The organism is Bdellovibrio sp. BCCA (assembly GCF_037996825.1).
Taxonomy (GTDB): domain Bacteria; phylum Bdellovibrionota; class Bdellovibrionia; order Bdellovibrionales; family Bdellovibrionaceae; genus Bdellovibrio.
Genome location: NZ_JBBNAC010000001.1, coordinates 2401719 through 2863091, shown reverse-complemented (window position 1 = coordinate 2863091; position 461373 = coordinate 2401719). Strand labels below are relative to the sequence as shown.

Sequence of the window (461373 nt, the reverse complement as noted above, 5' to 3'; positions counted from 1 at the left end):
TCCTCTTCCACGTAAATTCACAATAGTATCCTCACGGCCAATAAGATCGACTTCCAAACTTCCTGTGAAGAGTCCCACTTGATTGGGGCGGAAGAGGACCCGAATGGTGCATCTCTGTCCTGGCCATAAAACGCCGGGACAATTTTCTTCGTCTCTAAAACGGTCGCCGTTCGTGTTAATGCTGTTGATATAAAAAGGAAAGCGGCCATTGTTGCGAAGATAGAAGCGCACGGATTTAGTTGTGTTTACGAGTGTCCGGCCGAAATTGTAGAAAAGATACTGAGTCTGAATTTGCATATCTTCATCGCCGATGACGATGCCGCAAACCTCTTCAGAAAGGGACGGCGCTGAAGTCTCATCGGCGTTGCTCGGCACGGCAAAGAAAATGCTGAGAAGTAAGAGGAATAATAATTTCATAGGCACCTCCTGTCTCCTCTATTTTTTTCTGAAGGAGCAAGGCGGGCAAAATAAATTCAAAGAATGCACGAGTTGTCATGCAAAGTCGGAGCTAGGAAATGTCAAATTTTAAAAACTGGCTTGATGGCGGAGGCCCGAAGGCCTCGTTAGTCGGATTTTCTTTTTAGAATGACATTGATGTCGTTTATCTCTTCTTGGAAATAATCATTTTCTCGCAGTTTGATTTCTGCAGTTTCAAGTTCTCCGTTGCGCGCCTTCTGCAAAATCCTTCTCATATTGAAGAGAGGTCCGGCGATGCGACTTGTAAGTCGATTGAAAATATAAACACCGACAATCAAGCTAAAAGAAACCGGAATAATTTGATAAACGAGGAAGCTTATTTTATAGCGGGCAATAAATTCCAAGGCTGACATTGTGCCCACCACGCGTTGCACTTGATCCAAAAAAAGATAAGCCGTGAAAACTTGGACTATAAAGAGGGCGACAACGAAGACACCGACATACATCAGTACGTCATATTGAACCTCACGGTTCACAACCATCTTGCGGCGGGGCTTAAATATCGACATGTGTTTTTTGCTCCTAAATAAGATTGTAGCTTACGGCCGAAAAACCTCCATGAAATGTCGGCTGCAGCACTATTTCGTCCCCAACTGAGACGTTGCTCCGTTCGCCCACTCGCACCGAAGGTTGCGTTGCACCTCCCAGAATGAGAAGCTAGGTTCACTTCCTTTAGGAGCTTCCATGAATAAAAATCTTCGTGCTCATCCGATGAAAAATCCGATCATTTTGGCGTTGGACGTTGATACTCGCGATCAGGCGATGCGAATTGCCGATGACGTCGCTGATATTGTCGGCGGAATCAAGTTGGGCCCGCGCTTGTGTCTTCGCTACGGCATGGAGTTCGTCAAAGAAATGGCGGCACGAGCCCCGATTTTCCTGGATAACAAACACTTCGATATTCCGTCGACCATGGAAGCGGCGGTTCGAGCAAGTTTTGAGGCGGGAGCCTCTCTCGTCACTGTGCATGCCCTCAGCGGCTCTGAAGCTCTGAAAAAAATGGCGGAAGTGGAAAAGGAATTAAATCAAAAACGTCCTTTTAAAGTTTTGGCTGTCACGATACTGACATCGTGGGATCAAAACTCTTTGCCGCTGAATATGAAAGAGCAACCGATTGCTCAACACGTGACGGATCTCGCGACATTGGTGAAAGATTCGGGTCTTTCAGGTATTGTCTGCTCTCCTCACGAATTAGACCTTTTACAAAACCGCGATCTTTACCTTGTCACGCCGGGAATTCGCTTTAGTATGCAGGATTCTGGCGATCAAAAACGTATCATGGGCCCTAAAGAAGCTCTCCGCAAAGGAGCATCGGCTTTGGTGGTAGGTCGTCCGATCCTTGAAGCAAAAAACATCAAGGAAACTGCAACTGATTTCGTAATGGCTGTATATGAAGAAAAATAATTCTCGTCCTGGATCTCGCAACTCTCATTCTCATTCACAACGTCCTTCGCAAGGTGGTCGTCCCTCCGGAGGCGGTCGTCCTCAGCAGGGGAGAGGGGCTCCTTCTCAACGCTCTGAAAATCAAATTCCTCGCGAGTGGCGCATCGTCATCGGTACGCACGCGATCAATGAAGTTTTAAAAGTGCGTCCTCAACAGGTGAAGGGCATGTGGATTCGTCAAGGATGGGAGAGTTCCAATGACTTGCGCGAAATGCATGAGCTTGCTCTTGAGAACCGAGTGAAAGTCGACATCAAACCAGAAACTGTGATTGAAAAATTCGGTTCATCTCAACAAGGTGCTGCGATTTTTGTCGATGGTGCACCGACTTTGGATATGCAAGGTCTAGAAAATTTTGAGAAGTCCATCGTCTTGATGTTGGACGGTATCGAAGATCCGCACAACTTAGGCGCAATTGTGAGAACTTCTTGGCTTGCGGGTGCTCAAGGTGTCTTGATTCCAGAAGATCGCGCGGTGGGTCTAACTCCGACAGTTCATAAAGTCGCTTGCGGCGGTGTCGAACACGTGCCGGTTGAAGAGACGACGAATTTCGCTAAGTATGCGGAAGAATTAAAAAAACAAGGTTATTGGATTTTTGGACTAAGTCCTCGTGGAAAACGATCTATTTTCGAATTAGATCTTCCCGACAAAGTTGTTTGGGCAGTTGGTTCGGAAGACAAAGGTTTGAGAGTGACAACGGAAAGACTTTGTGATGAATTGGTTTTCATTCCGCAGGCTAGTTCTTCAGCGAGTTACAACGCATCCGTAGCGACAGCTATGGCGTTAACTGAGACGTTGAGGCAGCACGCGCCGCGCGGAAACCGAAAAAAATCGTAATCTGTTAAATAATTATCTTTGACGGACATAGATTTTATCCGTAAAACATTTCGGTTATCTCAGTAAGGCTGGTTTAGCTCAATTGGTAGAGCAGCTGATTTGTAATCAGCAGGTTGCGGGTTCGAGTCCCATAACCAGCTCCATTTTTTTCTGAGTCAACATTCACAACTGGGTAGGTGCCCGAGTGGCTAAAGGGGACGGACTGTAAATCCGTTGACTTGCGTCTACGAAGGTTCGAATCCTTCCCTGCCCACCATTTTGAATGCTGACTCGGAAATTGAATGGGAAGAGAAGTTTACTTCTCTTCAGGGCGTTCTGACTGGGCGGGAATAGCTCAATTGGCTAGAGTATCTGCCTTCCAAGCAGAGGGTTGCGGGTTCGAGACCCGTTTCCCGCTCCAACTTTCAGAACTATACGCCCATGTAGCTCAGTGGTAGAGCACACCCTTGGTAAGGGTGAGGTCGTCGGTTCGGCTCCGATCATGGGCTCCACTTGTTACTTATTGATTTGATATTAGTTAATGGTTTAAGACTTAAAAATAAATCTCTGCAGGAGGAATAATGTCTAAAGAGAAATTTAACCGTTCGAAGCCGCACGTAAATATCGGCACAATCGGTCACGTTGACCATGGTAAAACAACTTTGACTGCTGCTATCACTACTACTCTTGCAGCAGCTGGTAAAGCTCAGGCGATGTCTTACGATCAAATCGATAAGTCTCCTGAAGAGAGAGAGCGTGGTATCACTATCTCTACAACTCACGTTGAGTATGAAACTGACAAACGTCACTACGCTCACGTTGACTGCCCAGGACACGCCGACTACGTAAAAAACATGATCACTGGTGCCGCGCAAATGGACGGAGCTATCCTAGTAGTTTCTTCTGCTGACGGTCCAATGCCACAAACACGTGAGCACATCCTTCTTGCACGTCAAGTAGGTGTTCCTGCTCTAGTTGTATTCATGAACAAAGTGGACATGGTTGACGATAAAGAATTGTTGGACCTTGTTGAACTTGAAGTTCGCGAACTTCTTTCTAAGTACGAATTCCCTGGCGACGAAATCCCAGTAGTAAAAGGTTCTGCTTTGAAAGCTTTGGAAGGTGACACTTCTGAAATCGGTCGTCCAGCTATCATGAAATTGATGGACGCTTGCGATGCTTACATCCCTGAACCAGTTCGTGCTACTGACAAAACTTTCTTGATGCCAGTAGAGGACGTATTCTCTATCTCTGGTCGTGGTACAGTTGTTACTGGCCGTGTAGAGCGTGGTATCGTTAAAGTTGGTGACGAGATCGAAATCATCGGTATCCGTCCAACTCAAAAAACAACAGTAACTGGTATCGAGATGTTCCGTAAACTTCTTGATGAAGGTCAAGCTGGAGACAACTGCGGTGTTCTTCTTCGTGGTACTAAAAAAGAAGAAGTTGAGCGTGGTCAAGTTTTGGCGAAACCAGGTTCTGTAAAACCTCACAAAAAATTCAAAGCTGAGGCTTACATCCTTACTAAAGAAGAAGGTGGACGTCATACTCCATTCTTCAACGGTTACCGTCCTCAATTCTACTTCCGTACAACTGACGTAACAGGCGTTTGTACTTTGAAAGCTGGAACTGAGATGGTTATGCCTGGTGACCGCGTAGAGTTGGCTGTTGAGTTGATCGCTCCAATCGCAATGGAAAAAGAATTGCGTTTCGCGATCCGCGAAGGTGGCCGTACTGTAGGCGCCGGCGTAGTTGTTGAAATCCTTGAGTAGGATTAACGCAGCATAGGCTGAATTTAAATCACCCGGGGGACTTCTTGACAAGAGAGTCCCCCTCGGTGTTTCTTGACATGGCCGGAAAATCAATGAAGTCTCCCAAATGGGGAGATTCTTGATGAGAATTGATGAAGCCCAAGGCGCGACCAAGGAGAGCATACTTTTGTACGCCGACGACCGAGCAACGCGGGGATTCGCCAATTATCATCAAGAAGATCGCAGGGGTGTAGCTCCAGTGGTAGAGCGAACGACTCCAAATCGTTAGGTCGTGGGTTCGAATCCCTCCGCCCCTGCCAAATTAAAATGTTAATGCATCCTAGGAATGGGGAACTATGGAAAAAGCTAACTCTAAGATTTTGACATCCAGCTTTGCAGTTGCAGCTATCTTGGTCGCTTTGACAGCATCTCTTCTTATCAAGGCATTTGCAGGAGCATTCGGTGTTGTTGCCCGTGCTGCTGACTCAGATGTCGTAAGACACGGATTGCCAGTAGCTTTGGGTCTTGTGGTATTTGCGGTTCTTCAATTCAACCCACGTGTTAAAACATGGGGTGAAGAGGTTGTAACTGAGATTCGTAAAGTCGTATGGCCGACTCGCAAAGACACAACAGCTATGACTATCGCTTGCGTGGTGATGGTTCTTATCTCTAGCGTGATTATCAGTTCATTTGATTTGATTTCGGGCTTTTTTATTAACTATCTAATGAAGTAAGGACGGGCAGATGGAAAAAAAGTGGTACATCGTTAACGTTCAAACTAGCTGTGAAAATACGGCTAAAAAAGCTATCGAAGAAAAAATTAAGTCCAATAAAATGGAAGAATTTTTCGGCGAGATTTTGATCCCTGCTGAAAGCGTTGTTGAGCTTGTAAAAGGCCAAAAACAAACTAAATCGCGTAAATTTTTCCCGGGATATATCTTCGTTCAAATGTTTTTGAATGATGAGACTTGGCATTTAGTACGTAATTCGTCTAAGGTGACTGGCTTCGTAGGCGGTACTAAAACTCGTCCTCCGGAAGTTCCGGAAGCCGAGGTTCTTCGTGTAACTCAGCAAATGGCTGGTGTTGCAGAGAAACCGAAGCCAAAAGTGAAGTTCGCTGTAGGTGAAAATGTGACTGTTATTGATGGTCCATTCTCTAACTTCCAGGGTTCCGTAGAAGAAGTGAACGAGGACAAAGGTAAGTTGAAAGTCCTTGTTAGCATCTTCGGTAGACCAACTCCAGTGGAATTGGACTACATTCAGGTTGAAAAAAATTAATTTAAGCGCTACATAGGGTGGCACTTAGAACAAAACGGGACCTCTAAGGGTTCCGTTTCTTATTAACAAACCTCTTGCAGGAGTGGGTCATGGCAAAAAAAGTTACAGGAATGATCAAGCTGCAAATACCGGCAGGGAAAGCTAATCCAGCTCCTCCCGTTGGACCGGCACTTGGACAGCACGGGGTAAACATCATGGAATTCTGTAAGCAGTTCAACGCTCGTACACAAGCGTTGGGTGATAGCATCATCCCTATCATCATCACTGTTTACCAAGACAGATCGTTTACTTTCATCACAAAAACACCACCGGTGTCTTCTTTGATCAAAAAGGCGTTGAAGCTTGAATCAGGCTCAAAACAGCCTCAAAAAGACAAAGTAGGCAAAATCAATAACGATCAAATCAAGCAAATCGCTACAACGAAATTGCCTGATTTGAACTGCTTGAAAGTTGAATCAGCAATGTCACAAGTTGCCGGTACAGCTAAGAGCATGGGCATCGATATCGCATAGGGGTGATGTATGGCAGGTAAGAAATTCGAAGCAGCCTCTAAGAAGGTTGATTCTCAAAAAAAATACTCTGTTGAAGAAGCATTCAAACTTGTGGTAGCGACAGCTCCAGCTAAATTTGATGAATCTATCGACGTAGCTTTGCGCTTGGGTATTGACCCTAAGCAATCTGATCAACAAGTACGTGGCGCGATCTCTTTGCCTCACGGTCTTGGTAAAAACGTTAAGGTTGTTGTTTTCGCAAAAGGCCCTAAAGAGGCTGAAGCGAAAAACGCAGGTGCTGACTTTGTTGGTGCTGACGACCTAGTAGCGAAAATCCAAGAAGGTTGGTTGGATTTCGATAAATGTATCGCAACTCCAGACATGATGGCGACTGTTTCTAAAGTTGCTAAAATCCTTGGACCTCGTGGTTTGATGCCGAATCCAAAAGTAGGTACTGTAACTATGAACGTTGGTGAAGCAGTTGCTGCCGAGAAAAAAGGTAAGCTTGATTTCCGCGTTGATAAAGCAGGTATCGTACACGCTGGTATCGGTAAGAAATCTATGGGCGATGCTAAACTTCGTGATAACTTCATGGCTCTTTTGGGCGCGATCGTTAAAGCGAAACCAGCATCTTCTAAAGGTATCTACCTTCGCACTATCTCCGTAGCTTCAACTATGGGTCCTGGTGTGAAAATTGAACCAAATGCGGCTGCAGCTGCAACTGGTTCTGCTGAGTAAATATAATTTTTAATTGCGATCAGAGACAGTAGGTTTCTTTTAGTGGATCTAATCCCGCGACTGTGCGGGGCCTACCGAGATAAGGCAAAGCCGACCTGATTCGCACAAAGGTTCTCCGGTCAAACGGGGAACTTAAATCTAACGAAAGGAGGCTCACACATGATCACTCGCGCAGATAAAGAGCAAGAGATTAAGCTTATCACTGAAAAGTTCGGTAAAGCTAAAGGAGCCTTCATCGTCGACTTCAAGGGCATCAAGGTTGAGCAAGTTACTACTTTGCGCAAAAAATTGAATGCTGCTGAATCAGAGATGAAGGTTGTTCGTAACACTCTTGCGAAGAGAGCGTTCAAAGATCACCCAGCTATTGAAAAAGCATTTGCTAATTCAATGAAAGGTACTAACGCCATCGTATTCTCATACGGTGAAGTGAACGCTACAGCTAAAACACTTGCTGAGTTTGCTAAGGACGTAGAAGTTCTTCAAATCAAGTCTGGTGTTATGGATGGCGAAGCTTTGGATGACGCTAAAATTAAATTCTTGGCGACTCTTCCTGGCAAAGACCAACTTCGCGCTATGTTCCTCGGTACACTATTGGGTGCAGGTTCTGCACTTGCTAGATGCTTGAATGCTTACGCTGAGAAACTTGGTGGCGGTGCTACTACTGAAGAAGCTCCTCAGGCATAAGCTTGCGGCGCTATAAATTGAATTAATAAATAATTTTATCCTCTGGAGGATTTAAAAATGTCTCTAACTAACGATCAATTGGTTGATGCGTTGTCTCAAAAAACAGTTCTTGAGATCGCTGAACTTGTAAAAATGCTTGAAGAAAAATGGGGCGTTTCTGCTGCTGCTCCTGTAGCTGCTGCTGGCGCGGGCCCTGCTGCTGCTGTTGAAGAAAAAACTGCTTTCGACGTTATCTTGGTTGATGCAGGCGCGAATAAAATCAACGTAATCAAAGAAGTACGTGGTTTGACTGGTTTGGGTCTTGCTGAAGCTAAAGCTCTTGTTGAAGCTGGCGGAAAAGCAGTTAAAGAAGGCGCTACTAAAGAAGACGCTGAGAAAATCAAAAAAGCTCTTGAAGCTGCAGGCGCGAAAGTTACTGTTAAGTAATTTTTGTTTCTCACTTGAGAACATGCCGAAAGCCTCTGGTTATCCCAGGGGCTTTTTGCTTTTAAGAACTTTGGGGTGAGTAACGGGGCTTGAACCCTTGCCGCTACCAAGCAAATCCTAGTTTCACTGCCATTGCGTCTTGGCCTTCGATATTACTGGCTCTGTCCCAGTCGATGCTTAGACGGCTGTATTCGATTCCGTAGACTAAGCCTTTTCCGTAGGACGTTAAGCCGATGGAGTAGTATTGGTGGATCCCTTTGTCGTTGTAGGGGCCGAAGCTTCCGTGTGGATTTGTGACGTCTGTTTTTACTTCGTTTGATTCGTAAATGTATGAAATATAAGGGACTATTTTTTCTAGTTTATAACCTAAGCTGATTCCGGCCTGGGCGGTTTTTACTTTGGATTCGGCTTTAGATTCGCTGCCGCCTGAATCTTGCGATTTCGAAGTTGTCCTTTCTCCGTAGGCTCCCTGGATGCTGGCGACCCAGTTTTGTGGGCCTGCGCCGTGGTTTAAGAATTGGTAGCGTAGGCCGAACAGAGAATTATCTAGGGTGATGTCTGTTGCCTTAAAAACTGTAAGGCTCGCGTCGACTCCGATATTATTAATCATCATTAGATCACCCACATCCACGTCTTCGTTCACTTTAAGAGAGCTTCTTGTCGGCGGATTTGACGTGATGTCATTCACCACCGTGATTTTTGTGACGGCAGAGCCGACTCCTGCGATGTGGCCGCTCCATTGATTTTCGCCTGTGACTGGAACAGCGAAGTGAGAAGCTCTAAAATTGATCGTATGTGAGCATCCTGATACCAAAACAAGCAGTGCAAATCCGAATAATGCTTTCATAGGTCTCCTAAAGGTGCTTTTAGGGTAGGCGTGGACATGTTCTTTGACAAGTTCCGGACTAAGTGACGGAGAAATTTCCGTTTCGGGGTTGCGACGGCATTGACGCTATGTATAATTGGCTGTTTTCACTCTGCCTGGAATAGTGCCAAAAACCACTAGAAACACTTGATTTCTTCAAAACTTCCGGTAGTTTGAATTGCTTGTCTTTTATTTAATGTGGGCCTTGGAATATTCCCCCCGAAGCGAATATCCGATTTTCTTATCACGGAGAGTACATTGGAAAAAACTCCAGTTACGGCTTCTAACATTCGAGTTAGAAAGTCATTCGCGAAAAATAAGCAAGTCATTGATATCCCAAATCTGATTGAATTGCAGAAGTCTTCTTACGAAGCTTTCATTCAAAAAGATATGGATCCAGATCGCCGTGGCGAAGCTGGTCTCAATGGCGTTTTCAAATCTGTGTTCCCAATCACAGACTTCAACAACACTGCAAGCCTTGAGTTTGTATCTTACACCCTAGAGCCAGCTAAGTACGACGTAGACGAGTGCCGTCAGCGTGGTATGACTTTCGCTGCGCCAATCAAGGTGACTCTTCGTCTGATCGTATTCGACGTAGACGAAGAAACTGAAGCACGTTCTATCCGTGACGTAAAAGAACAAGAAGTTTACTTGGGCGAAATCCCATTGATGACTGCTAACGGTTCTTTCATCATCAACGGTACTGAGCGCGTTGTTGTTTCTCAGTTGCACCGTTCTCCAGGTGTGTTCTTCGACCACGATGGTGGTAAGAACAATGCTTCTGGTAAATTGATCTACTCTGCACGCGTGATCCCTTATCGTGGTTCATGGTTGGATGCTGAGTTTGACCAAAAAGATTTGATCCACGTTCGTATCGATCGTCGTCGTAAATTCCCTGTGACAATTCTTTTGAAAGCATTGGGTTACAACGCTGAACAACTTCTTGAATACTTCTACGACCTTGACGAAGTTTACGTTAAAGGCGGCAAGTTGTTCCGTAAGTTGGACATCGAAAGAATGTCAGGCCAAAGAGCTTTGACTGATATCGTGGATCCAAAATCCGGCGAAGCGCTTGTAAAAGCGGGCCGTCGTATCACTCGTGCGATCGTTAAGAAGATCAAAGATCTTAACATCACTGAGCTTGAAGTTGAGCCAAACGACCTTGACGGAAAAGTTTTGGCGAAACCTCTTATCGACGAATCTACTGGTGAGATCATCGCTGATGCGAATGCTGAGTTGAACTCTGCAATCATCAAGCGTGCTATCGAAGCCGGTATTGATCGTTTCTTCATGATCTTCTTCGACGGTTTGACTGTAGGTCCTTACCTTCGCAACACATTGTTGGTTGATAAAGTATCTAACAAAGAAGAATCACTTGTTGAGATTTACAAACGCCTTCGTCCTGGTGAGCCTCCAACTTTGGAAGCGGCTACGACATTCTTCGGTCGTTTGTTCTTCGATCCAGAAACTTACGATTTGTCTGAAGTTGGTCGTATTAAGATCAACCACAGATTCGGTATTTCTATGGATGAGTGCCCTCCTTCACACAGAACACTCACTCACAAAGATATCTTGAGCACTATTAAAACTTTGATCGATCTTAAAAACGGTCGCGGCGTTATCGATGATATCGATCACTTGGGTAACCGTCGTGTTCGTTCTGTAGGTGAGTTGCTTGAGAATCAATACCGTATCGGTCTAGTTCGTATGGAGCGCGCGATCCGTGAACGTATGTCTCTTCAAGATGTTGAGACAATGATGCCTCACGATCTAGTCAACGCGAAACCAGTGAACGCGGTTGTTAAAGAATTCTTCGGTTCTTCTCAATTGTCACAGTTCATGGACCAAACAAATCCATTGTCTGAGATCACTCACAAACGTCGTTTGTCAGCTCTCGGCCCTGGTGGTTTGACTCGTGACCGTGCCGGTTTCGAAGTACGTGACGTACATCCTACGCACTACGGTCGTATCTGCCCGATTGAAACTCCAGAGGGTCCAAACATCGGTTTGATCGCCTCTTTGGCGACTTACGCTCGTATCAACAACTACGGTTTCATTGAGACTCCGTACCGCAAAGTTGATCAAGGTAACGTTTCTAAAGACATCAACTATCTATCGGCTCTTGAAGAAGCAGGTCATCACATTGCTCCAGCAGCACGTGATGAAGCTGGTAACAAAGCGATCCAAACTCCAACGACGATCACTCGTCGCGATGGTGAGTATGAAATCGTAGATAAAGACAAAGTTGCTTTGATGGACGTTTCTCCATCACAACTTGTTTCTATCGCAGCTTCTTTGATTCCGTTCCTTGAGCACGATGACGCCAACCGTGCCTTGATGGGATCGAACATGCAACGTCAAGCGGTGCCATTGCTCCGTTCTCGCGCTCCACTTGTTGGAACAGGCGTTGAGAGACTTGTTGCTCGTGACTCTGGTACTTCAGTCGTTGCTCAAAACGACGGTATCGTTGAAGAAGTCGACGCATCTCGTATTGTTGTTCGCCGTTTTGCAAAAGGCGGGGAGCTTGGTGCGAACGTAGACATCTACAACCTCACTAAGTACCAACGTACAAATCAAAATACATGCTTCAACCAAAAACCAATCGTTACTGTAGGTGACAAGGTTTCTAAAGGCGACATCATCGCTGACGGTCCTTCTACAGAACTAGGTGAATTGGCATTGGGACAAAACATCCTGGTGGCGTTCACTCCTTGGCAAGGTTACAACTTCGAGGACTCCATCCTTATTTCTGAACGTTTGTTGAAAGACGACGTTTACACGTCTATCCACATCGAAGAGTTCGAGTGCGTAGCGCGTGATACAAAACTTGGTAAGGAAGAGATCACTCGCGATATCGCCAACGTCGGTGAAGAGGCTCTTAAAGACCTCGACAGCTCTGGTATCATCCGCATCGGTGCGGAAGTTCGTCCAGGCTTCATCCTAGTTGGTAAAGTAACTCCAAAAGGTGAAACGCAACTTTCTCCAGAGGAAAAACTTTTGAGAGCGATCTTCGGTGAAAAAGCCGGCGACGTTCGTGATACGTCACTTCGTGCGCCATCAGGCGTTTACGGTACGGTGATCGATGCACAAGTTTACTCTCGTGAAGGTGCTGACCGCGATGAGCGTTTGTCTTCAATCATCGAAGAGAAAAAACGCAAACTAGAAAAAGACTTGGCTGTAGAGCAAAACGTTATCAAGAATAACGCGATCTCTAAACTTCGTGACATCCTTGTTGGTAAAACAACAACGGGCGTTCTTTTGAACGAAGACGGAAGCCAAAAACTTTTGAACAAAGGTCAAGAAATCACAGAGGCGGATCTAGAGACAGTTCCATTTGAATTGTTGAACTACATCCCACTTGAGCAAGACCTTGAATTCCAAGTGAACAAAATTATCGACAATGCCCGTAACCAACTTGATGCCGTTAAATTGGTATTCAACGAGAAGATCGACCGCCTACGTAAAGGTGACGAGCTTCCTCCAGGCGTTATCAAAATGGTTAAAGTTTACGTTGCTATCAAACGTAAAATGCAAGTCGGTGACAAGTTCGCGGGTCGCCACGGAAATAAAGGTGTCGTTTCTAAAGTATTGCCTGCTGAAGACATGCCATACCTAGCTGACGGTTCACCTGTTGACATGGTTCTAAACCCACTGGGCGTTCCTTCTCGTATGAACATCGGTCAGATCCTTGAGGTTCACTTGGGTTGGGCTGCGCACAACTTGGGTAAGCAATTAGGCGAACACTTGGCTAAGTGGAACGCTGAAAATGCTCGTACTGAAATGAAAGATATCTTCAATGACACTGATATCTCCGCAAAACTTGATAAAGCGGACGATGCTTCATTGAAACAAATGGTAACTCGTATGAAGAACGGTATCCACGTAGGAACACCGGTCTTTGACGGTGCTCGTGAATCCGACGTAAAAGGCTTGCTCACTAAAGCGCAAGTTCCAACATCTGGTAAGTCCATCTTGTTTGATGGTCGTACAGGTGAGCCGTTCACGAACCCAGTTACTGTGGGTATCATGTACATGCTTAAGCTTCACCATCTCGTGGAAGAAAAGATCCACGCTCGTTCTATCGGACCTTACTCACTCGTTTCTCAGCAACCACTGGGCGGTAAAGCACAGTTCGGGGGCCAACGTCTCGGGGAGATGGAGGTTTGGGCGATCGAAGCCTACGGTGCTGCATACTCACTACAAGAATTCCTCACTGTTAAGTCAGATGACGTGGCAGGAAGAACTCGTATGTATGAAAGCATCGTGAAAGGTGAAAACATCCTTGAGCCGGGCCTTCCAGAGTCATTCAACGTCTTGGTGAAAGAGCTTCAGTCTCTTGCATTGAATGTTGAGTTGATGGAGTCCGACATCCTTCGTGATCAAGATGAAGATCTTGGTGACGACGGTATCGGGGGTGAAGAAGCAATTGTTCAGGCGCCGTCTTCAGACGAGCCAGGACAACACTAATTAATACTTTAACAACAGGGGTGTTCTTTGAGAGACTTGTTGAATTTTTTCGATAAACCAAAAGATCCACTTTCGTTTGACGCCGTACGAGTATCGTTGGCGTCACCAGAAATGATTCGTGATTGGTCATTTGGTGAAGTTAAGAAGCCTGAAACTATCAACTATCGTACATTCAAACCAGAACGTGATGGTTTGTTCTGTGCGAAAATCTTCGGTCCTATTAAGGATTACGAGTGCTTGTGCGGTAAGTATAAACGTATGAAGTACCGTGGCGTCGTCTGTGAAAAGTGCGGCGTTGAAGTTACACAAACTAAAGTACGTCGTGAACGTCTTGGCCACATTGAGCTTGCAACTCCGGTTGCGCACATCTGGTTCTTGCGCTCATTGCCTTCTCGTATTGGTAACTTGCTCAACCTTTCTTTGAAAGACGTTGAAAAAGTTCTTTACTGTGAAGCGCACGTTGTTATCGATCCAATGGAAACAACATTGGAAGAAGGTCAAATTTTGACTGAAGAAGCTTACCAAGCCGCTCTTAATGAGTTCGGTCCAAGCTTCAAAGCAGGCATGGGCGGTGAAGCTGTTCGTGAATTGCTACGCAAAATTGACCCTGAGTACTTGTCTCGTAAACTTCGTATGGAAGTGAAAGACACGAAATCAGAAGCGCAAATCAAAAAATTGACGAAACGTCTTCGCGTTGTTGAAGCCTTCAAAGGTTCTATCAACAAGCCAGAGTGGATGATGTTGGAAGCCCTTCCAGTTCTTCCTCCGGATCTTCGTCCGTTGGTACCACTTGATGGTGGTCGTTTCGCGACTTCAGATCTGAATGATCTTTACCGTCGTGTTATCAATCGTAACAACCGTTTGAAACGTCTTCAGGAGCTGAACGCTCCAGACATCATCATCCGCAACGAAAAACGTATGTTGCAAGAAGCGGTTGATGCGTTGTTGGATAACGGCCGTCGCGGTAAGACTTTCACAGGTCCAAACAAACGTCCTCTTCGCTCTCTTTCTGATATGTTGAAAGGTAAGCAAGGTCGTTTCCGTCAAAACCTTTTGGGTAAACGTGTCGACTACTCTGGCCGTTCGGTTATCGTAGTTGGTCCGACATTGAAACTTCACCAATGCGGTCTTCCTAAGAAGATGGCGTTGGAACTTTTCAAACCATTCGTTTACAACAAACTTGAAGAAAAAGGTTTGGCGACAACGATTAAGCAAGCGAAACGCCTTGTTGATCAAGAGACAGTAGAAGTTTGGGATATCTTGGCAGACGTGGTTAAAGAACATCCAGTTCTTCTAAACCGTGCACCAACTCTTCATAGACTTGGTATCCAAGCTTTCGAACCAGTACTTCACGAAGGTAAAGCAATCCAATTGCATCCTCTAGTGTGTACGGCGTTCAATGCCGACTTCGACGGTGACCAAATGGCGGTTCACGTTCCACTTTCAGTGGAATCACAAGTTGAAGCTCGTGTATTGATGATGTCTACGAACAATATCCTTTCTCCAGCGAACGGTAAGCCAATCATCAATCCATCACAAGATATCGTGTTGGGCTTGTACTGGTTGACTCGTATTCGTCCAGGAGCCAAAGGAACTGGTAAAGCGTTCTCTACTGTTCAAGAAGCACAGTACGCTTACGAAACTGGTTTGGTTGACTTGCAGGCAGCGTGTAAAGTTCGTATCAACGGAAAAGTTCAAGAGACTTCCGTAGGTCGTTCTATCTTGTCTGACATCGTTCCTAAAGAAGTTCCGTTCAATGAAGTGAACGTAACAATGAACAAGAAACAAATCGCAGCTTTGATCGACAAGACATTCCGTCTTGCCGGTGCAAAAGCGACTTGTATCTTGGCTGATAAGATCATGGAACTTGGTTTCAAATATTCAACTGCGGCAGGTATGTCTATCGGTATCGACGACATGGTGATCCCAGCAGCGAAAGCGACAATGATCGCAGACGCTGAGAAACAAGTGACTGAAATCCAACAGCAGTACGATGAAGGTTTGATCACAGATGGTGAGCGCTACAATAAAGTGGTGGATATCTGGGCTCAAACGGGTGACAAGATCGCAAAAGAAGGTATGAACGCGATCGAAAAACAAACTTTCGTAGTTGATGGCAAAGAGGTTACAGGACCTTCTTTCAACCCGATCTACATCATGGCTGACTCCGGAGCCCGTGGTTCCGCAGCTCAGATCCGTCAGTTGGGTGGTATGCGTGGTTTGATGGCGAAACCTTCTGGTGAGATCATCGAAACACCGATCACTGCGAACTTCCGTGAAGGTTTGACAGTTATCCAGTACTTCATCTCTACGCACGGTGCGCGTAAAGGTTTGGCCGATACAGCATTGAAGACAGCGAACTCTGGTTACTTGACTCGTCGTTTGGTTGACGTTGCTCAAGACGTTGTTGTGTCTGAAATCGATTGCGGAGTTGAAGACGGTTTGGAAATCACTCCAGTTTACGAAGCTGGAGAGATCATCCAAAACATCGGTGACCGTATCCTTGGTAGAACTGCTTTGAAAGACGTTGTTGATCCAATGAGCAACACTGTTGTTGTTAAAGCAAACCAAGAGATCACTGAAACTGACGTAAAAACTATCGAGAGCCTGGGTATCGACAAAGTCGACATCCGTTCAGCTCTTACTTGTAAATCTAAACGTGGCGTGTGCGTGAAATGTTACGGCCGTGACTTGTCTCGCGGTAACACTGTGAACCTTGGTGAAACAGTGGGTATCATTGCAGCACAATCAATCGGTGAACCAGGTACTCAGTTGACAATGAGAACGTTCCACTTGGGTGGTGCGGCTTCTCGTGCGGTTGAACAATCTGTTCATACAACTCGCCATGACGGTGTCATTAAACTTGTGAACGTTCATGCAGTAACGAACCGTAACGGTAAGTTGACTGTGATGAACCGTAACGGATCTGCTCTTGTTATCGACGAAGCGGGTCGTGAGCGTGAAAACTTCAAGCTCGTTTATGGTGCTGTTTTGAACTTTAAAGAAGGTGACAAAGTCACTAAAGGTCAAACTGTAGCTGAGTGGGATCCATATTCGAATCCGATCATCGCCGAAGTTTCTGCGAAGATCCAATACAGCGATATCGAAGAAGGTTCGACAATGCAGGAACAAGTCGACGCGGTAACTGGTTTCGCGACTAAAGTTATCATGGAGTCTAAGTCTTCTGACATTAAGCCAACAGTATTCCTTGTAGACAATAATGGTAAGACATTGAATCTTCCAGGCCGTGAAATCCCTGCGCGATACTTGATCCCAGTGGGTGCACAGCTTCTGGTTTCTGACCAACAGGAAGTTCATGCCGGTGACGTTATTGCGAAGATGCATCGTGAAGCTTCGAAAACGAAGGATATCACGGGTGGTCTACCGCGCGTTGCTGAATTGTTTGAAGCTCGTAAACCGAAAGAAGCGGCTATCATCTCTGAGATCGATGGTTACGTGACATTCGGTAAAGACGTTAAAGGTAAACAACGTGTGATCGTAACTCCTGAAGTGGGTGAGCAAAAAGAATATCTCATCCCTAAAGGTAAGCACGTGGCAGTAAGAGAAGGTGAGTACGTAAGAGCCGGTGAGGCGTTGATGGACGGTCCAACAAATCCTCATGACATTCTGGCGGTTCTAGGTGCGAAAGCTCTTTCTGCATACCTTGTGAATGAAATCCAAGAAGTTTACAGACTTCAAGGTGTTGGCATCAACGATAAGCACATCGAAGTGATCGTTCGCCAAATGCTACGTAAAGTAGAAATCAGAGACGCTGGTGACAGCCGTTTCTTGGCGGGTGAGCAAGTTGAAAGATATGCTTACGAAGAAGAAAATGATCGTATCAACCGTGAAGGCGGACAACCTGCTACAAACAGCCCGCTTCTTCTAGGTATTACGAAAGTTTCTTTGAGCACTGACAGCTGGATCTCAGCGGCGTCATTCCAAGAGACAACGAAAGTCCTTACAGAGGCAGCGATCAATTCTCGCACAGACCATTTGCGTGGTTTGAAAGAGAATATCATCATGGGTCGCTTGATCCCTGCTGGTACTGGTTTGACTTCTTACAAACGTTGGAAAGTGTCTGTAGCAGAAGACGACGATACTCAATTCGTTGCTTTGCCAGGAATGGCAACGACTGCTCAACCTCACCAAGGGTAGGTCTACACTCCGGCTTCGCCGGAGTAGGATCGAGAAGTCAGCCCTCCGATTTGTCGGAGTAGTTGGCAAAATAGATGTAAAAAGCTCAAAAAGGGGATCTCACACCCCTTTTTGAGCTACAAAATTAACAACAAAGTCTTGACCAGGGCGCTTTTGGCAATGTAAGTTCCAGCGTCTTGGGAAAAATCTGCACTCCGACAGGTCGGAGTTAGGTAAAAAATTGTTTAAGGGGTTTTAAAGTGCCTACAATTAACCAGCTCATCAAAAGTGAGCGTAAAGTTCAAAAGAACCAAACAAAGTCACCAGCTTTGGACTCTTGCCCTCAGCGCCGTGGTGTTTGTACTCGTGTTTATACGACGACTCCAAAGAAGCCGAACTCAGCTCTTCGTAAAGTAGCAAAAGTTCGTCTTTCTAACGGTTTCGAAGTGATCTCTTACATCCCAGGTATCGGTCACAACCTTCAAGAGCATAGCGTTGTCTTGATCCGTGGTGGTCGTGTGAAGGACTTGCCGGGCGTTCGTTACCATATCGTACGCGGTGTATTGGATCTTCAAGGTGTGAACGGCCGTCTTCGTGCACGTTCTAAATACGGTACTAAGAGACCTAAGAAATAAGGATTGAGAGATGTCACGTCGTAAAAAGACCTTTAAAAGAGAAATTATTCCAGATCCGGTTTTCAAGGATCTAGTTATCGCTAAGTTCGTCAATAAAATGATGATCCAAGGTCGTAAAGCAACTTCTCAAAAGTTGTTCTACGGAGCTTTGAAAGAGCTTGAAGGTAAAATCCAAGGTGAAGAACCTTTGGCAGTTTTCAGAAAAGCTCTTGAAAATGTGAAGCCTTCTATCGAAGTTCGTTCTCGCCGTGTTGGTGGAGCGACTTACCAAGTTCCAGTAGATGTTCGTCCATCTCGTCGTATGGCTTTGGCTATGCGTTGGTTGATCGAATACTCTCGCGAGCGTGGTGAGAAAGATATGGCTAAGCGTTTGGCTGGTGAATTCGTTGATGCTTACAACAATCGTGGAAACGCGATCAAGAAGAAAGACGATGTTCACAGAATGGCTGAATCGAACAAGGCTTTCTCTCACTACAATTGGTAATCTGCATTCATGTCAGCTAAAGATCCTAAAACAGTAGCTGATCTTAAGTTCACTCGTAATATCGGCATCATGGCACACATTGATGCCGGTAAGACGACCACCACCGAACGTATTCTTTACTACACAGGTAAAAGTCATAAAATCGGCGAAGTTCATGATGGCGATGCCACCATGGACTGGATGGTTCAAGAGCAAGAACGTGGTATCACTATCACGTCTGCTGCGACCATGGCGTTCTGGAAAGATCACAGAATCAACATCATCGATACTCCCGGGCACGTTGACTTCACAATTGAAGTTGAGCGTTCTTTGCGCGTTCTTGACGGTGCGATTGCTGTGTTTGACGGTGTGAACGGTGTTGAGCCGCAGTCTGAAACCGTTTGGAAACAAGCTGACAAATACAAAGTTCCAAGAATTTGTTTCGTTAATAAAATGGACCGTGTGGGTGCTGACTTTGTGATGTCTTATGGGACTATCAAAGATAAACTCAATGCGAACCCAATCCCAGTCCAAGTTCCGATCGGCATGGAAGACACATTCCGTGGCGTTGTCGATATTCTCGAAAACAGAGCTTATATGTGGGATCAGTCCGGAATGGGTGACCATTTCGAAATTACCGATGTTCCCAATGATATGAAGGAAGAAGTGAATCGCTTCCGCACAGAGATCATTGAGAAGATCGTTGAATTTGAAGACTCTCTTCTTGAGAAATATCTCAACGGAGAAGAAGTGTCTGTGGCAGAGCTCAAAGCGGCTCTTCGTAAAGGCACTCTTGAGTTAAAAGCCTTCCCAGTTTTCTGTGGAGCTGCTTTCAAAAACAAAGGTGTTCAGCCTTTGCTTGATGGAGTGATCGACTATCTTCCATCTCCAATCGAAGTTCCAGCGATCGTGGGTCACGATCCAGAAAAACCTGAAAAAGAAATTGTTTGCAAAACGGATTTCGAAGCGCACACAGCGGCTCTGGCTTTCAAAATTGCGAACGATCCATTTGCAGGAACTTTGACTTATATTCGTGTCTACTCTGGCGAAGTGAAGGTGGGCGATCAGCTTCTTAATCCTCGCACAGAGAAAAAAGAGCGCATTCAAAAACTTGTGAAAATGCACGCCAACTCTCGTGAAGAAATCACCAACTTGAAGGCGGGTGATATCGGCGCCGTTGTCGGACTTAAATTCACAGGAACGGGTGATACTCTTTGTGAGACATCTCATCCTGTTGTTTTAGAATCTATTACTTTCCCAGAGCCTGTGATCTCGGTTGCGATTGAAGCGAAGTCTTCCGCAGACCAAGAGAAAATGCTTCAAGGTCTTGAAAAGCTCGGTAAAGAAGATCCTTCTTGCCGTTTGAAAACAGACCCTGAGACAGGACAGATCCTTCTTTCGGGCATGGGCGAACTTCACCTTGATATCCTTGTTGATCGTCTTTTGCGTGAACACAAAGTTCAGGCAAATGTAGGTAAGCCGCAAGTTTCATATCGCGAAACTATTTCAGCTTCCTCGACGGTTGAATACGTGTACGAGCGTGAGATCGCGGGCGAAGCTCATTTTGCAAAAGTATCTTTGACGATTGATCCAATTTCTCAACATGACGGTATTCAATTTCAATCGAAAGTGGCTGTGTCTAAAGAATTTACAGCCCCTTTCCTGAAGGCAGTTGAAAGCGGTTTTAAAGAGGCAGCCGAAGTTGGACCTCTGGCGAGCTACTCGATGTTGGGTATTCGTGGGACTTTGAACTCTGTTGAAACGCGTCCTGAAGCTTCCAATGAAATGGCCTTTAAAGCGGCTGCTTCTTTGGCATTCAGGGAGGCGGTAAAAGGTGCAGCTGTTGAACTTCTAGAGCCTATCTTTAAGCTTGAAGTGACATGCCCTGATGAGTTCGTAGGTAACGTGGTAGGGGACTTAAATTCTCGCCGCGGTAAAATCCTTACAATGAATGCTAAAGTGGGCGGAGGTCAGGTTATTTCTGCCGAAGCCCCTCTGGCGAACCTCTTTGGTTATGCGACGAACGTGCGCAGTTTAAGCCAAGGAAGAGCTAGCTTTAGTATGGAATTTTTGGAGTATGCGGTGGTGCCTCCGAAGGTAAAAACCGAGATTCTCCACAAAATGGGAAGATTCTAAAAAAATCAATATTTCCCTTTGACAATGTTTTTTTTGTTGCGCATACTCGCGCACTCGTGACGTCTAAAATCTACAGAAAACCCCCCGCATTGGGTGATTTCACGGCCGCAAGGGCTAATTCGGGGCAAGTTTTTGATGGGATAATGGCGTTAATTGTTAACAAATTTGCTAGTAACTACGCTACTTTACAAAAAAGAAGAGAAGTGTCCTTATGCAAAGTCAGAAGATTAGAATCAGATTGAAGGCATTCGATCATAAATTGCTTGACCAGTCGACGAAAGAAATCGTTGAGACTGCTCGTCGTACAGGTGCAAAAGTTGCGGGTCCTATCCCTTTGCCAACTCGCATTAACCGTTACACTGTATTGCGTTCTCCGCACGTAGATAAAAAATCTCGTGAACAATTCGAAGTGAGAACTCACAAGCGTATGCTCGATATTTTAGAACCCACTCAACAGACCGTCGATCAGCTCATGAAACTCGACCTCTCTGCTGGTGTTGATGTTGAAATTAAACTTTCAGCGATCTAGGAGTAACAAGTGAGCGAAACTACACAAACTACAAATACTTCAGAGCAAGGCCTTAAGCTGAATGGCCTGTTCGCGTTTAAAGAAGGTATGGCTACTATCTATAATGAGCAAGGTGAAGCCGTACCTGTAACTGTTCTTCGTTATGAGCCTTGGTTTGTTTCTCAAATCAAAACTAACGAGAACGATGGTTATGAAGCTATCCAATTAGCTTGCACTCCAAAAAAAGCTAAGAATTCAAATAAAGCAGAAAAAGGTCACCTTACTAAAGCTGGCTTCGAGAATGGCGCTCAGTTCGTAAAAGAACTTCGTCAAACTCTTCCAGAAGGTGCAACTGTTGGCGCGCAAATCTCTATCGACTCTTTGGCTCAAGGTGATTTCGTAAAAATCACTTCTAAGTCTAAAGGTAAAGGTTTTGCGGGTTCTATGAAACGTTGGAACTTCGCGGGAGGCCCTGCTTCTCACGGATCTAAATTCCACCGTCGTCCTGGTTCTTCTGGTAACAGAACATGGCCGGGTCGTGTAATGCCGGGTAAGAAATTCCCAGGTCACTTGGGTGCTGAGACTGTTACAGTTCGCAACGTTGAGATCGTTCAAGTTATTGCTGCTGAAAACGTTCTCATGGTTAAAGGACCAGTTCCAGGTGCAAGAAACACTTTGGTTAAGTTGGTGAGAGAATAGTATGGCAACAGTAAACGTATTAAACTGGAAAAAAGAAAAAGTTGGATCAGTTGAATTGGCTGCTGACGTGTTCGAAGCTCCTGTTAAAAAGGAAGTTCTTCACACTGTAGTTCAATGGCAATTGGCGGCTCGTCGTCAAGGTACACACATGACAAAGACTAAAGGTCTTGTGTCTGGTGGTGGTAAAAAGCCATTCAAACAAAAAGGTACTGGTGGAGCTCGTCAAGGTTCTAGCCGTTCTATCCTAATGCCTGGCGGTGGTACTGCTTTCGGTCCTCAACCTCGTAGTTACGCTTTCGTTCTACCTAAAAAAGTTCGTCGTTTAGGTTTGAGCATGGCTCTTTCTCACCTTCAAAAAGAAGGCAAGTTGTTCATCGTAGACAGCATGCAATCTGAAGGTAAAACTGCTGAGCTTAACAAACGTTTGAAAGCTTTCGGTTTGAAAAAAGCTGTATTGGTAGATGCAACTGTGAACGAAAAGTTCAACCGTGCTTCTAAAAACTTGGAATCTTTCAAATACTTCCCAGTAGAAGGTTTGAACGTATTCGATCTATTGAAATACGACGCTGCTGTAATCACTAAAGATTCTGTAGCAAAAATCGTAGATCGTTGCTCATTGGAGAAAGCGTAATGAAACAAGTAATTAAAGCTCCTCTTATTACAGAGAAAAATACTTATCATAACGCTGCTGGCGTGTATGTGTTTGAAGTAGATTTGAAGTCTACAAAAACTGACATCAAAGCTGCTGTAGAGAAAAACTTCAAAGTGAAAGTGGACAATGTTAGAACTAGCATCTGCCGCGGTCACTCTAAGTATTCTAAATTCGGATTAACAAAGGTCCCTTACTGGAAAAAAGCTTACGTTAAGCTTGTTGAAGGTGAGAAGATCGCTCTTTTTGAGGGAGTATAAAGATGGGTATTAAAACATTTGCCCCACGCTCTCATGGTCGCAGAGGAATGACTGGTTTCGATTTCAAAGAAATCACAAAGACAACTCCAGAGAAGTCTTTGCTTGCTCCTCTGAAAAAACAAGCGGCACGTAACAATCACGGTCAAATCACGATCCGTCACCAAGGTGGTGGTCACAAGAGAAAATACCGTTTGGTTGATTTCAAACGCACTAAACTAGACGTTCCAGCAAAAGTTGTTGCGATCGAATACGATCCAAACAGAACTTGCCGTATCGCTCTTATTTCTTATGTTGATGGAGCGAAAGCTTACATCATCGCTCCGGTTGGTTTGAATGTTGGTGATACTGTCATCGCTTCTGACAAAGCGGATATTAAGCCAGGTAACAGTCTTTCTTTGGCTGCGATCCCAGTTGGTACTGTGATCCACAACATCGAAATGCGTCCTGGTAAAGGTGGTCAAGTTTGCCGTGGAGCTGGTGCTTCCGCAACTTTGGCTGGTAAAGGTGAACAATATTGCCAAGTACGTATGCCTTCTGGTGAGTTGAAGCAAATCTTGTCTGTGTGCAAGGCTTCTATTGGTCAAGTTGGTAACACTGACAACGAAAACATCAACCTAGGTAAAGCAGGTCGTTCTCGTTGGAGAGGTATCCGTCCTTCAGTTCGTGGTATGCACATGAACCCTGTCGACCATCCATTGGGTGGTGGTGAGGGTGTCGGTAAAGGGCATCACCCTGTAACTCCTTGGGGCCAACCTTGTAAGGGTTACAAAACTAGAAATAACAAGAGAACCAACTCTTCAATCATCAAGAGACGTAAGTAGGAGTAAAAGGTGGCACGCTCAATTAAAAAAGGTCCATTCGTCGATTTGCATCTTCAAAAGAAGATCGACCATGCGATCGAAAAAAATGATAAAAAAGTTATTAAAACTTGGTCTCGCCGCTCAACAATTCTTCCAGAGGCTATCGGACTGACGTTCGCGGTTCATAACGGAAGAAAGTTCGTTCCAGTATACATCACTGAGAACATGATTGGTCACAAACTCGGTGAGTTTGCTCCAACAAGAACTTTCCAAGGTCACGCCGAGAAGAAAGCCGCTGCTCCTGCTGCAGCTGCGAAGAAGTAATAGAGGTTGATTATGGAAGTTAAAGCAAGCTTGAAATATGCAAGAGTTGGTGCTCAGAAGGCTAGATTGGTTGCTGATTTAGTTCGCGGTAAAGACGTGAACGAAGCAGTAAAAACTCTTACATTCTTGAACAAAAAAACTGCTGGAATGGTAAAAAAGTTAATCGAATCTGCTGTAGCTAACGCGGAATACAAAAAGGTTATGGATGTAGACAACCTTTATGTTAAAGCTATCTGGGTTGATCAAGGCCCAGTTCTTAAGAGATTCCGTCCACGCGCTCAAGGTCGCGCGTTCGGCGTTCGCAAGAAGACCAGCCACATTAACGTAGTACTCGAGGAGAAATAGTCGTGGGACAAAAGGTTAATCCAATTGGTCTTAGAGTCGGTGTTATCAGAACTTGGGATTCTCGCTGGTATGCGAAGGGTCAACAATATTTTGACAATCTCCACGAAGACATCCGTTTGAGAAAGTATTTGAAAACTAAGCTCAAACACGCGGGTGTTGCGAAAATTGAAATGGAACGTGCAGCGAAGAAGATTAAAATCATCATCTCTACTGCTCGTCCAGGCGTTGTTATTGGTAAAAAAGGTACTGGTATTGATTCGCTTAAAGCGGAAGTTCAAAAACTTACACCCAACGAAGTTTTCTTGAGCATCCAAGAAGTGCGCAAGCCAGACCTCGATGCTCAGCTCGTTGCTGAGAGCATTGCTCAACAACTTGAGAAACGTATCTCTTGGAGAAGAGCTCTTAAAAAATCTATTGCAGCTGCGATCAAAGGCGGCGTGAGAGGTATCAAGATTCGTGTTTCAGGACGTCTTGATGGTGCAGAGATTGCTCGTTCAGAGTGGTACAATGAGAAGAGTGTTCCTCTTCATACATTGCGCGCAGATATCGACTACGGTACTGCAGAAGCTCTAACAGCATACGGTATCATCGGTTTGAAAGTATGGATCTATAAAGGCGATATCTTATCTGCTCGCGAAGTTGAGGAGGCAGGTCGTGTTAAGTCCTAAAAGAGTAAAATGGCGTAAACAATTTGTAGGCCGCGCAACTGGCTTTGCAGTGAGAGGTGCTAACCTTGATTTCGGAGACTACGGTCTTCAAGCAATCGAGGAAGGTCGTCTAACTGCTCGTCAATTGGAAGCGGGTCGTATTGCTATCTCACGTTCAGTAAAACGTGGTGGTAAAATCTGGTGCCGTGTGTTCCCAAATATTCCTGTTACTAAGAAACCTGCTGAAACTCGTATGGGTAGCGGTAAAGGTAATCCTGAGTTGTGGGTAGCACGCGTTCTTCCTGGAAAAGTTCTTTTCGAAATGAACGGTGTGACACGTGAACAAGCTAAAGAAGCTTTCGAACGTGCAGCTCACAAACTTCCTTTCAAAACTCGTTTCTTGGTAAGGGAGTAGTTGTATGAAGTTTAATGAAGTTAAAGATCTTTCTGTAACTGAATTGAAGAAAAAAAGAGCAGCTCTTTCTGAAGAGTTGTTCCAAGCACGTATCAAGAATTCAATTGGTCAACTTTCAAATCCACTTGTAATTCGTGATCTTCGTCGCAACATCGCTAAAATCAACACAGCGATCGTAAAAAAAGTGGCGAGATAGAGGTAGAGAATGGCAACTGAAACTAATACTAGAGGACGTAAAATTGAAGTCGTAGGTGAAGTTATCAGTGACAAGATGGATAAAACTATCTCTGTCCTCATCTACCGCATGGTAAAGCATGCTAAATACGGTAAGTACGTTAAGAAAACTTCTGTTTTCAAAGCGCACGATGAAAAGAACCAAGCTAAAATTGGTGACATCGTGAAAATCCGTGAAACTCGCCCACTTAGCAAAACTAAGCGTTGGACTTTGGCTGAAGTCGTTGAAACGGCGAAGGCATAAGGAGAGCTGTCATGATTCAAATGCAAACTAGACTGAATGTAGCTGACAACTCTGGCGCAAAAGAAGTTATGTGCGTAAAGGTTCTTGGTGGATCTAAACGTCGTGTTGCCTCTATCGGTGACATTATCGTTGTATCTATCAAAGAAGCTTTGCCAAACGCTAAAGTTAAAAAAGGTGACGTAGCTAAAGCTGTTGTTGTTAGAACTGTAGCAAAACTTCGTCGTCCAGACGGATCTTACATCCGTTTCGATGACAACTCTGCTGTTCTTATTAACGCTTCTAAAGAACCAATTGGAACACGTATCTTTGGCCCAGTAGCCAGAGAATTGAGAGCAAAGTCGTTCGTTAAGATCGTATCTTTGGCTCCGGAAGTTCTATAAGGGGTGATGAGATGAATCGCTTACATACACAATACAAAAAAGAGATCGCTCCCGCTCTGATGAAACAATTGGGAGCTAAAAACGTGATGCAAGTTCCTCGCTTGGAGAAAATCACTCTTAGCGTTTGCTTGAGCGAAGCAGTTCAAAATCCAAAAATTTTGAACACAGTTGTTGACGAGATCACTGCGATCACTGGTCAAAAAGCTGTTATCACGAAAGCTAAAAAAGCTATCTCTAACTTCAAATTGCGTGCTGGCATCCCATTGGGTGTTCGCGTGACTTTGAGAAGAGAGAAAATGTGGTCTTTCCTAGATCGTTTGAACACTTTGGCACTTCCTCGCGTAAGAGACTTCCGCGGTTTGCCAAACAAAGGTTTCGACGGTCGTGGTAACTACAACATGGGCTTGAAAGAACAAATCGTGTTCCCTGAGATCAACTACGATAAAGTTGATAAAACTCGCGGTATGAACATCACTATTTGTACAACTGCTAAAAACGACGCTGAGGGCAGAGCGCTTCTTGAAGCACTTGGCATGCCCTTCAGAAAGTAAGAGGGGTGTCACTTGGCTCGTAAATCAAGCATCGTAAAAAACAATAAAAGAAAAGAGCTTTCTAAGCGTTACGCTCAATACAGAGCTGAACTTAGAGAGAAAGCTGTCGACATGAAACTTTCTGACGAAGAAAGAGCTACAGCTCGTAAGAAGCTTCAAGCTCTTCCTAAGAATACGAATCCAAACCGTGTTATCACTCGTTGTGAGATCTCTGGTCGCCCTCGTGGTAACTACAGAAAATTCGGTTTGTCTCGTATCGCTTTCAGACAATTGGCCCTTGACGGTAAATTGCCTGGCGTAACGAAAGCTAGCTGGTAAGAGGATCACTATGGATACAATTTCTCAGTTCCTTACAATGATTAGAAATGCTGGAGCAGCGAAACACGAAAAAGTGGATCTTCCTGCTTCAAAAGTAAGAGCGGGTATTGCTCAAATCCTCGTTAACGAAGGTTTGATCAGAAGCTTCAAAGTCGCTAAAGACAGTAAACAAGGCATCATGCGTGTTTACTTGAAATACGACGAAGCTGGAAACCATGTGATCAACTCTATCGACCGCGTATCACGTCCAGGTCGCAGAGTTTATATTAAATCTGACAAAATTCCTGTAGTTCGTTCTGGAATGGGTATGTCCATTATCAGCACAAGCAAAGGAATCATGAGCGGTAAGCAAGCTACTGAGGCTAAACTCGGTGGTGAATTGCTTGCGACACTTTGGTAGGTGAAAAATGTCACGTATTGGAAAAGCACCCGTTGTTTTTGATAACACAGTACAAGTAAGCGTTTCACCTGCTAACGAAGTTCTCGTTAAAGGTGCGAAGTCTTCTTTGAAAATTGGCATGCAACCAAACATCACTGCAAAAGTAGAGGGTGGGAAAGTTGTATTGACTCGCAATGATGACTCTAAAGAAACTCGTGCATTGCACGGTCTTTACAGAGCGCTTATTCAAAATGCCGTAACTGGCGTAACAAAAGGTTTCACTAAGGGCCTTGAACTTCATGGGGTCGGTTACCGTGCAAACGTAGCTGGCAAAAAATTGGAACTTTCTTTAGGTTTCTCTCACCCAGTGATCTTCGACATCCCTGAAGGAATCGAGATCAAAGTTGACAAGCAAACTGCACTTTCGATCACTGGCCCAAGCAAAGAGCTTGTTGGACAAGTAGCGGCGAAAATTCGCTCTTTCCGTCCACCTGAGCCTTATCTTGCAAAAGGTGTTCGTTACGCTGGTGAGCATATCAGACGTAAAGCTGGTAAGTCGGCTGGTAAATAATTGAGGTAATGTATGAAAATTAAAGTAAGCAAACATACTAGTGATAGAAAAGCGAACCGCCTCAAGAAGAAAATCAGAATCCGCAAGACTGTAAACGGTACTGCGGAAAGACCTCGTCTTTGCGTATTCCGTAGCGGTAAGCACATGTACGCTCAGATCATCAATGACGTTGCGGGCACTACTTTGGTAGCTGTTTCTTCTCTTGGTAAAGAGGACAAATCTGGTATCGACATGGCGAAACTTGTTGGTATGGAAGTAGCAAAAGCCGCTTCTTCTAAGAACATCAAAGATGTGGTTTTCGACCGTAACGGATACCTGTACCACGGACGTGTTAAATCTCTAGCTGAAGGCGCTCGTGAGGGCGGCCTTAATTTCTAAGGAGTGATGTGTGGAGAAAGTTCAAGCTCAAGCAGCTGAATTAGAAGAGCGTGTAGTAGCGATCAACCGCGTAACAAAAGTTGTTAAGGGTGGTCGTCGCTTCTCTTTCGCAGCTCTAGTAGTAGTTGGAAACAAAGCCGGCGATGTTGGTTTTGGTTCTGGTAAAGCTGGAGAGGTTCCTGAGGCTATCGGTAAAGCAAGCAGATCTGCAAAAAAATCTGCTCGCTCTGTAACTTTGAAAGAAGGACGTACAATCCCTCACGAAGTTATCGGTAAATTCGGTGCCGCGAAAGTCATCATGAGACCAGCAGCACCTGGTACTGGCGTAATCGCGGGTGGCGCGGTGCGTGCAGTTCTTGAGTCTGTAGGTGTAAAAGACATTCTTACTAAATGTGTTGGGACTCGTAACCCTCACAATGCTGTAAGAGCAACAATCGACGGCTTAAAGCAGTTGAAACAGCTTAAATAGTCGGACTGGTGGCAAAAATGGCTAAAACATTCGTAGTAACATTGAAAAGATCAACGATTGCTTGCACTCAAGCTCAAAAGGACGCAGTTCGCGTTCTTGGCTTGAAGAGACGTCATCACACTGTAGAAGTGAAAGACTCTCCAGCAGCACGTGGAAATATCATGAAAGTTCAGCATCTAGTTGATGTTGAAGTTAAGGGGTAATCATGAGCTTGCTTAAAACATTGGCACCCAAAGCAGGATCTAAGCACGCTCCAAAAAGAATCGGTCGTGGTATCGGTTCTGGTATGGGCGGCACATCGACAAAAGGTCACAAGGGTCAGTTAGCTCGTACGGGCGGTACTGTTCGCCGTGGCTTCGAGGGTGGTCAAACACCTTTGCATCGTCGTCTTCCTAAATTTGGTTTTAGCAACGTCGCGTTTGCTAACAAATTTGAGATTGTTAATTTATCACAACTTGCTAAATTTTCTGGAGAAGTAACTCCTGAAACTCTACACGCTGCTGGACTTGTATCTAAAGGCGCTGTTAAGATTTTGGGAAATGGCGAGCTTAAAACAGCTTTGACTGTAAAAGCTCACAAATTTTCAGAAAGCGCTAAGAAAGCTATTGAAGCTGCTGGCGGCAAAGTCGAGGTAATTAAATAGTGTCTGCAATTGAGAGCATCGCAAAGAATTCTGATCTTCGTAAACGCATCTTGTTCACTTTGGCTATGTTGGCTATTTACAGAATTGGTGTACACGTTCCGACTCCTGGAGTTGATGGAACTGCTGTATTGTCATTCTTCCAAGCTCAGAGCCGCGGGATCTTTGGTTTGTTTAACACCTTCACGGGTGGTGCTCTCTCCCAATTCAGCGTTTTCGCATTGGGAATCATGCCGTACATTTCGGCGTCCATCATCTTCCAACTTTTGACTTCAGCGATTCCATACTTGGAAGCGTTGAAGAAAGAAGGGGAGCAAGGGCGCCGTAAAATCAATCAGTACACTCGTTATGCAACAGTAGCCTTGGCAGTTGTTCAAGGTTACGGCATCAGCAGCTGGTTGATGAACTCTACAAGTCCTGAGGGGCACGCTCTAGTGACGGCTCCAACAGTGGCTTTCTTGCCATTCCAAATCATGACTATCATCACATTGACAGCAGGTACTTGCTTCATCATGTGGCTGGGCGAGCAAATCACTGAAAGAGGAATCGGTAACGGTTCTTCACTTATCATCTTCACTGGTATCGCAGCAGCAATTCCTGGCGGCGCTCAACAAATTTGGGAGCTTGTTCGCACGGGTGAAATGCGTTTCGCATTGGCGCTTCTATTGATCCTTTTCATGATCGCGATCATTGCGGCTGTTATCTATATGGAAGTGGCGCAACGTCGTATCACTGTCCAGTATTCACAAAGACAAGGTGGCGGTATGCAGTCAATGCAAACTCCAACAAGCCACTTGCCTATTAAAATCAATTTCTCTGGGGTTATCCCACCAATCTTCGCGAGCTCTTTGTTGATGTTCCCGGCGACAATGGCTCAGTTCGTACAAACGCCATGGTTGAAAGCGTTGCAGGAGTCTTTGAATCCTTCTGGAACTATCTTCAACATCATGTTCGTGGCTTTGATCGTGTTCTTCTCGTTCTTCTATACAGAGATCGTGTTCAATCCAAACGACGTAGCTGATAACCTCAAAAAGTACGGCGGTTTCATCCCTGGCGTTCGCGCTGGTAAAAGCACGTCTGACTATATCCAAAAGGTTCTTGAGCGCGTAAACGTTCTTGGTTGTATCTATCTTTGCACGATCTGTATTTTGCCAGGAATCATGACGACTCAGTTCAACGTGCCTTTCCATTTCGGTGGAACAAGTTTGTTGATCCTAATCGGTGTTGCTTTGGATACAGCTCAGCAGATTCAATCTCATATGATCACTCAAAAATATGAGGGCTTCTTAAAAGGAGCTAAGATCCGTAGCAGAAGGGTTCAGTTCTAATGAACTTGATCCTCTTTGGAGCCCCCGGGGCCGGTAAAGGTACTCAGTCTGAATTGCTCATTAAGCGCTTGGGAATGACTCAGATCAGCACAGGCGACTTATTCAGAGCGGCAATCAAAGGCCAAACGGACCTCGGAAAAAAAGCCCAAGAGTATATGGATAAGGGTCAACTTGTGCCAGATAGCATTGTTATCGGCATGGTTGAGGAAGTCCTTCAAAAAGGTGTTAAAGACATCATTTTGGATGGTTTCCCAAGAACTGTGGCGCAAGCCCAGGCTTTAGATGAATTGTTAGTTAAAATGAATCTTTCTATCGGAAAAGCTATTTTTCTCGAAGTTCCGATGAAGATTTTGATGGATCGACTGACGGGTAGACGTGTCTGTAAAAATTGCGGAACCGTATACCATATCGTTAGCAAGCCTACCAAGACGGAAGGCAAATGTGATGTTTGTGGGGGAGAAGTCATTCAACGTAATGACGACAAAGCCGATGTGATCGAGACTCGTCTTAAAACCTACGAAGAATTCACAAGCCCTTTAAAAGAGTTTTATAAAAAAGCAGGAAAGTACATTGAACTGGACGGCAATAGAGGCACCGAGGAAGTCTATTCAGAGATCGAAAAAATAATAAAATAAGACGGCTGTATTATTTTTATCTCTAGACTTTAATGTTTATCGGTGTTAGCGTGCCGAACCGCGTTCGTGTTTTTGCTGGTATTTTCGTCCTTTTTTGGGATGAAACTAAGCGTATGGGAAGACATTATGAAAGTAAGACCATCAGTTAAGAAGATCTGTAACAAATGTAAAGTTATTAAAAGAAAAGGCGTTATTCGCGTTATCTGTGAAAACCCTAAACATAAGCAAAGGCAGGGCTAATCATGGCACGTATCCTTGGTGTCGACTTACCTAGAAATAAACGCGTTGAAATCGCGTTGACTTATATTTACGGCATTGGTCGTCCTCGCGCGGCTATGATTTGCAAGCAAGTAGGCATTCCTCACGAATTGAGAACTGAAGGCCTTACGGATGAGCACATTGCTAAAATCCGTGGCATCATCGAGCAAAACTTCAAAGTTGAAGGTGATTTGCGTCGTGAAATCGGTTTGTCTATCAAGCGTCTTATGGACCTCAACTGCTACCGTGGTATCCGTCATCGTAAAGGCTTGCCTGTACGTGGTCAGAACACTCGTTCTAACGCTCGTACTCGTAAAGGTCCTAAGAAGACGGTAGCTAACAAGAAAAAAGCCGTATAAAGGTAACTGACAGATGAATACTGAAAATAAAGCAAAAACAGTTGCTAAGAAAAAAGTTAAAAGAAACGTTCCTCAAGGGAACTGCTATATCCAAGCTGGTTTCGGAAACGTTATCGTTACGATGACTGATCCAAACGGAGCTACGGTGTCTTGGTCCTCTGCTGGACACCTTGGTTTCAAAGGAAGCCGTAAAGGTACTCCTTATGCAGCACAGTCCGCGGCAGAAGACGCTGCAAAAAAAGCTATGGAAGCAGGCATGAAATCTGTGGACGTTTATCTTAAAGGACCAGGCGCTGGTCGTGAACCTGCAATTCGTGCATTGGCAGCAACAGGCATGAGAATCTTGACTCTAAAAGATATCACACCTGTTCCACATAACGGTTGCCGTCCACCTAAGCGTAGAAGAATTTAATAGGAGTATATCGTGAGCTGCATTAACGAAAGCGTTTGTAAGCTTTGCCGTCGCGAAAACGTGAAACTTTTCTTGAAGGGTGATCGTTGTTACACAGATAAGTGTTCTTTCGAAAGAAGACCTTATCCTCCAGGACAACACGGTCAATCTCGTTTGAAGTTCTCTGAATTTGCACTTCAATTGCGTGAAAAACAAAAAACTAAGAGATACTACGGTGTTTCTGAAAAACAATTTGTAAAATATGTATCTGAAGCCAACCGCTCAAAAGAATTGACTGGTACTGCGCTTCTTAAGTTCCTCGAGACAAGACTTGATAACGTTGTCTACTCTTTGGGGTATGCTAACTCTCGTCGTGAAGCAAGGCAGCTTGTTAAACACAACCATTTCTTGTTGAATGGTAAGAGAGCTAACATTCCAAGCATCATTGTAAATAAGGGTGACGTTATTACAGTTGCGGAATCAAGCCGCGCAGTTGTTAAGATCCAAGCTGCTATTCAATCAGTAGCACGCAGATCTGTACCAGCTTGGCTTGAAGCTGATCATGCGAAATTCACTGGAACTGTTAAAGATCTTCCAAACCGTGAAGATGTAACAGTGGCAGTTGAAGAGAACATGATCGTTGAATACTACTCAAGATAATTTTACCTCTCGGGGGAAGCATGCAAGAGCACTATTATAAGTTCTGGAGAGAGATGATCAAACCAAAGGGATTTGAGGTTGATCGTGATACTCTTCGTGAAGATTACGCTAAATTCATTATCCGTCCCCTCGAAAGAGGCTTTGGGGTTACTCTTGGTAACTCCCTAAGAAGAATTCTTCTTAGTTCAATGATGGGTTCTGCAATTACAGCTGTTAAGTTTGAAGGCGTATTGCACGAGTTCACTACGATCCCAGACGTTCTTGAGGATGTAACTGACATCATCTTGAACCTTAAAGAAGTTCGCTTTAAACAGTACACTTCTGACTCTGTTACTTTGAAAATCTCTAAAAAAGGTCCAGGTAAAGTAACTGCAGCGGATATCCAAACTTCAGATAAGATCGAGGTTCTAAACCCAGATCACCATCTTGCAACTTTGGGTGCTAATGCAAACTTCAACGCCGAAATCATCGTGAGCTTCGGTCGTGGATATGTACCAGTAGAAAACAGAGAGACTGATCTTCCTGTAGGCTTTATCGGCGTTGACGCCCTTTACAGCCCTATCAGAAAGGTTAACTACAACGTTTCAAATGCGCGTGTTGGTCAAAGAACTGATTACGATGCATTGACTTTGGAAGTTTGGACTGATGGTTCTTTGAAACCTGAAGAAGCTGTAGCTCTTTCATCTAAAATCATGAAAGAACAACTTCAGATCTTCCTTACTTTCGACGAAACTATGGAGCCAGCTGAAGAAGCTCGTGAAATGGGTTCTCCTTCATTGAATGAGAATTTGTTCCGCTCTGTAGACGATCTTGAGTTGTCTGTGCGTTCTGCAAACTGTTTGAAAAACGCTAACATCCGTTACATCGGTGAGTTGGTTGTTCGTTCAGAAGCAGAAATGCTTAAGACTAAAAACTTCGGTCGTAAGTCTCTTAACGAAATTAAAGAGATCTTGGGTGAGATGGGACTTAGCCTTGGTATGAAAATCGAAGGCTGGCCGCCAGCAGGTTGGGATCCAAGCCAACCACCTCAAAAAAGAGAATCTCAGCAGTAATATTTTAAAAGGCATTCTGAGAAATCAGGATGCCTTTCCAATTAAGAATTTCCAATGATGGTGTTCTAAACAGCGATTCCTGCGGGAGTTGCGGGGCAAGGAGCCCTTAAAAGTGACCCTTCGGGGTACTATCGTGCTGATACCTAATCCGGTCAGTACGTTTAACGGAGAATAAAATGAGCTCACACAGAAGAAGAGTAAAACATTTCGATCGTAAATCTGGCCCAAGAAAAGCTTTGTTGAGAGGTCTTGTAACTTCTCTTATCGAGCACGGCCGCATCACTACAACTGTTGATCGTGCTAAAGAAGTACGTCGCCACGTTGAAAGAGCGATCACTCTTGGTAAAAAAGGTGATTTGGCAACAACTCGTTTGTTGATGTCTCGCTACCCAAATAAAGACGCTGTTGCAGCGATTGTAAAAGATCTTGCTCCACGCTTTAAAACACGCCCAGGTGGTTACACTCGTATCATCAAAATCGGTCGTCGCCCTGGTGACACTGCTGAGATGGCATTCCTTGAGTTCGTAGACTACGATTTCGAAGCAAAAGGCGCAGCTAAAGAAGAAGCGAAAGCGACTAAAGCTGAACCAAAAGCAGCAGCTAAAAAAGCTACTACTGCGAAAAAAGCATCTACTAAACTTGTAGCTGCTAAGAAAAAGTCTGTTAAAAAGACTCAAAAGAAAGCAAGAGCAGCAGCTCGCGCTTAATTTGAATCTTCAAAATTAAGATTTTCGGAAAAGATCTTGGGAAACCAAGGTCTTTTTTTTTACCCAAATTTCTCTCCATCAAAGGTACGGACTTACTTTTGGTTGAGATCGGCGTTAGACGCGAATGCGCTAACACAAGTAAGTCCGTACCTTTTGCCAGAGTCAACGGTTGCTCCATCGTGGGTAATCAACTAAGTTGAGTCCATAGAGGACTTACTATGAATCAACATCTTAAAGCTATCATCATTGTTGTTATTGTCGGCGCCCTGGGTGTTTGGGGATTCAATCAGCTCTTTGGCTCAAAGCCGGTTGAGAACTCTTCTTATGCGACTTTAGAGACTTATGAGAAGAAGGGCGTTCCCAATTTCGAAGCTAAAGATCTCGACGGTCAGTCTTTCGAACTTAAATCTATGGATGGGAAAGTTGTTATCCTGAACTTCTGGGCTTCTTGGTGTGGGCCTTGTATTGAAGAAGTGCCGTCGCTGATCAAGCTTGTGAAAGAATTTAAAGGGGACGTGCAGTTGATAGCGATCTCTGGTGATAGCAAGCTTGAGGATATCCAAGTCTTTATGAAGTCCTTCCCAGAACTTAAAGATGCCAATATCAAGATCGTGTGGGATCAAGACCGTGCGTTCATGAAGCAGTTCCAGATTTCCCGTTTGCCTGAATCTATGGTGCTAGGGAAGGACCACAAGCTCGTGAAGAAACTTGTGGGCTCTATAGATTGGTACAATAAGGATTCAGTCGCTTACGTGAAATCCCTTTTGGGAAAATAATCAATCTTCGCAGTCGTACTGCAAATCGATTTGCGTTCCTTCGATTAACGGATAAGTGAATTTCAAAACTTTGCCGTCAAGTTTGAGTCCTGAGACATCAAGGCCTCCGACTTTAACTTTAAGACTTTTTGGTTTGGCTTCACATTGCAAAGTCAGCGATGAAAGTGAATTCACGATTTTGTCTTTGAAGGTATTCAAGTTCGCGCTGTAGTCGGCGTCGCAAATACTTCCAACACCTCCGTCCGTGAGGCGGGAAGCTTCTGCATAAGTATGACCAAAATGACTTGGAGACAAATCCACGTCTTGTTCGCCTTCGCAAACTTTGTCGTCAGGCTTTACGATGATCGAACTGAATGTGAAACGAACATCGTCACCAAATGTTGCTTTCGCGCGATCCACCATGGTTTGTGGATAGTCTTCGGCTTCAAAGGGTTGATAAGCGCCGTCGGCATCTTTCGCTTTTACGTTTTTAGGATCGCCACCCACAGAGCGTTCGTCTTCATCAGAGATCGCGATAACAGAAATTGCAGCACCGGCACGATAACACGCGTGAGAAGATGAATTTTTAAAGTTGTCATGAGTGGCTTTAATCGCGCGCTCATCACCGGAGTTTGCTCCACCGATCGTCAGAGTGTCGATCGTGGATGTGAAAATTGTATTTAAGTTGGCCGTGCCTTTCTTCAAAAGGTAAGCCGGAGTGCCTGCCGCAGGGACATAGTTTGCCCATGTTAAAGGATTTCCGAAAACGAGAGTGCCGCCCGAGGAAACTCCGCGAGTTGTTGTGATGCACATTTGCCAGTCAATGTTGCTGGCATCCAAAGAGTTTACGAACGTCGACATTCTTGCCGCGAGTTTTTTAAGTTCAGGAAGCATCGAGTTCGAATCATCGAGCACCAACAAGAAATCGACTTGCTTGTTTCCATAAGCAACCACTTCAGTTGAAGAAATTGTTTTGCTGGGAGGTGGCTCCACGATAGAGGCCTTGTCTTCCACAGGCACAGGAGCGAAATTCATCTTCGCGCACGCCGTACCTAAAGTGGCAACCACACAGCTCAATGCTAAATTTAGAATCGAAGCTTTCATACACACCTCAAGTTTCTCTTCGTCAGGCTATCATGAAAACTTGTGCTAAAAAAAGAGGCATGACTCAAAAAGTGAGCGAAAATATTAAGTGATAACAGTAAGTTAGAAATTCCGTCGAAGCTCTTTACAGGTCCTGTAGAGAGCTTCGACATTCTCAAGAAAACTTTTTTGATGGGATCTCACTCGACGAATCTTCGAGCGAACATTTTATCGACGGAATTCTTTAAATTTAGAAACCGAGTTTCTTCTTCAACTCATCCACGGCTTTTTGTCCCTCTTTTTCGAGAGCTTTCTTGCCTTGGTTTTCGGCGTCTTTTTTAGCTTGTTCAACTTTGGATTCAGCTTGTTTTTTCTGATCGTCCAATTGAGCCTGAGCTTTTTTTACTTCCTTGTCGAACTGACCACGAAGTTGGTTGAGCTGAGCTTCGACTTGCGCTTTTTGTTTGCCGATCTCTTCGTCGACCATTGCTTGAATTTTTTTGCGAGCTTCGTCGATCTTAGCTTGGATTTGTTTTTCAAATCCTTTTTGCAATTCAGGTCCCAAGTTTGAATTCACATTGAGTGGAACATTCGGGAATTCGCCTTGGCCATCGACAGTCAAAGTCACAACAGGGATACCAGCAAAGACAGCCTTCAAAATTTGATCGGCGATTTCGTTTTTAGATGAAACGGCGTAATCAATTTTTGTGAACTTGTTATCCATGCCCACGGTGATCTTTTTAAGTCCTACGACCTTGCCCTCAACTCCAATAGTGCCGTTGGCTTTATTGAAAGCAATTTGCACGTCAGGAGATTGCACAAGCTCTTTGCCAGTGATGGAGTACGAGTCTACTTTGAGTTTGTAGTCGATAATGCTTTCAGATTTCGTGTTGTCTAAAGAAAGACGAACCAAGAAACCAAAAATTTGCATACCTGGGAAGTCACCTGCCAAAGTGGCCACTGTCGGTTTGCCAATCAAGCGTTGATTGGAAGTGATATCTAGAATCTCACCTTTGATGTTTCCCGCTTCAGGAGTCAATCCCGCTTGAGAGCTGACCGCTGTGCGCTTGATCCAGAAAAGAGGATAAGAATTCAAACGACCGAATTCGTAGCTGATTCCTTTTTCGCGAGGATGAGGTTGGATAACGACTTCTTCATCCTTCTTGTCTTTCTTCAGAAGATTTGGCGGCAAGTATTTATCGGCCATCGCTTTATAGCGATAGAACTTCGCTTTGTACGGAGCCAAGTAGCGATTGAAGACGGCCATCGTCATGGCTTTCGCATCAAGCTTTGGAATACGGAAGTGTTGCTCTAAAGATTTGATGTCCGTTTTTACTTGTTTGTCGATTTCTTTGTAATGAGCTTCGAGGGCTTTTAAATCTTTGCTTAAATCATCGCCGGTGCTTTGCACTTGTTTGTACATAGCATCGCCGTCTTTATACACCTTATCGAGTTCTTGCAAAGACGCTTGCAACTCTTGCGGCGATTTGAAGTCTTTGTATTTGATTTTGTTCAAGCGATCGTTCAAAGCTTGGATGTCTTTACTTTGCGGCAGAGTTTTAAGGCGAGCGTCCCAATTCTGTTGTTTGGCTTTCAGGTCGACTTGGAATTTTTCGATCATGGCTTTGGAAGGCAAAGATTCTTGCAGCTTTTGCAATTGCACGTTGGCGTCAGCTCCGCCGAGCATTGCGATTACATCGCCAAGAACATTGTCGCCGTATTGTTCTTGGGCTTCTTTTAAAGCCTGTTCTTTAAGTTTTTCAGCCATGCCGGGCTCATTGGAGACGGGCTCTGGTGGTTTTACTTTTCCTGGATGTTTTCTTTTCACACCGAATTCGATTTGTTCGACAGCGGCTTCATTTACTACGACTTTGGCGCGAAGAAGCGCATCCCAAAGCATCGAGAAACGAATGTCGCCGATCTTAATTGAATCATGAGTTGGTTTTTCGGCGTCGGTGACTTCAATACCTTGCACGCGAAGGCTGGCATTGAAGAAACTTGTTTCAAGTTTTGCGATATTCACTTCAGCGCCGACAGCATTGTATCCGGCCCACTCAAGCGCGCGACGTAAATGACCGTCAAAGAAGAAATGGAAATAAAGTCCGATCACCAAGCAAATGATGACAAAAGGAATGATAGCTTCCCAGCGAATAGGACCCTTGGTTTTTTTTGGTTTTGTAGTTGTTGTCTCTGTCATGTTGTGCCTCTTGTCCTAGCCGTAAAGTTCGTCGTACTTTAGGTACCAGTTATAGAATTTCGTAGCGGCAAATGCTTTCCAGAATTTCGTTCCTTTAAAGCGCGCGACAACAGTGGCGCGATACTTGATAATGGCAACTTTAAAACCGAAATAAGCAAACGGCAGAAGGATGACGGAAACAATCATCGAACCCATCACGATGCTGTTATTAAAACGAGTCATCGGCACAAACGGCATATTGTACATCGTTGTGAAAAGGGGACGAAGATTTTCCATCTCAAGAACCGCTTTGCCTAGATAGTGTGCCGGTTGGTCAAAGAGATACGCGACAAATTTAAAAAAGAAAGCGGCAAGAAAAGCGGCGCCGATTTGCACGCGGAAGATGAAGATAATAAAAAACACGGCGAGAGTTTGGATTGATAAAACGGGAGCAAAGCCCAAGATCAATCCCAAAGAAAGTCCTATCGCCAGTTGATTTGTTCCTGTGTCTGAATTCAGGAGCTTCAGGAAGTTAAAAATCTGCTTCAATAAAAGAGTCACAAATTCCTCCGTCTTTTGCATAAGATTCTAATAAGTATAAATGCAAGGCGGCAAGTAGAAAGCCGACGACAGAGGAGGCAACTTGTCGTAGGATGCCAATGATGCAGTGGGAAACTTTAATCTTAGAAACAGTTCAGTTGGGCGGCAGTATTGTCTTTGTTGAGGACAAGGCTCCGAAGGATCTTTCCGCTTGGATGATGCCTTTTCAATCATTGTTTCTAGGCGAGATTCCCTTTGTTAAACGTCGTGCTCAAGATCTTCTTTCGGGTCGTTTGCAAACATCGTTTCAGGATCTTGTGATTCTTTTTTCAGAACAAGATGAGATTCTAACGAAACTTAATTCTGTGCTTCAGGGGCAAAGACTTTTACTTTCGCCCGATGCTGTGACTGAGAAAAATCCTTTGATTGATTTTATCTGGTCAGGCTGTGATCTCAAAACTTGGACCGAGGCTTTGCAAAGGCTTCATGTCAGTTGGAGTCAGGCATCTGCGATAGAAGATTATCAGGGCAGTCATCAAGGGCCTTGTCTGTTTTTAGATCGAGATGACGTGGTTGTAAAAAACGTCCCTTACAATCGCGATCCTAGTCTTGTTGAACTGATGCCAGGTATTGACGGTCTCATGAAGAAAGCGCATGCGCAGGGTTTCTGGGTGGCTTTAGTCACAAATCAATCTGGTCTTGGACGTGGTTGGATTCCTTGGACGGATTATCAAAAGGTGCATCAAAAGATGTTATCCTTGTTGGCTGAAAAAGGTTGTTGGATTGATGAGTGCGTGTGGGCGGGTTTTTATGAAAAAGAGCCCGTGCCGCAAGGTCGTCAATATGCGGGCCTTCGCAAACCACGCACGGGAATGTTTCAGCTTGTAAATGCCAAGCTCAAAGTGAATATGGCAAAGTCGGTGATGGTGGGAGATAGCGCTTCAGATCTCATCGCCGCTTTTGGCGCCGGTGTTGGACGTCTTTATTTATTGTCTTCAGAAAAACTAGAAAAAGAACAAAAAGATCTTTTGCAGTTCCAGTTAAAAAATCCTTCTTTCCAGTTTGCGGTGGCGAAGGATTTTTCTCAGGTGCAAATTTAATTTGCGGCAATCTCTGTGGTTTCTACGCGATCTTTACGGCGTAGATAGAAGAAGGCACCCCATAAACTCATCAGAAATGTTCCGACTTGGAAAGCCGTAATGCTTGTCGGGCCGATCTCTGAAGGGTGTCCTGTGTAGAGATTAAATAAGAAATAAAATGCGGCTTGTCCTACGCCCACTCCCGCAGGGGAGATAGGAATAGCTGTCGCCATAAAGCCCAGTGGTGCCACTAGGAAATAAGTTTTGGCCGGTACGTCGTTGAAGCCCGCCATGCTGCCTGCAAGATAAAGAAATGTGATGGCGCATGCTTGAGAAACAAGGCTTAGGAAAATCACGAGCAGAAAACGTTTTCCATCTTTTCCATAAAGATGCATGCTTTCGTAAAGCTTCATAAACTTTTCTGAAAGAGGAAGTTTATTGATTAACCTTTTAAGTCCGCCGTTTTGATAAACCTTCTGAGAGAAAATCAAAGAGAGCGCAATTACAAACGCCACAAACAGTCCCGCAATAAACCATAGAAGCGTTAAAAGGGCGGGGGTCTTCATGATGTGATTGATGTCGTACACCATCACCACGAGCGCCAAAAGAACCATCGCAAAAAGTCCCAGCACGCGATCCATCAATACACTGGTCACAGCCACAACTTTGCTGCCGGGATTTTCGCGTGTGAAATAATAAGCTTTAATAACGTCGCCACCGACCCCACCGGGCATGGCAAAGTTAAAGAAGGTGCCGATAAGGCTTAATTTAAAAACGGACCAGGGATGCGCTGTCATGCCTTGAGAGCGAATCAGAATGCGCCAACGTTCGCTGGCAAAGAAAAGGTTCAGCAGAACTAAAAACAACGCCAAAGCCGCAGCACCAGGAGTGAGCAGATTTTTGAGAGCGGAGAAATTAAGTTTTCCTGATTGGATGAGCCAAAAAATAATACCTGCAGAAAACAGGATTTTTAAAGACTGAACCAGGAGCTTTTTAGATTGCTTAACCATGGTTCAGTCTTACTTGAAAATAACGGGGAACTCTACTTAGAAATGAGTTGTCCAGATTTTTTTAAGGTTCGTTAGAACTGTTTCGAGGTTTCTCAACGGCAAAGACGTTGGACCGTCGCAAAGAGCTTTCTCTGGGTTTGGATGAGTTTCCAAGAAGATACCATCCACACCCACAGCCATTGCAGCACGAGCCAAAGGCCATACCATTTCGCCACGACCGCCGCTGCTTTCACCAGTAGCACCCGGCAATTGCGTTGAGTGCGTGCAATCCATGATCACAGGGAAGCCAAGGTTGCGCATCTCTACAAGTCCGGTCATATCGTTGATAAGACGGTTGTAACCGAAAGTCGTTCCGCGTTCGCAAAGAAGGATTTTATCATTCCCTGCGTTCACAGCTTTTTGAGCAATCGCTTTCATATCCCAAGGAGCCAAGAACTGACCCTTTTTGATGTGAATGATTTTGCCCGTCTTTGCTGTTTCGACCAAAAGGTCTGTCTGACGAGACAAGAATGCCGGGATTTGCAGAACGTCAGCAACTTCCGCTGTTTCTTTCACTTGAATTGTTTCGTGCACGTCCGTCAAAAGGGCACAGCCAATTTCGCTTTTGATTTTTTCCAAGCTCTTAAGAGCCGAGTTCACACCAGGACCGCGGAAGCTGGAAGCGCTTTGACGGTTGGCTTTGTCGAAAGAACATTTCAAGATCCAAGGAATACCCAAAGACTTTGTGATTCTCTGGATTTCTTTTCCTGTTTCTAAAACCATTCCTTCATCTTCGATAATGTCAGGACCTGCGAAAAGAACAAAATTCTTTCCGTCGCCCCAAGTGATCGTTTCGTTGCCTGTCTTCATAACGACAGGCTTTTTAAGAGGACCGAATCCTGTTCCCATTAAAAGGCTCCTTTAACAGCCGCGATGATTTTATCTTGAGTCGCGTTGTCCATATCAGGGTACATCGGCAAGCTGATTACGTGCTCTGCAGCCCAGCGTGCGATTGGAAGTTCTTGTTTTGGATCTGCTGTGTGTTCTTTGTACCAAGGTTGATCTGGCATGATGCGAGGGTAGTGGATAGATGTTGGAACGCCAGCGTCGGACATTTTCTTTTGGAAGCCCGCGCGATCTTTCACAGTCAATGTGTATTGCGCCCACGCTGATTTGCAAGAAGCGTCTACGAACGGAGTTGTGAAGCCTTCGGCCTTGATAGAAGAGAAAGCATCGTTGTAGCGATCAGCTACACGTTGACGTTGTTCCAATTCCCAATCGTATCTTTCCATTTTCGCAAGAAGAACCGCGCATTGGATTGTATCCAAACGACCGTTGATACCCAAACGAGTGTGGTAGTAACGAGACTCAGAACCGTGCTCGCGGATTTCTTTGATGATTTTTACAAGATTGTCGTCGTTTGTGAAGATCGCGCCGCCGTCACCGTAGCAGCCCAAAGGTTTTGCCGGGAAGAAGCTTGTGCCTGTTGCTGTTGTCATGCTTCCGCTGCGGTGATCTTTGTAGCGAGCGCCGAAGCTTTGTGCGGCATCTTCGATCACGTGCAAGTTGTGCTTTTTCGCGATCGCGTTGATTTTATCCATGTCAGGCATTTGACCGTAAAGAGACACAGGCATGATCGCTTTTGTACGAGGAGTGATCGCGGCTTCAATTTTGTTAGCGTCGATGTTGAAAGTTTTTGGATCGATATCAACGTAGATTGGTTTTGCGCCGGCAAGAACGATTGTCTCTGCTGTTGCGATGAAAGAGAAAGCTGTCGTGATAACTTCATCACCTTGACCGATTCCCAACGCCATCAAGGGAACCCACAAAGCATCCGTACCGTTCGCAATTGTAAGGCAGTGTTTTGTTCCAACATATTTTGCAAGAGTTTGCTCAAGCTCAACAACTTCAGGGCCGTTTACGTACGCACCGTGCTCAAGAACTTTGTGAATGCGAGAGTCGATAGACGTCTTCAAAGCTTTGTACTGAGATTTAAGATCGATAAAAGGAATAGACATTAGTAGCCTCCAAAAATAGTAAATTGAAACATGAAAAAGTATCCTCCTCTTCGAGGGAAATGTCTATCAGGACAAGGCTTTACGGCTTTGGGTCGAGAGCTTTTTGGCCAGTGTTGTGAAAGTGCCACGGCCCTTTGTTTACAAAAGTCCTCAGTTTTTTGACGAATCGAGCCAAGGTGTGACTATAATTACGCACTCTCGGTGTTTGGTGATATAGATTATGAACTCAGCTCGGAGGTAATTTTGATCCCGGTAATACTGTCAGGGGGAAGTGGAACACGTCTTTGGCCCGTTTCCCGCCAGCATATGCCTAAACAATTTTGTGATATTTTCGGCCAACCTCTTCAGACTTTGACGTTGCAAAGATGTTTGAAGATGGGATCTCCGTGGATTGTAACGTCCAAGGCTTTGCAAACTTTGACGGAGCTGAATCTAAAGCAGAACAAAGCTGACAATGTGCGTGTGGTGTATGAGCCAATGGGTAAGAATACGGCGCCCGCAATTGCGGCTCTTTGCAAACTTTTGGTGTCGCAAGGAAAAGCCAACGAGATCGTGGGAGTCTTTCCTTCCGATCATCTGATCAGCAAAGAAGAAGCGTTTTTGAACGTGGTCTCTTTCGCAAAAACCGTGGCGGAAGAAAATCGCATAGTAACCTTAGGGATTACTCCTTCGTATCCAGAGACTGGCTACGGCTATATTCAAACTCGCGCCGTGAGCCTTAAAGAAAAAGGGCCTTTGAAGGCGTATTCGGTTGTGAAGTTTCACGAAAAACCGGATTTGCAAAAGGCCAAAGAATTTATTGCGCAAGGAAGTTTTAGCTGGAACGCGGGGATCTTTGTTTTCAAAGTGTCTCACATGGTGAGCCTTTTTGAAAAACATCAGCCGGAGTTGTGGAAACATATTTCCAGTCTTAAAGACGATTCTTCCAATTTAGAAGACGTGTATTCAAAAGTTCAAAGCATTTCTATCGACTATGCAATCATGGAAAAACTGGGCGGTGATGAGCTGGCTTGTATTCCTGCCGAGTTCGGATGGAGTGACGTGGGTTCTTGGGATGCTGTCGCGTCTTTGCAAAAGGGCCATGAGATTTTGAACGTCAAAGGCCAAGATAATTTTGTTTTTGGCGATGCCGGGAAAAATTACTCCATGATAGGCATGGAAGACGTGATTCTTGTTGATACGAAAGATGCCTTGATGCTTGTGAAGAAAGGGCAATCGCAAGACGTGCGCCATGTTGTTGAGGCTTTGACTCAACAGAAATCTTCTTTAGTGAAAGAACATGTTTTTGAATACCGTCCTTGGGGCTATTTTGAGATTCTAAAAGACACGGAGTTTTTTAAATCCAAAGTGATACGTGTAAATCCGCATTCTCAGATTTCTTATCAGTCCCACGCAAAACGCGAGGAGCACTGGACGATCACACGTGGTTCCGGTGAAGTGGTTTTAAATGATGAGGTGATTCCTGTGAAAGCCGGAAGCCATATCCATATTCCACTTGGTGCGAAACATCGCATTCGCAACAATACGGATGCGGTTCTTGAATTCGTGGAAGTTCAATTGGGATCTTATTTTGGTGAGGATGATATCATCCGTTACCAGGATGATTATCAAAGAAAGTAATTTTTGAAATTTTTGGTTGAGGCTGCTTAATGCAGGTCTCAACCAAAAGTAAGTCTGTATATTTTATTTTTTCTTCTCGGCCTGAACTTCGGCCAACGCTTTACGAACGGATTCTTCTTCCTCTGGCAAATCAACATCTTCTTCGTCGTGATCCGTTGTTACTTCTTGCAATGTAGGGTTTTTCGCAGCACTGCCAGTAAGGTCTTTATGGTAAGCGTAGATGATGCCGCCTTCTTTGAAAGTCGTGATCATTTTGTTGATAATTCCAGGAGCTACAGCTGGACAACCCCAGCTTCTTCCCAAGCGACCGCGCGCTTTTACGTAGTCTTCAGAAACATAGTTGGCAGCATGAACGACAATGTCGCGTTCTGCCGCGTTGCTGTTCGAGCCTTCGAGGCCATAAAGATTTAAAGATTCTCCGTGACCACCGTAGTAAGTGTTACCACCAACGTAAAGACCCAAAGAAGACATCTTAGATCCGTCCACGTTTGAAAATTTTGCGGCCACGTTAACGCCGGAGCCTTTGCCATGGGCTACGAAATGTTTGGACACGGCTCCGGTTTTAAGATTCAAAACATAAAGACGGCGCTCGCTAGAAGGTTTTGAGAAGTCGATGATCGCAAGTGATTCTTCTTTAATCGTAACTTCGCGGTCGTCCATATAGGTCTTGGTTTTTTCGCGAATTTTAGCCTTCACGCGAATGGTTTTACCTGCGTTCACATCGAGGAACTCAAAAGCTCTTTGCATTGCCGGTTCAGGCACGCCCTGTTTTTTAAACATGTCGTAAATGCGCGTGCCATTGACTTTAATATCATAGAGGCTTTCGGCGAAACTATTGAGGCTTAGAAGAGTGATCGTCAAGATGCTTAGAATTTTGATCATGGCAGGTCCTTATCTGTTCACGTTCAACACGAAGGGAACGTATACAAGGGACATGCCATTCATTTTGGACCCATAATATTTCTAGCTTTGAGCTGGCAACAGTGGGGGTGACATTAAAGGGCCTTTCGCCCAAAGGTTTGACGGGTGTCCTCTGTAGTTCCACCAATGCTGCGGGTGCTGTGAAATAGCAGATTTTTAAAAAACAATGTTGTCGATAATTTATGACGAGGAGTAAAAAAATAAAAAGGAGTTTTTATGAAGTCTATTTTAGGCGCATTGGTTTTACTTTCTTCTTCTATGGCATTTGCCGCAAAAACATATCAAGTGACGGGTCCTGTCGTTGAAGTGACTGACAGCAAGATCATCGTAGAAAAAGGCAAGGATAAATGGGAGATCGAAAAAACAGCGGCTACGAAAGTGACTGGCGATCTTAAGGTCGGAGAGAAAGTGACGATCGAATACACAATGGCGGCCGACAAAATCGAAGTGAAAGAATCTAAAAAGAAAAAGTAAGAGTTTCTTAACGTCTTTGTAATTTTAAAGAGGAAGTTCTTTTGGGAACTTCCTCTTTTTTTTTTGAGATCCGGCTCTCAAACGCTGGAGAGCTATCGAAAAAAATCCTTCTTGGATTTTTTAAAAATCCGAAATCTATCTTCGTTTTATTTAATCCGTTTTAGAGTGAATGGCATTGCCCGATTTCGGAGCACTCAGTAGATTCTCAAGCTGTTTAATAACAGGAAAGCGAGTGCGTATGAGAATTCTAGTGAAGACTCTTGTATCGATTTTCATTGCTGCTCACATCACGATGATGGTGACGAGCGGACTGCCAGATCGAAGCGTGGTAGGACAAAGAATTTTAAATCACCTGCGCGATTATCAGGTGTTTTTTGGCTTGGACCAGACATGGAGTATGTTTGCTCCGAATCCTTCGTCGGTGAACTCGTATTTGGATGCGACAATCACGTTTAAAGATGGCTCCACAGAGAAATGGACTTTTCCGCGTTCGTCTCAACTGAGTGACTGGGATCGTTTCACCGGTGGAGAGCGGTTTCGAAAATATCAGCAAGAAAATTTAAAGGCGATGGAACGAAATGAAATCTGGCTTGATCTTGGGCATTTTCTTGAAAAAGAAGTGAACAGAATTGAACGCTCCGGCCGCGGTCGCGTGTTTGAGCAGGCGCAGTTTTACCGTCACTTCAATACAGTGAAACCTCCAACGGAGCAGTTCATTGAACATGGAAAGCTGAGCACAAATTATCAAACGGAATCTGTTTTTCAATACAAACCTACAGAGCAGGTAAGACATGAAGCTAAGAACGATCACTAAATCTCTTGATGATTTTTTCTTTCTACCGCAACCGGTTCACAGCGTGGCTTTGCTTCGCATCGCCTTCGGTTTTATTTTGCTTCTGAACTGGTTGAGCATTTGGAAAAACCTGGATTTATTTTGGGGGGTGAATGGCATTCTGAGTCTGGATACGGCTGTGAAGTATTCAGGAGCCATGCGCTTTAATCTTTTTGAGTTTCTGCCGAACGATCCGCGTGTGCCGGCACTGATGGCGGTCTTACATCTTATTGGCGTTATTGGTATGACTTTGGGTTTTTTTACTCGCGCATCGTTGTTTTTGACATTCTTTACCTTGCTGTCATTTCATAATCGAAACATCTTCATTTTAAACAGTTCCGACATGGTGGTACGAAACTTTCTGTTTCTGCTTTTCTTTTCTCCTTCAGGTGAAGCGTTTTCTTTGGATCGCTGGATGGCGACGGCACGAGGTCTTGTGCAAGGAGCCCCCAAGGAGAGAAGTCCTTGGGCTTTACGCTTGATGCAGATTCAGTTTTCAATAATTTATCTTGCGACGGTGATGTTTAAGATGAAAGGCCCTTCCTGGGCCGACGGAACAGCCGTGTATATAGCCACTCGCCTGGATGAATTTGTGCGAGTGCCTTTGGATCTTTTAAACAGTCTTATGGTGATTAAATTTTTGACCTGGTCGACCTTGGTGATTGAGTTTTCTTTGGGAACGCTCGTGTGGATCAGGGAGCTTCGCTATTGGGTGCTGTTGGCTGGCGTGGCGTTGCACCTGGGAATCGAATACACGATGAGTATTCCGCTGTTTGAGTGGATTATGATTGTTGCGATGATTTGTATGGTTGATTCACGAGATATCGAAGTTCTGATAAATAAAGTTAAAATATTCCGTCAGGAAAGACTTAAGGAAGCTACGGTATAAGTTGATGGTGAAAAGCCCCGCAGATCGCGGGGCTTTTTTATTGGGAAAGCATTATTTCCCGGCGATTAAGTTTGGAATTGTGGCGCGCAGTCTTTTTTCGCGAAGGAGTTGCATCCAGTGTTGGATGTCTCTGGAATCTATCATTGCGATCATCATCACGATCATCGCCCATTCGAAGACGGGAATGCTCATCGTATATTCGATGCCGAGGTGAAGTCCGATGCCGGCTAACAGCACCCAATAGCGCAACTCTTTAAACCAAACCAGAGTTCCAAGAGCAAGTTCAACGACCAGCGTGGACCAGGTGAGAAGTTTGATGAAAAGAAGACTGTTCAACAAAGGCAACTCGAAACGGACAAACTCATCGAGGCGAGTGGCTATATAAACGGCTGTGCCATCCACCCAACGATCGCCTTTAATTTTAAACATCACCGTTGCGATATAAATCACGCAGAACTGAATTTGGATTAACCGCAGGGCCCAAGGGCTTTTCTCAGGCGGAATAGCGCCGACAAGGCCTTTCGTGCGTTTTCTCCAGTAGTCGACCGAGAAATAATCTCCGCAGTGAGTAAAAATTAGAAAGAATAAAAAGACGCGCAAGACAGAGTCCGCGCTGTTGAGAATAAATCCATTGCGATGATGAAAGGAAACCATGGTGACGAAAGCTACAAAGATCGCCGTGCGTGTCCATGCTCCCACTGTCATGGCTAAAACAGCGATGAGATTAACCGCAGCCAGTACCATCACGGTTTTTGACGTATTTGGTAAATAGTCGAATAAAGAAAAGCGCAGTTGGTTTCCGTATTGCTGAGCTGTCGTAAGAGAGACAATACCTTCCGGTCCATAAAGAGTATCGAGATCACAATAAATCATCATCCAATTGAAGATCATAAGGAAGCCCATTCCAATGCGTAACAGAGCGACGCTGTAAACGGGCTGTGGTGCGAATAAAAAATCATGAAATGCTTTAAAGGCTGTTTTTAGCTTCATATCTCACCTTCTCGACTGTGGGGACGTAATAAAAAACGGGATCAACTTTATAGTAAGTACTGAGTGTGCCATGCGGAATTAATGGTGCTTCCGGAGGAGGGCGCACAACACTGGAGTAGCGGTTGAAAATAATTTGTTTCAAAGCGCGATGATGGCCATCAAGTTCTCGCAGTGTGATCTGACGAGTGATGTATTTAGAAATATCAAACCACGCCAGTTCGTTCTGATTTGGCAGAAGAGTTTCCTGACCAAAAAGTCGATAGCGGTCTCCGACAAGCACACGACGTATTCCTGTCATCAGCGTTTGGCGTGGGAGTGGCCACTGTTCAACGGTACCATCTTCGAAGTGCAGTTCTGCCTGAATGAAAGCGTTCGTGTTCATCGGATTTGGAGCAAACATCGACCATGGTTGATAAAGCATTCCAAAGGCCTGATATCGGGAAATGAGTTTGATGAATCTTGCTCCAAGAGCACTTCGATCCGGTAAACCGTCGGTGATCATGATTCCGACGTTTACTAAGAAGAACATTATAATGATAGTCTTTTGGAAAATTCCAAAAATTCGACGGCATTTGTCTGTTCTAAGAAATTTAAACACTAGAACCCCCTCGAAACTTATTGTTTGTGATTCATTTGGTCTGTGGTTCTTAACATAAATTTTTTCGGAACGTTCTTTACTGTTGTGAAACTAAGATGACATTTCCCGAATTATTTATTTCTTAGCAGCAACACGGGTTGATGATTAAAGCGGCAATCTAGCTGTGTTCCGTAATTGTTTGTGATGATCTCAATTGGCATTTTTCATTCGAGAAATCGTGTGAAAAGAAAAATAATTTGGCGGCAAAGAGAATAGATTGTGTGTTCCAACAGTTGTGAGACTGTCAATTAAATGAATGAAACCATCAATTATTTAAAGTGCCAAACTTGTTTTGTGAGATTTAAAGATTTCCCTCAAGGAACACAAAACAAGCAACAAACACAAAGGAGAATGCACATGACTGGGAAGTCAAGAAAGGTTGTTTTCTTGGCCGGAGTCACGTTGATGGCAAATTTCGCGCTCGCGAATAATCCTTCAGCGAACCCGGCTTGGAAAAATATCAACCCAAATAATCAGGCGGCAAATTCAAATACAAGAACTGTCGTCGATGTTCGTGGGCAAGGGGGATTCATTAATCAAAAACCTTCAGATCAAAACACTGCTGAAGGTCGCTGTTTGATGAACAATGTTTGGGTTCAGTGCTCAGGGGCGAAGTTGAAATTCTTTGCCGCCAACAATGGAAATAACGGCAACAGTGGAGTTGTCGGAAACTCCGGTATTGTTGGAAACAACGGTGTTGTCGGGAATAACGGCAACAATGGTAATAACGGGAACAGCGGTGTCGCAGGAAGTGCGGGTATCGTCGGAAGTTCCGGTCTTCTCGGTGTCACCGGGAATAACGGAAACAACGGCAACAATGGCAACAACGGTGATAATGGAAATAACGGAGTTGTTGGAAGTTCCGGCATTCTTGGAAGCGCAGGCGTTTTAGGAAATGCAGGTAACAACGGAAATAACGGCAACAACGGTGTTGCAGCTTCCAGTGGTATCGTTGGAAATAACGGTGTTGTAGGTAATAACGGAAACAACGGAAATAATGGAAATAACGCCAACAATGGAAACAATGGCAATAGCGGTAACAACGGTGTTGCAGCTTCCAGCGGTATCGTTGGAAATAACGGTGTTGTAGGTAACAACGGCAACAACGGAAATAATGGAAATAACGGCAACAACGGAAATAATGGAAATAACGCCAACAATGGAAACAATGGCAATAATGGTAACAACGGCGTTGCTGCTTCCAGTGGTATCGTTGGAAATAACGGTGTTGTAGGTAATAACGGTAACAACGGTAATAACGGCAACAACGGTAATAACGGCAATAACGGAAACAACGGTAATAACGGTAATAACGGCAACAACGTTAATAACGGCAATAACGGCAACAACGGAAACAACGGAAATAACGGAAATAACGGAAATAACGGCAATAACGGAAACAACGGTAATAACGGCAACAACGTTAATAACGGCAACAACGGAAACAACGGAAATAACGGCAATAACGGAAATAACGGAAATAACGGAAATAACGGAAATAACGGAAATAACGGAAATAACGGAAATAACGGCAATAACGGAAACAACGGAAATAACGGAAACAACGGAAACAACGGAAATAACGGCAATAACGGAAACAACGGAAACAACGGAAATAACGGGAATAACGGGAATAACGGGAATAACGGTAACAACGGCAACAATGGTAATAACGGAAACAACGGGAACCACGGAACAACTGGTTTTACGACGGGATTCGAAACTACCACAGCCGGTGAAACTACGACTGCCGGAGAAACGACCACTGCCGGAGAAACAACAACAGCGGGTGAGACAACAACAGCGGGTGAGACAACCACTGCTGGTGAAACAACAACTACAAGTTCAACAAGCTCAACTGGTTCCACAGCTGAAACAAGCACAACTGGTAAGTTTGAAGAAAAAGAAAAGAACGAACTTAAAGCTAAGTTGAAACCATTGTTCCACTTAAGCTTCGACTACGGTTCTTACATCGTGAACTTGACGCCTCAATTCAGAGACGTTGAGCCGAAATCTTCATTCGTAAAATACGACTACAAACCAATGGCGTCTTCAGATGCTCTGATCTATGGCGATTACCGCGACGGTTTCCAAAAAACTGTTTACGGAAGTCTTGAAGTAGGTTTGGGTGCTCAAGTGCGATTCTGGTTCGACAACGCAACGGGAGTTCTGGATCATTTCTGGGCTTACGTGGGCGTCTTGCCGATCATCGGAAAAGACACAGAGTCGACTCGTTACGTAAGCACACTCGACAAAGCTTACGCGATGGGCGGACGTTGGCAGGTTCCTAAAGCGGCCTCTGACCTTGACAGCTGGGATACTGGCGACAGCATCACATACATGGGTCACGGTGGTATCATCTTCTCTGCTGGAGCAGGTATTGGTCCGGTAGGCGTTGGTGTTGCAAAATTGGCGACAGGTACATGGGAAACTTACGTGGAAAAAGTAGGATCTGACAGAGCTTACGTGAAGATGACTCGCGGTAAACTCGACAGCTTCTCTATGTTCACGAAAGTGGCGATCTTGAATCTTTCATTGAACGAATTCAAATACGCCGATGACGGATTCTCATTCTTGTTTGACTTGACGACGGAGACAGGTAGAAAAGCTTACGAAGATCTTATTCGTGGTAACGTTCTTGCGTCTGAAACTTTCGCAAGCAACAAACCTAGAAACTTCGTAGAAAAAGCACCGGTGTTGAAAGTGGAAACTTTCCGCAACGTATCTACGGGTAAAGTTGTCAGCAAGTCACTTGCGATTCCTATCATCTGGGATAAAACGTACAGCAAAGGTCGTGTGGCTTCCTTCACGACATCTGACATGCATATCGACCGCAACACGGCTCGCGTGCACTACGGTATCTTCTCAGATTCAGAGGACACTCGTTTCTGGTTCAAACATAAAGAAAAAGACTTTATGTTCTACGGAGCGAAATACTCTGTTGAAAACTGGGATACTAAAGCGCGTATGGACAGCATGTTCGGTACATACAGCTACTCATTCAAACACGAGTCTAGTAACGGTGACCGCCTCAGAAAAGGTATTCGTGAACTTGTGAAGAAAACAGGTTTGGATACTTTGATGGTGAGCGTGCCTGACAGAGACTTGGGCTACACAGGCATCGAATTCAACGTGAACTTCAGTGATGAGAACACGATGAGATTGATGATGGCAGCTCAGCGTATGGGCCAAGATGAGTTTATCAACGTGTCGACAGATCAAATTTATGACTACTTCCGTTCAAGCAACGATCCATACGATCTTTGCATCTTGGATCGCGGTGGTCCTTGCGTGAACTCTGTCAACCGTGACACAGCAAATGCTGCAAGCAAAATGTACTACGCTCTAAGAACGATGTACAAAACAATGAACTCGGATCCAAGAGCGTTCGCTACGGCTTATGGTCAGTTCGGTGAAGGTATGGCAGAAAACCTCTTCACATTCAGAGCAGCCATGAAACTTGCAGGTTCTGGTGCGACTATTGATTACTTGATCGAAGGTACAACGATTTCAATGTACTTCCGCGAGTGGACAATCGACTCTAAAGGTCGTTGGGCGCCAGTTATGCAAAGTCCGTTGTATAAAGGACTTCCATTCAAACCAGCAACTCGTCACTCACGAGTGCGCGGTATGATCATCGGTAACTCCGATGCAGGAAAAGTTCCGCATATGACGCCAGTGACTTTCTAATCTGATTGGAAAGATCATAAAAACAAAAGGCCACTGATTAAGTTCGGTGGCCTTTTTTATTCTGTTTCGGTGAGGTGCCCGAAGCGGCTACAGCCCATATTCGTAAACGAGGTTGTCGGTCATAAGATCACCGACCATAAACGCCAGACGTCTTGCGTTGGCTTCCCATTCTTCAGGAGAGCCTTTCGCCAACTGTCCTAAGATTTTTTGTAGTGCTGTCCACTTATCAATAAATGAAGAGACGGACGATTTCATTGCCGGACAATTCTTGAAATATTCAAGAAGGACAGGCAGCGCTTGTTCTTTTTCAAATGCACGCAGCATATCTAAAGAAAGCACATTGGTCGTGCCTTCCCAAATTGAAAACACTTGAGCATCGCGAAGCAAACGAGGAAGACCCGTGTCTTCGATGTAGCCTGCGCCCCCAAACATCTCGACTGCTTCGCTGGAAATCTGAATTGCTTTTTTTGCCGTATAAAGTTTTAGAATCGGAGTCAATGTTCTTAATAAAACTCTTTGTGAGGCGGAAATCTCGCCGACTTCCTCTTGTCCTAAAAGGTGAGAGACAAACATGCAAAATGCAAAACAGCGGCGATAGTCTTCTTCAAGAGCTTTCAAGGTTTCTCGGTGCAGAGGATGATCTATGAGAATCTTACCGAAGGCTTTGCGTTTTTTGGAATAGTCGGTTGCCAAATCCAAAGCACGACGCATGTGTCCGGTCGCGCAGATGGAATTGTAGATGCGAGTGATGTTTAGAACACTTGCGATTTTTTTAATTCCTTCACCTTCGCCGCCGATCATACGAGCGGGAGTTCCTTGAAGACTCAACTCGGCCGTCGGCAGGGCTTTAGTGCCAAGCTTGTCTTTCAGTCGATGGATTTGAATATTGTTGAGCTGTCCTTGCTTGTCGCGGAGTTCAAGATAAAAAAGGCTGAGCCCCTTGGAGCCAGCGGGGGCTCCATCGGGACGAGCCAGCGTTAAGGCCATTTGTGAGGTTGTTGCTGAAGTGAACCACTTAGTTCCGTGCAGCGAGTGTGTCGCTGAAAACAAGCTGGTCTCTCTAAAAGGATGAGCGTCTGTGGAAGTGCCGCTCACATCAGAGCCGCCAGTTCTTTCCGTCATCCATTGTCCGGCCGTCCAAAAGTTTTTTGGATCTTTGGATAAAAGGTGAGGCAGAGCTCTTTCTTTCAGGTCATTGCCAGCATAAATTTCCAGAGCGCGGGCCGCGCCGTCCGTCATTGCTAAAGGACAAGAAAAAATCGCCGAGCTTGGCGAATACAAATAAAGCAAAGCCATTTGATAGACGCGAGAGAAGGCTCCGAACTTTCTTTCATACGCCGTGGCCACGACGCCTTCTTCAGCGGCGACTTTTTCAAGCTGCTTCCAACCGTGAGAAGTTTTGATGTCGTCAATACGACGACCCCAAGGATCAAAAGGAATGTGCTGAGGTGGTTGAGCCTCGGCTTCTTGGGCCCATTGAAGCATGTCTGTGACGGCTCTTTCCCCGAGGTGATCGAGGTGAGGCAGAGCTTCCTTTTGCGCTTCAGGAGGGAGGACTTTTTTTAAAAACTTTTGCAGAGTTTCATCTGCACGATACGTGTTCGATAGGCTTGGGCCGTCTTGATAAAAGTTTTTCATACCCGATAGTTTAGGCTTTCAGAGGAAGGGGGACAAGAATATGTCAACTGCCTCGCCTTTTTTAAGAAAATTCTTGCCGTTTTGTAAGGGAGTGCCTATAAGAGCCCCTCATTTTAGAGGGAGGGGCCGTGGCCCGTATTTTATTAGCTATCAGCTTGATTGCTTTGGTGTCCTGTGGACTTAAATCTCAACCTGAGGTCGAGACGACAACTGGAACGGGAATTATGGGCGGGACTTTGGTTTCGGAAAAAGCTCCTTTGGCTTCCGGAATCGTAGGAATTTATGATCTCCAAGACAACGCGATCTGCACAGGTTCTCTTATTGCGGAAAATTTTGTTTTAACAGCGGCTCACTGCGTGCAAACAAAGCCTTCAAAATTGAAAGTCGTTTTCGGTGTGGACGTCGATGCCGCCATGGCGACTCGTGAGCCTGACGTTCTTCAAGAAGTTGTTCGTAAAGTCGTTGATGTGAAATACCATGACTCTTACAAACCGGAAGAACATGAAGAAAAGCAATCTGACTGGGGCGATATCGCTATCATCAAGTTCGCAGGAACCTTGCCGGCGGGTTACAAGCCTGTACAAATACTTGCGGACTCAAATGTTCTCCGCCGCGGAACTGTTGTCACAGTCGCAGGTTATGGCGTGTCTCAAGTCGATGTTGAACCTGTCGATCCGAAAAAAATTAAAAACTTAGACGAAGCTTTAGAATATGGCGAAGTCATGTGTGACGACAACCTTAAGAATTGCCTTAAAGTTGATATGTCAGGTGATGGCGTTCTTCGTGAAACAAAAGCTCCGATTTCATCTATTCAAATGAGCGAAGTGCGTTTGGATGAGTCCAAAGGTCACGGCACATGCGCTGGTGATTCTGGCGGTCCCGCTTATATCGAGCAAAACGGACAATATTATCTTTTCGGTGTTACAAGTCGTGGCAGCCAACTTTGCGATGGTGTTGGCGTTTACACGAATGCAGTCTACTATAAGACGTGGATTGCGGAAGTAATGCAAAAAATGAAATGATAAAACATATTGAGATCTGTGCGAGCTGCGCAAAAGGCTCGGCTACAGACCCTGGGTTTTCGTTGAAAGACTTCGTCGAAGCTATTCAGCGGGAACTCTCCGAAAGAAAACCGGAAGTTCAATGGCAGGTACAAACGACGTCCTGCCAACGGTTTTGTCCTCCGCAAAAAATCACTTTGATTGTTTCTAACAAACTGACAATGTCCCGCGACGCCACGGTTGAAAGTGTGGTGGAGGAAATCCTTCGTCGCGAAGGTTAAATGCTTTGAAAGCGTTTGAACGTCATCACGGCTCCTAAAATAAATACGGCAGCAAAGATGAGATGCAAAACGTGGTCAACGGTGCCGAACTCCAAAACTTTTGGAATGGCTTTCCAAAGATAGCGGTCTTCTACAATATTGCCGACATCGGGCAGGCCTTCGCGGCCTAAGGCAAATCCGATAATGCCTAAAAGACCGTAAAAAACACCGACGACATAGGCGAATCTTTTCGCGTTAAGCAAACTGTCAAAACCAAACCACAATGCCAAAGCTCCCGAGGCGACGTGAATGGCGTTGTGAGTGTAACTAAGATGAGCGCCCAGAAGATTGTCGACAACAAAACCGACAAGTCCCGTAATCAGTAGAAGTACACCCATGATTACGCAGACTTCCTGGGAGTAATTTTTCTGAATTGGTACAAACGTCTTTGTGGGTTGGGCCTGATATGTTTTTGTCGCTTCCGTGGGAAGTGGAGTTACATTAGAGGGAGGTGTTGTAGGTTTTCTCTGTTTTTCGAGTTCCATAAAAAGCTCCTTCTTTCATTAGAATTATGAGCCTTTGGAACGGCAAAATCATTCAGACCACAAAATATGTGACAGAAAACAGCAAGAGGCTTGTTAAGCCTCTTGATAAAGAGGAATGAATTCAAACTTTGTCACGTCGACAAGACCTCGGTCCGTCAGTTTCAATGTCGGAATCACCGGAAGAGCTAAGAAGGCCATCTGAATAAAAGGTTCATCCAGTACGACCCCTAGCTTGCGGAAGGCTTGCTTCAAATCTTCAATACCGGTTTTAATTTCCTCAGCACTTTGCAGACTCAAAAGTCCTGCGATAGGCAGTTTCACAAGCGCTTGCACTTTTCCTTGATCGACAACAACGAAGCCGCCGCCACAATCAATGAGGCTGTTTGCCGCAAGAGCCATGTCTTCGGCGTTGGTGCCAATCACCATAAGATTGTGTGAATCATGAGCCACAGAACTTGCTAGAGCACCGCTTTTTAAACCAAGGCCCTTCACCAATCCTAAGCCCGGTGGCAAACCTTTGCCGTAGCGCTCGATGTTCGCCATATAAAGAACATCATTTTCTAAGAACTTTTGACCGTCATAACGAACAGTTAAGTGTTTTGTGATGATTTCGTGAGGCACGATCTCAATCACATTGTAGCCCCCCGCAGTGAGTTTGTATTGAAGATCTGCGGCAGTTAAAGGCGCGCGCTTCATTGTGTTTTCTAAGGGTGGGAGAGATTTTTTTAATTTTTCTTGAACATGATCTTTCAAAGAAAGTTCTGAAACGAATTTTCCACGGATCATCACTTCTTGAATGCGGACTTGTTTTAAATCTGAAAGTAAAACCAAATCTGCCTTCTTACCTGGAGCGATCAGACCTAAACGCTTTAAGCCAAAGTGTTTGGCTGCTGAATAAGTCGCGAGGCGATAAGCCACATGCACTGGAACAGTGTGCTTATTAATGAGTTCGCGGATTAAAAAATTAATGTGACCTTCATGCGCGATTTCAAAAGGATTGCGATCATCCGTGCAAAGAAGACATTGCGCAGATGAAAAATCGTTTACTAAAGGCGCAAGCGTTTTTAAATTTTTTGCGACACTGCCTTCACGAATGATCAGGCCCATTCCTTTTTGCAGTTTTTCTCGCCCTTCTTCGATCGTCACGGTTTCGTGACAGTTTTGAATTCCAGCCAGAAGGTAGGCATTCAAAGCTTTACCTCTTAACAGAGGCGCATGGCCGTCGAGGTTCAGATCGTCAAAGGCTTCAATTTTCGCGAGCACTTCTTTGTTCGCGTGAATTACGCCTGGGAAATTCATCATTTCAGCTAAGCCCAAAACGGAAGGATGGTCCTTGTGCTTTTTCATTTCCTCTAAAGGAAAATCACTTCCTGTTGTTTCAAAACCGGGAAGAGCGGGCACACAAGAGGACATTTGCACAAAAAGATTTTGGTGCATGAGTTCTGAGCTTCTTAAAAACCACTCAAAACCTTTTGCTCCCAGAACATTTGTGATTTCGTGCGGATCGCAGACGGCTGTGGTAGTGCCTAAAGGTAAAGTCGCTTTTTCAAATTCAAACGGCGACATCATTGAAGATTCAATGTGCAAGTGTCCGTCAATAAAACCCGGTGTCACGAAAAGACCTTGGCCGTCGTAGGTGCGTTTCGTAGGACTGCCAAGATATTCAAGACCCACGCCGACGATGTATTCTCCGCCAATGGCAATGGCCGTGGGATAGGTTTCTCCGGTGATCACATCCAGCATTTGGACATTGGTGATAAGCATATCAAGTTCTGCATCACCACGAGCTTGAGCCAGACGTTCTGGCAATTCTTGAGAGGAAATTTTTTGAGTTTTCTTTTTTGCCAAAGAAGTGGCCATGGATGTTCCCTTATGTTGAAGCTTCGTTGCTTCTACCAAAGATCTGATCTTTTGTTCTTAAAATTTGCGCAATGATGCTGAATGCGATTTCAACTGGAGAGTTGCCACCAAAGTCTTCACCCATCGGGCAATAAAACTTTTCAATCACGTCTTCAGGAATGCCGGCTTGTTTTAGATCGTTGCGCAGGCGTAAATACTTTTGATGGCTTCCGACGTTTCCAACATAACTGAAACGATCACGGTGTTTCATCGTTTCAATTAAAACGGGTAAATCCGTACCGTGTCCCATCGTCATCAGTGTGACAAAAGATCTTTCAGGAAGTTTTGTCACTTCGCTCGCCATATCTTCTGTACAAAGAGTCGTGAGTTTAGAAGATGTCGGAAGCTTATCCAGCCATTCACGGCGCGGATCAAAACAGGAGACCTTGCAGTCGAGTTTCAAAAGCAGACGAACGAATTCTTGAGCAATGTGGCCTGCGCCAAACACTGCAACATGAAAGGGGTGCTCTTGTTCAAAGAGTTCAAAAAAGAAACTCACCACGCCACCGCAAGTCATACCGATGTCTTTTTGTAAGTTCCAATCGGTAAATAAGTAACGCGTTTTTTCTGTGATCATTTTTTTGGCTTCTTGGATGGCGCGGTTTTCAACCTTGCCACCTCCGACGGTTCCGTATTCAAGGCCGTTAGCGCTGATGATCGCGCGGGCTCCAACCTCTTGCGGGGAAGAGCCGATTTGTTTTACCAAAGTGACAACAACAAAAGTTTTGCCTTTTTTTTGAAGGGCGGACATTGCGCCTAGAAAATCTTCGAAATTTCCTTTACTCATAGCGAGCTAGCTCCATTAAAAGTTCTTCGGGTGTTGCAGGAGATTTAATATTTGGAATTTTTGACGTCTTGTATTTCAAAGCATCTTTCAAGGCCGTCCATACGCTGATTCCCAATAAGAACGGTGGTTCACCGACGGCTTTCGAGCGGTGGACATTCTGACGGTTTTCGTGATTCTCAATAAATTCGATATTGAAAACGCGAGGGGTGTCTTGAATGTTGGGGATTTTGTAAGTCGTTGGAGAGTGACTCAAAAGTCTTCCGTCTTTGTTATAGAAAAGTTTTTCGGATGTTACCCAACCCATGCCTTGTACGAAGGCGCCGGTGACCTGACCGCGATCAATACCAGGATTTAATGGACGTCCCAGATCCATGAGAATATCCGTTCTTAAAACTTTGTATTCTCCGGTCCACGTATCAAGTTGCACTTCGCTTAATGCCACACCGTTTGTGAAATAACTAAAAGGTGTTCCCATACTGCGGGCTTTATCGAAACCAAGACCTTCCGTTTTAAAGTGAGCGTATTCTCCTAAGGACATACGATTTAGATACGCCTTCTTTACAAGATCTGCCCACGGCAGTGTTTGGCCTGATGGTAAGTGTTTGACCTGCCCATGATTGAAATCAAAATCTTCAAGGCGAAGAAGTTTTTCATCAACAGGTGGACACTCGGCGATATCGTTCATTGGTGTGCCAGCAATAATATTTTGAAACAACCAAGCTAAACGTTTCTTAATTTCAAGACTGGCTTTCAAAGCCGCTGAACCGTTGATATCAGAACCACTCGACGCTGCTGTGGGCGAAGTGTTGTGATTCTTCTCTGTGGAGGTCGCCATCACTTTGACATCGGGAGCGGGAATGCCAAAAGCGTGAGCCACGATTTGTTGAATCTTGGTGTTCACACCTTGGCCCATCTCCGTTGCTCCCGTTGAAACTTGTACAGTTCCATCTTTATGCACATTCACCAAAGAGTTTCCTTGATTTAAGAAACGAGCTGTGAAGGCGATACCAAACTTTGTCGCCGTCATCGAAAGACCGCGAACCTTGCCGTTATTAAGCGAATTGAATTTTTCAATCTCTTCACGACGTTTAAAATAATCGCTGTCATTTTTCAGACGAGTGAAAAGTTCTGGCAAAGGATTGTGATCTAATTTTTGGCCGTAGTGAGTGACATTGTTTTTTTCTTGGCCATAGCAGTTGCGCTCGCGCACTGTCAGCGCATCTATGTTTAAATGCTTTGCGATGTCTTCAATAAGACTTTCAATGGTCATGGTGCCCTGAGGACCACCGAAGCCGCGGAAAGCGGTGTTCGAGTGCATATTTGTGCGAACGACAAAGCCTTCAATGTGAGCATTGGGAAGATAGTAAGCCCCATCAATATGAAACATCGCTCGATCTAGAATAGAACTTGAAAGATCGGCATAGGCACCGCCATCAGCATAGAGCTGGGCTTTGAGGCCCAAGATGTGACCTTCGTTATCGAAACCGATTTCATAGAAATTTTTAAACGGATGGCGTTTTCCTGTCATCACCATGTCGTCGTCTTTTGAAAGGCAAAGGCGAGCAGGGCGTTGCATTTTTTGCGCAACCAAAGCCGCCATGGCGGCAAACGGGGCCGCCTGACTTTCTTTACCGCCGAAACCTCCGCCCATGCGTTTGACGATGCAAACAACTTCGTGCAGTTGCAGGCCCAAAGCTTCTGCAACCACGTGTTGAGTTTCACTGGGATGTTGAGAGCTTGAGTGAATTTCCACCTGGCCGTCTTCAAGCGGGTAGGCAATACAGGCTTGCGACTCCATGTAGAAGTGTTCTTGGCCGCCACACTCGAAAAATCCTTGAAGGCGATGCGGAGATTTTTTAAGAGCGTCATCAACATTACCGCATACGAAAGCATTGGCTTTGTAAATAAACTGCTGCTTTTCGATGGCCTCATCAATAGTCAAAATCGCAGGCGCTTTTTCAATTTCAAATTTCACAAAAGGTTTAGCGCGCAGCAAAGCATCCATGGATGTGCCGACCAAAATCACAGCGGGCTCGTCATAGTAACCGATTTTTTGATCTACCAGGATGGGCTGCTCGGGAACAATGGTTCCCCACATATTGTGATGCAAATCTTTGGCTGTGAAGGCCGCTAAAATTCCGGGAGCTTTGATGGCGGCTTCCGTATCGACTTTCTTTAAAGTTCCGGCTGCGGCGGGAACGCCGATAGGTAAAACGAAAACTTCTTTTTGTGTCAAAGCGCGATCGTCAATAAAAACACTGCCGCCAGTCACGTGACCGCGAGACGAATCATGGGGAATATTTTGACCTATGGACATGCAGTGGCCTCTTCCTGAAGTTCAACAAAACATTTATGGAAAAGATTTTCGGCGACTTGCAGACGATAGTCTTCCGTCGCACGCAGATCGGAAATCGGTTTGATATGTTGACGGGCTTCTATCCCCGCGTTTTTGAAAACTTGTTCGGTGAACTGAGCCCCTTGCAAGGTTTTTTCAATCTGGGGCAAGCGCACCACTGTGGGACCTACGCCACCTAAAGCAATGCGCGCTTCTTGAATGCTGTTGTTTTCAATTTTTAAAGCTGCCGCAAAAGTCACTGCCGAAATATCAAGGTCTTTACGAAGGGAAACTTTATAAAACTTCGTACGCCAAGTTTTTGCCAGGTGAGGAATCAAAATTCCAATGGCTATTTCTTCCGGCAAAAGATCAAAAGACTTATATCCCTTATAGAACGCCGTCAGAGGAACAACTCTGTGACCCTTGGTGGATTGCAGATGAACTTCTGCATTCAAAGCCAAAAGACCCGGAATGCTGTCACCAATGGGAGAACCGTTAAGCACGTTGCCGATCAATGTTCCCTGGTTTTTGATTTGTGGGGAAGCAAAGACGCGCATCAAGCGAGTGAGTTCAGGATGATATTCTTCGGCGAAGTTTTCAAACTCCGTCAAAGAAATTTTTGCGCCCACCCAAAGGCCTTTGTCCGTTGTTTCAAGCTTTCCCATTTCAGGAATGCGGTTGATGACCAAGACTTGATCTAAAAAAGATTTTCCTTTGTTGTGAAGGACTCCTAAGTCTGTGGCACCTGAAACCAAACGCACTTGCGGAGTTTGCTCCTTAATACGCAAAGCCTCATTTAAATTTTTTGGAGCGGAGACTTTCTTTTGAGTCCCTTGAATTTCGATCACATCGTCTGCGATTTTTTGAAATGAACTTTTAGAGGCGCTTGTGTTGTATCTCTCACTTAGCGGCTGCCATTTTTTTAAATCCATGTGCAGGGCTGAATTAAGAATCGGCTCATAGCCCGTGCAGCGGCAAAGATTTCCTGTCAGATGATTGCGCGCTTTTTTCTCGGTGATCGGAGTTTTTTTCTGGACGCAATTTTCTGCGAGTCCTGAAAGAGCGCAGACCATTCCCGGCGTGCAGTAACCGCACTGGCCGCCGTGAAATTCACGCATCTTACTTTGTACTTCAGTTAGCTCTTCCTCCATGGCGAGGCCTTCCACCGTGACAATCGAAGCCAGGTCGAAAAGATAAACGGGAGCGATGCAGGAATTCAAAGTTTGAAAGGCTGACCAAGACTCCTCATTCCAACGCGCCACAAGAGACGTGCAAGCTCCGCAGTCACCTTCAGCACAGACGACTTTTGTTCCCGGAAGAAGAGCGTGATAGCGAAGATATTGCGCCAAAGGCAGAAAAGCTTCGTCGCCGCCAATGGTGTGTTCGACACCGTTGATAAGAAGATGGATTTGATTACGAATTGTTGATTGCGCCATTTAAAATTGCTCTCACAAAATGACAGTCAATACAAGACTTATTCATTGTGAGGCGGCAAAAGCGCTGGGAGTTCTTACCAACTCTCATCGGAAAAGGAACGCAGCCGGAACGGCTTTGCTATGTCTTTCATCCGTTGGCTTGCTTCTCTGAGTGGGTTGGCTCTTCATAGAGGGCAAGAACAACTCACAACAAGGAGAAAGCGATGAAAAAGTTAGCTGTGATTTTAGCGTTAAGTTTGGCGGGGGTCTTTGCCCATGCGGAGTCCGCAGATTCTCAAGTTCAAGGAGATGTCTCTATCAATGGCCGCGCTTGGGCGTGCGGACTTGCCTTTAAGGGAACTTCGAAGGGGCTTAAGGTTATCGTAGGCCATTTTTCAACCGTGGCTTACGGAACTTTGACGTGCAAAGGCCTTTTGAATAAACATTACAGTCAAAACGTTAAGATCACCATTGGCCATCACTGGTTGGGTCCCACAGTGGGAGCTGGTTACTTCAAACTTGCCGGTGTGTCTTCAGAAATCAGTTTATTTAATTCGTCACCTAGCGTGATTCTTGGTAAGTACAAAGTAGCTCAAGGTGAAGCGGCTATTATCGGCGGTGTGGGAGCCTTCACGGCGGTGAAAGTCGGATTGCCACAGTTGGCGTTTAACATTTCATTGCAACTGCTTAAAGGTGTCGGTGTTCAGGTGGGCATTGATAAATTAAGAATTGAAGCGGTAGATTAGTGGAGCCCGCTAAGTTAGCGAAAAAGCCCTTCAGAATCTGAAGGGCTTTTTTATTTTCTATTGTTTCTTCACGTAGGCGTTGATACGGCGACCTGGAGCTAAAGAGCTCGTCACGGTCACGCTCGTACCTTGAGAAAGATCATCCGTCGTTTTATTTTCAAAATCGATATTGAAGTTGATGCTGCGAGAGCGATTACTTGGGCAGCTAAAGACACCTTGGAAGGTTTTGCCGCTAGCAAGAATGATATCTTCCCAGAAAAGGCTTGGGCTGAGCGAGTAGGTGCCGTTGCAGACTTCATCGCCATGGCCGTCAGGATAAGTTCTTTGCAGTTCAAATTCTTTGGTATTTACAACGCGAAAGTTTAAATAAACGCGTTGGAATCCCGCTTTCGCTTCCACTTTATAGCGTCCTACCAGATTGCCTGGCGTGATCTCCGCAGCAAAAGCTTGGGTGCAGGTGAATAGTATTAGGGCTGTTGATAATAGATATTTCATTTTTCCTCCGTATTAGTGGAGGAAGTTTTATACAGGAATAAAGACCAGACAAAATAAAACCCAAAACTATGGAGTTTTACATAGGCGCAGTTCACTTGCATTGAAGGAGCAAGTTCCTTGCAATTGCATTAGGAAAGACGAGGAACTTTTGTGACAATAAATCTCAGACTGAGAGATCTTGTTATTTCTCGGTAAAGAACTTGTAATGGGAAGCTTATTTAGCATATATTTCTGATGTGAATAGAGTGTTTCGATCCTTTATTTTTCTAACGCTTATTGTATCCCTGGCTTCAGTTCTGGTCGGAAATGCGCTTTCCTTTCATCTTCATCAAGAAAAAACTTCGGTTGAAGTTTCATTACAAACTGAGTTGCATGATTCGACGACAAATTGCGAACACCAAGACGTGGATCCTTGCGCGACGGGGCATTGTCACTTAGGGCACTGTGCAATTTTATTGTCATCAGAAGAAACGGATTTAGCGTCACCTTTAATTTTAGATTCCCTTTATACTCAAAAAAATAAAAACCTTTTAGACCGCTCGATCGACGGTCCGTTTCAGCCTCCCAAACACGCGGCTTAGTGTTCCGCGAATCTCTTTAATTAAATAAAAATTTAAAAGGTGTGACCTATGTCTTATTTAAGATTAGTTCCACTGGCTCTTTTTGTTTCGTCCATGGCGTGGGCAGAAACAGAGGCCTGTGGCAACATAACGACTTATCAACAAATTATCGCGTGCGCGGAATCGCGTTCTCCTGAAGTTTTGCGTGCAGAATCCATGGTGAATGCGAAAAGAGCCGCTACCGGGGCTGCGACGCAACTCTTGAATCCTGAACTTAGTGTCGAAAGCGTAAAAGATGAAACGGATGTCTCTTTGGCATTTCCGATTGAGCTTGGCGGGAAACGCAAAGGTCGTAAGGAAGTGGCAGAGGGCGAGGCAGGCCGGGTAGAACAAGAGTTATTCTTGGCTAAAGCTCAAGTGCGTAAGCAAACGCTTTTAAAACTTTTGCGTCTTCGTCAGTTTTATTCCGAACAAGGTTTAATGGAAGAATCACTGGAAACATTTACGAAACTAGTGAAGCAGTATGAAGCTCGACTACTACGATCTCCAGAGCAAGAAGTGACTTTGATGGTTTTTAGAGTCGCTAAAGGAGATTATGGATTTAAGAAGATGGAATATGATGAAGAGCTGGCAGGCTTAGAATCGTATTTCAAAATCAACACCGGATTAAGCATTGAGGTGATTAAAAAAATTCTTCCAACGACAAGCGCGAAGTGGCCGGTTCTAGAGGATCACAATGCTGATCTGAAATCGTCGCCGCTTTTAGCTCTTTATGATTCGGAGATTCGAATTGCTCAAGGTGAGGTGACGAAAGCGCGCGGGGATGCCTGGCCCACAATGAGCGTTGGCCCGTCAGCGAAGTTTACAAAAGAAGACGGAAAAAATACGGAACACTATGGTGTGAATTTAAGTATGCCTCTGCCGGTTTTAAGCCTGAATGGTGGCAACAAGGCGACAGCCCATGCTCTTTTGCAATCAGCAGAGACTCGCAAGAACTTAGCTCTTCAGGAACTGCAGGCTGAAAAGGATCGACTTCTAAAAATCTATCAGCGCTCGGTGAAAGCTTTAGAGGAAACACCGACAGGAAAAGTGCTCGATAAAAATCACCAGCGTATGGAAAGTCTTTTTGCTCGTGGAGTGGTGCCCAGTTCCTTGGTGATTGAAGTGCATCGTTCCTTGGTGGATTTTGAAAAGACCCGTAGCGAAAGAGAAACAAAGGCTGCCGAAGCCTATCTGGATTTACGCATCCTTCATGGCGAAGCGGTGGAGCTGAATTTATGAAAAAAATCTTAGTTGTAATTTGCATGGCTATTTATGGATGGGCAGTCGTTGCCAGTGAAGGTCACGATCACGAAGAAAATGCCAGCGTGGGGCCTGATAAAGGAATCATTTCTTTTGACGAACATGATGGATTTAAACTTTCTTCGGAGGCTATTAAAAACTTTGATCTTAAAACAGTGGCGTTAAAAGGATCAAACCCTTGGGAAGTCCCAGCGAACGCCGTTTTATATTCGGGTGAAGAAGTGAATGTGTATCGATTGCGTGATGGCTTTTACAAGCGTATTGATTTTGACCTGATTTCTAAAAACGGCTCTCAAATAAAAATCAAATCGAAGGACTTGCAGACGGGCGATGAACTTGTCGTGCAAGGTGTGGGCTTTTTAAGAACGGCCGAAATCGTGGCATCCGGCGGGGCTCCTGAAGGACATAGCCACTAGGAATATTTATGATTAACAAAATAATTCATTTTTCAGTTTATAATCGTGCCTTGGTTTTGCTTTTCACGGGAATGCTGGCGCTCGCGGGTGTTTATTCTTTTCAACATCTGCCCATTGATGCGGTTCCTGATATCACTAACAACCAAGTGCAAATCAACACCACCATTGAAGGCCTGGCTCCGGAGGAGATCGAACGCACGATTACTTTTCCTGTAGAGTCTTCCATGCGCGGAATCGCTGGTGTAACAGAAGTACGCTCCATCACTCGTTTTGGTCTTTCGCAGGTCACGGTGGTTTTTAAAGATGCCGTTGATATTTATCGCGCAAGACAAATGGTAACGGAACGCCTGCAAGGTGTTTTGCCGGAACTTCCAAAAGGTGCGGAAGCAAAGCTAGGACCTGTTTCAACAGGGCTCGGTGAAATCTACCAATACACTTTGGATTTTAAAAAACCTGCGCAAAATTCGGAAGAACGTTTGAAACAGTTGATGGAGATTAAAGCTCTTCAGGATTGGTTCATTAAACCACGTCTTTTAACGGTGGAGGGAGTAGCCGAAATCAACACCACCGGAGGATTTGAAAAACAATTCCACGTTCAGCCTGATGTCAAAAAAATGGCTTCTTATGGGATTCATTTCGAAGAAATCGTAGAGGCTTTAGAGAAGGTCAATAAAAACGTCGGTGGCGGATACATCGCGCAGACAGCGGAACAGTTTTTGGTGCAGGGAATTGGACTGTTTAAATCGGCGGCAGATATTGAAAAGGTTCCAGTCAAACAACTGGATTCATTTCGTATCGTGAAAGTCGGCGATATTGCTAAAGTGCGGTTAGGAAAAGAGCTGCGTACAGGAGCGGCGACCCTCAATGGTCAAGAGACTGTGCTGGGAACTGTGATGATGCTCTTAGGAGAAAACAGCCGGACGGTTTCTACACGCGTTCAAAGCAAGATCGAAGAAATTAGAAAGACTTTACCTGAAGATATCGAGATGACAACGGTCTATAACAGATCGGATTTGGTCAACGCGACATTGGGTACGGTTGAACATAATCTTATGATGGGAGCGACATTGGTCATTGTCGTGTTGTTCCTGCTTATCGGAAATATTCGGGCCGCGGTCATTACTGCGATTACAATTCCTCTGTCATTGCTAGCGACCTTTTTAGTGATGAAGCCTTTGGGTCTTTCCGGAAATCTCATGAGCTTGGGAGCTCTTGATTTTGGTATCATCGTCGACGGTACGGTGATCTTGATTGATAACTGCGTGCGCTTCGTTCACAAAAAAAGCAAAGAGTTTGGACGGGCATTAACTAAAGAAGAGGTTCAGAATGCCGTTTATGAAGCGGCCGTTGAAGTGCGTGTCGCTGCGGGATTTGGTGAGTTGATTGTCATTGTGGTGTTCTTACCCATCTTTGCTCTTGTCGGTGTTGAAGGAAAAATGTTTACGCCGATGGCGGCAACATTTGCAATTGCGGTGGCCTCGGCCCTGGTTCTTTCTTTTACAACCGCACCAGCGTTGGCCTCTTTGATTTTATCGGGAAATGCGAAGGACAAAGAGCCGCGCTTTATGGGGTGGATCAGAAAAGCTTATCAACCTTTGCTTGAAATCACCTTTAAGCACAAGACGGCGACTCTGTCCGTGGCTGTGATTTCAGTTTTGATTGGTGCCGTGCTTTTTGCCAAACGCGGAGCTGAGTTTTTACCGCAACTCAGTGAAGGTTCTTACGCCTTTCATATGATTCGTCCAGTGAACATCAGTCTGGATCAGTCAATGGCGTTTCAATTAAAGGCCGATAAAATTATTAAAGAGTTTCCCGAGGTCGAAAACGTTTTTTCGCGAATTGGAACCAGTGAAGTTGCGACGGATCCAATGGGTGTGAATATCTCTGATACTTACATCATGTTGAAAGATCGTTCTGATTGGCCGAAATCCTATGAAGGAAAAAAGCACACTTATGAGTCTTTGGTAAAAACTTTGATCGCCCGTTTAGAAAAAGAATTGCCAGGCCAAAATTATTTGGCTTCGCAGCCGATCCAAATGCGTTTCAATGAGTTGCTTGAAGGAACAAGAGCTGATGTCTCTGTGAAAGTTTTTGGCCCTGATTTACAGACCAATATGGATCTCGCAAAGAAAGTTCAAGAAGTGGTAGCGCAAGTTCCAGGTGCTGGAGACGTTGAGGTGGACTTGGCGGGAACCAGTCCTGTCTTGCGGGTTGAACCAAAAGAAGAAGCGATTCAAAAATATGGTGCTGACGTCTCTGAGGTTCTGAGTACTATTTCAATTGCTCTTGGAGGACAAGAAGCAGGGTACCTTTATGAGAATGAAAGAAAATATCCGATTGTTGTTCGGCTCAGCGATGAAGAGCGTTCGGATCTGGCGACGATTCGGGCTTTGCCGGTGGGATTAGGTTCTAACTCGACAACGGTTTTGTCGAATCTTGCGACTTCCAAATTTGCAGAAACATTTGGTTCCATCAATCGTGAAGATTCCAACCGTCGTTCGGCGGTGCTAATCAATCTGCGCGGTCGCGATACAGAAAGTTTCGTAAACGAAGCGCAAGAAGCGGTTGAAAAAGCCATTGAACTTCCTCAAGGATATTATCTGCAATGGGGAGGTAACTTTAAAAATCTTCAAGAAGCGCGCAACCGTTTATTGGTTCTGACTCCCGTGGCTTTGATTCTGGTTCTTTTAATGATCTATGCTGCGTTTAAAAGTCTGGGTCAGACAATGCTGATTTTCTCCTGCATTCCTTTTGCTTTGGTCGGAGGCGTGATCGGGCTGATTGCCAATGGATTGCCATTTAGTATTTCCGCAGGTGTCGGGTTTATTGCTCTTTCTGGAATTGCGGTTTTAAATGGCGTTGTTTTGGTGAACTATTTTAATCAGCTTAAGCTTGAAGGAAAAACTGGCAAAGAGCTTGTGATCGAAGGAACACTCATCCGTCTTCGTCCCGTCTTGATGACGGCCCTTGTGGCTATCTTTGGTTTTTTACCAATGATGCTTTCAACGGGGATTGGAGCTGAGGTGCAAAGGCCTTTGGCTTCTGTGGTGATCGGTGGGATTGTGTCTTCGACGCTTTTGACGTTGATTGTGTTACCAACTCTTTACGCGATATTTGAAAACAGGTTTAAAGGACGCGTGGCCCATTAGTGTTGTGATCTGAGACGAAATGCCTCGCTGGAGTTTCCGTCAGCGAGGCATTTCATTTTGAGAAAGTGTTTATTGTGACGGTGAGTGTATAAATCACTGACGGTGACAGACATTTTAGGGCACTTTGCGAGAGGCCCTCTTTTTGCTTTGTGTATTTGTATGGAAAAACAAAACTGTCTCAATAAAAGTTTTAAAATTGTTCCAATGGTTATCTGCTCACTTATCGCGATGGCGGAAGTGGGAAGTGCCAGATACAGCTGTCCTGAAGGTATGGCGCAATCTACGGTGTATTTTGTGCCGCACATTAAGGACTACTGTTCTTCCGCAACTCCTTGCGCGAAGTTTAAGAGACAAGTGAGAATGCAAGGTTCAGGAACTCTTCCTGGGAATAAGCTCTTAACTTATACAGGTAAGACAGTAGATCTGGGTTCTTGCGAAACGGCGTTTGGTGCGAGCGGCAACTGTCTGATTCCTTATATCTCTGTCGCAGCGGACCCAAGATTTTACAGTATGGGTGACATCATTGATATGCCCGCTTTAAAAGGCAAGGTGATGACGCTGCCGAATGGAAAAACATTCGTCCATCCTGGGTATTTTATCGTGCAAGATACTGGTGGCGCGATCAAAGGTAAAGGTCGCTTTGACTTCTTCACGGGTTCTTTGAATATGAAAGATCCAAAGAATACGTTCGGTGCGAAGGGTGATCCAGAGCTTCCATTTTTGGATAAAGATGCCTGCACGAACACAAAACGTTTCACGGTTGTGCGCAGAAGTTCATTTAGCTATCAACAGAAACTCTTGGCGATTGAAGATGCTTTAAGAAGTTCTTCCTCTTCTCCAAAAGTGATGGTGGCTTCTGTCTTCGGAGGAGCGAAATAATGAAGGCGTCTTTAGTGACACTCATCGTGATGATCGGACTTTTAACTATGGGATTTACGTCAAAAGCGAAGGCCGAGATTGATATGTCAGAGCCTCCGTTTTGGATGCCGTCTTACGAAGAATTCAATGACCTGCAACCTGCGCAAAAAGATTTTTATTTAGAAAAATTCATGCCTTTAGCGGCGAAGGTGCCAGGCCTGGAGAAAATTTCTAAAGAAAAAATGAAAGATGCGACGGAGTGGTTTCAAACTTGGAACAGCGTGCGCAGAAAGCTTTATGAAGCCTGTCAGGATTCTTCGATGAATGCGACCTGCGAAGAAATTGCTGACGTTCGCATTGATGCTTTAAATATGTTTGCGAACCAAAAGCAGGAAAATCGTTTGGCCGACCGAGAGGCCGCTAAAGAAAAAGAAAAGAAGAAAAAGAAATAGTGTCTTAAAATTCTTGCGGAAACTTGGTGATTCTAACAACACCGGTTCCGCGAATGTCTTCCAGACTTTCTAAAGTACCTAAAGCAGCAATACATTTCCGTGCTTCTTGCGTGGCGCTCCAGCCGTGTTCGACTTGATCACGCAAAAGCACATAAGCATGAGCGCCGGGCTTCAGAGCATTTATCAGACCTTTAAACAGGCTTTCAAAATCGGAATCCATAAAAAAGCGACAGCGGTTTTTAAACTCAGAGGGCGAGAGCTTGCCCTGGCCTAAGTGAAAATACGGGGGATTGCAGACGATCACATCAAACTTATTTTCCCACGCTGCAGAAGCAAGCACATTATAGTTTTGATTGACGAAGTTTAGCTCCGCTCCGATGGCTCCCAGCCTTTCGACATTGGTAGCAAAGTGAGAAGCATAGATGTCTTGCACCTCTAAGAAATCAAAAGCCGCAAAAGTTTTATTTGCTTCTTTGTGGCAATGAAAAAGAAGATCCAAACCAATCACGCCGCAACCGGAACAGAGATCCAGTCCTCGCCAAGTGGAAATGTCTTCATCGCGAATCAGCTCAAAAACCCGACGAGCTAAAAAGACCGAGTCATGAGAAAAGCGATAATCCTCGGGCTGAGAATAATTCAGAGTGAAGTGAGGATTGATCGATGACATGTTCTATTTACGCAGTGTTTGAAAGAAAAAGGCAATCACTGCCACGGTGAGTAAACACGTCCACCGGTAAGCATGCCACCGGCGGGTGGATTTGTTTAAACGCAGTGAGAAAAAGGGAACCAAAGCTCCAGCAGAAGAATAAGATAAGGACGGGCATGAATAAAGTTCGTTCTTTCGTTATATTAAGTCTTTTGATTGGGCTTGCACTATTGTGGGTTCCGCGGCAGCCGATAGATCCATTGGAGTTGATAAATCCGTTTAAAATTCTACAGTTGATTTTGTTCTTAGCTTTGATTCAGATACTGGGCGTTGTGATCATGCGGATTTTCAATGAGAAAATTGGCGGTATCGCTTTAGGCGTTGTGAGTGGTTTTATCTCCAGTACGGCTTTTACGGCATCACTTTCCAAGCAGAGTCATCAGGCCAGTGAAGATGAAGTGCGGTTGTTGAGTTTGTCTTACTTAAGCTCGCTTTTGGGAATGGTTGTTGAGGCTCTAGTGCTTGTTTTTATTGGCACTACGCAAATGCATTGGGAGTTCTTAGCGATTGTTTTAGTGCCGACTCTTTGGACCGTAGGTTTGATTTATTGGCGAACTTATCGTTTGCGGCACGTTGTATTTAAGGAAGATCCCATTCCTTCTTTAGGTGTTGCTTCTTTGATCAAACTGGCGGCCTTTGTCGGCATTTTTTTGATTCTTTCAAAATTTTTGCAAAAATTTTTTGGGAAATCCGGTATTACTTTATTAACCTTCCTGGTTTGTCTATTTGAATTGCACGGCTCCGTTATTGGCAACGTGCAGCTTCACGAATTGGGACAGCTGTCCGTGCGGGACCTTGGCAATCTCTTGGCGATTGGTATTTTTGCATCTTACTTGGCTAAGATGATGTTGGTCGAAATGTGGGGCAGCCCACCGCTTCGACGAAGAGTGAGGCTTTTATTCGCTTCAACTCATCTGTTCTTTAGCGGTGGGATGGTTTACTTTTTTTTGGATTCTTAAGGATTAAAAACTAAAGTGATATAGACAAAGAACACCGTTAGATGCACGGCTCCCTCAAGCAACGTTGTCCGTTTATTTGAAAATGTCAGCGTGCTTAAAAGTAACGTCAATGCAAGCAAGGTCATCTCTGTCGGTTTAAGTCCAAGCACCACGGTCTGTCCCGTTACAAGACCGATGATCAAAACAGCCGGAACTGTGAGGCCCACAGTGGAAGCAGCCGCCCCTAAGCATAAGTTGATCGCGCGTTGTAAATCATTACGAGCCACAGCCTTTAAAGCACTGATTCCTTCAGAAGTGAAGACCATCGCCGCGACAACAACACCGCCCAGTGCCGGAGGCAATCCCAAGTAACCGATACCGTGATCCAAAATTTTAGCTAAACTTTTTGAAAGAAAAACGATAGGAAGAATATTTAATAGCAACAAAACGGTGTGCATGAACACCGTGTGTTTGCTGATCGTCTGTGGGTCTTCTGATGAGTGATCGGCTTTCGTCGCTTCAAGAGCGTCGGGATGCACATAAAAAGCTTTGTGACGTCCTGTTTGAGTAATGAGAAAAATTCCGTACAGCACAACGGTGAAAATAGAAAATGCGATGGCTTGTAACGGCGTAAGGGTGCCGCCGGATGTAGAAGTTGTGAAGTTCGGCAAAATCAATGCGACGACTGTCAGCGGAATTAAAATCGCAAGATAAGAAGCCGAACCTTGAAGGTTGTAAGACTGCTCGCGGTATTTAAATCCACCAATGAGAAGTCCCAAGCCGACGACACCATTGAGAACGATCATAAGAACCGCAAACATAGTGTCACGACCCAGAGTCGGAGCTTCTTTGGCTCCTAACATGACAGCGGCGACAAGGGCGACCTCAATAATCACGATGGAAAGTGTTAATATCAAGGTGCCAAACGGTTCGCCTAATAGAGCGGCTAATTCTTCGGCTTCATGAACGACGCCGAATGCGGACCAGAGAATGACAGCGAAAAGCCATACAAAGAAACCTGTTAGAATAAAAGGGGAGCCCAATTCATTCAGCCAACTTGCGCCAAAGGTGAAAAAACAAAGAACCGAGGCCCAAGCGACAATCAGTCTGACAATTGAGATTTTTTGCAAATGATCTCCTTGCTGAAGGTTTTTCCAATAATCATTGAAAAAAACGCGAGTCTCAACAACAATGCCTTTATGTCGCAGGAAATAAACAAAAAAGAAACGGCTCTCAATCCGACAGTCAAACGTTTGGGGTTCATTTCATTTCTTGCGGATGTCTCAAGCGAAATGCTTTATCCTATCACGCCTATTTTTTTAACCACGGTGCTCGGAGCTTCCGTCACATCGCTGGGAATTATCGAAGGTACCGCTGAAGCAACCGCGAGTTTGTTAAAAACATATTCGGGCTTTTGGTCTGATCGCATTCGCAAAAGAAAAGTCTTCGTGTGGGTGGGATATCTTTTAGCGGCCTTGGCAAAACCTCTCACGGGACTTTCACAAAGTTGGACTCATGTTTTAGGTGCGCGCTCTTTTGACCGCGTGGGTAAAGGTTTAAGAACGGCGCCTCGCGATGCTTTGCTCGCTGAATCCGTGCCAGAGAATCTGCGCGGAGCCGCCTTTGGTTGGCATCGCATGATGGATACTCTGGGCGCGGCCATAGGTCCCCTGTTGGCGATTCTTTATTTACAGTATTCCAGCAATTTAAGACTGATTTATTATTTGGCGTTTATTCCGGGACTTCTTGCGGTTTTTGTTGCTTTGACGATCAAAGAAAAAAGGCACGAGTTGCCCCCACCGTCAAAGCATGAAAAGTGGGCCGGATTTTCTACGTTACCGTCACGTTTTAAATATTATCTTTTTTCCTGGACGATATTTTCTCTGACAAATTCCAGTGATGTATTTTTACTTCTTAAAACGAAACTTTCTGGAATTTCTTTGACAGACACTATTTTGATGTATTGCTTTTATAACCTTGTGTATGCCTTAGCGAGTCCCTCATTGGGAAAACTCTCTGACAAAATCGGCCGTAAAAGCGTCTTGGTATTTGGTCTTGTGGTTTTTTCTTTGGTTTACGTGGGATTTGCTTTTGCCTCAGTGCCTCTGCACTTCTGGGGTTTGTTTGGTATTTACGGTCTATTTATGGCGGCAACAGAAGGTGTCGGAAAAGCTTTCGCGATTGATTTGATGGACAAGGACAAAAAGGCTACGGCGGTAGGTTACCTTGGCACCTTCACTGGAATTGCAACCTTGTTTGCCAGTGCCGCGGCGGGATTTTTGTGGGACCACTACGGCCCCGTGGCGACCTTTTTGTATGGTGCCGGCGGAGCGTTGATTGTGTCGGGAATTCTTCTTACGCGAAATTGGTCTCGCGGGACCTAATAAAGATTTTCCAGTTTTACTTTCGTCAGTTCTAATTCTTTTAAAAGCTCGTACTTTCTTTTTTGTGACGAAAACCATCTTTCCGTGGCGCCCACCAAGTCAGGCGAGTTCTTAATGCCGCGTTTGTACTCGTTCACGGTCATATCAAAATACTTTCTGGAAGTTTCAAGCTTGCGTTCATTGATTTTATAAAGGTCCATCAGCTCCGTCATTTTCTCTTTCAGAGTTTTTGAGGTGCCGACCGAATCAAATACAGCCTGTTGTGCTTGAGCTTTCTTCGCTAAAATGTCAGCGCCCGCCGCCTTGTTCTTTTGATAAGTATCAAATCCTGAAAAAAGAGGAATGCTAAGTTTTAAAGCGTACTGGGACTCGTTAAAATTCCAAGGAGCGTCTTCAGTAGGAGTGATTCTGCCAAAGCTATAGACGAAATCCAATGACGGCAGAAACTCTGATTTGATTTCGTTTTTCTCACTTTCACTAAAACGACTTAAAAGATAGGCTCGTTGCACATCAAGGTTTTCATCCGGCGCATGAGCAGGAAAATTTGCGAGAGCCGTAAAGTCTTCATAAGAAATTTTCTCAAGTTCGGCATCATCAATATCGCCTCCAAAAAGCTGCACAAGTTTGTGATGTGCTTCTTGATGGAACTGATCAATCTGGCGTTTTTGGATACGCAGTTCTTCTTCTCTTAAATCGAATTCGAGATTGTCGACAGAACTTGTCAGACCCGAAGAAACTTTTTTTGCGGCCATTTTCTTTTGTTCTTTGGTGATATTCTCTTCTTTAACAAGAATTTCTTGCAGACGGTGTAAATAGATCATCTCCCCAACGACTTCGGTCAGCTGTTGACGCAGTTCACGTTTTTTCTTTTCATAGTCGATTTTGGCGATTTGAACTTCAAGAGCCTTTTTATCGGTGACCGAAACATCGCGGAAGCCTTTAAAAATATTAAGACGGCCATCGAGATAGCCAAAGTAGCCGCGATCTCTTTCGTTCGGATCGTCGAGGTGATCTTCGCCCCAACCGCCAACAGCTTCCAGTGTCGGATAGTAAGAAGAATAAGAGGATTTGTGCAGTCTCTCTTTTGACGTGATTTCCTTTTCTAAAGATTGAAGGCCTTGATTTTTTTCAACCAGTTGCTGTTCAAGGGGACTTAATCCTTTAAGTGCGTAAGCATTCGCGCTTAGTAAAAAAACTACCAAAAGAGAGCTTGTTCTCATGTCTTTTCCTATACCTTATTTTTCAACTTGAAACTTAAAACTGTCTTTTTTACCGGAAGTTTCCGTCATCACGTTCACTTCAAGGCGATAAGCATTTTTAAAATCCACGTGTGTTACGAAAGCGCCGTCTTTGTTTTCAAGCTTCAAATTTTCTGCTTTGCCTTTAGGGGCCTTCGCCGTGGCTGAGACTTTCACTTGGGAGGCATTCAGGTCCTTTCCCTCGTGAGAAACAGGATGGATTTTAAGTTCTGTTCCGGAAACTATGTACTCAAGATTGATTTCTTTCCCAGGCAAAGCTGTGCCCCCGTGAACGGCTTTAATAACTCCCGGAGTTTCGTGGCCTTCATGGGCTAGAACCGGTTGTAGAAACAAGATCGTACTGAAGGTGATTAAAATATTTTTCATGGAGTCTCCTAATGGTGTGTTGGTTGTAATTCTATTTCTTTTGATTTTATATTTTGTTCCGCGGATTTTCTTCCAAAATGAAAGAAGACTGTCGGCGTTACGAACATATCTAAGAGTGTTGAGCTGATCAAACCACCGACAATAACGACGGCCACAGGATGAAGAATTTCTTTTCCTGGATCGCCTTTGGCTAAAACCAACGGAAGAAGTCCTAAAATCGCCGTCAGAGCTGTCATCAGAACAGGGACCAGCCTTTCTAACGAACCACGAATGACCATTTCTTTCGTGAACTGTTCTCCTTCGTATTTCATCAGGTGCAGATAGTGTGAAATCATCATAATTCCATTACGGCTTGCGATTCCGCACAAGGTGATAAAAGCCACCATAGTAGCGATGGAAAAAGATCTGTCTGTCAGGAAAATAGCGACCAAACTTCCAATCAACGCCATCGGAATGTTAAGCATAATCTGAACGGCGATAAAAGAAGACTTAAAGTGCGCATAAAGCACAATAAAGATGCCGATCAAAGAGAGAATGCCCAAAAGCAGAATCAAACGGCTGGCCGAACGCTGGCTTTCAAATTGCCCACCATATTGAAGGAAATATCCTTCCGGAACTTTCACGTCGTTTTGGATGCGTTTTTGAATATCCATAATCAGACTGTCGAGATCACGTCCTGAGGAGTTCGCGGAAACCACAATTCTTCTTTGCGCATTTTCACGGCTGATTTGATTGGGACCTTGGGACTCATAGACGTCCGCAATTTTTTCCAACGTGATCTTTGTTCCGTCAGGCATAATTTTTAAAGGTGTTTTTTTGATCAATTCTAAATTAGCGCGGGAATGGTCGTCAAAACGCATGTACACGTTGAAAGTTCTTTGTTGCTCAAGCACTTGGCTGATCACTTCACCATTCAAAGCTTTTTCTAAAGTTTCTGAAAGATCTCCCAGCACAATTCCATATTTGCCGGCATCTTCTCGCAAGAGCTGGATTTTGACTTGAGGAATAAGAACTTGTTGTTCTACTTGCAAGTCGACAAGACCCGGAGTGCCCTCAAGCGCTTTATAAATTTCCGCAGCCTTAGCACGAAGAACATTTAAATCACTGCCGAAAACTTTCACAGCAATTTGCGCGCGGACACCGGAAAGAAGATGATCGAGTCTATGGGAAATAGGCTGGCCGATATTAATGAACACTCCAGAAACTTGTTTTAATTTTTCGCGCATCTCTTGCAGAACGATTTCACGGGGACGGCCGCCTTCTTTAAAGTCGACGTCGATTTCAGAAGAGTGTACTCCTTCGGCATGTTCATCAAGTTCCGCGCGTCCAGTGCGACGGGCGACAGACTTGATCTCAGGAATAGAAAGAAGAAGGTTTTCGATTTGCAGGCCAAGTTTATTGGATTCCTCTAACGAAATTCCTGGCTGAGCCAGAGCACTGATTGTGGCCGTTCCTTCGTTGAACTTAGGCAAGAAATCACGCCCCATAAAAGGAATCAAAAGCAAAGAAGCTGCGAATAAAGCCACCGCTCCACCCATCACAAGACGATAGTGATCCAGGGCTTTCACAAGAACTTTGCGATCCCAAGCTTTGAGTATTTTTACGAGCTTTCCATCTTCGTGCTCAGCAAATTTATCTTTGCTTAAAAGGACAGAGCATAAGACAGGTGTGATTGTTAAAGAGACAAACAGGGAAGCAATCAATGAAATGATATAGGCCACACCGAGCGGAATAAAGAGACGTCCTTCAATGCCGCTCATATAAAAGAGTGGCAAAAAGACGAGAACGACAATAATCGTTGCAAAGACGATGGAATTTCGCACTTCCGATGAGGCATTGTAAACGACCTGTAATGCGGGCAGTGGATTCGCCAATTTTTTATTTTCTTTAAGACGTCGAAAGACATTCTCTACGTCGACGATGGCATCATCGACAAGTTCACCAATTGCAACTGCCAAACCTCCCAGTGTCATGGTATTGACGGAAAGTCCGAAGTAATGAAAGACGATGGCGGTAACAAGTAAAGACAAAGGAATAGCCGTCAAGGTGATGGCGGTCGTGCGAATATTTAAAAGGAATAAGAAAAGAACGATAAATACTAAAATCGTTCCGTCACGAAGGGCTTCTTTGACGTTATCTGTAGCGGCTTCAATAAAGTGCGATTGTTTAAAAAGATCTTTTGTCAGAGTCGCGCCCAGAGGAAGAGCTTTTTCTAAATCTTGAAGGGCCGTATCTACAGCTTTTGTAAGCTCAATAGTATTTGCACCGGGTTGTTTTTGAATGCTCAAGATAACAGCTGGTTGGCCATTCACGCTTCCATCACCGCGTTTGATTTGTGCTCCGATTTTTACTTCGGCAATGTCTTTCACAAAAACAGGTTTTCCCAAGTGAAGTCCGACCACGGTGTTGGCAATGTCTTCTTCAGAGCGTATCGTTCCGATATTGCGGATCAGGAATTCTTTTTTATCGATATCAATGTATCCACCCGTCGTGTTTAAGCTGATTTTTGAAAGAGCTTTTTCAATATCTTCTAAAGGTAGCTGTGCTTTTTGAATTTTCTCGGCCGACAAAAGAATTTGATATTGTTTTACCCCACCTCCGATGGAGATCACTTGCGCAACTCCAGGAATTGCTAACAAACGAGGGCGAATCGTCCAATCGGCTAGGGTGCGCAAATCCAAAGGGCTGACTTTGCCGTCTGTGGAAGAAAGACCAATGAGCTGAATTTCTCCCATAATGGAAGCAATCGGTCCCATGACAGGAGTGACTCCTTGGGGGAGTTTTTCTTTGGCAAGCTGAAGTTTTTCGGCGACCAACTGACGGTTGCGGTAAATATCTGTTTCCCAGCCAAACTCCACATAGATGACGGAAAGCCCAATGCCTGTCGTGGAACGAACCCTTTCAACTCCGGGAAGTCCGTTTAAAACGGTCTCTAGCGGTAAAGTGACCAGAGTTTCGACCTCTTCAGGCGCCATGCCCGGAGCTTCGGTCATAATATTCACCGTGGGACGGTTGAGGTCCGGAAAGACATCCACCGGCATTTGACTCACAGTAAAAAGGCCGTAAGCCATGATCAGCACACCCAGGGCAATGACGAAAAGGCGATGGGTGAGTGAAAAACGAATGATCCGGTCTAGCATGCAAACTCCTCTGCCGTAACTGTCTCTATTAAGAGGGGACGAGGCACTTTGTGACAACAAATTTATATATATTACGCACGGTTCGTGCCAGAGGTTGAATTTCCATTCGAAGATGCAAAAACTTTAGACAAAAAAAGAAACATATTTTGAGAGTCATTGAAAGCGTCAAACAATTGGTGAGACTACTAGTTCATGATGATCCAGTGTGGCCAAAAAAGTTGAGAGCGTTCGGCGAACTTTGTAATCCTGTTATTAATAACCACACAGGAGTCGCCCATGAACACAAGGATTCTGTTAGTCGCATTAGGACTATGTGCACTGTCAGCCGGATGTCAGAAAACTCCGGAGACCAGTGGAGATGTGGAATTATCTAGTTCAACATCTTCAGTGAGCTGCAAACCTGGTTCACAAAAAATCAGTTCAGACGCTTTGCAAATCCAAGGTGAGACTGTTGGCCAAAAAGGCGAGGCCATCAGTTATAAACTTAATGAGCAGCTTTCTTGCGATGGCTCCCAACAGGTTGTTTGGAAAACCGTCGGAGGAAGCACGACTGTTGCTCCGAGCGTAACTTCTGTGTTTAAAAAAGCCGGTACATATATTGTGACAGCTCATGTGGAAGATTCTTCTATAGGAAGCTCTAGCAGGGTTGCGGCAAAAGCCACAGCTGATACGACAACGACTCAAGAAGTTTCGTTTAAAACAGTGGTTGTTGGTAGTGAAATCGTGATGATCGCTCCACAAGTCGGTGTGACAGGACAGCCTGTCACTTTTGATTTGGGTGTTCCTAGTACCATCAATCTTCTTGAAGCTTATTGGACATTTGGAGACGGAACTCCATCCCAATACAGTAAAGATCCTATTGCGCACACTTTTGCTGCGGCTGGAACTTATCAAGTGAAAGTCGTAGTTGTCGGAAATCCAGGCGGTGAGAAAATGCTCACTCAGTCCATCGTGATTTCGGATGAAGAAGTTGTCTGTAGCGCTGCTGCGGCGATTTCTGGTCCATCAGAAGTGAAAGTCGGTGCAGCGGCGACATTGTCTTTGTATATGCCTCAGTGCTTAGCCGACCAAGTGGGTGCGATCCGTTGGGATTTCGGTGACAGCAGCACGGCTTCAGGCCAAACAGTGCAACATGCTTATGCAGCGAAGGGCGCTTATCAAGTTACAGCCGTTTTATATAAAGGCGATTCAAGCCAAGTTCTCTTTACTTTAAAACACAATATCAACGTCACAGAAGCAACAGTAGATCCAGATCCAGAACCAACTCCGACTCCAACACCAGAGCCTTTGGCTTGCTCCGTGAAAGATTCAACACGTGAGTCTCAAGGCGAGTTGTATTCTGAAACTCAATCTTGCGGATTGAATGGTACAAAAGAAGTTTCATACAGAGACCGTATCAAAGAACAGTGCCAACTGATTGGCGAAACTTTGAAATGGGTTGAAGTTTCCAGAACCAAAGAAGTAACAAATGAAGGTCCATGCCAAGGTCAGTCTTGCACATTGCCTGACGGAAGTATTTTGGCAAATGGCGGATCGAAAGTTCTTTACTCATCGCAAACTCCAGCGGGTTCTTGCTCGAGTGTCAGCCAAGAAAGAGTTTGTAACAACGGCATACTTTCAGGTTCCGATGTTTATAACCAATTCACTTGCCACAACGGTTGCGGTGACTTCGGTTCTCACGGCACTGTGAAAACAGGTGTTATCACAGGTGAAGTGAAAGTTTCATTAACATGTGCTTACGGTGAAACGGGTTTCTTTGATATCTTTAATGAAATCTCAGACCAGGCTTGTACTGACGGTCAAATCGTAACTTCAAACACACGTCAGGGTTCAATCAAAACTCCGGGCGTATGTCCAACATATAAATATGTTCCGACAGAAAACTTCACTGCTTGTTCCGCAGATTGTGGAGGAAAACAAAGCAGAATCTTTATCTGTGTTGACGATAAAGGCACACAAGTGAGCAACGATCGTTGTAAAGACAGCGTGTACCCAGCAGAAGAACGCCTTTGTGACGGAAATCCAGATGCGGTTCGCAGATCAGAATCAACAACGGCAACAGAAGAAGCGAACAGCTCTCAAACATGCCCTGCGAACCAAATTGGTGTGATTGTGAATACTCGTGATGTGACAACAGTGAAAAACTACGCTTGTATCGATCACTCCGTGCAACTTGAAAGTCAAAACGTGGTTTACGGTGCATGGGTCTCACAAAGCTATTGTAAAGACTATGTGGCACACAGATGTTCACATGACAGCTTAAGCAATACCGATGCTCAAGGTCGCTATGACTGGATGGTGAAGTGTCAAAACCAATTGCCAGTGGTTAAAGAGTTCCTAGATCAGTTTGAAGACCTTAAAGTAAAAATGGGCAGAACTTCTGTGGCCTTGAACTCCAGTGGTCAGCACTTGTATCCGAGTTTCATGGACCGTTCGTTCAAACCAGAGAAACCTTGGATTGCGCCTAAGAATAAAAACGCACCTTGCACGATGCCTTCAACAGCTTACGTAGCGATTGTGTGTGTGTCATCATGCTCGACTCCAGAACAGTTGATCTTGGCACAAGAGGCGGCGAACGAGAAAATGAAATATGTTCCATTCATTGAAGCTTTCACTAAAAACTACGCTTTCGTGGCTTCATTGCAAAGCGCTCAATCAATGGGAAGCAAAGCCGTACAAAAAACCAAAGTCGACCAATGGGTGAGTGAAGTCGTCGACAGCGAACACGACATCTTGATCTTCAAAATGAAATCGGGTCGCGAGTTGAAGGTAACTCCGAACCATCCAGTTGTCGCATCGAATGGTTTCATGAAAGCGGCTGCTGAATTCAAAGTAGGTGAAGACCTAGTGCTTGTCGGCGGCGTGCTTGATCCGATTGTATCGATCACACCTGTGAAGTACTTCGGTAAAGTCTATAACGTCTTTGTGAACTCAACAGCGATTCACCACAATATCCTGGTTCTCAATGGATACTTGAATGGATCGGCGTACTTCCAGAATGACGGTGCGAAAGAAATGAACCGCTCGTTGTTCAGACAAACACTGACTCGAGGAGCGTTCTAAGATGAAGACTCTTAAGATAGCTCTCGCGGTTGGGGTTGTGGGAATCGGAGGAGCCATGATGTTCATGGCTTCCTCTGGAAATAAAACTGAAATCAAAGAAAATAAAAATCCAACGGTGACAACAGGAACCCCTGACAAGAGGGTTCCTGTTTTGCCGACCATGGACACGCGTCCGGAGTTTGTGACCGAGCAAGGGTCGATTCCGGATTCTGAAAATGAAACTATGACGGCATCGGCGGCACCGGTATGGCAGAATTTTATCTATAAATCTGAACTAGCTGAATACCGCCAGCTTCATGCAAAAATCTTTTTAACAGACGAAGAAAAAACGTTCCGCAAAGGCCTTGTAAAAAATGAGCAAGTGCTAAGATCTTTGCAGGAATTTTTGCAAACACCTGCAACGGATGATTCTTCAACTCAGATGCAAAATGCCGCTTTGGATTTATTGTTTGAAGCTTTGCAAACTTCAGCCGACGGTGAAGCGGCCCGCGTTTTAAAAGCGGTTGTTAGCAATCCAACGGTTGAAGATAAATCTGTTAACTTAGAAACCCGTAAAAGTTTGGCGGGAATAAAAGCTGAAATTTTATTTCAAATGTCTTCGATGCATCCGCAAACAGCGCAAGAGCTAGAACGTTTGTTGCCAGGTCCGGTGAGCCAGCAGCTCTGGAGCAACGTCAAAGCTCAGCAACAAAATAATCTTGCGGAGTCATCTTTACAGAAAGGCAAATAAAGCCCCGATGAATCATCAGGGCTTTTGATCTTATTAACGAGGGTAAACTACCGGGCATGATGGGAATGTGAATGGCTTGCTGAAGCTTTGACCAGCTTCACCGCGAGTCACATACACTTGCGTATCGATAGTGCGAGGAACTGTCACAGTCACAGTGCCGAACTCCACACATTCAGGAGAGCGTTCGCCGCCACCTTCAAGGCGCAAGCATTCAGGACGCTCGTAAGTGCGAGGCACAGAAACGATTTTAGTTTCATAGCGCACGCAATCCCACTCAGTGTACGGGCCGCCACCTTCGCCACCTGGAGCATACACTGTTCTTGGTGCAAGCTCTGCGCATTGAGTGGTCGGCTCGATAGATCTGATTTCTGTATCCGTCATACAGGCATTTTCAAGCTTGATACCCATGATCGCATAGCCGTGTGTTACAACAGCATCGCGATCCGCGAAGATCTGCGACCAAGAGCTCCCCGAGTGAACGGCGTGAGCGCTTGTTGAAATCAAAAGTGCTGCCAAAGAAAATAAAACCTTTTTCATTATAGACTCCTTACCATCGCTGTGGCGGTTATTGTTTGTTCGCGTGATGAGCAAGTGCTCGTCAACACACGAGCGAAGCTACAAAGAAACACCCGGAACGGTCTAAATACAAAAATGTAATTGCGAACTGACATGAAAAATGGAGCTCTTCGGATGTGATTCCACAAAAAAATGGTTATGAAATCTTGAGGACATAATTTTCTCGGACATGCTGGCTGATGTAGGTGCTCAAGCCTTTTCCCGAGCGGGCCCGGCGTTTCATCTCTTCGACATGTTTGCGGCCGGGGCGTTGATAGTTATAAAGATAAATGCTGCCATCAATAAATTGAACGGCGATGGAATCTTCATTTATTTCAAAGGCGATGACGCCTGAGTTTTCACTTAAGTTTCCATAGCGCATAGGGGCCTCTCTTCAAAGTTTTATCGAACATCGCTTGAAAGCGAAGCTTCTGAGAATCGTTCATGTCAAAATAATCGAACGATGCCGTTTTTGGTGACCGACAGATTTATAGACACCCAAGAGCGGATCTATTGTGGGGCTTTCTCGGAATGAGACTTGCTACGTCTTATGACATGAAAAAAGCAGGTTCCCTTCTCTTGGTCTTATTGACGTTAACGGCCTCCGCAAAAGCCCTGGAGGTCTCTGACAGCCTGGTTAAAAACCTAAGCTGCCAAACCCTCAGCGTTGAGAATATCTATAAATCCATTCGCGACGATGCCTTCCATGAAAAGCGCAATATCCCTTTGAGCAACTGGGAATTTCGCATGGGCGCCGCCCCCTTAGCTGCATGTTGGGGGCTTTCAAGCACTCAGCGCGTGATCTCTTATCTTGCCCGATACAATATGCCTTTAAAAGACAGCCCTGCCAGTATGACTTCGCTTTTTGATATCATCCGCGGAGCAACCATTCACCAAGTCGTAAAGCAGGACGAAAAGAATTTCAGCACGTACCTGGCCGATCAACCGATTCAAAAGCTTTCTGTTTTTGCCGTGGAATCAGACAGCCTTGCAGAGAGTGAAAAGCGTGGCAAAGGGGCGCTGTGGAATTTATTGGAAGAAGGCTACACGCAAAAGATTGGCGACTTTAAACATAAGCGCAGTTTTAAAAACGAGATTGAAGCCAACCAAGGAAATCATTTTTTTCAAGCGGCGAATCTAGCGATGGTCGTTAAAAGTGCGGAAAGATCCCGCGAGGAAAATGAAGCCACCATCGAGCTTTTAAAAAATAATTTAGATCAACGAAAACTCACGCTGGTGAATTTGCGCTTAAACCGCACAACCCAGCACATCGTGATGGCGAAATCTTATAAGGTCTTTAAGGGCACGATCGTTATTGAAGTGTATGACTCCAATAATCCGGAAGAAGATCAATATCTTTACTTTGATACCGTTCAAAAAAGATTTTACGCTCCGGAAATTTTTTATCAGGGAGAGTATCTGGGCGCCTACATCGTCAGTGAAGAGGAACGAGGCCTGATTGAAGACGCCCTGATGAAGTACTACCAAAATATTTGCAATAGCGGAAACTAAGGTCGTGGTGTTGGTGGACGGGGCTCGGGATAAGAAACTCTGTTGCCAACGCCTGAAAGCATCAGCGAGTAAGAGTCATGACTCGTGTGAATCTTTAAAAGACCTTCCGCAAATCCTTCACGAAGACACCAGTAAGTCACCACAAATTCGCAGCTTTTACCGGGAGCCAAATCTGATGGGCAGTTTGTCGAAGCGGTAAAGGAATCGCCGGAAATTTTCCAGGTAATTTGTATGAGCGTGCTTGAGCTATTGTTACCCAAAAGAAACTTCTGTGTCTTATTTGCTGAGACCGGTAAAAGTCCGAAATCCATGCGCATGTTGAACTCGGCAGCCATAACAGTCGAAGCCATGAACGAATTGAACAAAACGAAAAGCATCATTAACTTTTTCATCTGGGAATCCTCATTTCTTTTTCATTGCGCTCGCAGCTTAAAAGAAAGTCAAACACGGCGAAACATTCTAAGGACACAAGTGTTTTGAATAATTTTGCGAACACGTCTCATGCCTAGTTACATAGTCGGCACCGTTGACGCTGCAAAGACCTTCGCCGAATCTGAATTTAGAAACGGAGGTCTCATGTTTTCAGCTCTTGTCTCTTTGCTTATGCTTTTTTCTCATTCGCACGCAGCCGAACCTAGTTCGTGCACTTCTTTTGAAGAATACAAAATGGGTGTGAATCTTAAGCGTACGTGGTTTGCAACTTCAGGCGTGTGTATGCTTTCAGTGTCACCGGCGGATGCTTATAAGAACCTTATCTATCGCGATTATTCATTGTCTACAGATGGCATGTTCATGGTTTTTAATCTTTACGGTAACGAGGGCGATTTTGGAGTGAGGGACTTTTTTATGTTCCCAAGAACGGCCAGCGTGCTGAGTTATCAGTGGAAAGAAGACACGCGCGAACTTCTGATCACGCACGTCACAGGAGATGTTTTTACTTTTAACGCCGACACGGCTCAGTTGAAAAGCATTTCCGGAGCGACCGTGAAAGTAAGCGCCACCGTTTCCCGCAGCAATCGCGGCGGTGTTGAAGTTCAAGACTATAAAGGTCTTTTGCTGGATACAGGCTTTACGCTCAATCAAGATCCTGCGCAAAATAGCAAGGCCACGTCGTCTCTTAAAAAGAGTGCGTCTTCATGCTCGGTGCAAAATAAAAATCTGTTCCGCTATATGAGTGACGGCGACATCGTGTTTCGCTATCAAAACGACAAAGATTTCTTCACGTATGTGAAGTCCGCGTGTCCGAAACTAAAATAATATAAATTAGAAATGAAAAAGCCCATCTGAAGATGGGCTTTTTATTTAAAGAGCTCTAAGAAGATCGATAAAGGCTTTGCGATCGTTATTCAGATCCAGAGTGTGAACTTTTAAATTCACCTGACGAACAAAGCTGGAATTTGAATTTGGATTCTCTTCCAGAAGATCGCGGTAAATCAGCTCATGCAAAACTAGCGCTGCCTTTTGATCTTCGTCCATCGTGTTCCAAACACCCGGGTTGATCCAGTACTGCTGAACTCCGAAACGAGTTTCATTGATCTGCACAATGCCGATACGCACGTGGCAATCTGTGTAAGGCAATTTGATTTTACCCTGGTCGTTCGGGCTGTACTGATCTAATTGCGCCATCCACTTGATCTGGCTTTTCCATTCGCCCAGCCACTTAAGGTATTTGCGGGCTTTTTCCATATCCACAGTGGCGATACGGCTGACCAAGTCAGCCGCCTTAGTTAAGTAAAAACGCTTTGAAGAGTAGTGGATTTGCAAACCTTGAGCTTCACCTTCGGCGATCTCCAGGGCTTTGATCGGAGAGTTCAAACACTGAACGGAATAACCACCGTTACGAACCACGTACTGTGCAAAAGACGGAAGGCCGATAAAAAGAGTATAAACTAATACCAGATACTTCATTATTGCTCCTTACCTGCGTGAACGGGAACCAATTGAATGCCTAATGTATAGATCTCTGTGCGCTCACCTTGAGTCAGCTTGGTATAGACCTTCTTCCAACACTTTTCGATTTCCTTTTTTGCCATTGGAAGATTTCTAGGGTTGATGGCCATACTCATATAAACCATCTCGCGCTTATTGAGTGGCACTTTCGGGAAGATGTCTTTGGTTTTGTCCAAAGACTCCTGGTGAAAACGCTGGATATCGAAGTTGGGAATGTCGCTTTCCGTAGAAAGACTGCGAAGTGTTTTGCTTAAAAGTCCGTCGCTATTGGATTGCAAAATGCCGAGCTTCAGGAATTTGCTCACGATCATTTCCGTCTGTTCAAAGGAAAGGCCGGTCTTTTCAGCGATGGTCATAACATCCAAACCGTCCACAGAAAGATCTGTGGCGGCCAATGTATGAAAGTATTCGGCGCTTGAGATCTCAGAAAATTCGTTGCGGCTAAGAACTCTTTCGATGGATTGCGTGGCTTTTTTACGGTCTTTTTCAGAGTCGTAAAACTTGTAAGCGACTTCCACGTCTCCAGGAGTCAGACGAAGAGCGACGATTAATTTTTCCAAATTCTTTTTCGAAAGAGAACGTTTGCCCGTCAAAATTTCAGAAAGATGTCCCGGTGAGATCGTCGACTTCTGCGCCAGAGCACGCAAGGAAAAGCGGGGATTGGAAACTTTGATGGCTTCGAATTTGGTCGATAAAAATTGATTCAACGTCTTCATACAAGGGGCGTATTTATTAGCACCTTTCAGGTTTTTACAATGTTAAAATTTAGATGCGGCCACTAGCGCAACACTTTTATGCGCAAAGTGTTCGGTGATTTTTTGAGAACAAATACAGGGATGAAAAATTTTCCGGGTATTCGCCCGTTTTTCTCGAACATCTTGTTGTTCGATTTTAGAACATTGAACAGTCTTTTCTGTCAAACTCTTGTTCAGAAACCCTAGGGCTCCGATAGGAAACGTGAATATTTTTAGCGGAGGCCCTGTGTTTCGAAGATGGAAACCACTGATCATTTTGATTTTTGCGATGAGCGGGATGGCTCAAGCATCTCCGACGTCTCTCACGTATCAGGGGCGTATTCTAAAGACAGACGGCACTCCGCTTGAATATGCGAACGTGTCTTTTCTCTTTCAAATCCTAGATCCTTCCGGCGACTGTTTGATTTACCAAGAGCAAGTGAACAATGTGAATATGGCAAACTCCAAAGGAGTTTTCGACGTGGCTATCGGAAAAGGCTCGATGCAGTTTCCGACAGGCGGTGGTTTTACAATTCTCGATGCGTTTAATAATTCAAAAACATTTACCTGTGGCACTTGTTCGGTGGCAGGAGGCAGTTACACGTGCACAGACGGGGCGACAACTTATACATCTGTGATGAGTGATGAACGTAAACTGCGCGTGTCCTTTTATGATGGTGCGAGCTGGAAGACGATCTCGACGGATAATTCCATTCGTTCAGTTCCTTTCTCGGCATTTGCTCAGTCAGCACAAAAATTGGGAAACAATGTTCCCAGTGATTTCTTGACGAAAGTGGGTTTACCGAATTGCGGAGCGAATACTTTTTTAAGCTGGAACAGCGCCACAGGCACAATGACTTGTGCGGGTGTGAGTGGAGCTAGCGGTGGAACCGTCACGAACATAGCGACAGGCACGGGCCTTACCGGTGGTCCTATCACCACGACGGGGACGATTCAGCTTGCCGATACTGCTGTGACTGCGGGGTCCTATGGATCCGCAAACCAGGTGGCGACGTTTACAGTCGATGCTCAAGGGCGATTGACCTCTGCCGGGCAAACAGCCATCACGTTGGCTGGAGACGTCACAGGTTCCATCGGTGCAAGCAAAGTTGTGGCTTTGCAAAATCAACCTGTCGATGCGACAGCTCCCACGGCAAATCAAGTTTTGCAGTGGGACGGAGTAAAGTGGATGGCTGCAACTTTGCCTGCCGGAAATCCTGGAACGCTGACGGCGTTAACGGGTGATGTTTCTGCCAGTGGCTCGGGTTCTGTTGCCGCGACGGTCAACTCCGTGGGAGGTTCTACAGCAGCGAATGTGCATTCCGCAGAGCTTGCGGCGAATGCGGCGACAAACGCCAACACTGCAAATGCCATTGTAAAACGCGATGCTTCGGGAAATTTCTCGGCCGGAACGGTGACGGCGACCTTAAAAGGAAATGTCGTGATCACAGCGGGAAGCGGTTCTAATACCGTGACTCTTTCAGGACCCACAGGAGCCATCGGCACAAGTTACGTTTTAAAACTTCCCACAGATGCAGCGACCGTGAACGGCCAAGTGCTGACGTCGGATACTTCAGGAAATTTAACTTGGACAACACCTTCGACAACGGCGACTTCTTATTCAGGAGTTTTACCGATTGCTAATGGCGGAACAAACTCCGCGACGGCTTTAAACAACGGTCGCATCATGGTTTCGAGTGCGGGAGCGATTGTTGAATTCTCAGCACTTACCAACGGTCAATTGCTTGTAGGCTCTACAGGAGCGGCTCCCGTGGCAGCGACACTTTCAGCCGGAACGGGTATCAATATCACAAATGCGGCAGGCAGTATCACGATTGCCACAACAGGCGCGGCTCCCACAGGAAGTGCTGGCGGAGATCTTTCGGGAACTTATCCCAATCCGACATTGAATACGGTGCCAGTCACAAAAGGTGGTACGGGACTTACTTCCGGCACTGCGGGAGGAATTCCTTATTTTGCGACAGCGACAACGATGGCTTCAACAGCCGCCGGAACTGCGAATCAGATTTTAAGAATTCCCGCAGGTGGTGGAAATCCTGATTTTGGAGCGATCGATATCAGTCAAGCTGCGGCGATCACAGGTTCGCTTGCTCTTGCTAATGGCGGGACGGGGGCCACGACAGCTGCGGGCGCAAGAACCAATCTTGGATTGGGAACGGCGGCAACGAAAGACACAGGCACTGCTTCAGGAAATATTCCTTTGATTGGAACTTCCGGCATCACGAACAATAAAATGTGCACGTCAGATGGTTCCGGAAATTTAATCTGTAACACCACGGTTCCGACGGCTTCACAATGGACAACCACAGGCTCTGACATCTACTACAACTCCGGTAAAGTCGGCGTCGGCACTAACGCTCCGGCGACGGCTTTGGATGTGGATGGGGCAGCCACATTTCGACAAGCGTACTTTGAAAAAGTAGGCGCGCTGGGAACTCTTTCTTGTTCGTCCACGAACATCACCGGTTTTACAACAAATCTCTACACGCTCACGGCGTGTGCTTCGGGAACAACGACTTTAAATATTCCGGCGATCACAGGATGGCCGTCAGGAAATATGTCTTGGACAGTCACGTTCTTTGTGACGGGCCAGACGAACAGTGTTTTCAATGTGAGTTACAACGGTGGGACGACAGCAGTGTTTTGGGATAAAAATTCCACGGGTGGCAGCGGAGGTTCGAGCTATCCTGGTTTCCTAGTTAATTCCGGCAGCACAAGCGTAATCAGCTGTGTTGTTCTTAATACCGGAGCTGTCGCCGTTTATTGCGGAGTCGCCGCTCAATATTAAGAAAAAGGAATTTCTTATGCGTAAAGCGCTGATCGCGACAGTGTTATTAATTTTCTCTTCCAGTTACGCCTTCAACGGTCGCAGCATGTCTGTCATCGGCAAAAGATTTATGTCGATGTGGACGTGGATGGGCGGCCCAAGCACGCCGTATGAAACCGGTGCTTACGGACGTCAGGGCTCAAGTGCCGCGACTCCACCGCTTCCCGGCGCACGTCAAGGGGCGTGCACGTGGACTGACTCGAGCGGTAACAAATGGTTCTTTGGCGGTTACTCATTCAGTGGAGCCAACTATTTCAATGATCTTTGGAAATACAATGTCAGCACCAACGAGTGGAGTTGGATGTCAGGCTCCAGTTCTCCGAACGGAAGTTCCAATTACGGCGTGCAAGGAGTCAGCGCCGACACGAACGTTCCTGGTGCTCGCGAGTACTGCATGTCGTGGGTCGACACCAGTGGCAACCTGTGGTTGTTCGGTGGCGATGTTGGAAGTGGAAGCATTTACAACGATCTTTGGAAATACAATCCGACAAGCAATCAGTGGACGTGGATGACAGGTTCTAACACGTTCAATGCAACCGGCACTTACGGGACACAAGGAGTTGCGGCAGCGGCGAACACACCGGGCGCCCGTTTTTCCGGAGTGACATGGATTGATACCAGTGGAAATCTTTGGTTGTCGGGCGGGGCAAAATCTCCGGGATATTTCAACGATCTTTGGAAATTCAACACGACGACAAATCAGTGGACGTGGGTTCACGGCTCGAATCAGACGGATCAATATGGTGTTTACGGAGCAAAAGGCAGTTCGTCTCCAACGCCGCCCGTTCCAGGCTCTCGCCTCGGAGCCGCCAGTTGGACAGACAGCAGTGGAAATCTTTGGGTTTTTGGAGGCGTCAGTCCGTCTTCGAATAATTATTTTGGCGATCTCTGGAAATACAATCCGGCGATGGATCAATGGACTTGGATCTCAGGATCTTATCTGACAAATCAAGTGGGAGTTCCTGGGACCAAGGGAGTGCCCTCGACAGCCAACATTCCCACTCGTCGCGCGTATGCAACGACGTGGGTTGATGGCAGTGGAAAATTTTGGCTCTTTGGCGGAATGTTCAATGGACCCTCCTATCATAACAGTCTTTGGAAGTTTGATCCTAGCACTCTGGAATGGACGTGGGTGACGGGAAGTATCGACGGATCTTTTAATCCCGCAGGAGTCTACGGAACCAAAGGAGTTGCCGCAGCGGCCAACACGCCGGGAGCCCGTTACGGCGGCATCGGATGGTCTGACGGAAATAAATTGTGGATGTATGGTGGTTCCATCAATGTTCCTTACGGCGACTTATGGATGTACGATATCGGCTCCGGGCAGTGGACTTGGATGTCGGGAACAACGGTGCAAGACGGTTATGGTGTCTATGGCACACAAGGTTCTTCAGCGGCAGAACCTCCTGTCGCAGGTTCACGCTCGGGCGCTGTTACTTGGACCGACTCCAGCGGCAATCAGTGGAGCTTCGGAGGTATGGGAGCGTGGGGCACAACGAATGATCTTTGGAAATACAATCCCAGCACCAACACGTGGACGTGGGTTTCTGGTACGACGACGAACAATGATCCTGGAAGCTACGGAACCAAGGGGGTTGCATCCGCTTCCAACTCTCCCAGAGCCCGCGCTTGGGCGTCAGGATGGATTGATTCGAGTAACAACCTTTGGGTCTTCGGTGGATTTTACAGTAGCGGCTATCTGAACGACTTGTGGAAGTTTGATCCGAGCACAGGGCAATGGACGTGGATGTCGGGTGCCAGCTCTGCAAACTCGGTGGGAACCTACGGGACGAAGGGAACTCCTTCGACGGCGAATATTCCGGGGGCTCGGGTCAATCACAGCACTGTCATAGATTCCAGTGGAAATTTTTGGCTGTACGGGGGATCTGGTTACGCCAGTGCCGGCAGTGGATATTTGAATGATCTTTGGAAATACAATCCAGCGACAGGTGAGTGGACTTGGGTCTCGGGCGCGAACACCACGAATGTTGCGGGAGTTTACGGTACAAAGGGAACTCCTTCGACATCGAACTATCCTGGAGGAAGAACAGAGCATCTCGGATGGATTGACGGCAGCACCAATATTTGGATTTTCGGTGGACGAAATGGAACATCCACCTATCTCAATGACTTGTGGAGATTCAACCCCGGCACAGGAGAGTGGACGTGGATGACCGGTTCAAGTTCAGTGAACGCATCGGGTGTCTATGGAACCAAAGGAACTCCAGCGGCGGCCAACACTCCCGGTGGAAGGGCTTTGGCCACGGGCTTTAAAGACTCCGGCGGAAATTTTTGGGTGTATGGTGGTTCTGATTCTTCCTACCGAAGTGACTTATGGAAGTACAATCCCGGCACAAATCAGTGGACGTGGATCTCGGGCGCCAACACGACCGGAGTGATGCCCGTGTACGGAACCAAAGGTGTTGCCTCGACGGCGAATACTCCCGGTGCCCGCAGCAATGCCGGCGCTTTCGTAGATAGCAGCGATAATCTTTGGATGTTTGGCGGAATTGTGAACAGCAGTTCCGTCTTCTATGGTGATTTATGGAAATACAATCCCGGAACGGATGAGTGGACGTGGGTTTCGGGTTCCAATCTTGCAAAATTTTATGGAGTGTACGGCACTCTGGGTACTTCGACTGCGGTTTCACCTTTTCCCGGATCACGCCATGGAGGAGCAGGTTGGATCGACTCTAGCGGCAACTTGTGGATGTTTGGTGGATACGGGACCGGAAGCACTTCTCTGACAAGAAATGCGTTGAATGATCTTTGGAAATACAACCCAACTACGGGTGAGTGGACGTGGATCTCCGGATCTCCGTTTGTCAGCGCGACCGGCGTTTATGGAAGCAAGGGTGTGGCAGCTCCCGCAAACATTCCTGGAGCACGTTATTCACTGGCGTCGTGGAAAGACGGCAGTGATAAGCTGTGGTTGCTGGGAGGTTATGACAGCAGCGCTTCGTTTTTCAATGATCTGTGGAAGTATGATCCGGTCAGCAATCAGTGGACGTGGGTTTCGGGAAACAACACCGCCAATGCGAATGGCGTCTATGGTACGAAAGGTGTTCCGTCGACGGCCAATGCTCCGGGCGCACGCCGGGGATACGCTCCGAGTATGGATGCTTCAGGAAATTTTTGGTTTTTCGGCGGATACGGTTACGGGGCCAGCGGTGGTCTCACGCATTTGAACGATGTCTGGAAATACAATCCCGGAACAAATGAATGGACGTGGATTTGTGGTTCCACTGCAGGAGTCACAAGCGGTGTCTATGGAACCAAAGGGTCTTCAGCTTTGGTGCCGTTGGTGCCCGGCAGTCGCTACGGCGCTTTCAGTTGGCGAGATTCTTCGGGCAAATTTTGGATGTACGGTGGCTTCGGCCTCAGTGACAGTGATATTTATAATACGGGTTATTTAGGTGATTTGTGGATGTACGATCCCGCAACAAATCAGTGGGGATGGTTTTCAGGTACAACAACCTTAAGTGCAAGTGCCGTGTACGGTACCAAAGGTGTGGCATCGACGGCCAATACTCCGGGAAGTCGCAGAGATGGCGGCGCTTGGACTGATGCGAGTGATAATCTGTGGTTGTTCGGCGGCACAAACGGAAGCCGTTTGAACGATCTTTGGAAATACAATCCGACGACGACAGAATGGACGTGGGTTTCAGGTTCCAGCGGAACAAATGCCGGCGGCACATGGGGCACAAAAGGAGTTCCATCCACATTAAATATTCCGGATGCTCGCTACGGTACGGCCTCGTGGTCCAACGCCACAAACACCTTCTGGCTTTTGGGCGGTTACAATGGCGGGAGCAATAGTGATTTTTGGAAATACAACGTGAGCACAAATGAGTGGACCTGGGTGTCGGGCTCTAACGTTGTTAACGAAATCGGGACTTACGGAACGAGGGGATCTCCAGCTCCAGTTCCTCCATCGCCTATCGGCAGAGCTTACGCGGTTTCGTGGGTGGCTTCGAATGGTACTTTGTGGATGTTTGGTGGCAACAACGATTATGGAAATCTGAATGATCTTTGGAAGTACAATACCACGATAGGAGATTGGACGTGGATGTCAGGTTCGAACCTCACCAATGCCGCGGGAACTTACGGTACGAAAGGAACTCCGTCAGCTTCCAATGTTCCCGGAGCTCGCAACAGCGCCGCGAGCTGGAGTGACAGCAGCGGAAATCTGTGGATGTTCGGTGGAAATGGTTTTTCCGCTTATTGGAATGATTTATGGAAATACGATACGGCAACAAGCCAGTGGACATGGATTTCCGGGGCCAGCACAGGTGGAGGTGCTGCGACTTACGGAACGAAGGGAACTCCGAACGCGGCCAACGTTCCGGGAGCCCGTTATAAATCAACATCATGGAGAGATAACAACGGCAATCTGTGGCTCTTTGGAGGAACAAACGGATCACAGTTCAACGATCTTTGGAAATACGATCCTTCAACGAATCAATGGACGTGGATGACGGGCTCTAACACGACAGGTGCTCCCGGTGTTTATGGAACTCAAGGTGTAGCAGATCCAGCCAATACTCCGGGCGCGCGTTATGGGGCTCAAGGATGGGTGGATGCTTCTGGGAATTTATGGCTCTTTGGTGGCGTGGCGGGAAGTTACCTTAGTGATTTATGGAAATATGATGTCGCTGCCAATCAGTGGACGTGGATGTCTGGGCCTAACACGACAGGAGGGGTCGGCAGCACGGGCACTCTGGGAATTGCGACCTCGACAAATCTTCCAAGGTCGCGATTCTCTACTGTGGGATGGACGGATTCGAATAATAACTTATGGCTGTTTTCAGGGAACTCTTCTTTGAGTTACACCAACGATTTGTGGCGATACAATATCACCACAAATCAATGGACGTGGATGACGGGAACACCGACAGCGACAGCTCCTGGAAATTTTGGAACTTTGGGAGTTCCTAGTATTGTGAATACACCAGGTTGTCGCCAAGGGGGCATCGGTTGGAAAGATCTCAATGGGAACTTCTGGCTTTACGGGGGTTACGGTTATGGCGCCACAGGTGTTGGGGACTTGGGAGATCTGTGGCGTTTCCGAGTGAAATAGATCTTCAGGCGATATGTTCCGTTCTTATTTCATCACGGAAATTTCTGGCATCGGACACTGAAGCTCTTTGAGTTTTTGGCTCACCAATTGGGCATCGGCTTGGTAACCGTTGCTTTTCAGTCTCAGTTTCGCTTTTTCGTAAAGGGAAGGCGAGCCGTTCCAGCCGTTCTGTGTTTCAGGCAGGCCTTGACCTCGGCAAGCAGAGATGATTTTGGCATCCACCTTCACATCTAAGACAGGATCAATCATGTCACAGAAAAACTGAATAGCACCCAAGTGGTCCAAAGCAGCTGACCAATCCAACCATGCTGATTCCAACTGTTGGCAAACGACTTCATTATCGCGGGAGCCGACAGGAAGAGTTTTCAAAGTCAGATTTGAAAGTCCTTTTGTGACTTTTACATCACGGGCAAGGTAAATCATATCAAGCGTGTTAAAGCCTTCCACGCGAACTCCGGCGATGCGGAATTTTTTTGAAAGACGTCTTCCAAACTCGGTGAGACTTAAAGACTCTTCACGCAAGGCCTTCATACCTGCGGTGAAAGCGCCGATAGTTTGGTCGTGCATGCTCTTCGTATGCTCAATCCACGCAAAGACTGGAGACTTGCCAAAATTCCAGCGGAAGCGTGAGCCAAAAAGTCCCGCCTTTAAAGCAACCATCCGTTGGGCAAATTCAGAGCGATCAATGATCGAAGTGTCTTTGGAAAGTTCTTCCATGGCTTTTTCAACGCGTTTGACAGTGACAATATCGGTTTGAAGCAGGGAATAGCGCGCTTTCCACTGGCGGTATTCCGCATTTTTGGCAAGCTCTGTATCAAGATCGCTTTGCTTTTTCTCAATCACGCTTCCTGAAAGATTCAATGCCTGGTGAATGCTTTGCAACCAGGATTTGCCCATCTTAGCGCAAGACGCGGGATCGTCCATAGAACCTGTTGCGTAATCCGTTAAAGATTTGATGGCGCGATTGTTCATTGCCATCAAAGCAGCGGCCTGGATTTTTTCGGTCTTTGAGGAATCTTGAGTGAGCTGTTGCAGATTCAAGAAGCTCGACATTGGAAAGACCGTCGAAGACGTCGCGGTTTTTACTAGCTCAATAGAAAGGCTGCACATCAAAAGATCGTCGGCATTGTTGGCCACCTGGTTTTCAAGAACCGCCAAATAGTCTTTGTCGGAACTGACTTCCGTGCGGAAGCCATTCAAATATTTTTCCGTAGAATCTTTAAAAGCCAAAGTCGCAGCAAGGCCCTTGCTTGGCTGGCCGAAGCGGGCGTTGTACAGCGCTACGTTTTGTTCAAGTTCTTTTGTGATCGTGTCGATCTTTCCGCTTTGAGCCAGTTGCACGAAGCGAACTTTCTTGGCAATTTTCGTGAATTGGCAGACGTTTTCCAAAAGAGCTTTGCGGTGATTTGGTTTCGACATGTCCAAGGTGTTTTGATCGATCATTTTAGCGATCGCCGAAATACCGCTGGTCGCGACAGCGCCGCCAATTACAAACGGCAAAGCCGGCTTTAGTGCGGCATTCATAGAAACGGCGAAAAGCGCGTAAGGTGCTAATCCGTTAACGACGTCATTGACAGCTAAAAGAACTTTTCCCGTCGACATCACTTGGCGACCGCAGCGAGAGTTTAAGAATTCATTGTTATTGATAACGTCACCAATGTTGCCAACGGCAGCAAGGGCATCGGTCATAGATTTTTCAAGAGCAGCCGAGTTCACCTGAGTGGCTTTGGATTCTTTGATCGCCGTTTGAATATCGACGATGCTTTTTTTAATGGTCTCGCCATTCTCACCAAAAGATTTGGCAGAAGGGTTGCCTGTGCATTCAGGGGAGGCGTTGACTTGGGCGTTGAGAGTATCAATAGCTGAGATAAGCTCGGCATGGGGGCGATTTTCAAACAGAGGACAGCTATAAGCCTCTGGGACTTGAGCCGAAGACATTTTGGTTTGAGTGTTTGCTGCCCAAGAGGCAGGAACACCCAAAAGCGTAAGGACTGTCACTGATAAAACCGCGCGCTTCACAAAGAGCTCCACTGTTTAACGTTTTGGCAAGGTGCCTTTTCACGAATGTCGCAGAAGACCTTTAAGGCCTTATGAACTAATACACACGACATTCATAATGTCAGAAGAGTGGAATGCAAATTCAGTACTAAAACGGGCGCGATTTCAGTCTCAGGGCGTTTGACGGAAACGCTCGAACACTTATGAAAACCACTCTCATATTAGATAAAGATTTTTTATTTAGAAGCATTAATACTTCGACATATGTTTTGTTTTTCTTCTGGAAGAAATTGTACAACGTCAAGTTTAGGGCATACTTTTTTTGAGGGACAATGATGAGTGATGAATTAAATAGTTTCTTGAAGTTGAAGTTTGAAGAATTAAAAAATACCAACCCGCGCTTTTCGTTGCGAGGCTTGGCTCAACGATTGGACATGTCTCCAGGTCATCTTTCAGAAATTTTTAATGCGAAACGACCGCTTTCCAAAAAGGTTTTGGAAAAGCTCATCAAGGGACTGCATCTTTCGGAAAACGAAAATGCGCATGCACTGGCACTTTATGCCGATCAGACGAAATACTCTTTAACTCGTTCAGTGACGGAGATACAAACGCCTCCCGTCGGGAATATCGACTTCTACTTGGTTCTTGCCGCTTTGGATTTGCCGGGAACGGATAAGGAAAGCCTCGCACAAAAGACAGGAATGAGTCTTGAAGAAACAGAGCAGGCCTTGGCTTCTTTGCATAAGCTTGGCTTGCTTGAAGAGTGTGACGGACGCTGGGTGAAAAGACGGAATGGCACTGGCAACGGTGAGATGTCTCACAATATTCAGAAATTTTCTGAAGGGGAATGTTCAGAAGTTTACACGCTGGGCATTCAGCTTTTGCCGGGAAAGAAAACGGGATAATTTCTTATCCCGTTTTTTCATTTCTTACATATCGTAAGAATCTGTTTTTCTGATTTCCATCGCCTTAAGTGCTTCGAAGATTTCCTGATCGTTGTTTGAAGCTTGTCTGACGTTGAGTTTTGATTCATCAAAGCAAGGTGTGTAAGTTTGAATGGCTTTGGTGATTCTAGGTACACGCTTGCTGGCTGCTTTCGGTCTTAAAACATCCCAGTAAGACTTGTTGCTAAAAAGATTGTCGTCACGGCGAAGCTGATCGTTGAGCATGGAAAGTGCGCAGCGGAAAGTTCCTTGCGCCGTATTGCCGTCGCCATTTGAGCATCCTTTTGAATAGACGCCTTCTTTACCGTGGTGCAGTTGCAAAAGACCGATGAGGCTTCCGTTAGGTCCTTTAGCAGTTTCCGTTTTATCGCAAGTACTTTCATAGTGAGCCATGGCGTTGATGACCAGCACCCAGAAGTTGGCTTTATCTGTGGGTTTCATTTCACTATATGTCGGACACAAGCGGTGAATGTCGCGAGCGCCTTCGTCAAGATTCTTAAAATCGCTTGAAAGATAGATCCCGCGAATGTCCTTCGCCCAGGCACCCATCTTTTCGTCGTCAACGAAGTTTTCGCACTTCGCGCCCCAATCCAATTTGTCGTTGATATCAGTCAGCGTTGCTGCGACGAACGGCAAATTATTTTTCATGCGCGGACCTGCAGATGTTTGAATGGTGCATGTCTCACAGTGAGACGCTTCGGTCGCGGATCGCGAACCGGAACTTAAAGCAGGAAGGGGTAGTAACGTCCACGCAAGGGCAATAACGGCAATTTTCGATTTCATTTCTCTCTCCTTCTCAGTACACAAACTTTACAGGTGGGAGCGTTTTTGCGCGCTTTACGGCTCATGTCCGCCGTATTTCACCTGTTGTTTACAAAAGAAAAGGGATGCGTATTTGATGCCAACAAAGAGGGAAAAAATGGATTTGTGTTTCTTGTTTTCAATCGAACAACGAGAATAAAAAAAAGCCCCACTCATCTAGAAATTAGGGAAGACAAGCGGAGCGAAAGGATGCGGAAATACGGGCTCAAATTGATACGCTTCGGCGAATTTGTCAAAAGCAAAACTCCGTCGGAAATTTCAAACTGTTCGATGAAATAGAGCGAAAGCCAAAGTTGCAACTCCTTGTAAGAAAACAAGCGAAACGGTCAAGGCTTCTCAGAAACAATAGCTTCGTTGTATGAGGTGGCGGCGGAGGAACGAATGAAACTGTTTTATATCTTCATGGGAATTTTAAGTGTGAGTTCAGTAAGCCAAGCCACTGAGCTCTTGTGTACGAATGCAGCTAAATCTTTGGAAGTTTCCATCGTTCAGGATGGTGGAGAAGAAACGCTCACGGTCCGTATGGCAAAACGAGCGGCCGAAACCTATCTTATCCTTTACCGGGATGATTCCAAAGTTGTATCGGTGAATGATTCCGATATCAATGGTTCTTCTTCAAGAGGAGCCATCTTGTCTTTTAATACTTATGGTCACAGTTATCTTGCTTACGATGGTGATGTTGTCGAAGTGCTTTGTAGCACTAGAACTCCACCAGGACACCTAGAGCCTGCAAGAGAACAATAGCTTCTGGAAACGAAAACTGCGCTTCTTTCATTTTTACGAAGCGCGGATCGATAAAATAATTTTTTGCGTTTCTGAAGTCGGCTTTTTCTAAATTGGCGTTTGCAAAAGAAGCCCCCGTAAGCAGTGATGACTGAAAGCTGGATTTTTGCAGGTTGGCGCCAGAAAAGTTCGCCTTTGGGAAGTTCACAGAAAGCCTGCAAGGCAGGGAGGCGCACTTGGGCCCTTGAAAGAGGCCGGAAAAAATCATCTCAGTTTGATAATTAGAGAAACTCTTTTTTAATTGTACGCGAATAATGCCGATACCAGAGTAGGAGTCCAATCATGAACGTGTCTGCTCGTCGAGCTTGTCTCTTGTTGAATCAAAATGGGATGTCTTTAGTTGAACTTTTAGTGAGCGTTGGAATCATGGCGATCATTATGGCCGGATTTGCTTCGATGCAGGTGCAACAACAACGGGAAAGTCGTGCGATTACTGAAAAGCTAGCTTCCATGGATTTTGAAAAACTCCTGCAGTCGGCGATGATGGATGGAACCACCTGTAAGTTCATTTTGAATAATCCAACGGCTTTGACATTCAATTCAACGGCATTGTCACCAACAACTCCACAATATGTAACTCCTTCGCGTCCTCTTTATGCACAAGTAAATGGAGCGACTCCAGGTCCCGTAGTCGCACAATTAAATCAACCTCTCTCTGGCAATTCATCGCTGGTTCCTAATCTGATTCGTCTCAAAATTGAAAGCGGAAGTGGTGGCACCTACATTGGTCGTTGGGAAGTGCATTTTGATTCCGACCGTTTGGTGCGCGCGCTGAAACCCGTCACGGTTTCAACAGTGCTGACGGTGGATAACAGCAATCCTTCCGCCGCGCGAATTATGAATTGTCTTGGTGAACACGTTCCACAGTTTGCAAACGTCACTTATCATCCTTTTTGTGCGACACCGTCGGGTGGTCTTCTTTTAAAGTCGTTGCAGGCCAATCGAATTTGCACATTGACGGCGACAGACGATGATGTGGGGTCAACGGCTGTGGCCGCAGGAGATTACAAATGTCGAGTCCAGGCAGATGGGACTTCATGGCGTGGTTATGCTCCCATGGGATGTGGGCAGGTCGCGTGCGTTGCTGTTTGTTTTGATTTACAATAAGTTTCTTCGCTACACTTTTTGTTATGAGACATTTTCATAACGTCGTCGTAGCAGCACTTGTTTTCACTCTGACTGGTTGTGGAGGATCTTCCGTGAAGAATCCGCCCACTCCTTTGCCAGCACCACCTCCACCCGGACCTCTTGGTGTTTTTAATCCCCAAGGAACTTGGAGTTTGGATGTGGCGAATCCCAACGTTGAAGTTGTAATTGGTGCAAAAAATTTCAATTCGCCTCTGGATCAATTGCCGAATGAAGTTCCGTTTAAAAAGCCAATTGGGAATATCGATATTGAATACTTGCAGGATAAAGCCACGGCACGTTTTGGTCTGATCGATCTGGGTTTTAAAAACAATCCCGTTGAAGTCGTTTTGCAACCTGTGTTTCAAAACTTTCAAGGTACATCGCTTGCAGAAGTGAGCTCGGATTCCATTGATTCTAAATACGGATGTCTTTTGCAAATGACGTCTCAGCTCAAGGCGGATTTTTCAAGCAGTGACAAAGGTGTCTTTATTTTCACGAAAACAATCGAGTTAAAGGATTCAGGTACAGGGACGAATTGTCAGACTTATTTGCAAGATCAGCAAAAGCTGGCAAACGCTGGGCAGAAAATCGGACCTTTGCAATTGTTATTGGATAAACAATGGATCACGGTTGCGGAGTTAACGACAGTTTCTAAAATTGTTTTCATCACTCCGATGAGTTGGAAAAGAGTGAGCACTGAAATGCAGAGTTTGCCCTCTTGCACCTCTCCTCAGGTGATTCAACGCTCTCCCATTGAGACGGAATATTTTGAAGGTCTTATTCCTTTAGGAGGCTCAAGGCAGGGAGGACATCTTTTCCCAACTTCCCATGTTTATTTTTATCACAATCAAAATCACTATGCGCTTTTGATTTCTCCGCTAAACGGAAGACTCACGGAAGCGATTCTTACGCGAAGAGCGCCTAAGGACGAAGCGACGGGACAGCCTAAGAAAAATCCTGATGGTACAACGGCATTTGATTTCCATGATTATCAGCTCATGCTGCAAAGCTGTTCAGATATTATTGTGCATTTTGCTCACGTCCATAATCTGTATTTGGAAAATCCGAAATTGCAAAGTCTGCAAGATCAAAACTTTGACAAGGGTCAATGTGATGAGCCTTATTTAGAGGGAAGTGCTTTCTTTGTGAACTGTCATCTTAAGGTCAATATCCCGGTGACAACGATGGATGTTCTGGGAAGTTTTCAAAATCCCAACGGTGCTATTGCTTTGGACATGACGACGCTGGATATGAAAGCGCCAACATCTTTTATCAACCCAAGTCGTCATAATTCTTGGGATACACACGCTGTGTGTCCGGCGGATTACGCTGTTCCGGGCTTAGGCAATCTCTTCAATCTTCGTTTTAGTGATTACACTGGAAAACAAAAATCCATTGCTAACGATGCCGATAAAGCACAAGGCAAAGGAAGATGCGGAACTGTCGCGATGGATATGGAAGGGACGGCGCGCGGTTATTGGTTCTGGGCAGAATCAACGGGAAAGGAATTTGAGAACTTTGGTCTTCACACGGTATTAACGTGGAATGTTTTAGATCCGAAGCTGCAAGTTTTCAGTATCGGAACAAAAGGTCCGGAAGGTGCTAACGGAAATTGGGGGTTTTATATTAACAGCGAAATTGCCGATGCGAATATCAATGTCCCTTTTGAAAAGACCAAGCCCGATATTCTTTACTGTTATGACACCAAGGGCACGTCAACGGTGGATTTGAACGGTTTGATAGGAAGTCCTCTGACGATCATTATGAAATTCACAGGGGCCGGCGTTGCCTCGACGATGACTCTTGGAAGTCGTCCTGAAAAATGTCAGGACGCTCCAGTTGTGATGCCAGCAAATGCCGTGAACTATATCAGGTAGAGTTAATACTTTTGAGTATCCAGCGCCAGGCATGTTGAGATTGCTAAAAGACGTGACCTTTTAGATGACGTGCTCTTATGAAATATATTTCGTAATCTCTTTAAGTTCTTCCAAGTCGACATGCTTGCCATCCAAGCAATGTTCAATGTGATCGTGAATGTATGTGCCTTTAGCGGCAATAATAGCGTTAGAGACGGCGTGAAGCTGTCGTGCAACGTCGACGCAAGGCAGTTCGTCTTCGAGCATTTGAATGACTTTTTCGAGATGTCCCTTTGCTCTTTTGAGTCTTTTCGAGACTTCTTTATGACTGAGATGTTGCTTTTTGTGGCTCATACGGATATGAGTATCCCCTCCCCGGGGATAGGATGTCAAACACTGTGATAAAGTTTTTTAATATTGAACGAAAATTGCTCTTAGGTAGATTCTTAACTCGCTCTGGCGATCAGGCTTGGGATTTTGTAATTCCTTTTGCATTACTGCATGTGTTTCCAGGTCGGTTGCAAATCGCCGCCCTTTATTACCTGATGGTTAAGATCGGAACTTTTCTTCTAACGACTTCGGCTGGAAAGTGGATTGATTCAAATCAGCGAAGTCGTGTGGTCGCGGCGGGAGTCTGGATTCAATTCTTCGCGGTCCTCGGAGGAATCTTTTGCTTTTGGTATCTGGATAAGACGAGTCACGCAGGTTTGTCTTTATCGGATCCATCGATACTGCTGCTTTTTGCGGTTCTTTGCTTTTTTGGAATTTTCGCGTCGTTAGGCTCTGTCATCACGGATATTGCCGTGGGAAATGATTTGGCTCCATTGTTGGTTTCAAGTGAGCGTCTTACTTGGTTTAACAGTTGGCTAAGAAGAATTGATCTTGGCACGGAAGTGGGAGCTCCTATAGTGGCGGGAATTATTTATGCCATTGATCTTTCCTCTATTCATCTTTTTGGGCTCTTTATGATTGCTGCGTGGAATTTGATTTCTTTTGTTCCCGAATATCTTTTGCTTAAGAACGTCGTGAATAGTTCGAATGTGAAGAAGCAGATAAACAGCGGGACTGAAAGTTGGAAAGATCTTTTTCAGATTGATTTGAAAAAGGCTTTAACGAATCCCATTTTTCCTTTGATCTTTAGTTATGCGTTGTTGTGGTTATCCGTTCTAAGTCCTCACGGCGTTTTGTTGGCCGGATATTTGAAAGACCAAATGGCCTTGCCGGAATCAGAAATCGGCTTGTTTCGGGGACTTGGTGCCATGTTTGGTTTGCTGTCGACATTGAGTTTTCCAATGCTGGTTGAAAAAATAGGAATTATTAAAAGCTCAAAGGCACATCTTGCGTTTCAAGGTGTGATGTTGATTGGCGCGATTATCGCTTTTAGTTTTCAAGGAAACTTGGCCGTTTACATTTTCCTGGTATTTATTCTTTTATCTCGCGTGGGACTTTATGGATTTTCCAATGGCGAATTTGAACTTCGCCAGCGTCTTATTCCCGAAGCAAAGCGGGGAGAGCTGAACTCTTTGAGCTACCTTATGACGACTTTGGCAACGCTTGTGTTGTTTGCCTTGGGAAGTCTGCTGCCTAATACGGAAGATTTTAAATACTTAGTGTACGGCTCTCTCTCCGCTGTGTTGATTGCGAATGTGATCTTCATCAGGTGGTCAAAGAAGACCGGCGCGTGAATGCGCCGGTTGGCTTTTATTCTGTAAGAACGTGGTCGTCGATAGAGAGAATGGCAAGATTTCCGGCATCCACTTTAAGTTTCGCTTTCTTCTTATCTTCTTTCATCACTTTGATTTCATAAATCAAGTAGCCGTGTTCGCTTTCAAGTTCGGCTTCGATGGCTTTCCCTGGAACTTTTTTTTCAGCAGCGTTAATGGCATCTTGCATGCTGACTTTCGCTTGTGAAGCGTAGTCTGAAGTTTTAAAGCGATCCACTTTAATAGAACCTGTGAAGTCCTTTGCTTGAACAGTGGCAAAGGGCAACGTTGAAACCAAAACGGTCGTTAGAAGTCTTGAAATTTTCATCGGGATTTCTCCTTTCGTTGTATAGTTCCTACGTTGGCGTCGAAGTTGAAACGGGGGTAGAACTATATAGAGACTTTGGAAAGATACAAAAGAAGTGCTTGAAATCAGGGGCTTAAACCCCTATAAAGAAGGTTCACTGACAAAGTGATACGGGGGTTCCGTAGCTCAGCTGGATAGAGCATCTCCCTTCTAAGGAGAGGGTCGTACGTTCGAGTCGTACCGGAATCACCATTTTTATGCAACGTGTCGTTTCTGTAGGGAAGCACACAGAGCCACTCCCCCTAAGATCACGTACCAAATCGTGAGAATCCATAACAAAAGAATCGGAAGAGCCGCAAACGATCCATAGATTCTATTGTAAGCAAAAAACTTAATGGCCAGCATCGCGTAAGTTTTATGAACTCCGTACAACGTCAAAGCCGCTAATAAGGAACTTACAAACGCCGCTTTCGTGCGCACTTGCAAATCGGGCACTAGCTTATAAATCAAAAACAAAGTGCCGACCAAAACCACAGAGTTTGAAACCGCAGCCGGCACCACTCGGTGGACGAACTGAAATTGTTCAAGGGAAGTAAAGCCCACGTAGATCGCCAAAAAAACGGGAATCACAAGAATCAAAGCCCATTGATAGATCAGACGTTTGTAAAAAGGTCTCGTGTTACGCTGATTCCATACGCGGTGAATTCCCACTTCCATATCGTGAAGCAGGCGAATCGAAGTGATAAATAAAAATACCGCTCCCGTCGTCCCTAATTTTCCGGCATTGATATTTTTTAAGAAAATACGAATGAACTTCGTGACGTCACTGCCTGCTGCTTCTCTCATATTCGCCAGAAGCAGGGCTTCGACCTTAGGGTAAAAAGCCTCAAGGCCACCAATGGATTGAAAAGTCGCTAGCACCACGGCAATAAAAGGAACCAAAGCAATGGCCGTTGAAAAAGACAAAGAAGCGGCGACAAGAGCCAGCTCTCCATCGCGCATCTGTTGAAGCGTGTCTTTCAAAACGCTCCACAAGGTTTTCATAGTGATGTTTGCTTTAACAACCAACGGACTCATGCCGCTAGGGTAACATGAATCCCGTTAGAGCTGGAATCTTTTTTGAACAGCGAAGTCGTGCCCACTGCGCTCAATAAGAGCAGCATCGCAATATGGATCGTGTTCAAAGAACAGGTACCAATGCTGGTCAGCGGCCTCACTTAAGTGCTTTTGCTTTTCTTCCATCAACGTCAAAGGATGAAGATCGTATCCCATGAGCCACGGAATTTTGACATGAGAGCTTGTCGGAACCATATCGCCGCAATAAAGCACCGTCGTCTTGCCGTCGGTGATTTTCACGACCTGCTGAGCTTGTGTATGACCATTGGAGATAAGAACCGAAATTCCCGGAAGGATTTCTTGAGGGCCGTCGATCACTTTTAAAACTCCAGCATCTATTAAAGGCTGAAAGTTCGCGGCATAGTAACTCGCTTTTTCGCGCAGATTGGGATGGCTGGCAGTCTCGAGATTTCCTTTTTGCACGTAGTATTGAGCTTTGGGAAAAGTCGGAACCAGTTTGCCATCGCGCTCTGTTGTCGCACCTCCGGCATGATCAAAGTGCAGGTGAGTGAGAATCACATGATGAACGTCTTCAGGCTTTAAACCATGAGTCGCCAAAGATTTCAGAAGTGAAGGACCGCTTTCCTCCATCGCATACATCTCAGCAAATTTATTTCCCAATTTTTCGCCGTATTTTGCGACGAAGTCTTTGCCGTTTCCGGTATCAATCAAAACGTTGCATCCCGGAGATTTTAAAAGCAAAGCGCGCGCTTCCATCGGAATGCGGTTTTTATTGTCTGGAGGATTGGATCTTTCCCATAAAACTTTTGGAACCGTTCCAAACATGGCGCCACCATCCAAGCCAAAAAGGCCCGTAGGGATCGGGCAGACTTCATGAGTTCCAACTGTTAATTTTGTTTTCTCGATATCAAAGTTGTTCGGAGTCATTTTTAGTATCCTCCTCTTCTTTTTTCGCGAAGGCTTCAGGGTTGATCGTTAACACCCACTCTTTATAAGCAGCATACACCTGTTGAATCGGTCCTGGCGGATGAACCGGACCAACGTGCAAAACCAATTTTCCCGGTAATGGAATCGGCTGACCTTTTGGCCAAAGCTCCATATTGCCTTCAAGATATGTGAATAAAAGAGGCGTTTGCGTTCTTTCAGAGAAAATAGAAACCCCACGTTTGAATTCCTGAATTTTCCCATCTTTGGAGCGTGTGCCCTCGGGGAAAATAATCAACCACATGCGAGGAAGCTCTGTGAGTAATTTCAAAATCAAATTGATCGCTTCACCCTTACGGTCTTTGCGGTCGATAGGAATGGCACCCAAGCAGTGCTTTGAAAAAAATGTGAAAAGCGCATTCGTAAAGAAGTAATCTTTTGCAGCAGCGATATAAAGATTCAACCAATAACGGCGAGGAATAGAAGCTGCGATAGAAACCGCATCCAAGTGACTTGCGTGATTGCTGATAATAATTAACTTGGGTTGAGTCGCATAGATCTCCTTAAACGGAGTTCCTTTGACCTGCAGGCGAATATAAAATTTAAAAGCGAGGTTCTTAAGAAAGATCGACCACAAAAAACGCATGAACACGCTGAACATGTCGATATGACGTGTGAACAGCGGTAAGTGTTTTAAGTAAGTCGGCAGTTTAGTCCACTGCTCGTTATCGTAGTTCCAATCTTTCATAGTAGAACCGTCATCACATAATAATAAATCGGAGCAACAAAGATCAATCTATCCACACGGTGAAGGAAATCTCCACGCCCGATAATAAAAGGTCCCACGGTTTTCATTCCGGCATCGCGACGAACGGCTGTCATCACAAGGTCACCGACGAATCCACCTAAAGAGGCGACAAGACCTGATGCCAACCAGTATTTGTCAGAACCGTCTGGTAAAAGGAATCGCATGCAACCTGCAAGAAAGATCGTGAGGGCAATGGATGTCGCAGTACTTCCTACCGTACGACGAGGATTGATTCCAGGGAACATTCTCCATCCACCGATATAGCGTCCAACCGCCAAGTTCGTGTTGTCGCAGAACTCTGTGAGGATAATCAAGTACATCACTTGGTAGACGCCATTCGGAAACTTTAAGATAAGCCCCAAATGCATGAAAGACCAGCCCAGGAAAATAAATGCGAGAAGAGTCAACGACATGTATTGAATCATGCGTTTATAAGAGTTGCGTATCAGCGGCACAAGGCAACTGGCGCCCAAGACCACCATCGGCATAGAGTTGTAAATGTCCAAGCGGTCATACCATGCGCAGACACCCAGACCAATAATTCCCGCATAACAGATCAAAACGAAATTACTGCGATGGAACATCCCCATAATTTGGAAAAAAATTTTAGCTCCGGCAATTGCGAGGATAGTCAAAAACACCAAAGGCCATGGTTCAGGTAGGCCCATCACCAAGAACATCAAAGGAGCTGCAATCAGCCAACTCTTAATGCTCGCCCATGATTGCACGAAGTAATAGTTCTTGTTTCTAAAAAAGAAAATGATCGCACCAGAGACAAAGATGATCGAAAGAACAATCAAAACAGTTTGGCGATAAATATGGCTTTCCCAAGCTGTTGGCATATTGAGGCGGATTGGAAAGCTGATGTCGAAAAAATTCATTACGAAGGTTCCTCTTCAATTTTGTAGTCTTTGATTTTCTTATAAAGATTTGAACGTGAGACCTGCAGAATTTTTGCGGCGGCCTCGATATCGCTGGTTTGCTTTAAAACCGTGCGAATTGCGTGTGCTTCAAACTCTTCCACCAAAGTGTTAAGTCCTTTGTTGAAATCAATCGTCGTGTAAGAAGGTGCTCCCGCAGAAGTGGCCGTCGGTCTTAACCAGCTGGTGACATCTTCTTCGCGAATAAATGGCAGGGGAGAAGTCAGGCTCAGTTGTTCACACACGCGTTTTAGTTCACGCACGTTGCCTGGCCAGTTGTATTTCTTTAAAGAGGCCAGTCCATCTTCGGCAATTGTTTTATTGCGGCGAGGGCGTTCCGCTTCAAGAAAATGCTTTGCAAGCTCATCAATGTCTTCAAGACGTTCGCGCAACGGCGGAAGATCAATTCGTTGAGAAGCCAACCGGTAAAGGAGGTCTTCACGGAATTCACCAGCGGCGACCATTTTTTCTAACGATCTATTGCTTGCAGCAATCACGCGTGTTTTTACTTGGGAGCTTTCTTTTGCTCCCACTCTGCGAACCTCACCTGTTTCAAGAAAGCGCAGAAGCTTTGCTTGCTGACTTAGTGGCAAGGCTTCGATTTCATCTAAGAATAAATCTCCACCATTAGCCGCTTCTGTGAGGCCGACTTTGTTTTGCTCAGCTCCGGTGAAAGCACCTTTCACGTGACCGAACATTTCTGATTCAAAAAGATTTTCCGGAATGCTCGCCAGATTCACAGCGATGAAGGGGCGGTCACCTTCTTGTTCATGCAAAAGACGCGCGACCACTTCCTTACCGCAACCTGTTTCACCTTCGATCAACACAGGATTTGTTTCACCGCGAAGATCAGCAATACGTTTTTTAATTTTTTGTGAAGCTTGAGAACTTCCTACCCAGCGAGCGCTGTGACGATTCGCACTCGGATCCATGCTGCGCAAATCCCAAAGAGCTTCGATTTTTTCCAGAATCAAAAGAACTTCTTCCGGCATCAATGGTTTTGCGAGGAATCTTTGCGCGCCCGCCTTCAGGCAGCTTTCCATCAAGGGGCGACTTAAGTCCCCAGACATCGCGACCACTTCAAGCTGATTATTATGCTTGATCAGTTTTTCGATCACTTGAGGTCCCGCTGCTTTGGTCGAGCCCGGTTCTAAATGCATGTCTACGAAAGCGGCATGATAGAAACGCTCGTATTGAATGGCTTCAAGCTTGGGAGCTGAAAAAACCTTCCAATGAGTCGGCAAACACATCTTTAAAGACTGATGAACCAACGGATCATCGTCGACGATAAGTAGAGAAAAAACTCGAGTTGATGCCATATCCTCCAGTCTGGCTTGTGAGGAGTGCTTTGACTACTCATTTCGCGCATAGTCAGTAGTGACGAAGGCCTACTTTGTGATTAAACTTAAGGAAGTTGGAGGTGCCAGTGAGCGCTCTCAGAATTCTTCTTGTTGAAAACATTCATTCGGTTGCTAGAGACACACTTATTGCCGAGGGATTTAAAGTCGATTTGATCTCTCACGCGCCTTCTGAAGAAGAGCTTCTTAAGATTCTTCCGAATTACGACGTGCTCGGCATTCGTTCAAAAACAGAAATCACGGCGGAAGTTTTAAGAAAAAATCCACAACTGACAACAATTGGTTGCTTCTGCATTGGTACAAATCAGGTCGACTTAATGACTGCGCGCGAGTGCGGAGTTCCGGTGTTCAACGCACCTCACTCGAACACGCGTTCGGTGGCTGAACTTGTCATTGCAGAAATGATTTCTTTGTCTCGTCAGTTGGGGGATCGCAACACCAAAGCTCACGTTGGTGAGTGGGTGAAGTCCGCCGAAGGTTCTCGCGAGGTGCGCGGCAAAACGGTCGGTATCGTTGGTTACGGTCACATCGGAAGCCAAGTGAGTATCTTGGCTGAAGCGATGGGACTTCGCGTGGTGTTCTATGATGTGCTTAAGAAATTACCTCTGGGAAATGCAGTTGCAAAAAGTTCGTTAGAAGAACTTCTTTCTGTTTCCGATTTTGTGACTTTACACGTTCCTGAAACTCCAGAAACCAAAGACATGATCGGCGCCAAAGAGCTTTCTATGATGAAAAAAGGAAGTTACTTAATCAACGCCAGCCGCGGAACCGTGGTCGTGATCGAGGCTCTGGTCGATGCTCTAAAATCAAAACATATCGCCGGTTGCGCGATTGACGTTTTCCCTGAGGAGCCTGCAAGCAACAAAGAAAAATTCAAATCACCATTGCAAGGTGTCTCCAATGTGATTCTCACGCCTCACATCGGGGGAAGCACTGAAGAAGCGCAGTACGCCATCGGCATGGAAGTCGCAGAAAGTTTCCGTCGTTATTTGAAAATCGGTTCTTCGTCAGGAGCTGTGAATTTCCCGAATGTGGATTTGCCAGTGAAGCAGGGGACATCACGTATCTTGAACGTTCATAGAAATGAACCAGGTGTGTTGGGGGAAATCAACGGATTGATCTCAAAAGCCGGTGCCAATATCGAGGGACAATATCTCTCAACAGACGAAAAAATCGGTTATCTCGTGATGGACGTGCATTCCACTCACGCTGATGCTTTAGCTATAGAAATCGGAAAACTAGGTCGATCCATCCGCACTCGCGTGGTCTACTAGGTACGCCGTACCTTTTTGAAACGCGCTGTAGCCAGAAAAAAGAAGCAGGCACCTAAAGGACTTTCCCGGGGTTCATGATGTTGTCGGGGTCGAAAACTTTTTTGATTCCGCGCATGATTTCGATTTCGGCGCTCGAGCGAGTGTAGTTTAAGAAAGATTTCTTCGTTAAACCCACGCCGTGTTCTGCAGAGATCGAACCTTTGTATTTTTTGACGGTATCAAAAACCATCACGTCGACCTTGCGACATTCTTGAACGAATTCTTCTTTTGTCATTCCAGCAGGTCGCAAGATATTGATATGAAGATTTCCGTCACCGATGTGACCGAACCAGACCACTTCCCAAGTTGGATACGCTTGTGCCAAAACTTTGTCTAAGTCTTCCATGAATGGAGGCACTTTAGAAATCGTCACAGCAATATCGTTTTTGTACGGAGAGTATTTCGCCAAAGATTCTGAGATGTCTTCACGGTAGCGCCAGAAAGTCGCCGCTTGCACATCGGACTGACTGATCACACCGTCAAGAACCCAACCCTCTTCCAGGCATTTTTCAAATACACCCAAAGCATGTTCTTCATCTTGTTCGTTGCGAGTTTCAACTTCCGCTAAAACATAAAAGGGAGATTGAGTTTCTAGAGGAGCAGGCAGGCCCGTATTTTCCAAAACTTTTTTTAGAGCTTTATCCGAGAACATTTCAAACGCCACCAAAGACGTTTTCGTTTTAAACTCTGCAAAGATTGTCATCACCGCATCAAGGCCACTCACGGCCATCACCAAAACTTTCATCGGTGGGGGAGCTGGAGCTAACTTAATAGTCGCTTCAACGATAAAACCCAAAGTTCCTTCAGAGCCGACAAACAAATGGCGAAGATCGTAACCTGTCGCATTTTTCACAAGGCCATTGTTAAGCTCAAGAACATCGCCAGTTCCTGTGACAACTTTAAGGCCCGCAATCCACTCACGAGTCAAACCATAACGAACAACTTTAATACCGCCCGCGTTGGTAGCGATATTCCCACCCATTTGCGAAGAACCCGTCGCCGCAAAATCCACGGGATAGAAAAGATGTTTTGAGTGAGCAAACTCTTGAAGAGCTTCCGTCACAACACCAGGCTCAATCACAACACTTTGATCAACGGGACTGAAATCTTTGATCTTGTTCATTTGATCAAAAGACACAACGACTTCGCCTTGAGTGGCGACCGCAGAACCGGAAAGACCCGTGCGGCCTCCGGAAGGGACAAGAGCGATTTTATTTTTGCGCGCCCATTTTACAAGCGCGACAACGTCTTCAGTTTTACGAGGAAAAACAATCGCCGAAGCTTTGATGTCAAAATAAGTCGTCCAGTCTTTACCCCAATACTTGAGGCTCTCTTCGTCGGTTTTGATTTGGTCTTTTTGCAAAAAACTTTCAAGCTCGATGAGGGCCGTCGACATACAACATCCTATTCTTCGTCAGGAATGGCTCGGTGGAAATCTTTCAGAGTTCTAATTCTAAAGAAAGCGTACAGGGGACACAAGCCCCAAGCCGCTGTGATAAGACCATAGATGCCAATGTACGCCCAAAAAGGACCGCCTGCGATGGCGTAAGTCGTCAGAATCACGCCAAAGATAAATCTTAAAATGCGGTCCCAAACGGCGACGTTACATCTCATATTACTTCAAGAGCTCTTGAAGCTCGCCAGACTGGTACATTTCCATCATGATATCGCTTCCGCCCACCAACTGCTTGTTGATGTAAAGTTGCGGAATTGTCGGCCAGTTGCCGTACTCTTTGATACCAGAGCGGATTTCTTCGTCTTCCAAAACATTCACGTCGTGGAATTGCACGCCAATGTCTTGCAAAATAGCACAAGCACGCGCAGAGAAACCGCACATCGGGAACTGTTGAGTTCCTTTCATGAACAAGACGATTTTGTGTTGATTGAGAATGTTATCAATTCTTTCGTGTGTAGTAGACATAGTGATCCCTTTTTAATTACTTAATCTTAGTCTTGATTGAGAGCGCATGAACCTCGCCCGTCTTTAATTCTGGACCAAAGCAGGCCATGACATGTTGATGCTGTTGAATGCGAGTCATTCCCGCAAACACGTCGCTTTCAACAAACACTTCATAGTGATCTTGGGTGCCGGTTAAATCGTAAACTTCGATTTTGGCCCCAGTGTAATGCTTCTCTAAACGTTCTTTCATTTGTTCTGGTGTCATAGGAGGGGAAAGTAGCAGAGGGAGCCCGTGAAGTCAGCCACGGCTCGTCTTGTATGACGCTAGATGTCGTTGTAGTATGGGCTCTATGTTTGGACCGACCCACCGCCTATTTAAGATCTTTTCTCTCGTTTTACTCGCTCTGCTTTTCTATTTCTTCGCAAGGTTGGAGTTTTTGCTGTGGAATTGGAGTTTATTCAAAAATAAACCCGTGCTCGATATTCTGTGGTCCTTCATTGTGGGCCTTAGATTTGATACGTCAGCGGCTTTGTCGGTCACGGCGCCGTTATTACTGATTGCTTTCATCCCATGGCCGAAAAGTTGGAACATGCATTGGTCGACTCTGACTTGGATTCTTTTCTGCCTGCTGCAAATTCCGTTTTTAATTCTCAACCTTGTCGACGTGGAGTTCATCAATTTCGTCGGCCGTCGGTTCACTTACGACAGTTTCTTCGTCGTCGGAGAAACCAAAGGCAAAGTCTGGAATTTCATTATCAGCTATTGGGGATTATTCACAATCAACACTCTGATTGTCGTCTTCTTTATTTGGGCCGTTCGTCGCCTGATGAAAGGAACGCCAGATAAATTAGTGTGGCCGGGAGAAGAAAAAGGGGGAGTCAAACTCTGGCTTTCCCATGCTTTTCTGTGTTTCGTGGCTCTCGTGATTTCCGTCATCGGAATCCGCGGAGGTTTGCAAAGCAAGCCCATCAGTTTTGTGAATGCCAACGTCTTCTCGGCACCTCTCTTGAACAATCTTGTCCTAAACACGACCTTCACATTTATCAAAAGCTACGGAGCTGAAGGCCTTAAGCAAGAAAAATATTTTGCGAATAAAGAAGACATGCTGAAACGCCTCAATGGTTCATTCACAGGAACGGCGTTAGAGGGACATCGCCCAACAACGCCGCAAAACGTGATGATCATCATTTTAGAAAGTTTCGGCGAAGAATATTTTGGCCCGGTCGACGGTAAAAAATCCCACACTCCGTTCTTAGATTCTTTGATGAAAAAATCCTTGGTGTTTGAAAACTCCTACGCCAATGGACGTCGTTCCATTGAGGGCGTAGGCGCGGTGATGGCGGGGATTCCGGCGATGATGAATGAGCCGTTCATCTCTTCGCATTTCACTTCGAATTATTTCTTGGGCCTTGGAACATTGGTGGCACCTAAAGGTTATGCAACAAGTTTCTTTCATGGGGGCCATAACGGGACGATGTACTTTGACTCCTTCATGAAAAGTGCGGGTGTCGAAAGATACTATGGTTCTCGCGAATACGGAAACTCTGCGGACGATGATGGCGTGTGGGGAATTTGGGATGAGCCGTTCCTGCAGTGGATGTTGGTGCAAATGGACTCTTTGCCACAGCCATTTTTAAATGCGGTTTTCACTTTGAGTTCACATCAACCGTACAAAGTTCCTGAAAAATACAAAGAAATGTTTCCGGAAGGACCGATTGAAATTCTGAAAACGGTTTCTTATTCGGACTATGCCTTAAAAAAATTCTTTGAAGAGGCCGAGAAAAAACCTTGGTTTAAAAATACATTGTTTGTCATCACGGCGGACCACGCTTCCATGCACTACCGTCCTGAATACACCAACGACGTCGGAAGCTATCGCATACCATTGATTTTGTTTCATCCGTCTTATGAGTTTCCGAAAACGGACACGAAGAAAATCGCACAGCAAGTGGATGTGTTGCCAACGATTTTGGATTTCTTAAATATTCCAGAAAAAGATAAAAATTATTTGGGAAGTTCTCTCTTTACGGATGGCGATAAGGTCGTTGTGAATTTTATCGACGGTCGCTATATGCTCTTTGCGAAAGATTATTTTATTCGTTGGTCTCCGGGACATACCGAACCACAAATGTATGCTATCGAAGATCGCGACGGAGATCATGAATTGATCGGCATGACGTTGACTCCGGAAAAAGCGATTCGCAAGCAAGAATTGACGGAAAAACTAAAAGCCTCTATACAGTATTTCAACGAAGGAATGTGGGATAATAAACTCTATTATCCTTCAAGGTAGATTTTTAAGCCGCTTTTTTACGGAAATAGATTTCTCTTTGCAGATCCGTCAGTGAAGCGACGATTTTTCCTTCGCTGGCATTGGCCATGTGATTAAACTCTACGCCTAAAACCAGATGCAGGTCATCTTTTTCGCGGATGTTCTTAATCATGCCTTGAACCAGGATCGGTTCGCGGTCGCCTAAAAAGACTTCGGCTTGCACAAGATCATCCAGCTTGAAATTAGCTTCTGCCATGGAAATTTCCACAGCGCACCCTTCAGTGCTCAGATCTAGCAAGCGACAGGTGTAAGCGCACACAACTTGGTTCAAATAATTGATAACGAGTTCCGCGGAATAATCCGTCGGAAGAACGTAACGGTAATTGCGACGTCTTTGCAGATGAAACAAATTGAGGACTGTTAAAGTTACGTGATTTTCACCCACCACAGGATGAGTCTCAAAAAGGTAGCGCTCAGATCCCACGTTAAAGGTGGCTGTAAATGTGTCGCCCTCTTGAGTGTTCATGCTCTCTTCTGGAGGACGGCATTTAAGCTGCATATTGGAATTAATACTTAAAGGCTTCAAAGCGATGTTACGGTCAAACTTATCGCGCAAATAAATAGTCTCTTGATTCGCCAAAACTTTTTGGAGAATCGTCTGCTTATCAGACTCCTTATTTATCGCTTTAAAGATGACCAAAGCTTCGCTCATAGTTTTATGCCGCCGCTACAATCTTATGACCACATTCGTGGCAGAATTTAGCTCCGGCTTGCAATTCAACACTGCAAGCAGGGCAGGCAGGTCCACCTGCTGTCACTTTCTTTTTAACGACTTCCTTCTCGTCCATATCGACGAAACCTTTTTCGTTCCACTTTTCAATTTCACGCAGCATCTTCCAGCTTTGGAAAATAGAGCGGAACTCTTTCACTTCAAATTGTAAAAGCACTCCAGAGCCGCCATTTTTTCTTTTCATGAAGACGCCTTTGCCTTCAAGACGGTTGAAGTGATCGTTATTTAAGTTAATACCGATTTCGTTTTTGCAGTATTCGCCGAATTTCGCGAAATCCACACTGACAATACCAAAGCGGTCCGGCTGTTCGTTCTCACAAAGTTTTAAAAGACCGTCGAGCATTTGTTGGCAAAGCTCATCGACTTTCAGAAGTTCTGAACGACCACCTTTAAAATAGTAATATTGATAGAACTCAAAAAAACTTTCTAGCAAACCCAAATCCAAGAAATGAACTTTTTGAATTTCGTCGGGTCCATCTGGATTATCAGGGGCCTTACCCATTTCATAAAGAGCAAGCTTAAGCTTCACAAGAACATTGATCACTTGCTCAACACGTTTTGGAGATTCTCCCATCACGCGTTGGGAATATTGCTTCATCATATTCCAATCTACGATCACGCGACCCGGTTGTGAGCGATCCCCTTTATGATTCGCTGTATGGAAAACAGATCCAAAAGCTTTTGCCACTTGATCTTCAGGACAAGGGGAGGAGTCTTTTTCTAGTTTGCTGGAACGAACATCATTCACCGCCAAACGCAAACGATCCGCCAAAGATTTGATGATGACTTTGAGCATTTGCGGAGCACCTTCATATTGCTGTTTCAAAGCTTCAACGGGAATTTCCAAAACTTTGGTTTCTGTTGTTGCGATAGCAGCTGTGGGGTGTGTGCCTTGGCCTAAAATAATTTGGTCACCCAAAATATGAGAAGAACCCAATTGAAAAAGGTCGATGGTTTTTTTACCGCGAATCAAACACTGGTTCGCACCACCAGATTGGATCAGATAAACCGACGTGATTTTGTCGCCATCTTTATAGATCACTTCGCCTTTTTTGAACGTTTTTACAGACATAGGCTCTAACTCCTTACAGTCGTCTCCAAGCTTTTATCGGTAAAAGAGTCCCGAATATTTACTTAAAAACCCCTTATCTTTGGTCTAGTTCCTGCCGCTTGCGGCGGAGCAGGACTTAGTTTATAACCCTCTCTATGGACTATTTCTTTTCTCCCGCATCCCCAGAACACCAAAAACGCGAAAAGGCGAAAGCCCGTGAATTGCGTATGAGTCAGTGGTGGAAGCAGGAGTTGGGAAAGGGCCTTTGTTATCATTGCGGGAATCGCTTTAAACCCGCCGATCTCACAATGGATCACTTAATTCCGATCGCTCGTGGCGGGAAGTCGAATAAAAACAACTGCGTTCCTTCTTGCAAAGACTGCAATACGAAAAAGGGTTATAAGACCCGCGCGGAGATGGCTTTAGAAGAGCTGTCGCAGAGTTCCCAATCAGACTCTGAATCCTCCTCTGAGGACTGACTACATTCCGACGGCGAGCCAGTCGATATAAAATACCAAAGAGTTGTGGGGAAGGGTTGAAGCGTTGCAAGTCGTTGCGTCGTAAGAGCCATTTAAATTGATGTAAATACGAAAGCCCGTTGCCGTCGGATTGTAAACGGAGTTTCCTCCTGTCGTGACCCAATGACCGCCACTTCCCCCGAGACTTGGGAAATATTTAAACACAGTTGTGAATCCACATGCTGCTGTGTTGACGTCGATGTAAGCACCACAAGATCCTGTGCTTGCTGCATTGATGGAATAGTAAGTCCAGGTTGTACCAGATCTTCCTGCACAGGATTTGAGCGCATTACCTGAAGTGTCTTTAACAGCACCAAATAAATTACCCGTGACTTTGGCATCGCCAGCAACTTCCAACTTTGCTGTCGGAGCCACGGTATTTATACCAACGTTTCCGTTGTGATCAATGCGCATTCTTTCTGCGCCGTTCACTGCTCCATTGGTTGTCGTTGTAAAACGCAAGGCAGAACCATGACCTGTTGACGACCAGTTTTCTGTGGCGGCACCACTGACTCCAGTGGGTTGAGTCTGAACAGAAAACGCAGTTCCGTCATAACCGGCCATCGCAAACCAAGAGAAAGTATCCAGATTGTTCAATGCCGTCGGAGCACTTGCTGTGCCTCGGGCTCCGCGAGTTTGTACAAGTCCACCGGGATTTGATGTGGCGTATGTTGTCGACGTGATCCCGCGACTTGTATTGCCGGTTGTATCGACCACTTCTAAAGTTGTGCTTGGAGATGTTGTTGCAATCCCGACGTTACCGCCGGATGTGATTGTCATTCTTGCGGCGTTGTTTGTTTCAAAGTTCAAAGCATAGGTGTCGTTGGTACCTAGAGTGGCATCAGCGGCAAAGCTATTTCCGCCGTTAGCGAAAACTCCTGAAGATGAATAGTTGGTACAACCCATGATTCCAGAAGCATCAAAAGTGACGATTTGACCTATGCTGCAGTTGAAAGTCGAAAGCGCGTTTCCGCTGCCGTTTGAAACGATCAATCTATTCGCTGTGAAGGAGGCCGCTCCTGTACCACCTTTGCTCACAGGAACGGTAGAAGGAAAGTTCGCAGGATCTGCACTGATAGTTCCTGCTGTCACAGCAATACCAGCACCAACTTGAACGGCACCTTTTGCTGATGTCGTTGCATCATTAATTGAAATCGCAGGAGTTGTCGAACCTGTCGCAACAACAATCGGAGCCGTTCCAGTGACATTAGTCACGGTTCCATTTGTTGGAGTGATCCATTGAAGACCTGATGCTTGCGCCGAGTTTGCTGATAGAACTTGTCCGTTGGTTCCGACCGGCAAACGAATATCGTTCGTACCATCATGAACAATCAAGTCACCTTTCGTGGTGCTTGGTGAAAGACCATTGAAAGCCGCCGTCGCTGTCGTCTGTCCCGTACCGCCATTTACAATCGGTAAAGTGCCCGTGACTTCGGTTGCTAAGTTTACGGCAGCACCATTACTCGCAGCGGTTAAACGACCTTGAGCATCGACAGTGATATTGGCCCGAGTATAAGATCCCGCAGTCACAGCTGTGTTTGCTAAAGAAATAGTTCCAGTTGAAGTGATGGGTCCACCACTTAATCCAGTGCCTGTTGCGATATTCGTAACGGTGCCGCCGGACGAAGTGTCCGTGTCGTTCGCACATTCCCAACGATTGTTTGCTGCAATCCATTTCAAAACTTGGCCGTCGGTACAAGCGACGTTGTTTGGTTTGTAAGTTAGATATTTTGAAGCGGCATTGTTTATGTCACCATAATCTAAAGTGACTGCACCAGTTTTTGTTGCGACTGAAGTCACGGGGAACGCGATGGCTGCATTTGAAGCTGCTGTTAAGCGGCCTTTGCTATCTACAGTGAATGTTCCAACTTGCGTAGTTGAACCATAGGAACCTGCAGTGACAGCCGTTGCTACTAATGTTGGATTTGGATAAGTTCCATTAAGGTCTCCACCCGCTGCGCCTGTTGGTGTGCGAGCATCTGTAAAACGCAGGTCATTACCAGCAGCGACAGTGTTAGCAACTGTACCTACATTCAAAGTTAGAACGGGAGTTGTGTTTCCTGTTGCTACAGACAAATAGCTATTAGCACTTGTTACGTTTGTAACAGTTCCACCAGCATTTGTATCGACATCGTTTGCACATTCCCAACGGGAGTTGGCGGCGATCCATTTAATGACTTGGCCATCAGCACATGCCACGTTGTTGGGCTTATAAGTCAAATATTTAGAGGCCGCATTGTTAATATCGCCATAATCCAAAGTCACTGCACCAGTCTTAGTTGCAACCGAAGTCACGGGAAATGCAATTGCTGAATTTGAAGCCGCAGTTAAACGTCCTTGAGCATCAACAGTGAAAGTTCCAACTTGAGTTGTGGAACCATAGGAACCCACAGTCACTGCGGTGTTAGCTAAAGAGATAGTTCCTGTAGAAGTAATAGGTCCACCACTAAGACCAGTACCAGTTGCAACGTTTGTGACAGTACCGCCTGCATTTGAATCATTAGCCGGAGCCCACTTTGTTCCGTCGTATTTTAAAACTTGGCCAGAAGTTAATCCGGTTGTATCAACATCAACACCTTTGATTTTGTTAACAGATACAGCGCCAATGGTTCCACTCACGTCACCCGCAACAGAAACATTGATCGCCTGACATTGAAAAGATCCAGAGATCGAATTCCAGTACGGAGTCTGATGTGCCGCACAGTTCGCACTTCCCACTGCGGAATTAAACGCCGCAATCGTATGATAACCACTTAAAGTCGAAGACAAATTCGTAACATCACTGATCGCAATCGCAGAGCCACCCCACTGAGTTCCGTCAAACTTTAAAAAGTGCCCTGAAATCGGGGTTGCATTAGAAACTGTGGCTCCCTGAAGCTTAGCCACTGAAGGGTTTGGATAAGTCCCGGATAAATCTCCGCCAGCAGGTCCTGTTGGAATACGAGCATTTGTAAAGCGCGCATCATCACCAGCAGCCACAGTTCCTGCCGTTGTGCCTACATTCAATGTCACGGTCGGGGTCGAAGTGTTATTGGTGACCGTGACATAACCATTTGTCGAAGTCACATTCGTCACTGTGCCACCGCTCGCTCCGGTAACCGGAGCACAAAACATCGCGGAGCCATTCCAGCTTAAAAACTCATTTGATGAACAAGTTGGAACTCCTGTTTTCAAAACGAAGTCACTCTCTGTTTTTGTGCCCAACTTCTCTGCCGACAAAGCATAAGCAGAGTAGGGCACTGAGCGGATTTCACTCGAAGGAGAAATCACTTTCCAACCACTGCCATCATGAAACTGAACCTTCAAAAGGCGAATGTCGCCAGTAGCAGCCGTGTAAGTCGCTCCACCATAACAGTCATGAGTTTTTGAGTTATTAAAAGAATCTAAAAGCGTGAACAATGGATCTGTTGGAAACAACTTCGTGCCGGATCCAATCGGCACATCAAAGACCCCTTTGGAGTTGACCATGTTCACGCCGTCACGTTGTTCACGATAGATCACGCAGTTGCCATTGGGACTTGTAATTTCAAATAAGAAACTGGTGTTATTGTATTCAAGAGGAGAGCCGTCGGCTTTAAGAATACGTCCCTGATAGGTTAAAGCATTAGGCGCTGCATGCAGTGAAAACTGCACAAAGAATGTAACCAGGAAATACATGTACGTTCGAGAGTTCAACCAGGTCATGTCTTACTTATCGGGTGTTCCCTAAGTAGCCGTTAAGGTTCGATTAAGAAAATACCTTATTTTAAGACAAAAGTAAGAAAGCAGTCTCAGTGTGAGACAAGTTTTTCCAGTCGGTCTAGACGGGCTTTGATCTCTTCATTCTCTTTTTTAATTCTTTCGTTCTCAGTCTTCACTTGGTTGTTCTCTTCTTTAATAGAAGCAATCTCACGTGATTGTCTGTCAATGGTCTCATGCAATTCTTGAGAATCACTCGTCCACTTGTGGTAGAGTTCTTTGATCGCGCCTATAAGCGGAGCAATCAAATCCGGATATGTCACAAGCTTGGTGCCACCAGGAAGGGTGTTTTCTCCATGATCAACACGCACGGCTTGAGGAAAGATTTTTTCTACATTTTGCGCAATCAAACCAAGTCTTTCGCCTTCTTGTTTGTTACGGATCGGATCTTTCCACGTGAATGTCACCGGATCAAGTTGAAGAACTTTGTCTAAGACTTGCGGAATTGTATGAATATTTTCTTTCAAGCGTCTGTCGGAAGACGTGTTGAAGGCCGAAGCAGAAATGGGTCCCCAGTTGGATGAACCGTTTCCGACTTTGGCTCCGCCGGTTCCGCCGGACCAATTTAGATACACACCTCTATCTGCGCCGGTATTCCATGCATCAAGATGGAAATTGCCTGAGCCATTAAGCTGTCCACCGATGATTGAATTAACATAGGCACTCCCATTCACATGAAGCAAGGCATTTGGAGAAGCCGTACCAATACCTAAATTGCCAGCCGAGGTCAGCGTCATTTTAGTTGTAAAGTTGACCGCGGCTCCTGCTGCACCTACAGCCGCATCATCTGTTTGAAATGAAATTCCATTCGCCAGGCCGATGCTCGCGGGTTTACCAGCGCCTCCGCCATACTTCCATCCGTTATTAAAGTAAGAGTTCCCTGAAAGCATCGGCGCATTGTAGGTTAAGTACAGAGGTCCCGCGCCCGTGGCTGCAGGGTTACCAATCTGAACAACTGTTTGATCCGCGTTTCCTGGTGAATCACCATTTATGTGAAATTTAAAGAGAGGATTTGCAATACCCAAACCCAAGTTTCCGTTGTCACGGTTCATAGCAATATAGCCCGTCTCGGCGTTGTTACTGACGACACCCATTTTGAAAACATTCAAGCCGCCGCGATCGTCATAGTAAAGGCTGCCTCCATAAGCATTGCTTGTCGTCGGATCTTGGATGAAAATTCCGGGGGAACCTTCTTCACCACCACCGCCAGCTATGTGAAGAGTCTGAACGGGGCTCGCGGCTCCGATGCCCACGTTTCCTGCGAAATAGTTCGTGTTCGTTGCATCTGATTGATAGAGGCCATATTTATTTGTCGCCTCCACAGGACCGATATAAACGCCATATCCTGTTGTGACCGTTCCTCCGCCCGTATTGGAAACGCTGAACGAACCGGCTTTGGCAGAACTGATGGTGCCTGTTGATTGATTGTAGATCGCTCCCGAAGCTCCTGTCGCGGCAGAAATAGGGCTGGCAGATTTATGATAAACATCACTAACGGAGCCCAGCGCACCGTTTATTGTTCCCGTTTGACCGGCCGCCGTTTCGATACGGTTCACAGCTCCGTATAAAGCACCGGTAAAATTATACGAAGTGCTCGGCATGATCGTGGACCACGATCCATGAAGGTTTGAAGGCATATCCGCAGTAAGAGCGGGCGCCAGTTGAAATTTTGCAGTCGTGCCAGGAGGATTTGAAGCTGCGTTGTATACGTGAAGCTGAGCCGCCGGGCTTGAGGTTCCAATTCCGACATAACCGCTAGAAGTGACGGTCATTCGTGTCGCATTGTTAGTTTCGAGATTTAAAGCGTAGTTATCGTTGGTTCCTAACGTCGCGTCCGCACCAAAAGAGTTTCCACCGTTTAAAAACACGGAACCTGTTGTGAAGGTTGAGCAAATCATCAACCCCGTGGCATCGAAAGAAATCATCTGACCGACGGCGCAGTTAAATGTGGTTACTGCAGAACCAGTTCCATTCGAAGCAAGAAGTCTATTTGCTGTAAGAGAAGTTGCTCCAGTACCACCTTTATTAACCGGCACAGCAGAAGGGAAGTTCGCTGGATCAGCACTGATAGTTCCTGATGTCACAGCGATACCCGCACCAACTTGCACAGCCCCTTTTGTTGAAGTGGTTGCATCGTTAATTGAAATTGCGGGAGTCGTTGAGCCTGTCGCCACAACAATCGGAGCTGTTCCCGTAACATTCGTTACAGTTCCGTTTGTTGGTGTGATCCACTGAAGACCCGATGCCTGCGCAGAGTTTGCTGATAATACTTGTCCATTTGTTCCGACAGGCAAACGAATATCATTCGTACCATCATGAACAATCAAATCACCTTTAGTTGTGCTTGGAGAAAGACCGTTGAATGCCGCCGTCACTGTTGTCTGTCCTGTACCACCATTCGCTACTGGCAGAGTGCCAGTGACTTCAGTTGCAAGATTCACAGCCGCACCATTGCTTGCAGCGGTCAAGCGACCTTGAGCATCGACAGTTATATTTGCGCGAGTATAAGATCCTGCCGTCACGGCCGTGTTTGCTAAAGAAATAGTTCCAGTAGAAGTAATCGGTCCACCGCTAAGACCTGTACCTGTCGCGATATTCGTAACAGTACCGCCAGCGTTGGTATCTGTATCACTTGCACACTCCCAACGAGAGTTGGCAGCGATCCACTTAATCACTTGGCCATCAGCACAAGCGACATTGTTAGGTTTGTAAGTGAGATATTTTGAAGCGGCACTGTTTATGTCACCATAATCTAAAGTGACAGCACCAATTTTAGTTGCAACAGAAGTCACAGGAAATGCGATGGCTGAATTTGAAGCCGCAGTTAAACGTCCTTGAGCATCAACGGTAAAAGTACCTACTTGTGTAGTTGAACCATAAGATCCAGAAGTCACCGCAGTGTTAGCTAAAGAAATAGTTCCTGTAGATGTGATAGGTCCGCCACTTAAACCCGTACCAGTCGCAATATTCGTAACAGTCCCACCAGCATTTGAATCCGCCGCCGGAGCCCACTTCGTGCCATCATATTTTAAAACCTGGCCAGAAGTTAATCCGGTCGTATCAACATCAACACCTTTGATTTTATTTACGGAAACAGCACCAATGGTTCCGCTCACGTCACCCGCAACAGAAACGTTGATGGACTGACATTGAAAAGAACCAGAAACCGAATTCCAATAAGGAGTCTGATGAGCCGCACAGTTAGCACTTCCCACGGCAGAATTAAACGCAGCCACCGTATGATAATTACTCAAAGAGGAATTCAAATTCGTAACATCACTCATCCCAATGGCAGCACCAATCCACTGAGTGCCATCAAACTTTAAAAAATTCCCGTTGGTAGGTGCTGCATTAGAAACCGCAACACTTTGAATTTTCGCCACGGAAGGATTCGGATAAGTTCCCGCTAAATCTCCACCAGCAGCACCCGTAGGAACACGCGCGTCACTAAAGCGCGCATCGTTACCAGCAGCCACAGTTCCTGCCGTCGTACCAACATTCAAAGTCACGACAGGAGTCGAAGTATTATTCGTAATCGTTACATAAGAGTTCGAAGACGTGACGCTCGTCACAGTACCACCACTCGCACCTGTCACAGGGGCACAAGAAAGAGCGGCTCCATTCCAAGTTAAAAATTCATTCCCGGCACAGCTTGGCACTCCCGTTTTTACGAAGAAGTCATTCTCCGTTTTTGTTCCCAGTTTTTGTGCCGAAAGAGCGTAAGCAGAATAGGGAACAGAGCGAATTTCACTTGATGGTGAAATCACCTTCCAACCACTGCCATCGTGGAACTGAACTTTCAAAAGACGGATGTCTCCGGCGGAAGCAGCATAAGTCGAACCACCGTAACAATCATGAATCTTGGAATTGTTAAAAGAATCTAAAAGTGTGACCAAAGGATCTGTTGGAAAAAGTTTTGTGCCAGATCCAATGGGGATGTCAAAGACACCACCTGAATTAAGCATGTTGATGCCGTCGCGCTGCTCGCGATAAATCACACAAGTGCCGGCAGGATTCGTGATTTCAAAAAGAAAACTAGTGTTATTGTAGGTTAACGGAGTTCCGTCAGCCTTCAAAATACGTCCCTGATAAGTCAAAGCATTAGGGGCCGCCTGAACAAAGGACGAAATGAAGAACGACAAGAATAGCACCAAGTACGTACCGGGAAAGTTCATGGTTAACTTATCGGCTCTGCAAGGATTTTTATAAATTATTGGTGGGGTTTTTCTCAGTTTGAGACGTTGAATTGGAACTCTATGCGAGCGACGCCGTGGCTATGGTCAAGATAGCCTCTGTATTTCCATCTTTTTTCAGAGGAGCCATCCATAACATTTGATTGCGGATGGCTAGACGTTCTAAGGAGTCTCTCTCTTTAATCACATGTTCTTTATTGTGAACTGCCAAAGGTTTTGAAATATCCGCCATAAAAGTTTTCAGCGTCTCTTCAAGACTTCTCTGATCCTCAGCGGTTCGCTCGTAGAGGTTGTACCATTTACGACAGTAAAGATCTTCGAGGGTGTAGCTGCAAACCTCAAAAAAGAGCAGAGTTCGAAAAATCTGCGTCTGCGAAAAACTATATGCTTCAACGAGATGATTCGGTCGAATTTGATCAAGAATAAACGAGTCTGCTTCCAGTCCCAGTCGCAGAAGTGCTTTTTCGGTAAAGTGACGAGGGTCTCTTAAAAATCCACCCTCCATTTTCACATCGAGACAGATTTGATAATAAATTTGCAAATCGCGGATCACCTGAAGCTGCTCTTCACTTGGAAGCAATGCAAAAAACGAGAGAGAGGAATTGGAATAGGGACGAATTACCAAACCTGTCTCGCCGATCAAGGCGCAAATATTCTCACTATGAACTTTGAATCTCTGTGATAAGCTCAATCCGGATGATGAATTCATAGGAAGTTTTGTAACATCAAATTTGTTTAGTTGTGAGTTGTGATTCCTCATATTCAAAATTACACCACGCAGCGTTGAGGCTTTAGTCTTGCTTTAACCCCCTGCGTTGGCGTTAACCTAACAAAGTCATTCATTAATTTTCGTTAACATCTCGTGAAGGATCAAGCGACCGTGAGTAAGATTACTAAAAGTAGTACCGCTGAATATTTTGCGAAGAACCTCCAACAAGTGGGATTCTCGTCTCCATTGAAAGCCGTTTTGACGACTTTGAAAGAGGCCGTAGACAACTCTTTGGATGCGTGTGAGCAGGCCGGTATTCTTCCAGATCTTTTGATTGAAGTTTCAAAAGTCGGAACTGGTTCAACTAAAAATACTGATTTAATTCGCATCGTTGTCGAAGATAACGGGCCGGGAATCGAAGCTGAAGATCTCGCAAAAGTATATGGTGAGTATCTTGCGTCTTCTAAATTTGGCCGTGGACAATGTTCACGCGGACAACAAGGTATCGGTATTTCTGCAGCAACAACATGGGCGCAAATGACCAATGCCCGTGGTGTGAACGTTGTTTCTAAGACTAAAAAAATGCGTAAAGCCGTGTCGGCACAAGTCGACGTGGATATCAAATCCAATACGGGTGTTCTAAAAAATAAAGAAACTTTGGATTGGGATCGTGACCACGGAACTCGCGTTGAGTTCGTTCTTGACGGACGTATTCAGCTTAACGGTGACGGTGGTATCGTGACTTATATTGAGGGCACAATCCTTGTGAACCCTCATATGACTGTCACTTATAAATTGATGGAGAACGATTTCGTCACTGTGACTCGCGTGAGCCAAGAAGTTCCGCAAATTCCAGAGGCGTCTTTGCCACATCCTCACACGTTCAAACTAGGTGAGTTCATCACTCATTCCACTTTGTTCGGTAAAACGACTTTATCTAAGTTCTTGAAGACAGGTTTCTCTCGTATTTCTGATCAATCTATTTCAGAGTTCGTGAAAAAAGGTCTTCCAAAAAGCCTTCTTGAAAAGCCTTTGACGTCACTTACTGAAGAAGACTTCAAAAAAGTTTTCCAAGCTGTGCAAAACACAGAGTTGATGGCGCCATCGACAAGATCTGTTTTGACTGTGGGGGAGGAAGCTCTTTCTAAGTCGATTATTCGTCTAGGTGAAATCGACTTCTTCGCGGTTGTGACTCGTAAACCGACTATCTGTGACTTTAAACCTGTCGTGGTGGAAGTCGCTTTGGCGCGTTTTAAAGACCGCAATCAATCTCCGGATTCTCCAGTGACTTTGCTTCGTTTTGCGAACCGTGTTCCATTGCAATTCGATAAATCCGGTTGCGCGATCACATGGGCGATTGAGTCTGTGAACTGGAAAACATATGGTTTGGGCCAGCCGAAAGACAGCTTGCCGCTAGGACCGTATATTTTCGCGGTTTCCATCGTGTCTCCATTCATTAAATTTAAAAATGCTTCGAAAGAAACGATTGATGCTTCCGAAGAGTTGGTAGCAGAAATCCGTTTGGCGTTGATCCAAGCAGGTCAAAAGCTTTCTCGTCACATCAAAAAAGAAGTGAAAGAAGCCGACCTTGAAAGAAAATTGGCGCACATCGAGCAGTTTGGTCCCATCCTTGTTGAAGGTTTGGCAAGCATCATCAAAGCTCCAGAATCTCGTAAGAAAAAAGCGGAAGAAGGTTTGAAAAAACTTTTGGGCCGTGACTCTGAAGAGGCGATGGCTGACTTGGAAGCCGCGGAATCCAAACTTCTTGCGCAAAAACAACGCGAGAAGAAAAAAGGTATTTCTCACGGAGACGACGAAGATATCGACGTGATTTCTTCTGAAGAGTTGGTTGAAGAGGCTTCTGAACCGCAAGGAACAAAGAAAACAACGACCAAAAAAGCCGTAACTACTACTAAGAAAACGACTGGGAAAAAAGCGTAATGGCAAAACTATTAAGCATTCGCGAATTAAAAATTGATATTCCTAAAGAAGCCCGCATTTTGGCTGACAAAATGTTGAAAGACCTTGAGATGTCGAAGCGCCCTGTTTTAGAGGCGGTCAAAACATCTTTGGACAACTCTTTGTACAACTCGAAAGTGGGTTACCTCACTCCGGGTGATAAAGTTGTTCGTACGGAATTGAACGTGTCTTCCGTGCAAAAACTTGCGCGTGTGGTTTTCATTCTTGAAATCCTGCTTCGTAACCTGGATGTTGGAAACGTCAATACGAAGCGTGAGCTTTACTACATCTGTAAAGGTGAAATCAAAGGCAACCCACGTTTGAAACCTTTGGATTTCGAAGACCAACCGGAATCAGATGCAATCATCGATTTTATCGGGGATATGCTTGAAGTGTATCGTGAAGAATTAAACGTTTTCGCCAATGACCGTGGTGGGCAGACTTATTCTCAACAATTGGTTGTGACTGAGACTTTGCCAGACGGTGACCGCGCGGTGATTGATCTTTCGACATTGGGAACATCTCCGTTCCAACCGAAGAACAAACCGCAAGCTTTGAAACTAAAAGCGAAAAAGAAAATCGATTTCTGCTTGATCGTGGAATCTGAAGGTACGGCGAATACGCTGGTTACAATGGGATTCACAAAACGTAACAACTGTATCGTGATGGGTGCTCAAGGGGTTCCGTCAAACGGTGTTCGTGGTTGGGCCAAATTGATCCAAGAAGAGTTGGACGTGCCAATGTACTTCTTCGGAGATCTCGATGCGTACACATTGCAAAACATCTACCGTACTTTGAAAGCCGGTTCTGCGGCCTCTTTGATCCGTAACGCTGACTTCTCTGCACCGAATGTAAAATTCTTGGGTGTGTTGCCAGAAGACGTAAAAAAATACGATCTTCCTCACTACAAAGTCAGAGAATCCGATCCAGCCGAAGCGCGCGCTTTGAAAAAAGCCAAAGATGCTTTGGAAAACGATCCGTTCTTCTTGGACAAGAAAAATAAAAACTTGGCGGACATCCTCCGCTGGTTGATCAAAGAAAAAGTACGTTGCGAGCAGCAATCTTACTTCTCTGTCGATCCAAAAGATCCAATCAAAACAGAGAAACTGATCCTGGAAAAAATCAAAAGAGGATCATACGTTTAAAACAAAAAGGGGCTGACAAAGCCCCTTTTTTAATAGGTACGGACTTACTTTTGGTAGCGCTTGCGCGTTAGACGCAAGTATCAACCAAAAGTAAGTCCGTACCTTTCGAGTCTGAGGCTATCTATGAAACAAAATCTTACTTCTTTTGTCCTTTGGGTGATGACGGTTGCAACGGGGTTGTGTGTTGCAAATCTTTATTACTGCCAACCACTGCTTCATCAAATTCAAAATACTTTTGGAGCCAGTGCCGCTGTGATGGGATGGATTCCGACAGGCACGCAGTTGGGATATGCCCTCGGCATGTTTTTCTTAAGTCCTTTAGGCGACCGCTTTGAAAGACGTCGTCTGATTTTTATTTCAACACTGGTGTCAGCAGTTTGTTTGATTGGTGTGGCGTTGTCGCCGAATATTTATTTCGTGATTGTTTTAAGTCTGCTCTTGGGTCTTGCGACAATGACTCCGCAATATATTATTCCTTTTGCTGCTCATCTTTCTTCTCCACAAAAAAGGGGACAGACGGTGGGTATGGTGATGAGTGGAATGCTTTTAGGAATTCTTTTAGCACGCACAGTTTCTGGTTTTATCGGCGACCTTTTTGGTTGGCGCGTGATGTTCGGTTCGGCTTCTGTTGTGCTCGTCATCTTAGCTTTCGTTTTGCGCGGAGCCCTTCCACAAAGTGAACCGAGCTTTTCGGGAAGTTATGTGGGACTTCTCAAATCCGTTATTCAACTCGTGAAAGAGCTTCCCGTTCTTCGTGAGTCGATGGTGTTTGGCTCGATGATGTTTGGTGCTTTTAGTGCCTTCTGGGCTACGTTGATTTATTTGATGGAATCTCCTGCTTTCAACCTCGGAGCGAAGACAGTGGGACTTTTTGGAATTTTAGGAGCGTCGGGAGCGTTGGCAGCTCCTCTTGTGGGGAGACTTGCCGACCGTCGCAGTCCACGTCAGACGGTGGGCTATGGCATCGCCATGATGGGAATTTCATTTTTGATTTATCTTTTCTGGGGAGGAACTTCTTTGATCGCTCTTAGTATTGGAGTTGTGATCATGGATGTGGGATTGCAAGTAGCTCACGTGTCCAATCAGAGCCGGGTGTTTTCATTGATTCCTGAGGCTCGAAGCCGACTGAACACGGCCTATATGTTTTTTTATTTTATCGGGGGAGCCGCAGGATCTTTGCTCGCCAGTATTGCCTGGTCACAGGCGCAGTGGACGGGTGTTTGTATTGTGGCACTGATTTTTGTACTTATCGCGGGAACGACTTATTTCTTTAAGAAGCCCGCGAAGAGCGCAGCGGCTGTGTCGTCTTAGAATTTCTTCTCGACACCGATCAGGAACATGTCTTGGTCTTTGTGATTGCCAGTGACAACGCGATTAAAACGAACGCCGACTTTCACAGTTTTTGTGACGTTCTTAGAAGCACCTAAACTCACAAGACCTAAAAGTTTTGTACGATCTTCAATGTCATCGCGTGCGATGTAAGGTCCCGCGCCAACACTGAAGGTCCAATTGTTTTCAGTCTTCGTCACATACCAAACTTGTCCGGCTACACCTTTGCGATCGACAACGCCCGTATTTCCTTCATGAATCACGCTGACAGAGTAAGCAACATTCGGAGTCGCAAGTTTTTGCACCTCCACTTGGAAGCCGCGAACCATGTCTGCTCCACCGCGAGTGGTGTGGGAGTTTCCTCCCCATACGCTGGCTTCAATATTTCTGCGAACGACCTCTTCACGAGCATCAGTAAAGTTGTAACCGACTCCGACAAAAAGAGTGTCCGTATTCACGGCTCCTGGAACTTGCGCATGCGTGTATTGTGCGCGCAGGTCAAAGTGAGATCCATAGATACGATAAAGAACGGCGATGGCCGCCATGGCTCCCAATTTTTTATCATTGAGTTGCTCGCCATTCACAGTTGTCGTGTTCATCGAGTAATAAGGACCTACACCGGCTTGAATAGAAAGATCTTTCGTAATCGGTTGATTGTACCAACCCATCACCGCAAAACCATCGCGATGATTGTTCTCTGGAGTGCCTTCGTTGTAGTACATCACACCGACGCGAGAGTTTTGTCCGGTCTTGTATTCATAGCCATACTGACCACCTTGATAGCCCGTCGAATTTCCGTCAGAAGCGCGACCAATGCCGCCCATACCATAGACACTGCCATCGTTAGCCACCGCACTAAATCCCATCAGCATCGCCAAAGTGCAAGCCATTCTTTTCATCGCGAATTCCTTTTGAAAAAGTCAACGAGGCTCAAGAAGCAAGCTCTGTGCTGAGCTTCGAACGCCTTAAAACGAAAGAAACAAGGAACGAGAATTACAGAAGTCCCACGAAGCGCAAATTTGCGAATCCTGCATAGTTCTTAAACGAAGAACCGTTTTTCAGTAGATTTTCATTTGCAGGAAATCAAGACGCCTTTAAATGCATTTAATACATTTTAGGACCCGAAGATTGAGTTTTTAAAGATCCAACCTTATAACTGCGTCTTAAGCGAAGCCTATGAAATTACCGAGAATTTCTTTAAACATAAATAAAACAATTCTTCTCTCTGCCTTATTGCACGGAGGAGCTTTCTTGTTGGGTCTTTCATTGGCCACTCCAGAAATAGTTCCATTACCAGTGGGAGTGGAACTCATGTACGGCGATGGAGGCCAGGAACGAGCCCCAAAAATCGAAGAAGCCAAACCGGTAAAAATAAAAACAGCCGTCGCCGCTGACGACTCCGATGCGCCTGCATTGAAAAATGAAAAAGTAGAAGCGACAACAGAACCTCGACAAGTCTCATCTGGAAAAACGATGGGCTCATTGGCGGGCACATCAGAAAAAGGCGCATTAGAAGGCAAAGAAGGTGTCGCCAACGGCATCGAAGTTTCCCCAGAGCAAAGATACCTCTACGAAATAAAAAAACTATTAGAGCGCCGCAAACGCTATCCAATGATGGCAAAAAAAATGGGCCACACCGGAAAAGTAACAATGCGATTTACTCTAGGCGCTGATGGATCTCTCAAAGAAAGTGAGATCGTAGAAAAAACTCCTTACGATTCCCTCAACAAGGCCGCACACGAATTGGTCAAAGGCATCGACGGAATGAAACCCTTCCCGCAAGAAATCCAAAAAACCTCTTGGGTTATTACAGTTCCTATCGAGTATTCGCTTAATTAAGTTTTATCCATAGAAATTCTTAATTATAAGTATAGGCACTATATATTTTCATAATGAATCAACACGCCATATAAGAGCTGCACGTGAGCAATCATGCGAATCTCAAAACGGAGGTCTTGAATATGAAAAATTTGATCGCTTTATTAAGTGTTTTGGTTTTGACGGCGACAGCTCATGCGGGTCACATCGACGAGAAAAACTTGGTGAGCTGGCTTAACTACGGTTTAGGTGCCTTGTCTGCAAACACCTTGGAAGATGGAAAAGTTCAGGTCATCGTTCAAGGAGCTATTCTGGCATATGCCGACAATCGTCCTCTGGTGGATTCCGAGACGGAAGGTCATTTGAAGGATGTTTTCCAAATGACGGGACTTAATGCTCTCATTATTACTTTTGATTCAAACTCTTGCTCGCAAAATGTAAATGCAGCAGATATTTTTCAGTGCCAGGTACAACAATCGAAAGTCGCAGTTCAAGGAGCGCGAGTCGATTTTGATGGTAAGATCGTCGCTCTTGGTAAAACAATCGCCTCTAACGATGTTCTGGTCCAAACAACTTTGGTTACACAGACATCTACGGATGGCAGTCAATTTTCTGATATCAAGGCTACTGTGAGCATCGGTGCATTGGGTTTAAACCAAATCAAAACGGGCCTGCGTCGTCACTAGGTCTCATTTTGAGAATTCATTTGTGAGTCATAATTCGAATTTGGCTACGAAATTCATTCTATAGAGAGTCGAGTTTAGTGTTTCTGTTAAAAATCCGATAAGAGGGCATGGCATCCCGAACGTATCTGTGCCTTCTTGTTGGTTTACTTGTCTTTGCACCGCTGGAGCTTTTTGCTTCGCCGAGTTCCTTTACCTATCAAGGTCGTATTCTAAAAACGGATGGGACTCCTCTTGAATACAATAATGTCAGCTTTGCTTTTGAAATCACGAATGCTTCCGGCAGTTGTGTTCTTTATCGCGAACAACGTGACAACATCAATATGCAAGGATCTAAAGGAATCTTTGATGTTCCAATCGGTTCTGGAAATCGCCTGTATCCGACCGGTCCTTCTTACACACTTCGTGATGCCTTTAATAATGCAGTCACGCATACCTGTGAAGGCGGAGCCACCTATGTAGCGAATGCCGATGACATTCGTATTTTGAAAGTTCAATTTCACGATGGGACTGGATGGAAGGTGATCACTCCGAACAACGAGATTCGTTCGGTCCCTTTTGCTTCCTTTTCCTATTCGGCGGCAAAGTTGGGCGATAAGTTACCGAGTGATTTCGTTTTAAAAAATACTTTGCAAACTTGTTCTCCGGGCCAGTATCTCACTTTTGATGGCGTCAACTTCACTTGTCAGAATGATGCCGGTGGCGCGGGAATGGTGAGTGACATTAATGTGACCGGTCCCTATCTGGCAAAATCCGGTACAGCCTCAATCCCGAATATTAGTGTGAACGTCGGTACAACTGCAGGGACCGTGGCGGCGGGTAATGATACTCGCTTCACGGATGCGCGCATTCCAACGGGATCTGCTGGTGGAGATTTGTTTGGGACTTATCCGAATCCTTCTGTGGCTAAGATTCAAGGAGTTGCGGTTTCAAATGCGGCTCCTGGCGCAGGAAATTTTTTGAAATACGATGGCTCGCAGTGGGGAAGTTTTGCGATTGCAATTAGCGACGTAACAAACTTGTCTTCGACACTTGCAACTTACCACACGACAGCGGCATTTAATGCTGCTGTGGGAAGTGCGAACTGTGCTGCTCATCAAACTCCTTATTGGAATTCGGTTTCTAGTTCCTTTCAATGTCAGTCTATCAATGTTTCTGTAGCGGGAGACGTGAGTGGAACTATTGGTGCGGTTTCTGTAAACAAAATCAAGGGCGTTGATGTTGATACGACTGGATTAACTTCCGGCCAAGTTTTGAAATATGACGGAACGAAGTGGGCTCCTGCGGCGGATTCAAATGCTGGTGGGACTGTGACTAATATTACGACTGGTACTGGTTTAAGCGGTGGTCCTATTACTACGATGGGAACTATTTCTTTAGCTAATACTGCGGTGACTGCGGGCTCTTATGGTTCGACAACGCAAGTTGGAACTTTCACTGTTGATGCTCAGGGACGCTTAACTGCGGCATCGAATGCGGCGATCGCTTTTCCTGTGACTTCTGTTGCCACAAAAACCGGCTCAGTCACTTTGGATTATGGAGATATTAACAGTGCTGCTTCAAAATATCTTACTTATAAACCGAATAACGTTGCTTGTGCCGATGGCCAGGTAATCAAATGGATCGCTGCCAACTCTCGTTGGGAGTGTGCGAATGATACTGACACGAATGCTGGTGGTACTATTACGAATATCGCAACTGGTACTGGTTTAAGTGGCGGTCCGATCACTTCTACTGGAACAATTTCGTTAGCAAACACGGCTGTGACGGCAGGGTCTTATACTCGCGCAAATATCACCGTCGATGCTCAAGGTCGTTTAACGGCTGCGAGCAATGGGGCTGCTGTTAATCTTGCAACCGAGATCACTGGTACTTTACCCATTGCAAATGGCGGTACGGGACAAACCACTGCAATTGCGGCTTTCAATGGTCTTTCTCCAAGCACAACTAAAGGTGATTTGATTGTTCACGACGGAACAAATGATATTCGTTTACCAGTCGGAACAAACGGACAAGTTCTTTCGGCAAACTCTGCCCAAGCTTCGGGTCTTCAGTGGATCACTCCGACAAATGGAACTGTGACAAATGTCACAGGCACTGCTCCCATTGTTGTCGCAACAGGTTCAACAACTCCGGCGATCTCAATTAACGATGCAACAACATCGACTAAAGGTGCCGTGCAAGTTGGTGCAGGTATTGCTGTGACATCAGGAACTATCAGTGCTGATCCGGCAAATTTTCCTTCTACAGTGCCAGTAAATAAAGGTGGTACGGGAGCGACGTCTCTTACTGCAAACAGACTTCTTGCCTCTAACGGAACGGGTTCCGCTGTAACAACATTTAACTGCGCGGTTGGACAGATGGTTTCTTTCGACGCCACAGGCTTAATGATCTGTTCAACTTTCACGACGGGCTCCGTGTTTTTAAATGGTGGAAATTCATTTTCAGCAACGGCGAATCTTGGAACGAATGATGCTTTCGATTTAAACATTAAAACTAACAATGCAACTCGAATTACGGTAGGTAGCGCGGGAAATGTCGCCATGGGCACGGCCCTTGATGCGGGCGCAACGCTCATGCTGAAATCCTTTACGACTTCAACGATTCCTCTGGGACTGGATTCTCCAGCGGGAGGAATCCCTAGTATCGATATTTCAAAAGATGGAACTTGGAAGTCTTCGATAGGTCTGACCGATGGATCTTCAGACGATTTGTATATTTCTAATGGTGTGGCCGCGGCGATTATTTTTGATACTAGCAATTTAGAAAAAATGCGCATCAGTTCAAATGGAAATGTCGGTATTGGTACTTCGAATCCACAAGCGCTCTTAGATGTTAACGGAAATATAAATATGGGCACACGTCTAACCTCTTCGGTGGACGGTGCCAATAATGCTTTTTGGTTGGCGAAAGGTTCCTCTGCAGAAGCGAACAGAATTGGTTTTGGAATAAATGCAGATCCCACAACGGGAGTTGTCAATTCAGTTTCACTGCGAACCAATGGGACGAATAGACTCAATGTCAATGCCAGCGGCAACGTGGGTATTGGTACGACAACTCAGGATAGAAATACAGTTATAGTTGAAAGCACTGGCGGCGGCGGTCGCGGCCTCTCAGTGCGCACATTCAATAATGCGAACACCGGGGGCGTGATCGAGGTGGCTGGCGGCCTTGGAACTCCATCAGCTCCGTTAGCACTGACGTCTGGGGCGTCTTTGGGATTTTATACACTCACCGGATATGATGGTTCAACTGTGCCGATGCAAAGTACCCCCAACGGGATGTTATCCAATGCTACTGAAAACTGGTCCACGTCTGCACATGGTGCCAACCTGAAGTTTGCAACAACTCCCAATGGCGCAACAAATGGTGTAGAAAGAATGCGTATTGATCAAAATGGCAAAGTTGGTATTGGGACGATAAATCCTGCCCATTTGTTGCAGGTATCTGCAAATGCTCCCGGAGGCTACACCGTAATTTCTAACGAAAACACCGGCGCGGGCGGACTTGCGTGGAATTGGCTTTCATCTTCAACGGCAGCTTCATTGGGAGCAAACTCGATGTGCTTTGAGGCCGGAGGCATTTGCAGAATGAGTCTGACGTCATCGGGCAACATGAACATCGGTGGAACCCTCACGCAGAACTCAGACATTCGCTTAAAAAAAGATATCCGATCTATCGCTGGCGCCTTGGATTCCGTGTCTCAGTTAGAAGGGGTCACCTATCATTGGATTGATCAGAACCGTGATCCATCTGAGCAAATCGGTCTTATCGCTCAAAATGTTGAAAAAGTTTTCCCGCAGGCTGTGAAGACAGACAAACAGGGAATTAAGTCTGTAGCTTATCAGGTTCTGGTGGCGCCTGTGATCAATGCTATTCATGAACTTCGTGAGTGGTTGTTAAAAACCGATGCACGCGTGCAGACTCTTGAGGCAGAAAGTGTGCGTTTAAAATCTCAGGTGGAAAAAACTGAAAAAGAAAACGCTGAACTGAAAGCACGTCTGGATAAAATTGAACAGCGCTTGAATTCCAAGTAATGACTTTAGAGCTGGGTGTTTTCCCAGCTCTTGTCTATTTTGTAATTCCTTGAAAATTTGTGCAGTAATAGACGTAAAAAGTCCGAGCATGAATTCCATGACGGAATGTTTTCATTTCTTCTTTTTGGCAAGAATCCCACTTCGCCCATTCGATAGGGTCTGCTGGATACTTCTCAGTGCTCACAAAGATCGCATCCTGTCCTTTAAGATTGTTCATCTCTTCAGGAGATTGCATCACCGTGTAGTGACTAACGGTGGAACTCAGCATGTACACTTTTTGTTTTGTGCCCCACGTGGTTTGCGCTGTGTTTTCATAACGATGAGCCGCAATGAAAGGCTTTCTGCCACTTTCGGCGTGAATTTCTCTTTGGCGACGATTGACGTATCGACCTAAATCTTCCCAGCCTGTGAATTCGTTGCTGAAATCGTAAGTGGTTTTCCATTCTCCGTTGGGATTAAAAAGTTTGTAGGCTTTTGGAATCCACGGATACACGAACGGAGTGTAGCTGACGAGTCCCAACACGATGAAGAATCCGGCGATACCCCATGTGTAGATTTTGTTTCTTGGTTTTACGATTTTGCGGCGGCCCCAGTAAAGACCTTGGGACCAGATAGCTCCGGCACCGATCAGCAGCAATGTGTAAGCAGCCCCACTCCAGTGAGGTTTGTAATCGGCAAACAAAGGTTGCGGATAAAAGACCGCGATAGAGGGCACCGTCAGGCAGAATAAAAATCTCCAGCGGGCCTCTTTGATTTTTACGAACGAAGTAATAAAAGCCAACACAATCATTACGTACAAGAACGGTGTTGTGAAGAGCAGCTGCGCGCCGAAGAATACAAACCAGCGTGACAAGTTGAAATGCTCGCCGGTGTGACGATCATGGAATTGATATTTAAATCCTGGCCATTCGTGAATGTGATTCCACCAGAAAATCGGTGTGCACAATGCGGTTGCGATTAAAAATCCCACCCACGGCCATGGCGTTAACAAATCTTTGCGGCGATTCGGAGTCGCCAGAAGATAAAGTCCAAATCCTGGTGCTAACAAAGCGATGATGAATTTGGAATTAAGTCCCAAGCCCATCAAAACGCCCAGCCACAACCACGTTTTTTTTACGCTCCAACGTTTGTCATCTTCACGCACGCCTTGCCAGAAGACCCACGAAGCCGCCACCCAACAGAACATAAACGGCGGTTCTGGTGAAGCGACATAACCGCCGAAGCCCCAAAACGGAGACCACAACAAAATCACGCCGACAAAAATCGCGGCCCATTCGTCGAACAAATCTTTGGTGAGCTTATAAAGTAAAACAACTGTTCCGACAAAACACAGAAAACCAGGAAGGCGAACTCCCAGATATGTGTCACCAAAAAGGCTCGTCGTGATGGCTTCAAGCCATGCAATCATGCCCGGATGATCGAAGTAAGAAAGCTGCAACCATTTTGACCAAGACCAGTGATACGCTTCATCGTCGATCAAACCAATGTTTAACGAGAAAAAAGCTCGAAATAGCAGTGTAAGAATAAAGAGAATTGTGACTTTCTGCGCTGTACTTTGCTGCTTCCAAAATTCACGAATCACGGGTGTTTTCCTTGTGAGAGATGTCAGAGATCAGTCCTATTATTTCATGGCGCGCAAGGCAACATCTTTCTTGCCTAGAGCAGAGGCTCAATGCGAATCTGCTCAGATGAAATGGACCCTTATTGCGACCACAGGAGTACTCCTTTTTTCGGGCTGTCAAAGCTATCGTTATTACGACCCGAAAAAGCCTCATCGTGGAGAAAATCGTTTTTATAATAACTACGATAATTCTCCCAAAGCGAACTTTTGGAAATGGCAATGGGCGCGCCTGACAGATTCAAAGCCTCCAGAGCCGCCATTTCAGCCCGTCGTTGTAAAAACGGATACAAATTATCTTCGCAACAATCGCAGCGAAAACACTTTAACATGGGTGGGACATGCGACGTCGCTTTTGCAAATTGAAGGCGTCAATATTTTGATGGACCCGGTGTTCTCTGAGCGTGTGTCTCCGGTGAGTTTTCTGGGGCCCAAACGTCTCACGTCATTGCCTTTTGAAATTTCCGATCTTCCGGCGATTGATGTCGTCGTGATTTCTCACGCGCACTACGATCACTTAGATCTTCCGACATTGCGTGAACTTGCGAAGCGCGATTCCAACACTTTATTTCTTGTGCCTTTAGGTGATGAAGCGCTTTTGAATTCCGAAGGAATTAAAAACGTCAAAGAAGTGGATTGGTGGAATCAGGTCGCGTTCAAAAATCTGACGCTCACATTCACGCCTGCTCAACACTGGAGCCAACGCAGCCTTTTTGACACGAACAAAACTCTTTGGGGTGGCTGGCACATTCAAGGGAAAAATCTCAAAGCTCTTTACACGGGTGATACGGGATACTCTCAAGACTTTGCTGATATTCGCAAAAAATTAGGAGCGGTGGATGTTGCGCTCATTCCGATTGGAGCTTACGAGCCCCGTTGGTTTATGAAAAAGCAACACGTCGATCCCGAAGAGGCCGTGAAAATTCATAAAGATTTAGAATCCAAACTTTCCATCGGCGTTCACTGGGGCACATTTCGGTTGTCTGATGAAGCGATGGCGGCACCTCAAGAAGATTTGAAAAAAGCTTTAGAGAAAGAAAATCTCAGTGCTGATGCCTTCCGTGTTTTGAAGCACGGTGAAATTTTGAAGTTAAAAAATTAAAGAGGACTTATGCAAAAATTCCGCGTTGAAAAAGATCTTTTAGGTGAAAAAAATGTTCCTGCGGATGCCTACTATGGCATTCACACTGTGCGCGCGATTGAAAATTTTCAAATTTCCGGAAAGACCATCGGAGACAGTGCTTTCTTCGTGCGAGGTTTGGCCTTGGCTAAAAAAGCCACGGCTCTTGCCAACGGAGAACTTGGTACAATTCCACCAGATATTGCAAAGTCTATCGTCGAAGCGTGTGACGTGATTTTGCAAGATCCAAAAAAATGGGCCTCACAATTTCCTTCTGATGTTTATCAAGGAGGAGCCGGCACGTCCGTCAATATGAATGCCAATGAGGTCATTGCAAATATCGCTTTAGAAAAGCGCGGAGTTCCTAAAGGAAGTTACTCCGTGATCAATCCCAACGATCACGTGAACAAATGTCAATCAACCAACGACGCGTATCCAACAGCCTTCCGCGTGAGCCTTTATGAGCACATCAATGTCGCTGTGAAAGCCATTGATGATTTGGCGGCGACCTTTGAAGCCAAGGGGCAAGAGTTTAAAAATGTTCTTAAGATGGGGCGCACGCAATTGCAGGATGCCGTTCCGATGTCCTTGGGACAAGAGTTCAATGCCTTTGCGACACTTCTTAAAGAAGACAGTCGTTTGATTAAAAACGTTCAAAAATTAATCTTGGAAGTAAACTTAGGTGCAACGGCGATTGGTACGGGGATCAATGCGCCTCCAGGCTACGCTCCTTTAGCCGTGCAAAAGTTAGCTGAAGTTACAGGTTATCCGTTTGAACAATCCGAAGATTTGATTGAAGCCACAAGTGATTGCGGCGCTTACATCATCATTTCAGGAGCGTTGAAGCGCACGGCCGTGAAGCTTTCGAAGATCTGCAATGATTTGCGTCTGCTAAGCTCGGGGCCTCGTGCAGGTCTTAAAGAAATCAATCTGCCAGAGATGCAAGCAGGCTCTTCCATTATGCCGGCGAAAGTAAATCCAGTGATTCCTGAAGTCGTCAACCAAGTGTCTTTTAAAATTATCGGAAATGATTTGGCGATCACCCTCGCGGCAGAAGCAGGACAACTGCAACTGAACGTGATGGAGCCTGTGATCGCATCCAGCATGTTTGAGTCGTTGGATCTTCTGACTCATGCCTGCACAACTTTGCAAAACAAATGTGTTAAAGGCATTACGGCCAATGTAGATCGCTGCCGTGATTATGTGATGAACAGCATTGGTATCGTTACGTTTCTCGATCCTCTGATTGGTCACGATGAAGGTGATAAGATCGGAAAAATTTGTGCAGAGACGGGAAAAAGTGTTGCCGAAGTGGCTCTTGAAAGAGGTGTCGTCACGCAAGAGCAGTTGAGCGAAATTTTCTCCATCGACAATCTGCTCAATCCAAAATACATGGGCAAATTAAATAAATAAATTTATTCGCGGGGAGGCGGGCTGTCTCTCCAGAGAAATTGAGGATTCGCAAAGACGACTCCCAAAAGACTTAAGAGACAGCCAAGTCCCGTGGCCTGCAAACGTAAAAGCGGCGTGTGAGTGTCGCCGTGCTCAATGCTGGGAATATCCAAAATCAAAAGAAGCATCACCACGACAACGGCAGATCCCAACCAGTAACTGCGACTTAAAGCCCAAGGCCCCCAAAAACTGATCAACGTTAAAACAAGAATCGCAAGCCATGGAGAATGGATTGTCAGAATAAGTCCTTCCGCAACCAAAACGCCGATCAAGGTTCCAAAAAATCTTTGCAAGTTCCTGTAAATACTTTGTTTCGCGTCCGGTCTCATGATGATGAGCACAGTCCCCACGGCCCAATAACCGTGATCGATTTTAAAGTAATCGACAATGATCAACGTAATTAAAACACTCACGCTGTAGCTAAAGGCGTACAGGTATCGACTTTTTCCCTGCTTAAAAGATTCTTTAAATTTTGTGCGAAGGCGTGCAAAAGGATTCGGATTGTGACGACGAAGAAAAACTAAGAGGGACAGAAATAAAATGACACAGAGATATCCCAAGAACGCATAAGCTAAAGCGGCTGCGAAATATTTTTTGATAGCGATGGAATAAGCTCCCGCTAAAATTTGAAAGGTGCCAAAAAGAACGGCTCGCTCAAGCTCAGCACCTTCTCCTCCCATAAGCCCCATCCAAAAGGTGATGGCTAGCAAAATCGGAATCATAAGTGACCTCTGATCGCCAGTAAGAACTCCGATAAGAAGTCCGCCTAACAAAAATAAAAATGTCAGCGTGATCACCCAAAGACGGTGTCCCAAGGTCCCCAAATGATCGTTGAGTACCAGCAAAAATCCGACTAAAGCTCCGAAAATAGACAGAGGCAATTGTCCCAATAATACGCCAATCACCAACGGGAACGCCGTCGCGAAAGCGCACACCACCATGCGAGGCCACGGAGAAGGAACAGGATTAATTTTAAGAGCCTCTTGGAGATGATGGCGTAAACCCATATGTTTGAGTATAATATGCGAGAGGTGGAATATGAAAAAGAAAATCATTGTAGAAGCCGTTGTCGACATTGTGTGCCCATGGTGTTTTGTCGGGAAAAAAAGCCTCTTAGATGCCGTTGCTCAAAGTCGCGATGAATTTGACATTGATGTGCGCTTTCTGCCGTTTCAATTGGATGCTTCTACTCCACGAGAGGGCGTTTCACGTTCTGAATATTTAAAAAAGAAATTTGGCAGTGACAGCCGCTTTCAAGCAGCAGAAGCGATGGTGCAAAAAGCCGCGAAAGCCGCCGGCACAGAAATCCATTTTGAAAAAATGCACGTGCACATCAACACGTTTGATTGCCATCGTCTTATTTGGTGGGCGACTCAGGACGGAAAGCAACTTGAAGTCGCTAATGCGATTTACGACGCTTATTATGTCAAGGGCGAGGATCTTTCCAAAATGGAAAACCTTCAAATCGTGATGAGCCGGGTAGGATACGAACCTCAAAAAGTCGAAGAATTTTTAAAAAGCTCGCAAGGCAGTCAGGAAGTTAAAAACCTTATTGAAGAAGCTTATAATATCGGAGTCAGTGGCGTTCCATTCTTTATTCTGAATCGGGAAATAGGAATTTCAGGAGCCCAGCCGAAAGAGATTTTCTTACAGGCGTTTCAGGAAACACAAACTCATCAGGAGGATTGATCACCACGACATCCATGGGCGCGGGATGATTTCCGAACCATTTTTGATGGAGAGTTTTAAACTCTCCATTTTTTTTAACATCGGTAAAAGCCCTTTGCCATTTTTCGACAGTCTCTTTTGGCGTGCCTCGTGAAAAAGCAAAATAAAGTGAACTTTTCTTAAGCAAGGAAAAGGCTTTTTGCGAAGCATCCGCAGGATACCCGGCTTCTTTCAAAAGCTCTTTAATCACGAGAGCATCTTCACAAATAAAATCCACACGTCCGGCCATCAGCATTTTTAAATTACTGATAGGAGAATTCACCGGAACTATATTTTTAAAATCGTACTCTTCCAAAGTTTTTTGAAAGACGGTGCCGCGATGAACGCCAATCGTGAACTTTTCGCGGATCTCATCCAGGGTATGAAATTCTGTAGGGAAAGAGCGGCGCGTGTAAAGCGCAATCTCTCCATTGGCGATCGGGCCTAAAAGAGTGAATAATTTTTCTCTTTCTGGAGTGCGAGTCATCGTGAAAAGAAGAACGTTGGGTTTGGTTTTGACCAGCTCATAGCCGCGTGGCCAAGGAACGACTTCGATAAGATCATTGGAGTTCATGCGTTTTTGTAAAAGCTGAGTCAGCTCGACAGCCATTCCCTGGGGCGCTCCGGATTTTTCGTAGGTCACAGGAGGCCAGTTCTCCGTCAAAATTCTTAACCGGGAATTTTGCGCCGAAGAAATCTGAGAGAGGAGCATAAGAAAGACAATTAACAGAACTCTGGCCATGGTCTCATCTTAACATAAAGAATGAAGTTGAAATGTTACGACAAAGACAGCTTTGCCGAATGCAACGGCAACTCAGATTTTGTTTTTGTGTTTGCGCAAAGACCTCTGTTCAAAGTCCAGCGACATTTCCAAGAACCACAAGAACAATAAGGCTTCCGCCGACAAAGAGGGAAGTCAGGAATTGATTTCTGAACATAGTGATCCTCCAAGCCTTCGTTTCAATTCAATCATAATCCTTGAAGGAGTCACCAGGGAGCTGTTTTTTAGAATAAAACTTTAGTTTCGTTTCTTACGCGCTTGATGGCGATGTTCTTCTTGCCAGCTTTTTCTTTCGGCAGCCGCTTGGTCTTTGCTAATTTCGGCTTGAGGCAGATGTTGCAAAGTCGCGCGCAATTGTGAATGCAAAGGCAGCAAAGAAGCACCTGACATCAAAAGACCGTTATATTGTTTTGCAAAACTGTCGGCATCAGTGGCATTTTGATCAAACAAAAGTCTTTCGATTTCAGAACGAGCCGTGCTCGCATGTTGGTCCGTAATAAATTCCAGCTCTGTCATGATATCAATGTCAGCCATCAACGAAGTCAATTCACGAAGCCAGATGTATCTTTCAGCCGTCATCAAAACTTGAAACCACTCTGTGGGAGCCGCTTGGTAACCGACTTCGCGGTCGAATTCTTCTTTAAGAGAATTAAGAACTTCTTTTTGCAGGGCCCAAAGGGCTTGACGAACTTGAAAGGCTTTAGAGTGGTGGGCGGATTGTTGGGACATCAGCGGCTCCTGTTAATATGCAAAAGTAGATGTTAACGCATTTTTGAATGGAAAACATCTACTTTTGCCTGAGAAGCCCGGTGCTTTAAGTCAAACTATCTGCAACGTCTCCATTGAAGATGGTAGATCACGCCGGAAGTAATATCCGCGCTATCCACTGTCGCCAAAGTTTGCTCGCCGCGTGGATTTGTTTGCGCCATCATCGAAGTGTTTACGCGAAGGTTCACGCTCTCTCCGCAAGGAGTCCAAACAACGGCACTTGCGATAAGATTGTCAGTCAAAGTGTAAACATCGTTGTAAGGTCCAACGAAAGTTCTTGAAACGCGAGGACCACGAGCGCCAGCCCAGAAATATTCAGCGTCAAAACGCGCTTGTCCCCCACGAGGAACTGAGTTGAATCCGCGGTAGTCCACTTGGAAAACAGACACGCTGTAACCTTGTGGCACTCTCACTGGAATAGAGATGTTGCAAGACTTGCGATCCACACGACGTCCGCCGCCGGCTTCCGCAACATAGTTATCAAAAAGGATGCTGAGTGCCGTTTGATCCGGACTCAAAGTGACACTCGCAGATCCCGCTGGACAGCCTGTACCACCGTAAGCTGGATCGCCTAAGCTCACTTGAGCTTGCGCTTCAAGGCTTAAAGCCGACATCACACCAACGAGCATTAGTAATAGTTTCGATTTCATGGTTCCCCCTTTTGGTTTTTGTTTTTTCCCTTAAATTATTTTTTTAAATTTGAATTTTAGTTTTTATCGGCCACCTGGAAAACGCGGCGGTCTTCCTGGATTTGGATTCGGACCTGGGCGCGGATTACCAGGCTCTTGCACCGGCGGACGTGAGCCGCCACCTGAAGGAGCACACTGTCTCCACGCGAGTTTGTATTTTTGCGATTGCACTTGGCCATCGATACTGTCCAAAGTGATTTGCGCTTGAACGAGTGACGACAAATTAAGATTTCTCGCCATCAAGTAAGTCGTGATAAAGAGCGATTGATTTTCTTGGTTGCTGCAAGGAGCCCAAGGTGCCACACGCGGATCAATGTCGTGATGGATGTAGTAGTTGTCATTGTAAGGACCGCGGAACTCTTGCAAACGGAAGTTGTAAGTGCCACCGTTTTCGTAACCCGGTCTTTCGTTGCGTGGCTTGCTGCCATCAAAAGAGTAAAGAGCTTGGTGCATCACAGTTGTGCCGGCTTCAGAGTAAGCGTATCCACGATAATCCGCAGATAAAACGGCGAAAGTCCAACCGCGCGGAACAAAGAAATTCACTTTGAGTTCACAATTTAAACGAACAATCGGATTTTGCATTGTTGAGGCTGCAGAAAAATTATCGAGAAGAAGAGAAAAGGTCTGGCCATCCGGAGAAATCATCGCGTTGTAGGATCCAGCAGGACAACCGCTACCGACGGCCTGCAGGCTTTGAATTCTCACACCAGGAGGTGTCTGTGCTTGTGAATGTTGAGAGAGTACAAATAAAAGTAAACCAACCAATGGTGCGAAGCCTCGCCACATAATTCCCCCTTATAATCGCTCTTCCCCCGAAGAGTTGGTGACAATCGTCACCTGGTATCCCCTATAGCAAGGGGTGGGCCAGGAGGTTTGGGCGCAGGATGACCCCGCTTCTTTCTGGAAGTGCTGCCAAAAATATGGTATTCCTAGGACTCTTGTGGAATAAAACAATGAAAATAAACTGGGTGCGTTTAAGAAAATGGATATTGCAAGCAGTGCTGTTCTTTTTTGTGAGCAGCTTGGGCCTTGTCTTGCTTTATCGTTTTGTCCCAGTTCCGTTGACTCCACTCATGGTGATCCGTTCAGTGGAATCATTAGGAGCAGAGAAGTTTGTCGGTATCGACAAAGATTGGGTGCCGCTCGAAGATATCTCTCCTTCTGTACAAAGAGCCGTTCTTAAAGCTGAAGACTATCGTTTTTTTGATCACAATGGTTTTGATTACGATGCCATTCAAAAGGCGATGAAATTCAATCAAACTCACAAGCGAAAAAAAGGCGCGAGCACCATCAGTCAGCAAACGGCGAAGAATGTTTTTTTATGGCCGTATCGCGATTGGGTTCGCAAAGGTTTTGAAGCGTACTTCACGGTCTTGATAGAATTCGTCTGGCCTAAAGAGCGCATCATGGAAGTTTATCTCAATGTTATCGAGCTGGGACCTGGCGTTTACGGCGTTGAAGCGGCTTCGCAAAAATATTTTAAAAAGACCGCGAAAAGTTTAAATCCTTATCAAGCTTCTTTAATGGCAGCGGTTCTGCCAAATCCGCGTAAGTTTCGCATTGATCGGCCGTCCATATATGTGATGGCTCGTCAGCGTCGCATTCTCAATCGTGTGGCACCGGAAATTCCTAAATCTGCAGATGCTTCTCTTTTAGATTTCTTAGATCTTAAATTTGACTCTGAAGACGACGAATAGTCCCTCGTCCAGACCAAACTGGCGCTCTGATGTAAACAGAGTTAGAATCCAACCATGAGCTCAAAACAAAAAAAGCAAAAGATGATTCAAGCGATCAATAAACGAGGTTGTCTCTTGGTTTACCCTCTAGAGAATCGCAAAGAACCGGCAAGTCTTTGGTCAGAGCTTTATCCTCGCACAAAAATGCGCTGGGAGTGGGATTCTGAGGGTGACAATCGTGTAGCCGAAATGTGGGTGATGCGTGAAGAGCTTTCGCGCAGCAAAGAAGTCGTCTATGCAAAGTGGTTTCGCAATCGCGCGACTTTTTTCTCTAAGGAAGTTTTCATTTATTTATTGTCTTATTTAGGGTCTTCGCAAGATCGCATTCACTTGCCCCGTTCATCGCAGGAAGCGTTGGATAGTTTTTTATTGGACTCTCCACAGTCGACGAAGATCATCAAAGAAAATTTGGGCTGGCAGGGGAAGATGATGGAAAGCCATTACAACCGCGCGATGAAGCCTTTGTGGAATTATCTTTATATCGTAGGGTTTGGTGAAGTGGATGATTCTAGTTTTCCGTCGCTAAATATGGCCGCGACACAAAATCTTTTTGAAGATCTTTGGTTGAAATCTCAAGAAATAGATCCAACCAAAGCCGAAGAGAAATTAATCAAGATATTAGGTGAAGAAAATCCTTTTATGAAGTATGCGAAGCGTGTCCGTGATAACGCCAAAACTTTGGCAGACAAAACGCTGTCACAATAACGGCAACAGCACAAATCGCTCCGCCAACACTGATGCTAAAAGGCACGGAAACTTTCGCAGCCATCCAGCCCGCACGAGCGTTGCCTAAAAGCGGTCCTGACATATAAGAGATCATCTCAATGCCAGAAAGACGTCCACGCAATTCATTCGGAACGGTTTCATTCCAAATAATGCCACGGAAAAGACCGCTCATCATATCAGCGGCTCCGGCGAGAGCTAAAAAGGCGACAGCCACCCAAAGATGTTGAGCATATCCAACGCCAATAATAAAGACCGCCCATAAAGTGGCGGCAATAATAACAGCTTTTCCGTGTCGAGAAACTTTTTGAGTCCATCCACTAAAAAGAGTCATAACAAGAGAACCAATTGCCATTGCGGAAAATAAAATTCCCGCTGCCGAAGCGCCACCCCATTTCTCTGACATGGACGGAAACAGAGCGACGGGGAAAGCAAATGCCATTGCAACGATATCAATCAAATAAGTGCCAATCAGTTCTGGTTTTGAAATCGCATAACGAAGTCCGTCCTTAGCATCTTGCCACGGCGAGTGTTCTTTCTTTTCAGGATTCGGAACTCTCGACATCAAATACAAGGCGATAAAGGCCGCGACGAAACTGATAAAATCAAAAAGGTAAGCGCCTTTGATTCCAAAACTCGCAATCAAAATACCACCCAATGCGGGACCCACGATCGCACCGACAGAATAGCGAAAACTTCCGAGCGCTCCAATGGCAGCATAATCTTTTTTATCAACAAGTTTTTGCGTCAACGCATCCATAGCGGGACGGTGAAAGCCAAGAACGGATTGAAACAAAGCCACCAAAATAAAAATCAACGGAACAGAGGGTTTGTCACTCCAAGCGTTGAGTGTAAGTCCTAAAATCAAAACGCTCATTAAGAATTCAGAAATCAAAAGCAGCTTGCGACGGTTCAAGCGATCCGCATAAGTGCCACCCAAGATTCCAAAAATTAAAACGGGGAAAAGTTGCACAATTCCCAACATACCGACAAGCCAATTGTCTTTTGTAAGTTCATAGACCTGATAAGGAAGGGCGACATAGCTCACCATGCTCCCTAAGAATGAAATCAATTGTCCGAAGTAAAGAAGGCGGAAGTCACGGTACTTTTTAAGAGGCGATATATCGATCAGCATGACGGCAATTTAAATAAATCTGCCCGCAATGTCAGCAACTTTCCTGTTCATTAGCAGCTTTCCATTTCGTATCTTGAGCGGATTTTCAGAGCATTCAAAAATAAACCTCATGAAAATAAAATTACTCTCTCTTCTTTTGATGTTCTCGGGACAGGCCTTTGCTGAAAACGTGTCTCGTGATTTGGTCTACTCAGTAAACTGCGATAGCAATAATGAACAGGTCACGATTTCATTTGTTGGTGATATTCTTGTTCATGACATGCTTTATCGAACCGTGTTGGCCGAAAGCCAGCATTTTTCCCAGATCTGGCGGCGCACGGACAGTTTGATTCAAAAGGCTGATTACTCTGTCGGGAACCTGGAAGGTCCTTCCGCAATGGGCATTGACCGTGAGGGTAAAGATCATGGTGATGTCGGCTTTGTGTACGATCGCACCGTTTATTCGGGAACAGATTTTTCTTTCAACTATCATCCACGCATTTTGTCGGATCTAAAGAAATCCGGCTACGACCTTCTGACCACGGCGAACAATCACGCTTTGGATCGCCGCTCCATCGGTATTGATAAAACACTGGATGCTGCCAAACAGGCCGGATTGATCACTGTGGGAACACGTTCTTCATCGGAACGAAATGGAGCCTTTTATAAAATAGTCGATATAAAAAATCTCAAGGTCGCTTTTTTGGGATGTACAGAAATGACCAATGGAAAAACGGACACTAAAGATCAAATTCTTTATTGTTACAGCGGTCAGATTTTAAAAATCATCGGAGAAGTCACTTCGCGTTCTGATGTTGATGCGCTTATTGTAATGCCACACTGGGGAGTGGAATATGCTCCCGTGCCGGAAGAGCAGCAAAGAGTTTTTGCACAGAAGTATCTCGAGGCTGGCGCTCTGGCGGTTATTGGATCTCATCCCCATGTTCTGCAACCTTGGCAAAAGTATGTCACAAAAGACGGACGGGAGACCTTGATCGCTTATTCATTAGGAAATTTTGTAGCAGGCCAGGCGGGAATTCCACGCAAAACAGGCGTTGTCGTGTACCTGGGACTTTCGCAAGAAGGTTCAAAGAAAGCTAAAATTTTTGGTGTCGCTTACAACCCGACCTATCGTCGAAGCGCAGAACTTTATCCTGTGAGCAGCACGGATCCTGTAGAGATTTTAAATTATGTGACACCTCTTTTCGGCAGCAAAGGTCGCATTGAGCCTAAGAGTGACTTGATGCCGTTCTTGTGTTCGCAGAAGTTACGTCAATAAAACCTCGATTGCGTACCGACAAACTCAGTGCTACGCTGACTCAACATGACTGATAAAGATAAACTTCCCATGACGTTAGCGATTCGAGAGCTGCAAAAAGAAGGCATCAGCTTTACCAGTCATTTGTATCCTTACGAAGAAAAGGGTGGAACGGCCGTTTCGTCCAAAGCCCTCGGAGTTCCTGAAAGCATTGTGATCAAAACGCTTATCATGGAAAGCGACGACAAGTCGCCATTGATCGTTCTTATGCATGGAGATATGCAAGTTTCAACCAAACAGCTTGCCCGAGAACTCGGAGTCAAAACAATCTCTCCATGCAAACCCGAGGTGGCCGATCGGCATTCGGGATACCAGGTCGGCGGCACTTCTCCTTTTGGTACTAAAAAGAAAATGCCGGTCTACATGGAAAAAACCATTTTGGATTTGGAGAGAATTTATATCAACGGTGGTAAGCGAGGCTATTTGATTTCGTTGGACCCGCACGACGTGGTGAAAGTTTTAAAACCCCAACTGGTTCAAGTGGGGATTAAAGCTTGAAGATCACGTCACGTATCTTTCTTTCATTTCTTATGTGGGTTTCTTTTTCACAGGCCATAGGAAATGAGGCTGATCCTAAAACTGTATACTGGTTGTTTTTTGATTTTCCGTTGGCCGTGCGTTTGAAAGAAAAACCTCCCGGTTATTTGATCGAAATGCACCGTCTGATCATTGAGAAAATGCCCGAGTACACTCATCAGGTGGTTGAAGTTCCTTTCTTAAGAATTATGGAACAAATGAAAAAGCATCAAGGCGTGTGCTCTATGATGCTTCTTAAAAATTCTGAGCGAGAAAAATTCATTGAGTTTGGAACACCGGTCGTAAAAGGCTATCCAGCGGGACTTCTCGCTCTTAAAAACAATGAGAAACTAAATAAGTTTATGGTGAAACCAAGACTTTTAGATCTGGATGCTTTGCTCAAAGATAAAACCATGAACGTGGGAATTGTTTCGCAGCGTTTTTATGGTGATAAAATTAATAAAAGCCTAGGGAAGCACCACGGGGCGGGAATCACCGAGCGCAAAGGCCTTAATGTTGATCATGAGTTAAGAACTTTATTAACGCTGGGACGTTTGGACGTGTATATCGGTTATCCTTTCGAAGTCGAGCACAATCCGAATCTGGTTTTTTATTTTGTTAAAGACGGTTTAGAACTTTTAGAACCGCGAATTTCTTGTGAAAAGACGGCATTTGGTAAAGAGATCGTTCGTAAGACGGAAGAACTCCGCAGCAAATACAAGCTTGATGCGGAGTTTGAAAAAATCTATTCCCGTTATTATCCAAAAGCGGAACAGCAGGAATATCTAAAGCTGACGCAGTAGTATACTTTAAGAAATTTCCAGTCACTCCGGCGGGTATTAGTCGCAAATTGCCGAACAATTGGCCACCCTGGCAAAGACCATAGTCTAGGTCTTTTAGAAATCTTTCAATTTACAGAGGGAAAACGCCGAAAAGATGCTTATGAAATCAGCATCTTTTTTTAGATCCATTGTCGCTCGTTTTGGTGTGGAGTTCAGTTTGCTTGCAGCGCTGGCGTTGGGATTTTATTTTTACCAACATTCGGCCCTGTTGACTCGGATGCAAACGCAGCCAGAGGTTTCTGAAGAAGCACGCACCTCTGTTGCAAAAATCAAAGAGATCGTAGAAAAAGCAGAATTTGCTGAAAAAGCTTTTATCAAAACTCGCCGCGAACAAGATCTGCAAGAGTACAACCAACAAGTCTTACTTTTAAACTATCAAATGGGCCACCTCACGAAAAACGTGGTGGCGAATTCTGAATTGCAAAAACAAGTAGCGCACTTAAACAAAGCATTGCGCGACCATTTCGAAGAAGTGAACGAAGCTCTGGTAAAAAGGCAACGGGGTCTGGCAGTTCCGTCGCGAATTCCAGCAAGCGTTTCTGTGACGGAGATTCTTGATGCAACTCTGCGTTTAACACAGAATGCTTCGCCTTTTTACGTACGCGCCGAATTTTTAATGGGTCTTTTATGCGGACTTGGGCTTTTAGTTTTTCTTAGCCGTCAGTGGCAAAAGAAAGATCTCAAAGAGCAAAAACAAACATCCAAGTCTTTGCAAAATCGCTCTATCTTGCTTGATACGATTTTGAACAGCATGAGCGAAGCTTTGATTGTGATTGATAAAGACGGCTATTTCACTCATTACAATGCCGCCGCTCAAAGAATCATTGGAACAAAAATAAAAGAAGTCGCGACGGAATCCAGCGCTGAAGCGTTAGGATTCATCAACATTGCAAGCCACGAGCATTATAGCAAAAACCAATTGCCATTTCATCGAGCCTTGCTCGGTGAAGAGGTCGATGACTTAGAAATCTTCGTGCAAAATGAAACACATCCGGATGGAGTTTATATCAGCGTAAGCAGCCGTTCGCTCAATGACATCGACGGCAGTATTTCAGGAGCCCTGGTGGTCTTTAAAGATATCAGCCGCCGAAAAATGGTTGAGCAAGAATGGCATCGTGCCCGCGAGGCGGCTTTAGAAGCGTCCTTAAAGAAATCCGATTTCCTGGCGGCAATGAGTCACGAAATTCGCACGCCGATGAATGGTGTTATTGGGATGACGACCTTGCTGGCGGATACGCCTTTGAATGCCGAGCAGGCTGAATATGTGGGCACGGTGAAAAGATCCGCAGAGTCTTTGCTCATGTTGATCAACGATATTTTAGACTATTCAAAAATCGAAGCGGGTAAAATCAGTTTGGATCCTCAGCCATTTGATTTGCAGTTTTTGCTTCATGACGTGACAGAGATCTTCCGTCCGGCAATGGCAGAAAAAAATGTAGGATTGAAACTGCATTTTGATGAAACCACGCCATGGTTTTTTGTGGCAGACCAGGGACGTTTGCGCCAAGTCTTGGTAAATCTTTTGGGCAATGCCGTTAAGTTCACAGAAAAAGGTTTTGTGAGTCTTGAAGTTTCCAAAGTGCGCGAAGATGAAACCTTCTGCGAATTGCGCTTTGAGGTCAAAGATACAGGTCCCGGCTTAAAAGAAGACGAACGCCGGTCTTTATTCCAAAAGTATTTCCAAACGAAAACCGGAATGAAGTTCGGTGGTACAGGTCTTGGCCTTTCGATCTCAAAACAGCTTGTCGACTTGATGAATGGTGAAATCGGTGTAGAAAGTGTCGTGGGCTTAGGCTCCAATTTCTGGTTCACCGTCAAAATTCCGGTGGCCTCTATGCAGGATGTTCCTCGTTTAAATGAATCCCGGTTCTCTCCGATGTTCACGGGCTCGGTACTTCTGGTTGAAGATCAGGTCGTGAATCAAAGGGTGGCGCAAAGTTATCTTAAGAAATTAGGTCTGCATGTTGAGATTGCGAACAATGGACTTGTGGCTTTTGAAAAATGTTTGGTTCGTCATTACGATCTGATCTTTATGGATTGTCAGATGCCAGTGCTCAATGGTTTTGAAGCCACACGCCGCATTCGCAAAGAGGAAGTGCGCGCAGGTCGACACACGCCGATCATTGCTTTGACCGCCGAAGCAGGCCATGGCGACAAGACCGTTTATCATGAAGCGGGCATGGATGACTTTTTAGCAAAACCTTTAGAGCTGAACCATCTTATGGATATTTTGCATAAATGGTTAAAGACATCTTCCGACGCTTTAGATGTCAATGCTTTGACTCAATTGCAGAACTATGTCGTCAACGATCAGAATCTTGTCGAAGCATTGATCGAAGACTTAGAACAATCGGCGCCAGATTTGATTGAGTCTATGCGCAAGTCTTTGAATAATTTAGACCTGCAAGGTATTTCAGAGGCCGCTCACGCCTTGAAATCTAGCAGCGCGACTTTAGGGGCTAAAAAGTTGTCGGAACTTTGTGCGGCCTTAGAAGATCTCACAGAACTAACAGGAGCTTCTTCTTTTATTGCACAGATTGAAGATCAGTTTGAAAAAAGCATGAATGATTTAAGACGTTACGCCGTCAAAAAAGAAGCCGTTTAGTTGCTATAGACTTTAAAGAAAGGAGGACACATGACAAAAATACTTATTGTAGACGATCAGAAAAGTGTCCTTCTGACTTTGGAAGCACTGTTGACCCAACATGGATATAAAGTCACTGCAGCTACCAATGCTGTGGATGCGATGCGGGCCCTGGCCGCGGAAACTTACGATCTGGTGATTACGGATGCCATCATGCCTGGCGGTAGTGATGGTTACTCGTTGACTCGAACCATCCGTCGTCAACCGCTTTTGGCAAAGATCCCGGTCATTCTTCTCACTGGCAAAAGAGAGCGCAGTGATGTCGAAAAGGGAATTGATTCTGGCGCAAATGACTACATTGTAAAACCTATTGACCCTGAGTTATTGATTGCGAAAATTCGTAATATCTTAACGTCAAAGCCCACGGACTCTGTTCAGTTCGCTTCGGCCGTCGTGCAGTTTAAAGGCGAGTGGGAAATAAAAACCGAAGTCATGTCCATTTCTGAATTAGGACTCACGGTGATTTCCGCAATTCCTCTGCCTGTTGGAAAAATCTTGCGTCTTAACAGTCCGATTTTTGAGGAGATTGGAATACCTAAAATTCCTCTACGCATTGATTCTTGTGAAGAGATTTCAGGAATTGAGACCGCTTATCGAATTCAAACCCACTTTGTAGGCGTCACAGAAAAGGAGCTTTCTCCCATCCGGCTGTGGATTCGCTCTAAAAAAAGTTTCTAAGAGAACAATTCTTTTTTGCTTTTTCACAAAATCGAACAGTTTTTTCCGCTAGCTAAATAGACAAGCGTATGATTAGAAATGTTTCCGATTCGGAGGTTTCTATGCAATATTCTGACGGCGTTAAAAAACTTGTCGAAGTCATTCAAGATCTTTCTTCTGTCCACTCCCTGGAGCAAGTCATGTTTTTGGTCAGAAAAGCCGCTCGGGCGATTGCTAATTCTGACGGAGCTACTTTTGTTCTCAGAGATGGTGAATTTTGTTTTTATGCGGATGAGGATGCCATTGGCCCTTTGTGGAAGGGACAGAGATTTCCGATTCAAACCTGCATTAGCGGCTGGGCGATGCTAAACAAGAAAGCGGTCGTCATCGAAGATATTTACCAAGACTCCCGTATTCCTATTGATGCTTACGCGCCGACTTTCGTTAAAAGTTTAGCCATGACGCCCATTCGAAAAGAAGCTCCGATTGGTGCCATCGGAGCTTACTGGAAAGAAAAGCATATTCCAACCGACGAGCAACTTGAACTTTTGCAAGCTTTAGCAAATTCCACATCTATCGCTTTAGAGAATTTAAATCTTTATCAAACGCTCGAAGGACGTATTGAAGAGCTCAAAATGGCGAATAAAGCCAAAGATGAATTTTTAATGACGGTGTCGCATGAGTTGCGAACACCGTTAAATGCTATCTTGGGATGGACTGAAATTTTATTAGATGGCCCTTTAGATGAAGAAGCTCGAATGGGACTTGAGACGATAGAGCGAAATGCACGACATCAATCGCAGATCGTCGCCGTTCTTTTAGATTCATCCCGAATCATGTCAGGAAAACTGCAAATCAAATCCAGAGAGCTCGAATTGGTGCAGCTTGTTCGTAACGAGATAGCCCTACTTCAGCCGGAAGCAGAGGCAAAGAATTTAAAAATAGAAGTTCATTCAAGCATTGAAAAGGCTTTTATTCTTGGAGATGAAGAGCGTCTTAAGCAGGTAACCTTTCATCTTCTAAATAACGCGATTAAGTTTTCTAATAAGGGCGGAAAAATTCTGGTGGATATATCTTCTCAAGGCCCTGCGGTGCAAGTACGTGTGCGTGATGAAGGTGAAGGAATCGATCCTGAATTTCTTCCCTCTATTTTTGAAGCATTCAGGCAAGCCGATAGTTCCAGCACGCGAAAATACGGTGGTCTCGGATTGGGGCTTTCGATCTCACGGCATTTGATCGAAGCGCATAAAGGCAAAATTGCGGTTTACAGCGAAGGGCCTGGAAAAGGAACCACGGCGCTTTTCACTATACCGTTATATAAATATGCAAAAGTGGGAATAAAAAATGCCGAGCCATTGGGGAAATGACTCGGCAAAAGGGCCAGTAAGAGGGGTTACTGACACATAGGAAGCGATTTCACCATGGAAGTGATTGCGCTAATTTGACTGTATCTACTATTTGTTTTGATCACGGCCCAATAAGCGCCGGAAGCAAGTTTAATTTTTCCTGTGCGCGCGATTTGTTTTGCCATGATTCCGACACCGCAATGAAGATTGATGTACGGATCAAGAATGGTTTTGCGCGGATCTGTAGAGCTTAAGTTTCTATCTTTACTCCAGTCGAACTTACAGAAATTCCAACCCGTGATATCTTGATACGACAATTGCAAAAGTCCTTCAGAGTAAACAGGTCTTCCTGTAACGGGATCTGTTCCCATCGTTGTTTCTTGCATGCGTGATGTCGGGCTGTAACCGCTTTCGTATTTTGTCATCGCAACGAACAATTGCGCCCACACGTTTGCACGTTCGTTATTGCTCAAAGAGTTGTAGCGAGGGCAGAAGTCTCTCATATCATCAGCACCTTTTAGCAAGCTGCTCCAATCTTCTGAAACTAGTTTCATTAGATATTGGGACCAGGCTTTGCGTTCAGGTTTGCTGGAAGTCTCCCAAGAAAGCGGAGTCATTTTGTAAGCGCCGGTATCCGGAGTCGTTGTAGAGCCTGAGCCGGAACGCTCGGTGCCGCCTTTGTCGACGGTTGCGTAAATCATCGCGCCGCCTTTAAGGTACTTAATCACAGCATCACGATTTTCCATCGCCACAGCAGGGCAACCCCAGCTACGACCTTGAATCACGTTGGACTCTTGAACATATGAAGCACCGTGAACTACCACCGCACGAGCGCGCGCACGTGAGTTCGTAGAAGAAAGACCATCAAGTCTTAAAGAAAGACCGTGGCTTCCGCTGTAAGTTTCTGCGGTTCTATAGATTCCCAGTGAACTCGCATTAGAACCAGACACGTTACTGAACTTTTCAGCGTAACCGTCATGGTTAGAATCAGAACCTTTTCCGTGAGCCACGTGAATAGCCCACACGTTACCTGTTTTCATATTGATGATATAAAAACGTTTTTGCTTTGAGCTTTGTCCAAAATTTAAGACCGCCATGTAGTCTGTGTTTTTAAAGCTCGATTTGTGTTGATCGAAATACACCAAAGCATCTCCCAATGCTTTGTAAGGAACGACATGCTTCGGATCGACATGATCGTAATTTTTTAAAATGGATTCGCGTTGAGAGCTTGCCACCATTGCATCCGAAGGATCCGGAAGAAGCTTGTCATTTGCGACATCAGGCGTGTCGACAATCTGTTCTTGAGTTGTGTCGTCGGGGAGAGTGACTTCACCGCCAGGATTTCCTCCGCAGGCTGCGAGGCTCAGGACGGATGTTAAGAGAAGCGCAGTGCTAAAACGTGAGAATAATGAATTTGCCTTAGTGTTAATCGCCATTATTCCTCCATGAATCTTTGTGCGTGAACAAAGACTAAGAGGAAAAGAATTACAGAAAGGAAAAATTCATTACGGTAACATTAAAAATAAGACCTTTAGCTGAATAGGATCTGAGGTTATTCGGATAATCCTCTACCAAGTTCCGTGAACAAACGAAAATTGATACGTTCTTATGAAAGCCATTTTAAAGGTTCTAAAGAAGCGTGTTGGCCCCAGGAGTTCAAGCGCGCGGCCCACTCTTGGGCTCTCGAAAAATCACTGGCATGTAAATCGTTTCCGATAAAACGAAGCATCGTAAAAGAACTGCTGATGGAAGAGTGCAGGACATCACGGCGGCCAGCGACGTCGGTAATCACCAAGCCAATGCGCTGAGTTTGCAAATACTTTTCAAGAGCGGGTAAAATACGCCCCTGTTGAAACCAGCTTGGATGGCGAAACTCCAAAGCCAATTCAAATTCCATCGCGTGCAAATGCTATCAACTTTTTGTTGATTGGCAAATTTCACTTTAAAACTTCATTCGTTTTTCACTGTCCCTTCATCTAGAAAACCGAAAGTCCTGTAGAATGCTATTTCGCAATGCATTTATTCTGACGCTTCATTGCTCAACAGTAACGAAGGAGATCGGATGAATTTAAAACTCAATGCATTAGCCTTGATTGCTCTTTTAGGCTTGGGAACTGTTGCCTGTCAGGGCGGCGGAGGCGGTGCTGGCGCCAATGAATATACTGAAGACAGCGCGGATCTTGCTGATCATATTCACAATGACGCTTCTGTGGACGAAGAAATTCAAAGTCTAGGATGTATGAAAGCGAGCACAAGTCAAAAAACGCAAGTGAACTTAGGATTGAGTAAGATAGACCGATTCTTACAAAAGTGCGCAGCAGAAACGAACAATTCATTTTGGTGTGACCAAGTGGTTCGTCCCAATCCCCGCAGTGCTTCGACCTTTCGCTGCACGTATGGTTCCAGTCAAGCGCACAACCTCGTGCATCCTGACGAGAACACTTGGAGGTATCCGATTGAAGCCGTCAAAATTCTGCAAGACCTGACAGCCAAAGGAATCAAAGTCAGTCAAATCTACAACTGGTGGCGTCCCGAGCCTTACAATAAAAATGTGGGTGGAGCTGCAGGCCGACATCCTTATGGCACCTCCATTGACGTTCGTTTTGCAAGCAACAGCGAGGCAGATCGGGCCTTTCGTGAACTTTGCAAAATGCGCAGTCAAAAACGCATTCGCGCTATCGGCCATTATGGAAGTGCCTCTTTGCACATCGGTGTCGGTGACAAAGTCGCCAACACTTGGGGTAAAAGCTGCAATTAATATTTAAACTCCTCCCGGCCATGTTTCTGGAAGATCCAGGTGACTTGTTCCGGTCGGGATGGATTTTAAAGCTGTCGTCTTATCGACGAATACAAAAGCGTCGTAGCGTTTGGCTGGAACTGTTTCAACATAGTTCACGCCTTTGAGTTCATAATGCGGACTATAGACAACGCCGACGGCGCGGTGTCCGTAACTGCGCGTCCCCAGGTTTCCGGATCGCGCTTCGGAATCAAAGACCACATAAAATCTTTTGGTATTAAGATCTTCAGCAACCTTGTGACAAAAATATTCAAATGAAGATTCGCGGGCCGGAGGCAGTGTCATCACGGTGGGTTTGCCTTCCCATGCAGGACCTGCAAGAACTTGCCCTTGGAAAGTTCCAAAACCGACCAGAGCGACTTGATCAATACCAAATCGTTCCCGCGCAAGTCCGCCGAGGTTCACATATCCTTCTTGAAGCATGTCAGTCGCATGATAATCGCCGATATGACTGTTGTGCGCCCACACGATGGCTTTGCTGTCCGGGCCATTGTGCTTTAAGAGCATATCCAGAGTGTCAATCATATGATGATCACGCACGTTCCAAGAGTCGGGGCCACCAAAAAGCATGGAGCGATAATAATTTTCTGCGTGCGCAACAATACGTGCATTTTGTTGGGCGCTGAAAAGATTCGGAGATTTCGTCGCGATTTCACCTATGCGTAGACGCAGAAGTTTTCTTAAGTTCGCAATAACATCGTCGCGACAACCTTCTTCGAATTTTACAAGATAGCGGGCGTAAGATTTTTCGTCGCGGGCGAAAGGTTCAAAACACGCGTATTGCTCTTGCACAGATTTTGCCAAATCAGGATCCACATTTTTAGCAAACTCAATGACGTAATCCATTGAATCAAAAAGCGAGTAGACATCAAGGCCATAGAAGCTGGCGTGATAGTTTTTCATCCACTCAATCAGAAGAGCAGTCTCATCATTAGCCCACATCCATGTCGGCCAACGATGAAACTCTCTCATAATTTGCTTGGCGCTTTCGCCTTTGTCAAAGTGAATATAGTCATTCAATTTTTGGCAATCAGGCCAATCACCTTCGACGGCGACAAAACTAAACCCGTGATCTTGGATCAAGCGTTCAGTGATGTGCCGACGAATACTATAAAATTCTTCCGTGCCGTGAGTGGCTTCACCGAGCATGACAACTCGAGCGGACGCCACACTGGCAATCAAGTCATCCCAGCTGTGAGAATCTTTAATGGAATGGGCGCGGCCTTCAAGCTCGTCGACGACTTGCTCCTTGGGAAAGGAGGTTTCTTTTTTTTCCGGAAGATGTTCGTTAAACCATTCGATTGCATACTCAACGACTTCATCAAGAGTTCCCGGTTCTTCAAATAAATGTGTGGCGCCTGGCACAATCACTAAACGAGATGTTTTAAGTTGCAGACCAGCACTTTTGTTTAATGGAATGACAGCGAGGTCATTGCCACCGACCAGAAGCAAAGTGGGCGCTTCCACCTTTTTAAGATGTTCTTTGGCTAAATCGGGACGTCCTCCACGGCTGACGACGGCCGAAATTTTATTTTTAGATTTCGCAGCGGCGACAAGGGCCGCGCCGGCGCCGGTGCTTGCACCGAAATAGCCAATGGGAATATGATGAGTTTGTTCAAGACCGGCTTGAGTTGCTAACAACAAACGTTGCGCCAAAAGATTGATATCAAAGACATTGCTGCGGTCTTTAGACTCGTGTTCGGTTAAAAGATCAAAGAGCAGGGTGCTAAATCCGGCTTTATTAAGTTCTTTGGCGACAAACTGATTACGGGGACTTTTGCGGCTGCTTCCACTTCCGTGAGCAAAGATCACTAAGCCCTTGGCTTTATCGACAGATGTTAAGTCACCAAAAAGTTTTTCTTTTCCATCCTCAATCGTTATTTCGCGCTCATTATCGGCATTCATAAATCGGGATTCGGCGATAAGGCGGATCACTTCTTCATCTGAAACTTGAGTAAAATCCTCGTACCAAAGTCCAACGGCGACAAAATTTTCTGGTGTCATTAAGCAGATAACGTCGTCAGCGACTTTTTTGATTTTTTCCACAGTCTCTTTCGCCGCTACAGGAGCCGCGACAATAATTTTTTTGGGTTCTTTCTTTCTTAAAAACTGAATTGCCGCCAGAAGTGTCGCGCCGGTGGCGATTCCATCATCCACGATAATCACGGTTTTATTTTTGACGTTTTCTGTTTTTTTGGAGCCTCGGAATTTTTTTAATTGCTCTTGGATCTCTGAAGTTTTTTGTTTAGCGGCTTGATTGAGATAAGTTTTCTTTAAGCTTAAAAATTTAATAACCGAATCGTTAAATAGAGGTTCGCCGTCTTCACTAACGGCTCCGACGGCTAATTCCGGCTGGCGGGGAGCGCCGATTTTTTTGACCATTAAAAGATCCAATGGACTTTTTAACATCTTTGCAATTTCAAAAGCTAAGGGAACACCGCCTCGCGGAATTGCCAGAACTACGGGATTTTGATCTTTCAAAGAAATGAGTTTTTCACCCAAAAGGCGTCCGGCTTCTTCCCGGCCTGCGAAGCGCTCCATAATATCTCCATCGTTGTGTTTTAGCTTTGATGATAATCCCGTCTGGCGGCCTGGCAAGATGACCTCAAACAGAGGAAAATATTTTTTTATGTGACTCTGCAATTTAAAAAAAATTAACGCCAGTTTCTCTTTCGGAGTGGGCTACTATTCACACACAAATAACAAATGAAAAGGAGGGCCTATGGCTAACTTACCAGACCGCTGGAGATCAGGACGCTTTGCAAGTCCTTTCCGTGAACTCTCTCGCTATCAGGATCGTATGGATCGACTGATGAATGAACTTATGGGATTCAGGGAAGAAGGTTCACCAACAGAATTTGATTTTTCTCCTTCTTGCGAATTTTCAGAGGAAGAGAAAAATTATTTATTGAAAGTGGATCTTCCTGGCGTCAAAAAAGAAAACGTCAAAGTGGAAGTCGACGGTGACCGATTGACCATTCGCGCTGAGAGAAAAGAAGAAAAGTTGGATGAATCCAAGGAAGCGAAGAAACGACATTTGTCTGAAATTTCTTATGGTTCTTACGTGCGCAGTTTCACCTTGCCTCAACCCATTGATGAAAAGAAGGTGGATGCAAAGTTTGAAGATGGTGTCTTGCTTGTGAATATTCCTAAGGGCGAAGCTTCCAAAGCGAAACAAATTTCAGTGCATTAAAAAGGAGGATCCGTGCTCACGGCTAACGAATTATTAAAGAAAAGAAGTCATCCGATGGACACGGGTCTGCCCGAAAAGGATGTTCGCGAATATTTGAAACTGTTTGATGGCTGGTTTTTAAAAGAAGGTAAGATCACGAAAACTTATTCTTTTAAGAACTACTATGAAACTTTGGCATTTGTGAATGCCGTGGCATTTATTGCTCACCGTGAAGATCACCATCCAGAAATGGTGGTGAGTTACAATCAATGCGTTGTGAAGTTTGATACTCACTCCGTCAATGAAGGACGGGGAGGGATTTCAGAAAACGACTTTATCTGTGCGGCTAAAATCGATGCCTTAGTTAATTCAACCGCTTCTTAGAATTACTTGCGCGGTGGAGGCAGCAGAAGCTCTTTGTTAAGAGAGCGTAACAGCGGATATTTGCTAAGATCACCCGTAAGATGCTTTTTAAAAGAGGCTTCAATTGCGGGAAGATCTTTTTTAAACTTTTTATTCAAGGTGAAATAAAGAGGAAAACTCATGAACACGCGTTCGCTCATCCTGATTTTCTTTGCAAGTTCAGGATTAGAAGCGGAAAGAGCGCTCTGGCCGACCTCTTCTACGGCAAGGAAGTAATCTATTTTTTTATCTAAAAGAAGTTGTACATTCTGTGTTGGATTTGCAGACGTGACATATTTTAATTTTCGGCGTTTTGCTTCTTTTTCAATCATTGAATTATTAAGACCTAAAGCGCCAAGGTATTTTTTTAAATTTTTCTCATCAAAGTATTTATTTTCTACCCTATAAAAAACGTGCACCTTGATATAGACAATCGGAAAAGACACTGTCACTGTTTGTTCGCGTCCTTTCGTTAAGGCAAAGTCATCATAGGCTATGCCGTCAACTTCGCCTTTAAGCAAAGCTTCATAGGGAAGAACGCCAGGCATTTTTTTATACACGGCCTCAAAACCCGCATCTTTCAAAACGTCCGTCAGAAATAAAAAATATTGATTGATGGCTTCATTTCGGGAAAATCCAAAGGGAAATCCAATAGACAGAGGGGTGCTTGCAAAAGAAACGCAAGTAATGAAAAAGAGAAAGAAAAGTACCGGAAATTTCATCGAGTTTATATTTACCGTCGGAATAAATTTATTCAACCAAAATTTTACCCTGGGCAGTCGCTGCTATTTTTTGTAATGTGTAAAAATGTATCAACTCCGTACCTACCAAGTGGAAGCCGTTCAGGCGACATTAAAACATTTCCGAAAGGAAAGAACTCCCGCTGTGGTCGTTCTTCCGACAGGTGCCGGAAAAAGTCTGGTTATTGCTGAATTGGCACGTTTGGCTCGAGGACGTGTTTTGGTCATGGCTCATGTTAAAGAGCTTGTTGAACAGAATTATGCGAAATATATTTCCTTCGGTTTAGAAGCGGGTATTTACTCTGCAGGCCTTCAGAGAAAAGAAATCACCCAGAAGGTTATTTTCGGAAGCATTCAGTCTATCGCGCGGGCGCAGGAAGATTTTTTTGAGAATTTTTCCCTTGTCGTGATCGATGAGTGTCATCGTGTTTCTGTTGACGGTGACACTCAGTATTTACAAGTCATGTCTAAGTTGCAGCAATTCAATCAGGAACTCTGTGTCCTCGGTTTGACTGCCACACCTTATCGTTTGGGATTGGGATGGATTTATCAATACCATGCGCAAAAAAGTATTCAGCAAACGACGGAAGACCGTTTTTTTAAAAAATGCATTTATGAGCTTTCGATTAGACATCTTATCAAAAACAACTACCTGACTCCGCCTGTAAAAATTGATTCGCCGGTAGCTTGTTATGATTTTTCAAGTTTGAAACTTCAGCAGGGACGATTTGTTATGGCGCAGGTCGAAGCGCTTTTGAAAGATCAAAAACGCATCACGCCGCTGATTATTAAAAACATCATCGATATGGCAAAAGAAAGAAAGGGCGTGATGATTTTCACAAGCTCTATCAATCACGCCATTGAAATCATGCAAAATCTTCCGCCCTATATTGCGGCTCTGGTCGTGGGAGACACTCCGGGCCCGGAACGGGATGAGATCATTGAGGCTTTTAAACGGCAGGAACTGAAATTTCTTGTGAATGTCTCGGTTCTGACGACAGGCTTTGATGCACCTCATGTGGATGTCATTGCGGTGTTAAGACCGACAGAGTCCGTCAGTCTTTATCAACAGATCGTTGGAAGAGGGTTGCGTTTAAGTCCGGGTAAGACGGATTGTTTGATTCTCGATTATACAGGTCAGGGCCACGATCTTTACTCTCCTGAGATTGATGAAGACAAACCCTCCAGCAAAGCGCAGAAGGTGGAAGTCCTTTGCCCGCAGTGTGGAGTTACAAACCATTTCTGGGGACTCATGGAAAGTGACGGAACTTTGCTTGAACACTATGGACGACAATGCAAAGGAGCCTTTGAAGATCCTGTCACCAAAGAAATTTCTTCTTGTGGATTTCGTTTCCGTTTTAAAAGATGTGAGAAATGCGGATCTGAAAACGATATCGCAGCCCGTGCGTGCGGAGACTGCGGAAATGTTTTAGTCGATAATGATAAAAAGCTTAAAGAGGCCATGCTGCTTAAAGATGCACACGTGATGCGGGTTGAGACCATGAGCTTTCAAAAAACCTTTGATAAAAAAGGCAGTGAGCGTTTAGAGGTTCATTACTATGATGCCGACGCTCAGGTTCTAAAAGAGTATTTTTATTTAAACACGGCTGAAGATGGTCGTGCTTTTTATTTTAATTTTATTCGTATGCACAATCGCCTGCCTGAACGGAAAATTCACGTGCGCACTATCGATGATGTCCTGCAGATTCAAAAAAAGTTTCGAATGCCAATGTTTGTCATTGCAAGAAAACAAAAGCATTACTGGAGCATTCGCGAAAAGATCTTTGAATAAGTAACTTAGCAAAGTGACCGCGTCTTCGGTCTGTGCCAATCTTCAAACCTGAATGAATTCTTGATATGCTTCCAAAAACAGGAGGCGATTATGTCCGGTCATCACAAGAACAAAGGTTTTAGTCAGACAAGTAAAAAATATGACGGTGAAATCAAAGCTCAGCACCAGCAAAGTCGCAACAAACAAATGGATCATCCAAGTCCAAAAAGGGAAGAGACAGACAGCGCTGTCGAACTTGAAAAATTTCGCAGTGCCGGTAAAAAATAAAATTAATCCGCATCTAAGCGCAGCTCTCTGAAGCGAATGCGCATTTTTTCAAAGTTGGATTTTCCTCCGGGGCCGGTGATTTCTGGGTAAGTCGTTTCGGAAAGACCAGAGACCACGGCCTTTTTCCCACCTGGCAAATAATCTCGTAGTTCTGAATTAACAGCTGGTGCGGCTATGAGCTCTTTGCGTTGCTCAATGCTTTCTTCCGGTTTTGTCGATGCGCGCGCGACTTCAAGATGCGAATCCTGCGACAGAGACGGTGGCGGCAGCAGTGGAAATTCAGGCGGAGAGGAGACCGTGGTTGGTGCTGGAGTTGTGGGAGCTGTTGGAGCTGTTGAACTAGAACTTCCGCCGGAATTTTTAGCGTCAGATTCTTCGTCACATTGTTGTCCTTGCTTCAGCGAATTTGCGAGCGAAAGAACGGCAACTCCGGATGACGCTAGCAAAAGCCCATAAGTATGCTGGCAAAGTTTTTCTTTGGAATGGATGGTTCTTTTATCAGCCATGCTGGCTTCGAGTTTCACTTGAGAATAGATTTGTTTTTTATAGGTGTTTAATGAAGCGTAAGCGGCAGGGCACGTTGCCGGAATTGGAGATGTGCAGGTCGCTCCGTTAGAAACTAGACCTTTAAGAATTTTTTTAAGACCATTTGCCGCGGCAGCACAGGACATATTGCACTTCTTGCGCAAAAGGCCACAAGCCCCTGTGTAAGCGGTGATCCCTAATTGTGCTAAGCTCATCGCTTTAGAAAATGTTTTACAAGTATCATTGATCGCTAGACTATTCACACCGGCAAGAATGATATTTAAGCCGGCCAGCGTTTTCTGTAGATCCGGACTTGTTTCTTCACGGCAAAATGTCGCTGCTCGAACTTGATCTTGAATGCAAGACTCTCGACTGGCTTGATATTCTTGAAAGCCACTTTCCAAGATCGGCAGTTCAGGAATCGCCAAAGACCCGGAGGCTGCCAAGCTAGAAATTCCTTTCAAAGCCGCCGAAATATTTTGCGGGACTCCATCCAATCCCTTGGGCACGACCTCATCAGGAGTAAAAGGTTCTGCAGCCGTCGCGGTTAAAGCCTGTGTATGAGAAATACAAAACAATGCCATTAAAAACACGATGACCTGTTTCAAAAATCCCCCTAAGAAACCTTTCGGAAGAAATACTTCGCAGGAAAAGCATTGGAACTGTTTTTCCAACATGACTTGGTAATTTGAAGATTATTTTTGGACCTCAAAGACGTCAGAATCGGACACTGCAAAAATGCGACTTCCGGCGCGAGGTCTTACGGTGTAACCGCCTGTCAAACTACCAAAGGCCGGCACTGTCAGACATTTCCTCTCTAAAACAAAGCAGGGCAGTTTTAATCGCAAGGGACCTTCGTGAAGGAGGACCTGGGGATGTGTGTGGCCTTGTATCTGAAAAAGATGGGAGCGGGGATTCTTATGACCATGAGTCATTAAAAACGGTCCCATTTCAATTTCCTCTTCGACCAAATGAAAGGGCAGGCCTCTTAAAATTTCGTGAGCTCCATATTCATGGTTCCCCAAAAGCAGAGTCCAGTGCACGTGTTCGTGAACTGCGAAAAATTCGCGAAAATCCCGGACAACCACTTCGCTAAGACTGAATTTGTTGTGAATCCAATCTCCAAGAACTACGACATTTTCAATGTGATATTTCTGTATCAAATAACTGATGCGCTCTAAGTCCACACGGTGACTTCCCGAAGGAAGAGGAACTCCGGCGGCTTGATAGCTTTCGGCTTTTCCTAAATGTACGTCGGAAATTCCTAAGAGATGTTCTGCCTGCCAAAAGAAGGCTTTTTCAGGCAAAAGCTCAATGTCTTCGTTCGCGACCGTGATCTTCATTTTTCTTTTCCCAAGTTTTTTTAAGTCTTGCGATTTTAGCTTCCAGACTCTCGTTGGAAAGATTTCCGACAGCGATATTTTCCACCACTAAAGGAAATGAAAGCGGTGAGGGCGTTTCCAAATCGACCCAACGCACTTTCATTTTGCGCAGACGTTGTAAAGTCTTGCGCATGCGTCCGCTTTCCAAAGAATTGGCAAGGACCTCGTCAAAACTTTGGCGAATCAATAAATTATTCGGCTCGTGTTTTTTAAAAACTTCATAAAGAAGGGAAGAGCTTATCTGCATTTGACGACCTGTTTTCGGAGACCCCGGATATCCCGTAAAAACAAGACCCGCAATTTTGGCAATCTCGCGAAACTGACGCTGGCTTAGCTGACCGATCTGTAAGGACTGACCGATCTCTTCAACCAAATTGTCATCCGAAAAAAAATCGTCATCAAAAAGTTTTTCAAAGTCATAATCCACAGGTCCGGTGATTTCAAAACCATAGTCGTTAACGGCAAACGAAAATGTCGTCGGTGCTCTTCGCGCAAATCGGTAACCCCAAAGCTGGGCAAGCCCTTCATGCACCGAGCGTCCTTCAAATGGATACACAAAAATATGATCTCCTTCTTTGGAATTCCATTTCTCAATAAGAAGGATGTCAGCTCCAGGTAAAACCGAAACTTCTTTTTGCGTACCTAAAAGAGGCGACAGAAGCCGGTCTAAGCCCGGGTGTTTTTCAGTCAAAACTTCACGGAATGCTTGCCCCAACGTTTCAGAAATCGGAAATCGTCCGCCATCCCAAGAGGGAACTACGTTCGTAACAGCCTTGCTAGAGCGTACATAGGCGGTCATGTCCTTTAAAAGAACAAACTCCAATTTTTTTCCCGCAAATTGAAACACGTCGCCTTTTTTAAGTTTGGAAATGAAACTTTCTTCCACGGAGCCGATGCGATTTCGATTGGTATAAGAAACTTGAACGGATTCCCGTGAGACAATCGTTCCAATACTCATGCGATGCATTTGAGCGATCTTAGGGGAGGCCGGCCGATATTTTCCTTCTTCTTCATCATAAATAAGTTTGTGAAATTGAGGATAAGCTTGCAGAGTTTCGCCGCCGCGGGTGAGAAACTGCCGACACCAGTTCAATTCTTCTTGGCTAATATCAGAAAATGAATAAGTTTCCTTTAAAGAAAGCCAGAGTTCATCCAGACGCAGTCCGGGCCCGCAGGCGAGTGTCATCATATGTTGTAAAAGGACATCCATCGGTTTCTTTAACGGTCGGCGAGGCTCAATATGTTTTTCTTTGAGAGCTTTTTTGACGGCTTCAAGTTCCAAAATTTCCCAGGAGTTTGTCGGAACAAACAAGAGTCGGCTTTTTCCTCCAGGACGATGTGCTGAGCGTCCAGCTCTTTGGATCATTCGCGCCACCATTTTGGGACTGCCGATTTGAACGACGCGCTCAACAGGCTGAAAATCAACTCCTAGATCCAATGAAGAGGTCGCGACCACCCATTTCAAAGATCCATTTTTTACGCCTTCTTCAACGGCCTCGCGTTCTTCGCGGTCTAATGAGCTGTGATGAAGCGCCATAACCGGAGCCAGGTGCGGCGCCATTTCTAACATCACCTCAAACCATCTTTCCGCTTGGGACCGGGTGTTTGTAAAAATAAGAGTTGAGATTTCTGGATCAAGTTCTTCAATGAGTTGTTCTTTTAAGGCAAACCCAAGATGTCCTGCCCAGGGAAAACGATCAATTTTTTGAGGTAAAAGACAATCTAATACTAAGTTCCGGTCAGAGCTTCCTGATATTACTCGCGGTTCTTGCGAGCGGCCGACTGCGACCTTCGCTGCTTCTTCAATATTTCCAACGGAGGCCGACAAAGCCCACGTCTGTAAATCAGGATTTAAAGAACGTAAATAGGAAAGGGAAAGCTCACAAAGACTTCCTCTTTTGCTGGCCATCAACTCATGCCACTCATCTAAGATGACGACTTGAAGATTTTTGAAAATCTCATCGGCTTCATGTTGAGAAATTAAAACGGCGAGAGATTCCGGGGTCGTGAGTAAAAGATCCGCTGGTGAAAACAGTTGGCGTTTCTTTTGCGAGAAAGAAGTGTCCCCGGTTCGAGTGTCAATTTTAAGTGGCCATTTCTCTTGCAAAATAGGTTCGTAAATGGCGGTGGCTAGGTCGCGAGTTAATGCTCTTAAGGGTGTCAGATATAATATCTTTAAACCTTTCGAGGGACGGGCTAAAAGTTTTGCAAATGGACCCATCACAGCCGCATACGTTTTTCCGGCTCCGGTGGGAATGTGTAAGAGTCCGGATTCACCATCGAGATATGACTTCCAAGACTCTTCTTGAAAGGGAAAAGCCTTCCAGCCACGACGATGAAAAAAAGCATGAATGGGTTTAAGTTCATTCATCTTTTCTGACTCCGTTTAAAAGTTCACTTGCGGTTTCTAGAGTATCGGCATCTTCAGGCTTTTTATCTTTACGCCAGCGTAAAATTCGCGGAAAGCGAACGGCGATTCCCGATTTATGCCGTGTTGAGGGGCTGATTCCTTCGAAACCAATTTCAAAAACGTGCAAAGGCTCTACGGCTCGCACCGGACCAAATTTTTCTTTCGTATGACGGCGAATCCAAGCATCCAACTCGTCAATTTCAGTTTGGTTTAATCCTGAATACGCTTTGGCGAAGGGAATTAGCTCTCTGTTTTCATTCCATAAAGCAAAAGTGTAATCGGTATAAAGATTCGACCGTCTGCCCGTGCCGGATTGGGCATACAGCAAGACAGCATCCAGTGTCAGTGGATCTACTTTGTGCTTCCACCAATTTCCGGTCTTGCGACCTACTGAATAAACACCATCCCATAGTTTTAACATCAAACCTTCGGCTTCATTTTCACGAGCCGTATGACGGAGTTCTTCAAGTTCCTGCAAAGATTCAACGGAGAGAAGAGAAGAAAAACGCACTTGAGGATGGTCTAACTTTTCTATCAAAGTCTTTAAAATTTCTTTGCGCTCCCGCAGAGATTTTTGACGAATATCTTTGCCTCGATATTCCAAACAATCATAAGCAAAAAAACCTGCAGGGCGCTCGGTCATAACAGCCGCTGAGACCTTCTTTCGTCCCAATCTTTTTTGCAATTCCTGAAAAGGTAAAATGGAACCTTCTTTGTAAACCAAGATTTCACCGTCAATCACTGTTCCATCTGGAAGACGCATGAAAATGGGTGCTAAGTCAGGAAAGCTTTCTGTAATTTGCTCCTCACCACGGGACCAGATCCAAAGTTGTTTTTCGCGGCGAATAACTTGAGCTCGAATGCCATCATATTTCCACTCGATGCACCATTTTTCAGGAATAAAATCTCGCTCGCTGCGCTCATTCCAGGGATGAGCAAGACAAAAGGGATAGGGCTGGCTAAATCCAATTTCCGTCACTTCTTTTGAAACTAAATTTTGAAACGCTTCTTTGCCTGTGCGAATATTCCCAGTCAGGCGGTGTGCAATCTGATCAGTAGGGAGTTCATAGACTTCCGCCACAGCGCGAATCACAAGTTTTTCACTGACGCCAACACGAAAAGCACCAGTGATAAGTTTGTTAAGAATAAAAACTTCCTGGTAAGTCAGGTCTCGCCACCATTCTAAAAGGCGCTCCGCTTGTTCAGCTTCATTTTCTATTTGAGCGAGCGCAGGAATTTCTTCCTCCATCCACAGAGCCAAACTTTTATCTTTAGTCCCAGAGATTTCTCGACATAAGTTTAATGAATGCGCCAACAGACTTAAAGTTTCAGCGGTGTCGCCAACGTGATCATAACTTTCAGCAAACAACCAGGAGGGATAATTTGTCGAAGTCAAAAACAAGTGACTTAATGTACGTGAAGTCAGAACGCGTTTACTCAAGCGTCCTGTTAATAGTAGTATCGTCCACATGGAGTCTTCCGGATCGGTCACTGCGAAATACTTTTTAAGAGCGTCCACTTTTTCATTAGTAGAGGTGGTGGAATCCAGTTCATCAAAAAGTTTTGCAAACGTTTTCATGAAGCTTCCTCTTGGGCTTCATATTCGGTCGTGAAAAGACGAACGGTTTTTCCTTTGTCTGTTAAATATCGTTGCAAGACATCCGTCCTTCCGTGGGTGAGAAAGACCGTTGCAGCTTCTGTTGCTTGAATGGTTTGATTGAGTTCGTTCCAATCTGCGTGATCTGACAAAGCGAAGCCTTTTTCATATCCTTTGCGGCGGCGAGTTCCGCGAACCTGCATCCAGCCAGATGCAAAAGCCGTTTGCGGTTCTTTAAAACGCTTCATCCACGGAGAGCGGTGGGCCGAAGGAGGTGCCAGGATCAACTCTCCTTTGAAAGGAAAATTTTTTTCGTGATCAAAAATAGAACGTGTTTCTGCCATGACCACTCCGGCGTCTTTATAGACTTTCGTGATTGCTTCCATGGCACCGTGAATGTAAATCGGCCGATCTGTCAGATTTTTAAGCTCGGCCAAAACACGTTGAGCTTTGCCAAGAGCGTAACAAAATAAAAGAGAAGGCCGGGTTTGATCTTCTTGCCACCAATCAAAGATTTTCTGTGCAGTCACTTCTCCGGCATCCCACTTGTAAACCGGTAGTGCAAAAGTGGCTTCGGAAATAAAACTGTCGCAGGGGACAACCTCAAAGGCATCGCACGTGGGATCCGGTGTTCTTTTGTAATCGCCGGAAGCCACCCAGATTTTATTTTTATACTCGATACGAACTTGCGCTGAGCCGAGAATATGTCCCGCTGGGTGAAAACTGACCCAGGTGTTTCCGATTTTAAATTTTTCATTCCATTTCTTTTCGACAATCGGCAGAGCCTCTCCTAAACGGAGACGTAAAAGAGGAGCACACTTTTCTGTGGAGTAATAAGTGTCACATCCCCAATGAGCGTGATCTGAATGAGCATGAGTGATCACCGCATGGCGCACAGGGCGCCAAGGGTCGATAAAAAAATCACCAGGTTCGCAATAAAGACCTTCCTCGGTGGCGCGAATAAGATCCATTTTTTATCCCGGCTTAATGTGAATGTGATGCCATTTTTCTGCAGCTCTCCGCACATTCACGGCAGATTTCAATGCACTCTTTCATCATATAATCGCCGCCATCAATTCTTTCGCAGTCATCTGCGCAGGCGTCACAGACTTTGGCGCACACCGCGCAGGTGTCTTCGTGAAATTCCGACTCTGCAAGCATAAATCTTACTGAGGTTTCGCAAATCGCCGCACAGATAGAAAGAAGATTGATATGTTCTGCCCCTGCATGTTCACCACCTAGATGCAGGCAATGAGGAATCAGGCGAGTGCACACTTGAAAACATTCGGCACAATTGGCAATACACTCTTCCATTCCTGCATGGCTTTTAAAGAATTCGGATGTTTGGCTATCTGATCTAAAGGATGATGTTCTTTCCATAGAAGCCTCCCGTTTTTCTTCTTTCATGCTGAGCCGACAATATGAAAGAGGACAGTTTTATTTTAACACCAGTCCGCCAACGGTCTGGTGTGGACGCACAAAACTTTTAAAAGAGGTGGGTTCGTAAGAGTTTCGGATTTAAACTTGAAACAGTAAGGAGGATTTTATGGCTACTCAAAAAGGTGATAAGGAAAGTTGGTCGCGCAAATTGGGCGATAAAATCGAGAAAGTCGGAGACAAGGTTTCCAATAAGGCTCCAAAGACCGGAAGAGTTATCCACGACGCCGGAGACAAAATTGAACACTGGAGCGATAAAAAAGACAAACCTGGCAATCCTGGATCGATCTAAATTTAAAATTAAAAGCGGCAAGATCTCTTAAGGTCTTGCCGCTCTTCTATTAGCGGATGCCACAGACCAAGGTGAACTTTTCCCAATTTCCAATTTTTGTGGCGTCAGTATGAATTACATCGGTGATACGACCACCACCGCCGACAGCCGTCACGTAATTTCCTGTAGCTGTTTGAATGGCATAGACATCACCACCAAGAGGGATAAAAGTAAATTTCTCCCACGCTTGTAGTTGAGTGGCGTCGGAATGAATGACGTCGGTGATGCGCCCGCCGCCACCCACGGCGGTGAGATAGTGACCGTTGTAAGTTTTAATGCCGTAGTGAATCGGTGTACCTTCACAGGAATCTTCCAAAATAAATTTTTCCCAACTGCGAAGCCTTGTGGCATCGGTATGAATCACATCAGTAATACGTCCTCCACCTCCAACGGCGGTGACATAATTTCCGGTGTAAGTTTTTATCGCACACTTAATCGGCCCATTGCACGCATAGGCACCTGAAGTAAAACCAACCATTGAAAATAAAGCAGTTAACAAAATCATCATTTTCATAAAAATCTCCTTGGGCTTAAAGATTCCAAAACTCCCGCCGACTTTGAAGATGTAAAAACACAACATCTGCAATTCATCGTCACGGATTGACTCGAAAACTTTTCGGACCAGAATGGCTGAAATATTTTTTGGAAAGGAATTTTATGAAGTCTTTATTTTTAGCTGCAGTCGTAGCTCTAAGCGCTCCAGTTTTTGCCAATGCCGCCAGTATTGTCAAATTTGAAACTATGTACGGCGTTGACGGCCCTTTTGTGGGAGGAACACAAATCCGTAATGTGTTGGGCGATGAACTGCCTTGGGTGATTAAAAGTGCCAAAGGTTCATTGTCTACCGACGGTATGCTTGACATCAAAGTGAGAGGTTTGGTTTTTAGTAATGATGAAATAGTTCCGCCAGATAAGCGCGGCATTAATGATGAGAAAGAGTTTCGCGGTTTAGTAAGCTGTTTATCAGAAACTCACGACGGTAAAGTGACAACTGTCAATGTAGTAACAAAGGGATTTCCAGCGACGACAGGCGGAAATTCCCGCATCCGAGCAAAGATCAAACTTCCTAAGGCGTGTGTGGCTCCGATCATATTTGTCTTGGCCGGATCTGAAAACAAATGGTTCTCAGTCACTGGTTTTGAAGCGGAATAAGAAAAAAGAGCGGGTGTTTAACCCGCTCTTTCTAAATCAATGAAATATAACGGGGGGTTCTTCATGAGGACGTTTACGTTCGTAGCGTTCTTGAATTTCTTCTTGCTCCGCGCTCATTAAAACGCCGACTTTATGAACACCAATCATCTTCCATCCATAAAATCCCGCTCCTAAAAGAGTCAAAGAGCCAATTCCTGTTAAGATCAATGTCACTCCCAAATTCACCGGAGGCTCGTTCCAAGTCCCACTGATCATCGAAGCATTCACCGCAAACAAAGCGAGTGTAATAAGATTCAGTGACATGTGAATTAAGCCATCTGTTTTTGCCTCGGTTTTATTCGGAATACCCAGAGCCCAGTCAATGAATCCAGGAATTGCTGCTAAAACAGCCAATCCTACCGCAGCCATATTCGAAAAATATCCGAGCTTAAACCAAAAAATATCAGCACTCGTATAATAGTAAACGGCAAAAGCAATAAAAGTGACGAGGTAAAGTGTGATGGGAAATGCGACCAACATAGGATGGATCGGATGTCCTTTAATGGAAGCCTTGCTATACATAAATCCTCCTTTGAATCGTTTTTATTATAATAAGTGAGTCGCAGATTAAAACAGGGCCAGTGCGAAATTGCATCCGCTAGGGGAATAGGCCATAATTGTTCATGTGTCTTTTATGGTCGAAGGTCTTTGGAGGCGGGAGCTCTTATGTTTTCAAAAAGCAGCGTTGTGGTGATAATTTTTGTGGCCCTGTCATTTGTAGGATGTGGTCTTAAGGTCATTAATCCTAATGATAAAAACCCCAACGAAGGCACCTTGGCCCTGGACACCTCCAACGGCGTAAAACTAGTTGCGACATACACATGCAAAGTGGAGTCGATGGGAAATCGTTACTCTGCCATGGCAAAAAGCGAAGAGGAGGCTCGCAAGGAAGTTCTTTATAAATGTAAAAGCAACACCTTGATTTCTTCCTGCGATCCCCAAAAAGTGAAGTGTGTAAAAAACTAAAAAATAAATTCCAGCCGATCGGACACGGCGCTTTTGTTTAAATTTATAAAAGCGGAAGGTGTCAAAAAACTGATATCAAGGCCCCGCTGCAAACCTTTGTGACAGCCGCCAGCGGGACTTGAGATTTCAAAGTCGCCAAAGGCTTTCATCTGACTGACTAATTCCGGTTTCATTTTAATTGTAAATGGGGAAAGGCGCCACTCTTGGCCTTTCTTATCATGATAAAGAGCTTTTCCAACTTCGAGCTCTAAAAGATCTCCATTCCAGGAACCCATGCGAACGTCTTCGATATGTAGCGAACTTTCAATGGCAGGAGCTTCAACCTTTGCATGCATTTTGACGATCAAACAGCGTTGACGAATTAAAGGATGATATTCATGACTGACGGCCCGGGAATTTCCGCTTTTAGCAGTCAGTAAATTTGTCTTTCCAGTCAGGCCGTTATAAAGAACCACGTCTTTACCAGAAACACCCCAATCATCAAACGGCGTGTGTCCAAGCATCGTCTCATCGCCAGGAGAGTCCATCACAGAGAAGTTCGTCAAAGAGGATTTTTTTAATTTCAATCTGGTCGTGTGATCGTCAGACTCGTGACGGTGACCGAGTCCTTCATGCAGAAGAAAGCCAAAGGCCGAAGGGCTTAAAGTCAAAGTGTTGACATCCAAAGCGGTTTGCAAAAGAGGTTTTTTAAAATAAGAAAAGTGTTCGTTCAAAAGCTTAACAAAATCCGCTTCATTGAACTGCGCGAGAGGCGCAACGAAATAAAAACCTTGGTTGCCGGGAATTTCGATATAAATACTTTCTTTGTATTGTTGAAGTCTTTTGGCCGTCTTCACCGCGCGCAGATCCGCGCGTAAGGTGACACGATAGTTAGAAAGACCTTGCCGTTTTATTAAACGCAAAGCTGCTTTTAGAACAGCTTGCAACTGAAGCTGTCTTGTTTCATTGAATTGACGTGTCAAGGACCCATGGCTGACATTGGGTCCCTCTTTGTGCCAGAATCCCGCCGTTGAATAAACTCTTTGATAAATTTTTTTTCCAGCGGAGAAGCGGACGTCGATTTCAAATCTTTGGTGTTCGCGTTGTATTTTCATAAAGAATCACTTTGGCAGTGCCAGCAGTGCGCGTCGCGATGATAGGAGTGATGACGCCATTCCAACGTCAACGCATTGACGGAGATTTCAGTATCAAGACTGCGCAACTCGCCAAGGCCCGTGAAGTATTTAATCACTTCCAAGCTTCCTACAGTAGAAACCAAGGCATTCAAAGGTCCAAAGGACGGCGCCTGATAACGGTCATCAAAAAGATTTTGAATTTCTGCGCTAGAGTGATCTTTGGTTTTGTCTTCAGAAGTTTGACTTTTAAAGCACTGATAGCACGAAGTCTTTCCTGGCACAGTCATCGGGCCTACGACGCCTTCTCCATCACGATATCCGATATTGAGATATGGAATTTGCAACGCCTGGCAGGCCTCGTCCACCCAATCATGAATTTTTTCAGGGCGATCCGCCGAGAGAATAACGAAGTCCATGCCCTTTAAAACTTTTTTAAGTTCTTTGGCAGAGGTTACTTTCATCTCGACAGGACGAACTTTTGTTTGAGTATTTTTCTTTTGTAAAGCCTTTGCAGCGACTTCTGTTTTAAGTTTTCCCAGATCTTTTTCGTCAAATAAAACCTGGCGGGTCAGATTAGTTAACTCAACACGGTCAAAATCAATAATACGGATTTCTTTAAATCCCGCACCAATCAAATTAAGTCCTACCCAATTACCAATACCGCCAGCACCGATCAAAGCCACTTTCTTTTGAGATAAAATTTTCTGCGCTTCAAGACCATTTAAATCGCCAAGTTGATAGAATAAAGAATGACGGTCATAGCGTTCATATTTTTTGGGACGCTTAGGAACTTCGACGAGGAGCTTTGCCGTTTTAAGTCCTTCAAGAACTTCTTGAGTTTTAGCATCACTCCAGGAGAAATTCTTTTTTGCGGCATTTGCCGTTTTTGCTTGAAGGAAAAACTTAAGAACCTCCATCGCCTCAGAATCCACCTGAACTTTTTTTGAAAGGTGGTCTGAAAAACCAACATTCAAAACATAAGAATTTTTCTTTGTACGTTGAACATCTTGAATACCTAAATAGCGGGGAACTTGATATTTCATAAAATAACTCTCTTTTTTCTTTGATTAATGAAAGATCCAACAACGATAAGAACAACCAACCCAACGGAAATAAATCCGAAGTATTTAAAAAGGGGAACCAGTGAGGGCACACTTTGCTGAGCTGGCACAAGTTGCCCGATGACATAGAGAGCTCCCACCATTCCCAGCCTTGAAATCAAACTCAAACTGCTCAAGATGGAGGCGCGGGAACTTGAATCGATATTTTCATTCATACGCACACCCAAAGACGTTCGAGCAATAGACAACGTTCCTTGAAGAAGACAGAAAACAATCACGGCAAATAGCCATGGGCTTTCTAAACCCAGCAGGCAGTAGAGAGCCGAAAATACAGCAAATAAAACAATCGTGATTTTTGGCGAACGAAGAAAAGATTTTGCCGAATACTTCGCATAGACGGCACCAAACAGAGCGGACGTGGCGCAATAAGCAGCAAAGATCAAACCCTGCTTTTCAGTTCCAAGCTGTGCATTTAGACTTTGAAAGTAAGGTTGCCAGTAGTGAAGCAAAGGCTGCACTGTGAACTGAATTAAAATATTCGCAATAAAAAAGGGCATCAAAGCCGGATGCAAGAGTCCTTGAGTGAAAGTGGCTTTAAGGTGCTTCTTAATATTTTTAAACCAAGGAACGTATTCGGAAGAACCGGCGTGAGTTTTCAATGTTTCAGGAATGGACCATAAAAGAGCGCCCATAAAAATATAAGAGCCAATAGCAGCTAAATAGGGAAGAGCTAAACCTAAGTGACCGAGGAATCCTCCGAGAAGACCAAAAACCAAAACAGTGACGCTATTTAAAGACTGATTAGAGTGAAAAAATCTGTCGATTTCTCCCGGAGTCTCTTCAAGCTTTGCCTCATCAATGGCGAAAGCCTCGAAGGCACCTGACCAAAAACAAAGGGAAAGGGCCGTGAGAATTTCAGCGATAACGAAGAAGTTAAATCCCTCGCCCCAGTAGTAAAGAGCAAAGCCAAGAACTGCAAACAGACTTGAGGCAAGAAGACTTTTTTTATGTCCCATGCTGTCCGCCAAAACTCCCGTAGGAACTTCGCCTAAAAGTACCGTCATTGCTTGAATAGATTTAAGAAATGCGATTTGTGAAAGACTCAAACCCGCATGAAGAAGATAAGTAACAGAGGTCGCACCAACAAACATGCGGCCTCCTTCAAAAAGAGCATCAATCGTGAGCATTTGATTAAAGCGTGAAACGTATTTCATAAAAGATCCTTAAAATAAAAAGGGGCGCAATGTGCGCCCCCTTAAAATTAGTTGCGTACGCGAATCGCGTTACGAACTCTGATGGCATTGCGAACTTTGATAGCGTTACGTACTTTGATCGCATTGCGTTTTGTCGTCTTTTTAGTAGCTGTCGCTTTTACTTTGATAAGCATTTTCTGCTCCTTCTGCCCGAGGGCGGTTTGTTGTGCCTGTCCGAAAGAGCAATGGCAGTGCCGCCGATTTTTGAACGTCAGATGCGTTTAAAATCGATTTGGCAGGATTTTGTCCTGATTTTGATAAGGCAGTCTAGGAAAGAGGATTCGAGGGCTCTCTTAAAGAGCCCCCGTTGAAATGGCAGAGATCGGAAATTAATGCGCGATCAAACTGCAATCTATTTTAGCAGTCATATTAGCTGAAGAAAGCTTACTGCTTACAAGAGCAACGACGATTCCGGCGAATGGCGATACTAAGCGCTGTCCAACTTGTTGTTGAAAGGCCTCCGTGATCTATGGCGACTCCGCCAGATTGGTGCAAGTTCTTTCCGGTGCGACACGCAGCTTAAGTCAGCACTCTCACGGTTTAGAATACGATCTGGCGTTGTTCCAACATCTGAAGGCCCTTCATGATCATTTTCATTTGATCACTGAAGACCGTTGAAGGCGCATCGCTTAAGTTGTGGGCTTTGCAAGAAGCGAGACCCATAGCTGATTTTAATTTGCTGCATTTCACGACGGTCTGACAGTCGACATTATTGCAGGCAACGGCAGGACCGGAATAGAAACTCAGCGTAGGATTTTTTTGAAAGGCCCCACTGTCGATGGCCCGAGAACAAGCATCACGAAGTTTGCTGTTCTTATCTGATGGACACATCCAATCTTTAACCACTGTGAGAACGTCTTTGCGGGAAGACTGCGCCGTCAATGGTGTCACGGAAGGAACTAAGAAAGTGTAGTGAATCAAAGCCGCCGGGATTTTATCAGTATTTGTAGAGAAAACTTTGTAAAAGCCCAGTCCTTTTCCAAAGCGCCCAACGGCTCCGTCATAAGGAACGTTTGCAGGTTTTAGACGAAGGCATTCTCTGTTGCCGCATTTGATGTTTTCTCGAACAATGCTGCTTGTAGAGCCAATGCGAGAAAGATTGTCTGGATAAAGACCCGCATCGTGGAAATACCATTTTCCATCGGACATAAGCTCCTGGAAGTCATCCGACGTGAAAGCTCCAAAAGTAGGACGATTCCAAATTCTAGCGGCTGCCGGAGCCATGACCCATCCCGAACTGCAGGAGTGAAATACAGCAATGGCATTGGGAGCCAGGAATTTTTTAATTTCCGCAAACTCAGGATCATCAGAAGAAAGTCGCGCAGATCCTTTTAATTCCATACCAACCCGAGGATTCGAGTGTGCAAAAAATTGCAAAGAGGATACCGGCGCCTGAAGGCGACCAAATAATGCCAAAAGACTTTCTTTGTTCAGTTTTTCACCGTCAGATTTTTTGAGATAAAAACCCGCCTTAGTAAGCAGAGCACCTTCATCAGAAACAGAATCAGTAACAGCACTAATGACAATTCTTTGTCTTTGCGAGAAGCGGTCCTTGGAGACTTGAGCGGCTAAGACAGCGGATTTTAAAAACAAGTCCCCTTGCTCGTTGCCGTCTCCGGCTACGAAAACATCCGTTGGGACACCAGCACGCAACTGAGCGGGATCTGTAGCCACCAAAAAGGCGTGGCTGGTTTTAGACAATGCAATTCCTGAAAGGATCAAGGCAGATAAAAATATCTTTAACTTCATAACTCATTTCCCGTTTATTTAGATGGCTATACAGAAATGTGTTGAAGGTTTAAAGGACTTCTCAGAAATTTGAAAAAAAACACTCATAGTTTCGGGTGATATTTTACTTAAAAACATTCGATAAAAATAAACGAACACAATGTCATCTGTTTCGTCGGCCGTTTGTATTTTGTTGTATTCAAGATTGAAAGTTAAAGAGCTTTCCTCCTTAAAGTACATTGGTCTTCTATGCAAAAAGAACGACGCGAATTCTTTAAGTCAACGGCTGCTTTGGGAGTGGGGCTCCTTGCTTTTACTCCCGGTGTGGCGGCGTGGGCGAAAGAAGAAAAAGAGAAAAATGTCACTGCTGTTGAAGACCTTATGCGTGAGCACGGGGCTCTGAACAGAATTCTATTAATTTATGATGAGGTCAGCCTGCGCCTTGATAAGAAGAAAGAATTCGATCCCGAGCAGTTAAAAAAATCAGCGACGATCATTCAGAATTTTATTCAAGGCTATCATGAAAAGTTGGAAGAGGATTTTGTGTTTCCACGGCTTATGAAGGCAAATCAACTCACGGATCTAGTTCCGGTACTAAAATCGCAACATGAAGCCGGAAGAACCCTGACGTCGTCGATTCTTTCTTATGCAAACACAAAGTCTCTAAAGAATAATGACGAAAGAGATAAATTAAAAACGGCAATGCAGTCATTTGTGAGAATGTATCGCGCTCATGAATCTAGAGAAGACACGGTTCTTTTTCCTGCTTTTAAGAATGTCGTTGGTGATAAGGAATACCATCAACTTGGCGAAAAGTTTGAAGAGCGGGAGCACCAGCTCTTTGGCAAAAATGGATTTGAAAATATCGTCGGTCAGATTGAAGACGTTGAGAAAGATTTAGGAATTTACGACTTAAAACAGTACAGTCCTCGTCTGTAGTCTTCGTATATAAACTTAGGGATCGAAAACCTGCTCCCAGAAAGGAATCGTTCCAAGAGTAGGGCTTTGGCCGCCGTACACCATTAAGTGTCCATTCTTTAAAAGAGTCGCTGTGTGACCGACGCGAGCATCCTTTAAGGGTTGTGCGAGAGTCCACTGGTTTGTCAGGTAGTTATAAATCCGAACTCCGCTGCCAGCCTCAAAAATACTCGAGGCTGTGCCGCCAGTAAGAACGACTTCTCCGGAAGGAAGAAGATTGATGGCGGATAAAGAAAGAGGAGTATCTAAGGGAGCGCCTGCAGACCAGGTATTCGTTGTTGAATCATAAATCTCCATGCTGGCAACGGTTTGACCATCCAGAACAGAAATACCGCCGACAACAAGAACTTTTCCGTTCGGAAGCAGGAGGGCCGCGTGAAAAGCGCGTTGAACACTCATGGAAGCAACCGCCGTCCAGGAGTCCGTTGCCGGATGATAAGTGCTATTTCCAAAAGCGCCGACAAATAAATAATCTCCGTTTTTCAAAGGTACCACAACATCATAAAGCCCATTAGGTCGATCCGCAGAAGCCTGACAAGTTCCCGCATTGGGATCACAGATCTCATTCTTTGTTGAGATGTCCGTGCTTCCAACTCCACCAGAGAGTAAAACTTTTCCTCCCGGTATTTCAATAGCTGCATGAACGGCGCGCGCGGTTAAAATTGGCATCGTAGTGATGGTGTTTGTGCTTGGATCAAAGATGTCGGCTGTTTGATTAAAGTCAAGACCTGCGCCTCCTCCGGAACCGGCAGCGATAAAGACTTTTCCCGAAGACAGAAGAGTTGCAGTGTGATTTTGGCGAGCGACGGAAAGATTCGGCCCCGCAGTCCATTGATTTGTGGAAGGATTATAAATCGCCGTGCTCGATATAGGTTTAACACCATCACTTCCGCCAGCAACGAGAACTCTGCCGTCTTTAAGCAATGTCGAAGTATGATTCGTTCTCCCTTTAAGAAGATCAGGCGCTTGCCACTGAGGAGGTGAGGTCTCTTGGCCGTAGGACTCGGCGGTGATAATAGATTTCATTGGATCTGCGCCGCCAAGAACAAGAATTCTATCTGGTAACGTGAAGAGAGAAAATCCGCCGCGTCCCGTGTTTAGGAACCGGCTTGCTTTGCTCCAACTATTTGCAACGGGGTCATAAATTTCAGAGCTTGAAGTAGCAAAGAGGTTTGTGACCTGTCCGCCTATCACCAAAATTTTTCCGTCGGGCAAAGTTGCTGCACCCGCAGAGTTGCGTCCCATGGACATAGCGGGACCGGGCTGCCATGTGTTTGACGCGATATCATAGATTTCAACAGAATTTAAAAAACCACCTGTGTTGGTTCCACCACCGGCGACAAGAATCTTTCCACCGATGGCAGCCGCAATATGTCCCATTCGGCCCGTTGTTAACGAAGCTCCCGAGGTCCATGTGTTTGAGGCGACATCATAAATCTGCACGGCTTGCGAATAAACCGGAGTAGCTAATCCTCCGATGACGAAAACTTTTCCTTGGCCGCCAGAGACCATTGTTGCTGAAGGATAAAAACAAGGAACCGGCATCGTGCCACCTGAACTCCAGGTGTTTGTACTTGGATCATAGACTTCAGCTTCACCTATTAAAACGGAGCCGGCGAAATCTCCTGTTCCGCCGATCACAAGGACTTTTCCATTCGGTAAGAGTGTGGCTACGTGTCCGGATCGAGGATGAGTTAATGAGGGCCCTGCACTCCAACTATCGGAATCTGGATCATAAAGAACAGTGGTACCCAAGATGTTTGCGTCATCTTGACCTCCGACGACAAGCACTTTGCCATTAGGTAAAGTAGTGGCTGTGCTTCGAGCGCGCGAAGCAGGAATGGGGGCGGCTGCCTTCCAATTGCCAGTTGCCGGATCGAAAATATCGGACGAAGTAGGATAAGTCAGAGTGGGCTCTGTTGAAACGCCTCCGCTGATGAAGACTTTGCCATTATTCAACAGGGCAGCGGCGGGAATAAATCGGCTTGCCGACATATTGCCTTCAGATTTCCAAATGAACGTGGAGATATTCAGTCTCTCTGGAGTATTTGCCGGGAAAAGGTACGTTGTTTCCGAAAGGCCGCCAAGAACCACCAAATAGTTTCCCGCGATATTCGCCGTATGAAGATAACGAGGACCACTTTGCAGGTCCGCAAATGTCTGCCATTGATTTGTGGATGGATCGTAAATCACAGTGTCTTTAAAGACCGTCGATGTCGTACTGCCGCCGATGACAAAAACTCTGTCGCCGACCAGAGTTGCCGTATGAGATTTGCGTGCGACGGCGAGAGCCGCACCATTTGAAAATGTTCCTGAAGGACCTGAAGACGGATCGTAGATAGTCGTGTCACTTAAGATGACTCCTGCATCATCAACGCCGCCAATGATGACGACCTTTCCTTCCGGCAGAAGAGTCGCTGTGTGATCTTTTCTAGATTTTGTTAACGACGGACCCGCCGCCCATGAGTTTGCTGAAGGGTTGTAGAGAGCGGTGGTTAAAAGGCCCGAAGTGTTTCGTCCACCGACGACAAAGACTTTACCGTTCTTCAGTAAAATCGCACTGTGATATCCTCGATTCGTCGTCATGCTTGCAGCCGCAGTCCATGTGTTGGTTGCAGGATTATAAATTTCAGCGGTGCTAAGATAATTTGAAATTCCAAGGGCCAGAGAATTTTCAGTTCTTCCGCCGATGACCATAACACGTCCATCGGAAAGAAGGGTTGCGCTATGATAACAACGACCTGTAACCAAAGAAGCCGCCGCGCTCCAGGTGTTTGAGGTGGGATCATAAAGAGCCGCAGTATTCAGGCAAGTCGTTGAGACACTGTTATTAATGGCGCCACCGACGATCAACACTTTTCCGTCTTGAAGTGCAGTAGCCGTGTGATTAAGTCTTTCCTGCGGAAGAGAAGCCGCTTGCGACCAGGATCCTGTTTCAGGATCATAAATCTCTGCAGAAGATAAAGCGACCGTGGAGTTTGTCGCATTGAGAGCGCCACCGGCTAAAAGAATTTTTCCGTTTTGCAAAGTCGTTGCTGTATTTAACACGCGCACTGTTTGCGGATATTGGGCTCGAATAAGTTTTGAAGAGTTAAGAGTGTTATCAAGGCTCGGAGATTCAAGAAGATCTGTCGGATTCATTGAATCGATAGCCAGGTCCAAAGAGCAGCCGCTCAGGAGTGGTGAGATCAATAAAAAGAAAGCCCAAAGGACAGTTCGGCGCACGTTCCTCATATATATGGGATAACTTATCGGATCTTTTGGCCTCCTTTTTTAGAGATCTGAATGAGTTTCAATTTTATGTGTTCCATGTTCGAGAATTCTCAAAGTGAGACGGTCCATTGCAGGGAGTCTTGCTCCTCCCTGCATTTAAGAGACGTATTAGAAATTGCTTTCGTCAGCGCACATGATGGCGATAAAGCGACGGCCATCAACAAAAGTACCAGGTACTTCTTCTGGATAGGGTTTCAAGTCACCATTTGTTACGTGAATTTGAAGCTCTGGAGAGACATCGGCTCTTTTAAGGTCCACTTTTTTTCCAGTTTGAGTTTCAGTTAAAGACACCTGACCACTTTTGGAAACAGAAACAGTATAAAGTTCGTCTTTAGAAGATTGGCCCAATTTGATTTTCTCAACATTGCCAAGCATAACAGATTCACCTTTAAATAGATGTCCAATACCGGCAGTGTAGTGAGCAGCACACGCTTGCGCTGCGAAGCTTTGTGTAGATGCAAGAGTTGTCAAAAGTCCTGCAATAAGAAGTACAGATTTTTTCATAGGGTCTCCTTTTCGTTTTAGTTATTCATTGAGTACGTTTTGCGGATGCAAAGCATGTTCCTGAGCGAGCGTTGCTTTAAATGATCTAGAGCTTGTTTAGTGTAAAGTTCGTAGTCGGCAAGGCGTTTTACGGTTTGATCACGAAAGAAAGTTTCACAATAAGCATTTGAAAATACCCGTATTTTTCTGGTTATCTCGGGCATCTTGACTATTCAAGTAATCTATTGAATACTTGAATATATGAAAGAAACCAGCAAACAAGAAATTCGCAGTGGAGTTTACGAAACAATCAGTCAGATTGTTTCAGCATTTGCTTCTCCCGCGCGTTTAAAAATCATCCAAATTTTGGCGCAAGCTGAATGCAGTGTTGAGGAATTAGCACAAGAAACGAGAGAATCCGTTGCCAATGTTTCTCAGCATCTTCAGCGTTTGGCGCGTATGAAAATCGTCAGATGTGAGCGACGGGGACTGAGTCGTATTTATAAAATTCAAAATCCAATGGTTTTGCAATTGTGGGAAGGGTTTCAAGATCTGGCCCACGAAGTCGACGAAGATCTGAACCATAAAGAAGATATTCTTATCGATTCTTCTTTGGTGGCAGAGGAAACTCCGGATGAAGTTCTTAAGCTTGTTTCTAAGGGAAAGGCGACTTTACTGGATGTGCGAACTTCGAAAGAGATTTCGATGACAAAAGTTCCGGGGGCTATTGCCGTTCCGATGGAAGATCTTGCTGGTTCTGCAAATTATAAATCTTTGGGCTTGGTGAAATCGAAGCCAGTGTACGTGTACTGTCGCGGTCGTTACTGTGGGAAGGCTTCAAATGCTGTAAAGCACCTGCGTAAGCATGGATATGAGGCTTATCGTCTCAGAGAGAGTCCATTTCAATTGCAACTCATTCAGGGAGACAAATAATGACATTTACCTGGTTAGGTCTGTTTGCGGCGGGCCTTGGAACATTTATTTCTCCATGTGTTCTTCCTATGGTTCCTATCGTCGCAGCAAACTACATTATGGCGGACGGTTCCTCGCGCTTTTCCCGCGTGCGCGCGACGTTATTGTTTTCATTGGGATTCTTATTCACGTTCACACTTATGGGAATGAGTCTGCCATTCGTAACTGATTTTTTAGGAGAGTCGAAAGTTTACCTTTTGATGATCTCAGGAATCATCGTTTTGCTTTATGGTTTAAAGATGTCAGGAATGATGCCAAAGAAAAGCGGAGACTCGAAAGTATTCGCGTGGATGACTCGCTCGGCGTATTTACCTGACTTTAAAAAATATTTCCCGAAATCACTTCATGGATTTATTTTCGGCGCAACCTTTGGTTTAGCGTGGACACCTTGTGTAGGCCCGATTCTGGGTGGAGTCCTTGCCTATATTGCAACCAAAGATAGATCGCTTCAAGAAAGTGCTCTGATGATGCTAACCTTTGGTGCGGGAGTTGTTGCACCTTTCATTGGATTGGCTTTCGGTGGTGAGTTTGTTTCTGAAAAATTAAAGCTTCTAAGAAAACATCTTCCAAAAATCGAAGAGGCGACAGGATATGGCTTGATGATTCTTGGTGTTTTTATTTTGACACAAAGTAATTTGCCTGCGGTTTTCGATAAAGAACAAGGGGTGACGGAAATAGAGTTTGTCACAACAGCCGGAGAAAAAGTGACTTTGAATGATTCAAAACTGGCACCGCACAAGCTTTTATTCTTTCACACGGACACTTGTCCTGTTTGCCACGCGATGGAGGCTTATTTGCCTTCAGTGGAAAAAGACTGCAATTCATCTACGTTCCAAGTTGTACGTGTGAATGTCAGTAAGTCCGAGAACCAAAAAATTGCGGATGTATTCAATGTGCGAGCTGTACCAACAATCAGTCTGATTTCGCCGGATGGAAAAGAGCTGGGGCATTCAGTGGGCTATCAAAGTGAAGCAAAGTTAAGACAAGGCATCGACATGATTCCGCGTTCGTCATGCATGCATAAAGAAAAACTTGAAACGCCTCATCCGGTTCTGCCGAACCATTTTAAAGACGGCGAGAGCTGCGGTGATCACGGAAATGGACTTACTTGTTAGAAATCTTTAAAGCTAGGAGTGAATTATGGCTAAAGTAGTAATGTATAAAAAGAACCCATGCCCGTATTGCGATAGAGCCGCTAACTTTTTTGAAAATAACGGCATTGCTTACGAGTCTATTGATCTGACAGATAAGCCTGAAGAGATTGATAGAATTAAAGCTGAAACTGGTTGGAGAACCGTGCCTATCATTTTGATCAACGATAAGCTGATCGGTGGTTACACGGATCTCAAAGCTCTTGCCGATGAAGGCAAATTGCAAGAGATGCTCAAGGCCTAGATTTACTTCCGCGCTGTCGTTCGACGGCGCGGTTTCTTTTTTCCTGCGACTTCCAGCAAGCGTTGAAATTTCGGACACTCCATATGGTTCGGCGCCGAACATTTTGCGACGTGAAATAGAGTGTTTTTGACAGCATTCAGTTTGTGAATGCTCCTTTCGATTTCATCGGCTTTCTTAAGTAAAAAAGCTCGATCAACGAGAAGCTTTCCTTCTGACGTAAACATTGACGCGATTTCTTCTAACGTCAACCCTGCATGTTTTCCCAGCGCGATAAATTGCAACTGTTGAAGCACATGCGCCTGAAAAAGTCTTCTTAAACCGTGACGTCCTGTAGAACGAATAAGTCCTTTTTCTTCATAGAAACGAAGAGTCGCCGGAGTTACTCCGGTGAGGCGGACAACTTCACCGATATCCAGAGTTTGCTTTGCGGAAGACGCTTTCATATCTAACCTCAATTGAACTTGAGGTTTCATTTTGAAGCAATTTTTATAAAAATCAATGGTCGGTGAGTCGAGTTTTCAGAATTTGCTTGAACTCAAGTTAACTTGAGGTTGCACACTGCAAATATGAAAAAGCGATTTGGTCAGCACATGGTTATTGGGTCTCTGAGCATATCGGTGCTTCTTGCATCTGTTGGGACGAGTATGGCCAACATTGTTCTTCCCGCTGTTTCTGCGGATTTTAGAGTTTCTTTCTCAGAAGCGAAGTGGGTGGTGCTGAGTTACTTAATCGTTACCACAGCGATGAGCTTGATTGTAGGACGAATAAGCGATGTCAAAGGTCGTAGGATCACTCTCATCCTTGGCTCTGTCCTTTTTATTATTGGTGCCCTGGGAAGTGCGCTGTCTTTTTCATTCGGATTTCTTATTCTTGCTAGAATCGTCCAAGGCATCGGAGGAGCAGCCCTCATTGTACTTCCCATCGCGATTGTGACCAAAATTATCGCAAAAGAAAAAATAGGAAGAGTCATTGGGCTCCTTGCCACCATGTCTGCGATGGGTACAGCAATGGGGCCATCGCTTGGAGGTTTTCTTCTTAGCATGCAGGGGTGGCGAGCGCCATTTTATTTCGTAGCTGTACTTGGGCTAATAAATCTACTTTTAATGATAGCGGTTATTCCTTCTGATTTTATATCGGGTACGGACACTCCCGAAAGAAGTGAGACTCTTATAAAATCACTGGCTTCAATCTATCTTGATACACCTTTAAGAATTCACCTGATTTCAAATTCCATTGTATCTGCGGTGATGATGTCAACGTTGATTGCGGGACCATTCTATCTCACTCGTGTGCTAAAAACTCCTTCAGTCGAAATGGGATTCATCATGTCTGCAGGTCCAATCACTTCGATTGTTTTCGGGATCTTCAGCGGCATACTTGCGGATCACTTTGGACTTTTAGCAATTCTAAGATACGGATTTATTCAGTTGCTTATTGGAGCGCTTGCCTTTGTTTTTCTTCCAGGGCTCTTTGGAAAAATCGGATTCGCACTTGCCGCTATTCTTCTTAGCTCCGGTTATCAGATGTTCCTATCCGCGAACTCGAGTCATATTATGAAAAACATTGAAGAAGATCGTCGCGGTTTGGTTTCCGGAGCCTTAAGTCTTTCGCGGAACTTGGGACTCATGGCCGGCACGCTTGTGATGGGAAATATTTTCGAACTCTTCGGATTTCAAACCGTCTTTGCCGTAGCGGCATTTCTTGTCGCTCTTATGCTTTTTACTCATTTGAAAAATCAAAAAAGGAGAATGTATGAAACAAGATTCACTAGCAAAGTTTATTGAACGTCTTCAAAAAATCTGGGGACCATTAACTTCAGACCTCGTCGCACAATCCAAAGAACTTATGGATGAACTTGCAAAAGCACCGACTTCTGAACCTTGGCTTCAAGAATTACAGAAAGGGTTTGAAGGAAGCCGTGAGCTTTACCATGATCCTAGCCAAGGTTTCATTTTGCTTGCACACACAGAGAAAAAAGATCTCTACCGAGCACCGCATGACCATGGAAATGGCTGGGTTATTTACGCAGTTCAAAGTGGCGAAATGGAGATGGGAACCTATGCACGCGTTCCAAGTAAAGACGAAGAATTCAAAATTGTTCGTCGTGAGAAGTATCGAGTTATGCCTGGCGAAAGTAGAGTTTATTTGCCCCGGGATATTCACGATACGAAGTGTATTTCGGATTCAGTGCTGATGTTTCGTCTCACAAGTATCGATCTTAAGGACGAGGTTCGATTAGGAAGAATGCGTCGCTATGAAGGGAAATAAAAAGGATCGCTTTTCTGTGCAATTCTGTATACATTGCAGGAATGAATAATTTCACAGAATTTGGTCTTTTGCCTTCTCTTCTAAAAACTCTTAAAGCGCAGCGTATTTTCACGCCGACGGAAATTCAACGAATGGCGATCCCATTGCTAATGTCAGGCCAGTCCGTTGTTGGCGTTTCAGAAACGGGGAGTGGTAAAACTTTGACTTATGCTCTGCCACTTCTACATATGCTGAAAAAGTTAGAAGAAGACGGCGAGCCTGTGAAAGCCGAGGCTAGTCCTCGCGCCGTTGTTATGGTGCCGACTCGCGACTTGGGAGAACAAGTCGCGAAGGTGTTTAAGACTTTCACTCATGACACTCGTTTGCGTGTGCGTCCTGCTTTGGGCGGTATGAGTATGGAACAGGCAGTTCGCAATATCAGCGGATCTTTTGAAATTCTGCTAGCGACACCTGGAAGACTGATTCAATTGCTTGATAAAGAACTCATTGATTTGTCAGACGTGCGTGCGTTGGTTTTTGATGAAGCTGATCAGATGTTGGATAAAGGTTTTCTGACTGATTCAAATTATATTGTTGATGTGTGCCCGCAAGATATTCCGCTGGCGCTCTTTTCTGCGACGGTTTCAAAAAATGTTGAAGAGATGATGAACTCTCTTTTTGCCAAAGCAGAAGTTATCCGTAGCCGTGGAAGTGGCAAGGTCGTCAAAAGTCTTACTACGAAAAATGAAACTGTCATTGATGGCCTTCGTTGGCCCATTTTTGAAAAGTTGATCAAAAAGAAAATTGAAGGTGGCACGATCGTCTTTGCTAACACTCGTGAGCAGTGTGACAAGATCGCCAAAGAAATTAACGACAAAGGTTACAAGTGCGTTCTTTATCGCGGAGAAATGGATAAAAACGAACGTCGTACGAATCTTAAGAGATTTCGCAATGGTGAAGTAGATCTGTTGATATCAACCGATTTGGCCGCGCGCGGTTTGGATTTGGAACATGTAGGAAGAGTTATTAACTATCATCTTCCACAGCAACTCGATAACTACCTTCACCGTGCAGGTCGTACAGCCCGTGCGGGCCGCGAAGGCTTAGTCATTAACCTTGTGACAGAACGAGATCTTCCACTGATCGCAAAAATCGAAGGCAAGGGCGAAACAGCAAAAGAACTCAAGTCACGCTTCAAAGATAAAGACGGCAAGCGTCTGCACGTGAAGAAAGAAGATCGAAAACCACCGCGTGCTGCAAGTGGCAAACCTAAGAAAATCATTAAGAAGAAATGAACCAAGACTGACTTAAAGAAAATGTATTTATACATTTATCTATCTTACGGAAACGTCACTAAGAGATTTAGAAACAGAATGACATAATTTGAATATCGCTTTGAGGGCTCTTTGTATTCGTTGAATCTAAGGAGAACCGTGTCTGAATTAGAACATCACCATCATGAACACAGACCTCGGGAGTCAACGATGCCTCACAAGCATTCGTCAATGGTGGAGGATTTTCGAAAGCGCTTTTGGGTCTCGTTGATTTTAACTTTTCCGATTCTTTTCTTGTCGCCCCTCATTCATGAATTCTTAGGTCTGACTGATAGGCTGCGCTTTCGTGGCGACGATTATGTCCTTTGGACGTTGTCTTCGGTGGTCTTTTTTTATGGTGGCTTGCCTTTTCTCAAAGGAATTGTTGATGAGATAAAGAAAAGAAAGCCGGGAATGATGACCCTCATCGCAATCGCCATTAGCACGGCCTATATCTATTCATCGGCTGTCGTTTTCGGTCTCGCGGGGATGGGCTTTTTTTGGGAGCTTGCGACTCTGATTGATATTATGCTGCTGGGCCACTGGATTGAGATGAAATCCGTCATGGGAGCTTCGCGGGCCCTTGAGGAATTGGCGAAACTGATGCCGGCAGTAGCACATAAGGTTCTGCAAAATGGGAGTCTTCAGGACGTTGCTATCGACACTTTGAATTTGGGAGATCGAATTCTTATTCGGCCTGGCGAAAAAGTTCCGGCAGATGGAATTGTTATTGAAGGATTGTCTTCTGTTGATGAGTCAATGCTGACAGGTGAATCAAAACCAGTTTCAAAGCAGTCCGGTTCTCCAATAATTGGCGGAGCTGTGAACGGAGAGGGCTCTCTCACGGCGGAGGTCAGAAAGACAGGAAGAGAATCTTATTTAAGTCAGGTGATTGATTTAGTGAAAGAGGCCCAAGAAAGTAAATCCAAAACTCAGGATCTTGCAAATAGGGCGGCACTCATTCTAACTTTCGTTGCCGTTCTCGGAGGAGCGATTACTTTGGGATTGTGGATAGCTCTTTCAAATCAAAATTTTGCTTTTGCTATTGAACGTGCTGTGACAGTTATGGTGATCGCGTGTCCTCATGCCTTAGGGCTTGCAGTACCACTTGTTGTCGCAGTTTCGACGGCTATTGCCGCAACTCACGGACTTCTAATTCGAGACAGGGCGGCTTTCGAAAAATCGCGAAAAATCGGAGCTATTATTTTTGATAAAACCGGAACTTTGACACAGGGAAAATTTGGAGTCACGGACACTCTTATTTTCGATTCTCAATTTAATAAAGAAGAAATTCTTTCTCTTGCCGCGGCCGTCGAAGCCCACTCCGAACATCCTGTCGCGAGAGGAGTTGTCGCTTCTGCCAAAACCAAAAAATTTGTCACGGCATTCAAGGCTCTTCCGGGGAGGGGGGCTCAGGGAGAAGTCGATGGCAAAAGTGTAGCTGTCGTCAGTCCGGGGTACTTAAGAGAAAATCGAATTCCATTGTCTGATCAACAGGAAAAAATCGACCAACTCTCGGCGCAAGGAAAGACGGTCATATTTGTCATTTTAAATGGAAAACTTGTGGGAGCTATAGCGCTAGCAGATTTAATAAGATCCGAATCTAAGTTAGTCATAACGAGACTCCGAGATGAAGGAATCAAGTGCATGATGCTCACCGGAGACAACAAGCTTGTTGCGAAGTGGGTGGCGGAAGAAATCGGCCTTGATGAATACTTTGCCGAAGTTTTACCACATGAAAAGGCAGAGAAGATCAGAGAGATTCAGAGAAGAGGTCTGACAGTGGCGATGACTGGAGACGGTGTGAACGATGCGCCAGCTCTCGCGCAAGCGGATGTTGGTATTGCCATTGGAGCGGGAACCGATGTTGCGATTGAAACGGCCGACATCATCTTAGTCCGAAGTAACCCACAGGATGTCGCTGCCGTCATCGATCTTGCTAAAGCCACGTACAACAAAATGATTCAAAATCTTTGGTGGGCTGCGGGCTATAATATTATTGCCATCCCTATCGCGGCTGGAGCCTTGTACAAATACGACATTGTGTTGAGTCCGGCTGTCGGTGCCGTTCTGATGTCTTTAAGTACCATCATCGTCGCAATCAACGCAAAAGGTTTGAGAATATCAGCTAAATCAGCGTAGGAGATATTTTGGACTTGCAAGGACTGCATCCAGAAGAAGCACGACGGCGGCTCAAAGAGAACGGGCCTAATGATATACCTTCCTCTAAAACCAGGGGAGCCCTACACCTTGCATTGGAAATTTTGCGGGAGCCTATGACCGTTTTGCTGGCGGTGTGTGGGATTTTGTATTCCTTTATCGGTGAACAACAAGATGCATTCATGCTTCTCGGATTTTGGGGGCTGATCGTACTCATTACTTTTTATCAGGAGAGAAAGACAGAAAAAGCTTTGGAGGCTTTGCGAGATCTTTCTAGTCCTCGCGCGCTGGTGATACGTGGCGGATCGGCGATTCGAGTGCCCGCGAGAGAATTAGTCGTGGGAGATCTGCTACAACTGACGGCGGGCGATATTGTTCCCGCTGACGTCTTACTTGATGAAGTATTTCAAATGCAAATTGATGAGTCACTGTTAACGGGGGAAGCTTTTCCCGTTGTGAAAAGTGCAGGTGATACTGCTTGGTCTGGTACGATTGCAGTTCAGGGACAAGCTCTAGCGACTGTGACTTCCACAGGGATAAGCACAAGATTGGGACAAATTGGAACGCTCTTAAAATCTGGCCGGCGAGAAAAGACACCCCTTAAAAAAGAAACTCAAACCGTTGTAAAAAGACTGACTGTCGTTGCTATTTTTCTGAGTTTTCTTATTACCATTGTCTATTTTATTCTTAACCGTGATCTTCTAAATGGAATTTTAGTAGGCTTAACTCTTGCGATGGCGATTTTACCCAATGAAATTCCCGCGGTTCTTACGATCTTTCTTGCGTTAGGAACTCGTCGCTTATCCAAGCGTAACGTTTTGACTCGAAAGATCACTGCCGTGGAAAGTATTGGCGCCACGACTACATTGTGTGTTGATAAAACGGGCACGCTTACGATGAATAAAATGACAGTTCAACGAGTGCTCCTTTCTCGTGACGTTCAGGTTTCTGAAAAAGAGCTTCTTCAGGTCGCCTCGTTAGCTTCCAATGTGAAAACTTATGACCCCATGGAAGAGGCGATAATAGAAGCTTACGGAGAAGATACAAAAGAGCATTCGCCATTTATACAATTTCCTCTTTCACCTGAGTTATTTGCGATGAGTAACCTCTGGCGAAGGGAAAAGAACTCAAGCGAATTAATTATTGCCAGCAAAGGAGCACCTGAAGCCATTTTGAAAATGTGTCAGTTGAGTCCACAGCACTCGGAGGCGGTTCTTAAGATTGTGGATGGTTTGGCTTCAGAGGGACTGCGATTGTTGGCTGTCGCAAGAGGACTTTGCGATGAGAAAGATGTACCAAAAGATCAGGTGAATTTACCCGTGGATTTTCTTGGTCTTCTAGGATTCGCAGATCCGGTAAGGCCCGGAGTGAAAGAGTCTATTAAAGAATGTTATGATGCCGGTATTCGAGTGATCATGATAACGGGGGATCACGCAAAAACAGCGGCATCAATAGCTGCTCAAATTGGTTTGAAAAGTTCGCAAAAAATTTTGACGGGAGTAGAAATGGAAAAGATGTCGGACAGCGAACTCTCCGCACATCTGAAAAGTGCAACTTGTTTTTCACGAATGCTCCCTGAGCAAAAACTGCGAATTGTAAAGATCCTACAAGGACAAGGGGAAGTGGTTGCGATGACTGGCGACGGTGTGAACGATGCTCCAGCGTTGGCGGCTGCACAGATTGGCATTGCAATGGGGAAAAAAGGAACCGACGTTGCCAGGGAGGCGTCTTCTATTGTGCTTTTAGATGATGACTTTACGACGATCGTCCAAGGAATTCGAATTGGCCGAGGTATTTATGACAATCTTCAGTCTGCCATGAGCTATCTTATCGCGGTCCATATTCCAATTGCGGGTATTTCTATCTTACCGGTGTTATTAAATCTTCCAATCATTCTAATGCCTGTCCATGTCGCATTTCTTCATCTGCTTATTGAGCCCACATGCTCATTGGTCTTTGAAGCAGAGCCTGCCGCAGAAAATTTAATGCGGCGAAATCCCAGAAATAAGGATCAGCCTATTTTTTCGAAAAGTGTCATCCTGCCTAGTGTATATCAAGGACTCGTCATCTATGTCGTGATATTTGTCGTCTTCTGGATGGCTCTACGATACGGTGAGGGCGAACTCGATGCCAGGGCTTTGGCATTTACAATTTTAATCTTTGCAAACTTAGCGCTCATTTTTATAAATCGGTCTTGGGCGCGAGGGGCCGGTTGGAGGATTTCCATCCAGAATAAATATTTATGGCCGATTCTCATGTCTACGATTACTATTTTGTTGGTGGTGCTCTATATTCCCGCCATGCGTAGTTTATTTCATTTCTCAGTTTTGCATCCCAACGATCTCCTTGTTTCTTTGTTGGCGGCCGTTGTGAGTGTCTTATGGTTCGAGATTGTAAGACGAGTTAAGAATTGGAACCGTCACATCCATTTTTAGTCGTTCTGCAATTAATTTTCTTAGTTCGTCCGAGGCAGAAGGCTCACCGTGCACCAAGAATACGCCCTTGGGAGATTTTGGAATTTCAGAAAGCCAGCTTAAGAGCTCCTCTTGATCGGCGTGTGCTGAAAAAGAATCGGATTGAATTATTTGGGCATTGATACTGATGTAATTTCCGTGCACTTTTACTTGTTTCTTTCCTGTTGCCAGCGACCAGCCACGAGTTCCAGCAGCCTGGAAGCCCGCTAGAAGGATTGTATTGTTGGAGTTTTCTCCGAAGGCTTTGAGGTGATGCAGGACTCTGCCTCCTGTTAACATTCCACTTGCTGCTATTATGACAGCAGGACCCTTTTGTTGATTGAGCTGACGGGATTCATCCGCCGTTTTTATAAATCGTATTTTCGACATATCTTCGGCAAATTCTGAAGAATTTATTTTAAGATAAGTAGGATATTTACAATAGACTTCGCATATATCGCTGCCCATCGGCGTATTAAAGTAGATTGGAATTTCGTCGGGGACCATAGAGTGTCTTTTTAATTGAAGTATTTCATAAAGAAGATTCTGCGCTCTTCCGAGAGCGAATGCTGGAATAAGAAGAATGCTTTTTCTTTTCCAGCAATCGTTAATAAGAGTTTTGAGTTGTTCTAAAGATGGAATACTTTCGTGGATACGATCTCCATAGGTGGATTCCATAATTACGTAATCGACCTCGTGAGGGGCTTCCGGAGGATGCATTAACGGGTCATGATACCGTCCGAGGTCTCCTGAAAACAAAAGGCGCTGCTTTCCATTTGATATATATACCGACGCAGCCCCTAAAATATGTCCGCTCGTTTTAAACTCAATCTCAAACTTTGAAACAATTATTTTTTCATTGAAATTGACCGGGCGAAACAGCGGGAGGGTTCTTTGTACGTCGCCTGTATCGTACAGAGGTTTTGCCGGGCGGTGTTTGGAGAAATGCTTTTTATTGGCGAAATCGGCTTCTTCGATTTGGATTTTGGCCGCATCTTCCAGAATGATTTGGGCAATTTCCCGAGTGGGAGGCGTGCAGTAGATAGGGCCCTTGAATCCTTGCCGAACAAGAAGAGGTAGAAAACCGCAGTGATCAAGATGAGCGTGTGTCAAAAGTACGGCTTTAAGCTTCGGTATCTCGAGATTTATTTTTTCCCAGTTCAAAAGGCGCAATTGCTTTAGTCCCTGAAAAAGCCCGCAGTCCACAAGCACTTGTTCGTCTTCATTCCTAACAAGGAACTTTGATCCTGTTACGGTGCCAGCTCCGCCTAAAAAAGAGATATTCATAACCGCCTCTCTATTTCAGAGTTACAGACAGTTTTCGGGATTCCGGTTTTTATGCAAGACAATTGAGGTTTCTTTGTGATCGGTCATATCGCTGTATCGTATGAGAAAAAACATACAATGAACTCATTGCGTACTTGGTGAGATAGGTTCACTTTATGGATAGGCAAGACCGGAGAGAGCATGACCACTGAACGATACAGAATCGTCGAAGGTCTTCAAATTATAGAAATAAGAGTTAACGAGGCGAAACAACTTTTCGACCTGCGTGATCCCGCTCCATTTAGAGAAAAAGATTTAGACGAAAATTTCACCGGCTACTTAGAAGCATATCTTGACGAGGTCTCTACGAGACATCCCTTAAAAATCCAAATCTATATTACCAAATCAAGCCAGCACATTAAAGGAAGTGTCATTAAGGAAGCGATTCATGACTATTTCAAATATCAAATCCTAATTAAACGCGGTCAGCTTTCAAAGAATATGAAAACCGCCCAGCTGTTTTTAGTAATTGGTATTTCTATTCTTTTTATCTGTCTTGGTTTTGCGCAATGGATTCTTAAAGAAAATTTGGCGACAATTGGAACGACTTTGCGGGAAGGGGTTGTCATATTTGGCTGGGTATCAATGTGGAAGCCGCTCGAATTGCTTCTTTTTGATTGGTATCCAATTTACGACAGAATTCGTGTTTATCGCAGATTATCGGAAGCTGAAATCGATGTGATTTTTGAAGACAAAGAAATCGAATGAAGGAGGAGCACATGCCGGGTTTAGCATATAATTACTCTGGAAAAGTGGTGTTGGTAACTGGGAGTGGGTCAGGCATAGGCAGGGCCACAGCTTTGGCTTTCGCGCAAGAAGGGGCCTGGGTCGCGGTTTCGGATCTTAACGAAGAAGGCGGGCTTCAAACGATGGAGATGATTCTGAAAAATGGGGGAGAGGCCACTTTCTTTCCCTGTGATGTATCGAACCCGCGTTCAATTCAAAATCTTGTCGAGCATGTCGAGAAACGAATGGGAAAAATTGACAGCGCCTTCAATAATGCTGGAATCGAGGGAGAACAAGCTCTGATCACGGAATGTTCTGAAGAAAACTGGGAGAAGGTGATTAATGTGAATCTTCGCAGTATTTGGCTTTGCATGAAGTATGAGATTTCGCTGATGAATAAAAATGGCGGCGGTTCTATCGTAAATTGTGCGTCTATCGCGGGACTGGTTGGATTTCCTGGTATTCCCGCATACGTGGCGAGCAAGCACGGCGTGATTGGACTGACAAAGAATGCGGCTCTGGAATACGCTCAGAATAATATCAGAGTTAATGCAGTTTGCCCGGGCGTGATTCAAACACCGATGATTGATCGTTTTACCCGTGGCGACAATGCTGCTTTTGAACAATTAGTGAAGTCGACTCCGATAGGCCGAATCGGCAAGCCCGAAGAAATTGCAGCTGCCGTCGTGTGGCTTTGCTCTGAATACGCGTCTTTCGTGACCGGACACGCCTTAGTCGCTGACGGTGGTTGGATCTCTCAATGATTCTAACGGTGACTCCCACTTGCCGCTGCCGCTGCGACATTAAGCGAGATAGGAACAAGATTGGGGCAAGCAGCGCGGATTAAAATGCTTTACAAAAAAACTGTCGTCACTGCGGTATAGTCGAGTGTCCTTCATAGCGGCCGGTGATTTTTTTTATTTTGATTTTATAGATTATCGCCGATTCCAGTTGTGCCGCCATATCTAAACCTAGCGAGGACATCTGTTCGGAACCAACTTCTTCACTGACCTTTTTAAGAAGCAATCGCATGGCTTCGCTGGCCTCGTCCCCGTTGAGTTCCTCAAAATCACCCCACGCAATTGCACTACGCCAATGGAAAAAGTCTTCTACTTTTTCCACCTGAACACAGACGTGGGGATTCTTACGCATTATATCGATTTTTCGACCGGGTTCAGAATGACTGTAGATCACGCCATCCTCGAAGATATAAGAAATAGGTACCAGATAAAGATCGTCTTTAATATGGCAAGCAAGATGAGCGAAGCGGCATTCCTCGAATAAAGACACGGCGTCTTCCGATTTCATCGTGTCGATATTTCCGTGATGGGGTTTCATAATAATCCTCAATGCCATTAGAATATCCTGATTTGGACATCCCGCGGACGTGTTTTTTTACAGACAACCTTGGCATATTTCAGGAGTGTAAGTTGCGAGCCGCCATGTTTCTGCAGAGGATAGGGCGGGGGCCTTATGAGTGCAAAATCAATATTATTGGCGGATGATTTGGCAAGCGTCTCCAATAGCGGCCGTTCGAGGTCTCATCTACTTCGGGATTTAGCTGCCGAGTTCAGTCGAAGATTAAATCTTCCTTTACGAATTTTGTATGTGGCAAACACTCAGAAGGCTTTTTTATCTAAGGCTCTGCAGGAAAAAATTAAAAAAAAGGACAAAGATTCTTTGATGCTTCTCGGAAAGGAAATGTCTCACTATCCCGTGAAGACAAAAATTATTTCGACGGAAGGCGAGCCGGTTTCCGGCATCTTAAAACAGGAAGAAAAAAATGCTCCTTTGGAGATGATAGTCCTCGGGTCACTGGGAAAACATGGATTAAAAAAGGCTATCATTGGCAGTGTCTCAGAAGAGGTGCTCAGACGTTCGACGACTCCGATTCTTATTTTGGGGCCTTATGCAAGATTGATTCAGTTTGAATTGCCTATGGACGAGCCGCTTCGAATTTTGCTATTAACGGATTTATCTTCCGCAAGTGCCCCAGCAGAGCAATATGCAGCTTCCCTGGCGTCAAGACTTCAGGCGCGGCTCACGGTTTGTTATTCCGTAGGCCATCGAATTCACCAGCTCAAGGAAATGATTTCCTCGCGAAGAGTTAGCAGTCAGTCGATAGATGCTATGTTTAAAGACATGCAAAGGGATGGAGAAAAACTCTTGCTGAAGAAAACTCAGCAACTTGAGAAACTCAATAACAGCGTGGAGAGCCTTCTTTTAAAAGACGAAAAAAATCTTGAAGACGTTGTTTCGAAAAAAATGGGGGATGCCTTTGATCTCATTGTGATGGGCACGCACAGCCGGAATAAATTCCTAACAGCCTTCATTGGCAGCTCAGCCCGAAATCTTATTTTGAAATCACCAGTGCCTGTTATTATATGCAGAAGCCAGCCGGATTAATCTCTTATAGAGCGCACGACCATCACAGGAACGGAAGAGGTAAGAAGAAACTTTCTAGCCGTGCTGCCCAAAAATGACGTCACAATTTTATTGCGTCCATGCGTTCCCATGACGATGAGGCCGGGGGGCGAGGGACGGAGGGTTTTTAATGACTTTTCTAAACTTTGTTCTTTATCAATCAAAAGAGGACTGGCCTTTAAACCCTGTTTGACCCAATCTCTGGTTTTTCGTTGCAGTTCTCTTTGGGCGTCGTCAACCATCTGACTAAATACCTTTTCAATATTGAAGGGCATATAGCCGGTGCTATAAAGATTTTCGCGAATCTTCATGATTTGTTCGCCGACGCTATGAACGATGAGTACGGAGCACTTGAACTGTTTACAAAAAGCGATCACAAATTTTTCCGCTTCTGCGCTGGAGCTACTTAAGTCCGTTAGAAAATGGATCTGCAGATTTTCATCCAGTTTAACAACGGCCTGTTGTTCCTGAGCGATGGGGCCTATGACCAGAGTTGGCAGTGGGGAATTACGTAGGACCTCTTCTGCGACACTTCCAAGAAGGACTTTCTTAAGGCCTTTCTTTCCTTGGGTGCCCAGTACTAACAGTTTTGCATTATTTATCCGATCCATTTCACTAAGAATTTCTTCGGCAGGTACGCCATATTTTATTTTTAACTTGAGAGGAACCTGTCCTTTTTTAAACTGTTTTTCAATGGAAGACTTAGCGCTGCCAAATGTTTCAGTAAATAGGGCCATTTCATTTTTTTTAAAAAGCTTGGAGTTTAAATTTGCAACAAAGAGAAATTCAGCATTGAGATTCATTTTTTTCGCGAGTTCGATGGCGTTCTCACGAATCAACTTAGAACGACGGCGTCCTTTGGATGATTTATCTGCAATATCATCAGCGATAAGAAGAAACTCTTCGGCCATTTTTCCTCTCATTTTCCTAAAGAAGCTTTATTCAAGTACTTTTTCGCATCCTCAAGTCCGCCAAGATTTTCCAGATGTTTAAAGCCCGAGTCTTTCATTATGGAGATCGCTTGTGCGGACCGTTTGCCGCTGCGACAATACACTTTATAGTCATCGTCATGATTCAGCTTTGCGACTTCGCTTTTAAAACTGGATTTGAGAACGTCTATATTTATTGCCTGAGGAATATGCTCTTGTTCATATTCTTTTTGAGTTCTGACGTCGAGATAGACCGTTTTTCCGTAGGCAAAAGTGCTCAAACCAAGACAAATTAATATAAGACCGAAAAGATTATTTTTCATAAGTTCCCTGCGAAGAAGATATGATTATCCTTTCCATTTATTTGGAGGTTTTCAATAAACTTGCCGGAGGTTGCAGAAAAACAAGAAGTTTTCGAAGCAAGGTTAGCGAAGAGTATTTCCCGGATAGTCATATTCTCGCAGACGTTCGTAGATTTCCTTTTTATCACTACCATATCCAACAATGTTCTGCATCTCTTGGAATGCGGAAAACATAACGTTCAGGCGGCGTTGATCGGCGGCGACAATTTTTTGCGTAAGCTCCGTCATATCTTTGGAGTTGAATTTCTTCATTGCGGCTTCCTTAAATAGCAAAGACTTCATTTGACCAATTTCATTTCTGATTTGTCGGGAATCGGCATAGGTTTTTAGATAAAGACTGTTGAGTTTTTTTCGTTGTTCGGCGGTCAAACCGGGAGCTGAAGAGAATACTTCGGCCGCTCGACTTGCTATTTCTTCAGGGGTGTTGGCTTGTGGTTCCGCGTGGATGCGTTGATCAAGGCTTGATTGTTTGGTTTCTGTTGATGCACATCCGGAGCAAAGCAGAAGAATGACAGCAAAAAAGTGTTTCGGATTCATGACTTCCTCCTTAATGGAGTTAATTGTAACGAAAGGAATATAGTTCTAATAGTTACGTCATTGATATCTATGTATTGAGCCATTTGTTCTGTTTTCCTTAATTAAGTTAAACCATGTTGACTATGATAAGCTGATAGACTTTTAAAACTTCACAAGGAACATGTATGTCGACAGCCTTTGACCTTCTTGAGAATGTCAAATCAGGTCAGCGAGTCTTTATTCAGGGAGGTGCTGCGACACCCACGATTTTGATATCCGCTTTACTTGAGCATGCCGCACGATTGCGCAACGTCGAGATCATTCATATTCATACAATCGATAGCGCCCGGTATGCTGAAGAAAAATACAAAGAATCTTTTCGTGTGGCGAATTTATTTTTAGGGTCTAATATGCGCGACAAAATTCAGAATGAGAACGTTGGTTATCTTCCCTGCTTCTTGTCTGAAATCCCATCACTATTTCGTTCCGGTGTCAGACCCTTAGATGTAGCTCTCATTCATGTTTCTAAACCCGATAGACATGGCTTTTGCTCGTTGGGGACGAGTGTTGATGTCACTCGTTCTGCAGTGGACAATGCGAAGGTGATTATTGCGCAGGTAAATGCAAGAATGCCGCGGGTTCACGGCGATGGCTTTATTCATATAGACCGCATTCATCATACTGTTGAAGTTGATCAGGAACTGCCTGAAAGCCCGAGACCTTCTTTATCAAAATCAGAGCTTGCTATTGGTCAATATGCGAGTGAAATCATAGAGGACGGGGCAACTTTACAAGTTGGAATCGGCAACATTCCAGATGCGGTTTTGAACTTTCTAAAAGACAGAAGGCATTTGGGATTACACACAGAAATGTGGTCTGATGGGGCTCTGGAATTGATAAAATCAGGTGTGGTTGATAACTCTAGAAAAAAAGTTTATGCAGGAAGATCTGTTTCGGGATTTGTTATCGGATCACGGGAACTCTATTCTTATGTTGATGACAATCCTGCGGTGATTCAACTGGACATTGAATATGTCAATAACCCCTCCATAATATCAAGAAATCCCAAAGTGACCGCGATCAATTCTGCAGTGGAAATTGATCTGACAGGACAAGTCTGTGCGGACTCGATTGGTTCGAGAATCATTTCCGGTGTTGGTGGGCAAATGGATTTTATGCGTGGAGCTGCCATGTCAGAGGGAGGAAGGAGCATTATTGCAGTTTCTTCGCGAACCCGCAAAGGCATCTCACGTATAGTCCCGCGTTTGAGGCCCGGAGCTGGCGTCGTCACGACTCGCGCACACGTCCACCATGTTGTAACTGAATATGGCCGAGTGGACCTGTTTGGAAAAACTCTTAAAGAACGGGCTCAAGCTTTAATCGGAGTCGCTCATCCGGAAGATCGAGAATATCTGGAGCGGCAGTGGATTGAAATGTCTCGGTGATACCAAGAGAACCGTAGGGTCTACATCATAAATAGGGGCAGTTAAGGGTTTTTGCTAAGATTTGTTTACCACAACAAGTTTTACAAAAGGACCCCTAATGCCCCATTACGACCCTATCATTGGACTGAATGATATAAAGATCAATAAATCTTTAGAACATGGCGCTGTTGAGCTCAACGTTGATTTCGTTGGAGAACATCGCTGCCCATTTTGTTCGAGCAATAATCTTCGCAAAAAAGATACCTTTATACGACGCCTGAAACATCTCAGCATCGGGACCAATCAAAGCATCCTGATCATCAAAACATTTAAATTTCAGTGTCGAGCTTGCCAAAAGTATTTTAATCAACGCATTCCGGGTGTTAAACTAAACCACGCTTTCAGTGCACTGAAGTGTTCCGCGAAGAAGCCGCATTAAAACATCACTGGGGCTTTTCTCGTGCGATGACCGCTAAGCTTTTAGGAATTAGTCCAGCAACAGTCGAGCGTTGCTATAAACACCATTTAAAGATGAAAGATAGCCACCGGAAAAATGGTTCTTGCCCCAAGGTTTTAGGGATCGATGAAAAACATTTTACCAGAAGTAAAGGCTACATGACGACCCTTGCAGATCTTAAAAGACATAAGGTTTATGATGTAACATTGGGCCGATCGGAACTGTCTTTAAATGCTTACTTGCGAAGGCTTCCCGATAAGAAGAATTGTCGTGTGATCGTGATGGATTTATCTGAAACCTACCGAAGTATCGCGAAGAAACATTTCAGTCATGCGATGATCGTGGCGGATCGATTTCACGTCGTAAAACTCATCAATCATCACTTCCTAAAGACGTGGTCTGAACTTGATGAAGCAGGAAGAAAGAATCGAGGCCTACTATCGCTCATGCGAAGACATCGAAAAAATCTTTCACCGGAACAAGAAGCGAAGCTTCGTAAATATCTTAAACAAAATCCTGCACTAGAGGTGATTTACGACTTTAAGCAAACTCTTATGAATGTGATTCTTGCAAGAGTAACTTCGAAGGATCAAGCAAGCCATCTAATCCCAGATCTATTAGAAGGAATCAAAATGCTCAAAGAATGCGGCTTTAAATACATGAAAATACTTGGTGAAACCCTGGAATCTTGGCAGGAGGAAATCGTCAGGATGTGGCGTTTTAGTAAGACCAATTCAATAACGGAAGGACTACACAACAGGATGGAAGAAATTATAAGACGAGCTTATGGATTTAGAAATTTTGAGAATTTTAGATTAAGAGTTTTAGAGTATTGTTCTTAGCGAGAGTTTTTGACTGCCCCAGTTAATTGGGTAGATCCGTTTTTGACTGCCCCAGTTAATTGGGTAGATCCAAATAAAAACCCGCTTGCGGCGGGTTTAAATGGATGGGGTAGCAGGACTCGAACCTGCGAATGACAGAATCAAAATCTGTTGTCTTACCAACTTGACGATACCCCAATGAGTAGACTGTTCGAACCGCTAAAGTACGGATTTTGGGGACGAAAAGCAAGAAAAGATACAACGCGTTAGATATAAAACAGCCCGCCGGGGTTGCCGACGGGCTTTAAAGGTACCATGGGGATTGAAGCCGCCGCAGTTCAGATTCTCCACACTAGAAAATGAACTGGGTTGTGTGAGCAGGGAGCTCTACTCCGACAGAGTCGGAGTGCAGACCAATCAAACCTAGTAGTCTTCGCCGTAGTCGCTGTTAGGCGCTTTCTGGCGTTTGAGATTTACTAAAGTTTCGCCCATGGATTTTAATTCTTTTTCATAAGCTTCAAAAATTAAGTCCTCGATCATTGTTCGCGTCTCTTGGTTCAGAGGGTGAGCAATATCGCGGAACTGGCCGTCTTTGCGTTTCTTGCTGGGCATTGCCACAAACAAGCCGCTCGTTCCTTGAATGACCTTCAAGTCGCGCACGACGAAGCAATTGTCGAGAGTGATTGAGACGTAGGCTTTAAGCCGGTCCTCGTTGACTGGGAATACTTTGACCTCGGTGACTTTCATGTGCGAGTCCCTTTCGTGGTGTCATTCTTGTTGCAAACCTTGGAGCCAAACTATGGTCCGATATTCTTCTCGGCGATGCTGAGAAAAACTAAAGACCTAGGTCGAGGAATTTTTTAATTTCATCTAAAGGCCACGTGCTCTGTTTCACTCTGAAACAGCTGCTTAATTAAATAGCAAACACAAAAGAAAAAGCCCATCGGGAAGATGGGCTTTGACGCTGTGTTTGTCTTAATTTTTGTTTAGCTTTTAGTTAGCTTCAATATTGATGATTTGAATGCGGGTGTTGCGGGCAATGCGCAGTGTGTTTTGGCCTTTTTTAAGGTTTTTCAACACGTCTTTTGAATTGTCCACAGGCTTTTTGTTCACATCCAAAACCACGTCTCCCACACGCAGACCGCTTTTGCTGGCTTGAGACGCGCGCTCCGTTTCAATCACCACAGGTTGTTTCATATCATCAGGAAGACCCCACTCCGCACGAAGCTCTGGAGTCGGATCAATCACTGTGAAACCTAAATTAAACGGAGCCTTTTGACCTTGATAAGTTTTTTGAGCCGCACGCACCACACGAGGTTTGTCTTCTGCACGTTCAGCGACATTCACACTCACGTTGATCGCTTTACCGTTACGAAGAATTTTAGCCTTCGCAGGTTTTCCAATCGGAGCATCGCTGACAGCATCGATCAGATCCAAAGAGCCATTAATAGTTTTGCCGTTAAACTCTGTCACGATGTCATAGATTTTAAATCCGGCTTTCGCCGCAGGTCCTTTTGGATCCATGTTCGTCACAACCGCACCACGAACATCACCAAGTCCCAAGTACTCCGCCGCATCTGGATCTAAATCACCAAGAGCTGCACCGATGTAACCGCGAACAATACGACCTTTTGTTTCGAGAATAGAAATCACGGATTTCACTTCATCAATAGGAATCGCAAAACCAATCCCTTGTGCACGAGCATCAATCGCAGAGTTCACACCGACAACTTGTCCTTTGGTATTTACAAGCGGACCACCGGAGTTACCGGGGTTGATACTCGCGTCTGTTTGAATCAAAGGAATTTTATTGATCTCTGTGATGTCGCGACCTTTTGAAGAGACAATCCCTTTTGTCATCGAGTGACCGTGACCAAATGGATTACCGAAAGCTGCGACCCATTCACCAACTTCGAGATCTTTGGAAGAACCAAGAACTGCGACAGGAAGTTTTTCTTTCGGAGTGATTTTAATCAAAGCGATATCTGTTCTTTCGTCGCTTCCGATCAAAGTCGCTTCATAGACATCTTTTGATTTTTCACTCAACTGAACGTTGATAATATCCGCACCCGCGATCACGTGATTGTTCGTCACAATCAAGCCGTCTTCACGGATAACAAAGCCCGTTCCCAAACCGATTTGTTGAGGGCGTTGTTGTTGCTGTTGCGGTGGCATGCGAAAGCCGTAAAGCTGCTCTAGCATATCGAGCATGGGATCACGACCGCGCGGCATATTTTTCGGCAGCGCTGTCGTTGAGATGTTCACAACAGCAGGGTTGATTGCTTTCGCAAGCTCAACGAAAAGATTTGCTGGAAGCGGTTCACTTAATTTGAGCTTCGGAGCTTCTTTCGGCAGAGTCTGCGTTTGTTGCGCGTAAGTAGGTTGAACTGACAATGAAACGGCTAGAGCAAGAAATAAGAGCTTTTTCATATGAATCCTCTCAAACATTCCTAAATAATAGCACTGTTAGACAGATACGAACTTCATTTGTAGATCACTGATTAAATTTTCCAAGAATTTGGCTTCGTCACCCGAAAGATTGCCTTTCGTTTTTTCCTGGAGAACTAGCAAAAGGTCGATATTAAAACGAGCCATATTCTTATCTTTTGTCACTTCGCCGGATTGAGGATGCGGGGCTAAGCCCATTGCCATCACCGCAGAAGACGCGATCGACATGATTAAAACAGAAAACGAAGCTTCAAGTTTTTCACCCATATTATAACTCCCATATATCAACTTGAGTTTTAAACCCGTTCTGTCAAGGCTGTGAATTAGATGGGATAGTAACCCATTAATTTTTGTAGTCTCACTTCGATGGCAGGATGGGATTTTAAAAATAAATTTTTCTGATTAAAGCCCTCTGGATTCACCATGAAAAGGTGACTTGTGCACGGAGGAATTTCCAGAGGCTGAGTTTGTGCTAAGCCCTCCATGCGCCATAAAACTTCGCCCAATTGATGGCGGTTTTCGAGAAGTTCAGAGGCCATTAAGTCATTTTCAAAAAATGATTTTTCACCGACGACACTCTTAATGACAAACCAACCAATCGGAGAAAAAAGCGGCATGAAAAATTGCAAATTATACGGCAGGAAATTATCAAGAAATTGACCTAATCCCACAATGGAATTTGCAATAGTGCTTGTCACTCCAAAGGCGAAAGTATCAAGACGACGAATGTGACAAAGTTGATGGGCGACAACGGCCTCTAACTCTTTATCATCTAGTTTTTGTAGCAATCCAACCGTGAACCCCAACGAACTTCTTTTCCAAGATTGACCAACGCAAAAGGCATTCGCTGAAGAATGAGGAGTGATGTAGATCGCTGGCACCGGCATACGAAGTTTTGCCGACATTTTTTGAACTTTATCGATCAATCCCCAAGCGTCTTGGCCCTTCACTCGTTTCGCGTCGAGTTTTGCAAGAACGCGGCTTTCTCCATAAAAGAAAACGAAGAAGTTTAAGAATAGGGCTAAGAAGAACCCAATCAACAACCCCAGTCGTTCGCCTAATTGATAGCCCGCTATCAAGAGTGCGAGGGAGCTTGTGAGAATAAATATCCAGACTTTTGTATTGTTGTTGATCATAATAATTTTGTCCCACTTTCTTCGGCCCTTGGCAAGGGTAGAGGAAGCGCTGTTCTAGAAACTCTAAACTTGCGAACTTTAAAGGAAAAATGTGAAATAGATAGGTTACTTCTCTAGGAGGATCAGCAGTGAGCGAAGTCGATATCATGGCCCTTAATGCCGCCATCAAGCAAGAAAGCCAATTCATCGAAAAAATGATGGCCGAAATCAACAAAGTTGTCGTAGGTCAAAAAGAAATGGTGGAGGGCATCATGATGGGGCTTCTCACCGGCGGACACATCCTTCTTGAAGGTGTTCCGGGCTTGGCGAAGACTCTGACGATTGCCACAGTTTCTAAATCCATCTCTCTTGATTTCCAAAGAATCCAATTCACTCCCGATCTTTTGCCAACGGACTTAATCGGCACAATGATCTTTAATCCTAAATCAGGGGAGTTTGCACCACGCAAAGGTCCGATTTTCACCAACATCGTTTTGGCCGATGAGATCAACCGTGCGCCAGCGAAAGTTCAGTCGGCACTTCTTGAGGCGATGGCCGAAAAACAAGTCACTATCGGTGAAGAATCTTATCGACTTTCAAATCCGTTCTTAGTTTTGGCGACACAAAATCCGCTCGAACAAGAAGGAACGTATCCACTTCCAGAAGCACAGATGGACCGCTTCATGTTTAAGATCAACGTCGTTTACCCAGGAAAAGGCGAGGAGCTAGAGATCCTCAACCGCATGGGCACGAATGACAAACCAGAAGTGAATGCGGTGATTTCAAAAGAAGATCTTTTGCGCGCATCACAGCGTGCGGATCAAATCTACGTTGATAATAAAATTAAAAACTACATTGTTGAACTTATCATGGCGTCTCGTAAACCGGGTGAGTATGGTCTAAGCCGTATCGCTAATCTCATCAATGTCGGTGGTTCACCACGTGCGACGATCAGCTTGTATCGTGCAGCGAAAGCTCATGCGTTCTTGCGCGGTCGTGGTTATGTGACAGCCGAAGACGTGAAGGCGATTGCTTATCACGTGATGAGACATCGTTTGATTCTCACTTACGAAGCAGAAGCAGAAAACATCAAAACGGATGACATCATCAAAGAAATCTTGAGCCAAATTGAGGTGCCGTAGTGAGTTTACCTCCTGAGGTCTTAAAGAAAGTTAAACTCTTAGAGATCAACACAAGAAAACTTGTGAACAATCTCTTTGCGGGTGAATATCACACGGCCTTTAAAGGCCAAGGGATGACTTTCGCGGATTTCAGGGAGTACGTGCCGGGCGATGACGTGCGCAGTATTTCATGGCCTCTCACAGCGCGCACGGGAAAACCTTATATCAAAACTTTTGAAGAAGAGCGTGAGCTGACGTTGATTCTTGCTATTGACGTGAGCGGATCAAGTGACTTCGGAACGGGTCCTTATTTTAAAGGCGAAGTGATGACTCATATGGCGGCCCTTCTTGCATTTTCTGCGGTGAAGAATAATGACCAAATTGGTTTGTTGTTATTCAGTGACCAAGTCGAGCATTTTGTTCCGCCAAAAAAAGGCCGAGGACACGTGCATCGTCTTTTGCGCGATTTGTTCTACTATAAACCAAAAAGTCATCGCACGAAGTTGTCATCAAGCTTCACGTACCTTCAAGGTATTTTGAAAAAACGCGCGACTGTTTTTGTATTTAGCGATTTTATGGATGAAGGCTTCGATCAAAGCTTGCGCCTTTTGGGACGAAAGCATGACGTTGTGGCCTGTGTTGTGAATGATGCTGCGGAATATTCACTTCCAAAAATGGGAGTGATTGAAGTGCAAGATGCAGAGACCGGAGAAATTTTAACGGTCGACACGTCTTCACCGACGTTCCGCGCACAGTATGAAGAAGCTGTTCAAAAACGTAAAGAGCAGCGTGATCGTTTGTTGCGCTTGTCGCAAGTAGAACGTGTAGATGTTAGGTCCAGCGAGGACTACGTGAATCCTCTCGTGGCCTTTTTTAAGAAGAGAAAGTAATGGCAACTTTGCAGTGTAAAATGGAAATGCCTTCTGTCGAAGGGCTTAAAGACAACGAACTCACCGTTGGGCGAGAGTTTCTTATGGTCTGCGATGGCGAGGTTCCTAAAGATCTCGTGCAAGAAAAGTTGCATTTCGTTCTTAAGGCCGAAGAAAAATATCAAATTCATCTTTTAGGTTTCGAGTTTAGATCTCCAACACAAGTAGATATCAAAGCGACAGCTTACAAAGCTGGAAATTTCCAGTACCAAGATTTGCAACTGACCGACGGAACGCAAACTTTAAGCTTGGGACCTATTCAGTATGTTGTGCAAAGTGTGTTGCCTCCGCAGCAGCCCGGACAACCTCCAGTGCAACAAGAACCGTTTGGTCCGATTGGGCCTGCTTCGTTGTCAGTGCCGATGCTTTATTGGGCGATCTTAGCGGGTGTAATTGGTTTGTTCATTCTTCTTTGTGTGAGCAAAATCTATCGTGTCGTGCAAAGACGCAATATGCTCGAACGTTTAAAAGAACATGATTCAGCTTTAACACCATTAGCACAGTTTCATCAAAGCATGCGCCGCTTGCAAAGAACAAATACGGTGTTTTTTGGTGGAACCGTGGCGAATAAAGCGGACATCATTCAGTGCGTGACTGAAACTCAGCAAATGCTAAAACTTTACGTCACTCGTCGCTATCAAGTTCCTGCGATGGAGTGGAGTGATCGTTTGATTTTGAAAGATCTCAAAAAATACAATCACAAGGTTTATGTTGAATACGGCGACGAACTTAAAAAACTTCTTAAAGAGTACAGTCGCGGTATTCAAGATAAAGAAAACGTCACGGAGCAAGATGCCCTCAACATCGCGACTCACTGCCGTCAGCTTGTTGAAAAAATGGAGAGAGTGTCATGACCTATCATTCTCTCTGGGCCTTCTGGCTTATCCTTCCTTTGGTTCTGATTTTAGCTTGGACTTTGTGGAATCGTAAAAAGAAGACGCCGACTTTGCAGTTTGGTTCCGTCGCTCTTTTAAAAACGGTGACACCAAGCGTGCGCACGCGTTTGATGAATCTTCCAACGTTCCTAAAAGCTTTAGGAATTGTTCTTGCAATCATGGCGCTGGCGCGTCCGCAAACGATGAATACCAAAATTAAGAAAAATGTTGAGGGGATTGACATCGTTATTTGTCTCGACGTTTCAGACAGTATGTTGATTGAAGACATGAAGCCTCTAAATCGTCTTGAATCGGCAAAAGACACAATTAAAAAATTCATCGAAGGTCGTTCTTCAGACCGTATCGGTCTTGTGGTTTTTGCCGGAGAATCTTTCACTTTGGTGCCACCCACATTGGATTATCAACTTATCATTCAACGTGTGGGTGAAATCACCAGCGCTTCCAGTGCGAAAATCAAAGACGGAACAGCCTTGGGTGTGTCGATGGCAAATGCCGCTGGCCGCTTAAAAGATTCTCAAGCAAAAAGCCGTGTGATGATTTTCATGACGGACGGTGAAAATAACTCTGGAACGATTGATCCAGAGACGGGCCTTGAGATCGCCAAAGGTTACGGTATTAAAGTTTATTCGATTGGTATTGGTAAAGACGGTCCAACAAGAATTCCGGTTTATTCCCGCGATATTTTCGGTCAAAAAGTAAAAACGTATCAGCCGTTTGAAAGCACCGTGAACGAAGAACTGCTAGAGCGCATGGCAAAAGACACGGGCGGTAAATACTATCGCGCGACCAACGAAGGTGCTTTGCAGAGAATCTTTAACGACATCGATAATCTTGAAAAAACAAAAATCGACGTGAATAAATTCACTAACTACACAGAGCAATTCCCGCCGTATCTTGTGATGGGAATTATTTTGTATCTTGCGGGCTTGTTGCTGGGAAGATCTTGGTTAAGGAGGGTGCCATAATGTTTCGCTTTGAAAACTTAGCGGCATTCAATTATTTGTGGCTGATTCCGGTTATTATCATTATCGGATTCTTCTTTGATCGCAGATCCAAAAAACGCATGGAGACGGCGATTGGTTCGCGTCTTTATCCGTTTCTTTCTAGTTCCGTTTCAAATAAAAAACGAACGATAAAAACGACCTTGCAAGTTTTGGCCGTCTTCTTTTTTGTTTTGGCATTGGCGAGACCGCAAATGGGTGAAAGCCAACAAGAAGTTAAAAGCGAAGGTGTTGAAATCATTTTCGCCGTCGACGTTTCCGAAAGTATGATGGCCGAAGACGTAAAGCCTTCTCGTTTGGCGCAGGCCAAAGCGGAACTCAGTCGTTTGATTGATCTTATGCCTGGAAACAAAGTCGGTGTTGTTGCATTCGCGGGATCAGCGGCCTTGTTGTCTCCTCTGACGAATGATCCTGGCGCAATTAAAATGTACTTGGAATCTTTAGAGCCAAGCTCTGTTTCTTCTCAAGGTACAAACTTCACAGAAGCTTTAAAAATTTCAAAAGAAGCATTTGAGCGCGGTGGTGTGACAACGGATGAAACAGTGAAAGTCACACGTGTGATTTTGTTTGCTTCCGACGGTGAAGATCACGAACCGGGTGCCTATGAAGAAGCTAAGAAGTTGGCTGGCGAAGGCATTCGTATTTTCTCTTTAGCCTACGGCACTGAAAAAGGTGGCGCTATTCCTGTGCGCGATGGAATGGGTTTCCTTAAGGGTTATAAAAAAGATCGTCAAGGTCAGACTATTTTAACGACTGTGAAGGGTGATGCTTTAAGAGCCCTCGCTGAAGCGGGTAAAGGTAGTTTTTATTTTGCAACCTTCGGTGGCGATCAAACGAAACATTTGGTTGAAGACATCACGAAGCTTGAAAAAACACAGTTTGATTCCACGGTGGCCACTCAATACGAAGAACGATTCCAAACAGTTTTGTTAATTGGAATCGTCATTGCCTTACTTGAACTTTTCCTCGGCGAAAGACGCATGGGCTTCCGCTTTTGGAAAGGCCGTTACGAGGTACCACCGGCATGAAGCACTTAATTACTTTTAAAAAGCTTCCGGCTTTGTGCGTTTTTGTATTCGCGGTTTCGGGATGTGGTCCTGGAAGACCTCACCTTAAAACATTGGAACTGAATCGTGAAGGTAACAATGCGATCAAAGGACAAACTTATCCTGCGGCGATGGATAAGTACATTGAAGCTCTTCGTTATGATCCGTTTGTGGGGCAGTTGCATCTCAACTTGGGTCTGTCGTTAGAAGGTCTTCAACAGGCTGAGAAAGCCGTTCAGTCTTATAAAGAAGCTGAAAAGCTTGCGGAGAAAGAAAAGAACTTCCCATTGATGTTTATGGCGCGTTTTAATCAGGCGCAGCTTTTAGGCAAAGCTAAAAAAGTGGATGAAGCTTTGGCGATGTATCAAAAAGCGTTGGAAATCATTCCTTCTTCCAAGGAAACAAAAACCAATATTGAGCTTTTAACTCAAGCTCAACAAGGTGGCGGTGACGGTCAAAATCAGGACAAAAAAGATCAGCAGCAAGGTCAGCAGAACCAGCAGCAAAAACCGCAAGATGGTAAAGATCAAAAAGATAAAGACAAAAAAGATGAGCCCAAAGAGGGGCCTAAGCAGCAGTCTCCCAAATACAAACCTCGTCCATTCCAAGGAAAAGAACTTTCCGAGGGCGATGTGAAAAAAATCTTAGGGGAGCTAAAGCAGCAAGAGGAAAAAATCCGTGCGGAGTACAACCGCAAGGAAGTCAAGGAGCAGCCTCGTGACAAAGATTGGTAATTTTTTATTCTTCCTTAGTTTTTTATTCTGTGGATTTTTCGCACACGCCGCAGGCACGACGGTTCAATCTTCCGTCGACCGCAATGAAATGGGTGTGGGCGATACGTTTACTCTCACGGTTTCCGTTGTTTCAACAGACGATGTAGATGTGCAAGATCCGCGCATTCCGGATCTTGATGGTTTTGATTTACTCAACAACTGGCAATCAACGGCCGTTGCGCAGAAATTAGTGAACACCTCTAAAGGTATGCAGTTTGAAACTCAAAGACGTAAAGAGTTTCACTATATGTTAAGCGCAAAACGCCAGGGCACGTTAAGCGTTTCTTCGTTTGAAGTCGTCGTGAACGGAAAAGTTTTTCGCACACAACCTATCGTGATTAAAGTCGGAAGCCAAGGAACTGGCGGACAAATTCAAAAGCGTCCTTCACAAATGCCGGGAATGCCAGGCTCTGAAGATCCGTTTGAAGCCATGGATCAAGCCGAGGAAGAAATCTTTAATCAGCTTTTAAGACAGCGCCAAAGACTTCTTCAACAACAAATGGGACAAGCACCGGATGAAAACTTCCCATCAGCAGCGACAGGACTTCCTGAAGCCGCATTTAGAAGTCTTCCGACAAATCCCAATGAAGCGTTTTTTATCTCTGTAGAAGTTGATAAAACGGAAGTTTATGAAGGTGAACAAGTCACCGTGAATTGGTACATCTACACACGTGGCCAAATGGAAACTTTGGATCGTCTGAAATTCCCGAGCCTTCGCGGTTTCTGGAAAGAAATTATCGAAGAGGTTCCTTCAATCCAATTCACAGAAGAAATTGTAAACGGTATTCCCTGGAAAAAGGCTTTGCTCGCCTCTCACGCTCTTTTCCCAATCAAAGCCGGTACTGCTGTGATTGACGAATACAAAATCAAATCTCGTGTGCGTTTGCCATCGCAAGGGTTGGGTGGCTTTTATGGCCGACCTTACGAGTACACAAAAAGCTCAGCGCGCGTTGATATCAAAGTAAAACCTTTGCCCGTCGAAGGCCGTCCTTCTGATTTTACCGGAGCCGTTGGTCAGTTTGATGTCCATGCGAGTGTTGAAAACAACACGGTTCCTGTAAATCAACCTGTGAGCCTTAAAGTTCGTTTTGAGGGTGCCGGAAATGCGAAGCTTATTGATTTGCCAGCTTTGAATTTGCCAACGGGTCTTGAACAGTACGACACAAAATCAGAATCGAAATTCTTTAAAAATGGTCGCAGTTATAAAGAATTTGAAGTGCTCGTGATTCCAAGACAAGAAGGGGATGTGACGATCCCTGCTTTGAGTGTCAGCATGTTTGATCCTCAATCAAAAAAATACTACACGAAGTCCACTCAGCCGATCAGTTTAAAGATTGTGAATAACCCGAATGCGCCCGTGGGGTCATCCTCCAGAATGGCGGAAGCGGGCAAACCTGCTGCAAAACCAACCGTCCCAGAAAACAGACTTCCAGATCCTGTGATGGTGTGGGAGCCTGCCACACAAGCCAGTGTTCTTTATCGCCCCTGGTTGTGGGCCGTAGTTTACGGCGGAATTTTGTTGGGCCTTCTTGCAAAAACTCAAAGAGAATTCGGATGGGGACGCCGTCGCCGTACATTGAAAGAGCTTGTGCAAAAACGCTACAAACAAGTGGATAGCGCTCTTTCTAAAAACGACTACCGCAAAGTGGGCGTTGAAATGACGAACATCTTCTACGTCATTTTAGGTGAGGTTGCCGGTGAAGGCGGAGCCTCTCAAGAGATCGAAAGATTGTTAGCCCTCATGCCGCCAAGTGTGCGTCGAGATCATGGAACTGAAATTGCGAAGAATTTTGAAATTTTCCAAACGTTGAGTTTTGCGCCCGAAGAAATGTTGGGAAGCCTCAAGGACACGGCAACAATGAAGTCCAATGTCGAGCGTGCAAAAAAAGTAATCAGCTCTGTGATCTCGGCAGTGGAAGTAAAATAACTTCCACTATTGCTTAACGTAAAATCTTGGATCCAACTTATCAAAACGGCGCTCCGCCGTTTTGCCGTTTTTAGAAGATGTCGGTATTCCTAAGAATAAATTTATTTTGTCGCCATCGGCTTTCAGATCAAAGATGTTGTAAAGAATTTCTCCTTCACGCGGTTGGAAAAAATCATCACAAGTGCGTCCTGTGACGACTTTCTTTTCATTCGTTTTCCAATCTACAAAACCGCAGAAGCCGATCTGATTAAGGGCTTCGCTCACGATTTCCGAAAGAGGCGTGTAGGAAGCTTCAAGAGTCGCCATATCCAGGTTTTTATCTTGAACAGCCGATTTATATTTTACTTCGTAAATGATGTACGGAGTTTGGCAGTTCTCTTCTTCAAAAGCTGTGTGCGTGATTGTCCAAAGTTCATTCTCTGCGTTGAGCAAAGTTTGAAGTGCATCGGAGTCATCAACGTAACAAGAGCGCAGAAATTTTCCTTGTGGAATGACAGTCTCAGCAAGGCTTACGAATGGAAATAATAAAAATAAAATCAAAAAAGCTTTCATAAATCAGAGCTTATATAAACCCTGCTCAAAATCAAACAGATATAATGAAATATGCGAGGTGTTTATGAAAACCTTTTTTCTAACGGCAGGCCTGTTGTGGGGCCTCGGAGGAGTGGTTATGAGCAAAGATTTCTCTCACTATCACAAACCGGATCCATCCGTCTTAAAGCGACAACTCAATTCATTGCAATACGAAGTGACTCAGATGGAGGGAACGGAAAGACCTTTTAACAATAAATATTGGGACAACAAAGAAGAGGGCATTTACGTGGACATTGTTTCGGGCGAACCTCTTTTTAGTTCCAAAGACAAATACGATTCAGGGACAGGATGGCCGAGCTTCACAAGGCCTTTGGAAGCCGAACACATCACAACCAAAGTGGACACTCAACTTTCTTTGCCACGAACGGAAGTTCGCAGCAAGTTAGGGGATTCTCACTTAGGACATCTTTTTAACGACGGTCCCGGCCCTGATCACAAACGCTATTGTATGAATTCAGCAGCACTGCGTTTTATTCCTGTGAAGGATTTAGAAAAAGAAGGCTACGGTGAATATTTGTCTCTTTTCCAGGAACATAAAAAAGGAGAGCCCGAAGCGGGAGCTCCGGGATATTAAATTTTCTCAGTGAGTTTTCGTTTTCCGTCGGAAGTGACGAAGTGTTTGGCTTTCAAAAGTTTTATCTTTAGGTTTAGGTTTCTCTCTTCTAAAAAAAGGGAGAAACCTATGCGTTTAATTCTTGCGAGTTTAACTTTGTTGTTAGCGTCTTCAGCTTTTGCGGCGAAAGACAATTGCCAAAAATATTTTGCTTATGATCGTTACATGCAAGCCGACCAAGTCATCACATCCAGCCGTTGTTATTCTGGTTGGTAATCGTTAGGCGCTTTCGATTGTGACTTTGTAATTAAAACCGGCGGCATGAAGTGAGTCTCTCAGGGCTATCATAATTAATGCTGGCTCTGAGTAGCCCAGTTTTTTAGCGATTTTCGCTGCACGGGCTGGGGAGGGAATGCGTCTTCCCTTTTCCAAATCACACAGACTTTGCACAGATATGCCGAGTTTTTTTGCAAACTGTTTTTGGCTCATTTCGTCACCTACACGCCAAGCCCACAAGAATTCCGCAACACTGAGTCGGCCGAATTTTCGTTCTAACATCGTCAACGCATCTTCTCTTTTGGTTTTTCTTTTAGTAGTCATGTTTGTGAACCTCCAATAGTTCTATAAGGACTCTGTCTTCAATGATGCGGTAACTAAGCCGATATGCCTTAGTTAGGCGAACTGAGCGTTGTCCTATTCGATTTCCTTTTAAGGGCTCATCGTGAAGATCCGGATTTTTAGCCGTTTCGTGAATTCCAAAATTAGTAACTGAGAAAGTCCATGCCTCTACTTTTGATTGAATATATGCCGGTACTTTTTCTATCTGCTTTTCGAACAGCCGCGAATACAAAACTCGAGTCACCAAGCTCTCCTTAACTAATACGTCAATTTGACGTATTTTTCAATAAAATTGATAAGGAGGCGGTTATTCAACAATAAGACCGCTGCTGAACTCAAATAGGCTGTATTTTATACCCTGCAGAGGATCAGGATTCGGACCCCAAAAATTCTTTGATAAAACGTGGGACCTCTTCTGAAGCGGGTCCTATGAAATGTTGTTCGAAGGCTGACGAAATTTCTGTGTCTTTGAGATTGATTTCGATTTTTTTGGCTTTCCACGCAAGTCTTACGAAACCGGCGGCGGGATAGACGTTTCCACTCGTGCCGATAGAAACAAAATAATCGGCCTTGTCGAGGGCGTTGTAGATTTCCTCCATGTGATGGGGCATCTCGCCAAACCAAACGATATCGGGCCTCACTCCGCCTTTTCGCCCACAATGTAGGCAGGGTTCATCCACCGCAAGATCTTCGGTCCATTCGAAATGCTCATCACAGTGCAAACAGAAAACACGGTCCAAGCGCCCGTGCATGTGCAAAAGATTTTTAGAGCCTGCGCGTCGATGGAGGTTGTCGACATTTTGAGTGACCAGCAGAAAGTTCCCCTCCCACTGGCGTTCCAATTCTGCGAGAGCCAAATGAGCGGCGTTCGGCTGGATTTTCGTGTCCTTCAGTTGAGCACGTCTCATGTTGTAGAAGCGCTGAACAAGAACGGGATCTCGAGCAAAAGCTTCAGGAGTGGCGACATCTTCAATTTGATGCTCCTCCCAAAGTCCGTCTTGGTCGCGAAACGTGCGAATGCCGCTCTCAGCTGAGATTCCAGCCCCGGTGAGAATGACGATGTTCTTAAAAAGCCTTAAGTCCATTATGCCTCGCGCCGTGGGTCCATCGAAAGACGCCATCATGGCATTTTTATTGAGCTTTCAACTGATTTTCATTAGGATGGGGCGTTCTTCAAAGAAAGGCAATAACAATGGCTTCTAAAATCGAAACGTCACCAGAAATGGTACAGAACGTTTACAAAAAGACAGCAGAAAGATTGGCTGTCGTTCGCAATCGTTTGAACCGCCCTTTGACTTTGGCGGAAAAAATCTTGTTCGGTCACTTGGATGATCCACAAAACCAAGAGTTGGTTCGTGGCGAAAGTTTCTTGTTGTTAAGACCAGACCGTGTAGCAATGCAAGATGCGACAGCACAAATGGCTTTGTTGCAATTCATGCTTGCTGGAAAAGATGAAGCAGCCGTTCCTTCAACAGTTCACTGCGATCACTTGATCCAAGCTTACAAAGGTAAAGATGCAGACATGAATGCATCGAACATGTCGAACAAAGAAGTTTTTGAATTCTTGGCGACAACGTCTTCTCGTTACAACATCGGCTTCTGGAGACCAGGCGCGGGTATCATTCACCAAGTTATTCTTGAGAACTACGCGTTCCCAGGTGGTTTGATGATCGGTACAGACTCTCACACTCCGAATGCGGGTGGTTTGGGTATGTGTGCAGTGGGTGTTGGTGGATCTGACGCTTCTGACGTAATGGTAGGACTTCCTTGGGAAGTTAAAAATCCAAAATTGATCGGTGTGCACCTTAAAGGAAAATTGGGCGGCTGGGCTTCTGCAAAAGACGTGATCTTGAAACTTTGCGGAATGCTAACTGTTAAAGGTGGAACAGATAAAATCGTTGAGTACTTCGGTGAAGGCACTTCTTCGATCTCTTGCACAGGTAAAGCTACAATCACAAACATGGGTGCTGAGTTGGGTGCAACTTGCTCTGTATTCCCATACGATGAGCGCATGGGCGCTTACTTGAAATCAACAGGCCGTGATGAGCTTTCTAAAATTGCGGATGCTCACAAAGACATCTTGTCTGCGGATGCTGACGTGATTGCAAATCCAGGCAAATACTTCGACGAAGTTTACGAAATCGATTTGTCTGCGTTGGAGCCACACCTTGTGGGTCCTCACACTCCAGACTTGGCTCGCCCTATCTCGGCTCTTAAAAAAGAAGTGGCAGAGAAAGGTTATACAGTTAAGATTTCTTCTGCATTGATCGGTTCTTGCACAAACTCTTCTTACGAAGATATTGGCAGAGCTGCATTCGTAGCAAAACAAGCTATGGATATCGGCGTGAAAATGAATCAACCGTTCTTGGTTTCTCCGGGTTCTACACAAATCCAAAAAACGATCGAGCGCGACGGTCAAATGGCGACATTCAACGAAGTGGGCGCAACAGTTCTTGCAAACGCTTGTGGACCTTGCATCGGTCAATGGAAACGTGATGATGTGAAGACAGGCGAGAAAAACACGATCGTGACTTCTTTCAACCGTAACTTCCGCGCACGTAACGATGCGAACCCAGAAACTTTGGCGTTCATCGGTTCTCCTGAAATCGTGATGGCGTTGGGTCTTGCAGGCCGTTTGGATTTCAACCCTGCGACTGATGAGCTTGAAGGACCTAAAGGCAAAGTGAAGTTGCAAGCTCCAGTAGCTCCAGAACTTCCTGCAAAAGGTTTCATCCCTGATACTGAAGGTTACCAAAAACCAGCAGGTGCTCAGGCGCAAGTGGCAGTGAGCCCAACTTCTGAGCGTCTTCAACTTCTTTCTCCATTCACAAAATGGGATGGTAAAGACTTCGTTGATAACCTCGTACTTGCAAAAGCAAAAGGGAAGTGCACGACAGATCATATCTCTCCGGGTGGTAAATGGTTGAACTACCGTGGTCACTTGGACAACATCTCTAACAACATGTTGTTGGGTGCGGATAACGCATTCACAGGTGAGATCGGCAAAGGTAAAAACCTTTTGACGGGTCAAACAGGTCTTGAGTTCGCACAAATCGCTCGCCAATATCAAAAAGCTCATAAAGGCTGGGTGATCATCGGTGACGAAAACTACGGTGAAGGTTCTTCTCGTGAGCACGCAGCGATGTCTCCAAGATTCTTGGGTTGCACAGCTGTGATCACAAAATCATTCGCTCGTATCCACGAAACAAACTTGAAAAAACAAGGTGTTCTTGCTTTGACGTTCGCAAATCCAAAAGATTACGACAAAATCCAAGAAGCTGACACTGTGAGCCTTGTGGACTTGAAAGATCTTGCTCCTGGTAAACCAGTGAAGATGAACATCAAGCACCAAGACGGTTCGACTGAATCCATCGAGTTGAAACACACTTACAACGCAGAACAATTGAAATGGTTCCGCGCAGGAAGTGCCTTGAACTTGATCCGCGGTCTGTAAGTCGGCGGACGCCGGCAGAGCCGAAGCGCCTGTGGCGCGTAGGCTGAAGCAGCATCAACTAAAAGCCTCGGGCGAAATCCCCGGGGCTTTTTCATTTTCAACTATGACGATGGTCGAGTTGGGTTTGAAGAGTTGAGCAACTCTCAAATATTTTTTAAATGGCTTACGACCGAGCAGCACTTTGTGCTTTGTGATTCTAAATATGTCTGCGACGATGTCCGATAAGTTTTCGAATTTCAAAGGTGAATCATGGCTCTTCAACTCTCATTCAGCATTAGCGATAAATGCACGACCATTCTGCTTCGAGGCAGTTTGAACGAGTACGCGTCGGCGCTTGATGGGGTGGAAGTAAATCCTAATTTTGATCTCAATATCGATTTGAAGGATTTAAAGAGCATCAACTCTTTGGGCATTCGCAATTTTCACGCGTGGATTCACAGAATTCAATGTCAGCGTTTGCGCCTGTTCTATTGCCCGCGTCCGTTCATCAATCAAATGAATCTTGTCGAAGGTTTTCTGCCGGACAAGGCGGAGATCGAAAGTTTCTTTGTGCCGTATTACTCTGAAAGAACGGGCGAGGATGCGATGGTCCTCTACACAAAATATTTGGAATATAAAAAAAGCGATGACGGTAAAATCGTTTTAAGTTTTCCCGAGATGCAGGATTCGGAGGGCAATAAGATGGAACTTGATATCTTCAAAGACCAATACTTCCGCTTCCTCGACAAGTATTATTAAAAGCCTCTGTGCAAAAATGTCTTAAGCAGCTTCGGCCCCATGGTCAGCCAAAAATAAAACGCTAAAGAGTTAAACACCACCGCCCACATAAGACGCTTGCGGCTTTTATCACTCAACGGAACTTCGGTGCGTAAAACTCGGTAGCCCAATGACATTGAATAAAAATTGCAAATAACAGGAATTAGAAGACAACCTAAGATTGCGTTCCAAAGAGCTTTCTTTGCCAAATCTTGAGTGTTCTCATCGTATTCTTCGACAATTTTTAATGGACGATCTTGCTCACGACTTTCAAGTGCGTGAGAAGCTTCCATGAATTCGTGCTCGGGGATTTCAAGCGTTAGTCTTCCAAGAAGCTGTCCCAAGTGCGGAGCCACGGATCTGGTTTGCTCATCCCGAACTCGTGGATGCAAACCTTGCGACTCAAGAAATGATTTAACGACCTGGGCTTCACCAATGTCTGCACAAACCATCAAAAATACATAACCAGATTGCTCTTGAGTCATGGATTGATTTTCATCGATGTTCCAAGGGCAGACAAGATATTTTAAGACTTGCGCCCCTCGTCCCAGACTTGCACACAGGCATCTTTAGAAACTTTGCGATCTTCGATCCAAGGAAACACTTGTTTCATGCCGTAAAAACTTTTAAGGCCTGAAGTGTAATGAAACTGTTTTACCTGTCTTGTGCGGGCGTTGAATTGTTTTGGAAAAAGCACGGCTTCCGTTGCAATACGCAAAGTGTTTTCCCAAATACTCGTTTCATAAGGCGGAGGTGTTGAACCTGTCCAAAAAGATTTCGTCTTATCTGAAGGTGGGCAGAGAGCCTGCAAAAGACTGTTGTTGGTTTTGCCATCCATCTTCTTGAGCCACAACGAAAACTGTGAAGGAGAAGTCACAACGCGGGCCAGAGGTCCTTTGTGAGAACTGTGATCGTCTTTGATAAATTCCGATTTACGATCCGTAGCCAACGAACGATTCACAGCAATTTTTGCAACGGTCATTGGATAGTGCAGACCATGTTTATAACAACGAGCCATCTCTGCATACAAAGTGCGTGCTAGAGCATCGATATCGACCATATCTTTTTCTGTCATGGTTGTGCCGTCTTCCTTTGTCAAAGGCGGAACGCCGGATTTTCTTAACTGTGGAAGCACGTAAGCATCATAAGGATTTCCAGCAGCAAAGTTTTTCGGTGGATTTTTAGGATTAATAACACAAGCCCCGATGCGAGACTTCAAGGCATCAGCGGCCGCAGTCACAGATCGATGGGATAAAGTTTTTTCTAAAGGCTCTAACGACTTTTGAATTTCTTTGGGACCACCGGAATTTTTTGTTCCAGGCAGGCAGTATTCTTTTGGAGCTTCGACTTTTCCGTAAAAAGAATTTTTCTTTTTCTGAGTCACGTAAGCCGCATCCACCCAACCTTGACCTTCTTGAGTGTAGACTTTGCCTTTCACCGTGCGTTTGTAGCGATACTTGATTTGCACGTACTCTTCATCTTGCATTTGGCCTGTGTAAGGATCTTCGACTTTCATTTTTCTTGGTGGAGAAACAACTTCGATCTCAGCACCACGATCAGGCCACGCAATAGGACGACACGCAGGATCTGCTGAGCAGTTTTTCCAGTTCATCCCTGGTTTGTTAAAGACAGAAACAATTTCGTCATCTTCAAGATCCAGAAAGGCCTTGCCGTTGGCCCAGGTGTTTAAGCTTGCTGTGAATACAAAAAGAAAGGCAATAAATCGCATAAGTTCTTTATCGATTTATTGCCTGTGATCTTGAGTAAAAAGATGTGAGTTTCTATTTTTGAGACAGCTTATTTAATTAATTCTGCTGCTTCCAAAGCGGCTTGATGAGAAGCCTCAAAGCAAGGAGTCATCCAGTTGTCCTGATTAGCAAAATGAATGAGCTTACTTACCGGAGTTGCAGCAGCCTTCGCTGTTCCTTCGACAATCATACCTTTACGAGCAAGAGGTACAGCGTGACCCCAGCGAGTCAAACGAAGTCCGTGAACGTCGTTCATCGAAAGGCCTTGTGATTTTAAGATTGGCTCAACCTCTGCCAAATATTTGTCGCGGTATTTGTCATGCGAGCCTGGATAGAACAAGAACTGACGGGCACCGTCGTAAGGAATACCGTGATACAACGTCAAAACGCTGTGATCAGTTTGATCTTGCTGTGCCCAAGTACCAAAGCAAATGTCAGAGAAGTTGCGATCTCCGCGTCTCATTGGTGTTGGCGCAGGAGGCACGTTGCCTTTAAGGCAATAAAGTTCGTAGCTCGGAGTTTGGAAAGATTTCTTTGTGAAGAGATTTCCCACAAGATAAGCGCGATAAGGAAGCATGTGAATAATTTCTGCTTGTTCGCGATTCATTTCAGGAAGCAGACGGCGAGCTACAAACTTAGGACAAGCCATCACAACATGACGAGCGCGCGCTTTTTTAATAACGCCCATTCCGTCTTCGTAAACCACTGTTACTGAATCTTGCTCTGTTTGTACTCGCAAAACCATGCAACCAGAGCGCAGTGAATTTTCACCGGCGTCTTTGCGGATTTGTTGCGCCATTTTGTGTGCAACATAAGAGTTCCCGCCTGGATATGCCAACAACGCCCCGGTTTCAGCACTGAGGAAACCGAGATATTGGAATGCAGAAAGCTCCTCTGTAGAACCACAGAAAGAACTCCATCCATAAAGTTGCAAGTATTCTAAAAGATGTGGATGAAGGTCGCCGAACTCTTTGGCAACCCACTCATCCACGTTGAGCTTGTCGTGAGTTTTTGCGAAGTCGCCTTCGAAACTAAAATCAGCTTCGTTGTATATTTCTACAAGACGCTTATGAAATTTTTTAAAATCATCTTGTGCACCAAAAGCAGTCGCACCTTGCCAGAAAGGTTTTGCAACACGGTCTTTGAAAAACACAGACGTGTCATCGCTATGTTCTTTACGAGCCTTATCGTGAATGCCAAGTTCTTTTAAAAGACCTGCAAGAGGAGTGTCTTCCGCAGGTTCGCAAAGGTAAGCAGCTCCAATAGAGTAACAAGCGTCTTTATAAAGTTCGCCTTTGCTATTTCCACCTAAGCGAGTGTCTTGTTCAAGAAGCGCGATTTTTTTATGACGAAGATAGTAAGCGGAACTAAGACCTGCGATACCGCCACCAACAACGATGACATCCAAGTCTTCAGTGACAGTGGGTTCGCCGCCTTTTTTTTCTAAGTAGCCATCAATGTTCCAAAGAATGTCGTGCGGGCGATCGATATTGTCGCCGTTAAAATCAAGACTTGAAGATTCATTTGGAGATAAACGTGCAATCGGCCAGTCATCGTTAAGTTTTTTAGCCACCCATTCAGAGCCTTTTGTCAGGCCTTTTGTGGGAATCGAAGAGAGTGCCGCCAAGGATACTGTCGTCTTTAAAAAATCACGTCTTTGCATGGCGTTGTAATTAGAATGTCCTTCGTAAAAGCACAAGAGGAGACACCGAGCCTCCTCTTGTTGAGAACTTATTGAAATTATCGAACACTAAAACGATTTTAGCGGGGCTGAACGCTCTCGCAAGGCGGAACAGTGTAAGATTTTCTAAAGAGCAAAGTCCAATGGTCCGCATTGTGATTTGAGATGTGGCGGTAAACCGGAACCATCACAGTCAAAGGGTAAGAACCGTGGATTTCAACGTCTTTGCAGATGCGCTGATTGTTGTTCCAAAAGCAGTCTTCGACAGTTTGAGTGTAGTTGATGGGAGTCGAAAGAATTTCTCTGCCAACAACCACCACTTCTTGGCGATCGCCGTAAGTGCGCGTTTCTGTGATGTCGACAGGTTTCATCGTGCGAAGACGGTCGCCCTCTTGGCACACAAACATGTAGTCGATACTGCGACCCATATAAACCGTAGGTGCTTTTACATCGAGGTATTTCACTCTTAAGATCTCATCCCAAGATGAATCCGCTGTGACCAGAGCGTGCGCAGATAGAGCTGATAAAGAAACCAAAGCAAATACGAAAGACAAAAGATGTTTCATTTGAATCTCCTAAAAAAAAGTTTCGCCTACTTTGTTTGTAAGTGTGCAAGGGCTCAAGTTACCATCCGGTAAATAGAGGTTTTAAAACCGATAAGTGTTCAGGAAAATTCCACCTAACGCTTTGAGCTAGGCCAGAAAAGTCGTGAAACTCGCAAGTCTTTTATGTAAGCAGTCATTCCATGAAACTAGAAATGCCTTCGCTCACAGACAAGTTGAATAAGCCTGAAATCATCGAAAAATCTTGGGTGATCACTCTTTCGGGAAATCGCTTTAATATTTTAGATCCCAACCCAGAAGCTGTGAAAATTGAAGACATCGCTTGTGCTTTAGCTCGTCAGGCACGCTTCAATGGTCACACTCGTTTTTTCTATAGCGTGGGTCAGCACTCGTGCTTGGGGGCGGAAGTTTCTCCAACAAAAGAGATCGCTTTGCACATGCTTTTTCATGATGCGACGGAAGCCTACATCGGCGACCTCGTATCACCTGTGAAAGCACTTCTTCCAGATTTTGAAATTATTGAATCACGCATTCATTGGGCGATTTCGCAAAAGTTCAATATGGAATATCCACTTCCAAAAGTGGTGAAACAAATTGACCGTCGCTTGCTGGCAACGGAAGTGCGTGATCTGATTACTAAAGATTTGGGATCATGGGGTATTGGTCAGGATGAACCTTTTGAGTTCCCGATCATTCCTTGGCCGCCCGAAGTGACGGAAGCCCGCTTCTTGGAGCTGGCGCGAAACCTTTTAAAGTAGTAGCCCGAATGACGGAGGTGCAATGTTTTTGTGCCTCTCTTTGTCGTCGCTGTCGAATAAGTCTCTAGAGAGAAAACAGCGAAATTTCCTTCTAAATAGATATAACTTCCTCCCATGCCGAAAGTTCACTCGGCGAGTTTCTTGCTTTTCAATTCCTGCGATTTTTTTATTTTAAAAAATTGCAGATTTGAAAGGTGTTCCCAATGAAAACCGTGTTGCTGGCCCTCATGATGTTGTTCAGTGTTTCTTCTCACGCAGACGATAAGCTGTACATAAAAGATCTGGATTCAGAAGGGGCGTACCAGTGGAAACAGCTTCCACCGGAAGTACGTAGAGCTATCCTTCATGAGTCTTGGGCCTATGAAAACACCACTCGCTTAGAGGCGACTCCTGCGAAGCGCATTGTGGTCGTCACTCCTTCACATGAAAGTGTGCAACCTGTGCGCGTCTTTGGATTCACGGAACAAGATGTTCTTAATGCAGACGGCGATCCCCATGGCCAGGCTTGCTCTAACAAACACAATCAGGGAGATCTGTCGAATCGCTGGTGTCACGCTTATTTCGTGAAACTCACAGACAACTATTTGCGCTCTAAAGGAGTGAATCGTCATCTGTCAGCGGTTCTTTCCGCATCGATTTTTATTCCGAAAGAATACGGATATGACCTTCATCCTTCACCATCGGATTTAGTGATGGCGGAGTATGAAATCTACAGCAAAGTGCAGACCCGCAGATCGACACGCATGACGGTCACGGCGTTTGGCGATAAGGCTGTGTTTTTTACTTTAGAGAAAAGATTTTAAAAGAGTTTTAGAAAATAAAAAACCCAAGTCATTATCTGACTTGGGTTTTTTCTTAAGAAGCTGCTTTAGCCTACGCGCCAGGGCGCTCCGGCTCTGCGGCCGCGGGCCATTAAGCCTTAGGAACTTTGGATTCGTCGACAGTGATTTCGATTTCAACGCGACGGTTTTTAGCGCGAGCTTCTTTTGTTTTCGCAGGGTCTACTGGGTTTTCAGCGCCCATGCCGATGGAAGTCACAGTCGCAGCTGGAACACCCGCAGCAACAAGTTGAACGCGAACAGCGTCAGCACGTTGTTGAGAAAGTGGGTTGTTCACCATAGAGGAGCCCGTATCGTCTGTGTAACCTTTTACAGTCAAAACATTCTCTGGGTATTTTTTCATGATCGCTGCCAGTTGGCTGATGTTTGATTTTGCAGCTGGTTTCAAATCTGCTTTCCCAGTGTCGAACAAGATATCACTTTTAAGTTTTGTGATAAGACCTTGCTCGGTTCTTTTTGTCTCAGCGATTTTTTCAAGTTCTTTTTGTTGTTTATCCAAACGATGTCCAACAGTACCGCCCAAGCCAGCTCCGATCGCCGCACCAATCAACGCGCCTTCGTTGCGTTTACCAGTTTGATGGCCGATCACAGCTCCGGCAACAGCACCAATCGCAGCGCCGATACCTGCACCTTTGGCAGCGTTAGGGTTTTCTTTTGTAGTTGCACATCCAGTTGCCAAAACAGCAACAGCAGTTCCGATAAGAATCAGTTTCTTCACAGGGTCTCCTTGTTTCTTGATGGTTACATTATCGAAATAACTCATAAAGAAGATCAAGAGAGGAGTCAGCGCGTCCACCGAAAGTCCAAACGACTTTCTAAATACCAACTGCTGCGTTGCCGCCTCGTCGCTGTACAAATGTACAGCTTCCTCCTTGCGCCTTGCATTTGGTACTTATAAAGCCGTTTGGTAGATGTATGGATAGTTGCGTTAGTGTTTACCTTGGGGATCTCCTTGATTTATGCTTTTCCCCAGACCCATGGAAAGGGGAGAATTATGATTAAAATCTTTGCAGCAAGTCTTCTTTCAATAGCACTTTTGGCAGGGGTGGCTCATGCCGAAGACCGCTTGATTATCGTCAATGGCATGGCCGAAAAGGGTCTTGATCCCAATATGGTCAACCTTGGTATTGAAGTGTGGAGCAAAGCCTCTACGGCAAAACAAGCTCAACAATTGGCCGCAAGCCAGTTTAAACAGATCAAAAAAACTTTTGATGAATACAAAATCAAAAAAGAAGACATCCAAACGGACAACTATTCTTTAAATCCTGAATACGAATACGACCAAAAATCACGTCAAAATAAAATGACAGGTTTCCGTGTCAGCCAAACTTTGACGGTCACTCTTCGTAAAGTTGAAGATGCAGGAAATTTCTTAGACTCTTTGGTTTCAGAGAAAAAATCTATGGACTCTGGAACAAGCGTGAATTCCATCAGTTGGGATTCTGATAAAAGAGCGCAAGTGGAAACAGCCGCTCTAGGTGATGCCGTTCGTTCTGCAAAAGCCAAAGCAGAAGAGATCGCGAAAGCCGCAGGAGTTAAAGTCAAGGGTGTTGCTCGTATCAGTCATTCTACAGGACGTGTGGGACCTCAACCGGTTTTTCGTAACTATGCAATGAAATCCATGGATGCAACAGAATCTGCTCCAACAGAAGTTTCTGCGGGACAAATCAAAGTCCGTGTTGAAGTGACAGCGGAATACGAAATTAATTAAGCAGGATTTTTTCTCTTACGCGGAAGAAATTTATTTCGCGTAAGAGAAAAACTGCACGCATTCATTGCTGAATTTTGTGCCGCTAATACTCACGTCTTTAACGTAAGCATTCTTAGCTTTCGTCTTCGTCAAATCAGCCCATTCCACTGGGGGATTTGTTGCCTGAGTGCTTTGCGGATAATAAAAATGTGTGACCGCTGAAACGCCACTGGTTTTCGGTCCTTTTAAAAAAGGATTTTCATTGGGAGATGTCACAACTTTGTTAGCCGCTTCCGTAGCGTGCTTCCAGTATTCCTTCCACAGAGGATGTTCTGTCGGGCCAAGGAACAGTTTTGAGTAAGTCGATTTCTTTGAAACCGCAGGATTGAACTGCGCTTTTTTAAAAATCACGCCACGATAACCTTTGCCAAAACTTTTTTCCCATTTCGGATTGTTTTTCGCAAGCTCCACGCGGTTGTGAACACCCCACGCAATACTTTCAAAAACAGCTTCACCGTATTTTTCGCATTTTTCCATGTTCGTCGAAATGCTTTCAGCAAAAGAAAGGCGCGCCAGGATTTCGAAATCCGTCAGTTTGTTTTTATCAACGATGACTTCATTGCTTTCATCACCCTGACGTTTAAAGCACTCCGGCGAATCAATGATTTTATTCAATTCAATTTTTTGCAAAGCCTTATTGCTACCAGGAGGGCAGAAGGCCTCGTTGGCTTTAGCGTGAGAAGTGACTATTGTGATGAGAAAAATAAACCCGCTGAATTTGATCATATTTTTGCACCTTTGTTGCCTAATTAATATGGTAATTCGGCGTCGAACTTAATTCAACAGTTGAAGGAGACTCTTTCCTGAGCCAAGATTTCAATATGATTGAACTTAGAAAAATGAGTGCCCCAGAGTTTTCCGACTACATGAAATACGCCATAAGTAACTATGCAGCGGAAAAACAAAAAGGCGAGGGCCATAGTCCTGAGGACGCACTCAAAATTTCGCAAGAAGCCTATGCTAGGCAGCTTCCCCAAGGGTTAGAAACTCCAGACCAATTTCTTTTTTCTGTGATCGAAAAGGCAACAGGCAATTCTGTCGGGATTCTATGGATTGCCAAGAAATTTAATGGCGAAAAGCCCTATGCTTTTATTTACGATATCGAGTTAAAGCCAGATCATCGCGGCAAAGGGCTAGGAAAAATACTGATGAATCTGATGGAGGACGAGGTGCGCAAATTAGGCTGCTCTTCCGTAGGATTGCATGTCTTCGGTCACAACACCTCTGCCATTGCCCTGTATGAAAAATCCGGATTCTATACGACGAACAGGATGATGAAGAAAGACCTGAAGTAAGACATTCAGGTGAGTTGGTTATTTTATTGAGCTCGATCTTCCGCAAAGCCTTTTCGCAAGTCACAGTTAGCGCCGATGGCAATGGCGCATAATATTTGTAATCTTATTGTTGTTGACACAAGTTTTCGTGGGTTTTGAATAACTCTCATTGCTTGTGGCAAGCATTCTATGAACGCCCTTCACGCTTATAATTTTGTTGTTACTGTGATCTGCGGAGTTAATGAATACCCGGTCATTCACTGGAAAGTATGACGCCTCTAAAGCCAAATTAAGGCGGAAAATCGACTTTTAAAAACCCATGGTAGAACTCTTCCTATTGGAGGATTTTATGAATCAAACAAATCAAAACTTAAGAAGGCTTACGGACCAGGATCTTTTGCAGCAGACTGAATTGCTCGTGCAGAAAGAAAGAACCACCACCTTGGCAGTCTTGCAGTGTTTGGGGGAAATAGAAATTCGACGATTGTTTGTGGATTTGGGTTTTTCTTCCATGTATGAAATGTGCATCAAGCATTACAAATATTCCGAGGGGCAAACTCAACGAAGATTGTCGGCAGCAAGACTTTTAAAAGAGCTTCCCGAAATTGAAAGTAAGATTCAGTCGGGAAATTTAAACATCACGACGCTAGCCAAAGTTCAGACGTTCGTTCGGGCGGAAAAGCAGGCGCAGCATGTATTGTCGAAGGAAGAAAAATTGCAGTTGTTGGAAGGATTGCAAAATAAATCCACTCGCGAAGCAGAGAAAGAACTAGTAAGGCAATCTCATCAGCCAGAGTTCTTGTTGGGAAAATTTAATATAAGTGAAACGTCGTTGAACGAAAGCGCTGTCAAAAACTCAGCGACCTCTGAGTCCTTTGTCAAATTTGAGGCTTTGCTCGATCAAGAAAATCAAAAACTGCTTCAAGAGTTTAAAGAGCTCTTTGCCCATGAACTTTCTGATACGAGTTCCTTGTCAGTTCTGCAGCTTCTTTTAAAGAAGACTCTCAAAGAAAAGAAACAGAAATTAGGACTCGTGTCGGTTCAGAAACATAACGCAAGACTGCCATCGGCGCCAAAGGTGGCTCCTTTAAGGTCTGCGATTTCGATTCATGTCAAAAGGGCGGTTTGGCGACGAGCACAAGGCTGTTGTGAGCATGTCGATTCTAACTCCAAACAGCGTTGCTTATCAAAATACGCGTTGCAAACGGATCACATAAAACCCGTTGCTCTTGGAGGAGATAACTCCATCCAGAACTTGGCGTTGCTTTGTCGTGCCCATAACTCAAGAAGAGCCGTCAAAACTTTTGGAGTTGTTGGAATGAATGATTAGAGACTCCGGGAGCCGTTATCAGTTTGCGTGAGCGTTTTAATTTATGGTGAATGTAGAAAGCACTGAAACATCAAAAGGCGTTGAGGAAATGCACGACGCCTGTGATAGTGGTTCTACTGAACAGGGAACAAGTAAGTCGTCGTCATCGCGTTTTTCTCGGTGATCGAATGAATCTCGTAGATCTCAATCACAGCACCTGTTTGTTTCAAGCTGTGCTTCACCATGTAGTCATTCACGCGAGGGTATACTTTCAAAGGCCCAATGCCAGGGGAGCCGGTGAAGACCGCGACAACGTATTTTCTTTGCGGGATATCGCCTGTTTTAAAATCTTCAGGCAATTGACCTGCTGGCAAAGTTTCAACGATACAACCCACTTTCGAACGTAAGCGAGCTTCCTCAACAACTTGAGGATCGTCCATGTATTCACCGAATGTGCGACCGCATGGAGCGCCTTGAGACTTCATAAAGTTTTCGACTTTCTCGATTACTTTATTCACTTTGTGATAAGGGCCGACGTGTTCAATGTACACCGTTTGAAAAGGACCTTGAGAGGCTTCACTGATATCGACACCTTTAAAGGCTCCAAGATAATTTGCCAAGAAAAGACCAAAAGATGTTACTGCAACGAGAACGAAAACTAAGATGTACTTCATTTTATATCCATTTGATTGAGCAGCCCATAGAGGCCGTTTGTTCTTCAGAAACTTTTTCGTTTTTAATCAATGTCTGCACGGCTTCATAAAGCTCGCGCTTTGTCACTTTGCTGGCGTCTTTCCAAGAGTCGTCAAGACGTCCCCGGTAAGCAAGCTTGTGATCTTTGTCGTACACAAAAAAATCAGGCGTGCAAACGGCGCCAAACTTGTGCGCGACCTCTTGAGACTCATCATGCAGATAAACGAACGGATAATGCTTTTCTTCCGCACGCTTTTTTAGATTCTCAAAAGAATCTTCGGGATGGCTTGCGGCATCGTTTGAACAAATCGCGATCACCGGAACGTTTTGTTTTTTAAGATCATGGCCTAGCACGATCAAACGACTCTCAATCGCTTGCACATAAGGGCAGTGATTGCAGATAAACATCACAACAAGCGGACTTCCTTTCGGAAAATCTTGAAGCTTGTAGGTCTTGCCATCAATCGCAGGCAGTTGAAAATCCGGGCAGTCGTTACCAAGATCAGGAAAAGGCGTGAATGTTAAGGCCACAAATCCCTCCTAAAGAGCTGTCCAACTGATTTTTTTATCACCGATATGAAGACTGCCGTCAGCCTCCATGCCTGTGTATTTTTCTTTCAAAAGCGGATGCTGATTTAAGGCCATGAGAAGTGACAACTGATCCGTCGGACTTAAGGCCTCATCACTGTGAGAAAGAGCATCCGTTAATTCAAACAACAAACGATCTAAGAACGCCATGTAGTCTTGCCCTAAAAGAGGAGCGCCCGGAGGCAAAGACTCTAAAAGGCTTGTCGCGATCTCAACATCTTTCGGAGAAGACGTGACGTTAAAACCAAGACCCACAATCAAGCGAACGTTATCACCTTGAATAAGACTCTCAAGCAAAATACCTGCAACTTTATTCGCACCGATGTAAATGTCATTTGGCGCTTTTAAGTTCCAAGGTAGAAACGGCCATGTCGTTGAGCACGCACGATAAACAGCTAGGCCCACAAGGCACGAAGTCGTTGGTTGAGGTTTGATTTTTAAAAGAAAAGACCAAGAACTTAAAAGCGAACTTCCCGGTTGCGCATCAATCCAACTGTTTTTGCCGCGACCGCGGCCCGCAGTTTGATGATCCGTCAGATAAAGGCACAAAGATTCTTCCTGAAGATTTTCTTCAAAGGCCTCTTCCTTAGCAAGTTCATTAGTGCTGGCTTGCTGAGATTTATAAGACACAAAAAGATGATTGTTCTCTGCCCACTGAGAGGTCACTTGTCCAATGCGAATGTCAGCTAAAGGAGTGTCGTTCATCTTAGTCCTCCCACTGGAAAACAAGGCTCACGTCAGCGCAAGGAGCAGAGTGAGTCAAAGCGCCGACAGAAATATAGTTCACACCGATTTCAGCCACGGAACGAACGCGTTCTAAATTCATATTGCCGCTCGCTTCTGTTTCAATTTCAGCAGGAACCATCGCCACGGCTTTTTTAAGTGTTTCATTATCCATGTTATCAAGAAGAATGCGTTGAGCTTTCATCTCTACGGCTTCTTTAACTTCATCCAATGTGCGCGCTTCGACTTCAATTGGAAGTTGGCTGTATTCACGAACGCGATTCACGGCATTCGTAATTCCGCCCATCACAGAAATATGATTGTCTTTGATTAAGATTGCCGTGCTCAAGTTCATACGGTGATTGACACCACCGCCATGAACGACGGCGCGTTTTTCAAGATCACGGAAAGCGGGCGTTGTTTTACGAGTGTCGAGAATTTTTGTTTTTGTTCCCGTGATCTGTTTTACAAAGCGGCGAGTGTGAGTCGCAATCCCCGAAAGATGACCCAAGAAGTTCAGGGCCACGCGTTCAGCTTTCAAGATTTGCACAAGGTCGCCTTCAATCGTGCAGATGATTTGATTTTTTAAAATCTCATCGCCTTCTTCAAAATGCCATTTCACGCGGCAGGTAGGCTCTAGCATTTGCATGGATTGTTCAAAGGCCATCGCTCCGGAAAGAACGATGTCTTCCTTGGCTTTGAGGCGCGCGCGACCCAAACGAGGTTTTAAAGCTAAAGATTCTGTAGTGACGTCCCCATGGGGCATGTCTTCTTTGATGGCGGCGCGGATGAGTTCTTGCAATGTCATGGCAATCGACCTCTTTCAAAAGCACGCCGTGCTTATGAAAAGAAAACGACGCGCTTAAATGGATTTCTCAGTATCTTTGAGGATCTTATTGATTTCTTCGCGGATCACACGTTCCGCGATCTCAGGAATGACCTTCCAGCAAATGGATTCAATCATTTCACGAGCTTCCTCACGAATAATCTTTTCCATCATATTGCTGTTTAAGTCCATCTTGGATTGCGTATTGGGCTGAGCATTAGACGAAGGCGCAGCAGAAGGTGGCGTTGCCGCACGGCCTTTTTGCAGAGTCTCCATCATTTGATCTTTGACTGATTTTTCTACTTTGGAAACAAAAGAATCCGTCCCCACCGGAGCTTTGGTCTTTGTGGCCTCGCGCTCGGGTTTTTCGAAGCTGATTTCCTCAAAATCACCCGCGACTTCGATATGCGCGTGTGACAATTCGTCATCTTGCGGGATGACAAACTTAGAGGCAAAATCGCCTGTTTCGTTTTCAGGCAATTGAATCTTAAATTTCGTCAAATCTTGGTGAGCCCAGCCACCTTCGTCGTGCTCTTCGGTCATCTTTGGAGTCGTCGTCAAAGGAACAGCAGAGAATTCTTCATCAGCAACTTCCAAAGGATTGGCATCAACGTCTTCGACTTCTGGAATATTCAAGAAGCTCTCTTCTTTGGCTTCTGGAATGGCGTAGATGTTTTCGTTTTGGATAGGAGCTGGAGAAATCTCTTCCGGAGTTTCCTCGAAGTCCGGCATTTGCGGGAACGTGAGGAAATCACTGACAGGATTTGCTTTCGTCTTTTTAACAAGGTCGTTCACAATCGAACGCAAATGGTCGGCGTCGAAAGGTTTTTCCAAACGGCGATCGGCTTTGCAGTCGGTGGCTTTGGCTTCGTCGATTTCCATGAAGCCACTCCACATCAAAACAACAGGAATGTGAGCAGTCTCAGAATCATTTTTGATATCCGCGCAAACTTCATAACCAGAACGTTTGGTTAAAAGCACATCGGCAAAAATGATATCGGGTTTGAAAGTTTTGGTCACAGCCAGGACATCGAGGCCCACAGGAACGGCCTTAACTTCGACAGCGAAGTCAGACAATGCCAGTTGCATTACTTTTTTGATTGTGGAACTCTCATCTGCAAGCAAGACGCGTAAAGCCATAATGAAAGTAAAATAGGAATTTCAATTCTAGTCAAGGTAACATTTAGACGTGAACAGAATCGATAGATACACATCTTGGTTATTTTGGGGCTACTTCATCGGTGGCCTCTTGGTTTTTTTGACCTTATTTACCGCTGTAGACGCGATGTCCACCATGGTGACTTATAAGAATGTCGCTCCGACGGCGCTTATAAATTACTATTTGTATTCTTTTCCAGAGATCATCTCAAAATTGCTTCCGGTCGCCTGTTTAATGGGCACTATTTTAACTCTTTCAAGCCTCAATAAAGCCAATGAACTCGTCGCGTTATTTGCGAGTGGAATGAGTCTTCTGCGCATCACTCTGCCGATTTTAGTTTGGGTTGCCGTGATTTCTCTGATTGGTTTTTGGTCCGCCGATAAGGTCATGCCCAAGGCGATCAAAGAGAAGAATTATATTTTGTATTACGACCTCAAAAAAGAACCGCACCGTTTTTCGACAATCAAGACGAATAAGATTTGGTACCGTTCGAAAAATTCCATCTTCAACATTCAGACTTTGAATGCCAAAGGGGATGGAGCGCAAGGGCTGACGATGTACTTCTTTAACGACGTTTGGGATCTCGTTCAGATGATCACGGCGCGTGAGGTGCATATTCAAGGCTCGCAGTGGTTGCTTGAAAATGGGGCAGTCACGGTGTTCAGCAAGGACTCCAGTTTCCCTCTGACAAGTCAGTTTAAAACCAAAAGTATTGTGATGGCTGAAGACTCCAAAGATTTGCAAAGTGCCGGGCAGACCGCTGACATGATGTCACAAAAAGAACTTGAGTACTTCATCAAAAAGAATAAGGACGCCGGCCTTGATACCGTCGCTTACGAGGTCGATTATCACGCGAAAATCAGCTTTGCTTTTGCGGGACTTGTGATGTGTCTTTTAGGCATCCCTTTCAGTGTGGGGAGGGCTCGCTCCGGGGGCACCATGCTCAATGTCGGGATCTGTTTGGCCTTGGTCTTTGCTTATTATGTGTTTTATTCCTCGGGAATCACCTTGGGACAGCATGGAACACTTCCTCCGGTGGCGGCGGCTTGGGCGCCTAACATTGTCATGTCAGGGTTGGCCTTGGTTCTTCTCAAAAGGCTGAAACGCTGATATAATGGAGGCCTCTCGGAGGTTCCTATGATCATGAAAATCCTCACATTCCCGGATCCAAAGTTGCGTGAAGTTTCGCAACCGGTGGAGACCTTTGGACCTGAAATCAAAAAACTCTCCGAGGATTTGATTGAAACGATGTACGACGCTCACGGCATTGGCCTTGCTGCTCCGCAAGTGGGTGAGTTAAAACGCATGGTTGTTATCGACACTCGTCCAAAAGATGAGAAAGGTCGTCGTTACAAATACGAAGAAATGACAGAACTTGAAGCCGCTGTTCAACAGCCTTTGATTTTGATCAACCCTGAAATCGTTAAAGGCGAAGGCAAAACAACTTTTGATGAGGGTTGTTTGTCGATTCCTGGTTACTACGAAACTGTTGAGCGCTTTAACTACATCGAAATGAAAGCCTATGATGTGAACGGCAAAGAGTTCATCGTGAAAACCGACGGTCTTCTTGCGATTTGCATGCAGCATGAATTGGATCATTTAGAGGGAACTCTTTTTGTCGATCACTTGAGTTTTGTGAAGAGTAACAAAATCAAAAACCAAATTAAAAAATACGGCTATCCTGTGAAAGACAAAGCGGAAGCTGCTTCTGAAGACACGCCGGCGAAGGCCGGAGAAAAATGTGATGTGTGAGTAAGGTCCGAGTCTGCTTTCTAGGAACTCCTGATTTTGCCGTGACCTCATTAAAAGCTCTTCTTGCCGATGAGCATTTTGAGGTCGTAGGTGTTGTGACTCAACCCGATCGTCCTGCGGGACGCAAACTTCAACTGACCCCAAGCCCTGTGAAAATGGTGGCACAGGCGCACGGACTGAAAGTTCTTGCTCCAGAGTCGTTAAAAGCAAATCAATTAATCCTTGATGAAATCCAAAGCTGGGGCGCTGAAGTCGGCGTTGTTGTGGCATTTGGACAAATTCTTACACAAAGCTTTTTAGATTCTTTCCGTTTTGGCTGTGTGAATGTGCACGGTTCTATTTTGCCGCGTTGGCGTGGAGCCGCTCCGATTCAACGCGCGATTGAAGCGGGTGATGTTGAAAGTGGTGTGACACTTCAAAAGATGGTGAAGAAGCTTGATGCCGGCGACATCATCGGCATTCGTCGTGTGAAAATCAAACCTGAGATGAATGCGCTTGAACTGCATGATGAATTGGCGGTCCTTGGTGCTGATTTACTTCGTGTCGAGTTGATGGACTACGTTCGTGGAAACTTAGCTCCGATTCCGCAAGATGAAGCGCAAGTGACGATTGCTAAAAAAATTGAAAAGCAGGAATCACTGATTGATTGGAATGCTTCTGCGAAATCTATTGATGGAAAAATTCGTGGTTTCGTATATGGACCGGGAACTTATACTTTGTTGCAAGGAAAGAAGTTGAAATTGCATCGATCAGCCGTTGCTGCTTCAGCCGACGCTCCGGCACTGTCGGCATCCGCCGGTACAATTACAGCTATTTATGACGATCATATTTCTGTTGCCTGCGGGGAAGGCGTTTTAAAACTCTACGAAGTTCAACCTGAATCCCGTAATCGCATGAAGGTGGAAGACTTCTTAAAAGGCAACAGTCTTAAAGCAGGAGACAAACTCGGTGTCTAAAATGGTCGCTCCCTCTATCTTGTCTGCGGATTTTGCAAATCTTGAAAAAGAAATCAAAGCCGTCTCGGCAGCGGGAGCAGACTGGATTCACGTGGACGTGATGGACGGACGATTTGTGCCGAATATCACAATCGGTATTCCGGTTGTGAAGTCTCTTAAAAAAGTTTCTCCGATTCCTTTGGATGTGCATTTGATGATTGAAAATCCTGAACGCTATGTTGAAGCTTTTATCAAAGCGGGCAGTGATTATTTAACAATTCACGTGGAAGCGACACCCGATCCTGCGGGAACTTTGATGCGCATTCGTGAATTAGGCGCAAAAGCGGGAATCACTTTGCGCCCTCGCACATCGATTGATGAAATCCTTCCTCTTTTGCCTTTGTGTGATCTTGTTTTAGTGATGACTGTAGAGCCTGGCTTTGGCGGGCAGTCCTTCATGCACGATCAAATCGCAAAAATCTCGCGCCTTCGTGAGGAACGTCAGAAAAATAATTTCTCTTATTTGATTGAAGTCGACGGCGGCATCAACGAAGAAACAGCAAAGCTGTGCCATGAAGCAGATGTTTTTGTAGCGGGCAGTTATGTTTTCGGTCGCGATTATAAAACGGCTATCACAACTCTCAAATTATAAAGTTTGTAAATACTCACACTCGTGAAATCCTCTTGAGAAAGTTTCCTTCTAATTAAAGGATCTATTTCTAGGAGGAGTTTATGGCGCATGCCCAGCAACATACTCAATCCCTGTGGCAAGAGCACACTGCTTTTCCCGCATTAAAAAGTTTGGATACGTCTTTAAAGACGGACGTATGCATCGTGGGTGCGGGTATTGCTGGACTTCTTACGGCCTATCGTTTGATGCGCAAAGGACTCGACGTCGTCATTCTTGAAAAAGATCTTTTAGGCTTTAATGAAACGGCTCACTCAACAGCTCATTTATCAAATGCTCTTGATGACGGTTATGTGAATATTCGTAAATGGCACGGACGCGAGGGCGCACGGCTTGCTTACAACAGTCATACGGCAGCGATTGACTTGATTGAACACTTGGTGAAAGAAGAAGACATTCAATGTGATTTTCAAAGAGTGCCGGGGTATCTTTTTTTAGGTGAAGGTGATGATCGGCGATTTTTGGAAATGGAAATGGCGGCAGTCCATGACGCTGGTTTCTTCGATGCTCATCTTGTTGAGGAGGCAGAAGAACAGTTTTTCGATGCGGGCGCTTGTCTAAAGTTTCCTCGACAGGCGCAAATAGACCCTTTGAAGTTTGCGCGCGGAATTTGCGAAAATATTCTTGCTCGCGGAGCGCAAATATATCCCCTGACTCATGCGGAAAAATTTCAAGGCGGGGAAGATACTTATGTAGAGACCTCGTCGGGCCATCGTATTTCTTGCAAGCACATCGTTGTGACCACCAATGTCCCTATTAATGACTGGATGAAAGTGCACTTCAAAGAAGCTGCTTATCGAACCTACGTGGTGGCTTTAAAAGTGCCGCGAGGAATGAAGGCACCCTGCCTTTTTTGGGATACGGAAATGCCTTATCACTTTCTGCGCTTTCATACGAATTCCAAAGAAGATTATGATGTTTTGATCGTCGGCGGTGAGGATCACCGCGTTGGTCAGGGCGGAACTTCTGATAATAGATTTTTTAGGCTGCGAGATTGGGCTGAGCGACGTCTTCAAATTGAAGGGGAGGTTGTCGCTTCCTGGTCGGGGCAGATCATTGAGCCCATGGACGGGCTCGCTTATATTGGCCGAAATCCCGGCGACTTTGACAACGTCTATATTTCTACAGGAGATTCCGGTCATGGCATCACTCATGGAGCCATTGCTTCGATGATTCTTTCTGATTTGATCACGGTGGGAAGTCACCCTTGGGCGGCTCTCTACAACCCCAGTCGTTTTAACTGGAAAGGTGTTTCCCGTTTTATCAAAGAAAATATTCAAACGGGTATTCAGTACCGCGACTGGATTTCAAAAGGTGACAACAAAGATTTAGAAGAACTGATTCCAGGACAGGGCTGTGTGATTTCTGAAGGCCTTTCCAAGATTGCCGTATATCGCGGTGAAGATGGAATGTTTCACCGTCTTTCCGCGAAGTGCCCGCATATGGGTGGTGTCGTACACTGGAATGAAGCGGAAGGAACTTGGGATTGTCCTGTGCATGGTTCGCGGTTTAATAAATACGGCGAAGTGCTCAACGGACCTGCGCTTAACAATATGTCTCCCGAAGATCGTTCTTCAGAGGAAGCCACGGAAAGAAAAAATAAAAAAGAAGGCAGTGTCGGAGTTAAATAGAAATAGTGATGTGTTTTTCTTTTTCAAAATACGGTCGACCATTTTCTAAATAAATCGCTCCCTGATATTTTTCGTGAGCGTGCAAAGTGCTCGCAACACGTCGGCTTACCGGCGGAGTCAAAAGTTCCAAGGCTTCATTCACCGCAAGAAATTTATAGTCGCGCAGTTCATATTCTTGCAGTTTGATTTTTTGAACTTGGGATTCTGTCAGATCTTTGGCGGCAAAAAGAAATTGAATGTACTCTCCTTTGACATCCAGATTCGGAATGTAATCGACGGATAAAAGAAGTGTCGGTTCAATGATTAACTGAAGCTCTTCTTTAACTTCTCGAAGCAATCCTTCCATCGGAGATTCTTCTCCTTCCACAGTGCCTCCCGGTAAAATCCATCCGGGATTGTAAGTGGGTTGGACAATCAACAATTCGTGTTTATAAAAAAGCAAGGCTCCTGCGCCGATGCGTTTACGAGGGAGTGAAGAGTAGAACTCTCTGTCGTCTTTATATGTACGCAACATAAAAGCCCTCCGTGGAGCAAGTGGAGACAAGACGTAAACTTAGGTACGGGAAACCTGGACCTTTTTGAGAAAATAGTGTTTCAGAAAGGGTCTCACCGTTGACCGTGCACACGAGTCCCTTCAAAATTTTAAAGGATCCACAATGATTTTAGGATTACAAAAGGAGAAGGACTTCTATGAAAAAGCTGTTGTTGGTTTTTGCTTTGGCACTAGGCTTTACGAGCGTATCCCACGCCGGAATTCTTATTGAACCATATCTTGGTTATGAAATGGGAAAAACGAAAAATCCAGACGGTAAGTTTGACGGTTCACAAGTAGGCCTTCGTTTGGCTTACGCGGCACCGATCTTTTTCTGGGGTGGTTTGGATTACACATTGGGTGTAAGCGGAACTTCAAAGCCCGACAGTTTGCCAAATGAAGATGGCAAAAGAAGTACACTTTACGGTGTTGTCGGAATGGATTTCCCTATTTTGTTAAGAGCTTGGGTAGGTTACGGATTTATGGATGAAATGAAATTCGAGAACTCAGGAAAGGCAAAAGGTACAAGCTATAAAGTGGGTGTCGGCTTCACAGGTCTTCCCTTTATTTCTTTGAATCTTGAGTATGTGAATGAAAAATTCACTGAACTTGATGGCGTTACGATTCCTGGTGATACTAAGAACGACTCTTACGTTCTTTCCGTTTCATTGCCTCTTGAATTCTAATTAAAATTCAAAATTTAAAACGAGAAGAGGAGCGGTTCAGCTCCTCTTTTTTTTTGAAATTTACTCTCGCGGTCGCACTTCAAAAAGCTCGACATGAAAAATTAGATTTGAATGCGGTTTAATAAATTTCCCAATCTGTCGCTCACCATAGGCAAGGTGAGAAGGAACAAAGATCGTGCGTTTTCCGCCTTCTTTCATTCCCAAGATTCCCTGGCTCCAACCTTGAATCACTTTCTTTGAACCCACAACGAACTCAAATTGGCGGCCATGATCGTAAGAGGAATCAAACTTTGTTCCGTCTTCCAGAAATCCTTCGTAATGACAAAAACAAAGCGCGCCTTTTTCCGCCGCCTTGCCAGTGCCTTCCAACGTGTCCGTGATTTTAATCTCATTCATAAAGTCAGATTTACATTTTTCTAAGGAGCAAGGGGAGAGAAACCTCTTAATAAGGTGCGATAATGCGGAGCAAAAAGAGGCTTGAAAGTACCTAAAATAGAGTCCATGCGCTAGGATGCGGGCCTTTCAGGAGAAGTCCGAACTATGCAGATTACTGGTGAAAACATCACGCTCGAAAACCTTTTTGAAATTGCTCACAATCCGCAAATCAAAGCGGAACTTTCTGCGACAGGGAAAGCGCAGATGCAAAAATCCCGCGACTACATCGAAGGCCGTATTTCTAGCGGCGAAGTGATGTATGGCGTGAACACCGGCTTTGGTGCTTTTTCTTCCGTTCGTATTTCCGATTCCGAAATTGAACAATTGCAAAAAAATTTGATCCGCTCTCACAGCATGGGTGTCGGAACTCCATTCACGAAAAAAGAAACGCGTGCGATGATGGTTCTTCGTGCCAATGCTTTGGCAAAAGGCCATAGCGGTATTCGTCCGTTGGTTGTCGAAAAAATTCTTGAGTTCCTTAATAACGACATCATTCCGGTCGTTCCTTCTCAAGGTTCGGTGGGAGCGAGTGGGGACTTGGCTCCGCTTTCACACCTGGCTTTAACGATTATCGGTGAGGGCGATGCCTGGGGAGCTGATGGCAAAATCGTCCCTGTGCAAACACTTCTGAAAGAAAAAAATATCAAACCTCTGGAGCTGAAAGCAAAAGAAGGTCTTTCAATGATCAACGGCTGCCAAGTGATGACATCCATCGGTTTGTTGTCCGTGTGGGAGGCAAGACGTCTTCTGTGGATGGCGGATCTCGCAGGAGCAATGTCACTTGAAGGTCTTCGCGGCACTCGCAAGGCTTTTGATCCGTTGATCTCCGCAACTCGTCCTCATCCAGGTGAAGCAAAAACTGCGCGCAACTTGATGAAGCTCATGGGAGAGAAAAGTGAAATCTCTGAAAGCCATGCGGTGAACGATCCACGCGTGCAAGATGCTTATTCTCTTCGTTGTATGCCTGCAGTTCACGGAGCTGCGAAAGATGCTTTGAGATACGTGACAAAAGTTTTGGAAACAGAAGCGAACTCTTCAACAGACAATCCGTTGGTTTTTGCGGATGCGAATAAAGTTCTTTCTTGCGGTAACTTCCACGGGATGCCGGTGGCGCACGCGATGGATTTCGCGGGGATTGCGATTTCTTCTCAAGCAAGTATTAGCGAATGCCGTATTTCAAAAATGATTTCAACGCAGATGAGTGAGCTTCCAGCATTCTTAACTCCGAACGGTGGATTGAACTCAGGTCATATGATTGTGCAAGTAGCGGCAGCTTCATTGGTGAGTGAGAATAAAGTCTTGGCACATCCGGCGAGTGTGGATTCTATTCCGACATCGGCTGAAAAAGAAGATCACGTTTCTATGGGTACGATTGCCGCTCGCAAATTTGCTCAGATTTTGCGTAACGCTGAAAACGTTGTCGCGATGGAAATGTTGTCAGCATGCCAGGCTTTGGACTTGCTTGCTCCATTAAAACCTTCGGCTGCGGTGAAAGCCGTTTACGATCATATCCGTAAAACAGTGCCCTTCGCGAGCGAAGACCGTGTTTTTTCAAAGGACGTTGAAGCGATCAAAGCGATGATGGTTTCTGGTGAACTTCAAGCCGTTGTACAAAAAACTGTCGGCGAGCTGGAGTGGTAGTCGGCGGACGCCGGCAGAGCTGTAGCGCTGATGGCGCGTAAGCTGAAGCAGAACAAAGCAATATAGGATAAAATTAATTTATAGCTACGCAGTGCAATTCAAAAAGGTACGGCGTACCTCCCGGAGGAAAAATGTCTCGAGTTATAAAAGCCCCAACTGGAAATAAAATGGTCTGCAAAGGCTGGCTGCAAGAAGCGGCCTACCGCATGATTCAAAATAACTTAGATCCTCAAGTGGCCGAGCGTCCTGAAGATTTGGTTGTGTATGGTGGTATAGGAAAAGCGGCTCGCAACTGGGAGTCTTTCGATAAAATTTTGGAAGCTCTAAAAAATCTAGAGAATGACGAAACTCTTCTTGTTCAATCTGGAAAACCAATTGGTATTTTGAAAACTCACGAAGATGCTCCTCGCGTCCTTCTTGCAAACTCAAACCTTGTTCCTAAGTGGGCGACGTGGGAAGTTTTCAACGAACTCGATAAAAAGGGTTTGATGATGTACGGACAGATGACGGCGGGTTCTTGGATTTACATCGGAACTCAAGGCATCATCCAAGGAACTTATGAATCATTCGTTGAGGCGGGTCGCCAACATTTTGGCGGAAGTCTTAAAGGCCGCGTGATTTTGACAGCGGGCCTAGGAGGAATGGGCGGAGCTCAACCTCTTGCGGGTGTGTTTGCGGGTGCTTGCGTTCTTGCCGTTGAAATTGATCCAACTCGTATTCAAAAACGTCTTGAAACAAAATACGTTGATGAAGTCGCAACAGATCTTGATGATGCCATTGCGCGTGTCAAAAAATACACGGCAGCGGGAGAAGCAAAATCCATCGCACTTCTTGGCAATATGGCCACAGTGATTCATCAATTGATCGAAAAAGGATTCACTCCAGATCTTTTGACGGATCAAACGTCAGCACATGATCCTTTGGTGGGTTACATCCCTGAAGGTTACACAGTAGAGACGGCAAAAGAATTCCGTGAGCGCGATCAAAAAGCTTATTTGAAAGCGGCTTACGATGCGATGGCAAAACATGTTCGCGGTATGCTTATCATGAAAGACCGCGGTGCTGTGACATTTGACTACGGTAACAACCTTCGCGCGCGCGCTTATGAAGCGGGTGTTGAGAATGCGTTTGATTACCCGGGATTTGTTCCGGCATTCATCCGTCCTTTGTTCTGCAAAGGCAGCGGTCCTTTCCGTTGGGTGGCTTTGTCAGGTGATCCAAACGATATCAAAGTGACTGACGATGCGATGAGAAAACTTTTCCCTCATAAAAAAGATCTTCTTCGTTGGTTGGATATGGCGGAAGAGCGTATCGCATTCCAAGGTTTGCCTGCGCGTATCTGCTGGCTTGAATACGGCGAGCGCGCAAAAGCCGGTCTGATGTTCAATCAACTAGTAGCGGAAGGAAAAGTGAAAGCTCCGATCGTGATCGGTCGTGACCATTTGGATTGCGGTTCTGTGGCTTCACCAAATCGTGAAACCGAAGCGATGAAAGATGGATCAGATGCTGTGAGTGACTGGGCTCTTCTTAATGCGCTTGTGAATACAGCGTGTGGAGCGACGTGGGTGAGCTTGCATCACGGCGGTGGTGTCGGCATGGGTTACAGCCAACACGCAGGACAAGTGATCGTTGCTGACGGAACTGAAAAAGCGGCTCGTCGTTTAGAGCGCGTTTTGACGGCCGATCCAGCAATGGGCGTCTTCAGACATTTGGATGCAGGTTATGAACTTGCAAAAGAAGTCGCGATTGAACGCGGTGTAAAAAGTCTTTGGATTTAATCGGCGAAAGCCAAACGGAGCCTGGGCGCAAAGCGCTCAGGCTTCATGCCGTTTTAAATTATCTGCGGCCTGCCGGATTCACAGAATTTGGTTGTGATTGGCTTCTTTGATTCTCGCGGAATGTGCCGCTGTTTTTTCTAGAAATTTTCATTTTAGGTTGTTCCGTCAAACTTTCCATTTCGCGTGAAGGCTCACGAGGCGTTTCCAAAGTGGATTCCACTTTTGCTCTGCTGCGAGGAGCTGGCTTTGCTTTTGTAGCGAGTTTAGACATGGCTTGTTTCTTAGGGCTTGCTTTGGCTTTCGTCTTTGCTTTTAAAGTCGTAGTTCTTGTTTTCTTTGCGCCAGTGGTTTTTCTTGCGTGTGCTTTTTGTTTCATGAAGGACTCCTTTAAAATTTTTTAGATCTTATGTTTGTTTTATTATAGTCGTGAAAAGACAAATAACATCATTTCATAAACGTCATCTGTCGTTAGGCATATTAAATCGATGTCATAAGACTTATTGCGAGTCGGGGTATTCGGGAGTGGGATAGGGTTGTTGAAAGTAAGGAGGTCGTATGCAGCAAGCTCATCAGCGTCACTCAAAACTCATACTTAGTTTTTTCTTTCTTCTGATTCTCTCCATTCTTAACTTCGATGCAAAAGCGCAAGCCCCCGATCTAGTCCGTGTTGGAAATTTAAAATTCGCGCACTACGGTGCCATTAGTTATCTCACTGAACACTGCGGAAAATACGGATTAAAAGTTCAAGAAAGAGTTTTCGCAAAAGGTCTCGACATCATCCCGGCTATCATCGCTGGAGAGATTGACGTCGCCGCCAGTGCCGCAGATGCCGCCATTGCGGGGCGAGCAGGTGGCGCGCCGATTTACGCCGTTGCTGGATTTGCGAAAGGCGGGGCGCGCATTGTTGTGCGCCCTGATTTAAAAATCACGTCGGTCAAAGAACTTAAAGGCAAAAAAGTGGGCGTAGCTCGCGGCGGGGCTCAAGAACTTCTATTGTACGCCGAACTTGCTAAAAACAATCTCACCTGGTCTGAACAGCCTGGAAAAGACGTGAGAATTGTTTTTATGGCCTTCGCGGATTTGAATCAAGCACTTCAAGCAAAAAACATCGATGCCATGTCACAGAGTGAACCCCAGTCTTCACAGGCCATCAATAAAGGTTACGGCGTGGAGCTTATCAAGCCTTACGACACTCCAATGGGAGAACCGATTCGTACACTCGTGATGACAGAGACCATGTACAAAAATAAAAAAGCCGTCGCCGAAAGATTTATGAAATGTTTTGTTGATGCGACAAAGACCTTCATTGAAAAACCCGATCTTGCGCAGAAATATGTGATCGAAAAAATGTTCAAAGGACAAATCACTCCTCAAGATTTCAAGGACGCTATGGGGAATGCGGAGTACACGTATGACCTCACTGTGGAGCACATGCAAATCACAACGGACCTTATGCAAAAGTATGGCGTCGGTCGAATGAAAAATCCTCCCAAAGCAGTGGACTGGGTGAAGTTGGATCTTCTTGCAGACGCCAAAAAATCCATGGGAGTTCCTTAGGAGTTGAAGTTTGAAAATAGCATGGACGTCGGCCATAAAAGGATTTTGGGTGCCCGCTGCCATACTGATTGTGTGGGAGCTTGTTGTGCGTTTCGGAGGAGTGAACCCTCAAGTGCTGCCGGCACCTACTGCTGTTTTGATGAAATGGTATGAATATCTGAAACCATACGAAGCTTATGATCCCGCGCAAGGCTCTTACATTAAATGGCTTTTTTCCGGAGAACTTATCCGTGATCTTATCGCAAGTTCTTATCGTGTCGCCGTGGGATTTATCATCGGCGCGGGACTCGCACTGCCTTTAGGTCTTTTGATGGGAGCAAGCACTCATATTTATGATTACTTTAATCCTCTGATTCAAGTGCTTCGTCCGATTCCTCCGATTGCTTTTATTCCGTTAGCTATTTTGTGGTTTGGTCTTGGGGACCCTCCCGCGGTTTTTCTGATCAGTCTGGGCGCTTTCTTTCCGGTATTAATGAACACCATCGTGGGAGTCAGAGCCGTGGACAGTATTTACATTCGAGCGGCAAGAAATCTGGGAGCCAATCCTCGCGTGATGTTTTTAAAAGTGATCTTGCCAGCAGCGATGCCGTACATTTTAAGCGGCGTGCGCATCGGAATTGGTACCGGATTTATTTGTATGATCGTGGCAGAGATGATCGCGGTCAACAACGGACTTGGATATCGCATCCTGGAAGCACGCGAATACTTCTGGTCTGACAAAATTATCGCTGGCATGTTTTCTATTGGTTTATTGGGACTTGCAATCGATACCGGAGTCAGCAGACTTAATAATTATCTTTTGCGTTGGCATCGAGGTTTGGAATGAGCGAAACCACGCAAATTGAAATCGATCATGTCCACAAAGTTTTTTACGGCGAAGGCAAAGACGTTGTCGCTCTTCGTGATATCGACTTTAATATTTCAGCAGGACAGTTTGTGTGTTTATTGGGACCTTCTGGATGCGGGAAGAGCACGCTTCTTAATGCCATCGCGGGATTTTCTTTACCCACACAAGGTGAAATTCGCGTTGATGGAAAAGTGGTCTTATTGCCGGGCCCTGATCGCGGCATGGTCTTTCAAGAGTACGCGCTCTTTCCTTGGATGACTGTGGCTGAGAACATCACGTTTGGTTTAAAAATTAAAAAAGAAAATTCTCAGAAGATTGAAAACAAACTGAATGAATTATTGAAAATGCTCAAGCTCACGGATTTCCGGGACCGCTTTCCGAAAGATCTTTCGGGAGGGATGAGACAACGGGTCGCTATCGCCAGAGTTTTGGCTTTGGATTCTCCGATCATGTTGATGGATGAACCTTTTGGCGCGTTGGATGCATTGACTCGGCGAAGTCTGCAAGATGAATTGCTAAAGCTTTGGAGTGAACTTAAAAAGACGATAGTCTTTGTTACGCACTCGATTGAAGAATCGATTTATTTATCAGATCGAATCATCGTGATGAGTTACCGTCCAGGCACCGTAAAAAAAGATATTCACGTCGAGCTTCCGCGCCCCCGCAATCCGGCGTCTCCGGATTTTAATGATTTAAAAAGAGAAATTTCGCAACTTGTGATGGAAGAACAAAACCGCTTTGAACAAGCGCAGCTTCAAGGTTCTACCGGCGACTAAATGAATTTTATTCGTCGTGATAAGAGCGAGTTGTGATTTTGCTACGACTTAGCTGCATCAATTTTTGCGATATCTGCACAAGGAAATAGCCCAAGCACGAAAAAGCGCAACCAAGCATCAACGTCACAGAGGTGGATTTCATCGCGAGTTTTAAGAATTCCGCGATGGATGGAGCTTCCGTGTAACTCAGTTTTAAAGAGTTGCGAATTAGCAGCGGCAGAATATATCCCACTGTCATTAGAAATGAATTTTCTAAAATATGTAAAGGCCGACGAGTCAGAAATCCGTTCAGTAAAAACAGCAGACAAAGAAAGTTTACGGAGTCGCCGACAATGTCCCATGCGAAAGCTTGATAGACCAACACCAGTGAGCCTGAAAAAAAGAGGGTGTAGTAGATCCACAAACTTCGGCTATGTAAAAACGAACCGTCTTTTTGCATAAAAAAGCCCCTCTGCTGACAATGTTAAACAGAGGGGCTGTGATTTGAAATACTATGTCAGGAACTTAATGCGGTCCTAGACCTTGGGCCTTGGCCTTACGGGCACTGACAGTCTTTAAAGCGGCAAGAAAGAGTTTTGCCGTGATTGTTGTACTGAAACTCAAACACCTTACTGTCGTGCTTTTCAAGAGCAACAGAAGAGCCGTCTTTAAGCACCAACTGAGACTTCACTTCGTGCTTCGTGATCTTTCCTTGTGCTAGCAACGAAGCCACCGTCTCATTTCCTTTTAACGGAAGACGTTCCGGGTAACCTTCTTCATCCAATTTAAAGAAACGAATTTCTTTTTTATCAGGGCTGTTGGTGTTGTCCGAAGTGATAACGTGCACGCGGCGTTTGGAACCATCAGCCAATGTAAGATGGTAGTTCTCTAAAGAAATTTCTTCTTCTTTAACGCCGACACTTTTTTGTAAGTATTCAATCAAAGCTTCAGGAGTCGCAATGGCTTGTGCCGCAACTTCCGGAGCACAGAGCTGCAAAGATTCTAAAAAGTTATCTTTGCTAGAAGACGTTGCATCTGCTTCTGTGTCAGTAGCTTCTCCCAAAAAAGAATTATCAGGAGTTTTTGTATTCTGATTTTCTGCAGGAGAAGAAGTGATCACAGCACCTGTTTCTTGGGTTGCGACCGCTCCGTTTTTCGCATGAAAAAGTATATGGAAGAAAAAGTAATCAGTGAAAAGACCTAATCCAAAAAGGATCAGGCCCCATGTAATCCATGTTTTTAATTTAATCGGTTTCATAGTTCCTATTCTTGGCTAAGATCCGGGCTCCAAGGATCCCATGATTGGCAGCTTCTTGCACGCTGCGAAGGTCCACGCACTTCACCCCAACGGTAAGCACCGTCATCGTGTGGATTGTTAGAGATGAGTCCCGCGAAAATTCTGCGCTTGAACTCAGCTAAATCCATCGCTTTGCCTGGAAGATACGCTGTCACACAAACGGAAGCGCCGGTTTGTACAGAAGGCCCCATTTGCGCAGTTTCTGTCGCTGCAGACTGATTGATCGCAGGGAAGATTTTGTTCAATTGAGTAACGACTGTTGCATCCAACTGATTGCCGCCGTTGATGTGCAAGATTTCACGGTAAGCGCGGCGCAACGCCATGAAGTCGTCAAAAATACGACGGTCTCTGTTTGGAGTCGAATACGTGTCGTAAGTCGCATAGTCCATGCAACGAGAGTTTGATTTCAAGTAAGCCAAACCTTCATTTACAGAAGTCACGCGACCTGTGAATCCTTCGCAAGTCGTTTTAAGCAAGCGAGTGATCATTTGGTTGTCAGTTTCTTGGCGCAAAGCCAAACGGTTTTGCACGTAACGAACCCATTTGTTCAAAGGAATGCGATATTGTTCATCGCTGTATCCTGGAACTTCCCACACAGGACGGTTCAAAGAAGATTCAGGTCTCCAGTAACGGAAACCCGCATTTCCGGAAACAGAAAATTCACCTTCAAAAACCCAGTCAGGATTTGGCCATGATTGACGTTCTTGCAAACCGTAACCAGAAGCAGAACCCACCACAGAGTTGTAAACCAAGTGAGGAACACCAATCGGAAGGATTTCTTTCACTGTCCAAGAGTGGTGATTCTTTTTAGTTGTCATGATCAAAGCACCAGAACGAATAGTGTCGCGGCTGATCGCCACTGGATACGTATCGTTCGGAAGTGAACGAGTGCTTACAGTTTCATACATGAACCACAAGAATTGACGAAGACGATTGATCTCGCTTTGTGAATCCCAACGGCTCATCTTATTAGATAAAGTTTTTCCAGAAGCCGTCGGATCTTGAATCACGAATGGCAAACGGTTTTCAAACGCGAAAATGATACGCATAGAATAAACTGTGTCAGCACAGTCCACGCGCATTCCGTAATAAGGATTGCTCTGTCCGTTTGGAAGAGATTTGCGAGAGAAGAAATCCACGCGCCATTCCGTGCGCACCCACTCATTGAAACGAGCTTCATAAGCTGGAGACCATTGATTCACATCGGTCCAAACGGCAGCTTGAGCAGAAACGCCCAAGAAAAGTGATACTAGCAAAATCAAGTTACGAAACATGTCACTCTCCTTAGAAGTGTTACATGGTCGCAGGGGTATATTGCTGGGAAGTAAGGATCAATGAATTAATTATAGTGCGTTGCGTGGCCTGTCGAATTTTCCAATGCGCGGCGTTAATATCCCGCCTCACTATGCAAACAAAACTGAAATTCGCTCTATGTGCGTTCATTTTCGTACTCTCTTCTTGTCAGTCAAAAGAAGAGCCACTCACTCGCGAGAAATCTTTGTCGACAGGTTTTTCGATGATGGATCGTGGGAATTACGATGAAGCGATCGCGTATTTCACAAAACTTTCTGCTGTGGATCCGCACTTTCACGTGAAGATGGCTCTTGCATCTGCATACGCTGGTAGAGCGGGAGTGAAGATTGAACAGATCTATTCATTCGTTGTTGTGAAAAACATCACGCCACAAACTCTGCGTTTAACGGGATTGTCCATTGATCAACAAACATCACAATTAATGAACACATTGGCTCGCTATTCAGAACGGTGGAATCGAGTTCCCGATGTGAGCCCGGGCGGACGACGTGATTTGCAAAGTGCCTTAAAAGTTTTAGAAGGTGTACCAGAGCCGGGTGCGCGACTTTACAGTGCGACTTTGCGAGTGGTGTTGTTAAAGTCCTCAGTTGTTCAAGGAACAAAGAGTTGGAAAATTCAAAGCAAGTCGCAAGTTTGCACCGATGATCTTCGTCCGTACTTTGATTGGGGATTGCGCATTGTTGATGGTTTGCTATTTCTTTTAGAAGACTTGCGTGGTGCTTTTCCTGAACGAGAAAAAGATTATCAAGATATTTCAAATCGTCTTTCGCAAATTAAAAAAGATGCAGAAGCTCTTCCGTGGCCTCGGGAGAAGATGTGTTTTTAAAATCAATCGTCTTTATTTTTTTAATTTCAACGCAAGTATCGTTCGCGGACACGCTTCCTGCGACACTGCGAGATGGAAGCACACGGTTTTTATCGCGCTCGTTGGGCAGTGCTTGTTACACCTTAGATAGCGTGCAACGGGGACTTCCATGCAACCCCGCTTCGATCGCCAAGGAACGCAAACCACGGTTCGACACGGATTTGTTTTTAGGAACTCAGGCAGAGTATCTAAAAGAAGCCGAAAATCTTTTAAATGGAAACGACAATGAGCAAGCCGTGACAAAGTTTTTTGCCCATCGTGAATCCATCGACGCCGAAATTTCTTTAGAAGCTTCTTTTCAAGCATCCACTTGGGGCGTCTCGATTGAACCGTATCGTTTGGTTGCTGTCAGTCGTTTTGAAAACCCATCTCTTCCCATGGTGGATTTGATCGTCGCTGAAGAACAAAGTATCAAGGGACAAATCGCCAGCTACGTGCACGATAACTTCTATGCGGGACTTCAAGCGCGTTACACACATGTTCGTTTTATTGGACAATATTTTGCGGTGAGCGAAACTTTAGCTGGGGATAACAAAGATCTTTTCGATTCTGAAACGCAAGATTTAATTTATCTCGAGCCCGGCATTCTGTATGCGTGGGAAAATCTCGTATGGCAGCCTCAAATTTCCGCCGTCCTTGCGCATTGGGGAGTTAGCAGTCGCAAGACGGAGCAATATCCCATACAACCCGAAGGTTTGTTAGGAGCCTCCGTAAAACCTTTAGTGCCGTTGGGCCTTTTAGAAGTAGGTCTACAAGTAGAAGTAAATTCTCAAACTAAAAACTTCAGAGATGCCTATCGTGGAGCTTTGACCTACAAGCTGGGTATTTTGCAAGCTGTTCTAAGTGTTTCTGAATACGACCATGCCGCTGGATTTTTGGTTTCTTACAAGAGCTTCTCAACGGGTCTTTCTTATTGGGATGAAAAAGAAGCCCGTGGAGTATTTATCCAGTTCGGAGTGACACTATGAGAATGATTTTTTTCGCGGCTTTTATTTTATTCTTATCGTGCGCCTCATGGGCTTTCGAAAGAGAAGTGACTTACGATGGAGCCGCGCAGTGGAATGAATTTCGTCATTTCGTTTTAGAACAACAAAAAGAAGATGAGCGGGCAGGGTTGGGATATATGATCTCGGGTGCTGTCGCAGCTATCGGCGGCACTATCGCTTATCATCAGTCGGAAGAAGTCTTTAGTCGCACTATCTTTGCTATCACTTCAAATGTGGGACTCGCTGCCATTGGTCTTGGCGCTACTTACTATTGGACGGGGAATGAAGTGGATTCTTTCTTTTATGCGATTGATGGATCGTCTTTATCACTCGCAGAAAAAAACGAAGTCTTGCAACGATATCTTTCTAAAGAACGGCAGGAAAAAGAAAATCGTCGTTGGATTCGCGTTGTCACGCACGCCTTGATTGCCGTCGCTAACATTTATAGCGCGTCTCAAGAACAGAGTTCTGAAGTTCGTTCCGTGTTTTATTTCTTAGGTGGCGCGAATGCGCTGCTTGCTGTGAGTTACAGTTTTTAATTGCTGGCGGGTTTGCAACAGTAAGACGATTTGGCCGGCGCCATTGATAAGTCTTCTGAAGAAACTCCGTAGGCTCCTCCAGAAGAGCTGCAATTAAGGGCCAATGCCACGTTCCCCGCAAACAGAGAAGTTGTCCACGCCGTAGCATTCAGAGCCAATTTATTTCCATCACGACAAGCATGTACAAGTTGAGTTGTCGTACACAAGTCTGCTCCGGCATCACTACACAAAATTAAGCTAGCACCAAAAGTTCTAAGAGTCGCATCCATCTGCTTGATACAAAATGGAGCTCCTTTGTTGACCCGTGTCCAACCAGCTTCACAGCCACCTGCGCGCTTGAGAATCCATTTGCCGCTTGTAGAGTTGTACACCAGTGAGTCTCCATCTTGAAGTCCCGCTGATGTATCAACAGGAACTCCTTGGATTCTTGCCACTGTCGGTGAAGGATAGTTACCACCCAAGTCACCAGTTGCGGCTCCTGCAGGAGTTCGTGCATCAGATAGACGAGCGTCATTTCCAGCGGCCACGGTGCCAGCACCGCTACCGACATTCAAGGTGATTGTGGGAGTGGTCGTGCCATTTGCAACCGTGACATAAGAATTTCCACTAGTAACGTTCGTCACTGTACCTGTGGTGTCTGTACTACACTCCCAACGAGTTCCAGAGGCGACCCATCTGAGTATTTGTCCGTCAGCGCAAGCTATGTTGTTGGGCTTGTACGTCATGTATCTTGACGTCGCACTTTGGATATCACCGTAATCTAAAGTGACGGCTCCAGTTTTCGTTGCGATCGAAGTTACAGGGAAATTGATAGCTATATTTGTTGCATTGGTGAGGCGACCTTGAGCATCGACTATAAAACTTCCGACTTGATTTGCAGAACCATATGTTCCTGTGGTCACGCTGGTGTTAGCAAGTGAGATTGTTCCAGTGCCTGTAACGGGGCCGCCTGTTAAGCCAGTGCCTGTTCCCACGCTGGTCACAGTGCCACCAGCACCCGTATTATCTGGGGCAGGCGCCCAAGATGTTCCGTCAAATTTTAAAACCTGTCCTGTGCTTGGCGTGGTTGTGGAAACAGCGACATTTCTGATTTTAGAAACAACGTTTGCAGCCATCGTTCCAGTGACATCTCCGGCCAAGGCTTGATTGATATCCAAGCACTGCCACGCATCGGTTATGAAATTATAGTTTGTTGTTTGATTCGCAGTACAAGAAGGGACCTGCATCTTACTAACTTTATCTGACAACTGAGTCGAAAGATTCGTAATATCCGCAATGGTAGGAGCCGCAGCCACCCAGTTTGTACCATCATGTCGTAAATATTTTCCCGCCGTCCCCGTTGGAAGGGACATACCCGCATTGTCAGTCACACAAGAGAAATTTGTTCCGTCGGATTTTAAAACAGTTCCGACGGCACAGGTGGGCAGATTTGTTTTTGCAAAAGCCTTCACGGTCGGATCAGTTTCAGTTTTTAAATAAGTCGTCGATGTGCCTCCAAGCAACGCCTGAAGATTTGTGACATCAGCAGCGGTCAGCTCAGGAACGGTTGTTTTTGAGCGCAGTAAGTTGGCTGCAGAATAAGTGTCGATTGTTTTTGTACTTCCTGAAACGCGCGCAATAGTTGAAAGAGGAACGGATTTCAATGGCTGCTGAGCAAACGCTTGCCAAGCGGATCCGTCGTAAAAAGAAATTTTAATACTGCGTTCATCGTTAGTAAGAGGCGTGTACGTGGAGCCATCAGAACAATTAAGAACAGAGTCATTACTAAAAAGACTCTCTAATGCTCCAGTAGTTGGGAATATACGTGAACCACTTCCTAAGATGACGTGAAAGGCGCCCTTGGTATTGGACATATCCACACCAACAATTTGTTCTCGATAAAGAGCACAAGTCCCTGCAGGATTTGTGACCTCAAGAAGAAAGCTTACGGCGCTGCCGGAGTAAGGAGTGCCGTCAGGTTTTAAAATTTTTCCGGAAATATTATAGCCATCAGCTCGCGCAGTGAGCGCGAACATAAGATGAACGACAACTAATAAAAAAGCCCCACCAAGAGATTTCATTCCAAATAACTATTCGGAATTACGTGGATAAATCATTAGTTATTTAACTGAATTTTACTCGGCCTGGGTGTCCAGAACGAGCTTATAACCGTTCGCTGAAATAGAGGGGACAGCTTTGTTCTCTTTTGAAACAACGGCCTTCAAGTGATAGCCGTCGGTCGAAGTTGAGACACCGACACTGGCGAGTTCAGTTTCCACAGGTGGACTTTGAACCGTGTTTTGTGCGGGACCCGGAATTTTTCGCAAAAGGCTGACTTGCGGTGTGACGTCCGAACACCCGGCCAAAAGAAGCGATAAAAAAGCAGCTTTAAAAACGTGAGATCTCATTAATCAACTTATCGGTATCTTGGAACTGGACTTTAGGACGTTCAGTTTTTGCGGAAATAAACAGATAAGAAGTTGATATTTTTTATAAAGGAGAAGACGTGAAGCAGTCTAAGGCATCCTTCTGGGTTTACGCATTTTGCTTTTTTACTTTTGCAGCATTCGGGTGGTACGGATTTTCCGTAGACTCAAAAGAAGTTGTCGGAACTGCGGAGCTTGCATCTAAAGGTGCCTTTGAAACAGCGGAACAATGCGGACCTCAACGCAATTACTTTTTAAAAGATCTAAAAAAGATGTCGCCTGTCTATGCGGGAAACCGTTCGCAAGCACAATTGGGACGCGGCAATCCTCCGAAGGAATGCGTCTCCTTTATTATGCAAAACTTTATTCCTTTGAATTCAAAATCCACGGCGATGTCGCAATGTCGTGATGAAAGGGGACAGGCTTTATTGTCGCCAACCAAAGGGGCAGATGCAGCGGGCTTCCAACCTCCGTGCGCGACTGAATCTTACGTGAACAGCGTTTACAATTCATTAGTCGACGTAGGTGATTGCTTAAACATTCCAGTGAAAGAACTTTTGCCAAAACTCTATAACGAAAGTGGCTTGCACGTAAACACATTGGGCGGCGGTTTTGACGCTGGTGTAGGACAGCTAACAGTCAGTGCTCTTCGTGAAGTGTTCATGCGCTACGATGGAATTCCAACAAACCCGTCGGCTCTTGATTGGTATGTAAAAGAAATCGCAAAATCCAACAAAGAATCTTGCAAAAGAATCATCGCCGAAAAAAGTGCTTATCAAATTGATGTTCCGAAAGGACAAAAACTTTGTTTCTCGGGTGAAGCTTCAGATGCGGATTGTTATACTCCGTGGTCTTCCAGCAATCGCTGTATCGTGATGACAATGCCAGCAAATCCATTAAAGAACGTTTTATTCACAGGTATTTTCTATCGCAGCATGCTTAAAAATGCGACGGGCATTAGTTTCTCTGCGGGTAATGACACTATTAATGGCAGAGCCTTTAGAGAAGGTGAAGACTACAACGGTTATATCGGCGCAGGAAACTTCGTCGAGCGTCTTCGTAAGCTTGGTGCCACTCATGCATCGAGTGCCGTGATTAAGCAGATGATCGTTTCTTTGGGATTTAATGCGGGTATTCGCAGTGGCAAAATTTATTTAGAAAACTTCATCAAACAAAGAGAAGCAAAGCAGAAGTACCTTAAAGATGAAGACGTCGACTTCCAAAATGTCAGCACAGGTAAATGGGCGATTGTCACAAATCTTCCAACATACTGGCGTGGTTTGGGTTCCGACGACGCAGCAGAGTTTGATAAAGCGATGACGTCGCTTGAAGTTCTTCGCGAACTAGGACTTGATGCGAACAAAGCACAAAAAACATACAAAGAACTTCGTCCTTACGTGCAAAAAGAAGTAAAGGCGATTAACGACAATCAAAAACTTTCTGCCGAAGACAAGCAGAAGAAAATCAACGAGCTTAAAGTGAAATACGATAAGTATCGTCATCCTCTTTTGCAGGCGGTGTTTGCAAAGTCTGACGAGTTGACTTTACCGGAGTATATGAGAATTGCCCACGCGTACTCCATCATCACGGACACGAGTGCCGGTGGTGCGCCAGGGTACCTGAGTTTCGTGGCAGCTAAGCATAAACAATTGGAAAAAGAAATGGGAGCAAGAGTATGTACAGCAGATCAATACTTACAGTTCTAGGAGCGGTTTCCGCAGTTCTAGTGACATCCGCTTTCTCTTTTCATGTGAGAGCGCCTTTTTCACCAGGTGGTGATTCTGCAGCGCAAATGATGGCTGTTGCCAATGTCGTGCAGACGGTGGATATGAACCTCAACGGTCTTAACAGAAAAGTTCATTCGCGTATGCCAGCGAGTGAAAAAGTCGAGATATTAAAAGAAACTCTTTCAACGATTGCAGAAGTGCGCAAACAAAGTGCGTTGCAAACAGTGGATAAAGAAGTTTATTTGGATTATGCGACAGAATCTTTGGAGCACGTGGCGCAAGATCCTCATTTCTCGGTGGAGAAGTGTCCTGAATACAAAGCGCGTGTCATGAATGACTTTGAGCCTTATGCGGAAAAAATGCCATCGCATCCGGCTCTGAAACGTTCTTATCAAATCATTGAAGGTATTTGTTCTTAATTTTTTATTTGGAGAGTTGGGATTTGGTTCTCAACTCTCTTGCCATCAAAGACTCCGGACTGCATTCATTCTCTGCGTATTTCATTGGCATCGAATAGCTCTGTCCGTCGATTGTTAAATCTAAAGCAAGCCTGTAAGAGTTGTAAGTGCCCGCGAAGCTTTTCTCCGTCACTAACGACGAATAGAAAGACCAACCTTTTACTTTGAAACCGTTTTGATCTTGCTCATCCGTTGTGCCGAAGCAGGATTCGATCATAGTTCCTTGAATTTGACATTTAGAACGGGGCCACTCAAAGCGTTGAATTGTCGGAAGTGCTGTCAAAGTTTGAGCTTTGGCATTGATCTTTGCGATATCACTGGGAGTCGCAAGACCATCAAAAACTGGCATATAGCGAGGACCATTGTGATGAAAGACCTCGACAATCACAATGTCACCCACTTCACGAATGGCAAAGCTGGTTGTCGGGAATTCTGTAATACACGTCATGTCCATTTTTCCGGCAGCAGTCGGCAGTGCTGTAGCGTCGGAAGACGCGAAAGCTGAAGCAGCGCTTGTCGCTGTTAATACAAGTGAAAAAAACGAAATAAAGGCAAGAATTAAGCTTTTCATTGTGGTTCCTCAAACGTACTTGATTAAAAAAGTATCAGTATTTGGCTTAAGGACACAGTCGAGATTGAAAAAATCGTCAGAACATAAGATAAAAGGACGGGAGGTGAGCATGAAATCCGTTATTTTGTTGTTTTCGACATGGTTCTTAGTCTTGGATGCTCACGCGGCTATCGAAGTCCCTGTTCGCAGTTCACGCAGCTTGCGTCAACAAGTGGATAGTTATGCAGAGCTTTTAGAAAAAGAAGTGGTCAAGGCAAAGAACACCAAAGAAAAATACAGCGCTATGAATCGTGTTTTGGGACAGATTAAATCTCTTCGCGAAAACAGTGCACCTCAGGGCGCTTTAGATGAATCGCATATGGATTTTGTAGTTTCTGTTTTAGAGTCCTTGCCAGCGCAGGGAAAATTCAAAAAGAAGGAATGTCTAAAATACGAAAATGACCTTCTAAGCCAATATGAACCCACAGCCGAAGAAGCTCCGCAAGAACCTGCGGTAAAACCGGCTTGGACTGTCTTGCAGTCGTTGTGTCGTTAGATTTTTTCTGAAAACAAAGGCCAAGGATTAGTCGGATATCTTGATGGTCTTGATAAAGTCGACATAACCAACTTTCGCCTCAGCGTAATGGGTTTGGACGCCGATAGTATCCGAATCAAGTTGATATAAGGCGACTGAACTGTATTCATAGGAATATATGTAATTATGCCCTTGAGCGGTTATTAAAGGCACCTGATCGTTAATCAGTAACCAACTTCCGTCATTGCCTAGCTTCAGTATCTTATCGTCGGAAGTTAAAACAAAAATTTTATTATTTGTCGTAATCAAAAGACTTTTCGGCGCGTAGGTAGAATCCATGATGGTCGTCCAAGTTGAACCTCCATCCACACTTTTTTGAATCCGTGTTTGTTGCCTTAAATAGATATTTCCATTTGAGTCAAAAGCGATTTCCTCATAAGGATTCGAGGTGGTATTGGACTCTCGACGGACCTCATTCCAAGTAACTCCGCCATCGACGGATTTGTAGAGAATTCTTTCCGAGGCCGGATTGGACTCCCGTCCCGAGAGCCATAAGACATTGTTCTTATCGACTTTAAAATCATCCATACCAAAAATTGTATTGCTGGTATTCTGGGGAAATGTGCTTACAGTATTCCACGTTGTTCCTCCGGATGAGCCTTTTCGTATTTCGACAAAGCCGTTGGAAGAATATCCATAAAATGCACCATAATATAAATTATTATTCTGATCCGCGACGAGACGTCCATTTGTAGACCATTGGAAAGGCTGCGATGGATAGGTTGGATGAGTGTATTGTTCAACGTAGGTCCAAGTTTGCCCGCCGTCTGAACTTTTGCGAACAAGTGCCGAGGATTCTGACTTACCCAGGACATAGATGTTTCCAAGGTTGTCGTAAGCGGCATCGACCGTTGAGAATGTGCGGGTAGGGTCTACGAACAGATCCGCGGTACTCCATGTTTTTCCTTTGTCGGAGCTGATTCCCGTGAACCAAGGATTATTGTCGTTGGATTTTGATAAAGAACTCAGCCAGCCAACGCTGAGGTAGCCACCCGACGGGAGGACAAGGAGCTTAGTGATTTCATTATAAAATTTTTCGGTATAAGCAATGAAGTCTCTTTCTGACCACGTGGCACCACTGTCAGTCGAATAAAAGTTGAGAGCATAGTAATAGAAGCTGGCTATTGCATGAACGCCATTGCCTGTTCCTGGAAATAGGAGGCAGCCGTTAACGTAGCTTCCTGACTTCAGTGTTGACGTGGACCATGTATTCCCGCCATCTGTGCTGCGGACTATTTTTATTTCTGGATTAGGAGCAGGCCAACCGGGAGGATAGTAGGTGCCTATGGAAACTATTGTGCCGTCGCCTAAAACTTCAACTTCGCCGACCTTAGTTGACATGGAACCGTAGTTGTAGATTTCTGCCCAGGTCACGCCACCATCGGTAGTCCGTTTGATGTTCCAACTGTAGCTTCCAAAATTTGAAGAAAGATAGGCCGTTGTATTGTTGATGATTTGCAGCTCGCCGTAACCTTGATAATTAGAAGTCGCCACGTTGCCTAAATCCACGTTCATGTCTGCAAATGACCATGATGTTGCAAAAGTCCCTTTATATAAAACGGCTTTACCAGAAGCGTTTTGAGCAATGAACCAAATAGTGTTATCAGGAGCCACTCGCACATGCAGGATTTGGGCATTATAGGTGTTTACATCTTGAGTGTAGATGATGGACCAAGTTTGCCCCTGATCCTTACTTTCTTTGAGAACCCAACGATTGGTGTTGCCGGGGCCTCGGGAATCGTACCCAGCGGCGTAAACATATCCCGTAGAAGGTGACGTCGCAGTGGATTGGCATAAACTTTCGATATCTAACTCTGTATCTACATCGGCTGACGTCCATGTGAGCCCACTGTCGGTTGATCGCCTGACATACCAATGAATAGCATCGTAATTATCAGAATCCCATTGGTATCCGCATGAATAAGCGGAGTTTAAATGACTGGACATAGCCAAGATGTGGGCCTCGCCCTCGTTGTAGGGCCGATAGTGATCGGCCACATTCCAAGTAATTCCGTTATCAGAGCTGCGTTGAACGACGGTCCACTCCCAACCTCCTGCGGAATCGACAATGATGGTTCCAATCAATAAAGTTCCATCTGAAAGTTTTGTGCCTGAAGTTGGATAATTTTGATCTCCATAAGTTTGCGGAGTTTCCATCACAAAAGATTCATCAAGGCCTAATATGTTTACCGTGACTTTCTTTGTTTCTCCATCGGCAGAGGTCAAAATAAGTTCGGTGGTTTTGCTACTTAGATTTTTGGGAATGACTAAAGAGTCGCTGGCCGAATCATAGTATCCATCAGGACTTGAGATGACGTAATTGGTATATTCGTCGGTTGCAAAAAGAGTCTGCAATGAAATGGACTCTCCTGAATACACGGAAGACTTTGCTAAGGGAAGAGGCGGCGTTGCCAATGAAGGAATTGAAAGAGAACTTTGCAAATGGGCGTCGAGTTGGCAATTCACCAAAAACGGTACGAGCAATGTGAAGAGAAGACGTTCCAAAAAAGTTTTCACAGTTATAGTATCGGTTGTTTATACGAGAAACTATAGCGTACGGATGTCTCATGAGACACAGATCGTGTTTCGCTTTGGAACAATGGCTTTGCAGTCCCTGTGGCGTTAATGTTCTTCGAAGAGCAAGATTTTCTTTAAGGCTTCTGACACGGCATCTTGTTCTTTTTTAGAAATCTTTTTTGCGAAGCTTTGAAGCTCTTTAAGTCTTTCTTTTAAAATCGGTTCTATTAAGTCTTTCCCGCGCGCGGTGAGTGTGATGCGCACGGCTCGTTTATCAGATTCGTCTTGGATTTTTTTAACCAATCCCTTTTTTTGTAATTGGTCGATCATGCTTGTCACGGAACCAGAGGTGAGAACACTGTATTTCATCACTTGGGCGGCTGTCAGGGGTTGTGGCGAAAGACGGCGTAAAGCTGCGAGAGTTTGAAATTGTGAGGCTGTGATGCCGTGCTTGTTACAAAGAATCGCAAGCCGCTCTTCTAAAAGGGCTGATAGCCGCAAGGTGCGAAATAAAAAGGCCGTGGAAGGGTCAGAATAACGAACCTGTCCGCTTTGGTTTTCCCATTCTTGTAAAAAAACGTCGACGTAATCTCGGTTTGAGTCTTTTTGATCTTTCATCTTGAAATCAAGATAAATACAAAATATCTTGATGTCAAGATATCGGAGGTTTTATGGCGTCTGGACCGAAAGCGTTCACAGTCTCAGCCGATCAAGGGGAGACTCTTCAGGTAGGATCTGATCGCATTACAATCAAAATAGATAAAGAGGCCACGGGCGGGCAGTTTTCCCTTGTTGAAAGAGACGTGGAGACGCGGTCTTTATTCCGCGCAGAACCTTCTTTCGCTGGGCCAATCCCAGCCCTGAGACGGCAAGATGCTTAATTATTTACACTCCGGGTGGTTTCGAAGGATTTTTTAGAGAAATGATCCCACTTATTGCAAGTAAGTCTGACAAAGTGGGAAATTACGAGCAGACTTTAAAAGATATTGAGAGAGTTCAAGACAAATACAATCTGATCCGACGTCCATAGGAAATAAAAAAGGCAGAGATAACACTCTGCCTTTTCTGTTTTAAAATGTCTTTTCGAATTACATTTGTCTTTGACGTTTTTCAACGGCCAAAGCCGCTTCGCGAACAACTTCACTGAGAGTCGGATGCGCGTGGAAAGATCTTGCAAGATCTTCACTGCTACCGCCGAATTCCATGCACACGATCACTTCGTGGATCAATTCAGAAACACCAGGTCCCACCATGTGAGCGCCCAAGATGCGGTCCGTTTTTTTATCCGCGATGATTTTCACAAAACCTTCTGTGAAACCTTTCGCTCTGGCGCGACCATTTGCCAAGAATGGGAATTTACCGACGTTGATCTCAAGACCTTTTTCTTTCGCTTGTTCTTCCGTGATACCCACAGAAGCAATTTCAGGATGAGTGTAGATCACGCCCGGAACTGTTTCATAGTTCACATGTCCTGCTTTACCTGCGATCATTTCTGCAACAGCCACACCTTCTTCTTCCGCTTTATGCGCAAGCATTGGGCCTGTGATAACGTCACCAATCGCAAAGATACCAGGAACATTTGTTTGATAGTGAGTATCGACGAGAATGCGACCTTGAGGGTCTTTTTGAATGCCCATCTCTTCGCAGCCCACGCCATTTGTGAATGGCTTACGACCTGTCGCTACAAGAACAACATCGGTTTTCAAAGAAGTCGCTTTTCCATCCGTCAAAGATTCGTAAGTAACTTCAACACCGTCATTCAAAGTTTTAGAGCCTGTCACTTTTGTAGAAGTGAGGATCGTCATGCCTTCTTTTTCAAGATTCTTCTTAAGCACGTTCATGCAGTCTTGATCCATAGGACCGCCAAGGCGATTTGTGTACTCGATCACGGTCACTTTCGTTCCAAGACGTTGCCATACAGAGCCCAACTCAAGACCGATAACGCCACCACCAACAACAATCATGGATTTCGGAAGCTGTGAAAGAGCCAAGGCGCCTGTGTTAGAAACAATGCGCTTTTCATCGAACTTCAAGAAAGGAAGTTCCACAGGAGCAGAACCTGTCGCGATCACGATGTTCTTTGTTGTCAGAACTTGAGTTGTGCCGTCTTCGGCTTTCACTTCAACTTTACCAGCTCCAACGATTTTTCCCATTCCTGTGAATGGCGTGATCTTGTTTTTCTTGAAAAGGAACGCAATACCTTCGGTGTTTTGTTTCACAACCTTGTCTTTGCGAGACATCATTGTTGGAAGATCCAATTCGACCTTCGCCACTTTCACACCGTGAGCTGCAAAGTCATGTTGAGCGGCGACAAAGTGCTCAGAACTTTCCAAAAGCGCTTTTGAAGGAATACAGCCGACATTCAAGCATGTGCCGCCGAAAGTTTTGTCTTTTTCGATCACTGCTGTTTTAAGTCCAAGTTGAGCCGCACGAATTGCCCCAACATAACCGCCGGGACCAGAACCAATTACAATCACATCAAATTGAGTATCAGCCATAGAAGCGTCCTTTGTAGAGAATGGATACATCCGAATTTATACGCTATTTTAGCACCATTGGTCACCTAGGAAGCTTCGCATTAACGGCCGTTTGGATAGCCTTTAGTCATAGTGTTTTATGCCGATAAATAGAGCAGGGGAAATATGAACGTTTTTATTCTATCTATCTTCCTATTTATGTCCTCAAGTTATGCGGCGTCGGACTTTCTTGTAGATCGACTTAAAGCTAAGGGTTTTGGGTGCTCTCCGGCGGAGGGCGGGGATATCTGCAAGGTATCTTCGGTAAGTACGCCTGAGTTTAAATATTCTCAACCCATTGCGATCTTTGTTCCTAAGAATGTGCGCAGACCTACAAGCACTGTTGTGCATCTGCATGGTCATCGCTGTGTTTGTGAGCCTTGTGATTTGTCTCCCGAAAAAATGGTTTCGCAGTTTGAATTTTCAAAACAGATGAAAGAGGCGGGCCTAGCAAATTCCGTTCTGATTGCACCTGTGAGTATAGGCCATTGTGTGAACTTTGAAAAAGAACTCGCTCCGCAGTTTGATCAGTTCATGAAATGGGTGAACTCTTCCGTCGATCCCACTCAAGATCGTTTGTTTCTTTCAGGCCACAGTGGAGCGGGGCGAGCACTTGGAACCATTGTTGGAGATGCGGCAAAGAAAGATCCCACTCTGTTAAAGAAAATAGACGGAGTCGTTTTGCTAGACGCCACTTATTCAACTCGTCCTGCTTATTTAGAACAGTGGAGTCTGGCAGCTAAAGGAAACAAGAATTTAAAAGTTTATAGCGTGATTAATACTGGAGGCGGCACAGAGGTTGGTAGCAAGATGCTTAAATCCAGCATGCCTCAAAGCGAAGTCGAAATTGAAAAATCAAAAACGCCTCATTGCAAAATTCCTGGTGAATATTTCCGCAAGGGTTTGAAAACCGTTCAACCAGGCTCGGGTTCTTCAAGTGCGTCACTATCTGAGGGAGCCCGTTAAAACGAAAAATCCCCCGAAGATCTTCGAGGGATTTTTTCATCTCTAAAAAACGACTAAGTTAAGCCGCTCTTTTTTCAGCGCGTTTTTTCCAAACAGGCTGCATCTTTTTGTAGAATTTCACATCGGTCTTGCAGGCCTTTGTGTACTCTTTCGTGTACTTGTTGAATTTCTTATCAAGCCACGCGTAGTAGCAAGTGTACATGTAGTTTGTGAAGAACTTTGTCATCCATTGGTGAGGACCATTCACCGGGAAGTCATACTTGTTGAAGAAATAAGGAATTTCTTGATTGAAAGAACGCCACCACTCTGTCGCTTCTTTTTTATGAACGAAGTTACCTACAAAAAGCGGCTTACCCTCAAAAGTAAAACCCACTTCGTAACCATGGCCTACAGGTTTGAAATAAGATTTGAAATGATAGCCATAGTATTCCCAGTTCTTAGTTTTGTTCATTAAAGTCCCCCTATTGGTTATGAACGTAGTAAAGACTTCATCGGATTTTTTGGGAACGAGTTAACGCGTGGACAGAAATAAAGTTTCCGATCGCAGATCGAACACTAGAGTAGTCATTCAGAATTTTGGGAGTGTGGGATCCATTGAATGACTTTAAGTGTGGGGGAGTATTAGGCAAGTCGGAGTTGTCGTAATTATAAAAAAAGGCCCGTCTCAAAACGGGCCTTTTCGGGAATTAAACCTCAAGTAATAATCTCTCAGGATCTTCAACAAGTTCCTTAATTTTTACTAAGAAACTTACGGCTTCTTTGCCGTCGATAATTCTGTGATCATACGTCAAGGCAACGTACATCATGGGGCGAATCTCAACTTTGCCGTCAATCGCGACCGGACGATCTTGGATTTTATGAAGACCCAAGATAGCAGACTGCGGATAGTTCAAGATCGGAGTTGAAAGAAGTGAACCGAACACACCACCGTTTGTGATAGAGAATGTTCCGCCACTCAAATCATTCGGAGTGATTTTTCCGTCACGGCCTTTCAAAGCCAAGTCACGAACAGCCATTTCAATTCCTGCCAAAGAAAGCATGTCTGCATCTTTTACGACTGGAACCATCAAGCCTTTTTCCGTCGATACCGCGATACCGATGTTGTAGTAGTTGTGATACTCAATGTCAGTTCCTGTGATCAATGCATTCACGGCAGGGAACGCTTTTAAAGCCTCCACAGAAGCTTTCACAAAGAAACCATTAAAGCCCAAGTTCAAACCATATTTCTCTTTGAACTTGTCTTTGTACTTCGCACGAAGCTCCATCACTTTGCTCATGTCGATTTCATTGAAAGTCGTCAAAAGAGCCGCTGTGTTTTGCGCTTCTTTTAATTTTTCCGCAATACGTTTGCGGATCGTTGTCATTGGAACAACTTTTTTATCGCCTTGTTTTGAAGGACCGCGAGCGGCCATCACTTCTGCTGCAGAAACTTGTGGAGCTGGTGCTGCTTTAGCAGGAGCTGCTGCCGGAGCTTTCGCAGAAGGTTGAGCTTCAAGCACATCACCTTTAGTCAAGCGACCGTCTTTACCAGTGCCCTGGATGCTTGAAGTATCCAAACCCTTTTCAGTCACAATTCTTTGCACTGCAGGGGATAGATGTTGAGAAGCATCGGTTTTTGCTGCAGCTTGGGGAGCAGGTTGTGAAGGAGCTGGCGCTGCTTCAGCCTTCGCACCGGCCGGTGCTGCGGCACTGCCCGCGTCCGCGGGTTTTGCGTCTGTATCCAAAGTGGCAACAGTAGCACCGATCTTAACAACCGCGCCCGCTTCGTTACCTGGAAGAATAGTCAAGACACCGTCGTTTTCAGCCACGACTTCAACGCTGGCTTTGTCAGTTTCAAGAAGCATTAAAACTTCATTGCGTTTTACGAACTCGCCGGATTTTTTTGTCCAGCTGCCGATGGTTGCTTCTGTGATGGATTCCCCAACCGCGGGAACTTTAATCTCTTGTTTCATGCAACGTCCTTAATCTAGCACCTAAGCGCCAAAAATAGATTTAACAATTTCCGCTTGTTCGATTTTGTGTCTGTGGATAGATCCTGTCGCAGGAGAAGATCTCTCAGGACGGCCCACATACTCAAAACCAAGTTTCAAACCTGCTTTAGACACCACGTCGACAAACTTAAAGTAAACGCTTTGGAAAGCACCCATGTTCTTAGGTTCTTCCTGTGCCCAGATTAAAGTTTTCGCCTTAGGGTAAGACTTCAAAACTTCAGTCACTTGTTTTGCAGGGAACGGATAAAGCTGCTCAAGGCGAACAAGGGCGATACCGTCCTTCTTCGTTTTTTCTCTTTCCTCAAGAAGCTCGTAATAAAGTTTACCAGAAACGAACACAACCGTGTCCACTTTGGATTTATCAACAGTGTCAGCGATCACTTCTTGGAAGTGACCTTTTGCAAGATCTTCAATCGAAGAAACCGCGCGAGGGTGACGCAACAAAGATTTTGGTGACATCACGATCAACGGTTTACGGAAGTCTCTGTGCATTTGACGGCGAAGGGCGTGATAGATTTGCGCCGGAGTCGTCAAGTTGCACACTTGCATATTGTTTTGCGCACCAGACTGCAAGAATCTTTCAAGACGTGCAGAAGAGTGCTCTGGTCCTTGACCTTCATAACCGTGAGGCAGAAGCATCACAAGACCGCTCATTTGTTGCCATTTTGTTTCGCCAGCAGCGATGTACTGATCAATCACGATCTGCGCGCCATTCACGAAGTCACCGAATTGCGCTTCCCACATCACAAGACTGCGAGGATCTTGAACAGAGTAACCGTATTCGTAGCCGACGACGCCGTACTCTGAAAGAATACTTTCTGCCACAAGCAATTTTGCTTTTGGATTTAGATCCGCAAGAGGGAAGTAAGCTTTGTTCGTTTTGAAATCATACATACCCGCATGACGGTGAGTGAATGTACCGCGAACGCAGTCTTCACCCGTCAAACGAACGCTCGTGCCTTCAGAAAGCAAAGAACCGTAAGCAAGAAGTTCACCCATGCCCCAATCAATCATTTCTTTTCCGGCACCCATCGCTTTGCGTGTCTCAAGAAGTTTGATCAATTTTGGATGAGGAGTGAAGCCCTCAGGGAAAGAACCGATTTTCTCGCCGATCTTTTTCAAAGTCGCTAAGTCGAATGTTGTGTCGGCTGTTTTTTCAAAGTCAGCATCTGTTGCTTTACGAAGACCCTTCCAGCTTCCTTCAAACTTGAAGTTTTTAAGCTTAGGAGGATTCTTTTTCGTTTCTTCGTAAATAGACTGAAGACGATCCATCGCTTTTGCGTAAAGGTCGTCGATAAATTTTTGATCCAAGCTGCCTTCAGCAACCAATTTCTTCGCGTAAAGTTCGCGAACTGTCGCGTGAGCTTTGATAAGCTCATACATTTGCGGTTGAGTGAAGGCAGGTTCGTCACCTTCGTTGTGACCGTATTTACGATAGCAGATCATGTTGATCACAACATCTTTGCCAAACTCTTGACGGTAACGAAGAGCGATGTCCATCGCACGCACGCAGCTTTCAACATCATCACCGTTCACGTGAAGAACCGGTGTGAAAGTCATTTTCGCTGTATCAGAAGCGTAACGAGTTGAGCGAGTGTCAAAACCGTTTGTCGTGAAACCAACTTGGTTGTCCAAGATAAGATGAATCGTTCCGCCGACAGTGTGAGGTTTTACTCCCGCCATTTGCAAAACTTCTTGCACGATGCCTTGGCCCGCAAACGCCGCATCTCCGTGAACCAAAATAGGAATAACTTGCTTGCGATTTTCATCGCCCATTTTGTCTTGAGCCGCGCGAGCCATACCGACAGCCACCGCATTCACAGTTTCAAGGTGAGAAGGGTTGTACGCCATCGTCACTTTGCAAGAACCTGCCGCTGTCTTCTTTTCAGTGACATAGCCTAAGTGATATTTCACGTCGTTATCGAAATCTTCAACAGGAGATTCCAATTGCAAAGGACCGTTGAAGTCACCAAAAACGTACTCTTCACCTTTACCAAAGAAATTCACTAGAAGGTTCACGCGACCACGGTGGGCCATGCCAACGAACACTTCTTTCACGTTCATGCTTGTGCCCTTGTTCACAAGAGCTTCCATCATTGGCAAGAAAGAATCCGCACCCTCGACAGAGAAACGCTTTGTTCCTACGTAACGAGTGTGGATGAATTTTTCTAAAGACTCTGCCTTCGTCAAAGATTGCAGAGCATTTTTCTTGTCGTCCAAAGAAAGTTTGAAACCATTGCCTTCAAATTCTTGTTGCAACCATTGATACTCTTTTGGAGTTGCATCAGAAGCTTGCAAGGAAATTGTTCCGCAATAAGTTTTCTTAAGGTGCGCGATGATATCAGAAAGTGTTGCACCTTGTTTGCCGATCAAAGATCCCACTTGGAATTTCGCGCTCAAATCTTTTTCACTCAAACCAAAACGTTTCAAAGCAAGCAATTCACTGGTTTGAGGAGCATAAAGAGGATTGAGATTTGCTTCCGTGTGACCATCAGCTCTGTAAGCTTGAATCAATTGGAAAACAGAAAGCTCTTTGTCGGACATTCCGAACTTACCGTCTTGGGCAAATTCAACGCCCTCAAAAAAACTTTTCCATTCAGGAGCCAAAGATTCCGGATTGGTTTTGAAATCTGCATAGAGCTGTTCGATGTACTCTAGGTTCGCACGATTGATGCCAGTGTTATTCACAACGATGATCCTCACGTTTATAGCACAGTAGTTACGAGCGCTAATTTTTCAAAATCTTGGGAGTTTGACACGCTTTAATGCACGGCAAAAACGCAAGCTTTTGATATTAAAGAAAGCCTGGTCATGATAGCTCTTTTTTTATGTAAACTGAAGGAGTTTAAGCTGTGTATAAGTTGGTGCTCGTAAGACACGGTGAGAGTGTTTGGAATCAGGAAAATCGTTTTACAGGTTGGCAGGACGTAGATCTTTCTGAAAAAGGTCGAGCGGAAGCTCTAAAAGGGGGGAAAGCCCTCAAAGATAAGGGCTTTAGCTTTGACGTCGCTTATACAAGCGTCCTCAAAAGAGCGATTAAAACTCTGAACTTCGTTTTGGATGAATTGGATCAAGTGTGGCTTCCTGTCCACAAAGAGTGGCGCCTGAATGAGCGCCACTACGGTTCGCTGCAAGGCCTCAACAAGGCTGAGACTGCGGCTCGTCATGGCGAAGACCAAGTGAAAATCTGGCGTCGCAGTTATGATGTTCCGCCACCGCCAATGGATGTGAACGATCCTCGCCATCCCACGCACGATCCGCGCTATGCGGGTGTTGACCCCAAACTTTTGCCTAGCCAAGAGTCATTGAAAGACACCGTCGCGCGCTTCCTTCCATTGTGGAACGGCACGATTGCTCCGACGATCAAATCTGGAAAAAAAGTGTTAATCGTAGCGCACGGGAACAGTTTGCGTGCGTTGATTCAGCATCTTGAAGACATGACTCCTGATGAGATCATGGCTGTGAATATGCCAACGGGAATTCCGCTCATGTATGAATTGGACGCGAATTTCAAAGTCATCAAGAAGGAATTTATTGGTGATCCTGAGGAAGTGAAGGCGGCAATCGACGCTGTTGCGAACCAAGGAAAGGCCAAATAGCCATCTCTCTTTGAAGCAAAGAGTGTCTTAGAGTGAGGCACTCTGCGGTGATTTTTAAGACATCCGGACGTCCACTGTATTAAGTTTGCTATCCTATTTGTCGATACGGACAGATAGGAGAGCTACCCATGAAACCATCCTTCTGGCTTGAACGTTTTCTCCCAAAACAAAATAATAGAGGAAGTGCCTTTGTTCAGGCCCTCGTTGCCGTCGGCGTTGTCGGCACGATGCTGTATTACATGTCTCCCGAAGTTCTGAAGCACCGTCAGCAGGTTGAGAAGACATCTGCGATTATCACGGCTCGCTTGGCCTTACATTCAATGGTGGACTTTACACTTCTTGGAATTAAGCAGCGTTGGTGTTTTTCAAAAGATTGGATGCAGGAGTCTTGTGGAGGCGATACGGCGTCGGCTTCTATGGCTGCGGTTTTGAGTCATCCGCGTTCCGTTGAACGTGTGTTGATGAAAAAAGAAACCGTGGATTTCTTAAGAGCCATGGGCGTTAGTAACGCCGGAAATATTCCACTAAACAAATTCGATCAAATGATCTCAATTAAGTCTTTCAGTGCCATGCATCCGATTTATAAAATTATTTCGGGATTAAAGGGCTATAAGGTCGAAAATATTTACGTGCGTATTGAGCGAAATCAAAACTCTTTGATTCCTGAATATGGTCGCGAAGTTTATCTTAAAGTCACCGTCAGTCTTTTGGATTCAAGTTTACAACCGATACAAGTGGGATCAAGTGTATTGACGACAGTGTCTTATGTCGGTGTCTATCCGCGCGAAGTGGGAAGCTTTGCTTTACTTGTTGCCGGAGATCTCTATTTGGATAAGAAGACGGGCTCAGGTCTTGGCAAAGGTGATGCCTATTTCCGTCAATTTGATTCGTTAGTTGAAAGATCTCACCATAGTGGGCTTATTTTTGAGAGTCCCGTTTTTGTGAACGGAAGTGTGACACTTCCGTCTGCTCCATCATTGAATGTTGATAAAAACAAGGGTGACACCGTTTATACGCCAGTGACTTTCAAAGAAAAATTGATCATGGGTGAAGGTCCGATCATGCGTAAGCGTGCTGACGGCAAGTTGGCGGAGTTTACACCGCGTTCGTCAGGAATGGATCTCGATCAACTTTGGGATGATATCAGACAGTTTGGCGGCTTCCAAAAAGGTGTGGAGATTGATGCAAGACGTGACTTGGGATTGGACTTTCTTTCCGGTCTAGAAAACGGTTCGACGACAAGTGATCCGAAATTCATGGAAAGATGTATCGCGTACAATCTTGCGAAGTACGATCTTAATCGCACAGTGAATTCAGACTTGCGCGGTCAGCTTCTCAAAGAAAACAAAAACGACAATAAGTATGAGTACCGTTTGGGTCTCACGGACAAGAACCGTTTCAATCCGCAAACAGGTCAAGTGAAATCACCGTCACTAGTTCAGACGGGATGGTTTGGCGAGATTCTTAAAGGTTGGAACCTCAGTCAAAACAGCGGTGCCGTTGCAAAGTACACAATGAACTTTGGGCGTATGAAGGTGGAAGGTGAAATTCCCGATAATGGAACAGTCACTCTGGAACCTGAAATCAATTTAAAAGAATTAAAGGAACGCATCAACGGTCAGTTGAAGGATGCAGAATCGCAACTTCTTTTTGAACAAAGACAGCTTGAAAACATTGAAAAAGAAATTGAAAGAGCCAATCAAGATATTGATGAGCTTAAAGAAGATTTAAAAAAAGCAGAAGAAAAGAAAGACAAAGCCAGAATTGCATCTTTAGAGAGACAAATCGACAATATGCAAGACCGTTTGCGTTCAGCTGAAAGACAACGTTTAAAGCAAAAGCAAGCTATCGTCGATGCTCAAGACAGAGTTGATAAACTTCAGAGACAGCTCGCGGCGGTGAATTCACAACAAGGAATTCAGCCGAAAATTCATATCACAATTTCACAAATCGTGGACCCCAAAGACGCCGGCAATAAAGATACAAATCCGACGTTCCGTGATGTGAAAATCGAGTTTGAAAACGGTGAGCTTTTGGTGAACTCTAAAGGTGAACCGATGGACATCTCATTCCAGTTGGAAGCCTACGACGTCTCTTACTTCCAGGGAACTTCGCTACGTGGTTGGTCGAACGGAAATAAAGGTTGGTTGAACTTCCAACGTACGGGAGGCGGAGGATTCCGGGTCTCTCAAACTCTGACTAATGCCATGGGATTCTCCAAAGGGGAATTGCCAGATGACGATCCATTTATCAACTACGACACAGCCTGCGCGAATCAGCAAAGCACGGCTTTTGCCGGAACTGATTGGTCGCAATCATTTGCTCCGAGTTCAAGGTTCTCGTGGTCTTTCACGAATAAGTATGAAGACCGTACGAATTTGATTTTAGATGGTAGCAATGCCTTTAGGTATCCAAATGGCGGTGGAACGGCAACCTTCCTTGTGAAATCAATGGCCAAGGACTGTATTATTAAGAGCACTGCCAATTTTGTGACAGGATTCTTTACCTGTGAACGTTTGATTATTGAATCTCGCTCAACGGAGTTAAGAATTATCGGCTCATTCATCGTTGCGAATGGAATTGAAATAGCCAAAGATGCCTATGATAAAGGTATCCGCTGGAGCACTATTTATCATCCGATGGCGACTTTTGAATTGCGTCAGGCGGGAGTGCTGAAGGCTCTTGAAAATAAGAGCTGCACAACGATCAACAGGTTCCCTGTTTGGCATCCGTATCCATCAATGAAAGACGTGGCGAATTTATATCGTTGCAATGCGATTTCTCTTCGCTCTAAAGCCGATCCATTCCGCTGGACATCGGTGGATCCAGACTGCGGATTGGTGGGACAAAGTAAATCGACGATGTGTAAGAACCGTTTAGTCAAATTCTATGTTCTTGAAGTTTCAAGGGAGTCCGGCATATGAAGAAGACTTCTTTGCTTAAGAACAATAAAGGTATTTCGATCATAGAAAGTCTGTTGGGACTTGCGATGATCACTTTGGTTGGATCCTTTTTTATTTCCGGGGTCTTGGGAATGAAAAAGATCGCGAAAGACAGCGGAACTAAAAACTCCGTTTACAAACAGATCAATGATGTGATCGAGAATATTCGTCCTAACGTGCGAATGTATCAGATCAACTATGTGCAAACGGACGAAGAAAGAAACAATGCTCTGGCTTTGGATAAACTTCCCATGGCCTGGGGAAATGGAAAACTTGAACCTAAAGAAACTTGTCCTGGTTGTCCTGGAAGATATGGTTTCGTGATCCAGGCTTATCCGGGAATTAAAGGTCTTTATTTAGTGACAGTTCGTTTAAGTCACAAAGATTGGGAAGGCTCATCTGATTCCAAAGGTGGAAAAGGTGAAAGCTCATTTGGTTTCGTGGACTATCAATTTGTGGTGAATTCGCAATGAGGAATCAAAAAGGTTTTACTTTAGCAGAAATGGTCGTCGGTATCGCCTTGATGGGAATCTTAGGCATGGTCGCGGCGTCCTTTTTCGTTTTCACGGCAAAAACGAAAAATGAAATTACCAACGAGATCGAAGAAAAGGTCGATAATATTATTGCTGAGCGTATGCTTCTTAAGGACCTTAAGCTGTCAGAGCCTTCGTTTAACAATCTCGTGGTCGTAGATGATCGTGGTCATCGTTTCTTTGATTTCATTACTGATATGACGGAATCAGGCCTTGATACAGGTGAGCGTATTCTTACGCTGGAGTATGGTCGTCGCAACGAATTTACTTTTCTTATCACGCGAGAGCGTGTTTCTGAAAGTATGATGTATGCTCCGGCTGCCGCTTACGATATTGGAGCCCCGTCAGGAAATCCAAATGTGGCATCAGATATCAGTTTCCGTTCTCTGAACAAAAACAAAGCAGTTGAGCTTTCTAAGGCGGCATTCTGGCAGATCGGATCTATCTTGATGTTGGATTCTCCGGCAGCGGTGCGAGCTATGACGGCCACGGGACCTGATTACTCTAGACCGGCACGATCGCCAATCTTTCTAGGAGTCGTGACAACTCTAGGGGAGTCGCGACTGACACCGTTGGCATTTAGTATTCCCAACTTTTTAGACACGACTCATCCGATGTATCCAAGTGAGACAGTAAACAGTGAAGATGCTTTCTTTAGGGATATACCGCCAATGGGGGGAGCAGCCCCACTTGTTCGCTTGAAATCAGTTTCTGTCGTAAAGTATTATTTAGAGAAGGATAAAGAGGGGAAAGTAAACCTTTTGCGATCAGTGTACTCGGGAGCCACGTTTCCGAAAGGACAATTGTTCGCAGCCGATATTTCGAGAGTGCAGTTTAAGCGGAATGATGCACATGCCGCTTTGATTTACTACATGATCGAGAGACCGGATAAAAAGGGGAACTAAAAGGGGGCTTGTATGTTTTCTATGAAATGGCTGAGCGCTCCACTTTTGTGTGGCGTGGCTCTTCACGCTTTTGCAGCGGACCAACAACCCGCAGCAGTGAACTCAGGGGCAGGGGGTACTGCAGGATTTCAAGGGGTTGTTCTATCTGGACAGGCCTCGCGCGCATCCCAAGAGGGAATCACCATCAATGTTTCAAATACGTGCTTTGGTACGAACTTAAGAAGCGTATCAAATCCAATTTCTCCGAAGTCGACGGTTCAACTTTTTCTGACCATCAACGACAAGGGAGCCTTAAAGCAGTATCAGATCAACTATCCTGCTAAAGTGGTTTCAATGGCCGGAAGTGATCAGGTTGTACAAATTTCTGGACCTGACGTGACTGGTGGAGCGATTGCGTCCTATGCCGGAAACAGCGTGCGAATCACGATTCCCATCAACTTCACTACAAAAGTAGATGAGGAAGGAAATATCAGCAGTGATTTTGACGTAAAACTTCATGACGTTCGCTTCAAACAATATTTTGCGCCGGGCACCGAGAGTGGCCAGCAATTTATGGGTTACACAGGGGACCTTTCAAGCAACGTTTACACAAGCAATTCGAGTGACGGAAAACAATATAGCATTTCCGCATTCTTCCCTGGTGAAAATGGTTTCTGCGGCGGTTACTTCTCGCCACTGATGGTGTTCTTCGACGACAAACGTCCACAGTTCACTTCTGAAGTCGATTTCCCGTTGAATCCTTCCGGAAAAACAATGTGGCCGGAAAAAGGGGCGCCAGGAGCTTTCATCGCGGTTGATCGTAATGGCGATAAAAAAATCACGACAGCCGACGAGTTGTTCGGAAATCAAGGCGATAAATTCAAAAACGGATTTGAAGCTTTACGCGAGTTTGATTCAAACAAAGACGACGTGATCGATTCGAAAGACAAAGACTTTGCAAAACTTCTGCTTTGGTATGATAAAAACGGCGATGGTATTGTGCAAGACGGTGAGTTGGTTCCATTGAAATCGAAAATTAAATCGGTTTCTTTGAAATATGATGCTTCTTCAACGACACCGATCGGCGACAGAGCTGAAGTTCGTGAGCGCAGCACATTTACCTTTGTGCAAAAAGGCAAAGAGAAAAAAGGTTCTGTGATCGACATGTGGTTTGCGCCACGAGTGAAATAAAAAATAATCTGAATCAAAAGCAAACGGCGTTTGGTAACTCAAACGCCGTTTTTATTTTTACGGCACAATCACCGCACGTCCGCGAATCATACCTTCATCAAGTTTGTGATAAACAGAAGGTGTATCTTCAAGTTTGTAATGAGTCACCTCTGCATGAATTTTTCCAGACTCCGCTAACGCCAAAACTTCAATCAGTTCTGCGCGCGAGCCCCAATAAGGCGTGCTCACCATGCAGCCAAACGGCACTTCGCTGCCATCCATGATGATCTTACCGCCGCCAAGACCTGCGACAGTAAGTTGACTGTTCATACCCACAATTTGTGTGGCTAAGGTCACTGTAGGCTGAACGCCGACACAATCAAGGACGAAAGTGGCTTTGCGGGGACCGGTGAATTGATTGATCTTTTCTGCAGCGTCGGGATTTTTTGTATTCACCGTAAGATCCGCACCTAATTTTTTAGCCATTGCTAATTTGGCTTCGTCGACATCACCGGCAACAAGACGGGCACTCGAAAGACATTTTAAAAGTTGCACAGCCATATGACCCAAGCCTCCAACCCCCAAAACAACAACGGTTGTTTCCGGAGTTAAAAGAGGCAACGCTCTTTTAATGGCATGATAAGGAGTTAAAGCCGCATCGCTCAAAGGAGCCGCATCTTTTGGATTTAATTTCCCAAGAGAAACCAAAAGTCTTTCGGAGGGAACAATCATGTACTCCGCCATTCCTCCGTCAGTTCCAAGGCCGCCACCGTAAGCTTTTCCCGGTTTCCAGTTTTCACAGTAATTTTCAAAAGACTGTGTGCAGGCGTGACAGTATCCGCAACCCCAAGGGCCATACACAGCGACGGCGTCTCCCTCCTTCCAGTTTTTAACGCCACTTCCAAGAGCCGCAACCCATCCTGCATTTTCATGACCTAATGTGAACGGTCGATCAATGCCGATACCGCGCTGAAGAACATGAAGATCAGAGTGGCAAACTCCAGCGCCTCCGATTTTGACAAGAACTTCTCCGGCTTTTGGTTCTGGTTTTGGAATATCGACGACTTCGGCGGGTTTCCCCACGCCGACAAAGCGGACGGCTTTCATAGAACCTCCTATATGAAGATTTTAAGCTGAGCAGCGACCTCTGCAAGATCAAGTGTTGTGATACATATTGACCGACTTTTTCAGAGGGAAATAATGGCGCTATATACAAAAGAGGTCTTGCATGCCGATGCGTTTTCTTGCGCCGTGGAGTGGCGAGCGTTTCTTCAGCAGAAATTTTGCCACTCAATTCGAAGAGTTTATCAACGAGTTTGATCGGCAGCTTTCACCGGGAGCTTTGACGGAATCTGAAACAGACTTTACACCATCCATTGATTTCGAAGAATTGGAAAAGTCCTTTTTAGTAACGGTGGATCTTCCTGGTATGAAAAAACAAGACATCAATGTAGAGCTTCATGGCGATATGGTGACGATCTCTGGGGAGCGTCTTCGCGAAGCCAAAGGTGAAAGCAAATACAGCGAAAGATATTATGGAAAATTCTCAAGAAGTTTTGCCCTGCCTTCGCAAGTGGTTGCAGATAAGATTCACGCTCATTTTGAGGATGGCGTCTTGCAAATCACGATTCCCAAAGCCGAAGAAACAGCCAGTCATAGTATCAAGATTTCGTAGGAACTTTGTTTTTACTTGATCCATGGAACGTATATGTTTGAATAAAGCCATGGGTATTCTCTTAAAAAATATTTCGACTCTTTTGACTCTTCAAGGTGCGGCACAAAAACAAGGCCGTCGCGTTCGTGAAGAAGATCTCGGTATCTTAAAGCAAGCTTCGATTCTCTTTGAAAAAGATCGTATTGTTTGGGTGGGAACCGATAAAAAACTTCCTAAAGAATTTGCTAAAAAGAAACATCAAGAGTTCAACATGAAAGGGAAGACGATTCTTCCTGGTTTTGTTGAATGTCACACGCATTTGATTTTTGCAGGCGACAGAGCGGCAGAATTTGAAATGCGCAATCAAGGTGTCAGTTACCAGGAAATCGCAGCTCGCGGCGGTGGTATTCTTTCGACAATGAAAAAAACTCGCGGAGCTTCTTTGGCGGAACTTGCAAAGGGCGGGCAGAAGCGCGCCGATCATTTTATTTCTCAAGGTGTGACGACTTTAGAAATAAAATCGGGTTATGCCCTGAACCTTAAAGATGAACTTAAGATGTTGCAGGCCGCGCAGAAAGTGCAGGGCCTCAGAACCGTGAGCACCTTTTTGGGAGCGCATGCCTTACCTCCCGAGTTTAAATCCTACGAAGACTACTTGGTATTTTTAGGACAAGAAATTCTTCCGGTTGTGAAAAAGAAAAAACTCGCGCGTCGTGTGGATGTTTTTATTGAAAAAGGATTTTTCCCTCCGGAAGCTTCCGAAAAATATTTACGTCGGGCTCAAGAACTTGGATTTGAAGTTTTAGTTCATGCCGATCAATTGTCACTCAGTGGTGGCAGTGATGTGGCTGTCAGAATTGGGGCTTTGTCAGGTGATCACTTGTTGCAAGTGACAGATAAAGAAATTCAGAATCTCGCAAAATCGGAAACCACCTGCGTACTTTTACCGGCTGCCGATCTTTACATGAAAACAAAATATCCACCGGCGAGAGAGATGATTGATGCCGGAGCTCGGGTAGCTCTCGCAACTGACTTCAATCCGGGCAGTTCTCCAACACAAGATCTGAACTTGGTGGGCTTGCTCGCACGTTTAGAAATGAAAATGAGTTTGCCTGAAGTGATTGGTGCATACACGGTGGGAGCCGCGCACGCATTGAATTTGCAGCAAGAAGTAGGATCTTTGGAGGTCGGAAAGTCTGCTGATATTTTATGCATGGAGAAAGACTGGCAGACCTTGTTCTACAGTGTTGGGGAGAGCGTAGATAAGGTTGTTTTTTCGAGAGGAAAGAAGATTTTCGGCAGCTTAAAATAATTTGCTGCGTCAGAAAATTTAAGAATCTTAAAATTTCCTTTGAAAAAGCACCTACTTTCTTCCTAGTCTTGAGCTGTGCTAGTGGAGGGGAAATAACAACATGAGATCGTCATATACCACTTTAATGCAGTCGAAGTATTTTAATCCTGCGTTTAACAGTGCCATCTTTGATGGTCCCGTGCGCATTTACTTTGCCCAGTTTCATGAGGCGCTGGCTTTAAAGATCTATTTTCTGATTCAACAAAAGTTGAGTGCAGAGATGGTCAAAGCTAAGGAAGTCTCAAAAGCTTCAGGCGCGAATATCCTTGTGATGATTTATCCAACAGCGGATAGCTTCCTTCTTTCTTTTGAAGGAGCTGAAAAGACTCCAAGTGCCCTTGAGGTAGAAAAGTGGCATGAGGACGTGGTTATCGGCCTTCGTGGTCCTATTGAAGATGAAAACCTGGATCTTTTGATAGAAACTCTTCGTCTCACAATGGAAAACTGGCGTCCAGCCTCCCTTGAGGCGACTTCCGCTCTTGCGGAACTGTGATATACTGATTTCATGAAGAACAACCGAGGTCAAATCGTGGTGGAGTACGTACTCCTCCTCGTTATCGCAGTGGGGATCGCGGCGCTTTTAACAAGCCGCCTAGTCAGTCGTAATGCTGACAACCCTGGCATCCTTGTGTCTAAGTGGCACTCGATCTTAAAGACCATCGGCGACGACGTTCCCGACAGGCATAAATAATTTTATAAAAAAGGATTTCCGCGTTTGTGCAGCTCTTCTTTGACTGCGGCCTGCATTCTTTCTTGAATGTCTTGCGCGATTTCATGAACCAATTCGGCATCATCAATCGCAGAGGCTTTGTAGGGAAGATGGATGGGTTCCAAAAAACGAATGCGCCATTTCGCGGGCAAAGGAATAACATTCAAAGGAAGCGGGATCACCGAGCCTTTTAAAAACTTTGTGAACTTCAGTTTCTTTAAGTTGATATGAGTTTCTTCCGCACCCAGGATCACAACAGGGACAATCGGTGATTGCGTTTCGAGAGCCATGCGCACAAAGCCGCGTTTAAACTCCTGCAATTGATAACGTTCCGACGTCGGTTTGAAATTTCCTTGCTCGCCTTCAGGGAAAAGCACAATCGCATTTCCTTTTTTAAGAGCGTTCAGACCGTTTTCATAAGTCGCCTCGGTGAATCCCATTTTTTGCGCGGGGATCGCCGTGGTTTCCGTCAAAAACCAAAAGTGGTGAGTCAAAACTCGGGGGACGCGTTTGGCTTCTTGTTGAACAATATGTCCCAACAAAAAAGCGTCAAAGCCCGAATACCCAGAATGGTTCGGAGCAATGATAACAGCTCCGCGACGCGGAATGTTCTCAACGCCTTCGATCTCCATGCGGAAATATTTGCGCAGAATTTCAAGTAAAAAGCGGGGCAGAACACGAAAAATCAGAGTGTCTCGGTCAAGGTTCCGAAGACCGAAAATTTTTTCGTTGGGTTTCGTCAGGAAATTCTTCATGATGTTACTTAGTCATCCATCGACGGCGGAGTGTTTATGTCTTCTTCTTTTATCATGGCTATTGACCAAGGTACAACCAGCTCTAGGACTTGCATTATCAATCAAGCCGGAGGTCTTGTCGCCGAAGCGCGTGAGGCTTTCAAACAGATTTTTCCTAAGCCGGGGTGGGTCGAACACGATCCTGAAGATATTTGGTATTCCACACAGCGTTCAATGCGCCTGGCGATGGAAAAAGCAGGAGTAAAAGGCTCCCAAATTCGTGCCATTGGAATCACCAACCAACGAGAGACGGTGATGCTTTGGGACCGTAAATCAGGTAAAGCGATTTACAACGCGATTGTATGGCAATGCCGTCGCACGCAAGAGATCTGCGAGAAATTAAAGAAAAATAAAAAAGAGAAAATGATCACGGCAAAAACGGGACTTGTTTTGGACCCGTATTTTTCGGCGACCAAAATTCAATGGATCTTAAAAAATGTCCCCGGGGCCGCACAGAAAGCTCGCAATGAAGAGGTTCTCGCCGGAACTGTAGATACGTTCTTGCTTTGGAAATTAACTGGCGGTCAGTCTCATAAAACGGATGTCAGCAATGCTTCACGCACCATGCTGATGAATATTCACACGGGTTGGTGGGACGAAGAACTTTTAAAACTTTTCAATGTGCAAGAAGGAATTTTGCCAGAGATCTGTCCATCGAACGCCGATTTCGGTCGTACTCAAGGTTTGGGCTTTATGCCCGATGGAATTCCTATCACAGGTATTGTGGGAGATCAGCAGGCGGCATTGTTCGGTCAGGCGTGTTACGATGTCGGTGAATCAAAATGCACTTTTGGAACTGGAAGTTTTCTTTTACTCAACACGGGCAAAAAAGCTGTGAAGTCTAAAAATAAACTTCTTACGACAATCGCTTGGAAGTTAAAAAATGAAGAACTCACTTACGCTCTTGAAGGCGGGGCCTTTGTGTGTGGAGCCGCTGTTCAGTGGTTGCGCGATGGCTTGGGACTTATTCAACAATCTTCGGAAGTCGAAGCTCTTGCAAAAACGGTGGAGAGCACCGACGGAGTTGAATTTGTTCCGGCACTGACGGGGCTCGGTGCTCCTCATTGGAAACCCGACGCGCGTGGTTTGATCTGTGGCCTTACACGTGGTTCAACGAAAGCGCATATTGCAAGAGCAACCTTAGAGGCGATGGCTTTGCAGAACGTTGATATCCTCGTGACCATGCAAAAAGATTTGGGCAAAAAGTTGAAAGGCGTTCGTGTCGACGGGGGAGCTGCTGCAAATGACTTATTAATGCAAATGCAAGCTGACTATTGCGGCGTAAATGTCATTCGTCCTAACAATTTAGAAACAACAGCACTGGGGGCGGCTTTCATGGCGGGGCTTGGTTGTGGTTTTTGGAAGGACCTCAAGGAGATCAAACGTGTTTGGACAGTGAATAAAGAATTTAAAGTGAAAATGTCCGTGAAAGATCGCAAAGAGCGAATGGCTCGTTGGCAAATGGCTTTGGAGAGAGTGTAGATGAACGGCCAAGAACAAGGGCAATTGATTTTTAAAAAGGTGGCGCTTTCTGAAAAGAAAATGCTCTTTCGCGAAATCGCCAGCGATAAAATGCAAATCGCCGTAAAAGGAGCTTTGCAAGAGGACGTGTTTCACCTGATTGCTGTGCAAACTGAAAAAGACGAAGCCCTTCTTTGCCATCATACGGCGGATTCCAAAGGCATAACGACGGCACAAAAAGTGATCGTGAATTTCGCCTTTAAGTCGGAACGCTATTTCATTCAGACGGAACTTTATTTTGAAGCGGGGTGGGCGGTTTTAAAAATCGACACCGATCTTTTTCAGCTTCAACGCAGAGCCAATGCGCGCATTGATATTCCAGCAAAGTATGACGCCGTTTTTATACTAAGTTCTCATGGTGGGCGCAGTTATTTCTTAGAGTGTCGTGTGAAAGATGTCAGTGCGGGTGGATTTAAGATGGAACTTATGGGGGCCCAACCTGAGCTCAAGATAGGCGATCATGTCAAAGGCACACTGCGCTTGGGTGTAAGACGTCCCATGGAGTTTGTTGTCGACGTTCGTTTCGCGCAAAGCAAAGAAGAAAACGGAGTTACAAAACAGATTGCGGGTGTGCAATTCATCGGAATTGATCATCTTATGGAAAGCCGTTTGCTGAGTTTGATGATGGACTTACAAAGAGAGCTCTTCCTTAAGTATCCTCAAAAGAAATAGTGTTTTCTAGCACCTTAAACTAATTTCAAAACGCAGCCCTTTGGTGTCACTTTGTCCGGCACGAATCTTGGATAAAGACCTTTGCCTGTTTAACAAGGAGTCTTTATGAAACTACCTATTCTGTCTTGCCTTTTAGTTGCTGCGACACTTTTCCAAGCACCTGCATTTGCACAAGTTCGCCCTGATCCTCGTCCGGGAGATCGTCGTGACGACCGCAGAGATGACCGCCGCGATGAGTGTGACTATCGTCGTTATGATTGCCGTGATGAACGTGATGGTCGCCATGGTGGTTATCGTCCCCCTGTGACACCACCGCCAAGATACAATCCTCCTTACAACCCACCACGCCATGATCCAAATCCTCCGCGTCCATATCCTGATTATCCAAATTATCCGGAATACCCACGCGACAACTATGGCGAAGCCAGCGTTCAGTTTTATGGAGTCACAAGAAGATCTGGTGGAGAATGGTTGCGCGTAAGTTTCAACTACGCTTCTTATGTGGATTATGTTCGTGTGAATCTTTACAGAGCCGCTTTGCAGATTCATGAAGCATATGCGATCACACAAAGTGGTCGTCGTATCATGATCAGCAATTTGTCATACTCTGGTGTTATTTATTCCGGTCGTACTTTGACTTCGGAGTATATCACTGCGGGTGAGCGTATTGTGGCTATTGATATTCGCGCAGAATCCATGGGCGATTATGCTGATCTCAGCATCAGTGTCATCTCCAACGATGGAACTCCTTCCATCTATCCATCTCGTTACTAACAATTCAAAAAGGCCCCCCAAACTTTTTTGAACTCTAAGGCTCTTTCCCCAAAAAGGAGCCTTTTTTCTTTCGTCTTATTGCAGAGATCGGGTGCGATTCCGAAGGTGGATTGCCTTGAATATCCGTCGCTTCGGTCGGCACGCCGTCCGGGCTCAGTTGCCGCTACGGCTTCGCCGTAGTTCGCGCCATCGTGGCGCCGGCAAAGGCCTCTCTTCGGACAGATATTCAAGGCAATCCACCTTCGGAATCCACGACGTCTTTGCTTCGATCCAAAGATAAATAAAATCAAATTTTGGAAATGAATCAGGTTTTTAAAAGCTGTTTGGTTCTTTGAATTGCTAGCTCAGTGGATTCTATTTGATCTTGAGGGGCGTTCATTGTTTTTCGGATGGTGAGTGCTTCTTCTGCTTTTTGGAAATCTCCTAAAACTCTTAAGTAGACGGCGATTTCACCGATGACGCTGACGTATTCTTTAGGAGAGGTGATGGAGTCTAAAGAGGACTCCATATTTTTAACGTAGGATTTAAGATATTCTGGATCTACGGGAATGCTGCGTAAGTTTTCGTCGAACTTAAACTGGGGCTTTTCCATTCTTAGCCGCGGTTTTTTTCTTGTTCTAGTTCGCGGATTTTTTCTGTCATGTTTTGTAAGCGGTCTACGAAAGATTTTAGCATGCATTCGGCCCATGTTGGGAGATCTGACATGAGTTGTTTGAAACCGTCTTCGGATACTTTGACAAGGACGACGTCTGTTACGGCTTGTGCTGATGCTGAGCGGGGGCTGTTTGAGATCAAGGCGAATTCGCCGAAAGATTCTCCGTCGACGATGTCGGTGATGGGGATTCGTTTTCCCATGTTGTCTTTTGTGAAGATATTTACGACGCCGGATTCGACTATGTAGAAATGATTTTCGATGTCGCCTTCGAAGAAGACATAGTCTCCTGGTTTGTAGGTTTCTTTTTGAATGGCGCTCAGTGCTTCCGACATAACAAAATCCTTTTTGTATGTGAGTCGTTCTTTTAATTATGCGTAGATTTATGTCGAGAGCCAATTAAATTTCAATTGCAAAAGTTCATGTTGCCCTCGCCAGACTCATCCGTGTTTCACTCATGCCGGGCGAACAGACCGTTTCCCAGTCACTGGTCCTTGGGCTGTTTTGTTACTTGTTGGAGGTTCGAGTTAAAGAGCTTTAAGTTTCGCGACGATCGTCAAGATTAACAAGACAATCATCAACAGACCTTTAGTAATCTTCAAAACGCGTCGAATACGTAAGTACGCTGTTTTACGCATCGGACACCTCCTGTAAGTTTTCGGACAGGAGATCCACCAAAAGCGAGTCTGGCTAAGACCATTCTCGCTTTTGTTTCCGGCTTCCTGCCGGAAACCCCTTCGGGGCTTGCGCGAAAAAATATCATCCTGATATTTTTTTGCATTTCTTAGACCTAATTATTCGATAATTTAAATAATCTTACTCAGATCCTGAACATTCTTAATGAACGAAATCTTCTTATCTTTTGAAAGTTTGATTTCAGCAAGATGTCGCTTGTTCGAATATGGAATCACAAAGTGTTGGAAGCCGAGCTTGTCGCCCTCGCGAATTCTATTTTCCACGAACGAAACTCCGCGCACTTCGCCAGTCAAGCCGATCTCGCCAAAGAAACATGTCTTGGCGTCAAGATCATGATTTCTTTGGGTCGATAGAATGGCAGCGGCAACCGCTAAGTCAGCAGCGGGTTCGATTAGTTTTAATCCACCAACAACGTTGATGAAAATATCATTCGCACCTAGGCGCACATCTAAGTGGCGATCTAAAACCGCCGTTAATAAATGCAAACGGTTCACGTCAATGCCTAGCGCTGTTCTTCGTGGCATCGCCATCGGACTTGAAAGAGTCAATGCTTGCACTTCACACAGAAGCGGTCTTGTTCCTTCCATCGAAGCAAAAACGGCAGAGCCGATCAACTGATCTCCGCGCTCTTCTAAGAACAATTCAGAAGGATTCGAAACTTCTTCAAGACCTTTGGAGTTCATTTGGAAAACTCCCAATTCGTGTGCGGCACCGAAACGGTTTTTCAATGCGCGCAGCAAACGGAAATTGTAAGAGGCGTCTCCGTCGAAAGACAGAACGCAGTCCACCATGTGTTCCAAAACTTTCGGACCTGCGATGTTTCCATCTTTTGTTACGTGACCAATCAGAATGACAGTGATGCCTTCTTGTTTTGCAAGTCCCATCAAATGACCTGCGCACTCACGAACTTGAGAAACAGATCCTGGAGCTGCTTGCAAATCTGGCAAGAACATCGTCTGAATAGAATCGACAACCAAGATCTCTGGCTTTTTAAAACGAGCCAACTCCATGATGCTATGAAGATTGCTCTCACAACCAATCTCAATCAGCGGGGAGCGAATGCCCAAACGATGAGCACGTGATCCAGTTTGCGAAACACTTTCCTCGCCCGAGATATACAGAACTTTGTGTTTGTTTTCCGCAAGGCCGCCGGCCATTTGCAAAAGCAAAGTGGACTTTCCAATTCCTGGGGAGCCACCGAGCAACACGAAACTTCCGCGAGCCAAGCCACCACCTAAAACGCGATTGAGTTCTTCGAAACTTGTATCAAAACGATCGAGTTTCACTTCTTCAAGGCTTTGGTCTAGCGAGACAGGCTTCGACGCTGCAGCGCCTTTTTCGGGTGTGCCGGTAGACCATCCTCGAGTTTTAACCTCGGGCATCTGCAATTCCTCGACGAAAGAGTTCCACGCGCCGCAGTCAGAGCATTTCCCTTCCCACCTTGGTCGTTGGGCTCCACAATTTTGACAGGTATAGATCGTTTTAGTTTTCGATTTTGCCATAGATATTCGGTATCATTATTGGATGAGAGATACAAGGACTGTACATATGAAGAACGCACTGAAGTGCATCGTGATTTCTTTACTTTTTAGCTCCATGGCGGGGGCGCAAACACCTAAGAACGATCTAGATTCTTTTAAAAAGGCTCTCGAGCAATTTCGTGCGGCGAAATACGACGAAGCTATTCCTGGATTCGAAGGAGTTTTAAAAGATAAAACGAATCTGGAAGAATACGCGCGTTTTTATTTGGCGCAGTCTTTCATGAAAACAAATAAATTAGATCAAGCCGAAACAGAGCTTAAAAAGATTTTGGATTTGTCTCCGAACGTGAAAATGACGATCGAGGCTTCCAATCTTTTAGGACAAGTCGCACTTGAAAAGAAAAATTTCAAACAAGCCAGTGCTCACTTTGCGAAACTTGAAAAGAGAACTCGCAACACGGAAGACTATCCGGATGTGATCTACAATTTGGCCGTGGCCGAAAAAGGTATGAACCGTCACGGACAGATGTGCAAATGGCTTGTGAAACTTTACGAAAGATATCCGGCGTATCCAAAGGTCCAAGATTGGAGTGTCGATCTTGCGGCTAACGAATTTGAAGGTAAACCTTCTGACTGCCGAGTAACTCCGGAGGATTTCCGCACACGTGTTCGTTATATGTTGTGGGCAGGTCTTGATCAAAAAGCTCAAGGTGAAATCAACGTCATGAAAGAGAAGTTGGCTAAGACAGATAAGTATCTTGCCGATAAACTTCAAGCTCAGTTCTATCTCCAAGAAGGGGAAGTGAACAAAGCCGTTGAAATTTTAAAACCCTACTATGAAGCCAATAAAAGAAATTTCGATTATTTAGTTTTATTTGCATCTTCTGCGGCAAGAGCAGGGGAAGTGCAGTTAGCAGTAGGTTCTTATTACTCTGCTTATAAGATGAGCCCAAAATCAAAAACGGGTCGTCAGGCGTTGTATCAATCAGCGTTTTTAAGCTACCAGTTCCAAGATTACGATGGAGCTGCTCGTCGCTTCCAAGAATTTATGAAAGTGTATCCGAAGTCAGGTTTGAATCGCGATGCTCAATGGCATCTTGCTTGGCTTAAATATTTAAAAGGAGATTATCAAGGGGCTTACAAGGCTTTCTCAAATCTCAACGTGCAAAAGCGCAGCAACAAACGCGGTTGGAAATCCTTCCCTCAAGATAGACTCAGCTACTGGATGGCGATGAGCCTTTTCCGCCAAGGAAAAATGGATCAAGCAAAATCCATGATGGAAAGTCTGTCTCGCGACCCTCTTATGGGATACTATTCCATCGCAGCTCAAGCGCGTCTTAAGAAAATGGATGAAACAAAGGCTTCCACTAAGTTGGCGCAGTCTTCTTTGCCAACGCAGCCACGTTTGATCTCTCGATTCTCTGCAGGCGAATTTTTGATGCCAACTGCACAAGAAGAGTATCGCGGTGATGAAGGTGAATCAGAAGAAAACCTCATCCTCACTCAATACTCTGCAGATGATGAAAAAGGCGAGGACGAAGAAGCTGAAGCGGGTGTTGCCGACAATCCTGATATGAAGTCCGTTGATGTTGCAGCTTCTGATGACTCAGAAACGGGTGGAGAAAAAGTAACTACTTTCTCGAATCCCGTTTTGATGAAACGTTTTGAGCGCGCTCGCGATATGATGATCTTGGGTGAAAATGAATGGGCTCGCTGGGATTTGTATGATATCGAAAGAAAAACGTCGAACAGAGAATATCTGCGCACGTTGATGGGTGAATACAATACGGCAGGTCACTTCAACCGTTCATCTTACATTGCACAAATCAACTTTGGTGGACAACGTGCCGCTCACGGTTTGGATGGTATCCGCTATCTTTGGGAGTTCGCGTATCCTCGCGCTTACTCTGACGTTGTTGAAAAATACACAAAGAAGTTCGAAGTTCCTGAAGAACTTGTTTGGGGTATCATGAGAGCAGAGACCAACTATCGCCGTGACGCCATTTCTCCGGTCGGAGCATTGGGTTTGATGCAAGTGATGCCATTCACAGGTCACAAAGTTGCAACCTTGTTAGGCGATAAAGAATTTAAAGCACCCATGCTTTTACAGCCTGAAACATCTGTGAAAGTCGGTTCTCGTTATTTGAAACGCTTGATGGATCGTTTTGAAAATACGATTCCACTTGTCGCAGCCGGTTACAATGCGGGACCTCACCGTGTGAAAAACTGGCTCGTGAGTTTCGGAAATCTTGAGACGGATGAGTTCATTGAACACATTCCGTTTTTGGAAACTCGCAACTACGTAAAACGCGTTGTTTCGAATTCTTATATTTACGCACAATTGTACGGCAACAAAAAAGATCTTTTCTCTTACATGGCGGGCGCGGTTCCAGTGAAAGTGAACAGCGAACTTGCGGGAAAAGAAAATTGGGATGACATTTGAGAGAGAACGTTTTCGGTTTCGTCTTAAAAAAAATATTTGAAATGTTGGCGTCGCTGGTGATACTTGCGGCGCTTACGTTTTTTTTACTGAAGGTTCTTCCTGGAGGACCTTTTGATCAAGATATCGCCTTAAATCCCCTGGTAAAAGAAAAACTCAATGAACATTGGCAAGTCGAACAATCGTGGCTGTTGCAGGCGAGGTCCTATTTGCAAGGTCTTGTCAAAGGGGACATGGGCGTCTCAATGGCGCGACCTGAGCGCACCGTAGCTGAGATCATCGGACAAGGGCTGACAAATACGCTGGCGCTGAACGGATTGTCGTTAGTGTTTATCTTAGCAGGATCGATTCTTGTTTCCATTTTGGCCATTCGCTATCGTGATTCTTGGATTGAAAGCACTATCGACCAAAGCGTGATCGCTTTTTTATCTTTACCCAGTCTTTTTTGGGGGCCGCTGCTGATTTACCTTTTCGGATTTTATTGGAATCTTTTACCGGTGGCTTTTCTTACAAGTCCCGCGCATTATATTTTACCGCTTCTAACTTTGAGTTTGCGCCCTTTGGCGTCTTTGGTGCGTTTACTAAAGAACTCTTTAAATGAAAACTTTCATCAGGATTACGTCCGAACAGCCAAAGCCAAAGGGGTTGGGACGTGGCAGATCCTTATCAACCACGTGCTAAAAAATTCGCTCATTCCTTTTCTTAGCTATGTGGGGCCGCTGATTGTTTCTTTGCTTTCCGGCTCTTTCCTTGTGGAAGTGCTGTTTGCGGTGCCGGGACTGGGAACGGAGTTTATCTCGGCTCTCAATGATCGGGATTATACTCTAATCATGGGCCTTACGTTGTTTTACGGAACTCTTTTAATTATTGTGAATTCCCTTATTGATGTGCTTTTGAAATTCGTAGATCCAAGATTAAGAGAGGAAGCATGAAAAAGTCATTTGTGATTTTTGCTATCAGCTTTCTTACTCTCTTGATTTTTATGACGCTGTTTTACCCTGTCTTAGGATTCTCGACAGGATTAGAACAAAACGTTGAAAGCATTTTAGTAGGAGCAGGGCGCGAGCATTGGTTTGGAACGGACTCTTTAGGGCGGGACGTTTTTTCAAGAGTTCTTCTAGGTGCAAGAATTTCTCTTCTTGTAGGACTGGTGTGTTCTCTATTGTCCTTCGTTTTCGGTTTTACTTACGGAGCTTTGGCCGGCTGGTTCGAGGGTGTTACGGACCGTGTGTTGATGCGTCTTTGCGACATTCTCATGGCGCTTCCAAGCTTTATCTTAGTTTCCATTTTATGTTTAACCATGCAGTTGATGCTTCCGATGGAAGATCTTTACTACAAAGCGCTCCTCAGTCTTTGCCTTGGAATTTCAGCGACACACTGGATGAGTCTTGCACGCGTTACCAGAGGCATGGTTTTAGAAATCAAGCGAAAGCCCTATGTGGAAGCGGCCTTGGCACTGGGCGGAACCAGCACTCATATTATGCTTCGCCATATCCTGCCAAATATGCTCGGAACATTATTGATCGTGATGGCGATGCAGATCCCTACAAATATTTTGTATGAAAGTTTTATGAGCTTTATCGGGTTGGGAATTCATCCGCCATACACGAGTTGGGGAATTTTAGTTCGAGAAGGATGGAAAACACTTTCAAGCTTTCCGCATTTGATTTTGTTTCCATCGTTGGTTTTGTTCTTAACAGTGTGGAGCTTTCACATCCTTCTGGATTTTATAAAAGCGAAATTCAAAATTTAAGCTTTTACCCTCTGTAATCAGTTTTAAAAAGCCTGTGGCGGTTGCCAGCCACCAAAAGTGGTTTCCAAAAACTCAGCGCATGACAAAGTCAGATGATCGTTCATGTGCCGAGAAACGATCTGCACACTCAATGGCAATCCTTCGGGATTCAAACCCATCGGAGCCACCGTTGCCGGATGTCCCGTCGTCGTAAAAAATCCCGCATAAATAAAATCAAACGGCGACCACAAAGGCGCACGGTGTTTCGGCGCGACACGCGGATGGGGAGGAATCAAAAGAATTCCATCTTCACCAAGTTTTTCATCCAACTCGTGTTTCATTTTTTGTAAAGCGGCCAGATCTTCAGTGAAGTCTTTTTCGCTTTTATCAAACATCTCACCCAAAGAGACAATAAGGTTCGGGAAGGTGTAGTCACCTCTTCCTAAAGCGACTTTCAAAAGCTCTTTGCCAATCGAAAGATTTTTATTGGGACCACGAAGCGTTTGATACAGTTTTTTGCCCTTTGAGGATTGCAAAGCGGAGAACCACAAATCGGTTCCGCGCACAAAAAAGCGCGGATCCAATTCTTCAACGTGCGCACCCAATTCTTCAAACAACTTCCCGCAATTGCGCACGACCTGAGCCATTTCGTCATCCGTGGAACGAGCACGATGAAAAACTGGAGAAGGGCAGATTAAAACTTTTCTGTCAGCCCATTCGTGAGTGCGCTCTCCCAGAATTGGATTTTTGACAGTCTCTAAATCGATCCCGTCAGAGCCCATTAAAATTTTCGTCATCGTATAAAGATCACTCGCCTTACGAGTCATCGGTCCCATGGAAGTGAAAGGATATTTCCCACCCACCATGTTTTTAAAATCATCCCGCGAAAAAGGAAAATGTCCCGTCAAAGGCAACAAATAACGAGAAGGCTTATGCCCAAACACACCACAAAAAGCCGCAGGCATACGAATGCTTCCGCCGATGTCGCTGCCAAGTCCAAGAGGTGTTGCTCCTGCACCTAGCAAGGCGCCTTCGCCACCACTGCTTCCGCCGCACGTGCGACCGAAGTTGTAGGGATTATTCGTGCGACCATAAACAGGGTTGAAAGACTCAAACCAAAAACCCAATTCAGGAACGTTCGTTGTGCCCATCGGAATCGCGCCCGCTTTTTTCATACGCGAAACAACAGTCGCATCCCAATCCATCACATCATTTTTGTGATGAATGCTGCCACCGGTGCGTTTCATGCCGGCATAAGAAAACATTTCTTTTACGGTAAAGGGAACTCCAAAGAGGGGAGGCAAAGAAGAATTGTCTTTTGCCAAAAGTTCCGTTTGTTCATGCGCCAGTTTTCGAGCACGAACAAAATCGTCTTCCACCATGGCATTTAAAGAGGGATTGACCTGTTCAATACGTTCAATGTGAATTTCAAGAACTTCACTAGGAGAAATTTCTTTTTTAGCGATTCGAGCAGCAATATCCGTGGCAGAAATCTTAAGTAGTTCGTTCATAAAATAAAAAAGGGAGCCCGAAGCTCCCTTTCTCCTGAAACGTTTTAAACGTTGAATCTAAAGAACAAGATGTCTCCATCTTTAACGATGTACTCTTTTCCTTCAAGACGATATTTACCAGCTTCTTTCACAGCCTGTTCAGATTTGTAAGAAAACAAATCTTCGCAGTGATAAGTCTCAGCACGGATGAAACCTTTTTCGAAATCCGTATGGATCACACCCGCAGCCTGTGGAGCTTTTGTTCCAGCACGGATTGTCCAAGCACGAACTTCTTTTTCACCCGCCGTGAAGTAAGTTTGTAGACCCAAAAGTTTGTAAGCTTCACGGATCAAACGATTCAAACCTGGCTCTTCCGCGTTCATCGCTTCAAGGAATTCTTTACGCTCTTCGGGAGGAAGAAGAGAAATCTCTGCTTCCATCGCAGAACAGATCAAGATCGTATTGTTGTTTTCTTCAGCCGCGCGTTTTTCAACAGCTTTTGTCCAATCGTTACCGCCAGCCGCGAAGTCCGTGTCAGACACGTTCATTGCATACAGTACTGGCTTAGCAGTTAACAAATGCATTTCACGCAAAAACGGCATTTCAAGATCATCCAACGCCACAGAGCGAGCAGGCAGACCTTTACCCAAAGCCTCTTTCACTTTGCGAGTGACTTCCGCTTCCATTTTTAATTTTTTGTCTGTTGTGTTCTTCGCCATCTTCTCGATGCGCGCATATTTTTTATCAACAGAATCAAGATCCGCCAAAAGCAATTCCGTGTTGATCACTTCGATGTCACGGATTGGATCTACAGAACCAGAAACGTGCACGATATTTGGATCGTCAAAACAACGAACCACGTGAACAATCGCATCTGTCTGACGAATATGAGAAAGGAATTGGTTCCCCAAACCTTCACCTTGAGAAGCTCCCTTAACGATACCTGCGATATCCACGAACTCCATCGTTGTAGGGATCACTTTTTGTGGCTTAATGAAAGTCGTGATTTTATCCATGCGAGGATCTGGAACTGTCACAACGCCCACGTTAGGATCAATCGTACAGAAAGGATAGTTCGCCGCCTCTGCTTTTGCAGATGTCAGAGCGTTAAAAAGCGTACTTTTACCTACGTTTGGTAAACCTACGATACCGACTTGTAAAGCCATGAGAGCCCCTTAGAAAAGTGATCAAAAACAACTGTGTGAATGTAGCTTACCCATTGAATTTTGTCGAAGCTTTTTGAATTCCATCAAGGATAATGCTTTCGACAGCATCAAGGCCGCGGTTGAGGAAATCAGGCATTTTCTCGAATTCTTCCTTCGAGAATTTGCCAAGAACGTGGTCAGCAACTGGTATATTCGGATTGACGGGACGACCCACACCAAGGCGCAGGCGAATATAGTCCGCAGAGCCCAGCAAACCCGAGATACTTTTGATTCCGTTGTGGCCGCCGTGACCGCGGTTTTTTTGGATTTTCATCTGACCAAAGGGCTGATCAATTTCATCGTGCATAACAATGAGATGATCCATCGGAATTTTATAAAAGCCCATCAAAGGCTGCACCGATTCGCCAGAAAGATTCATATACGTCTGAGGTTTACAGAAAATCAGTTGGTGGTCTTTCCACTTCACTTGCGCGATTTCTGCTTTGAATTTGTTTTGCACAGGAGGATTGCCGAGGCCTTCCAGGAAATAATCGACAGCCATAAATCCGATGTTATGGCGAGTGAGTTTATATTCTCCACCGGGATTTCCTAATCCTACGATCAACCACATAATTCAAAAACCTCTATCAGGTTAAAAAGCAAAGGCAGCTCGGGTGAGCTGCCTTTGAGATGTTTTGCTATTAGCGCTGAGCGAATTACTTTTTCGCAGCAGGTGCTTTTGCAGCAGCAGGAGCAGCAGCCGGAGTGGCAGCAGCAGCTGGAGCAGCGGCAGCAGGAGTTGCAACAACTTCTTCTTCTTGAGCGTTAACAACCGCGATAGTTTGTTCTGCACCAGTGATAACTTTAACAGAACCAGAAACTTTCAAGTCAGAAACGTGAAGAGCATCGCCTACGCCCAAGTTAGAGATATCAGCAGTCAAGAACTCTGGGATATCCGTTGGCAATACTTCAACCTCAACAGAACGAAGAACAACGTTCAACAAACCGCCTTCAGAAAGACCGATTGGTTTACCTTCAAGACGAACTTCAACGTTAACGCGAACAGCTTTCTTAAGATCCAACGCGAAGAAGTCAACGTGTTGAGGACGGCGAGAAAGTGGGTGAACGTCTACGGACTTAACAAGAACAACGATACCGTTGGCTTTTTTGTCGTTAGATTTCAAAGTGAAAAGAGCATTTTCGTAAGCGCGAGTGTTGTACTTAACGATTTCTTTTTCACCAACTGCTACGTTGATAGGTTCAACTGCACCGTAGATAACTGCAGGAACGTTGCGAGAGTTGCGAAGTGCGCGGCTGTTGTGTTTACCGATTTCGCGTGGTTCAACGTTTAATTCAATTCTGTTTTTCATGTTTTTTTCCTTCTAGTCCAATAGAGGATTGTTAATAAAATCCCATTTCTGGGGTTAAAAGCTACTCCAGCCTACGCGCCGTTCGGCGCTTCGGCACTGTGGCCATCCGGCCTAATCAAATAACGAACTGACGGAATCATTTCCGTGGATTCGTTTAATCGCCTCTGCCAAAACAGGAGCGACTGAAACCACTTCGATTTTTCCACAGTTTTTCGCCGCTTCACTGAGCGGGATCGTGTCGGTAACCCATACTTTTTCGATAGGGCTTTCTTTCAGACGACTGATCGCAGGCCCTGAAAAAACAGGGTGCGTTGCAACGGCGAACACCCTTTTTGCCCCATTCTTCAAGAGGCTGTCAACTGCTTGTGTAAGAGTTCCCGCCGTATCAATCATATCGTCGACAATAACGGCCGTTTTACCAGTGACATCCCCAATTAAGTGCAAAGCTTTTGCCTCATTAGGGCCAGAACGGCGTTTATCGATGATCGCCATGGAAGACTCAATACGTTTGGCAAAGGCACGGGTTCTTTCAACCCCGCCAGCGTCTGGACTCACCGCAACAAATTCGGAGCCCTGACCATAAGCCTCACGCCAAGCGCGAGCTAAAGTCGGAATCGCAAACAAGTGGTCCACCGGAACGTTGAAGAAACCTTGGATTTGGGCTGCGTGCAGGTCCACGGAAACTACGCGGGTAGCTCCGGCTGTCGTCAGCAAATCCGCCATCAATTTGGCAGAGATCGGCGCGCGAGGAGCGACTTTGCGGTCCTGGCGGGCATACCCGTAATACGGGATGACGGCGGTGATGGAGGCGGCCGATGCTCTTCTTAAAGCATCGAGCATCACAAAAAGCTCCATGTAATTTTGATTCACGGGAGGACACGTACTTTGAACAACAAACACATGCTGTCCACGAACACTCTCATGAATTTCGACTTGGATTTCCCCATCGGCAAAACTGCTTACTTCACAGTAACCAAGCTCAACACCTGCGGCTTCGGCTACCTTCTTTGCCAGGGACGGATTGGCATTGGCGGTAAAGATTTTTAGGCCCTTCATCACTCGTAGTCTCCTGAGTTAAAAGTGCATTTGGAAGAACCTAGCAATCGATGCTGTTTTTGTCTATCTCTTCAAAGAAAAAAGCCGCATTTTCCACTCTGCGGCTTTGCATATTTTTCAGGGGGATTTCGGCTAGTTAGAGGCTATTAAGCTTCTCTAAGAACGCTTTCAATGCCTGAGAGCGGTGTGAGTGCAGATTTTTGTGGCCAGGGCCCAATTCTGCCAGCGATTGGGTTTGTCCTTCAGGGATAAAAACAGGGTCATAGCCAAAGCCAAGAAGACCTGCTGGTTTTGTGGCAATCGTGCCTTTCATCTCTCCTGTAAAGACCCATTCTTCGCCGGTCGGAGTATAGACCACTGTCGAACAAACGAACTTTGCATTGCGATTAGGCATCGGCTTTAAAGCCATCATCTTTAAAAGTTTTGCGACATTTTCACTGTCAGAAGCTTTAGGGCCTGCATAACGAGCGGAGTGAACTCCAGGCAGACCATTGAGACCTTCAACAACAAGCCCTGAGTCTTCACCTAAAACCCACACATTGTTTTTCACCGCACGCAAAGTTTTGGCTTTGATGCGAGCGTTGTCTTCAAATGTTTTTCCATCCTCAGGGCGGGGAGTGAAAGAGGGAATATCTCCTTGAGAGAACACCTTCAAATCCGGAAGCTCACGCAAAAGAAGTTTGTACTCTGCTAGTTTTCCTTTGTTTCCTGTCGCAATCCAAAGTTCCATTTTTATTTCCCAGCAATTTTATAAATTTCGCCCACGATAGACGCTTGATGAATGAAAAGTTCACGACATCCTTTTTCGGCAACGTCCATCATTTTGAAAAGTTGATCGCGAGTGAAAGGGACGTGTTCAGCAGTTCCTTGCACTTCAACGAAATGTCCTTTGTCGGTCATGACAAAGTTCATATCAGTGCCGATAGCAGAATCTTCATCGTAATTTAAATCAAGCAAGATGTTGTCGTTGTGAAGGCCTACACTGATTGCAGAGACATAATTCACAAGAGGAAATTTTTTGATTTCGCTCAGGTCCGCTAACTTTTTACAAGCTAATGCCAAAGCTACAAAGCCGCCTGTCACAGAAGCTGTGCGAGTGCCACCGTCGGCGTTCAAAACGTCACAGTCCACGATGATTTGTCTTTCACCCAAAAGCTTTAAATCAATCGCCGCACGCAAAGAACGGCCAATCAATCTTGAGATTTCCTGAGTGCGACCACCTGTCATTGATTTTTCACGTTTAATACGCGTGTGTGTCGAGCGAGGAAGCATACCGTATTCAGCCGTCACCCAACCAGAACCGGTACCAGCCAGCCATTGCGGAGCCTTGGGTTCGTAGGTCGCTGTGCAAAGAACTTTTGTCTTTCCAAATTCAACGATGCAAGAACCTTCGGCGTATTCAGAGACGTGGGGAGTGATTTTAATTTGTCGTAATTGATCGAAAAGACGCCCGTCAGCGCGCATAGAAAGCTCCTTGTAAAGACAAGGGCTAATTTAAGGTTTTTGCTGTGCGATTGTCCATCTTTTCTTTGTACGAGAGCAAAGCGCTGTAGATTTTTTGAGCAAGATCCGCTTGATAGTCCGTCGTTAAAAGCTTTTTGGCCTCGCGCGGATTTGTGAGGAAACCAATTTCAATTAAAACAGAAGGCATACTTGTTTTTGAAATCACATAAAACGGCGCTTGCTTGATGGTGGCTTGCGAAGCGTTTTCGTCGTTATTCCACACGTGTGTCAAAGTCTGCGTCAGACGAAGGCTGCTCGCCATGCGATTTTGACGGTGCAAGTCTTCGATGATGGCGGCGATATCGCCTTTTTTAGAAAGCTCATCTCCGCCAGAAATATCATGAAGCTCTTTGCTATTGAGAATCATCTGATTTTCTTGGCTTGCTAGAAACAAACTCTCTTCATCCGGTGGTAAGTTATTTTGGAAAAAGAACTCAACACCTTTTGCACGTTGATCGGAAGCTGCGTTTGCATGAAGACTTACAAATAAATCCACTTTTGCGTCTTCCGCCATTTTCACTCGGGCAGGAAGGCTGATGTTGCGATCTTGTGCGCGAGTCAAAGTCACTTTGAATTGTTCGTCTTTTTCTAAAAGAGCTTTCAGTCGTTGCGCGACTTTTAAAACTAAATCAGCTTCCCTCGCAGCGCCATGAACAGCGCCTGTATCAACGCCACCATGTCCTGGATCTAACATAATATGCATAGCCCACGTGGGAGCGGACCACAAAAGGGCAGAAGCCAGAACGAGCTTTTTAAGAGAGAAAAGATTCATTTTTTTAGGATAGAAACTCCCGCAAACCTTGTCGAGTCTAGAGACTCCCTGCGAAAAGCGCTCTGAGACCAAGGTCTCGGTCTTTTACTGATCTCGCGTGATCGTGACTTCAATAGAATAGATGCCGTATTGTTCGGCGGCATTATTACCCCAGAGGACAAGCTTTAAAGCGTTATTAAGATTAAGTGCCGTTGGAGAGAAGCCTCGTGCTGGTTCAACGTTGCTGTCAACACTTGTACTGGCCCAGGTGCTTCCATTTTTAATTATTAAATGCATGTTTAAGTTTTCCCAGTTAGAAGACGTCGCTGGAATGTTTGTGAATTGAGTTCCAGTAAAGTTATAGGAAGCTGCATCCGGAGCCACGGCCCAGTTTCCAAGAGTGGCGTTGGCGGAGTCGTTGCGAGTGAAAATTATAGCGTTGGTACCGTCGGATATGCCGAGGCCAATATCATTATCACTCGTCAACATCGCCTGATGATAGCGAATCTTAAGATGGTAGGTTCCGGTGGTCGACAATTGCCCCGCTGTTGTAAGGGGAATCGTCAGCAATTTCTGGTTGTCTGTGACAACAGTGTAGGTACAACGGTCCGAGGTGTAACTTGGTGTCAGTGAGTGTGTTCCGTTATCGCAAATCCATTTTGCATTCATCATGCGATGAAAAACGACTGGTTGCGGAGGGTTTATTAAATTCCATTCGCTGCCGTTACAAAACTCCATCGCTTTTTTCGTCGAATTGTAGCGCATGGTTCCTTCGGCAGAGGCATCACACGTGCTCGTTGTTCCTAACTTCACGCCGCCGTTAACATCTAATGTCGCAGCTGGTGTCGTTGTGCCAATGCCGACGTTGCCGGTACTCGTGACGGTCACGCGGTCTGTTCCTGCCGTGACCAAACGAAGAGTGTCATCATTCACAGAGCGTTCAACTTCCACTTTTGTGTTGCCATCAGCATCACCTAAAATTGTTGTCCCAGCGGAGTTTAATTTAATAACGGTCAAAGAAATTCTTTGAATGCCCATCGTCGGACCATTTTGTGAATCAAAAAGTGTCATGGTGATTTTGTCACCGACAGTTAAGCTTTTGGTTATTGTGGAGGTCGTAGTCTGGCAACCCGCGGCCGTGGGCGAAACGGCGAACTGAATAAGAGTTCCATTTTGATAGAGTTTTATAGCTGAATAGTGGGTTGTTTGTGGGCAGAAATTCGCACGAGCTTCCAGAAGATAAACGCCATCGGAAGGAATATCCACGCGGTTTGCTGCGAGATTGGCTCCTCCCAAGGTGTTTAGAGTAGTCGCATTTAAATCGGGAGTTAGATCTGTCGCTGCTGCATATCCGCCAGCAGCAATGTCACTGGCTTCAAGACGGGTGGCAAGAGGTGTCGTCGAAGCACTTCCAGCTGCGGGCCATGAAGAGCGGCAGTCCCCGGCAATACAGATTTTTTGAGCGTTGGCGTTTCCGGCTACATCGAGCAAATATCCCGGGGAGGTTGTTCCAACGCCGACATTGCCAGTGTTGTAATAAATTTTTCCACTGCCGTCGTCTTGCCACAAAGTTGCACTTGCAGGCAAGCGTGCGGAATCAATCACGCCGCTCGTAATCTGAGCTGCATCAATGTTGATGCTTTGACATTTAAAACTATCCGAAGCGGATTGATAATAAAGTGATTCCGAAGCGGTGCACGCTGCGCTGGCAAAAGCGCCACCAAAAGGTGTGATCGCAGATCGTATGTCGGCAATTCCCAAAAATGCAGGAACCCATTGTCCCGTTTGATATCGAAGCACCTGACCCACTCCGCCTGGTGAGGATGACGACACCGCAGTTCCTTGAATTTTTTGAACAACAGGATTTGGATAAGTCCCGCTAAGATCACCACCAGCAGAACCTGCAGGTGCAACGCCAGAGATTGTGACATTGGAAGCCGCTGTCAGTCGACCTTGAGCATCCACAGTGAAAGTTCCTACTTGTGTCGCAGAACCATAAGTGCCGGCGGTGACAGCTGTATTTGCAAGATTCAATGTCACCGCCCCCGAAGATCCTCCGCCACTTAATCCCGTTCCGGCAATAACATTATTGATTGTGGCTGTACTTGTTCCTGATTCTGTCGCCAGGCGAATCCACGAAGCGCCATCATCGCGATAAATTTCTTTTGTGTCTGTTGCAAAATAAATTCGTCCTGCAGTTCCTGCGGCAGGTTTTGAGGCATTTACCCCAGCTTGTAGTGATACGATATCTGAAGGGGCTCCGGCGCCTGCATTGCTGACAAGTTTATCTGTGATGCCATAGCCCGAAAGAGTCGTGGGCTTTCCGCTAGTGATTTGCGACCAGTTTAATCCAATCGTCGAACACGTCCATGCACCTGTTGGTGAAACAAAGCTGAGAGTTTGATTTACAGCACAGGTCGCAGGCATTTGCGAAGATTTTAAAAGAGAACCAGCGTCTGATAAATCTGCAGAAGATGGAATTACATTCACCCAATCCGTGCCGTCATATTTAAGAATATTTCCCGCTGTCAGCGAAGAGACCGCAAGATTTTTTCCGGCAATTTTACTAACGGTGGGATTTGGATAAGTGCCGGAAAGATCTCCTCCGGCACTTCCTCCCGGAGCGACTCCTGAAATCGTCACGGAAGAAGCGGATGTCAAACGGCCTTGAGCATCGACAGAAAATGTTGGGACCTGCGTGGCTGATCCGTAACTGCCAGCCGTGACAGAGGTGTTTGCTAAGCCCACCGTTTTTGTCGCCGTGCCGCTCACAACAACACCTGTTCCCGCTAGAACATCAGACACCACTCCAGAGCCGCCAGCATCGGTGACGCATGTGAAACTTGTTCCGTTCCAAGTAATGACCTGTCCCGCCGAACAAGCTGTCATGGGAGCTGACGTTTTTAATAAAAGATCATTTAAAGACTTATCAGCAATTTTCTGCGCAGAATAAGCTGTGTAAGAAAACGGAACTGAACGAATTATATTGGCCGGAGAAATAACATTCCAACCAGAACCATCATGAAATTGAACTTTGAGTTGGCGCTCGGCGGAGTTAGAAGCGACCCAAGTTCCACTACCAGCACAAGAGTGAGTCACACCATTGACGAAGATATCAGAAAGTGAAAACACCGGACCCGTCGGGAACAAACGTGTTCCTAAACCAATGGGAACATCAAAAACACCGTTTGAATTTTGCATGTTTACGGCGTCTTTTTGCTCGCGATACAAAACGCAATTTCCATCAGCAGATGTGATTTCAAAAAGAAAGCTGACATTATTAAACTGCAGTGGTGTGCCGTCGGATTTGAGTATTCGCCCTTGGTAACTAAGACTCAAAGGAGAAGATTCGGCCGGGAAGGCGAAAAGAAAAAGTACGGGCACCACAAATACAAAAACGTTCCTGAGTGTGTCCATGAACATCTTATCGGCACAATTGCAAACAAATATGAGTTTTTATTTTGCTTCAAATTGAGATAAATCTTTAGTTGCCGACCGTCACCCAGTTTGTTCCGTCGCAGTATTTAAACTTATTGGTGGCGTTAAAGTACTCCAGGGCTCCGGCCGTGGCTGCAGGTGAAGAACATCCAGCGCCGCCAGCTCCAGGGACAGGTCCCATGGCTTTGAAGTTTGTACCATTGCAGAAGCTTAAAACTTTTTGAGTCGTGTCGTAATTGATCGTTCCTCCGGTTGTACAGCTTCCAACGTTGACAGAGGCAGCCGCTTTATAAGTCGACAGTCCCAAACCCGAGAAATTAGGGGCAAGAATGCGATTGCCAGAAACAAATAATTCATAAGCGCTGCCGACATCCGAAGAGCTATTTAAAACTTCCGACATAACAGGGGCTGTTTTTGTTGTGATGTCGATCATACCAATGCGGTTTGATCCGGTCGCGAAATAAGCATAGTTACCAGAAATTTTAATATCCTCTACCACGAACAAATTCGTTGCATCGGAAATACTGCCTAAAAGCACCGGCGAGGTGGGCGTGCTGACATCTATCACCGCGAACGTTTTATTCGTTGTTCCGGAAGCATAAAGATAGTTCCCGTCAAGAGCCAGCGAGCGGCAGCTGGTGACGGCGTTATCAATGAAGGTCGTCACAAGGGACATGCTCAGTGGATTTGAAGCATCGATAATAGCGACTCCGGAAGAAGAGCAGGCATAAAGATAATTGCCATTTTTTACCAGATCATAGGGGCTAGTCACGTTGACCGAGCTTTTGAGAGACGGTGCCAGCGGATTTGAAATATCAAAGGAGGTTACGCGTCCATTCATTCGGGATGTCGCAAAAATATAATTTCCTGAAGTGATAAGATTTTCACCTAAGGCGAGATAAGTGAAGTTTGAATAATAAGCCAAGACCTTCATGTTGGCAGGATCAGTGATGTCGACGACTGTCATGACGTAACCAGCGCCTGCGCCACTGATGTAAGCGTAGTTACCGGAAATCTCTATTCCTGTCGGTGAGTCAAATTTTGGATCGGCGATGCTTCCTAAAATCGTCGGGGAATCAATGTTTGAAATATCCACGGCCGTAAATCTCTGGCCGAACTTGGAAGTCACATAGGCGGTCGTCCCCACGACTTTGATTCTGTAGCCGGTTCCAAAAATATTTGTGAAGTTAGCACTGGCCTCTTCGTAGAGGGCCACTTTTGAGTCGGCAATACTCCAGATTTCCATCGTGCTTGTTGGTGCTGCCCGATAGAGATAGTTTCCAGAGAGAGCGAGTTGTGAAGGCGTGCTGATGTTCACGGAGCTTGGATAACTTGTGCTGAGCACTTTAGGATTTGCCGGATCAGAGATCGACATCTGTCCGAAGCCATAAGTACTGCTTTGAAAAAAGACCATCGAATTTTTTTGCGCCATAAAAAGGATGTTCGAAAGAGGCATGGTCTTCACAAAACTAGGAGCGGAAGGTGTGCTGACGTTAACGACGGCTCCACCGTAAGAATTGGACGCTCCCACAAGAGCATAACCCCCAGATACAACAACTGTGCGGGCACTGACCAAATTCGTTGCGTCTTGGAGCGTACCCGTTACAGAAGGCGACCCTGGTGTTGCCAATGAAACTATCACCAACGACGTGCTTGTTGAACAAGGCAGATATGCATAACTTCCTGAAACGACAATCTGACGACAGTCTGAAATTAAAGCATGTGAAAGATTTGTCGAATAAGTGGGTGCAGCTTTATTCGTGATGTTCACAACAGTCAGACGGTTGGTGGCAACAACGTAAGCATAATTTCCCGAGACGTAAACATCCTTCGGCGTCGGCAGATTTGTAGCGTCGTTTAAAAAGCCTACAACCGAAGGAGCACTCGGAGTAGAAATGTCCACGATGGTCAAATTCGAAGGTGAAACTACATATGCATAGCTGCCGGAAACGGTGAGGTTCGTCGCGCCATTAAAGCGTGCCGTGTTTTTGACAGACCCTATAACGACGGGATTTGTTTTATCCGTCACATCCATGACCGTAAAAATTCCTGTTGTCGCGGCGACACTGTAGGCATAATTTCCCACTGAGGCAATGCCGGCAATTCCCTCAAGCTTACCTTCGGGATCCACATCCGATGTCGTAGATGGAGCGGACGCTGTCGTAATATTAAATGCTTTTACTGATGCCGTACCACCGGCGTAAAGAGTGTTTCCGTTGCGAGTTAGGACATAGCCTCCACCTGAAATGACTCCTGTTGGAGAGGGGCTTGTCGGTGTTGAGATATCGACTGTGGCAAGTCCTCTTGTGTAAGAGTAAGTATAAAGGTAACTTCCGTTGACGATAACGTCTTCAATCACATCGTAATACGTGTTGTTGGTGAATGCATTCACGATGGAGGGACTTGCCGAGTTACTCACATCAACCACCGTCAGACATTTGCAATTCATCGCAGCGACGTAGGCATAATTTCCCTGAACATCAAGTCCTTTGGCTCCATTTAGATTTGTGACGTCGGTCACTTTTCCTAAGAAACTAGGCGCTGTCGGGGTCGTGATATCAAAGATTGCAAGATCTCCTCCGCTGGAAGTCACATAGACTTTACTTCCGACAACTTTAAGGCGTGATCCCGCACTCACAAAAGCATTTGTGATTTTAGTCACGTAAGTTGGATTGGCTGGCGTAGAAACATCCATCACAAGTAGTCCGCCGGTCCGAGAAATATACAAATAATTTCCGGAAACTTCCATGCTGCCAATTCCGTTGTAGTTTGGATCTGAAATACCGGAAATCAAAATGGGGTTGGATGTGTCTGTAAAGTCGACAACACTCAAACGGCTGGTGTTAGAGTTGCCTGAATATACATAGCTTCCTTTCATGGCGACGCCCGTAGCAAAACGGTTGGTGTTACCGGGAAGAGTGAATTGAGAAACATAGTTTAAAGCTGTAGGCGTGCTCGTATCGAACCAGTAAATCGTTTCATCCAAATCAATGACGGCAGTGGCAGATCCCGTGGTTGCAATATATCCGTAGCTAATGCCGGACTTGTCACGAAGATAGCTTTCACCAGTTTTAGAAAGTGTCGGTTTCAAAGAAAGATCAAATGTTAAAAGCATTGAGTTGGAATCGACGACAAACAATTTGTTGCCATCACCATGCACGTACTTGGCACCGTAGGTTCCTGCGCCAATGAGTCGGTAAGAAAAAATCGCTTTTGGTGCCAGAGGATTGCTGATATCGACGGTTTGCACGTATCCACCAGAGTTGCTGCCGGGATTTAAAGCGACATACGCAAGGTTGCCATTGACCCACAAACTGTTGACGCCGTAAAAATCTCCATAGTTTGCACCAGTGACAGCCGAGATCAAAGTAGGATTTGATTTTGTTGCGATATCAATAACGCTGAAAGTCCCCGTGCCTCCGGTAGTGGAAACGACATAAATATAGTTTCCTGAAATAGCCATGGCTTTAATCGAGGACATGCGTGAATCACTGATGCTAGCGACGATCGCAGGTGATGAGGGTGTTGTCGCATCAATCGCAGTGATTGATGAGGCGCCGACGCTGACATAGGCATAACCTCCGGAAGCTGCGACAGCAGCTCCATTGGCGATAGATGGTGAACTGACAAAGCCCGTTTGGACAGGAGCCGATTTATTTGAGATGTCGATAACGACAAGGCGGCCCGGGTTGATTAAAGATGTGTAAGCGTAGGCGTAATTCCCGCTCACAGCCAGCGAAGAGGCGTTGTTCAGATTCGCATTTGTGACGGAACCTGAAATCGCGGGAGCCGTCGGAGTTGTGATATCAACGATATAAACGGTGCCACTCCTAACACCGATTAAATAACTTCCGGAAACCAAAAGGGCCGATGTGGAATTGAAAAATGAATCAGAAACTTTAGTCACAGGAGTGGGATTGCTCAAAGTGGTGATATCGAGAACCAGCAAAGAGCCGGCTGGATCAATCACGTAAGCATAATTGCCTTTCACGGCGACGACTCCAGCGCTAGAGATAGCGTAAGGGGAAGGGTCCGTGAGTTTATTGATTAACGAGATACCGCCATATTTCATCGGCACCCACGATGTGCCATCGCAATATTTAAAAACATTTTCTGCGGTAAAATAATCCATGGTGCCTGCTGCTCCCGTTGGAGAACTGCAAGCCGCCCAGGTCCAAGAACTGGTCACGAGGCCGAGAAGTACAAAGATGCTAAGGGCAAATAAATTACGAAGTCTCATTATTACTCGGATCCCTTGTTTTTAAGTAACAAAAGAACTTCATTCATCTGTTTTTCAAGACGATCGTTTCTGTCTTTGAGATTGTTGATTTCTTCTTTCAAAGCCTTGTTCTCGTCACGGACAGAAGCGATTTCACGACTGAGAGTTTGTGTGTTGGTATCAAGTTCTTGAATCGCCTTTAAACTCCAAGGCACAAGACCCAAATAATTCACACCATAGTAATTGCCGTTGGTATCCACGGTTTTCACAAGGTGAGGAAGAATTTGCATCATATCCTGAGCCATGACCCCGTACTCGGTTCTTTCGTGCGGATCATCTTTCATCACGTAAGAATAAACTGAAATTTTACGAACGGTATTAAGACCCGAAGTCAAAGGACGAATGTTTTTCTTTAGGCGTCTATCGGAAATATCCGTGATCGTTCCTGTGAACTGAATATCACCCACAACGTGAAGAGCACTGGCTGGCGAGGCCGTACCGATTCCCAGATTTCCATTCGCATCCAAAGTCATTTTTGTCGTGTTGTTCGTCATGAAGCTTAATGCAAAGTTGTCTTTTGTACCAATCGAACCGGCTGTTCCCAAAGTGTTTCCACCTGTGCGCCAAATTGTTGATGGCACATCAGCATCCACCAGCGCCGCTCCCGAAGTCACGCGTCCTTTCGCATCCACGGTGACTTTTGCATAAGTACCCGCAGTAACACCAGAGTTCGCAAGTGTCAAAGCTCCGGCATTAGACAGTGTGGCATCTCCAGCCATGGTCACAGCTGTTGCTACGTTGGAAGCGTTGCCGACATAAATTTTTCCGTTGCTCAAAGAGGTATTTAAAATACTTGCCCAAGAAAGACCGCCACCTCCGTCGTTGGAAAGAACAGTTCCCGCAGCCCCTTGTGTTCCAGGGAAAGTCAGGGAGTAGCTCGTCACAGTTGCGACAGAACGCAAAGTCACAGTCCCGCTTGTGGCACCTGTAACACCAACGCCGTAAAAGTTAGAAACTCCGGAACCATCTCTTTGCACAAGAGTGTTGTTGGAAGCTGACGTACTTCCTGCTGTTGTCGAATAAGCTCCAGCACCTGTTCTTTGCACATAACCTGTTGAAGAAATTCCGTCCACAGCGGCAAGTTCTGTTCCTAAGCCAATAGTTCCTGTAGAAGTGATTGTCCCACCGGTCAATCCTGTTCCTGCCGTGATGCTCGTTACAGAACCAGCACTCGCGGCTCCGCACTCCCAACCGTTGGCGGTTTTCATTAAGACTTGACCGTTCGTACAAGCGACGTTGTTCGGTGCATAAGTGAAATACTTGCTCGCAGCACTTGTGATTTTATCAACAGCGACATCGTTGATTTTTGCATCCGTCACTGCAAGGTTATTAATCTTCGCTGTCGTGACAGCATTATTGGCAATGGTCGCAGCTCCAGAGCCGGGGCCTGTCGCGGTGACGTCTCCGGTTAAAGCCGTAAGGTAATTTCCTGACGGTTGAGCATCCGTGATTCCATAACCAGCTAAAGTCGTTGGACTTGTACCTGTGGTTACACGACCTTTAGCATCCACCGTTACTTTGGTATAAGTTCCTGCCGTAACACCTGAGTTCGCTAATGTCAGTGCACCCGCGTTTGATAAAGTGGCGTCGCCACTCATCACGACTTCGGTTGCGATATTGGAAGCATTACCGACGTGAATGCGACCATTCGTAAGAGCATTCGTTAAAGATGTCGCGGAAGCACATTCCCAACCGTTGGCTGTTTTTGATAAAACTTGACCGTTGGTACAAGCGACGTTGTTCGGAGCGTAAGAAAAATATTTTCCCGCAGCACTCGTGATTTTATCAACGGCGACGTCATTGATTTTTGCATCCGTCACAGCAAGGTTATTAATCTTTGCAGTCGTGACAGCGCTATTGGCAATTGTCGCAGCGGCAGACCCTGGGCCTGTCGCGGTGACATCGCCGGTTAAAGCAGTAAGACCTGAGCCCGCAAGACCCAAAGTTTGCACAGCGGTTCCATCCCAATACTTGATTTGATTGGATGTCGAGTTAAACCAAGTCTTCCCTTTGTCAGCGCCCGTTAATCCTGTGGGATCTGAAGCGTTGTTTGAAAGATGCAGGGATTTATTTGCAACCATCGTCATAAAACCGATGTTCGTAAGATTGTTGCTGTTAAGGTTGATGGCGCCACTCATGGTTCCACCGGCTAAAGGCAGAGCATTTGCGTCTGTCAGACTCGCAGGACTCCACTGACTTCCATCATATTTTAAAACCTGTCCTGATGTTAAACCTGTCACATCGACAGAGATACCTTTGATTTTATTCACCGACGTCGCACCTTGTGTGCCACTCACGTCGCCAGCAAGGGAACCAGTGAAACCAGTCGCACTCGCAGCACTTCCAACGACAAGAGAGTTTTGAGAAGTGCACTGCCAACCGTTTGCGGCACTCCAGGTTAAAACCTCTCCCACCGTGCAATCTAAATGTGTGAGATTTGCACCCGTTGTCGCGTCTGTAGCAACAAGACGGTTGATTCCAGGATTGGCAAAAAGTTTTGACGTTGTGATCACGCCGTTTGCCAAAGTCGGATTTGGATAAGTTCCAGAGAGGTCGCCGCCCGCATTTCCCGTCGGAGGACGCGCATCTGTAAAACGTGAGTCATTTCCGGCAGCGACAGTTCCCGCCGTTGTTCCCGTCGTCACGCTCACAATCACACTGCTAGTTCCAGTCACTGTTACAGGACCGCTGCCTGCAACCGAAGTAACGACACCGCTACTTCCCGCATCGGTGACGCAGCTTAAAGCTGTGCCGTTATAAAAAAGAACTTGGCCTGCGCTACAAGTAGGAATGCTGGATCTTAAAACGAAGTCGCTAGCGATATTGGTTCCCAGTTTTTGTGCTGAAAGAGAATACGCCGCAAAAGGCACGTTACGAATCTCATTGGGAGGATTGATTTCATTCCAACCGTGTCCGTCGTGAAATTGCACTTTCAAAAGTCGAGTGGCATCCACCGTTGGATTGTAGGTGACGCCGCCATCGCATAAAAAACTAGCGGAGTTACTGAAGGAATCTAAAAGTTTAAAAAGAGGATCTGACGGATAAAGTTTTGTGCCTGAACCAATCGGCACGTCAAAGACGCCGTTAGAACCAGACATATTGATGCCATTGACTTGCTCACGGTAGATCACGCAAGATCCGGTCGGATTTGTGATCTCAAAAAGAAAACTCACGCTGTTGTGTTCAAGGGCGCTGCCGTCAGCTTTTAGGATACGACCTTGATAAGTAAGAGATTGCAGGGTGGAGGGGCCTGCGGCCCAAGCCCCAGAAACTCCCAAAGTCCAAAGTATCAATATGCAACACCGAATGAGTGTGATTCCTTTACGTTCCATGTTTAATAGTTCGGGATCTCCATAGGAGCACTAAAGGTTTGTGAGCATTGCAAATCTGAAATGAGGCCTATTTCCACCTTCCTGAGGTAAATACTGTTTCGGATATTTCCAAGGAACGAGACCTTAATAAGGTCACGCCTCAAGTGTCTCGTTTTGATCTATGAGCAAACAAATATTTGGTCCAGTCGGCCATCCATTCTTAGACGCTGATGCCTCGAAAAGAGGCCCACAATTGTCAGATTCCGTCTAAGGGATCGACAACGCGGATGTGATCTTTGCTAGTTTAATCGGTTTTGACGAAGAAGTGATCATGGCACCGCCATTGCTTTAGTAGAAAGCACCCCCCCATGGCGGCCAGGACCCTCCCCCCCCAATCCTGGTCGCTTTTTTTTTGCCAAAAATTCCGATAATCTAATTTCTGAAAATAAACATCTTAAGGAGAACCTCATGAAGTTAAAGCCCCTTGGCATTCTTCTATTGGCAGCATTAATGACTCAAGCAATGCCAGCGCGCGTGCTTGCACAAACGGATACGCAAATCGAAGCCGAAGAGGCGACGGCAGACGCCGAAGCCGCAAAGGCGGAAGCCGGTGAAGCAAAACGTCGTGCGGAAGAAGATCGTAAGCGTCGCGATAAAGCAAGAGCTGAAGCGCAGTCCGCGATCAACAAGGCTCGATCCCTAGAAAACGACGCTAAAAAAGAACAAGCCGAATCAGAAAGAGAATCCGCAAAACTCAAAGCGGAAGCAGCTGATCATGAAAGACAACAAAAAGCCGCAGAGAAAGAGCAACAAGCGTCCCAAGCTCGCATCAAAGCTGCTCAAGAAAAAACACAAAAAGCCACGCAAGTGCGCGATGAAGCTTTAGCAAAACGCAAACAGGCCGAGGAAAAAGCAGCCCAGCTTCGTGATCAAGCTAAGGATCAAGAAAAGCAAGCTGCTGAAGCAACAAACGTTGGAATGCAGGCAACAAAAGAAGCAGAAGCCGAAAAAGCGGAAGCAGCGAAGGCAGAACAAAATCTTTCCAAAGCAAAACTTCTAACACAAAAAGCGGTGGCAGAAGCCAAAGCTCGTGAAGCGAAGGCGAAACAAGAAATCGCTAGAGCCGAAGCGGACAAAGCCAAAGCTGAGGCCGAGATGGCTCGTCTTAAAGTGCAAGAAGAGCAGTCGAAAGCTTTGACCGAAAAAATGGATAGCGAGTTAAAGTCTGCTCAATCTGCATCGAAAGAAGCGGTTCAACAAGCGGAAGTAGAACGCAAAAAAGTGACTGAGATCAAAGCTCAGGAAGAAAAAGCGAAACAAGCCGCAGCTAAAATTCGCCAGGAACTTGAGGGCAATCGTAATAATCTTAAGAAAGAACAAGCGACAGCCAGCTTAGAAATCGCTCGCTCTAAAAAAACCATCGCAGAAAGTGAGGCCGAAGCGACTCGTGCCGAAGCTGAACTAAAACGTCTGCGTGACGAGGCCGAAAAAGCCAAAGCGGAAAGAGAAAAATTAGAACAGCTTGCAGAGAATGCGAAGAATAAAGCGGAAGAAGCGAAAATTAAAATGGAAACCGGAAAGGCTGAAGCCGAAGCGGAAAAAATGAAGCTGGAAGCTTCAAAAATCAGAGCCGAAAACAATCTTCCATCGAAAACCAAAAAGAAAACAAAGTAATTTAAGAAAAGGCCAAGGGAACTTGGCCTTTTTCCTTTAATTCATTTCAGTGTTCGTGCGGTGCTTTGGCGTAATTAGCCATGCCTTGAAAATCAATGGCCACGACAGGTTCATTACCCACAACCCAGGCATCATGTCCCGGAGGAGTGAACGCGACTTCGCCGCCTTTGAAATCCATTTCAGTTCCGTCATCCATTTTCACATGAAGGGTGCCTGAAATCATATACTGAAAATGCGTAACCTCACAGCTTTCAGTCTTAGCGATGGGTTTCACAGATGTAGACCAGCGCCATCCCGGTTGTAAGGTGATAAGACCCACCGTATTTCCATTGACTTCCACTAACTCCAGTTTGCCTTTTGGAAAATCTCGAACCTCATCTGCTTTTGAAAAACTTTTTTTAGAAAAACTTCTTGTCCCTGTTTCGGGAGTTCTTTTTTCGGGTTGTCCCGGCGTCAATTGAGTTGCCATGGTGACCCCCTTTCATAATGAAATTTTACTCCTTTGAGCGACCTCGTGATATCTGTGAGTTAGCACCGAACTTAGGTACCAGGTGCCTTTTTTCTTCTGCCGTATTTGGTCAACCTAGGCAGAAAGAGATCTGTCAGATACTTTTTGTGAGAGAAGGCTGAGTCCCATCCTTGCACTTTAAAAGGTAAGAAGAGCGAGGTCTCATTTTGAAACAGTTTTCGTTGATTGCATTCATTCTGATTTTAAGTCTTTCGCAAGTTCCTGCTCAGGCAGCGGAGCAATGCTCATCACTCTTCTTGTTTCGTCCTACAGAAGTTTCGGATCGGGTTCAAAAAAATAAATTTGTTACGAACCGTGATATTCTTGAATACCGTCACGTGCTTCACAAAGATTTCACGGATAGTTTAACGAAGCTCACACCAGAGCAGCATTGGGTGGACCTCGGTGCGGGTAAAGCCAACGCGCAAATTTCTTATATTAAATCTTTGCCAAGTCCTCAAATGGCGCCGCATGCGACAGCAGTGGCTTTTAAATTAGACCGCTGGTTTTCTCCGCCAAAGTTTGATGGAAAGCTTGAGATCAAAGAAGGCGCGTTTGAATTACAGCCCACGTCGACATGGAAAAAAGCCGATCTTATAACGGATGTTTTCGGAGTGATTTCTTACACCCACGATCTTTCAACGTCGCTTCAGAAAGTTTTTGATCTTATGAATGTGAACGGGGAGCTTTATATTTTTGCCACTCACTATGCGACAAGTATTAAAATTGCCGAAGGAAAGCATCTTCCGATTTTTGATTATCTCGCAACGATTGACGGCCTTAAAGTAGAAGGCCGCTATGGAGTCATGAAAATCACGAAAGAAAAAGAAAACATCGTGATTCCGCCTATGGAGTTGGTGAAGTACCATGACGATGCTCCACCATCCCGGGCATTTCAGATTGTTTATTAATCAAATCATGAGCCGCTTGCTCATAAAAAGATTTAGGTGCGAGAACTCTGGCAGCCACATTGGCAATAACTGAAGATAGCATCAGATATAAAATAATCTCGTGCGAATCACTCATCTCTAAAACTAGAACAAACGAAGTAAACGGTGTGCGAGTGATTCCTGTCAAAAATGCGACCATCCCGACCATGATCATCAGTTTCACGTTCGTAAAGCCAAATAATTGACTGAAGTACTGTCCCATTGCCGCACCACTTGCCAGGGCCGGAGCAAAGACACCGCCGATCACACCACCGATATAAGTAAAGAAGTTTCCAAAGATGCGCGAGATCGGCAGAAGCGGACTTGCGGGATCATGCGGATTTTTAAGAAGTTCAATCATCACGGATTTTCCGGCGCCGACGGTGCTAGGACCGCAAAGATAAATCGTCAGACTTAAAAGACCTCCGCACACCAATGTCATTGTAACTTTGATCCAAAATGACTGCGAAGCTCTCCATCTTGTGATGCGATAAAGACTTTCAGCAAACAAGCCGCTGCTCACGCCAACGATGGCGGCAATAACGACGGTTTGATAAAGAACGTAGGCGGGAAACTGCCCGAAGCTGGTGTTTCCAAGGTAAAGATAATTTCCCAAAAACAGCTGCGCCAAAATACCGGCGATGATGACCGCTTGAAAAACAGCCGTACGCACTACGCTAATATGTGTTTTCGAAAGTTCTTCAATGGCAAAAACAATTCCGCCTAAGGGAGTGTTAAAGGCCGACGCGAGACCTGCAGCACCACCGGCAAGAATCATGGCGGGCAGCTGAGGCTTTGGAAAGCTCTTCGGCCAGAAACGCGAGATCTGATAAAATACAGAGGTTGAAACTTGTAGCGTCGGACCTTCACGCCCTGAAACACCGCCACCTAGAACGCAGACACAAGATCCAAGAATCTTTGTGATCAGCATCGGAATGCTTAAAAGTTTTTTCAAAAAGGGATGATTGTTATTAGAAAGTTCGACTGCGGCAATGACTTGCGGAATACCACTCCCGATCGCCTCTTTAGAAAAGAAATATCCAATTAAAAAAGACGCTAAAAGCGCCAAAGGTGCCGTGAATAATAAAATAGATTCTGTTGAATGCGCCAAAGCCCAATCTTCGCACAATTTAAAAAGAATATTGTAGCCAACAGAAATCGCGGCGGCGACTCCAGCAGAAATCCAGAATGGAAGGTTGAAAAAAATTTTGTGGCGAGCCGCCTTAAGATGCGGACTGTGAAGAATATCTTTTGGTTGCATAGGCGTTAAGGTAGCACCAATGAAGCGGAGGCGCATATCCCTCCGCATCGACGCACTGCCTTAGGTCTGACCCAGAGGAAGGGCCGGAACCTCGTCAGTACCTTTGTAGTAAACCGTTTGTGTTGGATATGCGAAGTCGACTTTTAATCCCGCTGCAATTTTGAGGATCTCTATGAAAATCGCCTGCTGATGTTCAAGCTCTTCAGCTCCGGTGAAAACTTCCAAATGAAAATTCACCAACACATCTAATGAAGAAGCATTGTAGTTATTAAAGCGAACCGTCACCGTTTCAGGATTTACTTTAGGGTGTTTGGTGATAAGGTAACGAACCTGCTCGCAGAACTGCTCAATTTTTTCTGGCGGAGTTTCATAAGTGAGGCCCAAAATCTGACGAATGCGGCGGGCAGGACGGATGCCCATATTGTCGATCGTTTCTTTCGCCATCATCGCATTGGGAATTGTGATCACGGAATTATAAAATGTGCGAATGCGCGTTGAACGAAAGCCAATGTCTTCAACAGTGCCTTCCATATCTTTGATCTTCACCCAATCGCCCACTTTAAAAGGATGGTCAAACAAGATCGTGATCGAACCAAAAAGATTCGCGGCTGTATCTTGCGCTGCCAAGGCAAGAGCCAAACCTCCCAGTCCCAGACCGGCAAGGATCGACATCACATTCAGACCAAAACTTTGCAAAGCAATCAAAATACCCAGAACAACAACCAACACCTTCATGGATTTTGTTGCAAAAGGCACAAGCTGATCGTCGTAAGTGCTTTCGGTTTTGGCGGCCATCTCTTTAAGAACATTTCCGCCAGCGTCGACGGCGTAGTAAACCAAACGGATCGCATAAAGAGCTAAAAGTCCGCGCAAGAAATGATTGTAGTAAATTTCAAACTTGCCTGTGAGCCCAATCGCGTCACCCGTGGCAAACCAAAAAAAGATCACTAGGATCCAAGCAAGTGGACGCTCGACTTTGAGATTTAAAAAGTGCGCAGAGAAACTAGTCGGGAATTTCTTTGTGAAGGGATTGTGCTTTTTAACTTCTTTAAGAACGAACTGAATGATCGGGCGAAGAACGATTCCCAAAGTGATAGCGATCGCAAGCACACACCATTTCCAGTTCGGCATCACAAAATAAGTCGTTTTCAGAAGATTTGCGATTTCAGCTGAAAAAAAGGACGACTCTTCAAAAATATATTTTTCCATTTATAGTTTCTCTATCGTTGCAAGTTACATCATTTGAAGATTTTTGCCGGAGTAGATCATGATCAAGATCACGATCCCTAAGGCGATACGGTAGTAACCGAAACCTCTAAATCCGTAGCGAGTCACTATACCGATAAAAAATTTGATCGCAAGCATCGCAACAATGAAAGCGACGAAGCAACCGATCGCCAATGTGCTGATCTGTGCGGGTTCAATTGTCTTGTAGATCTTTAACAACTTGTATCCCGTGGCTGCGGCCATTGTTGGGACCGCTAAAAAAAATGAAAACTCCGCTGCTTCTTTTTTGTTCATGCCAAGTGTCAATCCACCCATGATCGTCGCTCCAGATCTGGACACACCCGGGATCATCGCGATGGATTGGAAGAGTCCCAGTTTCACGGCATCTATATAAGATAGATCACTTGTCTTGCGACCCATCGATGTCAAATGTGCGAAGATTTTGTCGGACCACACTAAAATGACGCCGCCCAAAATTAACGCCCATGCGACGATTTGCACGCTTCCCAAAAGATGATCGACGACATCTTTAACGATGAAACCAATGATGGCCGTCGGAAGAAACGCCACGAAAAGCTTTTTATAGAAGCTCCAATTGGGAAGAAAGCGTCTCCAATAGAGGACAAGCACCGACATGATCGCGCCGAATTGGATGATGACTTCAAAGGCCTTTGTGAAAGCGCTCTCTTCAATGCCCATCACCGAGCTGGCAATCACCATGTGACCTGTTGATGAGATCGGTAGAAATTCCGTGATGCCTTCGATGATTCCCAGGATGATCGCGTGCAGATGACTCATATGATGTTCCTCATTTGGATGTTGAAAATCAGCGGACATCATTCTTGAAAAGTTCGCAAGTGGGTTCAATATTCGATGGAATGTGTCAAAAAATTTAAGATTTATTTAAGATTTTCCTATTCTTTGTGGTTCAAATCTGAATATGATTTTTTCACCACGGAGGGGGTTATTATATGAAACGTGCATTATTATTAGGTGCATTGTTGTTCGGTTCACAGGCATTCGCAGGCGAATATCTAGTGAAATATTCCAACACAAGCGCTCTCAACATGCTTAACACGGTCGCAATGTCTAAAGTTGCAACGATCCAAATGATGGATCACAACGCAAACGCTAGCCTTGTAAAAGTGAACATCCAGAAGTCTCACGAAGCGCAAGCTTTGGCGTCTCTTCTTTCTCAACCAGGCGTTGAGTACGTTGTTCCTAACTTCAAAATCAGAGCTTTCACTGCGCCAGTTGATGCTGCTGCGTTGAAAGAACAGTGGGCGATTGCAAAAGTTCAAGCTGAAAAAGCTTGGCAACGTGCCGGCAATAAGGGGAGCCGTAACGTTATCGTAGCTGTTATCGATACTGGTGTTGACTACAAACACCCATCTTTGGCTCCAAATATGATCCAAGGTTATGACTTCAAAGAAAACGACAACGATCCAATGGATAAAACAGGATTCCAAAATCCAGGTCACGGTACTCACTGCGCGGGCGCAGTAGGTGCGACTGGTTTGGTTGACGGTGGTACAATAGGTTTGTCTCCTGAAGTTTCTATCATGCCACTTCGCTTCTTGGGTGAAGACGGTTCTGGTGACTTGAACAACGCGATCAAAGCAATTGATTACGCCGTTGAAAAAGGCGCGCAAATCATCTCTGCATCTTGGGGTGCAGCGGTTCCTCGCTCTACAGCGGCTCCTCTTCTTGAGGCGATCAAACGTGCTGACGATAAAGGTGTTATCTTCATCGCGGCTGCTGCGAACGATGGTAAAAACAACGATAAAACTGAAATGTATCCAGCTAACAACGGATACCCTAACTCAATCACAGTTGCGGCTTCGGGTCCTTCTGATGCAAAACCATCTTGGTCAAACTACGGAACTGCAACAGTTCACGTAGCTTCTCCTGGTGAAAACATCATGAGCACATTGCCAAACAATAAGTACGGAAATCTTTCTGGTACTTCAATGGCAACTCCGCTTGTGTCAGGCCTTGTAGCTTTGATGAAAGCTCAAGATCCTTCACTGACTGGTGCTCAGGTTCGTGCGATCCTTCAAACGACAGGCGCTAAAGTTTCTATCGAGACTGCATGTAACTGCCGTGTTGACGCTTTCGAAGCTGTTGACGCTGTTATCGCTAAGAAAATGGTTCTTGTTCCTGCTGCAGCAACAATCCAACCATCTTCAACTTTGGCTTTCTCTGTTCTTCACGGTAAAGCTCCGTTCAAATTCGCTTCTAGCAACACTTCAGTTGCTTCTATCGACAACAACGGTACTTTGACTGCAGCTGGTAACGGTACAACAACTGTGACTGTGACTGATGCTGACGGAAAAACAGCTTCTTCATTGAACATCAATGTGGGCGCTAAATCAGGTGGCAACCAACCACCAAATCCTGGTCAACCTCCAGGACAAGATCCAGGCAACCCAGGTGAGCCAGGCGACTGCCCACTTGGTGATCCAGCGATCTGCCAAATCATCTGCCAGATCCAACCAGATCTTCCATTCTGCAAATCTAACTAAGCAGAAAAATGAGAAAGGCTCCCGAGAGGGGGCCTTTTTTATTTCCGTCTTATTCGTGAAATTCCACGTGTGATACATTAAATTTTTCTAAAGACGTTCGTATTTTGTACAAGTCCATTTAGCGAACCCCGTTCTATTCCGATAAAAAAGTATGCGGAACGTACAGGTACTTCTCAATTTGGTACTGCTATTGGGGGTAGGTTGCAGCCTTAATTCCAAGCTCACGGATTTTAATGCTTTAACACCTCCCGTACTTTTGGATTCCAACGGCGATCGTTTGGAGTCTCTCGTTATTAATTCCGGCACAAACTTAAGCTCCGTGAAACTTCAAGGGGAGTGTTACTACGAAGACCAAGAAATTCAGGTCTCTTTTGTTCCGCAGAATTCTTCTTTATCCGTCAGTGACACTCGAAATTTTAAAGCGCTTTGCAAAAATAAAAAATTTTCTTTGAACGTCGACACCCAAAATTGGAGTGATACGGATTATCGGATTGTTCTTGCGGTCACTTCCTTAGCGGGAGTGAGCTCCAGCAGTGAATCCGCAGCTTTGAAAGACGTTGTTGCTCCTGTTGTCTCTTTCGGTGCGCCGATTTCTGCGGAAGTAGGAAATGATTTTGTCGGTGCCGTTTCCGTTGGCGGAGCTTGCGAAACCGATGACGGCCCTGTTGAAATTTTAAGTGAAGGTGTTTTATTAAATACTTTCACATGTCTTGCGGGAAGTTTTTCTGGAACTATCTCTGTGGCGGGGCTTGATGAAGGCCTTCGTACATTCACAGTTCAACAAAAAGATCTCGCGGGAAATATCGGAACAAACGTCAGTACAACGTTTAACAAAGATACAGTGGCACCTCTTCTTCCTGTGACCTTGGGATCTTTGGGCAGTGCTTTGAGTAATAACGATGCCCCTCGCACGGTGACTGTGGGAACCCCGACAGACGGCGGAACTCAGTACAAATACATTGTTGTGAAGGATACTGACTGCTCTGGTCAGTGGGCGGCTATTATGGCTACAACGCCTGTGCCTGCAGGAACACCCATTTCGTTAAGCTTTAGTGGAGATGGAGTTTATCGCATTTGCACAATTGGTGGAGACCAAGCGAATAACTGGCAAGGTCCTTCTTCCGTGGTTGAAAGCTCGGCCGTGGTGATTGATAAAACAGCTCCGGCTTTGACTATCACAACTCCTCTTGCAGGAGCTAAATTTCAATCAGCCTTTACTTTATCAGGAGCGTGTGAAGCGGGATTAACAGTCAATATTTCTGGCGACTTTACTCCCAGTCCGACGACGACCACTTGTTCTGTCACCGGAACTTACGCCGCAAATTTATCTTTGACGGGTGTTGATGGTGCAAAAAATATTTCTGTTTCCTCCACGGATGCGGCGGGAAATGCTTCCTCAATTGCATTTTATTCAGTGACAAAAGACACGACAATCATTCCGCCGAATGTGACTCTTAATACTCCTGCAACAACAAATGCGGCATTAGCAAAATTCACAGTGAATGATTGTAGTGACCATACATTTATTTTGATGAAAGAACAAAACACGCCTCCAGCTCTGGGTGATTCTGGATGGATTTCTTGTTCAACGGCGGCGCAGAGTTATATTTACGATTTGAGCGCTAGTGATCAACAAGGTTTAAGAAACGTGCGCTTCTACGCACGCGACGAAGCGGGAAATATTTCTACTGCCACCGTTTTCACGGTCACTTACGATAGCAAGGCACCGATCTTAAGCCTTGACCCTGTGCCTACGCTTGCCATCAATGTTTCTTATCCTTTTGTGGTGTATGTGACAGAAACCACCGTGTCGGCATCGGCCGTTTTGACTTTGCAGTATTCCACAAACGGTGGGACCACTTGGAATTTTGCTGCGAGCAGAGCCTTGGGACTTGCCGGTCCGATGAATGCAAAATCTTTTGTGGTGAATTGGGCGCCACCTTCCTATCAGGTGGGAATGAAAGTCCGGGCGATGCTCACAGATGACAATGGTTTGACGGGCTATGGAGTGTCCAACGCTTTTGATGCGGTTGTTGATACGATTGCTCCTGTGATTTCTGCCAATCAAATGAAGATCAATGGATCTTTGACACCTTCAGACACGGTTCGCTCTTACGTGACGGTGAGTTTGCAAGCCCACGACGGTGAAACAGCGATTACGGATTTCTGTTTTAAAACTACGAACTCAGCACCCGCAACTTCAGATGCTTGTTGGGTTTCCGTGAAAGCACCCAAGCCTGGTCTAGAAGAGTTGCCAGATCTTTTGCTCGTGGATTTTGATTTCTTTTTAGGAATTAATTTTGGCACTTATAATATTTATGCTTGGGTTCGTGACGTTGCTGGGAATATCAGTACAAATTCGGCGACGCTTAAAAAAGATTTTAACACCATTAATTATATCAATGATGCTCCACCAACAGTTTCTAATTTCTTAACTGTCAATTCCACGACACCCAATACGCCGCCGATCAATGCGGATATGAATTTCGCCAACGGAGCTTCAGTTTATATTAAATGGGCAGCCAGCGATAACGGCAGCATTTCTAAAGTAGAACTTTACTCCTCAACGGATGGAAGTCAGTACACATTGATCTCGGATACTTTAAGCAACAGTTCTTCAAATGGGGCAAGCTGCAGCTATTCCGCTCCTCACACGGGATGTTGGGTTTGGAATTCGTCGTTTCCGAATAATTCATTTTTCAAATTGCAATTGCGTGTGACGGATAACTACGGTCAAACCTCGCAGGTGACAAGTCCTCCACTGAACAGTCAGAATTTAAATCTGCTTGCAGGAAATCAAGACGCTGGTCATAACGGCAATGCCAAGAAGACGGTCTTTAATACGACGGTTGGAAATGACATGGCTCCGGGAACATTGCTCGTAACAACGGATGGGAAAATTTTCTTTAACGATTCTTCTTACGGATTAATGTACATTGATCCTAAAACGAACAACTCCAAAGTTCTTTTGCGTTTAGCAAAAACGGGTGAGGATTCCTACGGGGACGGCATCCCTGTTGAACAAGCTCGGGCTAAAGCCATCTTGCGCACGACTTTGGATTATCAAAATCGCATCTTGGTTTATGACCGTTATATGATCCGCCGTATTGATACGAATGTGGAACCCATGACAATTGAGACTTTGATTGGTGCCGACCCCGCAGGAAATTTAGGAACGAACACTGCCGATACCGTGGCAGACCCTCGCGATTTAAAAATCAATCTGACAACAAATGTGTCCTTGGATGAATCTTGGACGATTCGCAAGCGATCTATTTTTGTGGCTCTGCCAAATGGAGACATTTACTTTGTCTCTGACAAGCCCGGGGTTGCCAAAGACAATGGCGGTCGCATTCGTGTTTACAAAGGTTCTCTCGCAGTGCCTCGTGTGGAATCCATCCGTTTTTCAGGAACGGGTGTGAAGGATCTGCCGTCGTGGGATTTGAACACGCAACCTTATTCGTTCTTTAGTTTGCGCTATGATCCGCAAACAAGTGACATCTTAAAAGCTTACGTGAATGCTGTGTACAGTGTGCCGGGAAATTCTTACGGAAATATGACGGAGCTTGATCCGACAACATGGATTGGCAATGGTGTTTATCCAAATCATCCCTTTGCCTCAAACAACAGTCTCGTTTATTACGACGTGCAGTCTTTGGATGGACGAGTTTACCGGTCTAATCGTTATACCGAACATTCTGTTTCTCGTCTGAATGATGACGGCACGTGGACAAGAGTTCTTGGAACAGGTGCGATGGGAGACTGTGCTGATGGAACTGCAGCCACATCATGTGCGGTTTCTTTAGATGACGCCTTCGTGGATCGCTACGGTCGTATTTTCTTTTCTACTCGTGGAATTATTCGCACGGTCTATAACGGCAACGTTTATACATTGTTTGGTCAGCGCAAAGATGCCGGTGACGGCGGAGCAGGATTAGATATGCGCCTGGCTTCTGTGTTTTATATTGATCATGGTGTCGGCAACAATGTCATTATGCTAGATCATCAAGAAAATAAAATTCGTGAGATGAGACCCGGCGCTTCACCTGAAGTTCAACTGATTGCGGGCAATGGCCAAAGCGGTATTGTGGATTACGCCACAGCAGCGAATGCGCAAAAAATTCCTCTAGGTAATTGGGGTGAGCCTAACTCGTTTGCTACAAATCCTGCAACGGGTGATTTGTACATGAACTGTTCTTTAAACAGTGTTCTAGTGACGGCTCCGAGCACTTACGTGAATTACCACAGGATTTGTAAATTAAATCGTGCAACGGGAATGTGGGAACAAATTCTTGACGGTGAGGGCGCGACCCCGAGCTACACACAAACATCTTTAAGTTATGCTGATCTTCAACTCACCGGATATTCTCCGGCGGTGATGGCCTTCCAGGCGGGAAGCATTTTATTTAATCAGTTCTATTGGAATGGAACGGCTCAAAACAACAGCCATCTTCGTTTGGTTACGCCGACTTCAACAGAGTTTGTTGCTGGAACTATTGCGGTGGACTCAAGCACGGACTCGTGCCCAGATGGAGCGTCAACAAGTTGCAATCTGGGAGTGACGGGAATGCATCGAATGGGGGCTCCTGTTTATTATGGTCCTCTTTCTGGATGGCTCTTCAATCCGACCAGAACCACGGGTTCTTCGTACGAAGGCGTAATGCACGTTGTTCATGGCGGTATGACACACAAATTTTTGACACTGCCTTCGCGTCCTTCAGGTTTTACCTATGACAGTGGAAATATTTATTACTGCACTGGTGGTAAGCTCTATAAGGCGAATATCACAAATGCGGGTGACTTAAGCTCTGTTGCAAATTGGCCTCTTGTTGAAAACACTCATTATACGATCACGCAGCTCACAATGCCTGCGGATAACATCACTTGCGAGGGCCGCCGTATTTTAGTGAAACCAGCATCAGGTCCTAAACCAAAACGCTTGGTCATGATGGCTAAACAAAATGGCTTGCCTGCGTTGATTGAGTATTTCCTTCCTTAAGAGGATTTCAATTCACAAAGCACTTTGCTTCTGTTTCAATTTGAACAGGGGAGAAGTCTTATGTCGTTCTATTCTCAAGCATTCCAGCATCTCAAGTTGTCTTTGTCTTCGCACATTCTGTGGGTGACGCTCAATAATCCAGAACAAAGCAATGCGATTTCTTTAGAAATGGTCGACTCTCTTACGCGCGTTTTAAAACATGCTGATTTTGATCCGGCCGTGCGTGTGATTGTTCTTAAAGGCGAGGGCCCTACGTTCTGTGCCGGTGGCGATGTCAAAGCCATGCAAAATAAAACCGGCATGTTCGCAGGCGAAGGCAACGAACTTCGTATGCGCTACATTCACGGTATTCAACAAATTCCTAAATGTATCGAAGAACTTTCAACTCCGGTGATTGCAATGGTGAATGGTCCTGCGATTGGAGCAGGCTGTGATCTTGCAATGATGTGTGATTTGCGAGTGGGAACTGCGAAATCCAAATTCGGTGAGACGTTCGTGAAACTAGGACTTATTCCTGGCGATGGCGGGACGTTCTTCCTTCAACGCGTGATCGGCTTTTCTAAAGCCATGCAGATGTCTTTAACAGGCGATCTTGTGGCTGGGGAAGAAGCGTATCAATGGGGGCTTTTGAATTATTTTGTTGGGGAAGATGTTTTAGAAGCTGAAACACAAAAGATCGCCGATAAAATCGCAGCCAATGCACCAGTAGCCGTGCAAATGACAAAGAAAGCGATGAAGATGGCGTATTTGAGTGATCTCAATACGATTTTGGATTTGTCCGCGGCTTATCAGGGGATCACGCAAAGAACGGAAGATCATTTTACGGCGTTGCAAGCAATGAAAGATAAAAAGTCTCCGGACTTTCAAGGGCGCTGAGAAATCTTTTCGAGTTCTTCTGCGCGCGCTAAAAGATTTTCTTTTAAATTCTTTTTTTGTTCTTTTGAAAGGCTTTGCCAGAATTCTTCAATGAGAAATCTCTGAAAAGCCTTTGTATGTTCGTTGAGGGCTGTCGTGTAGGCCGGAAGTCTTACGGCTTCAAAATCGTCGTAAAAATCCGCTACGAATTTTTTTAATTTCTCGGGATTTTCTTTAGAATCCAAAAACTGCTTTAAGACAAATTCTTTGCTCTGGTTTTGCAATCGCCATGGATAAGGATGAGTGCTGATAAATTTCTTAATCTTTTCTTTCTGATCATTTGAAAGGCCGCCGATCCAAAATTCAATCGACCTGCGATAGCGTTTAAAGGTTTGATTTAAGGAATCTTCAGGAAGCTCATTGCTGCTTTCAGTTTCTTTGATCTCGTCTCGAAGTTCTTTGGCGAAGTGAGTGTATTGATCAGATTTAAGTTTCAACGAAACTTTGACAGCGGTGTTTTTAAAGTAAGCGGAAACTTTTTTAAAATAATTCTGAAATTCATCAAAATGGCGAGAGATCAGCTCGGCATTGGGTTTGTCTTTTTGAACTTCAGGTTCGATCTCTCGCAAAGTTTTTGCGACTTGAGGCAAAAGTTCTTTTTTGATATTCTGAATGTCCTTTTGCACGTCTTTACGAAGATCGTCGCGTTGTTCACTTGTAAGATTGAAATAGTCATCTGTTTTGGAAACAGCAAGATCATCAGCAAATCGGAAGAAAATATCCGATCTGTTGCAGGCACTTAAAGCTATGACAAAAAAAATCAGTAATGCATATCTCATTCTGCCTTTTGTTTTAAAACGGCTCTCCTTAAGAGAAAACCCTCCATGATAAGATACAGAATGAAACTTACGGTAAGACCAATACCTTTGAGCAGAGCCCAGGCCGTCGTGCTCCATGCCAGTGCGGCCCAAACGGCAAGTCCTGTGTGAATAGCAAAGAAAAATCCAGAGCGAATCGTGATACCATTCATCCGGGTTTTGACAATATCCGGAAACTGATGACCTTGTTGTTCAGCGAGATACACGAACAAAGGTTTTTTCATAATGACGGAGCCCCACAAGATCAAAGCGAAAAATCCTTCCATCAAAGCGGGTTGAAGTTTAAACCAAAGACCTTCAGACGAAATTAGTGAAATGCCTCCGAGAATAAAAAGCATTCCGTTTCCGAACCAAGTGAGCTTTTGAACTTTTTTATATTTATAAAGTTCCCAAGAAATTTCACCGACACCAAAAACCATCCCGGCAATAAGACCGGCCACGGTTCCATAATACTCTTCAATCAAAGTAAAGGCGATAACGGGAAGAAGACCCGCAAAGAAAAGACTGGCGGCTTGAGCTTTCGGACTGGCGGAAGAATTCGGTTGCATTAATTCGTTTCCAAAAAGTTAACGGGTTTTCCTTGCGGAAGCATCAGCACTTGATCGTTTTCCATCACAAGATGACCGCCCGCTATCGTGTGAGTCATCCATCCTGTCACAGACATGCCGTGAAACGGAGTCCATCCACAGCGACTGGCGATCCAAGAATTATCAATGGTCTTTGTTTTATTCAAATCAACCAAAGTGATATCAGCGTCAAAACCCTGGCGAAGACGGCCTTTGTTTTTGATTCCAAAAACGCGACAAGGATTTTCCGTTACCATCTCTACAAAACGACGTAAAGTCAGACGCCCCTCATGAACGTGATTCAGCATGATCGGAAGGAGTGTTTGCACTCCGGGAACTCCCGAAGGACTTTGCGGATAAGGACGCTCTTTTTCTTCGCGTGTGTGCGGAGCATGATCTGAACCAATCACGTCCACTGTGCCATCCAAAACCGCTTTCCAAATGCGATCTAAATGCCGCTTTTCACGGATCGGTGGATTTTGTTGAGCGTAAGTTCCCAAGCGATCGTAACAATCAGGCGCATAAAGTGTTAGATGTTGCGGAAGAACTTCGACAGTCGCAATATCTTTTTGATCTTTTAAAAGATCCATCTCTTCACCTGTAGAGACATGAAGGACATGGATACGGCGCCCGGTTTTGCGTGCTAAACGCAAAAGTCTTGTTGTTGAATTCACAGCTGTTTCAACATCTCTCCACACCGGATGATAGTGCGGATCGGCCATGTCAACCGCGATATGCTTTCTTTCGCGCAGACGCATTTCATCTTCGCTATGAAAAATCACACGGCGAGTGCCTTGGCGCAAAATTCTTTCGAGTGTTTCGTCATCTTCCACCAAAAGATTTCCCGTGGAACTTCCCATAAAAATCTTAATGCCAGAACAATGAGGTAATTTTTCAAGCTCTGCCAATTGGTCGACATTGTCATGAGACCCGCCAATAAAAAAAGCATAGTTGCTGTGAGCTCGACCTTGGGCTCTTTGAAGTTTCTCGGCGAAAGCTTCTTTCGTGGTCGTTGGTGGGTTGGTGTTCGGCATTTCAAAAATACTCGTAACTCCACCTAAGATCGCGGCCTTGGTTCCCGTTTCTAGATCTTCTTTGTGCGTGAGACCTGGCTCGCGAAAATGAACCTGGCTATCGATAATGCCGGGAAGGACATGCAATCCCTCCGCTTTAATCGTTCTGACAGCAGGATCTGTAATAGAGTCGCGAATTTTTTCGATGCGGCCATCTAGAATCCCAATATCGGCCTGTTGTTCGATCAAGCCAGTTCCCGAAGGATGGGGGAGTAAGCAGATTCCACCTTGAATAAGAAGATCAAAAGGGCGCTGAGACATGTATCACCTCGGATTCAAAAAACCATACCACTATACTCTATCGAAGGTCTAGCGTTGACGGGGCCTCTAGGATAGGTGAGAATTTGAATTGTGACATTTGATACATTTCTCTCCTTTTGGGATCAGCATAATACCGTCATCATCGAGGGCCTCGTTGCGCTCGTTCTAATTCTCTCTCTTTTCCTGGCGTATCGCAGTTTTTTTGCGAAAAAGTCCAGCGAGGGAGGTTCAGATTTGGGCCACGGTCTCGACGCGGCTCAACTTGAAAAAACATTGCAGAAGATTCTCGACAATCAAGCGCAGTCAGGAAAACCTGCGGCACGCAACGGTGGTGGAGCGTCTGAAGATTTTGGTTTGGATGTAGACTTAGATGAAATGGAAAAATCATCAGCGTCTTCTTTGAAAGCAACTGGTGCTGCGGTAGCGTCTGGAGAATCTGCCGCGGAAGTGTCACAGCTTCGTTTGTCTTTAACTGAAAGCCATCAAAAAATTGAAACTCTGCAAAAACAATTAAAAGAAGCATTAACGGCTGCAGAAGAAGCTGCGGCATCAGGTGGTGCTCCGGCAGCGGGTGTTTCTGAAGGCGGAGCCAATTCTGCTGCCAACGATGAACTTGCAGGTAAAGTTCGTGATTTAGAAGCGCGTCTGGCTGAATACGAAATCATCAGTGAAGATATCGCCGACCTTTCTCGTTATCGCGAAGAAAATGATCAATTAAAAAAAGAATTAGAAGGCCTTAAAGCAGGCGGCGCAAAACCAGCGGCCGCGGCGGCAGCGCCAGCTCCTGAAGCTCCGAAAGTAGAAGCGGCACCGGAACCAGAGCCAGCGCCAGCGCCAGTTCCTGAAGTGGCAGATGCTCAAGAAACTCAGGCGCAAGAACCTTCATCTGATTTGATCGATGATGAGTTGATGAGAGAATTTGCCGCAGCCGTTGAAGGTCAAAAAGCTTTAGATAAAGCCGCTGAAAAAGCCGGTGACGGCAGTGAAGCCGCGAAATCTGGTAACGATGAATCCGATAAGTTGATGAATGAGTTTGAAAACTTCGTATCAAAAAAGAGTTAGGCTATGAATAAGATTATTCTTGTGTCCGTTGTAGTTGCGGGATTATCTTCAAGTGCTTTCGCAGTCGGAGCTAAACCTTCATCTAGTACTTTAACTTCGGCGGTGGAAGTTCTTAAGCTTCCTAGTGAAAACCGTCGCATGGTGATTCAAGGTCAGGGCGATAAGTATTATCAGAACTTTATCTCTGTCGCATTTAACGAAGAACAACCCATGAACATGCGTTGGCGCGCTTTGATGGCGGCAGCCGAGGCTCGTGGCGAGAAATCGACTCCCGATCTTTTAAAAGCTTCCAATCATAAATATTGGTACATGCGTAACGCGGCTCTTGTGGCGTTGAGTGAAGTGAATCCCTCTCAAGGGGAGAAGCTTGCGCAAAAACTTCTGAAAGATAAGGCTTTGGTTGTTCGTTCCGCAGCCGTTGGGGTTTTAGAGAAATCAGCCTCTTCGGATGTTCGTGATCTTTTGTGGGAAGAACTCAATCAAGGTTACAATTTTAAAAACGCACAAAGTCTTTGGATCCGCCATCAGATCGTGGAAGTTTTGGCGAAGAAACCTTTAGATCGTGAAACTAAAATCTTTGCGGGATTGTTATCTGATAAAGACGACCGTCTTCATATCCCGGCTATCCGTGGTCTTGAAAAACTCACAGGCGTAAAACTTGGCGAAGGCAAAGTCACCAAGTCCGCTCTTGTTGGGATGTGGAAAGACTACGTTAAGAAAGAAAAAATCGAACTTTAATTGCAAGGCCTGTGTTTTTAGGCCTATTTTTTTTCTTCCACTAATACAAGCTTAGTATCGCGAATCTGCGCCACAGGCGTGATGATGGGTTCATTTAAATCAAGCTCTCGCCCCGTATTTTCTACGCGTTGGCGAATCAGTTCTTTCACGTAGGGTCCATCAAGTCTTAAATCACGAAACTTTTGTACTTGGCCCACTTCAATTCCGGTCGCACGAAAGAAAGATTTGTAAACAAGTTCCGAGCAGTAAATTAAATCATCAGACCACTCAAACCAGATATCATAGTCGCGTCCCATAAACGCTTCGACCTGTTTACGTAAATCTTGTTTTTGCGCCTCTTTAAGTCCAGGGACACGATAAATTCTGTAAGCGCCATTTTTGCCACGAGAAATAAAAGAAGACAGCGAAGTGAATCGTACCGGCTGTACGGCCTCCGCAACCTGCCATTGATTTTGTTTTAAAAAGAGCATTCCCACGTGAGTCCACTTTGAACCCGTGGCTTCCTGGATTGCTTTGGTTTGAGGTCCCTGGCTTTCATGAAAAATCAAGTCGCCGTCTTGATAAGTGACGGCAAAAGCTGAGTTAAATCCAAAACAAATAAAAGAGAGCAAAACAAGAATCGAAATTTTCATTTTTTGTCTCCAGGTAAAAACGTTAGAAATAAAAATAGGACGTAAACGAGCGGTTAATCAAGATACTTTGTCATTAAAGGTTATCTCTGTTAGCATTTTTGCATATGTGGAATCTAAAATTTAAAAAAACAGTGATCTTTGTCAGTGTATTGCTTCTTCATCCTATGGTGAATCCAAGCTCTTTTGCATTGGCGAAAAGAAAAACTCCTCCGAAAGCTTTCAGCTTTATTGCGGAAGGTGGAAAAGCGTCTCAGGGCGAATGTGACGGAGAACGCAAAATCCCTCGCAAGTTAAAACATCTTAAGGAATTTGCTAAATTCAGTTCGTACATGGGTTCCGAGTTGCAAGAACCCGAGATCAAAGGAAAAGCCGATGAAGAAATGTGGAAGCATTTTTTCAGAGTAAAAGCTTCTTGCAATACGGTTTTGGCGAAGACTCCTTCTTCTGTGCAAGATCCCACTTTGACGAAAACGAAGGCCGAGCTTCCGCCAGACGATTCTGATGATTCAGACAGTGACAGCGAACAACACGAAGGCCCGGATGCAGAATAGTTCTTGGGGTATGTTTTTTAATTCGCGCGCTTAAGAGCGTCGTTAACGATAAGCTCGCGTTCGATGCGATAGAAGATGATCTTCTCTTCAAGGCCATCGGATTCCATGGTTTCTGGTTCTGAAAAGAAATCTCTTAGAATTTCCATTCTTTTATCAACCGTCACGCGCACGGATTCGCGGCCTTCGGTTTTTCCTTTGGCAAATGTCAGCGTCAACTTGTAGCGAATGCCGCTTGATGGAGGACGTTGTTCATTTGGTGGAAGCCAGCCGTCGATGCCTTTGATGTATTCGGTTTCGATAACACCGGTGTCCTGATTTTCTTGAGCGATAGGATATTTAAGAACAGCGTGAGCGGCTCTCCACACTTGGTCGTAGGTGGCGAAGAAAACTTTTTGTTTGTTGATTTGTCCCATGCGGGCATGGGCAGAAGGTTTCTTGTCGAACAAGCTGCACCCAAAAAGAGTGCAGCCTGTGATAATCACAAGTCCAAGAAGTATTTTTCTAGAAAGAGATTGAGCTGTGTGTAACATGTGTTGCGGCTTCGATCATAGCAGGTCCGAGGGCTGCTTGTGAAGCAGTTTGGCTGCCGACGAAGTTTACTTCCCAGCGTTTTTTACCAGGAATCGCAGAGTCACTTGGCCATTGGGGCAGTTTCATACGCTCAAGCCAGTTTTGTGCGTACACTTCCCATTGAGGCATATAGATTTTCACTTTCGCGTTACCTTGCTGAACTTCCTCTTCTTTAGAAAGCACAGAGTAAGTCGCAATCGGATTTACACCCGCCACAGAGCTAAACTTCGGCATCAAGATCTCATCACCTTGGATCGTTGGATCAGGGATCAAAGGAAGCATTGACGGAGTCGCACCTGCTGCAAAAGGAAGCAGGGTCGCACTCATACGATCTCCGCCGCTTTTCATGTCAGCTGATTTTTTTAGAACACCCAAAACAAGTTGCTCAGAGCCAGGCAGCGTATTCAAAGCCATTTTCTGACCTTGTGCGAGTTTTTTCACATCTGTCGGGATGAGGTAGCCGGATTGGTTCGCTACGCCGACGGCGATGAACATTTCATCTGCGCGATATTGAGGAGCTGTCAGATTTTTTGGTTCTGAGAAGTTCAACTCGCGAGTTGGCATATCCAATTTTGTTTGGCCGGATTTGATTTCGATGTCGCGAACGGCTCCACCGTTGATTTTGAAATCGTTGATAAGTTCGTAGAACTCAGCTCCGCCACGCAAAGCATCCACTGTAGATTTAAACGGGAAACGACCGCGAGCTGCGAACACGCGACTGATGCCGGGTTGTCCGTAGTAAATGCGATACGTTGGTTTATCCAAAGTGATTGTGAACAAAGAATACTTTTCGCTTTGTTTTGGCAAAGAGATATTCGCCGGAACATCGATGTCTTGGCCCATCGCTGAAATGCGATCGTACTGCGGGCTGATAACATTATTAATATCGAAAGCCAGCATGTCTTGTTTCGTAAATGCAGGCATCACAAGTCCGAAGTCGACAAAGCCATCTTTATCTTGGATCGGAAGACCTTGAGTTCCGCCACGCACTTCGTGCTGAACCTTTGAAGACACTGCGCGAAGTTTGATCGTCAAAGCGCCTGGCTCTTGCGCCATATAAGTCGTGCGCATATAGCCCGGAGCTTGAACTGTGACTGCTTGAGCCGAAGTCCATCCCGCTGGAAGCTCCACCTGACCATTTGCATCCGTCGTCAGGAAGTTGCCTGAAAAAGGAGCATTCAAGGCATCGCCGATCAAAATTTGAGCACCCGCAAGAGGCTGGTCATCAACAGTTTTGATTGTGATAAGGTTTGTTTGTTGTACCCAGAACAGACTTGAAAAAGTCGTGGGCTGCATTGAAGTTGGCTTTTTAGATTTATCGTCCTTAGAACAGCCAATAAGTAGCGCTGGCACCGCAAGTGCCATCATCAGTTTTTTCATATAAGTCCCCCTCCGTGGTTTTCTTACATCATCTGTAATTGCACGGCGGAATAGGGGGTAAGGTCAAGACCTAAGGCGAGGAAACTTTGGAATATTCAGCATATTTCAAAAAACGTAATTTAACGCAAAGCCCAGGATTGACATAATGCACGTCCCCAATTAAAAATCCTGCTTCACGCATTTTGCGCCAAAACGCAATTTCTGTGATTCGTGTGGTGGGGTAGCTCAGCTGGTTAGAGCAACGGAATCATAATCCGTAGGTCGGCGGTTCAAGTCCGCCTCTCACTACCAATTTTAAAATGCCTGGCAATCGCCGGGCTTTTTTTTTGCCCAAAATTCAATGACTTACAATTTTTGAATGGGTGTTGCGATTAGGCTGATCGGCGATTTACCATCAAAATGCAATGAGGTGGCAGGTAATTACTTGCTTTGAATAGGATCAGTTTGCCTTTGCTTTCGATCTTGTCGAAGGCCGTTCTGCCCTACACTGGAGAGAATCTTTGTAGCGCTCTGGCTGGCGAGACGTTTTCCATCCGCCTAAAGCTTGCAGAGCAAGCTTGTCGCCTTCGTGTGCGTTATTTAAGAGCTCGAACCATAGACAAAAGTCTAAGTTTGTTGCTCTCATTTTGTTTACAGACATTGACGGTGGCCTCGATATATTTAAAAATGTTTATATCTCTTAGGGAGAACTTTTCGTTTTTTTTGTTAAGTTCTGTGCCGGGTGTTTCACCAGGCCGTGATGGATTGATTAGATTTTACCGCCAAATTATAGCGAAAGCTTTCTACGAAACCTTCCGCTAAAATTTGGCGCTCTTAATGTAAGAGATATTTTTGATGTTTGAAAATTTAGCCACCAATAATACTGCAAGTGCATTGTTGAGCGAGTTGAAAAATGCATTATGCAGTGAAAAGGCTTTCCTAAGATATAATAGACCCTTTATTTTTGTTTGCGGTGGTAACGATAAAAAAAATGGGGAAACTACTATATTCTCTGTTCGAAGCAAGTTTCTTGCCTATGCAGCAACAGAGCTCCCGGATTATGAAATAGTGTTAGCTGAAGCCGCCGCCGAGTCTGCAGATGGTCTCAATCAGATTCGTTATAATAATATAGCCTTATTTGAAGAAATCTTAGCTGATATTTCCGACTGCGTGATTATCTTTCCTGAGAGCCCTGGGTCTTTTGCCGAAGTCGGTTATTTTGCGAAAAGTGAAGAAATACGAAAAAAGACTCTAATTGTTAATTGCGGGGACGAGCAAAAAGATTCTTTCTTGAACAAAGGGCCCATTGATTTGATTGATCGAGAGTCTGATTTTCGCACGAAGGTACATATAGATTTTAAGGCCCAAGTAATTGAATTTGATCGTGTTAGGACTCGTCTTCATGAGCGCATTAACGGTTCAAATAAAAGCTCAAAGAAAATTCTTCAAAAAAATTTCAAGGAAATGGATCATCGGCATCGTCTCCATTTGATCTATAAGATCATCGATATTTTTGGTGCTATTTCAATAGAAGATCTTAAAGAAGTCATTTTGCATCTATTTGGGCAATTCGAGTTTCGTGAGCTAAGGGATTACGTTGGGATTCTTAAAGGAATTAAATACGTCGATATCTACGAGGCCGATGGCTCATTGGTGGTGAAAAATAATAATGCCGTCCACCCACTTGTTGAACTTAGAAACATTGATGAGAACGTGCTTCTTCTCAAAGTGAAAAGTTATTATAAAAGAATTCGACCTCAATTATTCCAAGTTAAGGAGTTTGTGCTGTGATTCTGGAAATGGTAGCTGAGGTTTCAGGACTTACTCAGTGGGGATTGATGGCGTTTGCCAATACAGCATCACATCGATATAAGGTATATAAAATTCCGAAAAAGAAGGGTGGCACTCGAACTGTCGAACAACCATCAAAGGAAGTAAAATTTCTTCAACGCGTGCTCATTGAGATGTTGTTTTCGAGGTTGCCCGTTCACTCTGCGGCGACAGCATATGTAAAAGGTAAAGGAATTGCTCATAATGCAAATCAGCATGTGCGGAGCAAATATTTCGTTAAGTTTGATTTTTCCGACTTCTTTCCGTCTATCAAAGCTCACAATATCCAATCAATGCTTAAGAGAAATTTAGAGGCGAGAGGAATTAACTTACCAGCAAGTGATTTGACTTTAATAACAAATATTTGCTGTAAGAAGGGACAACTCGTTATAGGTGCTCCATCTTCACCGATTCTGTCAAATTTGATTATGTATGAATTTGATAAAGAGTTTGCAGAACGGATGGCAAATAGAGGCGTTGTATATACACGCTACGCAGATGATATATGTTTGTCATCCGAGTATCCGAATCGTTTAAGTGACTGTGACAAGGAGATAATGTCAGTGTTATCGGACTTCACGGATCTCAAATTAAAATTGAATACAGCCAAAACTGTCCACGTTTCAAAAAAGAAGAAGGTAATTATAACTGGAGTGACAGTTACAAGCGATTCGAGTTTAAGTGTTGGTAGAGTTAGAAAAAAATTTTTGAGAGCGAAAATTCATCGAGCGTTGACTGGAAATTTGTCTCCGGAGCATATGAAATCTTTAGCTGGAGAAATTGCATATATTGATTCTATTGAGAGCGGTTTTTATCGCAGTCTTATTGCAAAATATGGAGATGAGCTGAAAAATAAATTAAATTCAGCCAATTGGGATGCCAAATGGGTCAAGAAATAGGGGCATCGCATGTACCGTTTAATTCGAGAACAAGACTTTCTGGTGTTGCGGGTATGTCCTCTATTAATCATATATTCTCAGACTAATTTCCAAAGATAGTCTCCGAAAATGTGTCTGGCGATGTGACAGATAATATGCTCAGTAATTCCCGCTTCTTTTTGTACTTTAGGAAGATATCGAGAGAATTGCTTATCAGTCAGAAGGTACTTATGTGTGATATTTCCACGACAATAACTTCTGATGACCTCTTGAGCATATGTAACTCAGGGATGTACTGATGGATGAAATCATCGTACTCGTAATTATAGGCGGATTATTAATACTTAATTTTGGAGCGACGACGGCTGCGGCTTTGAGCATTGTAATAGGATCATCACAGGAATTCTCTTCAAAGAATGCCGGATCGTATGCTTTTGCTTTTCGTACATGGTGGCCATATTTTGGCTGATTGGATTCACTCAATTCTAATCGGCTAACGTGGGTGACCGTTTGCTGTCACCCACGAATTAATTAAAGGCGAGCAAACATATTCTTCAGACGATTAATCTGAGCTTGGAGGTCTTTGATCTCACTCTCCTTTGCATTCATATAGCGCTGCTCGTCCACGCTTAGCGTTTCTCTTCTTTGATCCATCTGAGCGACCTCTACCGACAAGTCTTCAACCTTCCTTTCAAGGTTATTTTTATATGATGAGATTTCCATTTTCCGATCAAGTGGATCTGTGAGAAGAGGAGGAGTGATTTGAATATCACTTATAGGCATTGATGCTCTGGCTTTATAATCCTTACCACATCGTGGACAGTAAAATTCTTCTGTTTCATTGTGGCCATCTTGCTTAGTAATATGCACGGTTAAATGAGCAGTACACTCACACTGAAATTGGTTGTTCTCCCCATAAGGGAACATAGCAGAATTACTCATTTTCACCCCTCAAATATAAAAAATTATCCTTATAAGAAATCTAAAGAAAAGCAAAAGACATGATGTATCCGAAGCCACATTGTAGGAGCAAAAAAATGACAGCACCATTAAAGTGTGCGTGTGCTTTACTTTGAGTTAAGAATCTGGATTTGATGTTTAAGTCGCTGTCAATTTTGTCGAAATAGTCGTCAGAGAATAGCTGTTTTTGAAAATAGATTGCTAAAGAGGCAACGAGTCTGTGGCTTACCAATACAATTGAAGAGGATGAAATAACAATACTTGCTCCGGCAATCACTTGTATAAATGAAAATTCTATCTTTGTTTGGGGAATCAAATAGTTAAACCATAGCCATGAAAATGAGATGCAAGTTGCCACTAGCATATTGGAGGTTATTCCAAGAATATATCTACAAAGGACTCTGGAAGGCGGAGATCCATTTTTTTCAAATAGCATATCAAAGTTGTAAAGGCGCATAGCTTGTAATCTAGAAAGCGTATAGTACCCAAATAGACCGCCAAAAAGAAAAAAGAAGTTTTGAAGTTTGTCTACCATTTTTATTACTTCCACACCCTTGCGGAATTTGCTTCGTAAAACTCTAATGTGAGCGGTTTTGAAGCGGGACGATCATTCGTAATTGTTTCAAGGGACTGGATCATTTGAAGATTGTTTTCACTGTCTATATCACCAAAGACCGAAACACAAATTTTTTCCAGGCGAGTGTTTTTTTGAATTTGCGTCATAATATGTTTGTCAGCGTCTCCAAAGGAAACTCCAAAGGTAAATAATGTTCCAGTACAATTTCGGAGACTTCGAAAGTTAAACCCTAAATAGTTACTCTTTTGAATTCTTTCGAGTTTTTGATTTGCTGTACCTTCTGCTACTATCAGGGGAAATTTTCCACTCTTCAAGGCTGTGTCGATTTGTTCTAAGAGACGCGTGCCTGTTCTACTCCAGCAGAATTTTTGTAGGAGAGCTTTTTGGTAAAATATATGAAGTGCGCCGTGAATATAGTGAATATTTTGTCCGTGGGTGTCGTTTGCCCATGCGACATACCCGTCCTCGGTAGATATCTCATTTTCAATTTCCGATGGATCTCGAAATCCATCGTCTTTCTCTGAGCCTCCCAGCTCTCTTTGCTTCATAAGTGTCCAGTACAATAGAAGGTCATAGTTGAGAGAGTATATTTTGTCGAAGTTTGATAAGAATTTTATGCAGTTCGCATACTCCTCTTCCGATATGCTAGATGGTAAGGGAGGATGATGTTTTGCAATTGTGTTGACCAAAATGCTGCGCAAGAAACCAGAGTCCGATTGAGCGCGATTTGATATATCTGCAGCACAGCCGTAGATAGGCATAATAGTCGCTGATACATTTAAGGACTTCATGACGATTTCAAAATCCGTCGTATCTAGTAGTTGAAATATCTGTTTTGCCTCAACAGAAAGCCTACTGAAGTCCGCTGATTTGAAGAGAGAGTCATAAGAGAATACTTCATTTCTGCAAGCGCGACTGAAGCCATTTCCCAGTAAGACATGCTTTTTCTTGCTGACTGCCGATTTTATGCAGTCGTCAAATCTTTTAAGCTCTATTTTTTTCATGATGCTTTATGGTTGCAGTATTTACTTAGGCATTCTCGAAAGCCTTCTGGATTGACAATACCTTTAACGTTATTTCCTTTATCGTTCCCAGTTAAGATGCTGAGACTCCCAACATCAAAAAGTCTTTCGATAAAATTTTGAGAAAATGCAATATCATTGATTTTATTTAGGGGAACATCTGTTGCAGTTTTTGTTAAAATTCCGTTTTCAATGTAAAGACGCTGATTTGTTATTAAATATTTTTTTGATCTATTCTTGAGGATTTTGTATAGCAAAGGAGCATAGGCAACAATCGCAAAAAATACAGGTGAAGGCATGCGATTGGAATCGTCAGCCATTGATACAAAAAATCCAGGCGTGCAAATGAATGCCCAGAAGCCTGCAACAAGATAGTCTGACCAATGGAATGTGGCTTTCATTTTAATTTCTTCGTTGTCTCGTAGTTTAAATGCCATTTTGTAACCTTTATATAATTGAAAAAGTAACGTTTTTTGTTGAAGTCATTTTTAAGACGCTGTTTTGTTTTCTTCGCCTAGAACTGTGTCTGGCGATGTCACATCGGATGTGGCAATGGCTGGCTCGGTACTTACAGAAGATTTTCTAGATCTCTTTGTTTTTCGGGAAGCTCTTTTCTGCGCTTTGACGAATTTTTGGATTTCGGCAGCCTTCGTATCATTCCATCCTTTGATGGCGTCATTGAGACCTTGTTCAAGTAACCAATAGAGACGGTCCGTTAAAATTTCGTGATTTGCTTTAAACTCATGCTCTCCACGAACATATTTGGCAATGTATCTAACAACGTCAGTTGATAAGATCGCTTTCGCTAGTGATTCCGGAGAAAATGCCATAGCTTCCTTTGAAAGCTCAGGCCAGGACGTCGTAGTGAATGAATTTTCATGGAAATCAAAAAACTCATAAGCTTGTTCTTCAACGGCTTTTTTAGATACATCGAGAACGTCACCTTCCGATTTTAAATCAAAAGCTGCGATCTCAATTCCGCCGTACTCAGGGAGTGAGAAGTCGTAAAGTTTCCATTCAGTCCCATTTGTAAGCATTCCCCAACGGACATTTCCAATAAGGTTTAGATATTCGTTGAGTTGTACTTTGCCGCAACGGAAATCAGATTTATTAAGATCAAAACCCATTTTCTTTACTTCAACGACGAAGATAGGTTTGTCATTAAAGAGAACAATTAAATCAGGACGCATTTTTCCCTTAGTTTCTTGTGCACGAATGGAGTATCCAGCGGAAGCGGAATAGCCCAAGCAATTTCTAATAAAGCTCTGGGCCCATCTCTCAACATCAAGCTCTTTTGTATTTGGATTTGCATCGAGATTCTTTAGTTCGTGAAGATGCTCGGTTGCTTGATCGAGTAGATTACGAATGATTCTGTCCTGTTTTGTTTCTCTAGACATTCAGCTGCTCCTTATTGCAGCGTACATTTCGGTTTGTTTATAAAAAAGTTTAGTTTGCTCATTATAAAGGCAAATTTGTTTTGTTCGTATTTTAACAGATAGTACGAATGGTGGATGAAATCTGGAAAGAATTCTGGAATTCCGAAAGATGCTCTCGAAAGCATTCATCATCCTATTCGGCAGTCTAGGATTTCACAATTTCATGCAGATTTTAACAATGAGCGGACATTCTGATTTTACACTAACTCCATTATCCAGGGAGCCCAGAATGATCCGTGTCCTCACAAGCTTAAAAAACCAATTAATAAAGTTCTACAACATCATCAAAGAATTAGATCAAATGCCCATGCGCCGATTACAAGGCGAGTTCTACGAAGAAGAACGCAAAGAGCCCCGCGTTCGTCGAAAAAACGATGTGAAAGTTGAAGACCTTTTCCCCAAAAAGTCAGAAGACTAAAAACATTGCTGAAAAACTAGCCCTTTATACAGCGGTGACGAATAATTATACATTTATATATGCATAACACGCATATTCGAATTTGCTGAATGAGGGAATTAAAAGCCTCCATCTTTTGTTATTATATGCCGTAAGAAGCAATAACAAACAAAGGAGGCTTCAATGATGAAACTGATTTCATCTCTAAAAGAAAAAATCTTCGGTATGAATCTCGAGAACTCGACAGTTATTTCTTGTCTATCTCATCTCGAATAATCTTGGGGGCCTTAAGGCCTCAAAGACCCCACCTTCTTCATCGTCTCAGCAAATAAAGCCGCCTCTTCAAACATCGGAAAATGCGCGGAGTTTTTAAACTCAATAAATTCTTTCCCCTTAGGGGCCAAGGTTTTATCGAAATATTTTTTCACAAGCTCTGTTGGTGTCGCTAGATCAAAAGTCCCTTGAATAAAATAAGTGGGAATATCCAAAGTCGGAACTGCGGAGGCCGCATTGTATTTTTCTAAAAACGGAATCAAAGCTTCAAAGGATTTCTGTGCTCCCAAAGATTGATTCTTGAGATCGTCCATAGAATAGAAATGACCCGAACCCGCAGCACGATTAACTTCATCAAGGGCAATTCCATGAAAAATACGATGAGCTTTGATCAAAAGCTGACTGACTTGCATCGCATCCGCCCAATGCACATAGGGCGGAGCTTTTAACTCAGGATGATTTTTGTGCAGGAATTCGTATTTGATTTGGTCGGCCTTGGCATAATCAACCACGGTGCCGACAGAAACATAAGCAACAAATGCATCGGGCTCTGCTTTTACCATATGGGAAGCTACCACAGTTCCCCAAGAGTGGCCGACCAAAATCAATTTCTTCCCTGGCAGTTTTTCTTTAAGATGTTTTACGACTTCTAATCCGTCAGCGACATAGTCTTTCAAGCTTAAAGACTTGTTAAACGCCTCGGGAGTATAAGATTTTCCGGCACCACGTTGATCCCAATGAACCACCAAAAAATTCTTCGCAAGTTCCTTGTCAAAACTTTCTGAAAACATCATCAGCGGTGAGCCAGGCCCTCCGTGTACAAAGAGGATCACAGTCTTTGCGGAGTCATTTCCAAAATACGAGATCCATTGTTTGCTCTGTCTCACGTTGAGCTGTTCTGTCTTCTGCATGATCTTTCCAAAACTATAAAAAGGCAGGTTGAAAATTAATAAAGCGGCCAAAAGCGTTTTTTGCATTGTTTAAGCTTAGCACACAGTTTGTAGAAAACCAGGAAAGGAGTTATTCTTTCTAAAAAACGGAGAACCGGTGGAACTTGTACAGCTAACTCAACTTATCAAATCCTTCTGCGAAGCCCGCGACTGGGACCAGTTCCACCCACCAAAAGACCTTGCCATTGGCATGTCCACTGAGGCCAACGAACTCTTGGAACTTTTCCGTTTTAAATCCGATGCTGAAGTTCAGGAAAAAATGAAAACGCCGGAGTTCCGGCAAAAAGTTTCTGAAGAGCTTGCGGATGTCTTTTTCTTCGTTCTAAGATTTGCACAGATGAACTCCATAGATCTTTCAGAAGCTTTGCAAAACAAAATGCAGAAGAATGCTGAAAAGTACCCGGTGGAAAAAGCCAAAGGCTCTAATAGAAAGTACAACGAGTAGGAAGGTCTATGTCACCACTCACGCATGAACAAAAAGTCACGATCTTTAAAGCCTATGCGCAAGAAAAGAAAATGCCGCGAGCTTATACTACAACGCCGACAGTGATGTTCATCAGCATGGGACAAAATGTTCCGCCGATCATTTTCTGCAAAATGTGGCAAATCGCTCTTTCCTTGGGAATTAACTTCGCGGCAGGGTGGGGGCTTGCCATGCATTTTGTTTCTTGGCGTCGTCATAATATGCCGATTTCCCTGCAAGTCGCAGCGTCCGTTTTTGCGGGAGTGCTCTTTGGAGTTTCCATGGCCATCTACTACAAAAGCCAAAGAAAGAAATACGGTCTGACTACGTGGGAAGAGTTTAAGGGTTAAACCTCGAGAAAGTTGAATAAAAAGTAAAACAAATTGACACCCAAGTGGCTTGATCCTATCGACCCCTAATATTTGTCTTTCAATTGCAAACAGACATTTTATAATAAGCTTATGGTAGGCACAGTTATATCCAGTGTAGTTCTAGTGGTAGGCCTTCTTTTTATCATCGTTCGCCCGATCTGGCGCTTAACGCGCAGTCCGCTTTATTGGGACATGGGGATCGGAACCGGAGCGGTCATTATCTTTTTGATCTACATTATGACGGCGGTGGTGACTCCTAAAATGATTGAAGAGGACCTCGCCAAAGAGCCTTGTGGTTCAAAATCGCCGCAAGGCGCCTGTTATAAACTTGAGCCTGACTTATGCAAAACAATCTGGGATAAAGCGATCGGGGATTGTAAGCAGGAGCTCGCTGACATTATCAAAGCTCGTCCGACGGGATTGATTTGGCCAGCGCTCAGTCGTTGCAGCGCTCGTAAGATGGATAAATCTGTGCGTTACAACCGCGTGCAATCCGAAACCGATTATTGCAAAGCCTATTTTAGTTATTTGGAAGAGAAACACTAAGTGAATCAAAAACAACAAACGCCCTACGAACTTCTTGGCGGGGAACCGGTCTTAAGAAATATCACAAAACGTTTTTATGAAATCATGGACACTTTGCCAGAGGTAAAATCTTTGCGCGACATGCATCCAGAAAACCTCAGAGGCTCTGAAGAAAAACTTTTTATGTTTTTATCAGGCTGGCTTGGTGGCCCGGGTCTTTTTGAACAACGCTATGGTCATCCAAGATTGCGCGCTAGACACATGCCTTTTGAAATCAGAAAATCCGAACGCGATCAGTGGATGCTTTGCATGGTTCAAGCTTTTGATGATTTAAAAATCGCAGAGCCACTCAGATCTGAACTTTTACATTCTCTTTTAAGACTTGCCGATCATATGCGCAATCAAGAAGAGCCTTAGTGCGTCGGTTTATAACGGCCCGTGAGTTTGCCAATAGTTTTAATGAGCAGTCGTCCTTCAACAGGTTTTGCAAGATGTTCTTGAAAGCCTTCTTTTAAAGCACGCTCGTGATCCTCATCATGAGCATAAGCTGTTAACGCAATAACGATCGTATTTCCTCCCATTTCTGGAGAGAGTTTGCGAATCATGTGAATCAAGTCATAGCCATCGTGCTCGGGCATACCGATATCGGTGAGAACAACGTCAGGACGATTTTTGATCAAAGATTTAAAAGCTTCAGCGACTGAAGAGGCCGTATAAATCTTCGCTCCGGCTTTCTTTAAAAGTGTGCCCACTAAAATTTGCGCATCAGCCTGATCGTCGACAATAAGAATACTTAAGTTTTTCAGAGGATTCTTACTAACCGCAACATCGTGATCATCTTTCGGCGCGGGGCGATTCTTTAAAGATGTCATCGGGAAAATCACCGTAAAGGTGGCACCTTTGCCTTTACCTTCACTGGCGACTTGAATATTTCCGCCATGAGCTTCAACAATACTGCGAGTGATAGCAAGGCCCAAACCCAGACCGCCATATTTTCGTGTCGTAGTGGCATCTTCTTGACGGAAGCGTTCAAAGACGTACGGCAAAAAACTTGGATCAATACCTTTCCCTGTATCGCGCACCGTGATCTGCACATTGGATTCCGCTTTTGCCAATGAAACATAAATCTTCCCGTGGCGAGGAGTGAACTTCACCGCATTAGAAAGTAAATTCCAAAGAACTTGTTGCAGACGGGTAGGGTCACCTGCAATAGGGCCAATATCAGTTCCGATATTCTCAATGACTTCAATATTTTTAGCACTTGCTGCAGGTAAAATAGATTCCACAGAGAGGGAAATAATATCCGCCATATCATTGACTTCCATATTGAGCTGCACTTTGCCGGTGATAAAGCGCGAAACATCCAGGATATCGCTCACAATATGCACTTGCGCTTTGGTGTTTCGATAAATAGCCTCAATGGATTTTCGTTTTTCAGACTCCGTTAAGTCTTCATCGTGAAGCATTTCACTGTGTCCCAAGATCACATTCATAGGCGTTCGCAGTTCATGAGAAATCGTTGCTAAAAACTCATCTTTAAGACGGTTCGCTGTTTGCGCTTGCTCATACAAAATCTGTTTTTCGGTCACTTCTTGAGAAAGCTGCTTATTCAAATTTCCCAACTCTTCTGTTCGTTTTTGAACTTTGACTTCAAGGTCTTTTGAAAGCTGTGTCAGCTTTTCTTCCGCCCAACGGCGTAAAACAAAAAGTCCGAAGCGCTTTCCGATGTCATTCATAAGATCTAACACCTGCACATCCGAAGGCATGGCACTTGTATGATGTATTAACAGAGTTCCAATAAGTTCTGTTCCTTCATAAATCGGGCAGTACAAAATAGTTTGAATGCCATTTTGTTTTAAAAAATCCGCGCGAGGCATCGGGCGATCTTTGGCAGATAGCCATAAGGAAGCCGTGATTGTGGAAACAGTTCCAACAAGGCCTTCTTCGCGGGGAATTCTTAAAGACGCATTTGCCGATTTGAAACTATCTTCAAGCTCAGAAGATAAAGACCATAAGCCAGCAATGGTTAAATATTTTCTTTCTTTATCGGAAAGCCAAAGTTCCGTGACAGGCCAATTGAGTCCCGACCCAACGGCTTTTAGAAATGGCGGAATGGCTTCCGCTAAATTATTCCGATCTGTCAGAATGCGCGTGATGGAGTACTGAATCAGACTTAACTGCTCTGTTTTTTTTCTTATTGTGATGTCATGAAGAAAGGCTCCAAAGATCACCGTCTCCTTTTGCTGAATCGGATAGACGGTAAGTTCCACGATCAACTCGTGGCCGTCTTTATGTATGGCGGGCACTTCAATGCGGGTGTTTAAGATCGGACCTTCGCCAGAGCCAAGATAGCGCTTCAGTCCCGCAAAATGGGCCTCGCGATATTTTTCCGGAATAATCACGTTTGCAATAGATTGTCCTAAAACTTCTTCGCGTTTCCAGCCAAAGGATCTTTCCGCTTGAGGATTCCACTCACGAATGTGGCTTTCAGTATCAATCGCGATAAATGAATCATGGGCCGAGTTAATAATGGCCCGCGTGCGCTCTTCACTTTCCCGAAGAAGTTTTTCGCGCAGATTTCGTTCTCCGAGCTCTTTCAGAAAATGAGCTTCAGAACGTTTTTTAAGAACACCGACGATGGCGGCGATGGAGGGAAGTGAAATAGCCCACATCGAAAGTCGTCGAGTTGCTTCTTCGCTTAAAGTGCCATTATGAGAAAGAAAGTAAGCGAGATAAGTCCAGGCCACGGTACTTGTAAAAAGGCCCGGCCCCATTCCGCCATAAAAGCAACTAAAGATCACAGCTAAAACAAGAAGCGACGCGGGATTGGGCAAATAGTATTCGGTGCCTTCTGTGACATACATCAGAAGTCCCACAGTTAAAACCAAAAGGATGCCTGATAAATAATGGAGAATCCGCACAATCCTCTCCTAAAACATACCTAAGTTTAACTATCATCCTTATGGGTGAAAGAAAAAAATGACTATGTTAAGTCATTGTCACGAATGTCATTGGACATGAAGAATCAATAGCCGGGCATCGAGTTCAATTTATCTTCCATCAATTGCTGCTGGAACATCCATTCTTCTTCACCACGAGGGTCTTCGCTGTATTTTTTAAACTCACGCAAAGACTCTTGGTTGGATTGACTGAACTCTTTATCACGGGGATCTATGCGCAAACGACCGTCGACGTCATATTGGTTCGCCGGAGTGAACTGCAATTTCACGTTCATGGATTTATTGTGCTTAGACATGTCCCCCACCCATTGAGAGGTGGGAACAGCTTTCGTTTCCATTGAAGGATCAATGGTGAATGGAATAAGCTCGCCTTTTTTCTCAATTAAAACAACGGGAGCGACGTGATATTTCCAGCGAATGCGTTCGCCTTTTTTTCTGGGGTGAGGAATTTCCAAGCGGGGAGATTTATTTTCGTCCACCGAAGCAAAACCTTTAAGTGGCGTAATCCCTTTTAATAACATCAACCGAGACATCTCATGAGCACGCTGCTCACAACCCGCCAATGAAAAGTCATAGGGAATGTCTTTTTTGTTTTTAAGTTCAGTAAATAAAGCCTGGGCATCTTCTTCTGACATAACAGTGGCCGGAGCACCTTTGTAGCTCACCAAACGAGCTGAAGAAGGCGTCAAATTTTCGGCATCACAAGGTCGGGAATCAGAGCGGTTTAAGTGACGAAGCGTTTTATCCAGGCCTGTAGCAAAAGACTTTAGATCGTCTTTGGCAAAACTCGCTGATGAAAGCAAAAAAATAAAAAGAACCGCGAAGATTTTCATCACAGTTCTTTTCGGAATATAACAGAGAAAAATAACGGGAATTGTGTTTTAAAACGAGACGATTAAGAACGTCTGCGGATTTTTTCCAGCTGAGCGACCTTTTCTTGCAGGTTCTGAAGGAGTTCCTTCTTTTGCTCAGAGTTCAGACTTAAAAGAATTTTCACTACAAGGTTTTGCAGATCTTTCTGGTAAGCCTTAAAAGCCGCCTGGTAGGCAGGATCATTGTAAGCCTCTGGATGGGCATAAAAGTCCCTCACGAACGCTTTCATGCTTTCTGGAGTTTTGCACTCTTTGATAAACTTTTGAAAAACCCATTCCTTGTTTTTGATCTTAAGCTCCAAAGGAAACGGAGACTCTTGAATGTGTTTTTCAATCAGGGACTTCTGTGAATCCGTTAAAGAACCCAAGAACATATTAAAGTACTTATAATATTTTTCTTTGTATTCGCGCTGATATGTTTTCGTGTCGCGGAATTTCTTTAAATCTTCATCATTCTTTTCATGAAAAGCTTTTGAAAAATAAGCCAATTGTTGAGGATCTGTTGACGAGATAAAATTCACAGCCGTATCGGTAAAATAAGACGTGAAGTGCTCGACATTTCTTATCACCAAAGAAAAGACGCTAGAGATTTTATTTTCGTTTAATGTATTTTGCGCAATATCCCGCTCAAGCTTTTTAGCGTTATTGATCCAATCCGGAAGAACGGCGGTCTTCATTTTTTCAAAGTCTTGTTGCAGGGATTTTTTAAGGGCTTTGCTTTGTTTGGAAGAAATATCAAAGTAGTCGTCAACTTTAGAGGCAATAAACGTGTCCGCCCAATTGTAGGCGATATCAAGTCGTGAGCACGCAGTCAGACACGAAAAGCTCACGGCAATAATTAGCAAAATTTTTTGCATGCGATTCTCCTCGAAGACTCAGCCTAGCAAAAAATCTCAAGCTGAGGCGCTTTCGGAAGGCAAACAAGACTTTGTACGTGGGATAAACGAGGGAGATTCAGATAGTCGCTTTTTGATTTAACGGGCATGGCCACATGATCTTGTAGCCATACCATTAAATTTCTTTTATTCGTTATGCGATTCGGCGCGAACTTTTAAAATATTCGGAACTTCTGGTGCCCAGTTTTTTAAATCGCAGAACGTAGGTTTAATTTTTATACCTGTAAAAACACGACGATCTTTCGAGGCCTGAGCTTCCAAGAATAGCGCTCGATCAAGATCGCAAAGAACCTGAACTTGTTCTAAATCAAAAGTGAGCAGCAATGCTTTTCCGGAATATCTTGGGGTTGTCGTGTTAATGTCAATAATATTGATTGATTTTGGTTCGGCATTTCCACGTCCAAATTTGATTCCACTCTTTTGAATATCCTCGGCTTGAATATCAGAGTTTCCTAATACGAGAACCTCAATGGTCCCTTTTGCCATAGGATCAATAGTTCGCAAGGCATCGTGTGAGGTCTCCAATGAGCCCGTCCATGCTTCATCGGACTTTAAGCGATACAACGCCGTAGGACTCACCTGATTTTCTGGAATTGGGCCAAGGGTCATAACTGAAGCACGAGGATCGTCAACTCCGCGGCTGCCGTAGTCCCAGTAGCCTGGACATGCGGTCATTTTGTCACGTTTAATTTTCGTGTAGATAACATTGGTGATTGAGTTTCTACCCATAAATGATGCTTTCACTATTCCGGGTCTGCCTTTTGACGTTACTTTGTATCCTGAAACGAACTCTCCGGGTTTTATACTTAGTTTTCTATCTGTACTCCATCCAACGGTAGAGCTTCCAGAAAACTTTGCAGGATTCCAGTTGTTCGGCGACTTAGGACTTGTAATTTTCTCTTTGGATTTAAGAAAAAAATTGGCGACAGAGACAATGCTAGTTTTAGAGTTAGACACTGAATATTCATAAGAATATTCATCCTTCGCTTTTGTGACTTTGGTCGAAACTTCGACATCAAAACTGTGATGAGAATAAGGACAGGTATTTGCCTGTACTGAAAATGCAATAAAATTAATAAGTATGATCAATAAATAGTTCATTAAAAATCTCCTGAAAAAATTAAATAATTATGGTCCATCATAGTGAGCATGCCAATGATATCCCGGTTGGCTTTGCTCTGTCGGAGTTGCATATGGGCTCTCGCTACCTTCAGGGAATGTATATCCAGCCGCAAGTAGTTTGTCCTCGAGGTTTGCAACGAGTTGCGTATGGTAGGAGCTAGCTTGAAAGTTTGCCATTCCGATATCTATATCCAGACCACTTCGATGTTGGCAGTGGGGATTTGAATAATTTTTGCCAATGTCGAAAATACCTCCGTATTTTAAGCTAAGAGCTTCTGAATTAGGTTTCACGATGCTTCCGGTTGGTATGCCGTCAGCAGCAGATTTAATTTGATAATCATCAAGAGCAGTAATGAGAGCTACTCCGGCGTTATATTGCATATATGTACCATCTCCTGGATGAGATGTGATATTGTTCGTAGTGAAGTAAGGACTACCTGACATATCTTCTAAGTCGGGGACAAAAACGTAGAATGACACATATGAAACCATAGGTGGAGCTGACGGAAATGTCCATGTCGCCTTCAATCTTGCTTCACCTGAGTTATTCGGCGCCTGGTAGGTTAGAAAGAGGCTTCCGGTTACGTGATATGGAACTCCTTCTAAATGACTTGTTAACTGTCCCAGGGGGCGAGACGAATGCGTGAGGGAACTGTGTCCACCGTCCTCATTACCTTCTTCCAGCAGTCGGAGCACTGAAATTCCCATTCCTCAGTGCTTGCTAAATTTTGACTGCAGCCAATGAAGCTTGGATACATTTCTAGATAGGAAAGAAAGCTAACCGGTTTCTTAGTTCCATTCTTAATATGTAAAACTTTTGCTCCATGCTGATTTAAAATCTCTTCGTCTACTTCATTAGGTGAGATTTTTCCAACAGCGGTAAGCAGTCCCGCTGTTGCAAAAATCCCTAATAGTAATCCAAACTTTTTTGACATTTGCTATCCTTTCTGTAAACAAAAAATGTTTATACAAGTACAGCTTATATTTTTGATCAAATGAAGAAAAAAAATATATGACGCAGTAAACTAAATAATGTTTTAATGGTTTGGTAAATTTTTGGTTAAAATAAATAACAAGATTTAAAGATGATCCGCACGTCGACTATTTTTATTGCCGCTCTCTACGAAAGAAAACTATTTCTCGTGGTGTTTCTCCGCATCGTAAGCCTTGCGACCCGCACGGTGAACAATCTTATAGGGCGAGCTGGCTTCAATCAAAGCTCCAGATAAATCCGCACATCGGTCTAAGAGCTCTTTTGCGGCATCACCCAAGGCATGGCTCTTTTGCACATAACGGACGTTGTGCTCCATGTTTTCCATGCTCCATCCTAAAGAGTGCGCGATAAACGGAAACGGTGGCAGATGAAATCCGAGCTCGGCAAAAAATCCCATCAAATGACCAGCAACGGATTGCACATTGTCTTGACCACCGGTGATGATAAACCCTGCAACCTTATCGCGAATCAGTTGATTGTTGCGAATGGTGATTTGATTTTGAATGCAGTTAAAGCGCTCGGCCATTTTATAATACAATGAACTTGCGGAGCCCCAGCGAATCGGTGTTGCAATCAGTATCACATCGGCCCAATAGATAATATCTTCGTAAATTCGATCTAGCTGATCGTTTGGATCCATTTGCGTGATCGAACAAGGCCACGTGCATGCATGCGAACTTTTTGAATAAAAGCCTTCGCAGTGGCGAAACTGCAACTCACGGATTTTTTCTAAACGCGTTTCATATCCTAAAGTCGCCCCGTACTTCAAAGCTTCTTCCAACAACAATTCGGATGTCGACACACGGGGATTTTTAACATCCATTACCGTCGTTGAAATTCCGACAACACGCAAAGGCCCCGGCGCTCGTCCCAAAGGGCGCGTCAGTGGGTGAGGAGCATGATGCAATTTATGGCGAGATGTGCCGGCCGCAAGATCGACCCAAAGCATTCCGTCTTCTTCCTTCACCGGATAACTCGGAACACGATCCTCTTCAAAGCCAGGTTCACCTTTTCCTGTCTTCGTATGGAACCTATAGTAGTGCCAAGGACAAACGACATAGTCGCCTTCAAGACGACCGTCACCCAAAGGTCCTCCGGCGTGATTGCACACTCCTGAGATCGCGGTGAACTCATTGTCTTTGTAAATCAAAGCGATTTTTGTGCGATTGATTTCCAATTGCTGAAGAGGTTTTAGTTTTAAAACTTCGATCGCACCCAGTTTTTGCCAATTGGATTTTTCCGTCATAAAGCAAGGTTATATGGTTTGGCAGGATTTGTTTCGTTTAAAACGAGAAATAAAAAAGCCATCTTATTTAAGATGGCTTTCAAAAATACTAAGGTTTTTTCTCTGGCGGCATTTTAGAGCACATTCTTTTCATCTTATCCATCATCTTTTGATGCATTTGCTTCATGATGCATTTGAAAGCGGGCTCTCTTTGTTCAGCTTTTAGAATGTCGTAGAACACTTTTATTTCTAAATCCAGTTTCGCTTGGCCCAAAGCCATCATTGCATCTTTAGCAGCTGCGCCTGCGGCAATGCCTTGATCTTTGGTAGAAGCCATATCAGAAATTGTATTAGCATAGTCAATCCAGGCATTTTTTGCTGTCGCACCCAGAGTATTTTTTTGTTTTATAAAATCAAAAGCCGCCTGGCGAAGAGCCATCTTTTGTGCGTCATCCAAGGTGAGCCCTTGGCAATTTTGAAGCCCGTGGGGATGAGCGGCAATTTCCACAGCGGCCGTTCCAAGTTCAACGGTGTCTTCGCTTTCAAAAGATTTAGCTTGAGAAAGAGCGGGTGCCATCATACAGAGACCCGCGCAAAGCATGAGCATACGATTCATTTTCATAGATCCTCCTTTGGATTGATTTGTTGTGGAGGTATTCAAAGCCTAAAAATCAATCTTCGGAAAGATTTATGAAATGAACTTGATGAAACTCAAAGATAAGGAAGAATTCTTGTTATTCGTGTGACATCTTCACCGCGGCATTCTGTGTCTTTACAGCGATGTGAGACGGTGCAAGATCCATGGTACTCAAAATCATCGTCACCGCGGACTAAGATTCCTTCAACAACACCGGTCTTAGAGTTAAAAACTGCAGAGCCTGAGTTGCCCCCGTAGGTGTCTAAGTTGGCAACAAAATACTGATCCGGTTGCGCGCTACGAACCTTCGCACCGGCAGCGACTTTGGTGGGGAGACCAACGGGATGTCCAATGACGACCAAAGGATCACCGACTTTCACGGCACCTCTTTGACGAAGTTTAAGAACAGCGTGATTGGTGACAGGGCGATTTAAACGGACAAGCGCAAAGTCAGAACCACTGGCAAGAACTTCGGTATGAATGACTTCAGCACAAGAATAGATTTCGGAGTTGGCGATCTCTCGCGGCAAAACACCTTTTACTTTCACCGCGTAACCAAAAACAAACTTCGTAGAAGCGCAATCGCTGGCTGAACGGACACAGTGTCCGGCTGTGGCGATGATGTCAGGAGCGACAAGAGAACCCGAGCAAAACGCCGCATTTTCCTGTTCCCCGAAACGTTCCGAGGAACACAAACCATACGTTTCCTTAAAAGTCTTGGAAACAATTCGTGATGTGTTTGCTCCGGCTTGTACTGAGCTGGCCTTAATGAGGGCGACGGTAGAATCGGCCAAACGTTTTTGCAGCGAAGAAGTCACTTCGTAAACATCTTTACGATCATCCGAGCCATAAATCACTTTTTCGTCGATAGTCTCAGAACCTTCTGTGGGTGCAGATTTTAGGGCGGTGTCCTGAGCTTGGCAGGCTGCGAGCAGGAGGATTAGTAGAAGCGTGTTTAATTTTTTTAACATCGAGTATTCCTTCTCTTTTTGGTCGGGACATCTTGTCCGCCAATCATAGACACGAGACTCTATCGCTTCGGTTAACCTATTTTAACATCGACAGTGTCTCTTCAGAAGTGTTCTCTGTTCTGTGTTCTGTCGTATTGGTGGAACACATTGTAGCCTAGACGCTGTAATGGAGGGTTGCTCAAGTTTGAAATTTTCTTACACAATGGAGTCATCGGAGGCTCGTGTGTTAGCGGAAGTTGTTAATCAGGAAACGGAGATTAGAGACCGCCTTGCTGGCGTCTTACAAAGTGTGATTGTGGAAATGACCTCTTGTCTTGAAGTGCAAGTAACATATGCGACAGGTGATAAGACGACAGTTTACAATGTCTCGCTCCCTCAGGAATTCAGAGGGAAGCTTATCGGATCTCAGGGAAAAAACATTACATCTCTTAGAAATATCATCGGAGCTATGGCGGGGAATCACGGTTTCCGCGCAATTATTGAGCTTGTCGTCTAGTGTTACGTGAAATAGTTTAAACAAAACGTCACAAAAGCAGCATTGATAAAATCAATAAAACAAGATCCAACAAGAGGAACCACTAAGAACGCTTTGGGAGCTGGCCCGTACTTTTGCGAAAGCGATGACATATTAGCCATGGCGTTCGCAGAAGTTCCCATCATAAAGCCGACATAACCAGCACTGATAATGGCTCCTTCATAATCGCGCCCTGCAACCCAAAAAGCGGGTCCCAGTGCGGTGATAACAACCAGAACAGCTTGCAGTGCCAGGAAAATTAAAATCGGTAAGGCGGCGTTTTTAAGCTCATCTAAACGCAATGTCATAATAGCCGTCGCGATAAAAAGTGTCAGAGCCACAGAGCCAATCTCTTCAACCCAATCGGGATTGAGTTTAAAAATAGGGCGCACATCTTCTACATTTCTAAAAACTGCCGCGATAACCATTGAGCCAATATAAATCGGCAGCGTAATGCCTTGATCATTTATCCACGAACTTAAAGTGGTTCCAATTCCCATGATCAATGCGAATCCTAAGAAATGATAAAGAAGATCAAATCCAGGGCGAGCCTTAAGTGAATGCGGTTGTTCGTGTTCAAGAGGCAAAGCTTGAGCGTGGTCTTTTAATTTTCTCTTATGAATCAAATACGTCGCTAACGGAGTTCCAATAAGACCGCCTAAAAGAATTCCACCCATCGCAGTTGTTAGACCGATAGCAGAAGCTCCATCAACACCGGCTGCTTGAAATGAAGGTCCAAAGGCAAGCGCTGTTCCGGGGCCTCCAGTTAAAGAGACTGCTCCTGTGAGAACTCCCATTAAAGGCGGAAGACCCATGAGTTTGGCAGCACCAATGCCGGCAAGAATTTGTAAAAGAAGACCACCCACGGTGAGAATTAAAAAGAAGATAACAGTTCTTCCGCCTTCTTTAAGAAGTTTTAAAGAAGCCGAGTAACCGATGGAGGTAAAGAAGGCGATCATCAAAGTTTCTTCGAAAGCTTTTGTAAATTTCAGTTCAAAAAGGCCCTGGCTTTTTAAAATTGCTAAAACAAAAGCCAAAATAAAACCGCCGATAACAGGGGAGGGTAAATTGTATTTATCGATAAAGTGGATTTTCTTTTTTAGAAAACGTCCAAAGTAAACAACCAACGCTGCCAGTGCCAAAGTTTGTAGTGATGTTAATGTCATTCCTTAAGCGTAAATGCTAAGGTGCCTTATGTCTATGTGATAATCCAGTTCATAACGACCACGGAAAGCGCTCCCATTAAGAACTCTTTCTGCACTAGATATCTCATCTTAGTTTCTTTAAGTTTCGCAAAGATCTCTTCCAAAGTGACACTGATCATCGCACCACCAGCGAACGCCAAGATGTAGGGTAAAGTCGCTGACGTTAAGGAGGCAAAAATTCCTCCCAAAGCGCCTCCTAAAATTTCCATCACGCCAGTAAGGCAGGCGCCATACAAAGCAGCTTTTCGTGAAAGACCTATAGATAGAAATGCCGCGGCTGTGGCTAAACCCTCCGGAAAATTTTGAAAAACGATGGCGCCCACAACAGTCCAGCCATTTGCTTGCGATAAAGAGTCGGCGCTTAGCGCAGCTCCCGATGCGAGACCTTCGGGAAGATTGTGCAGCATCATGGCCGTCACAAATAACCAAGCACGGCGATGAAGCGACCACTCGGAGGGAGAAAAACTATGGATCAAATGACTGAGCCCATAAATCGAAACCACGCCAAGCGCCAGGGCAAGAGACACCCCGAAGGCGCCCGATTTGGAATTAGTATAGGCAGGACCGATAAGATTAAAAGCAGCGGCGGCAAGCATCATCCCAATCGCAAAATCAAGATTTAAGCTGCGCCAAGGATTCCAACCTTTGGATTCTTTCTTTAAAATCGGAAGAGCACCAATCATGGTTGAAAGACCTGTAATCAATCCTGCTAATAATCCCATCCACGCACTACCCATAAAATATCCTTTCTAATTAGGATCTATGGCTTCGGATCATCCATGCGGCTTTTTCATGAAAGCTGATTAAATCTTCGTACAGGACAACGGCACTGGTTTCTTCAGCTTCTTCCGCAGCCTCAAGACGAGGTCTTAACGCGATTGCTACATTGGTGTGATCCTGACTGAGCATCTCAATGATTTGAGTGCTATTTAATTTTTCAACTGGAACTTCTTGTAAAGAAGAAAGTTCTTTAAACTCTCTAAAAGAGCCCGGTGCACGGACTTTGAGAGCGCGCAAAACTTCGGCTGTGCGATCGACAAACTCCGCAAGTTCTTTGTATTGCTCTTCAAAAAGTTTGTGCAATGAAAAGAACAATGGACCTTCCACGTTCCAGTGGCAGTTTTGTGTTTTTAATTGAAGGATGTAAACATCCCCTAAAGTTTTTTTCAGTGTTTCAACAACGGCGGATGTGTCAGCCTCTTCGGATTTAACGGGACTTAGGTTTCTGTTTTCACGACCTGTTTCTTTTGAAGCATGTGCTGTAGATCTCATAAAGATACCTCCTCTTGCCTAGATACAGGATAAGAGGAGGGGCGTGTGATGAACAGTTCTCTTTTTCTATGAGCTATATAGACAAAATCTATATATGTCGTTTAACCATAAATGAAAACTATTTGATATGGCCTAAAGGATTATCCACCTTCATTTGGTTTTTATTGCGAGAAGAGCTAAGACCTTCCGGCAGGTTTTTCTTTATGTTTTCAACTAGAGCCTTAAGCAGGGCTTTTCTTTGAAAGTGAGGACCATGTATTAAACTGACCTCTCGGGTAGGAATGGGATCTGAAAAGGCACGAAGGCGCTTTTTATCCTGCACATCAAAGGTGGCAAGCCAAGGAAGCAAGGTAAAATTTTCGCCTTGATCGACCAGTTTTTTAAGAGTTTCTAAGCTGCCGCTTTCAAAGGTAAAAGTTTTGTCTGCCGACACAATCTGTTTTTTATTGCGACAAAGCGAAAGGCTTTGCTCACGAAAGCAGTGACCTTCGTTCAAAAGCAAAACGTCATCCACAGAGAGATCTTTTTCATCGATAGATTTCTTATTTAAAAGGGGATGTCCTTTGGCGAAATACGCCATAAAAGGTTCATAAAATAAAACATGGCTTGCGATATTTAAATCATCAATGGGAGTGACAACAATGCCCAAATCCAAATTGTGACTGCGAATTTTTTCAACCATCGTTTCGGTTTGAAGTTCTTCAAAGGTTAAATGAAGATTTTTGTAAACGTCTTTCATCTTTTTTAAAAAGAGCGGCAAAAGATAAGGAGCTAACGTAGGAATAATTCCAATACGCAGTTCTCCTTTCAGAGAACCTTTTGCGTCATCGACGATCTCTTTAAGATGCTGAGAGCCCTTCACGACCAGACGTGCTTGTTGTAGAATTTCCTCACCTATGGAAGTCGGTTTGATCGGCTGTTTCGTACGATCAAAGATCACAACGCCTAATTCATCTTCCAGCTTTTGGATTTGCATGCTCAAAGTTGGCTGAGTCACGTGGCATTGGCGTGCGGCTTGGCTAAAGCTTCCTGTATCAACAACGGCAAGAATGTATTCAAGTTGAGTCAGTGTCATGATACAAGCTTGCCGTTATGGAAAAAAGCTTGCAAGCTTAATCATGGCGTCGCAAATAGAGCTTTATCAGAAGTATGTGCTACAACGGGCACTTCCTCTCTCTGAGAAAGTGGTGGAAGCCTATTACCATCATCCGCGTCATCTCTTTATTCCTGAATACACCATCGAAGAAGCCTACTCTGATCAAGCTTTGCCTTTGTATGCGAAAGGTCCCTTTGTTTCGACGATTTCTCAACCCAGTTTTGTTCTTAAGATTTTAGATCTTTTAAAATTAGAGGAAGGACAAAAAGTTTTTGAGCTGGGAACGGGCAGTGCTTGGAATACGGCACTCATGGCTTTTATCGTGGGACCCACTGGCAAAGTTGTTTCTGTGGAAGTTATTCCTGAGATGGCGGAAAGAGCCAAGCAGACTTTAAAATCTTTTTCTGTGAACAATGTGCTCGCCATTGAAGGAGATGGATTTGAGGGGTATGAAGCGGAAGCCCCCTATGATCGCCTGATCTTTACGGCAGGTTCGACAGAGTTTCCTGAAAAATTATTTACACAGCTTAAAGAAGGCGGACGCATGATTTTCGTTCGCCAGCATTATTTAGGCTATGACGTGCTGGAAGTGACAGAGAAAAAAGACGGAAAGCCCGTCATTGTTGATTCAATGCCTTGTTCATTTGTCTCTGTTGTCAGAAAAAAGAATCCCGCTTAAACGCGGGATTCTTCGAGGTGAGCAGGACTATCCAACTCTAAGCTCTAAAATCATCTTTCGGTTTTCGATCCCGATTGGCTGGTTTTTTAGGCTTGAGTTCCAAAACCTTCTCTTTTTTCTCCTCAGAAACTTTTGTGGGTTTTTCTTCGGGTTCATCATAGAGATGGTAATGAGATGCGATTTCTGCAAATTTCTCGCTGGCATCTTCAATGGCCATACCCACCTTTTTTTCTAATAAGTCGACAATGGACTGAGCATTGCCTCGGGTTCGCTCAAGGTCATGTTCGGTAAGCTCATGCCATTTTTCCATGAGCTCCCGTTTTAACTCGGTCCATTTATGACCTGGAAGGTGTGTTGCCATAAGGCACCTCCTTATTCCGTTTCGATCACAAGATCGATACGGCGATTTTCTGCGCGACCTCTTTGTGTTTTATTGTCGCTGATGGGTTTATCAGATCCCATGCCGACGGCATCCACGCGATCTTCAGGGATGGCGCCGTTTTTAACGAGGAAGTTTTCCACCGCTTTCGCTCTTTCTTCTGAAAGAACGGTGTTGCGATCAGGATTTCCCGTGGCGTCGGTGTGACCTTCGATTCGGACGTGAGAGGCATCGACATCATTCAGAGCCGTTTCAACTTTTTTTAAGAGAGCTTGATTCTTAGGCCCCAAAGTCGCTTGGTTGCTTGCGAACTGCAAGCCTCTGAGACGGATCATCAATTTGCCGTTATCTGTATAAACCTCCGCTTCGTTCGGTTTAAACTGTTTACGAAGGTCCGCTGCAGTTTGGTTGAGGGTTTGTACTTTCTCAAGCTCCTCTTGTTTTTTAGCCAACTCTTGCTTTTGTTTTTCAGCTTCACTTAATTGCGATTGTGATTCCTGCAGTTCTTTTTCTGTTGAAGAGTATTCATTGCGCAGGCTTGAAATCGTACGCTGTTGGCGGTCTGCCATTAGAACCAGATCTTCCGTGTTACCTGCATTCACACGGCGAGTGACGTCAAGAAGACGTACGGATTCACGGGTGGCATCTTCAGACGCGCGACGGATAGCTTCCGTGTTGCGCGGATCTGATTTGATCATTTTTTCCGCATTGTTGTATTTCATGACAGCGAGGTCCCAAGACTTCGGTGCATTTTTATCGGCCTTGTCTTTTTTAGCTGATTTAATATTTTCATCAGCAATCCCTAGATTTGCTTTGGTCACGGACATGGTTTCTAGATCGCGATAACGGGCTGTTAAGTCATTCCCTTTTTTCTCTGAAGGACTTAAGTTTCCTTTTTCAATAGCGGCTGTGATGTCTTCAAGTTCATCACCTGCTTTTTTCCATTCTTTAGGATAGAGGCTGGGGGCGCCGGCACGCAAAGCTCCTGCACGAGCATCTGTGATATCTTTCATGGATGTTTCCGCGATTTCCGCTTTGGCATTGGCTTCATTCAACCATCCGCGGGAATAGGAAACCTGTTCTAAGATATCTTCGTTGGATTTGCCTTTTTCTTTTTTATCTTTTGCTTTCTCTAAAGCTTTTCGTGCATCAGCAAAGTTTTTTGGAGAAAGGACGTCCACTTGACGGCCCTGGGCATCTCTCAACATTTCTTCGGTGCGCTCTATTTCAGTTGTAGGGTTGGCACTGGAGGAAATAGTTTGATATTGAGGTGGTTTACCGGCGCATCCGGCAATGGCAATCGCAAGAGCCACGGCTGCAACATACTGCTTTGTTCGCGATATCATAACGTCTCCTTTGTGCTGGCAAATACCAGTCTTCGATATCGGCCAGATATTTTTTTATTCTTGAATTTAGGCTAATCCTCGAAAATCAAAGAGAACAAGAAAAACAGATGACAATCCCTGTTTAGATGTCCGTTAACAGTGGAGTGCATACCAAAGTGAAGAATTGGATTGCAAGGTTGAAACTTGAAAAAGAAAAGGAGAGTTTTTAGCTCTCCTTTTCTTAAATTGAATTTTTATATTTTTTAGAATGCGTAACCAAGACGAACCAAAGCGTGAGGCAAAACCATTTTACCAAGTTTTTCTGCCGTGTCTTTCACGTCGTCCTTGTTCTTAATGTAGTCAGGATCATTCAGCACTAGAGGATTCGTTGTTCCGTCATCAATGTCCACTTTTGTTGAGAGAGGAATCTGTGCACCTAATTCAACGCCGAAATTAAGACCGGAATTAAACTGCCAGAACCAACCGATTTTAGGAGTAAGGTAAGTGTTGCCGACCTTAACTTCCGGAGACACGGTTTCACCAACATATGTTGCCGTCTTCTTGGCTTTCACGACTTGTGTTCCGATCACGCCGCCAAAGAAGAAAGAACCTGTGAAAGGATGATAGCGTCCCTCAAGACCAAAGCTTCCCAAAGAAACTTCTTCTTTATCATTCGCTTCATCTTTTGGTTTATAAGAAAAAGCTCCGACATCAACAGAGACGGCCCAGGTGCGGGATTGGTCTAAATACTCAAGACCGCCACTCAATCCGTGAGGAAGACCAAGACCACCATAAACACCCCAAAGGCTGCGCGGCCATTCGCGCGGTTCTCCTTGATGATTGGGAGTTGTTGGCGTTGGAACTGGCGCCGTGTCTGCGGCTTGAGTTTCTTGTGCAGGAGTTTCCTTCGTTTCAGAAGAAGTTTCTTGCGCCAAAGCGGAAGTTGATAAAATGAAAAGTGCTGCTGAAGTGATAAAAATGTTTTTCATAGACTTTATTTTTCAATAAAGCCCTGGGGGATTCAATGCAAAAACATAAAACTGCCAATGGAGTACAGTCCTGAAATCAAGAGCACCACGCCGGCGATTCGTTGTTGGCGAAGTCCAGCAGACTGAATGGTCTTTCGAACCATCATTGGAACTGCACTTAGGGTGGGAAGTCCGCCCAGCCAGAACAAAAACAAAGTCAATCCGCCGGCCCACGGACTTCTTGTTGCGATCGCTGCCATCGCATAAGTGTAAAGCCAGCCGCAAGGTAAAAACACCGTAAGAAGTCCCACGGCCCAACCTGAACGGCCTATCTGAAAGACCTGAAGACGCCATGGATTTTTCTTTAGACGTGCTCCAAGTTGAGGAAAGATCAAAGCAAAACCAGAAAGACAAAGCAGAGCCGCTAAGAGAACACTCGAAATCCAGCGTAAGACCACAAAATCACTGTTTAAGAAAAACTGTCCCAAGGCGCCAGAGACGACGCCTAGGGCTGTGTAAGAAATAAGTCGTCCCAAGTGGTAACTCAGTAAACTTTTTTTTGCACTCATCATGCTTGCAATAGGTCCACACATTCCAGCGCAGTGCCAACTGCCGAAGAAACTGGAAGAAAGAATTCCTAATGCAAGCAAAAGAGTCGGGGTCATTGTTTAGGCCCTACTAAAATTAATTCGCGCTGAGACTGAAACTTTTCGTTATTCAAATCGCGAATCTGCAATTGCGTTTTTATTTTTCCACTGGCATCAAAAAGCGAAGGAACAATTCTCACAAAGAAATACCATTCCCTAGATTCACCTGAAGCCAGTGTTAAAGGATTTTCTGCAACACTGAATTCGACATCTTGTTTTAAAAACTCGGCCGGAAGACTGAGTTCATAACGAGCGGTTTCTTTACCTTGGTTTTGAATGTGCACGCGGAATTGATTGAGAATCACTTCTTCCCCGTGGGAGTTTTTCACATAAGAATAAGGAAGTCCGGCTCCGCGTAAAATAGTAAAGTGCGCAGGCTCTCGGGTCGCGACCGCATATCCCAAACCTAAAATCAAACTTACAATTGCAACGATATAAATAATCGATCGCGGTTTCATCAAAGAAATCGGACTGCCATCCAAGGTGTCATAACGAATAAGCCCTTTAGGCTTTTTCACTTTTTCCATGATTTCATCACAAGCATCAATACACGCAGTGCAAGCAATACATTCCATTTGCAAACCGTTGCGGATATCGATACCTGTAGGACAGACTTGTACGCAGCGATTGCAGGATACACAATCACCCGCCGTTTTTCCCGGAGGCGCTTGGCCTTTGCGAGGTTCCCCACGTTGCACGTCATAGACAACAGCCATGGATTTTTGATCAAGCAAAACAGATTGAATACGTCCGTAAGGACACATGATCACGCAGAACTGTTCACGGAACCAACCGAAATCAAACAGGGTTGCCGCCGTAAAGAAGGTCACTAATAAAAAATAAGTGAGATTTTTTGAAGGTTCATTCTGGATCATTTCAACAAGATCCGCAGCACCCACAAAATACGCCATAAAACTATGCGCAATCAGCGAGGACACGATGATAAATAAAATCCATTTCAATCCGGTCTTACGAACTTTTTCAAAAGTCATCGGACCGTCGCGAAGGGCGCGACGTTTGATATAAGTTCCCTCCGTCCATTGTTCAATACGACGGAAAACAGCATCAATAAAAACTGTCTGCGGGCACGCCCATCCACACCACACACGGCCCCAGATTGAAGTAACAAAAGCTAAACCCAGAGCCAATGTGCCGAAAATAAAAAATAACAAAGGCGCATCGTGAGCTTTAAACAAAACCCCAAAAAGAGCGAACTCTCTTTGAGGAATGTTCAGAAGTATTGTTTGATGGCCACCCATTTTTGTCCAAGGCAGCGCCAAAAACACAACCAACAAAACCAATTGAGTCCATGTCCGGTGACGACGGAAGAATCCGCGCACTTCAGCAGGAATAATTCCGACACGGTCACCGTGTTCATCAACGCTGGTCAGTTTGCTGGGGTCTAGTGAGCTCATTCGACAGGATCTCCTTGAGGTTCTTTAGCTCCGGCTGGATTTGAACCTTTTTTTGAAAGAATAAATGCTGCCACCGCATAAATCTCGTCTTTTTTCAAAACAGGTCCCCAAGGCGGCATCCCTTTTTCAGGCACACCTTCGCGGATGACTTTTACGACGTCCATGCGCGTGCCTTTGCCATGCAGCCAGTATTTATCAGTCAAATTAGGACCAATGAGACCCTGCAATTCCTGTCCGTGACAAGAAGCACATTTAGCCGTGAATTCCGATGCGCCCAGGGCGACAACACCGTCTTTACCAAAAGCTTCCTTTAAAGAATCTTCGGTTTCCATCGGAGAAGAGGAAGCCGCTGTGGCCTTGGATTTTTCCAACTCGGCCATGGCTTCTTTGAGTTCTTCCGTTAATGTGAGTCCACCGCCGCCAAGTTGGTAGTGGATAAAATACATAAACGAAAAAATAATCGTGATGAAAAAGGACCACAGCCACCACGTTGGAAGAGGATTGTCATGTTCGATAATGCCGTCGTATTCGTGGAACTTTTCTTTTTGATCGCTCATTTTATTCCCCATCCTTTAAAGGCATTTGTTCCATCTTCGTGTACAAGGTTGAACTGGATTTACGGTAAACCCAGAACAAGACACCAACGAAAAACAGAAAGAAAATCAAAAGACCCAAAGCCGTAAGGTGTGTGTCTGTAAAAAATTTTAATCCTTCTTGTTTCATTGTACTTTTCCTTTCTGACCCAACGACTGAAGGTAAGCGATCAAAGCAATGATTTCTTTTTTCGCAAGTCCTTTCGGAGCGCCATTGGATTCTAGATCTGCGGCAATTTCCTGCGCTTGTTTTTGCGCATGAATATCGGCGTTGGCGATGACATCTTGTTCGTACGGAACTCCAAGCTCACTCATCACAGATAATTTTTTACGAAGACCTAAGAAATCCGTGTCTTTTTCTGCAAGCCATGGATAGTTCGGCATAATACTCTTTGGAGTCACAGCGCGAGGATCCATCATATGGCTGTAGTGCCAAAGATTCGGATATTTCTTTCCTAAACGCGATAAATCCGGACCCGTGCGTTTTGATCCCCACTGAAACGGATGATCGTACATGGACTCTTCCACAGTGGAAGCTTTTCCATACCGAAGAACTTCAGAGGCAATCGGACGAATTTGTTGAGAGTGACAAACGTAGCAACCTTCTTTGATATAAATATCGCGGCCCGCAAGCTCCAGGGGAGTGTAAGGATCAATGATATTATTAGGGCTTACGTACTTGTGTAAAGAAAGTGTCGGGTAAATTTCAATCACCGAACCGACTGCAATCGCCAAGAAAGCAAGAATTGAGAACGCCAATCCCATGCCTTCAAGTTTACGGTGAGCTTCTTTTGTGACTTCGTCAAAGCCTGTGCGTTCCACCAAAACTTCTTTGGCTTCCACAGTCTTTGGTGCCATTTGAATTGTTTTGAAGATGTTGTAACACATCATCAAGAAACCAGTCAGGAAGAGGAATCCACCCACTGCGCGCACCCAATATAAAGGCACGATACGCACCACAGTCTCGATGAAATCAGGATATGTCAAACTTCCGTCAGCGTCGACCGCTCTCCACATAAGACCTTGAGTGATCCCCGCTACCACCATAGAGATGTAGTATAGAAGAACACCTGTCAGTCCAATCCAGAAATGATTTTCTAAAAGTTTTTTAGAATAAAGCTCTGTCTTCCAAAGACGAGGTACAAGATAGTAAATCATCCCGAAAGTTAGGAAACCATTCCAACCCAAAGCTCCTGAGTGCACGTGACCGATGATCCAGTCAGTGTAGTGACCCAATGCTGAAACAGATTTAATTGAAAGCAACGGTCCTTCGAATGTCGACATGCCGTAAAAAGTTAAAGCTGCAACAAAGAACTTAATCAATGGCTCTGTACGAAGAAGATGCCAAGAGCCTTTCAACGTCAAAAGACCGTTGATCATTCCACCCCAAGACGGAGCCCACAACATAATCGAGAAAACCATTCCCAATGTTTGCGCCCATTCTGGCAGTGAAGTGTAAAGCAAGTGGTGAGGACCGGCCCAAATATAGATAAACACCAACGCCCAGAAGTGCACAATCGACAGACGGTAAGAATAAACCGGGCGGTTGGCGGCTTTAGGAACATAGTAGTACATCAAGCCCAAGAACGGAGTTGTTAGGAAAAACGCAACGGCGTTGTGACCATACCACCATTGCACCATCGCATCTTGAATGCCTGCATACACCGGGTAAGACTTAAACAGTGAAACCGGAATTTCAATAGAGTTAATGATGTGCAAAACAGCGACCGTGATGATTGTTGCGATGTAGAACCAAATCGCCACGTACATGTGTTTTTCACGACGCTTGCGAATCGTCATAAAGAAGTTCAAGGCAAAAATCACCCAAACGACAGTGATCGCAATATCAATCGGCCATTCAAGCTCTGCATACTCTTTGGACTGGCTGTAGCCCAAAGGCAAAGTAATTGCGGCAGAAAGAATAATTAATTGCCAACCCCAGAAGTGCATCTTTGAAAGCAAATCTGAAAACATGCGAGCTTTTAAAAGTCTTTGCGAAGAGTGATAAATTCCGGCAAAGATCGCATTTCCTGCAAAAGCAAAGATCGCCGCATTTGTATGAAGAGGGCGCAGACGACCGAAAGTGATCCACTCCATATTGGCATTCAAAGGCCAATAAGCGAGTTGCAAGGCAGCAAGCAAGCCGAATAAAAAGGCAGCTCCGGCCCAGATCAGAGTGGCGAGAATGAATTTTTTTACGATATCATCATCGTAATATATTTTCTCGATGAGGTTTCCAGTTGTTTTCACGAGTGTTTCCTTTCGTTATCATCATTTAAAATTCTATGTGCAGGAGTTTCCAGGTCATCAAACTGACCTTTTGAAGTGGCCCACAAAAAAGCGGACACAAAACCGATTCCTAAAAGCAAAGCCATCGGAATCATCAGAGTTAAAATATTCATCGGAACCCCCAAAGACTCGAAAGAATGATGGCCAAAGAGCTCAAAGGCATTAAAATTGCCGCCATCATTGGGTTGATAAACCCCATCAATGCTAACGTTCCACCAAGAGTATTATAGACAAGGGAAATAGTAAGATTGCGCACCAGCACGCGGCGGGTTTGTTTTGCCAGATTCATCAGATCAAACAAAGGAGACAGTCCTCCGCGCATAAAGTAAATGTCGGCACTTTGTAAGCTTAAATCGACACTTCCTTTAACCGCGATACCGACATCGGCGGATTGCAGACTTAAAGAGTCATTGGCGCCATCACCGATCATGCAAGTGTCGGTGTATTTTTCAAGGATTGCTTTTTTATCTTCGGGAAAGAGTTCACCGTAAGTGTTCTCGCGGGAAATTCCGCAAGCGTCGGCGGCCTGTTGAGCGCGAGTTTTTTTATCACCGGAAAGCAAAAAGCATTCTATATTTTGACGCTGCAAGCTCTGTACGGAGGAGCGAGAATCACCACGAAGAGCGTCGATAAAGTAAATGCGTGCGACACTTGTGCCATCTTTTAACACTTCGATGCCGGTTTCCACTTCGTGAGTGCTTTCTGCCAGATGACGAATTTCATAATGACATCCCTGGATATCACCATGAACTCCACGGCCCAAAGTTTCTTGAACATTGGAAGCTTCAATGAGTTCTGAATTATGAGCCCAAGCTTTGCGGAGAGCAAAAGCCACGGGATGATAAGAAGCGGCTTCAAGGCCCAAAATCGCTCTTTTAAGATCTTCTGGAATATTCGAAGGCTCTGAATGAGAAATTTGCAAATTACCTTCAGTGAGCGTGCCTGTTTTATCAAAGAAAATATGACGAACTTTAAGAATGCGCTCAAGACTTGTGGCATCCTTGAGAAGTATTCCGAGTTTCTGCGCCTTCTTTAACGCCAAACCGAAAGTCAAAGGCGAACCAAAAGCCAAGGCGCAAGGGCAGGCCAGGACAATCAATGCCAATGACCTATTAAAGGCTTCCGTCGGATTAACGCTCATATATAAAAAGAAGAAAAGCAAAGCGATACTAAAAACTGTAACAATTAACTTTTGCGCAAGTTTATCGGACAGAGTAATAAAGTGACTTTTTTGCAAAGCATTTTGATCAAGCTGTTTTAGAAGAATTCCAAGCTTGCTTTCAGTAAAAGGAACTTTCACGCGAATCAAAATCGATTCGTCTAATACTTTTGTGCCAGCAAAGAGCGACATGCCGCGGGAAAATATTTTTGGCAAAGATTCACCATTAAATAAAGACATGTCTAAGTTCGCCTGCGAAGACTCCAAGAGAGAATCCGTCGGCAAAGTTTGGTGGCGCTGAATTTTTAAAAGATCACCGGGTTTCGCACTTGACCAAGGAATGCTTTTTTCTTCGCCATCTTCAACGAGAATGTACTTTTCAGTTTTGAAGAAGGACTGCACACGTGTCGGCGACAGATAATTCTGCTGAACTCTTTTTAGAAGATATCGGGCTGACAGAATAAAAAACATAAAGCTTGCCGTACTATCGTAATAGATAGCGCCGTCTTGCTTCACAAGGTTCACTGTTGAAAGTGCAAATCCCGAAAGCATCGCCACTGTGATTGGCAGGTCGACATTCACGACTTGATATTTCAAAGAATTCCAGGCGCCCTTATAAAAGGGAATAGCGCTGTAAAATAAAATAGGCAGGAACAAAAGAAAGCTTAAAAAATTAAAGATATGAGCCCAAGTTCCCGCAAGCCCCGCATAAACGGGAATCACAAAAAGCATCGTGTTCCCGGCGCAAAATCCGGCCACGGCGATACGTTTAAGATGAGTGCGGTTTTCCTTTTTATATTTTTCAACGATATTGTCTTGCGGTGAAAGTAAAGTGGGTTTGTATCCCAACTCCTGAATAACGTGGGCCGTTTGCGCTAAAGATCCCGCATCAGAAATTTTGACAGCCACTGTGGACTGCCCGAAATTCACGCGGGCTTTTTCTACGTGTTCGTAAAACTGGGGAAGTTTTTCTAAAAGATGGACACAAGAGGAACAGTGCAGACCCTCTGCAAAGAAAAGAAAATTGAAATCGTCCTGATTTTTGTGGCGATAGAGATCGCGGAACTCTGGCTGATCTAAATAAGAAAACGGATTTTGAGCGACGGCAAGGACAGGCATCTCTTTGACTTGCGTATCAAGAATTTCGCAAGCACGACAGCAGTACGCATCCCCTTGGGTAGGGATTCCGCAGTAGTTGCAATTTGTAGCCACGTTTAGGTCCATGTGCTGTCTCCGTTGTACCTACTATCGATTTTTTAGAAGGTTATTTCTATGACGGACATCATAGTCTTGGTAAATATGAGGACGAAATAAATATTTTTTTACACCGGGAGGGTGGAAGGGTGCTGCAAATTGTTGCGCAATTAAATACTTCTAGACTAGCGGACGTCGGCGCGCTCGCGCAGTTTTTCTTTAGAAAGAATGCGAATACTACGACCGTCGGTTTGGTCAATGAGGCCTTCTTTCTCAAACTGAGAAAGAGTACGAATCACAGTCTCAGGAGTCGTCCCGGCCCATTGAGCGATTTCTCGACGGGTCCAGTTTTGGTGCGAGAAGTGATCTTGGAGGAATAAAAGCGCTTCGGCAATTCTTTCTGAAGCTCCTTTATCCATTTGATCCATCCACTTTTCTTCAGCCATACGGAGATCTTTAGAAATGTGCGACAAAAGTTTCATCGCGAGGTCCGGATGGGTCTTAAAGATATTCATGATTTCTGCCTTCGGAAGAAAGCAAAGTTCACAGTCTTCAACCGCGACGGCCGAAGCGTGATAGGGCTCACCAGCAAAAAGGGAACGGTAGCCCAAAGCTCCGCCGGCGCCGATCATGCGCAAAGTGTGGGCTCCGCCAGAAGCTGAAGTTACTTCGAGCTTTACCAAGCCTGATTGAATCGTGAAAATTCCTAAAGGGTCATTGCCAGCGTAAAAAATCACCTGACCTGCCTTATAACGGCAAGTGACACGTGCTTTTTCAATCATCAAAAGTACATCTGGTGAAGAACACAAAAGACTATCAAAACGCATTCCGCAGGATTGGCAGGACGAATTGTGTGTAGGCGTAGGACAGTCGCGTTTCGTTGACATATAAAGATAATAGTATCAAACAAAAGTACTTTCGTCACTGAAGTTTCTCTCGGATCGAGAAAGAGCCAGGTGCAACATTTCACTGTCATCGAGACCTTTGTAGAGAGGTGTGTTAAGACGATAAGCCGCCTCCAGAGCGCCTTGCGGGAAACTCCAAGGATCCAAAATCGCTTTAAACAGCTTTAAAAACTCTGTCTCAACTTGAGGAGGCAAAGGAGCATTCATCGCGGCATTTTCCCGGCGTTTGAAATATCCCAATAAAATCGCTTTCAAAGTCTTCAGTAAATGCAGTGGTACCGAATTCATATCCGACATTAGATAGTGAAACTCACCTTTAAAGGTGATGTCGCCCGAGAGCATTTTTTGAATTTCCGGAAGCTTCTCAATCACGAGAAGTTTTTGGCAAAAGTGAATCTGCGCTTGAGCTTTGACGGGGTCCGCAAAAAAATGATCGGCGTGAATCAGGTCGTGAACGATAAACCCCAAAACATCACGACCTTCTTCCACGAAATGACAGATTTCATTTTCTTGAATCAACATGCTGATACAACGCAACCCCTGGGCCTGCATTTCCAGAACTTCTTCTGGAGTCGGCACTGTTGTCAGAAGACGCAAAGGATAGCGTCCCGAGCTCCAGGCACTTAAAGACTGTTGAACTGAAAGTGGAATGGACCGCCAGCTCATGGAGCAAAAGTGTTCAACAAAAGAAACCGGACTGTTCAACCTTTGCAGAGATTTCGAATCACGCAAAGAAGCGGGCAGTGAGTTTTGTAGAACGCTTAAGACTTTTTCTGACGAAACGGCGTTTTGGCTTTTGTCACGGTCTAAAAGTTCGTTATGAACTCCACCTAAAAAATCTTTAGGCCGACGGAGAAACGCAAAAATCAGGATGTAGGCACTGGCCATTTCGACATCATTAAGGCTTCCCGTGCGCCAGAGTTGTAAAAAACTTTGCAAACACTGAAAAGCCAATGGCCCCTGATTTTTTAAAAATTCATCGTCCAAGAGGCGATGGCGAAAACGACCGGCACGTAACATAATCTCTGTTGTATTTAAATCCTTAACGGAAGTCTAACAAATTACTCATTGCCAACCGCGCCGAGGCCGCATCTAATTAAGTAAAACAACAACTTCCTAGGGATTGGGAGACTTCATGAAGACCTTGCTTCTGATGATCATGTTGCTTGTCGTGTCTGTATCAAACGCCGCCACAGACACATTGGGAAATCCACGGTTTGATGAATTTTACACCGTGAAAGAGCAAGTGGTGAAAAGCCACGAAGCTGACACTCCTTTTGTCAATCCCGCCGATATCGCTCAATCCTTCTGGTCCGACGCTGAAAACCTCTACGAATTAGCTGCAAAAATTTATTCTTTGATTGATTTTGATTATCACCACGAAAAATACGGTGATGTGAATGAGCCCTACAATCGTCAAAAACATTTCGGCACTTGGGTGAATGACCGCCGCGATAACACTTGCTACAACACGCGCGCAAAAGTCTTAATTCGTGACTCTTCGATTCCTGTGGATTTCCGAACAAACGGTTGCACGGTCTCTTCTGGTAAGTGGAGTGATCCTTATGGGGGCCGCGATTACACGAGTGCAGGAGATATGCAAATTGATCACTTTGTACCGTTGAAAAATGCATACATCAGTGGTGCTTACAAGTGGAACGGACAGAAGCGTTGTCTTTATGCGAACTTTCTTGGCAATGACTTCCATCTTCTTGCAGTTTACGGAAAAGAAAACACTTCCAAGAGTGATAAAACTCCAGAAGGTTACATGCCTCCGAACACCGCTTACCAGTGCCAGTACATTGCGCAGTGGTTGAAGGTGAAATTGATTTGGTCTTTGGGACTTACACCGCCAGAAAAAGAAACGGTGCTTGAGCTTCTCCGCACGAACCACTGTGATTTGAATAAAATGACTTACAGTGTGCAAGAATTAGATCAGCAAAGACGTTTTATTGCTGACAACATGAACCTCTGTCAGTAATCAGAGGGAATGAAGTATTCTCATCAAAAAGTTCTAGGGATGTTATGGGGGCTGCATGCGGGAGATTCTCTCGGAGCCCCTTTTGAATTTTTACCGCCGTCACCCGTGTGGCATTTCCATACGGAGATCGTGGGCGGAGGATTCTTTCGCTGGAAAGCGGGCGAGGCTACAGACGATACGGATCTCATGCTCTGTGTTTTGCGCGCTATTGAAAGTCCTGAGCGAATTTCTTTTGATATTTTAAAAACAGAAATGCTGAAGTGGTTTGACAGTCGTCCTCCCGATATTGGCACGACGACGATTCGCGGTTTAAGGAATTTAAAAGCGGGTCTGCCGCTTCGCCTTTGCGGCTACGTGGATAATAAGTTTCAGGGCAATGGTTCACTTATGCGCGTGGCTCCGCTCTGTTTATTAAACAATGATGCTGTAGGTACTTATCAAGGTGGCTTTATCTATTCACTAGAAGAAATCATCGAGACACAAACGAAAATGACTCATGGGCATCAAAACTGCGTGGATAGTGATCGTGTTTTAATCGCGGCTTTAAAAAGTGCGCTTGATGGAAATTCCAAAGAGGTGATTTTTGCAGCCGCTTTAAAAGAAGCAGAGAAGGTTTCAAATCTTATTGCAGAAAAACTAAAAAAAATTCCAACAACATCTTGGGAAGAACTTTCCACATCAGGATTTTGCGTTGATACATTGTGCGCCGGGCTTTGGGCCTTTATGAAATTTAACACACTAGAAGATGCATTGATCGCTGTGATCAACCGTGGTGATGACTCGGATTCTTGCGGTGCCGTGGCAGGAGCGCTTTGTGGTGCTTACTATGGAGTCTCGGCGATTCCAGCGCGTTGGCTTGAGAAATTAGAGATGCGAGAAGAAATTCTCTCGCTTTTACTCAATGCAAAATTAACGCATTGAGTTCGGTTCTGTTTGGAGCTCTTTCTAAAATTGTTTAGTATGTGGGAATGACATACACAACGATTGAACTTTTAGGCGCGATATTTTTTGGTTTGGCAGTGGTACACACATTCATGGTGGGACGTATCCTGCAATGGGCCCATCATTTTCCAAAACAATCTTTGTGGAATAATGTCCTTCATCTTTTAGGTGAAATCGAAGCCGTCTTTGCAATCTGGGCTGCACTTTTCATGATCATTTATATTTCTTTTGAAGGTTGGGGTGCTGCGATTGCCTATCAGAACTCCTTAAACTTCATGGAGCCGTTCTTTATTTTCGCCATCATGGTGGTGTGTTCAACACGACCTGTTTTGGCGGCAGCTCGTCAGGGGATTTTGTTTTTAAGTACGGCGATTCAAAAAATTTTTAGAACTCCTGCAATTCTCACAGATCTTGCGGTGGTTTTAATTCTTGGCCCATTGTCAGGAAGTTTCATTACCGAACCTGCGGCGATGACGGTGACAGCATTTATGCTCAATTCCATGTTGCACAAAGAATCCAATAAATTGATTTATGCTTTGATTGCCGTTCTTTTCGTGAACGTTTCTATTGGGGGAGCCCTGACTCCCTTTGCAGCTCCGCCGATTTTAATGGTGGCGCACAAATGGAATTGGGATTTTACGTTTATCCTGACTCATTTTGGCTGGAAGAGCGCAATTGCGGTTGTGGTAAATACAATCGCCTTGGTTTTATATTTCCGCCGCGAATTTGCCACGAGCTGTATCACTTTGCGTGATGTAGAAAAACGCCTGCACGGATCCCAGGCTGGAATTCCATTTCCTGTGACGTTGATCCACTTAATTTTCCTCGCGGGCATTGTTGTGACAAGCCACCATCAGAATGCGTTCTTGGGGATTTTCTTGCTCTTCTTGGGAGTCGCAACTGTCACTCAACGTTATCAAGATACTTTGCGCCTCAAAGAAAGTCTTTTGGTTTCTATGTTCTTAGGTGGAATCATTCAATTTGGAGCGTTCCAAAAATGGTGGTTAGCGCCCCTTTTAGGAAACATGAGTGATCTGCTTTTGTTTAAAGGCGCTGTGGGGCTGACTGCAATTACTGACAATGCCGCGCTCACATATTTAGGGTCTCAGGTCGAGGGTTTAAGTGAAGCCAGCAAATACGCTCTGGTCGCGGGAGCTATCGCGGGCGGTGGATTGACAATCATTGCAAATGCGCCAAACGCGGCAGGTTATTCGATCCTCAGTCATAAATTTCCCGGAGGAATCAAGCCTTTGAACTTGTTGATTGCAGCTCTCATTCCTACAGCGGTCGCCATTTTCTGTCTTTGGGTTCTTTAACCAATTCTTGAACGTCGAACCCCTCTTAAATATTTTTTGTTTTTCTTTTTAGGAGGGGCTAGACAAAGCTTTTTTCTTTGTTTACGCTTAAAAAATCTCACACGTAAGAAGGAGGTCATCATGATTATGAATACTATGATTTCAATGATGGTACTTCTTCTGTCCCAAAAATAAGATCCTCGTTCAACCCAACGTAAAGATCTGAATACAAATATATATAGTTATTTAATGCTCGTTAGAGCAGTTATGGATTCTTATGAATTTCTTTAGACGTATGTTGTTCTCGCAGGTGAGTCCTTTGGTGAAACTGGCCAAGGCGAAGAATATTTCCGAAGAGGATTTATTGCCCTTGCCTCAAGATCTTAATCCTGAGCATACGGCGATTCCGACAGATAAACTTGTTTGGACAACGCCAAAAGCTTTTTTATTTTCTTTAATTAAGGCCATGAGCGCATACACGCGCCCGGCTTACACTTGGTATTTTGCAAGTTCCACGATGGCCTTGCTTTCGCCGGTGCTGGTCAATCGTTTCGTCGGAGTGATTTCTTCCGGAGTTACGAAAGAGAATATCGCGTGGGCTTTGCTCTATGGTGTTCTTTTAGGCGTGTGTGGATTTTTGTCGGGCCTTTGGATGCAGCACTATTTTTATAACACTCTCAGGTCTTATCAAATCGCGACGAATGTTTTGAATGAAAAGATCTTCCGCCACAGTTTGAAGCTCAGCCAAAGTGCGCGTCAGAAGAATCAAATCGGCGATATTGTGAACCACATGAGTTCCGACAGTGATTCGGTCTCGGACTTTCCATTAGTGATTGGGGATTTGGTGTCGGCCATTTTCTTAATTACCGGTGTTGTCGTGATGCTTTTTTATTATATCGGTTGGTCGGCTTTTGCAGCGTTGGCCGTGCTCTTTACTTTGGCGCCGTTAACCAACTATGTCGCAAAAAAGTTCACACGCCTTGATGAAGAGATGATGGCTCATCGCGATCATCGCGTGACACTTATGACTCAAGCTCTCAACGCAATTCGTGTCGTGAAGTTTTTTGCTTGGGAAAAAAGTGTTTCCAAAGAAGTCACTGATGTTCGTGAAAAAGAACTTTTAAGCCGCCGCCGTTTGGCGCGCGCGGAAGTGATTTCAAGTTTAGGTTACTTGGCGGTGTCGACATTAGTTTTATTTGTCGCGTTAGCAGTGCATGCCTGGCGCGGAGAAACTTTGAATGCGGCGATTATCTTTACGTGTATTTCTTTATTCGGTCTTTTAGAAGGACCGTTCGGGGATTTATCGCGTTTGATTTCACGCTACACCACGGCGGTTGTGGGTGCGGGGCGTATTCTTAACTTCTTAAAGCAAGATGAAGTGGAAATCTCCACGGTCGAAAGCACCAAGCTTGATACACCGGTGGGACTGACTTTGCAAAATGTCACTGTCACTTATCCTGGCTCTCAAGAAGATGTTTTGCGCGGTGTGGATGTAAGCGTACAACCAGGTCAATCATTGGCGATTGTGGGACCTGTGGGATCAGGAAAAAGTTCGCTTCTTTATGGATTGCTCGGTGAAGTGCCTGTCACAAAAGGAACTGTTGAGTTTTTCCCGCTAGAAAGAGGTGAAAGACCCCGCATGGCCTATGTGCCGCAAGAGGCTTACATTATTAATAGCACTCTTTTAGAAAACCTTTCTTTCGGGGAAGAAGTTTCTAAAGAAGAGCTTCGTCGTTCTTTGCACAACAGCTGCTTAAGTCGTGACTTGAAAGAATGGTCCGGTGGTCTTCGCACTGAGATCGGCGAAAAAGGTGTGAATCTTTCGGGCGGTCAAAAACAACGTGTCGCTTTAGCTCGCGCTTATTTGCGCAAGCCCCAAGTGGTTTTGTTAGATGATCCTCTTTCGGCAGTGGATGCAGATACAGAAAAACTTTTGTGTGACCGTCTGATTTTTGGCGCGTGGAAAGATATCACGCGCATTGTGGTGACGCATCGTTTGGAATATTTGCCACAATTCGATCAAGTGATCTTCGTTGAAGACGGTGTCGTCAAAGGATCTGGAACTTTCGAAGAGCTTCTTAAAATCTGCGAGCCATTTGCGGAATTTTATAAAGAACACGGAAAAACGCAAGGCGAGCAGGAGTCCGCTGAAGGTGCCGACGCGGGCAAAGCCGAAAGTCAAAATCTCGCAATGGAGGCCGAGGAAGCTAAAGCCGTTGAAAGCGTAAATGATAAAAAATCCCGCGTGACAGAAGATGAAGAGCGCGAGGTCGGAGCGGTGAAAGGTTCCGTCTACTGGGATTATATCAGTTCACTTGGTGGTGATGGCCGTTATACGAAGCCATTGATTTTAACTGTGCTTCTTTGTGGAGCCGTCGGTGTAACATTGCTTCCGCTTTTACAAAAAGCGTGGCTGTCGTACTATTCGGACCATCAAACTCAGTGGACAGCTTTATCGGCCGTTGGAATTTACGGTTTGATTGGTTTGTCAGTTCTTGTGGGCTCGTTGCTCAATCATCTTTTTTGGTTAGAGCGCGGAATCCGTGCGGGTAAAAACATGCATGATAAAATGCTGAAAAGCGTTTTGTATTCGCCTGTGAGATTTTTTGATTCAACACCGATTGGTCGAATCATTCAAAGATTCTCTCGAGATATCGAATCTGTGGATGTGTATTTACAATGGAGTTTTGACTCTGCGGTTCACTGCTTTTTACAAGTCGTTGTGTCGTTGGTTCTGATCTTAGGATTGATGCCCTTGATGATCGTGGTGATTGGTCCCGTGATGGCGTTGTATTACGTCTTGCAAAGAGACTATCGTCGTCCGGCGCGCGAAGTAAAACGTTTTGACAGCGTGGCAAGATCTCCTCGTTACGCTCACTTTAAAGAAAGCTTGCAAGGTTTGATCGTCATTCGCAGTTTTAATAAAACATCTTGGTTTATGCGCAACTTTTATGACAAACTCGCGCACAGCCAACGCATGTTTTATTCGCATTACTTGATCAATCGTTGGTTCTCGTCACGCATTCCGCTCATTGGGGGATTGATCTCAATGACGACAACCATCGGTGTAACATTGTCTGCCTATGCGGGAGTGATGGATGCGGGAACGGCGGGTCTTGTGACTTTGTATTCTTTGTCGTTCTGGGGATTTTTGAATTGGGGTGTTCGTGTCTTTGCCGATATCGAATCGCGCATGACCTCGATTGAGCGCTTAAAGTTTTTCTCAAATCTACCGTCGGAAAAGTCCGTACTCAAACCAAGTGCGGAGCCTCTTCGTCCAACTTGGCCGGAGTTTGGTGAAATTTCCGTCGAAGGTTTAAAAATCCGCTATGCCGATCATCTACCTTTGGTTTTAAAAGGAATCACTTTTAAAGTCGAAGCGGGAAGTCGCGTGGGGATTATTGGTCGCACGGGTTCAGGGAAGAGCACATTCTTCCAATCGCTTTTTAGATTTATTGAAGCCGAAGACGGACGCATTGTAATCGATGGAGTTGAAACGGCGTCAGTACCTTTAGAAAAACTTCGTCGCAGCCTTGCAATCATTCCGCAAGATCCGACACTTTTCATGGGAACGATTCGTAACAACTTGGATCGCTACAATGAATACACAGACGAAGAAGTAATCGGCGCTTTAAGACATGCTTCGATGTGGGAGTATGTTTCAGACCTTCCGCAAGGACTTCATTCGCCGGTAACAGAAGGCGGGTTGAACTTAAGCCAAGGTCAAAGACAGCTCTTGTGTCTAGCGCGCGCCTTGTTAACAAAAGCCCGTGTGATTGTGATGGATGAAGCCACCGCCAGCGTTGACGTGCAAACAGATGCGCTATTGCAGAAAGTAATTCGTCAGTCATTCACAGGTGTCACGATGCTCATCATCGCGCATCGCCTAGGAACCATTGCCGACTGCGATCAGATCGTCGAGATCTCCGCCGGAGAAGTGAAATCCATCCGCAGACCGACTGAGTTTTCAAAAGAAGAAATCGAAGAAAGTTTGGTTTAAGAAGGGGAGGCCACGGTGCCTCCTACAAATAAAAAAAGGGAACCTTGCGGTTCCCTTTTCCATAAGAGCGAAGCTCTCACTTATCCTAAGCTGCGCAGTCCAGTGTCGCAAGCGACACCTCCTCCGCATAGCGGGGATTAGTGACCTGCAGGAGCAGCAGCTTCTTCTTTTTTCTCAGCTTTTTTAGCGTGTTTTTTCTTAGCTGGAGCTTTTGTTTCTTCTTTTTTCATTTCAGCTGCAGGAGCAGCAGGAGCTGTAGTTGTTGCAGCAGCTGCAGGAGCAGTTTCGTTAGCTTGAGCAACTACACCAGCAAAAACAAGAGTCATCAAAACAGAAGCGATTTTCATAGTAACCTCCTAATGGTTATTGTTAGCTTCAATTGGAAACACTAGAAGATTAGCAAACAGTGTTAAAACCCCCATTAAAACCGAATTAAATGTTTTTAATTTCAAAACTAAATCTCGCACCGTGTCCTGAATGATTTTGCGCAGTTAGCTTAGCCTCATGAAGAATGGCTATTTTTTGAGCAATCGCTAAACCCAGACCAAAGCCCTTAACTCGTGTCTCCATATTAGACCCGCGAGAAAAGCGTTCGAAAATGAATGGAAGAAGTTCTTCAGGAATGCCGGGGCCGTTGTCATCCACGATAAGTTCAGTCACATCTTCTTTCCAAACCAAAGTGACAGTCACAACTTCACCGTTCGGAGAATACTTGATCGCGTTCTCAATCACATTCGTCACAAGATTCTGAAGAAGATCATTATCTCCACGGACCATTTTGCGATCTTCGGATGTCTCGTTGTTGATATTGAGTTTAATTTTGATATTTTTTGAACTTGCAAGCTTCTCACAACGAGGCAGCACTTCAAAGATCAACTCATCCAAGGCAATCTCTTGCATGTTTAAAGCGCCAATCCCGGCATCGACGCGAGCCAAGAGCAACATCTCTTGCACAATGCTTGACAGATTATCCACCTCTTGCAAACCGCTTTTAATAAACTGATCGATATCTTTTTTCTCAGTCTTTTGCAGAAGCTCCAATTCCCCACGCATGATCGTTAGAGGAGTGAGCAGCTGATGAGAAGCATCCGCGACGAAACGCTCCTGACTTTGAAAGGCCTGCTGAATACGGTCGAGCATTTCATTCAAAGTTAAAGCGAGAGTTTTAATCTCGTCATTGGCATTAGGAATAGGAACTCGTTGAGACAGTTCGCTCGCCTTGATTTCTTTGGCGGTGTTAATCATGTTTTTCAACGGATTCAGTGCACGAGCAGAAAGGAAAAGACCACCGAGAGTTGCAATTAACAATACAAAAGGAATACCGACTTGCAAGAGCGTTAAACGCTGCGAGATCTGTGTTTCCATCAACGTCATCGGAACCGCAATTTGCAAAAGAAGCTGCGGTTTTGCAGCGTTGTCTAAAGGAAACGAAATCAATCGGTAAGAATCCGCTTCGGCTGAGGGAATATTGCGGATGTGTTCAATGGTTCGATAAGTCGCTTCTTCACCAGCCCAAATGCGCTCGAAATCTTTTTTATAAGGTGGATTAAATTCCCCGAAATTCCCAACGCGCGCAAGGACGGCACCTGAACTGTGGCGCACTTGAATCAAAGCTGTTCCCAAAGGGAACGGAAGAATTTTACCATGATCTAAGCGCAGGGGAGGAAAGCTTAAATCACCCTTGACCCCAATCTCAATTCCTTCCGAAACGTCGACGGAGTAGTTGAAAAGCGCATCATCAAAGTCTTGTTGAAGCGTATCGATCATCGCCTTGAATAAGAACATATTAAAAAAGATTGTCGTCGCTCCGAAAATCAGAACGAAGATCAAAGACAAACGCAGACGGATGCTGAAACTTGAAAAGAAATTATAAATTCTCTTTAAGAACATAACCCGTGCCTACCACTGTATGAATCAGTCGCTTTGAAAAAGGAGCATCAATTTTCTTACGTAGCAAATTGATGTAGACATCGATGACGTTGCTTTCAGAATCAAAGTGAATATCCCAAACGTGTTCGGCAATAGAAACACGGCCCAAAGGTCTTTCAGGATTACGCATAAAGTATTCAAGCAAAGCGAATTCTTTTGTTGTTAAAGAAATCTCTTGGCCTGAACGGCGCGCTTTACGCTGAATCAAATCCAATTCAAGATCCGCATACTTTAAAGTGTTTGAAGCAACACCATTGCCTGCCGGAGTTTTACGACGAAGAAGAGCACGCACGCGCGCATGAAGTTCGTCAAAAGAATAAGGCTTCGTCAAATAATCGTCAGCCCCAGCGTCAAGTCCATGAACTTTGTCCTTGGTTGTAGAAAGAGCCGTGACCATCAAGATCGGGCCATCGTAACCATCGCGACGGATGTGGCGAGCGGTATCGATGCCGCTTTGATCAGGCAACATCACGTCTAAAATCACAAGATCGTAATCACCTTGAGCCATGTAAGATTCGGCTGCAGAGCCGCACTCGGCAATATCCACTGCATAGCCGACTTCATTCAGACCTTTTTTTAGAAAGTTCGCCATTTTGGCCTGGTCTTCAACGACGAGAATTCGCATGCTGCATGCCTTTCTTATCTTGTTTCTCTTTCATGAAATAGTAATCTAGGACGCCCATCAAGGATTTGTATTTCACAGACAAAGATTTTTTATGCTCCGTGTTTTCACCAGGGATCAAACGCTCATAAGAGCCTTGCCAATCCAGAGCGTGGTCATCAATCGCTTTGCCAGCCGCCAACACTCCGCCGGTGCGGTCGACAATCAGGTTGGAAGCGTTCACGGCAAAGTCGTCACCTTTAGAGAATAAATCACGTCCTAAAGAATTATATTCCTGATTTGAAAGAGCAAGGTTGTACAAAGTGGGAGCGATATCGACTTGCGAACCAAAAGTTTCCGGATCTAATTTTTTACGAATGGCTTCCGGCATGTAAATGTAAAAGGGAACCGAGCCTTTTTGTAAAAGTTCTTGCTCGGTGAAGTTCACAATCCAAAACGTATGGTCACCAGTAACGGCGATAATGACTTTGTCTTTCAAAGGGGATTTTTTAATGCGATCCAAGAATGCAGCGAGCTTATCAGTAGAATAACGATAAGTCGCAAAACGCTGAGCCGCTAAAGCTTTATCAACAATCAGACGAGAAGCCAACTCGTCAGGTACCTTTAATTCTGGAGATTCATAACTTGCGGGAAGCTGATAAGGAGGATGATTGGTCGTCGTCATTGTGAGCAAGAATTGCGGTTCTTTGGCGTCACTCAAAGTTTTAAAGACATAATCAAAAACATCTTCATCATAGATGCCCCAATCATGTTTTTCTTTAAGTCCACCAAGGCCCTCGGCGATCTCTGTTTCACCTTCAACCGTGTCAAAATCCTGCATCAAGGCAAACTTATTCACTTCGCGCCAGCCGGGATTTCCACCATACAAGAATCTTGCTTTGTAACCGGCACTTTTAAATACACGTGCAGGACTTGAGCGGAAAGGCACTTGCAGGTAATCACTCTCTGTCAAAAACTCACTGATCGGTCTTTGAGGGGAGCCAATCATCAAGCAGCTTAAACTTCCAATCGTCGCATTGGTGCTCGAAAGAAAATGCGTCAGATAAGTGTCTTCATGAAGATGCTTTTTAAAGTTCCCAACCAAATCAAAACTGGGATCTTGGTATTTAAACCAGTAAGCCCCTAAAGACTCCATCGTCAAAACCACGACATGAGGACGCGTTTTTTCAGCCCAAGGATTTGGAGGGGTTTTGTGTTTCATTAATTCCAAGGGATCAGCAGGAACTTTATCCAAAGGGATCTGATAAAAATCCGCAAAGGCTAAAGCCGGATTGTCACCGTAGCCATAATGACGAAGATTGCTATCCCATTTTGAGGTCTGCAAAGACTTTAGTTCAATGGCGCGAGAAAAAGCGCGTGTGCCGTTAAAGCATAAATGATTCACAAAAATACTTTTAGAAATCCCGGTGTCCATTTCGCTTAAAGGAAAAAGTGCTAAAGAACCGCGGGCTCCGACGCCATTAAGCAAGAACAACGCAAAAAAGAATAGCACGAAAATAGGATAAGAAACGGCGTAGGACTTTAACGGAAGCCATTCCCGACCTTCCGTAAAGTTGATCTTTAAACCCTTCCACAAACAGTAAGTGAAAACACCAAGCCCTAAGAAAATCCAAACAATGGGGTAATTTCTCCACATGGTTTTGATTAAGGCCGTCGTGTCGTCAGTGAAAAAACCAAAGATCAAAACATTGATACGGTCTTGATAGAAACTATAAAACCCGAAATCCACCGCAGAAATAAATGTCACGATCAAAAGCATGACGGTGTAGTAGGGGATTAAAAACTTTGTGAAGCGCGAAAAGATTTTTCCTAAGAAACCTTCAAAGCCCTTCCAGAAAGAGAAAAGGCTTAGCAAAAACAAAATCAAAAAAGGAATGGCGTTGATATAAAATAAAACCGTGCTGTCAAAGCGCGCGCCTAAAACAAACGCGTGAAGAACATCACCGTGCAGTTGCGAAAGTTCTTGGGAATTTCCGTAGTAAAGATAGAAAGCGACTCGCCACAAAAAGCCAATCACGATGAAGACCGCATTCACGATCAGAATGCGTTTTAAGTACAGCCAAGATTGGTTAAGCCACTGCGCCCGGGATGTTTTCATTGAAGGCTGAAAATCTCACTTCCCGAGCGCTTACGCAAGATGAATCAGATGGGGCTCAGTCTGGAATTTTTCCGAAATCCCAAGGTTTGTTCGGGTCTCCGGAACCTTCCGTGCTTTTGCTTTTTTCAACGGTCTTAATACGTTTTTCAGTCGTCGCGACAACTTTCACAGGTTTGCCTGTGGGTTTACGACTGTCTTCGAGATCTTTAAGCATCTTGGCATAGTGCTCCGTAGAGCGCAAAAGGCTGTATGCGCCTTTGTTCTCTCCTTCAAAAAACACCTCAACGCCATCGCTTTCTTCGCGCACCACTTTCACTTTGGCGCTAAAGCTTTTGGTTTTTTCAGGTTCTGCTTCCTGCTCATAAAGGTTTGTATTGATCTTCTTGGGCGGGGCCTGTTCTTGGGCCTGCGCATCACCCGCGAGGAATAAGACGACGATGAAACTCAGCATTGTTTCCCCCTTTCTCAATATAATGCACGGCCTTTTGTTGCCACGCAATAGGGCTTATAGTACCGTCCATGATTGTAACGAGGAGACCTTATGAATCTTGGTTGGACTGAAATCCTATTGATTGGCGGCATTGCTTTACTTCTTTTTGGCCCAAGCAAACTTCCCGGATTGGGACGTTCTATGGGAGAGGCGATCCGTGGTTTTAAAAAAGGCCTGAACGAAGACGCTTCTCAGGAACGTGAAGTTGGTAAGCAAATTCCTCAAAATCAAGAACAGCCTCTGAATCAAACTCAAGAGGAAAAAGACTCTCACAAACAATCATGAGCTCAGAAAAAATTGCCCTGACTCAGACTGTGCAAAAAGGAGGATGTGCCGCGAAGGTGGCCGCCTCCGAACTTCGTAAAATTTTGCAACAGGTGAAGTTCCCGGTCCCTCATCCTAATCTTCTGGTGGATGGCGGTCTTTTTGATGATGCGGCAATTTACAAAGTGAACGACGAAATCGCGCTCGTTCAAACTCTCGATTTTTTTACTCCCATTGTTGATACTCCCAAACTTTTCGGTGAAATCGCGGCGGCCAATGCGCTGAGCGATGTCTATGCCATGGGCGGAAAACCAAAAACGGCGATGGGTATTTTGGCGTTTCCAATTGCCACTATGCCAGAGCACGTGATCGTTGATGTGATGCAAGGGGCGAGTGATAAAATCGCAGAAGCCGATGCCAATTTCGTCGGCGGTCACTCAATTGACGACGATACTTTGAAGTTCGGTCTTTCCGTCACAGGTTTTGTTCATCCTGATCATGTATGGTCCAACGCTAAAGCTAAACCCGGGGATCATTTGATCCTGACAAAAGCTTTGGGTACGGGCACTATGACGGCCTCTTTAAAGCGTCAAGAATCCACGGAAGAAGATATCATGGAGGCTTTGCTCAGCATGGCCACTGTGAATAACGCCATTGATTTTATTCCTGCAAATCTGGTGAACGAGGTTCGTGCGGCGACAGACATCACAGGCTTTGGACTTTCGGGGCATTCGATGCAACTAGCGAAAGCAAGCCAAGTCAGTTTACGAATTCACTCACAAAAACTTCCGCGTTTTGCGAAGACTATGCATTGCCTGGAAAAGGGTTTTCTGACGAAGGCTCATAGAAGCAATGCTCAATACACGGAAGACTCCATTGACGTTTCTAAACTAGACGCTCTTCATAAATTATTGATTCATGATCCACAAACCAGCGGAGGCTTGCTCTTAAGCGTGTCTCCGGAAGTGAGCGGTTTGATGGTTCAGGCCTTGCGTGCGAAGTTTAAATCTGCTGAGATCATTGGAGAGGTTATTGCTCGCCAAGATAAAGCAGTGATCTTCAACTAAATGAAGAATATTAAACCGGAACATCTTAAAGATTTATTTATTCATGATGTGCCACTGATTGATGTGCGCGCTCCGGTGGAATTTGTCCAAGGAAGCCTTCCTGGATCTGTGAATCTTCCCATTCTTAATGACATTGAACGCGCCCGTATTGGCACGACCTACAAAGAGCAGGGGCAAGAAGCCGCCGTGAAGCTTGGCTATGAATTGATCTCTGGCTCCGTCAAAGAAGAACGCCTTGAAAAATGGAAAAGTTTTATCGCGCAAAATCCGAATGCGGTGATTTATTGTTTTCGCGGTGGAAAAAGATCGCAGATCACTCAGCAATGGTTGAAAGATGCGGGTGTTGAACGGCCGTTGATTGTTGGCGGTTACAAAGCCAGTCGTCAATTTTTGATAGATACGATCGAACGGTTTTCAAAACATCAAGAACTGCTGGCTCTGTGCGGGCCGACGGGAAGTGGAAAGACCGAGTTCCTAAAAAAAGCTGATGCTTTTTACCCTACGATAGATTTGGAATTCTTCGCGCAACACCGTGGTTCGGCTTTTGGGGCTTTGGATAGGGCGCAACCGACCCAAATTAATTTTGAAAATCTGTTGGCTGTGCGATTTCTTAAGCTTGAGGACAAGGGGCTTGGAAATTTAAGACCCATCGTCGAAGATGAAAGTCGTTTAATCGGAAAGGTTTATCAGCCTACAAGTTTCTTTGATCGTTTGCGTGCTTCACAAGTCATCTGGTTGGATGAGCCTTTTGAGACTCGGCTCGAGAATATTTATAAAGATTACGTCCTAATGACCGCGATTGGTCAGCACATGGGACAGGCTCCGCGTTGCTTAGAAGAACAGCAGATTCTGACGTCTCAAGCTCTCAAGGTTTTTGAAAAATACAAAATTTCTTTGCACGCTATTTCTAAGAAGCTTGGGGGATTGCGGACTCAAGAAGTCTTGGCGGATTTGGAAAATGCCGAGCAGGATTATTTGAATAAAAATGAAGTCGAGTCGAACAAGATCTGGATCGAGAAACTTCTAAAATATTACTATGACCCACTTTATCTTTCCTCTTTGGAGCGCCGACAGGTAAGCCCGATCTTCAAAGGTTCCGCTGAAGAAGCTTTGCAGTTCCTTAAAAATCTGAAACCCTGATCGTTATTTCTCTGCGCGTTATCTGTTTGAAACGGCGAGAAATCGTCGCAAGATATGGCGTTAGCAAATTAACAACCTTTAAGGGGAGACAACATGAATAAGTTAGTTCTTGGTGGTCTTGTTGTAGCTGCAATGGCTTTTACAACAGCTTGCCAAAAGAAAGTTAAGCTCGACACTGATATGAAAAAAGCGAGCTACGCTATCGGCCAACAAATCGGTGGCAACTTGAAACAACAAAACATCGATTTCGATGCTGACGCTTTGGCGCAAGCTTTGAAAGATGCAGGCGCAGGTAAAAACGAAATGTCTAAAGAAGACATGCAAGCTGCGATGATGAAACTTCAAGAAATGGCGATGAAAAAACAACAGGAAGCTGCTGAAAGCAATGCTAAAGCTGGTAAAGACTTCTTGGAGAAAAATAAATCTGCTGCTGGAGTTAAAACAACAGCTTCGGGTCTTCAATACATCGTTGAAAAAGAAGGCACTGGCGCTTCTCCTAAAAAAGAAGACGTAGTAAAAGTTCACTACAAAGGAACTTTGACGAACGGTGAACAATTCGATTCATCTTACGATCGTGGTCAACCAGCTGAATTCCCAGTTGGCGGCGTGATCCCAGGTTGGACAGAAGCTCTTCAATTGATGAAAGTGGGCGGCAAAGCTAAACTTTTCATCCCACCTGAGCTTGCTTACGGTCCTTCTGGTCGTCCGGGCATCCCACCAAATTCAGTTCTAGTTTTCGACGTTGAGTTGATCGACATCGTAAAACAAGACAAAAAAGCTGAAGCTAAAAAGAAATAATGATCGATTTTAGCAAAGACCCTTTTGAGCATTTCGATCGCCTTCTTAAAGAGGCGATCGCAAAGCAAGTCCCTGAGGCCAATGCGATGTCAGTGGCGACAGTGGATGAAGAGGGTGTGCCCTCCGTGCGAATCGTCTATCTAAAAGACGTTTCCAAGGGGGGCTTTGTTTTTTATGGCAACTACAAAAGTCATAAAGGCCAAGACATCGCTATCAATGAAAATGTCTGTTTGAATTTCCACTGGCCCGTTTTGTGGCAACAAATCCGCATCACCGGAAAAGCTGAAAAGATCTCTTCCGAAGAAAGTGACGCGTACTTTGCAACTCGCGCACGCTTAAGTCAGATCGGAGCTTGGGCTTCTCATCAAAGTGAGATTATTCCCGATCGTGATTGGTTGGTTCGTCGTGTGGCTGAATACGAAAAACAATTCGACGGACAAGTCGTTCCTCGTCCTCCGCACTGGGGCGGATGGAGAGTCATCCCAACAGAAATTGAATTCTGGTTCGGTCTTAACGGTCGACTCCACGAGCGTTACGTCTATCAAAGAGACGGCAAAGTGTGGAAGACCTTCATGAGAAGCCCTTAAAGGTACGGACTTACTTTTGGTAGCGCTGTTGCGCTATTTGTACTCGAAAACGCAGGAAGCGGAGTTGTAGTCGCTGGATGTGCATTCGATTTTGTTGAGTTGCGCCCACAAAAGTCTTGTTGTGTGGCTGTCGCCGTCCTTCAATAAATTTTCTTCGATCATTCTTTGGATCAAAGAGATTTGTCCGTAGTGGCAGTTTTCGTCGTTGATTTCTTTACCGTTGCAAAGTTTTTCGTCGTCGTCCGGATATTCGTACATATCAACGTGTTGGCCGACGGAGTTGTCGGCAGAGACATGGATCATTCTTCCGCCTGAAGGACTTGCGTCGGCGTCGTAGGAGCAGTTCACGTTTGTAAGAGTGTATTTGCAGGTGTCTTCTTCGCAATCTGAAGTCGCTGTCAATTCGATCAAACTTTGTTGGATGTAGGAGCCTTTTTCGCCATCGATAGTGCGAGTTTCAGAAGCTAATGAAGTTTGTGCTAAAAGGACAAGGGCAGTCGCGATGGCGAAGTTTTTCATTGAAGCTCCTTGGCTTACGCCGGCTTTATGTTTTCATTTTAGAAAGTTTTCTGAAAAAGACAAAGAGGTTTTGTATTTTTAGCGTCGTCGTTGCTCTTTCCGTCGAGACTGTCATGCTCTTTCCAAAAAAGGAGAATTTTATGCACTTTTTAGCGAAGATCACTATCCCTACTGAAGGCGGCAATAAGTTTGTCTCTAGCAAAAACTTTAATGAACGCATGGATGATTTGATGTCGGGTCTCAAGCCTGAGGCTGCGTATTTTTGTGTGGCGGATGGTCATCGCACCATTTTTGCGTTAGTGAACTTGGATTCTGCCGCAGACATTCCGCGCGCGATTGAACCATTCTGGTTGGCCATGGGAGCAAATGTGGATTTGATTCCTGCCATGACTCAAGCCGAGTTTGGTAAGGCTATGCCGGGACTTAAGCAAAGTGTTGAGAAATACGGAAAATCAATGACGACTTAAAGGTCTTCTTTGGTGACGGCGTACAATACTAAATCCACCCATTTGTTGCGCACCAAAAGACGCTTGCGGCTGAGGCCTTCCTTGCGAAGGCCGATGGCTTTTGCGGTTTTGATGGATCTTTTGTTTGTCGGAGCAATCCCAGCTTCAACTCTGTGAAGTTTCAAGTCTTTAAAAGCAATGTGCATCGCTGCTTTGCAAGCCTCTTGCGCGTAACCGTTTCCCCAGTAGTTATTAAAAATCCGATAACCCAAGTAAGCATTTTGAAAAGGCCCGCGGGAAATATCCATCAGGTTTACTGTGCCCAATAAAATCCCGTCATCTTTTCTGAAAATTCCAAAAGAATAAAAGATGTCTTTCGCGCGTTGAACTTTCTGGATTTTCAAAAGTTCTTTGAATTTTTTCTTCGTGAGCTCAGAGTCTTTCCAGTTCGTTTCGTCCCACTCATTTTGTGGAGGACGAAGACAGGAATGGGCCTGCGCCCAGTTTTCGTAATCCGTTTCTTCTAAAGGACGAATAACAAGACGTTGGGTATTTTTATAAAGAGGCACTTTGATAGATTTCATTATTACGAATAAGTCTAAGAGGAATTCGTTCGAGCTTGCAATGATAATAGGTCAATGTATGAGCGCTTTTAACGTAAGCAATGTGATCTTTGTGGCCGACAAGTTTCAAAGTGATTTTTGTCTCAGGCCCTTTGGGAATCGCCACGGCTTTCGGAGTGACGAAGTTAGTTTTTCGATCGTTAAGCCAGATTTCTGCGCCTTCTTGCTCGGAAACAACCATGCACAAACACATCGTAGAGTTTTTTTGAAGTCCTAAAAGTTCGCGCAGATTTTTGAACCAAGCCATGAAAGCCCCCTTCCGATCGGGAACAGGGTTTAGCACAGCTTTCTTTGAGTGATCTAGAAAATTTCTAAAAAACTAGACCTTGTCGATTAATGAAGAGCGTGAGGAGCAATTAGATAGAATTCAGGGATTTCGACGCTGAAGCTCTCTCCATTTTCTGCAACGAAATGGTAGCGACCCTGCATACTTCCTGTGGCCGCATGAAGAGGGCAGGCGCTGTCATATTCAAACGTCTGACCCGGTTGGATTTTTGGCTGCATTCCAACAACACCCGGGCCGCGAACTTCTTCTTTGTGCCCACGAGCATCCGTAATCACCCAATGACGACTCATCAATTGAGCCGGAGCTTCGCCCACATTTTTGATTGAAATTTTGTAAGCAAAAAAGTGATAACCCTGCTCTGGACGCGACTCCGCAGGAACGTAGACGACCTTCGCAGTGATTTGAAAATTCGGGGTTGTTGTTTTTTGCATTGCCATAGTGTCATCTAGGATAATTTCGACGCATATAAACGTCAACGAGCTAAAAAGAGAATGACAGATAACAAATGTAATGCGGCGTGTGTAGCGAGCTATTTGAGTTTGAGGTTCTCAATTTCAAACACCAACGGATAATGATCCGAAGGGAGATTGAGTTTGGCATCCATATTTCTTGGGATGTCATGTTCCATACCGAACTCATCCTTATATCGATGCACATACGAGCCACCTGGTTTCACCAACTGCTGTGTGTGCGGCGACAAAAACGCAAAATCAATTTGCCGTCCTTCCGCGCGAGATCCGTTTCGAACTTGGTAAAAAGTGGCACGCGCTTCTTGCGGAAGACCGCTGACCTCCAGCACATCTTTTAAAGGAGTCGAAGAGTACAGATCTTTAAACTCTTCATCCGTATTAATCATGCTGGCATTGCCATTAAAATCACCCGCCACAATCAAAGGCAGATCAGGATGCACGATCTCAAGCTCATGGTAGATCTCAAGCAAAGTGCGAAGCTCAGCCTGGCGTCTCTCAAAACCGTTGGGATCAATCCGTTCAGGATCTAAGCGTGACTTCAGATGAGCGAGCAAAACAATCAGTGACGGTTTTTCTTTGTCAGTTTTAAAAAGTCGAAGCTCCGCCACGTCTCGTGAAAACTTATGACTGCTTGTGACCTTGCCACCTTTGACCGGATAGCCGTGCAAAAGACTTTCGCGCTCATGAGGGTAGAGGTAATTGATCGGTCGGTTCTTGTTGGATTGAAGATCAAAGTAGAACGGCAGGTTCTTGCGGATCAAAAAACCGACGTCGATATTTCTTTCGGAGTTTCCCTCAATCAAACAAGGGGAATAGGCATCATCCATAAAGAGAAGGTTGAAGTTTTTTAAGGACTCAAAACCACCAACTTCGCAGAGCATAATAATGTCGGCGTTGATCTCTTTTAAGGCTTTGGCGATATCTTGAGTTTTCTTTAACGACTTATTCTCATAAATGGAAGAGGACAGACGTTGCCACTGAGCTTCTTTCAGATTCAAGACATCTTTTGTTGGTGTCCCGTCGAACATCAAAAAGAGATTCTCTGCATTGAGTAAGCAAAATTTTAAATTTGTGGTCTCTGTCCACGTCATATTATGATTTTACGGAATTTATCACCCGAATCACAAACTAAAAGTGAGGAAATACAGTGGCTAAAAAATCGACTCCGAAGAAAACCTCAACAAAGCTTCAATTTCATTCATGGATTGAGACTTTTGATTTTGGCAAAGAACTTAAAGTAAAGAATGAATTGACAGGCTTCGTCTATTTCTTGGGAGTGGATGATTCAAATAAATTCACATCTTTAGTGGAACAGCACGCACTGGATTGGCAGTTCGACAGCCTTAAGAAAAACGAGCGTGAGTTTCTTTATTTCGTAGGACAAAAAGGACCTGTTTGGATTTTGCGTTCTCGTTCCAAAAATTCTGTGGGACATGATGGTTTGATCGACGAAGCCAGCTACACTTGGGCGCGTGATCAATTTGGCTCCTTAGTAAGTCACTTTAAAGCGCACCATTTAAAAGGGGTGCAAATCGAGTTTCATGGAACGGAAGAAGTTCAAGATTTGGGAGCTTTAGTTGGCTTTGATATGGCAGTTTACAACTTCCGCCAATTTGTTGACGGAAAACAATTGTCGGAACTTCCTAAGGTCGCTTTGAAAAAATCTTTGGGTGGATTGGATAAAGATCTTATTAAAGAAGCCATGCTTCGTGCACGCGCGGTGAATATTGCTCGTCACTTGGTGAATTTGCCACCGAACGATTTAAATCCAAGAACTTTTGCAGAGTTTGCGACAAGCAAACTTTCATTCCCATCGACTTTAAAAGTCGCGGTGTGGGATACGAAGAAATTAATGCAAGAAAACATGGGTCTTCACGTAGCTGTGGGCCAAGGCGCTGAAAACGGGCCTTGCATGGTTCACCTTAAATACCGTCCGACAAAAAAATCAAAACTAAAACCTATCGCCTTTGTCGGTAAAGGAATCACGTTTGATACAGGCGGCTTGGATATCAAACCTTCTTCGGGAATGCGTTTGATGAAAAAGGATATGGGTGGAGCAGCGAGTGTGATGGCTCTGGCGACTTGGGTTGCGGACAGTAATTATCCAGGTCCGGTGGATTTCTATCTGGCATTGGCTGAAAATGCAGTGGATGGAAAATCCTTCCGTCCAAGTGACGTGGTCACCGCTCGCAATGGCTTGAAAGTGGAAATCGACAACACAGACGCTGAAGGCCGTTTGGTCTTGGCAGATGTCTTGGATGTTGCGTGCACACAAAAAGGTTCTGATGAACCTGAATACGTGATCGACGTTGCGACTTTGACAGGCGCTATTAAAGTCGGTCTTGGCGCTGAGATCGCAGGTCTTTTCTCGAATGACGATCAATTGGCTTCTGCTCTCACTCATGCAGGACAACGTGCTGGTGACCTGAACTGGCGCATGCCTTTGTTTGAAAAATACTGGGGGGAAATGTCTTCTCCATTTGCAGACTTTAAAAACTCCGGCGGTGGATTCGGTGGTGCCATCACGGCAGCCTTGTTCCTACAAAAATTCGTCCGTGGAAAAAAATGGGCGCACTTGGATGTCTACGCATGGACTGACAAAGCACAAGGGGCTTTGCTCTCTAGCGGAGGAAGCGGTCAACCCGTTCAATGCTTGATCGAGTTCCTTTCTGATCGCGCGTTGAGGTAATTTTGTCTTCTTGCAAATTTTCTGTCGTGTAACTTCGTTTGACACCCTCCTTGGTTTTAATATCGGAATTTCGGAGGGTGCATGCGTCCGTCTCTTACTGACATTGCTGAAACTCCCATTCGAGGGGAAATATACAGCCTTGAGAGGTTGGAAGAATATGCCGTTTATCTGGCAGAGCACTTAGAGGTTGATAAAGCTCCTAAAATACGCCGTCGTCTTTTACACCGTATGCGTGACAGCGGTGATAAGCTTTTATCTTCCTATAAATTATTAGTCGAAGCCGCCCGAAATAAAGAAGCGGTTTCACCTGCGGCGGAATGGCTGATTGATAATTTCTATGTCGTTGAAGAGCAGCTTCGTGAAATACAAGAGGACCTGCCAAAATCTTATTACGAAGAGCTTCCAAAAATTTCCATAGGGGATCTTGCAGGGTATCCGCGCATTTATGCTTTGTCTTTGGCGTTAGTGGCTCATTCGGACAGTCGCCTGGATGTCGAGACCATTCGTCGTTTTATACAGGCTTTTCAGACTAAAGCGTATTTAAATATTGGTGAGTTGTGGGCGGTGGCGATCACATTGCGTTTGGCTTTGGTGGAAAACATTCGTCGTGTGGCTTTGCGAATTGTCTGGGACCGCAACCAACAAAAACAAGCGGATCTTATCGTCGATGAGATAGTTGAAAAAGTTCGTGATCCTGCAAAATTAAAAAAAGCGATTGAAAGCATTTCACAGCATTGCGGAAGAAATATCGAAGCTGAGTATGCTTTCATTTCTCAAATGGCCAAAAAACTCCGTGATCAAGAATCAGATATCTGGCCGGCCTCAGAGTATTTGGAAAATATTCTCCAAAACTGCCATTGCACCTTAGAAGAAGTCGTTTACCTGGAGCATCAGCATCAGGCCGCAAATCAAGTGACTATCGCCAATATTATTTCAAGCATGCGTCTTCTATCAAATATTGATTGGAAGGTGTTTTTTGAAAGTGTCAGTTTGCTGGATCAGGACTTGGCGACGGATCCGTCGGGCGATTACCTTCACATGGAGTTTGCGACTCGAGATGAGTATCGCCACACAATAGAAAGAATTGGAAAAAGGACGGGAGCTGCAGAGCGAGACATCGCAAGGCAGGCTTTGGTTTTTGCAGAAGAGGCAAAAACACATGTCGGATTCTATTTGAAAGACTACGGACTTTTAACGCTGGAAAAAAAATTTCATTATTCACCGCCCCTCAAAGAAAGAGTTGTCAGAGCTTTACAAAAGTGGCCCACGCTATTTTATTTAAGTTCTTTGACTGTTTTAATAGCGGCTCTTTTGGTTTTGCCGATTTGGTATGCTTCATTGCATGGGGCTTTGTGGGGAGGGTTGGTTGGAATTGCGTGGCTCTTTTTTATTCCGGCCAGTGACTTCGCTGTTAGTCTTTTTAACTTCGCTCTAACTCATATACTAGGACCCCGGCATTTAGCAAAAATGGATGTCTCTCAAGGAGTTCCAGCTGAGGCGCGGACAATGATTATCGTGCCTTGTTTGCTACCCGATTTAGAAACGGTCCGGCACCTTTTGGAGAAATTAGAGGTTCATTATTTAGGAAATCGGGACCCAGAAATTTATTTTGCGTTAGTAACAGACTACATTGATGCCCCTCAAGAAACGATGCCAGAGGATGTGTTTTTGCTTAATGAGGCGCAATCGGGCATTGCGCGATTGAATCAAATCTACGCTAACGAGGGTGAAGATCGCTTTTTTCTTTTTCATCGAAAACGAAAGTGGAATGACGTCGAAAAAAAATGGATGGGGTGGGAGCGTAAGCGGGGAAAGATCCATGAGCTCAATCGTCTGTTAAGAGGGGATCACAGGACTTCTTACATTGTCGCCACGGCTCCTGTCGAACTGCGTTCGAGCTTTAAGTACATCATTACTCTCGATGCAGACACGCAACTTGGATTGGATACCGCAAAAAAATTAATTGGTACGGCACTTCACCCTTTGAATCGTGCGCTTGTCGATAAAACTCTTGGACGGGTCACTAAAGGTTACGGCATTATTCAGCCACGGATAAGTATTTCACTGGAAAGTTCTTCACGCTCGACGTTCGCTGCGATTTTTTCAGGTCACACGGGAATTGACCCTTACACCACGGCTGTGTCTGATGTTTATCAGGATCTTTTCAAAGAAGGCAGCTTTACCGGTAAAGGTCTTTATGAAATTGATATTTTTGAATCCGTTCTGAAAGATCGCGTCCCTGAAAACACTGTCTTAAGTCACGATCTTTTCGAAGGACTTTTTGCAAGAGTTGCATTGGCGACGGACATTGAGCTTCTTGATGATTATCCTGGCAATTATTTTAATTATATTCAAAGGCAACACCGATGGGTGCGGGGAGACTGGCAAATTTGGCGATGGATATTGCCCTTTGTGCCAAACTCCTCTGGCAGAAAGGTTTTGAATCAATTGCCTTTGATATCTCGCTGGAAAATATACGACAATCTTCGTCGCAGCTTGGTCGCGATTTGGTTATTTGTTGCTTATGTTTTGGGATGGCTGATATTGCCGGGGCATGCTCTGTTTTGGACATTGCTGACGACGCTGGTGATCGCTTTACCTTGCTTTCTTCATGTAGCCAATGGTCTTTTTGTCAGCCCGCGAGGAATGCCTTGGACAAGCAGTTTTTGGTCTGAGCTTGGAAGGACTAAAACAAGTCTTGCACAGTTTACGCTGTCTTTGATTTTTTTACCCCATAAAGCTTTTGCAGAGTGTGATGCCATTGCGCGCGCCTTGTACCGCAGTCATGTCTCTAAGCGGAAATGTCTTGAATGGGTGGCCTCGGCGCAAGTGGATAAAGGTTATTCTTTAGATCGATCCATATGGAAAAAATCTTGGCCTGTTGAAGTTATTCTTGGATTGCTTTTTGCCGTTCTTCTTGTAAGGGGGAACGGGACGGCGTTTGTGGTGGCGCTGCCGTTTCTTTTGGTGTGGGCTTCGCAGCCTCTGGTGGCACAATGGACTTCCTTGCGCCTAAGGAAAAAGTCACCGGAGCTTTCCGAAAACGAAAAAGTTTTTTTGAATGGTATAGCCCGAAAGATATGGCATTTTTTTGAAACCTTTGTCGGCCCTCAAGATAATTGGCTTCCACCGGATAATGTGCAGGAAGATCCTGAGCATATTGTGGCCCATCGCACCTCTCCCACGAACATGGGGCTATATGCTTTATGCTTAATATCCGCAAAAGATTTAGGTTATATCAGTCCACGTTCATGCGTAAAAATAATAAATGCGTTTTTTGCCACGGCTAAGAAACTGGAAAAGTTTCACGGACATTTTTTGAATTGGTATGACACTCAAAGCCTAGAACCGTTGTATCCAAAGTATGTATCAGTGGTTGATAGCGGAAACTTTGCAGGCGCGCTTTTGGTGACAAAACAAGCGTGTTTGGAGCTGACCAAGTCTCCGTTTTTTCCGAAAGAACTTTTATCCGGCGCGCAAGTCACGTTGTCATTGATTGAGGAAGAAGTCCTTCATCTACGACACCAAAGGCAGGCAACCAACGCTATTAGCTCTACTCATCTCTATGAACGCATTTTAGAGGCGAAGCGTATTTTGTTAGGAAAGTCTCCGGAAAATTTGGAAGAGTGGTTTATAACACTTCGATTCTTAACTCAGTCAATGGGTGACATCGATGATAGTTTGACGGCATTAGAACTAGAGCATGGATTGAAGCACTATGAAAATCTACGAGGTTGGGTTAAATCTCTCATGTCTTTATTGACGGATCTCGATCAGGATTTGCAATTATATTTTCCATTTCTTCAGGAAGAGAGTCAATGGCGGCAGGTACCCGAATGGTCGGATTTGCGAAAGTCTCTTCTGGAAAATCGGGGCGCTGAAGATCTTTTAAATGCGTATGAAAAGACGAAAGAGCAATTGATTTTTTTAAAATCTCGCAACAAAGAATATGTTGAGTTCTGCGAGAGGCTGCTGGAAAAATGCGAAGGGGCTATAGGAAATCTAAAAAATTTTTTAAGCTCTGTTGCAAGAATAGAGGCGGACTGCGAAGATTTTTTTGAGGCCATGGATTTTTCATTTCTCATGGACAAAGAGCGTGAAGTTTTTTCGATTGGCTACAACGTCACTGAGATGCGGTCGGATAATGCATACTATGATTTACTGGCCTCGGAAGCCCGTCTGGCAAGTTTTATCGCCATTATTAAAGGAGACGTCGGTCAAAAACATTGGTTCCGTTTAGGCCGTCAATTGGTTCCTGTCGATGGACAGAGAGCGCTCGTCTCTTGGTCCGCTTCGATGTTTGAATATTTGATGCCTCAACTGGTGATGAAAAATTATGAGAGCACCTTGTTGTACGAAACTGTTTTTACCGTCGTTCGCAGACAAATCAGCTACGGTAAAAAGCTTCGTGTTCCGTGGGGGATTTCTGAGGCGGGATACAACGCTCGGGATCTCAATTTCAATTACCAATACGGTCCTTTCGGAGTTCCGGGCTTGGGGTTAAAAAGGGGACTGGGGCATGATTTAGTTGTGTCACCTTATTCAACTTTTCTGGCGGCCATGGTCAGTCCTGTCGAGGCTATTAAAAACCTTCGCCATTTTATTCAACAAAATATTCTCACGCGTTACGGTTTTTATGAGGCCATCGATTATACGCCGGAGCGTTTAAGTCCCGAACAAAAATTTTCCGTGATTCGGTCTTACATGGCTCACCATCAGGGAATGAGTCTCGTCGCTGTTGATAACATACTGAACTCCGAAATCATGCAAGAGCGTTTTCATGCAGAATCTCGGGTTCGTGCAGCGCAAGTATTATTGCAGGAACGAATTCCGCAGAAGGTCCTCCTGGCACCTCCGAAAGCGGCGGCAATCGAGTGGAATGGTGTGGAAGACTCGTTATTAAAGTCTTTCTCGCGAGTGTATGACGAATCCGCTCACCACAGTCCACGTGTGCAAATTCTTTCCAATGGAAAATACTCACTCATGCTGTCGACAGCAGGTGCGGGATATTCGAAATGTGAAGATTTGGCCGTGAGTCGGTGGCGCGAAGATGCGACTCGTGACCATTGGGGAAGTTTCTTCTTCATTAGAGACCTTGAAAACAACATGGCTTGGTCTGCAAGTTCGCAGCCGTCCCTTAAGAAGCCAGACAACTACAAGGTTATTTTCTCCGAAGATAAGGTTGAATTTTTGCGTCAGGATGGAGACCTTCGCACTCACAGCGAAGTCATCGTTGCGCCGGAATCCAATCTGGATATGCGGTCGATTTCAGTAAGCAATGACTCTTTTAAAGAGCGCTTTGTTGAAGTGACAAGTTACATGGAACCGGTTTTAGCTCCGTTGGCGGAAGATCAAGCGCATCCGGCTTTTAGCAATCTTTTTGTACAGACGGAGTTTTTATCGTCAAAAAATTGTCTTTTGGCTCGTCGCCGTCCTCGTTCCGTCAAGAAAAATGAAGTTTGGGGATTTCACGGTGTGACGACGGATCAGGCGCTTGAAAGCGGTGTTGAGTATGAGACGGACAGAGCCCGTTTTATCGGACGTGGTCGCAGTTTGCAAAATCCGTCTGCAATGAGTCCGGGAGCGGAGCTTACGAATACCGTGGGGTCCACTTTGGATCCTGTTTTATCTTTGCGGGTAAAGGTGCGTATTCCGCCTGGTGAAACTCGTCGAATTCAGTTTACGACAGGCATTGCTTTTTCTAAAGACGAGGTTTTGCAACTGGCGGATCGCTATCACGACATTCTTGCATTTGAGCGCGAAAGTCAGCTGGCTTGGACCAAGTCCCGCATGGATCTGCGGCACTTGGGTATGGATTCTGAAGCGGCCTATTTATTCCAAAGATTGGCAGAGAGAATTTTATACTCAGATCCGTCTTTGCGTCAGCCATCTCACTTCTTAGCGGCGCATACTCGTGAGCAGGCGAGCCTCTGGCCTTATGGCATCAGTGGAGATTTGCCGATCGTGGTACTGAGAGTGGCGGACAAGCGGGATTTGGGCATGCTTCGCAGACTTTTAAGAGGACACGAATATCTGCGTTTAAAGGGACTTTCTTATGATTTCGTTATTCTCAACGACCCCAAAAGTGTTTATCTGCAAGATCTGCAAGAAGAAATTTTACGACAGGTTCGTTACAGCGGCTATCAAGGGTGGCTCAACAAGCCCGGCGGTATCTTTTCGTTGCGTTTAGATACGATGCCTGAAAAAGATCGGGCTTTAATTCAGGCTATGGCTCGCGTTGTTCTTTCTTCTGAACTGGGCTCCTTAAAAGAACAGGTGGCCCGCAAAATCCTGCCGGAGAAATATGCCCCAATCTTTGTGCCCGCTGACGAAAATCGCAAATATCCCAAGGCAGAGGTTTTATTACCGGAGCTTAAATTCTTTAATGGTTTGGGCGGATTCTCCGCGGACGGCAGAGAGTATATCATTTATTTAAAAGAAGGCCTGTGGACTCCGGCGCCTTGGATCAATGTCATTGCAAATCCACATGATTTCGGTTTTCAAATTTCTGAAACAGGAGCTGGGTTTACCTGGTCCGTGAATAGCCGAGAAAATCGGCTGACACCGTGGTCGAACGATCCTGTGTGCGATCCACCGGGGGAAATTCTATATCTGCGGGATGAAGAAACCGGAAAGATTTGGAGTCCAACCCCTTTACCCATACGCGATTCAGGTCTTTATATTATTCGTCATGGCCAAGGGTATACGAAGTTCGAGCACAGTCAGCAGGATATCTCTTCGTATCTTAACGTATTCGTTCCCAAAGACGACTCCGTTAAGATCACGCATCTGCGCTTGAAAAATATTTCGACGCGAAAACGTAAGATTTCTGTCTGGGCTTACGTCGAATGGGTTTTAGGAAATCAACGAGATAAATCCGCACCCTACATCTTTACAGAAGTCGGCGCTGATAAAACAATATTCGCTAAGAATTCATACAATCACGAATTTGCAGAAAGAATTTCTTTTTTCAAAATGTTGGGTACGGCGAAAAGTTTTACGTGTGATCGTAAAGAATTTTTGGGAAGAAACGGACATTTTTCCTCTCCGGAGGCTTTGCAACGGCAGAATCTTTCGGGACGCACTGGGATCGGGTTAGACCCCTGCGGGGCCTTGCAAACAATGGTGGAAATAAAACCACATGAGGAAGTCGAAATAACTTTTTTGTTAGGACAGGCTGAAAACAAAACAAAAGCGCAAGAGTTGATATTAAAATATCAAAAAATGGAAGCGGTCGAGAACGCGTACCATGAAATGTGCGCGATGTGGGATGAAATACTAAATGTTATTCAAGTTAAAACACCTGACCAGTCCTTGGATTTTCTGTTAAATCGCTGGCTTCTTTATCAGTCTATTGTTTGTCGTTTCTGGGCACGTTCCGCATTCTATCAGTCGGGGGGGGCTTATGGATTCCGGGACCAGTTGCAAGACTGCATGGCCTTTGTATATGCCCGACCAGCTTTAGCTAGAGAACATATTCTACGTGCGGCCTCACGGCAGTTTCCGGAAGGAGACGTGCAGCATTGGTGGCATCCTCCCACAGGGCGCGGAGTGCGCACTCATTTTTCAGATGACTTATTATGGCTGCCTTTGGTTGTCAGTCACTATATTCGGTGCAGTGGTGACGAAGGTATTCTGCAAGAGAAAGTTTCTTTTATTGAAGCGCCGTTATTGTCGCCAGAACAAGAAGACGCTTACACGCAGCCGGAAAAATCGGCGTTGGAGTCGCCGCTCTTAGATCATTGCCTGCGCACAATAGATCATTCTTTGAAGCTCGGAAAGCACGGACTTCCCTTGATCGGCTCTGGAGACTGGAATGACGGTATGAACCGGGTCGGAGAAAAAGGGCAGGGCGAGAGCGTGTGGATGGCGTGGTTCTTAATTAAAGTCATCGAAGACTTTTTGCCATTTTGCGAACCTGAAAAAAAGGCTCAATACGTCAATGTCGTAGAAGTTCTTAAAAAGAATGTTGAAGCCAATAGCTGGGATGGGCAATGGTATCGCCGAGCTTACTTTGATGATGGAACACCTATCGGTTCAAGAGAAAGTGAAGAATGTAAAATCGATTCTTTGGCACAGACCTGGTCGATCTTGTCTGGAGCAGGGAGTCCTGAGAGGCAGCGGCAGGCAATGCAAAGTGTTTGGGAACACCTGGTTTTGAAAGATAAAAATATCATTCTTTTATTGACGCCACCGTTTGATAAAACCCCTCTAGATCCTGGATATATTAAGGGTTATGTCCCTGGAGTCCGTGAGAATGGAGGACAATACACTCATGCGGCTTTGTGGGTATTGATGGCCTTTGCAAAACTTAAAGATACGACCCGCGTTTATGAGATATTCAGTATGCTCAACCCCATTCAACATTCCCGCAGTAGGGCGGGCGTGCAAAAATACAAAATTGAACCTTACGTGGTCGCGGCAGATGTTTACGCTGTCGAGCCCCACACGGGCCGGGGAGGGTGGAGTTGGTATACGGGCTCTGCTTCGTGGTTCTATCGAGCTGGGATTGAATCTCTATTGGGAATCCATATCGAAGGGAATCGAATGTACTTTAAACCTTGTGTGCCTGAAACTTGGCCTTTTTACGATGTTCAGTACCGTTACAAGCGAAGTCTTTATAAAATAAGGGTCGAGAATTTTCCACAAAATAAAAATGAAAACCTTGTCGTGGTGGAGGAAGGAAGAATGGTGTCTGATAATGGAGAATTGCGGCTTGTCGACGATGCAAAGACCCATGAAATCGTGGTGCAGGTTCCTTATTCCGGTTTTGTCGGTAAGGAAAAGTCTTTCTTTTTGTAATGGTGAATCAAAACGTTGAAGTTAGCGTGGAAAGAACGGTTATTGAGTTCTTCGTAAACAGTCTCCTGGTAAGGTAATGGAACTTTTTTGGATTCCTGTTTCGAGCCTTTGTTCTTTGTTGTTCTAGATTTTCTTTTCATATGCCTCTATCCTAGGATTCTTCTTTACAAAGACAAAGCTGTGATTCCTTGCTTTGTCGCAGGTCGTGCCACAGCTCCATGTGTCTTTGAATGTTTCTGCCGTGTAACTTCGTCATCTAAAACTCCCGATTTAAGATGTGCACTATGGAGGAGTCATGGGTGTTTGTGAAACGTGCGGGAATCACTATAAAAATAGCTTCAAGGTAATCTTAAAAAATATCAGTCATGAATTTGACTGTTTTGAATGTGCCATTCATCGACTCGCACCCGTGTGCGCGAATTGCTCCTGTCGGATCATCGGGCAGGGGGTTGAGGAAGATGGAATCATCTATTGCGGAGAGCACTGTCTAAGAACTGCGGGTCGAACTTTGCATATCGAAGACACCACCGGGCTCTAAAACGGGAGGCGATAAATGCCTAGAGAAAGACGCAATCTCTTGCTCTTTATGTTATTTACTTTTGTCGGCCTCTTCTGGCTGCAAAACCTGTGGATGCGCTCAGGCTTTGTCGAAAATATTCCTTACAGTGAATTTGAATCCCTTGTGAAATCCAACAGCGTCGAAAATCTCGTGATTGGCGATAAAACCATTCGGGGAGAGTTTAAAGAGCCGCGAGGAAATAAAAAACTTTTTATCACAACAAGAGTTGAACCTGAACTCGCTAAAGACTTGCAGGGCTCAGGTATTACCTACACGCGCGCGGTGGAAAGCACGTTTTTTCGAGATCTTCTTTCTTGGACACTTCCCGCGATTATTTTCGTGGCCCTTTGGGTTTATTTCAGTCGTCGTGTTTTTGAAAAAGGCGGGATGGGTGGCTTGATGTCCGTGGGAAAAAGCCGCGCCAAACTTTACGTAGAGACCGACGTGAAAACCACTTTTGGAGATGTCGCGGGGGTGGATGAAGCCAAAGATGAACTGCGCGAAGTCGTGGAGTTTCTCAAAAATCCTATCGACTATGAACGGCTGGGCGCTCGCATGCCCAAAGGAATATTGCTGATCGGTCCTCCGGGAACGGGAAAAACTTTGCTTGCAAAGGCCGTCGCCGGAGAAGCCCAAGTGCCTTTTTTTTCGATCAGTGGTTCTGAGTTCGTAGAAATGTTTGTGGGTGTGGGGGCGGCTCGCGTGCGAGATCTTTTTGAAACAGCCCGCAATAAAGCGCCGTGTATTATCTTTATCGACGAACTGGATGCTCTTGGAAAAGTCCGTGCGCCGGGAATGCTTTCTGGGGGGCATGATGAAAAAGAACAAACGCTGAATCAACTCTTAGCCGAGCTTGACGGCTTTGATACGAAGTCAGGTGTCGTTTTGTTAGCGGCAACCAATCGTCCTGAAGTTTTAGATCCCGCCTTGCTGCGAGCAGGGCGCTTTGATCGACAAGTTCTTGTCGACCGTCCCGATAAAATTGGCCGCGAAGCGATTTTAAAAGTTCATATCAAAAAAATCCGCATTTCTGAAAATCTAAATCTAGAAAATATCGCAAGTCTCACCTCTGGATTTACAGGAGCGGATCTTGCCAATCTCGTAAACGAAGCAGCCCTAGTCGCCACTCGCAGAAAATCTTCCGTTGTCGAAGAAGAAGATTTTGTGATGGCGATGGAGCGAATCGTCGCAGGCTTAGAAAAACGCAATCGTCTTTTAAGTCCGAAAGAAAAACGTATCGTCGCCTTTCATGAAATGGGACATGCTTTGATTGGCTGTGCCTTGCCGGGAACGGATCGGGTGCAAAAAATCTCAATCATTCCTCACGGCATTGGTTCTTTGGGTTACACCATTCAACGTCCTTTAGAGGACCGCTATCTTATGACTCGAGAGGAGTTGTTAAACAAGATGGCTGTTTTGCTGGGAGGAAGAATTTCTGAAAGTTTAGTCTTTGGAGAAATTTCCACGGGAGCCGCTGATGATTTGGTGAAAGTCACAAATATCGCAGAAGCCTTGGTCACGCGTTACGGGATGAGTTCTTCTTTAGGTAACGTCGTCTTTGAACAACAGCCACCATCATTTTTAGAACGCACTTACCCTGGAATTGAACATCGGGATCACAGTGAAGAGAGTGCACAAAAAATTGACGCCGAGATTCGCCGAACCATTGATGAAGCCGCCAGTCTCGCTCGACGTATTTTAGAAGCCAATCGAGATATTCTAGAAAAAGGGGCCAATCTTCTTTTAGAAAAAGAAACCCTGCAGGAATCTGAAATTAAAACTCTGATGCAAGATCTTAAACAGCCGCGCCCCGCAGAGCGCCCTTTGGATTTAGCGTGATAGTTTATTGATAACCAAAAAGTTTTTTGGATTTAATCAGATCGCGCACTTTTTCAGGTACAAGCTTTTCCCAAGCAGGATCGCCTTTTTCAATCATGCGCATCACATCAACAGAGTGCAAATAATCTGCCGTTTCGTCACATCCTGAAATATCCACGATCTGCTTATTCTCTGTAAAATAAGCATAGATATGACGAAGATGAGGAGCAGGAAAGAAACTCTTCGTTGTTAGACATAACGTCGACGTTTTATGCGGGTAAATGTAGAGCTTCGTCTTTTGCTCTAAAAGTTTACCCAAACCTTCAAGAAGACCACCTTCAAGATTTTTATAGTGTTCCTCTTTAAAGAGTTTTTCTAAATGGCTTGCTCCCACAACCAACGCCATAAAGTGCGGGTTGTAGCGACGGATAAAACGTTTAAGTCCATAGAATAAGAAGAAGTTGGAAATCAAAACGTGCATTCCAAGATTCGTCAAAGTTTCAACACGGGCTAAGAAGTCTTTCTCATTGATATGGCCATCCGTTTGCAAGTTGTGCATCGTGAGCTCCATAATCGGTAACACATCAAGATCTTTGCCTTCGCTTTTACGAACGTCATCTTTGATTTGCGCTAAACCTTTTTGCAAAACATCGAGGTGAGTGCTTGTCACCGGACGGAATGTTCCACGCTGAATCAGCAAGGCTTTTCCATAAATAGCATCAGAGACATTAAGGATTTCATTGTTTGGAGAAAATAAAATCGCCTCTGCCAAACCTCTACGAACCAATTCCAAATTCATTAGGCGGCCATCGAAATGTTTTACTGTCGGGCCTTTGAATTTGATCACATCGATAACGATCTGACCTTCTTTAAGACCTTCCACAAGATGAGTAATAAAATCTTCGACTTTGTCTAAATGATAGAAGGCGCACGTCAGAAGGTTGACACCTAAAACGCCCAAAGCTTCTTGTTGTTGCAAACGATGACGATCCAGCATGCGCACATGCAAGATAATGTCGTTGGAAGGGCCGTTGGGATCTGCTTGAAAGCGCACACCCATCCAACCGTGAGATTGTTTCTGTGTTTGTTTGTTGCTGCTGGATGAAGCCGTTGCCACCGTGTTTGCAAAAGAGAAGAACTTCGTTTGCGCTCCGCGTGTTGATGACAGGCGATCCGTCAAAAGATCGTACTCATGACCCAGCATTTTTTCCAAACGTGATTCGCAGACATAACGGCCATTGGGCTCACGACCATAAATATCGTCACTCACGATCATGTCGTAAGCAGAAATAGTTTTAGCAATTGTTTGAGAAGCTTTTCCGGCTTGAAAAAAGTGGCGAGCCACTTCTTGACCAGCACCGATTTCTGCAAACACACCATAGCGAGTGGTGTCGATATTGATTCGCAGTGCTTTACCCGTGGTGTTTTCAGAAGAATACTCGGACATTATTTTTTCTCGCCTTCTTTTTCAGCTTTCACCCAGCCCGTGATCGCAAGACTCATGGCTTTTTCAATCGGCATATCTAACGGAGTGATACGAGAGCGTGGCACCATCAAAGTAAAACCACCCAAACCGTAACTCATCGGAATGTAAACGGCGATACGATCTCCCGCATTTTGTTCAATGGCAGGAACGTCTTTAAAACTTTCACGCGTCACAAGACCCAACGCGCGAACTCCGGAGTCGGACAAATCCACAAGCACAACTTTTTGCAAACCACCCGGACCGCCACCTTTTGAAAACAAGTTCATTAGATCGCGCAGGGGACTGTAGATCGCTTTGATAAATGGAACTTGCGTCAGCTTTTGTTCCAGCTTTTGGAAGATACCGCCAGCCAAGATGTTATTGAGAATCAAACCCAAAAGAAGAATCAACACAATTGTAAGTAAGAAACCTAAACCCGGTATGTAGATGGGAAGAATTTGGCGGAGAGCATCCCCGAGAAAACTATCCACGATCGCGATACCGGCGTAGATGATGTAAATCGTCAGCGCAATCGGTAGGAAAGTCACGAGACCTTGCAAGAAGATTTTCTGAAGTTGTTTCATAGCTGGATGTCCTGTTCGCTTTTTAACCTATCGGTTGAAACTAAATATCAGCTAAGTCGAGGCTCTTCAAGCTCTTACGCCGTTCTTAAAATGAGACAGTTTTTTTCACCCATTTTTCACTCAACCCCCCCGGACTTCTGGCCGAAGAGAATAGGGTTGAGAAGGAGAACCGGTGAAACCGATTCTAAGAAGTCTTTTTATTTCATGCAGTACGTTGGTTGGTGGACTCGCGATGGCGCAAGTACAACCTAAAGTCGTTCCTGGCGAGTACCTGATTAAGTTTAAGGCTTCTTCGGGAGGCGCAGCGATTGCGCAACAAAAACTCTCAGGCAAAGCCTCTTTAAAAGCCTCCTTCCCTGGTATGGGAATCATGCAGGTTTCCATGAAATCCGCAGATGAAAAAGTCAATTTTGAGGCTCTTAAAAACGATCCCGACGTTGAATATATTGAACCGAACTTCGTTTTGGAAAAAAGTGAAGTGGAGCCCAATGGCCCTGTTGAGCGTCTGACATATGAGCAGGTGGTCAACGCGAATGCGGCTTCTACAAATGCTTCGGTTTATTCACAATCAAATGCAAATACGGGAGTGGCTTCGGCATGGCCGATACTTTCTCCGTTAGCATCTTCCAATGATAAAGTCGTTGTCGCGGTTGTTGATACCGGTCTTGATAGATATCACGATGTCTTTAAGCCTGTTGCCAACGGCGGAACAGGAGCTCTTTGGATCAATCAGGCAGAAGCAAATGGCCTCCCTGGAGTTGATGACGACCAGAACGGTTTTGTCGACGATATCAACGGTTGGAACTTCATCAATAACACAAATAATTTTTTTGACGATGACGATCACGGAACACACGTTTCGGGAATTATCGTCGGCACAGGTCAAAATATTTTTGCGCGTCCTTTGCAAGAATCCAAACTGCTGATCATGCCTTTGAAATTCCTAGGTGCGAGTGGCTCGGGCTCTACGTCGAATGCGATTCGCGCGATTTATTATGCCGTTAATAACGGCGCTCGTGTGATCAACAACTCTTGGGGGGGAGCGGGTTACAGTCGTTCTCTTCACGATGCGATTATTTACGCCTACGATCACCGCGTTCTTGTGGTTTCCGCAGCGGGTAACTATTCGAATAATAATGATGTGAATCCAATGTATCCATCGAACTACGACGTGCCAAGCAACTTGGCGGTGGCTTCAACATCTCGCTATGATGATCTTTCAAGTTTTTCGAATTACGGTGCAAACACCGTTAATATTGGAAGCCCTGGTGAGTATATTGAAAGTACCGTTCCTGGTAACGCGACAATGTCGATGTCGGGAACAAGTATGGCGACTCCATTTGTAGCTGGTATGGCGGGACTCGCTTTTCGAGAAGCACCATCTTTATCTGGCTATCAAATGAAGCAGCTTATTTTGCAAACAGCTCAGCAAAATGGTTACTTAAATGGCCTTGTTTCAACAAGCGCACGCATTGATGCTCTTTATCTGATTCAATCAGCCAAGCAAATGGTGTCGACAGCTTCAGCGCAACCAAGTTACAAGCCGTCTTACTTGGCGGACAGATCTCCAGCCAGTGATGCCGCTGGTGGAGGCGGTTGCGGTTTGGTGAAAGCTGTCACGAAAAACGGTCCGGGTTCTGACGATGGATCAGGTGGTTCACCGATTGGTATTGTGGTTGGACTTCTTTTAGTGCCACTCGCTGTATGGCAAGTGTTGCGTGTAAGAAGTGCTGCTTCAGCCGATCCAAAAGACAAACGTCGTTACGAACGCTTTAAAATGAGTTCTGAAATCCGCGTGAAAGTCGGCGACCGCGAATTGGTCGGAGCGATGAACACGATTTCCGAGGGCGGTCTTTCATTCAACACCGACCAAGCATTGGAAAAAGGCGGCATCGTCACGATGAGAATCCAAAGCCCTGATGGCCATGAAATCATCGAGGTCACAGGACAAGTCGTCTGGTGCGAAAAGAACCAAGCTTACGGAGTCCAGTTTGCCAATGCCAAGCAGGGAACTCTTGCTATGATTCGCGATTGGACTGCAGGGCTCATCAAAACATAGTCTTTGCTAAACAAGTAATTTCTGAGGGGCTTCGATCGACAGATTTGAAGCCCCTTTGCTTTGGTCCTGAAGTATTTGGCGTTTTTTTCCAGACTTGGATTTGGTGCTTTGGGTTCCGAAGAGATTCTTATGAAGAGTAAGATTTTGGTTCTTAAGATGATTTCGGTGGCAGGGGCATTTCTAGTTGGATTTTGGATTCCGCTTCGGTTGATTGGGTATGTTTTGGATCCGGCTTGGGAAATTGTTTTTGATCTTTTGATTTCTGTGGTGGCGGGGATCAATGTTTATCTTTATTTTCAGCGTTCTGAAAAAAATGTTTCTGATTTTCGTTCTTGGGTTAACTTAGGGCTTTGTTTTGATCTTGTTTGTTTGCTTCCGCTTTCTCTGATGGCTTTTGTTTTCTTTCATACGACGGTCAGTGGGCTTTTGATTTTTAATTTGCTCGCGGCTCGGCATGTTCGTCATGTGAAAGGGATTTTGGATAGCTTTGGACACCTTCAGCCCATCACGTATCGTCTGGTTCCAATTTTTGTGATGATGCCTCTGTTGTTGCATTTGATTGCTTGTGCTTGGATTTCTTTGGGGAGCGGTACTGCGGGACCGGATACGGATCAAGTTTATGAATATGTGAAAGCGATTTATTGGTCGTTTACGACTCTCACGACAGTTGGTTATGGAGATATTTCTGCTAAGACAATTCCGCAGATGTTATTTACTTGCTTGGTGCAGGTGACGGGTGTTGGTGTATTTGGATTTATCTTGAGTAACGTAGCAAGTCTTCTGGCTCGTAAAGATGCGGCTCGTGAACATCACATGGATAATCTCGACAAAGTTGAAAACTTCATGCGTTCACATCGCATTCCAAGTGATACGCGCACGCGAGTTCGTTCTTATTATCACTACATGTGGCAACATAAAAAAGGTTATCGGGACCATTCAGCTTTGGAAGATCTTCCTAAAAAAATTCAGTCGGAATTATTTTTTCACATCAATCGTCCCGTGCTAGAGCAAGTTCCTTTTCTTAAGGGAGCCTCACATGAACTCGTTGAAGACTTAATGCACGAACTAGAATCCCGCGTTTGCATTCCAGGAGAAAAAATCTTTAAAACCGGAGATTCCGGCGACGCCATGTATTTCATTTACAAAGGCGGCGTCGAAATCATCTCAGATCAGGGTGCGGTGATTGCAAAATTAGTCGAAGGAAGTTTCTTCGGAGAAATGGCTCTGCTTTTTGACGGCAAAAGAAACGCCACAGCCAGAGCCACTCAGTTTTGTGATTTGTACGTTCTAAAAAAAGATTCTTTCGAACACGTGTGCGCAAAGTATCCAGAATTTCTGGAACACATCCACAACGTCATTCAAACAAGGGCTTCTTAAAGAAGCTGACAACTCCCTGAAAGCTCCTTCATCACCGGAGGAGCCGCAGGATTGATGAGTTTACTTTTATAAGTATTCCCCTGAGGCGGATAAACCATCATGTGAATTTCATTATTAGGATCATCCTTAGAAAGAATCAAACGAAGCATTTCACCGTTCTGCGGATTCTCATTCGAAACAGGCATCTCCCGAGCCGGAGTATAAAACATAGCAACAGTAGCAGTCTCCGCAGGAACACCTTTATCATCAACAGCCAAAGTCACCGTCCCAAGAGGACTCCCAGAAAACCCATACTCACACTTAAGCTGCCCAGCAAAAACAAAAAGGGGAGAACAAACCAAAGCAAAAGAAAAAATAAATGCTTTCATAAAACGTCCATTCCACAAAATAAGTTTGAAAAGATAAAGCCCTACCCCAAAAAGCATAGAACCAACCCTCAAACCAACGCAAATTAAAAAAGGCGCAAGCCCACTGCGTTCACCAACAGAACAAACAAAATTCAACAAGGACAACGAAAAAACAAAAAGGTCAAAAAGAGAACTGCTCCGAAGTTCCTTCTAAAAGAACTCACAGGAAATCAACTCAAAGTGTGCAATAGCAGCACGCAGTTATTCTTTATGGAGTTCAGCAAATTTGAAGTGGGATGGAGTTTAGGAATGGCTGTCCGAAGAGAGGCCTTCGTCGGCGCCACGATGGCGCGAACCACTGCGCAGCAGTGGCGACGACCGAGCCCGGATGGCGTGCCGACCGAAGCGACAGCCATTCCTAAACTCCATCCCACTTCAAACCCCGCTCGAAGCCGTCCTAAAGAAGAACCCCGTGCAAAATCATACTAGCAACAGTGAAGTAAATAACAAGCCCCGTGACGTCAACAAGAGTAGCAACAGCAGGAGCAGAAGCAGAAGCGGGGTCGAATCCTATTTTTTTCAGGACAAACGGCAACATCGATCCAGAAATAGTACCCCAAAGAACAACTCCAATAACACTCACGCACACCGTAGCCGCAACAAGCATATAGTGACTTGTGTAAAGTGCTTCACGATTCGGCCAAAGCATAATACGAGTAAAACCGATCACACCGAGCAGTGCTCCTAAGCAAAGTCCCGTCACAAGTTCGCGCCCTAAAACACGCCACCAGTCACGCAAGCGCACTTCACGAAGAGCAATCGCACGAATAATCAAAGTCGAAGCTTGCGAGCCCGAGTTACCGCCTGAGCTAATAATCAAAGGAATGAACATCGAAAGAACAACAGCTTTAGACAGTTCATCTTCAAAAAATGCCATCGCTGTGGCTGTGAACATTTCCCCAAGGAAAAGGATCATCAGCCAGCCACCGCGTTTTTTTAACATCTCGAACATCGAGATCTTCAAATACGGAGCATCCAAGGTTTCAACGGCACCGATCTTATGGATATCTTCTGTCGCTTCTTCTTGAATCGCTGTCGCCACGTCGTCGAACGTAACGATACCTTTCATCACACCATGTTCATCGACAACGGGAACCGCCATCAAATCTTGTTGTGAGAAGATACGACCGATTTGTTCCTGGTCCATTTCTGGCGGAACTTTTAAAATATCCGTGTGCATGATCTCGGAAATCTTTTTGCCGGGAGCTGCAGAGAATAATTCGCGGAAAGAAACCACACCCAAAAGTTTTTGATCGGAATCCAAAACGTAAGCGTAGTAAATCGTTTCAACGTGGGTTTTGGCTTGAATGCGGATGTAACTGATCGCTTCATCCACAGTCATGTCAGGACGCAAACGTACGAAGCGGGAGCTCATCAAGCCCCCGGCGGCGTCTTCGGCATAAGCTAAGAGCGCTATAACCTCACGCTTTGTTTGTGGATCAAGAAGAGACAACAGGTCCTCTTTTTGGTCCAGTCCCATTTCTTGAATTAAATCGGCCACGTCATCGGGAGCGAGAAGACGAATCCACGAACGCTTTTCCAAATGCGAAGCTTCGGCGATGAGTTCGGCCTGGTCATGAGTCTTGAGGCTTAAAAAGAGTTCTTCAGCCTCAGTGCGGGGCAATTCTTTGAATTTCTCACGACGTTCATCGGGAGACAGAGCTGACCATGTGTCAGAAAGGTTCATGACGGAGTCTTGGTCTTGTGTTTCTTCAAGGGGTTGGTTGTTGTTGTCCATCACCGCTCCGCTCTGGCTGAAAATAAATAATGCTCCGATGAAATACTCCTTTTCATCGGCAGCCGCAAACTTATTTTTTAGACCAGTTCTGTATTTTTAAAACGGGGAAGAACCTCATGGGTCGGTCCCAAGGCGACAATCTCTCCGTTTTGCAACCACAGGATGCGATCGCACTTCGCTAGAGTAGAGAGTCGGTGAGCAATAATGATCTGCGTTCGATCCGAAAAGAACTCCTCGGTTGCTTTAACCATGATCTCTTCAGATTGAGGATCCACTGAACTTGTGGCTTCATCCATGATCACAATCGGAGCTTCCTGCAAAAGGCAACGGGCCATGCACAGAAGCTGTCTTTCACCCAAAGACAAGTTCTTGCCGCGCTCTTCGATTTTCATCAAAAGTCCGCCCGGTTGAGCTAAGACCCAAGAACGAAGACCCACTTGGTCCAAGACCTCCAAAAGGCGTTCGTCGGGAAGATTGTCTTTGATGTCTAAGTTAAAACGCAAAGTTCCTTGAAACAGGATCGGTTCCTGCGCAATAAAGGCCATGGATTGACGATATAAATTCAGATCCACACCTTGGACCGCTTCGGAAAGTTTCGGGGCATGAGTGTTGATAGAAATGTTTCCTTTATCAATCGGGTATAAATAAAACAAAGCCTGAATAAGACTCGATTTTCCGGAACCCGTTCGGCCTACGATTCCTAAGCGTTCTCCGGCCTTGACCTCGAAATTAACACCTTTAAGAACCCAAGGAAGGTCTTCGCGGTAACGGAACCAAACATCATTCACTTGCACCGAGGCACTGCGATCTTCTGTAAGGCGGCGGTGGAGCAAATATTTTTCCACAGAGTCAGAGTAAACAGGATGTCCCGTTGCAAACTGAGCGTAAGAAGGCAAATGACTGCCTTTTTCAATATCCATACGCATGTATTGATCTAAACGTTCAACCCCAATCATCGCTTCTTCAAATTGCGTGAGCCACTCAAAGAACATCTGCACCGTATTTCCTGAAAGCGCGATAAAACTAAACGCCACACCGACAGAGCCTACGGTTGCCCAGCCTTTTTCCACCATAAAGTAGGCGGAGACCCCGGTGATAAGTAATAATAACGCCGTTAAGCTGTTCATCTGAAAAGAAAAACTAATCAGACTTTTTGTGGTGTTCATTTTTTGAGTTAGAAAATAACGATCCAGTCTTTCAAAGCGCTCACCAAAAGATTTTTGACGGCGGAAAGAGCGAATCGTGCTTGCGCCTTGAGTTGTTTCTGCAAAATGCGCAATGCTTGGCGACCGGCTCGCCGAAAGTTCACGGCGGGAGGTGCGCAGTTTTTCCTGGTTGAGTTTATAAATCAAGAAATTCATAACCGCGATGAATGCAACGAATATCAAATAAATCGGATTCGCCACTGAAATCAAAATCACCATCATCACAAGTTCAAAGATGATCGTGATGAATTCGGCTAAAGGCCCGCCAAAAAGACGGAAGATGTTTCCGTAGTCACTCGAAAAACGTGTGATGATTCTTCCCGCTGGAGCGTTGTCAAAAAAACTCATCGGCAGACGGGAGGTACGCAACGTCACTTCATCATAGACCGTAGAAATCGCACGGGCCGATAAACGCGAAAAGTTTGTACGGAAGGTCACCGTGAGAATGAATCCACCGAAAGCCATACTTCCTAGCAGAGTAATAATCCCTTTTTGGCTAAGACCAGAAAGCGGAGTTGATTTTCCAACGAGTTCATCAACCCAATAACCAATCACGTTGGCATTGGCTAAAAGCAGACCGCGTCCTATGATTCCCAAAATCAGAAAGAAAATAATTCTTCCGGCAAAAGGTTTGTAAGCAAAGGCCAAAGTTTCAAAGATGGTTTTACTATAGCCGCCTTCTTTGCGGATTTCTCCGTCAGAAAGATATTTAGGTTTTACAATGGGCTTCGCCACTTGTTTTTTAGACATGAGAAGCCTCCTGTTTTTTCTCGGCAGCTTCTTTAGCCACACTTGTCGTGTACTCGCGGAACTTTTGATTGCGGCCTAAAAGCTCTTCGAAGGTCCCTTGGTCTAAAATCTTTCCGTCTTCCATAAAAAGAATACGGTCAACGCGATGAAGGGCGCTAAGACGGTGAGTGACCAAAATTCTTGTGCGCTCACTCCAAGCTCCCAACAACAACTGTTCAAAAAGCTTGTGTTCCGTATCGACGTCGACAGCACTTAAGCAGTCATCCAAGAGCATGATCGGTGCTTGATGGAAATGCACACGCGCTAAACCGACACGCTGACGTTGTCCTCCTGAAAGATTCACGCCGCGTTCACCGATTTCAGTGCTCAGGCCTTTTTCAACCCGCTCGGTAGTTAAATCAAATTGCGCAAGTCTTAGTGATTCTTCCACCATCGGGTCACGTTCTGGCTCAATATCATAAAGAAAGGCCACGTTTTCACGCAGACTTGCGCTCATGATAAAACCCTCTTGAGGAACGTAAGCAAACTGCCCACGCACTTCATCTAAAGGCACTTCTAACGCATTTTTATTTCCTAAATGATATGAATCAAAGCGAGCCCCGGTCTCACGCAAAAGTGAAAGAAGCAGCATGGATTTTCCGGCACCGACTTCACCCACAACGGCGACAAATTCCCCATGGGCAATGTTGAAATTAAGATTGTTTAAAATATGTCTTTTGCCGATCACAAGATTCAGACCATGCACTTGCAGCGCATATTTTTGATCGCGCACTTGCTCTTTTGTAATGCGTTCTGTGCTGTCCGCCGTTTGATTGTTTTTCGTACTAAAGAAATCTTCCAAACGCTTTAACGATGTCCAAGAATCAAACGCAAAAGTAAAAAACCATGGCATCTGCCTAAACGGACGAGTCAAAAACACACCGACAATCCAGAGAAGTGCTAAAAGTTCGCCGCTGGTGAGTTGATGTTTCGAGTGCAGAACCAAAGTTGCCAAAGCAATCACGTTCAAAATAAAAGTGATGGAAGAAGAAACGGCATTCATGATTTGACCGTTTGTCACCATCGTGATGCGGTTTTGCGTCTCAACGATACGTTTGGCAAAAATATTTTTTTCGAAATGACGAGTCCATCCCAAGATGCGGATGGTGCGGATGTTTTGCACCCACTCGTTTACAAGACCAATACGCTCCGCCGCCAATTGCTTAAAAAGAAAAAAGAACTTCGATTGGCGAAAGGCCATGAACGAATTAAAAAGGGTGATAACGAACATCACAATCAGCGTCGGCCATAAAGGAATATCAAACAAAACAGAAATAGCAAAAGGGGCTAGCAACAGCGGAAAAAGAGTCGAGCATCCAGCAGGCAACGTTTGATCCAAAAACACTGTCGCACCTTGCACGTCTGTTGCGTAAAGAGAAACAATCTCTCCCACAGGTTTGCCACTCATGGTATCCACACGCAGATGCAAAGTTTTTTCGTACAGTCTTTGTGCAAAAACTTTTTGCATGTAAAGCGACTCGCGCACGCTCAAATAATTTGTCAGCTGCGAAAAGGCCTGCGCCAAAAGCACGCACAAAAAGGCGCCAATGATGTACGTCAATGGATTGTCGAAACGAATCAGATGCAAAGTTCCTTGAACGCCTGTCAGTTGATCAATGAGCTCTTTTTGAAAAAAGGGACCCAAGAGGCCTAAAAGAGCCGCCATTAAAGACGATAGCAGAACGAACACGCGGGCGTGAAAACGAGTGAATACGACTTCTGAGAACAGCGACTTCATGATGCATCGTTCCTAAACCAGCCCGTGATACTTAAGCGTGGTTGAAAGCTCTTCTCGACTTGATGAGGGAAGAGGTCGCTGCGAAACAAAACAAAAGTGCCAAGCTGAGGCTCAATCTGTGTGATCAGAGTGTCTTCGTGATCAGGCTGATAGAGACTTAATTCGCCACCATGTCCCTTTTTCCAGCTTTCATTGAGGTAAAGGATGAAAGTAATCTTTCGAGCTCCGGAACCTCGATGATTATCAATATGCTTATCATAACCTGCCCCCGGTGGGTATAGGGCAAAGTGTGTTTCAAATCTTTTAAGTCCTAAGTAAAAAGACTGATTGAGATGTTCTAAGAGAGTTTGCAGATGTGAGAGAAAGTTCTGCTGCAGAGGTGAGACTGTGTTTTCGTCGATCCACAAAGTGAAGTCGCCGCGAATTTCTGAATGTGTTGTTTTCGTGGCTCCGCGTCCGATAGAGGCTTTGTTAAATTCCCCTTGGTCGTGAAGCCTTTGACACTCTTGGGCGAGCTTCCTACTGAACTCTTGTGGAAAAAGTTCAGTCGAGCTTGCCCAGTTTTTAGCGGCCAGCTCATCGAACATTCTTTCGAGCTCTATGAGATTGATTTGATTCTGTTCCAAAGTGTTGCCATTCTATGGGACGAGAGGGATTGATGGCAAAAAGTTCTTTGAATCGCCGCGAGTTTTTAAAGATTTCAGCATTGGGTACGTCGGCTATGGCGCTTAGCAGTTGCACAAGCCTCGACCGTTTCTTCATGGGCGACTCCCGAAACCTCAAAAATGAAGTCGTCATCCTCGGAGGAGGAGCCGCAGGTCTAGCTGCCGCCTTTGAACTTAAAAAACGCAAAATTCCTTTCCGCATATTTGAGGCGTCCTCGCGAGTCGGCGGTCGCGTGCAATCCGTCACCGTCTTTCCTGAAGGGGGCCCGGTCGCGGAATTGGGAGCCGAGTTTTTTGAAACATCTCACTCCCAAGTTTTTCTTTTAGCACAAGAACTGAATTTACCTGTGCGCGAACTCAAAACGCCCACGGATCTTGAAGCACACCTTTTTTCTTTCGAGGGAAAAACTTATCGTGTGAAAGACGTCGTGCCGCGCCTAAAGACATTGCAAAACGTCTATCGCCGTATTCGCAGTGACTTGTTCCGCGATCAAGATGTCATTCTTAGCTATAAAAACTCTTTGCAGTTTGAACGCTCCGTTTATTACGACACATTGTCTTTAAAAGATCTTTTGGATTCGTGGAAAAGCGAAGTCGATCCTTTAGTGTTACAAATCATCGAGACCCAAGCGGTGAGCCGTTTCGGAGTGGATGCCAAAGACCAATCTGCATTGCATTTCCTTTCAACGATTGACGCAGAAGGAAGTTCTCTTCTTTCAGGTCGCTCAACATATCGTTTGGAAGGGGGCCTTTCAGAATTGACACAAACTTTGGCAGCTCGTGTGGCCGGAGTTATTCCTGATCAGATTTTGCGCTTAAATTTTCCTTTAGTGGAAATCGAAGAAAATGGTGGTGTCTTTGAACTGACATTCGTAGGTCCGAACGGCAAAGAAAAGTTCATCACTCGCAACGTGATTTGCACGGTGCCATTTTCAAAATTGCGCGAAGTAAAAGGTTTGAGCGATCTCAATTTCTCTTCGCTTAAACACGAAGCCATTCGCACGCAAGCTTACGCGACTCACAGCAAAGGTGTGATGACATTTGCAACACCATTCTGGCGCACTCGTCGCGGTTCGGCGGTGGCCAATCTTGGAAACTTCACAGGAGATTTTGTCTCTCAAAAAATCTGGGATTCAGGACGTGCTCAAAACGGAACTCAAGGTCTTTTAACTTTCCAAAGAGGCGGCTCTTCAGGTGCAAAGGCGGGGGCGGCAGCTCCCGAAGAAGCATTGAAAGATTTAGGACTTTTCTATAACGATGTTCCTTCCTTGGAAGGCGACTCGTCACAAGCCGTGAACTGGCTTCAGAAAAAATGGGCTTTAGGATCTATGGCTGTGTTTAAACCGGGTCAGTACATGCGCTACAAAGGGGCTGCCGCAGAAGCAGAGTACGAAGGTCGATTTGTTTTTGCGGGGGAGCACACAAGTTTAAGATTTGCGGGAACTTTGCAGGGAGCTTTGGAGAGCGGCGTGAAGGCCGCCTCCGAAATCGTGATCTAGATTACTTTACAAGATTCACTTGCAGTGTCGCTGTTTCGCCTTGAGCGGAAACAAAACCATCCACATCTGTTTTGTTGATCGCATTGATCAACGAACTCATGTGGTTGTTTGTAAGGCTCATACCTTGAGGAACGCTGCCATCGGCATTCACCCAGCTGTAATTCGGCTGCGGAGACACCACAAAAACGATGATGTTGTAAGAAGGACGGAAACCTTCTTTTTCAACTTGCACTGAAGGCAAAGTCATCGCGTCTTCAGAAATATAAACCGTGCGTGACTCTTTCACTTGAGAAATAGAGATTTGCGAAGAGTCTGTTGAAATGAACGGACGAGAACCGACAGCATAAAGAACTGTCAGGTACTGACCACGCATATTGCCCAGGCGATTCACTTGCAAAGAAGGAATCGTTTCAAAGCGAGCGGCTTCCGCATTTCTTTGAGAAACAGAACCACTCATAAGGCCCAAGCCAATGATCAGTGTGAGTGCATTAATGATGATGAGTTTTAGAGATCTCATTGTTACTTCGCTCCTGTTTTCGCGTAATCCAGATACATCACTAAGTGACCGTTTGGATCCATGGCGACGCGATTGATATCAAGCTTAATTCCCAAAATTTCAGGAGGCAGCGGCAGACTTCCTGGAATGACTTCGTCTGATTTCGCCCATCCTGCGCTCTTCTTGCGCAACTCATCTTTCACACCTTCGCGGACTTTACCTTTGAAAAGGGCTCCGGCAAAAGAGATGTACTTGTCATCCAAATACATGCTGTCTGTGTCGATAGAGACCAGCGCAAGCTGCATGCCGCTCTTATCGCTCAATTGACGAAGTTTTGCAATAATATCGAAGTCGACGACGATGGTGTCTTTCAGGAAGAGAGAACCCGGTCTGTTTTCCACCGATACGCGCATTTTAACGAAGGTTTCTGTAGGTTTTAAAACCGCACCCGCTGGAGTTTTTACATAGTCAATGAGTGGCGGCGCCTTCAGTTTCAAAACGGAACCGTCGGATTGCTTGATTTGCTCGAAATTCCTGCGTTCATAGCTAAGCTGCAAGATGCGGTTGATCAACGCACGATCCAAACTTAAACCGATGTCAAAGTTCTCTTGGGGAACAAGCCCCATAGTCACAGGACCGCGAGATCCATGGGACTTCACAGGATTGCTTTGGCTGTTCACAGGATCTTCAACATAAGCTGTGAGCGCAATATTCAATGACTTCTTCAAGTTGATATTTTGAAGTTTAAGACCCCATTTAAAATCAGGGCGTCTGTCGTTTTCTTCTTTACCTGGAGGGGCCATGTCTTGAACTTGCTCTAAAGATCCACCCAAAAATTCTTTGGCTTTTTCATTAAGCATTTGTGGCAATTGTTTGCGAGCAAACTCGCCCAAGTTTTTACGAATCTGTTCCAAAATCACAGGAGCTTGAGCATTGAAAAGCTTATCGACTTCTTTGTTGTTCAAATAGAATTTCTTGCCGTTGATCTCTACGGCAAATGTAGGAACGATCAATTTTCCATACTTCAGCGACATCGAAACTTGATCAAGATTGTTGTCAATTTCAAGGGCTTCGAAATCAAGACCGCCGTAAGCATTCATACGGATATAAAATGGCAAACGAAGTTTCAGCGGAGTTCTTTGGTCTCCGGCTGCAAGCGTGACATTTTCAAATCCGGCTTTTCCTAGGAATTCATTATTCAAATCCCAAGCAACCACGGAGCTTGTCGAAACAGTGAGCTGTTTTACTTCAAGCTCAATAGCTAGGACCGCGCCGTCCACTTTACCAAGTGCGCGCATAAGATTTTCGTCAGTCACCAAACCAAAGCGAGAAAACTGCGCTACGTATCCTGATTCACCAATCTCAATTGTCGGACGGTGATTGTTCATCGAAAAGCCGACCAACCATTGTGTTAACAAATCACGAACTTGCTTATACATTTTTACGGCGTCAGGATTGGAATTAATAAAGTCATCAGGGTTGATGTCTTTTTCAAAAGTATATTTCATCGCAGGGAAATAACCCTCATCCAGCTTCACTCCCAAGTTTCCTAGGATGTCACTTAGACGAGTATCAAAGTATTTCATCCCGCGAGACGTGACTTGGACTTGGACTGCATTACCTAATAAATGCTTGTTCGCAATCTGCGGGTTGCTGTCAGAAGCAGCATGCGCCGTCAATCCTTGCAGGGACAGTAACAGGGGCATCAACAATTTAGATGTGTGAAACCGACGTACCATTTAATAAACCTCATCTTTTTGGGGGCTATTGTCCGCTCGGGATCGTTGCAAGCAGGATTCCAAAAATAAAAGGTCTTATGGCAATTGTAGTGCAGCCCAGGGTTTCGACGACTGTCTAAGATTGAGACAGGGGCCGAAAAGGGCGGTTTGTTTGGGGGAGTAACAGCTGCTTGTTGTGGCGCGAAGGCTGACCATCCATGAGTGGCCTTCCTGACGAGCATCGTGCTCGTCAGGGGATGTAAGGAAACAGCTTGCTCACGGACGGCGGAAGAACGCAAAACTGTCTCCGCTGTATTTACCACCGCATCGGTGCTTCACCGTGTTGCGATTTTCCCCAGAGATTTACCTAGTCACAAGGATTTCAATGAACTTTTATTTTTCATCTTTTATGAACAATGAATAAATCTTTAAACATCGTGACATTATCGCAGCAACAAAAAATATAAAAAAACATTTGACGTGTTTTCCGACGCATTTAACTGCTCTCAGTTAAACAATCTCTGGAACAAATTTTATTTTTTCAAAATAGTCTGTGATCGTTTCCTATAAGAGCTATTGACTCGTTTTGAAGTGAATTAAAAATCATCACTGACAAACTCAAAATTTCAATCCTAAAAGGTGTGCTATAAGTTTCTCAAGAATTCTTCGGAGGAATTTATGCACGCATTAAAAAGACTTTCTAATCTAGAACTTGAAACGAATCTCAAAGATTTTGTACAGAAAGAACGTAAACTTCTTCATGTAATTCTTGAGCATATTAAAGAAATTGATTCAAGAAAGTTATATTTAGAAAGAGCTTACTCTTCTTTATACGAGTATTTGGTTAAAGAGTTTGGCTATTCCGGATCAGCTGCGATGAGAAGAATTGAAGCCGCAAGACTTTTAAATGAAGTTCCCGCTATGGCTCAAAAAATTCAGGAAGGTTCATTGAATCTTTCCCAAATCGGTGAACTTTCCCGTTCGATTAAAGAAAAAGAGAAAACGACGGGCCAAAAAGTATCTTCACTTCAGAAGCGCGAACTTGTCGCAAAGATTGAAAGTAAAACAACACTGGATACTCAAAAAGAATTAGCGTTAGCATTGGATTTACCAGTCAAAGAATTTGAGAAGCAAAAGATACAACAGAATGAATCTTTGCGCCTAGAAATCACTTTAAGCAAAGAACAATATCAAAAGCTTCTTCAGTGCAAAGACTTGGCGGCGCATTTGTTGGAACAAAACCATAAGGATTCTTCTTGGGCTTCTTTATTTGAATTGCTGGCCGATCAATATTTGCGAAAGACTTTCAGACAGAGCGATACAGAAAGCTCAAAAGTGGTAGCATCGAAAGTAGATACGACAAAGAACGCAAATGCAGACGACACTGCCGTTCAGACCAATTCCGTAACACCTTGCAAAATCGATGCGGTGGTGAATGATTATAATAAAACGTTAACTCCGAAAACTCGTCGGCTTATTCTTAAGCGTGATACCTGCTGCCAGTATCGTGACCTGCAAACTGGAAAGATTTGTCAGAGCACTTATGGTTTGCAGATCGATCATAAAACTTCGCGTTGGATTGGCGGAGGTAACGAAGCTCGAAATCTCCAAGTTCTCTGCGGAAAGCACAATAGATACAAATATTCCAAAGAAGCGGGATTAGTAATCAATGCTCGAAATCTTCGTCGTTAACTAGGAACCAGGATTTGCCGTTGTCTTCGGACTTTAAAAGGGCGGAGTTCAGCATTGGGGAAGTGTTGATCATTTCTCCGGTTGGCGTTTTGAAGAAATAAGGCGCGTATGGTCTCATCTGCGCGTATTCCAAATACAGATTTTCTTTTCTATCGATCGTCATCACTTGGTAATAATGTGTGTATTCTGGAGCATTCGGATAGACCAAAATTTGTGGAGAATTCCAACGACAAGTTTTTGAAACGTTTTTTTGATCAGAGAAATCACAGTCCGCTTTTTGATAGGCGAGAGCGCCGAAGTATTCTGCATTGAAAACTGATTTGTCTGACGCCCACAAACGATAGGCAAGATGCAATTGATCTTTGCTGTCGATCACCAAAGACACATAGGTCTGACTGCCTCCGGGAACACCAGGAATATTAAAATTGGCAGAGTAACCACTGTTCGTGGTGTTCGTAAATTGCGGAGCACTCCAAGCATCGATGGAGTCAGGTTTTAAAGAAAACGCATGAGTAAAATGCGCCCCATGCGCTCCGCCTATGACATGCAGAATACCTTTACTTGTGCGAACAATGCCGGGCTGATTATGACTGTCATTCAAAGGCCACGTTTTGAGAACTTCTGTTTTCTTAAGAAACCTTGTTTTTATGTCGTACTCAGCCACCCAAATTCCTGAGTAAGGATTTCCTTTTTTATCGGGAACTGTATTCACTGGTCGACCAGTCTTATTTTTCTCAAGCTTATGATCCAAAGTGGCTTCAAGCCATGTCACAAAGTATTTGTCGCCAGAGCGTAAAACTTTAACAGCGCTTCCACTGCGATAACCGATGGGCTGCGCCGTAGTGCTGATCTCAACAGGTGCATCAACAACAAGTTCACCTTTGTCATTAAATGACGTCGTCTGCAAAGTCAGTCGACCCACAGTGCCTTGCCAATATTCAAACCCCGTTTCGTAACCGGGAGCTTTTCCTTGTTTTTGATAATACAAAAATGCGGGAGATGAAAACAAAGGATTCGGAGAATAAGGTCTCTCCAGGTCATACCACTCCGGAAGATTGGCATCGCTCAACAAGATTTTACTCTGCCACGAAATACCGTGGTCTTTTGAATACATCAAAACATAATGCTTCAGCGAAGGATTCTCTGTTCTGATGCGTACGACGGTATACAAGACGTCGTCCTTATCAAAGACCGCCATCTTCGGATCCCACAAAATGTCTTGTTTGTTAAAGTTAGCCAGTTGCTCAAGGGACGTTTGAGGAAAACTTTTATGTAAAGCGGAAAGATCTAAAGGCAGGTCTCGCCAAAAACCTAATTCATATTTTTTAAATCCATTCATGAGTGCTGTCGTTTGACCGCGATCGTGTTTTCTTAAATAGGGTTTGTTTTGATTATCAAAAGCCGGAATATAAATCGGGTAGGAGGGATTCCAATTAAAGGCTTTTCGTTCGTGAAAAGTTTCAAGATAGTTGGCGACTTCCGCGGATGAGTTAAAAAGATTTAAACCCGAACTCGGAAAAGGCGGAAGTTTTAAAGGTGCATAAGTTCTATTCGTTGAAGAAGACTCAACAGAAGAAAATGAAAGACTCCCTTCGGGAGTCGATCTTGGCAGAGAAAGCTTTACAGAGGTGACCACGGCCGTAAGAGCAATGGCCAGTCCCAAAAGTTTCTTCATGTCTTATCCTAAAAATTAAATCCGTATCCTGCGCGAAGGACGATTTGATTCGCGGAAGATGTGTTATTGTCCGGGAACATTGCATAGTCGAGCTGCACAGGAATAAAGTTGTTACCTTTCAAACGGTAATCTAAACCCAAAGAACCGACGATTGTTTGATTCGTGCTGACTTTGCTTGTATCCAAAACGTTACTGGATTTGCCAATGGCAAAAAGAAATCCTAAACCGGCACCAGCCCACACATCCATACTTTGTGAGCGAACGAAAGAATAGCGCACCAAAGCTTCAAGACCCAAGTAGCTAAGTTCTACTTTACAATCGGAACTTCCGGAGCAAGAAGCGGCCGCAGAGGAACCTGAAGCTTGCAAAGTTTCATAACCCCCAAGAATGCGGGCACTGAAACCACCATCAAGATGCATTTGATAAAAACCGGAAACGTTAAAGCTGCTTCCTGAAAGAGAGATTGAAGAAGCACCACTGGGTTTTACGGTCATCTTATTCATCGCATAGCCCGCTGTAAAACCCCAAGCGGATTTAGATTTTGAAAGTGATTTTGTTGGTGCTGTAGATGTCTTAGCCGCAGCAGAACCGCCAGGAGTGTATCTCTCAACACTAAAATCTTTTTGCATGCGGCCTTTTACAACCATTGCCACAGCTTTTCCGTCTTTCACTTGTTTGATTTCAAGAAGAGCACGGGGTTTTCCATCAGAGCTTCGCGCTCCGAGTTTGTCGCCGACTTTCAGATCTTCACCTTCCAAATCAATAAGTGCGCGATCGTTTTTAACGACGAGTGTTTTGAGGGCGTAAGCCGGTGAAACCAAAGATGTAAGCAACAATGTTGTAATCAAGATCTTCATAAGGGGATTATCGACATAATCAAAATGAAACTAAAGTGTCTCAATGGGGGAATTGAAAAAATCGGAACAGAAAATTTACCACAAAAACCGTGTGCGGAACATGAATGAAACATTTAGTTTAAAAAAAGATGTCTCAATGTGAGAAGCATGGTCGTGTTTCTGCTCCCAAGTCCGATAAGATGAATATATCGCGGAATTATTCAATGGGGGAATGACCGTGTCCAAACGTATTGGTACTTTTTTGATAGTACTCGTGGCGACGTCGTCTGCCTTTGGGCAAACTTTATCTGAAGTAGGCCTATTCAACCGTTGCTATTCTCATTTAACTGGAAAACCCGTTCCACTCGGCAATGGAACAATGGCACAGATTCGTGCCGGGAAGATGAGGGCCTTGGACGCCTGCAATGCTTTATTGGATAAAGCAGAGCTGGACCCAACGGGACCTCTTTATAATCGCAACGACGGTGAAGCTCGTTCGATCCTCAATAACTTTTATAACTTTCATCGCAGTTGGTTTTCTGCCAATACTGTTGATCAGATTCAAGAGTACAGCGCAGAGCTTTCGCGCGGGACCATTGATATTTACGATACGACGGAACCAGGTCTTGCTCTTACGCGCGCGATGTTTGCGCGTAACGCAAAATATTCTGACGTTTTGACTCTTTCCACGGGCGTTCATGCCCAGCGCGAAGAAAACATGGCTGTCAAAAATATGATTGGTTGGAACGTCAACTTCCCCGGTCGTTTGATGTATGGAAATAACGGCGGCTTCGATCAAAATCTTTTTAACTTTCGTTCGTACACAGGTGGATTTAACGGAAATTCAGACACAACGAATTCTATGTTCGTCAATCTTCCAAAAATTGAAGTCGGTGAACTCGTGGGGATTCGTCTCACAGGTGAGAACGCGAATATTCCAAACGTCTCGTTACATCCGTTGGGAGATGATAAGCGCGGTAACGACCAACCGGGATTGAATTACAGCTTTGATCTGTTTAAAACATTTGGTGGCGGCGTTTTAGGGACACCTATTTATTTTATGCTCAACTACGGTCATGGCCGTGGAGTTGAAGCTAACGGTTCCACAAAAGTTCCTCGTCGCTGGTCGCAGACGAATATGAATTCATTTTTATGCGCAGAACTTCCGGCTTTGCGTGAATCGGATATTAAGCAATATGTTGTAGGGAATTCTTCAGCACCTTTTAGAAACTCTGCAAGCTGCGTGATGTGCCATGCAACCTTAGATCCGATGGCTTACACGGCCCGTAACCTGGTCGTGGCGAATTCGGACTATTTCGTGATGTCCCAGGGTTCCAGAACGAATTCAAAAACGGCTCTTCATGTAACAAGTTATCGTCCTGAATTTCCGTCAGTCGGTGGATGGCCTTCTGAACCCGTGGCTAATTTCCATCGTCAAACTCCGACGGGTCGTTTGTTCTTTAGATCCATGACAGGAGAGCTCGTCGATAAACCGGTTAGCAATATTGCGGGCCTTGGCGCTGCGATGACGCAAACGAAGGACTACTATTATTGTGCAGCAAAGAGATATTTTGAGTTTTTCACAGGAATTCAAGTAGCTCTTTACGATCGTACAAATCCTGCGAATGCAGAAGTGAATCGTAAATTATCTCAAGAAGCTATGGATGACAGAAAGTTTATTGAATCTCTTGGGGAAGAGCTTCAGAAAACGCAATCTGTTCGTTTGCTGATTAAAGATATCATGGCTTCAAAATACTATCGCAGCGTGAATTATCGAGAAAAATAATTTTGGGGGCGTCACATGGGGGATGGAAATAAATTATCAAGAAGGGGTTTTATCGCAGGTGGTGCTGTTGCTGGCGCTGCGGCCCTTGTTCCAACTCCGTTGGAAAGACTGCTCAATGTTTTAAGTTCCGGTTTTATCCAACAAGCACAAGCCGAAGCGAGTGGCAACGCTGGCGCACGCAATTATATTAATATTCTTATGGCGGGCGGACCGATGCGCTACGCTTTTGATGCGTGGATGCGCACGAACGTGAACGACACCATGCTTGATTTTAATCCAATGGTAGCCACAAAGTTCGTGAACTCCGGCGGTCGTGTTGTCGGAGTTGAAAATGCGACATTCAATTATAACGGCGTTCTTGTGCCGCATATGTTTTCTCACTCCGTCTTTAACAGTGCAGGCGCACAAAGACCTTTGACCGATCTTCTTAATCACATGCTGGTGATTCGTGGATTCGGAACGGGTTTCGACGGACATCCTTTTAATGCCACAGCTCAACAAGCACCGGTCGGCGGTGTGTCTTCTGTTTTAGGCCTTGCTGCCGATTACTCTTCAAAAACTTTTGAAGCCGTCGAGTGGCCTGAGCGCGGTGACTTTGGAACTTACACTTCTTCAAAAGGAAAAGCTCTTAACAAAGTTACCGGAAATCCTTTGTATTCATTGCTTGAGGGGTTCGGTGGTCCGCAAGGTGGCCGTGTGAAAGGCCGCTCTTTGAAAGACCGCAATCGTGATGCTTATGATTTGGCGCAAGCTCGTTTGCGTGCTTATGCTCAATCGGATTTTAACGGTTCAACTGTTTTAGCGAAAAATCTTTCCAATGCTTCAGAGTTGATGAAAAAAGGCACGGGCAATCTTGACGGTTATTGGAATCCAGCCGTGGCTCGCTACAGAGCTGTGATTGAAAATAGTATGCGTCAGTCAGGTTTAATGGGAATCAGCGATGTGCCGATGATTTCTGATGGTGGAGCTTATTGGGGAGTGCACGTAGCCGACGGGAATCGTCGTTTGCTTGTAAGCAGTGACTTCGATTTGCGTGAGTCTGTGAAAAGCATGACAGCTCCGGGCTCTTTGGCAGAAGGCTTAGCTCTTGCCGAATACGTTTTAAAAGAAAATCTTGTGACATCTTTGAATTTGCAAATGGGTGATCCGGCGAATGTGATTTTGAAAGATGCTGCCAATGGCGCACAGGCCGTGCATACGGCGATCAAAGACATGCACGAAACGGGAGCCATTCCGGGTCTTCTTATCACAACGGCTTACTATCGCGCTTTAGCGGCAGGTCTTTTAGAGTTGATCGATCAGCTTAAAAAAGTTCAAACCAATGGCACAAATCTTTGGTCTGAGACTGTGGTGCAAGTGATTTCAGAATTCAATCGCAGTGCGCGTGCAAATGGCACGGGCAGTGATCACGGCTTTAATCAAATGGTGACGAGCGTATTTTCGGGTGCCATTCAAAAAGGTCCTTTTGTTGTCGGTAATATCCAAAAAGCCGGTCATGGTGGTGGATATACGGGCACTCAAGGTATCGGAGCCGCGATTGATGATTACAATCAAAAAGGTCGTCCTACTCCGACGATGGCGGCTTCAACTGTCGCAGCTCTTTTACGTGTTCCCAAAAATCCTTATGAGAATTTGGCAGCTCCTTTGGTTGAGCTTAACAACGGTCAACTGCGCGTTTTAAAAACGGCGAAGATCGTGGGGTAATAAAGATGAAGATGCTAAAATCGCAAAAAACGAAAATCTTCACTCTTGTTCTGTCCGGCCTTGTGCTCACTCAGATGTACCAAAACTGTGGGCAGATGGGAGAGTTTCAGGCGTTGGATATGTCTTCGATGAATCTTTCATTGGGTTCTGAAGGTTCCACAGACTTAAACCATCCGGCGCAAAAAGACGTGGTCTTGCCGACGCAAAAAATCCAAGTGGGGAATCGAGAGTACGTCGCCTCTTTGGTGCGCGAAGTATTTACTAATCCAGCAGCACCTGTTCCCAACTTAGAAGCGCTGATCAATCAATGGATTATCAATCGTGGTGCGCAGTATGGTCTAGGTTGCAATCCTTATAGCACTTATTCCGGTCGTGATTGTGGTGGAGATATTTCGAATGCGAATCTTTCTACTCACGTTGACGACAATACCGTACGTGAATCCTTTCGCGTTCAGTTCTGTGAGAATGTCTTAGGAATGGATGAGGGCGTGAACGCTGTTCTCGCAAAAATTTCGAACCGTCCGACAGCTCCGAATGCGAGTGCTGCGAAGCAGGTCTATGGTCTTTTTTATCGTGGTGATGAGCCCTCGGATCTTGTGATTAATTCGCTTCTGGAGTTGGATCGAGCTATGGCGGTGAAAAATGAGACACCGCTGGAAAGATGGCGAGCTTTGGCACTTCAAGTTTGCGAATCACCAGGGTGGCAGTTACAATAAAAGAGTTCGTTTTTGGGGGAAAAGTAGATGAAAGCTGGGATGAAAAGCGCGCTGATCGCGGGTGGTGCGGCTGTGGTGTTAGTTTTGGGTTTCCAAAACTGCAGTGACTTTGCCTTGCAAGATCAGGTTCTCTACGAACAAGGTCTTTTCGAATCTCGCGAAGCTTTAGATGCGAAAACTCTTCCCGCACTTTTAGAATCTGAAGAACTTTCTTTGTGGTCTAAACCAGGCCAACCTAATTTCGTGAACAAACAAGTTTGGGGAGATCAGGTCTCTATCGTTGTTGCGGCTGATAGGTCTGCGACAGGAACATTGGCCAACGTGAGATCCGGCGCTGGTGTGGATGAATCTTCTATTTCCGTTGTGGCGGGAAAAATTCGTGCGACTCGACTGAATACTGTAGGTACAAGTTATACGGAATACCTTGAAGTTCCACTTCCATCAAGCGGTGACAAAATGGTTGTTGCAGCTTCTTTCGGAGCAAAAGCTTCCGACATTTCTTTGATGGTAAACGGTGTTGTTCAGTCGGGAACCGTACAAAAAACCGGAGCGCCTTTTGATTACTCTTACACATTGAGAAGTCTTTCTTCGACGCCGGTTGGCGGACAAGTGTACGAGTATGTTGTGTACGGCGGAGACAGCCTTTATAAAAAAGGAAAGTTGACGAATTCAGAACTCAACGTCATGTCTCGCTATGTTGCCAATGACAATATGATTGCGAATGTGATTTTCGATCCATCGTTGATTAACGATGGTGGATCTGGTGGCGGCGATGTCGTGAATCCTAAATTCGTTGCAGCTAAAGCAGTCATCGATGCGAAATGTATCAGCTGTCATAAGTCCGGCGGATACGATCCAAACTTCGTGAATATCACAGAGTCTAAAGCTGTGGGCAATGGCTGGGTCGTTAAAGGAAATCCTGAAGCCTCGAAGCTTTATTATCGTCTGCAAGGTTCAGCAGGACCGGGCACGAAGAACATGCCATCAGGTGGAAGCATCAGCGGAGCTGAGGTTCAATCTATCGCTGATTGGATTAACAGCATTCAATAATTTTTAAAAAGAGAAAAACAATCACCAAAAATTAGGGGGATCTTAAAATGAAGTTTTTTGCAGCTTTGTTTCTAACTATGGGGCTTTCTTACACCGCGATGGCACAAAGTGTGACTGTGGATGTGATTTTAAATCCGATGGGGGATTTTAAAGCGAAAACAGGCGAAGTAAAAGGTGCAGCAACAGTGAAAGGCGACGAAGTGTCGGCTGAAAACATTGTTGTGAATTTGAAGAGTTTAAAAACAGGTGTGGAGTTGAGAGACAAACACACTCAAAAATATCTTGATACGAAAGCTTTTCCTGAAGCCGTTCTTGTTTCTGCGACAGGAAAAGGTGGTAAAGGTACTGGCAAAATCAAAATCAGAGGTGTTGAAAAAGACATCGCCGGAACTTACAAAGTCGAAGGTAAAGTTCTAAAGGCCGATTTCAAATTGAATTTGACTGACTTTGATATCAAAGACATCAACTACATGGGTGTCGGTGTTGAGGACGAAATCACACTTCACGTGGCCGTCCCCGTTAAGTAATTAAAATCGGTAATTCACACCGATTTTCCAAAGAGTGGCTCCCTCAGCGAGGGGGCCAATCCCAGAGTAAAATTCCCACTTCTGAAATAGACGAACATTCAAATCAGCCATTCCCATGACATTGAGATTGCGACCAGAATCAATCGTTTGGTTCGTAGCATCTTTAGGCCAATCGACATTCTTCATGAATGCCATTGCGGATAATCCGGCGTTGATTCTTCCAGATAAACGATAAAACACTCGCGGAGCAATACCGTAAACTGTAAAAGCCACTTTGCTTTTTTCGTAGCTAATAACGGTGCTATTGCCGCCGCCATTCGCGCGGCCTGCGCCCACGAATCCGCCAAAGCTCCAACCCCAACGGTAGTAAGTCACTTCTTTTTGTGCCGTAAGAATAAGTCCGTTATAATTCGCAACGTCTTTATCCGCCGTAATACCTTGTTGCAGTTTCAAAGTTTCATTCCACTGCAAAGCCGAAATTCCCACGCCCCAAGATTGCAAAGATTTAGGACGGACGACACGCGCTACTGTCTTTGCTGGAGCCGGAGTCTCAGTCGTTGTCGTCGGCTCTGTTGTCGGAGCAGCAGATGTTTCTGTAGGTGCAACCTCTTCTTCCGTTGCAGCTTCTTGAGCAAAAGACGAGTGAGCCAGCAATGAACTTAAGAAAAGAAAAAGAATAATTTTTCTCATGGCTCTCTCCTAGTAAGACACGTGAATTTGACCTTGCAAGGCCCAAGCATCTTGAGCACCTGTCGAGTCCGTATAAGTTTTTGCATTTGTCGCCATCGCGCGAAGCTCTAAGCGGGGAAGTGGGAACATCAAAGCCCCCAAACTCCATTTCATATTTTCTGAAGACGATTTGCTAATATCAGACTTGCTATGTTCAATCACCGAAAGAAGATTGTATCCGCGAGTGACATTCACCATCGTTTCAACCAGGGCATAAGTTCCCAATTGCGCTTTGGTATTCGCAAGCTTGTCAGTTTTTTCTTTAAAGCCAGCCTCTGCCATGATTGCCGAGCCTTTTGAAAGTCCCATGCGAGTGGTGAAGGCTAAAAGATTCCATTTCGCAAGATCACTTTGTGAGCTTAAAGCCGAGCCGCCAATTTTAAATTTCTCAAACACTTGGTATTCGCCAGCGACAGAGAACCCTTTTTGTTTTTCAACGTCTTCCTGAGCGCCATTACCAAAGAAGGCATTCACAGCGACATCCCAATCTGGATAAGTGAAGTGAGCAATGACTCCTTGAGATTGATCAAACTGTCCCAGCGTGATTGCCTTACGATTCACAGCCGTGTGATCCACGTTGCGAATACCAAAAGCCTTATCCATCTGACCCACGTAGAGCCAGAAGTTGTTGCTCTTTTTCCAACGAATATAATATTCCTTCGCAAACCACGTATTTGTTTTTCCGTAGTAAGGCTCAATCCCTGTGTAAGACGTCGTTGTCACCAGTGTGTACGTTTGTTTTTTGTCGCCAAAGAACGTGAGATTCACGTCATTTTGCATGTTGATGAAACGCTCCATGGAGGCTTTTGATCCCGGATCCATTTGCAACCAAAGACCGCGATACTTAAGCCCCGGACGAATCCACCAAGGCATAGGCTTAGAGCCTAAGAAACCTGACTTGGCAGCGATTTCTTCCTCTTCCATTTTTTTAGGAAAGAAAGGATCACGGGCTGTGATCTCTGTCGCATAGAGGGCGCGACCGTAATCGTTCAGTCCGCCTCCGCCCAGGCCGTTGTAGTGGCAAGTGATGCAAGAGGAGTAGCTATAGCCGATAAAATCGGGATAGGCCTGTGCCTGGCTTGCAAGGATGAAAGAAACAAGGATGAAAAACGCGTATGAAAATTTAAAGTGTCTCACAATGACACAAATTCTATTGGACGAGAGTTGAGAATCAATAAAAATCTATATCAACATGCATTCTTAACCGATAAGTGTTCCATGGAAACAAAGACCACCACCTTAGAACGTCCGCGCGCTGTGCAGATGGCTGCTGCAGTGCTTATTATGGCTCCTGTGTTGGATATGATGATGTCTCAACGAACCGGAGCTCAAGTTTTTAGCGTTTTCAGTTGGATTTTGATTTTTGGCGCAGGAGTGAGCCTTTTGGTTCGTCACAAATCCTCTTGGGTTTTGGGAATTATCCTGTGCTCTGTCTTTGTCATTTCAACGGGTGTGAGTCTGGTGCGCGAGATGGACACGGTGGATCCTATCGTTAGTTCTGCAAAGCTCTTAGATTGTCTTTTAGTTCTATTTATCGTGGGAACGGTGTCCTATTTTTTCCGTTACCCTTACTTGGATCGCCGTCAAAACTGGTTCGCACCGACAGGAGATCGTTTTGCTATTGTTTCGTCCGTGGTTTTAGGCGGAGCTGAAACACAAACCATCGACCTTTCCTATACCGGCGCGCGCATCACCATTCCGGGCTCTGCGACCTTTAAATCGGGGGACGTTGTGGCTCTGCAGTTGACTGAAATCAACGACATCAGCTGCAAAGCACGTGTTGTTGATGTCAAAGAGGACCATATTCGTGTTCATTTCGAGGGGACTTCGGCTTCTGAAAAGGATTTAATCCGTCAGTGGTTGAATTCTCAGGACCTTAAGAAAGTTTAAACAAAATCGACTTAGTGCTTTCGCGCCGCCTGATTTTAAGGCATAAGAGGGCTTTTCACCTAAGGTAGTATCATGGCTAAAACAACAAAGAAAAAAAACGCAAAAAAGCCCGTCACGACAGACGAACACGCTCACGAAATTCCAGTGGAGGTTCGTAAGATTTTAGAAAATGTTCGTCCCACGCCGATGGTTCACAATGGTCTGTCCAATGAGCAAAAAATTGCAAAGATCACTGAAAAGTTCACGGATATCATGGAGACATTGGGCCTTGATTTGGAAGATGACAGCTTAAGAGAAACACCTCATCGCGTAGCGAAGATGTACGTGAACGAAGTTTTCGGCGGTCTTGATCCTAAGAAATTCCCGAAAATGACGGTGATTGAAAACAAAATGAGTTACGATCAAATGATCGTGGTTCAGAGCATTAGCTGTCTTTCATTTTGTGAGCATCACTTTTTGCCAATCGATGGATGGGCGACTGTGGCTTACATTCCTAACAAAAAAGTTATCGGTCTTTCAAAGATCAATCGCATCGTACAGTACTTCTCGCGCCGTCCTCAGGTGCAAGAGCGCTTGACGAAGCAAATTGCGGATTGCTTACAGTACATTCTTGGTACGGAGCATGTCGCTGTTCACATCAATGCCAAACACTACTGTGTGATCATGAGAGGTATTGAAGACACAGGCAGCACGACGTCCACAGCGGACTTGCGCGGGCACTTTAAGTCTCGTCAGGAAACGCGTGAAGAGTTCTTGCAGCACTGTCGGACGAAGTAAGTTTAGTAGTAATTAACTTCGATCAGCAGAGACAATGGCGCGAGCTTTCGCCATCCGTAAGCAGGCTGTTTCCCGACCGTCCTGGTCGGGAAAGGAAGATTACATCAAAGCAGACTGCAAAAGCTCTCTTGAGTTTTTAGAGAGAGTTTCTACTGCCACCATGCGCTTGATTTGCTTCATGGCTTTTTCTTTCATTGCAGAATCTAACTTTTGTACAAAGTTAAAGGCTGCGCACAAACGAGCTGCCACTTGCGGATTCTTCGCGTCGATTTCCAAAATTTTATCCGCATAGAATTCATACGCGTTTGTATTTGGATCGTGGAAGTTCACAATGTTCGCACCGAAAGCTCTCAACAATGAATAAACGTTGTTAGGATTTGTGATGTTAAACGCTGGGTGTTTCGTCAAAGCTTTGACGTCCTCAAGCGTTTGTGGACGGTGAGATGTCGCTTGAGTTGTGAACCATTTGTTGATCACAACAGAATCGTTTTTCCACTCTTCATAGAAATTCTGAAGAGCTTTTGCACGATGTGGTGTCTCTGCATCCGCCAAGATCATCATCGCCGTCATACGGTCCGTCATGTTTTGCGCTTCCCAGTATTGCTTATTCACGATCTCTAGGATCTCTGGATCACGAAGGTCGGCAAGGTAAGCCAAGGCCTGGTTTTTCAATGAGCGATGACCAAAAACTTTCGTGTTGCGGCTCTTGGGCTCGACACCATGATATTTGCGGTAGATATCCAAAAGTTGCGCGCGGTTTTCGCGAGCAATCGCCATGCGCAATGTAATGCGAGCTTTATGGAAAGCCTCCGCATCCAAAACGGCTTCCTCTTGAGCTAAAATCGCATAGCTCGGAAGTTGAAGCATTTTTGCCTTAAAGCCCGGGTCCATCGTCTCATCATGAATGATAGCGCTTAATGCTTTTAAGTATTTTGCATCGACAACCAGCGGTTGTTTTGCGCGAGCTTGCTGAATAAGTCCGTGCAATACACCCATGCCGATTTTTTGCGCCATCTCACGGCGATTGAAAGAATCCGTGTCTTTCTCCATCAAGAAGTAAAGATCATCTTGGCTGGCTTGCCATTTTAAATTCACGGGAGCTGAAAACTCACGTAAAATCGAAAGCACAGGACGCTCGGAAAGTCCCTTAAAGACGAAGTTTTCTTTTTCTTCCTTAAGTTCAATCAGATTTTTTCCGTCTGAATTTACTTGGATCTTATCGCAGTTCAATTTCAACTCATTGCCAGCTTTATCCAAAAGACCCATCATCAATGGCACATGGAACGGATCTTTTTTAGGTTGGTTCGGAGTCGGCGGGCAGTGTTGCTCCAACGTTAGATGGTATTCACCTTTAGCGGCTTCAAAATTTTCCGTGATCGTCACAACCGGAGTTCCCGATTGGTTGTACCAACGTTTAAATTGAGTGAAGTCTTTGCCATTCGGTTCAGAAATCGCAGAGGCGAAATCTTCCGTTGTCACAGCCTGTCCGTCATAGCGTTTGAAGTATTCGTCCATGCCTTTGCGGAAACCTTTACGACCCACAATCGTTTGCATCATCCGGATGACTTCAGATCCTTTTTCATAGATCGTCATGGTAAAGAAGTTATCAACAGCCATGCAAGACTCAGGACGAACAGGGTGAGCATTCGGACCGGCATCCTCAGCGAACTGTCCTGCGCGAAGAGCATCGACGTCTTCAATTCTTTGCGTTCCGCGATCCGTCATATCCGCAGAAAATTCCTGATCACGGAAAACAGTCAAACCTTCCTTTAAAGAAAGTTGAAACCAATCACGCAAAGTCACGCGATTGCCTGTCCAGTTGTGGAAGTACTCATGCGCAACAACAGATTCAATGCTGTGGAAGTCGACGTCCGTCGCGGAGTTAGAATCCGCCAGCACCAGGCGAGAGTTAAAGATGTTCAAACCTTTATTCTCCATCGCGCCTGCATTGAAGTCGTCAATGGCAACGATCATGTAGTCATTCAAATCATACTCAAGGCCGAAAGTGTCTTCGTCCCACTTCATGGATTTTTTCAATGAATCCATAGCGTGCCAGCAGCGCTCTTGTTTTCCGTGAGCGGCGTAAACTTCTAAATTTACTTTGTGACCAGATTTAGTTGTGAACGTGTCGCGGATTACACCAAGGTCTCCAGCGACCAAGGCAAAGAGGTAGCAAGGTTTCTTGTGAGGATCGCGCCAGAAAGCTTTGTGGCGACCGTTGCCAAGATCTTCAATCTTGATGCGATCACCGTTTGAAAGAAGCACAGGATATTTCTTTTTGTCAGCTTCGATAGTGACTGAATAAGACGTCATCACATCAGGGCGGTCGAAGAAATAAGTGATTTTTCTAAAGCCTTGCGCTTCACATTGAGTACAGAAAATGCCGCTAGATTTGTAAAGACCCTCAAGCGAAGTGTTGTTCTGAGGTTGCAGCTCCGTCTCGATTTCCATGGTGAAAACATCTGGAACGCTTGGAATAATGAGTTCCTCAGCTGTCACTTGGTACTGCTCTGGACTTAAAGCCGCTCCATTGATTTTCACGGAAACAAGCTTTAATTCTTCACCATTGAGGCGCAGTTCAGCTCCGGAAGTAGTTTTTTTTATTTGGCTTTTTGCAATGACTCGACAAAAGTCTTCATTGAGGTTGAAGTCGAGGTTCACTGACTCCACAGTGAAAGCAGGGGCTTTATAGTCTTTCAGATAAATTTTTTCTTGTTTCATAATGCCTCGATTCAGATAATAGACCAATGAGTTTGTTAATCACTTCTATCACAATAAATACCCCGCGCCTACAGGACATGCTGGGATTTTATCGAATTATCGGCTTTCAATTTACAGCGTCAAAAGTTGATAAGGGGAGTGAAGTGCACAGAGCCGTTCACAACGCTGTGGAGTTTTCTTTATACTCCATCCAAAATGCGCAGAGATCTCAAATTCCCAGTCTGCAATTGGGTTTCAGGATTACAGATTTGGAAAAAACTGTCGGGGAACTGATGAAAATCCCCGGGGCCATGTGCATTTTGGACCCGACAGAGATGCCCGACGGAATGAAAGCCATTGTGTTAGATCCCGATGGTCATTCGATCGAACTGAGTGAGCACTAACCTTAGGTCTATTTAGAGAATCTCTCGGACTCCGATAAGTTTTTGTTGGAGTACCAAATCATGAAAAAACAAATTGGTTTTCTGTTTTGTGCTGTTTTTGCATTGAACTCATGCACGACAATGACACCTTCTTCTTCTACGCGTGAGCCCAATTCCTTCTTGTCAGGAATGGATCTCATCACACAAAAAGATCTGGATAAGTTTTCTTCCACAAAAGATCTTCGTCTTTCTGGTACAGAAGTTTTGGTGGATAACGATGACGCATTTGAATCCAAAATCAGAATGATTCGCGCAGCCAAAGCGGGTGAGACCATCCGTTTGGTTTATTACATCTACAGTCACGATCATTCGTCTTCGGTGATGACTGAGGAGTTGTTGAAAGCCACAGCACGCGGCGTGAAGGTGCGCATTCTTTTGGACTTTTTCGTAAACTACAAAACTTTGGATGAACTTCTTTTGATGCAAAAATTAGGAAGAGGAAATCTGGAAGTTCGTTTTTACGGAAAACCGACGGACTTAATGATTCGTGATGCCCGTTTCTTAACAATGCCTTGTGCTAAAAAGGACGCAAAATCAAAAGCCAGTGATTGTTCAGACGCAAAATGGGCGCAGATTAAAACCGGCACAACGAAAGATGCCGACATTTATGCGCGTCTTTTGCTTTCTGCCATCTATGCACAGAATCTCGACTTGTTAAAACTCGCCATCATGGGCGGACAAGAGCTGGATCTTAAAACTTTCAGTGTGTCTCATCGCTGGAACAATTCGCAGAAACGCAACGTCGCTGCCGCGGCCGACGTGGATCTCGAATCAATCTTTAAAAATTTAAAACTTCTGAAAGAAAATAAAATCGACGGCAATTATATTGCGCGCTTAAAGATCGCGTTAGGCATGGTCTTTATGGGAAGTACGCTTAATCCCATTCTTTATGAAGTTTATGGACGAGTGCCACTCGACCAGCCAAAACCTCATTCGTGGAATGATTGGCTTCATTTTACAGACTACACGCACCACAAGATGATCTTGCTGGAAGATCGCATGGTGCAATTGGGTGGTCGTAATATCGAAAACTCTTATCACATGAAAAAGAATCATCTTACGGATAAATATATCTTTAGAGACACGGATCTTTTTGCCAACATCACTCGCGGTGGACGCGATATCGCTAACGCCTATGACCGTCTTTGGAATTACAAACCGATGGTGTGGACTGCAAACGAAGCCTATAGCTTTATGCCTCACGACTGGGTTGTAAATGCAGACTGGTTAAAGCAAAGTCTTGAGTCTTGTAAATCGCAAATGGGCAAAAACCGTTCAGCTCTAGCAAGTTGTTTGTCAAATCGCGTTTCAGCAAGTTCATTTACTGTGCAACAAGACCGTCAAGCGCGTATTGAAAAAGAATGGCAACAAAAGGCGGATACTTTCTATCGTGAATACGTCAGAAAACCGTCAGACAAACACTTTAGAATTTCTGATAGCGATGCACAAAAGATGGCGGCGTACTATGTCGAAAACTTGCCGTTTAGCTTTGTCGATAAAGACCAAAGCAATCAAGATCGCATCTATGGAGCCTCTAAGCGCAGCTGGGCTCCATGGGGTGAAGACCGCGAGGAACTCAACGGTAAAAACATTCACGCGGCTTGGATGAAAGAACTTGAAAACGTCTGTGAAGTTTCCCGTACGACGGGAAAAAGTCAGCGCGTGATTTTCCATAGTGCTTACTATATGCCTCCGGCAAATCTGGTGCGCGCCTTTGGAAAAATGCTCGATGGTCGTTGGAATTGTAAGAACGTGAAAGTGACGTTCATCACGAACTCCGAGCAGTCAACGGACTTGTTCTTTATGAATGTTTTCGCCAAATACCAATTGCGGGCTTTCTTTGACGTCTATCGGAGAAAAAATAAATCAGCTCCGACGTTTGAATATTTGGAATACAAGGGGACGGATGACAAAGGTGGAAAGCTTTCCTTGCACTCAAAAGTCTCTGTCTTTGGCGATGATGTCTTGATCGGGTCGGCGAATTTGGACGTGCGCAGTTTCTATATGGATACAAACAACGGAATGCTTCTGCGCAATGTGCCTCAGTTTGCTCGTGAATATACTGAATGGGTGGACGATTTGACTCGTAACTCAGGACTCTTGGAAAATAAGACAGACCTTTACGTTCGCGGCGAAGGAATCCAAAGCATGCGCGAGCGTGATTGGCAGATGGCAAAAGCTCAGCTTGCGAAGATCAATCCAAAACTTATCGAAGGCAAAAACGGGGAGTTCATCAAAAAGTTGATTTTCAACTTAAGCGAAAGAATTTATCAGTTGAGTCTTCAGTTAGTGGACTACAATCAAGTGCCGATACAGAATAACGATCGTGCAGATGAGTCCAGCGAACAAAAATCCAAGCAGCAAATGCTGGAAACAGAATACGACGAGCTTTTACAGTTGATTTAAAGAATAAAAGGACCCGTTTCGGAGACGGTAGGATAAATGAGTTTTTGGACGAAGCTGAAGGAACAGCGTCATTCTCTAACATCAACAACGCTCACAGCGATTGTTTTGCGGGTTTCTCTTGTCGTCGGTGTGACGGCGGGGCTCACGTATTGGCATTTATCTCACGAAATAGAAAAGACGTCTCTGACGACTCTTGAAAAGTACGTACGCGAGCGTTCACTTAGGGAAAGAGAAATTTTTAAACTGGCCCGAGATAATCAGTATGCTCTCAGAAAAGAACTGATCGACGTTTTCCGAAAAATAGAAAAATCCAGTGAAGATCCAGTGGCGGAGTTTAACTCTTTGGTACGCAGAGATCCGGACGGAGCTTTGCGCTCGCCACATTCGAAACCTGGTGTAAAAAAAGAACTGGATATTTGGGTCGCAAAAAACGCCAATAACGACGCTTTGTTTCGCAGAAAAGTCGTCGCATTTTCAAAGATCCTTTTGCGGTATGCTCCGGCCTTTCATGTGAGATTCACGGACACTTATATTGCTTTGTCCGAAAATGCGAACATCGTTTATTGGCCCGAGTTCCCGGATTGGAGCGCTGGCACACCTGCTAACTTTGATTACTCAAGTTACGAACTTTATCAAATCGGAAAAAAACAAAACAATCCCGAGCGCAAAACGCGCTGGTCGGGAGTTTATTTCGACGATGCGATCCACAAGTGGATGGTTTCCGCGAGCACGCCCTTTGATGACAGTCGGGGATTCTTGGCTGGAGTTATCGGACATGACGTTATGATTGATGATTTGATCACTCGAACCACCAATGAGGGCTTACCGGGAACTTATAATATCCTCATCAGTGGTAACGGTCGCTTGATTGCGCATCCTCAGAAAATGGATCAGATTGTGGCCGCTAAAGGACTTCTTTCAGTCGATAACGCTCAAGACTCGCAACTCTTGGATATTTTCAACGAGATAAAAAGAAATTTTCGTGGAAATACAGCGGAAAAAATCATCAACCAAAGTGAGTACGACCGGTTTTTGGCCGTGAGCTATCTACCTGAAACGGACTGGTACTTTGTAACGGTTTCTCCGAAGTCGTTGATTCGGCAAACGGCCAATAGCGCGGCGATTTTTATTATTCTGGTTGGCGTAGGTTCCCTGCTTTTGGATATTGCGCTTTTATATCTGATCTTTAGAAGAAAGGTGGCTGAACCGCTAGAGCAGTTCATCCGCGCCACTGAAAGCATTGCGAAGGGCGAAAGCGAAATCGCCTTGCCCGTTGAACGCAAAGATGAAATCGGCAGGCTCTCGCGATCCTTCGCTTCTATGGCGAAAAAAATCCGAGAGACGCGCAAGAGCTAGTGTTTGTACATGCGGTCTTCAAAAGAGGCCAGAGCCGCTTTTGCACCTTCACCCATAGCAATCACGATCTGCTTGTAAGGAGTCGTTGTTACGTCTCCGGCAGCGTAAATGCCTGGCAGGGATGTGCGACCTTTTTCATCGACAACGATTTCGCCAAACTTAGTTAGCTCCACAGTGTCTTTTAAGAACTGACTGTTGGGAACAAGACCGATTTGTACGAAGATACCATCAAGATCGATTTTCTCTGGTTTGTTGACCGAACGGTCCACGTATTCAAGCTGAGTTACTTTGCTTCCATCGCCTGTGATCTTTTCAGTTTTTGCACTCGTGATAATAGAAACATTTGGCAATGATTTAAGTTTATCTACCAAGATTTTGTCGGCTTTCAATTGATCGTTATATTCAAACACAACCACTTCACGCACGATACCTGCAAGGTCAATCGCCGCTTCAACGCCAGAGTTTCCTCCGCCGATCACAGCTACTTTTTTACCTTTATAGAAAGGTCCATCACAGTGAGGGCAGTAAGCAACTCCACGGCCCAAATATTCTTTTTCACCTTCAACACCGAGTTCACGCCATTTAGCGCCTGTTGTGACAATGATCGAATCGGCAGTGAGGTGTTCTCCACTTTCAAGTTCAATGGCTTTTAGTCCGCCTTCGGTACGGATCTTTTTAACACGGCGATTTTCAAAAACTTTGATTGGGTAACTTGCCACGTGTTGATTCAACTGTGCCGCCAATTGAGGACCTTCTGTGTAAGTCACAGAGATTAAGTTCTCAATGCCTTTGGTTTCTTGCACCTGACCACCGATTTTTTCTGTGATCATAGCCGTGCTTAACCCCTTACGAACACTGTAGATCGCAGCCGAAGCGCCTGCAGGGCCACCGCCCACGACAAGAACTTCAAAATGACCTAAGTTTTTATTCACAGGCTCAGCTGGAGCCGCTGTTTCATCGACACCGAATGTAGATTCAAGTTTCGCTAATAAATCTAAAAGAGAAATACGACCTGAGTGAAACATTTTTGCGTTAGCAACCAAAGAAGGAACACCTTGGATGCCAAGAGCTTTCACGTCGTCTTGTACGTAGCCACCGTCAATAATTTCATGACGAAGGCTTCCGTGAACTAAAGCAAACTGATTCAAAGCTTGCACAACATCAGGGCAGTTTTCGCAAGTTAATGAGATGTATGATTGAACTGTGATGTTTTTCTTTAAGCGTCGCACGCGATCGGCGATCACTTCATCAAGAACTTTTCCTTTGCCGTCCGTGTTGAGGATAGCAAGGATCAAAGAAGTAAATTCATGTCCGCCAGGAATACCTTTAAAAATAATTCCTGTGGGTTTGCCTTGGTAGGCAATATGAAACTGAGGCATGGGCGAATTGCCAGCAGCATTTTTGCTGACAACGATTTTAGAAGAAGTGCTAGCCACATCCTCAAGCATTTCGATCAGGTCTTTTTGATCTTCATGCGAGCTGTTTTCATAGATAAGCTCTACGGTGTTTTCAAGTTTTCCGAAGACGGAAGTTAGTTGTTCTTTAATTTGAGAGTCGAGTGACATAACGCCTCCTAACTAGAGATCGAGAGACTTAAGGGAGAGAAGTCCCCGCCGAAATTGCGGGGACTTATTAAAATCTAAAAATTAGATTTTACCAACAAGGTCCAAACCAGGTTTCAAAGTTGCTTTGCCTGGAGTCCATTTAGCAGGGCAAACTTCGCCTGGGTTTGCAGCGATGTATTGAGCTGCTTGAGTTTTGCGGTACAACTCATCAGCGTTGCGGCCGATACCGTTGTCTTGAACTTCAGCCAATACGATTTTGCCTTCTGGGTTCACCAAGAAAGTACCGCGGTAAGCAAGACCTTCTTCTTCAATGTGTACACCGAATGCGCGAGTCAATTGGAATGTAGGGTCTGCCAACATTGGGTATTTGATTTTTTTGATTGTTTCAGAAGCATCATGCCATGCTTTGTGAGTGAAGTGAGTGTCTGTAGAAACACCGTAAACTTCTACGCCCAATTTTTGGAAGTCAGCATATTTGTCAGCCATGTCACCCAATTCAGTTGGGCAAACGAATGTGAAGTCTGCTGGGTAGAAAAAGAAAATCGCCCATTTACCTTTAAGGTCGTTTTGAGTCACAGTTTTGAAATCACCGTGGTGGAAAGCTTGAACTTTAAAGTCAGGCACTTTCGTGTTGATAAGAGTTTGCATGTTTTCTCCTTAGATGGTTGCACTCCGATTTCGCCGGAGTCGTGGTTAAAAAAAATGAGGGCCTCTAATAGCCTTCGTTACCAGAGGACATCTTTCGTCTTTCATAGTAGGGGATCAACCTTTTTTAATGAAATCGATTATAAATATGGATTGATAGATTTTGTCTATTACGGCATAATGCCTAATATAGGAGCAATTCTATGACCCCAAAAGTGAACTTTTCTTTGACGCAGCTCGAATATGTGATGGCAGTCCATAAATATGGGCATTTTGCTAAGGCGGCAGAGGCTTGTTTTGTAACGCAACCGACTTTAAGCATGCAAATTCAGAAGTTGGAAGAGGACTTAGGTGTGGTGATTTTTGACCGCTCTAAAAAGCCGATCCTTCTGACACACATGGGAAAAAAGTTGATATCTCAAATGCAGACGGTCCTTTTTGAGGCCAGAAAAATTGAGAATCTGATCCAGCAAGAAAAAAAAGGCGCAAAACAAGGCTCGCTCGTTGTGGGAGTGATCCCAACAGTAGCTCCTTATTTATTGCCGCGACTTCTTCCGATGTGTGAAGAACTTTTCCCTGAAGTAGAACTCAACATCAAAGAATTGCAGACCGATCAAATTTTAAAAGCTTTGGATGACGACGAAATTGATGTCGGAATTTTGGCGACGCCAACACAAGTGGCGAAGATGTTTGAATTTCCTCTTTATTACGAACCATTTTATGTCTTATGCGATAAGGATCACGAATATGCACAGTCTAAAAAGGTGAAATATCAAAGTCTTCGTATGGAAGACGTGTGGCTCCTAGAAGAAGGTCATTGCTTGCGCAATCAAGTTTTAGATCTTTGTTCTATTAAGAAAAATAAAAGCGGTGTGCATCGCAAATATAAATTTGAAAGCGGAAGCTTAGAGACCCTTAAGAATCTTGTGGATCTCTACGGGGGGTACACTTTGCTTCCACACCTTGCCACCGAACAAATCGGGGAGCATAGTCAGGTTGTACAATTCGAACGACCAATTCCTGCCAGGGAAATTGGTTTAGTCTATCGCCGCGAACACTACAAAAGCGAATTGATAGAAAGCCTAGGGGAGGCGATTCTAAAATCAATCCCCGAAGAACTCCGCAAGATTCGTCCAAAAGATCTGGATGTCTTGCCAATCGCCTAAGAGGTACGGCGTACCTTTTTGAATTGCGGCGCGATAAATAAGGATTATTGAAATGGAAAAACGTAAACCGATTGAAACAAGAGAAGATATTCAATTACTCGTGGATAGCTTTTACGCCAAAGTTCGCAAAGACACTTTGATCGGGCCGATTTTCAACGATGTCGCGAAAGTAGATTGGGATGAGCATCTTCCAAAATTATATAATTTTTGGTCGGATTTATTGTTAGGCGACGACACTTATCGTGGTCGTCCCTTTCCTCCACACATGAAACTTAATTTGCAGTTCGGCCACTTCGAACGTTGGCTTCGTCTGTTCACAGAAACCGTGGACGAACATTTCATCGGCTTAAAAGCCAGTGAAGCCAAAGAGCGCGCCATGCGTATTGCGCGGAACTTTATGATTAATTTGAGTTTGCTGGATCCGAATTAAGTCTTGAGATTTTTTCTAAAACCCAACTGTAAAATTCCAAAGGTAATTTCAAATATGGCAAAAACTCCAACGATCCAAGGAGCTTGAAATCCTATGAAATAATACATTTGCCATGTAAAGAATAACAGGCGAGCTATTCCGTCATATAAACCAAAAATCTCGTTATACTGACGAAGACGCAAGGTCGACCAAACAACAACGACGCTTCCCATTAGGTTAGCAAACAATATATGCATAGGTTGATATTCCGGAAGCGTAACGAAATGTCCTAATCCATGATGCAGCCATTTGAATGTCCAGGGTGTTGCAAAGGGGGCTGACACAATTAAGTCATAGAGTGCGCTGGCTTGAACTATTTTTTTATATCTTTTTGATTCCATACTGTTACTGTAAACCTTCATGTATACTTTAGACTCAAGAGGAAAATTATGAAAATTGGCGAATTAGCAAAAAAAGTGGGATTGTCCGTCTCAAAAGTGCGCTATTATGAAACAATGGGAATTATTCGAGCTAAAAGGGGAGACTCTAATTACCGTGATTTCCCTCCTGAATCTGAAGGACTTCTTCTTTTGGTGTTACAGGCCAAAGATTTAGGATTTACCCTTAAAGAAATTCAATCGCTAGCAAGAGCTCTCCAGCAAGGAGCTTTAACTAAAGATAAGCTCCGTTCGGAACTTACTAAAAAACTCGATGCCTTAGACGAACGAGTTGCCTTAATAAAAAAGTTTCAAAAAAATGTTCGCGAAATTCTGCAGTCAACGTGCCCGTTTGGTGTTGAATCCAAGTCCGTCTAAATTACACCATTTTAAGGTGCGACTTTGGTTTCTCACTTTAGGTGTGCCCCTTTGAATCCGATAATATCTATAGGGAATTCTGGAACGTTTCACTGGGGGACATATGCATTTAGCCCGATGTCTATCCTTTCCTAGGGCTTTAAAGCAAATAACTTTACTATTGTTTTGTGTTTCAACCACGGAGGCCGCAAGCATTTCGGCAAGCTCCAGCTCTCTTACTTTCCAAGGCCGCATTCTTAAATCTGACAAAACACCTTTTGAAAACGGCAACGTCTCCTTTGTTTTTAGGATTCTGGATCCGAGCGGGAGCTGCCTGATTTATCAAGAGCAAATCGACGGTTACAACATGACAAACTCTGGAGGAGTTTTTGATGTTCCTATTGGTTCGGGTTCCGTTCAGTACATCTCAGGACTAGTAACTCAAACCAGTTTTTAACTTGGGATGGGATGTCTTTAGCTTGTATTCCGGTGAGTGGCGCTTTGGGAGGAACGGTGACTTCAGTTTCCTCGATGAATTCTTATATTTCCGTCGCGAATGGAAACTCGACTCCTCAATTGACCCTCAATGTGGGAACCTCGGCGGGAACTGTGGCTGCGGGGAATGATTCTCGTTTTACAGATTCACGTGCGCCAACGGGCAGTGCTGGTGGAGATTTAGGCGGAAGTTATCCGAACCCTGCGGTTCTAAAACTTCAGGGTGTTGCAGTTTCAAATACAACTCCTGTAACTGATCAATTCCTCAAGTATGACGGAACTCAGTGGTTGGCGGCTGCCATTGGAATGAATGACGTTACAAATTTAAACTCCACACTGGATACCTACCATACCATCTCTGCATTTAATACCGCTGTTGGTAGTGCCAATTGTGCGGCTCACGAGACTCCTTACTGGAGTTCTGTTTCTGGAAAATTTTTGTGTCAGACAATTGCGCTATCTGCATCCCAACTTCCGACAGTTCCTGTGAGCAAGGGGGGGACAGGTGTAACGTCTCTGACCGCCAGCCGTCTTCTTGCCAGTGATGGCACAGGAGCTGCGGTTACAACATTTACCTGTGCGGTAGGACAGTTGATGACATTCGACAGCGGGGGAGTGATGGGATGTACAAATTATTCGGCTTCAAATATTTTTGCTAATGGCGGAAACAGTTTTTCTGGAGCCGCCACTTTAGGTACAAATGATGCTTATGCTTTAAATTTTGAAACCGGCGGAACCACTAAAATGACCATCCTTACCGGAGGAAATATCGGCATCGGCACAACCAATCCGGCAGCCACCCTTGAGGTTGTCGGCGGTATCAAGCTGGGGTCCATGACAGCGTGTACTGCCAGCCAAGAAGGTTCACAGCGCTATAATTCAACTCTGAAAATTATGGAGTTTTGTGATGGCATCGCTTGGCAATCTTTCACTGGATCGAGCAGTATACCCACCGGCGCGGTCATGGCATTTGATTTAACAAGCTGCCCTTCCGGTTGGACCGAGTACACAGCCGCCCGAGGTCGGTTTCTTCGTGGGATCGACAACGGTGCTGGTAACGATCCGAGCGGGACCCGTGCTCCCGGAAGCGTACAAGTGGACGATTTTAAAAGCCACACGCATTCACCCAATGGATACTTTGTTTCCGGCACGTCAGGTGCTGACGGAGACTTAGATGGATCGACCCAAGTCACGGGATACGACAAAAGCACGATAACAGGTGTGTTAAGCAGTACTGGCGGTGCAGAAACACGTCCTAAAAACGTCGCCGTTCTATTCTGCCGAAAAAATTAAAAATCATAAACCTATTCCATATTTTCCAAATACGGTTAGTATAAGAGAAGTATGCGTACTTCTCTCTGGGGAATTCTTAGCGTATTTCTTTTATCCGGAGTAATATCTCTACCGCTCTCGCTGAATGCAAAAACAAAGTCCAAAAAAATAGTTTTGATGTCCACGGAGTCTCCTCCGTTTTTATCTGAAAGTATGAAAGATCAGGGTGCTGGAATTTTCGCTCTCAGAAAATTGTTAAAAAAAGCGGGCTACGATCTTGAAGTTCGCTTTGCGCCATGGGAGCGAGCGAAGGTCATCGCGCGTTCGGATGCGAGTGTAGGCGGGATATTTCCATACGCGGCTAAAGATCTAGCGGATTTTCTTTACTCAAAACCCATCTATCGGGCTAAGTGGGTGATTGTTGAAAGAAAACAAAATCCCATCACGTGGGATAAGATCGAAGATTTGAGCAAGTTCACGATGGGTAATGTGACAGGAGTCGAACTTCGTCCTGGAATTAAAGAGCTGGCAGAAACAAATAAACTCAAAGTCGAAAACGCCTCGACTGATCTGAACAATTTGTTGAAGCTTGCCAACAAAAGAATCGATTTCATAACCATGGATGCGACGGTTTTCAAATATCAAATGTGGGTGGAGCCTAAACTGCAATCTTTTCGAGAAGCTCTGCAGATCAATCCCAAGTTTATCACTGTCACAGAATATGGATTGGCATTAAAAAAGAGCCCCGATCACGAGGCTCTTTTGAAGGTATTCAATAAAGTTAGTTCTTTTGAAGAGGCGAATCGCCACATTGACTTCTATCTTGAGCACCTTCAAGACAGCAGCAGCAAAAAAAAGTAAGTGACCGTTTAGAACTGTACTTCGAAACCTTCGTTGCCGTCGCGGTCAACAGTTGAGATCACTCTGAAGTTCGTATTTGGATTTGCAGTAACCACAGGGTCTAAAGTCACGCCGTCGACTACAACAACAATTTTGTATTGTCTCGCCAAAGAAAGCGTTCTTTGCGTGTTAGCGGGAACAACAATGCTTTGAAGCGTATTGCCTTCCGAGCCTTGATAGATCGCAAATTTGACAACGTGTTGAGTGTTATTATAAACGCGCATTGAGGCGTGGCCAATTGTCGGTAAAGCAAGAAGTGCGAAAGTTAAAGTTTGAACGATTTTTTTAGTAAGTGATTTCATTTTATTTGCCTTTCAAAAAGATTGTTATGTCTTCGTAGAAAAGCAATCGCGATACCAACTTTTAAGAGCCTTATCTGCAATATAAAAGGTTTAAAAGCGGGGATGCCGGAGGCCCAGCAAGACATACTGTTGTGTCTTCGGCGCCTACCGGGAATCCGACAGGCGCCGTCTTTTATGTTGCTCCAGTTATCACCGCAATAAGCGCCATAAATCCAATAACAGCAATGAACTTATGGAGCAGGTTACGCCACCCAGTGAGTGTCATAACTTTCCTCCTCGGTTGAATTATTGTCGTTGAACACGATATTTCTAATAAAAAACTGGGATGAGCCTGAAATTTGTCAAGGTGACGTCTGGAAATTTTTTGGGAAAGAATTTCTCTGTAAAATCACAAAGGTTTGCGAAATACCTCCGTCTGATTCAAAAGCAAATCTATCATATAAGAGCGGGAGGTTCAGTTATGAAAATCACCGTCACCTTTACGTCGCAAGGACGCATGCTTGAAGGACTTCTTTTTTTACCAGAAAGCAGTCAAGGTGTCGTTCCTGGTCTTTTGTTTGAAGGCTCCATGACAGGGGCAACCAACCAAATTGCAGAGTTGATAGCACGTGAAGTTTCGCTGCAGGGATTTGTGTGTCTTGTGATGGATCACAGCTTCTACGGTGATGATGAAGGAGCGGCGCAGCCCTGGGAATCTCCGTCCAAACGACTAGAGGATATCAAAGCAGCGCTGCGATTTTTAATCGATCATGCAGCCGTGGACAGTGAAAAAATTGTCGGCGTGGGAGTCAGTGTCGGCGTCGAATACATGGCTCAAGTTTGCAGAGAAACGAATTACTGCAAAGGCCTTATCATGTTGCAAGGCCCCTTTGATGACTCCCAAAATGTCACAAGAGATTTAGAAATTCCCTCCATCGTTATTGATGAAACTCATTTGGATTCTGCCGTGGACGAAGTCGTCCTTTGGACCAGAACTTTGTTTAACGGCAGTCTGCCCGAACAAAAGAACGAACCGCAAAATATCGATTGGAGCCGTTCAGATAAATAAGTGGTGGAGGTTCCCGTAAATCGGACCCGGCGTTCACTAATGCGACTTCACAGATTACCTCAAAGAAAATTGAATAACCACGCAGCCTAGAAAAAATATGGGTTCTAACCTGCAAAGGAAGAACCGGTGAATCCAGAAACATTGTCACTAAGCAGTGCCCAAGAGTTTGTTACGAATATTTTTAATCGTGCCGGCATCACCGCCAACGGTCGTATGGCCTCGGACATTAAAGTTCACAATACAAAATTTTATAATCGGGTTTTAGCTCAAGGTTCTCTCGGGTTGGGTGAATCCTATATGGATGGGTGGTGGGATTGTGAAGATCTTAGCCAATTTTTCTTTCTTCTTTTGCGCGCCCGTTTGGATGAGGCTGTCAATCCTGCGACCTTGGCACTGCAATCATTGAAGTCCAAAGTTCTTACGTTGGGACGAAACGATCCCTACAAGATCGGAGAGTTCCACTATGATTTGAGCGACGATTTGTACCGCGTGATGTTGGATAAAAGAATGATCTACACCTGTGGCTATTGGCAGGACGCTTTAAGTCTTGATGAGGCTCAAGAAAATAAACTGCAACTTATCTGTGACAAACTTTATCTAGAGCCCGGGATGCGAGTTCTGGATATCGGTTGCGGTTGGGGTGGATTCTTAAAATACGCTGCTGAAAATTATGGAATTAAAGGTGTGGGTGTCACAGTCTCAAAAGAGCAGGCAAGTGAAGCCAAGAAAAATTGCCAAGGCTTTGCCATCGACATCCGTTTGGAAGACTACCGCGAAACAGTCGGGCAGTTTGATCGTATCGTTTCTATCGGTATGTTTGAGCACGTGGGTAAAAAGAACTACCTGACGTTTTTTAAAAAGGCGGCAGAGTGTCTTACGGATGATGGAATTTTTCTTTTACATACAATCGGAAACAGTGAACCTTCGGGAGGCGGAACGGATCCTTGGATAGAGAAATACATTTTTCCAAACTCTATGATACCTTCCATCTCACATGTCGCGACTGCCATTGAGGGACTTTTTGTTATGGAGGACTGGCACAACTTCGGCCCTCACTATGATAAGACATTGCTAAGTTGGTTTGAAAACTTCGATCACGGCTGGCCTAAGTTGCAAGACAAGTTTGATAAAACATTTTACCGCAAATGGAAGTATTATCTTCTGAGTTGCGCGGGTACATTCAGAGCGCGCAGAACACAATTGTGGCAAATTGTTTTAACGAAGCACGGCCTAAGTAATGGCTACACAAGCCTTCGCTAGTTTAGGAAGAAGGCAATTTTTCTAAAAGTCTTTGAAACTCTTTGGCCTCGGTGTTTGTAAAATACTGACCAAAATGTTCTTCAATCGCAGCTTTATAATAGACCCATGTTTCTTTCAGGGCTTTTTTCCCTGCCGAAGTAATATGGGCGTATTGGCCTCGTTTATCTTCGGCACATACTTCTTTTGTAAGAAGACCTTCCTGCTCTAGTTTTTCAACGGATCTTGTTAAAGCGCTTCGGCTGGTTACAATGCGATCAGCAATTTCACTGAGTCTCAAGCGTTGCTCTGGTGAACGATATAAAACCAAAAGAACATCATACCAATGAAGCGGAAGAACGCCTTTTCGTTGTTCCAGATCTTTTTCAATCTTTCTCAAAACAAGAGAATGGCGAGAAATTAACATTTCCCAAGCTTTTAGCTGATTTGCAGAGTTTTTATCGTCCATGTTTAAACTCTGCCACAAAATAGTTGCACGCGCAACTAAATCTGGTATTCTCTAGATAGTTGCACGCGCAACTAATATTGAAATGAGCCTTGTGGCTAATATTGTTGAACTTCAAGGATTCAAATAAAGGACTCAAATAAAGGATGTAAATATGAAATCATTGATTTTAAAAACACTGGCGACAGATAAAAGTCTTACAGAATTTTTCTTAAGAGTGGCTCTGGGAGCCATGATTCTCCCTCACGGATTGCAAAAAACTTTTGGTGCGTTCGGTGGTTATGGCTACACGGGCACAATGCAGTTTTTTACAGATACGATGGGAATTCCCGCGCCTTTCGCATTTATGGCAATCGCCGCTGAATTTGCTGGAGGCTTTGCTCTGATTTTAGGAATTGGAACTCGATGGGCCGCGCTTCTTGTCGGAGCGGTTATGGCGGTGGCAGCTCTTACGTCTCATGTGCAGAACGGTTTTTTTATGAACTGGTTCGGCAATCAAAAAGGGGAGGGTTGGGAATTTCACCTTCTAGCGATTGCCATTGCTGTGGCATTGGTCGTCCGCGGAGGGGGAGCGTACTCGACGGATCTTGTTGTTAGTAAAAAACTATCTTAGTTTTATTTCTACAGAATTCGCGACTTCATTGTTGAAGCCGCGAATCTCAACCAAAACTTTTTTCTTAGCCCAATCAATCGTCGCTAAGCCAAAGTTTTCTTTATTGTAGATCGGCCCAATATAGTGGCTGTCAGCATCGTTATAGTTGTTGCCTTTGTTGATGGAGCTTGAAGTGATGTCATACAAAGGGCCGTAAGAATTAATATCCACTTTCGCAATAGTCGCCAGATGACGATCGCCACTAAGAACAATCACGTTCTTCGCGCGAGTTTTCTTAAGAAGATCAAAAAAGCGCTGACGTTCATTCGGAAAGTTACCCCACTTTTCAAACTTCGGATCATTGGCAACAAGTTGGATGCTGCTCACAATAAAGCGCACGTCAGCCGGGCGTTTGAGTTGGGCTTCCAACCACTCCCATTGCTCTTTCCCCAACATCGTGCCGTCTTCGGACGGAAGATAGTCCATCGCTTTTCCTTCCATACCAGGACGCTCTTTCAATGGACTGCGATAGTAGCGAGTATCAAGCATGATCACTTGCACGGATTTCTTTTTAGGGCCGATGATTTTTGAATGGTAAACCCCACCTTGCTCAAGCGGAATGGAGTTTCTCACGTAAGTCCAATAGTTCAGAAAATCTTTGCGGGCACTGTCTTTGCCAGTCCAATCCGACCCTCCGTCACGCTGACCAAAATCATGATCATCCCATGTCGCCATGAAAGGAACTTTTTCGCGAACGGCACGATATTCAGGAATCAAATCAAGCTTACGGTATTGTTCCGCAATAGGTTGTTGCGAAGGGCTGCTCGCGTAAACGTTGTCACCCATGAATAAAAACAAATCCGGATTCGCAGCACTGATATCTTTCCAAAGAGGTTCGGGCTTATCTTGATTTGCGCAAGAACCAAAAGCGATCTTTGTGAGTGTCGTTGAATAATCAATTCCACGCGCAGGCAAAGAAGAGACATATGTTTCCACGCCATGCGGTTTTGAAGGAGTTGATTCAGAAATCTTGGGAGTGTGCGCACAAGCGGTGAGCAAAAGAACTATGAGCAATAACTTCTTCATGGAAACCTCCAAATGCCGTAACGCGGTTGCACTACCAAAAGTAAGTCCGTACCTCAGAGTCGTCAATCTCATTATGAGATAGGCACAAGCTTTGTATTGGATACTTTGTATGACTGATAAAATGCGTTTATTTCTACGAACAGCGGCTTTGGGATTTGTGGCTTTTGCGATTTTAGCAGCGGAACTCACTCTTGTTGGAGTTCAGCAGCGTTCTCTCACAATGAGACAGCCGATAAGTGGCGTCTCTGTTTACAAAATGCCCAAGCGCCAAATGCTGGAGATGAATATGCAGTCCGCAAAACGCTGGGCTGAACGACTGGATGCTCAGTCGTTGCATATTCTTGCCGTGTCGTCGATGAGCGGTTTTGATCGCTGGCGTCGCGGAGTTGATATCGACTCTATGAAAACTCAATATTCGAAAGATATGATCGCGCATTTAAAGGCGATGACTTCAATTCTAAAGATGCGCCGTGAAAAAGGTGGCTTTGCGAAGCTCCGCGAATTCGATTTCCAAAATATGATTCGTAAAAGCGATTATCTGCTTTCACTGAGTGTGACGAAGTCTTGTCTTGAGCACTTAAGCTCAAAAGAAGACTCAACTGAAGTCGTTCGCGAAGTCGTAGCGTCTTACAATCAAGAACGCATGCAGTTTGATCACAAAATGATTTCCATAGCTGAAAACTAAAAGGGCGCAGAGAGCGCCCTTCCTAAAACTAAAAACATTTTTTTCTAGCGAAGATCGATGTCGATGAAGCATGGGCGCGGCCTACGATCTCGCCGTCGGCAAAAACTCTATAGACAACACCTTCATCCGTTTTTGTGATTGTTCCGACATAGCCCTGATCCGCATGAAAGCGTGAACCACAAGCCATATTCACCATGCCAATAGCCCACTGACTTTGACTTGGAAAATCCAAGGAAACAGTGGCCTCGCCGACTTGAGCAGAGGCATAAGAACCCACAAAGATCGCAGCCATAACAATTATTTTTTTCATCGTAGTTATCTCCATTGTTTGAATTGTGGGCCTAAATAAATTCAGAACAGGAGCGATGTCAGGTTTTATTCTTGAAAGAATCCGTCGCGTAATGGGCTTTGCGAACGGCAAAAAAAAGCCTCTGCGTTCGGCAGAGGCTTTCGAACATATTATTAAGTAATTTCCTATTTGCGTTCGCTGATAGGAGTGACTTTACGCTGTTCTTTACCAACGTACTCAGAAAGAGGACGGATGATACGGTTGTCAGCAGCTTGCTCCATGATATGAGCAGACCAGCCCGTTGTACGAGCCATCACGAAGATCGGAGTAAAGAAGTCGATCTCAAAGCCCATCATGTAGTAAGCAGGACCCGCTGGGAAATCCAAGTTAGGGTAGATTTTTTTCTTCTCAACCATAACTTTTTCTAATGCAGAGTACATCTGCATCCATTTTTGCTCGCCAGTCACATCAGCCATGACTTGCGCGTATTTTTTCATAGTTGGAACGCGAGAGTCGCCAGAGCGGTAAACGCGGTGACCGAAGCCCATCACTTTTTTCTTCTGAGCTAGAGCATCCAACATCCACTGTTCTGCTTTCGCAGGATCAGCGATCTCTTTCATCATGTGCATAACCATTTCATTCGCACCACCGTGCAAAGGACCTTTCAACGCACCGATACCCGCGACAGTTGCAGAGTAGATATCAGATTGAGTTGAAGTCACAACACGTGCTGTGAAAGTAGAAGCGTTGAAGCTGTGTTCAGCGTAAAGGATCAAAGAAACGTCGAAAGCTTTTACAACTTCTTTTTGTGGAACCTTACCGAAGCACATGTGGAAGAAGTTTTCAGCGATAGACAAATCCGCTTTTGGAGGAATGAAATCCAAACCTTTTTTGAAGCGGTAGTCAGCAGCAACCATTGTTGGGATTTTTGCCAACAACTGAATCGCCTTATCCATGTTTGTCGCTGGAGTTGCATCCCAGATACGAGCGTCTTCAGTGCCCAAGAATGAAACCGCAGTACGGATAGAATCCATCGGGTGACATTTTTGTGGAAGAGCTTTGATCACATTCAACAAAGTTGTAGAGATCTCACGGTAGCCGCGTTCTTTTTTTGTGAAGTCAGCAAGTTGAGAAGCGTTTGGCAACTCACCATTATAAAGCAAGAAAGCCACTTCTTCGAAAGAGCAGTTTTCAGCCAAGTCTTGAACTGGATAACCACGGTAGATCAAAGAGTTTGTGTGAGGGTTTACTTTAGATACAGAAGACGTATCCATAACAACGCCTTCAAGACCCTTTTTCACGTTCATTTTCTCTGGTTCTGGAACGTAATCTGGATTGATATATTCAGCCATTTTTCCTCCGAAGATGGGTACGCCGTACCTTTTTGAGATGCGGCGCGTAATGTGTGTAAAAATGAATGGTTCAAGCTAGCTTGGGGTTTGGCATCGGTCAATAGATGGACAGTGCAAAAGCGACTTTGCTTGGCGCGGCGAAAGACGCCGTTCGACGGTGGGAGCAGGAACGAGGACTTAAGAATCCTGTAGGGACCTTAAAAGCCATTGCTGCAGAGTCGGCGCCAGTTGTTGATGCTCTTTCCGCGCGCGCGACCACCAAAGACTTAAATGATTATTTTTAATTCCTCGAAGCTCCGAAAGCGAAAGTTCGACGACTTCTTGGGTGCGAAGCTCTTTTAACACCGCCAACCGCGGCACAAGACTCCACCCATAACCTTTGGCAACGGCAGAGCGAATGCCGATCAGGTTATCCACACTGACCGAGATATTTTCCATTCTCTCAGGGAGGTTTAAAAACTCTTCGGCATTGATGTCTATATGTCGCACAAAGCTTTTTTGCTGAAGAGTTTGAAGCTGCTTTTCATCTTTAAGATTTTTAAAATCTTTTTGCCAGGTTTTAGGGATGATAACGATCCACTCTTCCGGAAGAATTTTTTTGTAAGCAATCAGAGGATCGACAGGGGCTCCGCAAGTAATGATAAAATCGCAGGTACCTTCTAGAAGTTCCGTTTCAAAATGACGGTTCGGAGTGAGAATCAACCAATTGTATTTGTGATAGGTGTCGCGATTTAAGCAAGCGGAGTAGGGCACGAGCACTTGTTCAGAAAGCCACATGCTGGTGCCGATTCGCAATTGCGGCTTAGTATCTAGCAGGCGTTGCTGAGAAATCAAAGTGTCTTCTGTCCAGCGATTCACCAGATGACCTTTGGCCGTCAACACCCAACGGCCTTTGATTTTTTCCAGCAAGGCATGTTCAGCAGCAATTCTTTGAACTTTTCTAACTAAGGCGGAAGGATCCAGATTAAGGCGTGCCGCCACGTCTCTTAAGGAAGAGCCATCGCGGAATTCTAAAACAACCAAACAATCATCCAGTGGAATTTGAAAAGCCATAGTGTTGACGAAAAGTAATTTTAATAGTGCATAAAAGTCAACAGCCAAAAACAACGACGCCCGCTAAGGTGGGGCCATAGGAGGATCTATGAAAATAATTATTCCGGCCTTTACGGCTGTCTTACTGATGATGTCAGGTATTCAATCTCATGCGGCCATAGCATGCGTTCCAGGAGACTGTTGTAACGGCAGGCCCTGTGGAAGCAATCCAAATCCCAATCCACCGAGAGGACCGGACTGCCCACCACGTGGAGGACGTCCTTTGTTTTTAAATGTTAAAGTTGGCGGCACGTGCTCCAGTGTTCAGGTTCAAGATTGTTCAGCCTGCGCCTCTTACGCCAATGCCTGCACTGAACACTATGATAAAGCCGGCGATCTTGTTGGTTACGCCTGCGTATACTGCCAGTAGTGTTGGCGAACAAGTAGCCCCTCTTTGTCATGTGGCTAAAATCTTAGCGATTTTTTTTGCCAAAGTAGCCTCAGTTTGAGTTCACCAGGGAACGGATGTTGCTCCTATCCCTGGTGAACTTATTATTAGGAGGCGTTTATGATTAAGAAGGTGATCTTACTGCAGTCTTTGTTTGTATTGTTCGCTCAGGGAGCTTCGGCCGACACAATGATTTTCCACGGAACTGTGGCTGCCCGCAGACAATGTGCAGACACAGGCGGAGTTTTCGCAAAGGATTTAGGATGTAAGAAGTTGGCACTAAGCCAAAGAGAGTGCGCCGTGGCACTTAATGTAAATCAAGGCGAAATCCAAACGATGCAAGTGGAAGTTCCCGAAGCTTATAACACGGGCGACGCTCGCAAAGCTCAATACACAGTGTCTGTGACAAAGCCGTATCTTTATCGCGACGGTTTTCATGCTTATATGTTGAAGATGGACAAAGAGTCTTCTATCGAAGTGAAAATCGCAAGTAATGGAACGGGAAAAGTTCTGGCTGCAAACATGTACTTTGACCACGAATTTGCCAAAGATGGAACTCGTACTTACAAACAATATGAGTGCCGCAATCTGAAAAGAGTCAAATAAGGTGAAATCACTCCGAAGATAAGGAATGATATTGGGAAGTGTTAGACTTCGAATATCTGACTTGGAGGAGTGAATGAACTCTTGGAGCTTGCAAGGTAAAACAGCGGTCGTGTGTGGCGCTTCGGGCGGTATCGGTGAAGCCTCCGCAAAACTTTTAGCGGAACGAGGCGCACGAATTCTAGCTTTAGCAAGGACTGAGGAAAAATTAAAAGCCCTTGTCAGTTCTTTACCTGGTGAGGGTCACAAGAGTTTTGCAATTGATCTGGCAAACACCGATAAGCTGCAAACCGATATTCTTCCTTTGCTGCAAAAAGAATCCGTACAAATTTTAATCAACAACACAGGCGGCCCCAAAGGCGGGCCTTTGCATGAAACGAGTATCACCGAATTTGAAATTCCTTTACGCGCTCATCTGATTGCATCCCATTTATTGGTGCAGACGCTGCTGCCTTCGATGAAGGCGTCTCAATACGGCCGTGTTATCAATGTGATTTCCACCTCTGTCAAAAATCCGATTCCGGGATTGGGTGTTTCAAACACTATTCGCGGGGCCATGGCAAACTGGTCAAAAACTTTGGCTGGCGAACTCGCTCCGTTTGGCGTGACGGTGAACAACGTTTTGCCTGGCTACATTCGCACGGATCGTCTGCGTTCTTTGATGGGGTCTTCGGCAACGTCGACACGAACTTCGGTAGAGGAAGTTGAAGAAAGCTGGAAGAAAACAATTCCTGCGGGAAGAATCGGAGAGCCGCAAGAAATGGCGGAAGCGATTGCGTTTCTAGCAAGTCCTGCGGCTTCGTATATTAACGGCATTAATCTTCCTGTCGATGGCGGAAGAACTCCGTCACTTTAACAAAGTCTTGTGAGATTACAGGTTGCGATTGTTCCTAAGAGACCGAAAATAAAAAAGGTTTCAAACCAAGGAGCCTTTATGAATCGTCGCAACTTTTTAGGGACCTCGGTTAAAATTTTGGCCATCTCTTTCGGTGCAGCCATTTTAAAAGCCTGCGGTGGCAGTTCAAAAAGCATGAACAACAGCAGCGATCCCGGAGAAACTCCTCCCGGAAAGATTCCAACTAAACCGGGAGCAAGTTGTCTGAACAGCGGAACGGTTGTCGATATACAGCAAGTGCATTCGACGAACCACACGCTAGTGATTCCGATCCGCGATATAAATGCGGGTATGGATAAAATTTATGTTCTAGAAGACAACGGAAGCGGTCACACGCATACTGTAGTTATGACCGCCGGTGATTTTAAGAGACTGCGAAACAACGAAAGCACCATGGAGTTTTCCAGCTTTGATGGCGATCACAGTCATACTGTCACGGTGAACTGCGTTTAAATTTCGATCTGGCGACAGAGCCACTGTTCCAGCTCTGTCAGCCCCGCTGAAAGATCGGCGAACTTTTCGCGAGCTTTGGCAAGAGCCTGGCGAATTGTTTCGCCGCGATACGCTTGGCCGCGCAAACTCGCCGTCAAATCTTCAATCAATTGCGGGTAAAGACAGTCTGTGAAAATTTTAAGTTCTTTGATGACGCCATCTTCAACTTGGAATTGGAAATCAAAGAAGCCCAGCGAAAGATACTCATCCATCTTATGATTGAACTCCAAAGTATTTCCGTACAGCCATTCCCACGAACTTAAAGTGTCGTATTGAGCTTTCAATTCTGGAATGCGTTTTAAACTTTCCATTGTCAAAGATTCGACCTCTGCTTTTCCGCCATAGAATTTTTCAAAAGCAGCCACCATCGTTTCAACGATCTGATCATGTTTGATGTTTGCAGAAACTTCGTTGAGGTTCGCGACGCGCGCACGCACGGACTCTTTGCCTTTGGCTTGCAGCTTTTTTGGATTCGGCGTCAAATAATTTCCCAGACGAGTCAAGTCCGTGTGAAGAAGCAAAGTCCCATGATGAAAGGCACGATCTTTCTTTTCTCGATAAGCACTGCCGCTAAATTTACGAGGACCGTCGTGGAAAGGAATCAGTAAATCGTTTCTTCCTGAAGCTTCGCCGGTGATGCCGAAACTTTTAAGGGCATCGAAGATCACCTGCACATTGTTGTCGCGCTTATAGGCTTCTTTCGGTGACAAGAAAGTAAAATTCGTATTTCCCAGATCATGGAAAACAGCACCGCCGCCTGTCGTGCGACGGGCAAGGTGAACATTGTCGTTTTTCATTTGCGCAAGATTGCACTCAGACCACGGATTTTGATTTCGTCCGATCACAACGGTTTCTTCATTTCTCCACAAGAAAAGAACTTGTTGGGAAGGATCGAGGTTGTGAAAGATCCACTCTTCGGTTGCAAGATTAAGGTGAGGATTAAAACTGTCTGAAAGAAAAACTTTAAGCTTTTGCATGAGCGAAACCTAGTCTTACAAGAAACATTGGTCAAGGAACGAGACATCCAAGAGTATATATTCGTTTAAGGCCGGAACCTTGACTTTTTTTCCACCTTAGGGCTTAAATAGAGTCTGTATTTCATCCTCAGAAATGCCCGGACGATGTGCGACGTACCCGGTTAGGACAAGACGACGCTTTTTTCTAAACGAAAGGAGTGTTGGTATGCCTAACACAGTAGCGTGGATTCTTTTATCAATCGCCGGTCTTCTTGAAGTCGGTTGGTCTATCGGTCTTAAATATACCGAAGGTTTCACAAAATTAAACGCCAGTATTTTTACCCTTGTGGCTTTAGCCGGAAGCATGTTTTTACTGGCCCGCGCAGCAACCGTTTTGCCTATTGGAACGGCCTATGGAGTGTGGGTGGGAATTGGAGCCTTGGGAGCGGCGATTCTTGGCATCATTCTTTTTAAAGAGGCTGCGACTCCGGCACGGTTGTTCTTTTTAGGATTGCTTTTGGTCTCTATTATTGGACTGAAAGTCACTTCAGGTTCACATTGAGAACAGAAATTATTACCATTCCTAAGGCGCATATATAGTATCGTTTTATTCATTTTATAGTCTAAGTGTTTATTTGTATAAGGGGCCCACACAAAGAGCGGCGGGCTCAAAACTTTTAAGGAAGTACTTATGAAACACTTAGTAATTGTTCTTTCATTGTTGGTATCAACATCAGCTTTCGCAAAAAACCAAGATATTGAAAAACGTATTCGTTACGCAGCAGACCTTTTAGCTTCGGTTGCTGAAGGTTCTCAAGAGTTCAAAGTCACTCCGGGATCTGACGTAAAGAAAATCTTGTTCGAACTTGCTACGAACGAAGGAATGGTTGATGACCAAAAAGATTTCGACGATCACTGGGAAGCAACTCCAAAAAACGCCTGGGGCGTAGATGAAATGTTGTGGGCTGAAGAAGATCGCGGCGGGGCTTACAGCTACATCGAAAGTGGTCTCGAAAATACTTTGGAAGGTAGCGAGCAAACGGACCAAGATAAAATCAAATTTGCTGATGGCACTTTAAAGTTAAACAAAGCTTTCAACGTTCTTCGCTCCATTAAATCCGTTAAGTACGGTGTGGCGCCTATGGGTGCAGTTCAGTGTGGAGTGACTTTCCCATCGTTGATGATTTTGGATACTGAAAACGGTGTTGTTCACCAAATTATTATGGAAGGTTCTGGCTGCTAATAAGACGCACAGACTTTTAAAAACAAAGCCAGTCGGGAACTCCGCTGGCTTTTTTATTTTCTTCGTCTTGTAAGTTTAAGTCTCGGACGGCGAGCGAATCCACTTAGGCACATCCAGTGGCTGGTAAGTGGAAAACTTTTTAAGCAGGTCCTCTGCGGACTCTGCGAAGACCACAAGGTCTTTGTATTGCTCGCGAATGAATTTTTCTTCAATGCCTTTGTTAACAAGTTCTTTAAGGGGCTTGTAGTAATCCAATACATCCAAAACACCGATAGGTTTTTGATGCAGTCCCAACTGCGACCAAGTGACAATCTCACAAAGTTCTTCGAAAGTTCCAAAGCCTCCCGGTAAAGCAATAAAGCCGTCAGAAAGTTCGGCCATCAAAGCTTTGCGCGAGTGCATAGAATCGACAACGCGTAAATCCGTGAGTCCGTGGTGAGCTACTTCCTTAGTCATCAAAATTTTTGGAATCACACCCGTGACATGTCCGCCATGAGCCAGAACCTCATCGGCGACAGCGCCCATAAGGCCGACACTAGCTCCACCATAGATCAAGGTGATTTTATTGGTCGCCAAAGTTTTACCTAAATTTCTTGCTGCAGACATATACTCCGGCTGAGCCCCGGCACTGGAGCCACAAAACACACAGATGCTCTTCATAAAAACCTCTTAGTTATTAAAATGACAAATTCCCCGGAAATGTCAACGCAGCTGAAATCCATTGCCTTTTTAAAGGACCTTGTTTGAGATATGAAAAGGAGTAGCTATGAAGGTCAATGTGATTCGCTCATTTTTAGCCCTGGAAGCTTTCGTCTTTTTTCTCGCGGCTCTTTTTCATTTCGGCATTTTGGCAACGGGCTATGAACATCAAAAAGCAGGAACCGCTGAAACCGTCATCGGCTGCGTCTTAGCGTTGGGACTGATTCTAAGTTTTCTTTCCAAAGAGTGGACTCACAGACTCGCTATGACAGCGCAAGGATTTGCACTGTTGGGAGTTTTTGTGGGAATCATCATGATCACGATAGGCATTGGCCCAAGAACTCCGCCAGATGTTCTAATTCACATGCTCATGGTGATCTTGCTGCTTTTAGGTCTTATGACCACGCATCGATATAAACGCCTACTTCAGAAATAAAAAAGGGAGGCTTGCTGCCTCCCTAAGAGTTTACTTCAAAGTGAAGTTAAAAATACTGGTATCAAAAGAGTTGTACTCGTCATAACGAGAAAGTGCATACAAGTCTTTACGAGTTTGCATCTTATCCAAAAGACCTTCCTGAGTTCCTTTAGTTTTGATTTCGTGAAGACCTGAAACAGTCGCACCCATCGCAAGACGGAATGTTGTCACAGGATAAATCACGATATTGTATCCAAGGTTAGAAAGCTCTTCATAAGTGTAAAGACGACCTTTACCGAACTCTGTCATGTTCGCAAGCAAAGGAACACTCACAGCCTTACGGAAAGTTTCAAATTCTTTTTCATTCTCAAGAGCCTCAGTGAAGATGCAATCTGCTCCCGCATCAATGTAAGCCTTCGCACGATCAATGGCTTTATCAATGCCTTCAACAGCACGAGCATCCGTACGAGCAATCAAAAGAAAATTCTCATCAAGCTTCTTACCACGAGCGGCCGCCGCCACTTTGCGAGTCGCTTCATCGCGAGTCACAAGAGCTTTGCCATCAAGGTGACCACAACGCTTCGGATTGATTTGATCTTCAATATGGCAACCCGCAAGGCCCATCTCGATCATCTCTTGCACAGTGCGAGTCGCAGACATAGGCTCACCAAAACCAGTATCAATATCAATAATAGTAGGAAGCTTCGTCGTGCGAGAAATCTGACGACCACGCTGAGCGACTTCAGTCAAAGACGTCAACCCAATATCAGGATATCCAAGATCATTAGAAAGAACAGACCCCGAGATATAAACCCCATCAAATCCTTCTCTCTCAATAGCCATACTCACAAGAGGCGACCAAGAGCCCGGAAATTGAAGTAGTTTTCCAGATTTTAAGGCTTCACGAAAATTTTTACGCTTCTGCGCAGGAGTAATTTCAGGAAATAACATAGTATCCTCATCTCTTAATTGGCCCAAGTTTCAAAATCGGTTTTGTGATTCTAAAAGATTTAACTCTCAAAGATCACCAGCATCGTACCACATCCAAACGCGAGCATGTTTTCAATAAACACAATAAAGTAATTTCTAAACGATGAGCTTGTGGGGAGTGGGGTGTTTACCTTAGGGCAGCCACCCGAAGAAGGCCTCCGCCAAGCGTGATGCGTTCGACCGCTGAAAGCGGGCGATGGCGGCAGAGCTCAAGGACGAGCGTGCCGCCGAAGTGGAGGTTGCCCTAAGGTAAACACCCCACTCCCGCACCGAGATCTCCGTCCTAGAAGATCCCTTTATTATCGCGCTTATTGTTAACCAACTTGTCGATAGGAATCTGAACGTTCAACTGTTGAACTTGTTCAGCAGTCAAATTCTCAAGATTCTCAACAAGACCGATGAAACGATCGCGTTCTGCTTTTGTGATGATTCCCTCAGTCAAAGTGTCAAACTTACGGATGTAGTCAGCACGTTTGAATGGACGAGCCCCCGCTGGATGAGCATCAGCCACACCTAGTTCATCAACGATCTTAGAACCGTCTTTCATTGTGATTTCTACGCGGCCACCGAAGCGTTTTTTATCTGGATCTGTCTCGTGGTACCAAGCAGTCCATTGTTTGTCTTCAACAGTAGAAATTTTGTGCCACAAAGCCACAGTGTCAGCACGTTTCGCGCGCTCTGGAGCATACGAGTTAACGTGGTGCCAAGTTCCGTCTTGAAGAGCCACTGCGAAGATGTACATGATCGAGTGATCAAGTGTTTCGCGAGATGCATTTGGATCCATTTTTTGTGGATCGTTTGCACCAGTACCAATCACATAGTGAGTGTGGTGAGAAGTGTGGATCACGATGCTTGCGATATCGTCGAAGTTTTTGATCATTGGTTTCATTTTACGAGCCAAGTCGATCAATGCTTGAGATTGGTACTCTGCAGAGTGCTCTTTCGTGTAAGTCTCAAGGATCGCGCGTTTTTCTTCGCCAACTTCTGGAAGTGGAACTTCGTATTTACCGTTTTTGCCTGAAAGCATGTAAGCGATAACTGAATCTTCACCTTCATAAATTGGAGACGGAGCACCTTCGCCACGCATAACACGGTCGACAGCTTCAACAGCCAATTTACCAGCGTGTGCAGGAGCGTAAGCTTTCCAAGAAGAGATCTCACCTTTACGAGATTGGCGAGTTGTGAAAGAAACGTGAACCGCTTGTTGCACAGCTTGGAAAATAGTTTCAGTTGGAAGAGACAACAATGTACCGATACCCGCAGCTTGAGCAGGGCACAAGTGAGCGATATGGTCTTTTTTGTATTCGTGCAAGCAGATCGCTTTTACTAGATCCACATGAACTTCATAACCAGTCACGATCCCTTTCAAAAGCTCTTTACCGTTTTTACCCATTTGTTGAGCAACCGCCAAGATCGCTGGAATGTTGTCACCAGGGTGAGAGTAGTCAGCCGCCAAGTAAGTGTCATGGAAATCCAATTCACGAACCGCAGTACCGTTCGCCCATGCCGCCCACTCACAGTCAAATTTTTGATCGTTTGGCATACCGAATACAGTCGCACCATGAGCGCGAGGATGCGCAATCGCCATCGCACGAGCCGAAGCTACGGGGCGACGGTTTGCTGCTGCGATAGCAACAGAAGCATTGTCGATGATACGGTTGATAACCATATCAGTAACGTCAGCTTTGATAGGTGCATTGTCAGAAGCGATTTCAGCAATTTTCCAAGCAAGTTGGTCTTTGCGATCAAGCTTTTCTTTAGAAGG

The 461373-nt window shown here is 44.9% G+C and carries 433 protein-coding genes, 8 tRNA genes, 2 pseudogenes and 1 riboswitch (2 of these 444 running past the window's edge); of the genes and pseudogenes, 232 read left to right on the top strand and 211 right to left on the bottom strand.

From position 1 onward, the window contains the following. Window positions 1-417, bottom strand: the 5' portion of a protein-coding gene (locus tag AAAA78_RS13900; RefSeq protein ID WP_340592630.1) for a choice-of-anchor D domain-containing protein. It extends 15 nt beyond the left edge of the window; only the first 417 of its 432 coding nucleotides appear in the window; the start codon lies at window positions 415-417; the stop codon falls past the left edge of the window. Window positions 418-563: 146 nt separating this feature from the next. Beyond that, the gene (locus AAAA78_RS13895) at window positions 564-986 is read right to left on the bottom strand and encodes a HAMP domain-containing protein (protein ID WP_340592629.1); all 423 of its coding nucleotides are present in this window, start codon (window positions 984-986) and stop codon (window positions 564-566) included. 175 nt (window positions 987-1161) lie between these two features. Here AAAA78_RS13895 and pyrF point away from each other — a divergent pair, with 175 nt between their 5' ends. From pyrF to rplL, 14 genes are all read left to right on the top strand, one after another. Continuing rightward, a complete protein-coding gene (gene pyrF, locus AAAA78_RS13890) occupies window positions 1162-1881 on the top strand; it encodes an orotidine-5'-phosphate decarboxylase (RefSeq protein WP_340592628.1) in 720 nt (239 codons plus the stop codon). Further along, the gene (locus tag AAAA78_RS13885) at window positions 1868-2755 is read left to right on the top strand and encodes a TrmH family RNA methyltransferase (protein ID WP_340592627.1); all 888 of its coding nucleotides are present in this window, start codon (window positions 1868-1870) and stop codon (window positions 2753-2755) included. The genes pyrF and AAAA78_RS13885 overlap by 14 nt, the downstream gene beginning before the upstream one ends. A 67-nt stretch (window positions 2756-2822) precedes the next feature. Beyond that, window positions 2823-2898 (top strand) — tRNA-Thr (locus AAAA78_RS13880). A 27-nt stretch (window positions 2899-2925) separates the two neighbouring features. After that, window positions 2926-3011: transfer RNA gene (locus AAAA78_RS13875), tRNA-Tyr, on the top strand. Window positions 3012-3078: 67 nt separating this feature from the next. Continuing rightward, window positions 3079-3155: transfer RNA gene (locus tag AAAA78_RS13870), tRNA-Gly, on the top strand. 16 nt (window positions 3156-3171) lie between these two features. Next, window positions 3172-3246, top strand: a tRNA-Thr gene (locus AAAA78_RS13865). Window positions 3247-3315: 69 nt separating this feature from the next. Beyond that, the gene (gene tuf, locus AAAA78_RS13860) at window positions 3316-4506 is read left to right on the top strand and encodes an elongation factor Tu (protein ID WP_340592626.1); all 1191 of its coding nucleotides are present in this window, start codon (window positions 3316-3318) and stop codon (window positions 4504-4506) included. Between the two features lie 223 nt (window positions 4507-4729). Continuing rightward, window positions 4730-4805, top strand: a tRNA-Trp gene (locus AAAA78_RS13855). Window positions 4806-4841: 36 nt separating this feature from the next. Beyond that, window positions 4842-5219, top strand: a complete 378-nt coding sequence (gene secE, locus AAAA78_RS13850) for a preprotein translocase subunit SecE (RefSeq protein WP_295905397.1) — start codon at window positions 4842-4844, stop codon at window positions 5217-5219. Window positions 5220-5229: 10 nt separating this feature from the next. Continuing rightward, window positions 5230-5763, top strand: coding sequence for a transcription termination/antitermination protein NusG (gene nusG / locus AAAA78_RS13845; protein ID WP_295905396.1), 534 nt, complete (start codon window positions 5230-5232; stop codon window positions 5761-5763). Window positions 5764-5852: 89 nt separating this feature from the next. Continuing rightward, window positions 5853-6275: a 50S ribosomal protein L11 gene (rplK, locus tag AAAA78_RS13840; RefSeq protein WP_038448239.1), complete on the top strand. Its 423-nt coding sequence runs from the start codon at window positions 5853-5855 to the stop codon at window positions 6273-6275. A gap of 9 nt (window positions 6276-6284) precedes the next feature. Beyond that, window positions 6285-6992, top strand: coding sequence for a 50S ribosomal protein L1 (gene rplA / locus AAAA78_RS13835; protein ID WP_295905390.1), 708 nt, complete (start codon window positions 6285-6287; stop codon window positions 6990-6992). A gap of 159 nt (window positions 6993-7151) precedes the next feature. After that, on the top strand, window positions 7152-7676 hold the full coding sequence (gene rplJ, locus AAAA78_RS13830; protein ID WP_063204872.1) for a 50S ribosomal protein L10: 525 nt from the start codon (window positions 7152-7154) through the stop codon (window positions 7674-7676). Between the two features lie 57 nt (window positions 7677-7733). Continuing rightward, window positions 7734-8102, top strand: a complete 369-nt coding sequence (gene rplL / locus AAAA78_RS13825) for a 50S ribosomal protein L7/L12 (protein WP_284608038.1) — start codon at window positions 7734-7736, stop codon at window positions 8100-8102. Window positions 8103-8205: 103 nt separating this feature from the next. On the opposite strand, the gene AAAA78_RS13820 is transcribed toward rplL, so the two are convergent. Continuing rightward, on the bottom strand, window positions 8206-8949 hold the full coding sequence (locus AAAA78_RS13820) for a hypothetical protein (RefSeq protein WP_340592625.1): 744 nt from the start codon (window positions 8947-8949) through the stop codon (window positions 8206-8208). Window positions 8950-9225: 276 nt separating this feature from the next. On the opposite strand from AAAA78_RS13820, the gene rpoB reads away from it, so the two are divergent. The 34 genes from rpoB (at window position 9226) to AAAA78_RS13650 (ending at window position 35782) form a co-directional block, all read left to right on the top strand. Next, window positions 9226-13434, top strand: coding sequence for a DNA-directed RNA polymerase subunit beta (gene rpoB, locus AAAA78_RS13815; protein WP_340592624.1), 4209 nt, complete (start codon window positions 9226-9228; stop codon window positions 13432-13434). 27 nt (window positions 13435-13461) lie between these two features. Then, on the top strand, window positions 13462-17592 hold the full coding sequence (rpoC, locus tag AAAA78_RS13810) for a DNA-directed RNA polymerase subunit beta' (RefSeq protein WP_340592623.1): 4131 nt from the start codon (window positions 13462-13464) through the stop codon (window positions 17590-17592). 239 nt (window positions 17593-17831) lie between these two features. Then, entirely contained in the window at window positions 17832-18206 is a 375-nt protein-coding gene (gene rpsL, locus AAAA78_RS13805; protein ID WP_295905882.1) for a 30S ribosomal protein S12, read from the top strand. A 10-nt stretch (window positions 18207-18216) separates the two neighbouring features. Continuing rightward, on the top strand, window positions 18217-18690 hold the full coding sequence (gene rpsG, locus AAAA78_RS13800) for a 30S ribosomal protein S7 (protein ID WP_295905883.1): 474 nt from the start codon (window positions 18217-18219) through the stop codon (window positions 18688-18690). 9 nt (window positions 18691-18699) lie between these two features. Continuing rightward, window positions 18700-20805 carry an elongation factor G gene (gene fusA / locus AAAA78_RS13795; RefSeq protein WP_340592622.1) on the top strand — a complete coding sequence of 702 codons (2106 nt, stop codon included), beginning with the start codon at window positions 18700-18702 and terminating at the stop codon, window positions 20803-20805. 211 nt (window positions 20806-21016) lie between these two features. Continuing rightward, window positions 21017-21334, top strand: a complete 318-nt coding sequence (rpsJ, locus tag AAAA78_RS13790; RefSeq protein ID WP_025308875.1) for a 30S ribosomal protein S10 — start codon at window positions 21017-21019, stop codon at window positions 21332-21334. A 9-nt stretch (window positions 21335-21343) separates the two neighbouring features. Continuing rightward, the gene (gene rplC, locus AAAA78_RS13785; RefSeq protein WP_340592621.1) at window positions 21344-22012 is read left to right on the top strand and encodes a 50S ribosomal protein L3; all 669 of its coding nucleotides are present in this window, start codon (window positions 21344-21346) and stop codon (window positions 22010-22012) included. 1 nt (window position 22013) lies between these two features. Further along, on the top strand, window positions 22014-22643 hold the full coding sequence (gene rplD, locus AAAA78_RS13780) for a 50S ribosomal protein L4 (protein WP_340592620.1): 630 nt from the start codon (window positions 22014-22016) through the stop codon (window positions 22641-22643). Then, window positions 22643-22921 carry a 50S ribosomal protein L23 gene (gene rplW, locus AAAA78_RS13775; RefSeq protein WP_340592619.1) on the top strand — a complete coding sequence of 93 codons (279 nt, stop codon included), beginning with the start codon at window positions 22643-22645 and terminating at the stop codon, window positions 22919-22921. Before rplD ends, rplW begins: the two co-directional genes overlap by 1 nt. A 2-nt stretch (window positions 22922-22923) precedes the next feature. Further along, window positions 22924-23742, top strand: coding sequence for a 50S ribosomal protein L2 (gene rplB / locus AAAA78_RS13770; RefSeq protein WP_340592618.1), 819 nt, complete (start codon window positions 22924-22926; stop codon window positions 23740-23742). A gap of 9 nt (window positions 23743-23751) precedes the next feature. After that, window positions 23752-24045 (top strand): 30S ribosomal protein S19, encoded by a 294-nt coding sequence (rpsS, locus tag AAAA78_RS13765; RefSeq protein WP_340592617.1) that lies wholly within the window; start codon window positions 23752-23754, stop codon window positions 24043-24045. Between the two features lie 12 nt (window positions 24046-24057). After that, window positions 24058-24390 carry a 50S ribosomal protein L22 gene (rplV, locus tag AAAA78_RS13760; RefSeq protein WP_340592616.1) on the top strand — a complete coding sequence of 111 codons (333 nt, stop codon included), beginning with the start codon at window positions 24058-24060 and terminating at the stop codon, window positions 24388-24390. Window positions 24391-24392: 2 nt separating this feature from the next. Next, window positions 24393-25058: a 30S ribosomal protein S3 gene (rpsC, locus tag AAAA78_RS13755; RefSeq protein ID WP_340592615.1), complete on the top strand. Its 666-nt coding sequence runs from the start codon at window positions 24393-24395 to the stop codon at window positions 25056-25058. Beyond that, window positions 25045-25452, top strand: coding sequence for a 50S ribosomal protein L16 (gene rplP, locus AAAA78_RS13750; protein WP_041577922.1), 408 nt, complete (start codon window positions 25045-25047; stop codon window positions 25450-25452). Before rpsC ends, rplP begins: the two co-directional genes overlap by 14 nt. Window positions 25453-25456: 4 nt before the next feature. Further along, window positions 25457-25648, top strand: coding sequence for a 50S ribosomal protein L29 (gene rpmC, locus AAAA78_RS13745; RefSeq protein WP_340592614.1), 192 nt, complete (start codon window positions 25457-25459; stop codon window positions 25646-25648). Window positions 25649-25657: 9 nt separating this feature from the next. Continuing rightward, window positions 25658-25930 (top strand): 30S ribosomal protein S17, encoded by a 273-nt coding sequence (rpsQ, locus tag AAAA78_RS13740; protein WP_340592613.1) that lies wholly within the window; start codon window positions 25658-25660, stop codon window positions 25928-25930. A gap of 11 nt (window positions 25931-25941) precedes the next feature. Then, on the top strand, window positions 25942-26310 hold the full coding sequence (rplN, locus tag AAAA78_RS13735) for a 50S ribosomal protein L14 (RefSeq protein ID WP_340592612.1): 369 nt from the start codon (window positions 25942-25944) through the stop codon (window positions 26308-26310). A gap of 11 nt (window positions 26311-26321) precedes the next feature. After that, window positions 26322-26861 (top strand): 50S ribosomal protein L5, encoded by a 540-nt coding sequence (gene rplE / locus AAAA78_RS13730; RefSeq protein WP_340592611.1) that lies wholly within the window; start codon window positions 26322-26324, stop codon window positions 26859-26861. A gap of 12 nt (window positions 26862-26873) precedes the next feature. Next, window positions 26874-27179, top strand: coding sequence for a 30S ribosomal protein S14 (gene rpsN, locus AAAA78_RS13725; protein ID WP_295905240.1), 306 nt, complete (start codon window positions 26874-26876; stop codon window positions 27177-27179). 10 nt (window positions 27180-27189) lie between these two features. Then, window positions 27190-27579, top strand: a complete 390-nt coding sequence (gene rpsH / locus AAAA78_RS13720; protein WP_295905242.1) for a 30S ribosomal protein S8 — start codon at window positions 27190-27192, stop codon at window positions 27577-27579. A 7-nt stretch (window positions 27580-27586) separates the two neighbouring features. Then, entirely contained in the window at window positions 27587-28129 is a 543-nt protein-coding gene (gene rplF / locus AAAA78_RS13715; protein ID WP_340592610.1) for a 50S ribosomal protein L6, read from the top strand. Window positions 28130-28141: 12 nt separating this feature from the next. Then, window positions 28142-28507: a 50S ribosomal protein L18 gene (rplR, locus tag AAAA78_RS13710; RefSeq protein WP_295905246.1), complete on the top strand. Its 366-nt coding sequence runs from the start codon at window positions 28142-28144 to the stop codon at window positions 28505-28507. 10 nt (window positions 28508-28517) lie between these two features. Next, a complete protein-coding gene (gene rpsE / locus AAAA78_RS13705) occupies window positions 28518-28976 on the top strand; it encodes a 30S ribosomal protein S5 (RefSeq protein ID WP_295905248.1) in 459 nt (152 codons plus the stop codon). Window positions 28977-28984: 8 nt separating this feature from the next. After that, window positions 28985-29179 (top strand): 50S ribosomal protein L30, encoded by a 195-nt coding sequence (rpmD, locus tag AAAA78_RS13700; RefSeq protein ID WP_413943177.1) that lies wholly within the window; start codon window positions 28985-28987, stop codon window positions 29177-29179. Window positions 29180-29181: 2 nt separating this feature from the next. Then, the gene (rplO, locus tag AAAA78_RS13695; RefSeq protein WP_340592609.1) at window positions 29182-29619 is read left to right on the top strand and encodes a 50S ribosomal protein L15; all 438 of its coding nucleotides are present in this window, start codon (window positions 29182-29184) and stop codon (window positions 29617-29619) included. Continuing rightward, a complete protein-coding gene (gene secY, locus AAAA78_RS13690; RefSeq protein ID WP_340592608.1) occupies window positions 29619-30944 on the top strand; it encodes a preprotein translocase subunit SecY in 1326 nt (441 codons plus the stop codon). The genes rplO and secY overlap by 1 nt, the downstream gene beginning before the upstream one ends. Then, window positions 30944-31579, top strand: coding sequence for an adenylate kinase (locus tag AAAA78_RS13685; RefSeq protein ID WP_340592607.1), 636 nt, complete (start codon window positions 30944-30946; stop codon window positions 31577-31579). The genes secY and AAAA78_RS13685 overlap by 1 nt, the downstream gene beginning before the upstream one ends. 126 nt (window positions 31580-31705) lie before the next feature. Further along, window positions 31706-31819: a 50S ribosomal protein L36 gene (rpmJ, locus tag AAAA78_RS13680; RefSeq protein ID WP_080683743.1), complete on the top strand. Its 114-nt coding sequence runs from the start codon at window positions 31706-31708 to the stop codon at window positions 31817-31819. A 2-nt stretch (window positions 31820-31821) separates the two neighbouring features. After that, window positions 31822-32196, top strand: a complete 375-nt coding sequence (gene rpsM / locus AAAA78_RS13675; RefSeq protein ID WP_295905258.1) for a 30S ribosomal protein S13 — start codon at window positions 31822-31824, stop codon at window positions 32194-32196. Between the two features lie 13 nt (window positions 32197-32209). Continuing rightward, window positions 32210-32608, top strand: coding sequence for a 30S ribosomal protein S11 (gene rpsK, locus AAAA78_RS13670; RefSeq protein WP_340592606.1), 399 nt, complete (start codon window positions 32210-32212; stop codon window positions 32606-32608). A gap of 12 nt (window positions 32609-32620) precedes the next feature. Continuing rightward, entirely contained in the window at window positions 32621-33247 is a 627-nt protein-coding gene (rpsD, locus tag AAAA78_RS13665; RefSeq protein ID WP_295905262.1) for a 30S ribosomal protein S4, read from the top strand. Between the two features lie 20 nt (window positions 33248-33267). Beyond that, window positions 33268-34299 carry a DNA-directed RNA polymerase subunit alpha gene (locus AAAA78_RS13660; protein ID WP_295905263.1) on the top strand — a complete coding sequence of 344 codons (1032 nt, stop codon included), beginning with the start codon at window positions 33268-33270 and terminating at the stop codon, window positions 34297-34299. 176 nt (window positions 34300-34475) lie between these two features. Then, window positions 34476-35006, top strand: coding sequence for a 50S ribosomal protein L17 (gene rplQ / locus AAAA78_RS13655; RefSeq protein WP_340592605.1), 531 nt, complete (start codon window positions 34476-34478; stop codon window positions 35004-35006). 218 nt (window positions 35007-35224) lie between these two features. Further along, window positions 35225-35782 (top strand): TlpA family protein disulfide reductase, encoded by a 558-nt coding sequence (locus AAAA78_RS13650; RefSeq protein WP_340592604.1) that lies wholly within the window; start codon window positions 35225-35227, stop codon window positions 35780-35782. On the opposite strand, the gene AAAA78_RS13645 is transcribed toward AAAA78_RS13650, so the two are convergent. The 3 genes from AAAA78_RS13645 to AAAA78_RS13635 all read right to left on the bottom strand — a co-directional run bounded on the left by AAAA78_RS13645 (window position 35783) and on the right by AAAA78_RS13635 (window position 39602). After that, on the bottom strand, window positions 35783-36865 hold the full coding sequence (locus tag AAAA78_RS13645) for a hypothetical protein (protein WP_340592603.1): 1083 nt from the start codon (window positions 36863-36865) through the stop codon (window positions 35783-35785). A gap of 229 nt (window positions 36866-37094) precedes the next feature. Then, entirely contained in the window at window positions 37095-39041 is a 1947-nt protein-coding gene (locus tag AAAA78_RS13640) for a TIGR03545 family protein (RefSeq protein WP_340592602.1), read from the bottom strand. Between the two features lie 15 nt (window positions 39042-39056). Then, window positions 39057-39602, bottom strand: a complete 546-nt coding sequence (locus AAAA78_RS13635; protein WP_340592601.1) for a TIGR03546 family protein — start codon at window positions 39600-39602, stop codon at window positions 39057-39059. A 71-nt stretch (window positions 39603-39673) separates the two neighbouring features. Here AAAA78_RS13635 and AAAA78_RS13630 point away from each other — a divergent pair, with 71 nt between their 5' ends. Next, window positions 39674-40660, top strand: coding sequence for an HAD-IIIA family hydrolase (locus AAAA78_RS13630; protein ID WP_340592600.1), 987 nt, complete (start codon window positions 39674-39676; stop codon window positions 40658-40660). On the opposite strand, the gene AAAA78_RS13625 is transcribed toward AAAA78_RS13630, so the two are convergent. Genes AAAA78_RS13625 through AAAA78_RS13615 form a run of 3 tightly spaced genes read right to left on the bottom strand, consistent with a single transcriptional unit; the run spans window position 40657 to window position 43646 of the window. After that, window positions 40657-41649 (bottom strand): lysylphosphatidylglycerol synthase transmembrane domain-containing protein, encoded by a 993-nt coding sequence (locus AAAA78_RS13625; RefSeq protein WP_340592599.1) that lies wholly within the window; start codon window positions 41647-41649, stop codon window positions 40657-40659. The two genes, AAAA78_RS13630 and AAAA78_RS13625, sit on opposite strands and share 4 nt — an antisense overlap. Window positions 41650-41685: 36 nt before the next feature. Continuing rightward, complete coding sequence (gene kdsA, locus AAAA78_RS13620; RefSeq protein WP_340592598.1) at window positions 41686-42537, bottom strand: 3-deoxy-8-phosphooctulonate synthase; 852 nt, start codon at window positions 42535-42537, stop codon at window positions 41686-41688. Continuing rightward, a complete protein-coding gene (locus AAAA78_RS13615; RefSeq protein WP_340592597.1) occupies window positions 42537-43646 on the bottom strand; it encodes a DegT/DnrJ/EryC1/StrS family aminotransferase in 1110 nt (369 codons plus the stop codon). Before AAAA78_RS13615 ends, kdsA begins: the two co-directional genes overlap by 1 nt. Window positions 43647-43847: 201 nt before the next feature. Here AAAA78_RS13615 and AAAA78_RS13610 point away from each other — a divergent pair, with 201 nt between their 5' ends. Continuing rightward, window positions 43848-45266 (top strand): mannose-1-phosphate guanylyltransferase/mannose-6-phosphate isomerase, encoded by a 1419-nt coding sequence (locus AAAA78_RS13610; protein ID WP_340592596.1) that lies wholly within the window; start codon window positions 43848-43850, stop codon window positions 45264-45266. Between the two features lie 63 nt (window positions 45267-45329). Here the strand turns inward: AAAA78_RS13610 and AAAA78_RS13605 are convergent, their stop codons facing one another. Beyond that, on the bottom strand, window positions 45330-46148 hold the full coding sequence (locus tag AAAA78_RS13605; protein ID WP_340592595.1) for a murein L,D-transpeptidase catalytic domain family protein: 819 nt from the start codon (window positions 46146-46148) through the stop codon (window positions 45330-45332). Between the two features lie 255 nt (window positions 46149-46403). Here AAAA78_RS13605 and AAAA78_RS13600 point away from each other — a divergent pair, with 255 nt between their 5' ends. The 3 genes from AAAA78_RS13600 to AAAA78_RS13590 all read left to right on the top strand — a co-directional run bounded on the left by AAAA78_RS13600 (window position 46404) and on the right by AAAA78_RS13590 (window position 48382). Then, complete coding sequence (locus tag AAAA78_RS13600; protein ID WP_340592594.1) at window positions 46404-46661, top strand: hypothetical protein; 258 nt, start codon at window positions 46404-46406, stop codon at window positions 46659-46661. Window positions 46662-46899: 238 nt separating this feature from the next. Continuing rightward, window positions 46900-47475 (top strand): hypothetical protein, encoded by a 576-nt coding sequence (locus AAAA78_RS13595; protein ID WP_340592593.1) that lies wholly within the window; start codon window positions 46900-46902, stop codon window positions 47473-47475. Beyond that, window positions 47453-48382 (top strand): HTTM domain-containing protein, encoded by a 930-nt coding sequence (locus AAAA78_RS13590; protein WP_340592592.1) that lies wholly within the window; start codon window positions 47453-47455, stop codon window positions 48380-48382. Before AAAA78_RS13595 ends, AAAA78_RS13590 begins: the two co-directional genes overlap by 23 nt. A 51-nt stretch (window positions 48383-48433) precedes the next feature. Here the strand turns inward: AAAA78_RS13590 and AAAA78_RS13585 are convergent, their stop codons facing one another. Continuing rightward, window positions 48434-49372, bottom strand: a complete 939-nt coding sequence (locus AAAA78_RS13585; protein WP_340592591.1) for an HTTM domain-containing protein — start codon at window positions 49370-49372, stop codon at window positions 48434-48436. After that, on the bottom strand, window positions 49350-49970 hold the full coding sequence (locus AAAA78_RS13580; RefSeq protein WP_340592590.1) for a hypothetical protein: 621 nt from the start codon (window positions 49968-49970) through the stop codon (window positions 49350-49352). Before AAAA78_RS13580 ends, AAAA78_RS13585 begins: the two co-directional genes overlap by 23 nt. 396 nt (window positions 49971-50366) lie before the next feature. Here AAAA78_RS13580 and AAAA78_RS13575 point away from each other — a divergent pair, with 396 nt between their 5' ends. Continuing rightward, on the top strand, window positions 50367-53699 hold the full coding sequence (locus AAAA78_RS13575; protein WP_340592589.1) for a hypothetical protein: 3333 nt from the start codon (window positions 50367-50369) through the stop codon (window positions 53697-53699). 87 nt (window positions 53700-53786) lie between these two features. Here the strand turns inward: AAAA78_RS13575 and AAAA78_RS13570 are convergent, their stop codons facing one another. After that, window positions 53787-55337 (bottom strand): acyl-CoA dehydrogenase family protein, encoded by a 1551-nt coding sequence (locus AAAA78_RS13570; protein ID WP_340592588.1) that lies wholly within the window; start codon window positions 55335-55337, stop codon window positions 53787-53789. Window positions 55338-55465: 128 nt separating this feature from the next. On the opposite strand from AAAA78_RS13570, the gene AAAA78_RS13565 reads away from it, so the two are divergent. Together AAAA78_RS13565 and AAAA78_RS13560 are read left to right on the top strand one after the other, a co-directional pair. Then, window positions 55466-56359 carry a S1 family peptidase gene (locus AAAA78_RS13565; RefSeq protein ID WP_340592587.1) on the top strand — a complete coding sequence of 298 codons (894 nt, stop codon included), beginning with the start codon at window positions 55466-55468 and terminating at the stop codon, window positions 56357-56359. Further along, window positions 56356-56619 carry a hypothetical protein gene (locus AAAA78_RS13560; RefSeq protein WP_340592586.1) on the top strand — a complete coding sequence of 88 codons (264 nt, stop codon included), beginning with the start codon at window positions 56356-56358 and terminating at the stop codon, window positions 56617-56619. Before AAAA78_RS13565 ends, AAAA78_RS13560 begins: the two co-directional genes overlap by 4 nt. Here AAAA78_RS13560 and AAAA78_RS13555 read toward each other — a convergent pair. The 5 genes from AAAA78_RS13555 to AAAA78_RS13535 all read right to left on the bottom strand — a co-directional run bounded on the left by AAAA78_RS13555 (window position 56616) and on the right by AAAA78_RS13535 (window position 63600). After that, a complete protein-coding gene (locus AAAA78_RS13555) occupies window positions 56616-57143 on the bottom strand; it encodes a DUF4383 domain-containing protein (RefSeq protein WP_340592585.1) in 528 nt (175 codons plus the stop codon). The genes AAAA78_RS13560 and AAAA78_RS13555 overlap by 4 nt on opposite strands. 93 nt (window positions 57144-57236) lie before the next feature. Next, a complete protein-coding gene (gene adeD, locus AAAA78_RS13550; RefSeq protein WP_340592584.1) occupies window positions 57237-59003 on the bottom strand; it encodes an adenine deaminase in 1767 nt (588 codons plus the stop codon). Between the two features lie 10 nt (window positions 59004-59013). Then, window positions 59014-59829 carry an XdhC family protein gene (locus tag AAAA78_RS13545; protein ID WP_340592583.1) on the bottom strand — a complete coding sequence of 272 codons (816 nt, stop codon included), beginning with the start codon at window positions 59827-59829 and terminating at the stop codon, window positions 59014-59016. Beyond that, complete coding sequence (xdhB, locus tag AAAA78_RS13540; RefSeq protein ID WP_340592582.1) at window positions 59822-62146, bottom strand: xanthine dehydrogenase molybdopterin binding subunit; 2325 nt, start codon at window positions 62144-62146, stop codon at window positions 59822-59824. The genes AAAA78_RS13545 and xdhB overlap by 8 nt, the downstream gene beginning before the upstream one ends. Then, on the bottom strand, window positions 62137-63600 hold the full coding sequence (locus AAAA78_RS13535) for a xanthine dehydrogenase small subunit (protein ID WP_340592581.1): 1464 nt from the start codon (window positions 63598-63600) through the stop codon (window positions 62137-62139). Before AAAA78_RS13535 ends, xdhB begins: the two co-directional genes overlap by 10 nt. Before the next feature lie 203 nt (window positions 63601-63803). Here AAAA78_RS13535 and AAAA78_RS13530 point away from each other — a divergent pair, with 203 nt between their 5' ends. Then, the gene (locus AAAA78_RS13530; RefSeq protein WP_340592580.1) at window positions 63804-64325 is read left to right on the top strand and encodes a hypothetical protein; all 522 of its coding nucleotides are present in this window, start codon (window positions 63804-63806) and stop codon (window positions 64323-64325) included. Window positions 64326-64382: 57 nt separating this feature from the next. Here AAAA78_RS13530 and AAAA78_RS13525 read toward each other — a convergent pair whose 3' ends face one another. Further along, a complete protein-coding gene (locus AAAA78_RS13525; RefSeq protein WP_295903305.1) occupies window positions 64383-64820 on the bottom strand; it encodes a hypothetical protein in 438 nt (145 codons plus the stop codon). Window positions 64821-65449: 629 nt separating this feature from the next. On the opposite strand from AAAA78_RS13525, the gene AAAA78_RS13520 reads away from it, so the two are divergent. From AAAA78_RS13520 to AAAA78_RS13500, 5 genes are all read left to right on the top strand, one after another. Continuing rightward, a complete protein-coding gene (locus AAAA78_RS13520) occupies window positions 65450-66661 on the top strand; it encodes a TolC family protein (protein ID WP_340592579.1) in 1212 nt (403 codons plus the stop codon). Next, a complete protein-coding gene (locus AAAA78_RS13515; RefSeq protein ID WP_340592578.1) occupies window positions 66658-67098 on the top strand; it encodes a hypothetical protein in 441 nt (146 codons plus the stop codon). Before AAAA78_RS13520 ends, AAAA78_RS13515 begins: the two co-directional genes overlap by 4 nt. A gap of 8 nt (window positions 67099-67106) precedes the next feature. Continuing rightward, window positions 67107-70247, top strand: a complete 3141-nt coding sequence (locus AAAA78_RS13510) for an efflux RND transporter permease subunit (RefSeq protein ID WP_340592577.1) — start codon at window positions 67107-67109, stop codon at window positions 70245-70247. A gap of 159 nt (window positions 70248-70406) precedes the next feature. Further along, window positions 70407-71126, top strand: coding sequence for a 3D domain-containing protein (locus tag AAAA78_RS13505; RefSeq protein ID WP_340592576.1), 720 nt, complete (start codon window positions 70407-70409; stop codon window positions 71124-71126). Next, on the top strand, window positions 71126-71557 hold the full coding sequence (locus AAAA78_RS13500; RefSeq protein ID WP_340592575.1) for a hypothetical protein: 432 nt from the start codon (window positions 71126-71128) through the stop codon (window positions 71555-71557). The genes AAAA78_RS13505 and AAAA78_RS13500 overlap by 1 nt, the downstream gene beginning before the upstream one ends. 4 nt (window positions 71558-71561) lie before the next feature. On the opposite strand, the gene AAAA78_RS13495 is transcribed toward AAAA78_RS13500, so the two are convergent. Further along, window positions 71562-72224 (bottom strand): methyltransferase, encoded by a 663-nt coding sequence (locus tag AAAA78_RS13495; RefSeq protein WP_340592574.1) that lies wholly within the window; start codon window positions 72222-72224, stop codon window positions 71562-71564. A gap of 155 nt (window positions 72225-72379) precedes the next feature. Between AAAA78_RS13495 and AAAA78_RS13490 the strand changes: the two genes are divergently transcribed. Next, complete coding sequence (locus tag AAAA78_RS13490; RefSeq protein WP_340592573.1) at window positions 72380-73222, top strand: DUF4010 domain-containing protein; 843 nt, start codon at window positions 72380-72382, stop codon at window positions 73220-73222. Here AAAA78_RS13490 and AAAA78_RS13485 read toward each other — a convergent pair. Further along, entirely contained in the window at window positions 73219-74331 is a 1113-nt protein-coding gene (locus AAAA78_RS13485; RefSeq protein WP_340592572.1) for a calcium:proton antiporter, read from the bottom strand. The two genes, AAAA78_RS13490 and AAAA78_RS13485, sit on opposite strands and share 4 nt — an antisense overlap. A gap of 69 nt (window positions 74332-74400) precedes the next feature. Between AAAA78_RS13485 and AAAA78_RS13480 the strand changes: the two genes are divergently transcribed. Further along, window positions 74401-75585 carry an MFS transporter gene (locus AAAA78_RS13480; RefSeq protein WP_340592571.1) on the top strand — a complete coding sequence of 395 codons (1185 nt, stop codon included), beginning with the start codon at window positions 74401-74403 and terminating at the stop codon, window positions 75583-75585. On the opposite strand, the gene AAAA78_RS13475 is transcribed toward AAAA78_RS13480, so the two are convergent. Genes AAAA78_RS13475 through AAAA78_RS13465 form a run of 3 tightly spaced genes read right to left on the bottom strand, consistent with a single transcriptional unit; the run spans window position 75582 to window position 80350 of the window. Then, window positions 75582-76805 carry a TolC family protein gene (locus AAAA78_RS13475; RefSeq protein ID WP_340592570.1) on the bottom strand — a complete coding sequence of 408 codons (1224 nt, stop codon included), beginning with the start codon at window positions 76803-76805 and terminating at the stop codon, window positions 75582-75584. The two genes, AAAA78_RS13480 and AAAA78_RS13475, sit on opposite strands and share 4 nt — an antisense overlap. Window positions 76806-76820: 15 nt before the next feature. After that, entirely contained in the window at window positions 76821-77210 is a 390-nt protein-coding gene (locus tag AAAA78_RS13470) for a hypothetical protein (RefSeq protein WP_340592569.1), read from the bottom strand. Between the two features lie 8 nt (window positions 77211-77218). After that, complete coding sequence (locus AAAA78_RS13465; RefSeq protein ID WP_340592568.1) at window positions 77219-80350, bottom strand: efflux RND transporter permease subunit; 3132 nt, start codon at window positions 80348-80350, stop codon at window positions 77219-77221. A gap of 276 nt (window positions 80351-80626) precedes the next feature. Between AAAA78_RS13465 and AAAA78_RS13460 the strand changes: the two genes are divergently transcribed. Both AAAA78_RS13460 and AAAA78_RS13455 read left to right on the top strand, forming a co-directional pair. After that, window positions 80627-83413, top strand: coding sequence for a PKD domain-containing protein (locus AAAA78_RS13460; protein WP_340592567.1), 2787 nt, complete (start codon window positions 80627-80629; stop codon window positions 83411-83413). A gap of 1 nt (window position 83414) precedes the next feature. After that, window positions 83415-84143, top strand: a complete 729-nt coding sequence (locus tag AAAA78_RS13455) for a hypothetical protein (protein WP_340592566.1) — start codon at window positions 83415-83417, stop codon at window positions 84141-84143. 33 nt (window positions 84144-84176) lie between these two features. On the opposite strand, the gene AAAA78_RS13450 is transcribed toward AAAA78_RS13455, so the two are convergent. Together AAAA78_RS13450 and AAAA78_RS13445 are read right to left on the bottom strand one after the other, a co-directional pair. Beyond that, a complete protein-coding gene (locus AAAA78_RS13450; protein ID WP_340592565.1) occupies window positions 84177-84680 on the bottom strand; it encodes a hypothetical protein in 504 nt (167 codons plus the stop codon). A gap of 175 nt (window positions 84681-84855) precedes the next feature. Then, window positions 84856-85080 carry a hypothetical protein gene (locus tag AAAA78_RS13445; protein ID WP_340592564.1) on the bottom strand — a complete coding sequence of 75 codons (225 nt, stop codon included), beginning with the start codon at window positions 85078-85080 and terminating at the stop codon, window positions 84856-84858. 149 nt (window positions 85081-85229) lie between these two features. Here AAAA78_RS13445 and AAAA78_RS13440 point away from each other — a divergent pair, with 149 nt between their 5' ends. Then, window positions 85230-86210 carry a hypothetical protein gene (locus tag AAAA78_RS13440; protein WP_340592563.1) on the top strand — a complete coding sequence of 327 codons (981 nt, stop codon included), beginning with the start codon at window positions 85230-85232 and terminating at the stop codon, window positions 86208-86210. On the opposite strand, the gene AAAA78_RS13435 is transcribed toward AAAA78_RS13440, so the two are convergent. Continuing rightward, window positions 86207-86602, bottom strand: a complete 396-nt coding sequence (locus tag AAAA78_RS13435; protein WP_340592562.1) for a hypothetical protein — start codon at window positions 86600-86602, stop codon at window positions 86207-86209. The genes AAAA78_RS13440 and AAAA78_RS13435 overlap by 4 nt on opposite strands. A gap of 184 nt (window positions 86603-86786) precedes the next feature. Between AAAA78_RS13435 and AAAA78_RS13430 the strand changes: the two genes are divergently transcribed. Then, on the top strand, window positions 86787-87467 hold the full coding sequence (locus AAAA78_RS13430; RefSeq protein ID WP_340592561.1) for a hypothetical protein: 681 nt from the start codon (window positions 86787-86789) through the stop codon (window positions 87465-87467). A 45-nt stretch (window positions 87468-87512) separates the two neighbouring features. Here the strand turns inward: AAAA78_RS13430 and AAAA78_RS13425 are convergent, their stop codons facing one another. Together AAAA78_RS13425 and AAAA78_RS13420 are read right to left on the bottom strand one after the other, a co-directional pair. After that, window positions 87513-88118, bottom strand: coding sequence for a hypothetical protein (locus AAAA78_RS13425; protein WP_340592560.1), 606 nt, complete (start codon window positions 88116-88118; stop codon window positions 87513-87515). Continuing rightward, window positions 88118-88876: a TIGR02147 family protein gene (locus AAAA78_RS13420; RefSeq protein ID WP_295905861.1), complete on the bottom strand. Its 759-nt coding sequence runs from the start codon at window positions 88874-88876 to the stop codon at window positions 88118-88120. Before AAAA78_RS13420 ends, AAAA78_RS13425 begins: the two co-directional genes overlap by 1 nt. A gap of 265 nt (window positions 88877-89141) precedes the next feature. Here AAAA78_RS13420 and AAAA78_RS13415 point away from each other — a divergent pair, with 265 nt between their 5' ends. Beyond that, on the top strand, window positions 89142-91703 hold the full coding sequence (locus tag AAAA78_RS13415; protein WP_340592559.1) for a beta strand repeat-containing protein: 2562 nt from the start codon (window positions 89142-89144) through the stop codon (window positions 91701-91703). 16 nt (window positions 91704-91719) lie between these two features. Next, entirely contained in the window at window positions 91720-96822 is a 5103-nt protein-coding gene (locus tag AAAA78_RS13410) for a Kelch repeat-containing protein (RefSeq protein ID WP_340592558.1), read from the top strand. 24 nt (window positions 96823-96846) lie between these two features. Here AAAA78_RS13410 and AAAA78_RS13405 read toward each other — a convergent pair whose 3' ends face one another. After that, a complete protein-coding gene (locus tag AAAA78_RS13405; protein ID WP_340592557.1) occupies window positions 96847-98841 on the bottom strand; it encodes a hypothetical protein in 1995 nt (664 codons plus the stop codon). Between the two features lie 311 nt (window positions 98842-99152). Between AAAA78_RS13405 and AAAA78_RS13400 the strand changes: the two genes are divergently transcribed. After that, complete coding sequence (locus AAAA78_RS13400; RefSeq protein ID WP_340592556.1) at window positions 99153-99725, top strand: helix-turn-helix domain-containing protein; 573 nt, start codon at window positions 99153-99155, stop codon at window positions 99723-99725. Window positions 99726-99749: 24 nt separating this feature from the next. On the opposite strand, the gene AAAA78_RS13395 is transcribed toward AAAA78_RS13400, so the two are convergent. After that, the gene (locus AAAA78_RS13395; protein ID WP_340592555.1) at window positions 99750-100547 is read right to left on the bottom strand and encodes a hypothetical protein; all 798 of its coding nucleotides are present in this window, start codon (window positions 100545-100547) and stop codon (window positions 99750-99752) included. A 420-nt stretch (window positions 100548-100967) separates the two neighbouring features. On the opposite strand from AAAA78_RS13395, the gene AAAA78_RS13390 reads away from it, so the two are divergent. Next, window positions 100968-101330, top strand: coding sequence for a hypothetical protein (locus AAAA78_RS13390; protein ID WP_340592554.1), 363 nt, complete (start codon window positions 100968-100970; stop codon window positions 101328-101330). Here the strand turns inward: AAAA78_RS13390 and AAAA78_RS13385 are convergent. Continuing rightward, window positions 101287-101517, bottom strand: a complete 231-nt coding sequence (locus tag AAAA78_RS13385) for a pentapeptide repeat-containing protein (protein WP_340592553.1) — start codon at window positions 101515-101517, stop codon at window positions 101287-101289. The genes AAAA78_RS13390 and AAAA78_RS13385 overlap by 44 nt on opposite strands. A 134-nt stretch (window positions 101518-101651) precedes the next feature. On the opposite strand from AAAA78_RS13385, the gene AAAA78_RS13380 reads away from it, so the two are divergent. Next, window positions 101652-102476, top strand: coding sequence for a type II secretion system protein (locus tag AAAA78_RS13380; RefSeq protein ID WP_340592552.1), 825 nt, complete (start codon window positions 101652-101654; stop codon window positions 102474-102476). A 23-nt stretch (window positions 102477-102499) separates the two neighbouring features. Beyond that, window positions 102500-104374: a hypothetical protein gene (locus tag AAAA78_RS13375; protein WP_340592551.1), complete on the top strand. Its 1875-nt coding sequence runs from the start codon at window positions 102500-102502 to the stop codon at window positions 104372-104374. A 75-nt stretch (window positions 104375-104449) separates the two neighbouring features. Here AAAA78_RS13375 and AAAA78_RS13370 read toward each other — a convergent pair whose 3' ends face one another. Continuing rightward, window positions 104450-104707, bottom strand: a complete 258-nt coding sequence (locus AAAA78_RS13370; RefSeq protein ID WP_295901775.1) for a metal-sensing transcriptional repressor — start codon at window positions 104705-104707, stop codon at window positions 104450-104452. Between the two features lie 32 nt (window positions 104708-104739). Between AAAA78_RS13370 and AAAA78_RS13365 the strand changes: the two genes are divergently transcribed. Continuing rightward, window positions 104740-106038 (top strand): ABC transporter substrate-binding protein, encoded by a 1299-nt coding sequence (locus AAAA78_RS13365; RefSeq protein ID WP_340592550.1) that lies wholly within the window; start codon window positions 104740-104742, stop codon window positions 106036-106038. Between the two features lie 16 nt (window positions 106039-106054). On the opposite strand, the gene AAAA78_RS13360 is transcribed toward AAAA78_RS13365, so the two are convergent. Then, a complete protein-coding gene (locus AAAA78_RS13360) occupies window positions 106055-106384 on the bottom strand; it encodes a PepSY domain-containing protein (RefSeq protein WP_295901779.1) in 330 nt (109 codons plus the stop codon). A gap of 154 nt (window positions 106385-106538) precedes the next feature. Between AAAA78_RS13360 and AAAA78_RS13355 the strand changes: the two genes are divergently transcribed. Then, window positions 106539-106615 (top strand) — tRNA-Arg (locus tag AAAA78_RS13355). A gap of 3 nt (window positions 106616-106618) precedes the next feature. Here the strand turns inward: AAAA78_RS13355 and AAAA78_RS13350 are convergent. Genes AAAA78_RS13350 through AAAA78_RS13330 form a run of 5 tightly spaced genes read right to left on the bottom strand, consistent with a single transcriptional unit; the run spans window position 106619 to window position 111411 of the window. Then, on the bottom strand, window positions 106619-107440 hold the full coding sequence (locus AAAA78_RS13350; protein WP_340592549.1) for a YihY/virulence factor BrkB family protein: 822 nt from the start codon (window positions 107438-107440) through the stop codon (window positions 106619-106621). Between the two features lie 24 nt (window positions 107441-107464). Continuing rightward, window positions 107465-108367 carry an MBL fold metallo-hydrolase gene (locus AAAA78_RS13345; RefSeq protein WP_340592548.1) on the bottom strand — a complete coding sequence of 301 codons (903 nt, stop codon included), beginning with the start codon at window positions 108365-108367 and terminating at the stop codon, window positions 107465-107467. Further along, window positions 108348-109112: a lysophospholipid acyltransferase family protein gene (locus tag AAAA78_RS13340; protein ID WP_295901788.1), complete on the bottom strand. Its 765-nt coding sequence runs from the start codon at window positions 109110-109112 to the stop codon at window positions 108348-108350. The genes AAAA78_RS13345 and AAAA78_RS13340 overlap by 20 nt, the downstream gene beginning before the upstream one ends. After that, window positions 109109-110053 carry a phosphatidate cytidylyltransferase gene (locus tag AAAA78_RS13335; protein ID WP_295901791.1) on the bottom strand — a complete coding sequence of 315 codons (945 nt, stop codon included), beginning with the start codon at window positions 110051-110053 and terminating at the stop codon, window positions 109109-109111. Before AAAA78_RS13335 ends, AAAA78_RS13340 begins: the two co-directional genes overlap by 4 nt. Continuing rightward, window positions 110053-111411, bottom strand: coding sequence for a sigma-54-dependent transcriptional regulator (locus tag AAAA78_RS13330; protein ID WP_340592547.1), 1359 nt, complete (start codon window positions 111409-111411; stop codon window positions 110053-110055). The genes AAAA78_RS13335 and AAAA78_RS13330 overlap by 1 nt, the downstream gene beginning before the upstream one ends. Window positions 111412-111506: 95 nt before the next feature. Between AAAA78_RS13330 and serA the strand changes: the two genes are divergently transcribed. Then, a complete protein-coding gene (serA, locus tag AAAA78_RS13325; RefSeq protein WP_340592546.1) occupies window positions 111507-112724 on the top strand; it encodes a phosphoglycerate dehydrogenase in 1218 nt (405 codons plus the stop codon). A gap of 52 nt (window positions 112725-112776) precedes the next feature. On the opposite strand, the gene AAAA78_RS13320 is transcribed toward serA, so the two are convergent. From AAAA78_RS13320 to AAAA78_RS13305, 4 genes are read right to left on the bottom strand one after another with little or no spacing between them, the layout of a single operon-like run. Beyond that, window positions 112777-114159 carry an FAD-binding oxidoreductase gene (locus AAAA78_RS13320; RefSeq protein ID WP_340592545.1) on the bottom strand — a complete coding sequence of 461 codons (1383 nt, stop codon included), beginning with the start codon at window positions 114157-114159 and terminating at the stop codon, window positions 112777-112779. Between the two features lie 8 nt (window positions 114160-114167). Beyond that, the gene (locus tag AAAA78_RS13315; RefSeq protein ID WP_340592544.1) at window positions 114168-114377 is read right to left on the bottom strand and encodes a YgaP family membrane protein; all 210 of its coding nucleotides are present in this window, start codon (window positions 114375-114377) and stop codon (window positions 114168-114170) included. Between the two features lies 1 nt (window position 114378). Beyond that, complete coding sequence (gene grxD / locus AAAA78_RS13310; RefSeq protein WP_340592543.1) at window positions 114379-114684, bottom strand: Grx4 family monothiol glutaredoxin; 306 nt, start codon at window positions 114682-114684, stop codon at window positions 114379-114381. 16 nt (window positions 114685-114700) lie between these two features. Beyond that, on the bottom strand, window positions 114701-114928 hold the full coding sequence (locus AAAA78_RS13305) for a BolA/IbaG family iron-sulfur metabolism protein (RefSeq protein WP_340592542.1): 228 nt from the start codon (window positions 114926-114928) through the stop codon (window positions 114701-114703). Window positions 114929-115136: 208 nt separating this feature from the next. On the opposite strand from AAAA78_RS13305, the gene AAAA78_RS13300 reads away from it, so the two are divergent. Further along, window positions 115137-116957, top strand: coding sequence for an LTA synthase family protein (locus tag AAAA78_RS13300; protein ID WP_340592541.1), 1821 nt, complete (start codon window positions 115137-115139; stop codon window positions 116955-116957). A 4-nt stretch (window positions 116958-116961) separates the two neighbouring features. Here the strand turns inward: AAAA78_RS13300 and AAAA78_RS13295 are convergent, their stop codons facing one another. Continuing rightward, window positions 116962-117648, bottom strand: a complete 687-nt coding sequence (locus AAAA78_RS13295) for a PilZ domain-containing protein (protein ID WP_295901808.1) — start codon at window positions 117646-117648, stop codon at window positions 116962-116964. A 4-nt stretch (window positions 117649-117652) separates the two neighbouring features. Beyond that, entirely contained in the window at window positions 117653-118798 is a 1146-nt protein-coding gene (locus AAAA78_RS13290) for a cyclic nucleotide-binding domain-containing protein (protein ID WP_340592540.1), read from the bottom strand. A 134-nt stretch (window positions 118799-118932) separates the two neighbouring features. Here AAAA78_RS13290 and AAAA78_RS13285 point away from each other — a divergent pair, with 134 nt between their 5' ends. Next, window positions 118933-119256 (top strand): HNH endonuclease, encoded by a 324-nt coding sequence (locus AAAA78_RS13285; RefSeq protein WP_340592539.1) that lies wholly within the window; start codon window positions 118933-118935, stop codon window positions 119254-119256. Here AAAA78_RS13285 and AAAA78_RS13280 read toward each other — a convergent pair whose 3' ends face one another. The 3 genes from AAAA78_RS13280 to AAAA78_RS13270 form a co-directional block, all read right to left on the bottom strand. Next, window positions 119257-122979 (bottom strand): beta strand repeat-containing protein, encoded by a 3723-nt coding sequence (locus AAAA78_RS13280; protein ID WP_445291984.1) that lies wholly within the window; start codon window positions 122977-122979, stop codon window positions 119257-119259. Between the two features lie 86 nt (window positions 122980-123065). Next, complete coding sequence (locus AAAA78_RS13275; RefSeq protein ID WP_340592538.1) at window positions 123066-127208, bottom strand: tail fiber domain-containing protein; 4143 nt, start codon at window positions 127206-127208, stop codon at window positions 123066-123068. A 79-nt stretch (window positions 127209-127287) separates the two neighbouring features. Then, a complete protein-coding gene (locus AAAA78_RS13270) occupies window positions 127288-127935 on the bottom strand; it encodes a hypothetical protein (protein ID WP_340592537.1) in 648 nt (215 codons plus the stop codon). 171 nt (window positions 127936-128106) lie between these two features. Between AAAA78_RS13270 and AAAA78_RS13265 the strand changes: the two genes are divergently transcribed. The 3 genes from AAAA78_RS13265 to AAAA78_RS13255 all read left to right on the top strand — a co-directional run bounded on the left by AAAA78_RS13265 (window position 128107) and on the right by AAAA78_RS13255 (window position 132350). Continuing rightward, complete coding sequence (locus AAAA78_RS13265; protein WP_295905930.1) at window positions 128107-129876, top strand: DNA topoisomerase VI subunit B; 1770 nt, start codon at window positions 128107-128109, stop codon at window positions 129874-129876. Beyond that, window positions 129876-131039: a DNA topoisomerase VI gene (locus AAAA78_RS13260; protein WP_295905931.1), complete on the top strand. Its 1164-nt coding sequence runs from the start codon at window positions 129876-129878 to the stop codon at window positions 131037-131039. The genes AAAA78_RS13265 and AAAA78_RS13260 overlap by 1 nt, the downstream gene beginning before the upstream one ends. 123 nt (window positions 131040-131162) lie before the next feature. Continuing rightward, window positions 131163-132350: an MFS transporter gene (locus tag AAAA78_RS13255; RefSeq protein ID WP_340592536.1), complete on the top strand. Its 1188-nt coding sequence runs from the start codon at window positions 131163-131165 to the stop codon at window positions 132348-132350. On the opposite strand, the gene AAAA78_RS13250 is transcribed toward AAAA78_RS13255, so the two are convergent. Continuing rightward, entirely contained in the window at window positions 132347-133267 is a 921-nt protein-coding gene (locus AAAA78_RS13250; protein WP_340592535.1) for an outer membrane beta-barrel protein, read from the bottom strand. The genes AAAA78_RS13255 and AAAA78_RS13250 overlap by 4 nt on opposite strands. 277 nt (window positions 133268-133544) lie before the next feature. Between AAAA78_RS13250 and AAAA78_RS13245 the strand changes: the two genes are divergently transcribed. The 3 genes from AAAA78_RS13245 (at window position 133545) to AAAA78_RS13235 (ending at window position 138906) form a co-directional block, all read left to right on the top strand. Then, on the top strand, window positions 133545-134207 hold the full coding sequence (locus AAAA78_RS13245; RefSeq protein WP_340592534.1) for an energy transducer TonB: 663 nt from the start codon (window positions 133545-133547) through the stop codon (window positions 134205-134207). A gap of 122 nt (window positions 134208-134329) precedes the next feature. Then, window positions 134330-134872: a hypothetical protein gene (locus AAAA78_RS13240; protein WP_340592533.1), complete on the top strand. Its 543-nt coding sequence runs from the start codon at window positions 134330-134332 to the stop codon at window positions 134870-134872. Between the two features lie 107 nt (window positions 134873-134979). Further along, entirely contained in the window at window positions 134980-138906 is a 3927-nt protein-coding gene (locus AAAA78_RS13235; protein ID WP_340592532.1) for a tail fiber domain-containing protein, read from the top strand. A 34-nt stretch (window positions 138907-138940) separates the two neighbouring features. Here the strand turns inward: AAAA78_RS13235 and AAAA78_RS13230 are convergent, their stop codons facing one another. Then, window positions 138941-140488, bottom strand: coding sequence for an ArnT family glycosyltransferase (locus tag AAAA78_RS13230; protein ID WP_340592531.1), 1548 nt, complete (start codon window positions 140486-140488; stop codon window positions 138941-138943). A 106-nt stretch (window positions 140489-140594) separates the two neighbouring features. Between AAAA78_RS13230 and AAAA78_RS13225 the strand changes: the two genes are divergently transcribed. Further along, on the top strand, window positions 140595-141626 hold the full coding sequence (locus AAAA78_RS13225; protein WP_340592530.1) for an MBL fold metallo-hydrolase: 1032 nt from the start codon (window positions 140595-140597) through the stop codon (window positions 141624-141626). A gap of 9 nt (window positions 141627-141635) precedes the next feature. Next, the gene (gene aspA, locus AAAA78_RS13220; RefSeq protein WP_340592529.1) at window positions 141636-143057 is read left to right on the top strand and encodes an aspartate ammonia-lyase; all 1422 of its coding nucleotides are present in this window, start codon (window positions 141636-141638) and stop codon (window positions 143055-143057) included. 2 nt (window positions 143058-143059) lie between these two features. Here the strand turns inward: aspA and AAAA78_RS13215 are convergent, their stop codons facing one another. Beyond that, entirely contained in the window at window positions 143060-144103 is a 1044-nt protein-coding gene (locus tag AAAA78_RS13215; RefSeq protein ID WP_340592528.1) for an FUSC family protein, read from the bottom strand. A gap of 31 nt (window positions 144104-144134) precedes the next feature. Here AAAA78_RS13215 and AAAA78_RS13210 point away from each other — a divergent pair, with 31 nt between their 5' ends. Then, window positions 144135-144785 (top strand): DsbA family oxidoreductase, encoded by a 651-nt coding sequence (locus tag AAAA78_RS13210; RefSeq protein ID WP_340592527.1) that lies wholly within the window; start codon window positions 144135-144137, stop codon window positions 144783-144785. On the opposite strand, the gene AAAA78_RS13205 is transcribed toward AAAA78_RS13210, so the two are convergent. Next, window positions 144691-145545 (bottom strand): substrate-binding periplasmic protein, encoded by an 855-nt coding sequence (locus AAAA78_RS13205; RefSeq protein WP_340592526.1) that lies wholly within the window; start codon window positions 145543-145545, stop codon window positions 144691-144693. The genes AAAA78_RS13210 and AAAA78_RS13205 overlap by 95 nt on opposite strands. 21 nt (window positions 145546-145566) lie before the next feature. Here AAAA78_RS13205 and AAAA78_RS13200 point away from each other — a divergent pair, with 21 nt between their 5' ends. Beyond that, window positions 145567-145695 carry a hypothetical protein gene (locus tag AAAA78_RS13200; RefSeq protein WP_340592525.1) on the top strand — a complete coding sequence of 43 codons (129 nt, stop codon included), beginning with the start codon at window positions 145567-145569 and terminating at the stop codon, window positions 145693-145695. Between the two features lie 126 nt (window positions 145696-145821). On the opposite strand, the gene AAAA78_RS13195 is transcribed toward AAAA78_RS13200, so the two are convergent. From AAAA78_RS13195 to AAAA78_RS13185, 3 genes are all read right to left on the bottom strand, one after another. Beyond that, entirely contained in the window at window positions 145822-146313 is a 492-nt protein-coding gene (locus tag AAAA78_RS13195; protein ID WP_340592524.1) for a hypothetical protein, read from the bottom strand. 95 nt (window positions 146314-146408) lie between these two features. Further along, entirely contained in the window at window positions 146409-147002 is a 594-nt protein-coding gene (locus AAAA78_RS13190) for a DUF4360 domain-containing protein (RefSeq protein ID WP_340592523.1), read from the bottom strand. Between the two features lie 63 nt (window positions 147003-147065). Beyond that, a complete protein-coding gene (locus AAAA78_RS13185; RefSeq protein WP_340592522.1) occupies window positions 147066-147827 on the bottom strand; it encodes a DUF4360 domain-containing protein in 762 nt (253 codons plus the stop codon). 167 nt (window positions 147828-147994) lie between these two features. Between AAAA78_RS13185 and mtgA the strand changes: the two genes are divergently transcribed. Continuing rightward, window positions 147995-148738: a monofunctional biosynthetic peptidoglycan transglycosylase gene (gene mtgA, locus AAAA78_RS13180; protein WP_445292006.1), complete on the top strand. Its 744-nt coding sequence runs from the start codon at window positions 147995-147997 to the stop codon at window positions 148736-148738. A 54-nt stretch (window positions 148739-148792) separates the two neighbouring features. Continuing rightward, entirely contained in the window at window positions 148793-149482 is a 690-nt protein-coding gene (locus AAAA78_RS13175) for an AlkZ-related protein (RefSeq protein ID WP_340592520.1), read from the top strand. Here the strand turns inward: AAAA78_RS13175 and AAAA78_RS13170 are convergent. Continuing rightward, window positions 149415-150635 carry an MFS transporter gene (locus AAAA78_RS13170; protein WP_340592519.1) on the bottom strand — a complete coding sequence of 407 codons (1221 nt, stop codon included), beginning with the start codon at window positions 150633-150635 and terminating at the stop codon, window positions 149415-149417. The two genes, AAAA78_RS13175 and AAAA78_RS13170, sit on opposite strands and share 68 nt — an antisense overlap. Window positions 150636-150744: 109 nt before the next feature. Here AAAA78_RS13170 and AAAA78_RS13165 point away from each other — a divergent pair, with 109 nt between their 5' ends. The 6 genes from AAAA78_RS13165 to AAAA78_RS13140 all read left to right on the top strand — a co-directional run bounded on the left by AAAA78_RS13165 (window position 150745) and on the right by AAAA78_RS13140 (window position 157958). Next, entirely contained in the window at window positions 150745-151893 is a 1149-nt protein-coding gene (locus AAAA78_RS13165; RefSeq protein ID WP_340592518.1) for a CapA family protein, read from the top strand. A 45-nt stretch (window positions 151894-151938) separates the two neighbouring features. Next, complete coding sequence (ybaK, locus tag AAAA78_RS13160; RefSeq protein ID WP_340592517.1) at window positions 151939-152430, top strand: Cys-tRNA(Pro) deacylase; 492 nt, start codon at window positions 151939-151941, stop codon at window positions 152428-152430. Further along, window positions 152427-153251 carry a hypothetical protein gene (locus AAAA78_RS13155; RefSeq protein ID WP_340592516.1) on the top strand — a complete coding sequence of 275 codons (825 nt, stop codon included), beginning with the start codon at window positions 152427-152429 and terminating at the stop codon, window positions 153249-153251. Before ybaK ends, AAAA78_RS13155 begins: the two co-directional genes overlap by 4 nt. Window positions 153252-153390: 139 nt before the next feature. After that, complete coding sequence (locus AAAA78_RS13150; protein WP_340592515.1) at window positions 153391-155895, top strand: ATP-binding protein; 2505 nt, start codon at window positions 153391-153393, stop codon at window positions 155893-155895. Window positions 155896-155925: 30 nt separating this feature from the next. Beyond that, a complete protein-coding gene (locus AAAA78_RS13145; protein WP_340592514.1) occupies window positions 155926-156612 on the top strand; it encodes a response regulator transcription factor in 687 nt (228 codons plus the stop codon). Window positions 156613-156713: 101 nt separating this feature from the next. Beyond that, on the top strand, window positions 156714-157958 hold the full coding sequence (locus AAAA78_RS13140) for a GAF domain-containing sensor histidine kinase (protein WP_340592513.1): 1245 nt from the start codon (window positions 156714-156716) through the stop codon (window positions 157956-157958). A gap of 26 nt (window positions 157959-157984) precedes the next feature. On the opposite strand, the gene AAAA78_RS13135 is transcribed toward AAAA78_RS13140, so the two are convergent. Next, window positions 157985-159373 (bottom strand): murein L,D-transpeptidase catalytic domain family protein, encoded by a 1389-nt coding sequence (locus tag AAAA78_RS13135; protein WP_340592512.1) that lies wholly within the window; start codon window positions 159371-159373, stop codon window positions 157985-157987. A gap of 170 nt (window positions 159374-159543) precedes the next feature. Next, window positions 159544-159834, bottom strand: a complete 291-nt coding sequence (locus tag AAAA78_RS13130; protein ID WP_340592511.1) for a DUF72 domain-containing protein — start codon at window positions 159832-159834, stop codon at window positions 159544-159546. 165 nt (window positions 159835-159999) lie between these two features. Between AAAA78_RS13130 and AAAA78_RS13125 the strand changes: the two genes are divergently transcribed. Continuing rightward, window positions 160000-160695: a hypothetical protein gene (locus tag AAAA78_RS13125; protein ID WP_340592510.1), complete on the top strand. Its 696-nt coding sequence runs from the start codon at window positions 160000-160002 to the stop codon at window positions 160693-160695. Between the two features lie 3 nt (window positions 160696-160698). Here the strand turns inward: AAAA78_RS13125 and AAAA78_RS13120 are convergent, their stop codons facing one another. Then, window positions 160699-163275 (bottom strand): alpha/beta fold hydrolase, encoded by a 2577-nt coding sequence (locus AAAA78_RS13120; RefSeq protein WP_340592508.1) that lies wholly within the window; start codon window positions 163273-163275, stop codon window positions 160699-160701. Window positions 163276-163456: 181 nt separating this feature from the next. Between AAAA78_RS13120 and AAAA78_RS13115 the strand changes: the two genes are divergently transcribed. Continuing rightward, on the top strand, window positions 163457-163927 hold the full coding sequence (locus AAAA78_RS13115; RefSeq protein ID WP_340592506.1) for an Hsp20/alpha crystallin family protein: 471 nt from the start codon (window positions 163457-163459) through the stop codon (window positions 163925-163927). A 12-nt stretch (window positions 163928-163939) separates the two neighbouring features. After that, a complete protein-coding gene (locus tag AAAA78_RS13110) occupies window positions 163940-164290 on the top strand; it encodes a 4a-hydroxytetrahydrobiopterin dehydratase (protein ID WP_340592504.1) in 351 nt (116 codons plus the stop codon). A gap of 2 nt (window positions 164291-164292) precedes the next feature. On the opposite strand, the gene AAAA78_RS13105 is transcribed toward AAAA78_RS13110, so the two are convergent. Continuing rightward, complete coding sequence (locus AAAA78_RS13105) at window positions 164293-165030, bottom strand: transporter substrate-binding domain-containing protein (RefSeq protein WP_340592502.1); 738 nt, start codon at window positions 165028-165030, stop codon at window positions 164293-164295. 85 nt (window positions 165031-165115) lie between these two features. Here AAAA78_RS13105 and AAAA78_RS13100 point away from each other — a divergent pair, with 85 nt between their 5' ends. Next, entirely contained in the window at window positions 165116-166840 is a 1725-nt protein-coding gene (locus AAAA78_RS13100) for a DEAD/DEAH box helicase (protein WP_340592500.1), read from the top strand. Between the two features lie 90 nt (window positions 166841-166930). Continuing rightward, window positions 166931-167107, top strand: coding sequence for a hypothetical protein (locus tag AAAA78_RS13095; RefSeq protein ID WP_340592499.1), 177 nt, complete (start codon window positions 166931-166933; stop codon window positions 167105-167107). Window positions 167108-167109: 2 nt separating this feature from the next. Here AAAA78_RS13095 and AAAA78_RS13090 read toward each other — a convergent pair whose 3' ends face one another. The 6 genes from AAAA78_RS13090 to AAAA78_RS13065 form a co-directional block, all read right to left on the bottom strand. Then, complete coding sequence (locus AAAA78_RS13090; protein WP_340592498.1) at window positions 167110-168240, bottom strand: hypothetical protein; 1131 nt, start codon at window positions 168238-168240, stop codon at window positions 167110-167112. 87 nt (window positions 168241-168327) lie between these two features. Beyond that, window positions 168328-168975 carry a ligase-associated DNA damage response endonuclease PdeM gene (gene pdeM, locus AAAA78_RS13085; RefSeq protein ID WP_340592497.1) on the bottom strand — a complete coding sequence of 216 codons (648 nt, stop codon included), beginning with the start codon at window positions 168973-168975 and terminating at the stop codon, window positions 168328-168330. Then, entirely contained in the window at window positions 168944-171385 is a 2442-nt protein-coding gene (locus AAAA78_RS13080) for a ligase-associated DNA damage response DEXH box helicase (RefSeq protein WP_340592496.1), read from the bottom strand. The genes pdeM and AAAA78_RS13080 overlap by 32 nt, the downstream gene beginning before the upstream one ends. After that, a complete protein-coding gene (locus tag AAAA78_RS13075) occupies window positions 171378-173003 on the bottom strand; it encodes an ATP-dependent DNA ligase (RefSeq protein WP_340592495.1) in 1626 nt (541 codons plus the stop codon). The genes AAAA78_RS13080 and AAAA78_RS13075 overlap by 8 nt, the downstream gene beginning before the upstream one ends. Then, window positions 173000-173992, bottom strand: coding sequence for a ligase-associated DNA damage response exonuclease (locus AAAA78_RS13070; protein ID WP_340592494.1), 993 nt, complete (start codon window positions 173990-173992; stop codon window positions 173000-173002). The genes AAAA78_RS13075 and AAAA78_RS13070 overlap by 4 nt, the downstream gene beginning before the upstream one ends. A 13-nt stretch (window positions 173993-174005) precedes the next feature. Then, entirely contained in the window at window positions 174006-174401 is a 396-nt protein-coding gene (locus AAAA78_RS13065) for a four-helix bundle copper-binding protein (protein WP_295901960.1), read from the bottom strand. 166 nt (window positions 174402-174567) lie between these two features. Here AAAA78_RS13065 and AAAA78_RS13060 point away from each other — a divergent pair, with 166 nt between their 5' ends. Beyond that, window positions 174568-174750 carry a hypothetical protein gene (locus AAAA78_RS13060; RefSeq protein ID WP_295901957.1) on the top strand — a complete coding sequence of 61 codons (183 nt, stop codon included), beginning with the start codon at window positions 174568-174570 and terminating at the stop codon, window positions 174748-174750. Between the two features lie 49 nt (window positions 174751-174799). Here the strand turns inward: AAAA78_RS13060 and AAAA78_RS13055 are convergent, their stop codons facing one another. Beyond that, window positions 174800-175297, bottom strand: coding sequence for a fascin domain-containing protein (locus AAAA78_RS13055; protein WP_340592491.1), 498 nt, complete (start codon window positions 175295-175297; stop codon window positions 174800-174802). Window positions 175298-175446: 149 nt separating this feature from the next. Between AAAA78_RS13055 and AAAA78_RS13050 the strand changes: the two genes are divergently transcribed. After that, the gene (locus AAAA78_RS13050) at window positions 175447-175941 is read left to right on the top strand and encodes a hypothetical protein (protein WP_340592490.1); all 495 of its coding nucleotides are present in this window, start codon (window positions 175447-175449) and stop codon (window positions 175939-175941) included. Between the two features lie 36 nt (window positions 175942-175977). Here AAAA78_RS13050 and AAAA78_RS13045 read toward each other — a convergent pair whose 3' ends face one another. After that, a complete protein-coding gene (locus tag AAAA78_RS13045) occupies window positions 175978-176502 on the bottom strand; it encodes a DUF2231 domain-containing protein (protein ID WP_340592488.1) in 525 nt (174 codons plus the stop codon). Between the two features lie 144 nt (window positions 176503-176646). On the opposite strand from AAAA78_RS13045, the gene AAAA78_RS13040 reads away from it, so the two are divergent. Continuing rightward, entirely contained in the window at window positions 176647-176946 is a 300-nt protein-coding gene (locus tag AAAA78_RS13040; protein ID WP_340592486.1) for a hypothetical protein, read from the top strand. On the opposite strand, the gene AAAA78_RS13035 is transcribed toward AAAA78_RS13040, so the two are convergent. The 5 genes from AAAA78_RS13035 to AAAA78_RS13015 form a co-directional block, all read right to left on the bottom strand. Then, window positions 176943-178040: a hypothetical protein gene (locus AAAA78_RS13035; RefSeq protein ID WP_340592484.1), complete on the bottom strand. Its 1098-nt coding sequence runs from the start codon at window positions 178038-178040 to the stop codon at window positions 176943-176945. The genes AAAA78_RS13040 and AAAA78_RS13035 overlap by 4 nt on opposite strands. Next, the gene (locus tag AAAA78_RS13030; RefSeq protein ID WP_340592482.1) at window positions 178037-179104 is read right to left on the bottom strand and encodes a TOMM precursor leader peptide-binding protein; all 1068 of its coding nucleotides are present in this window, start codon (window positions 179102-179104) and stop codon (window positions 178037-178039) included. The genes AAAA78_RS13035 and AAAA78_RS13030 overlap by 4 nt, the downstream gene beginning before the upstream one ends. After that, window positions 179101-180336 (bottom strand): MFS transporter, encoded by a 1236-nt coding sequence (locus AAAA78_RS13025; RefSeq protein ID WP_340592480.1) that lies wholly within the window; start codon window positions 180334-180336, stop codon window positions 179101-179103. Before AAAA78_RS13025 ends, AAAA78_RS13030 begins: the two co-directional genes overlap by 4 nt. Window positions 180337-180383: 47 nt before the next feature. Then, a complete protein-coding gene (locus AAAA78_RS13020) occupies window positions 180384-180509 on the bottom strand; it encodes a hypothetical protein (protein WP_340592479.1) in 126 nt (41 codons plus the stop codon). Window positions 180510-180915: 406 nt separating this feature from the next. Then, window positions 180916-182124, bottom strand: a complete 1209-nt coding sequence (locus AAAA78_RS13015; protein ID WP_340592477.1) for a hypothetical protein — start codon at window positions 182122-182124, stop codon at window positions 180916-180918. Between the two features lie 228 nt (window positions 182125-182352). On the opposite strand from AAAA78_RS13015, the gene AAAA78_RS13010 reads away from it, so the two are divergent. Next, entirely contained in the window at window positions 182353-183042 is a 690-nt protein-coding gene (locus AAAA78_RS13010) for a hemerythrin domain-containing protein (RefSeq protein ID WP_340592476.1), read from the top strand. Between the two features lie 15 nt (window positions 183043-183057). Here AAAA78_RS13010 and AAAA78_RS13005 read toward each other — a convergent pair whose 3' ends face one another. After that, complete coding sequence (locus tag AAAA78_RS13005) at window positions 183058-186306, bottom strand: kelch repeat-containing protein (protein WP_340592475.1); 3249 nt, start codon at window positions 186304-186306, stop codon at window positions 183058-183060. A gap of 156 nt (window positions 186307-186462) precedes the next feature. Beyond that, entirely contained in the window at window positions 186463-186858 is a 396-nt protein-coding gene (locus AAAA78_RS13000; RefSeq protein ID WP_340592474.1) for a hypothetical protein, read from the bottom strand. A 240-nt stretch (window positions 186859-187098) separates the two neighbouring features. Between AAAA78_RS13000 and AAAA78_RS12995 the strand changes: the two genes are divergently transcribed. From AAAA78_RS12995 to AAAA78_RS12985, 3 genes are read left to right on the top strand one after another with little or no spacing between them, the layout of a single operon-like run. After that, window positions 187099-187770, top strand: a complete 672-nt coding sequence (locus tag AAAA78_RS12995) for an ArsR/SmtB family transcription factor (RefSeq protein WP_340592473.1) — start codon at window positions 187099-187101, stop codon at window positions 187768-187770. Next, window positions 187770-188924, top strand: coding sequence for a cytochrome c biogenesis protein CcdA (locus tag AAAA78_RS12990; protein WP_340592471.1), 1155 nt, complete (start codon window positions 187770-187772; stop codon window positions 188922-188924). Before AAAA78_RS12995 ends, AAAA78_RS12990 begins: the two co-directional genes overlap by 1 nt. A 25-nt stretch (window positions 188925-188949) precedes the next feature. After that, window positions 188950-189204 (top strand): glutaredoxin family protein, encoded by a 255-nt coding sequence (locus AAAA78_RS12985; protein ID WP_340592470.1) that lies wholly within the window; start codon window positions 188950-188952, stop codon window positions 189202-189204. Between the two features lie 2 nt (window positions 189205-189206). Here AAAA78_RS12985 and AAAA78_RS12980 read toward each other — a convergent pair whose 3' ends face one another. Then, on the bottom strand, window positions 189207-189647 hold the full coding sequence (locus AAAA78_RS12980) for a helix-turn-helix domain-containing protein (protein WP_340592469.1): 441 nt from the start codon (window positions 189645-189647) through the stop codon (window positions 189207-189209). Between the two features lie 123 nt (window positions 189648-189770). Between AAAA78_RS12980 and AAAA78_RS12975 the strand changes: the two genes are divergently transcribed. The 5 genes from AAAA78_RS12975 (at window position 189771) to AAAA78_RS12955 (ending at window position 197359) form a co-directional block, all read left to right on the top strand. Beyond that, window positions 189771-190988: an MFS transporter gene (locus AAAA78_RS12975; protein ID WP_340592468.1), complete on the top strand. Its 1218-nt coding sequence runs from the start codon at window positions 189771-189773 to the stop codon at window positions 190986-190988. Further along, window positions 190957-191472: a hypothetical protein gene (locus AAAA78_RS12970; RefSeq protein ID WP_340592466.1), complete on the top strand. Its 516-nt coding sequence runs from the start codon at window positions 190957-190959 to the stop codon at window positions 191470-191472. Before AAAA78_RS12975 ends, AAAA78_RS12970 begins: the two co-directional genes overlap by 32 nt. Window positions 191473-191513: 41 nt before the next feature. Further along, on the top strand, window positions 191514-192746 hold the full coding sequence (locus tag AAAA78_RS12965) for a DEAD/DEAH box helicase (RefSeq protein WP_340592464.1): 1233 nt from the start codon (window positions 191514-191516) through the stop codon (window positions 192744-192746). Window positions 192747-192935: 189 nt separating this feature from the next. Further along, a complete protein-coding gene (locus AAAA78_RS12960) occupies window positions 192936-194906 on the top strand; it encodes a copper-translocating P-type ATPase (protein ID WP_340592463.1) in 1971 nt (656 codons plus the stop codon). Window positions 194907-194914: 8 nt separating this feature from the next. Then, the gene (locus tag AAAA78_RS12955; RefSeq protein ID WP_340592462.1) at window positions 194915-197359 is read left to right on the top strand and encodes a cation-translocating P-type ATPase; all 2445 of its coding nucleotides are present in this window, start codon (window positions 194915-194917) and stop codon (window positions 197357-197359) included. On the opposite strand, the gene AAAA78_RS12950 is transcribed toward AAAA78_RS12955, so the two are convergent. Next, complete coding sequence (locus AAAA78_RS12950) at window positions 197303-198664, bottom strand: MBL fold metallo-hydrolase (protein WP_340592461.1); 1362 nt, start codon at window positions 198662-198664, stop codon at window positions 197303-197305. The genes AAAA78_RS12955 and AAAA78_RS12950 overlap by 57 nt on opposite strands. 180 nt (window positions 198665-198844) lie before the next feature. Here AAAA78_RS12950 and AAAA78_RS12945 point away from each other — a divergent pair, with 180 nt between their 5' ends. After that, a complete protein-coding gene (locus AAAA78_RS12945; protein ID WP_340592460.1) occupies window positions 198845-199411 on the top strand; it encodes a hypothetical protein in 567 nt (188 codons plus the stop codon). Window positions 199412-199422: 11 nt separating this feature from the next. Further along, complete coding sequence (locus tag AAAA78_RS12940) at window positions 199423-200193, top strand: SDR family oxidoreductase (protein WP_340592459.1); 771 nt, start codon at window positions 199423-199425, stop codon at window positions 200191-200193. A gap of 106 nt (window positions 200194-200299) precedes the next feature. Here AAAA78_RS12940 and AAAA78_RS12935 read toward each other — a convergent pair whose 3' ends face one another. Then, complete coding sequence (locus AAAA78_RS12935; protein ID WP_340592458.1) at window positions 200300-200785, bottom strand: pyridoxamine 5'-phosphate oxidase family protein; 486 nt, start codon at window positions 200783-200785, stop codon at window positions 200300-200302. Between the two features lie 117 nt (window positions 200786-200902). Between AAAA78_RS12935 and AAAA78_RS12930 the strand changes: the two genes are divergently transcribed. Next, a complete protein-coding gene (locus AAAA78_RS12930) occupies window positions 200903-201835 on the top strand; it encodes a universal stress protein (RefSeq protein ID WP_340592457.1) in 933 nt (310 codons plus the stop codon). Here the strand turns inward: AAAA78_RS12930 and AAAA78_RS12925 are convergent. The 3 genes from AAAA78_RS12925 to AAAA78_RS12915 all read right to left on the bottom strand — a co-directional run bounded on the left by AAAA78_RS12925 (window position 201832) and on the right by AAAA78_RS12915 (window position 203681). Continuing rightward, entirely contained in the window at window positions 201832-202764 is a 933-nt protein-coding gene (locus AAAA78_RS12925) for a universal stress protein (RefSeq protein ID WP_340592455.1), read from the bottom strand. The genes AAAA78_RS12930 and AAAA78_RS12925 overlap by 4 nt on opposite strands. A gap of 8 nt (window positions 202765-202772) precedes the next feature. Continuing rightward, window positions 202773-203105: a rhodanese-like domain-containing protein gene (locus AAAA78_RS12920; protein ID WP_340592454.1), complete on the bottom strand. Its 333-nt coding sequence runs from the start codon at window positions 203103-203105 to the stop codon at window positions 202773-202775. 102 nt (window positions 203106-203207) lie between these two features. Beyond that, window positions 203208-203681: a hypothetical protein gene (locus tag AAAA78_RS12915; RefSeq protein ID WP_340592452.1), complete on the bottom strand. Its 474-nt coding sequence runs from the start codon at window positions 203679-203681 to the stop codon at window positions 203208-203210. 164 nt (window positions 203682-203845) lie between these two features. Here AAAA78_RS12915 and AAAA78_RS12910 point away from each other — a divergent pair, with 164 nt between their 5' ends. Next, on the top strand, window positions 203846-205105 hold the full coding sequence (locus AAAA78_RS12910) for an acetyl-CoA hydrolase/transferase family protein (RefSeq protein ID WP_340592451.1): 1260 nt from the start codon (window positions 203846-203848) through the stop codon (window positions 205103-205105). 151 nt (window positions 205106-205256) lie between these two features. Here AAAA78_RS12910 and AAAA78_RS12905 read toward each other — a convergent pair whose 3' ends face one another. Beyond that, the gene (locus tag AAAA78_RS12905) at window positions 205257-205439 is read right to left on the bottom strand and encodes a hypothetical protein (RefSeq protein ID WP_340592450.1); all 183 of its coding nucleotides are present in this window, start codon (window positions 205437-205439) and stop codon (window positions 205257-205259) included. Between AAAA78_RS12905 and AAAA78_RS19715 the strand changes: the two genes are divergently transcribed. Then, on the top strand, window positions 205362-205523 hold the full coding sequence (locus AAAA78_RS19715) for a hypothetical protein (protein ID WP_445292005.1): 162 nt from the start codon (window positions 205362-205364) through the stop codon (window positions 205521-205523). The genes AAAA78_RS12905 and AAAA78_RS19715 overlap by 78 nt on opposite strands. Then, window positions 205490-206383: pseudogene (locus AAAA78_RS12900) on the top strand (ISL3 family transposase); the annotation flags it as partial. The gene AAAA78_RS19715 and the pseudogene AAAA78_RS12900, both read left to right, overlap by 34 nt. A 101-nt stretch (window positions 206384-206484) precedes the next feature. Here AAAA78_RS12900 and AAAA78_RS12895 read toward each other — a convergent pair. From AAAA78_RS12895 to AAAA78_RS12875, 5 genes are all read right to left on the bottom strand, one after another. Then, window positions 206485-206560, bottom strand: a tRNA-Gln gene (locus AAAA78_RS12895). Window positions 206561-206785: 225 nt separating this feature from the next. After that, window positions 206786-207109 carry a septation regulator SpoVG gene (gene spoVG / locus AAAA78_RS12890; protein ID WP_295905947.1) on the bottom strand — a complete coding sequence of 108 codons (324 nt, stop codon included), beginning with the start codon at window positions 207107-207109 and terminating at the stop codon, window positions 206786-206788. A 246-nt stretch (window positions 207110-207355) separates the two neighbouring features. Further along, window positions 207356-208792: a trypsin-like peptidase domain-containing protein gene (locus tag AAAA78_RS12885; protein WP_340592448.1), complete on the bottom strand. Its 1437-nt coding sequence runs from the start codon at window positions 208790-208792 to the stop codon at window positions 207356-207358. A gap of 36 nt (window positions 208793-208828) precedes the next feature. Next, window positions 208829-209077 (bottom strand): DUF1844 domain-containing protein, encoded by a 249-nt coding sequence (locus AAAA78_RS12880; RefSeq protein ID WP_340592447.1) that lies wholly within the window; start codon window positions 209075-209077, stop codon window positions 208829-208831. 56 nt (window positions 209078-209133) lie between these two features. After that, window positions 209134-209946, bottom strand: a complete 813-nt coding sequence (locus tag AAAA78_RS12875; protein WP_340592445.1) for a M56 family metallopeptidase — start codon at window positions 209944-209946, stop codon at window positions 209134-209136. 146 nt (window positions 209947-210092) lie between these two features. On the opposite strand from AAAA78_RS12875, the gene AAAA78_RS12870 reads away from it, so the two are divergent. From AAAA78_RS12870 to AAAA78_RS12840, 7 genes are read left to right on the top strand one after another with little or no spacing between them, the layout of a single operon-like run. Next, window positions 210093-211067 (top strand): AAA family ATPase, encoded by a 975-nt coding sequence (locus AAAA78_RS12870; protein ID WP_445292004.1) that lies wholly within the window; start codon window positions 210093-210095, stop codon window positions 211065-211067. Beyond that, window positions 211067-211936, top strand: coding sequence for a DUF58 domain-containing protein (locus AAAA78_RS12865; RefSeq protein ID WP_295901112.1), 870 nt, complete (start codon window positions 211067-211069; stop codon window positions 211934-211936). Before AAAA78_RS12870 ends, AAAA78_RS12865 begins: the two co-directional genes overlap by 1 nt. After that, window positions 211936-212829, top strand: coding sequence for a hypothetical protein (locus AAAA78_RS12860; RefSeq protein ID WP_340592443.1), 894 nt, complete (start codon window positions 211936-211938; stop codon window positions 212827-212829). Before AAAA78_RS12865 ends, AAAA78_RS12860 begins: the two co-directional genes overlap by 1 nt. Next, complete coding sequence (locus AAAA78_RS12855; protein WP_340592442.1) at window positions 212826-213836, top strand: vWA domain-containing protein; 1011 nt, start codon at window positions 212826-212828, stop codon at window positions 213834-213836. The genes AAAA78_RS12860 and AAAA78_RS12855 overlap by 4 nt, the downstream gene beginning before the upstream one ends. Further along, window positions 213836-214900, top strand: coding sequence for a vWA domain-containing protein (locus AAAA78_RS12850; RefSeq protein WP_340592441.1), 1065 nt, complete (start codon window positions 213836-213838; stop codon window positions 214898-214900). Before AAAA78_RS12855 ends, AAAA78_RS12850 begins: the two co-directional genes overlap by 1 nt. Continuing rightward, the gene (locus AAAA78_RS12845; protein WP_340592440.1) at window positions 214897-215652 is read left to right on the top strand and encodes a tetratricopeptide repeat protein; all 756 of its coding nucleotides are present in this window, start codon (window positions 214897-214899) and stop codon (window positions 215650-215652) included. Before AAAA78_RS12850 ends, AAAA78_RS12845 begins: the two co-directional genes overlap by 4 nt. Continuing rightward, window positions 215636-217618 (top strand): BatD family protein, encoded by a 1983-nt coding sequence (locus tag AAAA78_RS12840; RefSeq protein WP_340592439.1) that lies wholly within the window; start codon window positions 215636-215638, stop codon window positions 217616-217618. The genes AAAA78_RS12845 and AAAA78_RS12840 overlap by 17 nt, the downstream gene beginning before the upstream one ends. Before the next feature lie 6 nt (window positions 217619-217624). Here the strand turns inward: AAAA78_RS12840 and AAAA78_RS12835 are convergent, their stop codons facing one another. Beyond that, window positions 217625-218170 (bottom strand): hypothetical protein, encoded by a 546-nt coding sequence (locus tag AAAA78_RS12835; RefSeq protein WP_340592438.1) that lies wholly within the window; start codon window positions 218168-218170, stop codon window positions 217625-217627. A 166-nt stretch (window positions 218171-218336) separates the two neighbouring features. Between AAAA78_RS12835 and msrB the strand changes: the two are divergent. Together msrB and AAAA78_RS12825 are read left to right on the top strand one after the other, a co-directional pair. Continuing rightward, window positions 218337-218786 (top strand): annotated as a pseudogene (gene msrB, locus AAAA78_RS12830) (peptide-methionine (R)-S-oxide reductase MsrB); the annotation flags it as partial. A gap of 108 nt (window positions 218787-218894) precedes the next feature. Next, entirely contained in the window at window positions 218895-219041 is a 147-nt protein-coding gene (locus AAAA78_RS12825) for a hypothetical protein (protein ID WP_340592437.1), read from the top strand. 3 nt (window positions 219042-219044) lie between these two features. Here AAAA78_RS12825 and AAAA78_RS12820 read toward each other — a convergent pair whose 3' ends face one another. The 3 genes from AAAA78_RS12820 to cobB form a co-directional block, all read right to left on the bottom strand. Beyond that, window positions 219045-219365 carry a helix-turn-helix transcriptional regulator gene (locus AAAA78_RS12820; RefSeq protein ID WP_340592436.1) on the bottom strand — a complete coding sequence of 107 codons (321 nt, stop codon included), beginning with the start codon at window positions 219363-219365 and terminating at the stop codon, window positions 219045-219047. Beyond that, a complete protein-coding gene (locus AAAA78_RS19710; protein ID WP_445291983.1) occupies window positions 219355-219627 on the bottom strand; it encodes a type II toxin-antitoxin system RelE family toxin in 273 nt (90 codons plus the stop codon). Before AAAA78_RS19710 ends, AAAA78_RS12820 begins: the two co-directional genes overlap by 11 nt. Before the next feature lie 124 nt (window positions 219628-219751). Next, window positions 219752-220468, bottom strand: coding sequence for a Sir2 family NAD+-dependent deacetylase (gene cobB, locus AAAA78_RS12815; protein ID WP_340592435.1), 717 nt, complete (start codon window positions 220466-220468; stop codon window positions 219752-219754). Between the two features lie 107 nt (window positions 220469-220575). On the opposite strand from cobB, the gene AAAA78_RS12810 reads away from it, so the two are divergent. Next, on the top strand, window positions 220576-222837 hold the full coding sequence (locus tag AAAA78_RS12810) for an aconitate hydratase (protein ID WP_340592434.1): 2262 nt from the start codon (window positions 220576-220578) through the stop codon (window positions 222835-222837). A 249-nt stretch (window positions 222838-223086) separates the two neighbouring features. After that, the gene (locus AAAA78_RS12805; RefSeq protein WP_340592433.1) at window positions 223087-223575 is read left to right on the top strand and encodes a hypothetical protein; all 489 of its coding nucleotides are present in this window, start codon (window positions 223087-223089) and stop codon (window positions 223573-223575) included. On the opposite strand, the gene AAAA78_RS12800 is transcribed toward AAAA78_RS12805, so the two are convergent. The 4 genes from AAAA78_RS12800 to AAAA78_RS12785 all read right to left on the bottom strand — a co-directional run bounded on the left by AAAA78_RS12800 (window position 223572) and on the right by AAAA78_RS12785 (window position 227588). Further along, a complete protein-coding gene (locus AAAA78_RS12800; protein ID WP_295901136.1) occupies window positions 223572-224078 on the bottom strand; it encodes a hypothetical protein in 507 nt (168 codons plus the stop codon). The genes AAAA78_RS12805 and AAAA78_RS12800 overlap by 4 nt on opposite strands. 41 nt (window positions 224079-224119) lie before the next feature. Next, window positions 224120-225322: a hypothetical protein gene (locus AAAA78_RS12795; protein ID WP_340592432.1), complete on the bottom strand. Its 1203-nt coding sequence runs from the start codon at window positions 225320-225322 to the stop codon at window positions 224120-224122. Between the two features lie 68 nt (window positions 225323-225390). After that, window positions 225391-227004: a flavin monoamine oxidase family protein gene (locus AAAA78_RS12790; protein WP_340592431.1), complete on the bottom strand. Its 1614-nt coding sequence runs from the start codon at window positions 227002-227004 to the stop codon at window positions 225391-225393. Window positions 227005-227102: 98 nt separating this feature from the next. Further along, complete coding sequence (locus AAAA78_RS12785; RefSeq protein WP_340592430.1) at window positions 227103-227588, bottom strand: hypothetical protein; 486 nt, start codon at window positions 227586-227588, stop codon at window positions 227103-227105. Between the two features lie 179 nt (window positions 227589-227767). Between AAAA78_RS12785 and AAAA78_RS12780 the strand changes: the two genes are divergently transcribed. Next, the gene (locus tag AAAA78_RS12780) at window positions 227768-228343 is read left to right on the top strand and encodes an HD family phosphohydrolase (protein WP_340592429.1); all 576 of its coding nucleotides are present in this window, start codon (window positions 227768-227770) and stop codon (window positions 228341-228343) included. A 203-nt stretch (window positions 228344-228546) separates the two neighbouring features. Further along, window positions 228547-229146: a hypothetical protein gene (locus AAAA78_RS12775; protein ID WP_340592428.1), complete on the top strand. Its 600-nt coding sequence runs from the start codon at window positions 228547-228549 to the stop codon at window positions 229144-229146. A 109-nt stretch (window positions 229147-229255) separates the two neighbouring features. Here the strand turns inward: AAAA78_RS12775 and AAAA78_RS12770 are convergent, their stop codons facing one another. Beyond that, a complete protein-coding gene (locus AAAA78_RS12770) occupies window positions 229256-229900 on the bottom strand; it encodes an OmpA family protein (protein ID WP_340592427.1) in 645 nt (214 codons plus the stop codon). A gap of 276 nt (window positions 229901-230176) precedes the next feature. On the opposite strand from AAAA78_RS12770, the gene AAAA78_RS12765 reads away from it, so the two are divergent. Then, the gene (locus tag AAAA78_RS12765; RefSeq protein WP_340592426.1) at window positions 230177-230893 is read left to right on the top strand and encodes an SIMPL domain-containing protein; all 717 of its coding nucleotides are present in this window, start codon (window positions 230177-230179) and stop codon (window positions 230891-230893) included. 30 nt (window positions 230894-230923) lie between these two features. Here AAAA78_RS12765 and AAAA78_RS12760 read toward each other — a convergent pair whose 3' ends face one another. Beyond that, on the bottom strand, window positions 230924-231658 hold the full coding sequence (locus AAAA78_RS12760) for a hypothetical protein (RefSeq protein ID WP_340592424.1): 735 nt from the start codon (window positions 231656-231658) through the stop codon (window positions 230924-230926). Window positions 231659-231753: 95 nt separating this feature from the next. Between AAAA78_RS12760 and AAAA78_RS12755 the strand changes: the two genes are divergently transcribed. Further along, entirely contained in the window at window positions 231754-232227 is a 474-nt protein-coding gene (locus AAAA78_RS12755; RefSeq protein WP_340592423.1) for a GNAT family N-acetyltransferase, read from the top strand. A 328-nt stretch (window positions 232228-232555) separates the two neighbouring features. Then, a complete protein-coding gene (locus tag AAAA78_RS12750) occupies window positions 232556-233536 on the top strand; it encodes an HNH endonuclease (RefSeq protein ID WP_340592422.1) in 981 nt (326 codons plus the stop codon). A gap of 113 nt (window positions 233537-233649) precedes the next feature. On the opposite strand, the gene AAAA78_RS12745 is transcribed toward AAAA78_RS12750, so the two are convergent. Genes AAAA78_RS12745 through AAAA78_RS12725 form a run of 5 tightly spaced genes read right to left on the bottom strand, consistent with a single transcriptional unit; the run spans window position 233650 to window position 237485 of the window. Beyond that, window positions 233650-234189 (bottom strand): GyrI-like domain-containing protein, encoded by a 540-nt coding sequence (locus AAAA78_RS12745; RefSeq protein ID WP_340592421.1) that lies wholly within the window; start codon window positions 234187-234189, stop codon window positions 233650-233652. Between the two features lies 1 nt (window position 234190). Beyond that, window positions 234191-234739, bottom strand: a complete 549-nt coding sequence (locus AAAA78_RS12740; protein WP_340592420.1) for a thioredoxin family protein — start codon at window positions 234737-234739, stop codon at window positions 234191-234193. Window positions 234740-234748: 9 nt separating this feature from the next. Beyond that, the gene (locus tag AAAA78_RS12735) at window positions 234749-235501 is read right to left on the bottom strand and encodes a biotin--[acetyl-CoA-carboxylase] ligase (protein ID WP_340592419.1); all 753 of its coding nucleotides are present in this window, start codon (window positions 235499-235501) and stop codon (window positions 234749-234751) included. A 1-nt stretch (window position 235502) separates the two neighbouring features. Next, on the bottom strand, window positions 235503-236327 hold the full coding sequence (gene nadC, locus AAAA78_RS12730) for a carboxylating nicotinate-nucleotide diphosphorylase (RefSeq protein ID WP_340592418.1): 825 nt from the start codon (window positions 236325-236327) through the stop codon (window positions 235503-235505). A 54-nt stretch (window positions 236328-236381) separates the two neighbouring features. Continuing rightward, window positions 236382-237485, bottom strand: a complete 1104-nt coding sequence (locus tag AAAA78_RS12725) for a response regulator (protein WP_340592417.1) — start codon at window positions 237483-237485, stop codon at window positions 236382-236384. A gap of 49 nt (window positions 237486-237534) precedes the next feature. Between AAAA78_RS12725 and lptG the strand changes: the two genes are divergently transcribed. The 5 genes from lptG (at window position 237535) to AAAA78_RS12700 (ending at window position 242510) form a co-directional block, all read left to right on the top strand. Further along, entirely contained in the window at window positions 237535-238614 is a 1080-nt protein-coding gene (lptG, locus tag AAAA78_RS12720) for an LPS export ABC transporter permease LptG (protein ID WP_340592416.1), read from the top strand. 27 nt (window positions 238615-238641) lie between these two features. Beyond that, window positions 238642-239256 (top strand): peptide deformylase, encoded by a 615-nt coding sequence (gene def, locus AAAA78_RS12715; protein ID WP_340592415.1) that lies wholly within the window; start codon window positions 238642-238644, stop codon window positions 239254-239256. Next, complete coding sequence (fmt, locus tag AAAA78_RS12710) at window positions 239253-240212, top strand: methionyl-tRNA formyltransferase (RefSeq protein WP_340592414.1); 960 nt, start codon at window positions 239253-239255, stop codon at window positions 240210-240212. Before def ends, fmt begins: the two co-directional genes overlap by 4 nt. Window position 240213: 1 nt before the next feature. Then, window positions 240214-240843, top strand: coding sequence for a ribulose-phosphate 3-epimerase (rpe, locus tag AAAA78_RS12705; protein ID WP_340593636.1), 630 nt, complete (start codon window positions 240214-240216; stop codon window positions 240841-240843). 80 nt (window positions 240844-240923) lie between these two features. Next, the gene (locus tag AAAA78_RS12700; RefSeq protein ID WP_340592413.1) at window positions 240924-242510 is read left to right on the top strand and encodes an FAD-dependent oxidoreductase; all 1587 of its coding nucleotides are present in this window, start codon (window positions 240924-240926) and stop codon (window positions 242508-242510) included. Here AAAA78_RS12700 and AAAA78_RS12695 read toward each other — a convergent pair. Next, complete coding sequence (locus AAAA78_RS12695; RefSeq protein WP_340592412.1) at window positions 242503-243024, bottom strand: NUDIX hydrolase; 522 nt, start codon at window positions 243022-243024, stop codon at window positions 242503-242505. The genes AAAA78_RS12700 and AAAA78_RS12695 overlap by 8 nt on opposite strands. A 176-nt stretch (window positions 243025-243200) precedes the next feature. Between AAAA78_RS12695 and AAAA78_RS12690 the strand changes: the two genes are divergently transcribed. Continuing rightward, window positions 243201-243728 carry an outer membrane beta-barrel protein gene (locus tag AAAA78_RS12690; RefSeq protein ID WP_340592411.1) on the top strand — a complete coding sequence of 176 codons (528 nt, stop codon included), beginning with the start codon at window positions 243201-243203 and terminating at the stop codon, window positions 243726-243728. 60 nt (window positions 243729-243788) lie between these two features. Here AAAA78_RS12690 and AAAA78_RS12685 read toward each other — a convergent pair whose 3' ends face one another. Continuing rightward, a complete protein-coding gene (locus tag AAAA78_RS12685; RefSeq protein WP_295905052.1) occupies window positions 243789-244124 on the bottom strand; it encodes an FKBP-type peptidyl-prolyl cis-trans isomerase in 336 nt (111 codons plus the stop codon). A 144-nt stretch (window positions 244125-244268) separates the two neighbouring features. On the opposite strand from AAAA78_RS12685, the gene hutH reads away from it, so the two are divergent. Next, window positions 244269-245804, top strand: coding sequence for a histidine ammonia-lyase (gene hutH / locus AAAA78_RS12680; RefSeq protein ID WP_340592410.1), 1536 nt, complete (start codon window positions 244269-244271; stop codon window positions 245802-245804). Between the two features lie 131 nt (window positions 245805-245935). Further along, the gene (gene hutU / locus AAAA78_RS12675; RefSeq protein WP_340592409.1) at window positions 245936-247582 is read left to right on the top strand and encodes a urocanate hydratase; all 1647 of its coding nucleotides are present in this window, start codon (window positions 245936-245938) and stop codon (window positions 247580-247582) included. A 58-nt stretch (window positions 247583-247640) separates the two neighbouring features. Here the strand turns inward: hutU and AAAA78_RS12670 are convergent, their stop codons facing one another. Next, a complete protein-coding gene (locus AAAA78_RS12670) occupies window positions 247641-247958 on the bottom strand; it encodes a hypothetical protein (protein ID WP_340592408.1) in 318 nt (105 codons plus the stop codon). 179 nt (window positions 247959-248137) lie between these two features. On the opposite strand from AAAA78_RS12670, the gene AAAA78_RS12665 reads away from it, so the two are divergent. From AAAA78_RS12665 to AAAA78_RS12655, 3 genes are read left to right on the top strand one after another with little or no spacing between them, the layout of a single operon-like run. Next, the gene (locus AAAA78_RS12665; RefSeq protein ID WP_340592407.1) at window positions 248138-249139 is read left to right on the top strand and encodes an ABC transporter substrate-binding protein; all 1002 of its coding nucleotides are present in this window, start codon (window positions 248138-248140) and stop codon (window positions 249137-249139) included. Window positions 249140-249149: 10 nt separating this feature from the next. After that, a complete protein-coding gene (locus tag AAAA78_RS12660; RefSeq protein ID WP_340592406.1) occupies window positions 249150-249965 on the top strand; it encodes an ABC transporter permease in 816 nt (271 codons plus the stop codon). Next, window positions 249962-250762, top strand: a complete 801-nt coding sequence (locus AAAA78_RS12655; RefSeq protein WP_340592405.1) for an ABC transporter ATP-binding protein — start codon at window positions 249962-249964, stop codon at window positions 250760-250762. The genes AAAA78_RS12660 and AAAA78_RS12655 overlap by 4 nt, the downstream gene beginning before the upstream one ends. 7 nt (window positions 250763-250769) lie before the next feature. Here AAAA78_RS12655 and AAAA78_RS12650 read toward each other — a convergent pair whose 3' ends face one another. The 3 genes from AAAA78_RS12650 to AAAA78_RS12640 all read right to left on the bottom strand — a co-directional run bounded on the left by AAAA78_RS12650 (window position 250770) and on the right by AAAA78_RS12640 (window position 253312). Beyond that, entirely contained in the window at window positions 250770-251201 is a 432-nt protein-coding gene (locus AAAA78_RS12650; RefSeq protein WP_340592404.1) for a hypothetical protein, read from the bottom strand. 96 nt (window positions 251202-251297) lie between these two features. Continuing rightward, window positions 251298-251999 (bottom strand): hypothetical protein, encoded by a 702-nt coding sequence (locus AAAA78_RS12645; protein ID WP_340592403.1) that lies wholly within the window; start codon window positions 251997-251999, stop codon window positions 251298-251300. Window positions 252000-252004: 5 nt separating this feature from the next. Further along, on the bottom strand, window positions 252005-253312 hold the full coding sequence (locus tag AAAA78_RS12640) for a hypothetical protein (protein WP_340592402.1): 1308 nt from the start codon (window positions 253310-253312) through the stop codon (window positions 252005-252007). Between the two features lie 131 nt (window positions 253313-253443). On the opposite strand from AAAA78_RS12640, the gene AAAA78_RS12635 reads away from it, so the two are divergent. The 3 genes from AAAA78_RS12635 to AAAA78_RS12625 are packed head-to-tail and all read left to right on the top strand — an operon-like array spanning window position 253444 to window position 255742. Beyond that, the gene (locus AAAA78_RS12635; RefSeq protein ID WP_340592401.1) at window positions 253444-254178 is read left to right on the top strand and encodes a hypothetical protein; all 735 of its coding nucleotides are present in this window, start codon (window positions 253444-253446) and stop codon (window positions 254176-254178) included. Continuing rightward, window positions 254169-255185 carry a hypothetical protein gene (locus AAAA78_RS12630; protein WP_340592400.1) on the top strand — a complete coding sequence of 339 codons (1017 nt, stop codon included), beginning with the start codon at window positions 254169-254171 and terminating at the stop codon, window positions 255183-255185. Before AAAA78_RS12635 ends, AAAA78_RS12630 begins: the two co-directional genes overlap by 10 nt. Then, window positions 255182-255742 (top strand): hypothetical protein, encoded by a 561-nt coding sequence (locus AAAA78_RS12625; protein WP_340592399.1) that lies wholly within the window; start codon window positions 255182-255184, stop codon window positions 255740-255742. Before AAAA78_RS12630 ends, AAAA78_RS12625 begins: the two co-directional genes overlap by 4 nt. On the opposite strand, the gene AAAA78_RS12620 is transcribed toward AAAA78_RS12625, so the two are convergent. Continuing rightward, window positions 255739-257802 (bottom strand): hypothetical protein, encoded by a 2064-nt coding sequence (locus tag AAAA78_RS12620; protein ID WP_340592398.1) that lies wholly within the window; start codon window positions 257800-257802, stop codon window positions 255739-255741. The two genes, AAAA78_RS12625 and AAAA78_RS12620, sit on opposite strands and share 4 nt — an antisense overlap. Window positions 257803-257856: 54 nt before the next feature. Continuing rightward, window positions 257857-258129: a hypothetical protein gene (locus tag AAAA78_RS12615; RefSeq protein WP_340592397.1), complete on the bottom strand. Its 273-nt coding sequence runs from the start codon at window positions 258127-258129 to the stop codon at window positions 257857-257859. A 98-nt stretch (window positions 258130-258227) separates the two neighbouring features. On the opposite strand from AAAA78_RS12615, the gene AAAA78_RS12610 reads away from it, so the two are divergent. Together AAAA78_RS12610 and AAAA78_RS12605 are read left to right on the top strand one after the other, a co-directional pair. Continuing rightward, window positions 258228-259853 carry a hypothetical protein gene (locus tag AAAA78_RS12610; RefSeq protein ID WP_340592396.1) on the top strand — a complete coding sequence of 542 codons (1626 nt, stop codon included), beginning with the start codon at window positions 258228-258230 and terminating at the stop codon, window positions 259851-259853. After that, entirely contained in the window at window positions 259823-260293 is a 471-nt protein-coding gene (locus tag AAAA78_RS12605; RefSeq protein WP_340592395.1) for a hypothetical protein, read from the top strand. Before AAAA78_RS12610 ends, AAAA78_RS12605 begins: the two co-directional genes overlap by 31 nt. Window positions 260294-260297: 4 nt before the next feature. Here the strand turns inward: AAAA78_RS12605 and AAAA78_RS12600 are convergent, their stop codons facing one another. Further along, entirely contained in the window at window positions 260298-260903 is a 606-nt protein-coding gene (locus AAAA78_RS12600) for a hypothetical protein (protein WP_340592394.1), read from the bottom strand. Window positions 260904-261012: 109 nt separating this feature from the next. Here AAAA78_RS12600 and AAAA78_RS12595 point away from each other — a divergent pair, with 109 nt between their 5' ends. Further along, window positions 261013-261438: a hypothetical protein gene (locus tag AAAA78_RS12595; RefSeq protein ID WP_340592393.1), complete on the top strand. Its 426-nt coding sequence runs from the start codon at window positions 261013-261015 to the stop codon at window positions 261436-261438. A 27-nt stretch (window positions 261439-261465) separates the two neighbouring features. On the opposite strand, the gene AAAA78_RS12590 is transcribed toward AAAA78_RS12595, so the two are convergent. From AAAA78_RS12590 to lpdA, 3 genes are all read right to left on the bottom strand, one after another. After that, entirely contained in the window at window positions 261466-263994 is a 2529-nt protein-coding gene (locus tag AAAA78_RS12590) for a sialidase family protein (RefSeq protein ID WP_340592392.1), read from the bottom strand. Between the two features lie 105 nt (window positions 263995-264099). Beyond that, window positions 264100-264612 (bottom strand): MarR family winged helix-turn-helix transcriptional regulator, encoded by a 513-nt coding sequence (locus tag AAAA78_RS12585; RefSeq protein ID WP_340592391.1) that lies wholly within the window; start codon window positions 264610-264612, stop codon window positions 264100-264102. A gap of 470 nt (window positions 264613-265082) precedes the next feature. After that, window positions 265083-266492, bottom strand: coding sequence for a dihydrolipoyl dehydrogenase (lpdA, locus tag AAAA78_RS12580; RefSeq protein WP_340592390.1), 1410 nt, complete (start codon window positions 266490-266492; stop codon window positions 265083-265085). Between the two features lie 144 nt (window positions 266493-266636). Between lpdA and AAAA78_RS12575 the strand changes: the two genes are divergently transcribed. Next, window positions 266637-267476, top strand: a complete 840-nt coding sequence (locus AAAA78_RS12575; RefSeq protein ID WP_340592389.1) for a hypothetical protein — start codon at window positions 266637-266639, stop codon at window positions 267474-267476. Window positions 267477-267534: 58 nt separating this feature from the next. Here the strand turns inward: AAAA78_RS12575 and AAAA78_RS12570 are convergent, their stop codons facing one another. From AAAA78_RS12570 to AAAA78_RS12560, 3 genes are all read right to left on the bottom strand, one after another. Further along, a complete protein-coding gene (locus tag AAAA78_RS12570) occupies window positions 267535-267927 on the bottom strand; it encodes a hypothetical protein (protein WP_295900826.1) in 393 nt (130 codons plus the stop codon). A gap of 235 nt (window positions 267928-268162) precedes the next feature. Beyond that, the gene (gene odhB, locus AAAA78_RS12565; protein WP_340592388.1) at window positions 268163-269428 is read right to left on the bottom strand and encodes a 2-oxoglutarate dehydrogenase complex dihydrolipoyllysine-residue succinyltransferase; all 1266 of its coding nucleotides are present in this window, start codon (window positions 269426-269428) and stop codon (window positions 268163-268165) included. A gap of 21 nt (window positions 269429-269449) precedes the next feature. Continuing rightward, on the bottom strand, window positions 269450-272155 hold the full coding sequence (locus AAAA78_RS12560) for a 2-oxoglutarate dehydrogenase E1 component (protein ID WP_340592387.1): 2706 nt from the start codon (window positions 272153-272155) through the stop codon (window positions 269450-269452). Between the two features lie 164 nt (window positions 272156-272319). On the opposite strand from AAAA78_RS12560, the gene gpmA reads away from it, so the two are divergent. From gpmA to AAAA78_RS12535, 5 genes are all read left to right on the top strand, one after another. Beyond that, window positions 272320-273066, top strand: coding sequence for a 2,3-diphosphoglycerate-dependent phosphoglycerate mutase (gene gpmA, locus AAAA78_RS12555; RefSeq protein ID WP_340592386.1), 747 nt, complete (start codon window positions 272320-272322; stop codon window positions 273064-273066). 128 nt (window positions 273067-273194) lie between these two features. Beyond that, complete coding sequence (locus tag AAAA78_RS12550) at window positions 273195-275990, top strand: hypothetical protein (protein WP_340592385.1); 2796 nt, start codon at window positions 273195-273197, stop codon at window positions 275988-275990. Then, a complete protein-coding gene (locus tag AAAA78_RS12545) occupies window positions 275987-276481 on the top strand; it encodes a hypothetical protein (RefSeq protein WP_295900838.1) in 495 nt (164 codons plus the stop codon). Before AAAA78_RS12550 ends, AAAA78_RS12545 begins: the two co-directional genes overlap by 4 nt. Further along, window positions 276478-277446, top strand: a complete 969-nt coding sequence (locus AAAA78_RS12540) for a prepilin-type N-terminal cleavage/methylation domain-containing protein (RefSeq protein ID WP_295900841.1) — start codon at window positions 276478-276480, stop codon at window positions 277444-277446. The genes AAAA78_RS12545 and AAAA78_RS12540 overlap by 4 nt, the downstream gene beginning before the upstream one ends. A gap of 12 nt (window positions 277447-277458) precedes the next feature. Next, on the top strand, window positions 277459-278616 hold the full coding sequence (locus AAAA78_RS12535; RefSeq protein ID WP_340592384.1) for an EF-hand domain-containing protein: 1158 nt from the start codon (window positions 277459-277461) through the stop codon (window positions 278614-278616). 57 nt (window positions 278617-278673) lie between these two features. On the opposite strand, the gene AAAA78_RS12530 is transcribed toward AAAA78_RS12535, so the two are convergent. Beyond that, window positions 278674-279702, bottom strand: a complete 1029-nt coding sequence (locus tag AAAA78_RS12530; protein ID WP_340592383.1) for an NAD(P)-dependent alcohol dehydrogenase — start codon at window positions 279700-279702, stop codon at window positions 278674-278676. Window positions 279703-279823: 121 nt separating this feature from the next. Here AAAA78_RS12530 and AAAA78_RS12525 point away from each other — a divergent pair, with 121 nt between their 5' ends. From AAAA78_RS12525 to AAAA78_RS12510, 4 genes are all read left to right on the top strand, one after another. Further along, on the top strand, window positions 279824-280270 hold the full coding sequence (locus AAAA78_RS12525) for an Hsp20/alpha crystallin family protein (protein ID WP_340592382.1): 447 nt from the start codon (window positions 279824-279826) through the stop codon (window positions 280268-280270). A gap of 22 nt (window positions 280271-280292) precedes the next feature. After that, entirely contained in the window at window positions 280293-281561 is a 1269-nt protein-coding gene (gene hutI / locus AAAA78_RS12520; protein ID WP_340592381.1) for an imidazolonepropionase, read from the top strand. A 100-nt stretch (window positions 281562-281661) separates the two neighbouring features. Continuing rightward, entirely contained in the window at window positions 281662-282093 is a 432-nt protein-coding gene (locus AAAA78_RS12515; RefSeq protein ID WP_295900859.1) for a hypothetical protein, read from the top strand. Between the two features lie 12 nt (window positions 282094-282105). After that, the gene (locus tag AAAA78_RS12510; protein WP_295900861.1) at window positions 282106-282291 is read left to right on the top strand and encodes a hypothetical protein; all 186 of its coding nucleotides are present in this window, start codon (window positions 282106-282108) and stop codon (window positions 282289-282291) included. 2 nt (window positions 282292-282293) lie between these two features. Here AAAA78_RS12510 and AAAA78_RS12505 read toward each other — a convergent pair whose 3' ends face one another. Continuing rightward, the gene (locus AAAA78_RS12505) at window positions 282294-283064 is read right to left on the bottom strand and encodes a lysophospholipid acyltransferase family protein (RefSeq protein WP_340592380.1); all 771 of its coding nucleotides are present in this window, start codon (window positions 283062-283064) and stop codon (window positions 282294-282296) included. Window positions 283065-283100: 36 nt separating this feature from the next. Between AAAA78_RS12505 and glpK the strand changes: the two genes are divergently transcribed. From glpK to AAAA78_RS12490, 3 genes are all read left to right on the top strand, one after another. Continuing rightward, window positions 283101-284585, top strand: coding sequence for a glycerol kinase GlpK (glpK, locus tag AAAA78_RS12500; protein WP_340592379.1), 1485 nt, complete (start codon window positions 283101-283103; stop codon window positions 284583-284585). After that, window positions 284586-285296, top strand: a complete 711-nt coding sequence (locus tag AAAA78_RS12495; RefSeq protein WP_340592378.1) for a PilZ domain-containing protein — start codon at window positions 284586-284588, stop codon at window positions 285294-285296. It begins immediately after the preceding gene. 105 nt (window positions 285297-285401) lie between these two features. After that, on the top strand, window positions 285402-286070 hold the full coding sequence (locus tag AAAA78_RS12490) for a beta-sandwich domain-containing protein (protein ID WP_340592377.1): 669 nt from the start codon (window positions 285402-285404) through the stop codon (window positions 286068-286070). A gap of 304 nt (window positions 286071-286374) precedes the next feature. On the opposite strand, the gene AAAA78_RS12485 is transcribed toward AAAA78_RS12490, so the two are convergent. The 3 genes from AAAA78_RS12485 to radA form a co-directional block, all read right to left on the bottom strand. Then, the gene (locus AAAA78_RS12485; protein ID WP_340592376.1) at window positions 286375-286662 is read right to left on the bottom strand and encodes a hypothetical protein; all 288 of its coding nucleotides are present in this window, start codon (window positions 286660-286662) and stop codon (window positions 286375-286377) included. A gap of 2 nt (window positions 286663-286664) precedes the next feature. Beyond that, the gene (locus AAAA78_RS12480) at window positions 286665-287057 is read right to left on the bottom strand and encodes a Crp/Fnr family transcriptional regulator (protein ID WP_340592375.1); all 393 of its coding nucleotides are present in this window, start codon (window positions 287055-287057) and stop codon (window positions 286665-286667) included. A gap of 471 nt (window positions 287058-287528) precedes the next feature. Then, a complete protein-coding gene (gene radA, locus AAAA78_RS12475) occupies window positions 287529-288920 on the bottom strand; it encodes a DNA repair protein RadA (RefSeq protein WP_340592374.1) in 1392 nt (463 codons plus the stop codon). A 46-nt stretch (window positions 288921-288966) separates the two neighbouring features. Between radA and AAAA78_RS12470 the strand changes: the two genes are divergently transcribed. The 3 genes from AAAA78_RS12470 to AAAA78_RS12460 are packed head-to-tail and all read left to right on the top strand — an operon-like array spanning window position 288967 to window position 293092. Further along, window positions 288967-291342, top strand: coding sequence for a transglycosylase SLT domain-containing protein (locus tag AAAA78_RS12470; protein ID WP_340592373.1), 2376 nt, complete (start codon window positions 288967-288969; stop codon window positions 291340-291342). A gap of 41 nt (window positions 291343-291383) precedes the next feature. Continuing rightward, window positions 291384-292271, top strand: coding sequence for an ABC transporter permease (locus tag AAAA78_RS12465; RefSeq protein WP_340592372.1), 888 nt, complete (start codon window positions 291384-291386; stop codon window positions 292269-292271). Next, complete coding sequence (locus tag AAAA78_RS12460; protein WP_340592371.1) at window positions 292268-293092, top strand: ABC transporter permease; 825 nt, start codon at window positions 292268-292270, stop codon at window positions 293090-293092. The genes AAAA78_RS12465 and AAAA78_RS12460 overlap by 4 nt, the downstream gene beginning before the upstream one ends. Before the next feature lie 23 nt (window positions 293093-293115). Here the strand turns inward: AAAA78_RS12460 and AAAA78_RS12455 are convergent, their stop codons facing one another. The 11 genes from AAAA78_RS12455 to AAAA78_RS12405 all read right to left on the bottom strand — a co-directional run bounded on the left by AAAA78_RS12455 (window position 293116) and on the right by AAAA78_RS12405 (window position 311396). Beyond that, the gene (locus AAAA78_RS12455) at window positions 293116-294582 is read right to left on the bottom strand and encodes an amidase (RefSeq protein WP_340592370.1); all 1467 of its coding nucleotides are present in this window, start codon (window positions 294580-294582) and stop codon (window positions 293116-293118) included. Window positions 294583-294626: 44 nt separating this feature from the next. After that, the gene (ychF, locus tag AAAA78_RS12450) at window positions 294627-295727 is read right to left on the bottom strand and encodes a redox-regulated ATPase YchF (RefSeq protein WP_295905270.1); all 1101 of its coding nucleotides are present in this window, start codon (window positions 295725-295727) and stop codon (window positions 294627-294629) included. Between the two features lie 46 nt (window positions 295728-295773). Continuing rightward, window positions 295774-296337 (bottom strand): aminoacyl-tRNA hydrolase, encoded by a 564-nt coding sequence (gene pth / locus AAAA78_RS12445; RefSeq protein WP_340592369.1) that lies wholly within the window; start codon window positions 296335-296337, stop codon window positions 295774-295776. A gap of 85 nt (window positions 296338-296422) precedes the next feature. Further along, complete coding sequence (locus AAAA78_RS12440) at window positions 296423-297076, bottom strand: 50S ribosomal protein L25 (RefSeq protein WP_340592368.1); 654 nt, start codon at window positions 297074-297076, stop codon at window positions 296423-296425. Window positions 297077-297187: 111 nt separating this feature from the next. Beyond that, window positions 297188-298132, bottom strand: a complete 945-nt coding sequence (locus tag AAAA78_RS12435; RefSeq protein WP_340592367.1) for a ribose-phosphate diphosphokinase — start codon at window positions 298130-298132, stop codon at window positions 297188-297190. 136 nt (window positions 298133-298268) lie between these two features. Further along, window positions 298269-298862 (bottom strand): RdgB/HAM1 family non-canonical purine NTP pyrophosphatase, encoded by a 594-nt coding sequence (gene rdgB / locus AAAA78_RS12430; RefSeq protein WP_340592366.1) that lies wholly within the window; start codon window positions 298860-298862, stop codon window positions 298269-298271. Window positions 298863-298864: 2 nt separating this feature from the next. After that, window positions 298865-299596, bottom strand: a complete 732-nt coding sequence (gene rph / locus AAAA78_RS12425; protein ID WP_340592365.1) for a ribonuclease PH — start codon at window positions 299594-299596, stop codon at window positions 298865-298867. Window positions 299597-299621: 25 nt separating this feature from the next. Continuing rightward, complete coding sequence (locus tag AAAA78_RS12420) at window positions 299622-300407, bottom strand: N-acetylmuramoyl-L-alanine amidase family protein (RefSeq protein ID WP_340592364.1); 786 nt, start codon at window positions 300405-300407, stop codon at window positions 299622-299624. An 84-nt stretch (window positions 300408-300491) separates the two neighbouring features. Next, the gene (locus AAAA78_RS12415) at window positions 300492-303803 is read right to left on the bottom strand and encodes a hypothetical protein (RefSeq protein ID WP_340592363.1); all 3312 of its coding nucleotides are present in this window, start codon (window positions 303801-303803) and stop codon (window positions 300492-300494) included. Between the two features lie 67 nt (window positions 303804-303870). Further along, a complete protein-coding gene (locus AAAA78_RS12410) occupies window positions 303871-308064 on the bottom strand; it encodes a hypothetical protein (RefSeq protein ID WP_340592362.1) in 4194 nt (1397 codons plus the stop codon). 2 nt (window positions 308065-308066) lie between these two features. After that, window positions 308067-311396: a tail fiber domain-containing protein gene (locus AAAA78_RS12405; protein WP_340592361.1), complete on the bottom strand. Its 3330-nt coding sequence runs from the start codon at window positions 311394-311396 to the stop codon at window positions 308067-308069. 486 nt (window positions 311397-311882) lie between these two features. Between AAAA78_RS12405 and AAAA78_RS12400 the strand changes: the two genes are divergently transcribed. Next, window positions 311883-313088, top strand: a complete 1206-nt coding sequence (locus AAAA78_RS12400; protein WP_340592360.1) for a hypothetical protein — start codon at window positions 311883-311885, stop codon at window positions 313086-313088. 46 nt (window positions 313089-313134) lie between these two features. Here AAAA78_RS12400 and AAAA78_RS12395 read toward each other — a convergent pair whose 3' ends face one another. Next, window positions 313135-313557, bottom strand: a complete 423-nt coding sequence (locus AAAA78_RS12395; RefSeq protein ID WP_340592359.1) for a cupin domain-containing protein — start codon at window positions 313555-313557, stop codon at window positions 313135-313137. Window positions 313558-313763: 206 nt separating this feature from the next. On the opposite strand from AAAA78_RS12395, the gene AAAA78_RS12390 reads away from it, so the two are divergent. Beyond that, entirely contained in the window at window positions 313764-314507 is a 744-nt protein-coding gene (locus tag AAAA78_RS12390) for a hypothetical protein (protein ID WP_340592358.1), read from the top strand. Here the strand turns inward: AAAA78_RS12390 and AAAA78_RS12385 are convergent. From AAAA78_RS12385 to AAAA78_RS12375, 3 genes are read right to left on the bottom strand one after another with little or no spacing between them, the layout of a single operon-like run. Then, complete coding sequence (locus AAAA78_RS12385) at window positions 314443-315786, bottom strand: chloride channel protein (protein WP_340592357.1); 1344 nt, start codon at window positions 315784-315786, stop codon at window positions 314443-314445. The two genes, AAAA78_RS12390 and AAAA78_RS12385, sit on opposite strands and share 65 nt — an antisense overlap. A gap of 60 nt (window positions 315787-315846) precedes the next feature. Further along, entirely contained in the window at window positions 315847-316995 is a 1149-nt protein-coding gene (locus AAAA78_RS12380) for a mechanosensitive ion channel family protein (RefSeq protein WP_340592356.1), read from the bottom strand. 24 nt (window positions 316996-317019) lie between these two features. Beyond that, a complete protein-coding gene (locus AAAA78_RS12375) occupies window positions 317020-317811 on the bottom strand; it encodes an undecaprenyl-diphosphate phosphatase (RefSeq protein ID WP_340592355.1) in 792 nt (263 codons plus the stop codon). A 173-nt stretch (window positions 317812-317984) separates the two neighbouring features. Between AAAA78_RS12375 and AAAA78_RS12370 the strand changes: the two genes are divergently transcribed. The 3 genes from AAAA78_RS12370 to AAAA78_RS12360 all read left to right on the top strand — a co-directional run bounded on the left by AAAA78_RS12370 (window position 317985) and on the right by AAAA78_RS12360 (window position 325413). Then, window positions 317985-319538: a S8 family peptidase gene (locus AAAA78_RS12370; protein ID WP_340592354.1), complete on the top strand. Its 1554-nt coding sequence runs from the start codon at window positions 317985-317987 to the stop codon at window positions 319536-319538. A gap of 178 nt (window positions 319539-319716) precedes the next feature. Continuing rightward, entirely contained in the window at window positions 319717-324537 is a 4821-nt protein-coding gene (locus tag AAAA78_RS12365) for a hemagglutinin (protein WP_340592353.1), read from the top strand. A gap of 60 nt (window positions 324538-324597) precedes the next feature. Continuing rightward, window positions 324598-325413 carry an enoyl-CoA hydratase-related protein gene (locus AAAA78_RS12360; protein WP_340592352.1) on the top strand — a complete coding sequence of 272 codons (816 nt, stop codon included), beginning with the start codon at window positions 324598-324600 and terminating at the stop codon, window positions 325411-325413. On the opposite strand, the gene AAAA78_RS12355 is transcribed toward AAAA78_RS12360, so the two are convergent. Genes AAAA78_RS12355 through AAAA78_RS12345 form a run of 3 tightly spaced genes read right to left on the bottom strand, consistent with a single transcriptional unit; the run spans window position 325401 to window position 328170 of the window. Further along, window positions 325401-326231 carry a DUF6279 family lipoprotein gene (locus AAAA78_RS12355; protein ID WP_340592351.1) on the bottom strand — a complete coding sequence of 277 codons (831 nt, stop codon included), beginning with the start codon at window positions 326229-326231 and terminating at the stop codon, window positions 325401-325403. The genes AAAA78_RS12360 and AAAA78_RS12355 overlap by 13 nt on opposite strands. Next, window positions 326228-326818 carry an inner membrane-spanning protein YciB gene (locus AAAA78_RS12350; protein WP_340592350.1) on the bottom strand — a complete coding sequence of 197 codons (591 nt, stop codon included), beginning with the start codon at window positions 326816-326818 and terminating at the stop codon, window positions 326228-326230. The genes AAAA78_RS12355 and AAAA78_RS12350 overlap by 4 nt, the downstream gene beginning before the upstream one ends. Next, on the bottom strand, window positions 326818-328170 hold the full coding sequence (locus tag AAAA78_RS12345) for a dihydroorotase (protein WP_340592349.1): 1353 nt from the start codon (window positions 328168-328170) through the stop codon (window positions 326818-326820). The genes AAAA78_RS12350 and AAAA78_RS12345 overlap by 1 nt, the downstream gene beginning before the upstream one ends. 234 nt (window positions 328171-328404) lie before the next feature. Here AAAA78_RS12345 and AAAA78_RS12340 point away from each other — a divergent pair, with 234 nt between their 5' ends. Together AAAA78_RS12340 and AAAA78_RS12335 are read left to right on the top strand one after the other, a co-directional pair. After that, complete coding sequence (locus tag AAAA78_RS12340) at window positions 328405-329232, top strand: hypothetical protein (protein WP_340592348.1); 828 nt, start codon at window positions 328405-328407, stop codon at window positions 329230-329232. A 3-nt stretch (window positions 329233-329235) separates the two neighbouring features. Next, window positions 329236-329970 (top strand): HEAT repeat domain-containing protein, encoded by a 735-nt coding sequence (locus tag AAAA78_RS12335; protein WP_340592347.1) that lies wholly within the window; start codon window positions 329236-329238, stop codon window positions 329968-329970. A 23-nt stretch (window positions 329971-329993) separates the two neighbouring features. On the opposite strand, the gene AAAA78_RS12330 is transcribed toward AAAA78_RS12335, so the two are convergent. After that, window positions 329994-330602, bottom strand: coding sequence for a YiiX/YebB-like N1pC/P60 family cysteine hydrolase (locus tag AAAA78_RS12330; protein WP_340592346.1), 609 nt, complete (start codon window positions 330600-330602; stop codon window positions 329994-329996). 104 nt (window positions 330603-330706) lie between these two features. On the opposite strand from AAAA78_RS12330, the gene AAAA78_RS12325 reads away from it, so the two are divergent. Continuing rightward, window positions 330707-331153 (top strand): hypothetical protein, encoded by a 447-nt coding sequence (locus tag AAAA78_RS12325; RefSeq protein WP_340592345.1) that lies wholly within the window; start codon window positions 330707-330709, stop codon window positions 331151-331153. Between the two features lie 17 nt (window positions 331154-331170). Here the strand turns inward: AAAA78_RS12325 and AAAA78_RS12320 are convergent, their stop codons facing one another. Together AAAA78_RS12320 and AAAA78_RS12315 are read right to left on the bottom strand one after the other, a co-directional pair. Further along, complete coding sequence (locus AAAA78_RS12320) at window positions 331171-331683, bottom strand: hypothetical protein (RefSeq protein WP_340592344.1); 513 nt, start codon at window positions 331681-331683, stop codon at window positions 331171-331173. After that, window positions 331655-333103 (bottom strand): hypothetical protein, encoded by a 1449-nt coding sequence (locus AAAA78_RS12315; protein WP_340592343.1) that lies wholly within the window; start codon window positions 333101-333103, stop codon window positions 331655-331657. The genes AAAA78_RS12320 and AAAA78_RS12315 overlap by 29 nt, the downstream gene beginning before the upstream one ends. 214 nt (window positions 333104-333317) lie before the next feature. Here AAAA78_RS12315 and AAAA78_RS12310 point away from each other — a divergent pair. The 3 genes from AAAA78_RS12310 (at window position 333318) to AAAA78_RS12300 (ending at window position 335811) form a co-directional block, all read left to right on the top strand. Next, window positions 333318-333394, top strand: a tRNA-Met gene (locus tag AAAA78_RS12310). Between the two features lie 543 nt (window positions 333395-333937). After that, window positions 333938-334873, top strand: a complete 936-nt coding sequence (locus AAAA78_RS12305; protein ID WP_340592342.1) for a retron St85 family effector protein — start codon at window positions 333938-333940, stop codon at window positions 334871-334873. Further along, complete coding sequence (locus AAAA78_RS12300) at window positions 334870-335811, top strand: retron St85 family RNA-directed DNA polymerase (protein WP_340592341.1); 942 nt, start codon at window positions 334870-334872, stop codon at window positions 335809-335811. Before AAAA78_RS12305 ends, AAAA78_RS12300 begins: the two co-directional genes overlap by 4 nt. Before the next feature lie 510 nt (window positions 335812-336321). Here the strand turns inward: AAAA78_RS12300 and AAAA78_RS12295 are convergent. Genes AAAA78_RS12295 through AAAA78_RS12275 form a run of 5 tightly spaced genes read right to left on the bottom strand, consistent with a single transcriptional unit; the run spans window position 336322 to window position 339746 of the window. Beyond that, window positions 336322-336732, bottom strand: a complete 411-nt coding sequence (locus tag AAAA78_RS12295) for a hypothetical protein (RefSeq protein ID WP_340592340.1) — start codon at window positions 336730-336732, stop codon at window positions 336322-336324. A 40-nt stretch (window positions 336733-336772) separates the two neighbouring features. Continuing rightward, complete coding sequence (locus tag AAAA78_RS12290; RefSeq protein WP_340592339.1) at window positions 336773-337285, bottom strand: hypothetical protein; 513 nt, start codon at window positions 337283-337285, stop codon at window positions 336773-336775. A gap of 5 nt (window positions 337286-337290) precedes the next feature. Then, on the bottom strand, window positions 337291-338331 hold the full coding sequence (locus tag AAAA78_RS12285; RefSeq protein WP_340592338.1) for a DUF4917 family protein: 1041 nt from the start codon (window positions 338329-338331) through the stop codon (window positions 337291-337293). Continuing rightward, entirely contained in the window at window positions 338328-338786 is a 459-nt protein-coding gene (locus tag AAAA78_RS12280; protein ID WP_340592337.1) for a PH domain-containing protein, read from the bottom strand. Before AAAA78_RS12280 ends, AAAA78_RS12285 begins: the two co-directional genes overlap by 4 nt. 51 nt (window positions 338787-338837) lie before the next feature. After that, complete coding sequence (locus tag AAAA78_RS12275) at window positions 338838-339746, bottom strand: type I restriction endonuclease (RefSeq protein WP_340592336.1); 909 nt, start codon at window positions 339744-339746, stop codon at window positions 338838-338840. 268 nt (window positions 339747-340014) lie between these two features. Here AAAA78_RS12275 and AAAA78_RS12270 point away from each other — a divergent pair, with 268 nt between their 5' ends. Beyond that, window positions 340015-340203 carry a hypothetical protein gene (locus AAAA78_RS12270; protein ID WP_340592335.1) on the top strand — a complete coding sequence of 63 codons (189 nt, stop codon included), beginning with the start codon at window positions 340015-340017 and terminating at the stop codon, window positions 340201-340203. A 266-nt stretch (window positions 340204-340469) separates the two neighbouring features. Here the strand turns inward: AAAA78_RS12270 and AAAA78_RS12265 are convergent, their stop codons facing one another. Continuing rightward, on the bottom strand, window positions 340470-341432 hold the full coding sequence (locus AAAA78_RS12265; RefSeq protein ID WP_340592334.1) for an alpha/beta fold hydrolase: 963 nt from the start codon (window positions 341430-341432) through the stop codon (window positions 340470-340472). Between the two features lie 70 nt (window positions 341433-341502). On the opposite strand from AAAA78_RS12265, the gene AAAA78_RS12260 reads away from it, so the two are divergent. The 4 genes from AAAA78_RS12260 (at window position 341503) to AAAA78_RS12245 (ending at window position 343181) form a co-directional block, all read left to right on the top strand. Then, window positions 341503-341850, top strand: a complete 348-nt coding sequence (locus AAAA78_RS12260) for a nucleotide pyrophosphohydrolase (protein ID WP_340592333.1) — start codon at window positions 341503-341505, stop codon at window positions 341848-341850. Between the two features lie 8 nt (window positions 341851-341858). Next, window positions 341859-342218 (top strand): DUF6404 family protein, encoded by a 360-nt coding sequence (locus AAAA78_RS12255; protein WP_340592332.1) that lies wholly within the window; start codon window positions 341859-341861, stop codon window positions 342216-342218. 111 nt (window positions 342219-342329) lie between these two features. After that, entirely contained in the window at window positions 342330-342785 is a 456-nt protein-coding gene (locus tag AAAA78_RS12250) for a hypothetical protein (protein WP_340592331.1), read from the top strand. Then, complete coding sequence (locus AAAA78_RS12245) at window positions 342786-343181, top strand: group II truncated hemoglobin (RefSeq protein WP_340592330.1); 396 nt, start codon at window positions 342786-342788, stop codon at window positions 343179-343181. On the opposite strand, the gene AAAA78_RS12240 is transcribed toward AAAA78_RS12245, so the two are convergent. The 9 genes from AAAA78_RS12240 to AAAA78_RS12200 all read right to left on the bottom strand — a co-directional run bounded on the left by AAAA78_RS12240 (window position 343178) and on the right by AAAA78_RS12200 (window position 352441). Next, window positions 343178-345685 (bottom strand): ATP-binding protein, encoded by a 2508-nt coding sequence (locus AAAA78_RS12240; protein ID WP_340592329.1) that lies wholly within the window; start codon window positions 345683-345685, stop codon window positions 343178-343180. The two genes, AAAA78_RS12245 and AAAA78_RS12240, sit on opposite strands and share 4 nt — an antisense overlap. Before the next feature lie 104 nt (window positions 345686-345789). After that, entirely contained in the window at window positions 345790-346557 is a 768-nt protein-coding gene (locus tag AAAA78_RS12235) for a protein-glutamine glutaminase family protein (RefSeq protein WP_340592328.1), read from the bottom strand. 62 nt (window positions 346558-346619) lie between these two features. After that, the gene (locus AAAA78_RS12230; RefSeq protein ID WP_340592327.1) at window positions 346620-347453 is read right to left on the bottom strand and encodes a DUF6279 family lipoprotein; all 834 of its coding nucleotides are present in this window, start codon (window positions 347451-347453) and stop codon (window positions 346620-346622) included. Between the two features lie 165 nt (window positions 347454-347618). Then, window positions 347619-348593, bottom strand: a complete 975-nt coding sequence (locus AAAA78_RS12225; protein ID WP_340592326.1) for a hypothetical protein — start codon at window positions 348591-348593, stop codon at window positions 347619-347621. A gap of 27 nt (window positions 348594-348620) precedes the next feature. After that, on the bottom strand, window positions 348621-348995 hold the full coding sequence (locus AAAA78_RS12220) for a hypothetical protein (RefSeq protein ID WP_340592325.1): 375 nt from the start codon (window positions 348993-348995) through the stop codon (window positions 348621-348623). Between the two features lie 233 nt (window positions 348996-349228). Beyond that, the gene (locus AAAA78_RS12215) at window positions 349229-349549 is read right to left on the bottom strand and encodes a hypothetical protein (protein WP_340592324.1); all 321 of its coding nucleotides are present in this window, start codon (window positions 349547-349549) and stop codon (window positions 349229-349231) included. A gap of 198 nt (window positions 349550-349747) precedes the next feature. Continuing rightward, complete coding sequence (locus tag AAAA78_RS12210) at window positions 349748-350854, bottom strand: Rieske 2Fe-2S domain-containing protein (RefSeq protein ID WP_340592323.1); 1107 nt, start codon at window positions 350852-350854, stop codon at window positions 349748-349750. An 88-nt stretch (window positions 350855-350942) separates the two neighbouring features. Continuing rightward, a complete protein-coding gene (locus tag AAAA78_RS12205; protein ID WP_340592322.1) occupies window positions 350943-351455 on the bottom strand; it encodes a hypothetical protein in 513 nt (170 codons plus the stop codon). 89 nt (window positions 351456-351544) lie between these two features. Further along, entirely contained in the window at window positions 351545-352441 is an 897-nt protein-coding gene (locus tag AAAA78_RS12200) for a trypsin-like serine peptidase (RefSeq protein WP_340592321.1), read from the bottom strand. Window positions 352442-352643: 202 nt separating this feature from the next. Between AAAA78_RS12200 and AAAA78_RS12195 the strand changes: the two genes are divergently transcribed. Next, window positions 352644-352937, top strand: coding sequence for a KH domain-containing protein (locus tag AAAA78_RS12195; protein ID WP_340592320.1), 294 nt, complete (start codon window positions 352644-352646; stop codon window positions 352935-352937). 2 nt (window positions 352938-352939) lie between these two features. Here the strand turns inward: AAAA78_RS12195 and gltS are convergent, their stop codons facing one another. The 4 genes from gltS to AAAA78_RS12175 all read right to left on the bottom strand — a co-directional run bounded on the left by gltS (window position 352940) and on the right by AAAA78_RS12175 (window position 356507). Next, window positions 352940-354121: a sodium/glutamate symporter gene (gene gltS, locus AAAA78_RS12190; protein WP_340592319.1), complete on the bottom strand. Its 1182-nt coding sequence runs from the start codon at window positions 354119-354121 to the stop codon at window positions 352940-352942. 32 nt (window positions 354122-354153) lie between these two features. Further along, window positions 354154-354897, bottom strand: coding sequence for a ZIP family metal transporter (locus AAAA78_RS12185; RefSeq protein ID WP_295899698.1), 744 nt, complete (start codon window positions 354895-354897; stop codon window positions 354154-354156). Between the two features lie 16 nt (window positions 354898-354913). Continuing rightward, on the bottom strand, window positions 354914-355432 hold the full coding sequence (locus AAAA78_RS12180; protein WP_340592318.1) for a Dps family protein: 519 nt from the start codon (window positions 355430-355432) through the stop codon (window positions 354914-354916). 118 nt (window positions 355433-355550) lie between these two features. Further along, entirely contained in the window at window positions 355551-356507 is a 957-nt protein-coding gene (locus tag AAAA78_RS12175) for a hydrogen peroxide-inducible genes activator (protein ID WP_340592317.1), read from the bottom strand. On the opposite strand from AAAA78_RS12175, the gene pcm reads away from it, so the two are divergent. After that, the gene (pcm, locus tag AAAA78_RS12170; RefSeq protein WP_340592316.1) at window positions 356506-357207 is read left to right on the top strand and encodes a protein-L-isoaspartate O-methyltransferase; all 702 of its coding nucleotides are present in this window, start codon (window positions 356506-356508) and stop codon (window positions 357205-357207) included. The two genes, AAAA78_RS12175 and pcm, sit on opposite strands and share 2 nt — an antisense overlap. A 37-nt stretch (window positions 357208-357244) precedes the next feature. On the opposite strand, the gene AAAA78_RS12165 is transcribed toward pcm, so the two are convergent. The 12 genes from AAAA78_RS12165 to AAAA78_RS12110 all read right to left on the bottom strand — a co-directional run bounded on the left by AAAA78_RS12165 (window position 357245) and on the right by AAAA78_RS12110 (window position 369101). Continuing rightward, on the bottom strand, window positions 357245-357568 hold the full coding sequence (locus AAAA78_RS12165) for a transcriptional regulator (protein WP_295899708.1): 324 nt from the start codon (window positions 357566-357568) through the stop codon (window positions 357245-357247). Window positions 357569-357579: 11 nt separating this feature from the next. Next, complete coding sequence (locus AAAA78_RS12160) at window positions 357580-358932, bottom strand: OmpA family protein (protein ID WP_340592315.1); 1353 nt, start codon at window positions 358930-358932, stop codon at window positions 357580-357582. Window positions 358933-359174: 242 nt separating this feature from the next. Beyond that, window positions 359175-359900, bottom strand: a complete 726-nt coding sequence (locus AAAA78_RS12155; protein WP_340592314.1) for a hypothetical protein — start codon at window positions 359898-359900, stop codon at window positions 359175-359177. Window positions 359901-359932: 32 nt separating this feature from the next. Further along, complete coding sequence (locus tag AAAA78_RS12150) at window positions 359933-360544, bottom strand: sulfite exporter TauE/SafE family protein (RefSeq protein WP_295899717.1); 612 nt, start codon at window positions 360542-360544, stop codon at window positions 359933-359935. Continuing rightward, a complete protein-coding gene (ccoG, locus tag AAAA78_RS12145) occupies window positions 360541-361941 on the bottom strand; it encodes a cytochrome c oxidase accessory protein CcoG (protein ID WP_340592313.1) in 1401 nt (466 codons plus the stop codon). Before ccoG ends, AAAA78_RS12150 begins: the two co-directional genes overlap by 4 nt. Further along, window positions 361938-362498 (bottom strand): cbb3-type cytochrome c oxidase N-terminal domain-containing protein, encoded by a 561-nt coding sequence (locus tag AAAA78_RS12140; RefSeq protein ID WP_295899723.1) that lies wholly within the window; start codon window positions 362496-362498, stop codon window positions 361938-361940. Before AAAA78_RS12140 ends, ccoG begins: the two co-directional genes overlap by 4 nt. 1 nt (window position 362499) lies before the next feature. Further along, entirely contained in the window at window positions 362500-362664 is a 165-nt protein-coding gene (locus AAAA78_RS12135; protein ID WP_295899725.1) for a CcoQ/FixQ family Cbb3-type cytochrome c oxidase assembly chaperone, read from the bottom strand. Then, a complete protein-coding gene (gene ccoN / locus AAAA78_RS12130) occupies window positions 362661-364784 on the bottom strand; it encodes a cytochrome-c oxidase, cbb3-type subunit I (RefSeq protein ID WP_340592312.1) in 2124 nt (707 codons plus the stop codon). The genes AAAA78_RS12135 and ccoN overlap by 4 nt, the downstream gene beginning before the upstream one ends. Then, entirely contained in the window at window positions 364781-364936 is a 156-nt protein-coding gene (gene ccoS / locus AAAA78_RS12125) for a cbb3-type cytochrome oxidase assembly protein CcoS (protein ID WP_340592311.1), read from the bottom strand. Before ccoS ends, ccoN begins: the two co-directional genes overlap by 4 nt. After that, a complete protein-coding gene (locus AAAA78_RS12120; RefSeq protein WP_340592310.1) occupies window positions 364933-367206 on the bottom strand; it encodes a heavy metal translocating P-type ATPase in 2274 nt (757 codons plus the stop codon). The genes ccoS and AAAA78_RS12120 overlap by 4 nt, the downstream gene beginning before the upstream one ends. Before the next feature lie 155 nt (window positions 367207-367361). Then, the gene (locus AAAA78_RS12115) at window positions 367362-368063 is read right to left on the bottom strand and encodes a Crp/Fnr family transcriptional regulator (protein WP_340592309.1); all 702 of its coding nucleotides are present in this window, start codon (window positions 368061-368063) and stop codon (window positions 367362-367364) included. Window positions 368064-368078: 15 nt separating this feature from the next. Continuing rightward, window positions 368079-369101, bottom strand: a complete 1023-nt coding sequence (locus AAAA78_RS12110; protein ID WP_340592308.1) for a hypothetical protein — start codon at window positions 369099-369101, stop codon at window positions 368079-368081. 115 nt (window positions 369102-369216) lie between these two features. Between AAAA78_RS12110 and AAAA78_RS12105 the strand changes: the two genes are divergently transcribed. The 4 genes from AAAA78_RS12105 (at window position 369217) to AAAA78_RS12090 (ending at window position 376299) form a co-directional block, all read left to right on the top strand. Beyond that, entirely contained in the window at window positions 369217-370062 is an 846-nt protein-coding gene (locus AAAA78_RS12105) for an HNH endonuclease family protein (RefSeq protein ID WP_340592307.1), read from the top strand. 9 nt (window positions 370063-370071) lie between these two features. Beyond that, a complete protein-coding gene (locus AAAA78_RS12100; RefSeq protein WP_340592306.1) occupies window positions 370072-370983 on the top strand; it encodes an ADP-ribosylglycohydrolase family protein in 912 nt (303 codons plus the stop codon). 47 nt (window positions 370984-371030) lie between these two features. Beyond that, a complete protein-coding gene (locus AAAA78_RS12095) occupies window positions 371031-372320 on the top strand; it encodes a putative Na+/H+ antiporter (RefSeq protein WP_340592305.1) in 1290 nt (429 codons plus the stop codon). A 256-nt stretch (window positions 372321-372576) separates the two neighbouring features. Next, window positions 372577-376299, top strand: coding sequence for an ABC transporter transmembrane domain-containing protein (locus AAAA78_RS12090; protein WP_340592304.1), 3723 nt, complete (start codon window positions 372577-372579; stop codon window positions 376297-376299). A gap of 137 nt (window positions 376300-376436) precedes the next feature. On the opposite strand, the gene AAAA78_RS12085 is transcribed toward AAAA78_RS12090, so the two are convergent. From AAAA78_RS12085 to AAAA78_RS12065, 5 genes are all read right to left on the bottom strand, one after another. Next, a complete protein-coding gene (locus AAAA78_RS12085; protein ID WP_295899758.1) occupies window positions 376437-376646 on the bottom strand; it encodes a hypothetical protein in 210 nt (69 codons plus the stop codon). Between the two features lie 85 nt (window positions 376647-376731). After that, window positions 376732-378189 (bottom strand): sensor histidine kinase, encoded by a 1458-nt coding sequence (locus AAAA78_RS12080; RefSeq protein WP_340592303.1) that lies wholly within the window; start codon window positions 378187-378189, stop codon window positions 376732-376734. Beyond that, window positions 378167-378853, bottom strand: coding sequence for a response regulator transcription factor (locus tag AAAA78_RS12075; protein ID WP_295899766.1), 687 nt, complete (start codon window positions 378851-378853; stop codon window positions 378167-378169). The genes AAAA78_RS12080 and AAAA78_RS12075 overlap by 23 nt, the downstream gene beginning before the upstream one ends. After that, window positions 378834-380948, bottom strand: coding sequence for an LTA synthase family protein (locus AAAA78_RS12070; RefSeq protein WP_340592302.1), 2115 nt, complete (start codon window positions 380946-380948; stop codon window positions 378834-378836). Before AAAA78_RS12070 ends, AAAA78_RS12075 begins: the two co-directional genes overlap by 20 nt. A 55-nt stretch (window positions 380949-381003) precedes the next feature. Continuing rightward, on the bottom strand, window positions 381004-381399 hold the full coding sequence (locus AAAA78_RS12065) for a hypothetical protein (protein WP_340592301.1): 396 nt from the start codon (window positions 381397-381399) through the stop codon (window positions 381004-381006). Window positions 381400-381489: 90 nt separating this feature from the next. On the opposite strand from AAAA78_RS12065, the gene AAAA78_RS12060 reads away from it, so the two are divergent. The 5 genes from AAAA78_RS12060 to pdxH all read left to right on the top strand — a co-directional run bounded on the left by AAAA78_RS12060 (window position 381490) and on the right by pdxH (window position 385294). After that, on the top strand, window positions 381490-381723 hold the full coding sequence (locus tag AAAA78_RS12060; RefSeq protein WP_295899775.1) for a Sec-independent protein translocase subunit TatA/TatB: 234 nt from the start codon (window positions 381490-381492) through the stop codon (window positions 381721-381723). Continuing rightward, on the top strand, window positions 381720-382769 hold the full coding sequence (selD, locus tag AAAA78_RS12055; RefSeq protein ID WP_340592300.1) for a selenide, water dikinase SelD: 1050 nt from the start codon (window positions 381720-381722) through the stop codon (window positions 382767-382769). The genes AAAA78_RS12060 and selD overlap by 4 nt, the downstream gene beginning before the upstream one ends. After that, window positions 382770-383909: a tRNA 2-selenouridine(34) synthase MnmH gene (gene mnmH, locus AAAA78_RS12050; protein ID WP_340592299.1), complete on the top strand. Its 1140-nt coding sequence runs from the start codon at window positions 382770-382772 to the stop codon at window positions 383907-383909. 93 nt (window positions 383910-384002) lie between these two features. After that, complete coding sequence (locus AAAA78_RS12045; protein WP_340592298.1) at window positions 384003-384707, top strand: FKBP-type peptidyl-prolyl cis-trans isomerase; 705 nt, start codon at window positions 384003-384005, stop codon at window positions 384705-384707. Beyond that, a complete protein-coding gene (gene pdxH / locus AAAA78_RS12040; protein WP_340592297.1) occupies window positions 384707-385294 on the top strand; it encodes a pyridoxamine 5'-phosphate oxidase in 588 nt (195 codons plus the stop codon). The genes AAAA78_RS12045 and pdxH overlap by 1 nt, the downstream gene beginning before the upstream one ends. A 33-nt stretch (window positions 385295-385327) precedes the next feature. Here the strand turns inward: pdxH and AAAA78_RS12035 are convergent, their stop codons facing one another. Beyond that, a complete protein-coding gene (locus AAAA78_RS12035) occupies window positions 385328-385813 on the bottom strand; it encodes a hypothetical protein (protein ID WP_340592296.1) in 486 nt (161 codons plus the stop codon). A gap of 140 nt (window positions 385814-385953) precedes the next feature. Between AAAA78_RS12035 and AAAA78_RS12030 the strand changes: the two genes are divergently transcribed. Further along, entirely contained in the window at window positions 385954-386280 is a 327-nt protein-coding gene (locus tag AAAA78_RS12030) for a DUF3303 family protein (protein ID WP_340592295.1), read from the top strand. Here AAAA78_RS12030 and AAAA78_RS12025 read toward each other — a convergent pair. The 4 genes from AAAA78_RS12025 to AAAA78_RS12010 all read right to left on the bottom strand — a co-directional run bounded on the left by AAAA78_RS12025 (window position 386277) and on the right by AAAA78_RS12010 (window position 388729). Further along, window positions 386277-386843, bottom strand: a complete 567-nt coding sequence (locus AAAA78_RS12025; protein WP_340592294.1) for a GNAT family N-acetyltransferase — start codon at window positions 386841-386843, stop codon at window positions 386277-386279. The genes AAAA78_RS12030 and AAAA78_RS12025 overlap by 4 nt on opposite strands. Further along, window positions 386815-387129 carry a hypothetical protein gene (locus AAAA78_RS12020; protein ID WP_340592293.1) on the bottom strand — a complete coding sequence of 105 codons (315 nt, stop codon included), beginning with the start codon at window positions 387127-387129 and terminating at the stop codon, window positions 386815-386817. Before AAAA78_RS12020 ends, AAAA78_RS12025 begins: the two co-directional genes overlap by 29 nt. 86 nt (window positions 387130-387215) lie before the next feature. Further along, window positions 387216-387605, bottom strand: a complete 390-nt coding sequence (gene apaG, locus AAAA78_RS12015; RefSeq protein WP_445291982.1) for a Co2+/Mg2+ efflux protein ApaG — start codon at window positions 387603-387605, stop codon at window positions 387216-387218. A 92-nt stretch (window positions 387606-387697) separates the two neighbouring features. Then, a complete protein-coding gene (locus AAAA78_RS12010) occupies window positions 387698-388729 on the bottom strand; it encodes an endonuclease/exonuclease/phosphatase family protein (RefSeq protein WP_340592291.1) in 1032 nt (343 codons plus the stop codon). Between the two features lie 56 nt (window positions 388730-388785). Here AAAA78_RS12010 and AAAA78_RS12005 point away from each other — a divergent pair, with 56 nt between their 5' ends. The 4 genes from AAAA78_RS12005 to ftsH all read left to right on the top strand — a co-directional run bounded on the left by AAAA78_RS12005 (window position 388786) and on the right by ftsH (window position 401527). Then, window positions 388786-390327 (top strand): M17 family metallopeptidase, encoded by a 1542-nt coding sequence (locus tag AAAA78_RS12005; RefSeq protein ID WP_340592290.1) that lies wholly within the window; start codon window positions 388786-388788, stop codon window positions 390325-390327. Window positions 390328-390408: 81 nt separating this feature from the next. Further along, window positions 390409-399129: a GH36-type glycosyl hydrolase domain-containing protein gene (locus AAAA78_RS12000; protein WP_340592289.1), complete on the top strand. Its 8721-nt coding sequence runs from the start codon at window positions 390409-390411 to the stop codon at window positions 399127-399129. 295 nt (window positions 399130-399424) lie between these two features. Beyond that, window positions 399425-399667, top strand: coding sequence for a hypothetical protein (locus AAAA78_RS19705; protein ID WP_445291981.1), 243 nt, complete (start codon window positions 399425-399427; stop codon window positions 399665-399667). Window positions 399668-399682: 15 nt separating this feature from the next. Further along, a complete protein-coding gene (gene ftsH, locus AAAA78_RS11995) occupies window positions 399683-401527 on the top strand; it encodes an ATP-dependent zinc metalloprotease FtsH (protein WP_340592288.1) in 1845 nt (614 codons plus the stop codon). Window positions 401528-401531: 4 nt separating this feature from the next. On the opposite strand, the gene AAAA78_RS11990 is transcribed toward ftsH, so the two are convergent. Then, the gene (locus tag AAAA78_RS11990; protein ID WP_340592287.1) at window positions 401532-402953 is read right to left on the bottom strand and encodes a hypothetical protein; all 1422 of its coding nucleotides are present in this window, start codon (window positions 402951-402953) and stop codon (window positions 401532-401534) included. Then, window positions 402953-403555, bottom strand: coding sequence for a DUF502 domain-containing protein (locus tag AAAA78_RS11985; protein ID WP_340592286.1), 603 nt, complete (start codon window positions 403553-403555; stop codon window positions 402953-402955). The genes AAAA78_RS11990 and AAAA78_RS11985 overlap by 1 nt, the downstream gene beginning before the upstream one ends. 172 nt (window positions 403556-403727) lie before the next feature. Here AAAA78_RS11985 and AAAA78_RS11980 point away from each other — a divergent pair, with 172 nt between their 5' ends. Both AAAA78_RS11980 and AAAA78_RS11975 read left to right on the top strand, forming a co-directional pair. Then, window positions 403728-405614, top strand: a complete 1887-nt coding sequence (locus tag AAAA78_RS11980) for a S8 family serine peptidase (RefSeq protein WP_340592285.1) — start codon at window positions 403728-403730, stop codon at window positions 405612-405614. 129 nt (window positions 405615-405743) lie between these two features. Further along, entirely contained in the window at window positions 405744-406991 is a 1248-nt protein-coding gene (locus AAAA78_RS11975; protein WP_340592284.1) for a cyclic nucleotide-binding domain-containing protein, read from the top strand. Here the strand turns inward: AAAA78_RS11975 and AAAA78_RS11970 are convergent. From AAAA78_RS11970 to AAAA78_RS11950, 5 genes are all read right to left on the bottom strand, one after another. Then, a complete protein-coding gene (locus tag AAAA78_RS11970; RefSeq protein WP_340592283.1) occupies window positions 406988-407359 on the bottom strand; it encodes a hypothetical protein in 372 nt (123 codons plus the stop codon). The two genes, AAAA78_RS11975 and AAAA78_RS11970, sit on opposite strands and share 4 nt — an antisense overlap. 436 nt (window positions 407360-407795) lie before the next feature. After that, on the bottom strand, window positions 407796-409136 hold the full coding sequence (gene mgtE, locus AAAA78_RS11965; protein ID WP_340592282.1) for a magnesium transporter: 1341 nt from the start codon (window positions 409134-409136) through the stop codon (window positions 407796-407798). Window positions 409137-409213: 77 nt separating this feature from the next. Continuing rightward, window positions 409214-411091, bottom strand: a complete 1878-nt coding sequence (locus AAAA78_RS11960) for an ABC transporter ATP-binding protein (RefSeq protein ID WP_340592281.1) — start codon at window positions 411089-411091, stop codon at window positions 409214-409216. Then, window positions 411084-412868, bottom strand: a complete 1785-nt coding sequence (locus AAAA78_RS11955) for an ABC transporter ATP-binding protein (protein WP_340592280.1) — start codon at window positions 412866-412868, stop codon at window positions 411084-411086. The genes AAAA78_RS11960 and AAAA78_RS11955 overlap by 8 nt, the downstream gene beginning before the upstream one ends. Further along, window positions 412865-413494, bottom strand: a complete 630-nt coding sequence (locus tag AAAA78_RS11950) for a 2OG-Fe(II) oxygenase (RefSeq protein WP_340592279.1) — start codon at window positions 413492-413494, stop codon at window positions 412865-412867. The genes AAAA78_RS11955 and AAAA78_RS11950 overlap by 4 nt, the downstream gene beginning before the upstream one ends. Before the next feature lie 32 nt (window positions 413495-413526). Between AAAA78_RS11950 and AAAA78_RS11945 the strand changes: the two genes are divergently transcribed. After that, the gene (locus tag AAAA78_RS11945) at window positions 413527-415032 is read left to right on the top strand and encodes a flavin monoamine oxidase family protein (RefSeq protein WP_340592278.1); all 1506 of its coding nucleotides are present in this window, start codon (window positions 413527-413529) and stop codon (window positions 415030-415032) included. Window position 415033: 1 nt separating this feature from the next. Here AAAA78_RS11945 and AAAA78_RS11940 read toward each other — a convergent pair whose 3' ends face one another. Both AAAA78_RS11940 and AAAA78_RS11935 read right to left on the bottom strand, forming a co-directional pair. Then, a complete protein-coding gene (locus tag AAAA78_RS11940) occupies window positions 415034-415549 on the bottom strand; it encodes a hypothetical protein (protein ID WP_340592277.1) in 516 nt (171 codons plus the stop codon). A 2-nt stretch (window positions 415550-415551) separates the two neighbouring features. Beyond that, window positions 415552-417267 (bottom strand): hypothetical protein, encoded by a 1716-nt coding sequence (locus AAAA78_RS11935; RefSeq protein ID WP_340592276.1) that lies wholly within the window; start codon window positions 417265-417267, stop codon window positions 415552-415554. A 657-nt stretch (window positions 417268-417924) separates the two neighbouring features. Here AAAA78_RS11935 and AAAA78_RS11930 point away from each other — a divergent pair. Next, window positions 417925-418938 carry an HNH endonuclease signature motif containing protein gene (locus AAAA78_RS11930; RefSeq protein WP_340592275.1) on the top strand — a complete coding sequence of 338 codons (1014 nt, stop codon included), beginning with the start codon at window positions 417925-417927 and terminating at the stop codon, window positions 418936-418938. Here AAAA78_RS11930 and AAAA78_RS11925 read toward each other — a convergent pair. Further along, window positions 418913-420613, bottom strand: a complete 1701-nt coding sequence (locus AAAA78_RS11925; protein WP_340592274.1) for a BNR-4 repeat-containing protein — start codon at window positions 420611-420613, stop codon at window positions 418913-418915. The genes AAAA78_RS11930 and AAAA78_RS11925 overlap by 26 nt on opposite strands. 8 nt (window positions 420614-420621) lie before the next feature. Then, the gene (locus AAAA78_RS11920) at window positions 420622-421470 is read right to left on the bottom strand and encodes a hypothetical protein (RefSeq protein WP_340592273.1); all 849 of its coding nucleotides are present in this window, start codon (window positions 421468-421470) and stop codon (window positions 420622-420624) included. A 211-nt stretch (window positions 421471-421681) separates the two neighbouring features. Here AAAA78_RS11920 and AAAA78_RS11915 point away from each other — a divergent pair, with 211 nt between their 5' ends. Genes AAAA78_RS11915 through AAAA78_RS11895 form a run of 5 tightly spaced genes read left to right on the top strand, consistent with a single transcriptional unit; the run spans window position 421682 to window position 427232 of the window. Then, a complete protein-coding gene (locus AAAA78_RS11915) occupies window positions 421682-423235 on the top strand; it encodes a hypothetical protein (RefSeq protein WP_340592272.1) in 1554 nt (517 codons plus the stop codon). 15 nt (window positions 423236-423250) lie between these two features. After that, entirely contained in the window at window positions 423251-424939 is a 1689-nt protein-coding gene (locus AAAA78_RS11910; RefSeq protein ID WP_340592271.1) for a twin-arginine translocation signal domain-containing protein, read from the top strand. 5 nt (window positions 424940-424944) lie between these two features. Then, complete coding sequence (locus tag AAAA78_RS11905; protein ID WP_340592270.1) at window positions 424945-425655, top strand: hypothetical protein; 711 nt, start codon at window positions 424945-424947, stop codon at window positions 425653-425655. Between the two features lie 27 nt (window positions 425656-425682). Beyond that, window positions 425683-426705, top strand: a complete 1023-nt coding sequence (locus AAAA78_RS11900; RefSeq protein ID WP_340592269.1) for a c-type cytochrome — start codon at window positions 425683-425685, stop codon at window positions 426703-426705. A 47-nt stretch (window positions 426706-426752) separates the two neighbouring features. After that, window positions 426753-427232 carry a YceI family protein gene (locus tag AAAA78_RS11895; protein WP_340592268.1) on the top strand — a complete coding sequence of 160 codons (480 nt, stop codon included), beginning with the start codon at window positions 426753-426755 and terminating at the stop codon, window positions 427230-427232. On the opposite strand, the gene AAAA78_RS11890 is transcribed toward AAAA78_RS11895, so the two are convergent. Continuing rightward, complete coding sequence (locus AAAA78_RS11890) at window positions 427233-427922, bottom strand: hypothetical protein (RefSeq protein WP_340592267.1); 690 nt, start codon at window positions 427920-427922, stop codon at window positions 427233-427235. A 9-nt stretch (window positions 427923-427931) separates the two neighbouring features. Continuing rightward, entirely contained in the window at window positions 427932-429098 is a 1167-nt protein-coding gene (locus AAAA78_RS11885) for a hypothetical protein (RefSeq protein ID WP_340592266.1), read from the bottom strand. A gap of 81 nt (window positions 429099-429179) precedes the next feature. Here AAAA78_RS11885 and AAAA78_RS11880 point away from each other — a divergent pair, with 81 nt between their 5' ends. Together AAAA78_RS11880 and folE are read left to right on the top strand one after the other, a co-directional pair. Continuing rightward, window positions 429180-429851, top strand: coding sequence for a PilZ domain-containing protein (locus AAAA78_RS11880; protein WP_340592265.1), 672 nt, complete (start codon window positions 429180-429182; stop codon window positions 429849-429851). A gap of 72 nt (window positions 429852-429923) precedes the next feature. Continuing rightward, entirely contained in the window at window positions 429924-430628 is a 705-nt protein-coding gene (folE, locus tag AAAA78_RS11875) for a GTP cyclohydrolase I FolE (RefSeq protein WP_340592264.1), read from the top strand. 99 nt (window positions 430629-430727) lie between these two features. On the opposite strand, the gene pepN is transcribed toward folE, so the two are convergent. Beyond that, window positions 430728-433349, bottom strand: coding sequence for an aminopeptidase N (gene pepN / locus AAAA78_RS11870; protein WP_340592263.1), 2622 nt, complete (start codon window positions 433347-433349; stop codon window positions 430728-430730). A gap of 26 nt (window positions 433350-433375) precedes the next feature. Between pepN and AAAA78_RS11865 the strand changes: the two genes are divergently transcribed. Genes AAAA78_RS11865 through AAAA78_RS11855 form a run of 3 tightly spaced genes read left to right on the top strand, consistent with a single transcriptional unit; the run spans window position 433376 to window position 437533 of the window. Beyond that, entirely contained in the window at window positions 433376-433732 is a 357-nt protein-coding gene (locus AAAA78_RS11865) for a VOC family protein (protein WP_340592262.1), read from the top strand. A 60-nt stretch (window positions 433733-433792) separates the two neighbouring features. Next, on the top strand, window positions 433793-436177 hold the full coding sequence (locus tag AAAA78_RS11860; protein ID WP_340592261.1) for a phospholipase D-like domain-containing protein: 2385 nt from the start codon (window positions 433793-433795) through the stop codon (window positions 436175-436177). Window positions 436178-436213: 36 nt separating this feature from the next. Beyond that, the gene (locus AAAA78_RS11855) at window positions 436214-437533 is read left to right on the top strand and encodes a PDC sensor domain-containing protein (RefSeq protein ID WP_340592260.1); all 1320 of its coding nucleotides are present in this window, start codon (window positions 436214-436216) and stop codon (window positions 437531-437533) included. Here the strand turns inward: AAAA78_RS11855 and ahpF are convergent. Together ahpF and ahpC are read right to left on the bottom strand one after the other, a co-directional pair. Continuing rightward, window positions 437530-439098, bottom strand: coding sequence for an alkyl hydroperoxide reductase subunit F (ahpF, locus tag AAAA78_RS11850; RefSeq protein ID WP_340592259.1), 1569 nt, complete (start codon window positions 439096-439098; stop codon window positions 437530-437532). The two genes, AAAA78_RS11855 and ahpF, sit on opposite strands and share 4 nt — an antisense overlap. Window positions 439099-439179: 81 nt before the next feature. Beyond that, on the bottom strand, window positions 439180-439746 hold the full coding sequence (gene ahpC / locus AAAA78_RS11845; RefSeq protein WP_340592258.1) for an alkyl hydroperoxide reductase subunit C: 567 nt from the start codon (window positions 439744-439746) through the stop codon (window positions 439180-439182). Window positions 439747-439946: 200 nt separating this feature from the next. Between ahpC and AAAA78_RS11840 the strand changes: the two genes are divergently transcribed. Both AAAA78_RS11840 and AAAA78_RS11835 read left to right on the top strand, forming a co-directional pair. Further along, window positions 439947-440909, top strand: a complete 963-nt coding sequence (locus AAAA78_RS11840; protein ID WP_340592257.1) for a hydrogen peroxide-inducible genes activator — start codon at window positions 439947-439949, stop codon at window positions 440907-440909. Window positions 440910-440961: 52 nt separating this feature from the next. Beyond that, on the top strand, window positions 440962-441339 hold the full coding sequence (locus AAAA78_RS11835) for a group III truncated hemoglobin (protein WP_340592256.1): 378 nt from the start codon (window positions 440962-440964) through the stop codon (window positions 441337-441339). Here the strand turns inward: AAAA78_RS11835 and AAAA78_RS11830 are convergent. Then, window positions 441336-441719 (bottom strand): hypothetical protein, encoded by a 384-nt coding sequence (locus AAAA78_RS11830; protein WP_340592255.1) that lies wholly within the window; start codon window positions 441717-441719, stop codon window positions 441336-441338. The two genes, AAAA78_RS11835 and AAAA78_RS11830, sit on opposite strands and share 4 nt — an antisense overlap. A 48-nt stretch (window positions 441720-441767) precedes the next feature. Here AAAA78_RS11830 and AAAA78_RS11825 point away from each other — a divergent pair, with 48 nt between their 5' ends. From AAAA78_RS11825 to AAAA78_RS11810, 4 genes are all read left to right on the top strand, one after another. Beyond that, window positions 441768-442133, top strand: coding sequence for a MerR family transcriptional regulator (locus AAAA78_RS11825; protein ID WP_340592254.1), 366 nt, complete (start codon window positions 441768-441770; stop codon window positions 442131-442133). A gap of 160 nt (window positions 442134-442293) precedes the next feature. Continuing rightward, window positions 442294-442569 carry a hypothetical protein gene (locus AAAA78_RS11820; protein ID WP_340592253.1) on the top strand — a complete coding sequence of 92 codons (276 nt, stop codon included), beginning with the start codon at window positions 442294-442296 and terminating at the stop codon, window positions 442567-442569. Between the two features lie 11 nt (window positions 442570-442580). Next, entirely contained in the window at window positions 442581-443900 is a 1320-nt protein-coding gene (locus AAAA78_RS11815) for a hypothetical protein (protein ID WP_340592252.1), read from the top strand. Window positions 443901-444056: 156 nt separating this feature from the next. Beyond that, a complete protein-coding gene (locus AAAA78_RS11810; protein WP_340592251.1) occupies window positions 444057-444740 on the top strand; it encodes a substrate-binding periplasmic protein in 684 nt (227 codons plus the stop codon). A gap of 8 nt (window positions 444741-444748) precedes the next feature. Here AAAA78_RS11810 and AAAA78_RS11805 read toward each other — a convergent pair whose 3' ends face one another. After that, entirely contained in the window at window positions 444749-445081 is a 333-nt protein-coding gene (locus tag AAAA78_RS11805) for a hypothetical protein (protein ID WP_340592250.1), read from the bottom strand. A gap of 460 nt (window positions 445082-445541) precedes the next feature. Between AAAA78_RS11805 and AAAA78_RS11800 the strand changes: the two genes are divergently transcribed. Continuing rightward, window positions 445542-446129, top strand: coding sequence for an alpha/beta hydrolase (locus tag AAAA78_RS11800; RefSeq protein WP_340592249.1), 588 nt, complete (start codon window positions 445542-445544; stop codon window positions 446127-446129). A 126-nt stretch (window positions 446130-446255) separates the two neighbouring features. Continuing rightward, on the top strand, window positions 446256-447389 hold the full coding sequence (gene cfa, locus AAAA78_RS11795; RefSeq protein WP_340592248.1) for a cyclopropane fatty acyl phospholipid synthase: 1134 nt from the start codon (window positions 446256-446258) through the stop codon (window positions 447387-447389). 1 nt (window position 447390) lies between these two features. Here the strand turns inward: cfa and AAAA78_RS11790 are convergent, their stop codons facing one another. Beyond that, window positions 447391-447834, bottom strand: a complete 444-nt coding sequence (locus AAAA78_RS11790) for a MarR family winged helix-turn-helix transcriptional regulator (protein ID WP_340592247.1) — start codon at window positions 447832-447834, stop codon at window positions 447391-447393. 160 nt (window positions 447835-447994) lie between these two features. Here AAAA78_RS11790 and AAAA78_RS11785 point away from each other — a divergent pair, with 160 nt between their 5' ends. Next, window positions 447995-448444 carry a DoxX family protein gene (locus AAAA78_RS11785; protein WP_445292003.1) on the top strand — a complete coding sequence of 150 codons (450 nt, stop codon included), beginning with the start codon at window positions 447995-447997 and terminating at the stop codon, window positions 448442-448444. Here AAAA78_RS11785 and AAAA78_RS11780 read toward each other — a convergent pair. Continuing rightward, entirely contained in the window at window positions 448436-449509 is a 1074-nt protein-coding gene (locus AAAA78_RS11780; protein WP_340592245.1) for an alkaline phosphatase D family protein, read from the bottom strand. The two genes, AAAA78_RS11785 and AAAA78_RS11780, sit on opposite strands and share 9 nt — an antisense overlap. A gap of 109 nt (window positions 449510-449618) precedes the next feature. On the opposite strand from AAAA78_RS11780, the gene AAAA78_RS11775 reads away from it, so the two are divergent. Further along, window positions 449619-450194: a hypothetical protein gene (locus AAAA78_RS11775; RefSeq protein ID WP_340592244.1), complete on the top strand. Its 576-nt coding sequence runs from the start codon at window positions 449619-449621 to the stop codon at window positions 450192-450194. A gap of 28 nt (window positions 450195-450222) precedes the next feature. Here the strand turns inward: AAAA78_RS11775 and AAAA78_RS11770 are convergent, their stop codons facing one another. The 3 genes from AAAA78_RS11770 to AAAA78_RS11760 all read right to left on the bottom strand — a co-directional run bounded on the left by AAAA78_RS11770 (window position 450223) and on the right by AAAA78_RS11760 (window position 452888). Beyond that, entirely contained in the window at window positions 450223-450504 is a 282-nt protein-coding gene (locus AAAA78_RS11770) for a hypothetical protein (RefSeq protein ID WP_340592243.1), read from the bottom strand. A gap of 164 nt (window positions 450505-450668) precedes the next feature. Then, a complete protein-coding gene (locus AAAA78_RS11765; protein WP_340592242.1) occupies window positions 450669-451835 on the bottom strand; it encodes a bifunctional 2-methylcitrate synthase/citrate synthase in 1167 nt (388 codons plus the stop codon). 177 nt (window positions 451836-452012) lie between these two features. After that, complete coding sequence (locus tag AAAA78_RS11760) at window positions 452013-452888, bottom strand: LysR family transcriptional regulator (protein ID WP_340592241.1); 876 nt, start codon at window positions 452886-452888, stop codon at window positions 452013-452015. 88 nt (window positions 452889-452976) lie between these two features. Between AAAA78_RS11760 and AAAA78_RS11755 the strand changes: the two genes are divergently transcribed. The 4 genes from AAAA78_RS11755 (at window position 452977) to AAAA78_RS11740 (ending at window position 455266) form a co-directional block, all read left to right on the top strand. Further along, on the top strand, window positions 452977-453297 hold the full coding sequence (locus tag AAAA78_RS11755) for a hypothetical protein (protein ID WP_340592240.1): 321 nt from the start codon (window positions 452977-452979) through the stop codon (window positions 453295-453297). A 138-nt stretch (window positions 453298-453435) separates the two neighbouring features. Next, the gene (locus AAAA78_RS11750) at window positions 453436-453921 is read left to right on the top strand and encodes a hypothetical protein (RefSeq protein ID WP_340592239.1); all 486 of its coding nucleotides are present in this window, start codon (window positions 453436-453438) and stop codon (window positions 453919-453921) included. A gap of 73 nt (window positions 453922-453994) precedes the next feature. Next, window positions 453995-454774: an SDR family oxidoreductase gene (locus AAAA78_RS11745; protein ID WP_340592238.1), complete on the top strand. Its 780-nt coding sequence runs from the start codon at window positions 453995-453997 to the stop codon at window positions 454772-454774. A gap of 78 nt (window positions 454775-454852) precedes the next feature. Next, entirely contained in the window at window positions 454853-455266 is a 414-nt protein-coding gene (locus AAAA78_RS11740) for a hypothetical protein (protein WP_340592237.1), read from the top strand. Here AAAA78_RS11740 and AAAA78_RS11735 read toward each other — a convergent pair. Then, window positions 455263-456282 (bottom strand): lipoate--protein ligase, encoded by a 1020-nt coding sequence (locus AAAA78_RS11735; RefSeq protein WP_340592236.1) that lies wholly within the window; start codon window positions 456280-456282, stop codon window positions 455263-455265. The genes AAAA78_RS11740 and AAAA78_RS11735 overlap by 4 nt on opposite strands. 113 nt (window positions 456283-456395) lie before the next feature. Beyond that, window positions 456396-456463, top strand: a riboswitch (guanidine-III (ykkC-III) riboswitch). A 24-nt stretch (window positions 456464-456487) separates the two neighbouring features. On the opposite strand from AAAA78_RS11735, the gene AAAA78_RS11730 reads away from it, so the two are divergent. After that, on the top strand, window positions 456488-456823 hold the full coding sequence (locus AAAA78_RS11730; RefSeq protein ID WP_340592235.1) for a DMT family transporter: 336 nt from the start codon (window positions 456488-456490) through the stop codon (window positions 456821-456823). Window positions 456824-456952: 129 nt separating this feature from the next. Next, on the top strand, window positions 456953-457504 hold the full coding sequence (locus AAAA78_RS11725) for a hypothetical protein (RefSeq protein WP_340592234.1): 552 nt from the start codon (window positions 456953-456955) through the stop codon (window positions 457502-457504). A gap of 75 nt (window positions 457505-457579) precedes the next feature. On the opposite strand, the gene AAAA78_RS11720 is transcribed toward AAAA78_RS11725, so the two are convergent. Next, window positions 457580-458164, bottom strand: coding sequence for an LOG family protein (locus AAAA78_RS11720; RefSeq protein WP_340592233.1), 585 nt, complete (start codon window positions 458162-458164; stop codon window positions 457580-457582). Between the two features lie 106 nt (window positions 458165-458270). Here AAAA78_RS11720 and AAAA78_RS11715 point away from each other — a divergent pair, with 106 nt between their 5' ends. Next, the gene (locus AAAA78_RS11715; RefSeq protein WP_340592232.1) at window positions 458271-458639 is read left to right on the top strand and encodes a hypothetical protein; all 369 of its coding nucleotides are present in this window, start codon (window positions 458271-458273) and stop codon (window positions 458637-458639) included. Window positions 458640-458669: 30 nt separating this feature from the next. Here the strand turns inward: AAAA78_RS11715 and prpB are convergent, their stop codons facing one another. Then, window positions 458670-459569: a methylisocitrate lyase gene (gene prpB / locus AAAA78_RS11710; RefSeq protein ID WP_295899954.1), complete on the bottom strand. Its 900-nt coding sequence runs from the start codon at window positions 459567-459569 to the stop codon at window positions 458670-458672. Window positions 459570-459891: 322 nt separating this feature from the next. Continuing rightward, on the bottom strand, window positions 459892-461373 hold the 3' portion of the coding sequence (locus AAAA78_RS11705) for an MmgE/PrpD family protein (protein ID WP_340592231.1). It continues 27 nt past the right edge of the window; only the last 1482 of its 1509 coding nucleotides appear in the window; its start codon lies beyond the right edge, outside the window; it ends in the stop codon at window positions 459892-459894.

Excerpts from the sequence above, each read along its gene's own strand:
- AAAA78_RS13895 (WP_340592629.1), bottom strand. The coding sequence starts at position 986 with ATGTCGATATTTAAGCCCCGCCGCAAGATGGTTGTGAACCGTGAGGTT.
- pyrF (WP_340592628.1), top strand. The coding sequence starts at position 1,162 with ATGAATAAAAATCTTCGTGCTCATCCGATGAAAAATCCGATCATTTTG.
- AAAA78_RS13885 (WP_340592627.1), top strand. The coding sequence starts at position 1,868 with ATGAAGAAAAATAATTCTCGTCCTGGATCTCGCAACTCTCATTCTCAT.
- tuf (WP_340592626.1), top strand. The coding sequence starts at position 3,316 with ATGTCTAAAGAGAAATTTAACCGTTCGAAGCCGCACGTAAATATCGGC.
- secE (WP_295905397.1), top strand. The coding sequence starts at position 4,842 with ATGGAAAAAGCTAACTCTAAGATTTTGACATCCAGCTTTGCAGTTGCA.
- nusG (WP_295905396.1), top strand. The coding sequence starts at position 5,230 with ATGGAAAAAAAGTGGTACATCGTTAACGTTCAAACTAGCTGTGAAAAT.
- rplK (WP_038448239.1), top strand. The coding sequence starts at position 5,853 with ATGGCAAAAAAAGTTACAGGAATGATCAAGCTGCAAATACCGGCAGGG.
- rplA (WP_295905390.1), top strand. The coding sequence starts at position 6,285 with ATGGCAGGTAAGAAATTCGAAGCAGCCTCTAAGAAGGTTGATTCTCAA.
- rplJ (WP_063204872.1), top strand. The coding sequence starts at position 7,152 with ATGATCACTCGCGCAGATAAAGAGCAAGAGATTAAGCTTATCACTGAA.
- rplL (WP_284608038.1), top strand. The coding sequence starts at position 7,734 with ATGTCTCTAACTAACGATCAATTGGTTGATGCGTTGTCTCAAAAAACA.
- AAAA78_RS13820 (WP_340592625.1), bottom strand. The coding sequence starts at position 8,949 with ATGAAAGCATTATTCGGATTTGCACTGCTTGTTTTGGTATCAGGATGC.
- rpsG (WP_295905883.1), top strand. The coding sequence starts at position 18,217 with ATGTCACGTCGTAAAAAGACCTTTAAAAGAGAAATTATTCCAGATCCG.
- fusA (WP_340592622.1), top strand. The coding sequence starts at position 18,700 with ATGTCAGCTAAAGATCCTAAAACAGTAGCTGATCTTAAGTTCACTCGT.
- rpsJ (WP_025308875.1), top strand. The coding sequence starts at position 21,017 with ATGCAAAGTCAGAAGATTAGAATCAGATTGAAGGCATTCGATCATAAA.
- rplD (WP_340592620.1), top strand. The coding sequence starts at position 22,014 with ATGGCAACAGTAAACGTATTAAACTGGAAAAAAGAAAAAGTTGGATCA.
- rplW (WP_340592619.1), top strand. The coding sequence starts at position 22,643 with ATGAAACAAGTAATTAAAGCTCCTCTTATTACAGAGAAAAATACTTAT.
- rplB (WP_340592618.1), top strand. The coding sequence starts at position 22,924 with ATGGGTATTAAAACATTTGCCCCACGCTCTCATGGTCGCAGAGGAATG.
- rplV (WP_340592616.1), top strand. The coding sequence starts at position 24,058 with ATGGAAGTTAAAGCAAGCTTGAAATATGCAAGAGTTGGTGCTCAGAAG.
- rpmC (WP_340592614.1), top strand. The coding sequence starts at position 25,457 with ATGAAGTTTAATGAAGTTAAAGATCTTTCTGTAACTGAATTGAAGAAA.
- rpsQ (WP_340592613.1), top strand. The coding sequence starts at position 25,658 with ATGGCAACTGAAACTAATACTAGAGGACGTAAAATTGAAGTCGTAGGT.
- rplN (WP_340592612.1), top strand. The coding sequence starts at position 25,942 with ATGATTCAAATGCAAACTAGACTGAATGTAGCTGACAACTCTGGCGCA.
- rplE (WP_340592611.1), top strand. The coding sequence starts at position 26,322 with ATGAATCGCTTACATACACAATACAAAAAAGAGATCGCTCCCGCTCTG.
- rpsH (WP_295905242.1), top strand. The coding sequence starts at position 27,190 with ATGGATACAATTTCTCAGTTCCTTACAATGATTAGAAATGCTGGAGCA.
- rplF (WP_340592610.1), top strand. The coding sequence starts at position 27,587 with ATGTCACGTATTGGAAAAGCACCCGTTGTTTTTGATAACACAGTACAA.
- rplR (WP_295905246.1), top strand. The coding sequence starts at position 28,142 with ATGAAAATTAAAGTAAGCAAACATACTAGTGATAGAAAAGCGAACCGC.
- rplO (WP_340592609.1), top strand. The coding sequence starts at position 29,182 with ATGAGCTTGCTTAAAACATTGGCACCCAAAGCAGGATCTAAGCACGCT.
- AAAA78_RS13685 (WP_340592607.1), top strand. The coding sequence starts at position 30,944 with ATGAACTTGATCCTCTTTGGAGCCCCCGGGGCCGGTAAAGGTACTCAG.
- rpmJ (WP_080683743.1), top strand. The coding sequence starts at position 31,706 with ATGAAAGTAAGACCATCAGTTAAGAAGATCTGTAACAAATGTAAAGTT.
- rpsM (WP_295905258.1), top strand. The coding sequence starts at position 31,822 with ATGGCACGTATCCTTGGTGTCGACTTACCTAGAAATAAACGCGTTGAA.
- rpsK (WP_340592606.1), top strand. The coding sequence starts at position 32,210 with ATGAATACTGAAAATAAAGCAAAAACAGTTGCTAAGAAAAAAGTTAAA.
- AAAA78_RS13660 (WP_295905263.1), top strand. The coding sequence starts at position 33,268 with ATGCAAGAGCACTATTATAAGTTCTGGAGAGAGATGATCAAACCAAAG.
- rplQ (WP_340592605.1), top strand. The coding sequence starts at position 34,476 with ATGAGCTCACACAGAAGAAGAGTAAAACATTTCGATCGTAAATCTGGC.
- AAAA78_RS13650 (WP_340592604.1), top strand. The coding sequence starts at position 35,225 with ATGAATCAACATCTTAAAGCTATCATCATTGTTGTTATTGTCGGCGCC.
- AAAA78_RS13645 (WP_340592603.1), bottom strand. The coding sequence starts at position 36,865 with ATGAAAGCTTCGATTCTAAATTTAGCATTGAGCTGTGTGGTTGCCACT.
- AAAA78_RS13640 (WP_340592602.1), bottom strand. The coding sequence starts at position 39,041 with ATGACAGAGACAACAACTACAAAACCAAAAAAAACCAAGGGTCCTATT.
- AAAA78_RS13635 (WP_340592601.1), bottom strand. The coding sequence starts at position 39,602 with ATGCAAAAGACGGAGGAATTTGTGACTCTTTTATTGAAGCAGATTTTT.
- AAAA78_RS13630 (WP_340592600.1), top strand. The coding sequence starts at position 39,674 with ATGCCAATGATGCAGTGGGAAACTTTAATCTTAGAAACAGTTCAGTTG.
- AAAA78_RS13625 (WP_340592599.1), bottom strand. The coding sequence starts at position 41,649 with ATGGTTAAGCAATCTAAAAAGCTCCTGGTTCAGTCTTTAAAAATCCTG.
- kdsA (WP_340592598.1), bottom strand. The coding sequence starts at position 42,537 with ATGGGAACAGGATTCGGTCCTCTTAAAAAGCCTGTCGTTATGAAGACA.
- AAAA78_RS13615 (WP_340592597.1), bottom strand. The coding sequence starts at position 43,646 with ATGTCTATTCCTTTTATCGATCTTAAATCTCAGTACAAAGCTTTGAAG.
- AAAA78_RS13605 (WP_340592595.1), bottom strand. The coding sequence starts at position 46,148 with ATGATCAAAATTCTAAGCATCTTGACGATCACTCTTCTAAGCCTCAAT.
- AAAA78_RS13600 (WP_340592594.1), top strand. The coding sequence starts at position 46,404 with ATGAAGTCTATTTTAGGCGCATTGGTTTTACTTTCTTCTTCTATGGCA.
- AAAA78_RS13595 (WP_340592593.1), top strand. The coding sequence starts at position 46,900 with ATGAGAATTCTAGTGAAGACTCTTGTATCGATTTTCATTGCTGCTCAC.
- AAAA78_RS13590 (WP_340592592.1), top strand. The coding sequence starts at position 47,453 with ATGAAGCTAAGAACGATCACTAAATCTCTTGATGATTTTTTCTTTCTA.
- AAAA78_RS13585 (WP_340592591.1), bottom strand. The coding sequence starts at position 49,372 with ATGAAGCTAAAAACAGCCTTTAAAGCATTTCATGATTTTTTATTCGCA.
- AAAA78_RS13575 (WP_340592589.1), top strand. The coding sequence starts at position 50,367 with ATGACTGGGAAGTCAAGAAAGGTTGTTTTCTTGGCCGGAGTCACGTTG.
- AAAA78_RS13570 (WP_340592588.1), bottom strand. The coding sequence starts at position 55,337 with ATGAAAAACTTTTATCAAGACGGCCCAAGCCTATCGAACACGTATCGT.
- AAAA78_RS13560 (WP_340592586.1), top strand. The coding sequence starts at position 56,356 with ATGATAAAACATATTGAGATCTGTGCGAGCTGCGCAAAAGGCTCGGCT.
- AAAA78_RS13555 (WP_340592585.1), bottom strand. The coding sequence starts at position 57,143 with ATGGAACTCGAAAAACAGAGAAAACCTACAACACCTCCCTCTAATGTA.
- adeD (WP_340592584.1), bottom strand. The coding sequence starts at position 59,003 with ATGGCCACTTCTTTGGCAAAAAAGAAAACTCAAAAAATTTCCTCTCAA.
- AAAA78_RS13545 (WP_340592583.1), bottom strand. The coding sequence starts at position 59,829 with ATGAGTAAAGGAAATTTCGAAGATTTTCTAGGCGCAATGTCCGCCCTT.
- xdhB (WP_340592582.1), bottom strand. The coding sequence starts at position 62,146 with ATGTCCATAGGTCAAAATATTCCCCATGATTCGTCTCGCGGTCACGTG.
- AAAA78_RS13535 (WP_340592581.1), bottom strand. The coding sequence starts at position 63,600 with ATGGCGCAATCAACAATTCGTAATCAAATCCATCTTCTTATCAACGGT.
- AAAA78_RS13530 (WP_340592580.1), top strand. The coding sequence starts at position 63,804 with ATGAAAAAGTTAGCTGTGATTTTAGCGTTAAGTTTGGCGGGGGTCTTT.
- AAAA78_RS13525 (WP_295903305.1), bottom strand. The coding sequence starts at position 64,820 with ATGAAATATCTATTATCAACAGCCCTAATACTATTCACCTGCACCCAA.
- AAAA78_RS13520 (WP_340592579.1), top strand. The coding sequence starts at position 65,450 with ATGTCTTATTTAAGATTAGTTCCACTGGCTCTTTTTGTTTCGTCCATG.
- AAAA78_RS13515 (WP_340592578.1), top strand. The coding sequence starts at position 66,658 with ATGAAAAAAATCTTAGTTGTAATTTGCATGGCTATTTATGGATGGGCA.
- AAAA78_RS13510 (WP_340592577.1), top strand. The coding sequence starts at position 67,107 with ATGATTAACAAAATAATTCATTTTTCAGTTTATAATCGTGCCTTGGTT.
- AAAA78_RS13505 (WP_340592576.1), top strand. The coding sequence starts at position 70,407 with ATGGAAAAACAAAACTGTCTCAATAAAAGTTTTAAAATTGTTCCAATG.
- AAAA78_RS13500 (WP_340592575.1), top strand. The coding sequence starts at position 71,126 with ATGAAGGCGTCTTTAGTGACACTCATCGTGATGATCGGACTTTTAACT.
- AAAA78_RS13495 (WP_340592574.1), bottom strand. The coding sequence starts at position 72,224 with ATGTCATCGATCAATCCTCACTTCACTCTGAATTATTCTCAGCCCGAG.
- AAAA78_RS13490 (WP_340592573.1), top strand. The coding sequence starts at position 72,380 with ATGAATAAAGTTCGTTCTTTCGTTATATTAAGTCTTTTGATTGGGCTT.
- AAAA78_RS13480 (WP_340592571.1), top strand. The coding sequence starts at position 74,401 with ATGTCGCAGGAAATAAACAAAAAAGAAACGGCTCTCAATCCGACAGTC.
- AAAA78_RS13475 (WP_340592570.1), bottom strand. The coding sequence starts at position 76,805 with ATGAGAACAAGCTCTCTTTTGGTAGTTTTTTTACTAAGCGCGAATGCT.
- AAAA78_RS13470 (WP_340592569.1), bottom strand. The coding sequence starts at position 77,210 with ATGAAAAATATTTTAATCACCTTCAGTACGATCTTGTTTCTACAACCG.
- AAAA78_RS13465 (WP_340592568.1), bottom strand. The coding sequence starts at position 80,350 with ATGCTAGACCGGATCATTCGTTTTTCACTCACCCATCGCCTTTTCGTC.
- AAAA78_RS13460 (WP_340592567.1), top strand. The coding sequence starts at position 80,627 with ATGAACACAAGGATTCTGTTAGTCGCATTAGGACTATGTGCACTGTCA.
- AAAA78_RS13455 (WP_340592566.1), top strand. The coding sequence starts at position 83,415 with ATGAAGACTCTTAAGATAGCTCTCGCGGTTGGGGTTGTGGGAATCGGA.
- AAAA78_RS13450 (WP_340592565.1), bottom strand. The coding sequence starts at position 84,680 with ATGAAAAAGGTTTTATTTTCTTTGGCAGCACTTTTGATTTCAACAAGC.
- AAAA78_RS13445 (WP_340592564.1), bottom strand. The coding sequence starts at position 85,080 with ATGCGCTATGGAAACTTAAGTGAAAACTCAGGCGTCATCGCCTTTGAA.
- AAAA78_RS13440 (WP_340592563.1), top strand. The coding sequence starts at position 85,230 with ATGAGACTTGCTACGTCTTATGACATGAAAAAAGCAGGTTCCCTTCTC.
- AAAA78_RS13435 (WP_340592562.1), bottom strand. The coding sequence starts at position 86,602 with ATGAAAAAGTTAATGATGCTTTTCGTTTTGTTCAATTCGTTCATGGCT.
- AAAA78_RS13430 (WP_340592561.1), top strand. The coding sequence starts at position 86,787 with ATGTTTTCAGCTCTTGTCTCTTTGCTTATGCTTTTTTCTCATTCGCAC.
- AAAA78_RS13425 (WP_340592560.1), bottom strand. The coding sequence starts at position 88,118 with ATGAAGTATCTGGTATTAGTTTATACTCTTTTTATCGGCCTTCCGTCT.
- AAAA78_RS13420 (WP_295905861.1), bottom strand. The coding sequence starts at position 88,876 with ATGAAGACGTTGAATCAATTTTTATCGACCAAATTCGAAGCCATCAAA.
- AAAA78_RS13410 (WP_340592558.1), top strand. The coding sequence starts at position 91,720 with ATGCGTAAAGCGCTGATCGCGACAGTGTTATTAATTTTCTCTTCCAGT.
- AAAA78_RS13400 (WP_340592556.1), top strand. The coding sequence starts at position 99,153 with ATGATGAGTGATGAATTAAATAGTTTCTTGAAGTTGAAGTTTGAAGAA.
- AAAA78_RS13395 (WP_340592555.1), bottom strand. The coding sequence starts at position 100,547 with ATGAAATCGAAAATTGCCGTTATTGCCCTTGCGTGGACGTTACTACCC.
- AAAA78_RS13390 (WP_340592554.1), top strand. The coding sequence starts at position 100,968 with ATGAAACTGTTTTATATCTTCATGGGAATTTTAAGTGTGAGTTCAGTA.
- AAAA78_RS13380 (WP_340592552.1), top strand. The coding sequence starts at position 101,652 with ATGAACGTGTCTGCTCGTCGAGCTTGTCTCTTGTTGAATCAAAATGGG.
- AAAA78_RS13375 (WP_340592551.1), top strand. The coding sequence starts at position 102,500 with ATGAGACATTTTCATAACGTCGTCGTAGCAGCACTTGTTTTCACTCTG.
- AAAA78_RS13370 (WP_295901775.1), bottom strand. The coding sequence starts at position 104,707 with ATGAGCCACAAAAAGCAACATCTCAGTCATAAAGAAGTCTCGAAAAGA.
- AAAA78_RS13365 (WP_340592550.1), top strand. The coding sequence starts at position 104,740 with ATGTCAAACACTGTGATAAAGTTTTTTAATATTGAACGAAAATTGCTC.
- AAAA78_RS13360 (WP_295901779.1), bottom strand. The coding sequence starts at position 106,384 with ATGAAAATTTCAAGACTTCTAACGACCGTTTTGGTTTCAACGTTGCCC.
- AAAA78_RS13350 (WP_340592549.1), bottom strand. The coding sequence starts at position 107,440 with ATGAGTCCGTTGGTTGTTAAAGCAAACATCACTATGAAAACCTTGTGG.
- AAAA78_RS13345 (WP_340592548.1), bottom strand. The coding sequence starts at position 108,367 with ATGACTCCGAACAACTTTGATATCGAGAAAACAAAATTAACAGTTGGA.
- AAAA78_RS13340 (WP_295901788.1), bottom strand. The coding sequence starts at position 109,112 with ATGAAAGATTGGAACTACGATAACGAGCAGTGGACTAAACTGCCGACT.
- AAAA78_RS13335 (WP_295901791.1), bottom strand. The coding sequence starts at position 110,053 with ATGAATTTTTTCGACATCAGCTTTCCAATCCGCCTCAATATGCCAACA.
- AAAA78_RS13330 (WP_340592547.1), bottom strand. The coding sequence starts at position 111,411 with ATGGCATCAACTCGAGTTTTTTCTCTACTTATCGTCGACGATGATCCG.
- AAAA78_RS13320 (WP_340592545.1), bottom strand. The coding sequence starts at position 114,159 with ATGTCGACGGCCCTCATCGAGCTTGAAAGTTTTTTGCAAAAAGACCAA.
- AAAA78_RS13315 (WP_340592544.1), bottom strand. The coding sequence starts at position 114,377 with ATGAGATGTAACGTCGCCGTTTGGGACCGCATTTTAAGATTTATCTTT.
- grxD (WP_340592543.1), bottom strand. The coding sequence starts at position 114,684 with ATGTCTACTACACACGAAAGAATTGATAACATTCTCAATCAACACAAA.
- AAAA78_RS13305 (WP_340592542.1), bottom strand. The coding sequence starts at position 114,928 with ATGACACCAGAACAAATGAAAGAACGTTTAGAGAAGCATTACACTGGG.
- AAAA78_RS13295 (WP_295901808.1), bottom strand. The coding sequence starts at position 117,648 with ATGAGCGAAGCTTTGGTCATCTTTAAAGCGATAAATAAGGAGTCTGAT.
- AAAA78_RS13290 (WP_340592540.1), bottom strand. The coding sequence starts at position 118,798 with ATGTCTGTAAAAACGTTCAAAAAAGGCGAAGTGATCTATAAAGATGGC.
- AAAA78_RS13285 (WP_340592539.1), top strand. The coding sequence starts at position 118,933 with ATGGACTATTTCTTTTCTCCCGCATCCCCAGAACACCAAAAACGCGAA.
- AAAA78_RS13280 (WP_445291984.1), bottom strand. The coding sequence starts at position 122,979 with ATGACCTGGTTGAACTCTCGAACGTACATGTATTTCCTGGTTACATTC.
- AAAA78_RS13275 (WP_340592538.1), bottom strand. The coding sequence starts at position 127,208 with ATGAACTTTCCCGGTACGTACTTGGTGCTATTCTTGTCGTTCTTCATT.
- AAAA78_RS13270 (WP_340592537.1), bottom strand. The coding sequence starts at position 127,935 with ATGAATTCATCATCCGGATTGAGCTTATCACAGAGATTCAAAGTTCAT.
- AAAA78_RS13260 (WP_295905931.1), top strand. The coding sequence starts at position 129,876 with ATGGCAAAACTATTAAGCATTCGCGAATTAAAAATTGATATTCCTAAA.
- AAAA78_RS13255 (WP_340592536.1), top strand. The coding sequence starts at position 131,163 with ATGAAACAAAATCTTACTTCTTTTGTCCTTTGGGTGATGACGGTTGCA.
- AAAA78_RS13250 (WP_340592535.1), bottom strand. The coding sequence starts at position 133,267 with ATGAAAAGAATGGCTTGCACTTTGGCGATGCTGATGGGATTTAGTGCG.
- AAAA78_RS13245 (WP_340592534.1), top strand. The coding sequence starts at position 133,545 with ATGAAATTACCGAGAATTTCTTTAAACATAAATAAAACAATTCTTCTC.
- AAAA78_RS13240 (WP_340592533.1), top strand. The coding sequence starts at position 134,330 with ATGAAAAATTTGATCGCTTTATTAAGTGTTTTGGTTTTGACGGCGACA.
- AAAA78_RS13235 (WP_340592532.1), top strand. The coding sequence starts at position 134,980 with ATGGCATCCCGAACGTATCTGTGCCTTCTTGTTGGTTTACTTGTCTTT.
- AAAA78_RS13225 (WP_340592530.1), top strand. The coding sequence starts at position 140,595 with ATGAAATGGACCCTTATTGCGACCACAGGAGTACTCCTTTTTTCGGGC.
- aspA (WP_340592529.1), top strand. The coding sequence starts at position 141,636 with ATGCAAAAATTCCGCGTTGAAAAAGATCTTTTAGGTGAAAAAAATGTT.
- AAAA78_RS13215 (WP_340592528.1), bottom strand. The coding sequence starts at position 144,103 with ATGGGTTTACGCCATCATCTCCAAGAGGCTCTTAAAATTAATCCTGTT.
- AAAA78_RS13210 (WP_340592527.1), top strand. The coding sequence starts at position 144,135 with ATGAAAAAGAAAATCATTGTAGAAGCCGTTGTCGACATTGTGTGCCCA.
- AAAA78_RS13205 (WP_340592526.1), bottom strand. The coding sequence starts at position 145,545 with ATGGCCAGAGTTCTGTTAATTGTCTTTCTTATGCTCCTCTCTCAGATT.
- AAAA78_RS13200 (WP_340592525.1), top strand. The coding sequence starts at position 145,567 with ATGAAGTTGAAATGTTACGACAAAGACAGCTTTGCCGAATGCAACGGC.
- AAAA78_RS13195 (WP_340592524.1), bottom strand. The coding sequence starts at position 146,313 with ATGTCCCAACAATCCGCCCACCACTCTAAAGCCTTTCAAGTTCGTCAA.
- AAAA78_RS13190 (WP_340592523.1), bottom strand. The coding sequence starts at position 147,002 with ATGAAATCGAAACTATTACTAATGCTCGTTGGTGTGATGTCGGCTTTA.
- AAAA78_RS13185 (WP_340592522.1), bottom strand. The coding sequence starts at position 147,827 with ATGTGGCGAGGCTTCGCACCATTGGTTGGTTTACTTTTATTTGTACTC.
- mtgA (WP_445292006.1), top strand. The coding sequence starts at position 147,995 with ATGAAAATAAACTGGGTGCGTTTAAGAAAATGGATATTGCAAGCAGTG.
- AAAA78_RS13175 (WP_340592520.1), top strand. The coding sequence starts at position 148,793 with ATGAGCTCAAAACAAAAAAAGCAAAAGATGATTCAAGCGATCAATAAA.
- AAAA78_RS13170 (WP_340592519.1), bottom strand. The coding sequence starts at position 150,635 with ATGCTGATCGATATATCGCCTCTTAAAAAGTACCGTGACTTCCGCCTT.
- AAAA78_RS13165 (WP_340592518.1), top strand. The coding sequence starts at position 150,745 with ATGAAAATAAAATTACTCTCTCTTCTTTTGATGTTCTCGGGACAGGCC.
- ybaK (WP_340592517.1), top strand. The coding sequence starts at position 151,939 with ATGACTGATAAAGATAAACTTCCCATGACGTTAGCGATTCGAGAGCTG.
- AAAA78_RS13150 (WP_340592515.1), top strand. The coding sequence starts at position 153,391 with ATGAAATCAGCATCTTTTTTTAGATCCATTGTCGCTCGTTTTGGTGTG.
- AAAA78_RS13145 (WP_340592514.1), top strand. The coding sequence starts at position 155,926 with ATGACAAAAATACTTATTGTAGACGATCAGAAAAGTGTCCTTCTGACT.
- AAAA78_RS13140 (WP_340592513.1), top strand. The coding sequence starts at position 156,714 with ATGCAATATTCTGACGGCGTTAAAAAACTTGTCGAAGTCATTCAAGAT.
- AAAA78_RS13135 (WP_340592512.1), bottom strand. The coding sequence starts at position 159,373 with ATGGCGATTAACACTAAGGCAAATTCATTATTCTCACGTTTTAGCACT.
- AAAA78_RS13130 (WP_340592511.1), bottom strand. The coding sequence starts at position 159,834 with ATGGAATTTGAATTGGCTTTGGAGTTTCGCCATCCAAGCTGGTTTCAA.
- AAAA78_RS13125 (WP_340592510.1), top strand. The coding sequence starts at position 160,000 with ATGAATTTAAAACTCAATGCATTAGCCTTGATTGCTCTTTTAGGCTTG.
- AAAA78_RS13120 (WP_340592508.1), bottom strand. The coding sequence starts at position 163,275 with ATGGAGCGCTTCGCAGGCCGGGAAGAAGCCGGACGCCTTTTGGGTGAA.
- AAAA78_RS13115 (WP_340592506.1), top strand. The coding sequence starts at position 163,457 with ATGGCTAACTTACCAGACCGCTGGAGATCAGGACGCTTTGCAAGTCCT.
- AAAA78_RS13105 (WP_340592502.1), bottom strand. The coding sequence starts at position 165,030 with ATGAAATTTCCGGTACTTTTCTTTCTCTTTTTCATTACTTGCGTTTCT.
- AAAA78_RS13100 (WP_340592500.1), top strand. The coding sequence starts at position 165,116 with ATGTATCAACTCCGTACCTACCAAGTGGAAGCCGTTCAGGCGACATTA.
- AAAA78_RS13095 (WP_340592499.1), top strand. The coding sequence starts at position 166,931 with ATGTCCGGTCATCACAAGAACAAAGGTTTTAGTCAGACAAGTAAAAAA.
- pdeM (WP_340592497.1), bottom strand. The coding sequence starts at position 168,975 with ATGAAGATCACGGTCGCGAACGAAGACATTGAGCTTTTGCCTGAAAAA.
- AAAA78_RS13080 (WP_340592496.1), bottom strand. The coding sequence starts at position 171,385 with ATGAATGAACTTAAACCCATTCATGCTTTTTTTCATCGTCGTGGCTGG.
- AAAA78_RS13075 (WP_340592495.1), bottom strand. The coding sequence starts at position 173,003 with ATGAAAACGTTTGCAAAACTTTTTGATGAACTGGATTCCACCACCTCT.
- AAAA78_RS13070 (WP_340592494.1), bottom strand. The coding sequence starts at position 173,992 with ATGGATCTTATTCGCGCCACCGAGGAAGGTCTTTATTGCGAACCTGGT.
- AAAA78_RS13065 (WP_295901960.1), bottom strand. The coding sequence starts at position 174,401 with ATGGAAAGAACATCATCCTTTAGATCAGATAGCCAAACATCCGAATTC.
- AAAA78_RS13060 (WP_295901957.1), top strand. The coding sequence starts at position 174,568 with ATGGCTACTCAAAAAGGTGATAAGGAAAGTTGGTCGCGCAAATTGGGC.
- AAAA78_RS13055 (WP_340592491.1), bottom strand. The coding sequence starts at position 175,297 with ATGATGATTTTGTTAACTGCTTTATTTTCAATGGTTGGTTTTACTTCA.
- AAAA78_RS13050 (WP_340592490.1), top strand. The coding sequence starts at position 175,447 with ATGAAGTCTTTATTTTTAGCTGCAGTCGTAGCTCTAAGCGCTCCAGTT.
- AAAA78_RS13045 (WP_340592488.1), bottom strand. The coding sequence starts at position 176,502 with ATGTATAGCAAGGCTTCCATTAAAGGACATCCGATCCATCCTATGTTG.
- AAAA78_RS13040 (WP_340592486.1), top strand. The coding sequence starts at position 176,647 with ATGTTTTCAAAAAGCAGCGTTGTGGTGATAATTTTTGTGGCCCTGTCA.
- AAAA78_RS13035 (WP_340592484.1), bottom strand. The coding sequence starts at position 178,040 with ATGAAAATACAACGCGAACACCAAAGATTTGAAATCGACGTCCGCTTC.
- AAAA78_RS13030 (WP_340592482.1), bottom strand. The coding sequence starts at position 179,104 with ATGAAATATCAAGTTCCCCGCTATTTAGGTATTCAAGATGTTCAACGT.
- AAAA78_RS13025 (WP_340592480.1), bottom strand. The coding sequence starts at position 180,336 with ATGAAATACGTTTCACGCTTTAATCAAATGCTCACGATTGATGCTCTT.
- AAAA78_RS13020 (WP_340592479.1), bottom strand. The coding sequence starts at position 180,509 with ATGCTTATCAAAGTAAAAGCGACAGCTACTAAAAAGACGACAAAACGC.
- AAAA78_RS13015 (WP_340592477.1), bottom strand. The coding sequence starts at position 182,124 with ATGAAGTTAAAGATATTTTTATCTGCCTTGATCCTTTCAGGAATTGCA.
- AAAA78_RS13010 (WP_340592476.1), top strand. The coding sequence starts at position 182,353 with ATGCAAAAAGAACGACGCGAATTCTTTAAGTCAACGGCTGCTTTGGGA.
- AAAA78_RS13000 (WP_340592474.1), bottom strand. The coding sequence starts at position 186,858 with ATGAAAAAATCTGTACTTCTTATTGCAGGACTTTTGACAACTCTTGCA.
- AAAA78_RS12995 (WP_340592473.1), top strand. The coding sequence starts at position 187,099 with ATGAAAGAAACCAGCAAACAAGAAATTCGCAGTGGAGTTTACGAAACA.
- AAAA78_RS12990 (WP_340592471.1), top strand. The coding sequence starts at position 187,770 with ATGACATTTACCTGGTTAGGTCTGTTTGCGGCGGGCCTTGGAACATTT.
- AAAA78_RS12985 (WP_340592470.1), top strand. The coding sequence starts at position 188,950 with ATGGCTAAAGTAGTAATGTATAAAAAGAACCCATGCCCGTATTGCGAT.
- AAAA78_RS12980 (WP_340592469.1), bottom strand. The coding sequence starts at position 189,647 with ATGAAAGCGTCTTCCGCAAAGCAAACTCTGGATATCGGTGAAGTTGTC.
- AAAA78_RS12975 (WP_340592468.1), top strand. The coding sequence starts at position 189,771 with ATGAAAAAGCGATTTGGTCAGCACATGGTTATTGGGTCTCTGAGCATA.
- AAAA78_RS12970 (WP_340592466.1), top strand. The coding sequence starts at position 190,957 with ATGAAACAAGATTCACTAGCAAAGTTTATTGAACGTCTTCAAAAAATC.
- AAAA78_RS12965 (WP_340592464.1), top strand. The coding sequence starts at position 191,514 with ATGAATAATTTCACAGAATTTGGTCTTTTGCCTTCTCTTCTAAAAACT.
- AAAA78_RS12960 (WP_340592463.1), top strand. The coding sequence starts at position 192,936 with ATGCCTCACAAGCATTCGTCAATGGTGGAGGATTTTCGAAAGCGCTTT.
- AAAA78_RS12950 (WP_340592461.1), bottom strand. The coding sequence starts at position 198,664 with ATGAATATCTCTTTTTTAGGCGGAGCTGGCACCGTAACAGGATCAAAG.
- AAAA78_RS12945 (WP_340592460.1), top strand. The coding sequence starts at position 198,845 with ATGACCACTGAACGATACAGAATCGTCGAAGGTCTTCAAATTATAGAA.
- AAAA78_RS12940 (WP_340592459.1), top strand. The coding sequence starts at position 199,423 with ATGCCGGGTTTAGCATATAATTACTCTGGAAAAGTGGTGTTGGTAACT.
- AAAA78_RS12935 (WP_340592458.1), bottom strand. The coding sequence starts at position 200,785 with ATGGCATTGAGGATTATTATGAAACCCCATCACGGAAATATCGACACG.
- AAAA78_RS12930 (WP_340592457.1), top strand. The coding sequence starts at position 200,903 with ATGAGTGCAAAATCAATATTATTGGCGGATGATTTGGCAAGCGTCTCC.
- AAAA78_RS12925 (WP_340592455.1), bottom strand. The coding sequence starts at position 202,764 with ATGGCCGAAGAGTTTCTTCTTATCGCTGATGATATTGCAGATAAATCA.
- AAAA78_RS12920 (WP_340592454.1), bottom strand. The coding sequence starts at position 203,105 with ATGAAAAATAATCTTTTCGGTCTTATATTAATTTGTCTTGGTTTGAGC.
- AAAA78_RS12915 (WP_340592452.1), bottom strand. The coding sequence starts at position 203,681 with ATGAATCCGAAACACTTTTTTGCTGTCATTCTTCTGCTTTGCTCCGGA.
- AAAA78_RS12910 (WP_340592451.1), top strand. The coding sequence starts at position 203,846 with ATGTCGACAGCCTTTGACCTTCTTGAGAATGTCAAATCAGGTCAGCGA.
- spoVG (WP_295905947.1), bottom strand. The coding sequence starts at position 207,109 with ATGAAAGTCACCGAGGTCAAAGTATTCCCAGTCAACGAGGACCGGCTT.
- AAAA78_RS12885 (WP_340592448.1), bottom strand. The coding sequence starts at position 208,792 with ATGAAAAAGCTCTTATTTCTTGCTCTAGCCGTTTCATTGTCAGTTCAA.
- AAAA78_RS12880 (WP_340592447.1), bottom strand. The coding sequence starts at position 209,077 with ATGGGTGAAAAACTTGAAGCTTCGTTTTCTGTTTTAATCATGTCGATC.
- AAAA78_RS12875 (WP_340592445.1), bottom strand. The coding sequence starts at position 209,946 with ATGATCAACAACAATACAAAAGTCTGGATATTTATTCTCACAAGCTCC.
- AAAA78_RS12870 (WP_445292004.1), top strand. The coding sequence starts at position 210,093 with ATGGCCCTTAATGCCGCCATCAAGCAAGAAAGCCAATTCATCGAAAAA.
- AAAA78_RS12860 (WP_340592443.1), top strand. The coding sequence starts at position 211,936 with ATGGCAACTTTGCAGTGTAAAATGGAAATGCCTTCTGTCGAAGGGCTT.
- AAAA78_RS12855 (WP_340592442.1), top strand. The coding sequence starts at position 212,826 with ATGACCTATCATTCTCTCTGGGCCTTCTGGCTTATCCTTCCTTTGGTT.
- AAAA78_RS12850 (WP_340592441.1), top strand. The coding sequence starts at position 213,836 with ATGTTTCGCTTTGAAAACTTAGCGGCATTCAATTATTTGTGGCTGATT.
- AAAA78_RS12845 (WP_340592440.1), top strand. The coding sequence starts at position 214,897 with ATGAAGCACTTAATTACTTTTAAAAAGCTTCCGGCTTTGTGCGTTTTT.
- AAAA78_RS12835 (WP_340592438.1), bottom strand. The coding sequence starts at position 218,170 with ATGAAAGCTTTTTTGATTTTATTTTTATTATTTCCATTCGTAAGCCTT.
- AAAA78_RS12825 (WP_340592437.1), top strand. The coding sequence starts at position 218,895 with ATGCGTTTAATTCTTGCGAGTTTAACTTTGTTGTTAGCGTCTTCAGCT.
- AAAA78_RS12820 (WP_340592436.1), bottom strand. The coding sequence starts at position 219,365 with ATGACTACTAAAAGAAAAACCAAAAGAGAAGATGCGTTGACGATGTTA.
- cobB (WP_340592435.1), bottom strand. The coding sequence starts at position 220,468 with ATGGACTTAAGGCTTTTTAAGAACATCGTCATTCTCACCGGGGCTGGA.
- AAAA78_RS12810 (WP_340592434.1), top strand. The coding sequence starts at position 220,576 with ATGGCTTCTAAAATCGAAACGTCACCAGAAATGGTACAGAACGTTTAC.
- AAAA78_RS12805 (WP_340592433.1), top strand. The coding sequence starts at position 223,087 with ATGGCTCTTCAACTCTCATTCAGCATTAGCGATAAATGCACGACCATT.
- AAAA78_RS12800 (WP_295901136.1), bottom strand. The coding sequence starts at position 224,078 with ATGACTCAAGAGCAATCTGGTTATGTATTTTTGATGGTTTGTGCAGAC.
- AAAA78_RS12795 (WP_340592432.1), bottom strand. The coding sequence starts at position 225,322 with ATGCGATTTATTGCCTTTCTTTTTGTATTCACAGCAAGCTTAAACACC.
- AAAA78_RS12790 (WP_340592431.1), bottom strand. The coding sequence starts at position 227,004 with ATGCAAAGACGTGATTTTTTAAAGACGACAGTATCCTTGGCGGCACTC.
- AAAA78_RS12785 (WP_340592430.1), bottom strand. The coding sequence starts at position 227,588 with ATGAAACATCTTTTGTCTTTCGTATTTGCTTTGGTTTCTTTATCAGCT.
- AAAA78_RS12780 (WP_340592429.1), top strand. The coding sequence starts at position 227,768 with ATGAAACTAGAAATGCCTTCGCTCACAGACAAGTTGAATAAGCCTGAA.
- AAAA78_RS12775 (WP_340592428.1), top strand. The coding sequence starts at position 228,547 with ATGAAAACCGTGTTGCTGGCCCTCATGATGTTGTTCAGTGTTTCTTCT.
- AAAA78_RS12765 (WP_340592426.1), top strand. The coding sequence starts at position 230,177 with ATGATTAAAATCTTTGCAGCAAGTCTTCTTTCAATAGCACTTTTGGCA.
- AAAA78_RS12760 (WP_340592424.1), bottom strand. The coding sequence starts at position 231,658 with ATGATCAAATTCAGCGGGTTTATTTTTCTCATCACAATAGTCACTTCT.
- AAAA78_RS12755 (WP_340592423.1), top strand. The coding sequence starts at position 231,754 with ATGATTGAACTTAGAAAAATGAGTGCCCCAGAGTTTTCCGACTACATG.
- AAAA78_RS12750 (WP_340592422.1), top strand. The coding sequence starts at position 232,556 with ATGAATCAAACAAATCAAAACTTAAGAAGGCTTACGGACCAGGATCTT.
- AAAA78_RS12745 (WP_340592421.1), bottom strand. The coding sequence starts at position 234,189 with ATGAAGTACATCTTAGTTTTCGTTCTCGTTGCAGTAACATCTTTTGGT.
- AAAA78_RS12735 (WP_340592419.1), bottom strand. The coding sequence starts at position 235,501 with ATGAACGACACTCCTTTAGCTGACATTCGCATTGGACAAGTGACCTCT.
- nadC (WP_340592418.1), bottom strand. The coding sequence starts at position 236,327 with ATGACATTGCAAGAACTCATCCGCGCCGCCATCAAAGAAGACATGCCC.
- AAAA78_RS12725 (WP_340592417.1), bottom strand. The coding sequence starts at position 237,485 with ATGGCTTTACGCGTCTTGCTTGCAGATGAGAGTTCCACAATCAAAAAA.
- def (WP_340592415.1), top strand. The coding sequence starts at position 238,642 with ATGATCATGAAAATCCTCACATTCCCGGATCCAAAGTTGCGTGAAGTT.
- rpe (WP_340593636.1), top strand. The coding sequence starts at position 240,214 with ATGGTCGCTCCCTCTATCTTGTCTGCGGATTTTGCAAATCTTGAAAAA.
- AAAA78_RS12700 (WP_340592413.1), top strand. The coding sequence starts at position 240,924 with ATGGCGCATGCCCAGCAACATACTCAATCCCTGTGGCAAGAGCACACT.
- AAAA78_RS12695 (WP_340592412.1), bottom strand. The coding sequence starts at position 243,024 with ATGTTGCGTACATATAAAGACGACAGAGAGTTCTACTCTTCACTCCCT.
- AAAA78_RS12690 (WP_340592411.1), top strand. The coding sequence starts at position 243,201 with ATGAAAAAGCTGTTGTTGGTTTTTGCTTTGGCACTAGGCTTTACGAGC.
- AAAA78_RS12685 (WP_295905052.1), bottom strand. The coding sequence starts at position 244,124 with ATGAATGAGATTAAAATCACGGACACGTTGGAAGGCACTGGCAAGGCG.
- hutH (WP_340592410.1), top strand. The coding sequence starts at position 244,269 with ATGCAGATTACTGGTGAAAACATCACGCTCGAAAACCTTTTTGAAATT.
- hutU (WP_340592409.1), top strand. The coding sequence starts at position 245,936 with ATGTCTCGAGTTATAAAAGCCCCAACTGGAAATAAAATGGTCTGCAAA.
- AAAA78_RS12670 (WP_340592408.1), bottom strand. The coding sequence starts at position 247,958 with ATGAAACAAAAAGCACACGCAAGAAAAACCACTGGCGCAAAGAAAACA.
- AAAA78_RS12665 (WP_340592407.1), top strand. The coding sequence starts at position 248,138 with ATGCAGCAAGCTCATCAGCGTCACTCAAAACTCATACTTAGTTTTTTC.
- AAAA78_RS12655 (WP_340592405.1), top strand. The coding sequence starts at position 249,962 with ATGAGCGAAACCACGCAAATTGAAATCGATCATGTCCACAAAGTTTTT.
- AAAA78_RS12650 (WP_340592404.1), bottom strand. The coding sequence starts at position 251,201 with ATGCAAAAAGACGGTTCGTTTTTACATAGCCGAAGTTTGTGGATCTAC.
- AAAA78_RS12645 (WP_340592403.1), bottom strand. The coding sequence starts at position 251,999 with ATGAAACCGATTAAATTAAAAACATGGATTACATGGGGCCTGATCCTT.
- AAAA78_RS12640 (WP_340592402.1), bottom strand. The coding sequence starts at position 253,312 with ATGTTTCGTAACTTGATTTTGCTAGTATCACTTTTCTTGGGCGTTTCT.
- AAAA78_RS12635 (WP_340592401.1), top strand. The coding sequence starts at position 253,444 with ATGCAAACAAAACTGAAATTCGCTCTATGTGCGTTCATTTTCGTACTC.
- AAAA78_RS12625 (WP_340592399.1), top strand. The coding sequence starts at position 255,182 with ATGAGAATGATTTTTTTCGCGGCTTTTATTTTATTCTTATCGTGCGCC.
- AAAA78_RS12620 (WP_340592398.1), bottom strand. The coding sequence starts at position 257,802 with ATGAAATCTCTTGGTGGGGCTTTTTTATTAGTTGTCGTTCATCTTATG.
- AAAA78_RS12615 (WP_340592397.1), bottom strand. The coding sequence starts at position 258,129 with ATGAGATCTCACGTTTTTAAAGCTGCTTTTTTATCGCTTCTTTTGGCC.
- AAAA78_RS12605 (WP_340592395.1), top strand. The coding sequence starts at position 259,823 with ATGTACAGCAGATCAATACTTACAGTTCTAGGAGCGGTTTCCGCAGTT.
- AAAA78_RS12600 (WP_340592394.1), bottom strand. The coding sequence starts at position 260,903 with ATGAAAAGCTTAATTCTTGCCTTTATTTCGTTTTTTTCACTTGTATTA.
- AAAA78_RS12595 (WP_340592393.1), top strand. The coding sequence starts at position 261,013 with ATGAAATCCGTTATTTTGTTGTTTTCGACATGGTTCTTAGTCTTGGAT.
- AAAA78_RS12585 (WP_340592391.1), bottom strand. The coding sequence starts at position 264,612 with ATGAAAGATCAAAAAGACTCAAACCGAGATTACGTCGACGTTTTTTTA.
- lpdA (WP_340592390.1), bottom strand. The coding sequence starts at position 266,492 with ATGGCTGATACTCAATTTGATGTGATTGTAATTGGTTCTGGTCCCGGC.
- AAAA78_RS12575 (WP_340592389.1), top strand. The coding sequence starts at position 266,637 with ATGAACGTTTTTATTCTATCTATCTTCCTATTTATGTCCTCAAGTTAT.
- AAAA78_RS12570 (WP_295900826.1), bottom strand. The coding sequence starts at position 267,927 with ATGAACAAAACTAAGAACTGGGAATACTATGGCTATCATTTCAAATCT.
- odhB (WP_340592388.1), bottom strand. The coding sequence starts at position 269,428 with ATGAAACAAGAGATTAAAGTTCCCGCGGTTGGGGAATCCATCACAGAA.
- AAAA78_RS12550 (WP_340592385.1), top strand. The coding sequence starts at position 273,195 with ATGAAACCATCCTTCTGGCTTGAACGTTTTCTCCCAAAACAAAATAAT.
- AAAA78_RS12545 (WP_295900838.1), top strand. The coding sequence starts at position 275,987 with ATGAAGAAGACTTCTTTGCTTAAGAACAATAAAGGTATTTCGATCATA.
- AAAA78_RS12540 (WP_295900841.1), top strand. The coding sequence starts at position 276,478 with ATGAGGAATCAAAAAGGTTTTACTTTAGCAGAAATGGTCGTCGGTATC.
- AAAA78_RS12535 (WP_340592384.1), top strand. The coding sequence starts at position 277,459 with ATGTTTTCTATGAAATGGCTGAGCGCTCCACTTTTGTGTGGCGTGGCT.
- AAAA78_RS12530 (WP_340592383.1), bottom strand. The coding sequence starts at position 279,702 with ATGAAAGCCGTCCGCTTTGTCGGCGTGGGGAAACCCGCCGAAGTCGTC.
- AAAA78_RS12525 (WP_340592382.1), top strand. The coding sequence starts at position 279,824 with ATGCCGATGCGTTTTCTTGCGCCGTGGAGTGGCGAGCGTTTCTTCAGC.
- hutI (WP_340592381.1), top strand. The coding sequence starts at position 280,293 with ATGGAACGTATATGTTTGAATAAAGCCATGGGTATTCTCTTAAAAAAT.
- AAAA78_RS12515 (WP_295900859.1), top strand. The coding sequence starts at position 281,662 with ATGAGATCGTCATATACCACTTTAATGCAGTCGAAGTATTTTAATCCT.
- AAAA78_RS12510 (WP_295900861.1), top strand. The coding sequence starts at position 282,106 with ATGAAGAACAACCGAGGTCAAATCGTGGTGGAGTACGTACTCCTCCTC.
- AAAA78_RS12505 (WP_340592380.1), bottom strand. The coding sequence starts at position 283,064 with ATGAAGAATTTCCTGACGAAACCCAACGAAAAAATTTTCGGTCTTCGG.
- glpK (WP_340592379.1), top strand. The coding sequence starts at position 283,101 with ATGTCTTCTTCTTTTATCATGGCTATTGACCAAGGTACAACCAGCTCT.
- AAAA78_RS12495 (WP_340592378.1), top strand. The coding sequence starts at position 284,586 with ATGAACGGCCAAGAACAAGGGCAATTGATTTTTAAAAAGGTGGCGCTT.
- AAAA78_RS12490 (WP_340592377.1), top strand. The coding sequence starts at position 285,402 with ATGAAACTACCTATTCTGTCTTGCCTTTTAGTTGCTGCGACACTTTTC.
- AAAA78_RS12485 (WP_340592376.1), bottom strand. The coding sequence starts at position 286,662 with ATGGAAAAGCCCCAGTTTAAGTTCGACGAAAACTTACGCAGCATTCCC.
- AAAA78_RS12480 (WP_340592375.1), bottom strand. The coding sequence starts at position 287,057 with ATGTCGGAAGCACTGAGCGCCATTCAAAAAGAAACCTACAAACCAGGA.
- radA (WP_340592374.1), bottom strand. The coding sequence starts at position 288,920 with ATGGCAAAATCGAAAACTAAAACGATCTATACCTGTCAAAATTGTGGA.
- AAAA78_RS12470 (WP_340592373.1), top strand. The coding sequence starts at position 288,967 with ATGAAGAACGCACTGAAGTGCATCGTGATTTCTTTACTTTTTAGCTCC.
- AAAA78_RS12465 (WP_340592372.1), top strand. The coding sequence starts at position 291,384 with ATGTTGGCGTCGCTGGTGATACTTGCGGCGCTTACGTTTTTTTTACTG.
- AAAA78_RS12460 (WP_340592371.1), top strand. The coding sequence starts at position 292,268 with ATGAAAAAGTCATTTGTGATTTTTGCTATCAGCTTTCTTACTCTCTTG.
- AAAA78_RS12455 (WP_340592370.1), bottom strand. The coding sequence starts at position 294,582 with ATGAACGAACTACTTAAGATTTCTGCCACGGATATTGCTGCTCGAATC.
- ychF (WP_295905270.1), bottom strand. The coding sequence starts at position 295,727 with ATGGCTTTACAAGTCGGTATCGTAGGTTTACCAAACGTAGGTAAAAGT.
- pth (WP_340592369.1), bottom strand. The coding sequence starts at position 296,337 with ATGTGGTTGATCGTAGGATTAGGAAATCCCGGTGGAGAATATAAACTC.
- AAAA78_RS12440 (WP_340592368.1), bottom strand. The coding sequence starts at position 297,076 with ATGAAAAACAGAATTGAATTAAACGTTGAACCACGCGAAATCGGTAAA.
- AAAA78_RS12435 (WP_340592367.1), bottom strand. The coding sequence starts at position 298,132 with ATGAAGGGCCTAAAAATCTTTACCGCCAATGCCAATCCGTCCCTGGCA.
- rdgB (WP_340592366.1), bottom strand. The coding sequence starts at position 298,862 with ATGGAACTTTGGATTGCGACAGGAAACAAAGGAAAACTAGCAGAGTAC.
- rph (WP_340592365.1), bottom strand. The coding sequence starts at position 299,596 with ATGCGCGCTGACGGGCGTCTTTTCGATCAATTACGACAAATTAAAATC.
- AAAA78_RS12420 (WP_340592364.1), bottom strand. The coding sequence starts at position 300,407 with ATGAATCTTTTCTCTCTTAAAAAGCTCGTTCTGGCTTCTGCCCTTTTG.
- AAAA78_RS12415 (WP_340592363.1), bottom strand. The coding sequence starts at position 303,803 with ATGGACACACTCAGGAACGTTTTTGTATTTGTGGTGCCCGTACTTTTT.
- AAAA78_RS12410 (WP_340592362.1), bottom strand. The coding sequence starts at position 308,064 with ATGAGACTTCGTAATTTATTTGCCCTTAGCATCTTTGTACTTCTCGGC.
- AAAA78_RS12400 (WP_340592360.1), top strand. The coding sequence starts at position 311,883 with ATGAAGTTAAAGCCCCTTGGCATTCTTCTATTGGCAGCATTAATGACT.
- AAAA78_RS12395 (WP_340592359.1), bottom strand. The coding sequence starts at position 313,557 with ATGGCAACTCAATTGACGCCGGGACAACCCGAAAAAAGAACTCCCGAA.
- AAAA78_RS12385 (WP_340592357.1), bottom strand. The coding sequence starts at position 315,786 with ATGCAACCAAAAGATATTCTTCACAGTCCGCATCTTAAGGCGGCTCGC.
- AAAA78_RS12380 (WP_340592356.1), bottom strand. The coding sequence starts at position 316,995 with ATGGAAAAATATATTTTTGAAGAGTCGTCCTTTTTTTCAGCTGAAATC.
- AAAA78_RS12375 (WP_340592355.1), bottom strand. The coding sequence starts at position 317,811 with ATGAGTCATCTGCACGCGATCATCCTGGGAATCATCGAAGGCATCACG.
- AAAA78_RS12370 (WP_340592354.1), top strand. The coding sequence starts at position 317,985 with ATGAAACGTGCATTATTATTAGGTGCATTGTTGTTCGGTTCACAGGCA.
- AAAA78_RS12360 (WP_340592352.1), top strand. The coding sequence starts at position 324,598 with ATGTCGTTCTATTCTCAAGCATTCCAGCATCTCAAGTTGTCTTTGTCT.
- AAAA78_RS12355 (WP_340592351.1), bottom strand. The coding sequence starts at position 326,231 with ATGAGATATGCATTACTGATTTTTTTTGTCATAGCTTTAAGTGCCTGC.
- AAAA78_RS12350 (WP_340592350.1), bottom strand. The coding sequence starts at position 326,818 with ATGCAACCGAATTCTTCCGCCAGTCCGAAAGCTCAAGCCGCCAGTCTT.
- AAAA78_RS12345 (WP_340592349.1), bottom strand. The coding sequence starts at position 328,170 with ATGTCTCAGCGCCCTTTTGATCTTCTTATTCAAGGTGGAATCTGCTTA.
- AAAA78_RS12335 (WP_340592347.1), top strand. The coding sequence starts at position 329,236 with ATGAATAAGATTATTCTTGTGTCCGTTGTAGTTGCGGGATTATCTTCA.
- AAAA78_RS12330 (WP_340592346.1), bottom strand. The coding sequence starts at position 330,602 with ATGAAAATTTCGATTCTTGTTTTGCTCTCTTTTATTTGTTTTGGATTT.
- AAAA78_RS12325 (WP_340592345.1), top strand. The coding sequence starts at position 330,707 with ATGTGGAATCTAAAATTTAAAAAAACAGTGATCTTTGTCAGTGTATTG.
- AAAA78_RS12320 (WP_340592344.1), bottom strand. The coding sequence starts at position 331,683 with ATGTTACACACAGCTCAATCTCTTTCTAGAAAAATACTTCTTGGACTT.
- AAAA78_RS12315 (WP_340592343.1), bottom strand. The coding sequence starts at position 333,103 with ATGAAAAAACTGATGATGGCACTTGCGGTGCCAGCGCTACTTATTGGC.
- AAAA78_RS12305 (WP_340592342.1), top strand. The coding sequence starts at position 333,938 with ATGTTTGAAAATTTAGCCACCAATAATACTGCAAGTGCATTGTTGAGC.
- AAAA78_RS12295 (WP_340592340.1), bottom strand. The coding sequence starts at position 336,732 with ATGAGTAATTCTGCTATGTTCCCTTATGGGGAGAACAACCAATTTCAG.
- AAAA78_RS12290 (WP_340592339.1), bottom strand. The coding sequence starts at position 337,285 with ATGGTAGACAAACTTCAAAACTTCTTTTTTCTTTTTGGCGGTCTATTT.
- AAAA78_RS12285 (WP_340592338.1), bottom strand. The coding sequence starts at position 338,331 with ATGAAAAAAATAGAGCTTAAAAGATTTGACGACTGCATAAAATCGGCA.
- AAAA78_RS12280 (WP_340592337.1), bottom strand. The coding sequence starts at position 338,786 with ATGGCATTTAAACTACGAGACAACGAAGAAATTAAAATGAAAGCCACA.
- AAAA78_RS12275 (WP_340592336.1), bottom strand. The coding sequence starts at position 339,746 with ATGTCTAGAGAAACAAAACAGGACAGAATCATTCGTAATCTACTCGAT.
- AAAA78_RS12270 (WP_340592335.1), top strand. The coding sequence starts at position 340,015 with ATGATCCGTGTCCTCACAAGCTTAAAAAACCAATTAATAAAGTTCTAC.
- AAAA78_RS12265 (WP_340592334.1), bottom strand. The coding sequence starts at position 341,432 with ATGCAAAAAACGCTTTTGGCCGCTTTATTAATTTTCAACCTGCCTTTT.
- AAAA78_RS12255 (WP_340592332.1), top strand. The coding sequence starts at position 341,859 with ATGTCACCACTCACGCATGAACAAAAAGTCACGATCTTTAAAGCCTAT.
- AAAA78_RS12250 (WP_340592331.1), top strand. The coding sequence starts at position 342,330 with ATGGTAGGCACAGTTATATCCAGTGTAGTTCTAGTGGTAGGCCTTCTT.
- AAAA78_RS12235 (WP_340592328.1), bottom strand. The coding sequence starts at position 346,557 with ATGAAAATCTTCGCGGTTCTTTTTATTTTTTTGCTTTCATCAGCGAGT.
- AAAA78_RS12230 (WP_340592327.1), bottom strand. The coding sequence starts at position 347,453 with ATGCAAAAAATTTTGCTAATTATTGCCGTGAGCTTTTCGTGTCTGACT.
- AAAA78_RS12225 (WP_340592326.1), bottom strand. The coding sequence starts at position 348,593 with ATGAACTATTTATTGATCATACTTATTAATTTTATTGCATTTTCAGTA.
- AAAA78_RS12220 (WP_340592325.1), bottom strand. The coding sequence starts at position 348,995 with ATGCAATATAACGCCGGAGTAGCTCTCATTACTGCTCTTGATGATTAT.
- AAAA78_RS12215 (WP_340592324.1), bottom strand. The coding sequence starts at position 349,549 with ATGTCAAAAAAGTTTGGATTACTATTAGGGATTTTTGCAACAGCGGGA.
- AAAA78_RS12210 (WP_340592323.1), bottom strand. The coding sequence starts at position 350,854 with ATGACGGAAAAATCCAATTGGCAAAAACTGGGTGCGATCGAAGTTTTA.
- AAAA78_RS12205 (WP_340592322.1), bottom strand. The coding sequence starts at position 351,455 with ATGAAAATGAATCGTATGCTCATGCTTTGCGCGGGTCTCTGTATGATG.
- AAAA78_RS12200 (WP_340592321.1), bottom strand. The coding sequence starts at position 352,441 with ATGTTAAAAAAATTAAACACGCTTCTACTAATCCTCCTGCTCGCAGCC.
- AAAA78_RS12195 (WP_340592320.1), top strand. The coding sequence starts at position 352,644 with ATGGAGTCATCGGAGGCTCGTGTGTTAGCGGAAGTTGTTAATCAGGAA.
- gltS (WP_340592319.1), bottom strand. The coding sequence starts at position 354,121 with ATGACATTAACATCACTACAAACTTTGGCACTGGCAGCGTTGGTTGTT.
- AAAA78_RS12185 (WP_295899698.1), bottom strand. The coding sequence starts at position 354,897 with ATGGGTAGTGCGTGGATGGGATTATTAGCAGGATTGATTACAGGTCTT.
- AAAA78_RS12180 (WP_340592318.1), bottom strand. The coding sequence starts at position 355,432 with ATGAGATCTACAGCACATGCTTCAAAAGAAACAGGTCGTGAAAACAGA.
- pcm (WP_340592316.1), top strand. The coding sequence starts at position 356,506 with ATGATACAAGCTTGCCGTTATGGAAAAAAGCTTGCAAGCTTAATCATG.
- AAAA78_RS12175 (WP_340592317.1), bottom strand. The coding sequence starts at position 356,507 with ATGACACTGACTCAACTTGAATACATTCTTGCCGTTGTTGATACAGGA.
- AAAA78_RS12165 (WP_295899708.1), bottom strand. The coding sequence starts at position 357,568 with ATGGCAACACACCTTCCAGGTCATAAATGGACCGAGTTAAAACGGGAG.
- AAAA78_RS12160 (WP_340592315.1), bottom strand. The coding sequence starts at position 358,932 with ATGATATCGCGAACAAAGCAGTATGTTGCAGCCGTGGCTCTTGCGATT.
- AAAA78_RS12155 (WP_340592314.1), bottom strand. The coding sequence starts at position 359,900 with ATGAAAAACATTTTTATCACTTCAGCAGCACTTTTCATTTTATCAACT.
- AAAA78_RS12150 (WP_295899717.1), bottom strand. The coding sequence starts at position 360,544 with ATGACCCCGACTCTTTTGCTTGCATTAGGAATTCTTTCTTCCAGTTTC.
- ccoG (WP_340592313.1), bottom strand. The coding sequence starts at position 361,941 with ATGAGCTCACTAGACCCCAGCAAACTGACCAGCGTTGATGAACACGGT.
- AAAA78_RS12140 (WP_295899723.1), bottom strand. The coding sequence starts at position 362,498 with ATGAGCGATCAAAAAGAAAAGTTCCACGAATACGACGGCATTATCGAA.
- AAAA78_RS12135 (WP_295899725.1), bottom strand. The coding sequence starts at position 362,664 with ATGAAACAAGAAGGATTAAAATTTTTTACAGACACACACCTTACGGCT.
- ccoS (WP_340592311.1), bottom strand. The coding sequence starts at position 364,936 with ATGAATATTTTAACTCTGATGATTCCGATGGCTTTGCTTTTAGGAATC.
- AAAA78_RS12120 (WP_340592310.1), bottom strand. The coding sequence starts at position 367,206 with ATGGACCTAAACGTGGCTACAAATTGCAACTACTGCGGAATCCCTACC.
- AAAA78_RS12115 (WP_340592309.1), bottom strand. The coding sequence starts at position 368,063 with ATGTCAACGAAACGCGACTGTCCTACGCCTACACACAATTCGTCCTGC.
- AAAA78_RS12110 (WP_340592308.1), bottom strand. The coding sequence starts at position 369,101 with ATGTTACGTGCCGGTCGTTTTCGCCATCGCCTCTTGGACGATGAATTT.
- AAAA78_RS12105 (WP_340592307.1), top strand. The coding sequence starts at position 369,217 with ATGAAGACCTTGCTTCTGATGATCATGTTGCTTGTCGTGTCTGTATCA.
- AAAA78_RS12100 (WP_340592306.1), top strand. The coding sequence starts at position 370,072 with ATGAAGTATTCTCATCAAAAAGTTCTAGGGATGTTATGGGGGCTGCAT.
- AAAA78_RS12095 (WP_340592305.1), top strand. The coding sequence starts at position 371,031 with ATGACATACACAACGATTGAACTTTTAGGCGCGATATTTTTTGGTTTG.
- AAAA78_RS12090 (WP_340592304.1), top strand. The coding sequence starts at position 372,577 with ATGAATTTCTTTAGACGTATGTTGTTCTCGCAGGTGAGTCCTTTGGTG.
- AAAA78_RS12085 (WP_295899758.1), bottom strand. The coding sequence starts at position 376,646 with ATGAAAATCGCTTCTGTTTTGATGACTCTTGTTTTTGCTGGTGTAGTT.
- AAAA78_RS12080 (WP_340592303.1), bottom strand. The coding sequence starts at position 378,189 with ATGTTCTTAAAGAGAATTTATAATTTCTTTTCAAGTTTCAGCATCCGT.
- AAAA78_RS12075 (WP_295899766.1), bottom strand. The coding sequence starts at position 378,853 with ATGCGAATTCTCGTCGTTGAAGACCAGGCCAAAATGGCGAACTTTCTA.
- AAAA78_RS12070 (WP_340592302.1), bottom strand. The coding sequence starts at position 380,948 with ATGAAAACATCCCGGGCGCAGTGGCTTAACCAATCTTGGCTGTACTTA.
- AAAA78_RS12065 (WP_340592301.1), bottom strand. The coding sequence starts at position 381,399 with ATGCTGAGTTTCATCGTCGTCTTATTCCTCGCGGGTGATGCGCAGGCC.
- AAAA78_RS12060 (WP_295899775.1), top strand. The coding sequence starts at position 381,490 with ATGAATCTTGGTTGGACTGAAATCCTATTGATTGGCGGCATTGCTTTA.
- selD (WP_340592300.1), top strand. The coding sequence starts at position 381,720 with ATGAGCTCAGAAAAAATTGCCCTGACTCAGACTGTGCAAAAAGGAGGA.
- mnmH (WP_340592299.1), top strand. The coding sequence starts at position 382,770 with ATGAAGAATATTAAACCGGAACATCTTAAAGATTTATTTATTCATGAT.
- AAAA78_RS12045 (WP_340592298.1), top strand. The coding sequence starts at position 384,003 with ATGAATAAGTTAGTTCTTGGTGGTCTTGTTGTAGCTGCAATGGCTTTT.
- pdxH (WP_340592297.1), top strand. The coding sequence starts at position 384,707 with ATGATCGATTTTAGCAAAGACCCTTTTGAGCATTTCGATCGCCTTCTT.
- AAAA78_RS12035 (WP_340592296.1), bottom strand. The coding sequence starts at position 385,813 with ATGAAAAACTTCGCCATCGCGACTGCCCTTGTCCTTTTAGCACAAACT.
- AAAA78_RS12030 (WP_340592295.1), top strand. The coding sequence starts at position 385,954 with ATGCACTTTTTAGCGAAGATCACTATCCCTACTGAAGGCGGCAATAAG.
- AAAA78_RS12025 (WP_340592294.1), bottom strand. The coding sequence starts at position 386,843 with ATGAAATCTATCAAAGTGCCTCTTTATAAAAATACCCAACGTCTTGTT.
- AAAA78_RS12020 (WP_340592293.1), bottom strand. The coding sequence starts at position 387,129 with ATGGCTTGGTTCAAAAATCTGCGCGAACTTTTAGGACTTCAAAAAAAC.
- apaG (WP_445291982.1), bottom strand. The coding sequence starts at position 387,605 with ATGGCAATGCAAAAAACAACAACCCCGAATTTTCAAATCACTGCGAAG.
- AAAA78_RS12010 (WP_340592291.1), bottom strand. The coding sequence starts at position 388,729 with ATGACGTGGACAGAGACCACAAATTTAAAATTTTGCTTACTCAATGCA.
- AAAA78_RS12000 (WP_340592289.1), top strand. The coding sequence starts at position 390,409 with ATGCGTCCGTCTCTTACTGACATTGCTGAAACTCCCATTCGAGGGGAA.
- AAAA78_RS19705 (WP_445291981.1), top strand. The coding sequence starts at position 399,425 with ATGGGTGTTTGTGAAACGTGCGGGAATCACTATAAAAATAGCTTCAAG.
- ftsH (WP_340592288.1), top strand. The coding sequence starts at position 399,683 with ATGCCTAGAGAAAGACGCAATCTCTTGCTCTTTATGTTATTTACTTTT.
- AAAA78_RS11990 (WP_340592287.1), bottom strand. The coding sequence starts at position 402,953 with ATGTCCGAGTATTCTTCTGAAAACACCACGGGTAAAGCACTGCGAATC.
- AAAA78_RS11985 (WP_340592286.1), bottom strand. The coding sequence starts at position 403,555 with ATGAAACAACTTCAGAAAATCTTCTTGCAAGGTCTCGTGACTTTCCTA.
- AAAA78_RS11975 (WP_340592284.1), top strand. The coding sequence starts at position 405,744 with ATGAAGAGTAAGATTTTGGTTCTTAAGATGATTTCGGTGGCAGGGGCA.
- AAAA78_RS11970 (WP_340592283.1), bottom strand. The coding sequence starts at position 407,359 with ATGAAAGCATTTATTTTTTCTTTTGCTTTGGTTTGTTCTCCCCTTTTT.
- mgtE (WP_340592282.1), bottom strand. The coding sequence starts at position 409,136 with ATGGACAACAACAACCAACCCCTTGAAGAAACACAAGACCAAGACTCC.
- AAAA78_RS11960 (WP_340592281.1), bottom strand. The coding sequence starts at position 411,091 with ATGTCTAAAAAACAAGTGGCGAAGCCCATTGTAAAACCTAAATATCTT.
- AAAA78_RS11955 (WP_340592280.1), bottom strand. The coding sequence starts at position 412,868 with ATGAAGTCGCTGTTCTCAGAAGTCGTATTCACTCGTTTTCACGCCCGC.
- AAAA78_RS11945 (WP_340592278.1), top strand. The coding sequence starts at position 413,527 with ATGGCAAAAAGTTCTTTGAATCGCCGCGAGTTTTTAAAGATTTCAGCA.
- AAAA78_RS11940 (WP_340592277.1), bottom strand. The coding sequence starts at position 415,549 with ATGAGATCTCTAAAACTCATCATCATTAATGCACTCACACTGATCATT.
- AAAA78_RS11935 (WP_340592276.1), bottom strand. The coding sequence starts at position 417,267 with ATGGTACGTCGGTTTCACACATCTAAATTGTTGATGCCCCTGTTACTG.
- AAAA78_RS11930 (WP_340592275.1), top strand. The coding sequence starts at position 417,925 with ATGCACGCATTAAAAAGACTTTCTAATCTAGAACTTGAAACGAATCTC.
- AAAA78_RS11925 (WP_340592274.1), bottom strand. The coding sequence starts at position 420,613 with ATGAAGAAACTTTTGGGACTGGCCATTGCTCTTACGGCCGTGGTCACC.
- AAAA78_RS11920 (WP_340592273.1), bottom strand. The coding sequence starts at position 421,470 with ATGAAGATCTTGATTACAACATTGTTGCTTACATCTTTGGTTTCACCG.
- AAAA78_RS11915 (WP_340592272.1), top strand. The coding sequence starts at position 421,682 with ATGACCGTGTCCAAACGTATTGGTACTTTTTTGATAGTACTCGTGGCG.
- AAAA78_RS11910 (WP_340592271.1), top strand. The coding sequence starts at position 423,251 with ATGGGGGATGGAAATAAATTATCAAGAAGGGGTTTTATCGCAGGTGGT.
- AAAA78_RS11905 (WP_340592270.1), top strand. The coding sequence starts at position 424,945 with ATGAAGATGCTAAAATCGCAAAAAACGAAAATCTTCACTCTTGTTCTG.
- AAAA78_RS11900 (WP_340592269.1), top strand. The coding sequence starts at position 425,683 with ATGAAAGCTGGGATGAAAAGCGCGCTGATCGCGGGTGGTGCGGCTGTG.
- AAAA78_RS11895 (WP_340592268.1), top strand. The coding sequence starts at position 426,753 with ATGAAGTTTTTTGCAGCTTTGTTTCTAACTATGGGGCTTTCTTACACC.
- AAAA78_RS11890 (WP_340592267.1), bottom strand. The coding sequence starts at position 427,922 with ATGAGAAAAATTATTCTTTTTCTTTTCTTAAGTTCATTGCTGGCTCAC.
- AAAA78_RS11880 (WP_340592265.1), top strand. The coding sequence starts at position 429,180 with ATGGAAACAAAGACCACCACCTTAGAACGTCCGCGCGCTGTGCAGATG.
- folE (WP_340592264.1), top strand. The coding sequence starts at position 429,924 with ATGGCTAAAACAACAAAGAAAAAAAACGCAAAAAAGCCCGTCACGACA.
- pepN (WP_340592263.1), bottom strand. The coding sequence starts at position 433,349 with ATGAAACAAGAAAAAATTTATCTGAAAGACTATAAAGCCCCTGCTTTC.
- AAAA78_RS11865 (WP_340592262.1), top strand. The coding sequence starts at position 433,376 with ATGAGTTTGTTAATCACTTCTATCACAATAAATACCCCGCGCCTACAG.
- AAAA78_RS11860 (WP_340592261.1), top strand. The coding sequence starts at position 433,793 with ATGAAAAAACAAATTGGTTTTCTGTTTTGTGCTGTTTTTGCATTGAAC.
- AAAA78_RS11855 (WP_340592260.1), top strand. The coding sequence starts at position 436,214 with ATGAGTTTTTGGACGAAGCTGAAGGAACAGCGTCATTCTCTAACATCA.
- ahpF (WP_340592259.1), bottom strand. The coding sequence starts at position 439,098 with ATGTCACTCGACTCTCAAATTAAAGAACAACTAACTTCCGTCTTCGGA.
- ahpC (WP_340592258.1), bottom strand. The coding sequence starts at position 439,746 with ATGCAAACTCTTATCAACACGAAAGTGCCTGACTTTAAAGTTCAAGCT.
- AAAA78_RS11840 (WP_340592257.1), top strand. The coding sequence starts at position 439,947 with ATGACCCCAAAAGTGAACTTTTCTTTGACGCAGCTCGAATATGTGATG.
- AAAA78_RS11835 (WP_340592256.1), top strand. The coding sequence starts at position 440,962 with ATGGAAAAACGTAAACCGATTGAAACAAGAGAAGATATTCAATTACTC.
- AAAA78_RS11830 (WP_340592255.1), bottom strand. The coding sequence starts at position 441,719 with ATGGAATCAAAAAGATATAAAAAAATAGTTCAAGCCAGCGCACTCTAT.
- AAAA78_RS11825 (WP_340592254.1), top strand. The coding sequence starts at position 441,768 with ATGAAAATTGGCGAATTAGCAAAAAAAGTGGGATTGTCCGTCTCAAAA.
- AAAA78_RS11815 (WP_340592252.1), top strand. The coding sequence starts at position 442,581 with ATGTCTTTAGCTTGTATTCCGGTGAGTGGCGCTTTGGGAGGAACGGTG.
- AAAA78_RS11810 (WP_340592251.1), top strand. The coding sequence starts at position 444,057 with ATGTCCACGGAGTCTCCTCCGTTTTTATCTGAAAGTATGAAAGATCAG.
- AAAA78_RS11805 (WP_340592250.1), bottom strand. The coding sequence starts at position 445,081 with ATGAAATCACTTACTAAAAAAATCGTTCAAACTTTAACTTTCGCACTT.
- AAAA78_RS11800 (WP_340592249.1), top strand. The coding sequence starts at position 445,542 with ATGAAAATCACCGTCACCTTTACGTCGCAAGGACGCATGCTTGAAGGA.
- AAAA78_RS11790 (WP_340592247.1), bottom strand. The coding sequence starts at position 447,834 with ATGGACGATAAAAACTCTGCAAATCAGCTAAAAGCTTGGGAAATGTTA.
- AAAA78_RS11780 (WP_340592245.1), bottom strand. The coding sequence starts at position 449,509 with ATGAAGAAGTTATTGCTCATAGTTCTTTTGCTCACCGCTTGTGCGCAC.
- AAAA78_RS11775 (WP_340592244.1), top strand. The coding sequence starts at position 449,619 with ATGACTGATAAAATGCGTTTATTTCTACGAACAGCGGCTTTGGGATTT.
- AAAA78_RS11770 (WP_340592243.1), bottom strand. The coding sequence starts at position 450,504 with ATGAAAAAAATAATTGTTATGGCTGCGATCTTTGTGGGTTCTTATGCC.
- AAAA78_RS11765 (WP_340592242.1), bottom strand. The coding sequence starts at position 451,835 with ATGGCTGAATATATCAATCCAGATTACGTTCCAGAACCAGAGAAAATG.
- AAAA78_RS11760 (WP_340592241.1), bottom strand. The coding sequence starts at position 452,888 with ATGGCTTTTCAAATTCCACTGGATGATTGTTTGGTTGTTTTAGAATTC.
- AAAA78_RS11755 (WP_340592240.1), top strand. The coding sequence starts at position 452,977 with ATGAAAATAATTATTCCGGCCTTTACGGCTGTCTTACTGATGATGTCA.
- AAAA78_RS11750 (WP_340592239.1), top strand. The coding sequence starts at position 453,436 with ATGATTAAGAAGGTGATCTTACTGCAGTCTTTGTTTGTATTGTTCGCT.
- AAAA78_RS11745 (WP_340592238.1), top strand. The coding sequence starts at position 453,995 with ATGAACTCTTGGAGCTTGCAAGGTAAAACAGCGGTCGTGTGTGGCGCT.
- AAAA78_RS11740 (WP_340592237.1), top strand. The coding sequence starts at position 454,853 with ATGAATCGTCGCAACTTTTTAGGGACCTCGGTTAAAATTTTGGCCATC.
- AAAA78_RS11735 (WP_340592236.1), bottom strand. The coding sequence starts at position 456,282 with ATGCAAAAGCTTAAAGTTTTTCTTTCAGACAGTTTTAATCCTCACCTT.
- AAAA78_RS11730 (WP_340592235.1), top strand. The coding sequence starts at position 456,488 with ATGCCTAACACAGTAGCGTGGATTCTTTTATCAATCGCCGGTCTTCTT.
- AAAA78_RS11725 (WP_340592234.1), top strand. The coding sequence starts at position 456,953 with ATGAAACACTTAGTAATTGTTCTTTCATTGTTGGTATCAACATCAGCT.
- AAAA78_RS11720 (WP_340592233.1), bottom strand. The coding sequence starts at position 458,164 with ATGAAGAGCATCTGTGTGTTTTGTGGCTCCAGTGCCGGGGCTCAGCCG.
- AAAA78_RS11715 (WP_340592232.1), top strand. The coding sequence starts at position 458,271 with ATGAAGGTCAATGTGATTCGCTCATTTTTAGCCCTGGAAGCTTTCGTC.
- prpB (WP_295899954.1), bottom strand. The coding sequence starts at position 459,569 with ATGTTATTTCCTGAAATTACTCCTGCGCAGAAGCGTAAAAATTTTCGT.